Origin of the sequence: Streptomyces sp. SM18 (assembly GCF_002910775.2) — a bacterium.
In the GTDB taxonomy this organism is placed as follows: Bacteria; Actinomycetota; Actinomycetes; order Streptomycetales; family Streptomycetaceae; genus Streptomyces; species Streptomyces halstedii.
The window spans coordinates 2,285,415-2,746,787 of record NZ_CP029342.1; the positions used below are offsets into that span (position 1 = coordinate 2,285,415).

360 protein-coding genes, 7 tRNA genes, 1 other RNA gene, 15 pseudogenes, 3 CRISPR repeat arrays and 1 riboswitch (2 of these 387 running past the window's edge) are annotated in these 461,373 nt (G+C 71.7%); of the genes and pseudogenes, 172 read left to right on the top strand and 211 right to left on the bottom strand.

Going from position 1 to position 461,373, the window contains the following annotated elements; translation table 11 throughout:
* Window positions 1-2,031 carry the 5' portion of a GTPase gene (locus B9S64_RS10175; RefSeq protein ID WP_109492026.1) on the bottom strand. 168 nt of this gene lie to the left of the window's left edge, so 2,031 of the gene's 2,199 nt are visible here — the first part of the coding sequence; it begins with the start codon at window positions 2,029-2,031; the stop codon falls past the left edge of the window.
* Window positions 2,028-3,671, bottom strand: a complete 1,644-nt coding sequence (locus tag B9S64_RS10180) for a dynamin family protein (protein ID WP_103492968.1) — start codon at window positions 3,669-3,671, stop codon at window positions 2,028-2,030. Before B9S64_RS10180 ends, B9S64_RS10175 begins: the two co-directional genes overlap by 4 nt.
* Window positions 3,672-4,013: 342 nt before the next feature.
* Between B9S64_RS10180 and B9S64_RS10185 the strand changes: the two genes are divergently transcribed.
* The 5 genes from B9S64_RS10185 (at window position 4,014) to B9S64_RS10200 (ending at window position 7,159) form a co-directional block, all read left to right on the top strand.
* Window positions 4,014-4,086 (top strand) — tRNA-Arg (locus B9S64_RS10185).
* Between the two features lie 81 nt (window positions 4,087-4,167).
* Window positions 4,168-4,323, top strand: coding sequence for a hypothetical protein (locus tag B9S64_RS34420; protein ID WP_157841237.1), 156 nt, complete (start codon window positions 4,168-4,170; stop codon window positions 4,321-4,323).
* Window positions 4,324-4,416: 93 nt separating this feature from the next.
* Window positions 4,417-5,622, top strand: coding sequence for a helix-turn-helix domain-containing protein (locus B9S64_RS10190; protein WP_103492970.1), 1,206 nt, complete (start codon window positions 4,417-4,419; stop codon window positions 5,620-5,622).
* Between the two features lie 284 nt (window positions 5,623-5,906).
* On the top strand, window positions 5,907-6,041 hold the full coding sequence (locus tag B9S64_RS34965; RefSeq protein ID WP_258037994.1) for a hypothetical protein: 135 nt from the start codon (window positions 5,907-5,909) through the stop codon (window positions 6,039-6,041).
* On the top strand, window positions 6,038-7,159 hold the full coding sequence (locus B9S64_RS10200; protein WP_103492967.1) for a methyltransferase domain-containing protein: 1,122 nt from the start codon (window positions 6,038-6,040) through the stop codon (window positions 7,157-7,159). The genes B9S64_RS34965 and B9S64_RS10200 overlap by 4 nt, the downstream gene beginning before the upstream one ends.
* 159 nt (window positions 7,160-7,318) lie before the next feature.
* On the opposite strand, the gene B9S64_RS10205 is transcribed toward B9S64_RS10200, so the two are convergent.
* From B9S64_RS10205 to B9S64_RS10225, 5 genes are all read right to left on the bottom strand, one after another.
* On the bottom strand, window positions 7,319-8,140 hold the full coding sequence (locus B9S64_RS10205; RefSeq protein ID WP_103492966.1) for a siderophore-interacting protein: 822 nt from the start codon (window positions 8,138-8,140) through the stop codon (window positions 7,319-7,321).
* 117 nt (window positions 8,141-8,257) lie between these two features.
* Entirely contained in the window at window positions 8,258-10,474 is a 2,217-nt protein-coding gene (locus B9S64_RS10210; RefSeq protein WP_103492965.1) for a 2-dehydropantoate 2-reductase, read from the bottom strand.
* A complete protein-coding gene (locus tag B9S64_RS10215) occupies window positions 10,474-11,280 on the bottom strand; it encodes an SDR family NAD(P)-dependent oxidoreductase (RefSeq protein WP_103492964.1) in 807 nt (268 codons plus the stop codon). Before B9S64_RS10215 ends, B9S64_RS10210 begins: the two co-directional genes overlap by 1 nt.
* Window positions 11,280-12,584, bottom strand: coding sequence for an MFS transporter (locus B9S64_RS10220; protein ID WP_103492963.1), 1,305 nt, complete (start codon window positions 12,582-12,584; stop codon window positions 11,280-11,282). The genes B9S64_RS10215 and B9S64_RS10220 overlap by 1 nt, the downstream gene beginning before the upstream one ends.
* Before the next feature lie 421 nt (window positions 12,585-13,005).
* Window positions 13,006-13,926, bottom strand: a complete 921-nt coding sequence (locus tag B9S64_RS10225) for a polysaccharide deacetylase (RefSeq protein ID WP_103492962.1) — start codon at window positions 13,924-13,926, stop codon at window positions 13,006-13,008.
* Between the two features lie 160 nt (window positions 13,927-14,086).
* On the opposite strand from B9S64_RS10225, the gene B9S64_RS10230 reads away from it, so the two are divergent.
* Window positions 14,087-15,142: an Lrp/AsnC family transcriptional regulator gene (locus B9S64_RS10230; protein WP_181012411.1), complete on the top strand. Its 1,056-nt coding sequence runs from the start codon at window positions 14,087-14,089 to the stop codon at window positions 15,140-15,142.
* Window positions 15,143-15,213: 71 nt separating this feature from the next.
* On the opposite strand, the gene B9S64_RS10235 is transcribed toward B9S64_RS10230, so the two are convergent.
* The 6 genes from B9S64_RS10235 to B9S64_RS34425 all read right to left on the bottom strand — a co-directional run bounded on the left by B9S64_RS10235 (window position 15,214) and on the right by B9S64_RS34425 (window position 20,665).
* Window positions 15,214-15,936 carry a type I-E CRISPR-associated protein Cas6/Cse3/CasE gene (locus B9S64_RS10235; RefSeq protein WP_103492960.1) on the bottom strand — a complete coding sequence of 241 codons (723 nt, stop codon included), beginning with the start codon at window positions 15,934-15,936 and terminating at the stop codon, window positions 15,214-15,216.
* Entirely contained in the window at window positions 15,933-16,808 is an 876-nt protein-coding gene (gene cas5e, locus B9S64_RS10240; protein ID WP_103492959.1) for a type I-E CRISPR-associated protein Cas5/CasD, read from the bottom strand. The genes B9S64_RS10235 and cas5e overlap by 4 nt, the downstream gene beginning before the upstream one ends.
* A complete protein-coding gene (locus tag B9S64_RS10245) occupies window positions 16,805-18,139 on the bottom strand; it encodes a type I-E CRISPR-associated protein Cas7/Cse4/CasC (RefSeq protein WP_103492958.1) in 1,335 nt (444 codons plus the stop codon). The genes cas5e and B9S64_RS10245 overlap by 4 nt, the downstream gene beginning before the upstream one ends.
* A complete protein-coding gene (gene casB / locus B9S64_RS10250; RefSeq protein ID WP_103492957.1) occupies window positions 18,136-18,732 on the bottom strand; it encodes a type I-E CRISPR-associated protein Cse2/CasB in 597 nt (198 codons plus the stop codon). The genes B9S64_RS10245 and casB overlap by 4 nt, the downstream gene beginning before the upstream one ends.
* The gene (locus B9S64_RS10255) at window positions 18,729-20,345 is read right to left on the bottom strand and encodes a type I-E CRISPR-associated protein Cse1/CasA (protein ID WP_103492956.1); all 1,617 of its coding nucleotides are present in this window, start codon (window positions 20,343-20,345) and stop codon (window positions 18,729-18,731) included. The genes casB and B9S64_RS10255 overlap by 4 nt, the downstream gene beginning before the upstream one ends.
* A 143-nt stretch (window positions 20,346-20,488) precedes the next feature.
* The gene (locus tag B9S64_RS34425) at window positions 20,489-20,665 is read right to left on the bottom strand and encodes a hypothetical protein (RefSeq protein WP_176712133.1); all 177 of its coding nucleotides are present in this window, start codon (window positions 20,663-20,665) and stop codon (window positions 20,489-20,491) included.
* A gap of 157 nt (window positions 20,666-20,822) precedes the next feature.
* On the opposite strand from B9S64_RS34425, the gene B9S64_RS10260 reads away from it, so the two are divergent.
* Complete coding sequence (locus B9S64_RS10260; protein WP_146060165.1) at window positions 20,823-24,539, top strand: hypothetical protein; 3,717 nt, start codon at window positions 20,823-20,825, stop codon at window positions 24,537-24,539.
* 123 nt (window positions 24,540-24,662) lie between these two features.
* Here B9S64_RS10260 and B9S64_RS10265 read toward each other — a convergent pair whose 3' ends face one another.
* Both B9S64_RS10265 and B9S64_RS10270 read right to left on the bottom strand, forming a co-directional pair.
* Complete coding sequence (locus tag B9S64_RS10265; protein ID WP_103492954.1) at window positions 24,663-25,184, bottom strand: hypothetical protein; 522 nt, start codon at window positions 25,182-25,184, stop codon at window positions 24,663-24,665.
* A gap of 129 nt (window positions 25,185-25,313) precedes the next feature.
* Window positions 25,314-26,648: a wax ester/triacylglycerol synthase domain-containing protein gene (locus B9S64_RS10270; RefSeq protein WP_103492953.1), complete on the bottom strand. Its 1,335-nt coding sequence runs from the start codon at window positions 26,646-26,648 to the stop codon at window positions 25,314-25,316.
* A 938-nt stretch (window positions 26,649-27,586) separates the two neighbouring features.
* Here B9S64_RS10270 and B9S64_RS10275 point away from each other — a divergent pair.
* The 4 genes from B9S64_RS10275 (at window position 27,587) to B9S64_RS10290 (ending at window position 43,992) form a co-directional block, all read left to right on the top strand.
* Window positions 27,587-28,822, top strand: coding sequence for an SDR family oxidoreductase (locus tag B9S64_RS10275; protein ID WP_103492952.1), 1,236 nt, complete (start codon window positions 27,587-27,589; stop codon window positions 28,820-28,822).
* A gap of 73 nt (window positions 28,823-28,895) precedes the next feature.
* Window positions 28,896-30,479 (top strand): PfaD family polyunsaturated fatty acid/polyketide biosynthesis protein, encoded by a 1,584-nt coding sequence (locus tag B9S64_RS10280; protein ID WP_103492951.1) that lies wholly within the window; start codon window positions 28,896-28,898, stop codon window positions 30,477-30,479.
* Window positions 30,476-36,838 (top strand): type I polyketide synthase, encoded by a 6,363-nt coding sequence (locus tag B9S64_RS10285; protein WP_109492027.1) that lies wholly within the window; start codon window positions 30,476-30,478, stop codon window positions 36,836-36,838. The genes B9S64_RS10280 and B9S64_RS10285 overlap by 4 nt, the downstream gene beginning before the upstream one ends.
* 74 nt (window positions 36,839-36,912) lie before the next feature.
* The gene (locus B9S64_RS10290; protein WP_109492028.1) at window positions 36,913-43,992 is read left to right on the top strand and encodes a beta-ketoacyl synthase N-terminal-like domain-containing protein; all 7,080 of its coding nucleotides are present in this window, start codon (window positions 36,913-36,915) and stop codon (window positions 43,990-43,992) included.
* A gap of 112 nt (window positions 43,993-44,104) precedes the next feature.
* On the opposite strand, the gene B9S64_RS10295 is transcribed toward B9S64_RS10290, so the two are convergent.
* Complete coding sequence (locus B9S64_RS10295) at window positions 44,105-44,947, bottom strand: NPP1 family protein (protein ID WP_258037731.1); 843 nt, start codon at window positions 44,945-44,947, stop codon at window positions 44,105-44,107.
* Window positions 44,948-45,185: 238 nt separating this feature from the next.
* Window positions 45,186-45,893 carry a FadR/GntR family transcriptional regulator gene (locus tag B9S64_RS10300; protein ID WP_103489683.1) on the bottom strand — a complete coding sequence of 236 codons (708 nt, stop codon included), beginning with the start codon at window positions 45,891-45,893 and terminating at the stop codon, window positions 45,186-45,188.
* A 340-nt stretch (window positions 45,894-46,233) separates the two neighbouring features.
* Here B9S64_RS10300 and leuA point away from each other — a divergent pair, with 340 nt between their 5' ends.
* The 4 genes from leuA (at window position 46,234) to B9S64_RS10320 (ending at window position 50,948) form a co-directional block, all read left to right on the top strand.
* Complete coding sequence (leuA, locus tag B9S64_RS10305) at window positions 46,234-47,931, top strand: 2-isopropylmalate synthase (RefSeq protein WP_258037732.1); 1,698 nt, start codon at window positions 46,234-46,236, stop codon at window positions 47,929-47,931.
* Window positions 47,928-48,767: an ABC transporter ATP-binding protein gene (locus B9S64_RS10310; protein ID WP_237521213.1), complete on the top strand. Its 840-nt coding sequence runs from the start codon at window positions 47,928-47,930 to the stop codon at window positions 48,765-48,767. Before leuA ends, B9S64_RS10310 begins: the two co-directional genes overlap by 4 nt.
* Window positions 48,768-49,018: 251 nt before the next feature.
* On the top strand, window positions 49,019-50,305 hold the full coding sequence (locus tag B9S64_RS10315) for a phosphoribosyltransferase (RefSeq protein WP_103493784.1): 1,287 nt from the start codon (window positions 49,019-49,021) through the stop codon (window positions 50,303-50,305).
* 67 nt (window positions 50,306-50,372) lie between these two features.
* Entirely contained in the window at window positions 50,373-50,948 is a 576-nt protein-coding gene (locus B9S64_RS10320; protein ID WP_370673423.1) for a GNAT family N-acetyltransferase, read from the top strand.
* Between the two features lie 93 nt (window positions 50,949-51,041).
* On the opposite strand, the gene B9S64_RS10325 is transcribed toward B9S64_RS10320, so the two are convergent.
* Both B9S64_RS10325 and B9S64_RS10330 read right to left on the bottom strand, forming a co-directional pair.
* Window positions 51,042-51,926, bottom strand: coding sequence for an ABC transporter permease (locus tag B9S64_RS10325; protein ID WP_093674940.1), 885 nt, complete (start codon window positions 51,924-51,926; stop codon window positions 51,042-51,044).
* Window positions 51,923-54,601 carry an alpha/beta fold hydrolase gene (locus tag B9S64_RS10330; protein ID WP_103493785.1) on the bottom strand — a complete coding sequence of 893 codons (2,679 nt, stop codon included), beginning with the start codon at window positions 54,599-54,601 and terminating at the stop codon, window positions 51,923-51,925. Before B9S64_RS10330 ends, B9S64_RS10325 begins: the two co-directional genes overlap by 4 nt.
* A 277-nt stretch (window positions 54,602-54,878) precedes the next feature.
* Here B9S64_RS10330 and B9S64_RS10335 point away from each other — a divergent pair, with 277 nt between their 5' ends.
* A complete protein-coding gene (locus B9S64_RS10335; RefSeq protein ID WP_103493786.1) occupies window positions 54,879-55,532 on the top strand; it encodes a hypothetical protein in 654 nt (217 codons plus the stop codon).
* Window positions 55,533-56,065: 533 nt separating this feature from the next.
* On the opposite strand, the gene B9S64_RS10340 is transcribed toward B9S64_RS10335, so the two are convergent.
* A complete protein-coding gene (locus B9S64_RS10340; protein WP_103493787.1) occupies window positions 56,066-56,527 on the bottom strand; it encodes a pyridoxamine 5'-phosphate oxidase family protein in 462 nt (153 codons plus the stop codon).
* 366 nt (window positions 56,528-56,893) lie between these two features.
* A CRISPR array of direct repeats spans window positions 56,894-57,412; the repeat unit is 29 nt; unit sequence GGGACCATCCCCGCGTGCGCGGGGAGCAG.
* 411 nt (window positions 57,413-57,823) lie between these two features.
* On the opposite strand from B9S64_RS10340, the gene B9S64_RS10345 reads away from it, so the two are divergent.
* Window positions 57,824-58,630 (top strand): alpha/beta fold hydrolase, encoded by an 807-nt coding sequence (locus tag B9S64_RS10345; protein WP_103493788.1) that lies wholly within the window; start codon window positions 57,824-57,826, stop codon window positions 58,628-58,630.
* A 35-nt stretch (window positions 58,631-58,665) separates the two neighbouring features.
* On the opposite strand, the gene B9S64_RS10350 is transcribed toward B9S64_RS10345, so the two are convergent.
* Entirely contained in the window at window positions 58,666-59,829 is a 1,164-nt protein-coding gene (locus tag B9S64_RS10350) for an NAD(P)/FAD-dependent oxidoreductase (protein ID WP_103493789.1), read from the bottom strand.
* Window positions 59,830-59,954: 125 nt separating this feature from the next.
* Between B9S64_RS10350 and B9S64_RS10355 the strand changes: the two genes are divergently transcribed.
* The 3 genes and pseudogenes from B9S64_RS10355 to B9S64_RS34970 all read left to right on the top strand — a co-directional run bounded on the left by B9S64_RS10355 (window position 59,955) and on the right by B9S64_RS34970 (window position 63,385).
* A complete protein-coding gene (locus B9S64_RS10355; protein ID WP_181012464.1) occupies window positions 59,955-60,653 on the top strand; it encodes a TetR/AcrR family transcriptional regulator in 699 nt (232 codons plus the stop codon).
* A gap of 1,158 nt (window positions 60,654-61,811) precedes the next feature.
* The gene (locus B9S64_RS10360; RefSeq protein WP_103493791.1) at window positions 61,812-62,429 is read left to right on the top strand and encodes a hypothetical protein; all 618 of its coding nucleotides are present in this window, start codon (window positions 61,812-61,814) and stop codon (window positions 62,427-62,429) included.
* A gap of 159 nt (window positions 62,430-62,588) precedes the next feature.
* Window positions 62,589-63,385 (top strand): annotated as a pseudogene (locus B9S64_RS34970) (HEAT repeat domain-containing protein).
* Here the strand turns inward: B9S64_RS34970 and B9S64_RS10375 are convergent.
* From B9S64_RS10375 to B9S64_RS10400, 4 genes are all read right to left on the bottom strand, one after another.
* Window positions 63,382-63,981 carry a DUF4291 domain-containing protein gene (locus tag B9S64_RS10375; protein WP_103493792.1) on the bottom strand — a complete coding sequence of 200 codons (600 nt, stop codon included), beginning with the start codon at window positions 63,979-63,981 and terminating at the stop codon, window positions 63,382-63,384. The pseudogene B9S64_RS34970 and the gene B9S64_RS10375 sit on opposite strands and share 4 nt — an antisense overlap.
* A 44-nt stretch (window positions 63,982-64,025) precedes the next feature.
* On the bottom strand, window positions 64,026-64,157 hold the full coding sequence (locus tag B9S64_RS10380; RefSeq protein WP_258038077.1) for a DUF397 domain-containing protein: 132 nt from the start codon (window positions 64,155-64,157) through the stop codon (window positions 64,026-64,028).
* Between the two features lie 384 nt (window positions 64,158-64,541).
* The gene (locus B9S64_RS10390; protein ID WP_375153030.1) at window positions 64,542-64,736 is read right to left on the bottom strand and encodes a DUF397 domain-containing protein; all 195 of its coding nucleotides are present in this window, start codon (window positions 64,734-64,736) and stop codon (window positions 64,542-64,544) included.
* Window positions 64,737-64,874: 138 nt separating this feature from the next.
* Window positions 64,875-65,141: direct repeats of the CRISPR family, unit length 23 nt; unit sequence CCATCCCCGCGTGCGCGGGGAGC.
* 100 nt (window positions 65,142-65,241) lie between these two features.
* A complete protein-coding gene (locus B9S64_RS10400; RefSeq protein ID WP_103505102.1) occupies window positions 65,242-65,457 on the bottom strand; it encodes a DUF397 domain-containing protein in 216 nt (71 codons plus the stop codon).
* A gap of 270 nt (window positions 65,458-65,727) precedes the next feature.
* Between B9S64_RS10400 and B9S64_RS10410 the strand changes: the two genes are divergently transcribed.
* The 3 genes from B9S64_RS10410 to B9S64_RS10420 are packed head-to-tail and all read left to right on the top strand — an operon-like array spanning window position 65,728 to window position 67,673.
* Window positions 65,728-66,144 carry a hypothetical protein gene (locus B9S64_RS10410; protein WP_146060123.1) on the top strand — a complete coding sequence of 139 codons (417 nt, stop codon included), beginning with the start codon at window positions 65,728-65,730 and terminating at the stop codon, window positions 66,142-66,144.
* The gene (locus B9S64_RS10415) at window positions 66,120-66,995 is read left to right on the top strand and encodes a tyrosine-type recombinase/integrase (RefSeq protein ID WP_103491617.1); all 876 of its coding nucleotides are present in this window, start codon (window positions 66,120-66,122) and stop codon (window positions 66,993-66,995) included. The genes B9S64_RS10410 and B9S64_RS10415 overlap by 25 nt, the downstream gene beginning before the upstream one ends.
* Before the next feature lie 57 nt (window positions 66,996-67,052).
* Complete coding sequence (locus B9S64_RS10420; protein WP_103491616.1) at window positions 67,053-67,673, top strand: DUF6000 family protein; 621 nt, start codon at window positions 67,053-67,055, stop codon at window positions 67,671-67,673.
* Between the two features lie 109 nt (window positions 67,674-67,782).
* A CRISPR array of direct repeats spans window positions 67,783-68,056; the repeat unit is 30 nt; unit sequence GGGACCATCCCCGCGTGCGCGGGGAGCAGA.
* 98 nt (window positions 68,057-68,154) lie between these two features.
* Here B9S64_RS10420 and B9S64_RS10425 read toward each other — a convergent pair.
* From B9S64_RS10425 to B9S64_RS10445, 3 genes are all read right to left on the bottom strand, one after another.
* Window positions 68,155-68,370, bottom strand: coding sequence for a DUF397 domain-containing protein (locus B9S64_RS10425; RefSeq protein ID WP_103491615.1), 216 nt, complete (start codon window positions 68,368-68,370; stop codon window positions 68,155-68,157).
* A gap of 505 nt (window positions 68,371-68,875) precedes the next feature.
* A complete protein-coding gene (locus B9S64_RS10440; protein WP_103491613.1) occupies window positions 68,876-69,091 on the bottom strand; it encodes a DUF397 domain-containing protein in 216 nt (71 codons plus the stop codon).
* A complete protein-coding gene (locus B9S64_RS10445) occupies window positions 68,997-69,920 on the bottom strand; it encodes a helix-turn-helix transcriptional regulator (RefSeq protein ID WP_181012313.1) in 924 nt (307 codons plus the stop codon). The genes B9S64_RS10440 and B9S64_RS10445 overlap by 95 nt, the downstream gene beginning before the upstream one ends.
* A gap of 140 nt (window positions 69,921-70,060) precedes the next feature.
* Here B9S64_RS10445 and B9S64_RS10450 point away from each other — a divergent pair, with 140 nt between their 5' ends.
* Window positions 70,061-70,291 carry a hypothetical protein gene (locus B9S64_RS10450; protein ID WP_176712132.1) on the top strand — a complete coding sequence of 77 codons (231 nt, stop codon included), beginning with the start codon at window positions 70,061-70,063 and terminating at the stop codon, window positions 70,289-70,291.
* Between the two features lie 8 nt (window positions 70,292-70,299).
* Complete coding sequence (locus B9S64_RS10455) at window positions 70,300-70,470, top strand: hypothetical protein (protein ID WP_258037886.1); 171 nt, start codon at window positions 70,300-70,302, stop codon at window positions 70,468-70,470.
* Between the two features lie 117 nt (window positions 70,471-70,587).
* On the opposite strand, the gene B9S64_RS10460 is transcribed toward B9S64_RS10455, so the two are convergent.
* From B9S64_RS10460 to iolC, 5 genes are all read right to left on the bottom strand, one after another.
* Window positions 70,588-72,087 carry a CoA-acylating methylmalonate-semialdehyde dehydrogenase gene (locus B9S64_RS10460; protein ID WP_103491610.1) on the bottom strand — a complete coding sequence of 500 codons (1,500 nt, stop codon included), beginning with the start codon at window positions 72,085-72,087 and terminating at the stop codon, window positions 70,588-70,590.
* A 104-nt stretch (window positions 72,088-72,191) separates the two neighbouring features.
* Window positions 72,192-74,057 carry a 3D-(3,5/4)-trihydroxycyclohexane-1,2-dione acylhydrolase (decyclizing) gene (gene iolD / locus B9S64_RS10465; protein WP_181012316.1) on the bottom strand — a complete coding sequence of 622 codons (1,866 nt, stop codon included), beginning with the start codon at window positions 74,055-74,057 and terminating at the stop codon, window positions 72,192-72,194.
* A gap of 35 nt (window positions 74,058-74,092) precedes the next feature.
* Complete coding sequence (iolB, locus tag B9S64_RS10470; RefSeq protein ID WP_103491608.1) at window positions 74,093-75,103, bottom strand: 5-deoxy-glucuronate isomerase; 1,011 nt, start codon at window positions 75,101-75,103, stop codon at window positions 74,093-74,095.
* Between the two features lie 178 nt (window positions 75,104-75,281).
* Window positions 75,282-76,172 carry a deoxyribose-phosphate aldolase gene (locus B9S64_RS10475; RefSeq protein ID WP_103491607.1) on the bottom strand — a complete coding sequence of 297 codons (891 nt, stop codon included), beginning with the start codon at window positions 76,170-76,172 and terminating at the stop codon, window positions 75,282-75,284.
* Complete coding sequence (iolC, locus tag B9S64_RS10480; RefSeq protein ID WP_103491606.1) at window positions 76,169-77,320, bottom strand: 5-dehydro-2-deoxygluconokinase; 1,152 nt, start codon at window positions 77,318-77,320, stop codon at window positions 76,169-76,171. Before iolC ends, B9S64_RS10475 begins: the two co-directional genes overlap by 4 nt.
* A 128-nt stretch (window positions 77,321-77,448) precedes the next feature.
* On the opposite strand from iolC, the gene B9S64_RS10485 reads away from it, so the two are divergent.
* A complete protein-coding gene (locus tag B9S64_RS10485; protein WP_103491605.1) occupies window positions 77,449-78,375 on the top strand; it encodes a sugar phosphate isomerase/epimerase in 927 nt (308 codons plus the stop codon).
* Window positions 78,376-78,549: 174 nt separating this feature from the next.
* Here the strand turns inward: B9S64_RS10485 and B9S64_RS10490 are convergent, their stop codons facing one another.
* On the bottom strand, window positions 78,550-79,614 hold the full coding sequence (locus B9S64_RS10490; RefSeq protein WP_103491604.1) for a zinc-dependent alcohol dehydrogenase family protein: 1,065 nt from the start codon (window positions 79,612-79,614) through the stop codon (window positions 78,550-78,552).
* A 41-nt stretch (window positions 79,615-79,655) separates the two neighbouring features.
* Window positions 79,656-82,064 carry an MMPL family transporter gene (locus B9S64_RS10495; protein WP_103491603.1) on the bottom strand — a complete coding sequence of 803 codons (2,409 nt, stop codon included), beginning with the start codon at window positions 82,062-82,064 and terminating at the stop codon, window positions 79,656-79,658.
* 159 nt (window positions 82,065-82,223) lie between these two features.
* Between B9S64_RS10495 and B9S64_RS10500 the strand changes: the two genes are divergently transcribed.
* The 4 genes from B9S64_RS10500 (at window position 82,224) to B9S64_RS10515 (ending at window position 87,665) form a co-directional block, all read left to right on the top strand.
* On the top strand, window positions 82,224-83,114 hold the full coding sequence (locus B9S64_RS10500) for a TetR/AcrR family transcriptional regulator (protein ID WP_258037885.1): 891 nt from the start codon (window positions 82,224-82,226) through the stop codon (window positions 83,112-83,114).
* Between the two features lie 87 nt (window positions 83,115-83,201).
* A complete protein-coding gene (locus B9S64_RS10505; protein ID WP_103491602.1) occupies window positions 83,202-83,507 on the top strand; it encodes a heavy-metal-associated domain-containing protein in 306 nt (101 codons plus the stop codon).
* A gap of 199 nt (window positions 83,508-83,706) precedes the next feature.
* Complete coding sequence (locus tag B9S64_RS10510) at window positions 83,707-86,061, top strand: cation-translocating P-type ATPase (protein WP_103491601.1); 2,355 nt, start codon at window positions 83,707-83,709, stop codon at window positions 86,059-86,061.
* 698 nt (window positions 86,062-86,759) lie between these two features.
* Complete coding sequence (locus B9S64_RS10515; protein ID WP_103491600.1) at window positions 86,760-87,665, top strand: alpha/beta fold hydrolase; 906 nt, start codon at window positions 86,760-86,762, stop codon at window positions 87,663-87,665.
* A gap of 165 nt (window positions 87,666-87,830) precedes the next feature.
* Here B9S64_RS10515 and B9S64_RS10520 read toward each other — a convergent pair whose 3' ends face one another.
* The 10 genes from B9S64_RS10520 to B9S64_RS10565 form a co-directional block, all read right to left on the bottom strand.
* A complete protein-coding gene (locus B9S64_RS10520; RefSeq protein ID WP_103491599.1) occupies window positions 87,831-89,129 on the bottom strand; it encodes a citrate synthase in 1,299 nt (432 codons plus the stop codon).
* Window positions 89,130-89,326: 197 nt separating this feature from the next.
* Window positions 89,327-91,558: an ATP-dependent RecD-like DNA helicase gene (locus B9S64_RS10525; RefSeq protein ID WP_103491598.1), complete on the bottom strand. Its 2,232-nt coding sequence runs from the start codon at window positions 91,556-91,558 to the stop codon at window positions 89,327-89,329.
* A gap of 223 nt (window positions 91,559-91,781) precedes the next feature.
* A complete protein-coding gene (locus B9S64_RS10530; RefSeq protein ID WP_203631799.1) occupies window positions 91,782-92,609 on the bottom strand; it encodes an IclR family transcriptional regulator in 828 nt (275 codons plus the stop codon).
* 116 nt (window positions 92,610-92,725) lie between these two features.
* Complete coding sequence (locus B9S64_RS10535) at window positions 92,726-93,442, bottom strand: 3-oxoacid CoA-transferase subunit B (protein WP_103491597.1); 717 nt, start codon at window positions 93,440-93,442, stop codon at window positions 92,726-92,728.
* The gene (locus B9S64_RS10540; protein WP_103491596.1) at window positions 93,442-94,197 is read right to left on the bottom strand and encodes a CoA transferase subunit A; all 756 of its coding nucleotides are present in this window, start codon (window positions 94,195-94,197) and stop codon (window positions 93,442-93,444) included. Before B9S64_RS10540 ends, B9S64_RS10535 begins: the two co-directional genes overlap by 1 nt.
* Before the next feature lie 76 nt (window positions 94,198-94,273).
* Window positions 94,274-95,068 (bottom strand): HpcH/HpaI aldolase/citrate lyase family protein, encoded by a 795-nt coding sequence (locus B9S64_RS10545; RefSeq protein ID WP_103491595.1) that lies wholly within the window; start codon window positions 95,066-95,068, stop codon window positions 94,274-94,276.
* Window positions 95,065-95,973 carry a hypothetical protein gene (locus B9S64_RS10550; RefSeq protein ID WP_103491594.1) on the bottom strand — a complete coding sequence of 303 codons (909 nt, stop codon included), beginning with the start codon at window positions 95,971-95,973 and terminating at the stop codon, window positions 95,065-95,067. The genes B9S64_RS10545 and B9S64_RS10550 overlap by 4 nt, the downstream gene beginning before the upstream one ends.
* A 162-nt stretch (window positions 95,974-96,135) precedes the next feature.
* On the bottom strand, window positions 96,136-97,173 hold the full coding sequence (locus B9S64_RS10555) for a dihydroorotate dehydrogenase (RefSeq protein WP_103491593.1): 1,038 nt from the start codon (window positions 97,171-97,173) through the stop codon (window positions 96,136-96,138).
* Entirely contained in the window at window positions 97,170-98,459 is a 1,290-nt protein-coding gene (locus B9S64_RS10560) for an MFS transporter (protein WP_103491592.1), read from the bottom strand. Before B9S64_RS10560 ends, B9S64_RS10555 begins: the two co-directional genes overlap by 4 nt.
* A gap of 13 nt (window positions 98,460-98,472) precedes the next feature.
* Window positions 98,473-99,363: a DUF6282 family protein gene (locus tag B9S64_RS10565; RefSeq protein WP_258037883.1), complete on the bottom strand. Its 891-nt coding sequence runs from the start codon at window positions 99,361-99,363 to the stop codon at window positions 98,473-98,475.
* A 278-nt stretch (window positions 99,364-99,641) separates the two neighbouring features.
* Here B9S64_RS10565 and B9S64_RS10570 point away from each other — a divergent pair, with 278 nt between their 5' ends.
* From B9S64_RS10570 to B9S64_RS10620, 11 genes and pseudogenes are all read left to right on the top strand, one after another.
* Window positions 99,642-101,024, top strand: a complete 1,383-nt coding sequence (locus tag B9S64_RS10570; RefSeq protein ID WP_219818785.1) for an MFS transporter — start codon at window positions 99,642-99,644, stop codon at window positions 101,022-101,024.
* 83 nt (window positions 101,025-101,107) lie between these two features.
* A complete protein-coding gene (locus B9S64_RS10575; RefSeq protein WP_103491590.1) occupies window positions 101,108-101,320 on the top strand; it encodes a hypothetical protein in 213 nt (70 codons plus the stop codon).
* A 143-nt stretch (window positions 101,321-101,463) separates the two neighbouring features.
* The gene (locus B9S64_RS10580; protein WP_103491589.1) at window positions 101,464-101,802 is read left to right on the top strand and encodes a hypothetical protein; all 339 of its coding nucleotides are present in this window, start codon (window positions 101,464-101,466) and stop codon (window positions 101,800-101,802) included.
* A gap of 93 nt (window positions 101,803-101,895) precedes the next feature.
* A complete protein-coding gene (locus B9S64_RS10585) occupies window positions 101,896-103,242 on the top strand; it encodes a helix-turn-helix transcriptional regulator (protein WP_146060122.1) in 1,347 nt (448 codons plus the stop codon).
* 310 nt (window positions 103,243-103,552) lie between these two features.
* Window positions 103,553-103,897, top strand: coding sequence for an ATP-binding protein (locus tag B9S64_RS34155; protein ID WP_103491587.1), 345 nt, complete (start codon window positions 103,553-103,555; stop codon window positions 103,895-103,897).
* Window positions 103,898-103,985: 88 nt separating this feature from the next.
* A complete protein-coding gene (locus B9S64_RS10590; RefSeq protein WP_107498631.1) occupies window positions 103,986-104,123 on the top strand; it encodes an albusnodin family lasso peptide in 138 nt (45 codons plus the stop codon).
* Between the two features lie 64 nt (window positions 104,124-104,187).
* Window positions 104,188-106,014, top strand: a pseudogene (locus B9S64_RS34975) (albusnodin/ikarugamycin family macrolactam cyclase).
* 232 nt (window positions 106,015-106,246) lie between these two features.
* Complete coding sequence (locus B9S64_RS10605; RefSeq protein WP_258037882.1) at window positions 106,247-106,735, top strand: lasso peptide biosynthesis B2 protein; 489 nt, start codon at window positions 106,247-106,249, stop codon at window positions 106,733-106,735.
* Window positions 106,736-106,742: 7 nt separating this feature from the next.
* Window positions 106,743-107,294, top strand: coding sequence for a GNAT family N-acetyltransferase (locus B9S64_RS10610; RefSeq protein WP_258037887.1), 552 nt, complete (start codon window positions 106,743-106,745; stop codon window positions 107,292-107,294).
* A gap of 528 nt (window positions 107,295-107,822) precedes the next feature.
* Window positions 107,823-108,959: pseudogene (locus B9S64_RS10615) on the top strand (MarR family transcriptional regulator).
* A 168-nt stretch (window positions 108,960-109,127) separates the two neighbouring features.
* Window positions 109,128-109,898, top strand: coding sequence for a bifunctional 2-polyprenyl-6-hydroxyphenol methylase/3-demethylubiquinol 3-O-methyltransferase UbiG (locus B9S64_RS10620; RefSeq protein ID WP_103491582.1), 771 nt, complete (start codon window positions 109,128-109,130; stop codon window positions 109,896-109,898).
* Window positions 109,899-110,177: 279 nt separating this feature from the next.
* Here the strand turns inward: B9S64_RS10620 and B9S64_RS10625 are convergent, their stop codons facing one another.
* Together B9S64_RS10625 and B9S64_RS10630 are read right to left on the bottom strand one after the other, a co-directional pair.
* The gene (locus tag B9S64_RS10625; RefSeq protein ID WP_258037881.1) at window positions 110,178-110,636 is read right to left on the bottom strand and encodes a DUF6086 family protein; all 459 of its coding nucleotides are present in this window, start codon (window positions 110,634-110,636) and stop codon (window positions 110,178-110,180) included.
* Between the two features lie 142 nt (window positions 110,637-110,778).
* On the bottom strand, window positions 110,779-111,018 hold the full coding sequence (locus B9S64_RS10630; protein WP_103491581.1) for a tetratricopeptide repeat protein: 240 nt from the start codon (window positions 111,016-111,018) through the stop codon (window positions 110,779-110,781).
* 232 nt (window positions 111,019-111,250) lie between these two features.
* Between B9S64_RS10630 and B9S64_RS10635 the strand changes: the two genes are divergently transcribed.
* The 3 genes from B9S64_RS10635 (at window position 111,251) to B9S64_RS10645 (ending at window position 113,485) form a co-directional block, all read left to right on the top strand.
* Window positions 111,251-111,796: a hypothetical protein gene (locus B9S64_RS10635; RefSeq protein ID WP_103491580.1), complete on the top strand. Its 546-nt coding sequence runs from the start codon at window positions 111,251-111,253 to the stop codon at window positions 111,794-111,796.
* A complete protein-coding gene (locus B9S64_RS34980; RefSeq protein WP_103491579.1) occupies window positions 111,796-112,344 on the top strand; it encodes a hypothetical protein in 549 nt (182 codons plus the stop codon). Before B9S64_RS10635 ends, B9S64_RS34980 begins: the two co-directional genes overlap by 1 nt.
* Window positions 112,345-112,678: 334 nt before the next feature.
* Window positions 112,679-113,485: a hypothetical protein gene (locus B9S64_RS10645; RefSeq protein WP_103491578.1), complete on the top strand. Its 807-nt coding sequence runs from the start codon at window positions 112,679-112,681 to the stop codon at window positions 113,483-113,485.
* Window positions 113,486-113,541: 56 nt separating this feature from the next.
* On the opposite strand, the gene B9S64_RS10650 is transcribed toward B9S64_RS10645, so the two are convergent.
* From B9S64_RS10650 to B9S64_RS10660, 3 genes are all read right to left on the bottom strand, one after another.
* Complete coding sequence (locus B9S64_RS10650) at window positions 113,542-114,375, bottom strand: sugar phosphate isomerase/epimerase (protein ID WP_103491577.1); 834 nt, start codon at window positions 114,373-114,375, stop codon at window positions 113,542-113,544.
* On the bottom strand, window positions 114,372-115,520 hold the full coding sequence (locus B9S64_RS10655; RefSeq protein ID WP_103491576.1) for a dihydrodipicolinate synthase family protein: 1,149 nt from the start codon (window positions 115,518-115,520) through the stop codon (window positions 114,372-114,374). Before B9S64_RS10655 ends, B9S64_RS10650 begins: the two co-directional genes overlap by 4 nt.
* 109 nt (window positions 115,521-115,629) lie before the next feature.
* Complete coding sequence (locus B9S64_RS10660; protein ID WP_103491575.1) at window positions 115,630-116,781, bottom strand: Gfo/Idh/MocA family protein; 1,152 nt, start codon at window positions 116,779-116,781, stop codon at window positions 115,630-115,632.
* Between the two features lie 111 nt (window positions 116,782-116,892).
* Here B9S64_RS10660 and B9S64_RS10665 point away from each other — a divergent pair, with 111 nt between their 5' ends.
* Window positions 116,893-117,957 (top strand): LacI family DNA-binding transcriptional regulator, encoded by a 1,065-nt coding sequence (locus B9S64_RS10665; RefSeq protein ID WP_103491574.1) that lies wholly within the window; start codon window positions 116,893-116,895, stop codon window positions 117,955-117,957.
* Window positions 117,958-118,352: 395 nt separating this feature from the next.
* Here the strand turns inward: B9S64_RS10665 and B9S64_RS10670 are convergent, their stop codons facing one another.
* Together B9S64_RS10670 and B9S64_RS10675 are read right to left on the bottom strand one after the other, a co-directional pair.
* The gene (locus B9S64_RS10670) at window positions 118,353-118,883 is read right to left on the bottom strand and encodes an NUDIX domain-containing protein (protein WP_103491573.1); all 531 of its coding nucleotides are present in this window, start codon (window positions 118,881-118,883) and stop codon (window positions 118,353-118,355) included.
* A 5-nt stretch (window positions 118,884-118,888) separates the two neighbouring features.
* Window positions 118,889-119,095: pseudogene (locus B9S64_RS10675) on the bottom strand (tetratricopeptide repeat protein); the annotation flags it as partial.
* Here B9S64_RS10675 and B9S64_RS10680 point away from each other — a divergent pair.
* Window positions 119,094-119,279, top strand: a pseudogene (locus B9S64_RS10680) (hypothetical protein); the annotation flags it as partial. The pseudogenes B9S64_RS10675 and B9S64_RS10680 overlap by 2 nt on opposite strands.
* Before the next feature lie 172 nt (window positions 119,280-119,451).
* A pseudogene (locus B9S64_RS34985) lies at window positions 119,452-119,866 on the top strand (aminoglycoside phosphotransferase family protein); the annotation flags it as partial.
* 199 nt (window positions 119,867-120,065) lie between these two features.
* Here B9S64_RS34985 and B9S64_RS10685 read toward each other — a convergent pair.
* The 5 genes from B9S64_RS10685 to B9S64_RS10705 all read right to left on the bottom strand — a co-directional run bounded on the left by B9S64_RS10685 (window position 120,066) and on the right by B9S64_RS10705 (window position 123,749).
* Window positions 120,066-120,887, bottom strand: a complete 822-nt coding sequence (locus B9S64_RS10685; protein WP_103491572.1) for an aminoglycoside phosphotransferase — start codon at window positions 120,885-120,887, stop codon at window positions 120,066-120,068.
* Window positions 120,888-120,975: 88 nt separating this feature from the next.
* Complete coding sequence (locus tag B9S64_RS34435; protein WP_181012311.1) at window positions 120,976-121,113, bottom strand: hypothetical protein; 138 nt, start codon at window positions 121,111-121,113, stop codon at window positions 120,976-120,978.
* Window positions 121,110-122,231 (bottom strand): radical SAM protein, encoded by a 1,122-nt coding sequence (locus B9S64_RS10690; RefSeq protein ID WP_103491571.1) that lies wholly within the window; start codon window positions 122,229-122,231, stop codon window positions 121,110-121,112. The genes B9S64_RS34435 and B9S64_RS10690 overlap by 4 nt, the downstream gene beginning before the upstream one ends.
* A complete protein-coding gene (locus tag B9S64_RS10695; RefSeq protein WP_103491570.1) occupies window positions 122,219-122,545 on the bottom strand; it encodes a hypothetical protein in 327 nt (108 codons plus the stop codon). Before B9S64_RS10695 ends, B9S64_RS10690 begins: the two co-directional genes overlap by 13 nt.
* Before the next feature lie 424 nt (window positions 122,546-122,969).
* Window positions 122,970-123,749 (bottom strand): GntR family transcriptional regulator, encoded by a 780-nt coding sequence (locus tag B9S64_RS10705; RefSeq protein ID WP_103491568.1) that lies wholly within the window; start codon window positions 123,747-123,749, stop codon window positions 122,970-122,972.
* An 18-nt stretch (window positions 123,750-123,767) separates the two neighbouring features.
* Here B9S64_RS10705 and B9S64_RS10710 point away from each other — a divergent pair, with 18 nt between their 5' ends.
* The 5 genes from B9S64_RS10710 to B9S64_RS10730 all read left to right on the top strand — a co-directional run bounded on the left by B9S64_RS10710 (window position 123,768) and on the right by B9S64_RS10730 (window position 133,302).
* A complete protein-coding gene (locus B9S64_RS10710) occupies window positions 123,768-124,232 on the top strand; it encodes an NUDIX hydrolase (RefSeq protein ID WP_181012314.1) in 465 nt (154 codons plus the stop codon).
* A gap of 243 nt (window positions 124,233-124,475) precedes the next feature.
* Entirely contained in the window at window positions 124,476-127,676 is a 3,201-nt protein-coding gene (locus tag B9S64_RS10715) for a type 2 lanthipeptide synthetase LanM family protein (protein WP_375153043.1), read from the top strand.
* A gap of 85 nt (window positions 127,677-127,761) precedes the next feature.
* Entirely contained in the window at window positions 127,762-127,968 is a 207-nt protein-coding gene (locus B9S64_RS10720; RefSeq protein ID WP_103492725.1) for a hypothetical protein, read from the top strand.
* A 187-nt stretch (window positions 127,969-128,155) separates the two neighbouring features.
* Window positions 128,156-131,071, top strand: coding sequence for an AAA family ATPase (locus tag B9S64_RS10725; protein ID WP_103492726.1), 2,916 nt, complete (start codon window positions 128,156-128,158; stop codon window positions 131,069-131,071).
* Between the two features lie 362 nt (window positions 131,072-131,433).
* Window positions 131,434-133,302 carry a BTAD domain-containing putative transcriptional regulator gene (locus B9S64_RS10730; protein ID WP_103492727.1) on the top strand — a complete coding sequence of 623 codons (1,869 nt, stop codon included), beginning with the start codon at window positions 131,434-131,436 and terminating at the stop codon, window positions 133,300-133,302.
* Here B9S64_RS10730 and lanKC read toward each other — a convergent pair.
* The 3 genes from lanKC to B9S64_RS34440 form a co-directional block, all read right to left on the bottom strand.
* Entirely contained in the window at window positions 133,289-135,955 is a 2,667-nt protein-coding gene (gene lanKC, locus B9S64_RS10735) for a class III lanthionine synthetase LanKC (protein ID WP_103492728.1), read from the bottom strand. The two genes, B9S64_RS10730 and lanKC, sit on opposite strands and share 14 nt — an antisense overlap.
* Before the next feature lie 95 nt (window positions 135,956-136,050).
* Window positions 136,051-137,379 (bottom strand): MFS transporter, encoded by a 1,329-nt coding sequence (locus B9S64_RS10740; protein WP_103492729.1) that lies wholly within the window; start codon window positions 137,377-137,379, stop codon window positions 136,051-136,053.
* A 271-nt stretch (window positions 137,380-137,650) separates the two neighbouring features.
* Entirely contained in the window at window positions 137,651-137,806 is a 156-nt protein-coding gene (locus B9S64_RS34440; RefSeq protein ID WP_181012397.1) for a hypothetical protein, read from the bottom strand.
* A 326-nt stretch (window positions 137,807-138,132) separates the two neighbouring features.
* Here B9S64_RS34440 and B9S64_RS10745 point away from each other — a divergent pair, with 326 nt between their 5' ends.
* The 7 genes from B9S64_RS10745 (at window position 138,133) to B9S64_RS10775 (ending at window position 145,786) form a co-directional block, all read left to right on the top strand.
* Window positions 138,133-139,242: a radical SAM protein gene (locus B9S64_RS10745; RefSeq protein ID WP_109492029.1), complete on the top strand. Its 1,110-nt coding sequence runs from the start codon at window positions 138,133-138,135 to the stop codon at window positions 139,240-139,242.
* Window positions 139,239-139,976: an iron-containing redox enzyme family protein gene (locus B9S64_RS10750; RefSeq protein ID WP_103488669.1), complete on the top strand. Its 738-nt coding sequence runs from the start codon at window positions 139,239-139,241 to the stop codon at window positions 139,974-139,976. The genes B9S64_RS10745 and B9S64_RS10750 overlap by 4 nt, the downstream gene beginning before the upstream one ends.
* Entirely contained in the window at window positions 139,973-140,194 is a 222-nt protein-coding gene (locus tag B9S64_RS10755) for an aroma-sacti cluster domain-containing protein (protein ID WP_103488668.1), read from the top strand. Before B9S64_RS10750 ends, B9S64_RS10755 begins: the two co-directional genes overlap by 4 nt.
* Window positions 140,195-140,280: 86 nt before the next feature.
* The gene (locus B9S64_RS10760) at window positions 140,281-143,448 is read left to right on the top strand and encodes an adenylate/guanylate cyclase domain-containing protein (protein ID WP_109492030.1); all 3,168 of its coding nucleotides are present in this window, start codon (window positions 140,281-140,283) and stop codon (window positions 143,446-143,448) included.
* Window positions 143,449-143,451: 3 nt separating this feature from the next.
* Window positions 143,452-144,336, top strand: coding sequence for a S8 family serine peptidase (locus B9S64_RS10765; RefSeq protein ID WP_103492442.1), 885 nt, complete (start codon window positions 143,452-143,454; stop codon window positions 144,334-144,336).
* Complete coding sequence (locus tag B9S64_RS10770; RefSeq protein WP_037877285.1) at window positions 144,317-144,922, top strand: GAF domain-containing protein; 606 nt, start codon at window positions 144,317-144,319, stop codon at window positions 144,920-144,922. The genes B9S64_RS10765 and B9S64_RS10770 overlap by 20 nt, the downstream gene beginning before the upstream one ends.
* Window positions 144,923-144,997: 75 nt before the next feature.
* Window positions 144,998-145,786, top strand: a complete 789-nt coding sequence (locus tag B9S64_RS10775; protein WP_103492443.1) for a sugar phosphate isomerase/epimerase — start codon at window positions 144,998-145,000, stop codon at window positions 145,784-145,786.
* A gap of 80 nt (window positions 145,787-145,866) precedes the next feature.
* Here B9S64_RS10775 and B9S64_RS10780 read toward each other — a convergent pair whose 3' ends face one another.
* Window positions 145,867-146,766 carry an EamA family transporter gene (locus B9S64_RS10780; protein WP_103492444.1) on the bottom strand — a complete coding sequence of 300 codons (900 nt, stop codon included), beginning with the start codon at window positions 146,764-146,766 and terminating at the stop codon, window positions 145,867-145,869.
* Window positions 146,767-146,929: 163 nt separating this feature from the next.
* Here B9S64_RS10780 and B9S64_RS10785 point away from each other — a divergent pair, with 163 nt between their 5' ends.
* From B9S64_RS10785 to B9S64_RS10795, 3 genes are all read left to right on the top strand, one after another.
* The gene (locus B9S64_RS10785; RefSeq protein ID WP_103492445.1) at window positions 146,930-147,838 is read left to right on the top strand and encodes a LysR family transcriptional regulator; all 909 of its coding nucleotides are present in this window, start codon (window positions 146,930-146,932) and stop codon (window positions 147,836-147,838) included.
* A gap of 193 nt (window positions 147,839-148,031) precedes the next feature.
* Window positions 148,032-149,858 (top strand): glycoside hydrolase family 3 protein, encoded by a 1,827-nt coding sequence (locus B9S64_RS10790; protein ID WP_103492446.1) that lies wholly within the window; start codon window positions 148,032-148,034, stop codon window positions 149,856-149,858.
* Between the two features lie 193 nt (window positions 149,859-150,051).
* Entirely contained in the window at window positions 150,052-150,705 is a 654-nt protein-coding gene (locus tag B9S64_RS10795) for a hypothetical protein (protein WP_103492447.1), read from the top strand.
* Window positions 150,706-150,778: 73 nt separating this feature from the next.
* On the opposite strand, the gene B9S64_RS10800 is transcribed toward B9S64_RS10795, so the two are convergent.
* The 3 genes from B9S64_RS10800 to B9S64_RS10810 all read right to left on the bottom strand — a co-directional run bounded on the left by B9S64_RS10800 (window position 150,779) and on the right by B9S64_RS10810 (window position 156,946).
* Window positions 150,779-152,257: a S28 family serine protease gene (locus B9S64_RS10800; RefSeq protein ID WP_103492448.1), complete on the bottom strand. Its 1,479-nt coding sequence runs from the start codon at window positions 152,255-152,257 to the stop codon at window positions 150,779-150,781.
* 77 nt (window positions 152,258-152,334) lie between these two features.
* Window positions 152,335-152,871 (bottom strand): hypothetical protein, encoded by a 537-nt coding sequence (locus tag B9S64_RS10805; protein WP_374936089.1) that lies wholly within the window; start codon window positions 152,869-152,871, stop codon window positions 152,335-152,337.
* A gap of 271 nt (window positions 152,872-153,142) precedes the next feature.
* On the bottom strand, window positions 153,143-156,946 hold the full coding sequence (locus B9S64_RS10810; protein WP_258037951.1) for an ABC transporter ATP-binding protein: 3,804 nt from the start codon (window positions 156,944-156,946) through the stop codon (window positions 153,143-153,145).
* A gap of 248 nt (window positions 156,947-157,194) precedes the next feature.
* Between B9S64_RS10810 and B9S64_RS10815 the strand changes: the two genes are divergently transcribed.
* Both B9S64_RS10815 and B9S64_RS10820 read left to right on the top strand, forming a co-directional pair.
* Complete coding sequence (locus B9S64_RS10815) at window positions 157,195-157,584, top strand: type II toxin-antitoxin system RelE/ParE family toxin (RefSeq protein WP_103492449.1); 390 nt, start codon at window positions 157,195-157,197, stop codon at window positions 157,582-157,584.
* Complete coding sequence (locus B9S64_RS10820; protein ID WP_103492450.1) at window positions 157,584-157,988, top strand: helix-turn-helix domain-containing protein; 405 nt, start codon at window positions 157,584-157,586, stop codon at window positions 157,986-157,988. The genes B9S64_RS10815 and B9S64_RS10820 overlap by 1 nt, the downstream gene beginning before the upstream one ends.
* Before the next feature lie 90 nt (window positions 157,989-158,078).
* Here B9S64_RS10820 and B9S64_RS10825 read toward each other — a convergent pair whose 3' ends face one another.
* The 3 genes from B9S64_RS10825 to B9S64_RS10835 all read right to left on the bottom strand — a co-directional run bounded on the left by B9S64_RS10825 (window position 158,079) and on the right by B9S64_RS10835 (window position 162,432).
* Window positions 158,079-159,740: a thiamine pyrophosphate-binding protein gene (locus B9S64_RS10825; protein WP_103492451.1), complete on the bottom strand. Its 1,662-nt coding sequence runs from the start codon at window positions 159,738-159,740 to the stop codon at window positions 158,079-158,081.
* Window positions 159,737-160,705, bottom strand: coding sequence for an agmatinase (speB, locus tag B9S64_RS10830; RefSeq protein WP_103492468.1), 969 nt, complete (start codon window positions 160,703-160,705; stop codon window positions 159,737-159,739). The genes B9S64_RS10825 and speB overlap by 4 nt, the downstream gene beginning before the upstream one ends.
* A 401-nt stretch (window positions 160,706-161,106) precedes the next feature.
* Window positions 161,107-162,432: an aminotransferase class I/II-fold pyridoxal phosphate-dependent enzyme gene (locus tag B9S64_RS10835; protein ID WP_103492452.1), complete on the bottom strand. Its 1,326-nt coding sequence runs from the start codon at window positions 162,430-162,432 to the stop codon at window positions 161,107-161,109.
* A 45-nt stretch (window positions 162,433-162,477) separates the two neighbouring features.
* On the opposite strand from B9S64_RS10835, the gene B9S64_RS10840 reads away from it, so the two are divergent.
* Window positions 162,478-163,851: an MFS transporter gene (locus B9S64_RS10840; RefSeq protein WP_308460766.1), complete on the top strand. Its 1,374-nt coding sequence runs from the start codon at window positions 162,478-162,480 to the stop codon at window positions 163,849-163,851.
* 436 nt (window positions 163,852-164,287) lie between these two features.
* Window positions 164,288-164,472, top strand: a pseudogene (locus B9S64_RS34990) (site-specific integrase); the annotation flags it as partial.
* A gap of 12 nt (window positions 164,473-164,484) precedes the next feature.
* Here the strand turns inward: B9S64_RS34990 and B9S64_RS10850 are convergent.
* From B9S64_RS10850 to B9S64_RS10865, 6 genes and pseudogenes are all read right to left on the bottom strand, one after another.
* Window positions 164,485-166,164: an ISAzo13 family transposase gene (locus B9S64_RS10850; protein ID WP_374936090.1), complete on the bottom strand. Its 1,680-nt coding sequence runs from the start codon at window positions 166,162-166,164 to the stop codon at window positions 164,485-164,487.
* Window positions 166,165-166,221: 57 nt separating this feature from the next.
* Window positions 166,222-166,941 (bottom strand): annotated as a pseudogene (locus B9S64_RS35525) (ISL3 family transposase); the annotation flags it as partial.
* 66 nt (window positions 166,942-167,007) lie between these two features.
* Window positions 167,008-167,488 (bottom strand): annotated as a pseudogene (locus B9S64_RS34995) (transposase).
* Window positions 167,489-167,534: 46 nt separating this feature from the next.
* A complete protein-coding gene (locus tag B9S64_RS34750; protein ID WP_308460767.1) occupies window positions 167,535-167,933 on the bottom strand; it encodes a winged helix-turn-helix domain-containing protein in 399 nt (132 codons plus the stop codon).
* Window positions 167,934-168,012: 79 nt separating this feature from the next.
* Entirely contained in the window at window positions 168,013-168,510 is a 498-nt protein-coding gene (locus tag B9S64_RS34160) for a hypothetical protein (protein WP_146060145.1), read from the bottom strand.
* A gap of 6 nt (window positions 168,511-168,516) precedes the next feature.
* Window positions 168,517-175,185 carry a polymorphic toxin-type HINT domain-containing protein gene (locus tag B9S64_RS10865; protein ID WP_103492453.1) on the bottom strand — a complete coding sequence of 2,223 codons (6,669 nt, stop codon included), beginning with the start codon at window positions 175,183-175,185 and terminating at the stop codon, window positions 168,517-168,519.
* Between the two features lie 467 nt (window positions 175,186-175,652).
* Here B9S64_RS10865 and B9S64_RS10870 point away from each other — a divergent pair, with 467 nt between their 5' ends.
* Window positions 175,653-179,891: an FG-GAP-like repeat-containing protein gene (locus tag B9S64_RS10870; RefSeq protein WP_181012371.1), complete on the top strand. Its 4,239-nt coding sequence runs from the start codon at window positions 175,653-175,655 to the stop codon at window positions 179,889-179,891.
* A 148-nt stretch (window positions 179,892-180,039) separates the two neighbouring features.
* On the top strand, window positions 180,040-180,450 hold the full coding sequence (locus B9S64_RS10875) for a RidA family protein (protein WP_093675127.1): 411 nt from the start codon (window positions 180,040-180,042) through the stop codon (window positions 180,448-180,450).
* A 16-nt stretch (window positions 180,451-180,466) separates the two neighbouring features.
* On the opposite strand, the gene B9S64_RS10880 is transcribed toward B9S64_RS10875, so the two are convergent.
* Window positions 180,467-180,778, bottom strand: coding sequence for a hypothetical protein (locus tag B9S64_RS10880; protein WP_103492455.1), 312 nt, complete (start codon window positions 180,776-180,778; stop codon window positions 180,467-180,469).
* 134 nt (window positions 180,779-180,912) lie between these two features.
* On the opposite strand from B9S64_RS10880, the gene B9S64_RS10885 reads away from it, so the two are divergent.
* On the top strand, window positions 180,913-181,710 hold the full coding sequence (locus B9S64_RS10885) for a helix-turn-helix transcriptional regulator (protein WP_103492456.1): 798 nt from the start codon (window positions 180,913-180,915) through the stop codon (window positions 181,708-181,710).
* The gene (locus B9S64_RS10890; protein WP_103492457.1) at window positions 181,703-181,924 is read left to right on the top strand and encodes a DUF397 domain-containing protein; all 222 of its coding nucleotides are present in this window, start codon (window positions 181,703-181,705) and stop codon (window positions 181,922-181,924) included. Before B9S64_RS10885 ends, B9S64_RS10890 begins: the two co-directional genes overlap by 8 nt.
* A gap of 36 nt (window positions 181,925-181,960) precedes the next feature.
* Here the strand turns inward: B9S64_RS10890 and B9S64_RS10895 are convergent, their stop codons facing one another.
* Window positions 181,961-182,302: a DUF5713 family protein gene (locus tag B9S64_RS10895; protein ID WP_093530058.1), complete on the bottom strand. Its 342-nt coding sequence runs from the start codon at window positions 182,300-182,302 to the stop codon at window positions 181,961-181,963.
* Window positions 182,303-182,632: 330 nt separating this feature from the next.
* Between B9S64_RS10895 and B9S64_RS10900 the strand changes: the two genes are divergently transcribed.
* On the top strand, window positions 182,633-183,001 hold the full coding sequence (locus tag B9S64_RS10900) for a peptidase inhibitor family I36 protein (protein WP_030625680.1): 369 nt from the start codon (window positions 182,633-182,635) through the stop codon (window positions 182,999-183,001).
* A gap of 118 nt (window positions 183,002-183,119) precedes the next feature.
* Here the strand turns inward: B9S64_RS10900 and B9S64_RS10905 are convergent, their stop codons facing one another.
* Window positions 183,120-183,581: an Asp23/Gls24 family envelope stress response protein gene (locus B9S64_RS10905; protein WP_037877329.1), complete on the bottom strand. Its 462-nt coding sequence runs from the start codon at window positions 183,579-183,581 to the stop codon at window positions 183,120-183,122.
* A gap of 387 nt (window positions 183,582-183,968) precedes the next feature.
* On the opposite strand from B9S64_RS10905, the gene B9S64_RS10910 reads away from it, so the two are divergent.
* From B9S64_RS10910 to B9S64_RS10920, 3 genes are all read left to right on the top strand, one after another.
* The gene (locus B9S64_RS10910) at window positions 183,969-185,126 is read left to right on the top strand and encodes an acyl-CoA dehydrogenase family protein (protein ID WP_103492458.1); all 1,158 of its coding nucleotides are present in this window, start codon (window positions 183,969-183,971) and stop codon (window positions 185,124-185,126) included.
* Window positions 185,127-185,144: 18 nt separating this feature from the next.
* Window positions 185,145-186,020, top strand: a complete 876-nt coding sequence (locus B9S64_RS10915; protein WP_103492459.1) for an acyl-CoA thioesterase II — start codon at window positions 185,145-185,147, stop codon at window positions 186,018-186,020.
* A 229-nt stretch (window positions 186,021-186,249) separates the two neighbouring features.
* A complete protein-coding gene (locus B9S64_RS10920) occupies window positions 186,250-187,470 on the top strand; it encodes a cytochrome P450 (RefSeq protein WP_103492460.1) in 1,221 nt (406 codons plus the stop codon).
* Between the two features lie 28 nt (window positions 187,471-187,498).
* On the opposite strand, the gene B9S64_RS10925 is transcribed toward B9S64_RS10920, so the two are convergent.
* A complete protein-coding gene (locus B9S64_RS10925) occupies window positions 187,499-188,653 on the bottom strand; it encodes an epoxide hydrolase family protein (RefSeq protein ID WP_103492461.1) in 1,155 nt (384 codons plus the stop codon).
* A 63-nt stretch (window positions 188,654-188,716) separates the two neighbouring features.
* Between B9S64_RS10925 and B9S64_RS10930 the strand changes: the two genes are divergently transcribed.
* The gene (locus B9S64_RS10930; protein ID WP_103492462.1) at window positions 188,717-189,748 is read left to right on the top strand and encodes a YafY family protein; all 1,032 of its coding nucleotides are present in this window, start codon (window positions 188,717-188,719) and stop codon (window positions 189,746-189,748) included.
* On the opposite strand, the gene B9S64_RS10935 is transcribed toward B9S64_RS10930, so the two are convergent.
* Window positions 189,646-190,497: a phosphatase gene (locus B9S64_RS10935; protein ID WP_103492463.1), complete on the bottom strand. Its 852-nt coding sequence runs from the start codon at window positions 190,495-190,497 to the stop codon at window positions 189,646-189,648. The two genes, B9S64_RS10930 and B9S64_RS10935, sit on opposite strands and share 103 nt — an antisense overlap.
* Window positions 190,498-190,624: 127 nt before the next feature.
* Window positions 190,625-191,269: a TetR/AcrR family transcriptional regulator gene (locus B9S64_RS10940; protein ID WP_093531039.1), complete on the bottom strand. Its 645-nt coding sequence runs from the start codon at window positions 191,267-191,269 to the stop codon at window positions 190,625-190,627.
* A 130-nt stretch (window positions 191,270-191,399) separates the two neighbouring features.
* Here B9S64_RS10940 and B9S64_RS10945 point away from each other — a divergent pair, with 130 nt between their 5' ends.
* From B9S64_RS10945 to glmS, 7 genes are all read left to right on the top strand, one after another.
* A complete protein-coding gene (locus B9S64_RS10945; protein ID WP_103492464.1) occupies window positions 191,400-193,016 on the top strand; it encodes a carboxyl transferase domain-containing protein in 1,617 nt (538 codons plus the stop codon).
* A gap of 13 nt (window positions 193,017-193,029) precedes the next feature.
* Window positions 193,030-195,078, top strand: a complete 2,049-nt coding sequence (locus tag B9S64_RS10950) for a biotin carboxylase N-terminal domain-containing protein (RefSeq protein WP_103492465.1) — start codon at window positions 193,030-193,032, stop codon at window positions 195,076-195,078.
* Window positions 195,079-195,119: 41 nt separating this feature from the next.
* Complete coding sequence (locus tag B9S64_RS10955; protein WP_103492471.1) at window positions 195,120-196,049, top strand: hydroxymethylglutaryl-CoA lyase; 930 nt, start codon at window positions 195,120-195,122, stop codon at window positions 196,047-196,049.
* Between the two features lie 6 nt (window positions 196,050-196,055).
* The gene (locus B9S64_RS10960) at window positions 196,056-197,222 is read left to right on the top strand and encodes an acyl-CoA dehydrogenase family protein (protein WP_103492466.1); all 1,167 of its coding nucleotides are present in this window, start codon (window positions 196,056-196,058) and stop codon (window positions 197,220-197,222) included.
* A gap of 310 nt (window positions 197,223-197,532) precedes the next feature.
* Window positions 197,533-198,426, top strand: a complete 894-nt coding sequence (locus B9S64_RS10965; protein WP_103489560.1) for a DUF4429 domain-containing protein — start codon at window positions 197,533-197,535, stop codon at window positions 198,424-198,426.
* An 88-nt stretch (window positions 198,427-198,514) separates the two neighbouring features.
* A complete protein-coding gene (locus B9S64_RS10970) occupies window positions 198,515-198,790 on the top strand; it encodes a hypothetical protein (RefSeq protein ID WP_028442930.1) in 276 nt (91 codons plus the stop codon).
* Between the two features lie 59 nt (window positions 198,791-198,849).
* Entirely contained in the window at window positions 198,850-200,679 is a 1,830-nt protein-coding gene (gene glmS, locus B9S64_RS10975) for a glutamine--fructose-6-phosphate transaminase (isomerizing) (protein ID WP_103489559.1), read from the top strand.
* Between the two features lie 279 nt (window positions 200,680-200,958).
* Here the strand turns inward: glmS and B9S64_RS10980 are convergent, their stop codons facing one another.
* On the bottom strand, window positions 200,959-201,480 hold the full coding sequence (locus B9S64_RS10980; protein WP_103489558.1) for a universal stress protein: 522 nt from the start codon (window positions 201,478-201,480) through the stop codon (window positions 200,959-200,961).
* An 822-nt stretch (window positions 201,481-202,302) separates the two neighbouring features.
* On the opposite strand from B9S64_RS10980, the gene B9S64_RS10985 reads away from it, so the two are divergent.
* The 6 genes from B9S64_RS10985 (at window position 202,303) to B9S64_RS11015 (ending at window position 207,276) form a co-directional block, all read left to right on the top strand.
* The gene (locus B9S64_RS10985) at window positions 202,303-203,499 is read left to right on the top strand and encodes a helix-turn-helix domain-containing protein (protein ID WP_103489557.1); all 1,197 of its coding nucleotides are present in this window, start codon (window positions 202,303-202,305) and stop codon (window positions 203,497-203,499) included.
* A 9-nt stretch (window positions 203,500-203,508) separates the two neighbouring features.
* Window positions 203,509-204,114, top strand: coding sequence for an oligoribonuclease (gene orn / locus B9S64_RS10990; protein WP_028442934.1), 606 nt, complete (start codon window positions 203,509-203,511; stop codon window positions 204,112-204,114).
* Window positions 204,115-204,236: 122 nt separating this feature from the next.
* Window positions 204,237-204,309, top strand: a tRNA-His gene (locus B9S64_RS10995).
* 1,145 nt (window positions 204,310-205,454) lie between these two features.
* Window positions 205,455-205,724 (top strand): hypothetical protein, encoded by a 270-nt coding sequence (locus B9S64_RS11005; RefSeq protein ID WP_030625703.1) that lies wholly within the window; start codon window positions 205,455-205,457, stop codon window positions 205,722-205,724.
* Window positions 205,717-206,334: a DUF6879 family protein gene (locus B9S64_RS11010; RefSeq protein ID WP_103489555.1), complete on the top strand. Its 618-nt coding sequence runs from the start codon at window positions 205,717-205,719 to the stop codon at window positions 206,332-206,334. The genes B9S64_RS11005 and B9S64_RS11010 overlap by 8 nt, the downstream gene beginning before the upstream one ends.
* A 90-nt stretch (window positions 206,335-206,424) precedes the next feature.
* Window positions 206,425-207,276 carry a methionyl-tRNA formyltransferase gene (locus B9S64_RS11015; RefSeq protein WP_103489554.1) on the top strand — a complete coding sequence of 284 codons (852 nt, stop codon included), beginning with the start codon at window positions 206,425-206,427 and terminating at the stop codon, window positions 207,274-207,276.
* 22 nt (window positions 207,277-207,298) lie between these two features.
* Here B9S64_RS11015 and B9S64_RS11020 read toward each other — a convergent pair whose 3' ends face one another.
* The 10 genes from B9S64_RS11020 to B9S64_RS11065 form a co-directional block, all read right to left on the bottom strand.
* Window positions 207,299-209,455 (bottom strand): tetratricopeptide repeat protein, encoded by a 2,157-nt coding sequence (locus B9S64_RS11020; protein ID WP_103489553.1) that lies wholly within the window; start codon window positions 209,453-209,455, stop codon window positions 207,299-207,301.
* The gene (locus B9S64_RS11025; protein WP_103489552.1) at window positions 209,452-209,862 is read right to left on the bottom strand and encodes a hypothetical protein; all 411 of its coding nucleotides are present in this window, start codon (window positions 209,860-209,862) and stop codon (window positions 209,452-209,454) included. Before B9S64_RS11025 ends, B9S64_RS11020 begins: the two co-directional genes overlap by 4 nt.
* A gap of 663 nt (window positions 209,863-210,525) precedes the next feature.
* Complete coding sequence (locus B9S64_RS11030) at window positions 210,526-212,604, bottom strand: TerD family protein (protein ID WP_103489551.1); 2,079 nt, start codon at window positions 212,602-212,604, stop codon at window positions 210,526-210,528.
* A 233-nt stretch (window positions 212,605-212,837) separates the two neighbouring features.
* Window positions 212,838-213,881, bottom strand: a complete 1,044-nt coding sequence (locus B9S64_RS11035; RefSeq protein WP_028442941.1) for a LacI family DNA-binding transcriptional regulator — start codon at window positions 213,879-213,881, stop codon at window positions 212,838-212,840.
* 251 nt (window positions 213,882-214,132) lie between these two features.
* Complete coding sequence (locus tag B9S64_RS11040; protein WP_103489550.1) at window positions 214,133-215,593, bottom strand: GH1 family beta-glucosidase; 1,461 nt, start codon at window positions 215,591-215,593, stop codon at window positions 214,133-214,135.
* A 193-nt stretch (window positions 215,594-215,786) separates the two neighbouring features.
* The gene (locus B9S64_RS11045; RefSeq protein WP_103489549.1) at window positions 215,787-216,710 is read right to left on the bottom strand and encodes a carbohydrate ABC transporter permease; all 924 of its coding nucleotides are present in this window, start codon (window positions 216,708-216,710) and stop codon (window positions 215,787-215,789) included.
* A gap of 15 nt (window positions 216,711-216,725) precedes the next feature.
* Window positions 216,726-217,724, bottom strand: a complete 999-nt coding sequence (locus tag B9S64_RS11050) for a carbohydrate ABC transporter permease (RefSeq protein ID WP_103489548.1) — start codon at window positions 217,722-217,724, stop codon at window positions 216,726-216,728.
* A gap of 165 nt (window positions 217,725-217,889) precedes the next feature.
* Window positions 217,890-219,215 carry an ABC transporter substrate-binding protein gene (locus B9S64_RS11055; protein WP_103489547.1) on the bottom strand — a complete coding sequence of 442 codons (1,326 nt, stop codon included), beginning with the start codon at window positions 219,213-219,215 and terminating at the stop codon, window positions 217,890-217,892.
* 779 nt (window positions 219,216-219,994) lie between these two features.
* Complete coding sequence (locus B9S64_RS11060) at window positions 219,995-221,461, bottom strand: HAMP domain-containing sensor histidine kinase (RefSeq protein ID WP_109492031.1); 1,467 nt, start codon at window positions 221,459-221,461, stop codon at window positions 219,995-219,997.
* Window positions 221,458-222,162, bottom strand: a complete 705-nt coding sequence (locus tag B9S64_RS11065) for a response regulator transcription factor (RefSeq protein WP_181012146.1) — start codon at window positions 222,160-222,162, stop codon at window positions 221,458-221,460. The genes B9S64_RS11060 and B9S64_RS11065 overlap by 4 nt, the downstream gene beginning before the upstream one ends.
* Before the next feature lie 78 nt (window positions 222,163-222,240).
* Between B9S64_RS11065 and B9S64_RS11070 the strand changes: the two genes are divergently transcribed.
* On the top strand, window positions 222,241-222,792 hold the full coding sequence (locus B9S64_RS11070) for a hypothetical protein (RefSeq protein ID WP_103489213.1): 552 nt from the start codon (window positions 222,241-222,243) through the stop codon (window positions 222,790-222,792).
* Between the two features lie 18 nt (window positions 222,793-222,810).
* On the opposite strand, the gene B9S64_RS11075 is transcribed toward B9S64_RS11070, so the two are convergent.
* Together B9S64_RS11075 and B9S64_RS11080 are read right to left on the bottom strand one after the other, a co-directional pair.
* Window positions 222,811-223,701 carry a spermidine synthase gene (locus tag B9S64_RS11075; protein WP_103489214.1) on the bottom strand — a complete coding sequence of 297 codons (891 nt, stop codon included), beginning with the start codon at window positions 223,699-223,701 and terminating at the stop codon, window positions 222,811-222,813.
* A 131-nt stretch (window positions 223,702-223,832) separates the two neighbouring features.
* Window positions 223,833-224,204, bottom strand: a complete 372-nt coding sequence (locus tag B9S64_RS11080; RefSeq protein ID WP_103489215.1) for a hypothetical protein — start codon at window positions 224,202-224,204, stop codon at window positions 223,833-223,835.
* A gap of 241 nt (window positions 224,205-224,445) precedes the next feature.
* Here B9S64_RS11080 and B9S64_RS11085 point away from each other — a divergent pair, with 241 nt between their 5' ends.
* Window positions 224,446-225,810, top strand: coding sequence for a transcriptional regulator (locus tag B9S64_RS11085; RefSeq protein ID WP_103489216.1), 1,365 nt, complete (start codon window positions 224,446-224,448; stop codon window positions 225,808-225,810).
* Between the two features lie 182 nt (window positions 225,811-225,992).
* On the opposite strand, the gene B9S64_RS11090 is transcribed toward B9S64_RS11085, so the two are convergent.
* The gene (locus B9S64_RS11090; protein WP_103489217.1) at window positions 225,993-226,589 is read right to left on the bottom strand and encodes a histidine phosphatase family protein; all 597 of its coding nucleotides are present in this window, start codon (window positions 226,587-226,589) and stop codon (window positions 225,993-225,995) included.
* A 314-nt stretch (window positions 226,590-226,903) separates the two neighbouring features.
* Here B9S64_RS11090 and B9S64_RS11095 point away from each other — a divergent pair, with 314 nt between their 5' ends.
* The 7 genes from B9S64_RS11095 to B9S64_RS11125 all read left to right on the top strand — a co-directional run bounded on the left by B9S64_RS11095 (window position 226,904) and on the right by B9S64_RS11125 (window position 233,622).
* Window positions 226,904-227,860, top strand: coding sequence for a phosphatase PAP2 family protein (locus tag B9S64_RS11095; protein ID WP_103489218.1), 957 nt, complete (start codon window positions 226,904-226,906; stop codon window positions 227,858-227,860).
* Entirely contained in the window at window positions 227,748-228,962 is a 1,215-nt protein-coding gene (locus B9S64_RS11100; RefSeq protein WP_109492032.1) for a hypothetical protein, read from the top strand. Before B9S64_RS11095 ends, B9S64_RS11100 begins: the two co-directional genes overlap by 113 nt.
* Window positions 228,953-230,563: a hypothetical protein gene (locus B9S64_RS11105; RefSeq protein WP_109492033.1), complete on the top strand. Its 1,611-nt coding sequence runs from the start codon at window positions 228,953-228,955 to the stop codon at window positions 230,561-230,563. The genes B9S64_RS11100 and B9S64_RS11105 overlap by 10 nt, the downstream gene beginning before the upstream one ends.
* Window positions 230,560-231,894, top strand: coding sequence for an AAA domain-containing protein (locus B9S64_RS11110; protein ID WP_103491950.1), 1,335 nt, complete (start codon window positions 230,560-230,562; stop codon window positions 231,892-231,894). Before B9S64_RS11105 ends, B9S64_RS11110 begins: the two co-directional genes overlap by 4 nt.
* Window positions 231,895-232,083: 189 nt before the next feature.
* Window positions 232,084-232,425 carry a hypothetical protein gene (locus tag B9S64_RS11115; RefSeq protein ID WP_103491949.1) on the top strand — a complete coding sequence of 114 codons (342 nt, stop codon included), beginning with the start codon at window positions 232,084-232,086 and terminating at the stop codon, window positions 232,423-232,425.
* 293 nt (window positions 232,426-232,718) lie between these two features.
* A complete protein-coding gene (locus B9S64_RS11120) occupies window positions 232,719-233,558 on the top strand; it encodes a bifunctional DNA primase/polymerase (RefSeq protein ID WP_258037909.1) in 840 nt (279 codons plus the stop codon).
* A tRNA-Lys gene (locus tag B9S64_RS11125) sits at window positions 233,549-233,622 on the top strand. Before B9S64_RS11120 ends, B9S64_RS11125 begins: the two co-directional genes overlap by 10 nt.
* 64 nt (window positions 233,623-233,686) lie before the next feature.
* Here B9S64_RS11125 and B9S64_RS11130 read toward each other — a convergent pair.
* Window positions 233,687-234,928, bottom strand: a complete 1,242-nt coding sequence (locus tag B9S64_RS11130) for a M6 family metalloprotease domain-containing protein (RefSeq protein ID WP_103505263.1) — start codon at window positions 234,926-234,928, stop codon at window positions 233,687-233,689.
* Between the two features lie 415 nt (window positions 234,929-235,343).
* Between B9S64_RS11130 and B9S64_RS11135 the strand changes: the two genes are divergently transcribed.
* Complete coding sequence (locus tag B9S64_RS11135; protein WP_103493178.1) at window positions 235,344-237,215, top strand: bifunctional diguanylate cyclase/phosphodiesterase; 1,872 nt, start codon at window positions 235,344-235,346, stop codon at window positions 237,213-237,215.
* Between the two features lie 55 nt (window positions 237,216-237,270).
* Here the strand turns inward: B9S64_RS11135 and B9S64_RS11140 are convergent, their stop codons facing one another.
* Window positions 237,271-238,389: an LLM class flavin-dependent oxidoreductase gene (locus B9S64_RS11140; protein ID WP_103493179.1), complete on the bottom strand. Its 1,119-nt coding sequence runs from the start codon at window positions 238,387-238,389 to the stop codon at window positions 237,271-237,273.
* 175 nt (window positions 238,390-238,564) lie between these two features.
* Window positions 238,565-239,329, bottom strand: a complete 765-nt coding sequence (locus B9S64_RS11145) for a decarboxylase (RefSeq protein WP_103493186.1) — start codon at window positions 239,327-239,329, stop codon at window positions 238,565-238,567.
* Between the two features lie 516 nt (window positions 239,330-239,845).
* Here B9S64_RS11145 and ehuB point away from each other — a divergent pair.
* From ehuB to B9S64_RS11175, 6 genes are all read left to right on the top strand, one after another.
* Window positions 239,846-240,748, top strand: coding sequence for an ectoine/hydroxyectoine ABC transporter substrate-binding protein EhuB (ehuB, locus tag B9S64_RS11150; RefSeq protein ID WP_103493180.1), 903 nt, complete (start codon window positions 239,846-239,848; stop codon window positions 240,746-240,748).
* A gap of 19 nt (window positions 240,749-240,767) precedes the next feature.
* On the top strand, window positions 240,768-241,502 hold the full coding sequence (ehuC, locus tag B9S64_RS11155) for an ectoine/hydroxyectoine ABC transporter permease subunit EhuC (protein WP_103493181.1): 735 nt from the start codon (window positions 240,768-240,770) through the stop codon (window positions 241,500-241,502).
* Window positions 241,499-242,143 carry an ectoine/hydroxyectoine ABC transporter permease subunit EhuD gene (ehuD, locus tag B9S64_RS11160; protein WP_103493182.1) on the top strand — a complete coding sequence of 215 codons (645 nt, stop codon included), beginning with the start codon at window positions 241,499-241,501 and terminating at the stop codon, window positions 242,141-242,143. Before ehuC ends, ehuD begins: the two co-directional genes overlap by 4 nt.
* Complete coding sequence (ehuA, locus tag B9S64_RS11165) at window positions 242,133-242,966, top strand: ectoine/hydroxyectoine ABC transporter ATP-binding protein EhuA (RefSeq protein ID WP_103493183.1); 834 nt, start codon at window positions 242,133-242,135, stop codon at window positions 242,964-242,966. The genes ehuD and ehuA overlap by 11 nt, the downstream gene beginning before the upstream one ends.
* 216 nt (window positions 242,967-243,182) lie before the next feature.
* Window positions 243,183-243,941: an IclR family transcriptional regulator gene (locus B9S64_RS11170; protein WP_103493184.1), complete on the top strand. Its 759-nt coding sequence runs from the start codon at window positions 243,183-243,185 to the stop codon at window positions 243,939-243,941.
* 84 nt (window positions 243,942-244,025) lie between these two features.
* Window positions 244,026-244,099 (top strand) — tRNA-Lys (locus B9S64_RS11175).
* 114 nt (window positions 244,100-244,213) lie between these two features.
* Here B9S64_RS11175 and B9S64_RS11180 read toward each other — a convergent pair.
* From B9S64_RS11180 to B9S64_RS11190, 3 genes are all read right to left on the bottom strand, one after another.
* Window positions 244,214-244,804, bottom strand: coding sequence for a lytic polysaccharide monooxygenase (locus B9S64_RS11180; protein ID WP_103493185.1), 591 nt, complete (start codon window positions 244,802-244,804; stop codon window positions 244,214-244,216).
* A gap of 171 nt (window positions 244,805-244,975) precedes the next feature.
* Window positions 244,976-247,126: an SPFH domain-containing protein gene (locus tag B9S64_RS11185; RefSeq protein WP_258317567.1), complete on the bottom strand. Its 2,151-nt coding sequence runs from the start codon at window positions 247,124-247,126 to the stop codon at window positions 244,976-244,978.
* A 282-nt stretch (window positions 247,127-247,408) separates the two neighbouring features.
* Window positions 247,409-248,716, bottom strand: coding sequence for a peptidoglycan-binding protein (locus B9S64_RS11190; RefSeq protein ID WP_109492034.1), 1,308 nt, complete (start codon window positions 248,714-248,716; stop codon window positions 247,409-247,411).
* Window positions 248,717-248,884: 168 nt separating this feature from the next.
* Between B9S64_RS11190 and B9S64_RS11195 the strand changes: the two genes are divergently transcribed.
* The 3 genes from B9S64_RS11195 (at window position 248,885) to B9S64_RS11205 (ending at window position 253,112) form a co-directional block, all read left to right on the top strand.
* A tRNA-Lys gene (locus tag B9S64_RS11195) sits at window positions 248,885-248,958 on the top strand.
* Between the two features lie 312 nt (window positions 248,959-249,270).
* A complete protein-coding gene (locus B9S64_RS11200) occupies window positions 249,271-251,181 on the top strand; it encodes a glycosyltransferase (RefSeq protein WP_103490681.1) in 1,911 nt (636 codons plus the stop codon).
* On the top strand, window positions 251,178-253,112 hold the full coding sequence (locus B9S64_RS11205; protein WP_103490682.1) for a kelch motif-containing protein: 1,935 nt from the start codon (window positions 251,178-251,180) through the stop codon (window positions 253,110-253,112). Before B9S64_RS11200 ends, B9S64_RS11205 begins: the two co-directional genes overlap by 4 nt.
* Before the next feature lie 227 nt (window positions 253,113-253,339).
* On the opposite strand, the gene B9S64_RS11215 is transcribed toward B9S64_RS11205, so the two are convergent.
* The 3 genes from B9S64_RS11215 to B9S64_RS11225 all read right to left on the bottom strand — a co-directional run bounded on the left by B9S64_RS11215 (window position 253,340) and on the right by B9S64_RS11225 (window position 255,866).
* A complete protein-coding gene (locus B9S64_RS11215) occupies window positions 253,340-254,353 on the bottom strand; it encodes a glycoside hydrolase family 6 protein (RefSeq protein ID WP_103490683.1) in 1,014 nt (337 codons plus the stop codon).
* Window positions 254,354-254,620: 267 nt separating this feature from the next.
* Window positions 254,621-255,295 carry a class F sortase gene (locus B9S64_RS11220; protein ID WP_093674879.1) on the bottom strand — a complete coding sequence of 225 codons (675 nt, stop codon included), beginning with the start codon at window positions 255,293-255,295 and terminating at the stop codon, window positions 254,621-254,623.
* Between the two features lies 1 nt (window position 255,296).
* A complete protein-coding gene (locus B9S64_RS11225; protein ID WP_103505108.1) occupies window positions 255,297-255,866 on the bottom strand; it encodes a hypothetical protein in 570 nt (189 codons plus the stop codon).
* Between the two features lie 170 nt (window positions 255,867-256,036).
* Between B9S64_RS11225 and B9S64_RS11230 the strand changes: the two genes are divergently transcribed.
* A complete protein-coding gene (locus B9S64_RS11230) occupies window positions 256,037-256,816 on the top strand; it encodes an HAD-IIA family hydrolase (protein WP_028442973.1) in 780 nt (259 codons plus the stop codon).
* Window positions 256,817-256,882: 66 nt separating this feature from the next.
* On the opposite strand, the gene B9S64_RS11235 is transcribed toward B9S64_RS11230, so the two are convergent.
* Both B9S64_RS11235 and B9S64_RS11240 read right to left on the bottom strand, forming a co-directional pair.
* Window positions 256,883-257,794, bottom strand: a complete 912-nt coding sequence (locus tag B9S64_RS11235) for a hypothetical protein (protein WP_109492035.1) — start codon at window positions 257,792-257,794, stop codon at window positions 256,883-256,885.
* Window positions 257,795-258,034: 240 nt separating this feature from the next.
* Window positions 258,035-259,186: an ROK family transcriptional regulator gene (locus B9S64_RS11240; RefSeq protein WP_109492036.1), complete on the bottom strand. Its 1,152-nt coding sequence runs from the start codon at window positions 259,184-259,186 to the stop codon at window positions 258,035-258,037.
* Between the two features lie 56 nt (window positions 259,187-259,242).
* Between B9S64_RS11240 and B9S64_RS11245 the strand changes: the two genes are divergently transcribed.
* Both B9S64_RS11245 and B9S64_RS11250 read left to right on the top strand, forming a co-directional pair.
* The gene (locus tag B9S64_RS11245) at window positions 259,243-260,361 is read left to right on the top strand and encodes a Gfo/Idh/MocA family oxidoreductase (RefSeq protein ID WP_103489106.1); all 1,119 of its coding nucleotides are present in this window, start codon (window positions 259,243-259,245) and stop codon (window positions 260,359-260,361) included.
* A complete protein-coding gene (locus B9S64_RS11250; protein WP_103489107.1) occupies window positions 260,358-260,837 on the top strand; it encodes a heme-degrading domain-containing protein in 480 nt (159 codons plus the stop codon). Before B9S64_RS11245 ends, B9S64_RS11250 begins: the two co-directional genes overlap by 4 nt.
* Window positions 260,838-260,938: 101 nt before the next feature.
* Here B9S64_RS11250 and B9S64_RS11255 read toward each other — a convergent pair whose 3' ends face one another.
* The 3 genes from B9S64_RS11255 to B9S64_RS11265 all read right to left on the bottom strand — a co-directional run bounded on the left by B9S64_RS11255 (window position 260,939) and on the right by B9S64_RS11265 (window position 263,179).
* Window positions 260,939-261,799 (bottom strand): fumarylacetoacetate hydrolase family protein, encoded by an 861-nt coding sequence (locus tag B9S64_RS11255; protein ID WP_103489108.1) that lies wholly within the window; start codon window positions 261,797-261,799, stop codon window positions 260,939-260,941.
* Window positions 261,800-261,883: 84 nt separating this feature from the next.
* Window positions 261,884-262,741 carry a YidC/Oxa1 family membrane protein insertase gene (locus tag B9S64_RS11260; protein WP_258037707.1) on the bottom strand — a complete coding sequence of 286 codons (858 nt, stop codon included), beginning with the start codon at window positions 262,739-262,741 and terminating at the stop codon, window positions 261,884-261,886.
* A gap of 99 nt (window positions 262,742-262,840) precedes the next feature.
* Entirely contained in the window at window positions 262,841-263,179 is a 339-nt protein-coding gene (locus B9S64_RS11265) for a DUF6412 domain-containing protein (protein ID WP_028442978.1), read from the bottom strand.
* 393 nt (window positions 263,180-263,572) lie between these two features.
* Between B9S64_RS11265 and B9S64_RS11270 the strand changes: the two genes are divergently transcribed.
* Window positions 263,573-264,586: an SEC-C domain-containing protein gene (locus tag B9S64_RS11270; protein ID WP_103489722.1), complete on the top strand. Its 1,014-nt coding sequence runs from the start codon at window positions 263,573-263,575 to the stop codon at window positions 264,584-264,586.
* A 92-nt stretch (window positions 264,587-264,678) separates the two neighbouring features.
* Here the strand turns inward: B9S64_RS11270 and B9S64_RS11275 are convergent, their stop codons facing one another.
* From B9S64_RS11275 to B9S64_RS11285, 3 genes are read right to left on the bottom strand one after another with little or no spacing between them, the layout of a single operon-like run.
* Window positions 264,679-266,133 (bottom strand): extracellular solute-binding protein, encoded by a 1,455-nt coding sequence (locus B9S64_RS11275; protein WP_103489723.1) that lies wholly within the window; start codon window positions 266,131-266,133, stop codon window positions 264,679-264,681.
* Window positions 266,130-268,880 (bottom strand): caspase family protein, encoded by a 2,751-nt coding sequence (locus B9S64_RS11280; protein ID WP_103489724.1) that lies wholly within the window; start codon window positions 268,878-268,880, stop codon window positions 266,130-266,132. Before B9S64_RS11280 ends, B9S64_RS11275 begins: the two co-directional genes overlap by 4 nt.
* 4 nt (window positions 268,881-268,884) lie before the next feature.
* Window positions 268,885-269,541, bottom strand: a complete 657-nt coding sequence (locus B9S64_RS11285) for a hypothetical protein (protein ID WP_103489725.1) — start codon at window positions 269,539-269,541, stop codon at window positions 268,885-268,887.
* Between the two features lie 196 nt (window positions 269,542-269,737).
* On the opposite strand from B9S64_RS11285, the gene B9S64_RS11290 reads away from it, so the two are divergent.
* A complete protein-coding gene (locus B9S64_RS11290; RefSeq protein ID WP_103489726.1) occupies window positions 269,738-269,950 on the top strand; it encodes a DUF4287 domain-containing protein in 213 nt (70 codons plus the stop codon).
* Window positions 269,951-269,963: 13 nt separating this feature from the next.
* Here the strand turns inward: B9S64_RS11290 and B9S64_RS11295 are convergent, their stop codons facing one another.
* Together B9S64_RS11295 and B9S64_RS11300 are read right to left on the bottom strand one after the other, a co-directional pair.
* Window positions 269,964-272,249: an ATP-binding SpoIIE family protein phosphatase gene (locus B9S64_RS11295; protein WP_103489727.1), complete on the bottom strand. Its 2,286-nt coding sequence runs from the start codon at window positions 272,247-272,249 to the stop codon at window positions 269,964-269,966.
* A 332-nt stretch (window positions 272,250-272,581) separates the two neighbouring features.
* Window positions 272,582-274,237: an MFS transporter gene (locus B9S64_RS11300; RefSeq protein WP_103490804.1), complete on the bottom strand. Its 1,656-nt coding sequence runs from the start codon at window positions 274,235-274,237 to the stop codon at window positions 272,582-272,584.
* Between the two features lie 116 nt (window positions 274,238-274,353).
* On the opposite strand from B9S64_RS11300, the gene B9S64_RS11305 reads away from it, so the two are divergent.
* From B9S64_RS11305 to B9S64_RS11315, 3 genes are all read left to right on the top strand, one after another.
* Window positions 274,354-275,259 carry a TetR/AcrR family transcriptional regulator C-terminal domain-containing protein gene (locus B9S64_RS11305; protein ID WP_103505116.1) on the top strand — a complete coding sequence of 302 codons (906 nt, stop codon included), beginning with the start codon at window positions 274,354-274,356 and terminating at the stop codon, window positions 275,257-275,259.
* 142 nt (window positions 275,260-275,401) lie between these two features.
* Window positions 275,402-278,539: a DUF3427 domain-containing protein gene (locus B9S64_RS11310; protein ID WP_103490806.1), complete on the top strand. Its 3,138-nt coding sequence runs from the start codon at window positions 275,402-275,404 to the stop codon at window positions 278,537-278,539.
* Window positions 278,540-278,631: 92 nt separating this feature from the next.
* Window positions 278,632-279,422 (top strand): IS5 family transposase gene (locus B9S64_RS11315; RefSeq protein WP_374936117.1). Its coding sequence is split into 2 segments (ribosomal slippage): window positions 278,632-278,931 and window positions 278,934-279,422, totalling 789 coding nucleotides; the frame shifts between segments, so codons are not numbered across the junction.
* A 76-nt stretch (window positions 279,423-279,498) separates the two neighbouring features.
* Here the strand turns inward: B9S64_RS11315 and B9S64_RS11320 are convergent.
* The 3 genes from B9S64_RS11320 to B9S64_RS11330 form a co-directional block, all read right to left on the bottom strand.
* Entirely contained in the window at window positions 279,499-280,428 is a 930-nt protein-coding gene (locus tag B9S64_RS11320) for a YDG/SRA domain-containing protein (protein ID WP_103493961.1), read from the bottom strand.
* A gap of 162 nt (window positions 280,429-280,590) precedes the next feature.
* Complete coding sequence (locus B9S64_RS11325; protein ID WP_103493962.1) at window positions 280,591-281,046, bottom strand: hypothetical protein; 456 nt, start codon at window positions 281,044-281,046, stop codon at window positions 280,591-280,593.
* A gap of 108 nt (window positions 281,047-281,154) precedes the next feature.
* Window positions 281,155-282,120, bottom strand: coding sequence for a LysR family transcriptional regulator (locus B9S64_RS11330; protein WP_103493963.1), 966 nt, complete (start codon window positions 282,118-282,120; stop codon window positions 281,155-281,157).
* A gap of 220 nt (window positions 282,121-282,340) precedes the next feature.
* On the opposite strand from B9S64_RS11330, the gene B9S64_RS11335 reads away from it, so the two are divergent.
* Together B9S64_RS11335 and B9S64_RS11340 are read left to right on the top strand one after the other, a co-directional pair.
* The gene (locus B9S64_RS11335; protein ID WP_103493964.1) at window positions 282,341-283,597 is read left to right on the top strand and encodes an MFS transporter; all 1,257 of its coding nucleotides are present in this window, start codon (window positions 282,341-282,343) and stop codon (window positions 283,595-283,597) included.
* A gap of 420 nt (window positions 283,598-284,017) precedes the next feature.
* On the top strand, window positions 284,018-285,049 hold the full coding sequence (locus B9S64_RS11340) for a MarR family transcriptional regulator (protein ID WP_103505204.1): 1,032 nt from the start codon (window positions 284,018-284,020) through the stop codon (window positions 285,047-285,049).
* A gap of 153 nt (window positions 285,050-285,202) precedes the next feature.
* On the opposite strand, the gene B9S64_RS11345 is transcribed toward B9S64_RS11340, so the two are convergent.
* Entirely contained in the window at window positions 285,203-285,895 is a 693-nt protein-coding gene (locus tag B9S64_RS11345) for a glycoside hydrolase family 11 protein (protein ID WP_103493966.1), read from the bottom strand.
* Window positions 285,896-286,430: 535 nt separating this feature from the next.
* Here B9S64_RS11345 and B9S64_RS11350 point away from each other — a divergent pair.
* Window positions 286,431-288,140, top strand: coding sequence for a cellulase family glycosylhydrolase (locus B9S64_RS11350; protein ID WP_374936114.1), 1,710 nt, complete (start codon window positions 286,431-286,433; stop codon window positions 288,138-288,140).
* A 169-nt stretch (window positions 288,141-288,309) separates the two neighbouring features.
* On the opposite strand, the gene B9S64_RS11355 is transcribed toward B9S64_RS11350, so the two are convergent.
* Window positions 288,310-288,906 (bottom strand): dihydrofolate reductase family protein, encoded by a 597-nt coding sequence (locus B9S64_RS11355; protein WP_103493968.1) that lies wholly within the window; start codon window positions 288,904-288,906, stop codon window positions 288,310-288,312.
* 70 nt (window positions 288,907-288,976) lie between these two features.
* Here B9S64_RS11355 and B9S64_RS11360 point away from each other — a divergent pair, with 70 nt between their 5' ends.
* Window positions 288,977-289,552 carry a TetR/AcrR family transcriptional regulator gene (locus B9S64_RS11360; protein ID WP_103493969.1) on the top strand — a complete coding sequence of 192 codons (576 nt, stop codon included), beginning with the start codon at window positions 288,977-288,979 and terminating at the stop codon, window positions 289,550-289,552.
* Window positions 289,553-289,591: 39 nt separating this feature from the next.
* The gene (locus B9S64_RS11365; RefSeq protein WP_103494023.1) at window positions 289,592-290,107 is read left to right on the top strand and encodes a DUF4240 domain-containing protein; all 516 of its coding nucleotides are present in this window, start codon (window positions 289,592-289,594) and stop codon (window positions 290,105-290,107) included.
* A 30-nt stretch (window positions 290,108-290,137) separates the two neighbouring features.
* On the opposite strand, the gene B9S64_RS11370 is transcribed toward B9S64_RS11365, so the two are convergent.
* Window positions 290,138-290,872, bottom strand: coding sequence for an SDR family oxidoreductase (locus B9S64_RS11370; protein ID WP_103493970.1), 735 nt, complete (start codon window positions 290,870-290,872; stop codon window positions 290,138-290,140).
* 213 nt (window positions 290,873-291,085) lie between these two features.
* Here B9S64_RS11370 and B9S64_RS11375 point away from each other — a divergent pair, with 213 nt between their 5' ends.
* Complete coding sequence (locus B9S64_RS11375) at window positions 291,086-291,670, top strand: isochorismatase family protein (protein ID WP_103493971.1); 585 nt, start codon at window positions 291,086-291,088, stop codon at window positions 291,668-291,670.
* A gap of 9 nt (window positions 291,671-291,679) precedes the next feature.
* Here the strand turns inward: B9S64_RS11375 and B9S64_RS11380 are convergent, their stop codons facing one another.
* The gene (locus B9S64_RS11380; RefSeq protein ID WP_103493972.1) at window positions 291,680-292,522 is read right to left on the bottom strand and encodes a helix-turn-helix transcriptional regulator; all 843 of its coding nucleotides are present in this window, start codon (window positions 292,520-292,522) and stop codon (window positions 291,680-291,682) included.
* Window positions 292,523-292,650: 128 nt separating this feature from the next.
* Entirely contained in the window at window positions 292,651-293,415 is a 765-nt protein-coding gene (locus B9S64_RS11385; protein WP_103493973.1) for an SDR family NAD(P)-dependent oxidoreductase, read from the bottom strand.
* 225 nt (window positions 293,416-293,640) lie between these two features.
* Between B9S64_RS11385 and B9S64_RS11390 the strand changes: the two genes are divergently transcribed.
* Window positions 293,641-294,603 (top strand): ATP-dependent DNA ligase, encoded by a 963-nt coding sequence (locus tag B9S64_RS11390; protein WP_103493974.1) that lies wholly within the window; start codon window positions 293,641-293,643, stop codon window positions 294,601-294,603.
* Window positions 294,604-294,650: 47 nt separating this feature from the next.
* Here the strand turns inward: B9S64_RS11390 and B9S64_RS11395 are convergent, their stop codons facing one another.
* Window positions 294,651-295,586, bottom strand: coding sequence for a Ku protein (locus B9S64_RS11395; RefSeq protein ID WP_103493975.1), 936 nt, complete (start codon window positions 295,584-295,586; stop codon window positions 294,651-294,653).
* A gap of 299 nt (window positions 295,587-295,885) precedes the next feature.
* Here B9S64_RS11395 and B9S64_RS11400 point away from each other — a divergent pair, with 299 nt between their 5' ends.
* The gene (locus B9S64_RS11400; RefSeq protein ID WP_103493976.1) at window positions 295,886-296,767 is read left to right on the top strand and encodes an excalibur calcium-binding domain-containing protein; all 882 of its coding nucleotides are present in this window, start codon (window positions 295,886-295,888) and stop codon (window positions 296,765-296,767) included.
* Between the two features lie 216 nt (window positions 296,768-296,983).
* On the top strand, window positions 296,984-297,826 hold the full coding sequence (locus B9S64_RS11405) for a class II fructose-bisphosphate aldolase (RefSeq protein WP_103493977.1): 843 nt from the start codon (window positions 296,984-296,986) through the stop codon (window positions 297,824-297,826).
* Between the two features lie 60 nt (window positions 297,827-297,886).
* Here B9S64_RS11405 and B9S64_RS11410 read toward each other — a convergent pair whose 3' ends face one another.
* Genes B9S64_RS11410 through B9S64_RS11420 form a run of 3 tightly spaced genes read right to left on the bottom strand, consistent with a single transcriptional unit; the run spans window position 297,887 to window position 300,500 of the window.
* Complete coding sequence (locus tag B9S64_RS11410) at window positions 297,887-298,414, bottom strand: hypothetical protein (RefSeq protein WP_103493978.1); 528 nt, start codon at window positions 298,412-298,414, stop codon at window positions 297,887-297,889.
* Between the two features lie 44 nt (window positions 298,415-298,458).
* Complete coding sequence (locus B9S64_RS11415) at window positions 298,459-299,031, bottom strand: TetR family transcriptional regulator (protein WP_103493979.1); 573 nt, start codon at window positions 299,029-299,031, stop codon at window positions 298,459-298,461.
* Window positions 299,028-300,500, bottom strand: a complete 1,473-nt coding sequence (locus B9S64_RS11420) for an MFS transporter (protein WP_103493980.1) — start codon at window positions 300,498-300,500, stop codon at window positions 299,028-299,030. The genes B9S64_RS11415 and B9S64_RS11420 overlap by 4 nt, the downstream gene beginning before the upstream one ends.
* A 233-nt stretch (window positions 300,501-300,733) precedes the next feature.
* On the opposite strand from B9S64_RS11420, the gene B9S64_RS11425 reads away from it, so the two are divergent.
* Window positions 300,734-301,036: a hypothetical protein gene (locus B9S64_RS11425; protein WP_103493981.1), complete on the top strand. Its 303-nt coding sequence runs from the start codon at window positions 300,734-300,736 to the stop codon at window positions 301,034-301,036.
* 199 nt (window positions 301,037-301,235) lie between these two features.
* On the opposite strand, the gene B9S64_RS11430 is transcribed toward B9S64_RS11425, so the two are convergent.
* Entirely contained in the window at window positions 301,236-302,804 is a 1,569-nt protein-coding gene (locus B9S64_RS11430) for a DUF445 domain-containing protein (protein ID WP_103493982.1), read from the bottom strand.
* Window positions 302,805-302,945: 141 nt separating this feature from the next.
* Between B9S64_RS11430 and B9S64_RS11435 the strand changes: the two genes are divergently transcribed.
* The gene (locus B9S64_RS11435) at window positions 302,946-304,196 is read left to right on the top strand and encodes an SGNH/GDSL hydrolase family protein (RefSeq protein ID WP_103493983.1); all 1,251 of its coding nucleotides are present in this window, start codon (window positions 302,946-302,948) and stop codon (window positions 304,194-304,196) included.
* A 4-nt stretch (window positions 304,197-304,200) separates the two neighbouring features.
* Here B9S64_RS11435 and B9S64_RS11440 read toward each other — a convergent pair whose 3' ends face one another.
* The 4 genes from B9S64_RS11440 to B9S64_RS11450 are packed head-to-tail and all read right to left on the bottom strand — an operon-like array spanning window position 304,201 to window position 307,591.
* On the bottom strand, window positions 304,201-304,881 hold the full coding sequence (locus tag B9S64_RS11440) for a DUF1707 domain-containing protein (protein ID WP_181012481.1): 681 nt from the start codon (window positions 304,879-304,881) through the stop codon (window positions 304,201-304,203).
* A gap of 30 nt (window positions 304,882-304,911) precedes the next feature.
* Window positions 304,912-305,886: an ATP-binding cassette domain-containing protein gene (locus B9S64_RS34455; RefSeq protein WP_164350847.1), complete on the bottom strand. Its 975-nt coding sequence runs from the start codon at window positions 305,884-305,886 to the stop codon at window positions 304,912-304,914.
* A gap of 9 nt (window positions 305,887-305,895) precedes the next feature.
* Window positions 305,896-306,762 carry an ABC transporter permease gene (locus tag B9S64_RS34460; RefSeq protein WP_258038099.1) on the bottom strand — a complete coding sequence of 289 codons (867 nt, stop codon included), beginning with the start codon at window positions 306,760-306,762 and terminating at the stop codon, window positions 305,896-305,898.
* A gap of 25 nt (window positions 306,763-306,787) precedes the next feature.
* A complete protein-coding gene (locus tag B9S64_RS11450) occupies window positions 306,788-307,591 on the bottom strand; it encodes an ABC-2 family transporter protein (RefSeq protein ID WP_103493985.1) in 804 nt (267 codons plus the stop codon).
* 153 nt (window positions 307,592-307,744) lie between these two features.
* Between B9S64_RS11450 and B9S64_RS11455 the strand changes: the two genes are divergently transcribed.
* The gene (locus B9S64_RS11455; RefSeq protein WP_103493986.1) at window positions 307,745-310,327 is read left to right on the top strand and encodes a transglycosylase domain-containing protein; all 2,583 of its coding nucleotides are present in this window, start codon (window positions 307,745-307,747) and stop codon (window positions 310,325-310,327) included.
* Window positions 310,328-310,384: 57 nt separating this feature from the next.
* On the opposite strand, the gene B9S64_RS11460 is transcribed toward B9S64_RS11455, so the two are convergent.
* From B9S64_RS11460 to B9S64_RS11470, 3 genes are all read right to left on the bottom strand, one after another.
* Window positions 310,385-310,705: a multidrug efflux SMR transporter gene (locus tag B9S64_RS11460; RefSeq protein ID WP_103493987.1), complete on the bottom strand. Its 321-nt coding sequence runs from the start codon at window positions 310,703-310,705 to the stop codon at window positions 310,385-310,387.
* A 41-nt stretch (window positions 310,706-310,746) separates the two neighbouring features.
* A riboswitch (guanidine-III (ykkC-III) riboswitch) is annotated at window positions 310,747-310,811 on the bottom strand.
* Between the two features lie 108 nt (window positions 310,812-310,919).
* Window positions 310,920-311,246: a co-chaperone GroES gene (locus tag B9S64_RS11465; RefSeq protein ID WP_103493988.1), complete on the bottom strand. Its 327-nt coding sequence runs from the start codon at window positions 311,244-311,246 to the stop codon at window positions 310,920-310,922.
* Between the two features lie 98 nt (window positions 311,247-311,344).
* Window positions 311,345-311,665, bottom strand: a complete 321-nt coding sequence (locus B9S64_RS11470; RefSeq protein ID WP_103493989.1) for a DUF3618 domain-containing protein — start codon at window positions 311,663-311,665, stop codon at window positions 311,345-311,347.
* A gap of 129 nt (window positions 311,666-311,794) precedes the next feature.
* Between B9S64_RS11470 and bcp the strand changes: the two genes are divergently transcribed.
* Entirely contained in the window at window positions 311,795-312,262 is a 468-nt protein-coding gene (gene bcp / locus B9S64_RS11475) for a thioredoxin-dependent thiol peroxidase (RefSeq protein ID WP_103493990.1), read from the top strand.
* A gap of 127 nt (window positions 312,263-312,389) precedes the next feature.
* A complete protein-coding gene (proP, locus tag B9S64_RS11480; RefSeq protein WP_103493991.1) occupies window positions 312,390-313,886 on the top strand; it encodes a glycine betaine/L-proline transporter ProP in 1,497 nt (498 codons plus the stop codon).
* Between the two features lie 73 nt (window positions 313,887-313,959).
* Here proP and B9S64_RS35000 read toward each other — a convergent pair whose 3' ends face one another.
* The 3 genes from B9S64_RS35000 to brxD are packed head-to-tail and all read right to left on the bottom strand — an operon-like array spanning window position 313,960 to window position 317,928.
* Complete coding sequence (locus B9S64_RS35000; RefSeq protein WP_258038095.1) at window positions 313,960-314,373, bottom strand: hypothetical protein; 414 nt, start codon at window positions 314,371-314,373, stop codon at window positions 313,960-313,962.
* Window positions 314,374-314,395: 22 nt separating this feature from the next.
* Window positions 314,396-316,579 (bottom strand): DEAD/DEAH box helicase, encoded by a 2,184-nt coding sequence (locus B9S64_RS11490; RefSeq protein ID WP_103493992.1) that lies wholly within the window; start codon window positions 316,577-316,579, stop codon window positions 314,396-314,398.
* Window positions 316,579-317,928 carry a BREX system ATP-binding protein BrxD gene (gene brxD / locus B9S64_RS11495; RefSeq protein WP_103494025.1) on the bottom strand — a complete coding sequence of 450 codons (1,350 nt, stop codon included), beginning with the start codon at window positions 317,926-317,928 and terminating at the stop codon, window positions 316,579-316,581. The genes B9S64_RS11490 and brxD overlap by 1 nt, the downstream gene beginning before the upstream one ends.
* Before the next feature lie 284 nt (window positions 317,929-318,212).
* On the opposite strand from brxD, the gene B9S64_RS11500 reads away from it, so the two are divergent.
* On the top strand, window positions 318,213-320,030 hold the full coding sequence (locus B9S64_RS11500) for a DUF262 domain-containing protein (RefSeq protein WP_103493993.1): 1,818 nt from the start codon (window positions 318,213-318,215) through the stop codon (window positions 320,028-320,030).
* On the top strand, window positions 320,027-321,070 hold the full coding sequence (locus B9S64_RS11505; RefSeq protein WP_103493994.1) for a CBS domain-containing protein: 1,044 nt from the start codon (window positions 320,027-320,029) through the stop codon (window positions 321,068-321,070). The genes B9S64_RS11500 and B9S64_RS11505 overlap by 4 nt, the downstream gene beginning before the upstream one ends.
* A 118-nt stretch (window positions 321,071-321,188) precedes the next feature.
* Here B9S64_RS11505 and pglZ read toward each other — a convergent pair whose 3' ends face one another.
* From pglZ to B9S64_RS11525, 4 genes are all read right to left on the bottom strand, one after another.
* Window positions 321,189-324,101, bottom strand: a complete 2,913-nt coding sequence (gene pglZ / locus B9S64_RS11510; RefSeq protein ID WP_103493995.1) for a BREX-2 system phosphatase PglZ — start codon at window positions 324,099-324,101, stop codon at window positions 321,189-321,191.
* Window positions 324,098-327,985, bottom strand: a complete 3,888-nt coding sequence (locus B9S64_RS11515; protein ID WP_103493996.1) for a phage resistance protein — start codon at window positions 327,983-327,985, stop codon at window positions 324,098-324,100. The genes pglZ and B9S64_RS11515 overlap by 4 nt, the downstream gene beginning before the upstream one ends.
* Before the next feature lie 211 nt (window positions 327,986-328,196).
* Window positions 328,197-330,332: a tetratricopeptide repeat protein gene (locus B9S64_RS11520; protein WP_103493997.1), complete on the bottom strand. Its 2,136-nt coding sequence runs from the start codon at window positions 330,330-330,332 to the stop codon at window positions 328,197-328,199.
* Window positions 330,329-330,739, bottom strand: a complete 411-nt coding sequence (locus B9S64_RS11525; RefSeq protein WP_103493998.1) for a hypothetical protein — start codon at window positions 330,737-330,739, stop codon at window positions 330,329-330,331. The genes B9S64_RS11520 and B9S64_RS11525 overlap by 4 nt, the downstream gene beginning before the upstream one ends.
* 228 nt (window positions 330,740-330,967) lie before the next feature.
* Here B9S64_RS11525 and B9S64_RS11530 point away from each other — a divergent pair, with 228 nt between their 5' ends.
* The 4 genes and pseudogenes from B9S64_RS11530 to B9S64_RS11545 all read left to right on the top strand — a co-directional run.
* Entirely contained in the window at window positions 330,968-331,237 is a 270-nt protein-coding gene (locus B9S64_RS11530; protein ID WP_103493999.1) for a hypothetical protein, read from the top strand.
* Window positions 331,230-331,865, top strand: coding sequence for a DUF6879 family protein (locus B9S64_RS11535; protein WP_103494000.1), 636 nt, complete (start codon window positions 331,230-331,232; stop codon window positions 331,863-331,865). The genes B9S64_RS11530 and B9S64_RS11535 overlap by 8 nt, the downstream gene beginning before the upstream one ends.
* A 120-nt stretch (window positions 331,866-331,985) precedes the next feature.
* Window positions 331,986-332,595, top strand: a pseudogene (locus B9S64_RS11540) (DUF6879 family protein); the annotation flags it as partial.
* 11 nt (window positions 332,596-332,606) lie between these two features.
* Window positions 332,607-332,882 (top strand): annotated as a pseudogene (locus tag B9S64_RS11545) (helix-turn-helix domain-containing protein); the annotation flags it as partial.
* Window positions 332,883-332,984: 102 nt separating this feature from the next.
* Here B9S64_RS11545 and B9S64_RS11550 read toward each other — a convergent pair.
* The 3 genes from B9S64_RS11550 to B9S64_RS11560 form a co-directional block, all read right to left on the bottom strand.
* The gene (locus B9S64_RS11550) at window positions 332,985-333,872 is read right to left on the bottom strand and encodes a hypothetical protein (protein WP_103494001.1); all 888 of its coding nucleotides are present in this window, start codon (window positions 333,870-333,872) and stop codon (window positions 332,985-332,987) included.
* A 307-nt stretch (window positions 333,873-334,179) separates the two neighbouring features.
* On the bottom strand, window positions 334,180-334,383 hold the full coding sequence (locus tag B9S64_RS11555) for a DUF397 domain-containing protein (protein WP_103494002.1): 204 nt from the start codon (window positions 334,381-334,383) through the stop codon (window positions 334,180-334,182).
* A complete protein-coding gene (locus tag B9S64_RS11560; protein WP_103494003.1) occupies window positions 334,380-335,213 on the bottom strand; it encodes a helix-turn-helix transcriptional regulator in 834 nt (277 codons plus the stop codon). Before B9S64_RS11560 ends, B9S64_RS11555 begins: the two co-directional genes overlap by 4 nt.
* A 191-nt stretch (window positions 335,214-335,404) precedes the next feature.
* On the opposite strand from B9S64_RS11560, the gene B9S64_RS11565 reads away from it, so the two are divergent.
* Window positions 335,405-335,965, top strand: a complete 561-nt coding sequence (locus B9S64_RS11565) for an ATP-binding protein (protein WP_181012483.1) — start codon at window positions 335,405-335,407, stop codon at window positions 335,963-335,965.
* Here the strand turns inward: B9S64_RS11565 and pglX are convergent.
* Window positions 335,892-339,506, bottom strand: coding sequence for a BREX-2 system adenine-specific DNA-methyltransferase PglX (gene pglX / locus B9S64_RS11570; protein ID WP_103494005.1), 3,615 nt, complete (start codon window positions 339,504-339,506; stop codon window positions 335,892-335,894). The genes B9S64_RS11565 and pglX overlap by 74 nt on opposite strands.
* Window positions 339,503-344,209, bottom strand: a complete 4,707-nt coding sequence (gene pglW, locus B9S64_RS11575) for a BREX system serine/threonine kinase PglW (RefSeq protein ID WP_103494006.1) — start codon at window positions 344,207-344,209, stop codon at window positions 339,503-339,505. Before pglW ends, pglX begins: the two co-directional genes overlap by 4 nt.
* A gap of 393 nt (window positions 344,210-344,602) precedes the next feature.
* Here pglW and B9S64_RS35400 point away from each other — a divergent pair.
* Window positions 344,603-345,172: pseudogene (locus B9S64_RS35400) on the top strand (HNH endonuclease); the annotation flags it as partial.
* A tRNA-Leu gene (locus tag B9S64_RS11585) sits at window positions 345,150-345,224 on the top strand. The pseudogene B9S64_RS35400 and the gene B9S64_RS11585, both read left to right, overlap by 23 nt.
* A 52-nt stretch (window positions 345,225-345,276) precedes the next feature.
* Here B9S64_RS11585 and rdgB read toward each other — a convergent pair.
* The 4 genes from rdgB to B9S64_RS35405 all read right to left on the bottom strand — a co-directional run bounded on the left by rdgB (window position 345,277) and on the right by B9S64_RS35405 (window position 347,753).
* Window positions 345,277-345,879, bottom strand: a complete 603-nt coding sequence (gene rdgB, locus B9S64_RS11590; RefSeq protein WP_103494009.1) for an RdgB/HAM1 family non-canonical purine NTP pyrophosphatase — start codon at window positions 345,877-345,879, stop codon at window positions 345,277-345,279.
* A gap of 10 nt (window positions 345,880-345,889) precedes the next feature.
* Complete coding sequence (locus B9S64_RS11595) at window positions 345,890-346,279, bottom strand: hypothetical protein (protein WP_103494010.1); 390 nt, start codon at window positions 346,277-346,279, stop codon at window positions 345,890-345,892.
* A gap of 100 nt (window positions 346,280-346,379) precedes the next feature.
* Window positions 346,380-347,117: a ribonuclease PH gene (gene rph, locus B9S64_RS11600; RefSeq protein WP_103494011.1), complete on the bottom strand. Its 738-nt coding sequence runs from the start codon at window positions 347,115-347,117 to the stop codon at window positions 346,380-346,382.
* Window positions 347,118-347,276: 159 nt separating this feature from the next.
* Window positions 347,277-347,753 carry a PTS glucose/sucrose transporter subunit IIB gene (locus tag B9S64_RS35405; RefSeq protein ID WP_308123271.1) on the bottom strand — a complete coding sequence of 159 codons (477 nt, stop codon included), beginning with the start codon at window positions 347,751-347,753 and terminating at the stop codon, window positions 347,277-347,279.
* On the opposite strand from B9S64_RS35405, the gene B9S64_RS11610 reads away from it, so the two are divergent.
* A complete protein-coding gene (locus B9S64_RS11610) occupies window positions 347,729-348,988 on the top strand; it encodes a PTS transporter subunit EIIC (RefSeq protein ID WP_103494012.1) in 1,260 nt (419 codons plus the stop codon). The genes B9S64_RS35405 and B9S64_RS11610 overlap by 25 nt on opposite strands.
* 250 nt (window positions 348,989-349,238) lie before the next feature.
* Entirely contained in the window at window positions 349,239-350,516 is a 1,278-nt protein-coding gene (locus B9S64_RS11615) for a PTS transporter subunit EIIC (RefSeq protein ID WP_203633550.1), read from the top strand.
* A 69-nt stretch (window positions 350,517-350,585) separates the two neighbouring features.
* Here the strand turns inward: B9S64_RS11615 and B9S64_RS11620 are convergent, their stop codons facing one another.
* Window positions 350,586-351,338 carry an MBL fold metallo-hydrolase gene (locus tag B9S64_RS11620; protein WP_028442771.1) on the bottom strand — a complete coding sequence of 251 codons (753 nt, stop codon included), beginning with the start codon at window positions 351,336-351,338 and terminating at the stop codon, window positions 350,586-350,588.
* 172 nt (window positions 351,339-351,510) lie between these two features.
* Here B9S64_RS11620 and B9S64_RS11625 point away from each other — a divergent pair, with 172 nt between their 5' ends.
* Window positions 351,511-351,999, top strand: a complete 489-nt coding sequence (locus tag B9S64_RS11625; protein WP_103494027.1) for a type II toxin-antitoxin system PemK/MazF family toxin — start codon at window positions 351,511-351,513, stop codon at window positions 351,997-351,999.
* Window positions 352,000-352,131: 132 nt separating this feature from the next.
* On the opposite strand, the gene B9S64_RS11630 is transcribed toward B9S64_RS11625, so the two are convergent.
* The 7 genes from B9S64_RS11630 to clpS all read right to left on the bottom strand — a co-directional run bounded on the left by B9S64_RS11630 (window position 352,132) and on the right by clpS (window position 357,000).
* Window positions 352,132-353,082 carry a PLP-dependent cysteine synthase family protein gene (locus B9S64_RS11630; RefSeq protein ID WP_103494014.1) on the bottom strand — a complete coding sequence of 317 codons (951 nt, stop codon included), beginning with the start codon at window positions 353,080-353,082 and terminating at the stop codon, window positions 352,132-352,134.
* Window positions 353,082-353,360 (bottom strand): MoaD/ThiS family protein, encoded by a 279-nt coding sequence (locus tag B9S64_RS11635; RefSeq protein ID WP_103494015.1) that lies wholly within the window; start codon window positions 353,358-353,360, stop codon window positions 353,082-353,084. Before B9S64_RS11635 ends, B9S64_RS11630 begins: the two co-directional genes overlap by 1 nt.
* Window positions 353,361-353,471: 111 nt before the next feature.
* The gene (locus tag B9S64_RS35530; RefSeq protein ID WP_318265143.1) at window positions 353,472-353,585 is read right to left on the bottom strand and encodes a putative leader peptide; all 114 of its coding nucleotides are present in this window, start codon (window positions 353,583-353,585) and stop codon (window positions 353,472-353,474) included.
* A 165-nt stretch (window positions 353,586-353,750) separates the two neighbouring features.
* A complete protein-coding gene (locus tag B9S64_RS11650) occupies window positions 353,751-354,185 on the bottom strand; it encodes a Mov34/MPN/PAD-1 family protein (protein ID WP_028442775.1) in 435 nt (144 codons plus the stop codon).
* Window positions 354,186-354,297: 112 nt separating this feature from the next.
* Window positions 354,298-355,734 carry an amino acid permease gene (locus tag B9S64_RS11655; protein ID WP_103494017.1) on the bottom strand — a complete coding sequence of 479 codons (1,437 nt, stop codon included), beginning with the start codon at window positions 355,732-355,734 and terminating at the stop codon, window positions 354,298-354,300.
* Between the two features lie 319 nt (window positions 355,735-356,053).
* Window positions 356,054-356,641: a DUF2017 domain-containing protein gene (locus B9S64_RS11660; RefSeq protein ID WP_028442777.1), complete on the bottom strand. Its 588-nt coding sequence runs from the start codon at window positions 356,639-356,641 to the stop codon at window positions 356,054-356,056.
* Between the two features lie 41 nt (window positions 356,642-356,682).
* Window positions 356,683-357,000 (bottom strand): ATP-dependent Clp protease adapter ClpS, encoded by a 318-nt coding sequence (gene clpS / locus B9S64_RS11665; protein WP_028442778.1) that lies wholly within the window; start codon window positions 356,998-357,000, stop codon window positions 356,683-356,685.
* 80 nt (window positions 357,001-357,080) lie between these two features.
* Here clpS and B9S64_RS11670 point away from each other — a divergent pair, with 80 nt between their 5' ends.
* Together B9S64_RS11670 and B9S64_RS11675 are read left to right on the top strand one after the other, a co-directional pair.
* Window positions 357,081-358,409: a nicotinate phosphoribosyltransferase gene (locus B9S64_RS11670; protein WP_103494018.1), complete on the top strand. Its 1,329-nt coding sequence runs from the start codon at window positions 357,081-357,083 to the stop codon at window positions 358,407-358,409.
* Between the two features lie 243 nt (window positions 358,410-358,652).
* Window positions 358,653-359,237: an isochorismatase family protein gene (locus tag B9S64_RS11675; protein WP_028442780.1), complete on the top strand. Its 585-nt coding sequence runs from the start codon at window positions 358,653-358,655 to the stop codon at window positions 359,235-359,237.
* A 91-nt stretch (window positions 359,238-359,328) separates the two neighbouring features.
* On the opposite strand, the gene B9S64_RS11680 is transcribed toward B9S64_RS11675, so the two are convergent.
* Both B9S64_RS11680 and B9S64_RS11685 read right to left on the bottom strand, forming a co-directional pair.
* On the bottom strand, window positions 359,329-359,676 hold the full coding sequence (locus tag B9S64_RS11680; protein WP_103488607.1) for a hypothetical protein: 348 nt from the start codon (window positions 359,674-359,676) through the stop codon (window positions 359,329-359,331).
* A gap of 222 nt (window positions 359,677-359,898) precedes the next feature.
* Window positions 359,899-362,298, bottom strand: coding sequence for an immune inhibitor A domain-containing protein (locus tag B9S64_RS11685; protein ID WP_103488608.1), 2,400 nt, complete (start codon window positions 362,296-362,298; stop codon window positions 359,899-359,901).
* A 381-nt stretch (window positions 362,299-362,679) separates the two neighbouring features.
* Between B9S64_RS11685 and B9S64_RS11690 the strand changes: the two genes are divergently transcribed.
* Window positions 362,680-362,970, top strand: a complete 291-nt coding sequence (locus tag B9S64_RS11690) for a hypothetical protein (RefSeq protein WP_103488609.1) — start codon at window positions 362,680-362,682, stop codon at window positions 362,968-362,970.
* 13 nt (window positions 362,971-362,983) lie between these two features.
* On the opposite strand, the gene B9S64_RS11695 is transcribed toward B9S64_RS11690, so the two are convergent.
* Window positions 362,984-363,646 carry an RDD family protein gene (locus B9S64_RS11695; RefSeq protein ID WP_103488610.1) on the bottom strand — a complete coding sequence of 221 codons (663 nt, stop codon included), beginning with the start codon at window positions 363,644-363,646 and terminating at the stop codon, window positions 362,984-362,986.
* A gap of 133 nt (window positions 363,647-363,779) precedes the next feature.
* A complete protein-coding gene (locus B9S64_RS11700; protein WP_109492222.1) occupies window positions 363,780-365,417 on the bottom strand; it encodes an RDD family protein in 1,638 nt (545 codons plus the stop codon).
* Between the two features lie 255 nt (window positions 365,418-365,672).
* On the opposite strand from B9S64_RS11700, the gene B9S64_RS11705 reads away from it, so the two are divergent.
* Entirely contained in the window at window positions 365,673-366,149 is a 477-nt protein-coding gene (locus B9S64_RS11705) for an SsgA family sporulation/cell division regulator (RefSeq protein ID WP_103488991.1), read from the top strand.
* A gap of 47 nt (window positions 366,150-366,196) precedes the next feature.
* Here B9S64_RS11705 and B9S64_RS11710 read toward each other — a convergent pair whose 3' ends face one another.
* Window positions 366,197-367,564 (bottom strand): FAD-binding oxidoreductase, encoded by a 1,368-nt coding sequence (locus tag B9S64_RS11710; RefSeq protein ID WP_103488992.1) that lies wholly within the window; start codon window positions 367,562-367,564, stop codon window positions 366,197-366,199.
* A gap of 97 nt (window positions 367,565-367,661) precedes the next feature.
* Here B9S64_RS11710 and B9S64_RS11715 point away from each other — a divergent pair, with 97 nt between their 5' ends.
* Window positions 367,662-369,347 (top strand): lipopolysaccharide assembly protein LapB, encoded by a 1,686-nt coding sequence (locus B9S64_RS11715; protein ID WP_103489000.1) that lies wholly within the window; start codon window positions 367,662-367,664, stop codon window positions 369,345-369,347.
* Window positions 369,348-369,481: 134 nt separating this feature from the next.
* On the opposite strand, the gene hppD is transcribed toward B9S64_RS11715, so the two are convergent.
* Complete coding sequence (hppD, locus tag B9S64_RS11720) at window positions 369,482-370,627, bottom strand: 4-hydroxyphenylpyruvate dioxygenase (protein ID WP_103488993.1); 1,146 nt, start codon at window positions 370,625-370,627, stop codon at window positions 369,482-369,484.
* Between the two features lie 122 nt (window positions 370,628-370,749).
* Between hppD and B9S64_RS11725 the strand changes: the two genes are divergently transcribed.
* The 3 genes from B9S64_RS11725 (at window position 370,750) to B9S64_RS11735 (ending at window position 372,201) form a co-directional block, all read left to right on the top strand.
* On the top strand, window positions 370,750-371,223 hold the full coding sequence (locus B9S64_RS11725; RefSeq protein ID WP_103488994.1) for an Lrp/AsnC family transcriptional regulator: 474 nt from the start codon (window positions 370,750-370,752) through the stop codon (window positions 371,221-371,223).
* A 145-nt stretch (window positions 371,224-371,368) separates the two neighbouring features.
* Complete coding sequence (locus B9S64_RS11730) at window positions 371,369-371,986, top strand: helix-turn-helix transcriptional regulator (RefSeq protein WP_037877463.1); 618 nt, start codon at window positions 371,369-371,371, stop codon at window positions 371,984-371,986.
* 32 nt (window positions 371,987-372,018) lie between these two features.
* Entirely contained in the window at window positions 372,019-372,201 is a 183-nt protein-coding gene (locus tag B9S64_RS11735; RefSeq protein ID WP_093529962.1) for a hypothetical protein, read from the top strand.
* Between the two features lie 114 nt (window positions 372,202-372,315).
* Here B9S64_RS11735 and B9S64_RS11740 read toward each other — a convergent pair whose 3' ends face one another.
* Together B9S64_RS11740 and B9S64_RS11745 are read right to left on the bottom strand one after the other, a co-directional pair.
* Window positions 372,316-373,104: a S16 family serine protease gene (locus tag B9S64_RS11740; RefSeq protein WP_103488995.1), complete on the bottom strand. Its 789-nt coding sequence runs from the start codon at window positions 373,102-373,104 to the stop codon at window positions 372,316-372,318.
* A 114-nt stretch (window positions 373,105-373,218) separates the two neighbouring features.
* Window positions 373,219-373,863, bottom strand: a complete 645-nt coding sequence (locus B9S64_RS11745) for an IclR family transcriptional regulator (protein WP_028442794.1) — start codon at window positions 373,861-373,863, stop codon at window positions 373,219-373,221.
* Between the two features lie 895 nt (window positions 373,864-374,758).
* On the opposite strand from B9S64_RS11745, the gene B9S64_RS11750 reads away from it, so the two are divergent.
* The 4 genes from B9S64_RS11750 (at window position 374,759) to B9S64_RS11765 (ending at window position 378,974) form a co-directional block, all read left to right on the top strand.
* Window positions 374,759-375,085, top strand: a complete 327-nt coding sequence (locus tag B9S64_RS11750) for a hypothetical protein (RefSeq protein WP_308460737.1) — start codon at window positions 374,759-374,761, stop codon at window positions 375,083-375,085.
* Window positions 375,085-377,382, top strand: coding sequence for a DUF6571 family protein (locus B9S64_RS11755; protein WP_103488997.1), 2,298 nt, complete (start codon window positions 375,085-375,087; stop codon window positions 377,380-377,382). The genes B9S64_RS11750 and B9S64_RS11755 overlap by 1 nt, the downstream gene beginning before the upstream one ends.
* 37 nt (window positions 377,383-377,419) lie before the next feature.
* Window positions 377,420-378,088, top strand: coding sequence for a hypothetical protein (locus B9S64_RS11760; protein WP_103488998.1), 669 nt, complete (start codon window positions 377,420-377,422; stop codon window positions 378,086-378,088).
* A 196-nt stretch (window positions 378,089-378,284) separates the two neighbouring features.
* The gene (locus B9S64_RS11765; RefSeq protein WP_146060048.1) at window positions 378,285-378,974 is read left to right on the top strand and encodes a hypothetical protein; all 690 of its coding nucleotides are present in this window, start codon (window positions 378,285-378,287) and stop codon (window positions 378,972-378,974) included.
* A gap of 107 nt (window positions 378,975-379,081) precedes the next feature.
* On the opposite strand, the gene B9S64_RS11770 is transcribed toward B9S64_RS11765, so the two are convergent.
* Together B9S64_RS11770 and B9S64_RS11775 are read right to left on the bottom strand one after the other, a co-directional pair.
* On the bottom strand, window positions 379,082-380,866 hold the full coding sequence (locus tag B9S64_RS11770; protein ID WP_037631963.1) for a DEAD/DEAH box helicase: 1,785 nt from the start codon (window positions 380,864-380,866) through the stop codon (window positions 379,082-379,084).
* 343 nt (window positions 380,867-381,209) lie between these two features.
* Window positions 381,210-382,673 (bottom strand): MFS transporter, encoded by a 1,464-nt coding sequence (locus B9S64_RS11775; protein ID WP_109492037.1) that lies wholly within the window; start codon window positions 382,671-382,673, stop codon window positions 381,210-381,212.
* Between the two features lie 261 nt (window positions 382,674-382,934).
* Between B9S64_RS11775 and B9S64_RS11780 the strand changes: the two genes are divergently transcribed.
* On the top strand, window positions 382,935-383,441 hold the full coding sequence (locus B9S64_RS11780; protein ID WP_103492231.1) for a hypothetical protein: 507 nt from the start codon (window positions 382,935-382,937) through the stop codon (window positions 383,439-383,441).
* Here the strand turns inward: B9S64_RS11780 and B9S64_RS11785 are convergent.
* A pseudogene (locus tag B9S64_RS11785) lies at window positions 383,436-384,311 on the bottom strand (IS5 family transposase); the annotation flags it as partial. The gene B9S64_RS11780 and the pseudogene B9S64_RS11785 sit on opposite strands and share 6 nt — an antisense overlap.
* Window positions 384,312-384,483: 172 nt before the next feature.
* On the opposite strand from B9S64_RS11785, the gene B9S64_RS11790 reads away from it, so the two are divergent.
* Window positions 384,484-384,558, top strand: a tRNA-Cys gene (locus tag B9S64_RS11790).
* A gap of 109 nt (window positions 384,559-384,667) precedes the next feature.
* Here the strand turns inward: B9S64_RS11790 and B9S64_RS11795 are convergent.
* From B9S64_RS11795 to B9S64_RS11850, 12 genes are all read right to left on the bottom strand, one after another.
* Complete coding sequence (locus B9S64_RS11795; protein ID WP_103492230.1) at window positions 384,668-385,327, bottom strand: hypothetical protein; 660 nt, start codon at window positions 385,325-385,327, stop codon at window positions 384,668-384,670.
* A 149-nt stretch (window positions 385,328-385,476) separates the two neighbouring features.
* Window positions 385,477-386,205: a hypothetical protein gene (locus tag B9S64_RS11800; RefSeq protein WP_103492229.1), complete on the bottom strand. Its 729-nt coding sequence runs from the start codon at window positions 386,203-386,205 to the stop codon at window positions 385,477-385,479.
* 16 nt (window positions 386,206-386,221) lie between these two features.
* The gene (locus B9S64_RS11805; RefSeq protein WP_103492228.1) at window positions 386,222-387,364 is read right to left on the bottom strand and encodes a hypothetical protein; all 1,143 of its coding nucleotides are present in this window, start codon (window positions 387,362-387,364) and stop codon (window positions 386,222-386,224) included.
* A gap of 115 nt (window positions 387,365-387,479) precedes the next feature.
* Entirely contained in the window at window positions 387,480-389,813 is a 2,334-nt protein-coding gene (locus B9S64_RS11810) for a xanthine dehydrogenase family protein molybdopterin-binding subunit (RefSeq protein WP_103492227.1), read from the bottom strand.
* Between the two features lie 79 nt (window positions 389,814-389,892).
* Window positions 389,893-391,893: a 2Fe-2S iron-sulfur cluster-binding protein gene (locus B9S64_RS11815; RefSeq protein ID WP_109492038.1), complete on the bottom strand. Its 2,001-nt coding sequence runs from the start codon at window positions 391,891-391,893 to the stop codon at window positions 389,893-389,895.
* Window positions 391,890-392,786 carry a xanthine dehydrogenase family protein subunit M gene (locus B9S64_RS11820; protein ID WP_103492225.1) on the bottom strand — a complete coding sequence of 299 codons (897 nt, stop codon included), beginning with the start codon at window positions 392,784-392,786 and terminating at the stop codon, window positions 391,890-391,892. Before B9S64_RS11820 ends, B9S64_RS11815 begins: the two co-directional genes overlap by 4 nt.
* Window positions 392,787-393,055: 269 nt before the next feature.
* Window positions 393,056-394,699, bottom strand: coding sequence for a beta-N-acetylhexosaminidase (locus tag B9S64_RS11825; protein ID WP_103492224.1), 1,644 nt, complete (start codon window positions 394,697-394,699; stop codon window positions 393,056-393,058).
* Between the two features lies 1 nt (window position 394,700).
* Window positions 394,701-395,549, bottom strand: coding sequence for a carbohydrate ABC transporter permease (locus tag B9S64_RS11830; RefSeq protein ID WP_103492223.1), 849 nt, complete (start codon window positions 395,547-395,549; stop codon window positions 394,701-394,703).
* Window positions 395,546-396,523: a carbohydrate ABC transporter permease gene (locus tag B9S64_RS11835; RefSeq protein WP_109492039.1), complete on the bottom strand. Its 978-nt coding sequence runs from the start codon at window positions 396,521-396,523 to the stop codon at window positions 395,546-395,548. Before B9S64_RS11835 ends, B9S64_RS11830 begins: the two co-directional genes overlap by 4 nt.
* Before the next feature lie 2 nt (window positions 396,524-396,525).
* Window positions 396,526-397,830, bottom strand: a complete 1,305-nt coding sequence (locus tag B9S64_RS11840; protein ID WP_103492691.1) for an extracellular solute-binding protein — start codon at window positions 397,828-397,830, stop codon at window positions 396,526-396,528.
* Window positions 397,831-398,039: 209 nt separating this feature from the next.
* The gene (locus tag B9S64_RS11845; RefSeq protein WP_078552249.1) at window positions 398,040-398,336 is read right to left on the bottom strand and encodes a DUF3039 domain-containing protein; all 297 of its coding nucleotides are present in this window, start codon (window positions 398,334-398,336) and stop codon (window positions 398,040-398,042) included.
* Between the two features lie 30 nt (window positions 398,337-398,366).
* Window positions 398,367-398,975: a YqgE/AlgH family protein gene (locus B9S64_RS11850; protein ID WP_181012396.1), complete on the bottom strand. Its 609-nt coding sequence runs from the start codon at window positions 398,973-398,975 to the stop codon at window positions 398,367-398,369.
* Between the two features lie 297 nt (window positions 398,976-399,272).
* Here B9S64_RS11850 and murA point away from each other — a divergent pair, with 297 nt between their 5' ends.
* Complete coding sequence (gene murA, locus B9S64_RS11855) at window positions 399,273-400,613, top strand: UDP-N-acetylglucosamine 1-carboxyvinyltransferase (protein ID WP_103492692.1); 1,341 nt, start codon at window positions 399,273-399,275, stop codon at window positions 400,611-400,613.
* Window positions 400,614-401,084: 471 nt separating this feature from the next.
* Here the strand turns inward: murA and B9S64_RS11860 are convergent, their stop codons facing one another.
* The 10 genes from B9S64_RS11860 to B9S64_RS11905 all read right to left on the bottom strand — a co-directional run bounded on the left by B9S64_RS11860 (window position 401,085) and on the right by B9S64_RS11905 (window position 414,392).
* Window positions 401,085-401,366, bottom strand: a complete 282-nt coding sequence (locus B9S64_RS11860; RefSeq protein ID WP_003968811.1) for an HU family DNA-binding protein — start codon at window positions 401,364-401,366, stop codon at window positions 401,085-401,087.
* A gap of 416 nt (window positions 401,367-401,782) precedes the next feature.
* Complete coding sequence (locus B9S64_RS11865) at window positions 401,783-403,216, bottom strand: NAD-dependent malic enzyme (protein WP_028442814.1); 1,434 nt, start codon at window positions 403,214-403,216, stop codon at window positions 401,783-401,785.
* Window positions 403,217-403,796: 580 nt separating this feature from the next.
* Window positions 403,797-406,175: a UvrD-helicase domain-containing protein gene (locus B9S64_RS11870; protein WP_103492693.1), complete on the bottom strand. Its 2,379-nt coding sequence runs from the start codon at window positions 406,173-406,175 to the stop codon at window positions 403,797-403,799.
* A gap of 92 nt (window positions 406,176-406,267) precedes the next feature.
* On the bottom strand, window positions 406,268-406,894 hold the full coding sequence (locus B9S64_RS11875) for an ABATE domain-containing protein (protein ID WP_103492694.1): 627 nt from the start codon (window positions 406,892-406,894) through the stop codon (window positions 406,268-406,270).
* 192 nt (window positions 406,895-407,086) lie between these two features.
* Entirely contained in the window at window positions 407,087-407,650 is a 564-nt protein-coding gene (locus B9S64_RS11880; protein ID WP_103492695.1) for a GNAT family N-acetyltransferase, read from the bottom strand.
* Window positions 407,651-407,669: 19 nt separating this feature from the next.
* Window positions 407,670-408,839, bottom strand: a complete 1,170-nt coding sequence (locus B9S64_RS11885) for a uroporphyrinogen-III synthase (RefSeq protein WP_103492696.1) — start codon at window positions 408,837-408,839, stop codon at window positions 407,670-407,672.
* Between the two features lie 268 nt (window positions 408,840-409,107).
* Complete coding sequence (locus tag B9S64_RS11890) at window positions 409,108-410,382, bottom strand: acyltransferase (protein ID WP_258037973.1); 1,275 nt, start codon at window positions 410,380-410,382, stop codon at window positions 409,108-409,110.
* Entirely contained in the window at window positions 410,379-412,583 is a 2,205-nt protein-coding gene (locus B9S64_RS11895) for a glycosyltransferase (protein ID WP_103492697.1), read from the bottom strand. Before B9S64_RS11895 ends, B9S64_RS11890 begins: the two co-directional genes overlap by 4 nt.
* A gap of 1 nt (window position 412,584) precedes the next feature.
* On the bottom strand, window positions 412,585-413,253 hold the full coding sequence (locus B9S64_RS11900; protein WP_103492698.1) for a hypothetical protein: 669 nt from the start codon (window positions 413,251-413,253) through the stop codon (window positions 412,585-412,587).
* A gap of 143 nt (window positions 413,254-413,396) precedes the next feature.
* Window positions 413,397-414,392 carry a LysR family transcriptional regulator gene (locus tag B9S64_RS11905; RefSeq protein WP_103492699.1) on the bottom strand — a complete coding sequence of 332 codons (996 nt, stop codon included), beginning with the start codon at window positions 414,390-414,392 and terminating at the stop codon, window positions 413,397-413,399.
* Between the two features lie 299 nt (window positions 414,393-414,691).
* Here B9S64_RS11905 and B9S64_RS11910 point away from each other — a divergent pair, with 299 nt between their 5' ends.
* Entirely contained in the window at window positions 414,692-415,843 is a 1,152-nt protein-coding gene (locus B9S64_RS11910) for an MFS transporter (protein ID WP_103492711.1), read from the top strand.
* A gap of 103 nt (window positions 415,844-415,946) precedes the next feature.
* Here the strand turns inward: B9S64_RS11910 and B9S64_RS11915 are convergent, their stop codons facing one another.
* The 4 genes and pseudogenes from B9S64_RS11915 to B9S64_RS35535 form a co-directional block, all read right to left on the bottom strand.
* Window positions 415,947-416,354 (bottom strand): DUF6193 family natural product biosynthesis protein, encoded by a 408-nt coding sequence (locus B9S64_RS11915; protein WP_219818804.1) that lies wholly within the window; start codon window positions 416,352-416,354, stop codon window positions 415,947-415,949.
* A gap of 126 nt (window positions 416,355-416,480) precedes the next feature.
* Window positions 416,481-416,690 carry a hypothetical protein gene (locus B9S64_RS11920; protein WP_037877498.1) on the bottom strand — a complete coding sequence of 70 codons (210 nt, stop codon included), beginning with the start codon at window positions 416,688-416,690 and terminating at the stop codon, window positions 416,481-416,483.
* 43 nt (window positions 416,691-416,733) lie between these two features.
* Window positions 416,734-416,931 carry a hypothetical protein gene (locus tag B9S64_RS34165; RefSeq protein ID WP_146060151.1) on the bottom strand — a complete coding sequence of 66 codons (198 nt, stop codon included), beginning with the start codon at window positions 416,929-416,931 and terminating at the stop codon, window positions 416,734-416,736.
* Window positions 416,932-417,001: 70 nt separating this feature from the next.
* Window positions 417,002-417,355, bottom strand: a pseudogene (locus tag B9S64_RS35535) (ATP-binding protein); the annotation flags it as partial.
* A 226-nt stretch (window positions 417,356-417,581) separates the two neighbouring features.
* On the opposite strand from B9S64_RS35535, the gene B9S64_RS11930 reads away from it, so the two are divergent.
* Together B9S64_RS11930 and B9S64_RS11935 are read left to right on the top strand one after the other, a co-directional pair.
* Window positions 417,582-418,451, top strand: coding sequence for a helix-turn-helix transcriptional regulator (locus tag B9S64_RS11930; RefSeq protein WP_103492701.1), 870 nt, complete (start codon window positions 417,582-417,584; stop codon window positions 418,449-418,451).
* On the top strand, window positions 418,448-418,654 hold the full coding sequence (locus B9S64_RS11935; protein ID WP_103492702.1) for a DUF397 domain-containing protein: 207 nt from the start codon (window positions 418,448-418,450) through the stop codon (window positions 418,652-418,654). Before B9S64_RS11930 ends, B9S64_RS11935 begins: the two co-directional genes overlap by 4 nt.
* 152 nt (window positions 418,655-418,806) lie before the next feature.
* Here the strand turns inward: B9S64_RS11935 and B9S64_RS11940 are convergent, their stop codons facing one another.
* Complete coding sequence (locus tag B9S64_RS11940; RefSeq protein WP_258037975.1) at window positions 418,807-419,745, bottom strand: XRE family transcriptional regulator; 939 nt, start codon at window positions 419,743-419,745, stop codon at window positions 418,807-418,809.
* Between the two features lie 240 nt (window positions 419,746-419,985).
* A pseudogene (locus tag B9S64_RS35005) lies at window positions 419,986-420,189 on the bottom strand (helix-turn-helix domain-containing protein); the annotation flags it as partial.
* A gap of 208 nt (window positions 420,190-420,397) precedes the next feature.
* Between B9S64_RS35005 and B9S64_RS11945 the strand changes: the two are divergent.
* From B9S64_RS11945 to B9S64_RS11960, 4 genes are all read left to right on the top strand, one after another.
* Complete coding sequence (locus tag B9S64_RS11945) at window positions 420,398-421,399, top strand: Gfo/Idh/MocA family protein (protein ID WP_103492703.1); 1,002 nt, start codon at window positions 420,398-420,400, stop codon at window positions 421,397-421,399.
* Window positions 421,396-422,655 (top strand): DegT/DnrJ/EryC1/StrS aminotransferase family protein, encoded by a 1,260-nt coding sequence (locus tag B9S64_RS11950; protein WP_103492704.1) that lies wholly within the window; start codon window positions 421,396-421,398, stop codon window positions 422,653-422,655. Before B9S64_RS11945 ends, B9S64_RS11950 begins: the two co-directional genes overlap by 4 nt.
* Complete coding sequence (locus tag B9S64_RS11955) at window positions 422,652-423,113, top strand: NUDIX hydrolase (RefSeq protein WP_103492705.1); 462 nt, start codon at window positions 422,652-422,654, stop codon at window positions 423,111-423,113. Before B9S64_RS11950 ends, B9S64_RS11955 begins: the two co-directional genes overlap by 4 nt.
* Before the next feature lie 336 nt (window positions 423,114-423,449).
* Window positions 423,450-423,800, top strand: coding sequence for a beta/gamma crystallin domain-containing protein (locus B9S64_RS11960; protein WP_037749752.1), 351 nt, complete (start codon window positions 423,450-423,452; stop codon window positions 423,798-423,800).
* A 112-nt stretch (window positions 423,801-423,912) separates the two neighbouring features.
* Here B9S64_RS11960 and ssrA read toward each other — a convergent pair.
* The 5 genes from ssrA to ftsE all read right to left on the bottom strand — a co-directional run bounded on the left by ssrA (window position 423,913) and on the right by ftsE (window position 427,817).
* Window positions 423,913-424,300: a transfer-messenger RNA gene (gene ssrA, locus B9S64_RS11965) on the bottom strand.
* Between the two features lie 120 nt (window positions 424,301-424,420).
* On the bottom strand, window positions 424,421-424,909 hold the full coding sequence (gene smpB, locus B9S64_RS11970; protein WP_028442826.1) for an SsrA-binding protein SmpB: 489 nt from the start codon (window positions 424,907-424,909) through the stop codon (window positions 424,421-424,423).
* An 18-nt stretch (window positions 424,910-424,927) separates the two neighbouring features.
* On the bottom strand, window positions 424,928-426,115 hold the full coding sequence (locus tag B9S64_RS11975; RefSeq protein WP_103492706.1) for a S41 family peptidase: 1,188 nt from the start codon (window positions 426,113-426,115) through the stop codon (window positions 424,928-424,930).
* 68 nt (window positions 426,116-426,183) lie between these two features.
* Window positions 426,184-427,104 carry a permease-like cell division protein FtsX gene (ftsX, locus tag B9S64_RS11980; protein WP_028442828.1) on the bottom strand — a complete coding sequence of 307 codons (921 nt, stop codon included), beginning with the start codon at window positions 427,102-427,104 and terminating at the stop codon, window positions 426,184-426,186.
* Window positions 427,105-427,127: 23 nt separating this feature from the next.
* Entirely contained in the window at window positions 427,128-427,817 is a 690-nt protein-coding gene (gene ftsE / locus B9S64_RS11985) for a cell division ATP-binding protein FtsE (RefSeq protein WP_028442829.1), read from the bottom strand.
* A gap of 261 nt (window positions 427,818-428,078) precedes the next feature.
* On the opposite strand from ftsE, the gene B9S64_RS11990 reads away from it, so the two are divergent.
* On the top strand, window positions 428,079-428,267 hold the full coding sequence (locus B9S64_RS11990; protein ID WP_028442830.1) for a hypothetical protein: 189 nt from the start codon (window positions 428,079-428,081) through the stop codon (window positions 428,265-428,267).
* Window positions 428,268-428,417: 150 nt separating this feature from the next.
* On the opposite strand, the gene B9S64_RS11995 is transcribed toward B9S64_RS11990, so the two are convergent.
* From B9S64_RS11995 to B9S64_RS12015, 4 genes are all read right to left on the bottom strand, one after another.
* Window positions 428,418-429,083, bottom strand: a complete 666-nt coding sequence (locus B9S64_RS11995) for a PT domain-containing protein (RefSeq protein WP_103492707.1) — start codon at window positions 429,081-429,083, stop codon at window positions 428,418-428,420.
* A gap of 522 nt (window positions 429,084-429,605) precedes the next feature.
* Window positions 429,606-430,712, bottom strand: a complete 1,107-nt coding sequence (gene prfB, locus B9S64_RS12000) for a peptide chain release factor 2 (protein ID WP_028442832.1) — start codon at window positions 430,710-430,712, stop codon at window positions 429,606-429,608.
* Window positions 430,713-430,781: 69 nt separating this feature from the next.
* Entirely contained in the window at window positions 430,782-432,023 is a 1,242-nt protein-coding gene (locus B9S64_RS12005) for a serine/threonine-protein kinase (protein ID WP_103492708.1), read from the bottom strand.
* 353 nt (window positions 432,024-432,376) lie between these two features.
* On the bottom strand, window positions 432,377-434,011 hold the full coding sequence (locus B9S64_RS12015; RefSeq protein ID WP_103492709.1) for a serine/threonine-protein kinase: 1,635 nt from the start codon (window positions 434,009-434,011) through the stop codon (window positions 432,377-432,379).
* 514 nt (window positions 434,012-434,525) lie between these two features.
* Between B9S64_RS12015 and B9S64_RS12020 the strand changes: the two genes are divergently transcribed.
* The 5 genes from B9S64_RS12020 (at window position 434,526) to B9S64_RS12040 (ending at window position 444,224) form a co-directional block, all read left to right on the top strand.
* Window positions 434,526-437,924: an FHA domain-containing protein gene (locus B9S64_RS12020; protein WP_109492040.1), complete on the top strand. Its 3,399-nt coding sequence runs from the start codon at window positions 434,526-434,528 to the stop codon at window positions 437,922-437,924.
* Between the two features lie 212 nt (window positions 437,925-438,136).
* Entirely contained in the window at window positions 438,137-439,501 is a 1,365-nt protein-coding gene (locus B9S64_RS12025; RefSeq protein WP_103489289.1) for an ABC transporter substrate-binding protein, read from the top strand.
* Window positions 439,502-439,505: 4 nt separating this feature from the next.
* Complete coding sequence (locus B9S64_RS12030; RefSeq protein WP_181012150.1) at window positions 439,506-440,864, top strand: carbohydrate ABC transporter permease; 1,359 nt, start codon at window positions 439,506-439,508, stop codon at window positions 440,862-440,864.
* The gene (locus B9S64_RS12035) at window positions 440,861-441,775 is read left to right on the top strand and encodes a carbohydrate ABC transporter permease (RefSeq protein ID WP_103489287.1); all 915 of its coding nucleotides are present in this window, start codon (window positions 440,861-440,863) and stop codon (window positions 441,773-441,775) included. The genes B9S64_RS12030 and B9S64_RS12035 overlap by 4 nt, the downstream gene beginning before the upstream one ends.
* A 214-nt stretch (window positions 441,776-441,989) precedes the next feature.
* Window positions 441,990-444,224: a bifunctional glycosyltransferase family 2 protein/CDP-glycerol:glycerophosphate glycerophosphotransferase gene (locus tag B9S64_RS12040; protein WP_109492041.1), complete on the top strand. Its 2,235-nt coding sequence runs from the start codon at window positions 441,990-441,992 to the stop codon at window positions 444,222-444,224.
* Between the two features lie 42 nt (window positions 444,225-444,266).
* Here the strand turns inward: B9S64_RS12040 and B9S64_RS12045 are convergent, their stop codons facing one another.
* From B9S64_RS12045 to B9S64_RS12070, 6 genes are all read right to left on the bottom strand, one after another.
* The gene (locus B9S64_RS12045; protein ID WP_103491374.1) at window positions 444,267-445,415 is read right to left on the bottom strand and encodes a glycosyltransferase; all 1,149 of its coding nucleotides are present in this window, start codon (window positions 445,413-445,415) and stop codon (window positions 444,267-444,269) included.
* Window positions 445,412-448,264 (bottom strand): CDP-glycerol glycerophosphotransferase family protein, encoded by a 2,853-nt coding sequence (locus B9S64_RS12050; protein ID WP_103491373.1) that lies wholly within the window; start codon window positions 448,262-448,264, stop codon window positions 445,412-445,414. Before B9S64_RS12050 ends, B9S64_RS12045 begins: the two co-directional genes overlap by 4 nt.
* Window positions 448,261-451,815 (bottom strand): bifunctional glycosyltransferase/CDP-glycerol:glycerophosphate glycerophosphotransferase, encoded by a 3,555-nt coding sequence (locus B9S64_RS12055; protein WP_103491372.1) that lies wholly within the window; start codon window positions 451,813-451,815, stop codon window positions 448,261-448,263. The genes B9S64_RS12050 and B9S64_RS12055 overlap by 4 nt, the downstream gene beginning before the upstream one ends.
* 163 nt (window positions 451,816-451,978) lie before the next feature.
* Window positions 451,979-452,896: a TylF/MycF/NovP-related O-methyltransferase gene (locus B9S64_RS12060; RefSeq protein WP_181012292.1), complete on the bottom strand. Its 918-nt coding sequence runs from the start codon at window positions 452,894-452,896 to the stop codon at window positions 451,979-451,981.
* A gap of 11 nt (window positions 452,897-452,907) precedes the next feature.
* A complete protein-coding gene (locus tag B9S64_RS12065) occupies window positions 452,908-453,642 on the bottom strand; it encodes a class I SAM-dependent methyltransferase (protein ID WP_103491371.1) in 735 nt (244 codons plus the stop codon).
* 89 nt (window positions 453,643-453,731) lie between these two features.
* Window positions 453,732-455,765 (bottom strand): CDP-glycerol:glycerophosphate glycerophosphotransferase, encoded by a 2,034-nt coding sequence (locus B9S64_RS12070; RefSeq protein ID WP_103491370.1) that lies wholly within the window; start codon window positions 455,763-455,765, stop codon window positions 453,732-453,734.
* A gap of 100 nt (window positions 455,766-455,865) precedes the next feature.
* Between B9S64_RS12070 and B9S64_RS12075 the strand changes: the two genes are divergently transcribed.
* Entirely contained in the window at window positions 455,866-459,276 is a 3,411-nt protein-coding gene (locus B9S64_RS12075) for a CDP-glycerol glycerophosphotransferase family protein (protein WP_103491369.1), read from the top strand.
* A gap of 63 nt (window positions 459,277-459,339) precedes the next feature.
* Here B9S64_RS12075 and B9S64_RS12080 read toward each other — a convergent pair whose 3' ends face one another.
* The gene (locus B9S64_RS12080) at window positions 459,340-459,945 is read right to left on the bottom strand and encodes a TetR/AcrR family transcriptional regulator (RefSeq protein ID WP_103491368.1); all 606 of its coding nucleotides are present in this window, start codon (window positions 459,943-459,945) and stop codon (window positions 459,340-459,342) included.
* A gap of 139 nt (window positions 459,946-460,084) precedes the next feature.
* Here B9S64_RS12080 and B9S64_RS12085 point away from each other — a divergent pair, with 139 nt between their 5' ends.
* The gene (locus tag B9S64_RS12085; protein WP_103491367.1) at window positions 460,085-461,026 is read left to right on the top strand and encodes an ABC transporter permease; all 942 of its coding nucleotides are present in this window, start codon (window positions 460,085-460,087) and stop codon (window positions 461,024-461,026) included.
* On the top strand, window positions 461,019-461,373 hold the 5' portion of the coding sequence (locus tag B9S64_RS12090; RefSeq protein ID WP_103491366.1) for an ABC transporter ATP-binding protein. The gene runs 455 nt beyond the window's last position; 355 of the gene's 810 nt are visible here — the first part of the coding sequence; the start codon lies at window positions 461,019-461,021; the stop codon falls past the right edge of the window. Before B9S64_RS12085 ends, B9S64_RS12090 begins: the two co-directional genes overlap by 8 nt.

Here is a 461,373-nt window from a genome sequence, read left to right on the forward strand (position 1 = left end):
ACGGGCGGCGGCCGCGCACGACCACTCCACCAGCGGCCCGCCGACGACTCCGGCCAGCATGAGCAGGGCGGGGATGATCAGGCCGGGTTCGAGTACCCCGACGATCTGGCCGAGCAGCCACAGCCCGCCGAAGATCTGGAGCAGGGTCATGGACGCCTGCACCAGCACGGCGGCCGGCCACCAGCCGGGCCGCGGCGGCTTGGCGGCGCGGCCGCCGAGCGCGCCCACCGCGGGCCTGAGGGCCTTGACCTGCCCGGCCGCCGCCCCGGTACCTCGCTTCCCGGCCGGAGCCACCGCCCGCGCCCCCGCCGCCCCCGCGGTCCCCCCGGACCCGGCAGCCCCCACAGCCCCTGACACGACCGAGGCAATCGAGGCGTCCGACGCATCCGGCCCCTCCGTTGCCTCCGGCCCGCCCGACGTCCCCGCCCCTCCCGGCCCGGATCCGGGGCGCGCCCGTACGGAACCGCCCTCCGCACCGCTCCCCCGCCCCTTCCCCTTCCCGGTCCCGGTCGCGGTCCCGGTCGCGTTCGCAGAGCCCGTCCCGGCCCCGTCCCCGTCCGCCGTGCGCTCCTTGCCCCCGGCGGCCCGCGCGCCCGCCTGGGCCTTCCGCGACAGCTCGTCCAGAGCCTCGGGCAGCCCCTTCGCCCCGTTCACCGCCGTCTCGCGCACCGCCTGCGCCCATGGCGCGGGCAGCCCCTCGACCGCGTCGTCCGCGAGCTTGCGCACCGCCTGTTCCACCCGCTGCCGGGCCGTCAGCTCCTCCTCGGGCGGCGCGAGCACCTGGGCCATCAGGTCCAGGCCCCCGCCGAGCTGCCGGGTGGACTCGTACCAGCGCCACAGCCGCAGCCACGGTGTCCCGCAGGCCCGTCCGGCGTTCCTGCGCCACTCGCGCTCCGCCGCCTGCCCCGCCGCCGTGGCGCCCACGGCGTCTGCCAGCCGGTCGGTGAACGCGTCGCGGGCCCGCTCGCCGAGTCCGGGGCGCCCCTCGGCGACGTACACCGGCCGTAGCCTCGCGGCGGCGGCGTCCACGTCGGCGGAGAGCCTGCGCGCCGCCGCAGTACGGTCCTGGACGAACCGGCCGAGGAGTTCCCGCAGGTCCGCGACCCCTTCTCCGGTGAGCGCCGACAGGGCCATGACGGTGGCTCCGGGGTCGCCGTGCTCCCCCACCGCCACGCCGTCCTCGTCGAGCAGCCGGCGCAGGTCGTCCAGGACGAGGTCCGCGGCCTCCCCGGGAAGCCGGTCGATCTGGTTGAGGACGACGAAGGTGACCTCGGCGTGGCCGGCGAGCGGCCGCAGATAGCGCTCGTGCAGGGCCGCGTCGGCGTACTTCTCCGGGTCCACGACCCAGATCACCGCGTCGACCAGCGCCAGCACCCGGTCCACCTCGTCCCGGTGCCCGGTCGCCGCCGAGTCGTGGTCGGGCAGGTCCACCAGGACCAGCCCCTGCAGCGGTTCGTCGGCCCGCGCGCCGCCCAGTACGGGGCGCCGCCGCAGCCGGCCGGGGATGGCCAGCCGGTCCAGCAGCCCGGCCGCGCCGTCGGTCCAACTGCACGCGATCGGCGCGGACGTGGTCGGCCGGCGCAGCCCCGTCTCGCTGATCTGCGAGCAGGCCAGGGTGTTGAACAGGGTGGACTTCCCGCTGCCGGTGGCCCCGGCGATGGCGACGACCGTGTGCCGTGAGGAGAGCCGCTGCCGGGCCGACGCCTCGTCCAGCACCCGGCCCGCCTCGGTGAGCGTGTCCCCGTCGAGCCGGGCCCGGGACAGTCCGACCAGTTCCCGCAGGGCGTCCAGTCTCGGCCGCAGGGGGCCGGTCTGGAGCCCGTACGCCTCGACCTGAGGCCGTACGTCGTCGTCCGGCGGCCGCACCCCGTCCCCGGCCACGCGTACGACGGCGGCGGCGCGCCGTGCGATGAGCCCGTCGTCCCAGTGCCGTTCCGCGCCCTCCCGCGCCCTCGCCGGCTCGGCGTCGCCGCCCTGGCCGTGGTCGCGGCCCCTGTCCTGCTCCTGGTCCTGGTCGGTGACGGCGGTCATCGCCGGCTCCTCTCCTTCTTCATGACGGACAGTGCGGCGATCAGTTCCGCCTGGGGTTCCGGTGCGACTTCCAGCGCGTCCAGCGGGGCGAGTCTCCGGTCGCGTTCACCGTGCAGGACCTGGTCCAGGCAGTCGGTGAGCAGGGCCCCGCCCTTGTCGCGGAGCCGTAGCGCGCCCTGGGCGCCGATCCGTTCGGCGAGCTGCTCCCCGGCGCCCCGCGCGCGGCGCCCGCCGAGCAGGGCGGCGGCCAGCAGGGCCGCCACCGTCTCGGCGTCCGGCGCGGCGTTGCGTTCCAGCAGCCGCGCCTCCTCCTCGGCCAGTTCTTCCAGGACGCGCCGCCACCGCCGTACGGTCACGGCGATGCGGCCCTGGACGTCCTCGACGGGCCCCCACCCCCCGGCCTCCCGCCCGGCGTGCCCGTAGCGGAAGTTCCCGGCGGCGGGGTCGCGCTGCCAGCGGGTGCGGATCTGTTCGTCGGCGGCGGCGACCGCGCACTGGAGCAGGGCCGCCAGGCTCTCCACCAGGGCGTCCAGCAGTTCACCGGCGGTGCTGTAGAGCGGATAGCCACGCCACCGGGTGCGCGCGGCCCCGGCGAGCACCGCGCCGTTCGCCAGCCGCCGCCGTACCCGCTCCGACTCCGCCCCGTACGCCTCCTCGACGCCCCCGGTCAGCCGTACGGCGGCCGCGTACTGCGCCGCGACCGCTCCGGCCAGTTCGGGCATCCGGGCGTCGAGCGAGTGGATGACGCCGGACGCGGTGCGTCCCACCGCCTGCTGACGGGCCGCCGGGTCCTGCGCCCGGTGGATGAGCCAGGCACGCAGGGGTGCCACGGCGGTGGTGGGCAGCAGGCCCCGGCCGCCGCCGGCGGACTCGGGGAGCTCCGGGATGGTGAAGCGCGGCACGTCCCCGAGGCCCGCCCGGGTGAGCAGTGCCGCGTACTGCCGCGACACCTCGCCGATCACCTGGTGCGGGACCCGGTCCAGGACGGTGACGAGGCAGGCGTCGTACTCCTTGGCGGTACGCAGCATGTGCCAGGGCACGGCGTCGGCGTACCGGGACGCGGTGGTGACCATGATCCAGACGTCGGCGGCGCAGATGAGCTGGGCGGCCAGGACCCGGTTCCGTACGACGAGCGAGTCGATGTCCGGGGCGTCCAGCAGCGCGAGCCCCCGGGGCAGCGTCGCCGCCGTCTCCACCCGGAGCACGGTGCCGTCCTGCTCCTTGTCCGCCCCGGGGTGGTCGAACGCGTCCCGTTCGTGGGTACGCCCCGGGGGCAGCCACACCCGGGTCAGCTGGGGCAGCACCCGCACCCCGGCGAACCAGTGGTGGTCGTCGGGGTGGCAGACCAGCACGGGCGTACGGGTGGTCGGGCGCAGCACGCCCGCCTCACTGACCCCGCATCCCACCAGCGAGTTGACGAGGGTGGACTTCCCCGCTCCGGTGGACCCGCCGATCACGGCGAGCAGCGGGGCCTCGGGGTCCTTGAGCCGGGGGACGAGATAGTCGTCGAGCTGGGCGAGCAGTTCGGCCCGCGTCTGCCGGGCACGTTCGGCCCCGGGAAGCGGGAGGGGAAGACGCACGGCAGCGACACGGTCGCGCAGGGCGGTCAGTGCGTCGATGAGCTGGGGCCGTACATCCATGGTTACCACATGTGAAGAATGCCCAATTTTGGAGGCTTTTTGAAGCGTATAGCCCTCTCTGCGCGGCGGATCCACCCCAGGAGACGGCGAATCCGCTCCGGGGGACAGAGCGGACGAGTGGGGCGCAGGCATAACGAGTGCACAACACCCGGGGCGTGAGGCGTGAAAAGCGATGCACGATTCGCACCCACCTGCGATTATCGGTTCGCTTCACCGAACCTCCACATCGTGCCACGCAGGTGAAGCAACCGGGACAGGGTCCCAAGAGCCCTATCCTTGTCCCGGCAAGGTCACGGATGGCTTGTTCCAGCGCCTTCCGGGACCGTCGAGGCCTATACACCGGCCCCCGTAGCTCAGTGGATAGAGCAGGCGCCTTCTAAGCGCTTGGCCGCAGGTTCGAGTCCTGCCGGGGGCGCACACACAGCCTCACCCGCGGAAACGCCGGTGAGGCTTTCATCCGGCCCGATGCACATCGCTTCTCCGCCAAACGTCTTGAATGTCCACGACAGTGGACAGCGTGTTCCGTGCCGGTCCGGCCGGCCACGAGGCGCGGCTGCGGGCTCCGGAGCGAGCCCGGCGGCCGCTGCCGACGATCGGCACCCGGCCCGGGGTGGCCGGCGCCACCGCCGGGGTGATCGCCCTCATCCGCTGAACGGCCACACCCCTGTCCGGCCACGTGCCGGGCGTGGGGGGCGCCTTCGCGTCCCGGAGTACCGTGGATCCACACCTGCCGGCGGGGGTCCACGTGAACACTTCGATTGGCGACCGCGTTCGTGCGCTGCGCGAGTTCCGCGACGTCACCCAAGACGAACTCGCCCGGCGCAGCGGGGTGTCCGTCGACACCATCCGCAAGCTGGAGCAGGGCGTGCGGGAGTCCGCGCGGATCAACACCTTACGAGGTCTCGCCCGGGCGCTGGACGTCCAGCTCGAACGCCTCGTGGGGCAGCCCACCGTGACCCGGCGACTCGCCGACGACGGCGGCCTCCTCGCCCTGCGTGACGCGATCCAGGACCCCGGCTCTCTCCCCGGAGTCCCGGGCGACGACGGCCTTGAGGACCCGCCCGGCCCGGCCGAGTGGGCACAGCAGGTGCGGGCTTCCACGGCAACGTACTGGACCGGCGGGTACTCCGAGCTCGCCGCTACGCTCCCCGGCCTGCTGCGTGACGGTCGCGCCGCGGCACGCCTGCACGACAGCGAGAGCGTCTGGACCCACCTCGCCCTCGCCTACCAGCTGGCCGCGTCTCTCTCGACCCAGTCCGGCCACCCCGACTGGGCGTACACCGCGGTGGAGAAGCAGTTGGCCGCTGCCGCGCGGGCGTCGGACCCGCTGCTCGAAGGGATGGGGGTCTCGACTCTGTCGTGGGTGCTCCTGCGGCAGGGCCGGTGGGAGCAGGCCCGGGACATCGCCGAGCGGAAGGCTGACGCGCTGGAGCCGCCCCGCCGCCGCGCCACCGCTGACCAGCTCGCCGTCTACGGGAATCTGCTCATCGCGGCCGCGACGCCGGCGGCGCGGGCCGACCACCACGACGACGCGATGCAGCTGCTCAGGCTCGCCGAGTCGGCCGCCGTCCAGTCCGGCCCTGTTCGCGCCTACGGCACCGTGTTCAGCCCGGCCGACGTGCGGACACAGCAGGTGAACGTGGCACTCGCCGGGACCGAGGGCCGGCCTGATGTGGCCCTGACGGCTGCGGCCGCTGTCGACCTGGGCAGCATCAGCCGCCCGGTGCACTCTGCCTCGTACCGAGTGGACGTGGCGCAGGCCCGCTACCAGACCGGCGACAACGCGGGCGCGCTGGAGTTGCTCCTGGAGGTGGAGGCCGATCAGCCGGAGTGGATCCGCTTTCAGACAGGGGCCGCGGCGACGGTGCGGGAGATGCTTGAGGCGGAGCGCCGCCGGAACAGCACGCTGCGGGGCCTGGCGTCACGGCTGGGGGTGGATCCGGCTCTGTGAGGTAGGACGCCACGTCCTACCTCAACGGCACCGGACTGCTTGACTGGTGGGGCACGTCCCTGGGTTGTGACGGCGCGAACACCTAGCGTGATCCCCATGAGCGCGGCGCCGAGGCGGCATATCAGACGTGGATCGGACACACCTACGCCTGCGCCACCTGCCGAGCAGGCGTGGCCCGCATCACCGCCAAGCGCCTGGGTCGCGCCTGGCGAGCCCCGCTCCCATCCCGGCCGTTGCCGAACAGCGCTTCGGCCGGTTCACCACCACCGATGAAGGAGAGGCACATGACGGACACCACCTCGGCCGACGACGGCAAGCACGGCGGAAGCCCGGCACCGATCAAGCCCTGGACACCCCCGGCCCCGCCGTCCCCGGACGGCAGCGGTCCCTCCTCCTCCCACCCCGAGGACGCGGCGTGAGCACCACCGAGCAGCAAGCCCCCACCTACCCCAGGTTGGTGCAGGAACTCGCCGACCGCGGGTTACTCGCAGCCCGCTGGCGCCGGGTGTGGGACGCCGTCCCCCGTAGCCGGTTCATCCCGCGGCACATCTGGCGGCAACTCCCCGACCGGTGCGAACCGGTGGCCGGCGCCGACGACTGGCTGGCCCTGGTCAACTCCGACGAGCCGGTCGTGATCCAGCTCGACGACGGGGCCGAGGGCGGGCCCGGCATCGCTACGTCTTCGAACAGTCAGCCGTCGATGGTGGCCCGGAAGCTCGGGCTCCTGCACGTCGAGGACGGGCACCGGGTGCTGGAGATCGGCACCGCGTCCGGCCATGTGGCCGCGCTGCTCTGCGAGCGGCTCGGCGACGAGCAGGTCTACAGCATCGAGATCGACCCGGTCCTCGGCGAGCAGGCCGCAGCCGCACTCAAGGACGCCGGGTACCGGCCGCACCTGCGCGTCGGCGACGGCGAGCAGCCGTGGCCCGGCATGGGGCAGGTCGACCGGCTGATCTCCACCTGCGCCCTGCGGTACGTCCCCCACGCCCTGGTCCGCCAGGTCCGGCCGGGCGGGATCATCGTCGCTCCGCTCGACCGGGATTTCTGGTCCGGTGCCCTGGTGCAGCTGTACGTCCAGGACGACGGCACCGCGGTGGGGCCGTACTGCGGCGGCGCGTCGTACATGCCGATGAGGTCCCACCGCACGATCGGCCCTCACCAGGTCGACGCGAACACCGGCCGAGCCCGAAGCGCGGGCCTGGTGGACCCGGCGCAGATGCTCACCCTGGGGTTCGCCCTGTACGCCGGAGCACGGCTCCCCGGTGTACGGCTGACACACGAGGACACCCGCGCCGGGGCCCGAGTGTGGGCGAGCCGCGAGGACGGCTCGGCCGCCACGGCAGCAACCGACGAGGACGTGTGGCAGTACGGGCCCGGACTCCTGTGGGAGGAGATCGAGCAGGTATGGACGGAGTACACCGCGCTCGGTCAGCCCGAACTGGGCGAGTTCGGGCTGACCGTGGGCACCCGCGGGCAGCAGACGTGGCTGCGGGATCCGCACCGGGTCATCGAGCCGAGCAGGCGCGCTCGTCTCTGATCACCCGCAGGTGGCAGCCCCGGCCGTAGGCCCTACGGCTGTGCCCGCATCCCCACGAGGGTCCGTTGAGATCGCCCGGCCCACGGTCGGGCGTGGCGCGGCTTCCTTCGCGCTGGGTACCCCGATCCGTCCGGAGGACGGGCCACGCCCCGCCACACGTCACCGGGAAGCCCGGGTGCTTTCGTGCTTCCAGTAGCCGGAGAACGTGATGCGGTTCTTCGCCAGACCCGCGCGGTGCAGATGGCGCCGCCCTTCGGTGGCGAGCGTCGACTCGCCGACCACGTACGCGTAACCGGTCTCGTCGGCCGACCGGTGGCGCCGTAGTTCCGCCAGGGCGCCGGCACCGGGCACCGTGGCGGCCTCACCGCGGACCACCCACGTCACGGTCACTCCGTCCGGTGCGTCGAGGTCCCGTCGGTCGCCGTCCACCGGGACCTCCTGGATGACCCGGCCGACGGTGTCCCGGGGCAGTGAGCGGAGGACGCCGACCGTGGCGGGCAGACCGCTCTCGTCGGCGACGACGAGGATCTCCGAGGCGTCGTCCGGGCAGTTGAAGATGACCCCTTGGTCGAGCAGCGCGACGGGGTCGCCGGGCCGGGCGGAGCACGCCCAGATCGACGCGGCGCCGTCGAGCTCACCCGTCGGGCCGCGGTGCACGACGAAATCGATGTCCATCTCCGCCGCGCCGGGACGGAAGTCCGCCACCGTGTAGTTGGCGCAGTGCGGCCGGACGTCCTCCGGGATCGCCAGGTACGGTTCCCACCACCGCGAGCCGGATATCTCCGGAAGCAGCAACTCCTTCTGGTGGGGCTGTCGCAGGAAGAGGCGGAACCAGTGGTCGTAGCCCCGCCACGGGAAGTTGGCGAGATCAGGGCCGGTCACCGTCACGCGGTGCATCGACGGGGTGAGGCGCTCGGTGCGGAGCACCTCGCCGTGGAACAGACCAGGCTCTTCCGGCGTGAGCCGGGGGGCTTTCGACATGCACTTAGGGTACCCTAAGTGCACGCCTGCCCCGCACCGGCCCTTCGGGGTGGGCGGACGCCCTCCACCGGCTCCCGAGAGAGACGGCGGAGGGCGTCAGGCGGGGGTGGGCCGGGGTCAGCCCGTGGCGAAGGCCGCGAGCAGGCCGGCGGCCAGGGCCGCGCGTTCGACCATGCCGCTGACCGTCACGTGCTCACTGCGTGCGTGCGCCCCCGCGCCCACGGCACCGAGGCCGTCCAGCACCGGAACACCCGCGTCCTGCACGAAGTTCCCGTCGCTCGCGCCGCCGACGGAGATCTCCCGCAGGTCGTGGCCCAGCGGCCGGGCACACGCGTGGGCGAGCCGGTACAGGTGCGCGACCTCCGGGGTGCGGGTGAAGACCGGGCGGTTCCAGTCGCCTTCGAGGGTGACCCGGGTGCGTGGGTCGTACGGCACGGTGGCGGCCAGGGCCTCGGTGATCCGGGCGCGTTCGGCGGTGGTGGCCACCCGGACGTCCAGCTCGGCGGTGGCCCGGCCCGCCGTCACGTTGCTGCGGGTGCCGCCCTGGACCACCCCGACGTTGAGCGTGGTTCCGGCGTCGTGGTCCTGGAGCTTCTCCAGGCGCAGTATCTGGTGGGCGAGTTCGCTGACGGCGCTGGCGCCCGCCGTCGGGTCGAGCCCGGCGTGCGCCTCGCTCCCGTCGACGACGAGCCGGAAGATCCCCACCCCCTTGCGGTTCGTCTTGACGGCGCCCTCGGCGCTCGCCTCGAAGACCAGCGTGGCCCGGGAGGCACCGGCCTCGGCGACGATGGCCTCGCGGGAGTGCAGGCTGCCGGTCTCCTCGTCGCCGTTGAGCAGGAAGGTGACGGCGGGCCGGGGCAGTTCGAGGGCGGCCAGGGCGCGCAGCGACCAGACCGCCTGGACGAGTCCGGCCTTCATGTCGAACACCCCCGGCCCGGTGACCCGGTCGCCGTCCCGGTGGAAGGGCCAGCCCTCCAGGGTGCCCAGCGGCCAGACGGTGTCGTAGTGGCACAGCAGCAGGACCGGCGCCGCGGCGTCCGCCCCGGATCCCGTGGCGGCGTACCGGCGGATCAGCACGTCGCCGGACTCCGGGCGGCTGAGGCGTTCCTCGGACGCCGGGGCGCCGAGGGAGTCGTCCAGCCAGCCGCGCAGCCAGTCCAGGCAGCGGTCGAGCGCGGCGGGGTCGTCGCTGGGGCTCTCCAGCCCGGTGTACGCGGCCAGATCGGCGACCAGGTCGTCGGTGTGGTCGGCCAGCCAGTCGTGTACCGCCCTGCTCTGCTCCTCGGTGAGCGCGGGGGCCTCCGGCAGTCCGCCCGCCGCCACCCGCCGGTCCAGGGCGTCCAGCCGGCTCTCGGCCATCCCCGAGGGGTCCGACTCCAGCTCGCGCAGCCCGGCGACCACGGCCCGGAGCACGGGGGTGGTCTGCCCCGCGGCGTCCGCGGTGTCGAACACGGTGGTGTAGTGCGTGGTCACCTCCACCGGGCGCCGGCGTACGGCCAGGTCCCGCCAGATGCCGCTGCGGTCCTTGGGCTGGGTGCGCAGCCAGGCGGTCAGCGCGTCGCAGGCCGCGTCCCGTGCCGCGGGCGCGGCGTCGGGGTGGAAGGCCTCCGCGTCGAAGGCGTCGAAGGACTCGGCGTGTATCCCGAGCGAGTCGGCCGCCCGGAAGACCTCGCGGGCCAGCGCGTACATCGTGGGGCGGTGCCGGTCGATCAGGTCGGCCATCGGCGCGTCGGCGAGCGCGGTGGCGGAGAGCATCGCGCCGAAGGCGGCCTTGGCCCAGAGGAACCCCTCGATGTTCTCGTGCGCCCGTGCCGGACCCCACGCCTGGAGGTCCGCCACGAGTGCGGTCACCCGGTCGGACACCGGGCCGCCGCCGGGCTCCCCGATGACGAAGGCGCCGGGCCCGCCGTCCCGGACGACGCCGGGCCCGGTCACGTCCGCGAAGATGTTGACGAACGCGGCGACGGTGCGGTGCGGGCCGACGTGCTCCGCGATCAGCCCCTCGTTGAAGCCGTTCTGTACGGAGACGACATAGCCGTCCGGTGCCAGCCGGGGCGCGATCCAGCGCATGGCGGCGTCGGTGGCCTGGGCCTTCACGGCGAGCAGCACCCGTTCGAGCGGGGGCCCCTCGTACTCCTCGGGGGTGTGGGCCGCCATCGGGACGAGGGCGCGCCCGTCGGCGCCGTCCAGCGCCAGGCCGTTCTCCCGGATCGCCGCCACGTGGTCGGCGTCGCTGTCGATGAGGGTGACCGGATGTCCGGCGCGGGCCAGGGCGTGGGCGAGGGTGCCGCCGATGGCGCCCCCTCCCACGACGGTGTACGGGGTGTGGCTCATCAGCGCTGTTCCTTCGTGTCGCGGGTGGTACGGGTGGCGCCGTCGTCCCCGGGCGGCCGGGGCGGCCATATCCGGGGCAGGTCGCGGACGCCGGTGGAGGAGCCGCCGTCGACCCTCAGCACCTCGCCGGTGATCCAGGTGGCCTCGGCGCCCGCGATCCAGCGGACGGCGGCGGCGATGTCGGCGGGGGTGCCGGGACGGCCCAGCGGGTTGCCGGAGGCCGCCGCCGCGTACGCGGGCGCGACCGGGTTGCAGGTGCTGTCGACGGTGACGAAGCCGGGGCTGACGGCGTTGACGCGGATGCCGTGCTCGCCCAGCTCCAGGGCGGCGGCCCGGGTGGCCAGTTCCAGGGCCGCCTTGGAGGCCGCGTACGGTCCGCCACCGGGGCGGGAGCGCAGCGCGGCGCCGGAGGAGATGTTGACGACGGAGGCGGGGAGCCCGGCCGCGACGGCCCGGCGGGCCAGTTCGGCGGTGGCGAGCGCCGGGGCCCTGGTGTTGAGGGCGAAGACCCGGTCCCACTCGGGGGCCCGCAGCTCCAGCGTGTCGAGGGAGGGGTAGAGGCCGGCCGCGTTGACCAGGACGTCCACCGGGCCGGTGGTCTCCCAGCAGTGGGCCACCATCTCCTCCGGGGCGGTGGGCCCGGTCAGGTCCGACACGAGGGAGTGGGCGCCCAGGCGTCCGGCGGTGGCGCGCAGCCCCTCGGGGTCGATGTCCACGAGGCTGAGGCGGGCCCCGTCCTGGTGGAAGGCCTCCGCGACGGCGCGGCCGATACCGCTCGCCGCACCGGTGACGAGGACGTGCCGCATCAGGAGAACTCCTTGTCCTTGGTCTCGGGCATGAGGAAGTAGACGACGAGGGAGATCAGCGCCGCCACGGACACGTACAGCCAGAGCATGTCGCGCAGACCGACATCGTTGAGCCAGGTGATGAGGTAGGGCGCGGTACCGCCGAACAGGGCGACGGCCAGCGCGTACGGCAGGGCGATACCGGTCGCCCGCACCTCGGCGGGGAACTGCTCGGCCATGATCACGGCGCAGTTCGCCGAGTAGCCGAGGATCAGCAGCATGCCGACGAGCTGGATCACGAACAGGTTCCAGAAGCCGCCGTCGAGCAGGTGCAGCAGCGGCCACGCCAGCACGACGAACCCGCCCGCGAAGGCGATCATCGTGGGCCGCCGGCCGAACCGGTCGGACAGCAGCCCCGCGAAGGGCAGCAGCACGATGAACACGACCAGGCAGAGGGTCTGCGACAGGAGCGCCTGGTTCAGCGGTATGCCGGTGGTCAGGTTGGCGTACGTCGGAAGGTAGTTGACCCAGATGTAGTAGGTCAGGGTGCCGGCGATGGTGATGCCCGCGACCCGCAGGGCCGCCCTGGGGTGCTCGACGATCATCGCCTTGAGCGGGTTCTTCTTGGCCCGCTGCTCGTGCTGGGCGCGGGCGAAGGACTCGGTGTCCTCCACCGTGACCCGCAGCCACAGGCCGATCAGCCCGAGCAGGCCGCCGATCCCGAAGGCCACCCGCCAGCCCCAGGAGTGCAGGGCGCTGTCGCTGAGCACCGAGGTGAACAGGGTGCCGAGCAGGGAGGCGATGAGCACGCCGCCCCCCACCGAGACCTGCTGCCAGGAACCGGCGAACGCGCGCCGCCCCCGTCCGGCGTTCTCCACCAGGAAGGCGGACGAGGAGCCGAACTCGCCGCCGGCCGAGAAGCCCTGGGTGAGCCGGGCCACCAGCAGGATGATCGGCGCGGCGATGCCGATCGTCGCGTAGCCGGGGGTCAGGGCGATGACGAAGCCCGCGCCCGCCATCAGCCCGATGGTGAGGGTCAGCCCCTTCTTGCGGCCGTGCCGGTCGGCGTACGCGCCGAGCACGGCGGCGCCGACCGGCCGCATGACGAAGCCGATGGCGAAGACGGCGAGCGTGGACAGGAGTGCGGCCGCGCCGTTCGAACTCGGGAAGAACACGTCCGCGATGATCTTCGCGAAGATCGAGTACAGCGCCCAGTCCACCCATTCGACGGTGTTGCCGATGGTGCCGGCGATGATCGCCTTGCGTTGCTGCGGGGTGAGACCGGTTCCTTGTGGCTCCAGGGACACCGGGGATGAAGTCGTCATGGCGCTACCACTGTTTCGTCGTGGGAAGGAACGAGGGGAAGTGACGTACGGGGTACGGCCGGTGGTGTCGTACCGGCCGTCCGCGCCCGGTCGTCCGGGGAGCGGATCGCGCTCGGGGACGTACGGGCCACGCGGCCGGGAGAACGGCGGGGCGTGGAGCGGGGCGGCATGGGCGCGGCGGGCGCGCGGTGCGCGGGCCGGCCGCCGGGGTACGGAGCGGGACGGGGCGGTCGGCCCCGGAGGTGAGCGGTGGTACGGACGGTGATCGAGCGGTGATCACGCCGTGGGGGTCGTGCGGTGGGTCGAACGGTGATCGAGGCGGTGGGTCGGGCCGTGCCGCGCGTAGGTGGTGCGCGGTACGGGGTGTCGGGGCTCGGTAGGAGTGTCGGATGCGCGGCCTCGGACGGAGAGGGGGCGGGAGTCAGGCCGCGTGCGGTGGCCGGCCGGACAGGCAGTGCTCGGCGATCTGCTGGTGGGTGGCGTACCAGACGCCCTCCCGGCCGGCGATGTACCCGAGCAGTTCGTCGAGGACGGTGAGACGGGAGCGGTGGCCGATGATGTGCGGGTGCAGGGTGAGCTGGAAGAGCCCGCCCTCGGCGTACGCGGCGTCGAACTCGTCCTGCCAGACCCGCAGTACGTCGCGGGGCGCGATGTAGGGGCGCAGCGAGGCGAAACGGTCCATCATGAAGTACGGCGCGTCGTCGCGGATCCACTCCACCGGGATCTCCACCACGCCGGTGGTCTCTCCGTCGGCCAGCAGTTCGTACGGCTCGTCGTCGGCCATCAGGGACGAGTCGTAGAGCAGCCCCATCTCCCGGATGATGTCGAGGGTGTTGTCGGAGAAGTCCCACGACGGGGTGCGGATGCCCACCGGGCGGGTTCCGGTCACCCGCTCCAGCGCGTCGGCGCTGCGCAGTTGCAGCTCGCGTTCGTCGGCGGCGGACAGCAGGGTGTTGCGCTCGTGGATCCAGCCGTGCAGCGCCACCTCGTGCCCCGCCGCCACGTACCCCCTGGCCTCCTCGGGGCGCAGCAGGGCGCAGACGGCCGGCATGTAGAAGCTGGCGGGGACGCGGTGGCGGTCCAGCAGCCGGAGGATCTTCGGTACGGCGACGCGGGCTCCGTACTCGCCCTGGGCGAGCTTTCCGGGGCTCGTCTCGCCGTCCCGCAGCGAGGGTGTCTCGTGGTCCGAGTCGAAGGAGACCGCCACCGCGCACCGGGCGCCGCCCGGCCAGCGGTCGGGCAGATGCCCGGGAAGCAGGGGGCGCCCGGCCCGGACCCGGCCGACGTGACGGCGCCAGGTCGGCTCGTCCCATTCCCACGGCTGCTGCTCTGTCGGAGACATCTGGGCTCAACCCTTCCGAGGAGGTGTGGTGCGGCTGGCCGAGGCTGGACCGGCGAAAACCGGCCAGGGCTGGCATACAGCCTCGAAGTTGTGGAACATCATGCTTACGCTCCCTCTCCGGGGGATGAAATCGAAGGAAATCACCGATAGGGCTCCCTCCATGCAGGATTTCGCCAGAGAGGCCGAGCCGGGGCTCGACGAGACGGATCTCGCGCTGGCCCATGCCATGCAGATCGCGCCACGGGCCACCTGGACCGAGCTGGGTGCGGTCCTGGGGCTCAGCCCCGCCACGGCGGCCCGGCGCTGGGGCCGGCTGAGCGAGACGGGCCAGGCGTGGGTGACCGCGACCGGGTCACCGACGCTGTGGCGGTCCTTCTGCAACGCCTTCCTCGACGTGGACTGTGTGCCCTCGCAGCGCCGTGAGGTCGCCCTCGCGCTCGCCCGCGACGCGCGGACCAAGGCGGTGCTCGAACTGACCAGCGGCTGTGACCTGCATGTCAACGTCATCACCCGGGACCTGTCGGCGCTCGCCCGGTTCGCGCTGGACCACGTCAGCCTGCTGCCCGGTGTGCTGAAGGTCGCCACCCAGGTGGGGACGCGCATCTACCAGGCGGGCGACTCATGGCGGCTGAACGCGCTCTCCCGCGCCCAGCGCGAACAGCTCAGACCGGGCGCGCCCGTGACGGAACCCGACGCGCAGCCGGGCCGCCTCCCCGCCGCCGACAGGGAACTGCTGCTCGCGCTCGCCCCCGACGGCCGGCGTACGGTCACCGAGCTGGCCGAGGACACCGGCGCGAGCCACACCGCGACCCGGCGGCGGCTCTCACGGCTGGTGAGCACCGGCGCGGTCTCCTTCCGCTGCGAGATCTCGCAGAACCTCACCGGGTGGCCGGTCACCACGATGCTGCGCGGCCGTGTCCCCTACACCGAACGCAAGGGGGCCGCCGACCAGCTCGCCCGGATGCCCGAGGTCCGCCAGCTGGTCGCCACCAGCGGCAGCGCCAACATCCTCGCCTCGACCTGGCTGCACTCGGTCGACGACGCCCTGGAGCTGGAGGAGCGGATCAGCTCCGCGCTGCCCGGCTTCGAGATCGTCGACCACGCGATCGTGCTGCGTACGGTCAAACGGCAGGGCTGGATCCTCGACTCCCTGGGACGGCGCGCGGAGTGCGTACCCATCGACCCGTGGTTCCGGGACGACGGGCTCCAGACATGACATGGGGCAGGGCCGGGGCAGGTACCGGCTCACGATCCACGGGTGCCCGGCCCGGCGGCCGTCCGTCCGCCTCAGCGCACCAGTATCAGTCCGCATCCGTAGGCCCGTCCGTGCCCCAGCCCCTTCGTCAGGGCGTCCACGAAGCTCTGCGGATGGGTGATGGTGAGCGTGCCCCTGATCTCCGCGCGGACCAGGCGCAGTCCCTTGTGCGGGGCCGGGCTGGAGATCCGGGGGAGCATACGGACGGCCAGGTCGTCGGCCCGGCTGTCGGCGCCCACGCGCGTCACACCGTCCGGGGCGGTGGCCGGTGCACCGGACGGCTGGAGGCGGCGCGCGAACCAGGACTTCACGTGGTCGGGCCGGGTGTGCGCGACCCTGGTGCCCCGGGTCTTCTCGGGGGAACCCGGCGCGGGCGGACGGCTGTACACGGGGTTGACGACGGTACGGAAATCGACCGTGTCCCCTACACCGAAGGTGCGGTCGAGCGTCAGGGTCTCGGGTTCACCGGCGAGGGCCGCCCTCGGCAGCCGGCTCCAGTCACCGGGCACCAGGGACTGCACGACGAGCGAGAGCCGGGCCTCGCGGAGGTTCAGGGTCCACGTGGACAGGACGCCCATCTGGGCCCGGGCGTCGCGGCTGCCGTCGTCCACCCAGCCCCGGAAGCCGCTCATGACGGTCCGGTGCATGTCCTGCGCGTCGATGAGCGACTTGGCCGTGTAGGGGTGCCTGGCGTCCAGGGTGAGCAGGGTGTGCGTGGCGACGAACCTGGCGTCCGGGGTACGGGGTGCTGTCACAGGATGATGTCCCAATCGCGGGCGTGCGGGTCGACGGTGACGCGGGACCGGGTCTCCCAGCGGGCGGCGTGCCGAGGGCCCATGGCGTGGAAGGCCACCGGCTGGTCCATGACCGGGCCGGTACCGGGCACCGGCTGCCGGCTCTCGATCCAGGCCCAGGGACGGTCGTCCCGCGCGGGCCGGGGCGTCTCGGAGGGCGCGGGCAGCAGCGCCACGGCCCCGAAGGCCTCGGCGAGCGTGCCCGGCCGGATCCCGAGGGCGAGCTGGCCCGAGGGCGGGCAGGACTTCCGCCCGAGCCACAGCAGGCGCTTCGGGTGTTCCAGGGCGTGGGCGATCCGCTCCAGCAGCGCCTTCTCCGTGTGCTGGAGACCCACCAGGAAGGCCGCGTCCGCGAGGTACCAGCGCTCGGTGATCAGGGCCTTGCGGCGTATCTCCGCGGAGACGAGGGCGCCGGAGCGCGGATCGGCGGAGATCCTCTTCGGCGCCCCGTACCAGCCCTCCAGTTCATGGTGGCCGAAGGTGCTCCCGTCCCGCGCGTCCACCGACGCGGCGGCCGCGGCGGCCCGCCGGTGGTCGGTGACGAGGTCCCGGGGCCGTAGCGGATACCGTCCGGCGCCGACGGTGTGGTAGTCGCGCACCGGTGTGCCGGGACGGTCGGCGCGCACGCCGAAGAGCAGCGGGGCCAGTTCGGCGAGCGGGTCGCTGCCGGGGTCGTCCGGCGGCGGCTCACGCGGCAGACCGAGCGCGGCGGCGCACATCCCGATCACACCCGACTTGGTGGGCCTGCTGTGCGTGTCGCGCCGCCAGAACCGGCCGGCCACACCCCAGGACTGGAGCGGTGCGGCGAGCCGGACCAGCAGCACATGGTTCACGGCGTCAGCTCCTCGATCGCCGTCACAGAGGTCACCCCGGCCCCGCCCGCCTCGCCGAACTCCTTGAGCACGGCGTCGACCTGCGGGTCGTACGTCAGGACCCGGGCGGACGTCAGGTCGGGGCGTCGCTCGCCGACGAAGGCGTGGTGGCGCAGCAGTCTGCGGACCGCCGCCGGACCGGCCGGGCCCTCGCCGCCCGCCGCGACGGGTGTCTCGTCGACGGGGAGCTGGAAGGCGGCGGCGTAGTTGTAGGGCCGCTCCCCTTCGAACGCGAGGACGAGGGCGGGGAGCGAGCCGGTGGAGGCCGTGGAGTTCTTCTTGGCCTCGGGGAACGCCTCCACGAACGCGTTGACGAACTCCTTCTCGGCGTCGAGCGCCGTCTCCGCCGCCTCCGCCTCGGTCATCCCGGCGGCACGGAGGTTGTTCACCAACTGCCTGCGGTCGAGGACGGCGTGGCGGTAGAACGTGCCGGAGATCAGCGACTGGTAGCCGGTCATCCCGGCTCCGGCGTCGTCGGCTGAGTCCAGGAAGTCCAGGGCGTTCCGCTTCCGGTGGAGTTTGGCGTCGTCGGCGGCCGCGTAGAAGTCGTCGACCTGTTCCGCCTCGTGGACGGTGAAGGCGTGTCCGCTCTGGACGGCCCCGTCCACGTTCGGTGAGTCCGCGATCTCGGCCAGGAAGCGGCCGTACAGCGCGATGTCGATGGCGTCGCGCGGTGCGAGGGCGAACAGCACGGCGTCGCGGTGCTCCTTGGGCAGAGGCGGAAGCGGCACGGCCGCGGCGGCTTCCTCCGGTTCCGGTCCGGTCTTCCGGGCGCCCTTGCGCGCGGACTTCTTCGTGGCCTCGGCCTGGGCCCGGAGATAGCCGTCCCGCCAGTCGCGCAGCTCTTCGGCGTGTTCGGCGACATGGGCGGCGATCCGTACACCGGTGTCCGCCGGGGCGAAGAGGAGCACCTTGGTCAGATGGGCGACCGTCTTCTTGTTGGGGTCGCCGAACTTCAGGCCGGTGGCCTCGATCACCGCGCGGGCGGTGACGAGAGCTTCGTCCCGGTCCCAGCCGTGGTCGTCCGCCAGCGACGCGGCGGTGATCAGCGCCCATTCGCGGGTGCGCAGGCCGGTGCTCCGGCCGGCCAGGGCGCCGACACCGGCGTTGGCCCGGTCACGCGCGTGCACCCGTTCCGCCCGGCGGCGTGCCTGGCTGCTGATCATGTGCCGTTCGGCACCGCCGTAGACCAGGCTTTTCGGCGAGCCGTTTTCATTCCGGACGGGGAGCACGGCGACCAGCGTCTCCAGCACGTGCAGGGAGAGGAACTGGTGTCGGGGGGCCTCGGTCACGTACTCGCGTCCTTCCGCGTCGGCTGCTTGGTCGTTCCGGTGCGGCTGTCGGCCGCGCTCCGGCCGGGCGCGCCGGCTCGGCTCCGCGTGGGCGGCTGGTGGAAGTCAACGGTCCACTCGTAGGCGATCCGCGCCTTGCGGTCGTGCCACCGGGCCAGGTCCTCGGTGAGCTGGGCCCAGGAGGGCGGCGGCTGTTCGCAGGACCGCAGCCGGGTGACCGTGTGCTGGAGGTGGCGCCAAGGGATACGGCGGCTGGCGACCACCCGTGAGAGCAGCCGCTGCGCACCGGGGTCGTCGGGCCCCCGCCCCCTGCTGTCCCCGATCATGCGGGCCGCCGCGCCGAGGCTGCCCTTGCCCCGTGACGGGACGGGCCTGCCCTGGTGGTAGACGCCGAAGAGGAACGCGACCTTCTCGTAGATCTCGCGGTGCTCCTCCGGGGCGTACCAGCCGGCGCGGATATGGGAGTCGGTCGGCCTGGTGCGGCGCAGTTCGGCGAGCTTTCCGTACTCGCGGTTGTGTACGAGGCTCATGAGCCAGGCCGTGAGCTGTTCACCGCCCGGCCGGTCCGTGGTGGACTCCGCCCATTCGGTCATAGGTACGTCTCCCCTCGGAGTTCTGCGGGAGCCTTCGCGGCGGCCATGTCCTGGCCGAAGCGGTGTTCGGCACGCGCGCGGGCGAGCAGCCCCTTCTCGTCGTGCGGGAGGGCGTCGAGCCGGTGCTTGAGGAAGTCGTCCGCCTTGAGGTGGAGTTCGGCGGCGTAGTCGAGCAGGGCGAGGGGTACGTCGTCACCCCGGACCGTCGCGTCGAGCAGCCACCGGAAGGGGTCCTCCGCGGCCGGCCAGAACTCCTGCCGGGCGTCGAAGCGGGCCATCTGCGCGCCCCGGTCGGTGGGTTTCGGGTTCGGGTAGACGATCTTCCAGGCCGCGTACGCCGCGCGTTCCAGGGCCCGCGCCACGTACTCGGCGATCTCCGAGCCGCGCCGGGACGCCGTGCACAGGGCCTCCCCCTGGCTCGGTGCGTACGGGAAGTGGCCCTCGGTCCAGGTGGACGCCAGGGTCTTGTCGGCGAGGAGCCCGACGGCCCAGAGGACGCAGGGCGGACCTTCGCCGTCCTGCGGGAAGGAGAGATTCCGCAGCCGCCCGAAGACGCCCTTCGTCTCCCTGGTCGCCGCAGTGTAGAGCGCGTGCGCCTCACGCCACAGGGCGCGGGTGGGTGATGGCCAGAGCGGCTTGCGGTGATTGTTCAGCTTCTTGTGGAAGACGGCGTCCTCAAGGTCGCGCTCGGGGTCGAGGTCGAGGAGTTCACCGGCCCCGATCAGCACCCGGTCGACGTGGACGGGCTCGCCCGGCGCCGCCGGCACGGGCCGCAGCAACACGGAACGGCCGAGGTAACTGTGCAGGTCGGCGGGGCCGGAGGTGCGGCGCCCCGATGGCTTCGTCTCAAATTCACGGCGCGGATTCTCTTGGGTGGTCCACGAATGGTTGAAGTGCCCCCGCACTCCCCCTGTGGCGGGGTAGAGGTTCAGCCGCAACGTGTCCCCGACCGTGCGGCCCTGGACCACGACCTTGATACGGCCCTGGAGACGCCCAGCGGCGAGGTTGGTCAGGGTGGGGCCGAGCGTCTTGCCGGAGATCCGGGCTCGGCCCGACAACCCGTAGACGTGCTGGGCGAGCAACGCCCGGAAGGCCTCGGCTGCCGGGAGGGGAACGGGGTGTTCGAGGTGGTGGTGGTCGAAGAACTGGCTGTAGTCACCGACCCGTTCGAGGACGAGCTGTGCGGGGCCCGTACTGTCTTCGTCGAACTGACCTCTCAATTCGGCGTTCTGCGCGAGGGGATGTTCCCGGTGGAACAAATCCCATGCGTCGTCGGGCTCATCGACCAGCCACTTCGCGACCTCATCAAGTGGGTGTTCCTCGACGACCCAGGCCTGCCACTCCTCGTCGGACGAGGGGAAGGTTTCGGAGGCGAAGCAGAGGGCTAGCAGGTACTCGATCACAGCGACCCCCTCACCCGGTGTCGGGCAGAAGAGGGCACTCAACTCGTCTGCCCGACGCAGTACTTCGACCAACGACAGCTCGGCTGTCACGCCTTTGAGGGAGACGACGGGCACACAGGGCTGATACCGGGGGTCCCAGGAGGGACGCCGCTCAACTGGAGCACGGACTTCGGGCAAGACTCGGCAACCACTCTCGTCAGCGGAACGCATACCGGGACATGTGGACGCTAGCAGTAAGTACGTTGGCCCGTACGGGGCTTGGAGGATCACCCCGGGCACTCGGAGGTGTACGCGCGCGCCGGGCGCGCACGCCGAGTGCCCCTGCGGCGAGACCGTCCCGGCCGCACCACCACCTACCCCCGCCGCCGGCGTCGCAGCAGGATGGTCAGGGTGGCCCTGGCGTCCCGGCGGATCTCCGGGGCCGGGGACAGGACCGAGGTGAGGGCGACCGCGGCGAGGACCGCCGTGTACGCCGTGGCGCCGGCGGCGGCCAGGGTCGCGGCGTCCAGGAGGGCGGGGAGCAGGGGCATGGGATTGGTCCTTCCGGTCGGTGCTCGGCGTAGGGCCGCCGAGTGGTCTCACCTTGGCCGGTCAGGCGGGGGACAAACGATGGGGTACCCCCCACGATTTCTCATGTATCCGCAGGTCAGCGAGGCATGATTTCTTTGGGGAGGCACGGTGGGGGACGTGGAGCAGCCCGGCCGGGAAGCGTGCGTGGAGTTCGGCCGCATGCTGAGAGAGCTGTGGGCGAGGGCGGAGGCGGTGTCGGGGGAGACCGGCTTCACGGCACGGGTGGCGGCCGCCGGCACCGACGTCGGTGTGCAGACGATCCGGAACTGGCACCGGGGAAGAACAGCCCCTCTGCGTACCAACACGGAGGATGTGCGGCGGCTGGTGGTCTCCCTTCGGCAGGCTGCCGGGGAGAGCGGCGGGTTCGACGAGGAGTGGGCGCGGGCGCTCGAAGCCGCCCAGCAGGAGGCTGAAGGCCGCCGTGGGGCTTCCGCGCAGCGCCGAGAGACCGCGCTCTTCATGCGGCGACTGCGCGCCGAGAAGTATCTGGAGAAGCCCCTCGACGGCCGCGCCACCGAGCTGCGGACCGTGGACGCGTTCCTGAGTTCGAACGACGCCTCGCCCCTCTACCTCTGGTGCCAAGGGCCACCGATGGCGGGGAAGTCGGCCCTCCTGGGCCGAGTGGCGCAGCACGTGCGGGCGACCAAGAAGTTCGATGTCGTGGGCTACTTCGTCTCCGAGGCGGACGGCTGGGATCTGGACACGGACTTCACGTCGGTGATGGCAGGACAGTTGGCCCACCTCCTGTCCGTCAACGGCGAGAAGGCTCCGGCCACCACCGGGACGGTCCCGCCCGCCGGACTCCAGAAGCTCTACCGTCTCGCCGCGCAGCGCTCCGCGCGCAGAGGCCGCCGGCTGGTCGTCGTGGTGGACGGGCTGCACGAGGACGCCGCGTGGCGGGGCGGGGTTCCGGAGGACCTGCGGCCCCGCGCCAGCATCGCGTCCCTGCTCCCCGACGCGACATGCGGTGTGCCCCTCGGGCCCCGGAGGCGGTACGGAAAGAGAGCGATCCGCGTCATCCTCACGAGCCGCCCCGCTGCGGCGCCGCCGGCCGACGTGCCTGCCGAACACCCGTTACGGGGAGAGGATTCCGTGCTCCGGATGTCCCTGTCGCCGTATCTGGCGCAGGACGGTGAGCATGACCCGGCGGAAGGGCTGGACCGCCTGCGCGGCTCCGAGCCGGGGCGCACCGTGCTGGGCCTGCTCGCCGTCGCGGGGGCCGGCCTGGGCGCATCGGACCTGGCCGAGCTGACGGACGCGGGCCCCGTCGAGATCGAGGGATTGCTCGAACGCGCGTGGGGCCACGGTCTCGTACCGGACGGCACCGGCTCCGGCGGATACCTCTTCGCCGACGAAGAGCTGCGGCACGCCGTGTGGGAGGAGAGCGGTCCGGGCCTGCGCGCTGGGTACTCCCGGCGGCTGCACGCCTGGGCCGAGTCCTGGCACACCGGCGAGCGGTCCGGGCCGCTGCCCCGCTACCTTCTGTCGCACTATCCGCACCAGCTCTGTGAAGGCGAGCGCCTTGAGCGCGTGGTGCTCGATCCGCACCGTCAGTTGAGGATGGTGGCGGCGGGACGGCTCGACGAGGCGCTGGCACAACTGGACCTCCTGCCCCAGGCGGAGGGCGGTGACCTCGGGGTGGCCGCGCGGGCGGCTCTCTCCCGGTCCGTGCTGACCGGCCGGGCCCGACCGGTACCGATGGAGTTCCCCGCGCTCTTCGCGCACGCCGGAGACGCGAACCGGGCCCGGGAGCTGGCCCTTTCGGCGCCCGGGGTTGCGGCCAAGGCGTTACGGCTGGCCAACGTGGCACTGGCACTCACCGGCACCGAGACCGCGGAGGCCGCTCGGGAAGCCGCCGCGTGGGCGGCGCGCGCCACTGCCGCCGTGGGGTCGGTGGCGGAGTCGGACCCGCTCCTGGAGGAACTGGCTCGGGTGGGCCACACGTTCCTTGCGGAGGGGCAGGCCGAGGCGGGGCGGGCGATCCTGCGTGCCGTCGTGCCCTGTGAGGCCGTGGGCTGGACAGGCAGGGTCAAGGCGGCGAGGGCCCTCGGTCCGGAGCGGGCCGACTGGCTCGCCGGGGTCGCGCGGTACGCGTCGTCGCTGGCCGAAGGCGGATTCGCGGAACAGGCCGAGGCGCTGGAGATCTGGGAGCAGTTGGGACGGCACGACACTGCGTTCCGGGACCTCGTGGAGGCGTTCTGCGCCGAGCTGTCCCCCGCGTCGGACCTGATGCACGTGGATCTGGTTGCCCTCGGGGTGACCGCCCTGTCATGGCATCGGTTCGGTATGGGGAGCACGTTGATCGGAGAGGCGGAGCAGGCACTGCGCCGCGCCTTCACCGATCGTGGAGTGCTTTCCCCCGCCGACCGGGCCCATCTGGACCTCGAACTGTCCACCACCCTGGTACGCGTCGTGCAGGCCTTCTACAACGTGGGCAGGCCTGCGGGTGCACAGAAGCTCCTGGACGCGGTTCCGGTCGAGTTGTGCCGAGACGTCCTTGACGAGGACGTCACGGCACAGGCCCGTACGGTGACGTCACGCTCCACCGGCCGGCAGGCGGAGGAAGAGGCCGAGGCGGAAAGAACCAAGGAGAAGAGCGGGGACGACGAGTTCGCCGACATCCAGGCGGCGTTGAAGGCCCATCCCGTGCATGGCCGGCAGCTCCTCACGGAGGCCTTCGCCCGCTGGGAGGGTCACGCGTCGAGCGTGGGCGCCCACGGGTGGGGGCTTCCGCTGGCCGGGGCGCTCGCCTCCATCGGCCACGCGGAGGACGCGGTACGGCTCGCGGTCCGCTCGCCCGATCCCGCCGACCGGGCGGGCAGCCTGGCCGTCGTGTCGATGGGCTGCGCGGCGGGCGGACACCTCACAGAGGCCCTGCGATACGCCCAGGAGGCGGCCGAGTCGGCCACGGACGTCCCCGACCCGGCGGTACGCGGTCTCGTGGCGCAGGCGTTCGCGCACACCGGAGCCACCGAGCCGGCGGAGACCTGGTCGGGCCGGGAGGACCTGAGCGGCATGAGGCGCGAGCAGGTCCTGCGGTCGCGGGCCGCCGTGGCCGTGGGTCTCGCCCCGTACGATCCCGAGGCGGCCGCCCGGATCGTCGGGGAGCAGCTGGTGGGGGTCGACCGGATGGCCCAGATGTGGGGCCGGGACCGGCACCTCACCCGGATCGCGGGCCTCCTGCTCGCCCTGCCCGACCCCCGGCGGCCGGGCCCCGCCCTGAGTGCGGCGCTGCGGGCCCTGTGCGCACGCCCGGAGGAGGACATCCGGGGCCGGGACCCGCACGCCGTGCTGGTCCACGGGCTGCTCGAAGCGGCCCGGTCGGCGCACGGGACCGATCTCGACGTTCCGGAGCTGGGCGGGAAACTGGCCCAGTGGGAGCGGTACATGGCGGCGACCCCTCTGCCCCACGGGGTGTTCCCCTTCGCCGAACTGGCCGTCCTGTACGCCTTCCGGGGCGATGTCCCGGCGGCGCGGGAGACGGCGGAGCGAGCGGGGACGCCGGGCAGGCGGGCGGCGGCCCTGGCCGCGGTGGCGACGTATCTCGCCGGTGTCCCGGTGACCGTCCCGGCGGCGGACGGCTGGGCGGCGCAGGACACCTCGGTACTCGGCTTCCTCTCGCTGGCGTACGCCCTCGGCGCGGACGCGACCCGCGACGAGCGGGAGGCCCGCCGTCTCGTACGGGAGGTGCTGGCGGGCGAGCACTGGCGGTACGCCCTCCCGCTGCTGCCCCGGCTCGCCCCGGAGGCGCTGTCCCCGCTCGCGGAATCGGCCCTCGTACACACCCTCGGCACGATCGACACGGCTGGGGAGGGTGCGAGGGACGGACGGTGACGGGGGACAGGCCCTCGGACGGAAGGACAAGAGGGCGCGGGAGGACAGGCGTGCGGCGCGGGGCCTCGGTTCGTGCCGCACGCCCGACCCGTGCCGTCGTGCCGTGTCGCGGCTCGGGGGCCTCTACCAGCCGGCCTTCGCGGTGTCGTAGGCCTTGCGGCAGTCGGCGTTGGTGGCCTGCGTGGCGAGCTTCTGCATGGAGTTCTTCCAGACCTTCTTGGCCACCTTCTCCAGCTCCCGGGTCTGGGCGGGGACGTTGGGGGCGTACTTCTTGATGGTCGCCAGGGCGGACGTGGCGAACTTGTTGCACGCGGGCCCGGCGGCGTTCTGGTAGCGGGTGTCCAGGTCGGTGGCGACCGCCTGGCCGTTCTTGGTGGCCCAGGTGTTCCAGGCCGCGCACGCCTCCTGGGTGAACGCCGCCTGGTCGGCGTCGCTCAGCCCCAGGACCTCGCCGAGCAGGGCGTTCTTGGCCTTCTCGGGCACCTCGAAGTTCTGGACGGGGAACTTGTCCAGGCTCTCCAGCAGCGCTTCCTGACACGCGGGCGGCAGCGGGGCGGCCTGGGCCGTCGAGGGCAGGGCCAGGGCGGAGGCGGAGACGAGAGCCGCGGTGACGACCGTGCTCCGGACCGTACGCGAAAGGATCATGAGGATGGTGCTCCTTCTGTGAAGAATGTGGGGTTCGGGCGCATGCCGGCGCCTGGCTACTGAACGATCACCGGCTCCCGCAGGACACGGCCGGATGGCGCGGCGATCCTGGGCGTGCCACGGTCTCGCTCACATGTGCGCTGCCTGCTCCAGGTCTCCCACGGCCCGCTCCCACAACTCGGGCAGCGACTCCCCCAGGGGAAGGGCCCGGTCGGCCACGAAGGACACCTCCGCCCAGCCGCCGAAGAACGACAGGCCCACCGCGAACAGATGGCCGGGCACGACCAGGGGAAGCAGGGCGGTGCCGGTGACCTGGGTGTCCCCCAGGCTGCCCTGGTCGGCCAAGGGCATGGACGTGGCCATGACGTCGGTGACACGGGGGGAGAGCATCCCTCGCATGTACCACTCGGTCGGACGGGCCGGCATGAAGCGGACCAGGTCCTGGATCCCCTGCCGCCACACCCGGCCCCTCAGCTTCCGGGTACTCGCCACGACGTGCTCCAGGCGCCACAGGGGCAGGTTGCCTTCCGCCGGGCCCTGCGGGCGCCCCGGGGCAGCCGCCCGCACCGGCGACGACTCCGACGGCGGCTCCAACGGCAGTTCCAGCGGCAGAGCGAAGCAGCGGTTGCCCCAGGTCTGTTCCTCGTCGGGACGGCGCGCGTCGAAAGGCACCAGCGCGGTCACCCGTGGAAGGGCCACGCCTGACCGTTCCGACCAGTCCGCCAACGCCCCCGCGAGCGCCGCCAGATGGACGTCGTGGCCCGACCCGCCGTGCGCCGCGCCGATCCGGCGGAGCGTGTCCGCCCGCACCCGGCCCCGCCACAACTGCCGCTCTCCCGTGGGCACGAAGGGGAGGGCCGGACGGCGGCGCCGGACGACGAGTGCCCCGGCCATGAACCTCACGGTCAGTCCGAGGGCCGCGCCCACCCGGCGGGGCAGATCGGCCGGACGGCCCTTCTCCGGCACCGGACGACCCGAGGGCTCGCCCTCGCCCAGCAGGGAACGGAAGGTGAGCGCGGCCGCCGCACCGTCCTGGCAGGCGTGGTGGAAGCGGTAGCACACGGCGTATGTGTCCGGCGGCCCGTGAACCAGCCAGACACCCCAGTAGGTCCCGGGTGCGAACGGCGCGTTGAGGGCGCTGTCCAGGGCGGCTTCCCACCCTCCGGGCCCGTCCGCGACCGCCTCGTGGACGTGCTGGTCGAGGGCGAAGCCCGCGTCCGGCCTCCACCGGGGGCGCCGGGAGCCGCCCTCGACCCGACTGGTCAGCAGGGGCAGCCGGGACAGGTGGAACCCCACGTACGCGCGGAAGTCCGCCAGGCTCGGCGGCGGACCGCTCAGATAGGCGACGCCCCCGGCTTCCCAGCGGACGTCGGGGCGGCGGCGCTCCATGCTGAGGAAGGCGCGGTCGACCGAGTGGGTGCGCTGACCGGGGACGGCCTGCGCTGACGCGACGGACACGGGCATCGAGGGCTCCAGTTCGTGCCGGGGAGTACGGGGATCGGGGAGGGAAGAGGGAAAGGAGACGGGAGGCAAACGGGAAGGACGGGCGGCTGGGTGGACCTGGCCCGGGTTCGAGAGGGCCCGGGGGCGAGGGGGACGGAGGCGGTCCGCGGGGGCCCTCCCGGCTCCACGGTCCCGCTGGAAGCCCGCACGATCGATCGATCAATCGATGGCGGTGGGTCTCAGGATCCGGCCCGCGTCGGACCGGACGGTTTATACCGGGCCGTGGTGATCAGCCGTACGCTCCCGGAGAGCGGCCCGGCGTGGCCGTGACCTCGTTCCGGGCGCCCCGCCGCCCGCCAACTCCCGGTCACGACACCACAGGTCCGACCCTCCGCCTTCCCCTCCGCCGCCGGGCACCGACTGCGGGATCACCCGAAATGGCTACGGCCCGCCGGGCCCCTCGTACGCGCACGGCAGCCCGCGTCGTGTCCGTACCCTCCAGGCCCCCGGCCTGCGAGGGGCCCCGGACCGCTGTCACGGGTACCGGCGGACGTAATCCGTTCAGGTGAGGCGGGGGAATCCTGGGCCCCGACACCGCCCGCCGTCTGACACTCTGTGCCTTGCGTCGGCGGTCACCGGGCCCGGGGGAGGGCCTGAGGAACCCCCGGCGCGGCTGGAGGACCCGGAGTCCCGGCCCGTGCCCGCCAGTGGGGACCGGCCGGACGAACCAGGCCGTACGCGGCGGGACCCGCCGGGTGTCACGCCGTGCCGCGCGACGGCGGACGCGGTCCTCTCCCCCGGCCACCCACCGCGACAGGCCGATCCCGGCCCTCGTGCGCGGCCACCCTTCCCGTCCGCCCGAAGCCCGTGCCCCTCCGCCGACACCTCACCTTCGTCTCTCCCGTAGCCCGTTCCCGTCCCTGTCCCTGTTCCTGTCCCTTCCGAATGCCCTGGGAGCCATGGTTGTGCCTGTCGCCCTCACCGGCGCCACCGGATTCCTCGGACTCCGCCTGTTACGTCAACTGCTCGCCGTGCACCGGTCGGTGACGGTCCTGGCCCATGCCGGTTCGGGTGACGCGCTGCACCGCATCACCCGGTTCTTCGAACTGAGCGGCGCCCCGGGCCCGGTCGTCTCCGAACTCCCGCACCGCGTACGGGTGGTGGAGACCGACCTGGAGCGGCCCCGGCTGGGACTGTCCGCCCCCGCCTTCCAGGAGCTGGCCGACGGACTCGACGCGCTCTGGCACAGCGCGGGCAGCATCAATCTGGAGGGCGATCTCCCCCAGCTGCGCCGGACCAATGTGGACGGCACCCGGCGCGTACTGGAGCTGGCCGCCGCCGGGCGCCGCAAGCCGGTCGTCCACCACGTGAGCACGGCCTTCGTGGCCGGGGCCCGGCGTGACGGTGTGGCCTACGAGGACGAGTTGGACGACGCGTCCGGTTTCGAGAACGCCTACGAACGCTCCAAGTACGAGGCGGAGAAGCTCGTCCACGCGTGGTCGCGGGAGCACGGCCGCCCGGTGGTGGTGCTGCGTCCGAGCATCCTGGTCACGGACCTGCCCCCGCATCCGGACCTCCCCTCGCACCCGCTCCAGGTCATCGAACGGATCCTGAGCGACGTCCGGCGCACGGCCGGTCCGGAGCACAAAAGTCAGGAGCACGAGAGTCAGAAGCACGGGAACCCGGCGGTCCGCCGCCCCCACGGCCCCGGTCACCCAGGCCTCCGCGCGACCGTCCCCCGCCCCCGCGTCCGGCTGGTGGGTCAGCCGGACGGACGGCTGAACCTCACGCAGGTCGAACACGCGGCCGAGGTCATGGTGCGGCTGGCGGGCCGTACCCCCTCGGGCGGTGTGGACACCTACCACGTCGTCCACGACCGTGACGTGCCCGTACGGACGGTGGTGGCCCTGCTGGAAGGGCTGTCGGGGATCTCGATCGACCTCGTCGCCACCAAGCCCGACACCCCGTCGGCGCTGGAGGCGCCGCTCGACTTCTACCCCGGCATGACGGCCTACCTCGGCCACCGCCGGCGCTTCGACGACACCCGGGTCAGGACCCTGCTGGGGCCTTCGGCGGTCTCCGCCCCGGTGGACCTCGGCTATCTGTGGTCCGGCCTGGGCCCCGAGGAGCCCGTACCCGCCCCGGCGCCACCACCCGCGTCCCCGGCCACCGTTCCGTCCGACCGGTACGCCTGATCCCGGCCCCTGCCCCGGCCCCGGTCGCCGCCCCCCTCCGTAGACGTCCTCTCCCCCCGCTGGAGCACCCTCCGTGTCCGTCCTCGCCGCTCCCGACTCCGCCACCGCGTGCCCGCCGGTCTTCTCGCCCGAGGGGATCGCCGCCCTCGCCCGGCGGATCCGGGAACCCGTCCACGTCGTCAGCGGGCCGAGCGGCCGGGAGCTGGGGCTCGCGACCGGGCCGGTGCCCCGTGCCCGGGTGCTCGGTACGCTGCCGCCGCTGTACCCCGAGTGGCTCGGCGGGCGCGCCTTCTGCGAGGCGCATGGCATCCGATTCCCTTACGTCGTGGGCGAGATGGCGAACGGCATCGCCACCACCCGGATGGTGTCCGCGACCGCCCGTGCCGAGATGCTCGGGTTCTTCGGAGCCGGCGGTCTGGCGTACCCCGAGGTCGAGCGGGCCGTGCACACGCTCGCCGACGAGCTGCGCTCCACCCCGAACTGGGGCGTGAACCTCATCCACTCCCCGGCCGAACCGGCGCTGGAACTCCGGGTCGCGGAGCTGCTACTGCGCTGCGGTGTGCCCCGGATCTCCGCCTCGGCGTTCATGGAGCTGACCCCGGCCGTCGTGCTGTGCTCGGTGCGGGGCCTGCGCCGGGGCGCCGACGGCGGGATCGTCCGTGGTGCACGGCTGTTCGCCAAGGTCTCCCGTCCCGAGGTGGCCGAACGGTTCCTCTCGCCCGCCCCGGCCGCCCTGCTGGATGCCCTGGTCGCCCAGGGGCGGCTGACGCCCGGGGAGGCGGGCCTCGCGGCCCTGGTGCCGGTCGCCGAGGACATCACCGTGGAGGCGGACAGCGGAGGGCACACCGACAACCGGCCGTTGTCGGTCCTGCTGCCGAGGATCGCCCTGCTGCGCGACACGCTCTGCCGGCGGTTCGGCTACCGGCGGCCGGTCCGGCTCGGCGCGGCGGGCGGTCTGGGCACGCCGGACGCGGTGGCCTCCGCCTTCGCCCTCGGCGCGTCGTACGTGGTGGTCGGCTCGGTGAACCAGACGGCCGTCGAGGCGGGCCTGTCCGACGAGGCCAAGGCGATGCTCTGCGACGCGGACGTCGCCGATGTGGCCATGGCTCCCGCGGCGGACATGTTCGAGCTGGGCGTCACGCTGCAAGTCCTGTCCCGGGGAACCCTGTTCGCCCGGCGGGCGGCCCGGCTCCACACGGCGTACCGGGAGCACGGCTCGCTGGAGGAGATCCCGCCCGCGTCCCGCGCCTCGATCGAACGGGAGGTGCTGCGGGCCCCGTTCGACGAGGTCTGGCAGCGCGTCCGCGCGTTCTGGGAACGCCGAGACCCCTCGGAGATCACACGTGCGGAGGCCGACCCCAAGCACCGTATGGCCCTGGTCTTCCGCTGGTACCTCGGCAGCTCCAGCCGGTGGGCGATCACCGGGGAGACGGCCCGGCGCGCCGACTACCAGATCTGGTGCGGTCCGGCCATGGGCGCGTTCAACCGGTGGGTGGCGGGGTCGTTCCTGGCGGACCCGGCGAACCGGTCCGTCACGCAGATCGCCCTCAATCTGCTCGAAGGCGCCGCCGTGCTCACCCGTGCCCATCAACTGCGTACCTACGGAGTGCCGTTGACGTCCGAAGCGTTCGCCTTCGCCCCGTGCGAGCTGGCATGAGCGGCCCCGGCGCCCCGCAGACGCCCCCGACCGTCGTCCGGCCCCGAGGAGAGACCGTGTCCGTCACCCCCCAGCAGGTGCCCGTCGCCGTGGTCGGTGTCGGTGCCCTGGCGCCCGGCGCGACGGACCCCGCCGCGTTCTGGCGGGCCGTGACCGGCGGCCGGGACCTGATCACCGAGGTGCCGCCGTCCCGCTGGCGGGTGGAGGACCACTACGACCCGGACCCGGCGGCCCCCGACAAGACGTACGCCCGCCGGGGCGCGTTCCTGCCGGAGGTCGACTTCGACCCGATGGCCTACGGGGTGCCGCCCGCCAACCTGTCCACGACGGATACCTCCCAGCTCCTCGCCCTGATGGTCGCCGACCAGGTGCTGGCCGACACCGGCGGGCTGTCGGGCGTGGACCGGGGCCGGGTCGGGGTGGTCCTGGGGGCGGCCGCCCTGGAGCTGCTTCCGCACATGTACGGGCGGGCCCAACGACCGGTCTGGCTCAAGGCGTTGCGCGAGAGCGGGATGGGCGAGGACGAGGCGCGGGCCGTGTGCGACCGCATCTCGGCGCACTACGTCCCGTGGCGGGAGTCGTCCTTCCCCGGGCTGCTCGGCAACGTGGTCGCGGGCCGCATCGCCAACCGGTTCGACCTGCACGGCGTCAACCACACCACCGACGCCGCCTGCGCCAGCTCCCTGGCCGCGCTGTCCACGGCGGTCGGTGAACTGGCCCTCGGCCGGGCCGACCTGGTGATCAGCGGCGGTGTGGACACCGGCAACGGCGTGGGGATGTTCCTGTGCTTCTCCAAGACCCCGGCCCTGTCCCCCAGCGGTGACTGCCGGCCGTTCTCCGAGGCGGCGGACGGCACGATGCTGGGCGAAGCGGTCATCATGTACGCGCTGAAGCGGCTGTCCGACGCGGAACGGGACGGCGACCGGGTGCACGCGGTGATCCGGGGCATCGGCACCTCGTCGGACGGGCGCGGCCCGGCGATCTACGCGCCTCTGCCCGAGGGGCAGGCCCGTGCCCTGCGGCGCGCGTACGAGCAGGCGGGCTACGGTCCGGACACCGTCGAGCTGGTCGAGGCGCACGGGACGGGCACCAAGGCCGGGGACGCGGCCGAACTCGCCGCCCTGCGGCAGGTGTTCGGCACCCCCGCGGGCACGGACGGGCCGTGGTGCGCGATCGGGTCGGTCAAGTCGCAGATCGGTCACACCAAGTGCGCGGCCGGGGCGGCGGGGCTGCTGAAGGCGGTCATGGCGCTGCACCACAAGGTGCTGCCGCCCACCATCAAGGTGGACCGCCCCAGCACGGCGGTCACCGCCCCGGACAGTCCGTTCTACGTCAACACCGAGGCCCGCCCCTGGGTGCGGCCCGACGACCATCCGCGCCGCGCCTCCGTGTCGAGTTTCGGTTTCGGGGGCAGCAACTTCCACGTCACGCTGGAGGAGTACGTGCCGCCCGCCGGAGCTCCCGGCCGTACGGCACCGCGCCATCGCACCGCCCCGAGCGAACTCGTCCTGTTCAGCGGGGCGTCACCGGAGGCCCTGGAGGCCCCGGACACCACCGGCGGACGTCCGCTGGCCGCGCTCGCGCGGGAGAGCCACCGCGCGTTCTCGCCCGCCGACCCGGTGCGGCTGGCGGTCGTCGCCACGGACACCGACGACCTGCGGGAGAAGTACGCGCAGGCCCTCGCGCTGATCCGGCGGCGGCCCGGCACCGCGTTCTCGACGCCCACCGGGGTCCGGTACGCCTCCGGGACCCCGGCGCCCGGCCGTATCGGCTTCCTGTTCCCGGGCCAGGGCGCCCAGTACGTCGGCATGGGTGCCGATCTGGCGATGCTGTCCCCGGGCGCCCAGGCCGTGTGGGACCGGCTGGGCGCTACCGGCTTCGACGGACACCCCCTGCACCGGGTGGTGTTCCCGCCGCCCGCCTTCACCGAGGAGGAGCACGCGGACCGGCGGGCACGGCTGGCCGCCACGGAATGGGCGCAGCCGGCCCTCGCGGTGCACGCCCTCGCGCTGCTGGAGGTGGTACGGGGGCTGGGGCTGCGGCCGGACTGTGTGGCGGGCCACAGCTTCGGTGAACTGGTGGCGCTGCACTGCGCGGGTGTCCTGGACGCCGGGGCGCTGGTCGGTCTGGCCCGCAGGCGCGGTGAGCTGATGCGGGACGCGGCCGCCACCCCGGGCGCGATGCTGGCCGTGGCGGCGGACCGTGAGCGGGTGACGGCGGTCCTCGCGGACGGGCGGTTCGGTGACCTGTGGCCGGCCAATTTCAACTCCCCGCTCCAGGTGGTGCTGTCCGGGACGGCCGAGGCGGTCGGACGCGCCGAGCGGGCGTTCGCGGCCGAGGGCGTCGGCACGCGCCGGCTGGACACCTCGGCCGCCTTCCACAGCCCGCTGGTCGCCCCGGCCGGTGACCCGCTCGCCGCCTACCTGGACACCGTCCCGCTGACGGGGCCCCGGATCGACGTCTACGGGAACGCGGACGCGGCCCCGTATCCGTCCGCGCCCGACGAAGTGCGCCGCCGGATCACGTCCCACCTCGCCTCGCCGGTGCTCTTCCAGGACCAGGTGGAGGCGATGTACGCGGCGGGGGTGCGGACCTTCGTCGAGGTCGGCGCGGGTGCGTCGCTGACCGGCCTGGTCGGGCAGATCCTCGGCGACCGTGAGCACGCGGCCGTCCCCCTGGACCGGCCGGGCCGGTCCGCCACCGTCCCCCTGCACACCGCGCTCGGCGAGCTGGCGGTGCGCGGTGTCCCCCTCGATCTCGACCACCTCTGGGCGCCGTACGCCGTGCCCGGGACCCCAGCGAAGGAGCGCGAGCCCCGGATGACCGTGAAGATCAGCGGAGCCAACTACGGTCAGCTCTACCCGCCGCCCGCCGGAGCCGCCGCCCCACCGCCGCCCGAGCCCGCCCCCGCGCCCCCCACCGGGCATGCACCGGCGCTCAGCTACCCGGCGGTCTCCACGCCCTCGTACGCCCCCGCGCCCACCCACGCCCCGGAGCCGCCGGCGTACGAACCGACGCACGGCCACACGCCTGAGGCCGCGTACGCCCACGCATCCGAGCCCGCGTACGCCCACGAACCGGACCGCGCGTACGCCCACGCATCCGAACCCGCGTACGCCCCTGACTCCGCGCCCGCGTGCGACCAGGTGACCGAGCCCGGGGCCGTCGCCGGTTCCGGCTGGTACGGCGCGGTCGAGAGCGTGCAGCGGCAGACGGCCGAGGCCCACGCGGCCTGCCAACGCATGCTGACCGAGAGCCACATGGCCTTTCTGCGGATGACCGAGAACACCCTGGCCGCGATGCTCGGCGCACACGGCGGCGGCCACGGTGATGTCCACGTCGGTCTTCATGGCGGTCTTCACGTCGGCGCGGAGCACGTCGGCGCGGAGCACGTCGGCGCTGTCCCCGGCAGCCGTGGCCAGGGAGACGGGGCGTACGGCGCGGTCGGGCCACACGAGGCGGGCGGCGCGCTCGACGCCCCGGCTCCCCCGGTGCCGCTGCCGCTCCCCCGCCCGTCGTCCCCCCGCCGGGCACCGGCACCCCCGCCCGCGCTCGGCACCGCCGTACGGGCCACGGCCTCCGGGTCCGCTGCCGCCGAACGACGTTCCGGGCCGACGCCGTACACCCCGGACGGCGGATCCCCGGCGGACGCCCTGGGGCAGGCACCGGCCCCGGAACCGGCCCCGGAACCGGCCCCCGAACCGGCCCCGGCCGCCGGTTCCGCGCCGCTGTCGGCCGCCGAGCTGGAGGAGTTACTTCTCTCGGTGGTGGCCCAACTCACCGGCTACCCCACGGAGATGCTCCACATGGACATGGAACTGGAGGCGGATCTGGGGGTCGATTCCATCAAGCGGGTGGAGATCCTCTCCGCCGTACGCCGACAGGTGGGCGACCTGGCGACGGAGGACGTCGGGCGGTTGGGCAAGCTCCGCACCCTGCGCGAGATCGTCGAGGCGCTCACCGAGGCCGCCGGTGCGGCGCCGTCCGAGTCCCCCGCCCGGGAGATCTCCACCGCCCCGGACATCCCCACCGCCCCGGAGATCCCCACCACCCCGGACATCCCCACCAGGCGCACCGTGTCCGGGCGGCAGGAGGCGACGGCGCTCACCAGGCTGGTACCCCGCACCGTGGAGGCGCCCGCGTCCGGGCTGATGACAGCGGGGCTCCTCGACGGGCCGGTCGTGGTCACCGGAGAAGGCCCGGACGGTGCCGGGATCACCGGCCTCGTCGCGCACAAGCTGGCGGCCCACGGCATCGACGCCACCGCCCTGGCCGAGGTGCCCCAGGACGCGCGTGCCGTCGTCCACCTCGGCGGCCTGACGGCGAGCGGCGCGCCGGACGAGGCGCGGGAGGTGCACCGGTCGGTGTTCCGGGCGGCGCGTGCCGTGGCGGCAGGGGCGGCCGGGCAGGGCGGGCTGTTCGTGACGGTGCAGGACACCGGGGGCGACTTCGGGCTCGGCGGCCACGCGCCCGGCCGGGCCTGGCTGGGCGGTGTCGCCGGTCTGACCAGGACCGCGGCGAAGGAGTGGCCCGGCGCGTCCGTCAAGGCCGTCGACTGCGAGCGGGGCGGCCGGGGCGACGAGGCGGTCGCCGAGGCGATCGTGCGTGAACTGCTGTACGGCGGACCGGAGTCGGAGGTGGGGCTGCGCGCGGACGGCAGCCGTACGGCGCCCCGGGTGGTGCCGGCGCCGTGGGTGCCCGGCGACCGGGCGCGCCTCGGCTCCGCATCGGTGGTCGTGGCCACCGGAGGGGCCCGCGGGGTGACCGCCGCCGCGCTGCTGGAGCTGGCGAGGGCCCACCGCCCCCGGATCGTCCTGCTCGGCAGGACCGCACCGGCCCCCGAGCCCGCCGGGCTCGCGGCGGCCACCGACGAACCGGCGCTCACCCGGCTGCTCGCGGAGCGCTCCACCGGGGACGCGGCCGCCTCGCCTGCCCGGATCGCGGCGCGGGCCCGGGAGATCCTGGCCGCGCGCGAGGTACGGGCGACGCTGGCCGCGCTGGAGGCGGCGGGCTCCGCCGCCCGCTACGTCCAGGTGGACGCCCGCGACGGCGAGGCGCTCGCCGCCGCGCTGCGCGACGTACGGGAGGAGTGGGGGCCGGTCACCGGGCTCGTGCACGGCGCGGGGGTGCTCGCCGACAAGCGGATCGCCGACAAGGGCGACGAGGGGTTCGAGCAGGTGGTGTCCACCAAGGTGGACGGTCTGCGGGCGCTGCTGGCCGCGACGGCGGGCGACCCGCTGGAGGTGATCTGCCTCTTCTCCTCGGTGGCCGCCGTGTTCGGCAACGAGGGGCAGGCCGACTACGCCCTGGCCAACGAGGTACTCAATCAGGTGGCCTCCGCCGAACAGGCCCGCCGGCCCGGCTGCCTGGTGCGTTCCGTGGCCTGGGGCCCGTGGCACGGAGGGATGGTCACGCCCGCCCTCGCCGGGCACTTCGGCCGGTCCGGGGTGCCGCTCATCCCCCTGGAGCGAGGGGTGGCCGCCTTCACCGCCGAGTTGGACGGGGCGCCCGGTGAGGCGCGCGTCGTGCTGGTGGCCGGTGACGGTCCGGCGGCCCTGTCCCCGGCCGGCGGTCCGCGCCCGGCCGAGATCCTGGTCCGGGCGGACACCCTGCCGCAGTTGGCCGACCACGCGCCCGCCGGAGTCCCCGTGCTGCCCGTGGCGATGGTCCTGAACTGGTTCGCGGGGGCGGGCGCCGCCTGGCGTCCGGGCGCGGGTCCGCTCGTCCTGCGCGATCTGCGGGTGTACCGGAGGTTCGCCCTGCCGGAACTCGCCGGCGCGGGCCACCGGCTCACCGTGCACGGCTCCCGGAGCACGACCGGATCGCCGTCCGGACTGGAGGCGGAGCTGCGCGGCGAGGACGGCGTGGTCCACTTCCGGGCCGAGGTGGACACCGATGCCACGGCTCCGGACCCGGCCGCGTGGGGCAGCCCGGACGGCCTGAAGCCGCTCGGACGCGACGCGTGGTACGACGGGCACCTCCTCTTCCACGGCCCCCGGTTCCACGCCGTGCGGACCGTGCGCGGTGTGTCGGAGCACGGCGCCGAGGCCACGGTCGCCGGCCTGCGGTTCCTGGGCTGGGCGGACGGCCACGGGCCGCTGGACCCGGCCGCCGTGGACGGCGCGCTCCAACTCGCCCTGGTCTGGGCACGGGACGTCCTCGGCGAGGCGACACTGCCGATGGCGGTCGCCGAGTGCAGGGTGCACCGGCGCGGTCCGGTGGACGGCACCGTGCGGTGTGTGGTGCGCGGGCGGAAGGCGCACGGCACGGGGGCGCGTTGCGACGCGGCGCTGATCGCCCCCGACGGGTCCGTACGTCTGGAACTGCTCGGCGTGGAACTCGTCCGCCGCCCCTCCTGAGACCCCGGCGACCGCCCTTCCCGACGTCCCGGCAACAGGCAACACCCCTTCCCCCGCCGTGAAGTGAGATCCGTATGGAATGCGAACCGATCGCCGTCGTCGGCCGGGGCTGTGTGCTGCCCGGCGCGCTCGACCCGGACACGTTCTGGGACGGCGTCGCCGAGGGCCGCAGCAGCCTGGTGGCCGCCCCGGAGGGCCGGTGGCGGTTGCCGCGCCGCTGGGCCATGGGCTCGGTCGACGACCACCTCGACCGCACCTGGACCGATGTCGGCGGGTACGTACAGGGGTTCGAGTCCGTCTTCGACCCGGGCGGTTTCCGGATCCCCCCGGAGCGGATCCTGTCGCTGGACCCGCTCTTCCACTGGGTCCTGTACGGGGTCGGACAGGCCTTGGCGGAGGCGGGCCGCGAGGGGCCGCTGCCCCGCGCGGGGCTGGTGCTGGGCAACCTGTCGTATCCCACGCCGACCGGGGCGGCCTTCGCCGAGCACGTCTGGCTGTCCGCCCAGCGGCCCCCGGTGCGTGACGCCCTGCTGACCGGGGAGCGCCGGGAGCGCCCCGACGCCCGCAACCGCTTCTCGTCCGGGCTGCCCGCCCGGCTCGCGGCGCGGGCGCTCGGGCTCGGCGCGGGGGCGTGGTCCCTGGACGCCGCCTGCGCCTCCTCGCTGTACGCCGTCAAGCTGGCCTGCGACCGGCTGCACGACGGCACGGCGGACCTCATGGTGGCCGGGGCGGTCAGCCGGGCCGACCCGCTCTATCTGCACGTGGGGTTCTGCGGGCTGTCCGCGACGAGCCGGACGGGCCGCAGCCGGCCCTTCCACCGGGAGGCGGACGGGCTGGTGCACGGCGAAGGCGCCGGGTTCGTCGCCCTGACGCGGCTGTCCGAGGCCCGTGCCTCCGGGCTGCCCGTACTCGGGGTGATCCGGGGGGTCGGGCTCTCCAACGACGGGCGTGGAGCCGGGTTGATCAGTCCGGCGGAGGAGGGCCAGGTACGGGCCATGCGGCTGGCGTACGCCAGGGCGGGCGTCGCGCCCGAGACCGTGTCGCTCGTGGAGTGCCACGCCACGGGGACGCCGGTCGGGGACGCCGTGGAGGCGCGTGCCACGGCCCGGGTGTTCGCGGCCGGTGAGGACGTGCCCATCGGTTCGGTGAAGTCGAACATCGGGCATCTGCTGGCGTCGGCGGGCGCGGCCGGGCTGCTGAAGGTGCTCGGCGCGCTGCGTACGGGGATCCGCCCGGCGACGCTCGGCGCGGGGCGGCCGCTCGACGCGCTGGCGGGCACGCCGTTGCGGGTGCTGACCGCGCCGGAGCGGTGGGAGGGGCGGCGCAGGGCGGCGGTGAGCGCCTTCGGGTTCGGCGGGACCAACGCCCATCTGATCGTGGACCTCGACGAGGACGGGTGCTCCGGTGCGCGCGGGCGGTTCGGGCCCGCGGCCCCCGTGTCCCGTCCTGCCGCCTCCGTGTCCCGCCCGGCGGCCTTCGTGCCCCGCCCGGCCGTGGAGCCGTCCGGCGCTCCGGCCTCCGTACGGGAGGGTGCGCGCGGGCGTACGCCGGTGGCGGTCGTCGCCCTCGGTGCCCGGGTCGGCGACGGGACCTCGGCGGAGGACTTCCGGCGGGCGGTACTGGCCGGCGAGCGGCGCGGCGCGGTCTCGGAGATCGCCGTGGGGCTCACGGACCTGTGCTTCCCCCCGCTCACCCTGGAACGGACCGTGCGGCATCAGCTCCTGGTGATGGAGGCCGCCCGCGAGGCCGTACGGTCCCTGTCGCTGCCCCGCGAGCGGACCATGGTGGTCATCGGGACGGGGGTGGACCCCGAGGTGGCCCGCGCGGGTGCCCGTTGGCGGGTGCCGTACTGGCTGGAGCGGGCCGGAGGGGTCCCCGGCACGTCCACGGCCTCCGCCCAGGACGCCTTCGGGCCGCCCATGAACGCGGAGGGCGTGGTGGGCACCCTGCCGAATCTGGTGGCGAACCGCATCAGTACCCAACTCGACCTGGCGGGGCCGGGGTTCGCGGTGTCGGCGGAGGAGGCGTCCGGGCTGGTGGCGCTGGAGGTGGCGGCCCGCGCGATCCGGGCGGGCGAGGTCGACGCGGCGCTCGTCGGCGCCACCGACCTCTCCTGCGAGGAGGTCCACCGGGCGGCCCTGCGGGAGCTGGGGTGCGAGGGCGAACCGGGGGACGCCGCCGTCGTCCTGGTCCTCAAGCCGCTGGACGCGGCCCGTGAGGACGGGGACCCCGTCATCGCCCTGCTCGACGAGGAGTCCGGGGACGGCATGTCCGAGGCCGGGGAATCCGGGGCCGAGCTGCCCCGAGCCGGGGCGTCCGGCCCGTCCGGCCCGCCCGACCTGGTCGTCGGGGACGGCCCGGACGCGGTGTTCGATCCCGCGTCGGCCTTCGGACGGGCGCACGCCGCGTCCGGGCTGGTCTCCGTCGCGGTCGCCGCCCTGGCGCTCCGGCACCGCGCGGTTCCCCGTCCGGACGGGCCCGCGGACACCGCCGCCCTGCCGCTCACCGCACGGGCCGGGGTGACCCCGCTGGACGGGCCCGCCGCGAGCGTACGGCTGCGCGCCGGGGACCCCCTGCCGTGGCTGCGGGGTCCGGCCCCCCGGCTGCACGTCTACTCCGGGACCGACCGCCACGGGGTGCTGGCCGCGCTGGAGTCCGGTGCGGAGTCCGGTGCGGGACCCGCCCGGCTGGCGCTGGTGGTCGACGGTGACGCGGCGCTGCCGGCCCGCAGGGAGGCGGCCCGGCGGTGGCTGGCGGAGGGCGGGATCCGGCCGGCCGACGTGGTGTACCGGGACCGCCCGGTCGAGGGGCGGACCGCGTTCGTGTACACCAACGGCTCGGCCGCCTACCCGGGGATGGGCCATGAGCTGATGCTCGCGCTGCCGTCGCTCGGTGAGGCGGTCCGGGACCGGTACGGGCCGATCGGCACCCGGCTGCGGGTGCGCCGGGAGCGCGGGGTGCTCGACCAGATCTGGGGCGCCGCCGAACTCTCCGTCTTCCACACCGTGCTCACCCGGGACGTGCTGGGGCTGCGGCCGGACGCGGCCCTCGGCTACTCCTCGGGCGAGTCGGCCGCCCTGGTCGCGCTGGGCGCCTGGCCGGACGCGGCGGGGCTGTACGACGCGACCCGGGACAGCGGCCTGTTCACGACGGAACTCACCGGTGAACTCCGCGCGGTACGGCGCCACTGGGAGCGCCTGGGGGTACGCGGTTCCCGCTGGGCCGGTTATCTGGTCAACGCACCGCTGGACACGGTCCGGGCGGAGCTGGACGGTGAGGTCGCGGTCCATCTGATGGCGGTGAACGCACCGGGGGTGTGCGTCATCGGCGGCGAGTCCCAGGCGTGCGCGGCGGTCGTGGCCCGGATCGGCACCGACCACGCGATCGAGCTGGACTACGAACTGGCGGCGCATGCACCAGAGTTGACGGAGGTCGAGGAGGTGTGGCGGGCGGTCCACCGCCGCCCCACCGTCGAGGTGCCCGGCGTGCGCTTCTACAGCGGGGCGACCGGGCGGTCCTACCGGCCGACGTCCGAGCGGGCCGCCGAGGCGCTCACCGCCCAGGGGGTGGGCACGATCGACTTCGCGGCCACGGTCGAGCAGGCGTGGGCCGACGGGGTCCGGATCTTCGTGGAGCACGGGCCGCGACGGCTGTGCACCGGCTGGATCAAGCGGGTGCTGGGTGACCGCGACCATGTGTCCGTCGCCCTGGACGCCCCGGGCGACACCAGGCTGCGGCAGTTGTCCCTCGCGGTGGCCGAACTCGTGGTCGCCGGGGTGCCGGTGGAGGCCGGGGAGCTGTTCGCCCGGCTCGCGGCCGCCGCCCACCTGGTCCCGGACCCCGGCCCCGCCGTCACCGTCGCCGTACCAGCGCCTCCGCGTCTGGCGCCTGTGGAGCCGGCCGTGGTGACCCTGCCCCGGGCCCCCGAACTGGCGCCCGTACCGGACGGGCGGCCCGAACGGGCTGTGCGCCGGGGGGCGTTGCCCGTACCGGAACAGAGCCCGCCCCGGAAGCCCGCGCCGGACCGGGAGCCGGTGCCCGTACCGGCACAAGCCGCGCCCCCCACGCTCGTACCCGTGGCGGACCGGGAGGCCGAGGCCGCCCGGCCCCCGCGACCGCACGCGCCCACGCCCGCGTCCCGGCGCCCCCGGGCGGACGGCGGCCCGCCCACACCGGAGGAACGGGAACCGGGACCGCAGCCGGAGTCGGGGCCGGCACCGCTGCCCGTGCCGGTGCCGGCCGCTGGGCCGATGCCGACACCCGTGAGCGCATGGGATCCGGTTCCGGTTCCTGAGCCGACGCCGACACCAACGCCCGTGCCGGGTCCGGGGTCGGCCTCCGGACCCATGCCGACGTCCCACGCCCCCGGCATCGCCGCCGTGGTCGCCCGGCAGAGCGAGCGGGTGGCCGCGCTGCACCAGGAGGTGATGGCGGGGCACGCCGAGGCGCATCGGCGCTTCCTGCGGGTCTCGGCGCTGGCGCTCGGCGCGCTGGTGTCCGCCGGGCCGACGGGCCCCGCGCCCACCCCCGTACGACCGCCCGCGGGTCCGGCAGCGGGTCCTCCGGCCGTCCCCGTACGACCGCCCGCGCGTCCGGCGGCCGGGCCGCCGCAGATCCCCGTACGGCCCGAGTGGCTGCCCGCGCCCCGGCCGAAGTCGCCGGGATCCGGGCCGGGGCGTCCCCCGAGGCCGGGGCCCACGTTCGACCGGGCGCAGTTGGAGCACCTGGCCTCCCGGGAGGTCTCCGCGCTGTTCGGGCCCCGGTTCGCCGAGCAGGACGGGTACGCGGTGCAGACCCGGATGCCCGGACCCCCGATGCTGTTCGCGGACCGGGTCACCGGCATCGACGCGGTACCGGCGGCGCTCGCCGAGCCGGGGGCGGCGCGCACGGACGGGACGATCTGGACGGAGACCGACGTCCTGCCCGACAGCTGGTACCTGGACCCCACGGGGCGCATGCCGCCCGCGCTGGTCATCGAGGCGGGCCAGGCGGACCTCCTCCTGCTGAGCTGGCTGGGCGTCGATCTGCTCAACCGGGGCGAGCGCGCCTACCGGCTGCTCGGCTGCGAGGTGACCCACCACGGCAGTCCGCCCGAGGCGGGCGACACCCTGTGCTACGAGATCCACGTCGACGGCCACGCGGAGTACGACGGCGTCCGGCTGGCCTTCTTCCACTACGACTGCTTCGTGGACGGCGAGCTCCGGCTCAGCGTCCGCGAGGGGCAGGCCGGGTTCTTCACCCCGGCCGAACTCGCCGGAAGCGGCGGGGTGCGGTGGGACCCCGCCGCGCACCCGCCCGGCACCGGCCTGCCGTGCGACCCGCCCGCCGTGCGCTGCGCGTCGTCCCGCTTCGACGCGGAGCGGGTGGGGGCGCTGGCGCTGGGGCGGCCCTGGGAGTGCTTCGGTCCCGGCTGGGAGGCGACGGCGGCGCACGTCCGCCCGCCGGGCCTCGACGGCGGCCGGATGCGGCTGCTGGACGAGGTGACCGTGTTCGACCCGACCGGCGGGCCGTGGGGCCGCGGCTACCTGCGGGCCGAGACCGCCCTGGCGCCGGACGACTGGTTCTTCGCGGGGCACTTCAAGAACGACCCCTGTATGCCGGGCACCTTGATGCTCCAGGGCGCGCAGCAGGCGATGGCGTTCTACCTGATGGCCATGGGTTTCTCCCTGGACCGGGACGGGTGGCGCTTCGAGCCGGTGCCGGACCGCCCGTGCCGGACGATCTGCCGGGGCCAGGCCACCCCGGACCATCACCGGGTCGTCTACGAGGTGTTCGTGCGCGGGGTCTCCTCGGGTCCGGTGCCGACGCTGTACGCCGATGTGCTGGGCTCGGTGGACGGGGCCGGTGCGTTCCTCGGCCGGGACGTGGCCCTGCGGCTGGTGCCCGACTGGCCGCTGTCGCACTGGCGGCACGCGGGCCCGCCGGCCGTGCAGGCCACCGGCGCCCCGGTGCCGCTCCCCCGGCTCGGCGGACTGGCCGGGCACCGGGAGCCGCGGCCGGTGGCGAGGGGGGCCGACGGACTCCCCTTCGGCTACGCGTCGTTGCTGGCGTGCGCCTGGGGCCGGCCGAGCGAGGCGTTCGGGGCGGGTTACGAGCGGTTCGACGGCCCCCGCAGGGTAGCCAGGCTGCCCGGCCCGCCGTACCACTTCATGAGCCGGATCGTCTCGGTGGACGGTCCGCAGGGCGGTGTGCGGGAGGGGAGCGTGGTCGTCGCGGAGTACGACGTGCCCGAGCGGGCCTGGTACTTCGAGCAGAGCGGCGGGCGTACGATGCCGTTCGCCGTCCTCATGGAGGTCGCGCTGCAACCCTGCGGCTGGCTGGCGGCGTACGTGGGCAGCGCGGCGAGCGCCGGCACGGATCTGCTGTTCCGCAACCTCGACGGGTGCGGGACGGTCACCGGCGAGGTCACCCCGGCGACGGGGACGGTCCGCACCCGTGCCGAGCTGATCCGGGTCTCCCGCAGCGGGGACATGGTCATCGAGTCGTTCCGGGTGAGCTGCACGGCCGCCGGTGTCCCGTTGTTCGAACTCACCACCGTCTTCGGCTACTTCCCGCCCTCGGCCTTCGAGGAGCAGCCCGGTCTGCCGGTGTCGGCCAAGGACCGGGCCCGGCTGGAGGAGCCGTGCGGCCGTGCCGTCGATCTGACCGCCCGGCCCGCCCGGTACTTCGGCGGGGCGCTGCGGCTGCCGGGGCCGATGCTGCTGATGCTCGACCGGGTCACCGGCTCCTGGCCGGACGGGGACGGGGCCGGGACGGGACGGCTGCGGTCGGAGAAGGACGTGGTCCCGGGCGAGTGGTTCTTCCGGGCGCACTTCTTCCAGGACCCGGTGCAGCCGGGGTCGTTGGGCATCGAGGCGATGTGCCAGCTGCTCCAGTACCACCTGATCGAGAGCGGCGCGGCGGACGCCGTACCGCGTCCCCGGTTCGAGCCGGTGCTCCCGGGCCGTGAGACGACCTGGACGTACCGGGGCCAGATCACCCCGGCCAACCGGCTGATCCGGGTGGACCTGGACGTCGTGGAGTCGGGCACGGACGCGCGGGGCCCGTACGCGACGGCGGACGCGACGCTGTGGGGCGACGACACGTGCATCTACCGGGTGCGCGGGCTGGGTATGCGGGTGGTCTCCGACCTCGCGCCGCCTCTCTCACCGTGACGTACGGGTCCCGGACGGGAGCGGTCCCCCGTCCGGCACCCGGGCGTCGGGCAGCGGGCCGTGGCGCTCGGGCCGCGCAGGCCGGTCGGGCCGCGCAGGCCGGTCGGGCCGCTCAGGCCCAGGGGTCGAACGGGATGCCGGACGGTTTGGAGTTGGCGAGCAGGTTGCGGAAGCGGTTGTCCTTGTCGGTGACCTTGATGGTCGCGGCGCCGAAGTCGGCGTTCATCAGGGTGTCGCGCAACTCCGTGGTCGGGAAGCCGTTCCAGTCCACGATCGGAGGGTAGCGCCAGGTGTGGTAGTGGTTCTCCGGCGGTTCGTCGTTGTTGTTGGCGAGCCGGAAGAAGTGCGTGCTCGCGCCGTCCTTGTGGTAGACGGTCTTGGGGTGCGTGCCGTCGAAGCGGACCTGCGAGCGCGGGTAGGTCTTCACACCGCTGTGCTGGGTGGTCGAGACGTACTCCACCTGGTCCGAGCCCTGATTCACCCAGGAGATGACGTGCTCGAAGTCGTGGCGGTGGCCGCCGAGGCCGCTGCCGTGCACGGCCTGGTCCTTCTCGAAGTAGCTCGCGTAGACGATCGCGCACCAGCCGTGGTCGCACAGCGAGCGGGCGTAGGTCTGGGAGTTGTCCAGGTCCCACTGGTCGCGGCAGCTGCCGTTGATCGCGCCGGTGGTCTTCAGTCCGGTGGCCAGGGCGCCGTCCGGGCCGATGGCGGGGGTGGCGTAGCAGCCGTCGCCGTCGTAGTCGTAGGCGGGTGAGAACGTCTGCTCGTAACCGCCCGCGTTCTGCGGCAGGTTGTGCGGCGGATCGGCGTGGGCCGCGGAGGCCGGCACGAGGACGAGCAGCGCGGCGGCGGCGAGTACCGCCCCGGCGCGGGAGAGCGGCCCCTTACGGGAGCGGCGGCGGGCGGCGGGGTGGGGCAGGGGTGCGGTGGGGGGCCGTATCGAGCCGTTCGGCATGTGTGTCTCTCCTCGTGGGGGGTGTGGGCCGAGCGGGCCCATTGTTCCCGGAGGAGGTGAACTCCCGGTAGATGGAGGGGTGTTCGGACTTCGCGTGAGACCGGACGTTCGACCTTCACGTGACGGCCGGACGCCCGGCCTTCACGTGACGGCGGGAGGTCCGGCGTTCATGTGACGGCGGGAGGTCCGGCGTTCACGTGATACGGCGGCCTGTTCGCTCCTCGGGCGGGGTGCCCCCTCACACCGACCGCAGCCGCTCCAGGGTCGCGGCCAGTTCGTCGCGCAGGGTGCGGCCGGCCCGTTCCGGTTCGCCCGCGACGACCGCGTCCACCAGGGCGGCGTGGTCCGCGTCGCCGTGGTCGGGGTCGGCGGTGCGCAGGCCGAGCAGGTCCAGCATGTCGATGAGCCCGCTGCGCAGGGCGGGCACGAACTGGGTGAACAGCGAGGTCAGCACGGGGTTGTGGGCGGCCGCGACCACGGCGGAGTGCAGCGCGATGTCGGCGTCCACGAAGGCGGCGTTGTCCGCGCGGCCCGCCGCCCGGCGCCCGGCCAGCGCCTCCCGGAGGGCCTGGACGTCCTCGTCCGTACGCCGCCGGGCGGCCAGGTGCGCCGCCTCGACCTCGATGAGCATGCGGACCTCGTAGACGTCGGTGACCGCCGCGCGCCGCAGTTGGGTCGCCCAGTCCTCCTTGGGTTCCGTCGCGAGGACGAAGACCCCGGCCCCCTGGCGCGGCTGGACCAGTCCGGCTCCGGCGAGCGCCCTCAGCGCCTCGCGGACGGTGGACCGGCCGACGCCCAGGGACGCGGCCAGTGTGGTCTCGCCGGGCAGTTTCGTACCCACCGGCCAGGCGCCGCACGCGATCCGCTCGCGCAGCCGCTCGGCGGCCTGCTCGACCAGGGGCGACGGCCGTAGCGCACCCAGTTCGCCGAGCGGTCCCCGCGCCATGCCGTCCACCTTCCGCCACACCTCAGCTTGTCTGAGGAGTTCGTTTGCCCTACTGTACCCGGCATGCCGCAGCGCGAGCTCCTTCTCCTCGACTGCCGCTGCGGGGCCTGATCACGACCGGCCCCCCGCAGCGGAGGTCGGGCCGTGCCGGTCGTCGTAGGCCGAGTGAGAGAAGTTCGCCGTGACCCCTCCCGTACAGCCGGACACCGCCGTCCGGACGGCCGCCCCCGTCCGGGCCGCCGCCGCACCCCTCCGGACCACCGCGTTCCCGACCCTGCGGACGCCCGCCGGGAAGGTGCCCGCCGGGGCCCCCGCGTGGAATCCGCAGCGCCCGAGCGCGATGCCGCACCACCGCTACCGGCCCGCCCACGACCGGGTGGCGCTGCCGCTGACCGACCGGAGCTGGCCCGCGCGCCGGCTGACACGGGCCCCGCTGTGGGTGCCGGTGGACCTGCGGGACGGCAACCAGGCGCTGGCCGAACCCATGGACGCCGCCCGCAAGCGCCGGATGTTCGACCTCCTGGTCGCCATGGGGTTCAAGGAGATCGAGGTCGGCTACCCCTCCGCCAGCGAGACCGACTTCGGCTTCGTGCGCCACCTGGCGGAGAGCGGCGCGGTGCCCGACGACGTGACGGTGTCCGTCTTCACCGCCGCCCGCGAGGACCTGATCGACCGCACGATCGCGTCCGTCGAAGGGCTCCCCCGCACCCTGGTCCACCTGTACACGGCCACCGCCCCCGTCTGGCGGGACGTGGTGCTGGGACGGTCGAGGGCCGAACTGCACGCGATGATCCTCGACGCGGCCACGTATCTGATGCGGCGGGCCGAGGAACGGCCGGGTGCCGACATCCGGTTCGAGTTCTCCCCGGAGGTCTTCAACCTCACCGAGCCGGACTACGTGCTGGAGGTGTGCGACAGCCTCACCGAGCGGTGGGAGGCGAGCTGGGACCGCCCGGTGGTCCACAACCTCCCGGCGACGGTGGAGATCGCCACGCCCAACGTCTACGCGGACCAGATCGAGTACATGCACCGCCATCTGGCCCGCCGTGACTCCGTGATCCTCTCGGTCCACCCGCACAACGACCGGGGCACCGGGGTGGCCTGCGCCGAACTCGCCGTCCTGGCCGGGGCGCAGCGGGTCGAGGGCTGCCTGTTCGGCAACGGCGAGCGCACCGGCAACGTCGATCTCGTCACCCTGGCCCTGAACCTGTACGCGCAGGGCGTGGACCCGATGGTGGACTTCTCCGACATCGACGCCGTACGGGAGGTGGTGGAGCACTGCAACCGCCTGCCGGTCCACCCGCGCCACCCGTACGGCGGCGAGCTGGTGCACACGGCCTTCTCCGGCACCCACCAGGACGCCATCGCCAAGGGCATGGCCGATCACGCGAGGCGCGCCGCCGAGCGGGGCGTCCCCGAGAGCGAGGCGGCGTGGGCGGTGCCCTATCTGCCGATCGACCCGGCGGACATCGGGCGTACGTACGAGGAGGTCATCCGCATCAACTCCCAGTCGGGCAAGGGTGGTATCGCCCATCTGCTGCGCACGCACCACGGGCTGGACCTGCCCCGGGGCATGCGGCCGGACTTCTCGCGCGCGGTGCAGCGGGTGACCGACGACACCGGTCGGGAGCTGTCGGCGAAGGAGCTGTGGGAGCTGTTCCGCACCATCTACATCGCCCCCGCCGAGGAGGGGACCGTCGAGCCGGTGTCCTGGAGTACCGCCGAAACGGCCCCAGGCGCCCATGAGTTCGCCTGCGTCCTGCGGATCGACGGGCGGGAGCGCACCTGCCGGGGCACCGGGAACGGGCCGCTGGCCGCCCTCACCGACGCCCTGCGTACGGCCGGGGTGAGCGTGGACATCCTCGGCTACTCCGAGCACGCGACGGCCGCCGGGCCGGACTCCCCCGCCGTCGCCTACGCCGAGTGCCGGGTGGACGGCACCACGTGCTGGGGCGCCGGGTGGGACACGTCGGTGCTGACCGCGTCGGTCAGCTCCGTCATGGCCGCCGTCAACCGCGCCCTCGGGAGCCGGTCATGAGCGCGGAACCCACCATGGCCACCACGGGCACCGTTCCGGTCCTCTGCGCGCGGGAGGTGGACGTCGTCCGGGACGGCCGGCCGATCCTGAGCGAGGTGTCGCTGACGGTGCGGACCGGTGAGCACTGGGCGCTGCTCGGCGCGAACGGCGCGGGCAAGAGCACCCTGCTCGGCCTGCTCGGCGCCCTCACCCACCCCACCCGGGGCACCGTGGACGTCCTGGGGCACCGGCTGGGGCGGGTGGACATGCGCAGCCTGCGGGCGTACGTGGGGCATGTGGATCCCCGGCACGGCCTGCGCTCGCCGCTGAAGGTCCGTGACGTCGTGCTGACGGGGCTGACCAACAGCATCGAGAAGGTCCCCCGGCGGCGCCCGACACCCGACCAACTGGCCACGGCCGACCATCTCGTCGGCCTGCTCGGCCTCGGCCACCGCAGGGACGCCCTCTGGCCGACCCTGTCCCAGGGGGAACGCGGCCGGGTGCTGATCGCGCGGGCCCTCATGCCCAAGCCCCGGCTGCTCCTGCTCGACGAGCCCGCGACCGGCCTGGACGTGGCGGGGCGCGAGCAGCTCATCGAGCGGATCGACACGCTCCAGCAGACCCACCCGGAGCTGGCGTCGGTCCTGGTCACCCACCATCTGGAGGAGCTGCCGCCGGGGACGACGCACGCGATGCTGCTGCGGGACGGGCGGTGCCTGGCCGCCGGGCCGGTCGAGGAGATCCTGACCGGTGACCTGGTCAGCCGCTGCTTCGACCATCCGGTCCGGCTCTTCCGCGACGAGGGGCGGTGGAGCGTACGGACGGGGCGGACGGCCGCGGCGCTCCGGACGGGCTGACTGGCCGGACGGGCTGACCGGCCGGGCCGTCCGGGCCGTCCGGGCCGTCCGGGCCCGCGCGTCAGGTTCCGCGTCGCGCGCCCGGCGCGTCAGGTGCCGTGTCGCGCGCCGCCGGGGCCCTCCGCACCACTTCCCCTGCGCGGGGCGCCGCCCCCGGTTGCCGGGCGCGCCCGTATGGGTTTGCTTCGAAGGTGGGGACGGGGACGGACCGCCCCCGCCGAAGACGGCGCGGACTCCGGAGGCGAGCGACAGTGCTGTTCATGGATCGTACGGACGCCGGACGCCGGCTGGCCGGGGCGCTGGGGCACCTCGGGCAGCGGGAGCCGGTGGTCCTGGGCCTGCCCCGCGGCGGGGTTCCGGTGGCGTTCGAGGTGGCGCGGGCACTGGGCGCCCCGCTCGACGTGACGGTGGTGCGCAAACTGGGCGTCCCCTACCAGCCTGAGCTGGGCTTCGGTGCGGTCGGCGAGGGCGGGGCGCGGGTCGTCAGCGACGCGATCGTCCGGCACGCCGGGATCAGCGAGGCGGACGTCCTGGCGGTCGAGCGCGCCGAGACCGCCGAGCTGGAGCGGCGGGCGCACGCCTACCGGGCGGGCCGGGAGCGGCTGCCGCTGCGGGGGCGCACGGTGATCGTGGTGGACGACGGTGTCGCGACCGGCGCGACCGCCCGCGCGGCGTGCCGGGTGGTACGGGAGCAGGGCGCCACCCATGTCGTGCTGGCCGTCCCGGTGGCCTCGCCGGACGTGGTGGCCCGGCTGCGCGACGACGTGGACGAAGTGGTGTGCCTGTCCACCCCGGCCCTCTTCTCCTCCGTGGGCGAGTGGTACCAGGACTTCTCCCAGACCTCCGACGACGAGGTCGTGGCCCTGCTGGCGCGGGCGGGCCGGGGCGGCACGGTGTCCGAGGAGGTCGAGGTGGAGTCGGGCGGGACCCGGCTGGCCGGGGACCTGGTGCTCCCGCGCGGGACGGGCGCGGTCGTGGTGTTCGCACACGGCTCGGGCAGCAGCCGGCACAGCCCCCGCAACCGTGCGGTGGCGTCGGTCCTGAACGGCGCGGGCCTGGGCACCCTCCTCTTCGACCTGCTCACCCCCGCCGAGGAGACGGACCGGGCCAACGTCTTCGACATCGGGCTGCTCGCGGGCCGGCTGGCGGACGCCACCGGGTGGCTGCGGAACCGGGTGTCCGTGCCGGTGGGCTCCTTCGGGGCCAGCACCGGAGCGGCCGCCGCGCTGCGGGCCGCGGCGGCGACGGACTCGGGTGTCGGCGCGGTGGTCTCCCGGGGCGGGCGCCCGGACCTGGCCGGCGCGGACCTGTCCGGGGTACGGGCGCCGACCCTGCTGATCGTGGGCGGCGACGACGGCACGGTGATCGACCTCAACCGGCAGGCGCAGGCGTCACTGCACTGCGAGAACCGGCTGGAGGTCGTCCCCGGCGCCACCCACCTCTTCGAGGAACCCGGGGCCCTCGACCAGGTCGCGGCGCTGGCCCGCGACTGGTTCACGGCACACCTGCTGCCGGAAGAGCCGGACACGGCCCCCTGAGCCCGCCCCGGCCGTCCCGCCCTCGCCCCTATCCTTTCCGCACCGAGCGGCACAGGGGGAAGGGGCGATCGTGCGGGTGCGGGTCTTGGACGGCGAGGGTGTCGGTGCGTACGCGGACGGGATACGGCGGGTGTACGCGGACGCCTTCTCGGGCCCGCCGTGGCACGAGGACGACCCGGCGGCGGCCCGCCGGTACGTCGAGCGGCTCGCCACCGACGCGGCGCGCCCCGGGTTCACGGCGGCGCTGGCCCTCGACGCGGACGGCGCCGTGAGCGGTTTCGCCACCGCCTGGACCACCCCCGACCCCTTCCCCAGCGGACGCGCGTACGACGCGGTGGCGGCGGCCCTGGGCCCGCGGCGGGTGACGGACCGGCTGTGCGGGGCCCTGGAGGTCGACGAACTGGCCGTGGCCCCGGCCGCTCGCGGTACGGGAACGGGCGCGGCACTGCTCACGGCGGTCACCGCGGCTGCTCCCGGCGGACGCTGCTGGCTGCTCACCTCGCTGCGCGCCGGGTCCGCGCTGCGCCTCTACCGGCGGGCCGGATGGCACCGGCTCCCGGAAGCCGTACCCGGCCGGGCCGCCCTGACCGTACTGCTCGGCCCCGCCCACCCGGGCGCCGGTGCCGCCGCCGGTGCCGGGTAGCGGCCTGACGCGCGGGCGGGCACGGACCGGGGGCGAGCCGTGTGCGGCGGGCGAGACGTCCACGACGGGCGGGCCGTGTACGTACGACCGGCCTCAGGACACGATGTCCTTGCGGCCGAACCCCCGGAAGGCCAGGGCGAACAGGACCAGGGCGTACGCCACCGAGACCGCCGCCCCCTTCGCCATCCCGCCCCACTCCAGGTCCGGCTGGAGGGCGTCCGCCCAGGCGAACTGCCAGTGTGCGGGCAGGAATTCGCGCCAGGAGCCCAGCGCGGTGACGGCGTCCAGGACGTTGCCGACGATGGTCAGCCCGACCGCGCCGCCGACCGCGCCGAGCGGTGCGTCCGTCTTGGTGGACAACCAGAACGCCAGCCCGGCCGTGACGAGTTGGGAGACGAAGACGAACGCGACGGCGAGGGCGATCCGGGGCACGGTGTCGCCCGTGGCGAGCGCGCCACCGGTGGGCAGCCGCAGCGGGCCCCAGCCGTAGGCGACGGCTCCCGCCCCGAGTGCGACCAGCGGCAGCAGCACCATCGCGGCCAGGCTGAAGCCGAGCGCCACGACGAGCTTGCTCCACAGCAGCCGGGACCGGGGCACGGGCGCGGCCAGCAGATAGCGCAGCGAGGACCAGCTCGCCTCGGAGGCGACGGTGTCCCCGCAGAACAGCGCCACCGGCACCACCAGCAGGAACCCGGCGGAGACGAACAGACAGGTGGCGGCGAAGTTGCCCGCGGACTGGGTGGCGACGTCCATGAGGTTGATCCGCGAACCGCCGCGACCGCCCCCTTCGCCGCCGGGTGTCCCGCCGATCGCGAAGGCGGTGATCAGCACGAAGGGCAGGGCGGCCAGCACCCCGCCCATGAGCAGGGTGCGGCGCCTGCGCAGTTGCCGCATCGCCTCGACGCGCAGCGGCAGGGTGCGTCGGGCCCGGTAGCCGGGGGCTTCGGCCAGGCTCTGGAGCTCGCTGGCGGGGCTCATGCGGAACCTCCGGAGATGAGGGTGAGGAAGGCGTCCTCCAGGCGGCGGTGGGGTCCGACCCCGGTGACCGGTACGTCGAGCCGGACGAGCTCACTGACCAGGGCGGGGACGGTCGCCCCGTCCAGCCGGACGAGCAGGCCGCGCCCGTCGTCGGCGCGGACGGCGGAGCCGATGCCGGGCAGCGCGGCGACCTTCTCCGCGAGCGGCTCGGGCACCTCCTCGGCGGTGGTCACCAGGACCGTGTCGCCCGCCCCGGTGATCTCGGCGACCGGCCCGGCCTGGACGAGCCGGCCCCGGTCCATGACGACGAGGTGGGTGCAGGACTGCTCGACCTCGGAGAGGAGGTGGCTGGAGACGATCACGGTGCGGCCCGCGGCCGCGTACCGGATCATCACGTCCCGCATCTCACGGATCTGGGGCGGGTCGAGGCCGTTGGTCGGCTCGTCCAGGATGAGCAGGTCCGGCAGGCCGAGCATGGCCTGGGCGATGGCGAGGCGCTGCCGCATGCCCTGGGAGTAGGTGCGTACGGCACGGGCCAGGGCGTCGCCGAGCCCGGCGATCTCCAGCGCCTCGTCCATGTGGGCGTCCTCGGCGGGGCGTCCGGTGGCCTGCCAGTACAGCTCCAGGTTGGCGCGGCCGGACAGGTGCGGGAGGAAACCGGCGCCCTCCACGAAGGAGCCGACCCGGGACAGCACGGGCGCCCCGGGCCGGATGGCGTGTCCGAAGACCCGGATCTCACCGGCGTCGGGGGTGATGAGCCCCATCAGCATCCGCAGGGTGGTGGTCTTGCCGGCGCCGTTCGGTCCGAGGAGGCCGAGGACCTGGCCCTTCTCCACCTGGAAGCCGAGATCGCGGACGGCGTAGCGGTCGGTGGCGCCCGCGTACTTCTTCGACAGGCCGGTGATCCGCAGCGGTACCCGGGCGAGGTCCGGGTCGGGTGCGGGGGCGGCGGAACGCCTGCGGGTGGTGAGCAGCAGGGCGGCGGCGACAAGGAGCCCGGCGGCCGGAAGCCCCCAGGTCCACCAGGGCAGTCCGGTCGCGGCGGTCGTCACGGCGGGCGCGGTGGGGACGGTGAGGGGTCCGTCGAGGGACACGGTGTACGTGGCCGGCTCGGCGGGTGACGCGTAGCCCAGGTCGGTCGCGGACAGGACGAGGCGGAGCCGGTGCCCGGCCGCGATCTCGTGGTCGACGGCGGGCAGGGTCAGCTCGACGGGCTCGCCCTGCTCGCCCGCTGCGATCCGGTAGGGGGCGACGAGCTGGGACGGCAGCACCTGCTGCTTGCCATCCGGGGAGACGTCGTACACCTTGCCGAAGAGGACGGCGTCGCCGTGGTCGGCCTTGACGTTCACGCGGACGGTGGGTGAGCCGGTGACGCGTAGCGGTGCGTCCAGCGGGGCGGAGTCGTAGCGCGCGTACTGGCCGGGGAAGTCGAGGGAGAGCCCGACGCCGAGGGACGACAGCTGGGAGAGCCCGCCGCCGATGCCGGGCAGGGCGGAGACGGAGGGCGGGTTGGCCCCGGCGGGGTTGCGGACGGTCTGGGTGCGCCGCCCGTCGAGGGCGAACCGCTCGCCGCCGCTGTGCAGCCCCGGGTAGACGGCACCGTCCGCACCGCGCATGAGGGCGGCCCCGTCGGTGGAGTCGACGCCGCCGGTGCGGGTGACCCGGAAGGCGGGCCCGGTGTCAGCGCCCTTGTCGTCCTTGAGGTAGCGGTCGAACCACTGGCCGATGCGGTGCTGGACGCGGTCGGCCTCCGTGTCCCCGCCGTCGTGCCCGCCGGAGATCCAGTCGACGGAGACGGGGGCGCCGTTGCCCCGGATCGCGCGGGCCATGGCGTCGGCCTGCCCGAGCGGGAAGAGGGAGTCGCTCTGGCCCTGGACGATGAGCGCGGGGACGTCGATACGGTCGGCCACGGCCACGGGGGAACGTTCCGTCAGGAGCGCCCGCGCGGCCTCGTCCGGTTTACCGTCGACCGCGACCCGCTCGTACATCGCGCAGAGGCTCTTCTCGAACTTCTGGCAGCCGCCGCCGGTCGTGACGAAGATCCCGGCCCAGAGCTTCTTGAACACCCCGTCGGGGAACAGGGCCTCGGCCAGGTCCCAGTAGGTGATCACCGGGGCGACGGCGTCCACCCGGGGGTCGTGTCCGGCGGCCAGCAGCGACACGGCCCCGCCGTAGGAGGACCCGGTCACGCCGACGCGCGGGTCGCCCTTCGCGTCGAGCAGCACCTCGGGCCGGGTGGCGAGCCAGTCGATGAGCCCGGAGACGTCCTTGACCTCGCCGTCGGCCGCGTTGAGGCCGATCTCCCCGGTGGTCCTCCCGAATCCGCGCGCGGACCAGGTCAGCACGGCGTACCCGTCGGCGGCCAGCTTCTCGGCCTGGGCGCGTACGTCGTCCTTGCTGCCGCCGAAGCCGTGCCCGATGAGCACGGCGGGCCGGGGCCGGCCGGGGTCGCCGCTGGTGAAGTACGAGGTGTCGACGGACACCCCGTTCATCGGCATCATCCGGTCCTCGCGGTGCACGGACGGTGTGCTGTCGTCGGCCACGGCGGCCCAGGTGCCGGCACCCGCGAGCAGGACGAGCACGGCGACGAGCGCGGCCCACCTGCCCGGGGTGCCGGGCAGCCGGACCCGGGCGCGGGGCAGCCGGGCACGCCACCGGGAAGTCGGAGTCTCCATGGTCCGACCCTAAACGGCACGCCCCGGGCCCCCGGGCGCCCCCGGGGTGAGGTTGCGGACCTCCCTGAGGGGTACGCCTCGTCCACCCCGTACTCCGCACGCGGTACGCCACCGGCCGGAAGGGCCCCCGCCGACGCGTATCCATCGCACCACCACCAGGGATCAACTCCACGCGGTCGGGGCCCTGTTCGCTGAGCGCCGCACGAGGAGGGCGGTCGGGGTGTGATCAGGCGTAATCCCCTCGCAGGGGCCGCGCACGGCCTGGCAGGGTACGCGCATGGACGACATCGACGGCACGGGCGGCCTGGGCAGCACGAACAGCGCGGACGGCACGGGCGGCACAGACGGCATCGTGGATCCGGCCCCGGCCCCGGGCCCCACCGAGGTGCTGCTGATCGGCGGCCGGGCGGGCGTGGGCAAGACGACGGTGGGCTGGGAGATCTCCGACCGGCTCCGCGAGGCGGCCGTGGCGCACGCGATCCTGGAAGGCGACTACCTGGGTCAGGTCCACCCGGCCCCGCCCGGCGACCCGCACCGCTCGGCGGTCACGGAGGCCAACCTGACGGCGGTGTGGGGCACCTACGCGGCTCTCGGCCACCGCCGCCTCGTCTACACGAACACGGTGAGCGTCCTGCCGGACTCGGCCCCGATGTTCGAGCGGGCCCTCGGCCCCGGCGTACGGATCATCCGCGTCCTGCTCACCGCCACCGACACCACGACCCTGACCCGCCTCACGGCCCGCGAGATCGGCTCGGCCCTGGACCGCGAACTGGCGGGCAGCGCCCGCAAGTCCCGCCTCCTGGACGCGCACTCCCCGCCGGACACGGTCCGGGTGGCGACGGACGACCGGACGGTGGGCGACATCGCGGCGGAGGTGCTGGCGGTCACGGGGTGGATGACGCCGGGCACGGGCGGCAACGGGGGCCGGTGAGGCCGGAGCGGGCCAGCCTGACCGGGCTCGTCCCCGCTGACGCGCGGGGCAGGTGGTGTCGGCGGTCTCCTCGTTCTCGCCGGGAGGGCCATCCCCGCGTCGCGGGGAGCGGGAGGGGCCGGTCGTCGTCCGGGCCCGTCGCATAGGGGCATTCCCGCGTGGGGGCATTCCAGCGGGGGGGCATTCCCGCGTGGGGCATTCCCGCGTGGGCGGGCAGCAGCGCGTGAGATACACCCTCACGACCACCCCGAAGGGTTCATCCCCGCATACGCGGGCGGCAGGCACTCGGCGTACGAGGTCGCCGTCGAGCAGGGGGGTCCATCCCCACGCATGCGGGGAGCGGGCCTTGGTGCGGTGAAGGAGCAGCACGTCCGCAGGACCATTCCCGCATCGGCGGGAAGCGGCCGGAGGACAGCCGCCACCCAAGAAGCGTACGGGAGTTGGCGCGAGCGGCCCGTCGGCACCCGACCGGGCCGATCGGCGACAGAGCACCCAGGGCCGGCTCCGGAGAGGGCATGGCCGGGGCGGAGGCGTCAATCCAGCCACACCCCGTCGCGCATGACGAGTCTCCCGCGCAGTTCCGGCTCACCGCGCCAGGCACGCACGGTGCTCGGGACCACGCGTACATACGTAAAGGGACCCTCTTCCACGCACGGATCCCACCCGAACTTCGCGGCGAACGCCTCCGCCGCGTGTGAGGGCACCTCCTGGTCCGGGAAGCACTCCGCCTCCCCCTGAAGGAGAACCACGTCGAAGCTGTCCGGAAGCGACAGACGGACGCGGGGCTCCACGCGGACGTTCCGGGCAGTCACGGAAGTGGCGCCGGTACACATCCACACCGCCTCCCCGTCCCACAAGAACCACAACGGCACCTGGTGCGGCCCGTGATCAGGGTGAGCCGTCGCCACCCATACGTCCCGCTCGGTGGCGAGCCGTTCCAGCACGTCGCGCGTACGCTCCGCCGTCGGGCGACGACCGGTTCCTGAGGTCTCCATACGGACCGACCTTAACCAGCGGGCGCGGAGGGCACCTGAGGCACGGGACCTACTCCCAGCGACGGATGCCCCCTTGGAACGGACGGTCCACCGCGAGACCATGGCGGGCCGCGAGACCCCGGGGGATCGCGGTATCGGGCGGCCCGCCACACAGACCTCGTCACTGACGCCCCGGCCGACGCGGTGCCGGGTGGTCTGGTCCGGTGACACCGGTGTCCGGTGCCCAGGAGCCGTTCTCGATCACCTCCTGGCCGGTTCCGGCTCGGCCGCGAGGACGGCGCTCCGGTCGCTGTGCGCTGCGACATCGTTCATCCCCGCTCACGCGGGGGAACAGGACACGCTCAACTACGCCGACTTTCAACGGTCGGGGCCACCCCCGCGTGAGCGGGGAGCAGCAGGAAGCCCCGCGCCCGGAGCGCTTCGGCTTCGGGACCACCCCCGCATGAGCGGGGAGCAGGAATCGCAAACGCACCTGATGCGAACGAACCGGGGACCATCCCCGCGTGCGCGGGGAGCAGCGTCGGTAGGTGGATTCTGAGACCACCCGCACGGGACCATCCCCGCGTGCGCGGGGAGCAGGGTACCCATCGCCGGGGGCTGCGTGGCGTTCGCGGGACCATCCCCGCGTGCGCGGGGAGCAGCGCGGCATGGCGCGCACCCGGTGGGAGGACGAGGGACCATCCCCGCGTGCGCGGGGAGCAGCAGATCGCTTACGCCCGGGCGTGGGCTGGTGTGGGACCATCCCCGCGTGCGCGGGGAGCAGTGGCCTGGCGTCAAGGTCCCCCGTCCAGAACCGGGACCATCCCCGCGTGCGCGGGGAGCAGTGGACAGGGCCGATCGTGGGGTGGTCGACCCGAGGACCATCCCCGCGTGCGCGGGGAGCAGACTCCGTGACCAGCGGGTCTACCTGCGCGGCCGGTCATTCTGAAGCGCTTTCGCCGACTCCGGCATTACGCACAAAAGCCTCAACGTAACGACCCCCTACCCTCGGAGAGCCAGCCTAGCCAAGCTCCCGCCGCCAGAGACCAGTTATCAGTCAGGCATCAGCCGTCTCGGCACCGCAATCTGCTGCGTTTCCCAGCGCACCCATGTCGGGCTGTTGCGGCCGGAGACGTACCCCGTGACGGATCTTCGCCCGGGACGCGGTGTGCAGGCGCACGCCGGACAGGTACGAGATCTCGCGAAAGCACACCATCGGACGAGCGCTCATGCGCGGAGCGAAGCGGACAACGAGGTTGCGCGTGACGCTCAATCGCCTGCGGGCGTGTTGTCGGCAGCTCCGACACCCTTGTACGTATGACTGAGCTTCACGCATCATCCGCTGACGGCCGGACCGTCACAGCCCTGGACGACGGCTCCGGGCCCAACCTGCTGGTGGTCCACCCGGGCGGTGGGGACGCGACGGCCTGGGACAGCGTCGCCCGTCGCCTGACCGACGACTTCCGCGTCGTCAGGGTCCACCGCCGTATCTACGCACCCGGAGCGGACATCGTGCTCCCCCACTCAATGGCGATGGAGGCCGCCGACGTTCTCGCCGTGGCGGAGGTCGTCGGGTCCCCGATGCTCCTCGTGGGGCATTCCTCGGGAGCCGTCGCCGCGCTGGAAGCCGCTGTACTCGCTCCGTCGTCGTTCGCCGGGCTCTTCCTCTACGAGCCCCCCTTGCCCACCCGAGGGCCGATCGCCGGAGAGGCCGGCGCTCGCGCCCGTGCCGCACTCGACGCGGGCGACCCGGTCGAAGCGATGCGGATCCATATGCGCGACATCGTCCGCATGCCCGTGAGCACCGTCGACGCCATGTTCGCCGACCAACGGGTACGGGCGGCCTTCGCCGCCCACGCGGACGCGCAGATCGCCGATGACGAGGCGATCGACGCCCTCGGCGTCGGCACCGACCGCTTCGCGGACCTCTCCGTACCGACAACCTTGGTTCAGGGTGACCTCAGCCCCGCGCATCTGCGCGAGCGCGTGGCCGACCTGGCGGCGGCCCTCCCGAACGCGCGGACGCTCACCCTCACCGGGCAGGGGCACATCGCCCACCTCACCGCCCCGGACGCACTGGCCGACGCGGTGAGGGAGGCGGCCGGGCGAGTGCTCCACGGGTGAGGCGCCCAGCGCCCGGACAGGGCGACTCAGGACCGTTACGACGCCTCTTCCGGCTCCGGGGAGACCCCGTTGAAGAGATCGATGAGTCCGAACGGTGCCCGCTCCCCCAGGCAGAGGTCCAGGATCTCGTGCGCGTCGGCGTAGAAGGCCTCGCTGCGCGGGAACATCGCCTCCTCGTAGACGGTGAGCGCCGTTTCGGGGTCGTCGGGGTGCGCGGCGATCGCCCGGCCGAGTTCGGCGCCGTCGAACATCGCCAGGTTCGCGCCGTCACCGGACGGCGGCATCAGGTGGGCGGCGTCGCCGAGGAGCGTCACTCCGGGCACGCGGTCCCACCGGTGTCCGTCCGGAAGCGTGTGGATCATGCGCGCGACCAGAGGGGTCTCACCGTCCGTGATCAGCGCGGTGAGTTCCGGCGCCCACCCGTCGAACTCGGCCGCGATCCGGGCGGTCGCGGCGGTGTCGGTGAAGTCGATCCCGGCGACCCATTCGGCACTGCGGTTCAGCTGGACGTACGTGTGGAGCACGTTCCCCGCCTCGCGATGGGAGACGATCCCCTTTCCCGGGGTCAGCGCGTACATCGCACCGGCGCCGACCGCCTCGGCCGTCGCGGTGTGCCGCTCGTCCACGTCGTACAGGTAGGTCTCGACGAAGGTCGTGCCGATGTACCGGGGCTTCGCGTCGGAGAGCAGGGGCCGGACCCTCGACCAGGCGCCGTCCGCGCCGACGAGGAGGCCGCTGGTCACGGTCGAACCGTCGGCGAAGGTCAGCTCGTGCCGGCCGTCGCCGAGGGGCCGGACGCCGGTGACCTTGTGCCCCCATCGGACCGTGCCGTCCGGCAGGGAGTCGAGCAGGATCCGCCGCAGGCCCCCGCGGAGCACCTCGGGGCGTTCCGCGGTCCCGTCGTCGGATTCCTCGTGCAGCGGTTCGCCGTGCGGGCCGAGTACGCGCAGGGCCTCGGCGCCCTCGTGGATGATCGCGCGGAACTCGTCGGTGAGACCGGCGTCCGCGAGCGCGCGTTGCCCGTCGTCCTGGTGGATGTCGAGTTGGCCGCCCTGGGTGCGGGACCGGGCCGAGGGGTCCGCCTCGTAGACGGTCGCGGGGATGCCGTGGACGTGCAGGACCCGGGCGAGGGTCAGGCCTCCGAGGCCCGCGCCGACGATGACGATCGGATGGTGAGGGGTGGTGCGGGTGGTGTCCATGGCTTCCTCGTTCCTGTGCGGAGTTCCTGTACGGACGGAGCACCGGACAGTTGCCCGGACGCTATATGGACCGACGTTCCATAAGCACTATGGAACGCCGTTCCAGGGTGTGTCAAAATGAGGGCATGCCACGGACACGCGGAAGAGCACCCGCCGGAGGACGCGCCGACGCCCTTTCGCGGGAGGTGGTCGTGGGCGCGGCGGTCGAGCTTCTGGACGAGCACGGCGAGCGGGGACTTACGTTCCGGCTGCTCGCCGAGCGACTGAGCACCGGCCCCGGCGCCTTGTACTGGCACGTGGCCAACAAGGACGAGCTCGTCGCCCTGGCCGCCGATCACGTACTCGGCCACGCCCTGGCAGAGGTACCGCCCCCCACCGGCGACGCCGTCGCCGGGCTGCGCACGCTGGCCGTCACCGTCTTCGACGCCCTCGACCGGCACGCGTGGGCGGCGTCCCGTGTCACGGCACCCGCCACCCTGGCGAACGCACTGCGCCTGTTCGACCGTATCGGCAGCCTGGTCGCGCGAACGGGCCTGCCCGCCGAGCGGCATTTCGAGGTCTCCACCGCGATCTCGTACTACATCACCGGCGTCAGCGCCCAGATCATCGCCCCGGGCCTCACCGTCTCCCCGGCCACCAGCCGCGAGGACTTCCTGGCCCGGACGGCCGACCGCTGGGAAGCGCTCGACCCGGCCGACTACCCGTTCCTGACGCGCACCACGGCGAACCTGCGCGACCACGACGACCGCGACCAGTTCACCACCGGCCTCGACCTGCTCCTGACCGGCCTGAACGCGACCACGGAGCCTGGCCGTCCGGCGTGACCGCGCGTGAATGCCGGACATGCCCGCTGACACCGCCCGCCGCGCACACCTCCCGGGAAGCTCCCGCACGCATGCGCTGTGCCCATGGGCGGGGGTTCGGGCTCGGGCCGCGCATTCCGGCCGGCCGGGAACCCGAGGTCGGAGTCGCCCGTCAGCGACCCACCCACCAGGCGACCGCAGCACTCCCGGCCGTGGTCACCAAGGTGATCAGCCACGCGGGAACGCGCTGGACGGTCACGTGGACCCCACCCCGACGAAGTTCGAACTGAGCGCCCTGCTCAGATGTTGCAACTCTTCGGCTCATAAGCACAGTTGTAGGCAAACTTCTCGAATTGCCGCAATACGGATACGAGTTGCGGCGGGCGGGCGCGCCGACACCGCGGCCGACACCCCCGCACCAATGACTACACCTGCCGCAACTGGACACGGCACCCATCCCCGCGTCATGCGGGGAGCAACGCGAGCTCCTGCTCGACGGAGCCGCCGCCACGGGACCATCCCCGCATGACGCGGGGAGCAGCACACCGGCCTGTTCTTCCTGGTCATCCCGCTGGGACCACCCCCGCACGCGCGAGGAACAGGCCACATACCGCCGAGGCGTCCCCTACATAGCGGGACCACCCCCGCATACGCGGGGAGCAGGCCACCGGCTACGGCAGCGTCTTCACATTCTGGGGTCCATCCCCGCGTGCGCGGGGGAGCAGCCGTTACCCAGGGCCTTGCCCATCGTCGTCAGGGGACCATCCCCGCGTGCGCGGGGAGCAGCGTACGGCATGCCATGAAGTGCTAGGGGTGAAGGGACCATCCCCGCATGCGCGGGGAGCAGTGGGACGAGCTGTCGGACGGGCAGCTCAACCAGGGAACATCCCCGCATGCGCGGGGAGCAGACTCCGCGACCAGCAGGTTTACCGGCGCAGTCGGTCATTCTGAAGCACTTTCACCGACTCCGGCATTACACGCAAAAGACTCAACGCGACGAACCTTCCTTACCTCGGGGGCCAGCCTAAGGGCTGCCCCGTTGACCACCGGCCATGCAGGAACCCCCATAGCCAGAATTAGAGCCTTTCGTTCGGATCAGCACTCGCAGCGATTCAGGCGGCGAGTCGTGATCGCCGCCCTATATCCGGCCAGCCAGGTGACGCGGTCTAGGCTGATCGAATGGACGTGGGGGCGGTACTCATTGCGATCACTGGTGTAGCGGGAACGCTTGGGGGCGCGTTGCTTACCCAGCGGGGCGCCGACCGCACCAAGAAGCGCGAGTTGGAGATGGCCCATGCCATCCAGGAAGCTCGCGAGAACCGTGAGGTACGTCGGAGCTGTTACACACAACTGCACCGGGATGCCAGGCAGTTCGCCACGGCACTCAGCCGGCACTTGTACGTCATGCGGGATCACACCCTCGGGCAGGAGGACGTATCGGCGTTGGAAGGTACCAAGGATGCCTACCGTGACCGATGGTCCGAGGCTCTGATGATCGCCCCCGATGCGGTGATTGTTCCGGCTGACGAACTGAACGAAGCGCTGACCGGGGTCTACGGACAGATCAAGCGCCTGGAACGGGAAAGCCCCCGACCGGGCGAGACCTTGCGTTCAGCCGCCGAAGCGCAGCATGCGCTCTGGTCTCTCATAAGCGTCATGAGAGAGGCGATGCGCCGTGACCTGGGCGTCACTGTAGACGCTGGTGAGGGAGCCACCCGTCGAACACCGTTGGTCTCTTCCAGCAATCCCACAGCCTTGATTAGGGATTTCACCGAGTCGTCCGACGGCCTCAACTAGGGGCTCTCGGAACAGCGAGCCTCGCAGTCGAAGGCCGGTGGCCTGCCGCCCCGAATTCCTCGACGCAGCCGGTGGGTGGCCACGCTGATCTGAAGGGACCGGGGTCATCACCGCCCGGATACCGCGCATGCGCAGGTGGTCGCGGATCGCACGGGATGAATCGGCCTTGTCCGCCGGGACCACGTCCGGCCTGGCGCGAGGGCGTCCGCGCCGCCGAGGGACGGGGCCTACTGCTTCCCGGTCCTGCCGTCGTACACCCTTACCCACCAATGGCTGCGCGAGCTGGCCCGTTTCGGCAGCCGGGGCGGACTTGTGGCAGTCCACGTGCGGCTTGAAGATGCCCAGGACGTGTTGGTCGGACGTTATGCCGACCGGGCGCGGGACGCCCAGGCCACCGTCTCCGCGTCAGAGGCAGTGCGGCGGATCGCGGCATTGGAGGACCCTCGCGGATGGGAGGTGTTCGTCCCCCGGGCGATCCGGCCGCGTGAGGTGCACCGGATTCGCATCGCGCCGCAGGTCGCGGGCTGGCGGTATCTGCCGGACGCGCACGGCGTGCGTCCCTGCACCTGTTTCGGATGCCGTGTGCGCGGCGGGTACGGAGCGCGGCGCCTGCGCGAGCGGTTGCCGCATCCGCTGGATGGTCCGCCCCCGCCCGTCAAGTGCTGCTCGCCCGCGTCGCAGCCGGTGACCCCGGGGACCCAGCCGCGCTGCGAGAGGCACTGCACTGGTTCGGTATGCGTCGGCGCGGCCCCCTCGCCCGGTTGAGCCGTCTCGCCACCCACCCCGACCCCGGGGTACGGCGGGAGGGCCTGGTGTGGGCGGTGGCCCCTTGGTCCACCCCAGGGGTCACCGAACTGCTCGACGGCCTCGCCGACGACCCGCACTCACATGTCCGAAAGGCAGTGGAAGCAGTCCGTGACGCAGTGGCCACTGCTCCACTGGAACAGATCGTCTAGGCCCGGGTCGGTCGGGGCGCGGGCAGGTCCACCGGCGTCTCCGCCGGCAGGAGGTCCGCAGCCCGGTCCCGCTGCCCCGCCCTGAGCAAGCCGTGCACCTCGCGGGCCAGTGGTGTCACATCGCGGATCGACACCGTCCACTCGTCCGCGTACCTCCTCGCCGCCTCGCCGGACAGCCCGAGTTGGAGCGACCTGTACGGCAGCGGGTTCACGTCCATGTCCCGTTCCGGGTCCCACTGCACCCGGGTTGGAGCGGCCCGCAGGCTCCGCTTCCAGGTTGCCTCGTCCGCGTGGACGTCACGCACGTAATGGGACAGCTCCGCGCGCTCCAGCGCCCAGGCGAGTCCCGCCCGCTCAACCTCGACGGCAAGCACGACCTCCTGCCCCTCCTTCGTACCCCACCCGCAGCGGTACATCATCCACAGGAAGCTGGGTTTGACCCACGTCATCCGGTCACGCTTCCAGGCTGCCGGGAATCGACCGTCCCGTACGGCGGGCAGCCCGATGGCGGGCGAGTACGCCTGATACACGGTGACCGTCGAGGCGGTGTGCTGGGCGCGGATCTCGTAACGGGGCGTTGTCACTTGGACGTGCATGCGTCCCAGAATGCTGGACGCTCTCACGCCCGGCACCTCTTTTCTTACGCGGGAAGGTTCGCCTTCAACTCGTTGACGAAGGCGGACCAGGCCGACGCCCTGAACACGAGCACCGGTCCCTGCGGGCGTTTGCTGTCTCGGACCTCACTTATCCCTCTCGGTGCTGGCACGGCCACCCCCGCGTGCGCGGGGAGCAGGTCCTGCGCGCGGGGCGCAGATCGGCGGGGGCGGGTCCATCCCCGCGTGCGCGGGGAGCAGCTGAACGGCCTCGACCCGGAGCAGGGTGTGGAGGGTCCATCCCCGCGTGCGCGGGGAGCAGTGGCCGGTCATGTCGGCGACGTGGTACGTGATGGGTCCATCCCCGCGTGCGCGGGGAACGGCAGGGTGCCAGCGCCCATGAGGACGCCCCCGAGGGTCCATCCCCGCGTGCGCGGGGAGCGGACTGCGTGACCAGGGGGTTTAGCAGCGCGATCGGCCATTCTGAAGCACTTTCACCGACTCCGACATTGCACGCAAAATACCCAACCTGGCGAGCCTTCCTTACACGGAACGGTCCGCCCTCACCTCGTTGACGAAAGCAGACCAGGCCGGCACCCCGAACACGAGCACCGGTCCGTGGGGCGCTTGCTGTCTCGGACCGGGAGCACGCTGGGCAATCCGTCAGCGACCTCGACGCAGTCGCCGCCCTGCGTGTTGCTGTAGCTGGACCTGCGCCAGGCGACGGCGCCGAGCCCGGGACGGAAGCCGAGAGTCACAGCACTTCTCCTCGATGACGGAGCGGATCAGGTCGGCAGACGCCTGGGGCGAGAGCGCAAAACCTTGCAAGTGGTCAAGCGCCAAGGCGAACTCGGCCACGGTTCCAGGATGCTCCAACTTCCTCGGTGTGGGCACGGCAACCCCCGCGTGCGCGGGGAGCAGCCGCGGAAGGTCTCGCTGTAGCTGTAGGTGCCAGGACCATCCCCGCGTGCGCAGGGAGCAGTGCTGCCCCGCCGAGGTCGAGGACCCGGAGGTGGGACCATCCCCGCGTGCGCGGGGAGCAGATGTCACCGTCCGCGATGGCGGCCTTCGCCTCGGGTCCATCCCCGCGTGCGCGGGGAGCGGGTAAAGGTGTTCCGGGTGTACAGGCCCATGCAGGGTCCATCCCCGCGTGCGCGGGGAGCGGACTGCGTGACCAGGGGGTTTAGCAGCGCGATCGGTCATTCTGAAGCACTTTCACCGACTCCGGCATTGCACGCAAAAAACCCAACCTGGCTAGCTACCTTACGCGGAACGGTCCGCCTTCACCTCGTTGACGAAGGCAGACCAGGCCGACACCCCGAACATGAGCGCCGGCCCCTGCGGGCGCTTGCTGTCTCGGACCGGGAGCACACCGGAGAATCCGTCAGCGACCTCGACGCAGTCGCCGCCCTGCCCGTTGCTGTAGCTGGACCTGCGCCAGGCGACGGCGCCGAGCCCGGGACGGAAGTCGGGAGTCACAGTACTTCTCCTCGATGATGGAGCGGATCAAGTCGACAGACGCCTGAGGCGAGAGCGCAAGAGCTTGCAGGTGGTCAAGCGCCAATGCGAACTCGGCCACGGTTCCAGGATGCTCCAACTTCCTCGGTGTGGGCACGGCAACCCCCGCGTACGCGGGGAACAGTTATCGCGCTCCAGCCGGTGCCAGATCAGCCGGGGACCATCCCACCTACGCGGGACGAAGTCATCTGGACGGTTCGCCTGATTCAGCGACTGTGCACACCGTGTGGTGTGCGTAGGGTTCCGGCCGCGCGAGTGGTGAAGGTGCCCAACGCCACGGACGGCCAGCCGCAGGTGCGGTTGGTGGACGCGGCTGGTGGGCCAGTGCTCGACCAGCTGGGACGCGAAGACATGGTCGCGTTCATGGAGTCGGTCCACCGGCTGCGCAAGATAAAGCATCTCGACGAACCGCTCAGCGGTGCCTACCGGGCCGGCATTATTTCGACCGTTGCCGTGTTCTTCTGCCATGCCGCCGTCGCCGAATGGGACGACGTCCCGGCCCGCCCCCTGGTCACGCACGCCGACATGCCCCGCGTCGTCGAGCGCGTCCCCCGGTTCATCCCCGAAGACCAGCTCGGGCCGGTCATGGACCAGGTCCGGCAGCTGGACTGCCCCTTGCAGCGATGCGCGCTGCTGGTCGCCCGGTGAAGCGGCGCCCGCCGCACCGAGATCCGCAAACTTGCCTCGACGCCTACCCGGACGGCACCCCGCGGCTGCGGCTCGCGGCCGGCAAGGCCCTCAAGGAGCGCACTGTTCCGCTGCACGAGGAGGCCGCCGAGGTGATCCGCGCACTTGTCGCCCTGCGGCAGGCCCAACACGACCGAGGGATCCACGATCCCGATCTCGGACGCCCGGTGCGCTACCTGTTCCTGCGCAACGGCCGCCTCGCGGGCCCCGACTACCTCTTCGCCAACCCGCTCCGCGCCATCTGCCAGGAGCTGGGCATCCTCAACGGCGTGGGCAAACCCGCGATCCACCCCCACCGTCTCCGGCACACCCTGGGCACCCAGCTTGCCGAGAGGGGGGCTCGCACGCAGACCATCATGAAGGTCCTCGGCCACAAGAGCCCCGGCATGTCGATGACGTACACGCACATCTCCGACCCCACGGTCCTGGCCGACTACCAGGCCGTGCTCACGCCCGGCGCGGTCATCGCTGGTCTGCTCGCCGACACCCTGCGTTCCGGACAACTCGACCAGGACGCGCTGGACTGGCTCAAGACCAACTTCTACAAGACCGAACTCGAACTCGGCCGCTGCCTGCGCCTGCCCCAGGAAGGTCCCTGCGAGTGCGACCTCTACCTGAGCTGCGCAAAGTTCATCACCACACCTCAGTACGCGCCTCGGCTGCGCGAACGCCTCTGCGTCGAACGGCAACTGATCGCCAACGCCCAGGACCGAGGCTGGGATCGCGAGATCGAACACCACCAGCGGGTCGCCGACCGCATCACCAGCCTCCTCGACGACCTCGGCGAATCCCACGACGAGCCGACCGGCTGAGTCGCCGGACCGGCCAGATCGCTGGTCGAACAGCCTCGTCCGCGACAGGATGCCGCCATGCACCACGCTGACGAAGAATCCGAGCTGCTCAAGCTGATCCGCCGCTACGTCACACCCGACCGGCGGTACCTCAAACTCGGTGGCAGCCTTCTCGGCATGAGCGGGTGCGAACGCGCCGAGTTCACGCGGAAGCTGGGCAAGGCCGCCAGTGAGATCAGCCCCCGTGAACTGGACGTCCTGCTCGACGGAGGATGGCGCGAGCGGAAGACGGCAGCCTGGCTCATCGCCGTTAACGGCAGGACCGAGTTCCGCGAACGCCTCGGCGAACTCCTGCTCGCCAGCGAAGGACCGTACGCGGGGCAGGCCTACTGCGTTGCCCTCGCTACCTTCGGGACCTCTGCCGACGCCGACCTCTTGGTCGCTTACCTGGACCGCTACCTGCGCCGCCCCGACCTCTACTACGACCAGACAGCAGCCCTCGGCGCGCTCCTGTTGCTCGACGCCCGGCTCGGTGCCGGCCAGGCGGCCCAGTTCCTCATCCCGGACGGTCTCTGGCAGCGGTGGATCGATGGACCGCCCATCAAGGACCGCGACGCCCCCGACAGCTACCGCGAGTTCATCGGCCAGCTCTGTTCTGTCGCTGATGAGAGCGCCAGACACTGCACGGCAAGGAGATGACGCCCCCACTCGGCAGGGTGACACCCGATCGAAGGAAGCCACCGCCACAGAACCCAAAACTGTCCGGATAAGAGCAGTAGATCCGTTCGCGCCACTGAGGGGCGTGGTCGGGACCACCCCCGCGTGCGCGGGGAGCAGATCGTCGCGCGGGCGAGCGATGTCCGCAGCCAGGGACCATCCCCGCGTGCGCGGGGAGCAGAGGACGAGGGCGGCGCCCCCGAGCAGAACCGGGGGACCATCCCCGCGTGCGCGGGGAGCAGATCCCCCTCGGGAAGAACACGACCAGCGGCCTGGGACCATCCCCGCGTGCGCGGGGAGCGGGACCCCGAACTCGTCCAGACGCTGCTTCTGCTGGGACCATCCCCGCGTGCGCGGGGAGCAGACTGCGTGACCAGCAGGTTTAGCAACGCGATCGGTCATTCTGAAGCACTTTCACCGACTCCGACATCGCACGCAAAATACCCAACCCGGCGAGCCTTCCCTACGCGGAACGGTCCACCTTCACCTCGTTGACGAAGGCAGACCAGGCCGGCACCCCGAAAACGAGCGCCGGCCCCTGCGGGCGCTTGCTGTCGCGGATCAGGAGCACACCGGAGAATCCGTCAGCAACCTCGACGCAATCGCCACCCTGTGTGTTGCTGTAGCTGGACCGGCGCCAGGCGACGGCGCCGCACCCGGGACGGGAGTCGGGAGTCACAGTACTTCTCCTCGATGACGGAGCGGATCAAGCCTGCAAACGCCTGATGCGAGCGCGCAAGGGCTTATAAGCGGTCAAGCCCCATTGCAAACTCGGCCACGGTTCCAGAATGCTCCAACTTCCTCGGTGCGAGCACGGCAACCCCCGCGTACGCGGGGAATAGTCATCGCGCTCCAGCCGGTGCCCGATCAGCCGGGGACCATCCCCACCTACGCGGGGAGCAGGGCACCCCCGTCCGGAGTGATGGGACGCAGGCGGGACCATCCCCGCGTGTGCGGGGAGCAGCACTTCGCGCAGATGACGCTGAAGACCGGCGCGGGACCATCCCCGCGTGCGCGGGGAGCAGCTGATGGTCGACCTCCCCGACGGTGTTCCCATGGGACCATCCCCGCGTGCGCGGGGAGCAGACTGCGCGACCAGCGGGTTTAGCAACGCGATCGGTCGTTCTGAAGCACTTTCACCGACTCCGGCATTGCACGCAAAACATCCAACCTGGCGAGCTCCCTTACGCGGAACGGTCCGCCTTCACCTCGTTGACGAAAGCGGACCAGGCCAGCACCCCGAACACGAGCGCCGGCCCCTGCGGGCGCTTGCTGTCGCGGACTGGGAGCACACCGGAGAATCCGTCAGCGACCTCGACGCAGTCGCCGCCCGCCTGATTGCTGCGACTGGACCTGCGCCAGGCGGCGGCGCTGAGAGCGGCTCGGGAGAGGTCGGTCACGATAGCTTTCCTTTGCTGCGGAACGGATCAGGTCGGCCGACTCCTCCGGCGGGAGCGCGAGAGCCTGCAAGTAGTCGAATGCTAAGGCGTATTCAGCCACTGTCGGAGCATGCTCAACCAGTTCACCAGAGTACGAACTCTCCAGGTAGGCGACATCCGGACGGTCGAGGAACGACAACACCGTGGCCGAGCCGTTCAGAAACGTGTGCTCGCCCTGATCAAAAGGCAGCACTTGCAGGACCACATGCTGGAACTCTCCCGTAGCACGTAGGAGCCGTTCCATCTGCTCCCGCATGGTCGCCCGACTGCCGACACGTCGTCGCAGTACGGCTTCATCCAAGATGGTCCAGAGAACGGGGGCGCCGCTCTCGCCGAGAATGCCCTGCCGAGCAAGCCTCGCCGCCAGCAACTCTTCGACTTTGCTGTCCTCCCGAGGGCGAGCCACACCCAGCAACGCCCGCCCGTAAGCCTCGGTCTGGAGTAGGCCCGGGACCGTGTGGGCCATGTACTTACGGATCTTGCTCGCCTGCGGCTCCAGATTCACGTACCGCCGGGCCCAGTCCGGGATCGGTGTGCGGACCACGTGCTGCCACAGGTCCAGCAGGTCCCCGTCCGCCTTGAGCAACCGGTCGAGTGCCTGGGCCACGTCCGGAACCGGAGTCTCGTTGCCGAGCTCGAACTGCGCGATGCGGCTGTGCGCGATCGGGATCCTGTCCCCCAACTCCCGCTGTGTCCAGCCCGCCTTCGTCCGGAACTTGCGGAGCATCGACCCGTAGAGCGCCGTGAGCGACTGCGTCGGGTCGAGCTTCTTCGGTGCGGGCACTGCCATCCCCGTTTTCACTCGGCACCTCGTAAACAACTACACCTGGTGATCGTAGCGATACGGACCGATGCTCAGGGGTGGAACAACCCATGACCGATTCATGGCCACTGAAGGCCAGTCAGGTCGACTCATCGAGGAGTACGTACGTGAGCGTGGAACAACACAGGACCGCGGCAGAGCGGATCAGTGAGGCCGAGACGGCGCGGGACGACTTGCGGCGGGCGCTCACCGCCGTGGGGGTGACGTTGCCGTCGCTGCGTCTGGACCCGGCGTCGCTCGCCGCCCAGGTGCCGGTGCCCCTGGTGGAGTTGGGGCGGTGCAATCTGGAGACCACGCGTCGGCTGACGGCCGCCCTGCACCGGCGACGGCCCGAATGAGCCGCGCCGTGGAGGCTGGACCACAGCCCGAAGAGGAAAACGGGGACGCGGACACGGACACGGCCCCGGACCCGGACACCGCCCCCGTCTCACCGGCCGCGGCCGACGAGCAGCGCCGGGCGGCGCTGCTCGCCAGGGTCCGCGAGGCCAACAAGTGGAGTGCTGACAGGCCCACCTGACCCCCGCTCCCTGCCGGTGACGTATCACCTGGCAGTGGCTCCCGGCAGGGAGCGGGCCGTACGAGAACAGGAGAGACCATGCGACGGGCCGCTGTCCAGACCCGACGTGACGCTCTCTCAGTGGTTGCGCGGGAAGCCCAGGTCCACGCCCGCCGGGGCGTCGGCCGGGTCGGGCCAGCGGGTGGTGACAACCTTGCCCCGGGTGTAGAAGTGCACGCCGTCGTTGCCGTAGATGTGGTGGTCGCCGAAGAGGGAGTCCTTCCAGCCGCCGAAGGAGTGGTAGCCCACGGGCACCGGGATCGGGACGTTGACGCCGACCATCCCGGCCTCGACCTCCAGTTGGAAGCGCCGGGCCGCGCCGCCGTCGCGGGTGAAGATGGCGGTGCCGTTGCCGAACGGGGAGGCGTTCATGAGGGCGACGCCCTCCTCGTACGTCTCGACCCGCAGCACGCACAGCACCGGGCCGAAGATCTCGTCGCGGTAGGCGTCGGAGTCCGTCGAGACGTTGTCCAGGAGGGACAGGCCGATCCAGTGGCCGTCCTCGAAGCCCTCGACGGTGAACGCCGTGCCGTCCAGCACCACGTCCGCGCCCTGGGCGGCGGCGCCCTTGACGTACGAGGCGACCTTGTCGCGGTGGGCGGCCGTGATCAGCGGGCCCATCTCGGAGGCGGGGTCCGTGCCGGGGCCGATCGTGACCTGCTGGGCGCGCTCCTTGATCCGGGCCACCAGGTCGTCCGCGACCGAACCCACCGCGACCACCGCCGAGATGGCCATGCAGCGTTCGCCGGCGGAGCCGTACGCGGCCGAGACGGCGGCGTCGGCGGCGGCGTCCAGGTCGGCGTCCGGGAGGACCAGCATGTGGTTCTTCGCGCCGCCGAGCGCCTGGACGCGCTTGCCGTTCGCGGAGGCGGTGGCGTGGATGTGGCGGGCGATCGGGGTGGAGCCCACGAAGGAGACGGCCGCGACGTCGGGGTGGGCCAGGAGCGCCTCCACGGCGACCCTGTCTCCGTGGACGACGTTCAGGACGCCGTCGGGCAGGCCCGCCTCCGCCGCCAGCTCGGCCAGCAGGCTGGCGGCCGAGGGGTCCTTCTCGCTGGGCTTCAGCACGAACGTGTTGCCGCACGCGACGGCCAGGGGGAACATCCACATCGGCACCATCGCCGGGAAGTTGAACGGGGTGATCCCCGCGACCACGCCGAGCGGCTGCCGGATCGAGGAGACGTCCACCCGGCTGGAGACCTCGGTGGACAGTTCGCCCTTGAGCTGGGTGGTGATCCCGCAGGCCAGCTCGACGATCTCCAGGCCGCGCGCGACCTCGCCGAGCGCGTCGGAGCGCACCTTGCCGTGCTCGGCGGTGATGAGTGCGGCGATCTCGTCGCGGTGGGCGTCCAGCAGCGCGCGATACCGGAAGAGGACGGCCGTGCGGGCGGAGAGCGAGGAGGTGCCCCAGGTGGCGTACGCGTCCTTCGCGGCGGCGACCGCGGTGGCCACCTCGTCCGGTGAGGCGAGGGCGACCTGGGTGGTGACGGCGCCGGTCGCGGGGTCGGTGACCGGGCCGTAGGTGCCCGACGTGCCCTCGACGGTCTTGCCACCGATCCAGTGGTTGAGGGTCTTCATGGCTGGGCTCCTTCGAAGAGGGTGGCGGGTTAGAGGGTTCGCCGGACACACGGGCGGCGGTCGGAGCGCGCCGCGTCGTTCACAGGTGGCGGCGTCGCCGTGTTTCACAGGTGGCGGCGCCGGGCCGCGATCTGCCGGTCGTACGTCTTCCTGGCCTCGGCGGCGGGCGGGCGGCTCGCGGTCTCGGCCACGGGGACATCCCACCACGCCTGGGCCGGAGGGGGTCCTGACGCGGTGTCCGCCGTCCCGGTCTCGACGTGGACGCAGATGGGACGGTCCGCGCCGCGCGCCTCGGTCAGGGCCTCGCGCAGGTCCCGTACGGTACGGGCGCGCAGCACCCGCATGCCGAGCGAGGCGGCGTTGGCGGCGAGATCGACGGGGAGCGGGAGGCCGGTGTAGGCGCCGTCCTGGTCGCGGTAGCGGTAGGCGGTGCCGAAGCGTTCGGCGCCGACCGACTCGGAGAGACCGCCGATGGAGGCGTACCCGTGGTTCTGGAGGATCACCAGCTTGACCGGCAGCGCTTCCTGTACGGCGGTGACGATCTCGGTGGGGTTCATCAGATAGGTGCCGTCACCGACCAGTGCCCAGACCGGGCGGCCGGGCGCGGCGAGCTGGACGCCCAGGGCGGCGGGGATCTCGTAACCCATGCAGGAGTAGCCGTACTCGACGTGGTACTGGCGCGGGGAGCGGGCCCGCCACAGTTGGTGCAGGTCGCCGGGGAGCGAACCGGCCGCGTTGATCAGGATGTCGTCCTCGGTGACCAGGGCGTCCAGCAGGCCGAGTACCTGGGCCTGGGTGGGGCGGGCGTCCGGGTCGGGGGCGGCGAACGCGGCGTCCACGCGCCGTTCCCAGCGGTCCTTGGCGTCGGTGTACTCGGTCTCGTAGGCGGGGTCCACGCGGTAGGCGGGCGCGTCGAGGGCGGCGCCGAGCGCTTCCAGGCAGGTGCGGGCGTCCCCGACGAGGGGGTGGGCGGCGAGCTTGTGGGCGTCGAAGCCGGTGATGTTGAGGTTGAGGAAGCGGACGGCCGGGGCGGCGAAGAGGGTGCCGGAGGCGGTGGTGAAGTCCGTGTAACGGGTTCCGACGCCGATCACCAGGTCCGCCTCACGGGCCAGGTCGTCGGCGGTGGCGGTGCCGGTGTGACCGATGCCTCCGACGTCGGCCGGGTGGTCGTGGCGCAGCGAGCCCTTGCCTGCCTGGGTGGAGGCGACGGGGATGCGGGTGGCGGCGGCGAACGCGGCGAGGGTCTCCTCGGCGGCGCTGTGGTGGACGCCGCCGCCCGCGACGATCAGGGGGCGCCGCGCGACGCGCACGGCCCGGACCGCCCGCGCCAGTTCGTCCGGGTCGGGGGCGGGCCTGCGGACGTGCCAGACGCGCTCGGTGAAGAACTCCGCCGGCCAGTCGTACGCCTCCGCCTGCACGTCCTGCGGCAGGGCGAGCGTGACCGCGCCGGTGGCCGCCGGGTCGGTGAGCGTACGCATCGCCTGGAGCGCGGCCGGGATCAGCGCCTCGGGGCGGGTGATCCGGTCGAAGTAGCGGGAGACGGGGCGCAGGCAGTCGTTCACCGAGACGTCGCCGGTGTGCTCCACTTCGAGCTGCTGGAGCACGGGGTCGGCGGGCCGGGTCGCGAAGGTGTCGCCGGGCAGCAGCAGCACCGGGAGGTGGTTGACGGTGGCGAGGGCGGCGCCGGTCACGAGGTTGGTGGCGCCGGGGCCGATGGAGGTGGTCACAGCGTGTGCGGAGAGGCGGTTGGACTGGCGGGCGTATCCGACGGCCGCGTGGACCATGGCCTGTTCGCTGCGGCCCTGGTAGTACGGCATCGCCGGTCCGGCCTCGACGAGCGCCTGGCCGACCCCGGCGACGTTGCCGTGGCCGAAGATGCCCCAGGTGGCGCCGATCAGCCGGTGGCGGCGACCGTCGCGCTCGGTGTACTGGCGGGCCAGGAAGGCGATCAGCGCCTGGGCGGTCGTCATCCGGCGGGCGGGCGCCCGCGTACGTGCGGTGGCGGTCACCGGGTGGCCTCCGGATCCTGGGGTGCGGGCGGCGGGCCGGGCGTCGGGCCGTACAGCGGGAGCCGGGGGTCCACGGGCAGGTCCGGCCAGGTGTCCCGGATCCAGCGGTGGTCCGGGTGGTCGCGGATCAGCCACTCGCGCTGCTCGCCGGGGCCCGCCATCACGTTCAGGTAATAGAGGGTGTGGCCGGGCGGGGCGATGGACGGGCCGTGCCAGCCGTCCGGGATCAGGACCGCGTCGCCGGTGGCGACTTCGGCGAGCACGTCCGTACCGTCCGCCCGGGACGGCGACACGCGGTGGTAGCCGAGGCCGCCGCCTTCGACCTCGAAGTAATAGATCTCCTCCAGCTCGGACTCGACGCCGGGGTGGTGCTCGTCGTGCTTGTGCGGGGGGTACGAGGACCAGTTGCCGCCGGGGGTCAGCACCTCGACGGCGATGAGCCGGTCGCATACGAAGGTGTCGGCCGCCGCGAAGTTGTTGACCTGCCGGGAGCAGTTCCCGGCGCCTCGCAGCTCCACCGGAACCTCCGGCGCGGGGCCGTAGCGAGCGGGGAGTCGTCGCTCGCACTTCGCTCCTGCCAGGGCGAAGCGGCCGCCTGCGCCGGAGGCGATCTGGGCGCGGGTATCACGTGGCAGATAGGCGAAATCGGTGACTGAGCCGAACACGTCGTCCCTGCCCAGCAGTTCGAAGTCCGCATCTGCCGTCTGCACCGTACAGGCACCGGACAACGGCAGGACGATCCATTCGCTGTCACCGGTGACGAGGGTGTGAACACCGCCCGGCGCCAGCTCCAGGACGCGCAGGCTCGACCGGTCCCATCCGGCGGTCTCCGGGGTGATGTCGAGAGCGTACGAGCCGCTCGCGGCCCGGCCGGCCGGCAGGTGGTGATGGCGGCGGGCGGGGCTGCGGTGAGGGTCCCGGTGCCCGCTCCGGTCCGGGGTGCGGCCGGGGCCGAGGTCCGGGCCGAGGTCCGGGCTGCGGTGCTCGTGCTGGTCGCGCGTCGTCATGGTGCCATCCCTACCCGTCTCCCCTCTCGTGTCTCCCGTTCCGCCGACTCCGTTCCCCGTCCCCCCGTCTTTCTCGCGTCTCCCGTTCTTCCGTTCTCCCGTTCCGCCGACTCCGTTCTTCCGTCTTCCGGCTCGCGGCCGTGCGCCCGGCGGTCCTGCGGTGCGTCGGCCCGGCGCGTCACAGCAGCCCGACCGCCGTGTCGACCGCGCCGGCCACGTCCCCGTCCGACGGATAGAGCAGCGAACGCCCGACGACCAGCCCGCGAACGGTCGGCAGGCGCAGGGCCGCACGCCACTTCTCGTACGCCCTGTCCAGGTCGTCCCCCACCTCGCCGCCCAGCAGGACGGCGGGCAGGGTCGAGGCCCGCATCACCCGGGCCATGTCGTCGGGGTCGTCGGTGACGGGGACCTTGAGCCAGGTGTACGCGGAGGTGCCGCCGAGGCCCGAGGCGACGGCGATCGAGGTGGTGACGGCGGCGGGTGTCAGATCGGTGCGGAGCCTGCCCTCGGTGCGGTGGCAGAGGAACGGTTCGACGAACACCGGCAGCCGGAGGGCCGCCATCTCGTCCACGGTACGGGCGGCGGTGTGCAGGGTCTCCAGGGAGCCGGGGTCGCCTCGGTCGATCCGCAGCAGGAGCTTGCCCGCGTCGAAGTGCCGGTGCGCGAGGTCGGCGGGGCGGTGGCCGGTGAAGCGGTCGTCCATCTCGAAGGCGGCCCCGGCGAGGCCGCCCCGGTTCATGGAACCGATGACGATCTTGTCTTCCAGGGCGCCGAGCAGCAGCAGGTCCTCCAGGACGTCGGCACCGGCCAGCACGCCGTCGACGCCCGGCCGGGAGAGGGCCAGCCGGAGACGGCCCAGCAGGTCGAAGCGGTCGGCCATGGCGTACGCGTCGTCACCGACCGCGAGCGCGCCGCGTGCCGGATGATCGGCGGCAATGATCATCAACCGTCCGGAGGGGCCGATCAGGGGGCGTCGGCGGCGGGCGTCGGCAGCCTCGGCGACCGCCTCGGGGCGGTGGGCGCGGAGGCGGACCAGGTCGGCGAGGGTGTCGGCGGCGGGGGCACTCACGCGACGGCCTCCGACGAACCGGAGGTGGGAGCAGCCGTCCCCGGCGAACCAGGAGCGGAAGCCGCCGTTCCGGGCGAACCGAAAGCCGGGGCCGCTGCCCGCTCCGCCGGGACGGTGCCTTCGGTGAGGGCCTGTTCGACCTCGTGGGGGAAGGGCATCGCCGACGAACAGGCGAGGCGGGAGGCGACGATGGCGCCGGCGGCGTTCGCGTAGCGCATGATCCGCGCGGTCTCCCAGCCGGCCAGCAGACCGTGGCAGAGGGCGCCGCCGAACGCGTCCCCCGCGCCCAGCCCGTTGACCACATCCACCGGCAGGGGCGGGATCTCGGCCGTGGTGCCGTCCCGGTGCACGGCGAGGACACCGGCGGGGCCCCGTTTGACCACGGCGAGTTCCACCCCGGCGGCCAGCAGGGCGCGGGCGGCTGCGTACGGTTCGCGTTCGCCGGTGGCGACCTCGCACTCGTCCACGTTGCCGACCGCGACCGTGGCGTGGGCGAGCGCCTCGCGGTAGTGGGCGGCGGCCGGGGAGGCGGTCGCCGTGGCGCCGCTCCGGCTCGCGTCGGGCCAGAACATCGGGCGCCAGTCGAGGTCGAAGACGGTGGCCCGTGGGGACGCCGCCTCCGTGGACACCGCCTCCGTGGACTCCGGGCCTGCGGACACCGGGCCCGCCGCGCTGCGGGCGCGGAGGGCGGTGAGGGTCGCGGTGCGGCTGGGTTCCGCGCACAGCCCGGTGCCGGTCATCCAGAAGACCCGGGCCGCGCCGACCGCTTCCAGGTCGAGTTCATGGCCGTGGATCTCCAGGTCGGGTGCCGTGGGCTGCCGGTAGAAGTAGAGGGGGAAGTCGTCCGGGGGGAAGATCTCGCAGAAGGTGACCGGTGTCGGGTACTCCGCGACGGGCGTCACCCAGCGGTCGTCCACCCCGAACTCCTTCAGGGCGCTGTGCAGGTAGTCGGCGAAGGGGTCGCGGCCGGTCCGGGTGATCACGGCCGCGCGGCGGCCCAGCCGCGCGGCGGCCACGGCGACGTTGGAGGGCGAACCGCCGAGGAACTTCCCGAAGGTCTCGACGCGGGCCAGCGGCACACCGATCTGCAAGGGGTAGATGTCCACCCCGATCCGGCCCATGGTGATCACGTCGTACGGCTCAGGCATATCCATCCCTTCGACCGGCCCCCAGGTCTAGCCCTACCCAGGAAGACTGTCAACACTTTGTCCGGACATTCGGAGGATCGCTTGACACGCCCTTGACACCCCCTCAAGGGGGCGGAAGGGTGGGCGATATGACCTCCTTCGCACCCTCTCCGACCGGCATCCGTATCGGCTCGGCACCCGACTCGTGGGGGGTGTGGTTCCCCGACGACCCTCGGCAGGTGCCCTGGGAACGCTTCCTGGACGAGGTCTCCGAGGCGGGTTACGCGTGGATCGAACTCGGCCCGTACGGCTATCTGCCGACCGACCCCACCCGGCTCCGGGACGAGACCGCCCGGCGTGGCCTCTCCGTCTCCGCGGGGACCGTTTTCACGGGACTGCACCACGGCCCCGCCGTCTGGGACCGGACCTGGGCGCATGTCGCCGACAACGCGGCACTCACCCAGGCCATGGGGGCCGAACACCTGGTGGTCATCCCGGCCTTCTGGCGGGACGACAAGACGGGTGAGGTGCTGGAGGACCGTACGCTCACGGCCGCCCAGTGGCACGATCTCACCACCCAGACGGAACGGCTGGCCCACGAGGTGCGGGAGCGCTACGGGCTGCGGGTCGTGGTGCACCCGCACGCCGATACGCACATCGCCGACGAGGAGGACGTCAACCGGTTCCTCGACGCCACCGACCCGGATCTGGTCTCGCTCTGCCTCGACACCGGCCACTACGCGTACTGCGGCGGGGACAGCGTGAAGCTCATCGAGACCTACGGCGAACGCATCGGCTATCTGCACCTCAAGCAGGTCGATCCCGAGATCCTGGCCGATGTCGTGGCGAACGGGGTGCCGTTCGGCCCGGCGGTGGCGCGCGGGGTGATGTGCGAGCCTCCCGGCGGAGTGCCCGCGCTGGAACCGGTCCTGGACGCCGCGCGTGCCCTGGGACGGGACCTGTTCGCCGTCGTCGAGCAGGACATGTACCCCTGTCCGCCCGACAAGCCGCTGCCCATCGCCCGACGCACCCGGGCGTTCCTCCGCTCCTGCGGCCCCGCCCGCCCCACCGCCTGATCCGGTGATCCGGCGATCACGGACCACCGGATCACCGGACCGCCGGATCACCGCATCAGCGCATCACCCGGTCCACCGGAGCCGGGGGCGGGGCCCCGGGGCCGTGCGAGCCGGTCAGCCCCCTCCGTGAGCCGGGCCCGTGGGCCCGTGGGGCCCTGGGGCCGTGCGAGCCGGTCAGTCCTCCTCCGCGAGCCGTTGTGCCGGGTCGATGACCGTGACGCCCGCGCCGGGCGCCGTGCCCATGGCCGCCAGTGCCGCCGGGGCGGCGTCGAGGGTGATGGTGGAGGTCACCAGCAGATCGGGCCGCAGGGTCCCGGCCCGGACCATGTCCATCATCGGCGGATAGTCGTGGGCGGCCATGCCGTGGCTGCCGAGGATCTCCAGCTCCAGGCCGATCACCCGGGCCATCGGCACGACCGTCTCGCCCGCCGCCGCCGGCAGCAGGCCGACCTGGACGTGGCGACCCCGGCGCCGCAAGCCGTCCACCGAGGCCGCGCAGGTCGCCGGGGAACCCAGCGCGTCGAGCGACAGATGGGCACCGCCGCCGGTCAGGTCGCGTATCGCCGTGACCGGTCCGGAGGGGTGGGCCGAGGCGTCCACGCACTCCGCGGCGCCGAACGCCTTCGCCAGCTCCAGGGCGCCCGGCGAGACGTCCACCGCCACCACCCGCGCCCCGGCGGCGGCCGCGATCATCACGGCGGAGAGCCCGACCCCTCCGCAGCCGTGCACGGCCACCCATTCACCCGGCGCGACCCTGCCCTGGCCCACCACAGCCCGGAAGGCCGTGGCGAAGCGGCAGCCGAGCCCCGCGGCGGTGGCGAACGACAGCTCCTCCGGCACAGCGACCAGGTTGACGTCGGCCTGCTCGATCGCCACGAACTCGGCGAAGGAGCCCCAGTGGGTGAAGCCGGGCTGGGTCTGCCGCTCGCACACCTGATGTGCTCCCTCGGCGCAGGCGGCGCACCGGCCGCAGGCGCAGACGAAGGGAACGGTGACCCGGTCGCCCGGCCGCCAGTTGCGGACGTCCGGGCCGACCGCCTCGACCACGCCGGCCAGTTCATGGCCGGGCACGTGCGGGAGGACGATGTCCGGGTCGTGCCCCTTCCAGCCGTGCCAGTCGCTCCGGCACAGCCCGGTCGCCCCGACCCGGATCACCGCTCCCGCCGTGGACGGGGTGGGGTCCGGAACCTCCCGGACGCGGGCCTCCCGGCCGAACTCCTCGAACACCACGGCCCGCATCGACTCCGCCTCCCCTGGATCGGCTCTCGGATCCGGTGAATCTACGCGCCCGCCGCGATCTTGTCCCGGCCGTGGCCGCCGCCCTCCTCCGGTATCTCCTCGGACGCGCCGCCGGGTACGTCTCCGGGTGCACCGCCGGACATGTCTCCGGGTGCGCCGCCGGGTATCTCCTCGGCGGGCCGGGACTGCGGGGAGACGGCCGGTGCCGGCTCCCCCTCGCTCAGTCCGAACCGCCGGTGGAACGCGCGCAGGGGTGCGGGCGCCCACCAGGTGGCCCGGCCCATCACCTTCATCACCGCGGGAACCAGCAGGCTCCGCACCACCATGGCGTCCATCAGGACGGCCAGGGCGATGCCGAGTCCCAGCATCTTCGTGTTAGTCACCCGCGAGGTGCCGATGGCGACCATCACCACGGCGAGGATCACGGCGGCCGCGGTGATCAGTCCGCCGGTGTGCCGCAGTCCGAAGGTCACCGCGTGTTCGTGCTCGCCGGTGCGGTCGTACTCCTCCTTGATACGGGAGAGCAGGAACACCCCGTAGTCCATGGAGAGCCCGAACGCCACGCAGAACATCAGCACGGGCAGGGTGGTCTCTATGTCGCCGGTGCTGGTGAACGCGAGCAGGCCGGAGAGGTGGCCGTCCTGGAACACCCAGACCACCGCGCCGAACATCGCGGTCAGGCTGAGGGCGTTGAGCACGACCGCCTGGAGGGGGATCAGCACACTGCCGGTCAGCAGGAAGACCAGCAGCAGCGTCACGACGGCGATGATGCCCACCGCCCAGGGGAGCCGGTCCGCGATGGCGTCCTGGGAGTCGACCAGCGCGGCGGCGGTGCCGGTCACCGAGGTGTCGAAGGGGGCGGGAACGGCCCGCAGGTCCCTCACCAGGTGCTGGGCGTCCTGTCCGACGGACTCCCCGTCGGGCAGCACCTCGAAGTAGGCGGTGTTCTCCGCGGTGAGCGGGCCGTCGACCCGTCGCACCCCGTCGAGGTCGGCCACCCGGGTGCGGAAGTCCTCGTACTGCGCGGGGGTCGCCGGCCCTTCGGCGAGCACTTCGAGGCCACCGCCCGGGTTTCCGGGGAATCCGTGCTGGATGTGCTCCTGGACGACACGGGATTCCGCCGTCGCGGGCAGTTGGCGATGGTCCGCCGTGCCGAACTTCACCCCGAGGAAGGGCAGCCCCAGCAGCACGAGCCCCACCGTGGTGAGCACGGCGAAGACCGGCGCCCTGCGCATCACGAGTTCCGCGAAACGGCCCCACCGCGCGCCCGGCCCGGTGTCCCTGCCCGGAGCGGTGTCTTTGCCCGAGGCGGTGCCCGGCCCGGTGTCCTCGCCCGAGGCGGTACCCGGAGCAGTGGACGCGTCCACCGCCGCCGTGGCCCGCCTCCGCCGGCGCAGCAGACGGCGCAGGTCCAGGGAGTTGACGCGCGGGCCGAGCAGCATCAGGGCTGCCGGGAGCAGGATGAGGGCCGCGGCGGCGGCCAGGAGCACCACGGCGATCCCGGCGTAGGCGAAGGAGCGCAGGAAGTACTGCGGGAAGACCAGCATCGCCGCCAGCGACACCGCCACCGTGAGCGCGGAGAAGAGCACCGTGCGCCCCGCTGTGCGCAGCGTGGTGCCGATCGCCGCCCGGGTGTCCGCCCCCGCGTTCAGCTCCTCACGGAACCGGCGCACGATGAACAGGGCGTAGTCGATGGCCAGTCCGAGGCCCAGTGCCGTGGTGAGGTTCTGGGCGAAGACGGAGACGTCGGTGAACTCGGTGATACCCCGCAGCACCGCGTTGGTCCCGAGGATCGCGACGATCCCGACGCCGAGCGGGAGGAGTGCCGCGACGGCGCTGCCGAAGACCATGACCAGCAGCACCAGCGTCACGGGCAGGGCGATGAGCTCCGCGCGGAACAGGTCCTCCTCGATGATGGTCTGCATGTCGTGCTGTACCGCGACGGGCCCGCCGACCGAGACCACCACCGGACCGTGCTCGCCGCGGTAGGCGGGGGCTATCCGGTCGAGGATCTCGCCCGCGGCCTTCTCCTCGCCCTCGATCCGGGCGGCGACGAGCGCTTCGTGTCCGTCCTCGGAGCGGAGGGCGGGGGACTTGCCCTGCCAGTAGGAACCGACGCCCGTGACCCCCTCTTCGGCGGCCAGGCGCTCGGTGAGCCGGGCGGCTTCGGCGGCCACCGCGGGGTCGTCGACGGAGGCGCCGCCGCTGTGGACGAGGAGCAGGAGGTTGGGCTGCGAGGCGGGGAACTCACGCTCCAGCGCCTTGGTCGCGTAGGTCGACTCGGCGTCGGGGGCCGTCCAGCCCCCGCTGCCCATCCGGTCGGCCACGCCGCTTCCCGCGAACACGGCGAGCGCCGTGATGACCAGGGCGGCCAGCAGTGCGAGCCGTGGTCGCGCGGTGACGAAGCGGGTCCAGCCCCCGACGCGCTCGCCGCTGTTGACTTCGGACATGGTGCGGTGTCCCCTTCACCCCAGACCCGGGCAGCGCAGGGCAGCATGGGTCGGTCATTGCCAATTAGACTGGCAAACACGAGTCGGCGCTCGCGTTTCTCAAGAATGCGAGCGGCTACTCGCGTTTGTCAACCGCGTCCTGAAAGCTGGGGATTGACCGTGTCGGAGGCCAGGGCCAACAAAGCCGCCGAGCCCGCACAGCACACCGAGGCCGAAACCGGAACCACACCGGAAGCCGAAGCCAGGAGCGGAACCGGGCCCGGGCCCGGAACCACGCCAGAGGCAGAAGCCGGAACCGGGCCGGGAAGAGCCACACAAGGACCCGGAACCCGACCCGGCCCCGAAACCGGAACGAGACCGGACGCCGCAACCGATCCGGAAGCCGTAACCGATCCGGAGGCCGCCCCCGCCCGCCCCCGCCGCCGGCAGGCGCGCGGCGAGGCCCGTATCGCCCAGCTGCTGGAGGCCGCCGCCACGGTCTTCACCACCAGCGGTTACAACGGGGCCAGCACCAACGCCATCGCCCGCGAGGCGGGCGTGTCCCCCGGCACCCTCTACCAGTTCTTCCCGAACAAGGAGGCCATCGCGGTCGAGCTCGGCAATCGGCTCACGCACCGCTGGCGGGAGACGTACGGCGCCGCGTTCGTCCACAGCCACCTGGAGCTGCCGCTCGACCGGATGCTGGACGCGATCCTCGACCCGCTGATCGCCTTCAACTGCGAGAACCCGGCCTTCGCCGTCCTGACCCACGGCTCGGAGATCCCGGGCGTGATCAGCCAGGAGCACGACGCCCTCCACGAGACGATGCTCACCCGCACCGAGGAGCTGATCAGCGGGTACCTCCCCGATCTCCCCGCCGACCGGGTGACCCGCATCGCGGACACCGCCTTCGTCGTCTTCAAGTCGGGCCTCGACCTGGTCATGGCCCACGACGGGCCCGAACGGCAGGCGTACATCGCCGAGTTGAAGGCGGTGATGTACGGCTATCTGCACCCCCTGGCCCGCACCCGGCCGGCCGGGGCCACGGCACACGACACTGATACCCCCTAGGGGTATAGTATCGAAGAAGTGGGGCGCACCGGCCTTCCCGGTGCCCCTCGCTCCATGCCCCCATGTGCCCGTGAAGAGGAGAACGTCATGACCACCGAGACCGAGACCCCCCGGACCACCGGCTCCTGCTGCTCGTCCACCGGTTCCTGCCAGGACGGGGCGGCGGACGCCCAGGCGGGCGGCGTCACCACCGTCTACACGGTGACGGGCATGACCTGCGGCCACTGCGAAGGCGCCGTCTCCGAGGAGATCTCCGGGCTGGAGGGCGTCACCTCCGTCCAGGCCGAGGCGTCGAGCGGCCGGGTGACCGTCATCTCCGCGGGCCCGCTGTCCGAGGACGCCGTACGCGCGGCCGTCGACGAGGCGGGTTACGAGCTCGTGGGTCAGGCCTGAGAGCCGGACACCCGCCCGACGCCGGGTGGTGCGGGTCCGTGACACCGGACCCGCACCCCGCCCGGCCCCCGGTGGCGCGTCCCGTGACCCGGGATCCGCGCCCCACCCCTTCCCCGTCGGGACGGCCGTCATCAGGAGGTCCGCGCGAGCGGACACCGGTGAGGGAACGGCCCGGCATGCGTCACCCAGGAGTCCGGCCATGGCCAGTACCACAACAGCCGATGCCCCGGCAGCGGAAGCGTCCGAGGCCGAGCTGACGATCGGCGGAATGACCTGCGCCTCGTGCGCGGCCCGCGTCGAGAAGAAGCTCAACCGGATGGACGGCGTCACCGCCGCCACCGTCAACTACGCGACCGAGAAGGCCCGCGTCCGGTTCGCCGCCGGAACCACGCTCGACGATCTCGTCGCCACCGTCGAGAGGACCGGGTACAGCGCGCGGCCCGTGCCCAAGGCGGCCCCCGCGCCGTCTCCCCAGACCCCGGCCGCCGCCCCCCAGGGACACGGCGGATCCGGCGACGGGCCCGCCCCCGACGACGAGGACGAGCGCGCCGACGTCCAGGACGCCGCCGACCGCGGCGCCGCCGACGCCCTCGCCTCGCTGCGGCAGCGCCTGCTGGTCACCGTCACGCTCGCCGTACCGGTGGTCCTGATGGCGATGGTCCCCGCCCTCCAGTTCGACAACTGGCAGTGGCTCTCCCTCACGCTCGCCGCCCCCGTGGTCGTCTGGGGCGGACTGCCCTTCCACCGCGCCACCTGGACGAACCTCAAGCACGGCGCGGCGACGATGGACACCCTGGTGTCGGTCGGGACCCTCGCCGCGTTCGGCTGGTCGGTGTGGGCGCTCTTCCTCGGCAACGCGGGCATGGCCGGGATGCGGCACGGGTTCGAGTTCACCGTCTCCCGCTCGGACCCGTCCTCCACCATCTACCTGGAGGTCGCGGCCGGGGTCATCGCCTTCATCCTGCTGGGCCGGTACCTGGAGGCCCGGTCCAAGCGCCAGGCGGGCTCCGCGCTGCGCGCGCTGATGCACCTCGGCGCGAAGGACGTGACGGTCCTGCGCGACGGCCGGGAGGTACGCGTCCCGGTGGGCCGGCTCGTCGTCGGTGACCACTTCGTCGTGCGGCCCGGCGAGAAGATCGCCACGGACGGCACCGTCACCGAGGGGTCCTCGGCCGTGGACGCCTCGATGCTCACCGGCGAGTCCGTGCCGGTGGACACCGCCCCGGGCGACTTCGTCGCCGGTGCCACGCTCAACATGTCGGGCCGGCTGGTGGTCGAGGCCACCCGGGTCGGCGGGGACACCCAGCTGGCGCGGATGGCGAAGCTGGTCGAGGACGCGCAGAACGGCAAGGCCTCCGCCCAGCGCCTCGCGGACCGCATCTCCGCGGTCTTCGTGCCCGTGGTGCTGCTGATCGCCCTGGCCACCCTGGTCACCTGGCTGCTCGTCACCGGCGACGTCACCGCGTCGTTCACCGCGGCCGTGGCCGTACTGATCATCGCCTGCCCGTGCGCCCTCGGCCTCGCCACGCCCACCGCCCTCATGGTCGGCACCGGGCGCGGCGCCCAGCTCGGCATCCTCATCAAGGGCCCCGAGGTCCTGGAGACCACCCGCCGCGCGGACACGATCGTGCTGGACAAGACGGGTACGGTCACCACCGGCCGGATGACCCTCGGCGCCGTCCACACCGCGCCCGGCGCGGACGAGGCCGAGGTGCTGCGGCTCGCGGGCGCCCTGGAGTACGCCTCCGAGCACCCGATCGCCCAGGCGGTCGCCGCCGGGGCCGCCGACCGTGTCGCCGGACCGCTGCCCGCGACCGAGTCGTTCACCAACGTCCCCGGGCTCGGTGTCCGCGGCACGGTCGAGGGCCACGAGGTGCTGGCGGGCCGCCCCAGGCTGCTCGCCGACGCCGGCATCGCCCTGCCGGCCGCCCTGTCCGGCGCGCTGACGGACGCGGCGGGGCAGGGACGCACCGCGATCGCGGTCGCCTGGGACGGCGAGGCCCGCGGAGTGCTGGAGGTCGCCGACGCGGTGAAGGAGAGCAGCGCGGAGGCCGTCGCGGAGCTGCGCGCCCTGGGTCTGCGGCCGATCCTGCTCACCGGCGACAACCAGGCCGTGGCGGACGCCGTGGCCCGTACCGTGGGGATCGACGAGGTCTACGCGGAGGTCATGCCCGAGGACAAGGTGGACGTCGTCCGGCGTCTCCAGGCCGAGGGCCGGTCCGTGGCGATGGTCGGTGACGGGGTCAACGACGCGGCGGCGCTCGCCGTGGCCGACCTGGGCCTGTCGATGGGAACCGGCACGGACGCGGCGATCGAAGCGGGCGACCTCACGCTGGTTCGTGGAGATCTCAAGGTGGCCGCTGACGCCATCCGGCTGTCAAGGCGTACGCTGTCGACCATCAGGAGCAACCTGTTCTGGGCCTTCGGCTACAACGTGGCCGCACTGCCTCTGGCTGCGTTCGGGCTGCTCAGCCCCATGATCGCGGGTGCGACGATGGCGTTTTCGTCGGTCTTCGTCGTGACGAACAGCCTGCGGTTGCGCTCCTTCACATAATTTCTACAAAGAGACTTAGATCACACCGATTCGAGGGTAACCATCTGATGGGTTGGTGAGTCTAAGAGTGCGATGCCAAGGATGTCTTGGGGGACGTCCGACTGGAGTGTCTTGGGGGACGCTCCTGGCAAGCGTGGCCGGGGCACGTGCACCGGGGAGCTTTGAGCGGCCCTCCCGTGCGTACGTACCCCGGCAGATCGCACCAGCAGGACCGAACTGAATACGCGCCACCGTAAGGAACAGCGGGAGCCCGAGCGCTCCCCGCAGACGCCCGGCCGGATCCCGTGGGGGGAATCCGCACCGGGACATGGGAAGCGCCCCGTCCGTCGACCCGTGGGGGGATCGGCAGACGGGGCGCTTCTCGCGTTCCCGGCCGCCCGCCCGGCCCATCAGCCCGGCGAAGCCCGTCGGCCCGCGAGGCGCCGACCCGTACGACCCATCAGCCTGTGCGGCCCACCAGCTCGTACGCCCACCAGCCTGCGAGGCGCCACCGGCCTGCGAGGCGCCGCCAGCCCGCGAGGCGCGTCAGCCCCTGGCCGTGTCCCCCGTGCGGGGGACGCACAGGTGTCCACCGTGAGGTGACGATCCCGGATCGCCGGATCCGTAGCGTTCAGGGCAACGGCGGAACGGGGCGAGAGCCCCCGAACCACCGCCCACGGCTTGGCCGTTACCCACTTTTCCCCTTCCCGGAGGACATCATGGCGCGCACGATCAGGACCACCGTTATGACCGCACTGTGCTGCGCGGCGGTCGGCGCGGGGCTCGTCGGCTGCGAGGACATCACCGAGACGGAGCCGCGTCCGGCGTCCACCGCCGGCGCGTCGCCGAGCGGTTCCGGCCTGTTCTCCGGGACGAAGAAGATCGACGTCAAGGGCCGCTCGGTGAACGTCTCCTGCTCCGGCGACGCGGTGGACGGCAGGCCGGTCGTCGTCCTGATGGCCGGGCTGGGTGACGGACTGGACAAGATGGCGGCCCTCCAGAAGTCCTTGAGCGAGAAGGACCGGGTCTGCTCCTTCGACCGTCTCGGCGAGGGGGCGAGCGACAAGCCGGCCGGTCCGCAGACCGTCGCCGACAGCGGGAAGGTCCTCACCGCCGTGCTCGACCGGGTCGCGGGCGACGGACCGGTCGTCCTGGCCGGCCACTCGCTGGGCGGACTGCTCGCCGCGCGGTACGCCCCCGACCACCAGGACCGGGTCAAGGGCCTCGTCCTGATGGACGCCACGTCACCGACCACCACCGCCGACATCGCGAAGGTGATCCCGGACTCGGCCGAGGACCCGGGTGCCGAACTGCGGGAGCAGACCCGCGCGGTGAACGAGGGGGAGAACCCGGAGATGCTGGTCGTCCCCGACGGGAAGGTCCGCTCCGCCGGGGACATCCCGGTGGAGGTCATCCAGCACGGCACCCCCTACCTCGCCGAGGTCCCCACCTACGGGTCCGGCCTGGAAGAGGTGTGGTCCGAGGGCCAGCGGCAGTGGCTCGCGGTCTCCCCCGGGCGGGCCGTCCTGACCACCGCGGCCAAGAGCGGCCACTACATCTACGCCGACCGGCCCGACCTCGCGGTCAAGGCCGTCCAGCGCGTCACCACCCAGGCCGCGGGCTGAGGCAGGCCCGCCCGAGGCCCGGCGGGCCACCGCTCGCCCCCTGAACGCCGAATCGCCCCGGCACCGCGCTCGATGAGCGAGCGCGGCAGGCGGGGCGAAGGCATGGGCCACGGGGACCCGGTACGGCGGTGGCTCCAGGAAACGGAACCGGGAGGTGGCCGGGGCTCAGCGGCTCTCGACCGGGACGAAGTCGCGCAGGACCTCGCCGGTGTAGATCTGGCGCGGGCGGCCGATGCGGGATCCCGGCTCCTTGATCATCTCGTGCCACTGGGCGATCCAGCCGGGAAGGCGGCCGATCGCGAAGAGCACGGTGAACATCTCGCTCGGGAAGCCCATGGCCCGGTAGATCAGGCCCGTGTAGAAGTCCACGTTGGGGTAGAGGTTGCGCGAGACGAAGTAGTCGTCGGAGAGCGCGTGCTCCTCCAGCTTCAGCGCGATGTCGAGCAGCTCGTCGGACTTGCCGAGCGAGGACAGCACGTCGTGCGCCGCCGCCTTGATGATCTTGGCGCGCGGGTCGAAGGACTTGTACACCCGGTGGCCGAAGCCCATCAGGCGGACGCCGTCCTCCTTGTTCTTGACCTTCTGGATGAAGGAGTCGACGTCGCCGCCGTTGGCCTGGATGCCTTCCAGCATCTCCAGCACCGACTGGTTGGCGCCGCCGTGCAGGGGGCCCCACAGCGCGGAGATACCGGCGGAGATGGAGGCGAACATGTTGGCCTGCGAGGAGCCGACCAGGCGCACGGTGGAGGTCGAACAGTTCTGCTCGTGGTCCGCGTGCAGGATGAGCAGCTTCTCCAGCGCGGAGACGACGACCGGGTCCGGCACGTACTCCTGGGCGGGCACCGAGAAGGTCATGCGCAGGAAGTTCTCGACGTAGCCGAGGTCGTTGCGCGGGTAGACGAACGGGTGACCGATCGACTTCTTGTACGCGTACGCGGCGATCGTCGGGAGCTTGGCCAGCAGCCGGATCGTCGAGAGGTGGCGCTGCGTCTCGTCGAACGGGTTGTGGCTGTCCTGGTAGAAGGTGGACAGCGCGCTGACGACCGAGGACAGCATCGCCATCGGGTGGGCGTCGCGCGGGAAGCCGTCGAAGAAGCGCTTGACGTCCTCGTGCAGCAGCGTGTGCTGGGTGATCTCGTTCTTGAAGTCCGACAGCTCGTCGGCCTTGGGAAGCTCACCGTTGATCAGCGTGTAGGCGACCTCAAGGAAGGTCGAGCTCTCCGCGAGCTGCTCGATCGGGTAACCGCGGTAGCGCAGGATGCCCTGTTCGCCGTCGAGGTAGGTGATGGCGGATTTATAGGCGGCGGTGTTGCCGTATCCGCTGTCCAGCGTGACCAGGCCGGTATGGGCCCGGAGCTTCCCGATGTCGAAGCCCTTGTCGCCGACGGTGCTGTCGATCACCGGGTAGGTGTACTCGTCATCGCCGTACCGCAGTACTACAGCGTTGTTGGTGTGCTCGCTCACGTCATCCCTCACCGACGTAGTGCCTCTTCTTCGAGGTGCCCTGACTGTCTCCACCCTCCCCCATTTGGCTCAGGAGAGTGCACTCGGGGTCGTCCATTGGACCTACCGACGGCACTGAGTGCCGCCAACTTTCTCATCCTGCCCCCTCTCTTCCGGTTCCGGAAGAGCTCAGTGATGTTTCCCACCGTTTTGATCGATCATTTTTCCGCGAAGTCTCCTGTGCCGCCTCCCCGCAGCCGGAAAGCCAGCCCCGTACAGCGTCTGCCGGCGGAAACCGTGCGGACCGCCTGGCCGATCGCCCTGCGCGAGCCGACCAGGACGACGAGCTTCTTCGCCCTGGTCACGGCCGTGTACAGCAGGTTCCGCTGGAGCATCATCCACGCGCTGGTGGTGACGGGGACGACGACCGCCGGGTACTCGCTGCCCTGGGAGCGATGGATCGTCATGGCGTAGGCGTGGGACAGCTCGTCGAGCTCGTCGAAGTCGTACCCGATCTCCTCGTCCTCGTCGGTGAGGACGGTGAGCGTCTGTTCGTCCGTGTCCAGGGCGGTGACGACGCCGACCGTGCCGTTGAAGACGCCGTTCGCCCCCTTCTCGTAGTTGTTCCGGATCTGGGTGACCTTGTCACCGACCCGGAAGACCCGGCCGCCGAACCGCTTCTCCGGCAGGTCGGGGCGGCCCGGGGTGATGGCCTGCTGGAGGAGGCCGTTCAGATGGCCCGCACCGGCCGGACCCCGGTGCATCGGGGCGAGCACCTGCACGTCACGGCGGGGGTTCAGCCCGAACTTGGCGGGGATACGGCGGGCCGCGACGTCCACGGCGAGCACCCCCGCGTCCTCCGTCTCGTCCTCCACGAACAGGAAGAAGTCGCTCAGCCCCTGGGTGTGCGGCGGGAGACCGGCGTTGATGCGGTGGGCGTTGGTGACCACACCGGACTGCTGGGCCTGCCGGAAGATCGTGGTCAGCCGGACCGAGGGCACCGGCCCGTCCTCCGCGAGCAGATCGCGCAGGACCTCCCCCGCGCCGACCGAGGGCAGCTGGTCCACGTCCCCGACCAGGAGGAGGTGGGCACCGGGTGCCACCGCCTTCACGAGTTTGTTGGCGAGGAGCAGATCGAGCATCGACGCCTCGTCCACGACCACCAGGTCGGCGTCCAGCGGCCGTTCACGGTCGTACGCGGCGTCCCCGCCCGGCTTCAGCTCCAGCAGCCGGTGCACGGTGGACGCCTCGGCACCGGTCAGCTCGGAGAGCCGCTTCGCCGCCCGGCCGGTGGGAGCGGCCAGCACCACCTTGGCGTTCTTGGCGCGGGCCAGCTCCACCACGGACCGTACGGTGAACGACTTGCCGCACCCCGGACCACCGGTGAGGACGGCGACCTTCCGGCTGAGCGCGAGCCGTACGGCGGCCTGCTGCTCGGGCGCCAGCGTGGCCCCCGTACGCCGTGCGAGCCAGGACAGCGCCGTGTCCCAGTCGACGCCCTGGAAGGCCGGCATCCGGTCCTCCGGCGTGTGCAGCAGGCGCCGCACCTGGGCGGCGAGGGAGATCTCGGCGCGGTGGAAGGGCACCAGGTAGACGGCGGTGACGAGCGCGCCGTCCTCCGGGCCCGGCACCTTCTCCCGTACGACGCCCTCCGGGTCCTCGGCCAGCTCGGCCAGGCACTCGATGACGAGCCCCGTGTCCACCTGGAGCAGCTTCACCCCGTCCGCGATCAGCCGCTCCTCGGGGAGGAAGCAGTGGCCCTGGTCGGTGGACTGCGACAGCGCGTACTGGAGGCCCGCCTTGACGCGTTCCGGGCTGTCGTGCGGGATGCCGACGGCCTGGGCGATGCGGTCGGCGGTGAGGAAGCCGATGCCCCAGACGTCGGCGGCCAGCCGGTAGGGCTGGTTCTTCACGACGGAGATCGAGGCGTCCCCGTACTTCTTGTAGATACGGACGGCGATGGACGTCGAGACGCCGACGCTCTGGAGGAAGACCATGACCTCCTTGATCGCCTTCTGCTCCTCCCAGGCCGCGGCGATCATCTTCGTGCGCTTGGGCCCGAGCCTGGGCACCTCCACCAGCCGCTCGGGGTGCCGCTCGATGACGTCCAGGGTGTCCACGCCGAAGTGGGTGGTGATGCGGTCGGCCATGACGGGGCCGATGCCCTTGATCAGGCCGGAGCCGAGGTAGCGGCGGATGCCCTGGATCGTGGCCGGGAGGATCGTCGTGTAGTTGTCGACCTGGAACTGTTTGCCGAACTGCGGGTGCGAGGCCCAACGCCCCTCCATCCGCAGGGACTCACCGGGCTGCGCGCCCAGCAGCGACCCGACGACGGTGAGCAGGTCCCCGCTGCCCCGGCCGGTGTCGACGCGGGCGACGGTGTATCCGTTCTCCTCGTTGGCGTAGGTGATCCGCTCCAGGACGCCTTCGAGCACGGCGGTGTTGGACATGGGACCGACGGTATCGGGCGGGGGTGACAGTGCCCGGCCGGGCCCGGGGCGGGCGGGACGCGCCGCACCACGGTGGCGCCGTGACGGCCGGGTGCCTTCCGGGCGGCGTGGCGGCCCGAGTCCGCGACCGGATCCGCGCCGCGCCCGCCCGGCGACGACCGCCCGCCTCGCGTCGACGCCGCCGGGTGGCGCCCAACCTTCCTGGCACCCGGCGGACTTCGGGCTAAGGGGTCGCGGTGGGGTTCGGCCGGTCGGGCAGGTAGGTGCCACCCAGCTCGGAGGTGATGAGGCGTGTCGTCTCCATGACCTGACGCAGTTCCGGCGCGTCGTCGGCCATGGAGAGCGCGTTGTCGGTGCCGATCACCGCCACGGTGGCGCAGATGCCGTACTCGTCGAAGACGGGTGCGGCGACGGCCACGACGCCGGGCGTGCTGGAGAGGGAGCAGTGTCCGACGTCGCGCACGTGCGCCACTTGGCCGCGTAGCTGTTCGCGGCGTTCCGGCGGAAGTGTGGCCAGCAGTCGCTCCATGGACAACTGGTCGTTGTGGTAGGCGAGGAAGAGGATGCTCTGGGCGGCGTCGAGGGACAGCTGGCTGCCGACCCGGACGGACACGACCACGACGGTGGCCGTGTCCTCCTCGACGCGGGACACGACCGGCCCCGTCAAGCCCCACAGGCAGAGCACCACACTCATCTGCGTCGCCCGGGACAGTGCCTGCATATGGCGGGGCGCGACGTTGACCACCCGGCGACGGCCCACGGCGAACGCGCCGAGTTGCAACAGGAGTCCGCCGGGGATGAAGCGCCCGGGTTCCTTCGCGCGTTCGAGGAGGCCGGCCGCCGCGAGAGAGGTGCAGTAGCGGTAGGCGGTGGTCCGGTTGAGCTGGAGCCGGTCCGCGACCTCGCTCGCGGAGAGTTCCGGGGTGGCGGGGGTGAACAGCGCCAGGATCTGGCTGACCCTGCTCACCGCCTGGATGTCGGCCTGGTCGCCCTTCGGCGATTCGGAGGGGCGCGACGGCTTCACGACGGAGGCCTCCTCTCGTTCGATCAACGGTCATGTGTTCACGAAGTGAACAGACGACAGTATAGGCAAACCGTGATCCTCGGTACGCGAGGCCTGCTCTTCGTCGGACCGGAGAACGAGAGACCACATAGTGCGCGCTGTGCTCACATAGCGGAACGCGTCTTCTCCTCAGATGACAGATGACGCTCACGCTCGACGGTGGCCGCCCGTGGGGGCCCGAGCATATCCGTGGCGCGACGGACCGGGGCACCGGTCGCCGCCCGCACGTGCTCCTCGCTGGTTCCGGGTGCGGTCTCCACCAGGATCAGCCCCCGCTCCGTGACGTCGAGCACGGCCAGATCGGTGATGATCCGCTGTACACAGGTACGTCCGGTCAGTGGCAGGGTGCACGCTTCCACGATCTTCGGGGTGCCGTCCTTGGCCGTGTGTTCGGTGAGCGCGATGACGCGGCGGGCTCCGTGGACCAGGTCCATCGCGCCTCCCATGCCCTTGACCATCTTGCCGGGGATCATCCAGTTCGCCAGGTCGCCCCGCGCCGAGACCTGCATGGCACCGAGCACCGCGGTGTCGATGTGACCGCCGCGGATCATGCCGAAGGAGAGCGCGGAGTCGAAGAAGGAGGCACCGGGCAGGACCGTCACCGTCTCCTTGCCGGCGTTTATCAGGTCCGCGTCCACCTCGTGCTCTTCGGGGTAGGGACCGGTGCCGAGGATGCCGTTCTCCGACTGGAGCACCACCTCCACCCCGGGTGGGAGGTGGTCGGGGATGAGGGTGGGCAGGCCGATGCCGAGGTTCACGTACTCCCCGTCGCGCAGTTCCGCGGCCGCGCGCGCGGCCATCTCTTCCCGGGTCCAGGCCATCAGCCCCGCACCGTCCTTCTCTCGATGTGTTTGTCCGCCGCCTGCTCCGTGGTGAGTGCGACCACCCGCTGCACGAAGACGCCGGGAACGTGGATGTCCTCGGGCCGCAGCAGGCCTGGCTCGACCAGTTCTTCGACCTCGGCGACGGTGATCCGGCCGGCCATGGCGGCCAGGGCGTTGAAGTTGCCCGCGGCCCGCCGGAAGACGAGGTTCCCGTGCCGGTCGCCACGGGCCGCGCGCACCAGTGCGAAGTCCGTGGTGATCCCGCTTTCCAGGACATGGGGCCGCCCGTCGAACTCCCGCACCTCCTTGGCGGGCGAGGCCACGGTGACCGTGCCGTCCGCCGCGTGGCGCCAGGGCAGTCCGCCCTCGGCGACCTGGGTGCCGACCCCGGCGGGGGTGAAGAACGCCGGGATGCCGGTGCCGCCGGCCCGCAGCCGCTCTGCGAGGGTGCCCTGAGGGGTGAGCTCCACCTCCAACTCGCCGTCCAGGTACTGCCGTGCGAACTCCTTGTTCTCGCCCACGTACGAGGCGGTGACCCGCGCGACGCGGCGCCCGGCGAGCAGGAGGCCGAGTCCGCGCCCGTCGACTCCGCAGTTGTTCGACACGATCCTCAGCCCGGAGGAGCCACGCAGGTCCAGGGCTCGGATCAGCGTTTCGGGTACTCCGCTGAGCCCGAAGCCCCCGACGGCGACACTCGCGCCGTCGCCGATGTCGGCCGTCGCCTCCTGGGCCGAGGCCACTGTCTTGTTCATACGAGCCCTTCGGTCGGTCCGGGGAGCCGTCGGCACACCCGGGTGGACCACCGCCCCAACGGTGGCCGAGCGGTGGTCAGTTGCGGGCGGGGTCCGACTCGGTGGCGCGGAAGGCGCGTACGAGCGAGGAGGCCGCGTCCGCGAGCAGCGAGAGGTCGTTGTGGAGGACGACGAAGTCGCAGCCGGCGCGCACCGCCTGAACGGCCCGGTCGGGGGCGGCCCCGAAGGCCAGCCCGCACTTCTTGCCCGCCGCGTGGGCGGCCGAGACCGCGCGTCCGACCAGTTCGAGCACCTCCGGGGAGGTGGGAGTGGCACCCATGGACAGGGACAGGTCGGCGGCGCCGACGAGGACGGCGTCGACGCCGTCGAGCGACAGGATGTCCCGCGCCGCCCCGACGGCCTGGACGCTCTCCAGTTGCGGGATGCACAACACCCGGTCGTTGCCCTGGGCCAGGTACTCCTCCGTGGGGCGCAGCCCCCACAGTCCGGCCTTGCTGGTTCCGCCGGCCCCGCGCGTGCCGTGCGGGGGGAAGCGGCAGGCCCGGCCCACGGCCTCGGCCTCCTCGACGGTGTCCACGTGCGGTACCAGGACGCCTTCGGCGCCGGCGTCGAGGATCTTCTGGATGGTCGAGGGGTTCTTGTCCGGGACCCGGACGATCGGCACCAGGCCCAGCGCGGTCGCGGAACCGATGATCCGGTAGGCGCTCTGGAGGTCGAGCGGGGCGTGTTCCATGTCGACGACCACGAAGTCGTAGCCGGCGAACGCCATGATCTCGACGGGTTCCGCGGCGCCCATCTTCAGCCAGGTCCCCAGTGGAACGGTGGTCCGGTCGGGGTGGAAGAGGCCCCCGGTACGTCGCGGCGCGCTCATGGCATCGGGTAGTCGTCGGCGTTCAGCACCCAGCCGGACTTCTGGGAGAAGTCGGTGCGTGGGGGGCTGAAGATGTCGACGAGCAGATGACGGCCGCCGGCGTGGGCCTCGGACGTGTGGACGGTCGGCGGGGGGATCACCGCCAGGGAGGGGCTGCCGAGGTGGACGTGGTCGTCCTCGCGCCAGGTGGTGCGGTCCGGCAGCCACGGGGTGCGGATGTGGTGCACGAACTCGCCCTCCGTCGCGAGCGACAGCTGCTCGAAGTCGGCGTGGTCGTGCGGGGAGAGCTTCCGTGGGTCGCGCGGGCCGTCGAGGGCCGGGAGGAAGTTCACCATGAAGGCGCGGGTGCGGAAGATCCGGCCGAAGCGGCCGGGCTGCTCGGCGACGGCCGAGAGGGGATACACCCTCACACGTTCCTCCCCGGCGGGCTCGGGCCAGCGGGTCAGCGCGGCGACACGTGGGTGCGGCCGGGTGTAGGAGTCGGCGTTGACCGCGCGCTCCGCCCATTCGCCCTCGCCCGATTCGAACAGGCGGACGATGGGGCCGTCCGTGAGCACGCGCAGGCGGGAAGCCCCGGGCGGGACGACGGTGAGACCGGGCGCGTCCACCGTGGTGGCCGTGCCGTCGGCCCTGACGACCTCGTAGGAGGCGGCGTCGTCCGTGGTGAGCACGGCGACCTCGCCGCCGGGGGCGCCGTTGTCGAGTTCCTCGCCTCCGCGGGCGAAGGTGTGGACCAGCACGACGTTCTGGCCACGCACCACGAAGGTGCGCTCTTCCGGTGTGCCGCCGGTCTCGGGCGCGGACGCGCGGAAGTCGAAGAACTCCGGCGGGGCGATCGGTGCGCCGGAGTCACGCGTGTCCGCCGCCCCGGCGAGACTCGCCCGCGGGTCTGAGTCGTTGTACATCTGGGGTCCTTTCGGTTTTCGAGGTCGAGCAGGGCAGGCCGGGGCATCTCAGGTCGTCCGGCGCGGGTCCTCCTTCTCGCCTTCGGTCAGGTCGAGGCCGAACGGTGCTTCGGCGCCCCGGAGCGGGCGTGCACGGCTCCGGGCAGGCGGCCGGGCGTAGCGTCAACGCGCAGTTCGGCCGTTCTCCCACGGACGGGGCGGCTCGTCGCCGAGCGGAATGTCCGCATACGACCGGGCCCGGCGCACGGCCGCGCCCACCGCGTCGGTGGCGCGCCCGTAGCCGCCCTCGGTCAGTACGGTGTCCAGGTCCCGGACACAGTCGGACAGCACGCCCGGCCCGCGCATCAGCACCGCGCTGGCCAGTTCCACCGCCCGCGCGCCGCTCAGCAGGAAGCGCGCCACGTCGGTGCCGTTCCGCGCGCCGTTGGTCCCGATCAGGGGCAGTTCGCGGTCGGCGGCGTAGGTCTTCGACACCCAGTACAAGCTCACCGGGAGCATTCCGGGACCGCCCACGGCGCCCCACGAGCCGAGCACCGGCTCGCTCGTCACCGGATCCGGCCAGAAGCCGTTGAACCGGCCGATCATCGAGACGGCGTCCGCCCCCGCGTCTCGCGCCGCGGCCGCCAGTTCCAGGGGGCTTTCGGCCTGGGCGGGCAGCTTCACGACGAGGGGGACGTCGAGCCCGGCACGGACGGTGCGGGTGTAGTGCTTCACCATCTCCGCGCCCGTGATCTGCCGGACGGCGGTCGCCTCGCGTCCGTGCGGCGCGCCGATGTTGAGCTCGACGGCCGAGACGACCGGGGCCATGTCACGGGCGATGCGCGCGGCCGGTTCCGGCTCGGCCACGGTGATGCTGCCGATGACGTGCGAGCCGAGGCCGCGGGCGTACCGGCTCGTACGTTCCAGCATGGTGAGCCAGCCGTCAAGGGGGGCGAGGCCCGACCGGCACAGCAGGGTCTCGTCCCCGCTGGACCGCTGCCAGTCGACCGTCTCGCCCGCGCGCCCGAGCAGCGCGTAGTCGGCGATGAGCAACTGCCGTCGCCCCGCCGGGGACTCGTTGACCGACTTGGCGACGACGGCCCCGGCACCGGCGTCGAGGCAGGCGCGGATCCCCTCCTCCGTCATGGTCGCCTCCGACGAGGCGGCCATGACCGGGTTCTTGAGCCGGAGCGGTCCGATCGCGGTGGACAGGTCGGTCATGCGATCAGCTCCTTCTCGGGTGCCGGCTCGGCCAGGTGATCGACGCGCCGGCCGATCATGAACACACAGGCGGCGCTGAGCAGACCGGTCGCGGCGAGGTAGAGGGCGACCGGGAGGTAGTGCTCGCCCTCGCCGACGAGGGCGACCGCCACGAGGGGAGCGATGCCGCCGCCCAGGATGCCCGCGAGCTGGTAGCACAGGGAGATCCCGGTGAACCGCACCTCGGCGGGGAACAACGCCGACGCGAACGCGGGCAGTGGGCCGTACACCAGTGACCGCCCGATGTTGAACAGGGCCATGCCCGCCCAGAGCAGCAGGACACTCCCGGTGTCCGCCAGGGCGAACAGGGGGACGGAGAGCGCCGCCGTGACCAGGGCGCCGACCAGGATCACCGGCTGTCTGCCCCGGCGGTCGGCCAGGATCGCCGCCAAGGGCAGGGCCACGATCTGTACGACGGACACCAGCATGGCGCCGACCAGCAGGTTGTTGGCGCTGAAGCCGAGATGCTTGGTTCCGTAACTCGTGAGGAACGTGGTGGACAGATAGAAACCGGTCAGGGTGACGATCATGGCGCCGGTGCCCAGCAGGACCGCTGTCCAGTGATCCCGCAGCACGGTGCCGATCGGCAGTCGCGCCTTCTCCTGCGGTCGTGCGACCGGTACCTCCTCCACCTTGGAGCGGATGATCTGCCCGACCGCGATCAGGACGACGGACAGCAGGAACGGGACCCGCCAGCCCCACGTGTGCAGCGCCTCCGAGGGCAGCAACTCGACCAGGGCGAACACCGCGGCGGCCAGCAGCCCGCCCAGGGGGGACCCGACCTGCGCGAACGACCCGTAGAAGGTCTTGCGCTTGGCGGGTGCCTGTTCGACACCCAGCAGTACGGCTCCGCCCCATTCACCGCCGACCGCGATCCCCTGCACGAAGCGAAGAACCGTCAGCAGGATCGGTGCGGCGACGCCGATGGTCTCGTAGGTGGGCAGCACACCGATCGCGAAGGTCGAGAAGCCCATCAGCAGCAGGGTGACGATCAGCACGTGCTTGCGTCCGACACGGTCGCCGATGTGGCCGAAGAGGATGCCTCCGAGGGGCCTCGCCAGGAACCCGACGGCGAACGTGGCGAAGGCGGACAGGGTCTGCGCCGTCGGGCTCAGCGACGGGAAGAACAGGTCTCCGAGAGCGAGTGCGGCCGCCGTGCCGTAGATGAAGAAGTCGTACCACTCGACTGTCGTGCCCACCAGGGAGGCCATGGCCACCCGGCGTAGTTTGCGGCGTTCGGTGTTCACGCGGCCCTCCCCCTCAGTCGAGATCGAGCAGGTAGGACGGGTTGTCACAGGTCATCCGGCGCAGGTCCTTCTCGGGCAGGCCGAGGTCGAGCAGTGCTTCGGCGACCCGGAGGTAGGCGTCCACGGGCTTGGGATTGGCGGCCTGGCCGAAGTCGGATGCGAGCACGGTGTGTTCGACACCGATGGTCTCGATCCAGCGGTAGAGCTGGGCCGGATCCCACTTCTGGGTGCCTTCGGGGTCGTACATGCCGACCTCGTGCTCGATGAACGCGCCGAGTCCCGTGAACTCCCGGCACAGTTCCGGCTCCACCCCTATGACGAAGTCGGGGTGGCTCACCACGAGCCGCTTCATGCCCTTGGCCTGGGCGGCCTGGAACAGGGTGCGGATGTACTCGGGATACATGTGGCCGGCGTTGACGACGGCCCCCTGCTCCTTGATCTCGTCGAGGATCTCGTGGACCTCGGGGCGCAACTCCCCCTGCCCGTCGACGATGTCGATGCGCTCCAGGGTGAGCGGCACGGTCGTGGTGGGGAAGGCGCCGTCCTCGGGATGACACTCGATGTGCCGGCCGGACGAGATGGTCGGGAACCACACCACCTTGCCGCCCATCCGCAGGCTCATCCGTACGGCGTGGATGTTGAGCCCGCCGATGGTGCTGTTCAGCGCGATACCCCCGAACACCTGTGCCTTGACACCCTCCAGACGGCCCCTCATGGCCAGGACGTCCATCTGGGTGTTGTGGTGATGGGACTTCGCCACCATCGCGCGCATGTTGACGCGCGCACCGTCCTCAGCCGCCTCGACATGGTCGAAACGCCGCGGGAACGGGCTGGGGCCGGAGTGGACATGCATGTCGACCAGCCCGTCGAGGACCTTGGCAACAGCAGGACGTGATGTCGTCACGACTACCTCCTTGTTCGTAGTACGGATATTAAGTTCACCATGTTCACTCATGTCAAGAGCGGTCCACCAGGCGACGCACGCCGGCACGACCTCGCCGACCACCGGCCCCACCTGCAGGCGGCCCGTGATTAGTGGTCAAGGGGAGATCACGACCGACGTCGGGGTCGCCGGACTCTTGTGTACCCGCGGGTACCGACTTATGGTCGGCACGTTCATTTGGTGAACATCGCGTTCGGCGGGAAGCCGGGCGCCGCGCACTCCGCACCCCAGGAGCCACGATGGTCAAACCCGTTGGCGGGGAGTCGATGACCTCCACCGCACCGACCGCGCCCGAACCGCCCTCGCCACCCGGTCCTGATCTCGGCAAGGCGAAGGCCGCCATCCGCGGCGGCACCCTGGCCTACTTCGTGGACCAGTTCGACATCTACCTGCCGATCGTGGTGCTCGCTCCCGCCATGGCGTACTTCGAGCCGACCACGACGAGCGCCTCGACGGCCGCGCTGATCTCTTCCCTGGTGTTCGTCTCGACGCTGCTCGCCCGGCCGCTCGGCGCGGTGATCTTCGGGCACTTCGCCGACACCGTGGGGCGCAAACGGACCACGCTGGTGGCCGTCGCCGGCTTCGGTGCCACCACGTTGCTGACCGCGTGCCTGCCCGGACACGAGACCATCGGCGGCTGGTCGGTCGGGCTGCTCATAGCGCTCCGCTTCGTCGACGGCATCTTCCTGGGCGGCGAGTACACGACCGCCGTACCCCTGGCCATGGAGTGGAGCCCGAAAGAGAAGCGCGGACTGTACGCGTCGATCATCACCTCGACCTCGCCCGGCGCGTACGTGGCGATCGCCGCACTGACGCTGCTGCTGCTCCAGGTGATCCCCTCCCACGGGCCGCACAGCGCCTATCAGCAGTGGGGCTGGCGCATTCCGTTCGTGATCGGGGCACTGCTGGCGGCAGGCCTCTACCTCTATTACCGCAAGCAGGTGCACGAGCCCCCGGCCACGGGCGCCTCCGCGCCGACCGGCTCCAAGGCCCCGTTCCTCCAGCTGCTGCTGCGCCACCCGAAGGCACTCGTCCAGGTCTTCGTCCTCATGACCGGCGCCTGGCTCGCCACGAACATGGAGGCCGCGGCCACCCCCGCCCAACTGGCCTCCCACGTCCACCTGGACAGCACGCAGGTCACCCTGACCATGCTCGTCGTGAACGCCGCCGCGGCGGTCTCCTATCCCTTCTACGGTGTGCTCTCGCAGCGGATCGGCCGCAGACCCTTCTACATCGGGTACGGCATAGCGGTCGCGGTGGGCGGCGGCGGCGCCTACACCCTGATGACGGCCTCGGAACACAGCTTCGGCCCCGTGCTGGGATACGGGGTCGCGCTCGGCCTCTTCACCATCGGCGCCTACGGGCCGATCGCCGCCTACCTGACCGAACGCTTCCCGTCGGAGATCAGGTCCACCGGTTACGGCGTCGGCTACAGCCTGGCCCTCATCGCGCCCGCCTTCTACGTCTTCTACCAACGCCAGTTGGCACACGTGGTGCCCGCTCACCTCAGTCCGGCCGTACTCCTCGTCATCGCCGGTGCGCTGATCACGTTGGGCGGGGCGCTCGGCCCGGAGACGAAGGACGTAGACATGGGCGCCGACCGGGCCGCCGCTCACGGCTGACCCCGCCCCGAAATGCCCCGCACGGCGGGGAGCGGGGGCCCGGACCGGCTTCCGCTCCCGGGCCGACCACGTCAGGAGGTCACATGCTGATACGGAAGATCCAGGACTTCGTCGAGAGGCAGCTCTCCCTCTTCACCGCCGAGTGGATCCCGGCCCCCACGGAACACGCCTTCACCCTGGCCGCCGAACGCCGGACGGGGACGGGCACGGGCCCGGACACGGGCGCGGGCGCCGGCCCGGGGTGCGGGTGCGCCCCGGCCCCTGGCAGCCGAGGGCGCTCCGTCCCCGACGGCTGAGGGCAGTCCACCCCCGGGGAGCTGAGTGCGCGCCCAGCCCCCCTGGCGTAAACCCGACCCGCGTCCTTATGCTGCGAGCTGTCCACCGCCGTCGCCCATCCCCCGTCCGGCCCGGCATCGCACTGTGCCGTAGGGAACTCACCATGCCCGTCCGCCGGAACGCCACCGTCCTCGCCGCGATATCCGTCGCCGTCCTTCTGCTCGCCGCCTGCGGCAGTAGCGAGGTGCACGGCACGATCACGGAGAAGGAGCACAAGGCGGCCCGCACCACATGGTCCACCGAGCCGGTCACCAAGCGGCAGTGCACCACGACCAAGAAGAACGGCAGGTCCAAGAAGTCGTGCACCACGGTGAAGACCGGCACCAAGCGTGTCTCGCACCGCAAGCCGGAGTGCTGGCAGATCGAGCTGGACGACGACAGGCACGAGCTGTGCATCGCCAAGAGCCGCTGGGACAAGGTGCGCGTCGGCGACCGGTGGTGAGGCGGCGACCGGGCCGACGCCCCGTCGAGACGTCCTCGACGTAAGGACGATTCACCTGCGCCGTGACGTCCACCCTCGGTACGGTGACGTTCCGTGGTGGATTCGACACGTATGTCGGGGGTCAGGGTGGGCGGCAACGGGATCACGTTCGGCAGACGCATCGCGTACCGACGTACCGAGTTGGGGTGGACACAGCTACGTCTGGCCGCAGAGGTGGATCGCAGCGAAGACTGGGTGTCACAGGTGGAACGCGACGTACAGCAGGTGAAGGACCTCACCCTTCTCCGCCGTCTCGCGTCCGCGCTGGGGCTCGAACTCGACACGCTGACGGAGCTGCCGCAACCGGCCGCCGACCGCCCGAGATCACGCCGACGCGCCTCCCCCTCCGATACGCTGACGAGCACGCGCGCTGCCGAGGAGGACGATGTGCGACGCCGCCCGTTCATGGCTCTGGCGGCTGCCGCCCTGTTCTCACCCGTCGTCGGCCAGCGGTCCGCACACGCCGAGGGCACACCGCTGGCCGGTCTGGAAGACTTTCTGCTGTACGGGGCTGCCCGGCTGCCGCCACCCAGGTACGACCCGACCGGGGAGTCGGTCGCGACTTCGCTGCTGACATCCCGGCGCGAGTTCAAGACGGCTCGGTACGACACCCTGGCCAAGGCTTTACCGGGACGGATCATCGCCGCTGAATCGGTCGGCACGGCGGAGCAGCGCGCGCGGAACATCGCCGAGCTGTACAACCTGGCCACGCGACTCTGCATCAAGATCGGCGACAACAATCTGGTCGCCATCACCGCCGACCGGGCACTCACTTCCGCCCGGGTCGGCGGCGACCCTCTGGTCGTCGCCGAGGCGCATCGCATGGTGTCCAGTTCCTGGCGCCGCCAGGGCAGCCTGACGCGAGCGACGGACATCGTGGTGGTCGCGGCCGGGGACCTGCTCACCGACACCTCAGCGCCCGAGGTGCAGCGGCTGGCGGCTTGCGGCGGCCTGTACGCCACTGCCGCTTACACCGCCGCGAAGACAGGTGACCGCACCTTTGCGCATGCGCTGATCCGCGAAGCCGCCGAAAACGCCACCGCTGCGAGTCGGACATCCGGTACGGCCCATGGCGTCCAAAGCGTCACCCTGCACGAGCTCTCTGTGCACTATGAACTCGGTGACGCCGGTCGCGCGATCGAACTGGCCCGCACCATCGACCCCACCGCCCTACCGACCGCCGAGCGTCAGGCCCGCTTCTTCACCGACGTGGCCCGCGCGTTCGACCAGTGGGGCAAGCCCGAACAGTGCTTCAGGGCCCTGCTGGCCGCCGAACAGGCGGCCCCGCAGGAAATGCACCGCAGCGCCGTCCGTGACCTCGCCACCGGTCTGCTGCGACACGACCGCAAGCTGCCCGGTGTCCGCGACTTCGCCGTTCGCACCGGCGTTGTCCTCAACTGATCCGTAGTCGGGCTACGGGCCGTAGCCCGACTACGGACGCGGTACCCGTGAACGCGGTCTCCTGATGACGTACCGGCGCCCAGCCGGTGCCGGTGCCCAGCACCGTCGGAATGAGCTACCTCACCATCAGGACCCTGCGATGCGGAACATCACTGCCGTGCCCTCCGGCACCCGCTCGGATCGCACGGCGCCGCCCGGCGCCGTGCCCGCCTCCACCGACCCAGCGCGCACAGGCGCGGGGCCCTCCCTGGTCCATCTGCCGTGCCGACCCCAGTCGGCTTCGGCAGCTCGCCGATTCATCCGGGAGAAGTTGATCGACTGGGGCCTGTCCGGCTTGGCGGACGATGCACTGCTGATCACATCGGAACTGGTCGCCAACGCAGCCAAGACCGAGTGCCGACGGCCGTTGTCCCTCGGTGTCGAGCGGACCGGTGAGGGGTCGGTGCGGATCTCCGTCACCGACGGTTCCCGAGCCCTACCAGTTCGGTCCCTGGTCGATGACGAGGCGTTGGGCGGCCGGGGCTTGGCTTTGGTCCATCACCTGACCGGCCGGCGATGGGGCGTCACGCCCACGTCTGACGGCAAAACCGTCCACGCCGAGCTTCGGCTGGAAAACACAACACCGTCACCGGACTTCCCGCCCTACGACTGCTGAGGCGGGAGATGGCACCTCACGGTGCTGTGCACGGTCGACAACGAGCTCAGCCGTGCGAAATCCAGGAATCAAAGGAAAGGAAGAGCCAATGAATGACCTGGTCGTCACCGAGGACACCGGCAACGAGGACGGTGTCGTGCTGGTTCAGATCGGCGACGCCGCCGCCCTGACAGAAGGTCAGGGCGGCGGCAACAGCGAAGACAAGCGCCGCGCCTACAACAGCTGACCGCCCGGTGCTGCCGCCCGGGCCTCGGCCGGGGCGGCAGCACCCTCCTCGCAAGGAGACAGCCGTGATCTTCGGAGGGTTCAGCATCCCCTCACACACCCACCGCCTACTCCCCGTCGGCGCCTCGCCGGTCACACCCGGCTCTTCGACCTGGCGACTCGGCAACAGTCCGGCTCGCGTGTTGGCCACGGGAAGCGCACGCCGACGCGTTGTGGTGCTCGGCCACTGCGGGGCTGACGACTCCGATCTGTTGCCCCTGATCAGTGCCCCACCGCCTACTGATGTGGCCTGTCGTCGGCCTGGCGTCTGGACGATGGTGGAGGAGGGTACGGACACGGTGGTGGTCCACACCGATCCGGTCGCCGCACAGCCTGTCTACGCCACCCGGTGGGGTGGTGGCTGGGCCTGGTCGACATCGGCCCGACTGCTGGCATCGCTGACTGGCGCTCCGGTAGACGTACAGCGTCTGGCCTGTGCGGTGTTCCTGCCCTCGGTCCCCACTCTCGCGGCGGGCCGGTCATTCTTCGACGGCGTACGACATCTGTCGCCCGGTGCCCGGATCGAGCTGCCCGCCGACGGCGGCGAACCGCGCGTCGGCACAACCTGGCGGCCGGATCCGCTACCGGATCACGTGCCTGAGGTCCAACTCCGTCACGCCTTGGCCGCTTCGGTCGGCTTGCGCGTCAACACGGACCCGTCGCTGTCGTGTGACCTGTCGGGCGGTCTGGACTCCACCAGCATCTCGATGCTTGCGACGGCTTCCTTGCCGACCGGGCGCCGGCTGAACGCGGTCACGGTCCATCCCGACGGGGACCTCGGCGGAGCTGATCTGCGCCATGCCCGTCTGGCCGCAGCCCGCCACCCGCGCCGCCTCACCCATCATCTGCTGCCACTCACCAGTCGACATCTGCCGTACACCGCGATCACTGAAGCGACGACAACAGACGAACCGGCACCCTCGACTCTGACGCGCACCCGCCTGGTCCACCAACTTGACTGAATGAAGCAAGCGTTGGGTAGCCGGACGCACCTGACCGGCGACGGCGGCGACAGCATCCTTTTCCAGCCTCCGATCCACCTCGCCGATCTGATCCGTCACCGCCTCCTTCGCCGGGTGGCAGGCGAGGCACTCGGCTGGGCACGACTCCGCCACACCTCGGTCGGCCCCTTGCTGGCTTCGTCCGCGCGCACGGCGTGCGCCAGCCGTTTCCAAGCGCTGGAGGTCCTCGCCAACGAGGTCGGGGATCCGACCCGCAACGATCACGGCAAGGTCACCTGGTTCCCGTTGCTTCCCTGTCCCGCCTGGGCCGCCCCACCGGCGGTCCGCCTGCTGGTCGACGCCGCTCACCAAGCAGCCGCCGAAGCTGACCCGTTGCCGGGCCTCGACCACTCGGTACGTGTGCTGGTGGACGAGATCCGCGAGGTCGCGCGCACCGCCGCGGCCGACGCCCAACTCGCCGCATCGTGCGGCATCCAGACGCACAACCCGTTCCTTGACCCCATGGTGGTGAACACGGTCCTGACCACGCCGATCGGCCGACGCCCGCCGCTGTATGCCTACAAGCCGGTACTGGCCCGCGCCATGGCAGGAGTGCTGCCGCCCGAGACCGCCGACCGCACCACCAAGGGCAGCTTCGATGCCGACCATTACGCCGGCCTCCGGGCCAACCTGCCGGAGTTGTCGACCTTGGCGAACGGCCACCTTGCCGCCCTCGGCCTGATCCGTCCCGGGCCGTTCCGCCACCATCTGGCCCAGGCCGCCGCCGGCCTGCCGATGCCGCTCGCCACCCTTGAACAGGCCCTGACCGCTGAGGCGTGGCTGACCGCCCATCACGGCGGCCCGTCCCCTGGCTGGACTCGCGCCCCGGAAGCGAGCGCGCCCCGTGGATGAGCTCTCCGCCTTCGCCACCGTTCTTCCACACTTCCGTGCCGTGGACTTCGGCCACGTCGTGGTCCTCATCGACTACCGCACAGGCGACGTGAAGGGCCTCTTACCCACCACCGCCGAGCGTTTCCGCGAGGCCGCCCGCACGGGTCGCCCTGGCCGGCTCCCTGGTCCACTGGCCACCCACCTGCTGACCTCCGGGTTCCTCGCCCCCACCTCGGGACCTCGCCCCTGGCCAGTGACCAGGGCCACGACGGCGACGGCCAGTTGGGGAAGCGTCGAGCACCCCGCCGGCACGGCACGCCCCCGTTCCGTTCCGCCTCTTGACCTGCTTCGCGCCACAGGAGCGCTGTCCGCCGTGGCAGCCGTCAAGGCCGTCGGCCACCGTCGTACGACCATGCTCCGCGTCATCCGCACCGTCCACCGAGCCACGTCAACTCGTCGCCGCCCGGCCACCCCTGAGCAGGCGGCCGCCGCAGTACTCGCCGTCCGGGCCGCCGGGTGGAACTCCCCTGGGCGCAGCGCCTGCTTGGAGGAGTCCGCCGCCGCCGTACTACTGATGGCCTCCCGTTGTCTCGGTGTCACCTGGTGCCACGGAATCGCCGCGGACCCCGTCCGGCTGCATGCCTGGGTGCAGACTGAGGACGGCACGCCAATCGCCGAACCCCTCTCCACCAGCGCCTTCACACCCGTTCTCACTCTCGGAGCCCACCATCACCAGTCCTGAACCAATCATCTGGGTCCGCGACGACGTCTGCGGACTCGGCCCCTACCAGGCCGACCTCGTGGAGACGTACTGGCGGTGGGAGCAGGACCCCGCCTCGCTCATCGGCTACGGCCGCCAGCAACCGGAGTCCCTGGAGGCCCGCACCGAGGGCATCGCCCACCAGCTCCGCGGCGACAACATTCGGTTCACCGTCTACCACCTCACCGACGGAACGCCAGAACCGGTAGGGGTCACCACCCTGTTGCCCGATCCCTCGGTGCGCACGGCCGAGTACGTCGTGATGCTCGCTCCTGAGGCCCGCGGCATGGGACTGGGAACCGCCGCCACCCGACTGACCCTGGACTACGCCTTCCACATCACCAACCTGCGGATGGTCTGGCTGAAGGTGCTGGCCCCCAACAAGCCCGCCGTCCGCGCATACGAACGGGCCGGTTTCCGCACCGCAGGCACCCTCCGCCAAGCCGGGTACTGGCTCGGGCAGGTCTGCGACGAGTTGCTCATGGACACCCTCAGCTCCGACGTTTCCCCGCCCTCGGTCATCAGCCCACTGATGCCGTGAGTCGCCGTCGGCCTGACGATCAGGCGTCGGCCCCTGCCGCATATGAGGTGGGCGTCACCGAGTTCCGAAGCCGCACTCGATCGCATCCTGAATGCCGCCTGCTCCACTCCGCCCACCCCATGGAGTCGTCCGTGCCCCGCCCCTACGTCCTCCTGTCCGCCGCTGTGTCGATCGACGCCACGCGACGCGTCCCGGGGCCCGAAGCTCGGGCTTCGAGGGCCGGGACAGGGCGGCTCACTCTTTCGTGGGTACGGAGAGGGCGCGGGGCCCGGCGCTTGAGCTTCGGGATTCGGGGGCCGGGACGCGGGGTTCGGGATTCGAGCGGTGTCGTTGTCCGGTAGGGAAAGAAGGGGGTAGCGAAAACCTCCCCGCCTCCCCACCCCTCCATAGCCAGCAAATATGACTATTCGTGATCAGTTTGCAGCGGACTGTCACGACTGTCTACGGTGCCCTCAACGAAACGACCCCGACGCGGCGCTAACAACACCGGACGGGGTCTCACCCCAAGATCGAACGGACCCCGATCTCGTGGCTACCGAGAAGCTTAGCCCTGCCCTGCCCGCCCCCGCAGCCTCACGCCCGTACGCCAGAGCCCACCACGGCTACGGCAAGCGCACCGCGCTCGGCCAACGCCCGCCCCGTGCTGCCGACTTCGCGCTTCTGCCGGAACGGGAGCGATACGTCGCCGGGTACGTGGACCGGCTGCCCGACGGGTGCGCCATGGACGTCAAGTCGCTGGCCAAGGCACTTCCGCTGTACGGACAGATGGCCGTCGGCAGCGCGTTGCGGGCCCTGGGAGTGGCCGGTCATCTGCGGCGTGTGCGGTGCCAAGTGGTCGAGGCCGGTCAGAGCCGCTGGGTGACCCGGACGTACTGGTCGCGTACGGCACACGACAGCGCGTAGTGGGACACGTTCACCCGCGACGGCGCCGGAAACCACCCGGAAGCCCCGGCTGAACCGGCCGCTCCGGCAGTCGTGCCCGCCCCGGCAGTCGTGCCCGTCCCGGTGGTCGAGGCGGCATCGGAGGTCGCTCCACCGCCGACCTGGGCCGACGAGGCGGTCCCGGCATCCCCGGCTGGTCATCCGGCCGCCTCGGCTCAGCGCCCGGCCGTCTCGGCTGAGCATCCGTCCACTTCGGCCCAGCGTCCGCCCGCCTCGCCGCCTGTCGTCCCCGCGCAGCGGACCGCCGCCGAGGAGACCCCGGCCGGTCCCTCGCCCGCGTACCTCGCCCTCGCCCGACTCGGACGCCGCGAACCACGCCTGGCCCTGTCCGCCGCCGACTGCGCGGTACTCGAAGAAGCGGCCTCCGCATGGCTGGAGCGGGGTGTGGACACGGAATACCTCACCCTCGCTCTCACGGCCGGGCTCCCCTCACACGTCGACTCGCCCGTCGGCTTCGTACGGCGTCGGCTCATGGACAAGATCCCGCCCCGGCTACCGACGGCACCGTCACCGGTCGCATCCGACGCCCCCGTGCGCCGGGTCTTGATGGAGTGCACCGAATGCGGGGTGCCCGGACCGCCCGAAGCCCTGCCGGGCGGCCTCTGCCGGTCCTGCCGTACGCCTTCCCCGGAGGCCGGGGCGCCCACTCCCGTCGAGGTCCCCGAGCAGCGCGACGTCCACGCACTCGTCGACAGTCTCCGCAACCTGATGCAAACCCCCTGACCTCCTGGCCCCCGATCCCCGACGAGCGCATGTTCCCCCTACCAGGGCCCTCTTCAGGCGCGGGGACGCGGCCGATGTCCGTGAGGGCCCGCAGACGGTGGATCCACCGGTCCGGCTGTCCCCGAATTCGATGTTCGCCCGGTCCGGCTCCGCCCTACCGTCGTCCCCATGGCTGACGCATGCTTCGCGCACCCCCGCCTGGCCCCGCTCTACGATCCTCTCGACCCCGACCGAGGTGACCTCGACCCCTATCTCCGGATGGCCGACGACTTCGGGGCGCGTCGGGTGCTGGACATCGGATGCGGGACCGGGGTGTTCGCCCTCCTGTTGGCCGGGCGCGGTATCGAGGTGGTGGGGGTCGATCCCGCCCGTGCGTCCCTCGACGTGGCGCGGTCCAAGCCGGGCGGGGAACGGGTGCGGTGGATCTGTGGGGATGCGGAGGCCCTCCCGCCGCTTCAGGTCGATCTCGTCACCATGACGGCGAACGTCGCCCAGGCCATTGCCGATCCGCAGGACTGGTCCGCTACCTTGCGGGTGGCGTACGACTCGCTACGACCCGGCGGGCGGCTCGTGTTCGAAACCCGGGACCCGGCGGCGCGGGCCTGGGAGCAGTGGACTCCCGCGGACTCGCGCACGGTGACGGAAATCCCGGGCGCAGGCGCGGTGGAGAGCTGGGTCGAGGTCACCTCGGTCGACGGGCCACTGGTCTCCTTCCGGTGGACCTATGCGTTCGCGGCGGACGGGCAGATGCTGACCTCGGATTCGACGCTGCGGTTCCGGGAGCGAGCGAAGGTCGAACGGGATCTGGGCGCACAGGGGTTCGAGGTGGAGGAGGTGCGGGATGCGCCGGACAGGCCGGGCAAGGAGTTCGTCTTCGTGGCGCGGCGCCGTCAGAAGCGGGGTTCTGACTCGCCTTCCGTGGAGCATGCACCTGAGTGACGGTGGTCGAGCGGGCAAGCCCTGGGGAAGTTGCCCGGAGTTGAGCCGTTCCGGGTGCGGTGAGGCTGACAGTTCGGACCGTGGAAGAAGTGGTCCACCGGGCTGGCAGAGGTGCTGTTCCCGTCAATCGCCGATGTGCGGTGCCGTCGGTCGACGTGAGCGACGAGGCGGTACGTATGGAGGCGCGAAGCACGGTGGCTGGGGCCGTCTGCCCCGACTGCGGAAGCTGGTCATGACGGTCGTCGTCGGCTTCAATCTCCGCCGCAAGCGCGTCTTGCTCTACTCAAACGCCATGAACCGGCCCAACTCACGTGACTTGTCCCGAAGGGCGGTCGCCCACACGTCCTCAGAGGCAACCGGGACCGCCGGGACCTGAACATCATTGAGGCCCCCGTCCTCGGCGGAACCTGTCGGCAGCCAGTTCACCTCGATGCCTGCCCTCTCCGCCAAAACCAGCACCGTGGCGACGAAGCCCTCGGACAGGGCAGTCATGACCACGTGACTCGTCCTCCGGTGCCATGCGATCAGGGCATCGACGAACTCACTGAACACGAGAGGGTCGATCTGGCACTCGTCGGCCTGCATGGGACCGATGCCGGAGGGCAGTCCCAGTTCGGCCTGGTAGACACTCACCTGGCTGATGAACAGCCGGGAGGCTCCGTTGGACGGGTTCCACAGGGTCTGGTCGCCCATGTCGTAGTACTGGCTCAATGCAGCCTCTTTCTGCTGGGCAGGCATACCAGCCAGCGTCTCGAGCACATGACATTACGGCCAGTCAGCCCTCTACGAAAAGTGAGCCACGGCCAGCAGCGGTGAAAACCAACGTGGTTACGGAACCGGCCCGTTGACCGCCCCCCTGTGGGCCGGCCGCACGGATCAGTCACGTCGTGCCGAGCGGCGGCGGCCGGTGGGGCTCCAGGATGTGGTGGGCGTACGTGTCGTCCGGCGCGATGCTCAGGACCGCCCGGCGGGCCTCCTCGGAGCGGCCTGTCTCGCAGAGCAGTCGGACGAGGACGTACAGGGCGCCGCGGTCGCCGTCCCGGGCACGGTCGAGCAGATCGATAGCCGTGTCCCAGTCGTGGGTCTCCTCCGCCGCTCGGGCCCGCTCGAACCACTCCACGGGGCGAGTATCGCGGTCCGGACACCCCTTCAGGAAGGAACCGGGCAGGGGCCGGGGAACCACACCGGGGCGCCCGGCCGCGCACCTTGTGGGCCGGCTGGGACCGATCGCGGGTCGGGACGCGGCCGGATGCGGCTCGGGGCGCGACGGTCCGCGAGTCACGGTGGCGGGCGCTGCCGACCGCCAGCCGGACCATGACGGATTGTCAGTGCCGCCGCATAGGGTCCACGACATGACTGACTGGACCCATCACTCGTTCCCCGACCATGAGGTCAACCTCGTCTTCGCTCGCGGGCTGGCCCCCGACGCGCTCGTCGGGCGGCTGCGGGACCTGCTCCGCGAGCCCCTGGCCCATGGCGTGGCGAACGGTTGGACCTGGGCGGTCCACGACATGCTGAGCTTCGAGGCCGACGACTACGAGCTGGTCGACTACGTCGGCATCTCCCAAGGCGGCGGGGAGATCGTCGTCTTCGTGACCGAGCCGTGCAGCGCGAAGGCGCACGGGCCGGACTTCTCGTACTACCGGGACGGCCGTATGGTCCTCCACTTCAGCTTCGAGGACGTGGAGCAGCGGGTGGGCGAGAACCCGGACCACCTCTCCGCCGAGCTTCTGGCCGCGAACCTCATAGGCCCTGGAGCGGATTGCGGATGGGGGGAGGGCGATGGCCATGACTGTTCCGAGCATCGGGACGACGACGAGGAACGGCTCGTGAAGACGATCGCGGACTTCTTCGTCCTGCCGTCGCCTCCGCTGGCCGCGAAGGTGGCGGCGCGGTGATGCGGCTCGCCCCGGACACGTACGTCACCTTCTGCAAGGGCATGAGCCTGCCCACGCTGTCCGCCGTCTACGCCGAAGCGGGGCTTCCCCCGACCAGCGCCGGGCAGTCGTCCGGATGGACGTGGGTGACCCATGACGCGCACCCCGCCTCGGACGGGATATCGGTCTGCGAGCTGGCCGGCCGGGTCACCGGATTCCGTTACACGGACCGTGTGGAAGGACCCGAGCCGGCGGAGACCGTGTTCCTGGCGTCCACGCCCGACTGCGCGTGCGAGCACGGGCAGCACTACTCGGTTCCGCACTGTGAAGCCCACCCGTTCCAGTTCGTCCACAGCCGTGGCGGCTTCGCGCTGAACTACTTCAACATGGGCGGCCGCCGCGAGTCGCGACGGAGCGGGGACCTGCTGGTACGCGAGCTGCTCGACGCCGGGATCGTCGGCCGGGAGACGGGGTACGACGCCGATCCCGGTTTCAACGCCGACGGCGCGCACACGCTCCGGATCATCGCGGACCACTTCGGGCTGCCCTCGCCACCGCTGCTCGCGTGAGGCGATCGGGGCCGCCCGGCCGGGTGCGCGGGGCGGTGGGGCCTGTCCCCGCAGGGTAGGGCCTGTCCTAGCAAGGTAGGGCCTGTCCCCGGAAGTGGGGCCTGTCCCCGGAAGGCCGAATGGGGTCCGGCCATGCGGCCGGACCCCCCTCGTTCTCCCCCTCCGCCGGGCCTTCCTGTTCCCCCCGGACTCCCCCCGGAAGCCCCGACGCCGAATACGACGACGGAAGGTACGGAAAGGTTGCATGCCTTTACATTTCCTTTACCATAGGGGTCGTTCCCTCATGGTGAACCGGCCCGCCACGCGACCCGAACGCTCGGCTACCATCCCGCCCATGGGTAGACCGAAGCACGTCATGGCAGCGCTCACGACCACCGCGATCGGGGCCGTCCTCCTCATGGGATGCTCGTCCGACGACGCGGACGCGGACGCCAAGGAGCCGGTGGCGTCGTCGCCCGCCGCGTCCGACTCCCCGGCGCCGGAAGAGAGTTCGGCCACCGGCTACACCACCCCCGCCGCCTGCGAGGGCGTGCCGCTGGAATCGGGGGCGACGATTTCCGGCAAGGACCTGGCCGCCTGTGTGGTCGCCGCGATGGAGGCCTACGGCACCGGCACCGAGTACGTGCTCTCCGGGGACCGGTCGGGTACCACGCGGTTCCGGTTCGGGGACGACCCGGCGATGGCGGGGGACATCGACGGGGAGGACGGGCAGGACGGCGCGACCTCGTTCGTGTTCCTCGGTGACGAGGAGTGGATCAAGACCAACGGGACATGGGTCAAGGGTGATCCGGACGGTGACGCCGGGGCGGTCGTCGTCGCCTCGGTCGGCAAGGCCTACCGGGCGCTCTCGGACCCGCAGGTGACGGCAGACATCATCGCCACCTCCCCGGAGTGGAAGGTCGATACCGAGAAGGCCCTGATCTCCCTGGAGAACGGCGAGGACACCAACGCCTGGCGCATCACCAACACCAAGCCGTTCACCTGGAACGGCGCGACGATGACCGAGTACATCGTGTGGCTGGAGGACGACGCCACCCCGGTGGGCGCCCAGGGCACCTCCGACACCGGCGGTGCGCCCAGCACCACGCTCCAGCACTTCTACGACCTCGGCAAGCCGGTCACCATCGAAGCGCCCGAGTAGGGCGGCCGCCTTCCCCGGGACCCGGACCGCACAACCGGGCCCCGGGGAAAGCGTGTTCAGCAGGCGTGTGCCAGATAGCGGGCGGCGACCTCGGCGATCACCTCGGCGCCGTCACGCGCCCACAGCTCCTCGTTGAAGATCTCCACCTCGATCGGCCCGTCGAATCCGGTCGCCTCGACGTGCCGCCGGAGGAAGCGGAAGTCCACGCTGCCGTCGCCCAGTTGGCCCCGGCCCACCAGCACGCCCGCGGGGAGCGGGGTGATCCAGTCGGCCAGCTGGAAGGAGTGGATCCGGCCGCCCGCGCCCGCACGGGCGATCTGCGCGGGCGCCTGGTCGTCCCACCAGACGTGGTACGCGTCCACGACGACCCCGACCTGCTCGGCCGGGAACCGCTCCGCCAGGTCCAGCGCCTGGGACAGCGTGGAGACGACGCAGCGGTCCGAGGCGAACATCGGGTGCAGCGGCTCGATCGCGAGGCGGACACCGCGTTCCGCCGCGTACGGGGCCAGCTCGGCCAGGGCGTCGGCGACGCGTTCGCGGGCGCCGTACAGATCCTTGTCCCCTTCGGGGAGACCGCCGGAGACCAGGACCAGGGTGTCGGTCCCCACGCCTGCGGCCTCGTCCACCGCCGCACGGTTGTCGTCCAGGGCGCGGGCCCGCCCGGCCGGGTCGGAAGCGGTGAGGAAGCCGCCCCGGCACAGGCTGGTGACGGTGAGCCCCGCGTCCTTCATCAGCTGTCCGGCGCGCTCGATCCCGTACTCCTGCACGGGGGCCCGCCACAGGCCGACCTGTCCGACGCCCGCCTTGGCGCAGCCGTCGGCCAGTTCGGGGAGGGAGAGTTGGCGGACGGTCTCCTGGTTGACGGACAGCCGGGAGAGTTCGGAGCTCATCGGGTACCTCCGTGGACGGCGAGCAGCGCGCGCATACGGGACTCGGCCAGCTCCGGATCGGGGAACAGGCCCAGCCGGTCGGCCAGTTCGTACGCCTTCGCCAGGTGCGGCAGCGAACGGGCGGACTGGAGGCCGCCGACCATCGTGAAGTGGTCCTGGTGGCCCGCCAGCCAGGCGAGGAGGACCACGCCGGTCTTGTAGTAGCGGGTCGGTGCCTGGAAGAGGTGGCGGGACAGCTCGACCGTGGGGTCGAGCAGGGCGCGGAAGCCCTCGGTGTCGCCGGTGTCCAGGACGCGTACGGCGTGGGCGGCCAGCGGTCCCAGCGGGTCGAAGATGCCGAGCAGGGCGTGGCTGAAGCCGCGTTCGTCGCCCGCGATCAGCTCGGGGTAGTGGAAGTCGTCGCCCGTGTAGCAGCGCACGCCGCCGGGGAGGCGGCGCCGGACGTCGATCTCGCGCCCGGCGTCCAGGAGCGACATCTTGATGCCGTCCACCTTGTCCGGGTGTTCGGCGATGACCTTCAGGAAGGTGTCGGTGGCGGCGTCGAGGTCGGCGGAGCCCCAGTAGCCGTCCAGCGCCGGGTCGAACATCGGGCCGAGCCAGTGCAGGACGACGGGTTCGGTGGCCTGGCGCAGGAGGTGGGCGTAGGTCTCCAGGTAGTCCTCGGGGCCGGTCGCCGTGGCGGCCAGGGCCCGGGAGGCCATGAGGATGGTCTGGGCGCCGCTCTCCTCGACGACCGCGAGCTGCTCCTCGTAGGCCGCGCGCACCTCGGCGAGCGTGGCGGGGCCGGTGAGCTGGTCGGTGCCGACACCGCAGGCGATCCGGCCGCCGACCGCCTTCGCCTCGGCGGCCGACCGGCGGATCAGTTCGGCGGCACCGGCCCAGTCCAGGCCCATGCCGCGCTGTGCGGTGTCCATCGCCTCGGCGACGCCCAGCCCGTGCGACCAGAGGTGGCGGCGGAAGGCGAGGGTGGCGTCCCAGTCGACGGCGGCGGGGCCGTCGGGACCGGCGTCGGCGTACGGGTCGGCGACGACATGGGCGGCGGAGAAGACCGTACGGGAGGCGAGCGCCGCACCGTCCGGGGCGGGGCCGAGGTCGAGCGGGGTGGTACGCGGCTCGTACGGACCCTGCGGGAGGTGGATGGTCACGGGGTCAACTCCTGTGCCGCGGGGGCGGGTCGGGCGCCGACAGGGCCGCTCGCGGGGCCGCGCGGAGGGCTGCCCGTGGGGCCGTTCGGTACGCCGTTCAGGGGGCCGTTCACAGGGACAGCTCCGGGACGTCGAAACGGCGGCCCTCGGCCGCCGACCTCAGACCCAGCTCGGCGAGCTGGACGCCCCGGGCGCCGGCCATCAGGTCCCAGGTGTAGGGCTCGTCGAGGGCGATGTGGCGCAGGAACAGCTCCCACTGGGCCTTGAAGCCGTTGTCGAAGACGGTGTTGTCCGGGACCTCCTGCCACTGGTCGCGGAACGGCTCGGTGACCGGCAGGTCCGGGTTCCAGACCGGCTTGGGGGTGGCGGAGCGGTGCTGCACACGGCAGTTGCGCAGACCGGCGACGGCGGAGCCGTGGGTGCCGTCCACCTGGAACTCCACCAGCTCGTCGCGGTTGACGCGGACCGCCCAGGAGGAGTTGATCTGGGCGACGGCGCCGCCGGCCAGCTGGAAGGTGCCGTAGGCGGCGTCGTCGGCGGTGGCCGCGTAGGGCTTGCCCTGCTCGTCCCAGCGCTGCGGGATGTGCGTCCGGACGGTTGCGGAGACGCTGGTGACCTGGCCGAACAGCTCGTGCAGGACGTACTCCCAGTGCGGGAACATGTCCACGACGATGCCGCCGCCGTCCTCCGCGCGGTAGTTCCAGGACGGCCGCTGGGCCTCCTGCCAGTCGCCCTCGAAGACCCAGTAGCCGAACTCGCCGCGTACGGACAGGATCTCGCCGAAGAAGCCGCCGTCGATGAGGCGCTTCAGCTTGAGCAGACCCGGCAGGAAGATCTTGTCCTGCACGACACCGTGCTTGATCCCGGCGTCGCGGGCCAGCCGGGCCAGTTCGAGGGCGCCCTCGACGTCGGTGGCGGTGGGCTTCTCGGTGTAGATGTGCTTGCCGGCCGCGACGGCCTTCCTGATCGCCTCGACGCGGGCCGAGGTGACCTGGGCGTCGAAGTAGATGTCGATGGTCTCGTCGGCGAGGACCGCGTCCAGGTCGGTGGACCACTCGGTCAGGCCGTGCCGCTCGGCGAGCGCCTCCAGGGCGTGGGCGCGGCGGCCGACGAGCACCGGCTCGGGCCACAGCACGTCGCCGTCGCCGAGGTCGAGACCGCCCTGCTCCCGGATCGCGAGGATCGAGCGCACCAGGTGCTGCCGGTATCCCATGCGTCCCGTGACGCCGTTCATGGCGATGCGCACTGTCCTGCGTGTCACGAAAGGTCCCTCCATACAGCCGTAGCAAGCGCTTTCTATGAGGGATGACGCTAGCCTGCCGACAGCGGCCCGGACAAGAGGGGCCGCTCCACAACTCCTCGGAGGAGAGCGATGACAGTCACGCTGGCGGACGTGGCGGCCCGCGCCCGGGTCTCCCCGGCCACTGTGTCCCGCGTGCTGAACGGCAACTACCCGGTGGCCACGTCCACCCGGGAGCGAGTGCTGCGCGCGGTGGACGAGCTGGACTACGTGCTCAACGGGCCCGCCAGTTCGCTCGCCGCGGCCACGTCCGACCTGGTCGGGATCCTGGTCAACGACATCGCCGACCCCTTCTTCGGGATCATGGCGGGCGCCGCGCAGAGCGAGATCGGCGGGCCGGGCGACGGATCGGGCCGGGCGGGCGGCGAGAAGCTGGCCGTGGTGTGCAACACCGGTGGCTCGCCCGAACGCGAGCTGACCTATCTCACCCTGCTCCAGCGCCAGCGCGCGGCGGCCGTAGTCGTCACCGGTGGGGCGCTGGAGGACCCGGCCCACCAGGCAGCGATGGCGGCGAAGTTGGCGAAGCTCGCGGACGCGGGCACCCGGATCGTCTTCTGCGGGCGCCCCCCGCTGCCGGACACGGACGCCGTCGCGGCCTCGCTGGCCTTCGACAACCGGGGCGGTGCCCGACGGCTCACCGAACACCTGCTGGAACTCGGCCACCGGCGGATCGGTTACGTCGCCGGCCCGCTGGAACGCACCACGACACGGCACCGGCTGGAGGGCCATCGCGAGGCGATGCGCGCGGCGGGCCTCTCCGGCGACGAGGAGAGCCTGACCGTGCACGGCCCGTACGACCGGCGCTCCGGCTACGACGCCACGCGTGAACTCCTGGCCCGCGAAGGGGCGGTGACGGCCGTGCTCGCCGCGAACGACACGGTGGCGCTGGGCGCCTGCGCGGCGGTCCGGGACCACGGGCTCCGCATACCGGAGGACGTCTCGGTCGCCGGCTTCGACGACCTGCCGTTCTCGGTGGACGCGGTACCGGCGCTGACGACCGTACGGCTGCCACTGGCCGAGGCGGGGGCGCGCGCGGGCCGACTGGCGATGGGCAAGGAGAAGCCGCCGGCCGGGGGCATCACGACGATCGAGGCGGAGCTGATGGTACGGGGCTCCACGGCGGCCCCGCGGGGCTGAGGGGCCGGACGTGGACCGGAGCGGGATCGCCGGTGGTGCCTCGCCCCGGACGCTTCGGACGGCGGCGGAGGCGGTGACTTCCTCGGCGGGTGCGGTACGCCCGGCGGGCCGGTCTTCGGCCGAGACCGGGGCGTGGGGCCTTCTGGTTTTCACCAAGTGACGGCCCGGGTCGGCGACCTGCGGCAATCTTCCTCGTAGGGCGCTGACCCGCCTTTTGCTGTTGGCTGGCGATGGGGTGCGACGGTCCCGATCGGGTGTCCTGCGGACGGGCAGACGATTCATCGAAAAGGGTTGTCCCACTTGTCGTCATGGACGATGTGGACACACGCGCTCGTCGAGTCAGTCGGGAATCAGCCGTGTTCGCTGCCACTCCTCGCCCGACAGGTAGTACTCGTCTACTTCCAGCCGTCAAGTGACACCTGAGGACCGCCGTTGAGGTAGCGATGGAGAGCGTCGGCCGTGGTGTCCACGAAGCCGACGGGGATGGAATCGGTGTCGACCCAGCAGACCTGGGCATGTTTGCGTGGCTCTCGGTTCTCGGGTTCGCCGGTCCACTCGTGGGCGGCGAACACGACAGTGAGGAAGCCGTTGGGGGCTTCGACGCCCCAGGCACCGTGGATGATGTGGGCGACTTGCAGGGACTCGGGCCTCACCGTGAGGCCCGTCTCCTCGTAGAGCTCGCGGACCGCAGTCTCGGTGATGGGCTCGCCGGGCTCGCTCTTGCCTACGGGGAGGTCCCACAGCCCCTGGGCGAACTTGGCGTTCTCGCTGCGCTGGAGAAGCACGACGCGATTCGTGACCTCGTCATGGACGATGACGGCCGCGACCAGCAGGGTCATCGAGTCAAGCGCCGGCTTGAGGGCTTGGGAGCGGTCGCCGGTCTGCTGAGCCACGGGGTTCCCCTCGTCGGGCGGGTTGTTGGGCATGTGAGAGCGAGGGCCTCGCGTGCGCGGCGGGCGAGATCTACGGCACCGGGTACCTTGCGCCGATGGTAGATCGCGAGCGTGGAACGGATCGAGGTGATCGCCTTGCGGGTGCGGTCTGAGGTCATGCCCTCCATGAGGGCAAGGGCCTGGGTCCAGGCCGCGACCGCTTCGTCGGCTCGGGACTGGGCAGCGAGGCTGTCGCCGAGGTCGGCGATCAAGGCCCATGCCGCGCTCGGCGGCCGGCTCGTGCACGGCTGCCATTCCGTGCCGGACCAGTCCGGCGGTGTGGTCGCGCCCTCCGGTGCCTCGATGGCCAACTTCCGGGGTGACCTGGCCGAGTTCAAGGCGGGCTGGATCGAGCAGGTCTACGCCCACCGCGTGACCGCAGCCGAATAGGCCTCCCCCGCACGGCTCCGGGGCGGGCGGCGCGCGAGCCGGCCCGCCCCGGATCCCACCAGTCCCTGGAGACCCCCCATGGGACCAGAGCCCGTCCGCCACCCTGCTCAAGGACCTGTGCACCCTCACCGGCAAGCCCCTTCCCGAACGCGCAGCGATTCGCGTCTGGGGCATGTCCGGCGTCGAACGCGTCACGTTCCCCGACGGCACCACAGCCGTTTTCAAGCGGGACGCAGACGACCTCGACGGCGTCGCCGCCGCCGTGATGCTCCATGTCGCCCGCCCTGCGGGCGGTCTGCCCCTTCTCGACAGCGAGGGCCTCGCGGCCCCGCCCGGACGAGCCCTGAATCACCTTCAACGGCTGCGGAAAGCCGATCCGCTGGACAGACTGCGACGACATCGAGACCGCACTGGGGAAGATCTCCGCCGCAGCCGAGAGCCGCGTCCAGGGGGCGACGCTCGACCCGTTCGGCTGGGTCCACTCCGAGTTCCGCCCCACGAGCATCCACATCGGGGAGAACGGCTGGCACCTCCTCGACTTCGCCCGCGCCCTCACCGGCCCTGCGGGGCTGAGCGTCCGGACGTGGATGGCGTTTGCGGCGTCTGACGCACAGGTTCGAATCCTGCGGCGCACAGCAGTCCGAAATCTCCGAGAGAGCCAGGGCCTCCGGTCCATGCCGTGACGGCGGGCCGGGCGGGTCGCCTACACGCGGGTGCAGAGGAGGTCGTGGAAGCGGAGTCCGAACGCACATGGCGTGTTCGCGACTGTTGAGGGCTGACGTCAGTTCAGGCGCCCCCGCGGTACACGTGCCAGGTGGTGGCGGCAGACGCCAGGCGCCGGGTCCACGGGTCCGGATCGCCGGTGGTGATCTCGCCCCAGACACTTCGGTTGGCGGCAGCGAAGGCGGTGATTCCCTCGGCGGGTGCGGTGAGCCAAGCGGGGATCTCGGCGGCCCGGTCTTCGGCCGAGGCGGGGGCATGGCCGGAGGCGATGAGCCAGATGACCCAGTAACCGGCATCGAGCCAGGCGGCTCCCCGGGTGGCCCAGGCCCAGTCGACGAGACGTGCGCGATCGCCCTGCGAGGCACAGTTGTTGACGAGCACGTTGGTGTTGTTGAGGTCGGTGTGCAAGAGGTGATCTCCTGCGAAGAAGCGGAGGTCGCCGGGAGCGGCCGCGTAGCGCTCCAGGCGTTGCTCGGCGTGGCGCAGCTCGATGCCGGGGCACGCGGTTTCGCCGAGGCGGCAGAGAAGTGCCGCGACTTCAGGGAGGTCGGGTGAGCCGGGGGAGAAATCGGCGTGATGGCCGTCCTGGGACTCGAAACCGAGGAGGTCCCACCCGGCGGTCTCGACGTGCCAGCACAGGGCGGGAGCGACCCCGCCGAGGAAGGGGGCGATCGAGGCCTCCCGGCGCTGGGTCCAGACACGAGGGTGATCGGTGCGCAGGCCTTTGATGTGCCAGGCCCCTGTGGCGGAGGTGACGCGGGCCGCGATCTCGCTGTTGAAGCCCTCGGTGGCCTCCACAACGCTGAGCAGAGGGCCGGTGTACTGCTCGACAGCGGCGCGGACGGTGGTGGGCAGCCGGTCCAGGCCGATGCGGGTGGTCGCCATGGATCTCACTCTTCTACGGAGGCAGTGGTGCGGAGGCTTCGGGCGGAAGAACGACCCGAAGCCTCCGCGGTTATGTACAGCCGTACGACTATGTGTACGGGTTGTCGTCGTTACAGCCGGGGACCGCGCCCTCGGTCAACGCCTCCAGGTCGTCCAGGAGGACGACTCCTTCAGGCTCCTCCCGGACCGGTGGCCGGGAGCTGATCTCCACCATGACAGCGGTCATCGCAGCATCTCCTCGTTTCCGTGTTGGCAGTAGGTGTTCAGTGGTGCCTTCGCCTCCTGGTAGGCCTTGGCGAGCGGTCGGCAGACCCGGCAGGTGCGAGAGAGCTGACAGCCGCCACAGCCACCGGTGCGAAGCATCTGGGCATCGGCGATGCCGGGCAGACGGAACAGTCCGTCCAGGCCCTCGGTCATGAGGTCGACAGGGTTCTCACGGCCGACCTTGCACATGGTCGCCAGGCCGTGCGGGTCGACGTGGAAGAAGGTGTGGCCGGCGGGGCAGCCCTTGAAGACGCTGGACTTGTCCAGGAAGCCAGGGGCCTGCACGGCCAGGGGCTCGGGTGTTCCCGAGTACGTGGGGGAGATCGCCCCGTACTCCGTGCGTTTGGCCCCGTACCGGTCGGCGAAGGCACGCATGGCCTCCGCCTCGTGTGCGTTGTGCTTGGTAATGATCAGCGCCATTTCGAGCGCGATTCCGGCCTTCCGAGCTGCGACGAGACCCCTCTCGACGAGCTTGAACGCTCCCTTCCTGCGGGTAAGGGAGTCGAAGCTGTCCGGGGTTGCCCCGTAGAGAGAGACGGTCACCTTGTGCGGCGGCAGCTTCCGCAGCATCTCGATGATGTCGGGCCGGTGGAGCCGGGAGCCATTGGTGAGGATCTCGATCAGCATTCCGGATCGGTGGGCGAACGCGTACGCGTCCATGAAGTCACGGTCGATCAGTGGCTCACCGCCGGTGAACTGTAACCACAGAACCCCGGCGTCCCGCAGCAGCTCCAGGAGGCGGACTTTGCCGTCCCACGGAAGGCCCTCGAACTTCCGCTCGGCGAGGTAGCAGTGCTCGCAGTTGAAGTTGCAACCCTTGTTGATCTCGTACGTGGCCCGGCCGTATCCGAATCGGGTCTCCGGACGCACCAGGAGGACGGTGCGCGCTGGTCGGCCAGTCAGTTCAAGGCCCCACGCGGCTCGGGCTGTGTCGAGGAGCCAGACCGGCAGTGGGCCGCTGCTCTCGGCGAGCGAGGCGAGCTGTTCGTACAGCGCGCGGGGGATCTGTATCCCGGCACGAGCGCCGGGTCGGGCAACGAGGAACGTGCCGTTGTACGGGCTTGCGATCAGCTGGTGCACGGGTCCTCCTCCCTGCTGTCTTGCCAGGTGTGCTGCTCAGCGTGATCGGCGAACAGGCAGCAGCCCTCCCCATCGGGTCCCGGGCCGACCAGCGGGCAGTCCGGCAGTACGGTCAGCTCCACGTCCGCCCTCCCACGCCAGCGGAGCCAGAGCGCGGTGCCGTATTCCGAGTCGCCGAGAAGGCCGTAGTGCTCGTCGTCCCCGTGTACGGACAGCTGACACTGCACGGCGCTGTCGACGCACCCCGAGGCCGACTTCTCCCGGGCCTCCCTCGTTGAATCCAGCGGCAGCTGCCGCCAGCGCGCACACCTCATCGCGAAACCCCCCGGTGGGAGCTGGTGGAGTCCCGTGCGCCGCACCGATGGCACGCGCATGGCGGGAAGCCGCCGAGGCTGTCCGGGACCGCCGGGTTCTCTCCCACGCGCACCTCCCCCAAAGGGCCCCACGTCCGACCGGAGTCACGCGACACCCGCAGTGTCATCCGCACGACAGGCTGCGTAACGTCCGAGCATGCGTTCGGCGTGATCGGGTGCTCCTGCGAGAGGTCGTGCGACCTGGCTGCCATGCCACGAGAGCCGGTCGAAGCACCAGTCTTGGACGACACTATGAGCCACCTCCTATACACATGATCAAGTCCGTCACTCATGTACATGAGTGATAGAGAGTGCAGCACTCCTGTACATGAGTCAACCCACCACGACAAGAATTCCACGGTGAGGCTTGCCGCTTGACGGCGCCTCAGTTCCCTGCGGAGAACCGGTAGTCCAATACGAACTGGTCAGCGGCCATGATCGTGTCGCATACCTCCACGATGCGCCCGGACTTGGTCGCCGCGCTTCGTACGAGATGGATCACCGGGGAGCCGGGGCTCAGCGCAAGTGCGGAGGCCTCGGCCTTCGTTGCGAGTCGCGCCCGAACGGTCTCGGTGAACTCCGCGAGGGTGTGCCCGCGGTCTTCGAGCCGGGCGTAGATACCGCCGCCGCCTGGATTCTCGGCGAACATCTCCGGGATGTCCTTCACAACCTCCCAGGGGAGGTACGAGGTGGCCTCTTCCGTGGGCACACCGTCCCGGAAATAGCGGCGCTTACGCGCGAGCACCTGGGAGCCGACGGGCACCTCCATCCGCTCGGCGATCTCCTCCGGTGCCTCCGCCGGGCCGATGAAGAGGACCTGCACGGACGGACGACCACCGGACTGCTCTGCTTCCGCGAGGTACGCGGCCTTGCCTGCCTTCCTGTGGGACCGGCGGAAGCGGTCGGAGGACTTGCGCTGCACAGGTGGCCGGGACCGGACGAAAGATCCCCGCCCGTGGTGAGTCTCGATCAGCTGGGTCGCGCGTAGCTCCGCGACTGCCTTGCGCACGGTTCCCGAGGCGACGCCGTAGCGTTCCATGAGAACCGTTTCGCTCGGCACGGCGTCTCCGGCTCTCAACACACCCGACCGAATCTGTGCGGCAAGGTCGTCCGCGATCTGGAGATACTTCGCCTTGGCCGAAGAGGCCACATCACTGCTCGCCATAGTCCTTCTCAGTCTCCTATTCTCCTGTACATGAGTAACAGCCGCCAGGAGACCCCGTCAACGCCGCTCCACTCCGTCTCCGTAGCGGGAGTAGTCGTCCGGGGCGACGGCCGGGTGCTCACGATCAAACGAGCCGACAACGGGACCTGGGAGCCGCCCGGCGGGGTGCTCGAACTGGCCGAGGCCCCCGAGGACGGCGTCCGTCGTGAGATCTACGAGGAGACCGGCATCGCGGTCCGCGTGGGCCGCCTGACCGGGGTCTACAAGAACACGTCCCGGGGCATCGTCGCCCTGGTCTTCCGCTGCCACGCCGAGGGCGGCCACGAGCGGCTGTCGGAGGAGTCCGCGGCGGTCGAATGGCTGACCCCGGACGAGGTGACCCGTCGTATGACCGAGGTCTACGCGGTCCGCGTCACCGATGCCCTGCTGAACGGCGCACCCCGCGTCCGAGTGCACGACGGCCGGACACTGGCCGGACGCTGAGGTCCTCAAGTCCGATACGACGCGGATCCGGATCCCGCGACCGGTATTCGGCAGGCCACCCGTACGGCCCCCACGCACCGCCCCCCGAAAGATGGGGGCCACTCCCCCATGTGCCGGGCCTGTCCGCCCCGCAGGATGGGGCGTGGGAAGGCCGCTCGGTCTTCCACGGCCGGGGAGGTGGACGCGGTGGCGGAGAAGAACACGGTCCGGGGTACGGAACCGCTCAAGGCCCCCGCGCCGCGTATGGCGGCGGCCCGCACGGCCCCCGGGCACCCGCGCGACGTCGCGCCGGAACCGCGCGAACCGTACGGTCCCGTCCGAGCACCGCGCGACCCCGCACCGGCCCCGCGCGGTCCCAGCCCCCTCCCGGAACCGCACAACGCCGCACCAGCACCCGCACCCGCCCCGCGCGGCGGCCCTTCCCCGGAACCACGCGACCCCGCCGCCCCCGGGCCCGGCACCCACGACCGGGTGCCCGGGGACGCCCCGCTCCTCGGTGCCCGGGGGCACGGTGAGCCGTGGTGGCTGGCCGGTGTCGTGGGGCAGGCGGCCGGCGGGGAGCCCGACTGGGCCGTGTTCGTCCGGGAGGCCGTGGCGGGCGCGCCGGTCGAGGTGGAGGTTCCGGACCGGCCGTATCCGGACCTGACCGGTTTCGAGCTGGTCGTGGCGCCGTTCGTGGCGCGGGCCGCCGACCGGGTGGCCGAGGCGTGCGGGGCGGGCGGCTGCCCCGCCGCCGTGCTGGAGGGGTTCCGGCAGGACACCGCCCGGCGGCTGGCGCGGCTCGCGGCCCGGACCCTCGTACTGGAACTCCACCAGGCGCGCACCGGAGGCCGGTTGGGCGGGAAGGGGTCGCGGGAGCGGTTCCGGGACTTCCTGCGGATGACGGCGTGCCGGGCCGGTCTCGCGTCGCTGGTCACCGCGTATCCCGTGCTCGCCAGGGTCCTCGCACGCAACGCGCTGAACGCGGCCGACGCGTTCGCGGAGATGCTCGGCAGGCTCGCGGCCGACCGGGACCTGCTGGCCTCCTCCGGGGTGCTCGGCGACCGGGGCACGGGGACGGCCGGCGGCTGCGGGCCGGACGCCCTGACGGGGGTCGCCGCCGGTGCCGGTGACAGTCACCGCGGGGGCCGGGCGGTGATGCTGCTGCGGTTCGCGGACGGTGCCCGGCTGGTCTACAAGCCGCGCCCGCTCGCCGCCCACCGGCACTTCAACACGTTGGTCGCGTGGTTCAACTCCCGTGTGGACGGTACCGATCTGCGCTCGCCCCGGGTGCTCGACCGGGGCGCGTACGGCTGGGCCGAGTTCGTCGAGGAGGCGCCCTGCCGCTCGGCCGCCGAGACCGCGCACTTCTACCGGCGGCTGGGCGCGCTGCTGGCCCTCCTGCACGTCCTGGACGGAACCGATCTGCACCACGAGAACCTGATCGCCCGGGGGCCGCACCCCGTGCTGGTCGACGTGGAGACGCTGTTCCACCCGCCGCTGGTGCCGGCCGGCTTCGCCGATCCGGCCGCCCGCGCCCTGCACGCCTCGGTCCACCGGGTGGGCCTGCTCCCGCAGTTGCTGGTCGGGGACACCAGCGCGCTCGACATGTCGGCCATCGGCGGGGGCCGGGCGGCGCCCTCCCCCGTCGAGACGGCGGACTGGGCGGCGGCCGGTACCGACACGATGCGCCTGGTCCGCAGGGCGGGCCGGTTCACCGGGTCCGCCAACCGGCCCCGGCTCGACGGGGTACGGACCGACCCGTCCGCGTACACCGACGCCCTGTGCGACGGCTTCCGCGCGGCCTACACCGCCCTCAGCGAGTCTCGCCGCGAACTCCTCGGCCCGGACGGCCTGTTGCGTATGTTCGCGCGGGACGAGGTCCGCTTCGTGCCCCGGCCGACGTCGGCGTACGCCACGCTGCTGCACGAGTCCACCCACCCCGACCTGATGCGCGACGCCACCGAACGGCAGCGGGTGTTCGCCCTGTTGCGCACCGGGGCCCTCGGCGCGACGGCGCTGCCCGGTCTGGAGGACGAGGAGATCGCGGAGCTGTGGCGGGGTGACGTGCCGGTGTTCACCACCCGGCCGGGCGCCACGGACCTGTGGAGCGGTACGGGGCGCCGGGTGCCCGGATCCGGTGGCCCCTGCGGGCTGGAGCGGGTCGAGGCGAAGGTGCGCGCCCTGGACACGGTGGACCGGCAGGACCAGGAGCGGATCATCCGGACCGCCATGGTCGCCACGTCCGCCGAGCCCCCGCACCGCGCCTCCGGGGGCGGCCGGCCGAGGGTGGCCGCCACCGCGCCGGAACCGGAACGGCTGCTGTCCGCCGCCCGGTCGGTCGGCGACCAACTGGTCTCGCAGGCGTACCACGACGGGAACCGGACCAACTGGATCGGCCTGGAGCTGCTCGGCGAACGTTACTGGCGGCTGACCCCGCTGGCGGCCGACCTCGCGTGCGGCTACACCGGGCCGGCCCTCTTCCTCGCCCAACTGGCCTCGCTCACCGGGGACTCGCGGTACGCCGACGCCGCCCGCGCGGCCCTGGCGCCGGTGCCGGGGCTGCTGGACGCCCTGCACCGGCGGGTGGACGACCTCGGGGTGCTCGGCTCCGGCGCGTTCGCCGGTCTCGGTGGCATCGCGTACGCCCTCACCGAGGTGGGGACGCTGCTGGACGATCCCCGGGTACGGGAGTGGGCGGGTCCCGCCACCCGGCTGAGCCACGCGGCGGGTTCCGCCGAGGACGGGTCCGGGGTGCGCGGCGGGGCGGCGGGCGGACTGGTCTCGCTGCTCGCGGTGCACCGGACCACCGGCCGGGCGGAGGCCTGGCGTGGTGCCGAACTCTGCGCCGAGCGGATCGCGGCGGCACCCCTGCCCACGGCGGAGGGCTTCGCGGACGGGGCGGCGGGCATCGGCTGGGCGCTGTTGCGGTTCGCCGGTGCGGGCGGCGGTGCGCGCTACCGCGAGGCGGGGCTGGCGGCCCTGCGCCGTGCGGTGCTCGGCGACCACGAGGGCCAGGCCTGGTGCCGGGGCACGGCGGGCGTCGCGCTCGCCGTCGCCGACAGCCCCGACGCCCTGGCCGACCCCGAGCTGGCCGCCTGGCTGGCGGTCCGGGCCGGTGAGCTGGCCGAGGCCGCGCCGCTCGCCGACGACAGCCTCTGCCACGGCGAGTTGGGCGTACTGGAGCTGCTGGGCCACACCGCCCTGCCCCACGCCCGCCCTCACTGGCTGCGCCGGACCGGCATCCTGCTGGCCGCCGCCGACCGGGCGCAGCCGCACTGCGGGACGCCCGGACACGTACCGCACCCGGGGCTGCTCACCGGCCTGTCGGGTATCGGGCACGGGCTGTTGCGGGCGGGCTTCCCCGACCGGATCGGCTCCGTGCTGCTCCTGCGCCACTCCGCCGGGATCCCCCCGGGACGGCCCGGCCCCCTCCGTACCTCCGTCGTCGACCACGGCCGATGACCCGTCACCGTGGCCCGTCGGCGACGACCTGTCACATGACCCCTTCCTGATGACCCCACCCTGATCACCGACAAGTGAGGCAGACATGACGCAGATCAGCGACTCGGCCCTGTACACCGCCGCCACCACCGCGTACGACGGTGCCTCCGAGCACCCCGCGGGCCGGATCTCGCTCGGTTCCGGCGGGGCGTTGGGGCTGCGCAGCAGACTTCTCAGCGGGTCGGACGGGGACGGCGGCTACGACCCGGAGCTGCCGCTGACCACCTTCACCGCCCCGATCACCGCGCTCTGACCCCTTCACCGTCCCGATCACCGCGCTCTGACCTCTTCACCGTCCCGGTCCGTCCGACTTCTTTCGCCTTTCTGTTACGGTCCGGCCCCTTTGGCCGTTCCCCTTCGACCCTTTCACGGGACAACGCACCGGATTCCGGCGAATGCGCCTACTGCCGCGCTCTGTACGGCTCCAGTAGCCTGCGGCCATGCGAGCCACTTCGCCGGTCATCGTGGGCCGGGACGACGAGATCGTCCTGCTGGGCAGCGCCCTGGACGCCGCGCGACGGCGTTCGGGGCGCGCGCTGTTCCTGCTCGGCGAGGCGGGGATCGGCAAGTCCCGGCTGGGAGGTGAATGCGCCTACCGGGCCTACGGTCTGGGCATGCCGGTGCTGCGCGGACGGGCCGGATCGACGGGCCTGGTCGTGCCGTTCCGCCCCCTGGTGGAGGCCCTCTCGTCCCACTTCCGGGCGGCGGGCACCCCCACCGATCCCGAACTGACGCCGTACCACCCGGCGTTGGCCCGGCTGGTCCCGGAGTGGCGGGGCAGCGCGTCGCCGGGATACACCGAGACCGTCGTCGAACTGGCCGAGGCACTGCTGCGGTTGCTCTCCGTGCTGGGCCGGGACACCGGCTGTGTGATGCTGCTGGAGGATCTGCACGACTGCGACACGGAGACCCTCGCGGTCGTGGAGTACGTCGTGGACAACCTGGCGGACCTGCCGATCCTCCTGCTGGGCACCCTGCGCCCGGAGCCGGGGACGGCCCTGGACCTCGTACGCGCGGCCGAGCAGCGTAACAGCGCGGCGGTACGGGAGTTGGGGGCGCTGGACGACGCGCAGGTGCGCCTCCTCACCGGTGCCTGTCTGGAGGCCGCGCCCGAGCGGGTACCGGCGGTGGTCCAGCGACGGCTGGCCGAACGCGCGGCGGGCAACCCCTATCTGGTGGAGGTGCTGCTCGCCGACCTGCTGGACACCGGCAGGTTACGGCGGACGGAGAACGGCTGGGAGGCGGCGGAACAGCCGGACTCCACGCTCCCCTCACGCATCCTGAGGAGCTGGTCGCGGCGGCTCGACCGGCTGGACGAACCGGTACGGGACCTGCTGCTGACGGCGGCCACCCTCGGCAGCCAGTTCTCCGTCGGGGTCCTCCAGACCGTCACCGGCCTGGAGGACCGGGCCCTGTTCACCCATCTGCGGTCCGCGGTCGAGACCGGGGTGATCGCCCCCGACGGCGCGGCCCCCGACCGCTACACCTTCCGGCACACGCTCACCGCGGAGGCGCTGGTCTCCTCGCTCGCCCCCGCCGAGCGGGCGGCGCTCGCCCGCCGGGCGGCGACCGCCGTCGAACACTCGGGTGAGCCCCTGGACGAGGACCGGCGGCAGCTCGTCGCGTCCCTGGAGCTGGCGGCGGGCAACCGCTCGGGCGCCGCGCTCCAGTTCGCCGAGGCGGGGCGGCGGATGCTCGCGGCCGGCTCGCACGGCTCGGCCGTGGTGCTGCTGGAGCGGGCCCGTTCGCTGGCGGCGGAGGCCGACCGGGCCGGGGTCACCGAGGCCCTGGCGGTGGCCAGGGCCGAGAGCGGGGACCTGGACGGCGCCCTCGCCCTGGTGGAAGCGCTCCCCCCGGTCCCCGCGCATTCGGAGGCGGCCGTCCGGCGCGGAGAGGCCCACATCAAGATCGCCTGGGTGGCGGTCATGGCGGAGCGGGCCGACGACACGGACCGGCAGATCGGTGCGGCGCGCGCACTGCTCGGTCCGTCGCCCTCCCCGGCGCGGTGTGCCTCGCTCGCGGTCGTCGACGGGCACCTCTCGCTGCTGCCCGGCCAGGAGCGGCTGGATCCGGAGGCGGTCGAGCGGGCCGCCCGCGAGGCCGCCGGCACCGCCGAGGCCGAGGGACTGCCCGTGGTCGCCTGCCAGGCCTGGCAGTTGCTGGCGCTGCTCACGCGGGAAGAGGGCTTCGACGCCGCCGACGCGTGTCTGGAGCGGATGCTGTCGCTCTCCACCGAGCACGCGTTACCGCTGTGGCGGGTGGAGGCGCTGGTGCGCCTGGGTGCGAACGGTTTCATGCGGACCGGTGACGCGGCCCGGCTGCACTCCGCGCGGGCGGCCGCCGCGGAGCTGGGGTCGCTGCTGCTGACGCAGACGGTGGACGGGCTGCTCGCGATGAACGCGGTGATGTGCGCCCGGTGGGAGGAGGCGGAGGAGACCGTCGAGCGGTCGGTGGAGGTCAGCGCCCGGATCGGGAATCTCGCCGCCCACCGCTACCTGCTGCTGGCCGGCGCCACGATGGCCGCGCACCGGGGCCGCCGCCGGGAGCGGGACCGCTGTCTCGCCGCGTTCCGCCGGGCCGGTGGCGAGGACTCCCCGCTGGTGCCCCTGCGGCTGGGGTTCTGCCGGGCGCTCGGCGCGCTGCTGGAGGAGGACCGTGCCTCGGCCGTGGCGGATCTCGACGCCGTCATGGCCTGGGAGCGTGACCACCCCAGCTACTACTACCTCAGCGGCCGCAACGGGCTGCGTCCGCTGCTGCGGGTGCTCGCCGGTGAGGCGGACCGCGCGGAGTACGAGGAGGTGGCGGCGTCGCCGGGTGCGGCGCTGGCCTGGAACCGGCAGTTCCTCGACCTGGCGGACGCGGTGCTGCTGGGCAGGGAGGGCGAACAGGCCGCCGCCGTACGGCGGATGGCGGCCTTCGACACCCGGTCCGCGGCCTTCCCGGTCGCCCGCCACCTCGGGCTCCGGCTGGTCGCGGACGCGGCCTTCGCCGACGGGTGGGGGGAGCCGGTGTCATGGCTGCGCACCGCCGAGGAGTACTTCTACGACGCCGGGGTGCAGCCGGTGGCGGCCGCCTGCCGGGCGGCCCTGCGGCAGGCCGGGGTGAGCGTGACCCAGCACCGGGACGGCCGGGACCGGATCCCCTCACCGCTGCGAACGCACGGGGTGACCCCGCGCGAGTACGAGGTGTTCGTCCTGCTGGCCGAGCGGCCGGGCAACCAGCAGATAGCCCGCCGGCTGTCCATCTCGCCCCGCACGGTGGAGAAGCACCTGGCGAGCCTGATCAGCAAGACGGGCCGGGCGAACCGGGCGGCCCTGTGCGAGTTCGCGGCGGAGTGCCTGGTCGATCACGCCTGAGGGCGGCCGCGCATGAGGGCGGCCGCGCATGAGAGCGACCACGCATGAGAGCGACCACGCGTGACGGCGACCACGCATGAGGACCGGAATGCCTGATGGCGGCCGCCGGGACCGGGCACGCGTCAGGGTCTGAGGACGACCGCCCCGACGGACCACGCGCCCCGCCCATGGGGGTGCGCGGCGGCAACATGGGGGCACGGGGCGACGGAGGTCGGGTGCCCGCCCCGGAACATGCGGGGCGCTCACCGATGTGCCCCGCTCCCGGGCCCGGAAGGATCGGCGGGTGTACGGCGGCCCGTCCCCGTCCGGTCGGCCGGTGTACGGCAGCCCGCCGCCCGTCCCCCCGCCCTGGAGGCCCGCCGATGACCCGCCCTCCTGCCCGACCCGCCCCCACCGGCTCGGTGTACTTCTCCCTGCTCGGACCCCTCACCGCCGTGCTGGACGGCAGACCCCTGCCGCTCGGCCCGCGCAAGCAACGGCTGGTGCTGGCCACCCTGCTGGCCCGCCCCAACACCCCCGTACCGGTGGATGTGCTGACCGACGTGGTGTGGCCGGAGTCGCCTCCGAGGACCGCGCGCAAGAACCTCCAGGTCTACGTCAGCGCCGCCCGGACCCTCTTCGGTGCCGTGGACGGCGGTGACCGGGACCGGGTGGTGCACGGCTGCGGCGGGTACCGGTTGCGGATCGAGGAGGGCGAGCTGGACACCCTCCGCTTCCGGGCACTGGCACGCGCCGGGCGGGCCGCCGGTGAGCGGGGGGACCTGCGCACCGCGGCCCGGCTGCTGCGGGAGGCGCTGGACCTCTGGGGTGAGCGCCCGCCCCTGCACGACCTGCGGGACTCGGCCGTGGTGGCGGACGAGGCGGAGCGGCTGGAGGCCCGGTGCCTGACGGTCTACGAGGACTGGGCGGAGGCCGAGATCGAGACGGGCCGGGCCGCCGCCGCGGTGGACGGTCTGCGGGACCTGGTGGAGCGTCACCCGCTCCGCGAGCGGCTGCGGGCGGCCTGGATGAACTCCCTGCACCAGTCCGGCCGGCAGGCGGAGGCGCTGGAGGTGTACGACGACTACCGGCAGTTGCTCGCCCGGGAGTTGGGGCTTGAGCCCAGCCCGGCACTGGCCGCGCTCTACGGCCGCCTCCTCGGCCGGGGCGCCACACCGCGGCCGGCCGGGCCCCGCCCCGCCGCACGGGACGTGTCGCTGCCGGCGGACCTCCGCGTCTTCACCGGACGCGACGACGAACTGGCCCGGCTGCTCCCGGTGGCGGGCGCCCCGGACGGCGGTGTGGTGGTCGTGACCGGCCCGGCCGGGGTGGGCAAGTCGGCGCTGGCGGTGCGGGCGGCGCACCTGCTCGCGGAGGACTTCCCCGACGGACGGGTGCACATCCGGGCCCGGCGCCAGGACGGCACGGCACGCGTCCGGACCGACATGCTGGAGGAGTTGCTGCGGCTGTGCGGCATGGGGACCTCAGGCCGGCCGGACGCGGCGGAGGCGGAGAGCGTCTGGCAGGACTGGCTGTCCCGGCACCGGGCCCTGGTCGTCCTGGACGATGTGGCGGACGAGGCGTCGGTACGCGGGCTGCTGCCCCGGTCGGGTCGCTCCTCGGTGCTGCTGACGGCGCGCGGGCTCCTGGCCGGGCTGGCGCCGGTGCACCGGATCGCCCTGTCCGCGCCGGAGGAGGACGAGGCGCTGGACCTGCTCGGGAGGCTGATCGGCGCGGACCGGCTGCGGACCGACCGGGCCGCGGCGCTGCGCATCGTACGGGCCTGCGGGGCGCTGCCGGTCGCGGTGGCGGTGAGCGGGATGCGGCTGGCGGTGCTGCGGCACCTGCCGTTGGCGGAGTACGCGGCCCGGGTCGAGGACCCGTCGGCGGTCCTGGACGAACTGGTCGCCGGTGACGTGTCCGTACGGTCGCGGATCGCGGCGGGCTGGCAGGACCTCGGTCCGGGCGACCGGGGGGCGCTGGCGCTCCTCGCCGACCTGGCCCCGGACGGCGGTTTCACCCTGGAGCGGGCGATGGAGGCCCTGGGGTGCGGGGAGCGGGGGGCGATCCGTACGGTCGAATCGCTCATCGGCACCGGTGCGGTGACCTCACCGGCCGGGGAGGTCACCGCCCACGCGGCGCTGTACGAGGTGCCGCGCCTGCTCTGTCTGTACGCCCGCGAGCGGTCCGGGGGCGGTGCGGGCGGGCGCGGCGGGGTGCCGGTGCCCGCCCTGCCGTTCAGCCGAGGGTGAGCAGCTCCAGCAGCCCGGCGGGGGCCGGGCCCGCGCCCTTGCTGTCCCCGGCCCCGTCCTCGCCCCGTGACAGGAAGTGCAGGCCGAGCAGGACGCCGGCCGCCCCCGTGGCGAGGTCGGCGGAGAAGCGGCGCAGGGTCGCGCCCGGCACCAGCAGCCGGTCCTCGTCGGCGACGAGATGCCAGGTGAGATTGCGTACGGAGGCCAGGACCTCGTCGTTCTCCCGGGCGCGCGTCGCCGTACCGAGAACGCCCCCGGCGCCCGTCGCCGTACCGGAGGGGCCCCCGGCGCCCGTCGCCGTACCGAGCTGGCCCGCCGCCGCGACGAGACCCGTCCGCCCGGTGAACAGCCCCGGTTCGCGGACGAATTCCGTGACGCAGCCCGTACGCACCCCCGAGAGCAGGGCGCTCGGCGCGGGCTCCCCGGACCGGTCGGCGTACGCCTGGGCCACCAGGGCGACGCCCGCGCTGCCCTGGTCCAGGTAGAGCAGATGGCGTCGGCCGTCCTTGACCTGGACGGAGCCGCCGGGCATGGCGACGAGGTGCCCGGTCTCCCGGTCCAGGGCCTCGCGTGCGGCCTTCCGCAGCCACTCCTCGCCGGTCAGCGCGTGCAGTTCCAGGTGGAGCAGGACGGCCCCGCTCAGCCCGCGCAGAAGTCCCGCCGACTCCGGGAGGCACATCCCCGGTACCGCTTCCCCCCGTACCAGCTGGTCCAGGTCCCACGCGGTGCGCAGGGCGGTGTCGATCAGTGCCTGGTCGGGGGACGGGCCGGTGGCGCGGGCCATGCGCAGGGCCGCGAGCGCGATCCCCGCGCGCCCGGTGAGCAGGTCCGCCGAACCGGCCGCCGGCGCGGACGACATGGCCCGGTCCCACAGCGCCCGCCCCTGCTCGCCGCGGCCGAGGAGGGTGAGGACGAGGGCCGTGCCCGGCAGTCCGTCGTAGAGTCCGCCCGCCGCGGCGGGGTCCCGGTTCAGCGCGGCGGAGGCGAGCCAGTCGGTCCACTCCTCGGGGACGGGGGCGCCCACCCGGTGCAGCGCGTACAGGACGCCCGCCGCGCCGTGCGCGATACCGGTGCCCCCGGTGGCGAAGAGACCCGGGTCGCCGGGGAAGAGCCGGTCCGCCCGCTCCGGGGTCGCCCCGGAGCGGATACCGGCCACCAGGCGGGTGCGGATCTCCGCCCAGTCCGGGACGGGCCCGTCGAACAGGGCGGCCACCTCCGCCTCGCGTTCCCGTGAGGCCGTCGCGTCCTGGAGGAGCCGGGGCCTGGCCGGTCCGGCGTCGGCCGGGAGGCCGTAGCGGCGCCGGGCCCAGCTCTCCAGGGTGAGGGCCTTCGCCCTCTCGTGCCCGGCCATCTCCGTGATCGGCATCAGCATGGTGAGCCAGGTCGCCCAGAGCGCGTAGGCGTCCGCCTCCGCCCCGGGGGTGCCGGGGGGCGCCTGGAGTCCGAGGGCCCCGGCCAGCGGGGTGCGCTCGTCGTCCAGCCCGGTGGCGTACTCGAAGTCGATGAGGGCGACGCGGCCGTCGGGCCGCAGGATGATGTTGGAGGGGTGCAGGTCACCGAAGCGGAGACCGCGCGCGTGGATCGCCTCCAGGGCCCGGGTCAGTCCGGCCAGCACCGAGTCCACCCACTGGAGGTACGGGGCGAGTCCGGCCGCCGTGTCCGCCCCCCGCACGAGGGCGAACCGGGCGACGATCTCCTCCAGCAGGGTGCTGCCCTCGATGTGCTCCTCGATGAGGAAATGGTGCTCCCAGACGGTCCGTACCCCGTACACCTCGGGTACGCAGTCCAGGCCGGCCAGTGCCGTCAGCGCCCGGTGCTCGCGGTGCAGCCGGGTCACGGCGTCGTCGCCCGCGCCGTCGAGGCCGCAGTGCGGGCGTGCCTCCCGGAGCACCACCTGACGGCCGGTCTCCCGGTGCCTGGCCCGGTAGATCCCGCCCGCGTTGGAGAACTGGAGCGCCTCGGTGACCGTGTAGGGGAAGCCGTCGTCGCGGGCGGCGGCCCGCGCGGCGAGGTGCGGCCGCAGGGCCGCGGGGACATCGAGCCACTCGGGCATCCGGAAGACCACACCGCGTTCGTCCGGCACCAGCGTCCCGGAGGGGTCGCGCAGGGCGAGGACCCGGCGGCCTTCGGCGTCGAGGCACCAGAGGGGCACGTAGGCGCCGTACCGCGTGTACACCGGGGCGTCACCGATGCGCAGGTCGCTGAGGACGTAAGGCCCGCTGCGCCCCGCCAGCTCCCGGGACAGCTCCTCGGCCAGGGTCAGGAACACGGCCTCGTCGGGCGGGTAGACGGCGATGAACTTGCCCGCGCCGCTGCGGTTCATGTACTTGTCCGCCATGAGCAGCAACGCCCGTTCGCTGCGCAGGAACTTGAACGGCACCCCGTGGCGGAGGCAGAGCCTGGCGGTGTCCCGCAGGGTGGCCTCGGCCTCCTCGGGCACGGTGGACACATGGATCTTCCAGCCCTGTTCGGCCGGCCGTCCCTCCTCGGGCACCAGGGAGGTCCACAGGCCCACGGCTTCGCGCCGCCAGCCGGCCGGGGGCGGTTCGCTGTCGAGCCGGTACCGGGTCTCCTGGTCCGGCAGCCGGTCCGGGACGTCGAAGTACCTGCGGTCGGCGAGGCAGTAGAGCTGGGTCTCCTGGGGGCCTGGCACGCTCGGCTCTCCTTTCGCGAAGCCCACCGGGGGCACGGGGCCCGCCGAGGGCGCGGGCGATGGATGCGGCGCGGGTGTTCCGACCCGCGCGCGGGTCAGTCCCCGGGCACGGCACGGTGCGCGCCGGCCGGGGCATGGCCGGGGTCGGGTGCCGGTGCGGTACGCGGGTCGGGCGCCGGTCCGGGACCGGGGTCCGGGGCCGCCGGTTCCGCGGTCCGGTGCGGGGCGGCCTTCTGCCGTGTCGAGGGCGCGAGGGTGACCACGAGGGCGGACACGGCCAGTACGCAACCGGTCAGGGTGAAGGCCCAGCGGGCGCCGAAGGCGGTGAGCAGCGCGCCACCGGCCAGCGGTCCGAAGGGCTGGACGATGGAGGACAGGAAGCTCGCCGCGCTCTGCACCCGCCCCACCCGCTCCTCGGGGGTCACGATCAGCAGGGTCGAGAGGAACCCGATGCTGGCGATCGTCGCCAGGCACATGCAGAGCGCGCAGAGGGCCCCGGCCACCAGCGGATCGGTGAACCACGCCATCCCCCCGGCGGCCGTCACACAGGTCCAGCAGGTGGCGAGGATCAGGAGCCGGGAGTGCCGGTCGGGGTTGATCCGGGGCGCGATCAGCGCCCCGGCCAGCGCTCCGGCCGAGACGCAGGTGATGACGAAGCCGCCGCCGACGCCGGAACGGCCTCCCTCGGAGAACACGGACAGGGCGGTGAAGGTGAGCGCCCCGAACGCGAAGTTCATGCCGAGGCCGAAGACGAGGAGCACCGTCCGCAGATAGGGGATGCCCCAGAGGAAGGACAGACCCGCCGTCAGCTCGCGTCTGCTGAACACCGGGCCCGCCGCGGTCCTGGCCCGGGAGCGGGTGCGTACGAGGGCCACGCAGAGGGTGGACAGCAGCAGGCCGAGCGCCTCGGACGCGAAGGGCAGGGCCGGGTGGACACCGAACAGCGCGCCGCCGACGAGCGGTCCGACCAGCCGGACCGTCTGGGTGCGCGCCTGGAGCCGCGCGGTGGCGGTGCCCATCTGCTCGGGCGGGACGACCGCCCGCATCAGGCCGAAGACGGCCGGGGCGTAGATGCTGCTGAGCACCGCGCCGGAGGCGGCGACCAGCAGGACGAGCGCCATGGGTGCCCGCCCGAACCAGACGGCCGTGGCGAGGGCGGTGACGACGGTCAGGGAGCCGATGTCGCACAGCCGCATCAGCCGCCGGCGTTCGACGCGGTCGGCCATGACACCGCCGGGCAGCATCGTGATCAGCACGGCTCCCACGGCCACCGTCCCGACGGAGCCGGCCTGTACCGCGGAGCCGGTCTCCCTGAGCACCAGCAGGGGAAGGGCGAGGGCGCTCATCTGCGCCCCCAGGACGGCGAAGAGGCCGCTCATCCAGAGCAGCCGGAAATCCCGGTTGTCGCGCAGCGGCGTGGTCATCGGGGGCTCCCGGTGGTCGTCGGGGTGGTGACGAGAGGTGCGGGCGGCCGCGCGGGGCGGGGTCGCACGGACGCGGTGTGCCGCGCCCGGGTCCGGAACCCGCCGTACGGCGCCCACCGCCCGTGACGCGCGGGCCGGGGCCCGGCACGGGCCGCAAGCGGCGGCGGGGCGGTCTCCGTCATGACGGAGCCGCCCCACTCACCGGCCGGCCGGGCACCACGGCGGAGGCGTCTGCCTCGGTCCGCCGTGGCGCACGACCCGGTTCATCCGGTCACTTGGCGTTCTCGACCACGCTGACCAGGCTGACGCAGTTGCCCGGGGCGATGACCTCGTGCACGGAGGTCTCCTGGAGGTCCAGCACGGAGTGCGCCTCGACCTCGGGGGTCTCGTTGTTGTCGTCGGCCGCGGGCTTGGTGTTCTCGGACATGGTGGTCTCCGTCCACTCGTCACTGCGCTGGTCCCGGTACCGCCGGCGTGAACCGGGATCCGGTGCGGCGGGCCGGTGTGCCCGCCGTTGCCGAGAAAGCTAGGACGGCCGGCCTGGCAGACGCCCCGGCGGCGGTATGGACCCGGTATCGGGCCAGCTCGACGGGGCTGTACGGCGGTCCGCGGCCCGCGTGACGGCTCGGCCCCGCCCCCTGTGGCCTGCGCCCATACCGTCCCTGAAGCGGCCACGCACCGCCACCGAACCGGGGCGCCGCAGGCTGGCTACGCGCCCGACGCGCCCCGGCCCTCTGAAGGAGGCGGCCCCGCATGGAACTCGGCGAACTCGTCGGACGGCGGCCCTTCCCGGCCGCCGGTCTGCTGCTCGGACTGACCCGGCGCTGCCCGTTGAGCTGCGCCCACTGCTCGACCGGATCGGACATGACCGTGCGGGAGCGGCCCGAGGCCGGTCAACTCGCGCGTTTCGTGGACTCGTTCACACCGGACGACCGGCCCGACGTGGTGATGCTGACCGGGGGTGAGCCGCTGCTGCTGCCCGCGCTCGTCGAGGAGCTGAGCGCGTCGGCCCGCCGCGCCGGATCGCGTACGGCGCTGCTGAGCGGCATGTTCTTCGCCCGCTCGCCGCGGATCCCGGCGCCGGTCCTGCGCGCGATCACCGCCGTCGACCACTTCTCGGCCAGCCTGGACGTCCACCACGAGCGGGAGGTCGGCCGGGCCGACGTCTTCCGCGCCCTGCACCGGATACGGGAGGCGGGGGTGGCGGTGAGCTTCCATCTCACCGGGACCGGGCCGTCGGACCCGTACCTCGCGGACCTCACCCGGGCCGTGGAGGCGGAGTTCGGCGGCCAGGTGCCGTCGCTGGTCAACGAGGTGCGGCCGTTCGGGCGGGCCGCGTCCTGGGCCCGCCCCGCCCGTACCGGACCCGCGCCGGACGCGGTGTCCCCGTGTTCCATGGCCGCCTGGCCCGTGGTCGCCTTCGACGGCACGGTGCTGGCCTGCTGCAACCAGGACACCGTGGACCTGCGGCCCGTCCCCGACCACCTGTACCTCGGGCACATCGCCACCGACGACTGGGCGGCGGTACGCCGGCGCGCCCTGGAGTCGCCGGTGCTGCGCATGATCCGCACGGTCGGCCCCGTCCATCTGGCCGCCCGCTCCGGAGCCCCGCCCCGGGACGGCTCGTACTGCGACGGCTGCCGGGCCCTGGGCGGCGACGCACGGGTCGCGGCCGGGGCGCGGGCGGTCGCGTCGGGCGCGACGGGGGCGCTGCTGGACCTGGCGGCCGCGCGCCGGGGAGCCGCCGGAGGCCCGCAGGGCGTGGTGCGACGCCATGGCTGCGCCGCGTACGCCCCCTTGGTCGTCGCGGGCCCGGCACCGGCCGACGCCGTGCGAGCCCCGGTCTCCGGCGGGTCCCGGTGAGCGCGCCCCGGCCGAGCACCTCGGCGCGGCTGCGGGTCACCCTGCGGCTGCTGGACCGCGAGCTGCTGGACGCGATGGAGCACCTGTGGCGCCCGGAGGACCTGGTGCCCCGCTACCGCCGCTATCTGTGCGCCATGCACGCGGTGGTGCGCGCCTCGGTCCCCCTGATGGAGCGGGCCCGGGAGCACGCCGAGCGGCTGGCGTCCCACGGCGACGACCCGGTGGCCGGCCCGCTGGCCGCCTATCTGACCGAACACATCCAGGAGGAACAGGACCACGACAGCTGGCTGCTGGAGGATCTGCTGGCCGCCGGTGCCACGCCCGAGGACGCGCTGCGCCCGATGCCCGCGCCGGTCGTCGCCGCGCTCGCCGGTTCCCAGTACTACTGGATCGAGCACCACCACCCCGTGGCCCTGCTCGGTTACATCGCGGTGCTGGAGGGGTACGCGCCCGCCGCGACCCTGACCGCCCGTATCGCCAGGACGACCGGACTGCCGGACGCCGCCCTGCGGACCGTACGGGAGCACGCGGCGCTGGACACGGGCCACCTGGACGACCTGCACGCGCTGCTGGACCGGCTGCCGCTGACCCGTGGTCAGGAGGCGGAGGTGACGGTCAGCGCCATGCACTCCCTCGACGCGCTCACCCGGCTGTTCGTCCGGCTCGGGCGCTCCGTGGCGGTGCCGCCGCCCCGGGGAGCCGGACACCCCTCACCGATGGGAGTCACCTCATGACCCGACCACCCGAGAACGACGGCGGACCGCCCGTGCTGCCGGACGCGTTGTACGAGGCCGGGCTGCCGGTGGACCTGCTGAGCGACGAGCAGCGTCTCGTGCTCAGTCAGCTGACGCCGGAGGAACTGGGCGTACTGCTCGACATCAAGAGCCGGCTGGACGCGGTGGAACCCGAGGTCCAGGCGCACGGCGAGATCGCCGGCGGCGCGTTGTTCTAGGGCGTGTTTCGAAAGTCCCGCCCCGGCGCCCCGGTCCACCGGGGCGCCGACGGCGCGGCCCGGCCCCCTGGAGAGAAGGAACCGTCATGACCTGCCCCTCGTGCCATGAGGACCTCCCGCCCAAGGCCCGGTTCTGCTCGTCCTGCGGGACGCCGTGCGCCGCCCCCGCCGCGCCGGGCGACGACGAACGCAAACCGGTGACGGTCCTCTTCTGCGATCTCGTCGGCTCCACGGCGCTGTCGGGCGTCCTGGACCCGGAGACCCTGCGCACGGTGACCCTGCGGTACTTCGAGGCGATGAGCGAGCGGATCGTGGCGGAGGGCGGCACCCCGGAGAAGTTCATCGGGGACGCCGTGATGGCGGTGTTCGGTGTGCCGGTGGTCCGGGAGGACGACGCCCGGCGGGCGCTGGCCGCGGCCCTCGGGATGCGGGAGGCGCTGGCCCGGCTCAACGAGGAACTGCACGCCACGCTCGGGATCCGGCTCACCACCCGGGTCGGCGTCAACACCGGTCAGGTGGTGGCGGGTGGCGACGCCACGGCCCGTCAGGCCCTGGTGTCGGGCGAGACCGTCAACATCGCCGCCCGTCTGGAGCAGAACGCCGGGGCCGGCGAGATCCTGATCGGTCCGGACACCCTGCGCGCCGCCGGTCCCACGGTGACCGCCGAGCCCACCGGGCCGCTCCGGCTGAAGGGCAAGCAGGACAGCGTGGAGGCCTACCGGCTGCTCGCCCTCGGCACCGACGACCCGGCCCAACTCCGCCGTTTCGACGTCCCGTTCGTGGGGCGCGACACCGAGCGGGACGCCCTGGACGCGGCGCTCGCGGCGACCGTGCGCGACGGCCGGGCCGGCCTGCTGCGGGTCACCGGCGAGGCGGGCGTCGGCAAGACCCGGCTGGTACGGGAGTGGCTCGCCCGGGGCGCCGCCTCGGGCACCCTCGCCTACGGGGCGGGCCGGTGCCGCAGCCACGGGGAGCAGGGCACGCTCACGCCGCTCGCGGACGCCCTGCGGTCCCTGCCGACGCTCACGGGCGAACCGGCGGAGGCCGCCGGGGCTGCCGCCGACGAGGACGCGAGGGCCCTGCTCTCGGCCGGGCTGCTCCGGGACGGCACCCCGAACGCGCCCTTCGACGACATGTGCGCCGCGCTGTCCACCGTGCTGGAACGGGCCGCACGTCTCCGGCCGGTGGTGCTGGTGCTCGACGACGCGCACGCGGCGGCGCCCCTGCTGACCCGCACGCTGGAACGGCTGACGGCCGGATCGGGGCCCCCGGGCGTGCTGCTGGTCCAGGTGGGCCGCCCGGACGGGACGGCCGACGCCACGGGCGCCCTCCCGGTCACCGGGCTGCCCCGGGACGAGGCCGCCCGGCTGGCCGCCCTGCTGGCCCGGCTCGACGGCCGGGACGGCCCGGTGGACGAAATCCTCCTCGCCCGCGCCGAGGGCAATCCGCTCTACCTGGAACAACTGCTGGTGGACGGGCGGGCGGACGGCGCGGGCGGCACCGGCGGGGACGCCGGTCTGCCGCCCACGCTCCAGGCCCTGCTGGGCGCGAGGATCGGCGCGCTGGCCAGGGCCGAGCGGACCGTGGTGGACCTCGCCGCCGTCATCGGCCGGGAGTTCACCGCGGCGGAGCTGGTCCTGCTGGAGGTGTCCGCGCGCCTCGCGGAGCGGCGCCCGTCCGCCGTGGTGGCCGCCCCGCCCCAGGAACGCGCCCGGCAACTGGCGCGGGCCGAGGAGGTGTTGGCGGCGCTCAGCAGGCGGCGGCTGGTGGAACCGGCGCCCCGGCCGGGCCCGGAGACCTCGGCGTACCGGTTCAGCAGCGGCCTGGTGCACGAGGTGACGTACGGTTCGCTGTCCAAGCGGGCCAAGGCCGACCGCCACGCGTGGGCGGCGGAGCTGCCCAGCGTGCTGCGCGCCGGGGACGGGGCGGTCGGCGGCCACCTGGAGCGCGCCTACCGCTACCGCGCCGAGCTGGGGCTGCTCGACGACGCGACCCGGCGGTTGCGTGGCCGCGCCGCCGCCGCGCTGGGCCGGGCCGGGGCACAGGCCGCCGCCCGGTCCGACCTGCCCTGGGCGCACAGCCTGCTGGAGCGGGCGGCCGGGCTCGACCCCGACGACGCGGGCGCGGTCCGCAGGCTCGGTGAGGTGCGGGTGGCCCTCGGGGACACCGAGGCCGGCGCGGAGTTGCTGCGCAGGGTGCGGGACCTGGACTCCGCCCCGCTGGAGTCCGCGCACGCCCGGCTGGCCCTGGTGGTGCTGGACCCCGGCGGCCCGGGGCCCGGACTGACCGCGACGGCGCGGGCGGTGCTGCCGGTCTTCGAGGAGGCCGGGGACTCGGTGGGCCGGGCCCGCGCGCATCTGCGGCTGGCCCAGCGGCTCCAGCAGGCGGGCCGGCACGAGGAGGCGGAGCGCGACCAGGCGCGGGCCCTGGAACAGGCGGAGCTGGCCGGGGCCGAGCCGGAGCGCGCCGGGGCGCTCGGCGCCATCGGCATCTCCCTGTGGCGGGGCCCGGTACCGGCGCCCGAGGCCGTACGGCGCTGCCGCGCCCTGCTGGCGGCGCACGGGGTGGGCCGCCCGACCGTCCGGCTCACCCTGAACTGCCCGCTGGCGGTGCTCTACGCCCTCCAGGACCGGCCCGCCGACGCGTACGGCTGTCTGACGGAGGCGGAGGAGCTGGCCCGGAAGCTGGGGTTCGCGGAGGCGGAGGTGTTCCTGCCGGTGTTCCGGGCCGCGGTGGAGTCGCTGGTCGGCCACGGCTCCGCCGCCCTGGAGCTGCTGGTCCGGGCCGACGAGGCGGCCCGGCACACCGGCGCGGCCGGGATGCGGACGGCCGTCGCGCTGGACGCCGCCCGGATCGAGCTGGACTCGGGACGCACCCGCCGGGCCGCCGCCCGGCTGGCGGCCGTCGGGGAGGAGGCGGATCTGAGCCACGCCGACGCGGTCGATCTCCGGGGGATGCGGGGCCGGCTGTCGGCCGCCGAGGGGCGCCCGTTCGAGGCGGTGGTCCACGCGGACCGGGCGGTGGCGGCCTCGCTGCTCACCGACTCCCCGCTGGTCCAGGCGACGGCCGAGCTGGACCGGGCCCGCACCCTGTCCACGCTGGGGCGGTGGGCGGACGCACGGGCCTCGGCGCACACCGCGCGGGAGCACTACGCGAGCAAAGGACATCTGCCGGGGGTGCGGGCGGCCGCCGGCTGTGTGCCGGACGGTCCCGCCCCGGACGGGACCGCGCTCATCACGAGGGAGAGGAGCTGACCGATGGGAGCCACCGGAACAGGCACGAGGCCGGGGCAGGAGCTGACCTGGAGCCTGCGCGGGCGCGGCCCCGAGGACGTACCGGTCCCCGCCGACCCGGGCCCGCCGGGCGGCCGGCCCGCGGGGAAGGCGACCGGGCGGGGGGTGCGGGTGTGCGTGGTGGACTCGGGCGTGGAGCGCGACCATCCGCTGGTCGGCCCGGTGGACGCCTCCTGGGTGGTGGTCAAGGACGGGGAGAGCGGCGCGATCACCGTCGAGCCGACCACGACCGGCGACACCTGCGGGCACGGCACGGCGTGCGCGGGCATCATCCGGCGTACCGCCCCCGACTGCGAGATCCACAGCGTCCGGGTCCTCGGCGAGCGCTTCTCCGGTACGGGGGACGTCCTGATGGCCGGGCTGCGCTGGGCGGTGGAGCAGCGCTTCGACGTGGTGAACCTGAGCCTGTCCACCACCAGGACCCGGTTCGCCCCGGAGCTGCACGGTCTGGCCGACCGCGCCTACTTCGCCCGTACGGTGATCGTGGCGTCGGCCCACAACACCCCGGTGGAGAGCTTCCCGTGGCGGTTCGCCTCGGTGATCTCCGTCGGCAGCCACCAGGAGGACGACCCGGCGCTCCACCTGTACAACCCGCGGCCCCCGGTGGAGTTCTTCGGGCCGGGGCAGAACGTGACGGTGCCGTGGCTGGGCGGCCGGACGATCCGTACGACCGGCAACAGCTTCGCCACGCCGTACGTCGCGGGGCTCTGCGCCCAGATCCTGTCCGCGCACCCCCGCATGACGGCCTTTCAGCTCAAGAACGCGCTCTATCTGTCCGCGGCCAACGTGCACGCCGGTCCGCGTCCTTCCACAGCGGCAGGAGATATCCGTGACGACTCCGAGAACTGACACCACGCTCACCTCCGCCCCCTTCCCCGCGCCGGGCGAGGCGGCCCGGCGCGAACTGCTCCAGTCGGTCGTCGATGTGGCGCGCGCGATCTTCGGGGCTGCGGCCAGCTCGGTCTTCCTGCTCGACGAGGAGGCGGACGAACTGGTCTTCCAGGCGGTCTCCGGCGAGGGCGAGGAGTTCCTGGTGGGCCGCCGGTTCCCCGCCGGGCGGGGCATCGCGGGCTGGGTGGCGACCTCCGGCGAGCCGATGGTGGTGGACGACCTGAGCAGCGACGCGTCCTTCGACCGGTCCCTGGCCGAGTCCACGGCGTACGTACCCGACGCGATCATGGCGGCCCCGCTGATCAGCGACTCCCGGGTGCTGGGGGTGCTGGAGGTGCTGGATCCGTCCCCGCAGGCCCGCTCGGGCGTCCGGGAGCTGGACCTGCTGGCGATGTTCGCCCGGCAGGCGGCCGCCGCGCTGCGGGTGCTCGCCCCCGAGCCGGTCGCGGCGGCCTCCGCGGCCCGGACGCTGGACGGCACCCGGCGCGAGGACGCGCTGCAACTGCTCGGCAGCCTGGAACGGCTTCTGCGGGGCACGGGCTGAGGGGAGGACACGTACGCCGGGCCCCTCGGGAGTGACGTCCCGGGCACCGGCCCGCGCAGGACGGAAGGACACATCGTGAAGCTGGCTTTCTCGACCCTCGGAGTGCCGGGGACGTCCGTGCCCGAGGTGGTACGGCTCGCCGCCGGGAACGGCTACCAGGGGGTGGAGCTGCGCGCCCACCCGGAGGAGCCGGTGCACCCCGGCCTCACCCCGGGTGAACGGGCGGCCGTGGCCGAGGAGTTCCGGCGGGGCGGGGTGGCGGTCCTGGCGGTCGCCGGGTACGCGAGGGTCGCCGCCGAGGGCGACGACGAACCGGTGGCGGCCGAGCTGGCCGGGCTGGTGGAGCTGGCCCGCGACCTGGGCGCGCCGTACGTCCGGGTGTTCCCGGGCGGCGGAGGCCTGGACCCGGCCGAGGCCGACGCGACCGCCGCCCGGCGTCTGGGCGCGGCCGCTCCGCACGCCGCGGACCTGGGCGTACGCATCCTGCTGGAGACCCATGACTCGCACCGCGCCGGGGCCGACGTGGCGCGGGTGGCGGGCACGGTCGGGCACGGGTCGGTCGGCGCGGTCTGGGACGTGATGCACACCTGGCTGGCCGGCGAGGAGGCACCGGCCTCGCACGCGGTGCTCGCCCCGCACCTGGGCTATGTGCAGGTCAAGGACATCGCCTCCGCCGAGGACACCACCCCGCTGCCGCTCGGGGCCGGGGTGCTGCCGCTGCGGACCTGTCTGGACGCGCTGGACCCGGGCGCCTGGGTCTGCTGGGAGTACGAGAAGCGCTGGTACCCGGACGCGGGGGAACTCCCCGCGCTGCTGGCCGAGGGGCGGGAGTACCTGCTGCGGCTGGGCGCGCCGAAACAGTAGGGCGGTCCCGGCAGCGGCGGATCTCCGGAGCGGCGGGCCGTCCGGGCGGGCGGTCCCGGGGGCTGACGGCCGGAGCGGGGTCAGACCCGCGCCTGACGGGTCACCGGCGGTGGGGTGACGGCGGGGCGTGGCCGGGACAGGGAGGTCAGGGCCACCCCGCCGACCAGCAGCGCGGCCGCCAGGCACCGCAGCGGGCTCACCGACTCGCCCAGGAGGAGCGCGGCCGAGGACATCCCGAAGACCGGGACGAGCAGGGTGAAGGGGGCCACCGAGGAGGCCGGGTGGTGGCGGAGCAGGAAGCCCCAGGCCCCGAAGCCGAAGACGGTGGAGATCCAGGCGACGTACACGAGGGTCCCGGCGCCGCTCAGATCCAACGCGGCCAGCGCCTCGACGTCCCGGTCCCAGCCCTCGAAGAGGAGGGACAGGCCGATCAGGGGCAGGACGGGGACGGTCGAGACCCACACCATGAAGTTGAGGGAGTCCGGCGGGGCGGCCTTGCGGGTGAGGACGTTGGACACACCCCAGCAGGCCGCCGCCGCGATCACCAGGACGAAGGCGAGCACGGGCCCGCCCGCCCCCTCGTCCACGGCGGCCACCCCGATGCCGGCGAGAGCCACCGCCATGCCCACCACCCGTACCCCGCCGGGCCGTTCACCGAGCGTCAGGGCCGCGAACAGGGCGGTGAAGACGGCCTGGACCTGGAGGACGAGGGAGGACAGCCCGGCAGTCATCCCCCGGTCCATGCCGATGAAGAGCAGCCCGAACTTGGCGACCCCGAGGGCGATCCCGACGCCCACGATCCACTTCCACGCGACCGTGGGCCGCCCGACGAGGAACATGGCGGGCAGGGCGGCGACGAGGAAGCGCAGGGCGGAGAAGAGCAGCGGCGGGAAGTGGGCGAGGCCGACCTCGATGACGACGAAGTTGAGGCCCCAGACGGCGGCGACGAGCGCGGCCAGGCCGATGTGGAGGGGACGCATGTACCGAGGATCGGGGGCGGGACCGTGTAGCACCAGCGCGGATTCCTACATGGTTGGATTAAGCACGGCTCATGTGTCCTGCCCCGCCCGTCCCGCCCGCGCCGCCCGCCTCGCCCGCGCGGCCGTCCCCGCCCCCGCCCCCGTCTTCAGCGAAAGGCCCCCGATGCTCGATCTCGCCCGGTTGCGCGCCCTGCACGCCGTCTCGGTCCACGGTTCGGTGGCGGGCGCGGCCACCGCGCTCGGCTACACCGCGTCGGCCGTCTCCCAGCAGATCACCAAGCTGGAGCGGGAGACCCGGACGACCCTGCTGGAGCGGCGCGGGCGCGGGGTGGCGCTCACCGAGGAGGCGGTGCATCTGGCCGCCACCGCCCAGCGGTTGCTGGCGATCGTGGAACAGGCGGAGACCACCCTGGAGGAGCGCCGGGGGCGGCCCACCGGGCGGCTGTCGGTCGGTGCGTTCGCCTCGGCGGCGCGCGGGCTGCTGCCGGGCGTGCTGGCCGCCCTCGCGCGGGAGCATCCGGCGCTGGACGCCCGGCTGACGGAGGTCGATCCGCACCTCTCGGTGGACCTGGTGGCCAAGGGCGTGATCGACCTCGCCGTGGCGCACGACTGGGACATCGCGCCGCTGCCCGCGCCCCAGGGGGTGGCCCAGGCGGTGATCGGCGAGGACCGCTGCGACCTGCTGGTACCGGAAGGACACCGGCTGGTCGGCCGGACCTCGGTGCGGCGGGAGGAGCTGGCGAAGGAGCGCTGGGTGTGCCAGCCGCCGGGCACGGTCTGCCACGACTGGCTGATACGGACCCTGCGGACGGCGGGCTACGAGCCGGACATCCGGCACCAGGCGGAGGAGAACCACACCCAACTCGCCCTGGTCGCCGCCGGACTCGGCGTGGCGATGATCCCCCGGCTGGGCCGGGGCCCGCTGCCGCCGGGCGTGGTGGCAGTGCGGCTGGACCCCGTACCGGTGCGCCGGCTGTACGCCCTGTGGCGCGCCCAGGCGGCCCGCCGCCCCGCGATCACGGCGACGGTGGCAGCCCTCCAGGCCGGCGGCGCGGAGGCGGGACTGGCCTGAGGGCACGGACCCGTGGAGCGGACACCGGGGGCGTGTCCGCGTGCCCGGAGCTGACCGCCGCCCCCATGTCCGGGCATGTCCGGCCGTCCCTCCGCGTGTCCCTCCCGTTCTCGGGCCGCCCCCTTGACTGGTAGTTACTTTCCCTATATCCGTACCTTCTTGGAAGTTTCTTTCAGCACCGGAAGGGGCTCACGTGCACCACCGCACCTCCAGACGCACCCTCCTCGCCGCCACCGCGGCCACCGCCGCCGCGGCGGCCACCGGCGTGGTCGCCGTCCCCGGCACCGCGCAGGCGTCCGGCACCTCCACGGACAGCCGCCTCAAGCGGCTCATCGCCCGGATGAGTCTTGAGGAGAAGGTCGGCCAGCTCTTCGTGATGCGGGTGTACGGGCACTCCGCCACCGCGCCGGACCAGGCGGACATCGACGCCAACCTCGACGAGATCGGCGTGCGCACCGCCGCCGAGCTGATCTCCCGGTACCACGTCGGCGGCATCATCTACTTCACCTGGGCGCACAACACCCGTGACCCGCACCAGATCGCCGACCTCTCCAACGGCATCCAGCGCGCCGCGCTCGCCCAGCCCACCCCGCTGCCGCTGCTCATCTCCACGGACCAGGAACACGGCATCGTCTGCCGGGTGGGCGAACCCGCCACGCTGATGCCGGGCGCGATGGCCCTCGGCGCGGGCGGTTCACGCTCCGACGCGCGCACGGCGGCCCGGATCGCGGGCGCCGAGCTGGCCGCCCTGGGGATCAACCAGAACTACGCCCCCGACGCGGACGTCAACGTCAACCCGGCCAACCCGGTCATCGGCGTACGCTCCTTCGGCTCCGACCCGCAGTCCGTCGCGGGCCTGGTCGCCGCGCAGGTGAAGGGGTACCAGAGCGCCCAGGTCGCCTCGACGGCCAAGCACTTCCCCGGGCACGGCGACACCAGCACCGACAGCCACACGGGCCTGCCCTCCATCCAGCACACCCGTGAGCAGTGGGCCGAGCTGGACGCCCCGCCGTTCCGGGCGGCCGTCGCCGCCGGTATCGACTCGATCATGACCGCGCACATCGTGGTCCCGGCGCTGGACCCCTCGGAGGACCCCGCCACCCTCTCCCGCCCCATCCTCACCGGCATCCTCCGCGAGGAGCTGGGGTACGACGGGGTGGTGGTCACCGACTCCCTCGGCATGGAGGGCGTCCGCACCAAGTACGGCGACGAGCGCGTCCCCGTCCTCGCCCTCCAGGCCGGTGTGGACCAGCTGCTCAACCCGCCGGACCTCTCCGTCGCCTGGAACGCCGTCCTGGCGGCCGTCAAGAGCGGCGAGATCAGCGAGGCCCGCATCGAGGAATCGATTCTGCGGATCCTGCGGCTGAAGTCGAAACTGGGCCTCTTCCGCGATCCCTACGTCACCCGCCGGGGCGTCGACCGCACCGTCGGCGTCAAGGAGCACCTGGCCGCCGCCGACCGCATCGCCGAGCGCACCACCACGCTGCTCGCCCACACCGGCGCGCTGCTGCCGCTCTCACGCCGTACCCACCGGAACGTGCTGGTGGTCGGCGCCGATCCCGCCTCGCCCTCCGGCACGACGGGCCCGCCCACCACCACCCTGGCCGGTGCCTTCGAGGAACTGGGGTTCCGGGCCACCGCCCTGCCCACGGGCACGGCCCCCTCCCCGGCCACGATCGAGGCGGCGGCGGCCGCCGCCGCGGGCAAGGACGCCGTGGTGGTGGGGACGTACGGCGTCACCGCCACGAGTTCCCAGCGCACCCTGGTGGCCGCGCTGGCGGCGACGGGTGTCCCGGTGATCTGCCTGGCCATCCGCAACCCGTACGACATCGCCCATCTGACCGGCACCGGATACGCGGCGAGCCTGGCCACCTACTCCTGGACCGACGTCGAACTGCGGGCCGCCGTGCGGGTGATCGCGGGCCGGGCGCGGCCGAAGGGCCGGCTGCCGGTCCCGGTGCGGCGCGCGGACGCCCCGGAGCAGACCCTCTACCCGGTCGGCTACGGCCTGTCGTACTGACCCGGGGACCGTGACCCCGCCCCCGCCGGAAGCCGGTTCCGGCGGGGCGCGGTGCCGCGCGCGTACCGCCACCGTCCCCCTCGGCCCCGCGCGTTCACCCCATGGAGGGCAAAGTCCCGCCACGCCTGGCGCGCGCCCGCCCCGCCGGGCCAGGCTGGCGGACGTCATCACGGGACGTATCGGGGGGACATCCATGTACGAGCGCCGACGCGCCCCGGGACCGGTGCGCGTCCTGCTGTCCGCCCTGGGAGTACTGGCCTTGACGGGCTGTCACCCGTCGTCCGGGGCGCCCGCCGGCCTCTCCGGGCAGCAGCCCTCGCCCGGGGGCTACGGCGACGTCTTCCTGGGGCCCGCCGATTGCAGCTCGCGCGGGGAGCCGGTCCGGGAGGTCTCGTGCCGCAGCGAGAAGGCGGCGGCCCGGGTGCTGGCCCGGTACTCCGGCGTGCCGTCCAACGGCCCGGCCTGCCCGCCCGCCACCGACTTCGTCCTGCACATCGCGGAGAACGGCGGCCCGGCCGGGGCCGCCGGCCCGCCCGAGGACGACCGCGACGGCCCCGCCGAGGAGACCGGCACGCTCCGGGGCTACGCCTGCATGCGCAACCTGGAACCCCCGCACCCGGGCGATCCGGGGCAGGGCGGCGGTCCCCTCACCGTCGTCGGGGACTGCGTCTACGCCTCCCGCGAGGGAGAGGTCAAGGAGACCGCCTGCGACGGATCGGGCACGCACGCACCGGAGTTCGAGGTGGAGTCGGCCGTCGCCTCCCGCGACCGGTGTCCCGGCACGACCGATCTGTACGTCCAACTGGGCGGGGACAGCCCGGTGGGCTGTGCGCACCGGGTGCGGTGAGACCCGGCACCCGGTGCGCACAAAAACCCTGGAGCGGTACCCCGAGGGGCGGCACCCCTGAGGGCGGTACCCCTTACGGGCGCAGGGTGCCCCGGTTCCGCTCGATCTCCGCGTCCCGCTTGTCCAGACGCGCGTCGAACTTCGCCAGCGGCTTCGCCTGGGCCGGGTCCGCCTCGACGGCGGCCGGGGCGACGCCCGCCCAGCGCAGGATGGCCGCGGTGGCCTTCGCCTTCTCGGCGTCGACCAGACCGGAGACCTTCGAGCCGTGGTTGCCGCCGGGCACGGTGTAGACGTAGCTGTCCCGGGCGCCCCGGCCGAGGTGGAAGGGCTCGGCACCCCACGGGTCGTTCTCGCCGTAGACGTACATCATCTGGCGCGCGTTGTTCCTCACCCAGCGGTCCACGTCCCGCATCACGGAGGGCTGGAACTTCATCGGGATGGAGCGCGGCACGAAGGTGCGCGGCGGCTGGTAGCCGTAACGGCTCAGGTTGCCGAGCCAGGGCTGCTTGATGTCCGGCGAACCGAGCTGTGTGCCCGCCTGGTAGTAGTACGGCGTGTACTGCTCCAGGTCCTGGTCGCTGTAGGCGGAGAAGCCCGAGATGCCGTCGACGGAGTCCCAGATCTGCTGGTCCGTGGCCCTGCGGGCGTCGGCCGGGATGGCCTCGCAGTCGGCGAGCATGCTGTACTGCCAGAACGCCCAGATGTAGTCCATGACGACGGCTTCGTACGCCTTGTCGAGGGTGCCGACGGTGGTGAAGGTGAGGCCGTTGCTGTTCGCGTAGGCCTCGAACTTCTTCTCCAGCGGCTTCCTGCGGATCAGCGCCTCGCGCTGCACCCCGTTCAGCCGGTCGCGGCACTCCTTGGTGCCGACCTTGGCGAAGAACCGGTCGTAGGCCGAATCCTCGTTGTTCACCACGTCGTTGGGCGCGACATAGGCGACGACGCCGTCCATGTCCTTCGGGTAGAAGCGCTCGAAGTAGGTGGCGGTCATGCCGCCCTTGGAACCGCCGGTGGCCAGCCACTTCTTGGAGTAGATCTTCTTCAGCGCCGTGTAGACACGGTGCTGGTCACTGGCGGCCTGCCAGATGTCGAGCTTCGACCAGTCGGCGGGCTGCGGACGGGACGGGGTGAAGAAACGGTACTCCAGGGAGACCTGGTTGCCGTCGACGATCTGCGTCGGCTCACTGCGGCTCGGGTTGGTCGAGACGTTGTAGCCGCTGGTGTAGAAGACCGTGGGACGGCTGGTGTCCTTGTGCAGCAGGGTGATGCGCTGCTGGAACGTTCCCTTGGACGGCTTCTTGTGGTCGATCGGCTGGGTGTACTCAAGGACGAAGTAGCGGTAGCCGGTGTACGGCTTCTCCTCGATCAGACTCATGCCCGGGATGGCCAGGATGCGGTCCTTGATGTCCTTGGCGCTGGTCTCACCACTGCTCACGCCGCTCCGCGTCGCGACCGGTTCCGCGGCGGTGGCCGCACCGGCCGAGGCTCCCGTCGCACTCACCGTGCCGATGAGCACCGCGAGCGAGAGAACCCCTCTGAGCGTCTTGCGCATGCACCCTCCCCTTGTTTCACGACAGACGCCGTGAACCTAGCGGGGACGACGCCTGCCACGCCAGACCCCGGCGCGTGTCAGCAGCCGATCCACCCGGTGGACCCCGCCGACCCGCCGACCGAACCGGAGGCCCGGACACAGCGGTTGAGGGCGTGCACCCGCACCGGTCCGGCCCGTGTGGTGAACTTCCCCTGATCGACGACCGCCCGGCCCCCGCGCGGTTGCAGCGACACCTTCATCTCGCGGCGCGCGCCCGGCTTCTTGGCCACGGTCACCGCGCAGGCGTAGGCCCTGCTCTTGTAGACCTGGAGCGAACCGGTGGAGAAGGTCACCGTCTTGACCAGCCGTCCGGGGCAGAGCGCCGCGGCGGTCGCCTGCCCGGCACCGAGGACCAGACCGGCCGCCGCGAGCACCGGCAGGGCGAGCAGGGCCGCCGCCAGCCGTCTGCCGCCGGCTCGGCGCCGCCCGCCCGGCCGCCCGTTCGAGTCCTGAGGGGCCTGGGGGTTCCGGGGGTTCTGAGGGTCCTGAGGGTCCTTCAGCGGCCCCGCCGCCCCACGCACCTCGTCCGTCCGGTCCACCCGGTCCACCTCGTCCACGTCGCCCGCCCCGTCCATACCGCCCGCCCCTCCACGTCGCCCGCTTCCGTCCATGCCGTCGAACACATGGAGCCGTGGCCGACACGTGTGCGTATCCCTGTACGACGCGTCGGGCGGACCGGAAGGTTGCGGACAGGGGCGGACGGGACGACCGGGACCGGCGAAACGGACGGGGCTGAGGGGACGGACGGGACGGCCGGGGTGCCGGAAACAGGGCGGCGGACGTCCGGGAGCGGGGCGGGAGACGCCCGGGAGAGACGCCGGGCGGAACGCCGGGAGGAACGCCGGGTCAGACGTTCGCCGGGGCGCCCTCCCCCAGGTCCTCCCCTATGAAGGTGCGCCAGAGCCGGGCGTACCGGCCGCCCAGGGCGAGCAGTTCCTCGTGCGTACCGTCCTCGGCGACCCGGCCCCGGTCCATCACCACGACCCGGTCGGCGCGGGCCGCCGTGGTCAGCCGGTGGGCGACCACGAGAGTGGTACGCCGGCCGGCCAGCCGGTCGGTGGCCTGGTTGACCTGGGCCTCGGCGGCGAGGTCGAGGGAGGCCGTCGCCTCGTCGAGGAGCAGGACGTCCGGATCGACCAGTTCGGCGCGGGCCAGCGCGATCATCTGGCGCTGGCCCGCCGAGAGGTTACGGCCGCGCTCGGCGACCTCGTGCAGATAGCCGCCGTCCAGCGTGGCGATCATGTCGTGCGCGCCGACCGCCCTGGCCGCCGCCTCCACCTGGGCGTCGGTGGCCGCGGGGCGCCCGTAGGCGATGGCGTCGCGGACGGTCCCGGCGAAGAGGTAGGACTCCTGCGGCACGACACCGAGCCGGTGCCGGTACGCGGTCCGGTCGAGCGCCCGCAGATCGACGCCGTCCGCGGTGACCCGCCCGTCCGTCGGGTCGTAGAACCGGGCGACGAGCTTGACCAGCGTGGACTTGCCCGCGCCCGTCTCCCCCACGAACGCGACGGTCTGCCCCGCCGGGATACGCAGGTCGATGCCGCTCAGCGCCTCCTCCTCCCCCTCGCCGTCGGCCGCCTTGTACCCGAACGACACGTTCTCGAACGCGATGTCCCCGCGCAGCGAGGGCACCTCACGGGGCGCCTCGTGGTCGGCGGTGGAGGTCGGCTCGCGCAGCAGTTCCTGGATCCGGCCGAGCGAGACCGCGGCCTGCTGGTAGCCGTCGAAGACCTGGGAGAGCTGCTGCACCGGGGCGAAGAACAGGTCGATGTAGAGGAGGTAGGCGACCAGCGCGCCGGTCGTCAGCGTGCCGTTGTCCACCCGGCCCGCGCCGACGATCAGCACGGCGGCGGCCGCGACCGAGGCCAGCAGCTGGACGAACGGGAAGTAGACGGAGATCAACCACTGGCCGCGCACCCGGGCCTGGCGGTAGTGGTCGCTGCGGTCCGCGAACCGCTCGGCGCCGTCGCGCTCACGCCGGAACGCCTGCACGATCCGCAGCCCGGAGACGGACTCCTGGAGGTCGGCGTTGACGACACCGATGCGCTCGCGGGCCAGCTCGTAGGCCTGGACGCTCTTACGGCGGAAGAAGACGGTGCCGATGATCAGGATGGGCAGGGTCGCGAAGACGACCAGGGCGAGCTGGACGTCCAGGACCAGCAGCACGACCATGATCCCGAGGAAGGTGACGACCGAGACGAAGGCCGTGACCAGCCCGGTCTGCAGGAACGTGGACAGCGCGTCCACGTCCGTGGTCATCCGGGTCATGATCCGGCCGGTCAGCTCGCGCTCGTAGTAGTCGAGGCCGAGCCGCTGGAGCTGCGCGAAGATCTTGAGGCGCAGGGAGTACAGGACGCGTTCGCCCGTACGGCCCGTCATGCGCGTCTCACCGATCTGCGCCGCCCACTGGACGAGGACGGCCAGCAGTCCGATCCCCGCCGCCGCCCAGACCGCGCCGAGCGCCATCCGGGTCACGCCGTCGTCGATGCCGTGCCGGATCAGTACGGGCAGGAGCAGGCCCATGCCCGCGTCGACCGCGACCAGCCCCAGGCTGATCAGCAGCGGCAGCCCGAAGCCGCGCAGCAGCCTGCGCAGCCCGTAGGACTCCTCGGGGCGCACCGCGGCCGCCTCGTCGACGGCGGGGAGGTCGGTGGCGGGTGGCAGGGCGTCCACCTGCGCCAGCAGTTCGGGGGTGGCGGGCATGCCGGCCGCCGCGGTGTCGCGCGGTTCCTCCTTGCGGATCCACAGCTCGGGGGTGATACCGCGTTCGGCGTCGAACTCCGCGGCCAGCTCCTCCTGGAGCGCGCGGTCGTCCTCGACGGTTCCGGACACCTCGGGCCGGTGGCCCGGTGAGGTGCCGCCCAGCTCGTCCGGGTCGGTCAGCAGCCGCCGGTAGAGCGCGGAGCGCGCCTCCAGCTCGGCGTGCGTACCGATGTCGGCGAGCCGCCCCCGGTCGAGGACGGCGATCCGGTCCGCGAGGCCGAGGGTGGAGCGGCGGTGGGCGATCAGCAGCGTGGTGCGTTGGGCCATGACCTCGGCCAGGGCCTCGTGGATCTCGTGTTCCACCCGGGCGTCGACGGCCGAGGTGGCGTCGTCGAGGAGGAGGAGCCGGGGGTCGGTGAGGAGGGCGCGGGCCAGGGCGACCCGCTGGCGCTGGCCGCCGGAGAGCGTCAGCCCGTGTTCGCCGACCTTGGTGTCGTAGCCCTCGGGCAGCTGGGAGATGAAGCCGTGTGCCTGGGCGGCGCGCGCGGCCTGTTCGATCTGTTCCCGGGTGGCTCCGGGATGGCCGTAGGCGATGTTCTCGCCCACCGAGTCGGAGAAGAGGAAGCTGTCCTCGGGGACGAGCCCGACGGCGGCCCGGAGGGAGTCCTGGGTCAGCTCGCGCACGTCGTGGCCGCCGACCAGGACGGCGCCGTGCGTCACGTCGTAGAAGCGGGGCAGCAGGAGCGAGACGGTCGACTTGCCGCTGCCGGACGCGCCGACGAGGGCGACGGTCTCACCGGGCTCGATGGTCAGGGAGAAGCCGTCGAGCACGGGGCGCTCCTCGGCGTACCCGAAGCGCACGTCGTCGAACTCGACGCTCGCCGGGGCGTCGGCCGGAAGCTCCTTGGTGCCGTCCGCCATGGACGGCTCGGTGTCGATGAGCTCCAGGACGCGTTCCACGCCCGCCCGCGCCTGCTGGCCGACGGTGAGGACCATGGCGAGCATCCGGACGGGGCCGACGAGCTGGGCGAGGTAGGTGGAGAACGCGACGAACGTACCGAGGGTGATCTCGCCCCGGGTGGCCAGCCAGCCGCCGAGGGCGAGCATCGCCACCTGGCCGAGCGAGGGGACGGCCTGGAGGGCGGGGGTGTAGCGGGAGTTCAGCCGGATGGTGCGGAGCCGGCCCGCGAAGAGCTTGCGGCTGACCTCGCGGAGCTTGCCGGTCTCCTGCTCCTCCTGCCCGAACCCCTTGACGACCCGGACACCGGTCACCGCGCCGTCGACGACTCCGGCGACGGAGGCCGCCTGGCTCTGGGCGTACCAGGTGGCGGGGAAGAGGCGGGTGCGGGAGCGGCGGGCGATGAACCACAGGGCGGGGGCGACGGCGAGGGCGACGAGGGTCAGGGGCAGCGACAGCCACGCCATGATCACCAGGGAGATGAGGAAGAGCAGGACGTTCCCGATGGTCATCGGGAGCATGAACAGGAGCCCCTGGATGAGCTGGAGGTCACTGGTGGCCCGCCCGACGACCTGCCCGGTGGACAGCTCGTCCTGCCGCTTCCCGTCGAGCCGGGTGAGGGTGGTGTACATCTCGGTCCGCAGGTCGTGCTGGACGTCGAGGGCGAGCCGGCCGCCGTAGTAGCGGCGGATGTAGGTGGCGGCGTAGACGAGGAGGGCGGCGCCGATCAGGAGGCCGGTCCAGACGGCGAGGGACCGGGTGTGGTCGGTGACCACGTCGTCGATGATCACCTTGGTGATCAACGGGACGAGGGCCATCACCCCCATGCCGGCGAGCGAGGAGCCGAGGGAGAGGACGACGTTGCGCCGGTAGCGCCACGCGTACCCGGTCAGCCGCCGGGCCCACCCCTGCCGCAGGGCCTGAGACCCCGCGCCTCGCTCCCCGCGCTCGTCCGTCGCTTTCTTCCGCTCTTCCGTCGCTTCCTTCATGCCCTTGACGTCATCGGCGCCCGCCACCCGTGCCTCCCGTTCAGCCGGCCGGCCCCCTGGCCCGCCGCATGTCCCCAACGCGGCGGGCGGGGGATTTCATCCCGCCGCAACAATCCTGGGCCGATGGTCGGAGGCAGGGGGCGGGTGGTCGTAGGACTCAGGTCAATGAATCAGACAAGGCCACTCGCATGGGTGGTCGACCGGCCCAGCGCATCGTCATACACTGAAGCATCTATACCTTCCTGTATATGGAGAGCTCTTACGTCATCGAGATCGAGCCCGAGGTGCGGTTGTGGCTGATGAATCTGCGCTACCACGACTACCTCGTCGTCGAGTACGTCACGGGCGTGCTCCATGAACGGCCGACCACTCTCGGCGAGCCGTACTCGCGCCACCTCGGCGACGGTGTCAGGGAGTTGCGTTTCGTACTGGGCGACAATCGGGAGGCCACACGGCTCTCCTACTGGCTCGCGCCGGACCGGCGGATCGTTCTGCTCACCGTCTTCCGTAAGACGAGGCAGCGGGAGACCGCGGAAGTGGCTCGGGCGAAGAAGGCCAAAGCGGTCTGTGAGGCTTCTCACGGACCCGCGCTCGATGTGTACGCCCGCGAAGTGGAAGCAGCGAAGGAGGAGCGGTAATGGTCAGCCACGCGCACTGGAAGCTCGCCCGTGACAAGAAGGTCGCTCAGGGGATCGCGGACGATGCGGCGACGGAGAAGCTGCGTGAGGAGATCGCCCTCCGTTTCGACCTGGGCCAGGCGGTCCACGACCGGCGGACCGCGTGCGGCCTGTCGCAGACGGAGCTGGCTCGCCGGGCCAGGATGACTCAGCCCCAGGTGTCCAAGATGGAACTCGGCGGCACCATGCCCACGATGGCTCTGCTGGTCCGGTTGGCCAAGGCCATGGACTCCTCCTTCCGCCTGGAGCCGGACGGGGACGGCGTCCGGGTGGCGTTCACGGCGCGGCCCGCGTCGGAGGAGCGGGCGGCGGAGCCCGAGAAGGAGTCCGGCGGCACGGGCGTGGCGAGGGCGGCCCACGGCTGAGCCGCTTCCCGGAAGGTCCGGTCCACTTGCCGCCGGACGGCCAAGGGAGCCGCAAGCGCCGCCCGCGCCGGAGTGCACACGCGTGGCCGACTACCCCGCCCGGAGGACGATCACCGAGGGGCCGGGGGCGCGTAGTGCCGTCTTCAGGTCGGTGGCGAGCGACGCGGGTGTGGACCGGAGCGCCGGTACGCCGAGGGACTCCGCGAGGGCGACGAGATCGGGGCGCACGGCGTCCGGGCCGCCGTCCTGGACCCCGGAGGCACCCGGGCCGTCACCGTCCACGAGCAGCCAGGTGACCGGCAGGCCGTACCGCCGCGCGGTGGTCAGCTCCGCGGCCGTGTGCGGGGCGTCGTCCTCGCCGGTGACCGCGAGCACCGGTGTGGTCGGGTCGGCGAAGGCCGCGCCGGTCGCGGACGGGAGGGCGTAGCCGGGGCCGCCCGCGCCCTGGGCCGAGTGCGTGGTGTTGGGGCGGCGGGCGTCGAAGGCGGACCAGGCCAGGGTGGTGAGGGGCGTGAGGTCCCAGAAGCTGGGGGCGGTGTCGGGCAGCGCCGCGCGGACGGCGGCGAGCACCCGCGCGTCCGGGCCGGACCCCTGATCGGCGGCGGCCGGGCCCTGCTCCTGGTCGGCGGCCGGGGCGGGCGCGGTCTCCAGGGCCGTACGGACGCGGTCGGCCGCTGCCGGGTCCTCGCGGGGGTCCACGGTGTCCAGCAGCGCGTCGAGGGCTTCGCGGGCGTCGGAGTGGATGCCGAGCGCGGGGTGGTTGGCCTCCAGCTTCCCGGCGTCGGCCTCGATCTGGACGATACGGCCGCGCGGGGCGAAGGTGTGGCCGCCGGAGGAGAGCGCGCCGAGGCCGGAGCCCACGACCAGCAGGACGTCCGCGGCCTCCAGCAGTTCGGTGACGCGCGGATCGCCGGGCCAGGACCGCAGCGAGAGCGGGTGCTCCCAGGGGAAGGCGCCCTTGCCGCCGTAGGTGGTGGCGACCGGGGCGGCGATCCGCTCCGCGAGCGCGCGCAGCTTGCCGGTCGCGTCCGCCCGTACGACCCCGCCGCCCGCGATGATCGCGGGGCGTGCGGCGCGTGCCAGCAGGTCGGCGGCGACGAGGGTGAGTTCGGGGCGCGGGTACAGCTCCCGGGGTGTGGCGTCGAGCGCGCTGACCGGGGGCAGGACGGTCTCCGCGCGCAGGACGTCCTCGGGGATCTCCACCCAGACCGGCCCGTGCGGGGCGGTCAGCGCGGACTCCCAGGCGGCGGCGATCGCGGAAGGGATCTGGGAGGCGGTGCGCACGGGGTGCACGGACTTCACGACCTCGCGGAACGACGCCTGCTGGTCGCGGAGTTCGCGCGGATGGCCGTGGCGCCGGCCGCCGAGCCCGGCGGCCGGGACCTGGGCGCAGACAGCCAGTACGGGGGCGGACGCGGCCGCCGCCTCCTGGAGCGCGGGCAGCGCGGCCAGGGCGCCGGGACCGGCGGTGAGCAGCAGCACGGCGACCTCACCGGTGATCCGGCCGTAGGCGTCGGCGGCGAAGGCGGCGCTGTTCTCGGCGCCGAGTTCCACGTACGCGAGCGCGGAGCGCCGCAGCGCGGCGGACAGGCCGGGCGCGGGACGGCCGGACACCCCGAAGACGGTGGCGGCGCCGAGGCCCTGGAGGGTCTCGGTCACCAGGTCGCCGCCGACGCGGCCGGGCGGCGGGTTCAGCGCCGCCTCGGCCTGCGCGGCGTTGAGGCCGGGCCGGTCGTCGTGGTCGTGGCTCACCGGGTGCGGCCTTCCGCGATCTGCCGGGCCATGATCGTCGTCAGCTCGTACGCCGTGTGGGAGGCGGCGACGGAGGTGATCTCGGCGTGGTCGTACGCCGGGGCCACCTCGACCAGGTCGGCGGAGACCAGGTGGCAGGAGGCGAGGCCGCGCAGGATCTCCAGGAGTTCGCGCGAGGTGAGCCCGCCCGCCTCGGGGGTGCCGGTGCCGGGGGCGTGCGCCGGGTCGAGTACGTCGATGTCGATGGAGATGTAGAGCGGCCGGTCCCCTATGCGCTGCCGCAGCTGGTCGGTGATCTCGTCCACACCGCGCCGCATGACGTCGGCGGAGGTCACGATGCCGAAGCCCATCTTGGCGTCGTCGGTGAGGTCCTTCTTGCCGTACAGCGGGCCGCGGGTGCCGACGTGGGAGAGCGCCTCGGTGTCGAGGATGCCCTCCTCGACGGCCCGCCGGAACGGGGTGCCGTGGGTGTACTCGGCGCCGAAGTAGGTGTCCCAGGTGTCCAGGTGGGCGTCGAAGTGGAGCAGGGCGACGGGGCCGTGCTTCTTGGCGACGGACCGCAGGAGCGGAAGCGCGATGGTGTGGTCGCCGCCGAGCGTCATCAGCCGGGCGCCCGTCGCGAGGAGGTCGTCGGCGGAGGCCTCGACGGTCTCGACGGCCTCGTTGATGTCGAACGGGTTCACCGCGATGTCCCCGGCGTCCGCGACCTGGGCGAGGGCGAAGGGGGAGGCGTCCTGCGCGGGGTTGTAGGGGCGCAGGAGACGGGAGGCCTCCCGGACGGCGTTGCCGCCGAAGCGGGCGCCGGGACGGTAGGAGACCCCGCTGTCGAAGGGCACGCCGACGACGGCGACATCGGCGGAGCCGACCTCGTCGAGGCGGGGCAGCCGGGCGAACGTCGCGGGTCCGGCGTACCGCGGGACGCGGGAGGAGTCGACGGGGCCGCGCGGCGAGTCGGTGCTGCTCATGAGGTCGGTGCCTTTCGTTCGGGCGGTACGCGCCTTGTGGGCGGTCGGCGGGCAGTCGGCGGTGGTGCGGTGCGGCACGGTCCTTGTGCGTGGTGCGGCACGGGTCTCGTGCGGTGACCGACGGCGAGCGGCGGGTGGGCCGACGCTGCTGAAGTGTACGTTTCCGCCCCTTCCGGGTGCGGGCGGGCCGGTGGGGCGGGGCGTACGCCGGGGCGGGTCCCTACGGCCACGGGGCGAGCCGGGTCCGTACGCCGGGGCGGGCCGTGGCAGGGACAGGCCGCGAGGCCGCTCCGTGTGGGCCACCGGTCCGGCCCGGCCCGGATCCGTACGGGTCCGGCCCGGCCCGGAACCGTACGCCGGGGGCCCCGCCTGACCCCGCCGCCCTACGGCCGCGCCGCCCCTCAGCCCCCGTAGACCGGCTCCGACCCCGGCTCCCCCAGCGTGGCCGCGAAGTCGCGCGCGAGCTCCTCCGCCTCGGCGGGGGTGAGGGCCGCGGTGGTGACGCGTACCCCCGGCGGGGAGGCGGAACGGAAGCGGGTGCCGGCCGCCGTCCACCAGCCCCGGGTGCGCAGCCCGTTGACCACGGCGGACTCGTCGCGGACCGGGACCCACACATTGAGGCCGCTCGCCCCGTGGGAGGGGATGCCGTGCCGGTCCAGCGCGGTGCGCAGGGCGTCGCGCCGGACGGTGTACGTGTCCGCGGCCCCGGCCACCAGGGCGCGCACCTCCGGATCGGTGAGCAGGTCCGCGACGGTCCTCTGGAGGATGTGGCTGACCCATCCGGAGGTCAGCAGCATCCGTCCGTCGTGACGCGCCAGGGTCGCGGGGTCGCAGGCGAGGGCGGCCCAGCGCAGATCGATCCCCAGGTGCTTGGAGACGGTACGCACCTGCGCCCAGCGGGGCAGGCCGCCGGCGGCCAGGGTGGCGGCGTCCGCCCCGGCGATGTCCGCGTTGTGGTCGTCCTCCACCACCAGGACGTCCGGATGGTCGCCCAGCACCGCCAGCAGCGCGTCCCTGCGGGCGGGCGTGAAACGGGCGCCGAGCGGACTCTGGCCGCGCGGGCTGCACACCAGGGCGCGGGCCCCCGCCCGCAGCGCCCTCCGCAACGGCTCGGGCCGCATGCCCTCGTCGTCCACGGCCACCGGCAGCATGCGCAGCCCCAGGGCCGGGACCAGGTCGAGCAGATGGTGGAAACCCGGGTCCTCGACGGCCACGGCGTCGCCGGGGCGCAGCTCGGTGGAGAGCAGCCGGCCGACGCAGTCCAGGGCCCCGTGGGCGAACGTCACCGAACCCGTGGGCACCCCGTCGCGGGCGAACCAGTCGCGGGCGGCCTCTTCGAGCGCGGGGAGCCGGGGCGCGGCGCGGTGCGAACCGGGGACGGGCTCCACCCAGCCCGGCGGGCGCAGCACCGGGAGGCAGGCGGGGTCGGGGTGTCCGCCCGCCAGGTCCCGCAGCCCCGTGGGCACCCGGGGCGGCCGCCGGGAGGTGACGGAGGGCGCGGCCGCCACTACGGTGCCGCCGCGCCCCAGGGTCGTCACCACCCCGCGCCCGCGCAGCTCCTTGTAGGCCGCCGCGACCGTACCGGCGCTCACGCCGAGGTGTTCCGCGAGCCGGCGCACGGGGGGCAGCGAAGCGCCCGGCCGGAGTGTGCCGTCGGCGACACGGCTTTCGACGGAAGCGGAAATCTCTCTGGCCGTCCCACCGGAGAGCGCATATTGTTCTGCCACAGACGCAAGTTTGTACCGATACAAAAACTGTGTCAAGGGGGACCGATGAAGCCGGTGAAGAAGCAGGCCGACGTGGGGAAAGCCGGGGCGGGCGGGGCCGACCGAGTCCCGTTCACCCGGCGGCTCGTCGTACCGGGCGGCCGCGACGGCAGACGGATGCTGGTCATCGCCGTCATCGACAAGATCGGTACGGGCCTGTGGGCCGGGGCGTCGACGCTCTACTTCATCTACGTCGCGCATCTGTCGGTCGGTCAGATCGGCACCCTGCTGGGCGTGTCCGGGGTCCTCGGCATCGCGGGACCGCCCCTCGCCGGACGGCTGGCCGACCGCTTCCCGGTGACCCGCGTCCTCGTCGTCGCCCAACTGGTGCGCGGCGCGGCCCTGGCGGCGCTGCTGACCACGCACGAGTTCCTGCCGCTGGTGCTGTTCTCGGCGCTGGGGGCACTACCGGACCGGGCGTCGAGCGTGCTGACCAAGCTGTTCGCCGCACGGGTCGCGGGCCCCCAGCGCGTGCGGTACCAGGCCATCCAGCGCACGGCGGTCAACATCGGCTGGGCCGTGGGCGGCGCGGGGGCCGCCGCCGTCCTGACCGTGGGCACCGCGACCGCCTACGAGACCCTGCTGCTCGCCAACGTCGGGTCGTACGCGGTGATCGCGGTCCTGACGCTGCGGTGCGCCGAACCGGCCGCGCCGGGACGCGTGGTGGCGGAGCAGGGCGCCCCCGCCGCGCGGACCGGGAAGGGGCCGACACCCTGGCGCGACCGCCGCTACCTCGCCTTCACCACGACGGAGGTCTGGCTCTTCCTGGACGACAGCGTGCTCCAGGTCGGGTTCCCGCTCTGGATCGTGCACGCCACCGACGCCCCGGTCGGGCTGGTGCCCCTGATCCTCGTACTCAACAGCGTGCTGGTGATCGTGCTCCAGGTGCCGCTGTCCCGCTACGGCGAGACCCGCGCCGCCGCCCGCCGCCTGCTCCTTCCCATCGGCGTCGCGTTCCTGGCGGGCGGAGCGGCGCTCGCGGCCTCGGCCGGCGGAGGAACGTGGTTCGCCACTGGGGCAGTTCTGGTCGCGGCCGTCGCGTTCACCCTGGCGGAGATCCTGCACTCCCTGTCCTCCTGGGAACTCTCCGTCGCCCTCGCCCCCGGCGACGCCCAGGGCGCCTACCTCGGGGTGCACGGCCTGGCCCAGTCGGCGCAGCGCAGTCTCGGCCCGATCGTGGTCGGCGCCGCGGTGAGCGTGGGCGCCCTCGCCTGGCCGGTCCTGGGCGCGACCCTGGTGGCGACCTGCCTGATCCAGCACCGCCTGGTCCGGCCGGCCGAGGCGACAGAGGCGACCAAGGCAGCGCCTGCGGCGCCGGACGACGACTGCGGCCCCGTTTCGAAAGCGGAACACACGGCCGGGACAGCCGACTGCGCGTAGGCAAGTCCGGTTAGGGACCGCACGAGACCACCCGCCAGCCAGTCCGGGTCAGCCCAGGGGCATCGCGACGTTCGTCCGTGACGGGCGCCTCATCTGACTGTCCGTCGCACAGAAGACGGTGGAAGCTGCGGTGGTCGCCGCGGGCGACGACATCCGCAACTGGCCCGACGCCCTTGCAGGACCGTGCCTTCGCCGGTGTCGCGGGGATGGCGATGCGGGGACCCTCCCGACACACCCGCATCCGAGCCCCTGCGTCTCCGATGCCGAACGCCACCCGCATCGCGGACGCCACCTCCTACCTGACCGCCCATCCCGCGCTGCGCCGGACGCCTTTCTCGACGCCACCGGCCACACAAACCGGCGACGACAGACCGGACGGTCCGGCCGTCTCCTGGGCTGAGCCGAACCTTGGGCACTCCTGGCCCCAAGGCCTTGAGAGGAGGTTCCGCGCAACGTCGCCCGCAACGTCCGCACCGGCACCCCACGGCCCCGGCGCTCCGAACCCCTCACCTCCGACGAAGCCCGCCAACTCCTCACCGCCGCGCAAGGTCATCCGCTGAACGCACTGTTCGAACTCGCTCTCCATACAGGGTCCGCAAGGGCGAACTCCTCGGCCTAAGGGCTTGCCGGAAATCAACACGCCGGTTTGATCTTGGTTTCGTCGGTCTCGAGAAACCTGGCGATGTCTTCCCGTGTGTGGAAGCGGGCTGTTGAGGCGGCAAGACGGACCCCGTGGTCTTCCAGTAGCGGGCGGACGTCTTTCGCTGCGCGGCTGATGGTCATGGCGGTGGTGTTGAAGAGCTGGCCCAGGAGGTGCATAGGCGCGAGTTTTCGCAGGTGGAGCACGGTAGCCAGGACTCGGTCAGCTGAGGTGAGCTTGGCTTTGGCGCCCGCGCCGGGGGCGACCAGGCGCTCGTGGCCTCGGCGCGTATGGAGAACTTGCTCACGCTGAAGCTCCATCCCTGGAGCCAACACGGCGATGAGTTGGCTGAGTTGCCGACGGGTCATTCCGGTCAGCAGCGGGTCCTGGAGTGAATGCCGCGTGAGGTGAGTCGGGCCGTCCGCCGGGGCCTCGTCCGGTGTGCTGCCGGTGGTCACTGTGCCCACTGGCTGGGGGTGGAGGGTGTAGTTCCAGTCGCCGTGGAAGCGGTGGCGGGTGATGGGCAGGGCGGCGATCTCGTCGTCGCTGATGCGGATACCGGTGGGGTACTCACCGCTGTCGAGTTCGGCCTGGATGGTGAGGCCGGTGCGGCTGGTGGTCGCGGCGATGGTCTGGAGCATGACTTCGTGGCTGGTCAGGGGTCTGCCTCGCCAGTTCATGGTGATGTGGGAGAACAGTCTGTGCTCGATCTTGTTCCACTTCGAGGTGCCGGGCGGCAGGTGACACACCGTGATCTCAAGGCCGGTCTCGGCGGCGAGATCGGCGAGCTGGGTCTTCCAGCCCCGGGTGCGGTAGCCGTTGGAGCCGCCACCGTCAGCGGTGATCAGCAGCCGGCGGGCGCCAGGGTAGTCGTGCCGGCCGACCGCCTGCCACCAGCGGCGGATCGAGGCGACGGCGAACGCCGCCGTGTCGTGAACGGTGCCGATGCTGACCCAGCCGGTGTTCGCCGTCATGTCGTAGATTCCGTATGGAATCGCCTTCTCGGCCTGGCCGGGGAAGTCGTGCGCCTTGACCCTCACGGGCTGTCCTGCGGGCTGCCATTCGTGCCCGGCGTTCCTGTAGTCGCCGATCAGCTCCTTCTTCTTGCTGTCCACGCTGATCACCGGGTCACCGGCGTCCCTGTGATCTCGTGCCTGCTCGTTGAGGTAGTGGAACTGGGCATCCCTGTCGGGGTGCTGGGCACCTTCGATGGTCTTGGCGTTGGCCTGCAGGCTGAATCCTTCCTCCCGCAGCAGGCCGGCGACGGTGTCGGCGGAGACCCGGTGCCCCTGGCGGGTGAGCTCCGCCGCCAGCTTCCGGGTCGACTTCGTCGTCCAGCGCAGCGGCGACATCGGATCGCCCCGCTCGTCGGGCTCGACCAGCGCCAGCAGTGCCGGCCGCAGCCCAGAGTCCAGCTCGGCCGCCTTCTTCCGCCCTCCGCCGGGATGGCGCACCCGCCCCAACGGGGCCTGACCAGAGTCCAGTTCAGCTGCCCCACGCGAGACCGTGGCCTCCCGGACCCCGGCTGCAGCGGCGACGATCCTGATGCCGCCATGCCCCAGCGACAGTGCTTCCGCCCCTATGGCCAGCCGACGCTGACGCTCGTCCAGATGCGGCAACAGCACCTGGAACTTCGCCGCCAGAACGGCCTCGATCCCCTCCGGTCTCCCCATACCAGACCAACGAGCCCCACAGCTGGAAGCCACGACTTGTTTCCCGGCAAGCCCATAGGGGAGGGCTTGGCGAATGGCTTCGGCGTAGGTGGCGGAGCCGTCGCGGCAGACGTACTGGGCCCCGGGGTGCTCGCGCGGCCACGTGGTAAGGGTTTGGGCGGTGCGGTCGGGCAGGACATCGATCCCCTCGCCGGTCTCGGCGTCGATGATCACAGTGGCGTAGCGGTGTCGGCCTTTGAGTGCGAAGTCGTCGATACCGAGCACGCGCGGGACGCGCAGCGGTGTCGCAACCTGGCACATGAGCATGCGCAGGGCGGTCGAGCGGGAGATCCCGCAGGCCAGGGCGCGGGAGAGGCGGGCGCCCGCCCGGCCCGCCGACTCCCTTATCACTGAGCCCAGCTGGGTGGTCAGGCGGTTGGTGCGGCGCTGGTAGCGCTCCACGACGCCAGGAACCTGCTCGCGGAACGTCTGCCGCGGGCAGCCGAGAACCGGACAGACCAGGCGCCGGACCCGCACCGACACCCCGACCCGCCGTCCGTCCACGGCACGTCCGCGACCACCCGTCCATGGAAGCCGTGTACCCGCCTCGTCGGCCGCCCGCACACCGGACACGGCACCGGATCGTCCCGGGTTCGCGCAGACACCCGGATAGCCTCGCCCCCGTCCGTCCGAAAGCCCCGAAAACACCGTACCTACAAGCTCGTTGGCATCATGCACGCAATGCCAACGAAAGCAGTCACACTTCGTCACCACCGAATACGAGCCAGAGCCGAACATTTTACAGTCCCGGGCTCCAGCTTTGCTTGTGCTACTGAGGTTGAACTCGTGATGTCGTCCAGTTGCTCAGGCCGGTCTGATGGTCAGGCCGGCCTCTGTGAGGCAGCCGTCGATGAGGTCGGTTGCGGTACTGGATGTGCCGTAGGCCGCCGGACGGTCTGCACGAGGTGTTCGGGAGTGCTGAAGGCGACGTTGGAGAGCCAGCCGCGCCGAAGGAGGGACCAGATCCCTTCCACGGGGTTGAGATCGGGCGCGTAGGGCGGCAGGTAGTAGATGGTCAACCAGTCCCGTGCTTCTGCGAACTCCCGCAGACCGGCGGCTTTGTGGACATTGAGATTGCCCCGGACGAGCACGATCGGGCCGCCGAGCTGTTGTTCGGCCGTCGCGTCGGCCGTCGTCCCGGCGGGCTGGTAGATGAGGCTCGATCGGTGGCCAGGTCTGTAGCACGTCAACGCTGCGATGGATATCCGACGGCGGGACGGCCGCGAACGTGCACCACCGGGGTCCGGCCACGCTGTGACCACGTCTTCGCCTGCGGCGGCGTCATGGAGAAGCCCGTCGTCCCGCTCCATCACGCGCCGGGCCGGGACCTGTCAGGACCAGCCGTTACGAACCAGCAGCTTGCGCACTCCCTGGATGGTGTAGGTCAGGTGGAAACGCCGACCGATCACGGTCTTGACCCGGGACAGCGTCCAGCGCTGGTCCTCCCAGCCATGTGCGGCCGGCCCCTTCGCCAGCTCCGCCTCCAGCTGCGCGAACTGCTTCTCGCTCAGCCTCGGCAGCGACGCCGGCCCCTGCGACCGCAAAGACCGCGGACCACCCTCGGCCCACGCATGACGCCATCGCTGCACCGAGCGGACGCTGACCCGCAGGTCCCTTGCGATCGACATACTGCCCTCGCCCCGGGCGAACCGATCCCCCGCCTGGAGCCGTAACTCCTCGCGCCTGTCCTGCCGCTCGGCGGTCAACCCGACACCCTGTGGATACCGCATCCTCCCGTGATACCCCGCCCAGACGCCAACCGTCAGCCCTACGACCCCACGAGTTCATCCTCAGTAGAGGATCCTCTTCTCAACCATCCGCCTCACACCCCACAAAGACAGGGTTAAGCCAAACCGAAACCAGATCACCGTTGTCGATGCCCAAGACAGTTCCGCTAGCGATTTGGACGAACTTAGCGCCGGTGGCATCGTTCAGGCGAATGGCGACCCAACCCGAGGAAGAGTCATACGAAACCCGCCACCTGTCTCCAGGGACCTCAAAAGAAACTCCAGGCTCGAGGGAGTGATCCGACGAGATGAATGCCCGTCCGGGATTGATCCGTGGGGTAGTCAAATCAGTCACCACACCCCGAACATTCGGGAAATATCCCCAGGCGAACAGGATTTCACGGGACTCAATATCGACCTCAAGCTGGAGCGTGCCGATCAGCGCACTTGCGACCCCATTCGAGCCGAGCTTCTCGCCCAACAACTCGCCGCTGCGCGCCCGGAAGGAGAATCCGTACTCGGACTCGTCATAGGCGAGAACGCCCTCAAGAGGAGATCCATCTCTGATGGAGAATTTCATTTCACGCTAGCCTTTTGTACGCTTGAAGAGGAAGTGGACGATTCTGTTGGAATTTGCGTCAATGTTGAGCTCATAGATCCCATTGCTTCCGTTCATCGCTCCGGGCGTTCTCCACTCAACAACCCCTGGAGCACCACGGGAATCCACCCTGGGCGTGGATCCCTCCATTATCTCCCGAAGGAGCAGCCCGTTATTGCCATTCATGTAAGGGCGTGCGGCCTTACCGAAGTTGGAGGCATCGACATCCCGAGTACCGGCAATATCCCACGTGTGATTTTCGACAGTCTTAGTCATCGAAAGTTTCTCAACATCGATCTTCGACGCTAGATCCGAGACATCACAGTTGTTGTGAACGAGTACCGGCGTAGTCCCCGCCAGCACATAGTACGTGTGAAAGTCATCGACCGTCAGGTTGTAGGTGCGGGCCCGCTCGCCATAGCTCCGGTTACCTGTGACGATCACACTCGCGTCGGCATCCGTGAGCAGAGTCATTCCGGCCTTCAGGTCCGCAGCCGCGATCCAGCGCTCTTCCGATGGAGACCAGAAGGGGTGCTCGTAAGTCGCCGTAATCTTCGTGATGCCATCTTCGGTGGCAAGCGAGAGTTCGCTGAAACGCTTGTCGCCTTCCGTGACGATAAGCCCGGTGACCTTACGGGAGCCCGTCTTTCCGGTCTCGGGATCCGTAGCCAGAACCTCGTCACCCGGCTCTATGGCCTCGATCTTCTTAAAAGTACCATCAGCCATCAGGATTTCGGTGCCGGCCAGGAAGCACTTGCCACGTCCTGCCAACACCTTTTCCATAATTATCTGGAAGCCGACGTTGCTGCAGATCGGACAGACTTCCTGAATGGGCATGCTGTCTACATGCTTCCACTCTCCATAAAACTGCTTGAACTCTGCACACCCGTCACGAAAAGCGCTGAAAGAACACTCGTCACGCAGAAAAAGCTCCGTGTTGAGTTCGATACTCATCTCAGGCTTGTAGAACCGCCACCTCGTCACCATTCCGAGGAGGTTCGACAGGTTCCCCTTCTTCCCGACGTACAACTTGATGTTTTTGACAGAAGGAAGCCCTTTCGGCGCCCCAGCGCCGAGATCAGCAATAGAAACCTTCGAGCTGTCTACACCGTCATCCGGATGCAGATCGAGCGGAAAGGCAGAGTCGGGCCTTCCCCCGCTCTTTCCGCCGTCGTCCGGCATGCACCGTCCATTACCCGGGTCCATACACAGACCATCGGGGTCGGAATAGGTGACCGGATTATTGTTGGAATAGGCGTACCCGTGCATCTGCTGGGCGTCGGCCAGATCCATGATCGGGTCCACACTGATGAATCGCCCTGTTGCAGGGTCGTATTCACGTGCCCCCAAGTGGGTAAGGCCGGTGTCGGCGTCCTCCGTACCACCGACAAAGCCCTTGTCCCCGACCCAACTGGTGGGTTGGGCGCCGCGCGGAGCGCCGAAGATCGTACTTTGCCGCCTGGTGACCAACTGCGCGCTGTCAGCAGTGACCTGGGTAGTGCTTGTCCCATGGTGATCACTGATCAGGAACGTGAGTTTGCCACCTGTACGCACAGCCGCCGTCTCAGCGTCCGCGCTGTAGTAGCGGGTGCCGATGACTTTGCCACTCTTGTCCAGGTGCAGTTCGTTGCCCTGTGGCAGATAGAGCGTCGTGCCGCCGGAATCGCGGCGGATGATGCGCTGTCCCTCGGTGCCGTAGAGGTAGCTGGTGGTGTCGGTGACCTCGGTAGCGGACTCCAGGTGGTTCTCGGCGTCCCACTTCAGGCTCTGCGTAGCCTCATTGCCGATCTTCCGGGATTCGGTGTTGCCCGCCTTGTCGTAGGTATACGTCTCGGTGCGGGCGCCTGCTCCCGTCTGCGTGATGCCGGGCAGGTTGTGCGTCCCGGGTTCCGGGGCGTCGTAGGTGCGGACGGTATCGGACGCCGGGCCTGCCGCCGCGGTGTGCTGGGTCTCCACCTTCCTGTTCCCGACCGCATCGTAGGAGTAGGACGTCCAGTACGGTTCCGGCCCGCCTACGGTGGTGACGCTGGGGGCCGCAGCGCAGTCGTCGGTCGCGGTCCAGGCCTCCGTGATGCGGCGCAAGGTGTCCAGTGCGTAGCACTGGGTGTCGTCGACGGCGGTGTCGTCCTGACCGGTCGTCGTGTCGATGCGCTTGACGTTGCCGGCCGGGTCGTAGGTGTAGCGGACATCGTCGATGCGCTGCGGCGCGACCTCACGGTCCGTGAACGCACGGGTCAGCGCGCCTGTGTGCTCGTCATACTCGTTGCTCTTCCACAGGTGCTCGGCGAACGCCCCGTACTCCTGTCGGGCCGGCCGCCCGTAGTGGTCGTAACTCACCGACGCGAGCAGCGTGTCGTCGCCCGCAGACACCGACATCGGCAGGCTGGATCCATAGGCGTAGGCGTTGACGACGTCTTCTTCCGGCAAGCCTCCGACGGCGGGCTGCGCTGTCTCCATGAGCTGCCCGGTGTGCGGGTTGTACACGTCCGTCCACGCATAGGTTCCGGCAAGCGCACCTTCGGACGCCGGGACGGTGAAGGTCGTACCCACCGGCGCATAGTCGGCGTTGTAGTTGAGGATGGTGCTGGTGTAGGCGTCGGAGCCGTTGTGGCGAGTGGCCTTGTACAGCTGGCCGATGCCCTTGGACGCCTTGTCGTACTCCCATGAGGATCGCTTGGTGGTGCCCTGCCACAACGCGGTGGGGCGTCCGAGGTCGTCGTAGTCCGTGCGCAGCGTGATCTGCCGGGCGTCGGTGGCCTCGGTGGGGCGCCCGCCCTTGTCGTAGGTGGTCGTCGTCACGCCCTTGTCGGGATCATCCGCGTAGTTCTTCCGCCCCGCCGCGTCGTACCCGAAACTCCATTTCGCCTGCGAAGGGTCGGTGACCTGCTTGAGGCGGCCCGCCTTGTCGTACGTGTACTTCGTCGACTGCGACGTGGTGCGGTCCGTGTCGGTGTACTGCTTCAGTTCGACGGTCCGCCCGAGCGCGTCGGTCAGCTTCGTGGTGGTCGTCCCACCCGTCGGAGGAATGACTGTGGTGGTGTCTCCGGTGTAGGCAACGGTCGTGCGCTTGGTCTCCTCACCGAACTTCTTGGCGATCATCGCGGTGACACGGCCCGCACCGTCGAAGACGGTCTCGGTGGCGGAGGGATACTTGAGCTCCTGGCCGGTCACCGGCACCGGTTCCGCCTCCCCGTCCGTGTAGTAGACGCCGGAGCTGTGCCACACCTGACCGCGGCTGTCGTAGGAGGTCTCGGTGACCAGGCGCCCGGCGTCGTCCGGGGACGGGTCCTGAGTCTCCAGCTCCCGCATGAGCCCGTCGTAGAAGGTGTACGAGGGCTGGTAGACGCCGTTGTGGTTGAGAGCGGTGGTGGTGACGACCACCGGACCGTCGTTCCGGATCTGGTACGCGAAGGTCCGGCTGGGGCTGTCCGGGTACGCCGTCGCGGAGCGGGTGGGCTGCCAGACCTTGGTCACGCGTCCGAGGGCGTCGTAGACGGCGGAGGTGACACGGGCGTTGGCGTCTGTGAGCTTGAGAGGCTGTCCACGACGAGGATCCAGCTCCGTGGTGACGGTGTGACCCAGCGGGTTGACCACTTGTTTCTTGGTCGGCACCTCACCCTGAGCGGGGGTATATGTAGTTGTCGTCTTCTTGCCGTAGACATCGGTGAGGGACAGCGAACGGCCATAGATGTCGAAGTCGGCAGCGGGCGTCGTTCCCACGATCTCGTATCCGGTACCCGCGCCGTTGACCGTCTCGACCTTGGTCACGTTGCCCTTGACGGGAGCGGACGTCAGGGACGTGGCGCCGTCGTAGTAGCTCCGCTGATCACTGATCACCCCGTCGCTGCCCGGGTCGGCCGCCCCGCACAGGGTTGCGACCGTCCTCTTCTGCGCGACCAAGTCCAGAAGGTACTTACTGGTGTTGGAAGCGAAGGTGGTGGTGGTGCACTTCTCGTCACCAGTCTTGGCCGCATCACCGGTCTCCGACTCCGAGACGACCCGCCCGTACGCGTCGTAGGTGCGCGTGACCGAGGTCCTGTACTCGCCCACGGAGGTCTTGGTCCGCGTCTCGTCCTTCGATGTGCCGGTGAGATAGGCCTCCAGATCCGGCAGACCGGTGCGGGCCCTGCCGGCCGTCACCGCAGAACGCCAGGGAGTGTAGGAAACCGCGGAGACGAACGCGTCAGTGTTGTCGCCGTTGTACGTGACTGTTTCACGGGCTCTGCCTGCGAACTGCTCACGGTCGGTGACCTCGGTACCCGCGGAGTCCTTGACCGCAGCCCCGTCGATACCACGGAAGAAGCGTGTCTCCGTCAGCGTCGGGCCCTCCTCGGTCCCGCCCTTACGCGTCTGCACCCGACCGTAGCCCCGGGCCACGGAGTAGGTGCGGTCCTCCTTCTTCGTGAACTCGTCGGTGCTCTTCGTCCACGCGGCGCCGTCGAGGTAGGTGTACTCGGTCGTCGTGTCAGGGGTTTCGACTACGTTGTCGCCCTCCACGACCTTGGTCACCACATAGGAGTTGAACCAGTCCTGCTTGGCCGTGTCTCCCTCAAACGCCCATTTGACGGGGTAGCAGCGGGTCTTGTTGCTCGCATCCGGCTCGGGAAGAGTGCTCGCGGTGCATCCTGGCTTGGAGTACTCGGCGTTGATGGTGCCGCCGCTCTCGTTGGTGACCTGATACACGCGAAGCCGGATGAAGGGCGCGAGGCCGTCGCCGACTTTGTCCACCCGGTTCGCCATCTGTACACCGGCGAAGGTGATCGGGGGAAGGTCGGCGGTACCGCCTGACTTCCCCGTGTGCTGGATGGACTCCAGCCACATCGGAGTGGAGATGCCGTCCCCGGAGGCGGGAAACCCCTGCCTCAGGGACCAGGTGTCAACGGCCGCATAAGCTCCGCCCGTCAGCACGCTCGTGCTGACACTACTGAGCCTCTTACGAGACCAGAAGCTCGGGGAGTACTGGTCCTTACAGTCGGTCGCCCCGTCCTTGCAGTACAGATCAAAGGGCACATCCGGCCAGTTCTTGGCATGGGCCTCGTCGAACGTGCCGCAGGACGCCAGGCACCGTTCGGCAACCTGGAAGTCGACACGTGCCATGGCTTTGGCGGTGTAGACGCTCTCGTCACGCAGTCCGTACTCGATGTGGTCGAGGTAGGCAGCCCGCTGGTACGGAGTGACTGTCGCCTTGCCGGTCGTGGTGGAGACGTTCAGACCGTAGTTGTTGCTCTCAGTCTTCCAGTAGTAGGCCATGGCGTTGCCATGCGGATCGACCACGTAGTCGAGTTGCCACCGCCACGCCTGCTGGCACCAGGCGGAGGCAAACGTGGAGTTGTAGCAGGGCTCGCCCTGCTGATTGCCGAAGACTGGCACGGTGAGCGTGGAGTTGGTGACGGGATCATCTGCCTCCGCCCCGTGGTCGCTCCAGCCCTTCAATCGGTTGAGCCCGAAAAAGTACTGAGTACCGTCCGTTGTCGTGATCTTCCAGTGTTCACCGACTCCGTCGACACCGGCCGTGCCCCGGTCGCCGTTGACCGCACCGGTCAGCTTCTCGACCTTCTCCCCGTTGTCCTGCTCGGGGTGCCAACCCTTCACAGCGTCATGGACGAGTTCGGTGGTCTTCCCGCCGAGGGACAGGACAGCGTTGTCGTTGTACCAGCACAGGTCCCCGACCCTGGTGGGGTCGCCCTCGCTCTTGTCGTCCTGGCACGACTTGTACCGTCGCTCGATGTATCCGGGCTCCATCGACCAGCCGTCACCGATCCAGCCGGCCTGGTTGTTCGACGCCGCAGTCCGGCCGTCGACGGTTTGTGAGGAGTAGCTCAGGTCCAACTTGGGCATCAGGTCGCCCGGAACCACAGGGACAGCCAGGTTCGTGGACCAATTGAAGGAACCGGTGGAACTTCCCGCGTTCCAGGCGCCGGCCGGCTGAAGGGGAGTCGCGTTGAAGCTGCCCGAGGCCCCTTCCGCACCTGCCACGGCTGCGAGCACCGTCGGGACACCGAGAGCTGGAGCCGGAGCCGACGCCGTGAGTGTCTTTTCCTCCGTGTCGTTCACTGTCTTCAGCGGCTGCGTCGCGCGGCACTCGGCCTTCTGAGGAGTGCTCAGGGCACAAGCCGGCATCTGGACCAACGAGAGTCGCGCCGCCCAGTCGCCACCGTAGGCGTCTTTGAACGACGTGTAGTCGACGGTGACATCGACAGGTCGGTCGTCATCCGCAGATTCTGTCCGTCCCACGGACAGCAGCAGTCCGTCCACTCCCGCCTTGTCGGCAGCTGCCCGGCTCTCGATCGTCACCCGCAGTTTGGTGGGAGCCGCAGCACGCAAGCGATTCTGCTTCCCTGTGGGTGCGAGGGAGACAGGGGGTGCTCCGGCAGACTCGGTCCTCGCTCCGGTTGCGCCCAGTTCCACTTCCGTGCTGGTTGCGGTCGGCCAGACGACATCCGGTGAATGCCAGGCGTGAGCCACAGCGTCGTTCTTGAGCTTGTCGGATCCGAACTTCACCGGTTTCACCGGGACGGCTTCGGGTTGCTCTATTTCCGTACGGGGGTGGCTTGAGACTGTCTCGGGCTCGGCAGCAACAGCTGCACCGGGAAGTAGTCCCAACAAAAGGGCAGCAGACAAGGGTGCAGCCACCAACGACCTGTCGAACCAGCCCACAACTCCCCCTTGCCGACCCAGGAATGACCTTCCGGAACGTAGCAGACCCTTCACGGAAAAGTCACTGTTTCCTTGCCCTCACGCCACACCATAACGTGACATAGCAGAGCTAAAGGGGTTATCTGGCAGGGGTAATTTCCTTTACCGATGCCCGATAAGTTGCAAATCTCCGATGATGTATTGCGATAGGTGACTGGCCTTGTTTTCAGCAGATACGGCTCTTGGGTTCTCATTCCCCGGCGCTGCCAACTGGAGGCCGACCGCTATAAGGTCGGCGCGAATATGCACAGACTTTCTTTGGGGGGATCGGAATGAGTCAATCGCCAAGACGAACAGGCCGGAGACCCAGTCGCATCTTTCGAGCCATCTCTCTGACTCTGGCCACTGCCGTCGGACCAGTCACGGTCCTGGCGCCGACCGAGACAGCAGCAGCCGCGCCGCTGCGGGTTGCCTCCGCAGAGACACCGATGGACGACGGGTCACTGAGCGAGGAAGACAAGGCTTTGCAAGAAGCCCAGTCCACTGATCGGCCGGCCGAACTGATGTCAGCGCGCACCGAGACGTCAGACACCTGGGCGCTGCCCGACGGATCCTTTTCGGTCAAGCGCTACGGGTCTGCCATACGGATGTTGCGCAACGGTGCGTGGGTGGCGACCGACCCGTCGCTCGTGTTCGCCGAGGATGGAACCGTCGTACCGAAGGCGTCCATGGTCAGCGTCGCCTTCTCGGGGGGTGGCACCGGCCCGCTGCTGTCCGGCGTGAAGGACGGCCGGACCCTGACTCTGTCGTGGCCCACGCCGCTACCGAAACCGGTTGTCTCCGAGAACGTAGCCACGTACAGCGAGGTGCTCCCCGGCGTCGACCTCCAGCTCAAAGCTGAGGTGGAAGGTTTCTCCCAGCTCTTTGTGGTCAAGAACGCCGCCGCTGCGGCGGACCCGGGGCTGAGCAAGCTGACCTACCAGATGAAGACGGTGGGCCTGAGCGTGTCCGTAGACGCGGAGACCGGCAGCCTGGCCGCCGTTGATCCCGCTGGGCAGACCATCTTCACCAGTCCTACGCCCCTGATGTGGGACTCGACCACGGTCTCATCCACATCCGCCTCGAAGGCAGCCCTCGGCGTCACTGCCGAGGACGCTGAGCCTGCCGACCTCTTCGAGCCGCCGCCCGGCGCCGTGGACGCTCAGATGAAGACCACCGTCGGGGACGACACGATCGAGATCACACCGGATCAGGAGCTGCTGCAAGGCCCTGACACCACCTACCCCGTGTTCATCGACCCGTCGTGGGCCTGGGGTAAGAAGGAGAATTGGACTCGCGTCTACCAGGCCTATCCGAACTCCTCGTTCTGGAACGCCAATGAGGTGGCACGCGTCGGCTACGAGAGCGAGACGGGCGGACTCGACCGGATCTCCCGCTCGTTCTTCCAAGTGGACACGGACAACATCAAGGGCGCCTTGGTGAAGTCATCCACATTCCGGATCAAGAACGTCTGGTCCTGGTCTTGCCAGGCCCGGCCTGTCGAACTATGGCAGACGTCATCCATCTCGAAGAAGACGACGTGGTCCAAACAGCCCAAGAAGGTGGGGACCGCCCCGCTGAAGACAGTGAACGAATCCAAGGGCTGGAGCAAGGACTGCGGGGCCGGCAATCTGGAGTTCGACGTCACCTCCAAGGTCCGTGAGGCCGCAAGCGGAAAGTGGTCGAGCCTGACCCTGGGTCTGTACGCCAAGGACGAGAAGGACACATTCGGCTGGAAGAAATTCGACCCCAAGACCGCGGTCCTGGAGACCAGTTACAACAACCCGCCGAAGACGCCCTATGACCTGGGCACCAATCCGAAGTCCTCGTGCTCCGCGGGCGGTCTCATCGGTAACACCAGGATCAGCGTGCACGCTACCGTGGACGACCCGGACGCGGGCAATCTGACAGCCCAGTTCCAGATCTTCCCCGCAGGCAGCAGTACAGCAGTCGTCGACCAGTCGCTCACCGCCCCCAAAAAGCGCGTGGTAACGCTGCCGGTCGTCGACGCGAAGTTGCCCACCGGTGACTACACCTGGAAGGTACGTGCCAAGGACGCGGACGGCGCCACCTCGGCCTGGAGTGCCACCTGCAAGTTCTCCGTGGACCGCACCCGTCCCAGCCTGCCGCCGACGATCACTTCGAAGGACGACGTCTTTCCCCCCGGTGACAGTGGTTGGCCAGCGGTAACAGGCAAAGCACGCCAGACTGGATGGTTCACCCTCGGCCCCAACGGTGTCACGGACATCGATCATTACGTCTGGTGGACGGATTCCGAACCGCAGCTCAACGAAAGCGCCCCCGGCGTGCCGGTTCCGGTCCTGCCGCCGGGGTACGGACCCCACTTCCTCTACGCATACAGCGTCGACAAGGCCGGCAACAGGTCAGACACCGCAAGCTATGTCTTCTACGCCACCCGCTCGGCGGAACGCGACGCACCGGGAGATCTCAACGGCGACGGCAACAAGGACATCTGGAGTATTGATTCCAACGGAACGCTGCTGACTTATTCCGGACAGCAGAACGGGACGTTCTCCTCGGCGACCAACGGCGGGCAGACATTCGAGGACGCACAGATCACCTACCTCACCGACTGGGGGCAGGACGGCTACACCGATCTGGTCTCCTTGGAGTACGACGGTGTCTCCAAACGCAAGAACTTGTGGACCTACACCAACAACGGGCTCGGCATCGCCACCACCGACTACGAAGAGGGGAAGCAGGCGCTGACCGTCAAGTGCCCCGTTGTCGACGAGGACTACGGCTGCACAGGTGAGCCAGGCTGGACCGGCAACGACCACTGGGGCGATGCTGACCAAATCGTCACTCCCGGCGATATCAACGCCGACGGCAAGCCCGACCTCCTGGTCAAGCAAGGCAAGTTTCTGTGGGCCTACTACGGCAGCTACACCAAGCGGCTCAGTGCTCCCGTCCTCGTGGGAGCCAGTGACTGGGACAAGTACACGATTGTCTCACCCGGCGATCTCAACGGCGACGGCATCGCCGACCTCTGGTTGCGCGAGGACGCCTCCGGAGACGTGTACCGCGCTTTCGGCAGCGAAGGAACCACCGGTCTACTCGACCCGACCACGTGGGGTGACACGACTGCCCGGGTCAAGATCGCCAGTGGCTATCCGGCGAGCACCTATCCGGTCCTGGGAAGTGTCGGTGACGTCACCGGAGACGGTGTGGCGGACCTATGGGGACGTAAGCCCGACAACACCATGACCGGGTGGCCGGGCAAGAACACCGGCTCGGCCTTCGCCTTCGGCGACGCGTTCGCCATTGACGGATCCGTCGGCGGTGTCCGCATCCCCGCCGGAACCACTCTCACTGCCGGACAGTCCTACACCTCTCGCTCCGCGATTCTCACCATGCAGGCCGACGGCAACCTCACCATCACTTCCAAGGCCGGCGGCCGGCTCTGGTCGACCGACACCGCCGGGAACATCGGTGCCAAGGCGGTCATGCAGTCCAACGGCAGCCTCGCGGTACTCGCAGGGGACGGTAGTACCGTGCTCTGGAGCTCCCGGACGACAGCGGCGGAGGGGTATGCGGTCCTCCAGGACCGCGGCAGCCTCGTCGTCCACAATGTCCGAGGGCAATCGCTGTGGAGCAGCGGGACGGCACAGCGCCACGACTACAACGGTGACGGCCGCAGCGACATGGCCGACTGGTACGACCATGCCGACGCGTCGGACACCATCCACCCCTTCCTGACGAACTCGGACGGAACTTTCCAGAACCCGCTCACAGGTTGGAACGTGCCTGCGGACTCTTGGGCCGTCAGGCTGATGAAGCACACCACCGGCGACTACAACGGTGACGGCATCGGCGATGTGGCCGCCGTGTACGGGTATGAGGACGGTCGCGTGGCCCTGTGGACATGGCTTGGCACCTCCAGTGGCAAGTTCGCCTCCCCGTTCGACTCTTGGAAGGTGCCTGCCGGCAACTGGAGTTTCAAGAGGATGAAGGTCAGCAGCGGGGACTTCAACGGCGACGGCCGAGACGACATCGCCGTCTGGTACGACTACGCGGACGGCCACGATGCCTTGTGGACGTTCACCGCCGATGTCAGGGGCGGGTTCAATGCTCCCTTCGAGTCGATGAACCGTCCCGTCGGCGCTTGGACGGCTTCTCGCGACAAACACGTGACCGGGGACTTCAACGGCGACGGTCGGGACGACCTGGCCGTCTTCCACGGCTACTCGGACGGAAGCAACAAGATCTGGACGTTCCTCGCGAGTCCCAACGGAGGGTTCGACGCTCCGGTTGGTTCGTGGACCAGTACCAGCTGGGGCAGTTGGGACCGCACAACCGTCCATGCGGGCGACTTCGACGGCGACGGCCGGGATGACATCGCCGCCTGGTACGACTACGCAGACGGGCATGACAGCATCTACATCTTCCCCAGCAGCGCGACCGGCACGTTCACCTCGGTCTCGGAGGCGTGGACGACGCCCGCCGGAAACATGTGGCGTGATCACATGAAGATCACCATTGGCGACTACAACGGTGACGGACTGGACGACTTCGGGGCCCTGTACGGCTACGACGACAAGAGCATCAAGGCCTGGACCTGGACCGCTCGCCCCGGCCGCACCTTCGCCAACCCGGTGAGCAGCTGGGGGGTGACGACCGGCTACAGCTTCGCCCGCTCCTACGTCTTGGAGCGGTACGGCAGCTGACGCGTAGGGTGCGGTCGGTTCACAACGCCGGGCCGGCCGCACCCGTCGCTGCCAGAAATCGGCGTGACCGGAAAATTCGAGCAGCAGTCGACGAGCCCTGTGAGGATGGAGCCCCCTTTCCTGCTACTTCACAAGGAGCCGGACCGCCATGCCCCGCGCCGTCACCCTCATCCGTTCCACCGCCCTGTCCGATGTGGCTGAGTACGCCTACGCTGCCACCGCGCCCGCCGACGCGCGGCTGATCTTCCTCGCCGGGTCGTGCCCGCTGAACGAGGACGGCTCGACCGCGGCGGTCGGTGACTACGCGGGTCAGGCAGCGAAGGCCCTGGAGAACATGCGGACCGCCCTCGCCGCCGCGGGTGCGGGCCTGGAGGACGTCATCAGCACCCGGGTACTCGTCGCCTCCACCCGGCAGGAGGATCTGGTGGCCGCCTGGCAGGTCGTCCGGGACACGTTCGGAGACCACGACGTGCCCAGCACACTGCTGGGCGTCACCGTCCTCGGGTACCACGACCAGCTTGTGGAGATCGAAGGCGTCGCAGCCGTTCTCGACTCCTGATCTCCCGGGCGCCCGCTCAGCTCTGCGCACCGAGCCCGAGCGCGACCAGGCGTTCCCCCCGGCTCTCCGCGATGCGGTGTACGTCCCGAAGCGACTCGGCCATGCGTGCTGCCACATAGCGGAGCTGGGCGGGGGTGACGTGCGGGTCGTCCAGCATGTCCGCGACGTGGCCGAGGAGTTCGCCTGCCATTCCCAGTTGGACGCTCTCCATGGTGTTCGCCAGCCGGGAGACATAGCCGGTGCCGTCACCGAGCAGATAGCAGGGGTTGCCGTCCGGGCTCGCCCACGGGAGCAGGCGTCGGGCCTCGGCTGGTGTCTCGTGTCGCACGTCGTCAACTCCGGTGGTGAGGGTGTCAGCCGTATCTCTCGCTGTGTAGCGATCTGCACACAGAGTGAGAGGAACCTGACTACGCTCGCCAGAGGGTCGCTGGTGACACGTGATCCGTCACATGGGAGTTGACAATGAGTAATACCTATGGCGATTGGTTGCGGGCGCAGCGCGAGACGGCGGGACTGACACAACAGCAGTTGGCGGACATGGCGATCATGACCCGATCCCATATCTCCCACATCGAGGCGGGACGGCGTGTGCCGTCCCGGGAGGACGCGCGCAGGCTGGACCGGGCCCTCGGCACCGGGGACGTGTTGAGCAGCTTTCTGCCGAGGCAGGACGACGTTGCGGTCGCCGACTACTTCGAGACGGCTCGACAACTGGAACAACAGGCTGTGATGATCCGCGAGTTCGCCCTGTCGTTCGTCCCAGGCATCCTCCAAACGGAGAAGTACGCCCGCGCCGTGCTGAGCACAGCGTTTCCTCCGGTGAGCGAGGAGGAGTGTGACAGGCTCGTGGTCACACGGCTGGAGCGGGCGAAGATCCTTGAGAATCCCGTGCAGCCTGTGGTCTGGGTCCTACTCGACGAAGCGGTACTACGCCGCACAGTCGGTGGGTTCGACGTCATGGCAGAACAGGTCACACATCTCGTGCGACTCGTGGAATCAGGTCGAGTACGCGTGTACGTACTGCCGTTCGGTCTTGGCGTGCACACTCTGATGCAGGGCATGCTCACCTTGATGCGTTTCGAAGACCAGCCACCTGTGGCGTACTCGGAAGGCATTCAGGTCGGAAAGGTGCACGACTCCCCCGCGATGGTCGATCGACTGCTCGGCGCATACGATCTCGCGCTGGGCGACGCCATACCGCTCAGGGAGTCACTGACTCTGCTGAGGACGACCGCAAAGGAATACGGACATCGTGACTGAACCCATCCTGCCGGACGTGTCCGCAACCGTCGGCTGGCGCAAATCGTCGTACAGCGGGAACGAAGGCGGAAGCTGTCTCGAAGTCCTGGACGGCCACCCCACCGCCGTCCCCGTCCGTGACTCCAAGGTGCCCTCCGGGCCGGCCCTCCTCGTCCCCACCGCCAGTTGGACATCCTTCGTCTCCGCCCTCAAGGCGGACCTGCTCAGTCCCTGAGCGACGCGGCAGCACGGCGATAGGCGGGGTCTCGTCTCACCACTCTCTGGGGGCGATGAGCTGTTCCACGTCCGCCTCCGCGAAACCGTATGCCGTGGCGACGAGCCAGAAGTCCTCGGCTATCTCCTCCCGGGCGGCCGTCTCGATCTCGCTCCCCGCTGCCTCGAACTCGGCCTCCAGCGCGTTGAACTCCTCCGTCGCCGCGTGCGTCAGCACGTACAGCGCCGCGAGGTCGGCCGGCTGCCGTGCCTCGATGGTCTCGCAGAGGCGGACCAGGACGGCCTTGCCACGGTCCACCACGTGGTCGGGGAAGTACGCGTCGTCGTAGAGCCCTTGGAGGAAGGCGTGCCGCCTCATCCGTTCGTTCGTGATGGCCATGGTGCTCCCCCGTCGTCCCGCTCGGTGATCCGTCGTCCCGATCCTGCACCACTCCACTGACAACGCCCTGCCTCCGCCGGGGCTCCGGGGCACGAGGGGCGCGTACCACCGTCCCCGCAAGCCTCGGGCGCCCCCTGTTCGGGCGCTTTCCGTGCAGGTCAGGGCCGGTCACGCTGGTGTCGTTCACGGGGACACCCCGTAAGCGGAGACGCCCGTACACGGAGACGCCCCGTTCACGGAGACGCCGCGTTCACGGAGCCAGCCGTTAACGGGAGCCACCCGTCCACGGGGACACCCCCCGAATCGCCCCACAGAGGAAGGGCCCCACCCTTGAACCGCTTCACCGCACTCGCCGCCGCCACCCTCGCCGCCGCCTTCGGGCTCGTCGGCCCCGCCGAGGCCGCTCCGGCGGCCCCGGCTCCCGCGTACAGCTGCTCTTCCGGGTACTTCTGTATCTACAGCGACTGGAACGGCGGCGGCACGCGTTGTCAGTGGTCCCAGAGCCAGTTGGCGAACACCGCCGACAACTGTTCGTTCATCCAGCGGGGTCAGAACGTCCGCTCCGTGTGGAACTCGACCGGTCACCGCGTGCAGTACTACACCGGGACCAACTACACCTCACGCGTCGGCTCGACGCCCTCCGGTAACGGCGGCAACCTCCAGGGCAACTACCAGATCCGCTCGTTCAAGCCCCAGTAGGGAGCCCGGCGGCACTGTGCGAGCCCCTCCCGCCGTCTGCCGGGAGGGGCCGCACCCGTGCCCGATGTCCGCCTCCGCACGGGACACGCCGACGCGAAGGCACCGGCTGTGCCAGATCTCACCGCACGCGCGAGGCGCTCTGACGCGAGCGGTCCTCGTCCTCGTCGTTGTCGTCGTCGCCCGGGATGTGGACGTCGAAGACATTGATGTTGATCTCCACGACCTTCAGTCCGGTCATGGACTGCACCGCGTCCGTCACGTTGCTCCGGATCCGGTCGGCCAGTTCATGGATCGGCACGCCGTACTCGACCTCGACGTCGACATCGACCGCCGTCTCCTTCTCGCCCACTTCCACCTTGACGACGCGGCCCGCGCCGGAGGACCCGGGCATACGGCCGGTGACGGCGCCCACGGCCTTCGAGGCCCCTCGGCCCACCGAATACACGCCGTCGGTCTCGCGGACGGCGATTCCCGCGATGGTGGCCACCACACCGTCGGCGATGGTGGTCGTGCCGCGTACGGCCTTCTCCGATGTGCTGCCTGTCGTGGAGTTCCCGCCCAGGGATTCGGCATCAGCCATGATTCGCCTCACAGAGAGTTGTCACGACGAGGCGGCTCGCACCCTCGTCAGCTCCTCGTTCCACTGTGCGGCCGTCCGCCGCGGTCCGCCATTGGAGTCAGCGCGCGCCCCACGGTGACGCCGTCCGGCCCTGTGGTCCGTAAGAAGAATGGCTGTGGAGCGGGGCGGGCCGGGAGCGGGGTGCGCGGCATCACCCTGGACAGTCGGCATGACCGCCGGGTAACTTTCGACCAGGGCTGAGCAAGCGCTTAGGTGTACGGCCGAAACCGACCGGACCGAAACCGCCCAGGACGAACCGCCCAGGCTGAACCGCCCAGGCCGAAACCCGCCCCGCCCCAGCCGAGACCCGCCGAAGCCCGACCCGACGCCGACACCAGGAGGCACCCCGTGCGCCGTACGGTTTACAACGAGGACCACGAGGCGTTCCGGGAGACCCTGCGGGCCTTCATCGAGGCCGAGGTCGTCCCCGTCTACGACGAGTGGTGCGCGGCCGGCCAGGTGCCCCGCGAGTTCTACCACAAGCTCGCGGAGCTGGGGCTCTTCGGCATCGAGGTGCCGGAGGAGTACGGCGGCGCGGGTGAGGAGTCCTTCAAGTACCAGGCGGTCATCTACGAGGAGACCTCCCGCGCGGGCGTGTCCTTCGGCGGCTCCGGCGTGCACGTCCTGCTCTGCCTGCCGTACCTCAAGGCGTACGCCACCGAGGACCAGAAGAAGCGCTGGCTCCCGGACTTCGTCAACGGCACCACCATGTACGCGATAGCCATGACCGAGCCGGGCACCGGTTCGGACCTGGCCGGGATGAGGACGACCGCCAAGCTCTCCGAGGACGGCACGCACTACGTCCTCAACGGCGCCAAGACGTTCATCACCGGCGGTGTGCACGCCGACCGCGTCATCGTCTGCGCCCGCACGGACGCCCCCCGGCCGGACGACCGCCGGCACGGCATCTCGCTGCTGGTCGTGGACACCAAGGCCGAGGGCTACTCGGTCGGCCGCAAGCTCGACAAGCTGGGCCTCAAGGTCTCCGACACCGCCGAACTCGCCTTCGTGGACGTCAAGGTGCCCGTCGAGAACCTGCTGGGCGAGGAGAACAAGGGCTTCTCCTACCTCGGCCAGAACCTCCCGCAGGAGCGTCTCGGCATCGCGGTCGGCTCGTACGGGCAGGCCGCCGCCGCCGTGCGGTTCGCCCAGCAGTACACCCAGGACCGCACGGTCTTCGGCCAGAGCGTCGCCTCGTTCCAGAACACCAAGTTCGAACTCGCCGCCTGCAAGGCCGAGGTCGACGCGGCCGAGGCCGTCTGCGACCGCGCGATCGAGGCCCTGGACGCCGGGGAGCTGACGCCCGCCGAGGCCGCCTCCGCGAAGCTGTTCTGCACCGAGGTCGCGCACCGCGTGATCGACCGCTGCCTCCAGCTCCACGGCGGTTACGGCTACATGAACGAGTACCCGATAGCCCGCCTGTACGCGGACAACCGGGTCAACCGCATCTACGGCGGTACCAGCGAGGTCATGAAGTCGATCATCGCCAAGTCCATGGGCCTCTAGAAGGACTGCGCCTCTTCCATGAGCGAAGCACTCGACTCCCTGCTCGATCTCCTCGACCTGGAGCGGATCGAGCAGGACATCTTCCGCGGCCGCAGCCGCAGCGCCGTCGTGCCCCGGGTCTTCGGCGGCCAGGTCGCGGCGCAGGCGCTCGTTGCCGCGGGCCGCACGGTGCCCGCGGACCGGCCCGCGCACTCGCTGCACGCGTACTTCCTGCGGCTCGGGGACCCGGGCGCGCCGATCGTGTACAGCGTGGACCGGATCCGCGACGGGCGGTCCTTCACCACCCGCCGGGTCGTCGCCGTCCAGCACGGGAAGCCGATCTTCCACCTCTCGGCGTCCTTCCAGGTGCACGAGGAGGGCATGGACCACCAGGCGGAGATGCCGTCCGCCCCGGACCCCGACACGCTGCCGACGGCGGCCGAGATGCTCCCCCGGTACGCGGACCGCTTCACCGACCCGCTCATGGTGGACCGGCTGCTGGAGGCGCGGGAGGCGGTGGATCTGCGGTACGTGGACGCCCCGCCGTTCGCGACCGCCGGTGAGCCGCGCGAACCGCGCTCCCAGGTGTGGTTCCGGACGGTCGGCAAGCTGGCCGACGACCCGCTGCTGCACGTCTGCCTGGCGACGTACGTGTCCGACATGACGTTGCTCGACTCGGTGCTGCTCGCCCACGGGCGCGGCGGCTGGGCGCTCGGTGACGTGGTGGGCGCCAGCCTGGACCACGCCATGTGGTTCCACCGCCCCTTCCGGGCCGACGAATGGCTGCTGTACGACCAGCAGTCGCCCTCGGCGTCGGGGGGACGCGGGCTGGGGCAGGCCAGGATCTACACGGCGGACGGGCAGTTGGCCATCACGGTTATCCAGGAGGGCGTGGTCCGGGTCCCGAGGAGCTGAACGGCCGAGGCCGGGCCGGACACCCGTCCCACGCCCGGGACCGGGTCACCGTGGCCGCCGCCCCCCGCCTCACGCTCCCCCACGCCTCATCACGCCTCTTCGCGCCCGGAGCGACCCCGCCGTCTCCCCTGCGCCCGCGCACCCCTTCTCGTCTGCCACTGCCGCGTTCGCGCCCTCGGGCACGGGTACGTACCTCGGCGTCCACCCCACCGCCCCGAGGAGCCCCGTCATGTCCCGGCAGTCCTCCCCGATCGTGCTCGACCCCGCGGCAGGCGACGCCGACGCCGAACACCGGCTGTTACGCGCCCAGGGGCCCGCCGCCCGTATCGACATCCTCGGCGTGCCGGCCTGGTCCGTGACGGATCCGTTCCTGCTCAAGGAGTTGCTCACCAGCCCCGACGTGTCCAAGGACGGGCGACGGCACTGGCCGGGCTTCGGCGCGGCCCTGGAGAGCTGGCCGCTGGCGCTCTGGGTCGCCGCCACCAACATGTTCACCGCCTACGGGGGCGACCACCGCCGGCTGCGCCGCATCATCGCGCCCGCGTTCAGCGCCCGGCGGATCACCGCGTTACGGCCGGTGGTCGAGGAGATCGCGAGCCGTCTCGCCGACGACCTGGAGGCCACCCCGGCGGGGGCGGTCACCGATCTGCGGGAGCGGTACGCCGTGCCCCTGCCCATCGCCGTCATCGGCCGTCTGATGGGGGTGCCGGCGGAGCGGCGGGCCGAGTTCCGCGCGCTCGTCGACGGGGTGTTCGACACCCTGCTCTCCCCGGAAGAGGCCGCTTCCAACACCCAGGCGCTGTACGCGATGCTGGACGAACTCATCGCCGCCAAGCGGGCCGATCCCGGTGACGACCTGGCCTCGGCGCTGATCACGATGCGCGACGAGGACGGCGGATCGGCCCTGGCCGAGGCGGAGTTGCGCGACACGCTGCTCCTGATGATCAACGCCGGGTACGAGACCACCGTCAACCTGATCGACCAGGCCGTCACCACCCTGCTGATCCGGCCGGAACAGCTGCTCCATGTCAGGGCGGGGCGGGCCGGGTGGGCCGACGTGGTGGAGGAGACACTGCGTCATGAACCGCCCGTCAAGCATCTGCCGCTGCGCTTCGCCGTCCGCGACATCCCGCTGCCGGACGGGCGGACGATACTTGAGGGTGAGGCGATCCTCGCGTCGTACGCCGCCGCCAACCGCCACCCGGACTGGCACGGTTCCCCCGACGACTTCGACGTCACCCGCCTCACCAAGGACCATCTCGCCTTCGGCCACGGCATCCACTTCTGCCTCGGCGCGGCACTGGCCAGGCTGGAGGGCGAGATCGCGCTCAGGGTCCTGCTCGACCGCTTCCCGGACGCCGAACTGGCGGGAGATGAAGAGGGGTTGCGGCCGCTGCCCTCGCTGATCAGCAACGGCCATCGTGCGCTCCCGGTCCGCCTGCGACCGTAGCGGCCCGAAGGCGGCGCCTCCCTCGGCCTCAGCCGAGACCGGCGAAGAACGCGCGTACGTCCTCGACCAGCAGTCCCGGCTGCTCCAGGGAGAGGAAGTTGCCGCCGCGCTCGAACTCGGTCCAGCGCACCACATGGTGGTCCCGCTCCGCGAACCGGCGGACGGCGACGTCGGACGGCAGCGCGACCGCCACCGCGGTGGGCACGGTGCCGCGCTCCTTGGGCGCCCAGGCGCCCGGGTCGTGGGCCATCTCGTAGTAGAGGTGGGCCGACGAGCCCGCCGTCCCGGTGAACCAGTACACGCTGACGTTCGTCAGCAGGGTGTCGCGGTCCACCGCGTCCTCGGGCAGTTCCTTCTCCGGGTCCGTCCATTCCTTGAACTTCTCGACGATCCAGGCGAGTTGACCCACTGGCGAGTCATGCAGTCCGAACGCGAGCGTGTCGGGGCGGGTCGACTGGATGACGTTGAACCCCATCTTGTCGTCGCGGAACGCCTGGAGCCGCTCCAGCCGGGCCTGCTCGCCCTCGGTGAGACCGGCGAAGTCGGCGGGGTCCTCCGACGGGAAGGTGACCAGCCCGTTCACATGGACACCGCACACCCGGTCGGGGGCGATCCGGCCCGTCTCGGCCGCGGTCCAGGCGCCGCCTCCGTTGCCCTGGACGCCGTAACGCCCGTACCCGAGGCGGGACATGAGGACGGTGAACGCCGCCGCGATCCGGCCGGTGTTCCAGCCCGTCGAGGAGAGCGGACCGGAGAACCCGACCCCGGGCGTGGAGGTGACGACGACGTGGAAGTCACGTGAGAGCGGCTCGATCACCTCGATGAACTGGACGAACGAGCCCGGCCAGTCGTGGATCAGCAGCAGCGGGGTGGCGTCCGCCTTCGGCGACCGGACGTGTACGAAGTGGATGTCCTGGCCGTCGATCTCGGTGACGTACTGCGGGAACGCGTTCAGCCGGGCCTCGGCCGCGCGCCAGTCGAACCCGTCCGCCCAGTACGCGGCCAGGCCCCGCAGATAGTCGGCGGGCACCCCGCGCGACCAGTCCTCGGCCCCGGGGACACCCGCGCTCCAGCGGGTGCGGGCCAGACGGTGGCGCAGGTCGTCCAGATCGGCCTGCGGGATCGCGACCCGGAAGGGCCGGACGGACGTGTCTGCGGCTGCGGTGGTGCTGCGCTTCTCCATGAGGAAGACTCTAGGATCGATATAGGCACGTTACGTTCCTAAAGAAGCGTCAGGCTTTCTCCCATGCTGGAAACCTCCGCACGACTCCTGCGCCTGCTGACCCTGCTCCAGTCACCCCGCGCGTGGCCGGGAACCGAGCTGGCCGAACGGCTCGGCGTCAGCGGCCGCACCGTCCGCAACGACATCGAGCGGCTGCGCACGCTCGGCTACCCGGTCGACGCCACCCGTGGATCGACCGGGGGCTACCGGCTGGCGGCCGGCAGCGCGATGCCACCGCTGCTCCTGGAGGACGACGAGGCCGTGGCCGTGACGCTGGCCGTGCGCACGGTCGCCGAGAGCTCCATGGCCGGGACGGAGGAGACCTCGCTGCGCGCCCTGGCCAAGCTGGAGCAGGTGCTTCCGGCCCGGCTGCGCCGCCGGGTGCGGGCGCTCCAGGAGTACACGGCACCGGTGCCCGCCGACCGTCCGGGCCCGAGGGTGGACACGGAGCTGCTGATGACACTGACCGCGGCCTGCCGCGACCACGAACGGCTGCGGCTGGACTACCGGGGGGCGTCCACCCGGCGGCTGGTGGAGCCCCAGCGCGTCGTCAACTGGGGCCGCCGCTGGTATCTGGTGGCCTGGGACGTGGACCGGGAGGACTGGCGGACGTTCCGCGCGGACCGGATCACCCCGCGCACTCCAGCGGGTCCGCGCTTCGCCCCGCGCGGTGACCCGGAGGGTGACGCGGCCGCGTACGTCGCCGGGAAGGTCTCGGCCGCGGCCTGGCGCCACCACGCCCGGGTGACGGTGCACGCCCCCGCCCCCACGGTGCTGGAGCGGGTCAACCCGGCGGTGGGCGTGGTGGAGGCCGTGGACGGGCGGACGTGCGTGCTGGTCACCGGCGCCGACTCGCTGGAAAGCCTCGCCGTCCACCTGTCCGTGCTCGGGTGCGACTTCACCGTGACCGAGCCGCCCGAGCTGGTGGCGTACCTGCGGGAGCTGGCGGGGCGCTACGCCCGGTCCACGGCCACGTCCGCACCCGGTGTGGACGCGGCGGCACCGGCGGCCGGGTCCCCGGACGACGGGAGCAGCCCGGCCGCGTCCAGCAGGTAGTCCGTCATCGGGTCGTAGAAGCGCGGATCGGTGACGTGGTCGTCGAGCGGCACGGTGACCTGGAGGGTGCCCTCCGCCTCCCCGAGGAACAGCGCGGGGTCGTTGCAGTCCGCGTAACCGAGGGAGTCGATCCCGCGCTGCCCGGCGCAGCCGGCCCAGCCGTGGTCCGCGACGACCAGGTCCGGCAGCGGGCGGCCCTCGCGTTCCAGGCCGTCCAGGATCGCGGCCATCGGCGCCGGGGAGTGGGTGTGCCACAGGGAGGCCCCCCGCTCCAGCACGGCGACGTCCGCGAACTGGAAGACCATGCACTCGTCGGCCACCAGCCCGCCGGGGATCCGTACGATCTCGCAGCCGGCGGCCCGCAGCGCCTCGGCCGTCCTGCGGTGCACGTCGAGCAGCCCGCCGGGGTGCCCGGTCGCGAACAGCACCCGCTCCCGGCCCTCGGCCGCCTGCCGGAGCCGGGCCGCCATCCGGTCCAGGGCGTCCACGGTCAGCTCGGGGTCGATGGTGTCCTGGCCCTGCCGGTGCTCGGGGTCGTCGTTCACCCCGCATCTCTCCGCCATCACCGCCAGGACGTCCTGCTCGTCGCGCCACCGGTCACCGAGTTCGAGCCCCAGCCAGAAGTGGCGGTCGCCGTTGGCGAGCCTGCGGTAGTGGTCGAGGTTGTTGTCCCGGGGCGTGGCGACGTCGCCCGCGATACGGGTGCGGACGAGGTGCTCGACGAGGGTGGCGCGGCTGGGTATCGGCATGCGCCCATTGTGCCGCCGCGAACGCGCTGTGTGCCTGGTGTCCCGGATGTCGGGAAACGGCACGGGAGGAGTGATGACGCGCCACCGGGCCGATGCCGGACCGGACCGTAGGGGGCCGGGCCCCCGTTCAGTCGTCCTGGGCGGCCGCCTCGAAGGCGCCCCGGGCGAGGCGGTGCAGCAGGGAGGCGGTGGCCGCGCGGCCGGGCAGCGCTTCGGGCCGGGCCATGTGCGGGGTGGAGTTCAGCAGGCCGAACACCGCGTGGACGGTGACGCGCGCCTCGTTCTCGCCGAGGGTCGGGTACAGGGCGCGCACCGCCTCGACCCAGACCTCGACGTACTGCCGCTGGAGGCGCCGCACCCGTTTGCGGTCGGTGTCGCGCAGCCGGTCCAGCTCGCGGTCGTGGAGGGTGATCAGGGGGCGGTCGTCGAGGGCGAAGTCGATGTGGCCCTCGATGAGCGCGTCCAGGAGGGCTTCCGGGGAGCTGTCGGGCGAGGCCCGCTCCTCGCTCACGCGCAGCCTGCCGCCGTCGAGGAGGCGCTCGCTGATGCCGACGAGCAGTTCGGCGAGCATGGCGTCCTTGCCGGGGAAGTGGCGGTAGAGCCCCGGACCGCTGATACCGACCGCGGCCCCTATCTCGTCGACGCCGACCCCGTGGAAGCCGCGCTCGGCGAAGAGGCGCGCGGCCTCCTTCAGGATCTGCTCGCGGCGGGTGGGTGCCGCGACGCGGGAGATGGCGCGGGCGGCGGCGCGGTCGGCGGCATGGGTGCTCATGGAGATTCATTCTAGACAGTGGCGTTAGCGCTCGTTAACCTGAAGCCATGCGTTAACGCTCATTAACAACGGCTCATCAGCCACAGCACGCTCATCCACTACTGCGGTACGGGCAAGGGGGCTCACCACGATGCAGCAGGCACCGGTCCTGGCGAGCGCGGCGGATCCCGCCTCGGAGGCCTGGCGGGCCAACGAGGCGGCGCACCACGCGCTCGCCGAGGAGCTGCGCACGCGGCTCGCCACGGCACGGCTCGGCGGGGGTGAGAAGGCCCGCGCCCGGCATGTGGCGCGCGGCAAGCTGCTGCCCCGGGAGCGGGTGGACACGCTGCTCGACCCGGGCTCCCCCTTCCTGGAGCTGGCCCCGCTGGCCGCCGAGGGGCTCTACGGGGGCGCGGCGCCGGCCGCCGGGGTGATCGCCGGGATCGGGCGGGTCAGCGGCCGTGAGTGCGTGATCGTCGCCAATGACGCCACGGTCAAGGGCGGCACGTACTACCCGATGACGGTGAAGAAGCACCTGCGGGCCCAGGAGGTGGCCCTGGAGAACCGGCTGCCCTGCCTGTACCTGGTGGATTCCGGCGGTGCCTTCCTCCCGATGCAGGACGAGGTCTTCCCCGACCGGGAGCACTTCGGCCGGATCTTCTACAACCAGGCCCGGATGTCCGGGGCGGGCATCCCGCAGATCGCGGCGGTGCTGGGGTCCTGCACGGCCGGCGGGGCCTATGTGCCCGCCATGAGCGACGAGGCCGTCATCGTCCGCGGCCAGGGGACGATCTTCCTCGGCGGGCCGCCCCTGGTGAAGGCCGCCACCGGCGAGGTCGTCACGGCCGAGGAGCTGGGCGGCGGCGAGGTGCACTCACGTACGTCGGGGGTCACCGACCATCTCGCCGAGGACGACGCGCACGCGCTGCGGATCGTCCGGAACATCGTCGCCACGCTGCCCGCCCGTGCCCCGCTCCCCTGGTCCGTGGAGCCCGCCGAGGAGCCCGAGGCCGACCCCGCCGGGCTGTACGGCGCGGTGCCCGTGGACTCGCGTACGCCCTACGACGCGCGGGAGGTCATCGCCCGGGTGGTGGACGGCTCGCGCTTCCAGGAGTTCAAGGCGGAGTACGGGCAGACGCTGGTCACCGGCTTCGCGCGCGTCCACGGCCACCCGGTCGGCATCGTCGCCAACAACGGCATCCTGTTCTCCGAGTCCGCCCAGAAGGGCGCCCACTTCGTGGAGCTGTGCGACCAGCGCGGCATCCCGCTCGTCTTCCTCCAGAACATCTCCGGCTTCATGGTCGGCCGGGACTACGAGGCCGGGGGCATCGCCAAGCACGGCGCCAAGATGGTGACGGCCGTGGCCTGCACCAGGGTGCCGAAGCTGACCGTCGTCGTCGGCGGGTCCTACGGCGCGGGCAACTACTCCATGTGCGGCCGGGCCTATTCGCCGCGTTTCCTGTGGATGTGGCCGAACGCCAAGATCTCCGTCATGGGCGGGGAGCAGGCCGCCTCGGTCCTGGCCACGGTCAAGCGGGACCAGATCGAAGGGCGCGGCGAGGAGTGGCCCGCCGAGGACGAGGAGGCCTTCAAGGCCCCGGTCCGCGCCCAGTACGAGGAGCAGGGCAACGCCTACTACGCCACCGCCCGGCTCTGGGACGACGGTGTGATCGACCCGATGGAGACCCGGCAGGTGCTGGGACTCGCCCTGACCGCCTGTGCCAACGCCCCGCTGGGTGACCCCCAGTTCGGCGTCTTCCGGATGTGAGGTGAGGACCCCCGTGTTCAGCACTGTTCTGGTCGCCAACCGTGGCGAGATCGCGGTCCGGGTCATCCGGACCCTGCGGGAGCTCGGCGTGCGGTCCGTCGCCGTCTTCAGCGACGCGGACGCGGACGCCCGGCACGTCAGGGAGGCCGATACCGCGGTCCGGATCGGGCCCGCGCCCGCCGCCGGCAGCTACCTCTCCGTGGAGCGCGTCCTCGACGCGGCCCGCCGCACCGGGGCCCAGGCCGTCCACCCCGGATACGGATTCCTCGCGGAGAACGCCCACTTCGCCCGTGCCTGCGAGGAGGCCGGACTGGTCTTCATCGGCCCGCCCGCCCCGGCCATCGCGCTGATGGGCGACAAGATCCGCGCGAAGGAGACGGTCGCCGCGGCCGGGGTGCCGGTGGTCCCCGGATCGTCCGGCAGCGGCCTCACCGACGGACAACTGGCCGAGGCCGCCCGCGAGATCGGCACCCCGGTGCTGCTGAAGCCCTCGGCGGGCGGGGGCGGCAAGGGCATGCGGCTGGTGCGTGACGAGACGCTGCTCGCCGACGAGATCGCGGCGGCGCGGCGTGAGGCCCGCGCCTCCTTCGGTGACGACACCCTGCTGGTGGAGCGGTGGATCGACCGGCCGCGCCACATCGAGATCCAGGTGCTGGCCGACGCGCACGGCCGGGTGGTGCACCTCGGTGAGCGGGAGTGCTCGCTCCAGCGCCGCCACCAGAAGATCATCGAGGAGGCGCCCTCGGTCCTGCTGGACGAGGAGACCCGGGCGGCGATGGGCGAGGCGGCCGTCCAGGCCGCCCGCTCCTGCGGATACGTCGGCGCGGGCACGGTGGAGTTCATCGTGCCGGGTGCCGACCCCTCCGCGTACTACTTCATGGAGATGAACACCCGCCTCCAGGTGGAGCACCCGGTCACCGAGCTGGTCACCGGCCTCGACCTGGTCGAGTGGCAGCTGCGGGTGGCCTCCGGGGAGCCTCTGCCCTACGCTCAGGAGGACATCACGCTCACCGGGCACGCCGTGGAGGCCCGGGTCTGCGCCGAGGACCCGGCACGCGGCTTCCTGCCCTCGGGCGGCACGGTGCTCACCCTGTGTGAGCCGCAGGGCGGCGGGGTGCGGACGGACTCGGGGCTGAGCGAGGGCGTGCCGGTCGGCAGCGCCTACGACCCGATGCTGTCGAAGGTCATCGCCTACGGGCCGGACCGCGCCGCCGCGCTGCGCGGGCTGCGGGCGGCACTGGCGGACACGGTGGTGCTGGGCGTCCCGACGAACGCCGGTTTCCTGCGGCGGCTGCTGGCCCATCCGGCCGTGGCCGCGGGTGACCTGGACACGGGCCTGGTGGAGCGCGAGGCGGAGTCGCTGGTGCCGGAGGGCGTACCCGAGGAGGTGTACGCGGCGGCGGCGCTGCTGCGTCAGCCGTTCCCGGCGGACGCGTCCGGCTGGACCGACCCGTTCTCGGTGCCGAGCGGCTGGCGCCTCGGCGGTACGCCCGCGCGGACCTTCCACCATCTGCGGGTGCCGGGCCACGACCCGGTGCGGGTCGGGGTGCGCCGGGGCGGGGACGGCACGGCCGAGCTGGACTTCGGGCACGCCGGGGACCGGGAGGAGCCGGCGGACGCCTGCGGCCCCCTCCCCGCGCGGCCCGCTCCGGAGGGCTCACGTCTCGTGGAGGTGTCGGACCGGCGGGTGACCGTGGAGCTCGACGGCCTCACCCACACGTTCAGCCGGGCCGACTCCCCGGACGGGGTCTGGCTCGGCCGGGACGGGGACACCTGGCACGTGCTGGACCACGACCCGGTCGAGGCCTCGCTGAGTGGCGCCGCCCGCTCCGGGGCCGACACGCTCGCCGCCCCCATGCCCGGCACGGTCACGGTGGTGAAGGTCGCCGTCGGGGAGGAGGTGGTGGCCGGACAGAGCCTGCTGGTGGTGGAGGCGATGAAGATGGAACACGTCATCTCCGCCCCGCACGCCGGCACCGTCACCGAGCTGGACGTCACCGCAGGAGCCACCGTCGCCATGGACCAGGTCCTGGCCGTGGTCACCCCCGGGGAGGAAGCATGACCGACACCGCGGGAAACCCCGTGAGCGCCACCGCGCTGCCGATGACCGTGCCCCTGCCGGGGCTGCCCGACCGGATCCGCATCCACGAGGTCGGGGCCCGGGACGGTCTGCAGAACGAGAAGGCGGTCGTCCCGACCGAGGTGAAGGCCCGGTTCATTCGCAGGCTCGCCGAGGCGGGGCTGACCACCATCGAGGCGACCAGCTTCGTGCGTCCCGAGTGGGTCCCCCAGCTCGCCGACGCCGAGCGGCTGTTCCCGCTGCTCGGAGAGATCGCGGACGTCGGGGACGTCGAGCTGCCCGTCCTCGTACCGAACGAACGCGGCCTGGACCGGGCGCTGGCGCTCGGTGTCCGCCGGATCGCCGTGTTCGGCTCCGCGACCGAGACGTTCGCCGCCCGCAACCTCAACCGCACGGTGGACGGGTCGCTGGCCATGTTCGAGCCGGTCGTGGCCCGCGCCAAGGCGGACGGGGTGGGGGTGCGCGGCTACCTCTCGATGTGCTTCGGCGACCCGTGGGAAGGCGCCGTGCCGGTCGCGCGGGTCGTCCGGGTGGCGAAGGCGCTGATGGACCTCGGCTGCGACGAGCTGTCCCTCGGCGACACCATCGGGGTGGCCACCCCCGGCCATGTGGTGGCCCTGCTCGCCGCCCTGGACGAGGCGGGTGTGCCCACCGCCTCGATCGGGGTGCACTTCCACGACACGTACGGCCAGGCGCTCTCCAACACCCTGGCCGCGCTCCAGCGGGGGGTGACGACGGTGGACGCCTCCGCGGGCGGCCTCGGCGGCTGCCCGTACGCGAAGAGCGCCACCGGGAACCTCGCCACCGAGGACCTCGTGTGGATGCTCGACGGCCTCGGTGTCGCCACCGGGGTCGATCTCGGCGCACTCACCGCCACAAGCGTGTGGATGGCCGAACAACTGGGCCGGCCGAGCCCGTCCCGTACCGTCCGCGCCCTCTCTCACAAGGAGTGACCCAGCATGTCCCTGGACCACCGGCTGACCGCCGAACACGAGGAACTGCGCCGCACCGTCGAGGAGTTCGCGCACGAGGTGGTCGCCCCGAAGATCGGCGACTTCTACGAGCGCCATGAGTTCCCGTACGAGATCGTGGCCGAGATGGGGCGCATGGGCCTGTTCGGGCTGCCGTTCCCGGAGGAGTACGGCGGGATGGGCGGCGACTACCTCGCCCTGGGCATCGCCCTGGAGGAGCTGGCCCGGGTCGACTCCTCGGTGGCGATCACGCTGGAGGCCGGTGTCTCGCTGGGCGCCATGCCGGTCTACCGCTTCGGCACCGAGGAGCAGAAGCGGCGGTGGCTGCCGAGGCTCTGCTCGGGCGAGGCGCTCGGCGCGTTCGGGCTGACCGAGCCGGACGGCGGTTCCGACGCCGGTGGCACGCGCACCACGGCCGTGCTGGACGAGGCCGCCGGCGAGTGGGTGATCAACGGCTCCAAGTGCTTCATCACCAACTCGGGCACGGACATCACGGAGCTGGTGACGGTCACCGCCGTCACCGGCCGCAAGGAGAACGGCGCCCCGCGCATCTCGGCGATCATCGTCCCGTCCGGCACCCCCGGCTTCACGGTGGCCGCCCCGTACTCCAAGGTGGGGTGGAACGCCTCGGACACCCGCGAGCTGTCCTTCTCCGACGTCCGGGTCCCGGCGGCGAACCTGCTGGGCGAGGAGGGCCGGGGGTACGCGCAGTTCCTCCGCATCCTGGACGAGGGCCGGGTCGCGATCTCCGCGCTGTCCACGGGCCTGGCCCAGGGCTGTGTGGACGAGTCGGTGAAGTACGCCGGGGAGCGGCACGCCTTCGGGAAGCCGATCGGGGCCAACCAGGCCATACAGTTCAAGATCGCCGACATGGAGGCGCGGGCGCACATGGCCCGGGTCGGCTGGCGGGACGCGGCCTCCCGGCTGGTGGCGGGCGAGCCGTTCAAGAAGGAGGCGGCGATCGCCAAGCTGTACTCCTCGACGGTGGCCGTGGACAACGCCCGTGAGGCGACGCAGATCCACGGCGGTTACGGCTTCATGAACGAGTACCCGGTGGCCCGGATGTGGCGCGACTCCAAGATCCTGGAGATCGGCGAGGGCACCAGCGAGGTCCAGCGGATGCTGATCGCCCGTGAGTTGGGGATGCCCGCCTGACACCGGGTGAGGAGCGAGGGCCGGCCCGCGTCGCGGCGCCGGCCCTCGGCGTCTCCGGGGCCGGGCGCGGGGCGCCGGGCGGGACGCGGGGCGACGGGCTCCGTCACCTCGTCCAGGAGCGGGGGATCGGCCGGAAGCGGATCACCCTCACCGGCTCCCGGCGGCGCGGCATCGGCGAGAACAGCTGAGGGAGAAGGCGAGCAGAGTGGCCGAGTAAGGCCTATGACAACGGCGGACACCAAGCAGTACCGTCTTCAACCAAACCGTTCAGTCGGTTACGCGCAGCCGCACGGCTGGCAGAATCCGCCGCATGGCGGACATCATCACGCGTGACGGAACATGGAGCTTCGACGGGGAAACGGTACGCGTCGTCCCGGGCGGAAAGGCGCATCCGGTCCGGCAGGGCCTCGGGGAACTGGCCGTCCCCCTGGAGGCGGTGGCGGGGGTCTCCTTCGAGCCGGACCGCAAGGGGGGCCGGCTGCGGCTGCGGCTGCGCTCCGGCGCCTGCCCGGTGCTGCGGGCCGCCGACGGGCGGCTCCAGGACGCCTCCGACCCGTACCAGCTCTCGGTGGACAAGGACCGCGCCGGCGTCGCCGAATACCTCGTGGACGAGATACGCAACGCCCTGCTGATCGAGCAGGTGCCCGACGGCCCGGTGGACCACTTCCTGCTGCCGGGGCCCGCGGTCCCCGTGTCCGGCGGCGGCGGGGACGGCACGGCCTCCTTCGACGGGAAGACGGTCCGCCTCACCTGGAACTGGAAGGCGGAGGAGTCCAAGACGGCCGGCGGAACGGTGTCCCTGCCGCTGGCGGAGGTGACGGGGGTGCGCTGGGTGCCCGCCATCGGGCTGGAGAACGGCTCCCTCCGCTTCGACCGGGCCGGCGCCGCCTCTCCGGCACCGGCCAAGTTCGACCCGTACTCCCTGGAGCTGTGGGGGCTGTCGAAGCGGGAGTGCACGGCGGCCCTGGTCGCAGCCGCCGTCCTCGTACGGATGCCGGCGCCGGACGGACCGGCTGCCCCGGCGCTCACCCCCGCGACCGCGCCGCCCGCCCTCGCCCCCTCCCCCGGAACGCCCGCCCCGGCCGCCGACAACCACGACGCGCTGCTGCGCAGGCTGCGCGAGCTGGGCCAGCTGTACGAGGCGGGCATCCTCACCGACGACGAGTTCAGTACGGCCAAACAGGCGATCCTGAAGCGGATGTAACCCCGGCCAGGCTCTCTTTCCCAGTGATTCCTGCCCGATATCGGGCAGATTTCTTGCGAAAGTCGCCCGTCCCGAGCAATATCAACGGGTGCTCGAACGCCGCCCGTCACATGACGACCTGATCGACCACCTCGTCCGGTCCACCGCGCTCCAGCGCGGCGAAGCCGCCCGGGTGGTCCTCGACGTGCTGGCGTACTTCAACGAGACGACCGAGGCCTTCGTCCGCCGCCGCCACCGCGAACTGCAGTCCGGCGGCCTGGTGAACACGGAGATCTTCGAGCGGATCGCGGCCGAACTGCCGCACCGCGCGGTGGCCCCGCAGGAGCTCTCGCTCCGGCAGCTGCGCCGCATCGTCTACGGCTGAACGGACCGGGGCAGGCCGGGGCACCGGACTCTTGTACGTCGATGGAGGGCAGAGACTCTATGTGCGGAATCGTCGGATACATCGGGAAGCGTGACGTGGCCCCGCTGCTGCTGGAAGGGCTGCAACGGCTGGAGTACCGGGGGTACGACTCCGCGGGCATCGCCATCACGGGCAAGGCCGCGGCGGGCAGGCCGGGCACCCTGAAGACGGTCAAGGCCAAGGGCCGGGTCCGCGACCTGGAGGCCCGGGTGCCCAAGCGGTTCGCCGGCACCACCGGCATCGCCCACACCCGCTGGGCCACCCACGGCGCCCCGAGCGACGAGAACGCCCACCCGCACCTGGACGTGGACGGCAAGGTCGCCGTCGTCCACAACGGCATCATCGACAACGCCGCCGAGCTGCGCGCGAAGCTGGTCGCCGACGGCGTCGCGTTCCTCTCCGAGACCGACACCGAGGTCCTCGTCCACCTGATCTCCCGGGCGCAGGCCGCCACCCTGGAGGAGAAGGTCCGCGAGGCGCTGAAGGCGGTCGAGGGCACCTACGGCATCGCCGTCCTGCACGCCGACTTCAACGACCGCATCGTGGTCGCCCGCAATGGCTCCCCGGTCGTGCTGGGCATCGGTGAGAAGGAGATGTTCGTCGCCTCCGACGTGGCGGCGCTGGTGGCGCACACCCGCCAGATCGTCACCCTGGACGACGGCGAGATGGCCACCCTCAAGGCCGACGACTTCCGTACGTACACCACCGAGGGCTCGACCACGACGGCCACGCCCACCACGGTGGAGTGGGAGGCCGAGTCGTACGACATGGGCGGCCACGACACGTACATGCACAAGGAGATCTCCGAGCAGGCCGACGCGGTGGACCGCGTGCTGCGCGGCCGCATCGACGACCGGTTCTCCACCGTGCACCTCGGCGGCCTCAACCTGGACGCCCGCGAGGCACGCGGGGTGCGCCGCATCAAGATCCTCGGCTGCGGCACCTCGTACCACGCGGGCATGATCGGCGCCGGCCTCATCGAGGAGCTGGCCCGCATCCCCGCCGACGCCGAACCCGCCTCCGAGTTCCGCTACCGCAACCCGGTGGTGGACCCCGACACCCTGTACGTCGCCGTCTCGCAGTCCGGCGAGACCTACGACGTGCTGGCCGCCGTCCAGGAGCTCAAGCGCAAGGGCGCCCGCGTCCTGGGTGTCGTGAACGTGGTCGGCTCCGCCATCGCCCGCGAGGCCGACGGCGGCATGTACGTCCACGCGGGCCCGGAGGTCTGCGTGGTCTCCACCAAGTGCTTCACCAACACCGTCGTCGCCTTCGCGCTGCTCGCCCTGCACCTGGGCCGCATCCGCGACCTGTCGGTGGCCGACGGCAAGCGGATCATCGACGGCCTGCGCAGGCTCCCCGAGCAGATCGGGGAGATCCTCGCGGCGGAGGACGAGATCAAGAAGCTGGCCGAGGAGTACGCGGGCGCGCAGTCGATGATGTTCATCGGCCGGGTGCGGGGCTACCCCGTCGCCCTGGAGGCCTCCCTGAAGCTCAAGGAGATCTCGTACATCCACGCCGAGGCGTACCCGGCCTCGGAGCTGAAGCACGGACCGCTCGCGCTGATCGAGCCGGCCCTGCCCACGGTCGCGATCGTCCCGGACGACGACCTGCTGGAGAAGAACCGCGCGGCGCTGGAGGAGATCAAGGCGCGGAGCGGACGCATCCTGGCCGTCGCCCACCGTGAGCAGGCGAAGGCCGACCACACCATCGTCGTGCCGAAGAACGAGAACGAGCTGGACCCGATCCTGATGGGCATCCCGCTGCAACTGCTCGCGTACCACACGGCGCTGGCCATGGGCCGGGACATCGACAAGCCGCGCAACCTGGCGAAGTCGGTCACCGTCGAGTAGCCGGACCGGGACCGGCCGGGTCCCACCGGTCCGGCACGAGGGGGCGGCCCCCGCACCACGTCACACCGTGGGCGCGGGGGCCGCCCCCTCGCGTGCGTCCGTACGGGAAGTTCCGCGCGAGGCACCGGGGCTGACGGGCCCTCAACGATCCCGGCGGGCGCGAAGGACCGGCCGGGTCCGCGGCCGGAGACCGGCCGGTCCCGGAATCCCGGTCCCGGAATCAGGGACGGATCAGGGACAGATCAGGGTCAGGAAATCAGGGACAGTTCAGGGTCCGGGTCAAGGGATGACGATGACCGGGCGCTGGGCCCGGCGCGCGAGACGGCCCGCCACCGACCCGAAGAGGCGTCCCACGATGCCGTGCGTGGAACCGACGACGATCGCGTCCGCCGAGTACTCCCGGCCGACCTCCTCCAGTTCGTGGCAGATGTCACCGCCGCGCTCCACGAGCACCCAGGGCACCTCGGCGAGGTAGTCCGCGCAGGCCAGCTCCAGGCCGAGGACCTCGGTGCGGTGATCGGGCAGATCCACGAAGACGGGGGGCTCGCAGCCCGCCCACACGGTGGTGGGCAGCCGGTTGGCCACATGGACGATGATCAGGCCCGAGCCCAGCCGGCACGCCATTCCGATGGCATACGCGAGGGCTCGTTCGCTGGAGGTGGAGCCGTCGAAACCGACCACGACCCCATGCCGGAAGGCGGGATCGCAGGAAGGGCGCGACTCTGCGACCGGCTGCGGGTCCGACCGGGGGTCGGCCACCTGCTTGCGGTCTGCGGGTTCAGGGATTTCGTGACCGGCCATCGGTGTCTCGGCGAAGAGAATCCTCGTGAGGAGGGAGCGGTGTGAAGGTGTCGGCGAGCGGCGAAGCTGTGTCCGGGAATCATCTTTCCAAGCCCTTACCCCTAAGGGTACGGCGCCACTCCTCCTCTGCCCATCCCTCACAAAACGCATGCGGCATTGCAGGGAGCATGCCGGAGACAGCCCCGTAAGGCAATGCCGGATGCGTCGTACATCCAGCTCCCGGGACCGGGGCGCGAGCCGCTTCCGGGTCCCGCCGGCCGAGCCGCACGGATCCCGTCGCGGCGGCCGAATGCCTCTCGCACCCCAGAGGCCCGGCTGTCACAGCACGCCATCGGACGACTGCGCTTCGTCCACCCCGTGGAGACATTACGGTCCTTGGGGAGCACGGGGGCGCACTGAAGCGCTCACCGCTGCGGGGGGTGCGCCGGTCACATGACTGGTTTCCACGTGCACAACCGCTGGTTTTGAGCCAACTTCTCGACTACCTCGGTTTCTTGCCGTCATGGCCGACCAACCTACGTGCCAGCAGGCAGGAATAGACCGCGCGGTACGCTTTGAACCGATGGGGACGGGCCATGATCACCAAGCCCGCTTCCCACCGGGGGGCCGTGAGTGAAACGCTCGTGATCGAATGCTTCGCGCCAAGTTGCCTTGTCGACATAGTGGCCGTGGGGGAACGTGTCATGTCGGCACCGCGGAACGCAGTAGATTCGATCTTGGGTATCGAGGACTGGGGACGCGTGCGAGACCGAGGGGAAACGTGCAGGTGCGACAGGCCCGTAAGGACCAGGGAGACGCGAACACCGAGGGGGGCTTAGCGTCATGAGCCAGGACTCCGCCACCGTTACGGAGGCCGCACGAAAACTGACCGGACGGCGACGCCGGGAAGTCGTAGCCGTACTGCTGTTCAGTGGTGGCCCTATCTTCGAGAGCTCCATCCCGCTCTCCGTTTTCGGAATCGACCGGCAGGACGCGGGAGTTCCCCGCTACCGCCTGCTGGTCTGCGGCGGGGAGGAAGGGCCGCTGCGCACCACGGGCGGTCTCGAACTGACCGCCCCGCACGGACTGGAGGCGATCAGCAGGGCCGGCACCGTCGTGGTGCCCGCCTGGCGGTCCATCACCTCGCCGCCGCCCGCCGAGGCCCTGGACGCGCTGCGCCGCGCCCACGAGGAGGGCGCCCGCATCGTCGGACTGTGCACGGGGGCCTTCGTGCTCGCGGCCGCCGGCCTGCTGGACGGGCGCCCGGCCACCACGCACTGGATGTACGCGCCGACGCTGGCCAAGCGCTATCCGTCGGTGCACGTCGATCCGCGTGAACTCTTCGTCGACGACGGCGATGTGCTCACCTCGGCCGGGACGGCGGCCGGAATCGATCTGTGCCTCCACATAGTCCGTACCGACCATGGCACGGAAGCGGCCGGGGCCCTGGCCCGCAGACTGGTCGTCCCGCCACGGCGCAGCGGCGGCCAGGAGCGCTACCTCGACCGGTCTTTACCTGAGGAGATCGGCTCCGACCCGCTCGCCGAAGTGGTGGCGTGGGCGCTGGAGCACCTCCACGAGCAGTTCGACGTGGAGACGCTGGCCGCGCGGGCCTACATGAGCAGGCGGACCTTCGACCGCCGGTTCCGTTCGCTCACGGGCAGCGCGCCGCTCCAGTGGCTGATCACCCAGCGGGTGCTCCAGGCGCAGCGGCTGCTGGAGACCTCCGACTACTCGGTGGACGAGGTGGCGGGGCGCTGCGGCTTCCGCTCCCCGGTCGCGCTGCGCGGGCACTTCCGCCGCCAGCTCGGCTCCTCACCGGCCGCCTACCGGGCCGCCTACCGGGCCCGCCGTCCGCAGGGCGGCGCGATGGAGGGCATCGCCCCGGTGCTGGAGGCGTCCGTCCCCGCCCAGGGCACGGCGTCGACCCGGCGGGGCGCCGCCGCGGGGCCCGAGGGGCTCCCGGAGGGCCTGAGAGCGGCTCCAGAGCCCTATGTTCCCGGTCGCCCGGCCCTGCCGGGCCAGCGGAGCGCCCCGTAGGGTGGACGCATGAACGACCGCATGGTGTGGATCGACTGCGAGATGACCGGGCTCTCGCTGGCGGACGACGCACTCATCGAGGTGGCCGCACTGGTCACCGACTCGGAACTGAACGTGCTCGGCGAAGGGGTGGACATCGTGATCCGCCCGCCGGACGCGGCCCTGGAGACCATGCCCGAGGTGGTGCGGCAGATGCACACCGCCTCGGGCCTCCTCGACGAGCTGGCGGGGGGCACGACCCTGGCGGACGCCGAGGAGCGGGTCCTGGCCTACGTCCGCGAGCACGTCAAGGAGCCCGGCAAGGCCCCCCTGTGCGGAAACTCGGTCGGGACCGACCGCGGCTTCCTCGCGCGGGACATGGCGTCGCTGGAGGGCTTCCTGCACTACCGGATCGTCGATGTGTCCTCGGTCAAGGAGCTGGCGCGCCGCTGGTACCCGAGGGCGTACTTCAACAGTCCGGAGAAGAACGGCAACCACCGTGCCCTGGCGGACATCCGCGACTCCATCACGGAGCTGCGGTACTACCGGGAGGCGGTCTTCGTCCCGCAGCCCGGCCCGGACTCGGCCCGCGCCAAGGAGATCGCGGCGCGCCACAGCGGTCCCGCCGGACAGTAGTCCGTCCCCTGGTCACGGCCGTATTCCCGGCCTGTGACCGGGTCCGGGGAAACAGGTGCGCGAGCACCCTCCCGGACCCTGTACACTTTTTCTCGGCCGGTCGGAAACGACCGGACGACATGGTGGGTATAGCTCAGATGGTAGAGCACCTGGTTGTGGTCCAGGATGTCGCGGGTTCAAGTCCCGTTACTCACCCTTTCAGGGAAGCCCCTGACCTGCGGAAACGCCGGTCAGGGGCTTTTTCGTCCGTCGAGGCGGACCAGCCACGGCCAGGCGCGGCCGGATTTCCGGCCCACCGTGCGCCTCATGGCAACGGTCAGGAAGCGGTCCGCAAGAACGGAACGGCGAGCTACCAGCTCCACTGGCTCCAGGAGGGCGTGGCGGCACATGGGAAGCCGAAAGGTTCGAGGACGTGGAGCAGGCCGACACGTTCAAGAAGCTCGTCGACGCCCACAAGCAGCGGTGGCCCTTTGGGCAAATTCCGGGCCGGGCTTCATCGAGCCCGAGCAGGACCCTGACGACGTGCCCCTGACCGAGTGGGCTCGGCGCCACGTCGACCGCCTCACCGGTATCGACTCGCGGACCCGGGACGAATACCGGCGCGAGCCGGTCCTTGGTCAGGCCGCCCCTGACGCCCCAGGTGATGAACTCGGCGGCCTGCTTGAATCCGCCCTTGTAGGGCTGGCCGGCGGGCTTGATCCAGGGGATCGTGCCGCTCCAGGTCCAACCCACAACCCCATAGCTCATCTGCGGGGCTTCTTTCAGGGCACGGCGGGACCCGGCCACTCCGGACGACGCTCACCAGCGGCTGTTCGGGGCGGGGTTGTGCCGGAAGTTAGCCGCGTGTTCCGGCCGTACCCAACGAGCTGATATCACGAGCGCGGCCGACTGCCCCGCGTGACCTGAGACCCGTGTCCGGGATCTGGCAACTCCCGCGACAGGGCCCGCCCTGAGTGAGGGATTCACCTGGGCGCGGTGTCGGCGGCTTTGCAGGAGAAGCCGGCACCGCGCCTTCTACGAACCACGAGGAGCCGCTGCGATGCAGCATGCCCTGATACCCCCGCGCCCCGAATCGACACCGCTGTTCGGCCGGCACTTCCGACGGTCTCCTGCTCGACCGGCGGTACACAGTCTGTGGATCCCTCGGCTGTTGCTACTCAGGTGAGGCGATCCTGGACGGCGGCGCCAAGGGGACGGTTTCCCTACCGGGGCCGGATGATCCCGTCATCCAGTCGATGCAGGGGGACGAGCCGTTGCCTTCGGCTGGCTGGAAGTCTCTGCCCGACGTTGCGTGAGGTGTGATCTAGGTTACCTTCAGGGGGACTGGATGGAGAACCGTGATGATTCGGGGCTGGGAAGCCGATCCCTCTTCGCCGTTGCTGCGCCGCCTGGGTAAATCCCCCACCGAGCTCGGGACCACGGGCGGCGAGCAGGGATGCCCGGACATCTGGGAGCTGGAGAACGGGGACATCGCCGTCGTTGGCCGAGACCTCACCGGTTCCTACCTCCCCAACCTTCCCCCGGGACTCGTCGTCGCCCCGGACGAACGGATCGTCGTCATCCCCCGCAGGACAGCCGCTGCGGCGAAGGTGGACCTTCCCGATGCTTAGCCCACAGGCCGACGGCCCGGGTCAGCGCCTCGAACTTGACGACTACACAGAGGACTTCGGTCGCCATTTCTGGAATTCCGGCCCCGAGGGGTTCTGGAAGCTCGAACGTCAGCAGAGCTTCCAAGAGCCCGGGGTGGAGAGCTGGGAGGCCTTCCGCAAGGGGCACTGGGACGAGTCCCTGGCACTGATCGAGGGACAGCGGGGTCACTACGAGAAGTACCTCCGGCGAATCGCCGGAAGCGGATTCGCCCTCCACCGTGTCCGCTGCGTGGAGGAGCCCATCTCTCCGTACCTCCAGTGGGAACTCCACCTGCTGCACCTGAAGGCCCAGTGCGGGGAGGACACGAGAGTCCTCAGCGGGGACGGCATCCTCCGGTACGAAACGCAGCACCCGCTTCCGGAAATCGTCGTCCTCGGCTCCTCGGTGATGTACGAGGTGCTTTATGACGACGACGGCGAACTCGCCGGCGGTATCCGTTTCAGCGATCCGCGCACCATCTCCCGATACCGGCGGGCGATCCAGGAGATGCACCGGTCCGGCGAGCCGTTGGACAATTTCTTCAGCCGCCAGGTCACCCAACTGCCTCCGCCGACCGTGACCGAGGAGTAGAGCCGGGCAATCCCGCCCCGAGCTCGGTGGAGAGCCCGGGATGGACATAAGAGTTTCGGCCGGAAGCCTGCCGCAACATAAGGGCCATAAATGCGCATTATTCTAATTTCATACTCCGCACAGGGCTTCGCCCTCCTGCACCGCGTGTGCCGGCAGGCCGGACATACCCCCGTCGCTTACCTGCATGCTCGATCGCTGCGGCCGGGGGAGCCGACGCGACGCGGTGCGGGCGATGTCGTGGGCGAGATCGTCGACGCCCTGCCGAACGGGATGGATCTGCTGGTTCCGGGCCGTAAAAGCATGTTGCCGCACATCATCACGGGATACCAGGCCGATCTCATCGTCTGCTACGGCTTCCCCTGGAAGCTGCCGCCGGCGGTACTCCGGTCGACGAACTTGGGTGCCATCAATGTGCATACGTCGATGCTGCCGAAATACCGAGGCCCCATTCCGGTCAATTGGGCAATCAGGAACGGCGACAAGGAAATCGGCGTCAGCATCCACTGGATGGAGAGCGAATTCGACTCCGGCGGGATCCTGGCGCAGGAGGCGGGTATCGCGTTGGGTGACGATGTCGCCCCCCAGTTGTTGTGGGAAGAGGTCGACCGATACATCGAGCGGCTTCTGCCCCGTGCGCTCTCGCTGGCCGTAGCCGGTTCGCCTGGTACGCCGCAGGATGAGAGGTCGGCCACCTACGCGGGGTGGATGGAACCCGAGTTCTCTCAGATCGACTGGAACACCGCCAGGGAAGAGATCCACAATCAGGTACGCGCCGTCAGGTTCGGCAGCTCCGGAAGATCCGGCCCAGTTGCCATGGTGGCTGACCGTCGTCTGAGAGTTCTGCGCACATCGTTGCAGTCGGCGGACGGAATCAAGGTGATGTGTGGAGATGGACCCGTGTGGATCACGGAGTCCGCACCGGTGGCGGACTCCGAATCCTGAACGGACACCGGACCACCGCGAGTCAGTTCGAGTCTGGTGACGTTGCCTCCGCCAGGGAATGCCGGTACCGCCCGAGCTTGTCCCGGATTCCCCTCGTCCACGGGTGCTCCGGACCGAGCACCAGCTCGCGCCATTTCCTGACGATTTCCGCCTGCTCGATGGCTTCCTGGTACTCGCCGACCGCGTGCAGGACGTTGCTGAGCAGGCTTCGTGCCGCCAGCGTGATGGGGTAGCGAGCTCCGAACCGGCGTTCGTGCGCCTCCAGCGCACGGCGGGCCGACAGCAATGCTTCGGCGTACTTTCCGGTGTTGAGCAGTGCACCTGCGCAGTTGAGGTCGGCCGACAGTGTGATCGGGTGGTCTGGGCCCAACTCACGGCGGCAGTCGGCGACCAAACCCGTTCCTGCCAGTGCCTCGCGGTCCAGGTCCGGTCCTGGGGGCAGTTCGAGCAGACACGTCCTCGCCTCCAGCGTCAGCGGGTGCCATGGGCCAAGCAGCGCGGCTCGCCCGGCGACCGCCCGATGCATCAACTGCACGGCTTCCGGCACTCGATCGAGCCAGACCAACGGACGGGACAGATGGAGGCAGGTGGTCAGGGTGTCCAGCGCCTCGGGACCACAAACCCGTTCGAAGTCGTCGAGCAGCCCGCGGTGGAGATCCGCTGCCTCTTCAAGGAGCCCCAGACGATCGGTCGCCTTCCCGATCCGCTGCCGCAGGCGCAGCACCAGGACGTGATCGTTTCCCAGTCGTCGTCGTACGAGAAGCGTCGCCTGTTCGGCCATGGCCAGCGCAGACGCGTAATCGCCGGAACGATGCTGGGCTGTCACCAGACGCAGGGCGCAAGCGGCAGCGGACTCAATGGTGGCGATCGTGATCTCGGGCCAGGTGACGATGCGGCGAAGCAGAGCCAGGACATGTGGGGCGAGGGGGGTGAGCAGGCTGTCACGCAAGCCGCGTTCCGGGGACGCGGGCAGGGAGTGCAGAAGAAGTCCAGCCGCCGTGGAGGCGAGTTGGTCGCGTTCACCGGCCGGGGTGACGCGCGCGACGCTGTCGAGCAGCACTCCGTGCGTACGCAGGCAGCGAATGTCGCCGGGAACGAGTTCGGTGAGCGAATGGTCAAGCAGCCCCCGAAGCGCCATTTCCACCCGGCCCGCGGGCAGGGGCAGGTCGAGCCGGGTGTTGGCCAGCAGCGACAGGGGCAGCGGGTCGTTCGACCAGCAGGCCAGAAGGCGCAGCAAGACAACAGCCTCGGGCAGGTTCTGCCCGACCAGGGAATTCAGCGAGAGCTGCCACGTTCCGCTGACCAGGTGACGCGAGTCGTTGCCCGCGTCGATGGCTCCCTGGTCGATCAGTTCGATGGGATCCGGACGCTCCTGCAGACGGCGCCCGTACTCCTCCATCGTCCAGGGGTCGATCACCTGGTGGGCCAGAAACCCGCCGGCCAGAGTCAGGGCGAGCGGCAGGCGGCCGAGGCTGTCGGCAATGGCGGCCGCGTCCTCGGCAGAACCCGTTCCTGGGGCGAGATCGCGCAGGACCTGAGCCGCCTCCGCACGCGGCAGGACATCCACGTACAGCAGCTCGGCAGCGGGCCACCAGTGGCCGGCGGCCTGCCGTGTGGTCACGAGGACGGTTCCGCGCGGGCTGGTACGCAGCCATCCGCCGTCCCGCAGCACCGCTGGGTCATCGGCGTTGTCCAGCACCAGCAGCCATGGCACGTCGGACCGGTCGAGGTGGTCCCAGACCAGGTCCGCGGCCGCGCGTAAGCCGTTGCGTGCGGCCATCAGCTCACCGTCGCCGGCGCCACGGTCGGCGGCCACAGCAAGCATCCCGGCCCGCAGGGATGCCTGATCGGAGGCGTTGACCCACAGGCCCAGGCGTCCGCGTTCCCCGGTGGCGTGTTCGAAGAGTGCGCACGCCACGGCCGTCTTTCCGCATCCTCCCAGGCCGTGCAGGACGAACACGGTGCTTCCGGCGCCCTCGGTTACCGCCTCTTTCAGGCGTCCGACGAGTTCGTCGCGGTCCCTCAGGATCGCCGGTGCTCGGCCGATGGGCGGGTGCCTCACCGAGTCCGGGCCGGCCCAGGCGGCGCCGTGATGGTGGTGCTCGATGATGTGCTGGTCTCCGGAAGCCTGGTAGACACGCCCCTGGTCAGCGGCCCGGCCGTCGTTGCGGCCGGTCACCGCTGGTCGACGTTCAGGTCGCGGCCGGCCTGGTAGACGCGTGAGCTGCCGGAGGCGGTCGCACGTTGGGTGACGGTCGGGGTGGCGGGTGTGCCGGGGTCGAGTTCGGTAAGCAGGGAGCGCAGTTCCGCCACCAGCTCGGGGTGCGCGACGAGGAGGCGGCGAATGCGGCCTTGCCACTCCGCAGCGATCTCCCGCTCGGCCTCCTCGTCACCACTGCTCTGCGCGCCCAGGAGGTCCCGGCGCGACGCGTCGAGCTGGGCGCCGACTTGCTCCTCGTGGTCCGGCCGGACACGTCGCCACAGACTGACCACGCCGTTCCGCACGCCGTTCCACGTGTCGGTCGCCAGCAGCGCCGCGATCGTCGTCCCGGCAGTACCCGCCAGAAGGGTGATCTCCGCGTCCATCCTTTGCCCTCCCTCGATCCGGCTCGGGTTACAACTCTATGGAGCCGACACGGTGTCAGTACATCGGACTTTCAGCGGCATTTCGCGCCATCCTCGGCTCACGCCGCGGACCTACTGCTCCCAGTCGTCGGCGTACCCCGTGTCCGCTCGGGCCGGTACAACCGAAAGCGCTCAGCTTTCCTTGCCCGGGATGAGGGTGCTCGGGGCAATCGGGAGGTGCGCTCGGGCGGGGGATGCGAAGCACTTCGGCCAGGTGATCGCGACGCAGCCTGTCCTGGGACATTCGCACCTGACGGCTTCGACCTCTGCCTGTCGCCGAGTTCGAGTCGTTGGCTTCTGCCACGCAGAGTCGAACTCCGCGACGGCTCCAACACGGCCCTCTACGTGAACCGCGCCAGAATTTTCTGGAGGTACGTCCCGCACGACTCCCCCAGGCCGGTCTGCCGGCCCTCAAGCGTTCCCGCATGAACCGTCCTCGACCGGGCACGCGCCCCACAGGTCCTGCCGCGCACTCCCCCGACGCGGCAGGACCTCCCCGCGCCTCCGGAACGGCCGTGTTCCCGCCCCTGGGCGGGCCGGACCGGGCGTTCGGCGCCGGGGCCCCGCCCGGTCCCGCCGGGGCCGGAGAGCCCTGCCAGGCGGCCCCGGGGAAGCTGCCCGGATTCAGCGGGCCTCCGCCGGCTCGGCCGCCGGCCGGCGTGTTCCCCGGGTCTCCAGGTGAGCGATCACGTGGGTGTGGAAGCGGTCCACCGCCTCGTCGACGCTGCGGATGAACCCGGTCTCGGCGTTGCCCCGCCCGTTGCCCATGCCCTTGAACAGGGAGAGGCGGAAGCCGGAGATCTCCGCGCCGTCCTTGGGCAGGATGTCCGCCGGTTCGGGGCGCAGCCGTTCCAGCGTCCCCCGTGGGCCGGTGCCGCCTTCGACGAGCGTCTCGATGTGCAGGTCCGCCGGTGCCGCCGCGAGTTGGCGGATCAGGCGCTTGGCACGGCTGAGCGGATAGCCGCCTTCGGCCGTCGGCACCTCGATCGAGGTGCGGAGCTTCCGGGTCCGCAGGTCCGCGGTGATGGCGAGGATGCCGGGTGTCCCCTCGATACGGAGTTCCGAGTGGAGCCGGCCCTGGGAGCAGAGCTGATCGGCGAGGGTGGCCCGGCGGGCCCGGGGGTCGGTCCCCCGCTTCGCGCGCTGGACCGGGAGCACCTTGTGGCCGAGCTCACCACCGAGCCCCAGGCAGACCTGGCGGACGAGCCGTTCCCAGCTCTCGATCACCTCGGTGGCCCGGGGATCGCCCTGGGAGAGGGTCTCGTCGTCGATCGCCTTGCGGACGGGCACCCAGGCGGCTCCCATGTTCTGGAATCCGTGACAGCCCGAGTGCTCGTGCTGGAGGTAGTGGAGCAGTTCCCGCAGCAGCCACGCGTGACTGGCGTTGCCCACCCCCTCGTGGCGGATCAGCATCTGCGCCTGGTGCGCGACCTCGGCCCAGGACAGGTGCCAGAGAGCCACCTTGTGCTTGCGCCGGCCGTCGATCCGGACATCGACGAGCGGGGTGCCGTCGAGCGCCACGTCGTTGGAGAGGGTGATGACGGCCTCGTAGCCGCGGCGCGCGGCGATGTCCATGTACGCCTGTACCTGGTCCGGCTTGAGGGCGTTGCCGTTGGTCTTCGTCTCGACCAGCGCGGTCCACAGCTTGCCCGCCCGTTCGACGCGGATGACGCCGTCCGGGCGCCTGGGTGAGTCCCCGTGCGGCAGCGAGACCTCGGTGAACGTCTCCATACGCCCGGCGGGTGCCCCGAATCCCGCGGTCAGGCGCCGCCCGAACTCCGGTACCTGGGTCATCACCGACAACAGGACGGACGTGGCCCGGGTCTCACGTTCGCGGTCGTTCTTGAGCGCGGAGAGCGGGAACAGCCTGGCGGTACGCCAGGAGTCGTTCTCCGCCAGTGTCTTCTTCTCCGTCCTGGGAAGCGTGACCTTCTTCCTCGCCGTGCGCGTCCTGGCGCGTGGCTTCGGCTCCTCGGACGGTGTCCGCACGATGCCGGCCGGGGCGGTCGGCGCGGGTTCCGGTGCGCGTGGCGCGGGGACCGCCGCCGGGGAGCCGGCCTGCCCGTCGGGCTCGTCCACCAAGCCGCCCCGCGGGCCGTCGGGCACCTTCCCCGGCCCCGCTCCGGCCCCCACGTCGGCCTCCGCCTCGGCCTCCGCGTCGTCGTCGATGTCGACGCCGAAGTCCGTCGCCAGACCGGCCAGACCGGATGCGTATCCCTGCCCGACGGCACGGAACTTCCAGGCGCCGTCCCGCCGGTAGAGCTCGCCGAAGACACAGGCGCTCACGGCGCCCGCGTCCTCCACGGAGAACTGGACCAGGCTGTCACCCGAGCCGTCGGCGAGCGTCAGACGGAGATCGTCGAGATCACCGAACCGCGCCCCGCCGTACCGGCTGGCCGCCACGACGATCTGCTCGACCTCCGCCGGTACCGCGTCCAGGTCGAAGCTGATCCGGTCCTCGTCACCGTCGGACGTGGGCGTCTTCCCGAGCAGTTGTACGCTGCCGTTGCCGACGACCGGATTGTTGTAGAAGCAGAAGTCGGCGTCGCCGCGCACCTTGCCGTTGCCGTCGAGGAGGAGCACGGAGACATCCGCGTCGCCCTCCCCGGTCGGGCTGCTCCAGCCCAGGCTCATCACGACCGAACCGACGTTCTCGCTGAGGGCAGCCAGACCGATGTTGGCACCCTTGATCATCTTCTGCATGCGGCCCCCCATGCACTGCCGGCCGGAACCGTTCGCGCGGCAGATCGTTGCGTGACGGTGTGTGATGCGTCACACACATCCGTATGCGGGGAACCATAACGTCCACACAGCCGAGACATGGAGGAGTTGTGAAAGTTTTGCCCTTCCTGTAGATGCCCGGTCGGGCCTTGCGATGAGCACCGGTACCCACCCCTCGACCGGTACCCGTCCCGCGACCGGGCCCCTCCCCCGCCTCAGGACGACTCGCGGATCACCAGTTCCGTGGGGAGCACGATCCTCGGGCGCTCCTCGGTACGGCCCTCGTGGTGCTGGGCGATCTCCTGGAGGAGCACGGCGGCCATCACGCGGCCCATCTCCTCGATCGGCTGGCGCACACTCGTCAGCGGCGGGTCCATGTGGCGGGCCACCGCGGAGTCGTCGAAGCCGATCAACGCCACGTCGTCCGGGATCCGCCGGCCGGACTCGCGCAGCACCTGGCGGGCACCGGCCGCCATCACGTCCGAGGCCGCGAAGACCGCGTCCACGTCCGGGCGGCGGGCCAGGAGTTCGCGCATGGCGCGGGCGCCGCTCTCCTCGCTGAAGTCGGCCGGGGCGATGAGCCGTTCGTCGGGGTCCAGCCCCGCCGAGGCGATGGCCTTGCGGTAGCCGTCGAGGCGGCGCTGGGCGCCGTAGACGTCCAGGCGTCCGGTGATGGTGGCGATGGACCGCCGGCCCCGCGCTATGAAGTGGTCGACCGCGGCCCGCGCGCCCTCGAAGTTGTCGGAGTCGACCGAGGGCAGGGTCTCGGCCGCGTGTCTGCGGCCGCTGATCACCGACGGCATGCCGAGCTGTTCCAGCAGGTCGGGCAGCGGGTCGTCGGCGTGCACGGAGACCAGCAGCACCCCGTCGACCCGGTGCGCGGTCAGGTACTGGGCCAGGCGCCGGCGCTCGCGGTCGTTGCCCGCGAGGGTCAGCAGCAGTTGCATCTCGGTGTCGGCCAGCGCCGCCCCGACCCCGCGCACGATGTCGGAGAAGTACGGCTCGGCGAAGAACCGGGTCTCCGACTCGGGTACGACGAGGGCGATGGCGTCCGTGCGGTTCCCGGCGAGGGCGCGGGCCGCGCGGTTGGGTACGTACCCCAGTTCGGCGACGGCCGCCTCGACGGCCTCGCGCGTCTGGGCACTGACCCTCGGGGAGCCGTTGATGACGCGCGAGGCGGTGCCCCGCCCCACCCCGGCCCGTGCCGCTACCTCTTCGAGCGTGGGCCGCCCGCCACTCCGTACTCGCGCTGCCGCCATGGCTGCCTCCCGTTCGCGGTCAATTTCTCACAGCCGGATTACCAAACCAAGTCCCGCTGTCCGATCCCTTGACACTTGTGCGGGCCCATCGGCCGTTCCGCAGCGCCACACTTCTTGGGAGCGCTCCCAAGACTACGGGGTGGCGAGGACGCGCAGGTATGAGGGCAGGGAACCAGGCGTGAGGGCACGAAAAAGCGGGACCCGGCCCCCCGGCCGGGTCCCGCTTCGGTCGCGCTTTCGCGCCTCGTCGATCAGGCCGTACCGCCCTCCGGCGGCAGGGCGTGACGGCGGATCACGTCGGAGTACCAGTGGGCGCTCGCCTTGGGGATGCGGCGCTGGGAGGCGTAGTCGACGTACACCGCACCGAAGCGCCGCGAATAGCCGTACGCCCACTCGAAGTTGTCCATCAGCGACCACAGGAAGTAGCCGCGCACGTCCGCGCCGTCGGCGACCGCACGGCGTACGGCGTCGAGGTGCCCGTGCAGGTACGCGATGCGCTCGGGGTCCTCGACCTTGCCCTCGGGCGAGACGTAGTCGTCGAAGGCGGCGCCGTTCTCGGTGACCATCAGCGGCAGGCCGGGGTGGTCCCGGTGCACGTCCATGAGGAGGTCGTAGAGGCCGTTGGGGTCGATCGACCAGTCCATCGCGGTGCGCTCCTTCCCCTCGGCGAGGTGGAAGGCGACGTGCTCGGAGCCGGGCCACGGGGAGTGGTCGCTGGCGCCGTGGGCGTCGCTGCGCGCGTACTCGGCCCCCTCGACCGGGGACGAGACCAGCGTCGGCGTGTAGTAGTTGATGCCGAGCGAGTCGACCGGGCGGGAGATGGCCGCCAGGTCGCCGTCCTTGACCAGCTTCGACCAGTCGACCAGGTGCGAGGTGTCGGCGATCAGGTCCTCGGGGTACTCCCCGCGCAGCATCGGGCCGGTGAAGACCCGGTTGCCGACCGCGTCGATCCGGCGGGCGGCGTCCGCGTCGGCCGCGCTGTCGGTGAGCGGGCGGACCTGGTGGAGGTTGAGGGTGACCGAGGTCTGCGCGGCAGCGGGGAGTTGGGCACGCAGAACCTCGATCGCCCGGCCATGGGCGAGGTTGAGGTGATGGGCCGCCTGCAGCGCCGCCGCGGGCTCGGTGCGGCCGGGCGCGTGCACGCCGGAGCCGTAGCCGAGATAGGCCGAGCACCACGGCTCGTTGAGGGTGGTCCACATGCCGACGCGGTCGCCGAGCGCGCCGGAGACGATCGCGGCGTAGTCGGCGAACCGGTCGGCCGTCGCGCGCTCCGGCCAGCCGCCGGCGTCCTCCAACTCCTGGGGCAGATCCCAGTGGTAGAGGGTGGCGACGGGCATGATGCCCGCGTCGAGCAGTTCGTCGACGAGCTTGCGGTAGAAGTCCAGCCCGCGTTCGACGGCGGGGCCGCGGCCGGTGGGCTGGACCCGCGACCACGAGACGGAGAAGCGGTAGGCCTTCAGGCCCAGCTCCTTCATCAGGGCGACGTCGTCGCGGTAGCGGTGGTAGTGGTCGGCGGCGATGTCGCCGGTGTCGCCGTTGCGGACCTTGCCGGGGGTGCGGCTGAAGGTGTCCCAGATGGACGGCGTTCGGCCGTCCTCGGCGGCGGCGCCCTCCACCTGGTAGGAGGCGGTGGCCGCGCCCCAGATGAAGCCCGTGGGGAAGTTCGTTGCCTCGGGCGCCTGGGGGGTGGTGTCAGGTCGTACTGCAGTCATGCGGGAGCGCTCCCATGGGTTGACGAACGTGGACGGGAAGAGCGGGGACCCCGGCCCCGAAGGGCCTGTGGTCAGGTACGGACCGTACGGACGGCCGGGGTCGGACCAGGAGACCGGTACGGGTTCTCGGACCGGGAACGGGAAGCGGACCGGATACGGGAACGCGCGCCGGGAACGGGGACGGCGGGGCGGGTCAGCCCTTGACCGCTCCGGACATGATGCCCCCGACGATCCGCTTGCCGAAGATGACGAAGACGACGAGCAGCGGCAGGGTGCTGATCAGAGCGCCCGCCATCACGATGCTCTGGTCGGGGACGTAGGAGGCGCTCAGCTGGCCGAGCGCGACCTGGAGGGTCGGGTTCTCCGCACCCAGGGCGAGGTACGGCCAGAAGAAGTCGTTCCACGTCTGGACGAAGGTGAGCATGCCGAGGACCATCATGGCCGGTCGGGCGACGGGAAGCACGATGCTCCACACGATGCGCAGGTTGTTCGCACCGTCCACCCTGCCCGCCTCGATGAGCTCGTACGGCAGTGCCTCCACCAGGTACTGGCGCATGAAGAACACACCGAAGGCGCTCACCAGGGTCGGGAAGATCACCGACTCCAGCTGACCGTTCCATCCGATGTCCGACATCATCATGTACAGCGGTACGACGCTGAGCTGGGGCGGGACCGTCAGGGTGGCGATGACCATCGTCATCAGCGCGCCGCGCCCCCTGAAGCGCATCTTGGCGAAGGCGTAGCCGGCCAGGGTGCAGAAGAAGAGCGTCGCCGCGGTGATGCTGGCGGACACCAGGAAGGTGTTCCAGATCGCCTTGCCGAGCTGGGCCTGCTCCCAGGCCGTCTGGAGGTTGCTGAACAGGTTGCCGCCGGGGATGAACGGCGGGGGCGAGTCCAGCACCTCGTCCTGGGTACGGGAGGCCGCGACGAGCGTCCAGTACAGCGGGAAGAGGGAGCCGATGCCGACGACGGCGAGGGCGAAGTAGGCGAAGGGCCCGCCGTGGTGCTGGCGGCCCGCGCCCTGCTTGAACCTGTTGCGCCTCGGCGGGGTGCCGGGGGCGGCGGCCTTGGACACACCGCGGCGGTCCGGGACGGTGAGGGGACTGGTCGTGGTCATGGGTATCGCTCCCGGTCAGGCCGCGGTCTTGCGCACGGAGCGCCCGACGAGCCAGTTGATCGCGGCAATGAGCAGCAGCAGGGCAAGCATCGCCCAGGCGACCGCGGCGGCCGGACCGAGGTGCCCGAGCTTCCAGCCGTAGTTGTACAGGTAGACGCTGAGCGTCTCGTACTGGTGCTCGCTGCCGCCCTGGGCGCCGATGGTGCCGCCTTCCAGGAGCAGCGGTTCACCGAAGAGCTGCATCGAGCCGATGGTCGAGATGACGATCGTGAAGAGGATCGTGGGCCGCAGGGCCGGGATCGTCACGTTGCGGAACTGCTGCCAGCGCGAGGCGCCGTCGAGCGAGGCGGCCTCGTAGAGGTCGGACGGGACGGCCTGCATCGCGGCCAGGTAGATCAGGGTGTTGTAGCCGGTCCAGCGCCAGATCACGATGACCGCGATGGCGATCTTGGACGACCAGTGGCCCTGGGCCCAGTTGGTGTCGCCGAGGCCGACGAAGTCGAGGACCCAGTTCAGCAGCCCGCCGTCGGCGCGGAAGACGAGCGCGAAGACGAGGGCGGCGGAGGCCACGGAGGTGGCGTACGGGGTGAGGATCACCGTCCGCCAGAAGGTGCTGGCCCGCAGCTTGTAGTTCAGCAGGTGCGCCAGGCCCAGCGCCATCAGCAGCTGCGGGACCGTGGAGATCACACCGATGACGAAGGTGTTGGCGACGGCCGTCCAGAACTCGTCGTCCTGGAGGATCTTGCTGAAGTTCTCCCAGCCGACCCAGTCCATCTGGTCGAGGCTGACCATCTCCACCCGGTGCAGGGCGATCCAGCCGGTGTAGATGAGGGGGTAGAGCCCGAAGGCCCCGAAGATGAGGAAGAAGGGCGCGATGTACGCGTACGGCGAGGCCTTGTCGTCGAAGCGCCAGAGCCGGCTCCGCCACGCCTGGCGGCCGGGGGTCATGGCCTTCGGGGCGCGGCGGCCCGGCCGCGAGCCGTGAGTGCCCCGGGTGGGGGTCGAGGTTGCCACAGGTGGGAGTCCTTCCCTGGGTGTGCCGACACCGCAGGGGCAGGCCGGACCTCTGGTCAGGTCCGGTGGGGTGTCGGAATCCGTGCGCGGGCCGGCCTGGAGGCCGGCGCCGGAGCGGGCGGGCCGGGACGGGGTCACCGTCCCGGCCGCCCGCTACGGAGAGGGTCAGCCGATCACCTTGTCGACCGCCTCGACGGCGTCGTCCCACGCCTTGTCGGGCTTGGTGCCGCGCTGCTCCATGTTGTTGATCTGGGTGGAGATGCTGTCCTTGATGACGCCGTCCTTCGGGCCGAGCACGGCCGCCGGGATGGACTGGGCCTCTTCGGCGTAGATCGCGCCGATGGGGGCGTTGTTGAAGTACTCCAGCGTGGCGTTCTTCACGTCGGGCAGGTCGTAGGCGCCCTTGTTCGACGGGAAGACACCGACGGCCTTGAACACGGCGGCCTGCTGCTCGGGAGCGGTCACCCACTTGACGAACTCGCCGGCCTCCTTGACGTGCTTGCCGTTGGCCGGCACGGCGAGGAAGGAACCGCCCCAGTTGGCCGCGGTGTCACCCGGGGTGCGGGCGATGTCCCACTTGCCCTTGAAGTCGTCACCGGCGTAGGTGGAGATCTGGGCGGCCATCCACGCGGGGCAGGCGATGGTGGCGACGGAACCCTTGCGCAGCGCGGCCTTCCACGGGTCCTGGAACTGGGCCAGTCCGGCGCTCAGCTTCTTGTCGGCGGCCTCGGCCGCGAGGTTCCAGCCCGCCTTGACGCCGGCGCTCTCCTTGTAGATCGCCTTGCCGTCCTTGGAGTAGTACTGCTCCTCGTTGGAGCTGACCACGCCGTTGTACATGGCGCTGGCGGAGTCCATGTAGAAGGTGCCCTTGGGGGCCTTCTTCTTGTACTCCTCGCCGAGCTTGAGGTAGTCCTCCCAGCCGCCGGCGACCTTCTTGGCGACCTCTTCGCGGTCGGTCGGCAGCCCCGCCTGCTCGAACAGGTCACGGCGGTAGCAGAGGGACATCGGGCCGATGTCGGTGCCCGCGCCGATCACCTTGCCCTCGTCGGTGCTGGCCTGCAGCGCCTTCCAGTTGACCCACTGGTTGGCGTCGATGACCTTGGAGAGGTCCGCGAAGGCGTCCGCCTTGGTGTCGACCAGCTCCTTGACGCGGCCGACCTCGATGCCCTGGATGTCGGCGAGCCCCTTGCCCGCGTTGAGCTGCTGGAGGAACTTCGGGTAGTAGACCTGCTCGTCGGCCGTGGTGGTGGCCTTGACCTGGATGTTCGGGTGGAGCTTCTCGTACTTCTCGTAGAGGCCCGCCTCCTTGTACCCGAACTGGCCGAAGTCGGCCAGGGTCAGGGTGATCTTGCCGTTCGAGTCGGATGCCTCGTCGGAGTCCGAGCCGGAGTCGCTGCAGCCGGTCAGCAGCAGCGCGGCGGCGGTGAGACCCGTGGTGGCCACGACGGCCGTTCTGCGGCGTCGACCTGCGACGGTGCGGGTGATGCGCATTCCACTACTCCTTGTTCCAGGGTGGGACTGGCGTTCGATCTGCTCGGCATACGCGCTGATGGGTGCGGGTGCCAGGGGTACGGAGGGACATGGGCGGTGTCGTCCCCGTACGAGCGAAAATCCTCGTTCGATATGGGAGCGCTCCCATGCGCTGATGCCGGAAGATTGCTGCCTCAGGGGGGTGGGTGTCAAGAGTTGAAGACGCTTCCGTTGCCCGAGTGTGTCCTCCAAGTCACGCGAACGTGTCCGACCGAAGGCTTGCGTTACGGGGAACGAGCTGCGTGGACACCTCGACCTCCCCGAATGTCCGCAGGTCAGCGGGGTGTTGGGGCCTCGGAACCGTCCGGCGCCCCGGAACGGGGTTCGGACGGGAGGCATTTCCGCGCCGCTTTCCCGGGGGTGCCCCGGCTTCCGCCCGGCCCCGAGGGGCACGCCGGAAGATGAACGGGGTGAGGCGTCGCGGGGTCGTCCGGAGGGGGGTGCGGCGGGTTCCGTGTTCTTTCCCCGAACTCCGGTGCGGCCTCGCGGGGTTCGCCGGAGGCCCGCACAAGGAGGCGCGCGCCCCGGCCGGTGGTGGGGTGGGGGGCCGGCCGGGGCGCGCGCGGTTCGGGGGACTCCGGGAGGCGCGGGGCACGGGGGCCGGTCTGCGGCCCTCCGGCCCCGCGGTGTCCCGTGGGGGGAATCCGTCTGCACGCTAGCCGCACGGGAACCGACGAACCGGACCTTCGGGACCTGGGGCGGTGTTCTTAGGGCTGGCTTAAGGAGCACATCGGCGCGGGTTAAAGCTGGGACCCCGCGCCGGGGGTGCCGAGCGGGTCCGCGCTCCGGCCCTTCGCCTGCCGCCGCTGCCGCCGTACGCCCCGCCCGCCCGACCGGTGCCCCCGGCGGCCGCGCTCCGAGGGGCCGCCGTCCAGGGCGATCCAGACGCGCACCTCGGTGCCGCCGAGCACCGAGCGCCCGACGCGCAGGTCGCCGCCGGTCGATTCGGCGACCCTGCGGACGATGTCCAGCCCCAGTCCGGTCGAGCCCACGGCCCCCGGCCCGTCACCGCGTCCGCTCGCCCCCCGCGCGAGGGCCGCCTCCGGGTCGGGGATGCCGGGGCCCGCGTCCGAGACCAGGACGATCACCGCGTCCCCGCTGTGGTGCACATCGACGGCGAACGCGGTGCCCTCCGGGGTGTGCCGGAAGACGTTGCCGAGCAAGGCGTCGAGCGCGGCGGCCAGTTCGGCGCGTGCGACGGGGATTCGTACCGTACGGTCGACACCCGCCAGCCGGACCGTACGGCCCTCGTCCTCGGCCAGGGCCGACCAGAACCCCATGCGTTCGCGGATCACCTCACAGGCGTCACAGCCGCTGACCACGCCACCGTACGGGCCCTGGGTCTGCGGGCGCTGCTCCCGGGCCGTGCGGATGATCGTGTCCACCTCCCGCTCCAACTGCTCCACGGCCGCCCGGGTCTGCTCGGCGGCAGGTCCCTCGCCCAGGGACGCCGCGTTGAGCCGGAGCACGGTCAGCGGGGTGCGCAGCCGGTGCGAGAGGTCGGCGGCCAGTTCCCGTTCACCGGCCAGGAGTTGGACCACCTGGTCCGCCATCGAGTTGAACGCGGCGGCGGCGGACCGCAGTTCGGTGGGGCCCTCCTCGGGGACCCGGGTCCCCAGCCGCCCCTCCCCCAGGTCGTGGGCGGCGCCCGCGAGCCGCCGGGCGGGCTCGACCATGCGTACGCCGAGACGGTCGGCGACGGCGACCGAGCCGACGATCAGGGCGGCGCCGACACCCGCCAGCATCAGCCAGGCGGTGGTGACACCGTGGGACACCTCGTCCTGGGGCACGAACACCTCGACCACGGCGATGCCGCCGGAGCCCAGCGCGGTGGGCTGGAGCAGCGCGAAGCCGCCCGGCACCTCGGTGACCGAGGCGCGCCCGGACTCCCGGACCGTCTCCAGGTCCTCGCGGGTGGCGCGCCCGGTGCCGATCTCCGGTGGCCGGGCGGCCGGTTCGCCGGGGGCGGGCACATGGACAGCGAGCCGGCCCCGGCCGCCGGGTTCGGTGGACAGGACGGCCCGGGTCAGCTCCTCCCGGTCGCCGGTGATGGTGAGGGTCGGGCCGATGGTGGCGGCCTGCCGTTCGGCGTCGGAGAAGGCCCGGTCGCGGGCCATCTCCCTGACGACCAGCCCGAGCGGGACGGCGAAGGCGATCACGACCATGGCCGTGACCGCCAGGCTCACTTTGACCAGGGCCCATCTCATACGCGGTGCTCGGGGACCGGCGGGGGTTCGAGCTTCACGCCGACGCCCCGCAGGGTGTGCAGATAGCGCGGGCGTGCCGCCGTCTCACCGAGCTTGCGCCGCAGCCAGGAGAGGTGGACGTCGATGGTCTGGTCGTCGCCGTAGGACTGCTGCCAGACCTCGGCCAGCAGCTCCCTGCGCGGGACGACGACTCCGGGGCGCCCGGCGAGGAAGGCCAGCAGGTCGAACTCACGGCGCGTCAGATCCAGTGCCGTGCCGTCGAGTTCGGCCTGGCGGCGCAGCGGATCGACGCTCAGCCCGCCGACCTGGATGACCCGGGGCGGTGCCTGGCCGGCGGGGCCCCGGGTGCGGCGCAGTACGGCGGCCATCCGGGCGGAGAGGTGCTCCACGGAGAACGGCTTGGTCAGGTAGTCGTCCGCGCCGTCGTTGAGCAGTCGGACGATCTCGGCCTCGTCGTCCCGGGCGGTGGCGATGATCACCGGCACGTCGGTGACGGAGCGCAGCATCTTCAGTGCCTCGGCGCCGTCCAGGTCGGGCAGTCCGAGGTCGAGGACGACCACGTCGAAGCGGTGGTGCGCCACCTCGCGCAGGGCTTCGAGCGCGGTGCCGACGCTGCGCACGGTGTGCGAGGCCTCCCTCAGGTGCCGGATGAGGGCGGAACGTACGAACTGGTCGTCCTCGACCACGAGCACACTGGGCATGGGCCGCACCGTAACCCATGCGGGGGCGTCGGGTGCCCGTAGGGACAACACCGGTGCGGGTGCGGCAGGATGTGCCGGATGCGCCGAGGACTTGTACACGCGCTCGCGTGGTCGCTCGCCACCGGGGCGTCGGTCACCCTGTCGTGGTGGGGGGTGCACTCGGTGCTGTCGGGTACGGCGTACGACCGGCCGCGTGCGGTGCCGGTCTCGGTGGGCGCGGGCGGCGACCGGGCCACCGAGGAACCCGTCTCCTCCTCGACGCACCGGGCGTCGCCGTCGCCCACCCCGAGCGCGAGCGCCACCCGTCCGGCGTCCCCGCCCGGCCCCCGGTCCTCCTCGCCGCGTCCGCCGTCCGGCCGCCCGTCGGGCGGTGAATCCACCTCGGCGGCGCCCTCGGTGGCTTCGGGGGACGTGCGGAGCTATCCGACGCGGGGCGGGCGGGTCGTGCTGGAGCTGGCACCGGACGCGGCGACGCTGGTCTCGGCCACGCCGGAGCCGGGCTGGTCGATGGCGGTGTGGACCGAGAACCAGTGGATCCGGGTGGACTTCAGCGACGGGGCGGGCGCGACGGTCTCCGTCTTCTGCACCTGGAACGGCCATCCGCCGGCGGTCGAGGTGGTGGACCGCTGACCGCGCCCGGCCCGCCGTTCAGCCGAAGGTGCCGGGCGGCGGGGGCGGGGAGGGCCGGGCGGTCGCGTCCGTGACGACGGCGGCGCCGCCGGTGAAGTCGGCGAGGGCACGGCCGTGTTCGACCCGGCCGGGGTGCGGGTCGCCCGCCACGCGCCGGGTCAGTTCGGCGACGGCGACGGGCAGGTCCGAGGCGACCAGGACCGCGTTGCCGAAGCGGCGGCCCCGCCACACCACGGGGTCGGCGGCGAGGGCGAGTTCGGGGAAGAGCGCCGCGGCGGTGGCGATCTGGCCGCGCAGGTGGGCGAGCGGCGGACCGTCGGTGAGGTTGGCCGCGTACTGTCCGCCGGGCCTGAGCACCCGGCGTACCTCGGTGAGGAATTCGACGGTGGTCAGGTGGGCGGGGGTGCGGGCGCCGCTGAAGACGTCGGCGATCACCAGGTCGGCCCAGCCGTCCGGGATCCTGCCGAGTCCGGCGCGGGCGTCCATGGCCCGCACCCGAGTCCGGGCCTGCGGGTCCAGCGGGAGTTCGCGGCGCACCAGGTCGACGAGGGGCGCGTCGACCTCGATGATCTGCTGGGTGGAGCGCGGGCGGGACGCCGCGAGGTACCGGGCCAGGGTGAAGGCGCCGCCGCCGAGGTGCACGGCGTGCAGCGGCCGGCCCGCGGGCGCGGCGAGGTCGATGACATGGCCGAGCCGGCGCTGGTACGCGAAGGAGAGGTATGCGGGGTCGTCGAGGTCCACATGGGACTGGGGCGCGCCGTCCAGCAGCAGGGTCCAGCCGCGCGGGCGTTCGCGGTCGGGCACGAGTTCGGCGAGCCCGCCGTCCACCGGGGCGGCCACCGGCTCCCGGGTGCGCTCGGACCGCTTCCGGGCGGCCGCGCCCTTGGCCGGTGTGCCTCGGCGTGCCACGTGCGTTCGTCCTCGCTGACCGGTCCGGGCCGGTTTCCTCGACGGACCGCCCCGGGGGAGGGGAGCGGCGGCGGGAGGTCCGCCTACCCGGCCATTATGGCCTCGGTGGCAGGAGTCGCGCCGCCACGCCCTCAATGGCAGTTGTCGGCCGCCTCGATGAGCCGGGCCGCCTGGCCGAGCGCGGCGCGGAGGGCGGCCGGGTCCGTGACGGGGGCGTCCGCGCCGGGCGGCAGGAGCCAGCCGCCGCCGGTGACGGGCGGTTCGGCGGGGATGCGCAGGCCCCGGCCGTCCGTGCGGGTGCAGGCGCTTCCGGGTACGTCCCAGGCGTCGGCGGTGCCCGGGGGCACCAGGAAACCGAGGGTGGCACAGGTCCCGTCGTGCAGGACCGGGCCGACGCCCGGGTGGCCGGCGCCCCGCCGCAGGATGTCCACCGCCTCCAGGCCTTGGCGCGCCGGGACGGTCACCAGGTCGCACGGTGTGGTCTCCGGGCCGATGTGCGGCATGGGAACCTCTCCTCTTCGTCTCGATACGGAGCCGCGCCCCGTCTCCACATGGACCAACGCGCCGACCGCGTCAAGGGCTACGGCGGCACGCCGCCGCAAAGGGTGGCAGTTCATGGCGGATCACGGGAGAGATGTCCGCTTTATTGGGAATCGCTGCGTGTGCGTGCCGTCACGGCGGGTACGTTCTTGCTCCGCCGGGACACCGGAAGCAGAGGCCCGGCGCACCAGAGAGGGCCCCGCCATGGTGTCGACACGGGCAGTTCCCAACCTCGCCTTCCGTCGGCTGCGCGGACAGCGCTCCGCGGCGGAGTTCGCGGCGGCGGTCCGCAGAGCCGCGCGCGAGATCGGTGAACAGGTCGCGTGCGACGCCCGGTACGTCGGACGCGTGGAGGCGGGCGAGATCCGCTGCCCGAACTACGCGTACGAACGGGTGTTCCTGCACATGTTCCCCGGGGCGTCCCTGGTGGACCTGGGTTTCTCGGCCCGCGAGAGCGTGCGCGGGCGGGGGGCGCGAGCGGTGATGCCGTCCGCCCCTTCCCTGCTGTCCCTGCCCTCCACGCTCGACAGCGATACCGACGAGGAGTGCGACGTGCTACGTCGCGTGTTCATGACGAGCGGCACCGCCACGGTGGCGGCCGCTTCCCTGGGCCTGGACGGCCCGCCCGCCGCCGCCGCCGCGGCTCCGGTCTCCGTGCCCGCCCAGCGGCGGGTCGGCGAGGCCGAGGTGAGTGCCGTCGAGAGGGCGGTGCGGGAGATCCGGGTGCTGGACGACCGGCACGGCGCGGACGGCCTCTACCGGAGGGCGGCACAGCCGCTCCGGGCCGCGTTCGACCTGCTCGACGCGGCCTCGGCGGCCCGTCGCAGCACCTCGGACCGGCTCTACTCGGGCGCCGGTGAGCTGGCGATCTCGGTCGGCTGGCTGGCGCACGACTCGGGCCGCCTCGACGACGCGCGCTCGCACTACGCGGAGGCGCTCGCGACGGCACGGCTGGCCGGGGACGCGGCGCTGGAGGCGCACGCGTTCTGCAACGCGTCGTTCCTGGCCCGCGACATGGGCCGGGCGCGCGAGGCGGTACGGGCGGCGGAGGCGGGCCAGCGGGTGGCCCGCCCGCTGGGTTCACCGCGGCTGATGGCCCTGCTGGCGCTGCGGGAGGCGGGCGGCCGGGCGTGGCTCGGGGACCGCTCGGGGTGCGAGCAGTCCATCGGGCGGGCGCGTACGGCGTTCGACCAGGGGGCCGCCGGGACGGACCTGGAGTGGATGAGCTTTTTCCGGGAGGCGGAGCTGGAGTTCCTGGTGGCCCAGTGCTGGTCGGCGCTGGGTGACTGGCCCCGGGCCGCCCGCCACGCCCGGCGCGCGGTCCGGCTCCAGGACCCGCACTTCAGCCGCAACCTCGCGCTGTACCGGGCGCAGCTGGCCTGGGACCTGACGCGGTCCGGGACGGCCGACGAGGCAGCCGCCGCGGTGCACGAGGTGCTGGACCTGCTGGAACGGGTCCAGTCGTCCCGCGTCCGGGGCATGCTGGCGACCACCGTGCGGGCGCTGGGCCCGCAGGGCGGCCCCGAGGTGACCGCCCTCCTGAACCGCTACGAGGCGCTGCCGAGCTGACCGGCCGGGGCCGCCCTGGCCGTCGCGGGCCTTCGGCGGCCGGGACCGGACGCTCCCCGGACTGGGGCCTCGCGTCGCCAGGTCCCGGTCCGGCCCTCCGGCCGCCGGGGCCCCGGGTCGCCGGGGCACGTCGGCGCCGGCCCCCGGTCGCCGGAACACGCCGTCCCAGGCCCCCGGAACCGCTACCCGTCCAGGTGCCCCGTGTCGTTCCAGCGCTCCAGGGCCGGTTCGCCGTACGCCCAGCCGAGGACCGACAGCGAGGTCGGCTCCAGCCGGACACGGGCGCCGAAGGTCAGGTCCTCGCCGAGCCAGCGCGCCGCCAGGGCCCGCAGGATGTGCCCGTGGGCGAAGACCAGGACGTCCCGGTCGGCCGAGCGCGCCCACTCCACGACGGTGTCCGCACGGGCCGCCACCTCGGCCGTGGTCTCGCCGCCCGGTACCCCGTCGCGCCAGATCAGCCAGTCGGGCCGGTCCGCCCTGATCTGGGCGGGGGTCAGCCCCTCGTAGTCCCCGTAGTCCCACTCCATCAGCGCGTCCCAGGGCATGGCCCGGTCGCCGAACCCGGCGAGGGCGCAGGTCTCGGCCGCCCGGACCAGCGGGCTGGTCCGTACCTCCACACCGGGGAGCCCGCTCCAGGGCTCCCGGTGCAGCCGCCGGCCGAGCAGCCGGGCTCCCGTACGGCCGCTGTCGAGGAGGGGGATGTCGGTCCTGCCGGTGTGATTGCCCTGGACCGACCACTGTGTCTGGCCGTGCCGGGCGAGCAGGATTCGCGGTGCCATGACGGCTCTCCCTGAAAAGTACGGAGATCTGAAGATCTGAGGACCCTAGGATCTGGTGGGTCCTGGACAGCGGTGTCCGGGACGGCGAGGGGGCGCCGACGGCGTCCACCGGCCGGGGGGACGGTGCGGCGCGGGCCCGCTCCATCATCTCTCACGGCCGCTCCGGGCAACCCCGGGGGCGCCGCCGACGTCCCTCACCGGGGCATCGGCCACGCGGGTCCGCGGGGGAAGGCCCCCGGCGGGTCGCACGGCCCACGACCACCGTACGGTTGAACGCCCGCCGTCGACCGCATGAACCAGGGGAGAGCCACCGGATGCCGCACGCCACCGCCGCGACCTCGCGGGCCGGCCACCGGCCCCGCTGGTGGACGGAGCTCCCACTGATCGCGGTGGTGTACGGGCTGTACTCGCTGGGCCGTCTCCTGGTCCACGAGGACATACCCGCGGCCGTCGAACACGGCCTGGCCATCCTGCGCCTGGAACAGGCGCTGCACCTCAACGCGGAGCACCCGCTCAACCGGCTGCTGACCGAGCACGCGACGCTGGGCATACCCGCCGACTTCGCGTACGCCTCCCTGCACTACGTGGTCACCCCGGCCGTCCTGGTCTGGGTCTTCCGGTGCCGCTCCGCCGTCTACCGCGCGGCCCGGACCTGGCTGATGACGTCCACCCTGCTCGGGCTGGTCGGCTTCACCCTCATGCCGACCTGCCCGCCCCGGCTGCTCGACGCCCGGCACGGGTTCGTGGACACGATGGCCCAGTACAGCCAGTACGGCTGGTGGGGCACGGGCGCGAGCGCCCCGCGCGGGCTCAGCGGAATGACCAACCAGTACGCGGCGATGCCCAGCCTGCACGTCGGCTGGGCGCTGTGGTGCGGCGTCCTGCTGTGGCGGCACGGCCGCCACCCGCTGGTCCGGGCCGTGGGCGTGGCGTACCCGCTGCTCACCGTGCTCGTGGTGATGGGCACCGCGAACCACTACTTCCTCGACGCCGTCGCCGGGGCCGCCGTGATGGGGCTCGGAGCCCTGCTGGCCAGGCCGGTCATGCGGATCGCCGACCGGATCAAGGACCGGGTGGGGGCGCTCCTCCCCCGGCTCCCGGCTTCCGTTCCCCCCGCGGGTTCCACGATTGTCAGTGGCGGATGGAAGACTTCCGCGGGTGAGCGAATCCCCGGCCAGCGGACCGCCTCCGCAGATTCCGGCGCAGCCGACGGCCCCCCGGCCGCCGGCCCCGCGACCGCCGGCGACGACGCTCCGGCAGCGGCTCGCTGAGCTGCGCGGTCCGTCCGTCGCACCGCACCCGCTGGACGCGCGCGCCCTGGCCGCGCTCGCCGCGAACCCGGGGTGCAGACGGCGCGCCCTGCTCGACGGCGCGGGGGTCGACAAGGCCGCGGTGGCCACCGCGCTCGGCTCCCCGGCCCCGTTCGGGCAGTCGCAGTTCGCGCTGGTCCGGGGCAACGCCTTCGAGGCGAAGGTCAAGGCCGACGGCGGCACGGAGCTGCTGCGGCTGCTCTTCGAGCGGCTCGGCGCCGGGGCGGACGCGCCCGGTGAGGCCGTGCTGCCCGATCTGACGGCGGCCGGTCCCGAGGGCCGCACGGCCCGCACGGCACTGGCGCTGCGCGAGGCCACGGCGTCGGACGGCTGGACCCTGCTGGACCATCCGATGCTGGCCCTGGAGGTGGCGGGCTCGCCCGTGTATCTGGAGCCGGACGCGGTGGTGGTGCACCCCGACGGCACCTGGACGGTCGTCGAGATCAAGTCGTTCCCCATGATCGACGCGTCGGCGGACGCCGCGAAGGTCGGCGCGGCGGCCCGTCAGTCCGCGGTCTACGTCCTGGCGCTGGAGCGGATCGCGTCGGTGACCGAGGGGGCCCAGGTGGGACACCGCGTCCTGCTGGTCTGCCCGAAGGACTTCTCGAACCTGCCGACCGCCTCGGTCGTGGACGTACGCAAGCAGCGCGCGGTGACCCGCCGTCAGCTGACCCGGCTGACCCGGATCGAGGACATCGCGGCGGCCCTTCCCGACGGCGCGACCTTCGACCCGGGGTGTACGCGTCAGGAGCTGGACACCGCCGTCGAGGCGGTCCCCGCCGCCTACGCCCCGGAGTGCCTGTCCGCCTGCGAGCTGGCCTTCCACTGCCGGGCGAGGTCCCGGGCCGAGGGGGCGGTGGAGACGCTCGGCCGCGGTGTGCGCGGTGAGCTGGGCGGTCTGACGACGGTGGCCGGGGTGCTCGCGGCCGCGTCCGGCAAGGAGGGCGATCCGGCGGACCCGACGGTGGCGGCCCTGCGCAGGGCCGCCGCCCTGCGGGCCGAGGCCCTGGAGACGGCGGAGGCCCTGGAGACAGCGGACGACGGGGGTGCGCGGTGTCGCTGATCACGACCCTGGCCCGGCTGGAGGCGGTGGACAGCGGCCGGGCGCAGCCGCTGTCCACCGTGTGCCACCGCCATCTGACCGGCCGACCGCTCGTCCTGGTGCCGCTGACCACCGCCGGTGAGGCGGGCGCGCCGCTCGGGGCGCTCGTCGGCACGGACCGCGACGCGCCCCGGCTGCTGGCGGTCGCCCAGCCGCGCGACCGCGACCTGCGCTTCGCGTTCCTGGCCGAGCTGGCCGAGGCGGTGCTGCCGCACATCGAGTCCGCGGCCGACGCCGTCGAGCCGGCCGAGCGCAGCGAGGTGGACCCGGAGACGGGCAGGAGGACCAAGGTCGAGGTGGAGCTGTGCGCGGACGCGGCCCAGCTCGTCGTGCCGAGCCGGGCCGGCATCGACTTCGTACGGCTGCTCGGGCGGTCGATGCGGTTCCGGCGGACCGCCGAGGACGACCCGGACACCCCGTATCCGGCGCCCGCCCGCGTCCCGCTGCTGGGCCGCTGGCTGACGCACTACGGGGAGCGGGCCCGGGTGCCGGGCTCCTCGCTGCTGCTGGCCACGACGGACCTGCTGAACCGGCACTGGGCGACGGGCCAGAGCAGCCTGGAGGACCAGCACCTCGGCGCGCTGCTCGCCTGGATCGATCCGCCGCCCGGCGAGTCCGGGGCCGAGGCGGCGTTCCGCGCCGAGCTGGCGCGGGACGGCGCGGGCCAGCTCCTCTGTCCCCCGGCCGGTCCGGCCACCGACCCGGCGTTCGACAACCGGCTGCTGGCGCCCGCGATCGAGGCGTACGACCGGGCGCGGGTGGCGCTGGCCGCCGCCGAGGACGGCCTCACGGCGGACGCCCGGCTCGGTGAGCTGAGCCGGGCCGAGCGGGAGATCCGGTCGCTGCTGGCCGCGGTGATGCGGCCGACCTGGGACGCGGTGTGGCGCGGGCTCGACCTGACGCGGGGGCTGCCGGAGGGGGCCCGGTCCCAGGACCGCTGGACCCGGGACCGGTGGTCGTTCACGGCGCACCGGGACCGGGTGCGGGCGGGCGAGCCGCCGCAGCCCCGCCGCGACGACGCGGTGACGGCGGCCCGGAAGCTGGCCGCGCGCGAGACGGCGCAGGCGCAGCTGGAGGCCCAGGAGGCGCTGGACGACCCGCTGGTGCTGGCGGGGCGGCGGCTGGCGGGCGAGGCGTTCCTCGGGGAGGTGGCGGAGGTGGAGATGACGTACACCGAGTCGAAGCGGCCCTCGCCCCGCCCCCTGGTCACGGTGCGCACGGACGAGCGCCCGCACCTCGGGGAGCGGACGAAGGTCTACCGCTCGCTGGACGGGAAGCCGCAGACCGCCGAGTTCGTGGGGTACGCCGCCGAGGGCCCCGCCGGTGCGGAGAGCGCGCTCGTCCTGCGGATCACGGACCGGATGGGGCGCGGCAGGGAACCGGCCCCCGGTTCGGTGCCGGAGCCGGGTGAGCGGATCGCCTGGACGCTGTTCGAGCACGACCAGCGGGGCGGTCCGGCGCTGCCGGACGCGGAGAACACCCCGTGGACGCACGGCGGCCCGCCGGGGGCGGCCGAGGATGCCGAGAAGCCCGATCCCGTGACCGCGGAGGACCTGCTGTGACCACCGTGACCGACCCGTCCGCCGCCGCGGCGCGGGCGACCGACGCCATCCTCGGTGACACCCTGCGCGGCGCGGCGCGGGGCGTGGTGGTGGACTCCCCGCCGGGCGCCGGCAAGTCCACGCTGGTGGTGCGCGCCGCGCTGGAGCTGGCCGCCGCGGGCCGGCCGCTGATGGTGGTGGCGCAGACCAACGCGCAGGTGGACGACCTGGTGGTGCGGCTGGCCGAGAAGGCCCCGGAGCTGCCGGTCGGCCGGCTGCACAGCAGCGACTCGGACCCCTACGACAAGGTCCTGGACGGCCTCGACAACGTCCGCACGTCGGCGAAGGCCGCGGACCTGGCCGGTCTGGACATCGTGCTGTCCACGGCGGCCAAGTGGGCCCATGTGAAGAACGTGGAGCCGTGGGGGCACGCGATCGTCGACGAGGCGTACCAGATGCGGTCGGACGCGCTGCTCGCCGTGGCCGGGCTGTTCGAGCGGGCGCTGTTCGTCGGGGACCCGGGTCAGCTGGACCCGTTCTCCATCGTGGGCGCGGACCAGTGGGCCGGGCTCGCGTACGACCCGTCGGCGAGCGCGGTCACCACGCTGCTGGCGCACAATCCGGAGCTGCCGCAGCACCGGCTTCCGGTGTCGTGGCGGCTCCCGGCGTCGGCGGCGCCGCTGGTGTCGGACGCGTTCTACCCGTACACCCCCTTCCGCAGCGGCACGGACCACGGGGACCGGCGGCTGTCGTTCGGCGTGCCCTCGGACGGTTCGGGCCCGGACCGGGTGCTGGACGAGGCGGCGGAGTCCGGCTGGGGCCTGCTGGAGCTCCCGGCCCGCCACACCCCGCGCACCGACCCGGAGGCGGTCCGGGCGGTGGCCCTGGTGGTCCGCAGACTCCTGGAGCGGGGCGGCGCGGCGACCAGCGAGCGCGGCCCGGACCCCGTCCCGGTGACGCCGGACCGGGTGGCGGTCGGCACGGCCCACCGCGACCAGGCCGCGGCGGTGCGGGCGGCCCTGGCGGAGCTGGGGGTGGCGGACGTGACGGTGGACACGGCGAACCGGCTCCAGGGACGCGAGTTCGACGTGACGGTGTTCCTGCACCCGCTGTCGGGGCGCCCGGACGCGACGGCCTTCCACCTGGAGACGGGCCGCCTGTGCGTGCTGGCCTCCCGGCACCGCCACGCGTGCGTGGTGGTGTGCCGCGCGGGGGTGGCGGACCTGCTGGACGAGCACCCGTCCACGGAACCGGTCCAGTTGGGCGTGACGGTGAAGTTCCCGGACGGCTGGGAGGCCAACCACGCCGTCCTGGCCCACCTGTCCGAACACCGGGTCACGTGGCGGCCTTGACGCTCGACGGGGCCTTGGGCCTGGCGGCGGCCGGTCATGCACAGAGCACACGATCCACCACCTGTCCTCCCCCGTGACTCCGGTTCCGGCGTGATCCGCGCATCATGGGCCCGGTTCCGGGGAAGCGCTCTTGCGCCAGGCGCGACAATGGAAGGTGGCCGTCCGGCCGCGCGAGGAAGGAATCAGCCCATGGCACAACCCGAACGGAACGAGCGGCAGAGGCTGCGTCCCGCACCGCTGCTCTTCGAGCCGTCGGAGGCGGTGGCCGATCCGGAGCACTTCTTCGGCCTGGAGTCGTTGGAGGACCCCAAGGAGCTGTTGGCGCGCTCGACCGAGCTGAGCCTCGCCTTCCGGGCCGCGACCGACCGGGCCGTGGAGTTCCAGGCCGTCGCCGCCGCCCAGCTGGCCGACCCGCGCCGGTTCGACCGGATCACCCCGGCGGAGATAGCCGATCGGGCGGGGTGGACCGAGGACTACGCCAAGAAGATGATCGAGTTCGGCCGCTCCCTGCTGGACGACGTCCGCCCTTGACCCCGCCGACGCCGGCCCCCGGCCCCAGCCCCGGCCCGGCCCTCGGTCACCGGCCCCACCCTCGGCCCCGCCGCACCGTCCGCGTTCGTCCCGACCGTCCTCGGCCCGCCGCACCGTCCGCGCACGTCCCCACCGGACGCGCACGGGCCGCACGCGGCACCGTCCGCCCCGTCCGTCACTCCGGGTACACCCGTGGCATATGCCGCCGCGCAAGATACCCGCTTCCGGCGCGCCTCGCCCCGCTTTCGACAACTCTCGGAAACAGGGCCGTCACTACCGGTAGACCTGTCGTCATGACCGCCTGGCTGAGAGACGAAACGACCCTGCACCCCGGTGACACCCCCGCCCCGCACCACGTCGCCGGCATCCTCGCCGCGCTGCGGGACGGCACCGACGACCCGAGCGGGGACCGTACCGGCGACCGGCTCAGGGACCGGGCGGGCGAACGGCTCACGGACCAGGCGGACGACCGGGCCGGAGAGCGGACAGGCGGCCGGGCCGGAGGCCGGACGGGAGGGCGGGCCGACGAGTGGGCCCGGGAGCGGGCGGGCGACCGGGCCGCCCAGGTCACCGCGTCGGGCGCGGCCTGGCTCGCGGGGGCCTCCCCGTATCCGCGGAGCACCCTCGCGCGGTGGGAGGCGCACCCCACCGCCCCCGGCGTCCTGCCGTGCGGTTCGTCCTTCGACGTGGTGAACGTGCCCGCGCTCTTCGGGCGCCGGATGCTGGAGCGGCTCTGGGCGGAGGGGCCCGGCTCCGGCCCGGTGGCCACGCACCGCGGCCGGCTGCTGCTGTTCGCCGCCCCCGGGACCGCCCAGCGGCTGCCCTCACTGCTGACCTGGGAGGAATGGGGCACCGGCACCTCCCGTGTGCACCCGGCGTCCCTGCCCGCCCTGCTCTGCCACGGCACGGGCGACGCGGTGACGGTGCCACCGCTCGTCGCCGGTCCGGGCACCGGCGGGCCGCGCTGGCTGGTCGCGCCCGACACCCGTGCCCCCTGGCTGCCGGGGCCCGATGTGCTGCTCTGGGCCTGTGTGCGGGTGAGCCGCTCGGCGGCCCCCTCCACCACCGGGTATTCGATTTTTCCTCCCGCCGATCCGGGTGCTAATGTCTACGACGTCAGCAGGCGCCGCTAGCTCAGTTGGTTAGAGCAGCTGACTCTTAATCAGCGGGTCCGGGGTTCGAGTCCCTGGCGGCGCACAGACGGAAGAAGCCCCCTCGCGGACGCGAGGGGGCTTCTTCGTGTGCGGGCGGATGCCCCGGTTCAGGCTCCCGTGGTGATCCGTACCGTCCAGGCGCCGGAGGGCGTCCGGCCCGCGACCTCCACGCGGGTGTGTTCACCGGGCACGGTGTACCGCTCGCCCTCCCGGAGCGGGGCGTCCGCGAGCGGCGGGTAGACCGAGCGGTCCCAGCAGGCGTCGGAGTCGGGGTGGGTGTCGAGGACCTCGACGGGCCCGCCGCCGGACGGGGTGGCGTTGTGGATGCGGTAGATCAGGACGCCCTCGGCGCAGGTCGTCCGGTCGTTGCCGGTGGCGCTGCGGGCCTCGACGGCGAGCGCGCTGTCCGTGCCGGTCCTGATGACCGCCAGCCGGGTCCCCTTGGATCCGCCGCGTACGGGTTCCTCGGCCATCGGCACCAGGGTGAGGTCGGCGCTGCCCTGGACGCAGACGATCTCGTCGCCGCCCAGCCAGCCGAGCTTCCACTTGTGCCAGCCGAACAGGTCGGGCGCCAGTCCGAACTGGCTGCCCATGACGTCCCAGTCGCCGACGTAGGTGTCCCAGTCGCCCTTGCCGTCCTCCGGCCGGTGGTAGAGGTCGGCCAGGTCGAAGACGTGGCCCGTCTCGTGGGCCAGGACGTTCCGGTCGGGCGGGTGCTCCTCGAAGACGGTGACGACGCGCCGGATGTCCGTGCCGTCGACGCGCACCGGCCGGTCGAAGTTGACGACCTTCGTGGCGTCGGAGTCGACACCGGGCGCGTCCGGGTCGGCGACGAGGTAGACGATGTCGTACCGGGAGAAGTCGACCTGGTCGTCGGCGGCCTTGATCGCGTCGTGCAGATAGGCGCCGCGCCGCTCGGACCCCCAGTCGCGCTGTATCCCGTACCAGGTGGACGGGTGGGGCATCTCGACCCAGCGGCTCTGCGGGTGGGCGCGCAGGGTGAACGCGCCGTAGGAGGCGCGCTGGAAGAAGCGGGTGGTGGAGGGGAAGTGGTCGGCGGTCAGCACCTTGGGCGACACCACGGGCTCCGAGTCCGGGAACGAGAGGAAGACCATCACCGCGTCCAGGTCGTGGTCGGGGCGCGGGTAGGCGGTGTTCCAGGTGTCCAGACCGAGCGAGTGGTGGGCGCGGGTGCGGGGCAGCGCGCAGGGGCCCGCGTCGCGTGGGGCCGCCGCCGCGGGCCCGGCGACCAGCCCGGTGGCCGCGAGCGCCAGCAGGGAGGTAAGGGCGGCCGCGGCCCTGCGCGGACCGGACCGCCCCGCTCTCCCGTGTCTGTGCTGACGCGGCACGTGAACCTCCGGTGGCGACTGCGGGATCCGTTCCACCACCCTGTGCCGGGCCGATGCCGCACGCCTCGTTGTGCTGCCCCACACGGGTCAGCCGGAGGGGTGACCTCCGCAGCCATAGCGCTCACGGAACGTCACAATCAGTCAGGCGAACAACGCAATTCACCAGGTGTTCACAGGACCGATCAATAGCGGGCAAACCGAGAGACGGCGTCCACGCGCCCGACGTAGGGCCATGCGTGTGCGACCGGTCGTGCCGCCACCACGAAACGGCGGCCGCGCTGGTACGCCTGAGGCGCCACCCTCTATGCTTCACCTCGCTTTCCTGTGTGGTTTCCGCCTCCGGCACGGCGTCCCCCCACGCTGCCCCCAGGCCGGCCACATCTGTTCACGACAATCTGCACAGCGGGAGCGAGCGGTGAGCGGAACCTCCGAAGGGCCGGCGCCCGAGTCGGGCGAGCCGCCCCGCGCCGGGCCACCGATGGTCACCGAGCGTGACGAAGAGGGTTCCGGCGAGCTGCGTGACTACCGCGCCGCGTTCCGTGCGGCGGCCCTCCCGATGGCGGTCGTGGACCACCGCGGTCAGGTCGTCCGGGTGAACGACGCGCTGGCCTCGCTGCTCGGCACCGGCCCCGACGCGCTGCGGGGCGGGCGCGCCGCCGACCTGGTGGATCTCGCGGCGGACGGACGGAGCCAGGTGGCGTACGGCGAGGTCCTGGCCGGTACGCGGTCCCGGCTCCGCTGCACCCGTCGACTGAAGCACCCCGACGGCCGCTCCCTGTGGGCCGAGGTCACCGTCGTCCCGATGGCGGACCCGGCCGAGGGGCCGGGCAACGCCCTGCTGTCCGTGGAGGACGTCAGCGACCGACACGAACTTCACCTGCGGCTGCGTCATCTGCGGATGCACGACCCGGTGACCCGGCTGCCCAACCGCACGCTCTTCTTCGAACGCCTCACGACCGCGCTGGAGGCCCCGTCCTTCCAGGAGACCCCGCCGTTCCAGGAGGCCCCGCCGTTCCAGAAGGACCCGCCTCCCGGAAACGGCCGGATCGGCCTCTGCTACCTGGACCTGGACGGCTTCAAGGCGGTCAACGACACCCTGGGACACCACGTCGGCGACCGGCTGCTGGCCGCCGTCGCCACCCGGCTCACCGACTGCGCGGACGCCGACGGCCACCACCGCGCCGGGGGCCACCTGGTGGCGCGGCTGGGCGGTGACGAGTTCGCGATCCTGGTCGAGGACTCGGCCGGTGCGCACCAGCTCACCGAGCTGGCCGATGCGGTGCTCGGCGCGCTCGAACGGCCCTTCGACGTGGGCGGTCAGCGGCTCTCCGTCTCCGCGTCGATCGGGGTGGTGGAGCGGGCGGCGGCGGACGCCACCCCCACCGGCCTGATGCAGGCCGCGGACACCACGCTGTACTGGGCGAAGGCGGACGGCAGAGGCCGCTGGACGCTCTTCGACCCGGAGCGCAACGCCCACCGGATGACCCGGCAGGCGCTCTCCGCGACCCTGCGGGCCGCCGTCGAGCGCGGTGAGTTCACCCTGGAGTACCAGCCGCTGGTCGGCATGGCCGACGAGGTCGTACGGGGCGTGGAGGCGCTGGTCCGCTGGAACCATCCGCGGTTCGGGATGCTGGCGCCGCACCGGTTCGTCCCGATCGCCGAGGAGGACGGCACCATCGTCCAGCTCGGCCGGTGGGTGCTGCGTACGGCCTGCCGGCAGGCGCGGCGCTGGCAACTGGAGCACCCGGCGGAACCGGCGCTGTTCGTCAGCGTCAACGTCGCGGTCCGCCAGCTCTGGGACTCCGACCTGGTCGCCGATGTGGCGGAGGTGCTGGCCGAGACCGGTCTGGCGCCCGGCCTGCTCCAGCTGGAGCTGACCGAGTCGGCCGTGACGGGCTCGGCCGGGCGTCCCCTGCGGGTGCTTCAGGCGCTCAGCGACATGGGGGTCCGTATCGCGATCGACGACTTCGGCACCGGCTACTCCAACCTGGCCTATCTGAGCAGGCTGCCCGTGTCGGTGCTCAAGCTGGACGGCTCCTTCGTGCGCGGATTCCGGCAGGACGACGGCAACCGCTCCAGCCCGGCCGACGAGACGATCGTCGAGGCGATGGTGCAACTGGCGCACCGCCTGGGCCTGACGGTCACCGCGGAGTGCGTGGAGACCTCGGGCCAGGCGGAGCGGCTGCGGCGGATCGGCTGTGACACCGGGCAGGGGTGGCTGTACTCGCGGGCGGTGACCCCGGAACGGATCGCGGAGCTGATCGGCTCCCGGCCCCCGGGGAGCTGAGCCCACGGGTCACGGATCACCGCCGGCCACCCGGGACCCGGGCCCCGCCCGGCGGTCAGCCCAGGTCGGGCAGGCCGTAGGCGTCCGCGATCAGCTCGTACGAGCGCAGTCGCGCGTCACCGCCGTGGGCGTTGGCCGTGATCATCAGCTCGTCGGCGCCGGTGCGCTGGGTCAGGGCGTCCAGTCCGCCGCGCACCTCGTCCGGGGTGCCGTGGACGACGTCGGCCAGCCAGCTGTCGACGAACTCGCGCTCCATGGGGCTGAAGTCGTACGCCTCGGCCTCCTCCGGCGTGGGGACCAGCCCCGGACGCCCGGTGCGCAGCCGGACCATCGAAAGGGCCCCGGTGAGCACCTGGCGGCGCGCCTCGCGTTCCGTCTCGGCGGCCAGGGCCGAGACGCCGATCAGCGCGTACGGGGCGTCGAGCACGGCGGACGGGGTGAAGGACTCCCGGTAGAGGTCGAGGGCCGGGACGGTGTTGCGGGCCGAGAAGTGGTGGGCGAAGGCGAAGGGCAGCCCGAGAACACCGGCCAGCCGGGCGCTGAAACCGGAGGAACCGAGCAGCCAGACGGGCGGCCGGGCGGGCGACTGGACGCCACCGGGCGAGGTCGCCTGGACCGGCCCGGGGACGGCGTGGATACGGGCGTAGGGGTGCCCGTCGGGGAAGTCGTCGTCCAGGAAGCGGGTCAGCTCGGCCAGCTGCTGCGGGAAGTCGTCGGCCCCCTCGTTGAGCCGGTCCGTGCGCCGCAGGGCGGCGGCGGTGGCGCCGTCGGTGCCGGGGGCGCGGCCGAGTCCGAGGTCCACACGGCCCGGGGCCATGGCCTCCAGGGTGCCGAACTGCTCGGCGATCACCAGGGGCGCGTGGTTGGGCAGCATCACTCCGCCGGAGCCGAGCCGGATGCGCTCGGTGTGGGCGGCCAGGTGCGCCAGGATGACGGCGGGCGACGAGGAGGCCACACCGGGCATCGAGTGGTGCTCGGCCACCCAGAAGCGGTGGAAGCCCCGGCGCTCGGTGAGCCGCGCGATGTCCACGCTGGTGCGCAGGGCCTGGCTCGCGGTGCGGCCGGCGCCCACGGTCACCAGGTCCAGTACCGACAGGGGGACGGACGCCGTCCCACCCGCGGTGCCGCGGATCCGGCCGCCTCGGTTCGCTTCGTCGCCTCGGTTCTCGTCCACGTGTCGGGCCTCTCCGGTGGTGCGTCTGGGGTACCGAAGGACCCCAACAGGAGGATGACTCCGCTTATTCCCGGCGCCTGCTCCACGCACCCGTTCACGGCCCCTGGGCCCGGCGCCCGCGCCCGGCGCTCATCTCCGGCCGGCGGTGCGCGTCACGCCTGATGCCCCGTGCGCGTCATTCCCGTACCTCGATGCCCCGGTGCTCGTCGATCCCGGGCGGGGGCTCGCGGGTCGCGAAGAGCGTACCCAGGGTGGGCGCCCACACCCGGCGGTCGGCGAGCCGCAGCCCTTCCCAGACGGCGACCTGGTTCGCCGTGAGGACCGGCTTGCCCAGGCGTTCCTCCAGCTCGGGGATGTACGCCGCGGTGCGCAGCGCGTTGTCCGGGATCAGGACCACCTGCGCGTCGGGGTGGTCGGCGGCCACCACCAGCTCCTTCACCCGCTCGGCGTCGCACGCGGCCGCCTCGTCCGCGGTGGCGACCCCGGCGCTCTCGGTGGTGATCACCTCCAGGTCCGCCGCCTCCAGGAACTCGGCGAAGAGGGGGGCGACGTCCTCGGTGTAGGTGGCGGCGACGGCCACCCGGGTCGCGCCGAGTTCGCGTACGGCGTGGGCGAAGGCGAAGGAGGTACTGGACGCGGGCAGGCCCGCCGTCCGCGCCAGGGCGGCGACCTGGTCGTGGGCGCCGTCCCACCCCCGGACGAAGCTGCCGCCGGTGGTGGCCCAGATCAGCGCCTCGGCCCCGGCCATACGCAGTTCCTCGACCCCGGCGGCCAGGCGTTCGGGTTCACCGGCCGCGCGCAGGGCCTCGACGCCCCGGGAGTCCCCGTCGGTGACGGTGTGGAACAGCGGCAGTCTGATGTCGCTGTCGATCATGACCTCGATCCGCGGGAAGTCGTCCTCCGCGGCATGGCCCGGGTAGAGAAGTCCTACGGTCGTCATGTCCATCCTTCCTGTGTGTCCGGATGTCCCGCCGGCCCTTCATGGGCGCCCTGTCTCCGCTGCCCCTGCCTGCCTCAAGTATTCCTCCGACGGTCGCCCCCCGCCGCTCCGGAAGCCGCCCGCCGCAGGGCGGATCGCGGCCGGTCCGCGGCCGGAGACCGGGTCCCTCAGCGGCCGCCGCCCCGGAGACCGCCCGTACACGGACACGGGAACCGGTCTGTTTACGCCCCCGGAGACCGGGCACCCGGGAAAGCGTCCCCCTCCCCCACCGGGGACATACGTCACGGTTCCCCATCGACCCCGCAGAACCAGCCATAACGGGCAGTCACGGGCCGATGGTGCCGGGGGAATACGCCCCGCGCACCTCCCGTCGCGCTCCGCCCGTGACGAGACACGGGAAGGTCACCCTCCGGCCACTGTTCGATTACATGGACCGGGCTCGCTGCATAGACGCAGGGGATCGGGCAGGCGCTCACCCTGTCCGGACCGTCCGAGCCCTCCAGGAGATTGCGAACCATGGCTGACTTCCCGAATCTGTCCCGCCGGGGTTTCCTCAACCGATCGGCAGCCGTGGGCGGACTGCTCGTCGTTCCCGGTCTGCTCTCCGCGTGCAGCAAGACCGACGCCGGCTCCACGGACGGCGAGGGCGCCCTCGACAAGCTGCGCAAGCAGGGCTTCGTCCGCGTCGCGTACGCGAACGAGGCCCCCTACGGCTACATGGAGGGCAAGGACCTCAAGGGCGAGGCGCCCACCCTGCACCGGGAGATCTTCAAGGCGCTGGGCGTCGACGAGCTGAAGCCCACGCTCTCCGAATGGGACGGGCTGATCCCCGGTCTCCAGGCCGGCAAGTACGACGTGGTCAGCGCGGGCATGGCCATCACGCCCGAGCGCTGCGCCAACGCCCTCTTCTCCGACCCGGAGTTCATCTCCCCCACCGCGATGATGGTGAAGAAGGGCAACCCGAAGAAGATCACCGACCTGGCGTCGGCGAAGGCGGCCGGCGCCGTCATCGGCGTGATGTCGGGCGCCGTCGAGGACTCGTACGCCAAGGGCGCGGGCATATCCGGGAGCAAGATCAAGACGCTCCAGAAGCCGCAGGACGGCGCGGACGCGGTCAAGGGCGGCCGGGTGGACGCCTTCCTGCTCACCGGTATCTCGCTGCGCTGGCTCGCCAAGACCAACCCGGAGACCGAGGTCACCGAGGCGTTCGTACCGGAGCTGGACGGACAGCAGCAGTTCTCCCCGGGCGGCGCGGTGTTCCGCAAGGGCAACGAGGACCTGCGCGACTCCTTCAACCGCGAGCTCAAGAAGATCACCGCGGACAAGTCCCGCTATGTGGGCCTCCTGGAGGCCTACGGCTTCGGCGCCACGGAGATCCCGCCGGCCACGCTGAAGACCGCCGACCTGTGCAAGGGCTGACGGGGGCGAACCAGACCCTATGAGTGACTTCTTCTCCACCCTCCTCGATGAGTTCCCGCAGGTCAGAGCGGGCTTGTGGGTGACGGTCGAGGCAACGGTCCTGGGCTCCCTGCTCGCCCTGCTGCTGTCCTTCCTCCTCGGCCTGATGGCGGGCAGCAGGCTGCTGCCTGTCCGGGGCGTCTCCCGGGTCGTCGTGGAGTTCTTCCGCGGCACCTCGCTCTACATCCAGCTCTTCTGGCTCTACTACGCGATGCCGCAGCTGACGGGGTACGAACTGACGCCACTGGTCTGCGGCGTCGTCGCCTTCGGCCTCAACTACGGCGCGTACGGCTCGGAGATCGTGCGCGGGGCGATCAACTCCGTACCCCGCGCCCAGTACGAGGCGGCCGTGGCGCTCAACATGACGCCCTTCCACCGGATGCGGAAGGTGATCATGCCGCAGGCCTGGGTGCAGATGATCCCGTCCTTCACCAACCTGCTGATCCAACTCCTCAAGGCCACGCCGCTGTTGTGGCTGATCTCCGCCGCCGACCTGATGACCGCGGTCGAGCACGTGCGCAGCCTCACCGGTGAGACGCTCGTCTCGTACCTGCTGCTGCTGGTCGCCTACTTCGTCCTCGCCTACGCGCTGACCCTGCTGATGAACCTGCTGGAGCGGACCGCCAAGCGGCGGCTCGGCCTGCATCCCGGGGCCGGCAGCCTGCTCAAGACCCGTACGGCGGAGTCCGCCGCCACAGCCGGAGGTACCCGGTGAGCCAGACGTTCGACTGGGACGCCGTCAGGGACTCGCTTCCCGTGCTGCTCCAAGGATTCCGGGTCACCCTGCTGGCCACCGTGCTCGGTACGCTCGTCGCGGCGGTGCTGGGACTGGCCATCGCGGTGGCCGGGCGGGCGCCGTCACGGTGGGTGAGCGTGCCCGTCAAGACGGTGATGGAGTTCGTCCGCGCCACCCCGCTGCTCGTCCAACTGGTCGGCGCGGCGGCCGTCTTCACCTCCGTGGAACCGCTGACCATCGGCATCGTCGTTCTCGGCATCCACTACGCCACGTACACCTCCGAGGTCTACCGGGCCGGTATCGACGGGGTGCCCAAGGGCCAGTGGGAGGCCTGCCGGGCGCTGTCGCTGCCGCCCCGGCGGACCTGGCAGGCGGTGATCCTGCCCCAGGCGGTCCGCAACGTGCTGCCCGCCCTCGGGAACTACGCCATCTCGATGTTCAAGGAGACCCCGTTCCTCGCCGTGATCACGGTCCAGGAAATGGTCTTCGAGGCCCGCAAGTACGGGACCGACCACTTCGCGTACACCGAGGTGTTCACGCTCGCCGGGCTGGTCTTCCTGGTCGCGAGCTACCCGACGTCGCTGTTGATGAGAAAGCTGGAGAAGCGCCTTGGCCACTGACTCTGCCTCCCTGAAGGAGCCCGCCGACTCGGCTCCGGCCCCCGGGACCACCGGCGTGGAGCCGCTGGTCCGCTTCGACAAGGTCGTCAAGCGGTACGGCGACCATGTGGTCCTGGACGAACTGGACTTCACCGTCAAGCGCGGCGAGCACGTCACGCTGATCGGCCCGAGCGGTTCCGGCAAGACCACCATCCTGCGGCTGCTGATGACGCTGGAGAAGGTCAGCGGCGGGGTGATCTGGGTGGACGGTTCGCCGCTGTCGCACACCCGCAAGCCGGACGGCTCGCTCAAGCCGGCGGGCGAGAAGCAGCTGCGGGAGTCCCGGAAGAAGATCGGCATGGTCTTCCAGCAGTTCAACCTCTTCCCCAACATGAAGGTGCTCCAGAACATCACCGAGGCCCCGGTCAACGTCCTGGGCATGGAGCGGGAGGAGGCGGAGACCCGCGCCCGCGAGCTGCTCGACATGGTCGGGCTCGCCGGCAAGGTCGACGCCCACCCCTCCCAGCTCTCCGGCGGCCAGCAGCAGCGGGTGGCGATCGCCCGCGCGCTGGCGATGCGCCCGGAGATCCTCCTGCTGGACGAGGTGACCTCGGCGCTCGACCCGGAGCTGGTGGCGGGCGTGCTGGAACTCCTCTGCGACATCGCCAGGAACACCGACATCACCATGCTCTGTGTGACGCACGAGATGAACTTCGCCCGGGACGTCTCGGAGAAGGTCCTGATGTTCGACGCGGGCCGGGTGGTGGAGTCCGGGACCCCGGAGAAGATCTTCACCGACCCGGAGCACGAACGGACGCGGGAGTTCCTCAACGCGGTGCTCTGACCTCGACGCGGTGCTCCGGCCTCGACGCGGTGCTCCGACCTCCGCGCCGACGCCTCGGCCATGACCTTGGCATATGCGATCCGGTGCGATCCGGAGGGTGCCCCGGACGACACCTCCGGGGCACCCCGGGACAACTCGTCAACGCCCCCTCCGTAGTGCGCCGGTGACCGCTATCGTGGTGGTCTGGCGCAGGTCACAACCTGGTGGGGGAGAACCGTGGCGTTGAAGCCCGAGCCGAAGGCGCCGTTCCACTCGGTGCAGTACGCGCTGCGTGTGCTGGAGTCCGTGTCCACCCACGGCGCCGGCGTGACCGACGCACAGCTCTCCCGTGAGACGGGGCTGCCGCTCGGGCACCTCGCCTCCCTGCTGCTGACCCTGCGCCGCGAGGGGTACGTCGAGCAGATCGCGGACGGCGCCTACGTCGTCGGGGCGTCGCTCGCCGAGCTCGGCTCAGGAGCGACCCGGCGCCGGGCGGTGGAGGCACGGCTCCAGGAGACGCTGACGCGGCTACGGGACTCGGTCGGCGCCGCGGTCTACGTCAGCCGGTACGTCGACGGCGAGATCCGGATCACCCAGGTGGCCGACGGCCCGCGCACGCCTGCGGTCAACGAGTGGGTGGACTTCCGCTCGGCGGGGCACGCCAGCGCGATCGGCAAGTGCCTGCTGACCCAGCTCGACCAGAACGGCCGGCGCGACCACCTCGCCCGGCACCGTACGGCCCGGCTCACCTCGCGGACGATCACGAACGAGAAGGTGCTCTTCTCGAAGCTGGACAGCCAGCCCGCGACGGTCCCGGTGCTCGACATCCAGGAGTACGCGGTGGGCACCGTCTGCGCGGCGGTGCCACTGACGGCCGGGGCGTCGGCCGGGTGCCTGGCGCTGTCCCTCCCGATCGAGGACGCGCACCGGCTGCGGTCGGCGGCGGACACGCTGAACCGCGGGGCGGCCCCGCTCCTGCTGTCGATGGCCCTCTGAACCGGCCGCCGCACCCTCGCCGGGGCCTCGCGGGCGCCTGTCGTCAGCACCCTCGGGGACCAGGTATTATTTTCGAGTCAGCAGGCGCCGTTAGCTCAGTTGGTTAGAGCAGCTGACTCTTAATCAGCGGGTCCGGGGTTCGAGTCCCTGACGGCGCACAGACGACGCGGTGGGCGGTTTCCGGATGACGGGAACCGCCCACCGCGCTTTCGTGCGCCGAGCCGCGCTGAGGGGCCCGCGACGACGGGCCCCTCAGCTCAGGACGTCAGGGATCAGAACTTCACGTCGGAGCACGCGTAGAACGCGTTGGCGGTGTCAGCGACGTTCCAGACGGCCAGGATGATGTGCTTCCCGGACTTCTGGGTGGGGATCGTGCCCTGGTGGGTCAGGGTCGCCGGGGGCTGCTGGTTCCCGTACGGCACCGTCATGAACGGCTGCGACTCCAGAGCGGCCCTGGTGAGCGGCTTGGTGGAGTCCCAGCCGTCCTTGGTGATGTAGTAGCGGAAGTCGCTCGTGGCGTGCCGGGCGGTGAACTGCCAGCGGAAGTTGTAGCCCTGGCCGCCGGTGACCTGGGTGGCGGGCCAGTTGCCCCCGCGCGGGTCGTCGAGCTGGGCGAAGGTGCCGTTCCCGCCGGAGCAGATCTTCCCGTCCGCCGGTCCTGCCGCCGGGAAGCCCTTGGGGCCCTCGACGCTCTGCGGCTCCCACTGGATGTTGCCGCAGCCGGTGACGGTGCCGTTGGCACACAGCTTCTGGCGGCTGATGGGGGAGTCGGTGTAGCCGTGGCTGCTCGCGCTGCTGGTGGCGAACATGGAGACGCCGGCGATCGCCAGGCCGATAACGGCCGCGCTTGCCCTTTTCCGCATGGTGTGTCGCTCCTAGAGAACGTGGGGGATGTTCTGGGGGCTCTGCTGCGCGCAGGGGTGGTGCGATGGATCTCCGGTCTAGACCAACTCCAGATTATTGACGGCGCATGAACATGTCCAGACCAATGTGGGTACGGCTTTCCGCGCGCGGCCGCGGCGTCGGGCGACTCCTCACGCACGCTCGTGCTCGGGACGCCCGGTGTAGAAAGCCACCGTCAAGTCCCTGACCAGCGCCTTGTGTTCGTAGGTGTCGAGCTCGACGATGCCCCGGCTGGTCAGACGGTGGACGGTGTCGTCCACCGCGTCGACCACGGAGGTCAGCACACGGTCCCGGTGCCTGGCGTCGATCGCGGCGATCCGGCGCCGCCGCATCGCCGCCGCGACCTCGGGGGCGTACTCGATGCCGGTCGGCTGGGCCGAGTACACCTCGATGCCCACCGGGAGGCAGTCGGCCTTCAGCATCCGGGTCAGCGCGTCGCCCACCGCCTCGGCGTCCCGCAGGGTGCGGGTCTCCTCGTGGAAGGCGTCGGCGGGCAGTTGCGACAGCACCCGCGCCAGCGCCGCCTCGACCTGGTCGCGCAGGTACCGCTCGTGGTCCGCGACGCCGAGGAGGGCCCGCGCGGTGTCCTCGACCCGCCAGACGACCAGCACCACCACACGCAGCGCGGTACCGCTCGCGTCCACGGCGGGCAGCGGCTCGCTCCGCCAGTGCCGCAGCCGTACGTCCACGCGCCGGCGCAGCAGGAGCGGCGAGACCCAGAGCAGTCCGGTGCGCCGGACACTGCCCCGGTAGTCGCCGAAGAGGGTCAGCACACAGGCGTGTCCGACCCGCCCCCGGCCGATACCGCCGAGCGCGAACACCACCACGGTCAGCAGTACCGCGAGCACCGCCCAACTCCCGGCGCCGAGGCTCGCGTACGGACGTGGGTCCAGGCCCAGCCGTCCGGTCAGCGCGGCCGGCAGCACCCCGTGCCAGGCCAGCAGCGCGAGCCCGCCGGCGACCCCGGCCACCCCGGTGAGCAGGGCGACCCAGCCGGGCAGCACGGGTCCGGGCCGTTCGGCGAGCCGGGGATCGACGGCGGGCGCGGGGCGGGCGGGGGTACGGGGCCGCGTCCGGGACCGTGGCTGCGGGGCGCGGGGGGTACGCGGCACGGGAGGCCGCCGTACCGCGCGAACCCCGTCCCCGGCCCCGCCACCGAAGCCGAGCGGGCCGGGGAGGCCGCCGGGGCCACCGCCGGAACCACTGCCGGGGCCCTCGTCGCGGAAGAGCAGATGGACGGGGATCGGCGTGGTGGTCTCATTGCTGATGACGGGGCGCCGCCGCCCTGTCTCCCACCACGCGTCGGCGTCGTCCGGCCGGCCGGACACGGCCACCGGCACCCCGGCCCCACGGACCGCGGCGCGGAGGGCGGCGCCGGCCCCCGCCGGGAGGGCGGCACCGAAGTCCGAGCCGCACGCGCGGTCCGTGGCCCGGTCCGTGTTCCGGTCCCGGTCCCGGCTCGCATCCCGGTCCGCGTCCCGGCCCACATCCCGGTCCGTGCTTCTGCCGATGGCCCGGTCCGTGTCCTGGGCCGCTTTCTGGTGCGCGTGCGGGCCCGCTTCCTGTTCCTGGGGGGCTTGCCGGTGCACCTTCCGGGCCGCTGGACCGGCCGTCGCGTCATGGTCGGACGACCGATCCACCACCGGGGACACGGCGCCGGCCACCGCCTCCTGGTCCGCCACCGCTGCGGACGCCTCACCGGATGCGTCGTCGGACGCGTCGTCGGGGACGTCGCTGTCCGCCGCCGGGCCCGCGGCCAGATCCGCCGCCTGCGCGTCCGCTTCGAGGGCCGGTCCGGCAAGCGCGTCCTCCATGTCGGGAACGAGCGGCCGCACCACCGGTACGGGCACCGAGTCGCCTGCCCTCGCCGCGCGTCCCACGCCCGCCACCGCGTCGAGCGCGGGCCCGAGGTCGGCGGGCACCTCCACCCATGCCGCCTCCGGGCCGATCAGGTCCGCCTCCGGCTCTCCCCGGAACCCGGCCGTCGCACACGCACCGGGGGCGGCCGGATCCCCCGCCCCGGCGCTCACCACCGCCGGCTCATCCGCCTCGTCCTCGCTTGGGATCGCACCGCCGAGCGGGACGTCACCGCCGGAAGCGTCCGGTGTGCCCGGCGCGTCCTGAGCCACCACGCCGACCAGGCCACACCTGTCCGCCGCACCGGCGGCACCGACCGACACGTCCGAACCATCCGACCCGGCCGGGTCCTCTCCCCCGGCCACCTCCCAGGCCATCGCCGCCGGACCCTCCCCCGGCGGCACCTCGGCGCTCCCGGTGGACACCGTGTCCCGCCAGTCCGGCCGTTCCCGCTCCTCCCACCCGGACCACCCGGATCGCGCTGACCGTACGGACCGTACGGACGAGCCGGACCACCCGGACGCGACGTCCCCCGCGCCCCCCAGACCGTCCCCGTCCCCGTCCCCGCCCGTGCCCCTGTCCCGCATTCCGTCGTACCGCATGCCGCCTCCGCCCTGTTCCGTCTGTCCGTTCCGTCACCGCCGCCACGCGAAGAGCCCTCACAGGCACAGCCCGTCACACAGGAAGCCCGTCGCGCCCCACGCCCGTCACGCGAAGAGCCGCCGCCACGTCTCCGGCCCCGGGTAGCCGTCGGCCGCGCTTCCGCGCCAGCCCTGGGCGCGCTGGAAGGCCTCGACGTTGCGGCGGTCGGCCTCCCGCCACCGTGGGTCGGGGCCCGAGACGTAGTGCGTGCCGTATCCCTTCCTGACCAGCTGGGTCCCGAGCCGCTGGACGTGGCTGTTGGACTGGCCCGCCTTGAAGAAGCCCCGGCCCGGAAAAGCCGGAGCCGGAGCCGGGCTCTGGCCGCCACCGCCGCCCGTACCGGCGGGGATCGCCCGGCCGGTGCCCTTGACCAGCAGCTCCCAGGTGTCCGGGCCGGGGATCCCGTCCGCCTCCGCGCCCTTCCAGCCCTGGGCCAGCTGGAACGCCCGCGTCGCCTGCCGGTCCGCGTCCGTCCAGCGGGGCCCCGCGCCGACCTGGTAGAACCGCTTGCCGCCCTGGGCGATGAGCAGCTTCCCGAGCTGGGTCACGAAGGCGTTGTCGGCGCCGGGCCCGAACATCCCCACCCCCGGGAACGTGGTGGCCGAGCCGCTGCCGCCGGTCTGGCCGGTGAGCCCCTTGTAGCGGTACGCCACGTACTGGGACGAGTTGCTCCAGTACGCCATGGGCGTCGTCGCCTTACGGGTGGACGGCCGCGTCTGCTCGTACGCGACGTAGTGGCTCCGGGTGCTGTCGGTCCAGCCGCCGAAGACCGTGACGTGCGATCCCGCCCCGGGGTCGGCCGGGTTGTGGAAGAGCAGGATGTCCCCCGGCTGGAGGTCCGACCGGGCGATCTTGGTCCCGAACGCGGCGAGGCTGCCCGTCCACTCGTTGGTCCCGAGGTCCCAGGCCATCGAGACGAACCCGGAGCAGTCCTGGCGGTACCCGTCCGACCAGTACGCCGTCATGCTGTACGGCACCTTGGAGGACACCCACGCCGCGGCGCGGCTCATGATCTCGTCCCGGGTCGTCGTCCGCTGCGCGGCCGGGGACGCGGAGGACTCGGCGGGCGCCCCCGAGGCGCCGACGCCGGCCAGCGGTCCCACGGCGCCCTGCGGGGTGGCCGGCTCGGGGTCGACGGTGTCCGCGCGGACTCCTCGGCCCGCCGCCGCGGCCGTGGCGGCGGCCTGGGCGGCCCCGCAGGACAGGACCACGCCCGCCGCCGTGACCAGCACCAGCGCCCGCCGCGCCCCGTGCGCGGCCGGGTGCCCGCCGTACCGCGCGGACAGCACCGCGGCCGTACGCCGCTGCCGGGAACACCCCGCGCAACCGCAGTCGGCAGCGGGCTCGTACTCCTCGAAGACCGGCGCAGTCATGCGACTCCTCTTCCACTCGGCAGTCGTCAAGATCTTCCGCATCTCAACTTTTACGGCAAAACTCATGTTGACTGACAAAAGGTTAAAAACGACCATCCGACAGGCCGTGCGGACCGGAATGGGTCAGGAGCACCCCCGCGCATCGGGTAAAGTTCTCCAGGTCAGCAGGCGCCGTTAGCTCAGTTGGTTAGAGCAGCTGACTCTTAATCAGCGGGTCCGGGGTTCGAGTCCCTGACGGCGCACGCAGAAGCAAGGCCCTCTCACCGAGCGTGAGGGGGCCTTCTTCGTGTGCGCGAACGTGTGCGCGCACGCGCTTCGGGCGAGAACACACCTCGGGCGCGCACGAGGTTCGCGGACACCGTCCGGGCGCCTCCGGTCACTCCCGTACGCCCCCTCCGGGCAACTCCCCTAAATCGCTTATATGACCACCAAACAGGCTGTTTCACTCTTGCGATCACGCCACAGATCGGACAATCTGACCCGGCGGGGTGGGGGCCCCGCTCATATGAGACACGCAGACGTCACGCAGGCATCCTGCGTGCGGGGGGATGACCATGACGTCGACGCCGTCAGGCGACCGGCAGCACCACGACCCTGCCCCGACGAGGCAGTTGGCGCCGCCGGCACGGTTACCGCCGCGGCCGCCGGGTGCCGGGGGGCCGCACCGCCCGTCCGCGCCGGCCCCGCGCTACGACTACGAGCACCACAGCCGGCTCGCCGGTCCGCTCACCGAGCCCGATCCGGACCGGCCCTACCGGGTCCGCTACCGCTCGCTGCTGGCCCAGGAGCCCCACCGGATACGCGCGGCCCTGCTCCTCGGCGCGGCGCCGCTCGTCTCGCTCGGCCTCTTCGTCTGGCTGATGCGGCCCGAGCACTGGACCCGGCGCGACCCGAACCTCCACGACGCCACTCTGGTCGTCCTCGACGCCGTGATGCTCGTCTCCATCGGGCTCATCGAGCTGTTCCGGACGATGAACGTGCTGTCGAACGCGCACGCCACCCTGGTGGCCCGCGACCCCGTGCCCGTCGTCCCCGAGAGCGGCACCCGGGTCGCCTTTCTCACCTCCTTCGTGCCGGGCAAGGAACCCCTGGAGATGGTGACGAGGACCCTGGAGGCGGCGGTGCGCGTCCGCCACCGGGGCCCGGTGCACGTCTGGCTGCTGGACGAGGGCGACGACCCGGCGGTGCGGGAGGTCTGCGACCGGCTCGGGGTGCGCCACTTCTCGCGTAAGGGCGTCGCCCGCTGGAACCAGGCGAAGGGCCCGCACCGGGCGAGGACGAAGCACGGCAACTACAACGCCTGGCTCGACGCGCACGGCGACGCCTACGACTTCTTCGCCTCGGTCGACACCGACCACGTCCCGCTCCCCAACTACCTGGAGCGGATGCTCGGCTACTTCCGCGACCCGGACACCGCCTTCGTCATCGGACCGCAGGTCTACGGCAACTACGACACGTTCGTCACGAAGGCCGCCGAGTCCCAGCAGTTCCTCTTCCACGCCCTGATCCAGCGCGCGGGCAACCGCTACGGCGCCCCCATGTTCGTCGGCACCAGCAACGCGGTCCGGATCAGCGCCCTGAAGCAGATCGGCGGCCTGTACGACTCGATCACCGAGGACATGGCCACCGGCTTCGAGATCCACCGCCACCGCAACCCGCTCACCGGCCGGAAGTGGCGCTCGGTCTACACCCCGGACGTGCTGGCCGTCGGCGAGGGCCCGACCGCCTGGACCGACTTCTTCACCCAGCAACTGCGCTGGTCGCGGGGGACGTACGAGACGATCCTCACCCAGTACTGGAAGGGCTGGTACTCCCTGCCCCCGGGCAAGCTCTTCAACTACACCATGATGATCATCTTCTACCCGATGTCCGCCCTGAACTGGATCCTGGCCGCCCTGAGCTGCGCCCTCTTCCTCGGCATGGGCGCCTCCGGCGTACAGATCGACCCGGTGGTCTGGATGATGCTGTACGGCAACGCCTCGGCGCTCCAGATCGGGCTCTACGTCTTCAACCGCCGCCACAACGTCTCCCCGCACGAGCCCGAGGGGTCCGGCGGGCTGGCGGGCATGGTGATGTCGGCGCTCTCCGCCCCCGTCTACGCCCGCTCCCTGATGGACGCGGTGCTGCGCCGCAAGAGCTCGTTCGTGGTGACGCCGAAGGGCGACTCGTCCAGCCCCGACAGACTCTTCGGCACCTTCCGGATCCATCTCTTCTTCCTGGCCGTCTTCGGCGGGTCGATCATCGCCTCCTTCCTGCGGGGGCACAGCCATCCGGCGATGCTCACCTGGGCCTCGCTCGCGCTGCTGATCACCGCGGCGCCGATCGTCGGCTGGTGGCTCACCGTCCGGGCCGGACGCACCCGGCGCCGCGAGCCGCCACCGGGTGCCACACCCGAGGACCGGCCGGCACCGGCCGCCGGCAGTGAACAGACCACGCGGATCGCCCTGGGGGGACCTCACCGATGAAGTACCGTCCGAGCCGCCGTACCCGCCGCCTGGCGATCGGTACGGCGGTGGTGCTGGCGCTCGCCGCGACGAACGGGCCGTGGCTCTACCGGTTCGGCACCGAGCGCTACCACACGTACGCCGTCAACCGGCCGGAGTACAAGGCCGCCAACGGCCACTGGGACTTCCTGGACGTCCCCTCCGAGCACCGGATCAACACCATCCACGCGGCCCTGCTGCACACCGGCAAGGTGCTGCTCGTCGCGGGCTCCGGCAACAACCAGAAGAACTTCGACGCGAAGACCTTCCGTTCGGTGCTGTGGGACCCGGAGACCGGCGCCTTCAAGGACATCCCCACCCCGAAGGACATGTTCTGCGCCGGGCACACCCAACTGCCTGACGGCAAGCTCCTCATAGCCGGCGGCACCAAGCGGTACGAGAAGCTGGAGGGGGACGTCACCAAGGCGGGCGGCCTGATGATCGTCCACAACGAGGACCCGGACAAGCCGGTCACCCTCCCGGCGGGAACCCGTTTCACCGGCAAGGGGAACGGCCGGACCTACGTCTCCAAGGACCCGGTGCTGGTGCCGAGGGCCACCAAGGTCTTCGACGAGAAGACCGGCGCCTTCCTGCACAACGACCCCGGTCTGGGGCGGATCTACGTCGAGGCGCGGAAGTCCGGCACCCGCTACGAGACCGGCACCGAGGACAACTACCGGATCGCCGGTCTGACCGGCTCCGACACCCACAACGTCTACGGCATCGCGCAGAAACTCGCCCTCGACAAGAAGGACTTCCAGGGCATCAGAGAGGCCTTCGAATTCGACCCGGTGGCGGAGAAGTACCTCCCCGTGGACCCGATGAACGAGGCCCGCTGGTATCCGACGCTCACCACGCTCAAGGACGGCCGGGTGCTCTCCCTCTCCGGTCTGGACGAGATCGGCCAGATCGTGCCGGGCAAGGACGAGATCTACGACCCGAAGACCAGGACCTGGGCCTACACCGGTGTCGTCCGGAAGTTCCCCACCTATCCGGCGGTCTTCCTGCTGAACGACGGCACGCTCTTCTACTCCGGCTCCAACGCCGGTTACGGGCCCGCCGACGAGGGCCGGGACCCGGGCGTCTGGGACCTGGACACAAACACGTTCACCACGATCCCCGGACTCGGTGACCCGGACCTGATGGAGACCTCGGCGACCGTACGGCTGCCGCCCGCCCAGGACGAGAGGTTCATGGTGATCGGCGGCGGCGGGGTCGGTGAGTCCGCGAAGTCCAGCGAGAAGTCCCGGCTGGTCGATCTGCGGGAGCCGCACCCGGAGTTCCGGGACGGCGCGTCCCTCTCGGAGGGCACCCGCTATCCGAGCGCCTCGCTGCTCCCGGACGACTCGGTGCTGGTCACCGGGGGATCGGGGGACTACCGGGGGCGCGGAGGCTCGGACATCCTCCAGGCCCGGCTCTACGACCCGGCGTCGGACACGTACGCGCGGGTGGCCGACCCGGCGGTGGGCCGCAACTACCACTCGGGCTCGGTGCTGCTGCCGGACGGCCGGGTCATGATCTTCGGCTCGGACTCGCTGTACGCGGACGCGGCGAACACCCGGCCGGGCACGTTCGAGCAGCGCGTCGAGATCTACTCACCGCCCTATCTGTACCGGGACACCCGCCCGGAGCTGACGGCCGGCCCGGAGCGGATCCGGCGCGGCGGCACGGGGCTGTTCACCACGCGGGACGCCGCGTCCATCACCTCGGCGAAGCTGATCCGGCCCAGCGCGGTCACGCATGTGACGGACACGGACCAGCGATCGGTCGCGCTGGACCTGGAGAAGGCGCCGGACAGCGTCACGGTGACGGTCCCGGACAACCGGGCGCTGGTGCCCTCCGGCTGGTACATGCTCTTCGTCACGGACGCCGAGGGCACCCCGTCCGAGGGCACCTGGGTGGAGATCCCCTGACGGCGTCCCGGGGTCCGGGGACGTCCCCGGGCCACGGGACGTCCCGGGGCGTGTTTCGAAAGTAGCGCCGTCCGCCCGGAGGGCGGGGCCCGCGGCGTCCGGTGCGTGCGATCGCAAGGCGGAGGATCGCCCTCGTACTGGACGTACTTGGGCGACTCCGACAACGCGGCGAGCGTGCGTGCCGGGCGTCGCGGGCCAGGCGGGACTTTCGAAACACGCCCTGGGGATCAGCCGCTCGCGCGGGCCAGCTCCAGCGCGTACCGGGGCCACCACGCGCCCGCCTTGGGTCCGCCCCGGCAGTCGCCGTCCGACTCCCCCGGGCGCTTGACCCAGAGGTACGCGTCCACGAGGGGGTCCCCGGTGTCCGTCGTCGGGGGCTCGCCGAGGGCGCGGCCGGGCGGGTTGCACCAGTCCAGGGCGGGGTCACCGCCGTCGTAGGGGCCGTTGCCGTTGCGGCTGGTGTCGATCACGAAGGGTTTGCCGCCCACCTCGGCCGACAGCCGCCTGCCGAAGTCCGTACTGGCCGCGGTGGTCTGGAAGTTGGAGACGTTGACCGCGAAGCCGTCCGCCTCCTCGACACCGGCCCGCCGCAACGGCTCGCGCAGGGCGTCGGGCGACTGCCATCCGGCGTTGCCCGCGTCCACGTAGACCCGGGCCCCCGGCTGCCGCTTCAGCCGCTCGACGGCACCCTTCAGCAGGTCGTACCGCTCCTCGTGGAACTCCTCGGGCGTGCACCCGTCCACCAGGTGCAGCAGCGCGTCCGGTTCCAGCACCACCGTGGCCCGCCGGTCACCGATGCCCCGGGCGACGCCCTCCAGCCATTCCCGGTACGCGGCGCCGTCCGCGGCCCCGCCCTTCGAGAACTGGCCGCAGTCCCGGTGCGGGATGTTGTACAGCACCAGCACGGCCTGCCGTCCGGCCTTCTCGGCCGCGCCGGTGACGCCCGCGACCGATGCCTCCGGGTCCTCCGGGACGATCCACTCGCCGACCGGCCGGCCGGCGATCCGCCGGATCAGGTCGGCGTTCTCCCGCTCGCCGTCCCGGACGTACGCGGCGACCTGACGGGCGGCGCTGGTCCGGGGGTCCACCCAGTACGCACCGCTCCCGGCGGGCCGGGCGCCCTCGGCGCGGGTCCCCTCCCCCGGGCCCCCGCCGTCGGTCGAGGTACAGCCCGCCAGCGCCAGGACCGCCAGGGCCCCGAACGCGGCACACGCTTTTCTGCCGGCCCAACTGCCGTACATCCACGCCCCCTTGTACCGATGTACCGCCGGTCGTTCCCATCGTGGCACAGCGCCCGGCCCGCCGGACGCTTCCGCCCGGATCCGGACAACGTGTTAAAAACCCTCTAGGCCGGGGCGGTGGGGGCCCCTACAGTGGCGTGGAGCCGGACCACCCGACCTCCCGTGCCGTGCCGGGCTACTCCCGCAGTCCAGGCACCTCGGTGGAGGACCGGCCCGGCCGGTGACCTGGAGCGGGTGCGGGCTGCCGGCCGGGCCAGGTGTACGGCGTCAGACGCGGCTCTTCGAGGCGCCGCTCTCCCCCGTCAGATAGGCGGAGACGACCACGTTCGCGGTGTACGCGTGGGCCTCGCGGTCGTACGTGCCGCCGCAGGTGATCAGTCGCAGCTCGGCCCGGCCGTCCTCGCGGGGCCCGTACGCCTTCCGGGCGTCGAAGCGTTCCCGGGTGAAGACCTGGACGTCGTCCACGGTGAACTCGGCGACCGTGCCGTCGTCCCGGCCGACCCGGATCGTCGTGCCCGGCCGGGCGGCGCTGAGGCCGTAGAAGACGGCGGGCTCCGTCTCGGTGTCCACATGGCCGACGAGGAGGGCGGTGCCCTTCGTCCCGGGTTCGGTGCCGTCGCCGTACCAGCCGACGGTCCCGGGCGTCTCGTAGGGCGGTGGCTCGATCGCGCCGTCCGCGTCCAGCTCCCGGGGGACCACCGGCGCCGCGATCTCCAGGGAGGGGATCTCCACCCGTTGCGGCAGGGCCCCGTCGAGCGGCCGGTGCGCCGGGGGCAGGGGCGCCCCCAGGGGGCGTCCGACCGCGGCGACGTCTCCGGTCGTCGGCGCCGAGTTGCCGCCGTCGGCCCCTCGGCCCCACAGCCACAGGCCGAGCAGCAGCACGGCCCAGGTGACGCCGGTCAGCAGGCGGCCGGACCCGGCCGGGCGGTCGGCGTCCGCCATCTCAGCGGTGCTCCGCACGGCGGCGGCGCGCACCGCGCAGCGCGACGGCGGTGACCGCGGCGGCGCCCAGCGCCAGTCCGGTCACCGCGTGCGGGAGTCCGGGGCCGCCCTGCTCGGCGGTGGACCGGCCGGCGGCGAGATCCGCCGTGCCGCCTCCGCCGGCGCGGACGGGGGCGGCGGGCGAGGCGTGGTGGCGGGGGACGACGGTGAGGGTGCCGGTGGCGCGGCCGTGGCCGTCCGCGCAGGTCACCAGGACGTCGTAGTCGCCGGGGGTGGCGTCGCGGCGGATCCGGGCCTCGGCGTGGAGCCCTTTGCCGTTGTCCGGGGTGAGGCGCACCCCGGAGACGAAGGCCTCGGAGTCCCCCTCGGCCGATCGTCCCTTGCCGCAGGCGTCGGTCCGGAGTTGCACCTCCCCGCCCGGGGTGACGGCGACCGGGGTGATCATGACCGATCCGGAACCTCGGTGTTCCTTGGGGTCCTTGGGCTCGGAGCCGGCCGCCGTGGCGGACGCGGGAAAGGCCATCGCCGTGACCGCCGCTGCGGCACAGAACGTGAGGGGCAGTGAACGCATCGTAAACCTCCTGATCGAAGGTTCACGCGTGGGTGGGCGTTTCGCATCCGCTGTAGCCCGGTCGGGTCAGGGCCGGGCGCCGGTCCGGGCTACGAGACGTTCTCACCCCGTGGTGCGATCAGTGAATAACATGGTCATCCCGTGAGTCCCCGCAGCCAGGAGCCGCACCCATGACAGAGCAGAGGCCCATCGAATCGTGGCTCACCGACATGGACGGCGTGCTGATGCACGAAGGTGTGCCGGTGCCCGGCGCCGACACCTTCATCGGCAAACTCCGCGATTCGGGCAAGCCCTTCCTCGTCCTGACCAACAACTCGATCTACACGGCCCGTGACCTGCACGTCCGGCTGAGCCGGATCGGTCTGGAGGTACCGGTCGAAAACATCTGGACCTCGGCGCTGGCCACGGCCAAGTTCCTGGACAACCAGCACCCCGGCGGGACCGCCTATGTGATCGGTGAGGCGGGACTGACCACCGCCATGCACGAGGCCGGATACGTGCTGACGGACTCCGACCCCGATTTCGTGATCCTGGGCGAGACCCGCACGTACTCGTTCGAGGCGCTGACCAAGGCGATCCGGCTGATCAACAACGGCGCCCGCTTCATCGCCACCAACCCCGACAACACCGGGCCCTCGCCCGAGGGGGCGCTGCCCGCCACGGGGTCGGTCGCCGCGCTGATCACGAAGGCGACGGGCAAGGAGCCGTACTTCGTCGGCAAGCCCAACCCGCTGATGATGCGCAGCGCGCTGAACACCCTCGGCGCGCACTCGGAGACCTCGGCCATGATCGGTGACCGGATGGACACCGACGTGCTGGCGGGGCTGGAGGCCGGGATGGAGACCTTCCTGGTGCTCACCGGACTGACCCGCAAGGAGGACGTCCACCACTACCCCTACCGGCCGACCAGGATCGTCGACTCGATCGCGGACCTCGTCGAGCTGATCTGACGGGGGCCGGGGCGCCGCCCACCACAGCGGGACCGCCCCGAGGGGCCGGCGCCGGGCGGGAGCGGGTCAGAGCCGTGACCGGGCCGCCCTCCGCGCCAGGGCGAACACGGCGGCGCCGCCGAGGACCAGTGCCCCGGCCGCAGAGGCGAGCCAGGTGAGCGGCGCCGGGCCGGTCGCCGCGAGCGCGGGCAGCGGCTCCCCCGCCGCGCCGCGGTGGGGAGCCCCGTCCGCGCCCTCGTCGTGTCCCGCGTCCGCACCGCCGTCGTACCCTCCGTCCACGACGGTGAAGGCGTAGCCCTCGGACTCGCCGACCCAGTCGCCGTCCGACGTGCCGGGCCCCTGCTGTCCGGCCTTCGCGGTGCGGCGCTGGACGACGGCGGCCGTCGCCGTGACGTTGCCCGGCCGGGTGTCCGAGGTGAACGCCATCCGGACCTCCACGGTGACGGTCTTCTTCGCGGGGACGGTGAAGCCGGGGAAGTCGTCGCCGCGCTCGCCGCTGCCGAAGACCCCGATCTGCTCGTCCCGGTCGGTGGACTCCCAGGTGACCCGGTGCTCCTCGTCGGGGTGCGTCCGCTCGATGAACTCCAGCTGGATCTGTTCGGGTGTCAGCGCGCGGTCCTCGTCGGTGAGGACCAGGACGGGGTGGAGGGCGCGGCAGGGCTCGGAGGTGGTGTTGGTCAGGTCCAGGTACCAGGTTCCGTAGCCGCCGCCGGAGGCGTAGGTGTCCGGCCCGCCGTGGATCCGGGTGTCGATCGGGAAGTCCGCGGCGTCCGGGTCCCCGCAGGCCGCGCGGGCGTCCGCCGCCGGCGGGGCGGCCGCGGTGACCGGGCCGGAGACGGCCGGGACCGGTGTGGTGACCGGGATGGCGACGGCGGCGGGGGTGCCGAGGAGTCCGGCCGGGACGACGAGGCCCGCGGCGAGGCCGAGGCGGGTGAGGGCACGGCCGTCGCGCAGCCGGGCCGGGGGCTTGGGGGGCATGGGGAACACCCTTCGCTGCTCGCTCGCCGGCAGTCGGGGCAGGGGGGCCACCGGCGGTGGCGGCGACGCTGCCACGCGTCCCCGGGCACCGCCAACCGCCGGGCGCGGAAGTCCGCCCGTTCGGGCGGGAGGAACCGCCCGAACGGCGCCTCCCGGCGCGGCGGTCCGCCGGGTGCCGGCTCCCCGGGTGCCGGTCCGCCGGGTGCCGGTTCCCTGGTGGGGTCCCGGCGGCGTCCGGGGTCAGTACGGCGGTGCCGGCAGGCCGCCCGGCCCGGCGGGGGTCTCGCCGGCGCGGCCGAAGAGGGGGGCCAGGACCAGATGGGCGGCCCCCTCGACGACGGGGCGGTCGCCGCCGGGGGCGACGGTGACCGGGACGGCGGGGCCGGTGCCCTCGCGGCGGGCGCGTTCCGCCACGACGGCGCGGACCCCGTCCACGTACACGTCCTGGTCGGCCGCGACCGTACGGCCGCCGAGGACGAGCCGGCCGATGTCGAGCAGCCCGACGAGGTTGGCGGCGGCCGTCCCCAGGACCCGGGCCGCCTCGGCGAGATCGCCCCGGGCGACGGCCGCCAGGCAGAGCGCCTCGACACAGCCCCGCCCGCCGCAGCCGCACGGCGGCCCGTCCAGCTGGAGGGTCTGGTGGCCGAACTCCCCCGCCCCGGTGCGCGCCCCCCGGTGCACTCCGCCGCCCAGGACGAGCCCGGCCCCGAGGCCCGTACCGAGGTGGAGGTAGGCGAAGTCGGACCCGTCCGGAGCACGCAGGGCGAGGCCGAGGGCGGCCGCGTTGGTGTCCTTGTCCACGACCACCGGCAGCCCGGTCCGCTCGGCGAGCGCCTCGCGCAGCGGGTAGCCGTCCCACTGCGGGAAGCCCGTGACGCGGTGGAGTACGCCGTCGGTGTGGTCCAGCGGGCCGGGCAGTGCGGCGCCCACGCCGAACACGCGGTGGTCCTCGGTCCCGGGCGCGTCTGCCCGTACCGTCTGCACCGCACGGGCCGCGGCCCCGACGACCTCGGCGGCCGGGGCGCCGAGGTCCAGCGGTGTGGTGCGGGTGGCGACCGGGGTTCCGGCGAGGTCGACCAGGACAGCGGTCGTCCCGTCGCGGTCCAGGTGGAGCCCGACCGCGTATCCGGCGTCCGGGACGAGGCGCAGGACGGTACGGGGCTTGCCCCCGGTGGAGGCGAGCCGGCCGGCCTCTGCGGCGAGTCCTTCGGCGCGCAGCCGGGTGGTGATCTTGCTGACCGCCTGCGGGGTCAGCCCCGTACGCTCCGCGAGCTCCAGCCGGCTGATCCCCCGCTCACCGGCGGCACGCAGGAGGTCGAGCACGAGTGAGGCGTTGTGGTGGCGCAAGGACGGCAGGTTCGCCCCGCCGCTCCTGCCGCTGCTCCTGTTCACCGCCCCATTGTCTCTATCGCTTGCACTTTGGCAACAGCGTTGCTTAAGTGGCTGGCATGACTGCCCCCACCCCTCTCCGCGTGGGGCTCGTCGGCTACGGCCTGGCGGGCTCCGTCTTCCACGCCCCGCTGGTCTCGGCCACGGCGGGCCTGGTCCTGGACACGGTCGTCACCTCGAACCCGGAGCGGCGGGCGGCCGCCGACGCGGAGTTCCCCGGGCTGCGGTTCGCCGCGACCCCGCAGGAGCTGCTCGACCGCGCGGACGAGCTGGACCTGGTCGTGATCGCGTCGCCCAACAAGACGCACGTGCCGATCGCGCGGGCCGCCCTGGAGGCCGGGCTGCCGGTGGTCGTGGACAAGCCGATCGCCGGGACGGCGGCCGAGGCCCGTGAGCTGGCGGCCCTGGCCCGGCAGCGGGGGCTCCTGCTCTCGGTCTTCCAGAACCGCCGCTGGGACAACGACTTCCTCACCCTGGCCCGGCTGGTCGAGGAGGGCGAGCTGGGTGACGTGCTGCGCTTCGAGTCGCGGTTCGAGCGGTGGCGGCCGCAGCTGAAGGGCGGCTGGCGCGAGTCGGGCGACCCGCAGGAGTTCGGCGGACTGCTCTACGACCTGGGCAGCCATGTGGTGGACCAGGCGCTGACCCTGTTCGGCCCGGTGGTACGGGTGTACGCGGAGTCCGACGTACGCCGTCCGGGTGCGGCGGCCGACGACGACACCTTCCTCGCCCTGACCCACGCGAACGGCGTCCGCTCCCATCTGTACGCCAGCGCGACCACGGCCCAGCTCGGCCCGCGCTTCCGGGTGCTCGGCTCGACGGCGGGCTATGTGAAGTACGGCCTGGACCCCCAGGAGGCGGCCCTGCGCGAGGGCGACCGCCCGGCGGCCGGGCGGCCCTGGGGCGTGGAGCCGGAGGCGCTGTGGGGCCGTCTCGGGTCCGGCGAGTCGCCGCTGACCGGCGGGGGCGACCCGGTCCCCACCCTGCCGGGCGCCTACCCGGCGTACTACGCGGCCGTCGCCGCCGCCCTGCGCGGCACCGGCGAGAACCCGGTGACGGCGGTACAGGCCGCCGCCGCGCTGGACGTCCTGGAAGCCGCGCGCCGCTCGGCCCGCGAGGGCGTCACGGTCACCCTCCCCCACCCCGAAGCCCCGCACCAGGAAGAGGAGCCGCAGGCATGAGCACCGGCGCGCCGACCATCTCCGAACTGATCGCCCAGGAACGGCGGCTGACCCTGCCGCGCTTCGGCTACGACGACGCGTACGCGCTGGGCGGCCTGCTGGTCACGCTGGCCCGTGAGCGGCACGCACCGGTCGCGATCGACATCCGGCGCGGCCCCCAGCAGCTCTTCCACGCGGCGCTGCCCGGCTCCAGCGCGGACAACGACGCGTGGATCGACCGCAAGCGCAGGGTGGTGGAGCGGTACGGCGAGAGTTCGTACCTGGTCGGCACCCGCTTCCGGGCGAAGGGCACCACCTTCGAGGAGTCCTCCCGGCTGGACCTGGACACCTACGCGGCGCACGGCGGCTCGTTCCCGATCGCGGTGGAGGGCGCGGGCGTCGTCGGCGCGGTCACGGTGTCGGGGCTCCCCCAGGCCGAGGACCACGCGCTGGTGGTGGAGGCCCTGGAACAGTTCCTCACGCGCCGCTCGTCCTGACCGGTGCGCGGGGCGGGGCACCGCGGGACGGGACGGCGGCACCGCAGAACGGGCGGCGGCACCGCCCCGCGGCCCTGCGTCCTGGCCTCCCGCGGCCCGGCCTACGCGTCCTTGAGCGCCTGCCGCTGCCGGCCCAGCCCCTCGACCTCGACCTCGACGACGTCACCGGCCCGCAGGTACGGCTTGGGCTCCGGCCGCCCCATCGCCACGCCCGCCGGGGTGCCGGTGTTGACGACGTCGCCGGGGTAGAGCGTCATGAAGTGGCTGAGATAGCGCACGACCTCGCCCACCGGGAAGATCTGGTCCGCGGTCGTGCCGTCCTGCTTCAGCTCGCCGTTGACCCAGAGCCGCAGGCCGAGCGCCTGCGGGTCCGGCACCTCGTCGGCGGTGACCAGCCACGGCCCGAGCGGGTTGAACGTCTCGCAGTTCTTCCCCTTGTCCCAGGTGCCGCCCCGCTCCAGCTGGAACTCCCGCTCCGAGACGTCGTGCGCCGTCGCGTACCCGGCGACGTACCCGAGGGCTTCCTCGGCGGAGTCCAGATAGCGGGCGGTACGGCCGATGACGACCGCCAGTTCGACCTCCCAGTCGGTCTTGCGGCTGCCGCGCGGCACCAGCACGGTGTCCTCAGGGCCGACGACGGTGTCGGGGGCCTTGAAGAACAGGATCGGCTCGTCGGGGATCGCCGCCCCGGTCTCCGCCGCGTGGTCGTGGTAGTTCAGCCCGATGCACACGATCTTGCCGATCCGGGCGACCGGCGGGCCGATGCGCAGCCCTTCGGCGTCCAGCGGCGGCAGTACGTCGGGTGTCTGTGCCGCCTGCCGCACCCGGGCCAGCGCCGACGCGTCGGCGAGCAGCTCGCCGTCGATGTCGGTCACGAAGCCCGAGAGGTCACGCAAGGTCCCGTTACGGTCCAGCAGTGCGGGACGTTCCACACCCGCCGTACCGACTCGAAGCAACTTCAACGGTCCGTCTCCCCTTGGTCGTGATCGGGCCCGTCGATGGGTTGCGGCCAGCGAAAGGCTCGTCCGATCGTCCAAGACATCGGATCACTCCGCAAGCCCCTGTTCACGCACTGGACCCGCGCCTCGCACGGCCCCGCGCCGGCGCCGGATCCCCGCCTCGGGGGAGACCGGTGCCACGGCGGGCTCCTTCGCCGGCGCGTCCCGGTACGCGTCCCGGTAGAGGACGGCACGCTCGACCGCGGTCCAGGTGGTGCTGGTGACGAGGTACAGCGCGGCGGCCAGCGGCACGACGGCCACGGAGAACAGCGTCAGGAACGACATCAGCGGCATCACCTTCGTCATCGCGCCCATGCCCGGGACCGGCGTCCCGTCCGGACCGGTCGCCGGGGTGACCGGGTTCGCCGCCATCTGCCGCTTGGTGCGCCCGTAATTGAAGGTGGCGACGGCCGCGACGACCGCGAAGAGCCCCAGGTAGACCAGCCCCGCCCGGCCGAGGAGTCCGCCGTCGGCGAGCGCGTCGTGCCAGCGCCCGCCGAGCGGGGCGCCGAGGAGCGCGTGGGAGAGCAGCGAGTTGGGTTCGCCGCCGATGCTGCCGCTGGAGAAGAGGTGGTAGAGCAGGAAGAAGGCGGGCATCTGGAGCAGGCTGGGCAGGCAGCCGGAGAACGGTGAGACCTTCTCCGCGGCGTGCAGTTCCATGAGCGCCTTCTGCATCCGCTCCGGGTTCTTCGCGTGCTTCTTCCGCAGCGCGGCGATCTGCGGCTGGAGCTTGGTGCGCGCCTTCTGGCCGCGCGCCGCCGCCCTGGACAGCGGATGGACGGCGAGCCGTACGAGAGCGGTGAACAGGATGATCGCGGCGGCGGTGGAGGCGGTCTGGAAGAGGGGCTGGAGCAGGTCGGCGAGGGAGCCGACCAGGCTCGCGAAGGCGGACATGAACGCGGACATGGGTGAGCCCTCCGGGGGTCTCGTCGTGCCGGGAGAAGAGATGTCGGCAGGACGGACCGCGCCGGGAACAGGCGGGGGTGGTGAAGTGGGTGCTGGTCCCTACGCGGCCGTCAGGAGGGCGGCGCCGGGTGCTCGGGGCCGGGTACGCCCCTTGGCGTCGGGGTCCCGTTGCGGCAGGAACGCGGTGCGTTTCTCCCGGTCGCGCAGCGCGGTGCGCACCCGGGTGCGGGGCACGGGGACGGCGCAGCGGGCGCTGATGACCGAGCAGACGAGGAGGGCGGAACCGGCGGCCGCGGTGGCGGCGAGCGCCATCGCCGACAGGCTGCCGCTCTCGGCGAGCAGGACCTCGGTGAGGAACAGGACGAGGAAGGCGGCGGGCCGGAGCACCGGCGCGAGCAGCCGGGTGGCCGCGCGGCGCAGCCGGTCGGTGTCGCTCATCGCCCCCCGCTCCCTCTCGTACGGCGCGTGCGCGCCCGCGATGCCCTTCAGCCGTCGTGCGACTGTCCTCCAGCCGTTATACACGAACGGCCGCGGCGACCGGGCGCCCCCGGCCACGTCCGGCCACGGGCGGGAGCCACGGGCGGCCACGGGCGGAAGCCACGGGAGCCGCCCGCACTCGGCCGGCACGGGCCTCCGCGCGGGCCCGTGGTGCGCACCCGCCCCCGCCCGGCCCCTCGTGCGCACCGGCCCCTCCGCGCGGGCCCGCCGAAGGTGGTCCGGTGCCCCGCGCCACCGGCGCGGGAGCGGTCCGGCCGGGCGCCCGCGCCGCTCTTCCGTCACTCCGCCCGGGGCCCTCTCACCGCGCGCCCGCACCGCAGTACCGTGTGGTCCATGCGCCCCGACACGCCTGCCGAGCACACCACCGAAGCCGAGCGCCTGCTGCGCACCGCGGCGCAGTACCCCGAGGACCACGAACCGCTGTTCCTCCAGGCCGCCGCCCATCTGGAGCTGGCCGGCGACCGTGCCCGCGCCACCGCGCTCTACGACGAACTACTCACCTCACCGGAATCCACCCTCGACGCCCCGCATCTGATCAAAGCGCTCAAAGCGGCCAATCTCTGGGAGTACGGCCACGAGGCGGAGGCCCGCGCGATCCTCGACGGTCTCCAGGCCGCGGGCCCGCTCGACGCCGCGGCCTGGGAGATCGCCGCCCAGACGCTGGAGGCACACGACGAGCTGGAGTCGGCCCATGACTTCTTCTCGGCGGCGCTGACGCTCCTGCTCGCGCCGGGCGAGGAAGTCCCGTACGCCACACAGGCGTTGCTCACCGGCAGGCACCGGGTGCGGAGGCTGACGGGGTTCGGGCACGACGCCTGGGACGAGTTGGCGGACGCCCTGCACACGGCGGCCGTCCCGCTCGACGAGCTGCACGACCCGAAGCGCCTGTGGTCCCTCGGCTCCTCCGATCCGGGCGAGCTGAGGGCGGAGATCACCCGGCTCCGCGCCGAACTGGGCGCCTACCGGGCGGCGTTGTCCCGTCCCTTCCCCGTCGCGGTGCTGCACTGGTCCGAGGACGAGCTGACCGAACTCCTGTCGGCCTACCCGGAGTTGGGTCAGGAGTACGCCGACCACGCGGACCATCTGAGCCGCCTGGAGGCCTCGTTGCGGGACCTGCACGCCACCGGTACACCGAATCTCGGCATCGTCACGGGCACGGTCCCCTCGTACGAGGCGTTCGCGGCCTCCGAGGCGGTGTCCCCGTCCGACCCGGGCCTGCTCCCCCAGTACGCCACCACGCTCGCCGCCCGGGGCCGCGCCGTGCCGTGGCCCCCGGCGCGCAGCGCGGACTGCTGGTGCGGCACCGGTCGCCCGTACCGCCACTGCCACGGAGCGACGACGGCGTAACGGCTCCGGGCCCCGGTCACGGACGACCGGCACGCCCACCGCCCACGGGCCGCCGCCGGACGGGCGGGCGGGCGCCGGTCACCCCGGTCCGGTCACCGCCCCGCGAAGGCGTCCCTCAGCGCGGTGTCCAGCTCGGCGGCGGCCTGGGCGGTGTCCGGGGTCTCGTCCGACAGCAGGGCGTGCACACGGGACTGGAGTACGTGCGTGAAGGCGCCGTAGTACGGCGTGCGCGGGCGCTGCTCCGCCGCGTTCAGGGCGTCGTGCAGCGTCGTGCGGTACGCCGCGCGCGCCGCCTCCGACTGCTCCTTGGGCGCACCCTCCCGCGCGGTGGCGCCGGGCGACGGCCGCAGCGCGGCGGCGACCCGGGGCCAGCAGGCCTTGGCCCCCGGGCGGTAGGTGGAGTCCCGGGTCGCGGCGAACCCGGCGTCGAGCAGGCAGCGTTCGCTCTCCGCCGAGGTCAGGAACCTGACCAGGGCGCGGGCGTCCTCGGCGCGGGCCGAGTCGGCGGTGACGGCGAGATTCTGGCCGCCGAGCACCGCCGCCCCCGGCAGCCGGTTCACCCCGTACCGGTCCGGGTCGAGCATGCCGCCCAACGCCCCGTAGGCGTACGGCCAGTGGCGCAGGAAGACGGCGCGTCCCGCGGCGAAGTCGGCGAGCGAGGAGGTCTCGTCGGAGGAGAGCGCGGCGGGCTGGACCTGGCCGAGGCGGTTACGGGTGAGCAGCGCGTCCAGGCCCTTCTTCAGGGACACCGGGTCGGCCTTGTAACGGCCGTCGGCGTCGGCGAGCTTGACGTGGACGTCGGCGAACGCCTCCACGACGTTCACGGTGAGGCCTTCGTACTCCTTGAGCTGGGTGGTCCAGCCCGCCTGGTCGCGGGTGCTCCGGGGGCTCACCCCGAGGGTCTTCACGGAGGCGTAGAGGTCCTGCCACGTCCAGTCGGCGGAGGGCTGGCGTCCGGCGGGGATACCGGCGCCGGTCAGTACGTCGGTGCGGTGGTAGAGGAGGCCGACGTCGGTGTTGAAGGGGCGTGCGTAGGAGCGGCCCTTCCAGACGGTGGTCGCGTGCACCCGTTTCATGAAGTCGAGGTCGTCGTCCGCCTCCCGCTCGCTCGCCGCGGGCGGCATCGGGCTGACGAGTCCGGCCTCGGCGAACTCGGGGATCCAGGTGATGTCGAGGTTGACCACGTCGTACCGGGCGCTGCCCGACTGGAGGGCGCCGAGGAGCTGGCTGCGCTGCTGGTCGGCGTCGCCGGGGAGTTCGACGAGTTCGGCCTGCTTGTCCCTGGATCCGGCGTGCCGGCGGTTCCACTCCTCCACGAGCTGCCGGCGTACCCCGCCGGAGCCGGTGACGTCGAGGCCGCTGGCGACGACGAGGGGCCCGTCGGCGGCCCGGTCCTTCCCCTCGTCCGGGCGCGGGGTGTCCCCGCCACCGCCGGTGCAGGCGGTGGCGGCGAGGAGGAGCAGGCAGCCGAGCGCGAGCCCGGCGCGGCGGACGGCACGCCGGGTGGCCGGCCCGGTGGCACCGGGGCAAGGGTGTGGGCGGGTCACTGCGCGTCCCCCGTACCGGCCTTGGCGACCTCGGCCGCCAGCTCGGTGGTGATGTCGTCGGACAGGTCCAGACAGCGGCCCCCGGTCGCCTCGCCGAGCCGGTCGTCGAGGCCGCCGGGCGCACAGCCGCCGTTCCGCAGGGAGACCGTCACGATCCGGACGAGCGGGGCCGCCGCCGCGTCCGCGACCAGTGCGTCCCGTGCCTTCTTCCCGATACCGGCGGAGTCCTCGTCGTCGGTGACCAGGACGAGGAGGCGCGGCCGGTCGTCCGAGGGGCCTTCGCGCAGGGTGGCGAGCCCGTCGCGTATCCCGTCCGCCACACGGGCGTCGAGGTCGGCAAGGGGGGCGCCCGTCACCGCACGCCTCGCGCCGTCCGGCGCGGCGTACGCCCCGAACGGCACGGCGTCCGTGGCCCGCTCGCCCTTCTTCACGGCGAGCAGCCGCACCCCGTACGTGTCCTTCGGCCCGAGGGAGCTCATCGACCGCGCCACCACGTCCTTGGCGCGGCCCTGGCCCTCCCAGACCCGGCCGTCCGTCATCGAGGTCGAGTTGTCCAGGAGGTAGAGCACCCGGCCGGGGCCGAGCGCCTCCCGGTAGCGGCGCAGGGTGTCGGTCAGCGAGGCGGCCGTGACGGTCTCGCCGCTCCGGGCCGGGATCTGCTCGCGGACGGCGCGCTCGTTGGCGCCGGCCCGGAGCGGGGAGTCCTTCCGGGGCGGGGCGGGACGCCCGTCCGGGCCGGCGCCCCGGAAGCCGTCGTCGGTGAACTGCCGCTGGGCGTCGGGGTCCTCGGACAGCCAGCGGTGGAAGTCGCGTACGGCACCGGCGCGGTCGTCGGCGTCCCGCTCGGCGCCCCGCCAGGTGACCTGGACGAAGGGCAGGTCAAGCACGGGCACGTCGGACGGGTACTGGGCGACGCGGCGTTCCAGGGTGACCGTCGCGCAGGAGGGGCGGCCCGGATCACCGGCCGGGAGGTTGAAGCGCGCCATGGTCTGCTCCGGTACGAGGACGGCGGCCCTGTCCTCCAGTCCGTTGCGGGTGCCGTCGGCCAGTGCGCACATCAGTTCGCCCGCGGTGGAGGGCATCGGGCGCAGGGCCTGTGCCATGGTCTGTTCCAGCCCCGCCATGGCGGCGGCGTCGGTCGCGTACAGGGCCTCGGTCGACAGCAGGGCGCCGTCCGTGCCCTCGGGGTCGGGCCGCAGGATCGCGACGGGTTCCTCCCGGGCGGCCTTGAGCGCGGAGACGATCGCGCCGAGGGGGTGACCGGTCTGCACGGCGGGCGCCACCGGCATGGACTCCGGGACGGCCAGGACCATCGGGGTGTAGGCGACCGCGCCGAGCGGTTCGAGCCGCACGGCGCTCTCACCGGCGGGCTCCGGGGCCCCGGTGGCACCGGAGGCTCCCCCGGACATGGTCCCGGGCGCGGACACCGAGGCGGGCGCGGTCCCGCCGCCCGGCCCGTCGTCCAGCGCCCTGCGCCAGGCGCTCAGGGCAGCGGGGATCCAGATGTCCGGCTGGGCGCCGACGTCCCGCTGGGGTCGCGGGCAGTCGCCCGAGTCGGGGCACTCGGCGGGCGGCCGCTGCCAGAGCGAGGAGGACCGGAAGGCGGCGACGGCGTCGGTGGCCTGGGCCGCGTACACGGTGAGGTTGACGTCCCTGCAGTGCCTCTGGCCGCGCGCCATGTAGACGTCGGCGGCCTTCTGGACGGTGGGCAGCAGGTCGGGATCGGTGAGGACGCGCAGCTCCAGAGGGGGCGCACAGGGGCCTGCCGCACCGGACGGACCGCCGGTCAGGAACCAGGCCCCCGCACCGGCCAGCAGGACGGCCCCCGCCACGACGAACACGGTCGTACGGGAGACACGCCGGGACAGCACCGGCACCCGGGAGCGCAGGCGGTCCGCGACCGGCCGCCACCAGGGCGCCTCGGGCGGGGGCGGCACCGGGGGCACTGACGGCGGGGCGGGCTCGGGCGGAGGAAGAGCGGGTCCCTTCGCGCGGGCCAGCACCACGTCGTCGCCGTGCCGCAGTTCGTCCGGGACCCAGGGGTGTCCGTCGACGGCCCTCAGGTGCTCCATCGCCTCGCGCACCCCGGTGACCAGGCGGGTGAACGTGGCCGGCCCCGCCCCTTCCGTACGCCGGGTCAGCAGGCGGTGCAGGGCCGAGGTGAACTCCGTACCGGCCACCGGGTCGCCCGGGGGAATCTCCACCCCGGCCTCGGCGGCGGTCAGCAGCGCGAAGTTCTGGTCCACCGCCGGGCTGAAGGAGGCGAGCGCGTTGCCCGCGAAACAGCAGTCCAGGATGACGACGACCCAGTCCGCGCGGGCCTTGCGCAGTACGGGCATGACGCTGTCCGACCAGGAGAGCGTGTCCACGAACGGGTGCCGGCGGTCCCGGGTCACCCGCGACTCGGTGAACATCAGGTTCAGGTCGCCGCCGTCCGGGCGCACGATGGCGTGGCCCGCGAAGTAGACGATCAGCAGGCCGGTGGCCTCGTCGCGGGCGGCGCGCAGCGCGGCGTGCGCCACGAGGGGATCGACGGCGGCCGGACCGCCCGTCCGGGGCACGACGACGAGATCGTCCGGGTCGAGCACGCCGGTGCCCTCGGCGGTCAGCGCCTCGGCCATCAGACGGAGGTTGGCGGCGACGGCCGGGAGGTCGTTGCGGCTGCCGGTGTAGGACTCGACCCCGATGAGCACGGCGCGGTGCCGCTTGCCCTGGTTCTCCTCGCCGCGCGCGTCGTACGGCGGCACGTGGCTAGCCCTCCCCGGGCTCGTCGCCGTCCGTTCGGTCCGGCGGCTCCTCGGGGCGGGTCGGGCCGTCGGGGCGGTTCCGTCTCCCCCGCCGGGTCGGTGGGTCCTCCGAGCGGTTCCGTCTCTCCGGCCGCCGGTTCCGCGGGCCCTCCGGGCGGGTCGGGCCCCGCTCCCCGGAGCCGGAGGGGTCGGCCGGGTCGGCGGAGCCGTCGGGGTCGGAGGGGTCGGCGGCCGTGCCGGGGCCGGCCGTCCGGCCGGGACCGCGTCGGGGTCCGGACTCCGGCTCCCCGGTCCGCTCCTCCAGGGTGTAGCGCGGGTTCTCGTCGTCACCGGCGAACCTGCGCCGGTTGCGCAGCCACGTCTCCACGGAGCTCTTGGCGATCTCCGCGACCGACCGCGCCACCTCGGCGGAGACGAGGAGGATGATGTCCTGGACCAGCTCGCCGCTCATCGCGTCGGTCTGGGTGAGGGAGTCGCTCCGCCCGATGCTCAACCGGCCCTGCCGACGCGCGTCCTGAAGCGTGGGGGCGTGGCTCAGCCAGGTGTGGAGTGCGTCCAGGTCGTCCCTGCGGGTGTGCGTACCACCGAGGCTGATCCGTAACTCGACGGTCCCGTCCCCGTGGTCCGGCTCCCGTCCCTCCGTCCGCGTCCGGTCCGCCATGCAGTCCGCTCCCCTCGACACCGTCGCTGCCGCCCCGCGATGCGAAAAATCTCCGAACGAGCCATTATTTCACGCGTGTTGACACGGGGCAGGTAATTGTTCCGGACCGCGGGCACCGATGAGTTCCGGGCCGCCGGGAAGTCCACACTTCGACAGGAAGCGCGCACGCGCCCCACAGGAACGGACGGTAGACGGCATGAGCGACCAGGTGAAGGGTCCCGCGAGCTATTTCCCCGCGATCGAGAAGAAGTACGGCCGGCCGGTCGAGGAGTGGAAGGACCTCATCCGCTCCTCACCGCTGACCAAGCACATGGAGCTGGTCTCCTGGCTGAAGACGGAGCACGGTCTGGGCCACGGTCACGCGAACGCGCTGGTCGCCCACGTCCGCGCCGAGGACGCCTCCGCGTAGGCACCGCCCCCGCTCACGCCTCGTCCGGGGGGAGCGTCTGCTCCGACCAGACGGTCTTGCCCCCGGGGGCGAACCGGGTGCCCCAGACCGTGGCGAGCTGGGAGACGATGAACAGCCCCCGGCCGCCCTCGTCGACGGCCCCGGCGTACTTCATGTGCGGGGCGATGGTGCTGCCGTCGCGGATCTCGCAGGTCAGCCCCCGGTCGAGGATGAGACGCAGCTTCAACGGCGGACGGCCGTAGCGCACCGCGTTGGTGACCATCTCGCTGACGATCAGCTCGGTCGCCTCACCGGTGTCGTCGTCCAGGTTCCAGTCGGCCAGCCGCTTGGAGGTGAGGCGACGCGCGGTCGCCGGGGCCGAGGTGTCGTACGGCAGCTCCCAGGCCGCGTACCGCTCGGCCGGCATGGTGCGGGTCCGGGCCAGGAGCAGGACGGAGCCGTGGAGTTCGGCGCTGTCGGGCAGGGCGTACGCGGCCTCGTCGCACAACTCCCGCAGCGGCCGGTCCGGGTGGGCGAGCACCTGGCGCAACGCGCCCGAGGGCGGAGCCAGGTGTTCGCTCAGCGCGCCGCCGGCGAGCGCCAGGACGCTGCCCTGCCGGAGGGGGAAGGTGGCCGCGGCCACGGGCTCCCGGGTCGTGGAACCCAGCGGCGGCCCGATGGGCAGGTCCGCGACGCCGGTGGTGCCGTCCGGGTCCACGACGAGCGGGGCGGGGTGGCCGGCGGAGGCCATGGCGCAGGTCTCGGTGAACGGGTCGTACACGGCGTACGCGCAGGTCGCGGCCAGCGCCTGGCGGTGCAGCGGGTCGCTAGCGGGCAGTTGGGCCCGCTCCCGTGCCAGCCGGGCCACCGTGTCGTACAGGCGCGCGAGCAGTTCGTCGGGTTCCAGGTCGAGCGCGGCGAGCGCGTGGACGACGGTGCGCAACTGCCCCATGGTGGTGGCCGCTTGGAGGCCCCGCTCCGACACCTCTCCGATGACGAGCGCGGTCCGGGCGCCCGACAGGGAGATGGTGTCGAACCAGCTGCCGCTGGCCCTGCCCGGCAGCAGCAGGTGGTGCGTCTCGACGGCGGGCTGGTCCTCCGGGAGTTGCGGCAGGAGCCTGCGCTGGAGCGTGCTGGCGACGGTGAACTCGTGTACGTACCGGCGTGCGTTGTCGATCCCGAGGGCGGCGCGGGAGGCCATCGCCGCGGCGACCGGGATGTCCTCCTCGGTGAACGCCTCGGCGTCGCCGCACCGGTAGAGGCTGAGCAGCCCGAGGGCCGTTCCACGCAGTGACATCGGGGCCAGCAGGAGCGAGTGCGCGCCGAACTCCCGGAGGATACGGGTGCGTTCGGGGTCGGCCTCGCTCCAGGCGACGTCGTCCAGCGGGACGACGCGAGCCCGCAGGTCGGACAGGGCCCGCTGGTAGGGGGTGCCGTGCACCACCGGGCGTACGTCCCCCACCGGGTGGGCCGGGTCGAGCCGCCCGCCGAACGCCGCCCGGCGCAGCGGTACGTCGCGGTCCAGCGGCCCGGGGCGTACGGTCTCTCCGCGCAGGACCGCGTCGACGACCTCGACGACCCCGGCGTCGGCGTACTCCGGGACCAGCGCGTCCACGAGGTCGCGGCAGGTGGCCTCGACATCGAGGCTCCGGCCCATGCTCTCGCGTACCGCGGCGAGCGCGGCGTCCCGGCGCCGGCGTCTGACCCGTTCGCTGACGTCCACGACGGACACGGCGACACCGAGAACCGTGCCGTGGGCGCTCTGCCGCGCCGACTGCCCCTCCTGGAGCCGGAACGCGGTGACGGACAGGGTGCGCCGTCCGCCCGGTACGCCCAGGGGGTGGGCGTGGAAGAGCCGCTCGATGCCGGGGACGCCGGTGTCCATGACCTCACGCACGAAGGCGTGCACCCGCTCCGGCTCCTCGAAGCCGCAGGCCTCCCCGAACGGGCGCCCGCGCATCCGTTCGTCCACGGTCCGGCCGGGGGACGGGTCGCTGACGCGCAGTACCCGGAGTTCCGGGTCGAGGAGGTGGACCTGCACGTGTGCCTGCGTGAACATCACGTCCAGCAGTGCCTGCCCGATGGCGTCGTGGTCCTCCCCCGCGGCCCGGATCGCCCACTCCTGTCCGGCCAGCGGCTCCACCCGCAACGCGCCCGCGTCGCCGCCGCCGGCACGGGGCGCCCGGTCGCGGGCCAGCACCTCGGTCACGGACCGGCCCGTCGCGTCGGCGGTCGACAGCCCGAAGCGCTGCTCGGCGGCCCGGCTCCAGCCGGTGACCACACCGCCGCCGTCCACGACCATCAGGGGCGCATCCGCCATCGAGCCCAGCTCCTTCGCCCCTCACGGGGCCCGGGGCGAGCCTCCGCACACGACGACATGTACGGGTCCAGCATCGGTCCCTCTCCGGGCAGCCGCGACCGGAGGCGGACCCGGCGCGCCCGCTCACGGCGGGGCGGGGCGGGGCGCGGGGCGGGGCCGGAGGCCCGGCCGGGCCTCGTGCGCCGACGGTCCGGGCCCGCTCACCCACGCGAGCGCCCGCCCCGGGCCCGCGGCACCCCTCACTCCCGTACCGCGCACGGCACACGGCACCCGGCACCCGGCGCGTCCGCCGGACACGGCCCCTACCGCCCTACGCCCGGTGCCCTGTCGCCCTACGCCCCCTCGCCTACGCGGCCGCCGCCCTGGGTGGCGGACACCGAGAGCCCGTCCCGCGCCTCCATCCCCTCCACGGGCGCGGGCGGCCCTTCCCGTACCGCCGCGGGCGTGGGGCGTCCCGTCCGGCCCACCCCCCGCAGGAGCGAGACCGAGAAGAGGCCCGCCCCCGCCATGACCACGGCCGCGCCGACCGCGGCGATGCCCATCCCATGGGTGAAGGCCGTGCGTGCGGCGGTGAGTACGGCGTCGGCGGCCGGGCCCGGCAGACCGGACGCCACCGCGGCCGCACCGCCCAGGGTCTCCCGTACCGCGTCGGCGCCCGGCACTCCGGTGGGCAGGACGGGCAGGGAATCCGCCATGTCCCGGCTGTAGACCGCGGCCCCGACGGACCCCAGGATCGCCATGCCCAGGGCCCCGCCGAGTTCCTGGCCGGACTCCAGGACGGCCGCCGCCGATCCCGCGCGCTCGGGCGGGGCGGCGCCGAGCGCCAGTTCGTTGGCGAGGGTCATGGCCGCGACCAGCCCGCCCGCGTAGACGGAACCCCCGACGAGCGTGAACCAGAGGGGCGAGTCGGTGCGCACCTGGGTGATCAGGAGGAACCCGCAGGCCGACAGGGCGAAACCGCCGCCCATGACGTACGCCCGGTCGATCCGCCGGGCGAGTGCCGCGCCGGCCGGGGCGGTGACGGCGACACCGGCCGCCGGTACCAGGCTCCACAGCGCGGCCGTCAGCGGACTCTGCCCCAGCACCGACTGGAGGTACTGGGTGAAGAAGACGGCCATGCCCACGGTGGCGAACATGGCGAGCAGATTGGCCAGCACCGGTCCGCCGAAGGCCCGCCGGCCCAGCAGGCCGAGGTCGATCATCGGGTGGTCCAGTCGCCGCTGGCGGCGTACGAACACCAGCCCGAGCAGCAGTCCCGCGACGGCACCGAGAGCGGGCACCGGTGCGTAGCCGTGCCGGGCCCACTCCTTGATGCCGTAGATGACCGGCAGCAGCGCCCCCAACGAGAGGACCGCGCTCAACAGGTCGAAGCGGCGGCGCGCCCCGGCGGCGGACCACCCGGTGGAGGACTCGGGCACGAGGAACGGCACCAGCAGGAGCAGCAGCGCCATGGCGGGGAGGTTGATCAGGAAGACCGAACCCCACCAGAAGTGTTCGAGCAGCAGCCCGCTGACGACGGGCCCCAGCGAGATCCCGGTGGTCATGACGGCGGTCCAGAGGGTCACCGCACGGCCGCGCTGCTTCGCGTCGTGGAAGAGGTTGCGGATCAGGGCGAGGGTCGAGGGCATCAGCGCGGCACCACCGAGGCCGAGCAACGCGCGTACGACGATGAGCAGTTCGGCGGAGTGCGCGTACGCGGCGGCCGCCGAGGCCACGCCGAAGACCGCGGCGCCCACGAGGACCAGCCGGCGCCGCCCGATCCGGTCGCCGAGCGCCCCCATGGTGATGAGCAGTCCGGCCAGGACGAAGCCGTACATGTCGAGGATCCACAACTGCTGGGTGGCGCTGGGCTCCAGGTCCTCGCTGATGTAGGGGATCGCGAAGTACAGGACCGAGACGTCCATCGAGACGAGCAGCAGGGGCAGCATCAGGACGCCGAGGGCGATCCATTCCTTGCGGCCCGCACGGGGGCCGGGTGTGTTCTCCATGCCTGGTACGGAACCGGGCCGCCCACGTACACCGCAAACAGATGCCTAGTGCACCGCGGCAACACCCCGTACCCACCAGGGTGAACGGCCCGTAGGTGCACTAGTACGGTGGCTCCATGGCAACGGAACCGCCCTACCTCAGGATCGCCGCCGGGCTGCGCCGCCGCATCGCCTCGGGCGAACTCGCGCCGGGCGACCGGGTGCCGTCCACCCGCCGTATCACCCAGGAGTGGGGCGTGGCGATGGCGACGGCGACGAAGGCGCTCGGCGTCCTCACCCAGGAGGGACTGGTGCGGGCGGTCCCCGGCGTCGGCACGGTGGTGGCGGAGCACGGACACGACCGCGGGGCGGCCTCCGGCCGGCCGCTCACCCGCGCCCGCGTCCTCGCCGCCGCCATCGCGCTCGCGGACGCGGAGGGGCTGGGCGCGCTCTCCATGCGCCGGGTGGCCACCGACCTCGGCACCTCCACGATGGCGCTGTACCGGCACGTCCCGAACAAGGCGGAGCTGATCCGGCTGATGGCGGAGGCGGTGTTCGGCTCCCCACCCTCCGGCCCACGCCCCCACGGCTGGCGCGCCGGACTGGAACGCGAGGCGCGCTGGCTGTGGAGCCGGTACGAACAACACCCGTGGCTGGCCCGCGCGATGGCGGCCCTGACCCGGCCGATGGCATCCCCGAACGCCATGCGCTACACCGAACGCACCCTGAGCGCACTCACCGGCGTCGGCCTCTCCCCGGACCAGATGCTCCACGTCCACCTCACGGTGCTCGGCTTCGCCCAGGGCATCGCGATGGCGGTCGAACTGGAGTCGCTGGCCCGGCAGGACACCGGCATGACGGCCGACGAGTGGATGACGTCCAACGAACCCCGGATGGAAGCGGTCCAGACGACCGCGGCCTTCCCGGTGCTCTCCACCCTCTTCGACGAGGGCAGCTTCGAACTGGAGCTGGACACCCTCTTCGAGTTCGGCCTGCGGCGGGTCCTGGACGGGGTGGAGGCGATGGTGGGGGGCGCGGGCTGAACGTGGAGGGGGTTGGCGGGACGGGCAACTGGGCGCCAGAGACATCTGAAGCGGGCCCTCGGTACCGGCCGGAAGACCGCGATGTCAGCAGCCCTTGATACAACTGCGCGTGTAGTAGGTGACGAGATGAGGGGACTCGGCCATGCCCAGTAACGTTCCAGAAGCAGCGCCAGTTGTCGGGCTGTACGAAACACTCATCACCCACCGCCTCGAAAAGCGACTCAAACAGCTGGACAACGCTGGACGGCGGTCCATCGATGCCGTTGTGGGGGAGGAGTCTGCACCTCATGTGCTCGCACGCCACATCGGTGACATCGTGCGTCGAATTCTCGCAGGACTGCCTCTTGAGGAGCAGGTGATCGCCGCCAACCACATCTTGCAATCCCTCAACACCATCGAGGGCGCGACGGAGTGGATCGACTTCATCACAGCCGGCCCACGGCAGCTCCACTCGATCGCCGAGCAAGAGGCCCCCGGTGTCTACGCCATACGCCCAGCCACGCCGCTCTCCGAGACAGCGCTGATCACGAACTCTCCAGAGGATCCGAGTCTCGGCTTCGAGCTCCGCGCTGAACTAGCCACCGCCGACCGCGTGGACCTCCTTTGTGCGTTCGTAAAGTGGCACGGCCTGCGCATCCTTGAGAAGTCGCTAGCCTCGGCGCACGATCGGGGCGTCCCCATCCGTGTGCTGACGACGACATACATCGGCGCTACAGAACGTCGTGCATTGGACCGCCTCGTCCGGGATTTCGGCGCCGAGGTGAAGGTCAATTACGAGCTCCGCTCCACACGCCTGCACGCCAAGGCGTGGCTCTTCCGTAGGGACAGCGGCTTCGACACCGCCTACGTGGGGAGCTCGAATCTGTCAAAGGCTGCGCTCCTCGACGGGCTCGAATGGAACGTACGACTTTCCTCCGTTGCCACCCCGCCCGTACTTCACAAGTTCGAAGCCACGTTCGACGCGTACTGGAGTGATCGAGCTTTCGAACCGTATAACCCAGACGCCGACGCCGAGCGTCTCGACGAGGCACTGTCGTACGCAGGTGGTTCCGGCCAAAGTGATCGCGGAGCCATCACACTGTCCGGCCTAGAGGTTCGGCCTTACCCACACCAGCGCGACATGCTCGAACGTCTCGACGTTGAACGCACGGTGCACGACCGCCACCGCAACCTCCTCGTAGCGGCCACGGGCACAGGGAAAACCGTGATGGCTGCACTGGACTACAGGCGCCTGCGCCAGACACTCGGCCGCGATCCACGATTGCTCTTCGTGGCACATCGCCAGGAGATCCTCGAACAGTCACTCCGTGTCTACCAAAACGTCCTCATTGACGCTAACTTCGGTGAGCTCTTCTTCACTGGCGAGATCCCTGATCACTGGAATCACGTCTTCGCCAGCGTCCAATCGCTGAACGCAGGAACACTGGAACGCTTCTCCCCCGATCACTTCGACGTCATCGTGATCGATGAGTTCCACCACGGCACGTCACCGACGTACCGAAAGCTCTTGGATCACTTTGCTCCGCTCGAATTGCTTGGCCTCACAGCGACTCCAGAACGCATGGATGGCAAGAACATCCAGGACGAATTCTTCGACGGACGCATCGCCGCCGAAATGCGCCTTTGGGAAGCGTTGGAGAATGAACTCCTTAGCCCCTTCCACTATTTCGGCATCACAGACAACACCGACATGACTGCCATCGCCTGGAAGCGAGGAGCCTACGACTCAACGGCACTCAGTAACCTCTTCACCGGAAATGATGCACGTGCGAGGCTCGTCGTGCAGGCGGTGATGGATAAAGTGACGGATCCAAGCTCCATGCGAGCACTGGGATTCTGTGTATCTGTAGCTCACGCTCACTTCATGGCCGATTTCTTCCGACGTGCTGGAGTCAACGCCCTGGCCCTATCCGGGGAGACTCCACGCCACGAACGTAAAGCCGCACTGGATGGGCTTCGCTCGGGCACCCTTCAGGTGATCTTCTCGGTCGACCTGTTCAACGAAGGACTCGATGTCCCCGACGTCGACACCCTGCTCCTGCTACGCCCCACTTCCAGCGCCACCGTCTTCCTTCAGCAACTCGGCCGCGGACTCCGTCGCACCGAAGAAAAGGCCGTTCTCACTGTCCTGGACTTCATTGGCCAGCACCGCAGAGAATTCCGCTTCGAAGAGCAGTTCCGTGCACTGACAAACCTGACACGTAACCGTCTACTGTCGAGCGTCGAAAAGGGTTTTCCCCAGCTGCCTTCCGGCTGCCAGATCGTCCTGGAGACAAAGGCAAAGGATCTAATCCTTAATAACATCCGAAACCAGATCAGCGTAAACGTCACACAACTCGCCCGCGAGGTTGCCGGCTACGCCGAACCGCGTCTCACAGATTACCTCAGAGAGAGCGGTCGGGCCCTGAAAGAATTGTATCGAGGCAACGGAAACTCTTGGACAGGACTTCTCCGCCGAGCGAAACTTCTAGACACGCCTGTGCCGGACGGTGAGGCAGCACTACTGAAGCGCGTCTCAGCGTTCCTTCACGTAGACGACCCGCTCCGCGTTGCCGCGTATACCAAGTTGCTGGCTGACGACGCCCCCGACTATGACGAACTATCAGAACGGGATCGGGCCTTCGCCCGCATGTTCTTCTTCTCCCTCTGGCCACTGGGCGGAGGGTTTACCAGCTACCAGGCCGGCTTCCACGCGCTCCGTCCCCACAGCGCCTTCCGTGACGAGCTACGCCAGGTGCTCATGCAGGTGCTCCACGAGGCAGACCATGTCCCCCTACCTCTGCTCGGCACCCACGCAAGCCTGCCACTGGCGGTCCACGCCTCATACAGCCGGGAGGAAATCCTGCCCGCATTGGGCCAGTCAACCGTGGACGGCTTCATGCCCGGGCACTTCCGAGAGGGAGTGAAGTGGTGCGAGAACATTCAGACCGACGCCCTTCTCATCACACTAGAGAAGGACGAAAAGGATTTCTCCCCAGAGACCAGATACAAGGACTACGCCCGCAATGACTTCCTGTTCCACTGGGAGTCGCAGAACCAGACGTCAGAATCATCCCCGACCGGCATCCGGTACCAGACGCACAAAACCACAGGAACGCAGGTGCTGCTCTTCGTACGTCGATACAAGAAGACGGATATCGGCGGCCCACAACCCTGGATGCTGTTGGGCCCGGCCGAGTACGTCGAGCACAAGGGAAGCAAGCCGATGGGCATCATCTGGAAGCTTCAGCATCAAATCCCAGCAGATGTGTTGAACTATTCAGCCATCGCGGCTAGCTAAGAGCTCGTAACACGATCTTGTTGAGATGCGCTGGCCAGGCGTGACCGATGTGATGCTTCGGCCGTTCGTGAGGTGTGGGAACTCGACCGTGGATCGTGGACGATGAGTTGTGGGCGCTGATCGAGCCGTTGCTGCCGCCGTGGCCGGAGCGGTCGCCGGGGCCGCGGCCGGTGTCGGACCGGCTCTGTCTGCAGGGCATCCTGTTCGTCCTCTACAACGACATATCCTGGCAACTGCTGCCGCTGGAGCTGGGGTTCGGCTCGGGACAGACCTGCTGGCGCCGCCTGGACCGATGGCAGAAGGCAGGCGTCTTCGACCAACTGCACCGGGTCCTGCTCGCGGAGCTGAACGCGGCCGGCGAACTCGACTGGTCACGGGCGTGCGTGGACGGCTCCCACATTCGCGCGAAAAAGGGGGCGCCGACACCGGTCCGTCGCCGGTCGACCGGCGGAAGACGGGCAGCAAGCACCACCTGATCTGCGACGGCCGCGGCACCCCGCTCAAGGTCATCACCACTGCGGCGAACGTCAACGACGTCACCCAGACCCTCGCCCTGGTCGACGGCATCCCACCCGTCGCGGGCCGCCCCGGCCGGCCCCGCCGCCGACCCGACGCCCTGCTCGGAGACAAGGGCTACGACTCCAACCCGAACCGAGACGCACTGCGGCAACGGCGGATCCTGCCCGTCATCTCCCGCAAGGGATCACCGAACATCAAGGGCATCGGCAAGCTCCGCTACGTCGTCGAGCAGACCTTCGCCCTCCTCCACCACTTCAAACGCCTCGCAGTTCGCTGGGAACGCCGCACCGAACTCCACGACGCCTTCACCTCCCTCGCCTGCAGCCTCATCTGCTTCAGACGCCTCAAGAAGGCCCGATCATGATCGTGTTACGAGCTCTAAGGCCTGCCCGCCATACCTGGCGGGCGCACGACAACAGCGCAGCTCGCACCACGCATGGTCATATACCCTCTGCCCGGTCAGCCCATCGCGAACGATGTTGCGCCAAGCATCCTCGATCTATTACGTGCTGCCCATGCTTAACATACAAGGCGCCAATTATTCGACGATTGATCCCATCCACAATCTTGAGGTCATCAGTTATCAAACGCATCCCATGATCGAAGAGGACGTGGCAATTCGGACACAAGCACAAAATGTTGCTCCGGACATCGCGGCCTCCGTGCGGCCTTCCAAGTGCATGTATATGCGCCCCCTCGCTGTAGCGCGCACCGTCCACGCCCACATCGACTGGCACCCGACACATCTGACACACGTTCTCGTACAGGGCTTTTATGGCACGGGTTTCCCGAGTATTGCGGACATGCCGCTGAGTGCTGACGTACCTCGCATCAGCAAGCTCGGTGGGGTCAATTTCGCTTGAGGGATCAGGATCGAATCCGTCGTGCATCAACTCGTCCCTGGCCTGTTCCTTTATCAACCGGAATTGCCACATGAGGTGCCCGCGCTCGGTGCGCACGCTCCAGTAATCTTCTACAAGATAGAGACCGCGATATTGGTATCCACCAGTCGCCTTACCTCGTTTGATCTCAAGGCCGCACACAAACCGGATGGGCAGCCCCTCCCTACAATTGAGCACCATCCCAGCGTTGACTCCGTCCAGGGCCTGACTGGAAGTAATGTGTCCGGTGCTATCAGGACTCCCACCCTGAGCTGTGTAGATCACGGTGTCGCCTAGGTCCTCGTCACCGGCGTAGCCACCACTTGCGACGATGGAGTCGACACCCTCGTGCGCCGTACCTGAGATCCCGCGTCCGCGGAACCTGTGGACGCTGGCCGCATGCAGATCATCATGGCTCTTGAACCACTGCCCCTCCGTGACGTTGGGCGGCGGGCCAAAGTAGATCGACTTCGAACGCTTGACAGGCATACGCACATACTGTCGATAGTCCGCGCTTCACGGTACCCCCAACGATCACGGCCCTCATGGGCATGTGTGGCCGCCATCAAGTTTGTCAAGGATGCCGGCAGCAAGAAACGCGAAGTTCGTGCAGTTCCCCGAGCCGCTTGACCGTCGTCGCGGCAACCACGGCTACCGCCGCGCCCGGCGCTCCGAGTCGACCGCGGCGGCGGCCGCGCAGACCACTGCGGACAGTCCGAAGGCCGCCGCGGCCGGGCCGATGTAGCCGGGGACGATGTCGGGGACATAGCTCCCGCCGTCGCTGGTCTCGCAGACGAACCGCAGCGGCAGGTAGTCCACCCGGGAATCCACGACCGTGGCCCACAGGTCCTGGTCGGCCGTGCGGCAGGAGGGTCTCGGTGACGCGCTCGCCCCGTTGCCGTCCGCGCCGATCACCGCACCGGCGAGGTGCAGCAGCCCCCAGGTGTAGAGGGCGACCGTGGTCGCGCCCAGGATCGCGGCCCCGCTGCGGAGCCGCAGCGCACGGCCCGCCTGCCGGACGCCGGCCCGGCCGAGGCTGCCGAAGCCGTAACCGGCCAGGCCGAACAGCATGATGATGCAGAGCGGGATGAGAAACAGGAGCGTCATCGGCCGAGTCCACCAGCCGAGGGGCGTCGCCCTTGTGACGGAGCCCACACTTCCGGCAACAGTCGCGTCACAGGTCCCGGACGGACCGGCCCTCCGGTGCCGACCCCGCTACGCCCACGCCGGTACCCACGTCTTGACGCCGGGGTGTACGCCCCGCGCGGAGGAGCGCCCGGCCGGGCCTGTCCCGGGTGAGACCTCCGGCGCAAGGTGGTCGCGGAGTGCGGCCAGGGCCGGGTGCCGGTTGTCGCGGTGCCACACCAGGGAGTGCGGGTAGACCGGCGTCGGCTCGCGTACGGCGATGCGCCGCAAGCCGTGGTCGGCGGGCCACACGAGGTGGGTCCGCTCGCCGACGAAGGTCGCCAGCGACCGGGAGCCGGCGAGGGTGTCCAGCAGGGGCTCCGTGCCGAAGTCGGGGCCGGTGACCTCGATGGTGACGGCGAACGCGGCGGCCAGGGCGTCGTAGTAGGCGGCCCACTCGGTGCCGGGTACGAGGCCGGGCATCCAGATGCGTTGTCCGGCCAGCTCGGCCGGGGTGACCGTGCGGGCCTCGGCGAGCGCGTGGTCCGGCCCGGTCAGGAGTTGCAGGGGCTCGTCGAAGACCCGTACGGCCCGGATGTCGTCGGGGAGTTGCCGGCCGGGCATGGTGACGGCGCGGAAGGACGCGTCGATCGTGCCGGTACGTACGGCCTCGACGGCCGCGTCGGCGTCGAAGAGGGTGACGACGTCCAACTCCGTCCCGGGGTGCGCGAGGCGGAAGTCGCGCAGCAGGGTGGCCGGGGCCAGCCTGCGGCCGATGACGTCCACACGGAGGGCACGGCGGCCGGGTCGCACGGAGCCCACGGCCCGTTTCTCGGCCCGTAGGAGGTCGCGGGCGTGCGGGAGGAACGCCTGCCCGTCCACGGTGAGTTTCGCCCCGCGCGCGGTACGGGTGAACAGCCGTACGCCGAGGCGCCGTTCCAGTGCGGCAATGCGCTTTGAGACGGCCTGCGGGGTCACGGACAGGTCGGCGGCGGCGTCCTGGAACCGTCCCGCGTCCGCGGCGGTCACGAAGGTGCGGACGGCATCGAGATCCATGCCGGTCAAGGTGCCACACAACAGATGGTTGAGCTGTGCCCACGCGTCAGTTGTTTGCTCCGGGCACCCCTCACTCGCTTTGATTCCGGAGTTCGGCGGGGATGGCGTGCCCCGACTGGGCGGCCTGGCCTCCGTGGTCGCCATGGGGTGGGTCGGCGGACCAGTCGTGGGTGGACGGATCGGTCGCGGGTTGTCGGGTCGGTGAGGGGCGCGTACGGGTATGGCGGGCAGACGGGCGTTGGGCAGACCGTTCGGGTGGTTGTGGGCGGCGTTCGCGGTCAGCTCGTACGGCACCGGGCTCGGGTTCGGCGCGTTCCCCCTGATTGCGGTGCTCGTGTTGCACAGCGGACCGGCCCAGGTCGCGGCGCTGGCCGCCGCGGGGCGGGCCGTCGGAGCCGTCGTGGCGGTACCGCTCGGCCCCTGGATGGAGTTCCGCCGCAAGCGGCCGGTCATGGTGGCGATGGACCTGACCCGGTTCGCGGCGTTGATGAGCGTCCCCGCCGCGTTCGCGCTCGGCCGGCTCGGCTTCGCCCAGCTCCTCGCCGTCTCCGTCGTCGTCGCCACGGCCGACATCGCCTTCAAGGCGGCCGGGGGCGCCTATCTGAAGGCGCTCGTACCACCGGAGGACCTGCTCGTCGCCAACAGCCGCTTCGAGTCCACGACATGGTCCGCCACCATGATCGGCCCGCCGCTCGGCGGGGCCGCGATCGGGCTGTTCGGCCCGCTGACGACCCTGGTCGCCAACGCGGTCAGTTACCTGCTCTCCGCACTCGGCATCCGCGCCATCGGCGGTACGGAGCCACGCCCCGCGCGGAGCACCGCACCCCGGCTGCGGGCACCCGAACTGCTCGAAGGGTGGCGCCACATCCTCGCCCACCCCACCCTGCGACCGCTGTTCCTCAACTCGATCGTGGTCAACGGTCTGATCATGGCGTCCGAGCCGCCGCTCGCCGTACTCCTGCTGGACGACTTCGGGTTCGCGCCCTGGCAGTACGGTCTCGTGTTCGCGGTCCCGTGCGTCGGCGGTCTCGTGGGCTCGCGCCTCGCGCACCGGCTCGTGGCACGGTTCGGCCGACGCGAGGTGCTGTACGCCGCCGGGGCGCTGCGCGCGTGCTGGCCGCTCGGGCTCGCGTTCGTCCGGCCCGGCCTCCCCGGGATCGTCCTGGTCATCGCCGTCCAGCTCGGGCTGGTGACCTGCTGCGCCCTGTTCAATCCGGTGCTGGCCACCTACCGGCTCGACCACACCGCCCCCGACCGGGTCGCCCGCACTCTGGTCGCCTGGTCGATCAGCAGCAGCGCCGCCATCGCGGCCCTGACCGCCCTGTGGGGGGTGCTCGCCGCCGTCACCGGCCCCCGCACCGCGATCGCGGCCGCCGGAGTCGTCCTCCTGGCGACCCCGCTGCTGCTCCCGCGCCGTGAGAACGCCCGTCAGGACGCGCCCGTTACCAGGGCCCAGGGAGCCGCCGACCGCCTCTGAGACCGGGCCACCGTCCTCGGTCGGCTGCCGTGCGACGCGCGGGTGCCCGGCCCTCGGATCCCGGATCCCGGATCCCGAGACGCGAGGGTCGAGCGCCGGGACCACCGGGTCACCCCTTCGTGTGTGCGTCTGCGGGCCCCGCTCCGGCGCTTGAGCTTCGGGATCCGGGGGTCGGGACCCGGGGGCCGGGCTTCGAGCGGTGTTGTTCATCCGGCGGGGACATACAGGAAATACAGGGGGTTGGGGAAAACCTCCCCACCCTCCCTACCCCGTCACGGCCAGCAAGTATGACTAATCGTGACCAGCTTGCGGCGCAGAGTCGCCGCTGCTTACGGTGCCACCGACGAAACGACCCCGACACGGTGTAGGCACACCGGCCGGGGTCTGACCTGAAGATCGACACCGTAGAAAGACGATCTCGTGGCTACTCAGCACATTAGCTCCGCCCCGTGCGCGCCCGCACCCTCCCGCCCGTACCGCCAGGCCACCACCGGCTACGGCAAACGCTCCGTACCCGACCAACCCCCGCCCCAGGCAGCCGACTTCGCCCGGCTTCCCGAGCGTGAGCGCTATGTCGCCAGGTACGTCGACCACCTCCCCGACGGCGCCGCCATGGACATCAAGTCCCTCGCCAAGGACCTCCCCCTCTACGGCCAGATGGCCATCGGCACCGCCCTGCGCACCCTCGCCGTCGCCGGACACCTCCGCCACGTCCGCTGCCGCGTCGAAACCCTCGGCCAGAACCGCTGGGTCACCCGCACCTACTGGTCCCGCACCGCCCGCGACCACACCTGGTGGACCACACACCTCGCGACCGTGGACTCCCCCTCGGCCGCCGCCACAGCGCCGCTCGCGGCCCTCCCGCCGGCCGCCGGGGGCTCCCCCACGACGGACACACCGGAACCGTCACCGAGCGCCGTCGCCCCGGCGGCCCCCGCCGTACCGTCGCAGCGCACCCCGGAGGCGGCTCCGGCGGATCGCTCCTCCCCCTCCCCCGCCTACACCGCTCTGGCCCGGCTGGGACGGGTCGAACCCCGTCTGGCGCTCTCCGCCGCCGACTGCACGGCCTTGGAGGGCCTGGCGGAGCGGTGGTTCACCCGGGGCGTGGACGCCGACCATCTGATCCGGACCCTCGCCTCCGGGCTTCCCCCGGAAGTGGGCTCCCCCATCGGCCTCGTACGGCGACGGCTCCTCGACAAGCTTCCGCCCGCCCTGCCCCGCACCCCCGCCCCGCACGCCGGTCCGGGCACCCCGCCGCGCAGGGTGCTGGTCGAGTGTGCCGAGTGCGGCCGTCCCGGCCCGCCGGAGGCGCTCCCGGACGGTCTGTGCCGCCCTTGCCGGGCACCGGCCGCCACCACCGACCCGGCGGCGGCATCCGAGGCGTCGCCGGGCAAACGCGATCTGACCGCATACCTGGACACCCTGCGCGACGAACACGCCCTGCCCGCCTGACGCCCCGCCCCTCCCCCGCGTCCGTCCGACAGCCGGTGACCCCTGCGGCGGGCGACGGGAGGGCGCCGCGCCGCAGGGGTCGGCTCGAGGGCCCTGACGCCAACCATCGCGCCGCAGCGTCACATTGACGTCTGGTCAGGGATGGCAGTCAGCTCAGCCGCTCACCGTGATGTTCGAACTCCCGCTGCTCTGGTAGCCCTCGGTCGCGAGCATCATGTAGTAGCTGAAACTGCCCAGCGGCATACCGGCCCGGCCCCACGCGTCGAAGTGGTTCCCGGTGGTGATGGTGCCGCCGGTCCGCTTGGACTGCCGCACGCTCCAGTACTGGTCGAAGGTCTTCGTGCCCTCGACGGACGGGGCGTTGTACCGCGTCGTCCGGTAGATGTCGTACGTGCCGCCGTCGCTGGACACGGTGCCCTTGTACGTCCCGGTGGGCCGGTAGGTGCCCCAGTTGTCGACGACGTAGTACTCCACCAGCGGGTTCGCGGTCCAGCCGTAGAGGGTCAGATAGCCGTTGCCGGACGGGTTGAAGCTGCCCGAGTACTGGACCGTCCTGCGGCTGCCGTTGCTCCAGCCCTTGCCGCAGACGAAGTTGCCGCAGTTGGTCCAGGACGTCCGGTAGCTGCCGCCGGAGGACAGGGTCATGGAGACGGAGCCGCCGCCGTCCGTCCAGAACGAGTAGTAGAAGCCGTTGTCGGTGCCCGTCCGGTTGGTGGTGATCGTGGTGTCCGCGTGGGCCGTACCGGGGAGCAGCAGCCCGGACGCGGTGCCCAGGGCCAGCGCTCCGGCGCCGCCGATGAAGCCTCTGCGGCTGGTCCCTCGGGTGGGGGGTTGGACCTCGTGCACGCTTCCTCCTCGTGAAGGCCGGCGGAGGCCAGGCAGCGTGGTACGACCCGGCGGACCTCTTGCACCCGGTCGCGGGGGCTGCACCGTGGCCGACGTCGGTGGGGCGATCGGTTGCCGCCGATGGTGGTCCGGGCCCGCACGACTGTCAACGGTTTCGTCATCGCTTGCGAAAGATTCGCCGGGAGTGGAGAGCAGTGGACCCTTTTAGCTTGCTGGTCACGGCAGTTGATGGCCCATTAGCTTGGCGGGCACGCATGGAACCCTCGATTCGGGGACGCCGGTTCGATTCCGTTCGGGGCGAAAATTGCGCCCCTGGGTCCGATCGCCCGGCCTCGACCCGTAGAGCCCGCACCGCCCTCGCGCGCATCGGCCCGGCACGCACCCGCATCCGTCCGGCATCCGCCCACATCCACCCCACATCCGCCCGACGTCTTGACGTGCTCCTGACGGGATGGCTTTATGGGAGCGCTCCCATACGCTCCATACGCCTGCCCCTGCTCGTCCTTCCTCGCGTCCGCCCACCCCTGGAGTCGCAGTGAGAACAGCACCACGTACGGCACACCGCACGCCCCACCCGGCACGGTCGCAGCCCCTCGCCCTGTTGCTTCGCGGGCTGGCGGCCCTCCTCGGACTCGTCCTCGCCGGCACCCTCGGCCCGGCCGCCGCGCAGGCCGCCGACCGGGGGCACGAGGCACGGGCCCAGACGCGGGCCGCCGGTCTCCACATCAGCGACGGCCGTCTGGTCGAGGGCAACGGCAACGACTTCGTCATGCGCGGCATCAACCACGCCCACACCTGGTATCCGGGCGAGACGCAGTCGCTCGCCGACATCAAGGCGACCGGGGCCAACACCGTCCGCGTCGTCCTGTCCGACGGCTACCGCTGGAGCAGGAACAGCCCGGCGGACGTCGCCTCGGTCATCAGCCAGTGCAAGGCCAACCGGCTCATCTGTGTCCTGGAGGTGCACGACACCACCGGATACGGCGAGGACTCGGCCGCCGGGACGCTCGACCACGCGGCCGACTACTGGATCAGCCTCAAGGACGTGCTCGACGGCGAGGAGGACTACGTCGTCATCAACATCGGCAACGAGCCCTGGGGAAACAGCAATCCCTCGGGCTGGACCGCGCCCACCACCGCTGCGATCCAGAAGCTCCGCAGCGCGGGCTTCGCCCACACGATCATGGTGGACGCGCCGAACTGGGGCCAGGACTGGGAGGGCGTCATGCGCGCCAACGCCCGGTCCGTCTACGACGCCGACACCACCGGCAACCTGATCTTCTCGATCCACATATACAGCGTCTACAACACCGCCGACAAGGTCACCGACTACCTCCACGCCTTCGTCGACGCCGGACTACCCCTGCTCATCGGCGAGTTCGGCGGTCCCGCCGACCAGTACGGGGACCCGGACGAGGACACCATGATGGCCACCGCCGAGGAACTGGGGCTGGGCTACCTGGCCTGGTCCTGGAGCGGCAACACGGACCCGATCCTCGACCTGGTCCTCGACTTCGACCCCGCCAGGCCCAGTTCATGGGGTGAGCGCGTCTTCAACGGTCCCAACGGCATCGGCGAGACGTCCCGCGAGGCCACCGTCTTCGGCGGCGGCGGCCAGGGCGACACCGAGGCCCCGACCGCGCCCGGCACCCCCACCGCCTCTGCGGTGACGGCGAGTTCGGCCACCCTCAGCTGGGCGGCAGCGACGGACAACGTGGGCGTCACCGCGTACGACGTGGTCCGCGTCGGCGGCGACTCCGAGACGAAGGTCGCCTCCTCCACGACCACTTCGGTCTCCGTGACCGGCCTGAGCGCCGGTACCGCGTACAGCTTCGCCGTCTACGCCCGCGACGCGGCCGGTAACCGCTCGGCACGCTCGGGCACGGTGGCCGTGACCACCAAGGACGGCGGCGGTACTCCCGGCGGCACCTGCTCCGTGGGCTACCAGGTGATCGGCGAGTGGCCGGGCGGCTTCCAGGGAGAGATCACCATCGGCAACACCGGGACCGCCGCCGTCAACGGCTGGACACTGGGCTTCGCCTTCGCCGACGGCCAGGCGATCACCAACATGTGGGGCGGCACCCCGGCGCAGACCGGGGGCACGGTGAACGTCACCCCGGCGTCGTACACCTCGACGATCGCCGCCGGCGGCTCGGTCACCGTCGGGTTCACCGGCAGCCTGAGCGGCGGGAACTCCGCGCCGACGAACTTCACCCTCAACGGCGCCGCCTGCACCACGGCCTGATGGGCCGTCTGTGATCCGCGCCGGCCGACAGAGGCGACCCCCCGCCCCGCTCCCGCCTCCGCCGGCCGGCGTGCCGTAACCGGCAGACCGAAGTCAGGGCCGGAGCCGACACCGACGCCGACGCCGATACCGATACCCGGGCCGGGGCCAGGGCCGGTCACCAGGACCGTCACCGGGTCCGGGGCCGGGTGAACCGGGTGAACATGACACCGTTGGCGAAGGCCGTCCGCTCGGCGACCTGGAAGACGGTGGGGTCGAACTCCCCGTCGAACACCGGGATTCCGGCGCCCGCCACCACCGGATAGCTCTTCACCAGCAGTTCGTCGATCTCGGAGAGCAGCGCACCGGCGAGACGGCCGCCTCCGCAGAGCCAGATGTCCCGCCCCTCCTGCCGCTTGAGGTCGCGCACGAAGCCCACCGGGTCCTCGGCGACCACGGTCACCGCCGGGTCGATGCCGGACGTCAGGGTGCTGGAGACCACGTACTGGCGCAGATGCGCGTACGGGCTCGTGATGCCCTCGTCCAGCGCGGGGCGGTAGGCGCCCAGCCCCATCACCACGGCGTCGAAACGCGCGTGGGGCGTGTCCGTGAGGCCGAGCGCCTCCCGGGCGACGGTGGGGACCGTCTCCGGACAGCGGGCGTTCATCGAGGAGGAGTAGGCGGCGGCCTGCTCCTCGTCGCCCTGCGGGTAGAAGTCGTATTCGCCCTGCGGGCCCGCGATGCGGCCGTCGAGGGTCACGGCGACGTAGTACACCAGTGTGCGCATACAGGAATCCCTACTCGTAGTACTCTGCTTGGAGTGGTTTGACTGTAGTACTACAACTGGAGTGGTTGCAATGGTTCGCAGGAACGACGAGCGCAGAGCCGCTCTGGTGGACGCCGCGATCGAGGTGCTGGCGCGGGAAGGCGCACGGGGCCTCACCTTCCGGGCGGTGGACGCCGAGGCATCCGTCCCCACGGGCACGGCCTCCAACTACTTCGCCAACCGCGACGACCTGTTCACCCAGGTCGGCAGCCGGGTCTACGAGCGCCTCCAGCCGGACGAGGCGACGATCGCCCGCCAGCGCGCCGCCACCCCGGACCGGGAGGGCTACACCCGGCTGATGCGCGAACTGGTCGGCCGGGTCAGCGGCTTCCGTACCGGGTACCTCGCCCTGCTCGAACTGCGCCTGGAGGCGACCCGCCGCCCCGAGCTGCGCCGGGTGCTGACCGAGCGCGTGCGCGCGGACGTCGAGGGCAACGTCGCCTACCACGAGGCCTCGGGCCTGCCGGGGGACGCCACGGCGGTCCGCCTGCTGATCCTCACCCTGAACTGGCTGATCGTGGAACAGCTCACCCTGCCGGAGGTCTTCACGGAGGCGGAGCGTGACCAGCTCGTGGAAGCCGCGGTCGAACGCATCGTGACGCGGTGAGCCGCGTCGATGTCAGTGCCCGCCGTCATGCTGACGGGCATGACCGAAGACGAGTTCTGGGCCCTTCTGGAGACGTGCCGCCCCTCCGCGCCGGACCCCGAGGCCGACCACCTGGCCCCCGCCCTGACCGACCACCTCGCGGAGGGCCCCGTACCGGCCGTGACGGGTTTCGCCGAGCAGCTGTCCCAGGCGCTGTACCGCCTGGACCGCCGGGAGTTCGGCGAGGAGCTGTCGGCGGACGAGTTCCTCTACACACGGGCGGCGGTGGTCGCGGCGGGCCGGGCGGAGTACGAACGGGCCCTCGCGGATCCCGCCCGGTTCCGGCGGTACGCCGCCGAGTACGTGTGGGCCGAAGCGCTGCTGTACGTACCGGACCAGGCGTACGAGCGCCTCACGGGTGAGACGTGGGACCGGGCCACGGCGCACAGCTACGAGTCGTACTCCCACACCGAGGGGTGGGCCGACGTCCCCGAGGAACAGGCCGCCCCGACCGACGGGCGGGCGGACGCACCGGAGTCCGGGAGTGACCGCCGCCCGCCCGCACCCCGCCGATGACGAGGCACGAGCCGCGTCTCACCGCCCAGGTCAGCCGGCCAGCCAGTCCCGGTAGTGGGTCGGGGCGATCAGGACGTCCGGCCCGGCGATGATCGCGTCGTCCGGGACCGCAGCGAACATCCCGGCCGTGTCGTCGGTGACGACGCCGCGCTCGTCGCCGCGCGCGGCGAGGGTGATCCTGCCGAGTTCGTCGAGGGGAAACACATCGGGGCCCGCGACGTCGACGGTGGCCCGGAGCGGACGCCCCACGGCCACGTCGGCGACGGCGTGGGCGATGTCCGCCGCCGCGATCGGCTGCATCGGGGTCGGGGGCAGACGGACGGTCTCCGCGTCGGAGGACCAGGACATGATGGCGTCCACGAACTCGAAGAACTGCGTGGCCCGCACGATCGTATACGGGACCGGACCGGCCTTGAGGACCTCCTCCTGAAGCACCTTGGCCCGGTAGTAGTCGAGGTCCGGAACCTGGTCCACGCCCACGATGGACAGGATCACCACATGGCCGACGCCCTGGTCGCGGGCGGCCGTGAGCAGGTGCTCCGTCGTCGTCCGGAAGAAGGCGGACGCGTCCTCGTCGAAGGTCGGGGAGTTGGTGACGTCGACGACCGCGTCCGCGCCTTCGAGGCCGGAGGCCAGCCCCTCCCCGGTCAGGAGGTCCACACCGCCGGACCTGGAGAGCGACACGGCCTCGTGTCCGGCCTCCGTGATCTCCCGCACGACCCGTGAGCCGATGAGCCCGGTCCCGCCGAGCACCGCGATCTTCATGTCGTCCCTTTCCTCACGCACAGGGGAAGGTCATATGTCTGCTTTGCTCAGCTTTGCATCACGCGGCCCTCATCGGCACCGGCAACGGGCCGCGACCGGGGACTCCCCGGTCGCCCGCTCACGGCGGGCGCCCGGACGGCGCCGACCCCCTCCACGTACGACGCCCGTCTATATACGGGTGACGGGCGAGGCGCGGGCGGCCAGGATGGTGCCGTGGAGAACCGAGCGGATCCCGTGGAAGCGCTGGTCGTGGTGGATGTCCAGACGGCATTCGTCACCGGGGAGGGCGCGCTGCCCGAGGCGGACCGACTGGTGGACCGGACCGCCGATCTGATCGTCCGGGCGCGGCGGGGCGGGGCGCTCGTCGTGCACGTACAGAACGACGGGCCGCCCGGAGCGGACGACGCGCCCGGTACACCCGGCTGGGGCCTTCACCACCCCGTCCGTACCGGCCCCACCGAGACCGTGGTCCGCAAGGAGCACGACGACGGGTTCCAGGAGACGCGGCTCGGCGCCCTGCTCACCGGGGCCGGGGTGCGGTCGGTCGCCGTCTGCGGGCTGATGTCCGAGATGTGCGTACAGGCGACGGCCCGTACCGCCCTGGCCCACGGCTACCGGGTGGTCCTGCCGTACGACGCCCATGCCACCCACGACGTACCGGCCGCGCCCGGCATCAGCGAGGCCGTTCCCGCCGCCGTGGTCGCGCGGGTCGCCGCCTGGGCGCTCGGCTCGGACGCCGAGGTGACCGTCCCGGCCGCCGGTGTCACGTTCACGGCGCCCGTGCCGCCGGGCCGCTGACGCCCGGTCTCAGCGGCGCGGGTCACGGTCGCCGACCGCGGCGAGGAGGCCCAGCTTCTCGTGGCTCTCGGTGCCGGGGGTGGCGGTGAAGACGAGGAGCCCCTGCGCCTGGTCGGCGTCGTAGAGTGCCTGGCACCGCAGGTCCAGGACCCCCAGCTCGGGGTGGCGGATCCGCTTGCGGTCGCCCTCGCGCCGTACGCCGATCTCATGGGCGCTCCACAGGGCGGCGAACTCCTCGCTCCGGTCCAGCAGGGCGTCCACGATGCGGCCCGCGCGGGAGTCGGCGCCCTGGCGTGAGTAGGCGGTGCGCAGCTCGGAGGTGAGGAGCCGGCTGTGCATCGGGTGATCGTCCTCGGGGTAGATCCGGCGCGCGTACGGGTCGGTGAACCAGCGGTACACCAGGCTGCGGTCCATCCCGGTGAAACCCGTCTCGTCACCGACCAGCGCGACGGCGAGGGGCGTCTGCACCAGCGTCTCGGCCAGGGAGTTGACGACCTGGGCGGGGGTGTCCTGGAGCCGGTCGAGTACGCGCATCATGCCGGGCGGGACATGGTCGGTGTCCGGCCGGCGGCTGGGGGTGTTGTGGCCCGCCATACGGAAGAGGTGGTCGCGTTCGTCCAGCGTGAGGTGGAGGCCTCGGGCGAGGGCGGCGAGCATCGGCTCGGAGGGCATCGGGCCGCGCCGCTGCTCGATGCGGGCGTAGTAGTCGGCGGACATACCGCAGAGGACGGCGACCTCTTCGCGGCGCAGGCCCCGGGTACGGCGGCGGGCGCCCCGGGGAAGGCCGACGTCCTCGGGTTGCAGCGCCTCGCGCCGGGTGCGCAGGAAGTCGGCGAGTTGTGCACGGTCCATGGGAGTGATTGTCCTCCCGCCGCCGCGCGTACCCGGAGGCGCCGCCGGGACCGGCGGGTTGCCGGGGTCCGCGCACGGAAGCCGTCCGGCCTCCGGCCCCGCCACCGGGTCCCGCCGGGCGCCGGGGTTCACAGCCGGGATCCGCCGGAGGCCTCGATGCGCTGCCCGCTGATCCAGCCGGTGCCGGGGGCGAGGAGGGCCGCGATCACGCCGCCGATGTCCTCGGGTTCCCCGACCCGCCCCAGGGCCGTCTGACCCGCGAGATGCGCGCGGACCTGCTCGTCGTCGCGCAGCCTGCCGCCGCCGAAGTCCGTGGCGACGGGGCCCGGGGCGACCGCGTTGACGCTGATGCCCCGCCCACCGAGCTCCTGGGCCAGATAGCGGCTGTACGTCTCCACCGCGCTCTTGAACGACGCGTAGACCGCGTATCCCTCGCCGAAGAACCGGGTGAGACCGGTGGACAGGTTGATGACACGGCCCCCGTCCGCGAGCAGCGGCAGCAGTTCCTGGGTGAGGAAGACGACGCCCTTGAAGTGCACGTTCCCCAGGAGGTCGAACGCCTCGACGGTCGTCCGCCCGACCGGGGTGGACACGGAGGATCCGGCGTTGTTCACGAGGAAATCGAAGGTCTCGCGGTCCCAGGTGACACGGAGCGCCTCGCGGACGGACGCCGCGAAGTCGGGGAAGGCGCCGAACTCGGTGGTGTCGAGCCGCAGGGCCACGGCGGTCCGGCCGAGCGCGGCGACGGCCTCGACGACGGCCGCCGCCTCGTCCTCGTTCGACCGGTAGGTGAGGATCACGTCGGTGCCCTGCCCGGCGAGCGCGAGGACGGTGGCCCGGCCGAGCCCCCGGTTCCCGCCGGTGACGAGGGCGATCGTGGTGTTCCGGCTCATCGAAGACTCCTGGAGGATCGGCGGGGCCGTGGTGGCGCGCCCCGGGCGGAGTTTCCGCCGACACCGACGATCCGCCTGCCGCGCGCCCGGATGAAGGCACAGCCCATCCGGGGACAACCTGTCCCTGGATGAGCGCCACGGCGCGGACCCGGCGACGGCCGGACCGAGTCCTCGGGCGGGGTGCGCCTGACGGCGTCCGTCGCCCTCTGCTGAGAGGGTGCTGCCATGCCCACCCTGCCCCGGTTCGCCCCGATGCTGGCCACGCCCGGCCGCCTTCCCTCCCCCGCTGTCGACGACCGGTGGGCGTACGAGGTGAAGCAGGACGGGCAGCGGGCCGTGATCTATCTGCCGGGCGACGGCACGGTCGAGCTGCGGGCCCGTTCCGGGACGGACATCACGGCCGCCTACCCGGACCTGGCCGGGCTGGGGGACGCGCTCGGCGGGGTACCGGCGGTGCTGGACGGCGAGATCGTCGCCCTGGACAGCCAGGGGCGCAGCAATTTCGAGCGTCTCCAGTCGCGGATGGGGCTCTCCGGATCGCCCGCGAAGGCGGCCCGTGCGGCGCAGCGGGTTCCCGCCCATCTGGTCCTCTTCGACGCCCTGTTCCTGCGGGGCACACCCCTGGTGGGGCAGACCTACCGGGAACGCCGTGCCGCGCTGGAGGGGCTCGGGCTGGCCGGACCACGGTGGTCGACGCCCGCGGTGGTCGTCGGCCACGGCACACGGGCCCTGGACATGACGCGGGAGGCGGGGCTGGAGGGGGTCGTCGCCAAACGGCTGGACTCCGTGTACGAACCAGGCATCCGCTCGCGGGCCTGGATCAAGATCCGCCACGCCCGCACGGCCGATGTCCTGGTCGGCGGCTGGGTGCCCGGCCGGGGCAGGCTGGGCGGGCTGCCCGGGGCACTGCTGGTCGGGGAGCGGCACGAGGGCGGGCTGCGGTACGCGGGCAGCGTCGGCACCGGGTGGAGCGACGCCGAACGGGGCAGGCTCGCCGAGCTGCTGCGGGTGGCCGCGACGGACGTCTGCCCCTTCGACACGGTGCCACGGGTCGCCGGTGCTCGGTGGGTGCTGCCGAGGCTGGTGGGCGAGGTCCGCTACTCGACCCGGACCCGGGCGGGCCGCCTCCGCCAACCGTCCTGGCACCGACTACGCCCGGACCTGGCACCGGACGACCTGGAGACATGAGGACGGCGACGGGCCCGTACCGCTCCGGGCCCGGAACCGCCCACCCCTCAGGACGCCGTGCGCTTCCTCGGGGCCGCCTTCTTGGCCGGCTTCTTCCCGGAGTCCGCCTTCGTGGTCTTCTTCGCGGTCTTCTTCGCTGCCCGCTTGCGGGTGCCGGGCTTCATCTCGTGCACCGTCGCGCCCTCGCCCCCGGCCTCCTCGCCCCGGGACTCCCGCGCGGCGTCCACCGAGGCGTTGAGCGCCGCCATCAGGTCCATGACCTTTCCGGATTCCTCCTCCTCGCCCTCGCGCGGTTCCGGCAGCTCCTTGCCCTCGGACTTGGCGGCGATCAGGTCCTCCAGGGCTTCCCGGTAGCGGTCCTTGAAGCCCGAGATGCCGTCGAGCGCCATGCTGTCGGTGAGCTGGACGGCCCGGTCGATCTCGTCCTCCTCCAGCTCGACGTCCCGGGGGGCCAGGGACTCCGGGCTGCGGATCTCGTCCGGCCACCGCATGGAGTGCAGCACGATCGCGTCGTCCCGCACCCGCAGCAGCCCGAGCCGCTCCCGGTTGTGCCAGGCGAACTTCGCGACGGCGACCTTCTCGCTGCGCTCCAGCGCCTTGCGCAGCAGGGCGTACGGCTTGGCCGCGACCTGTCCGTCGACCGCCAGGTAGTAGCTGTCACCGATCCGTACCGGATCGACGCTGTCCGCGTCCACGAAGGCGACGATCTCGATGGCCTTGGCCGTCGGCAGCGGCATCCGGTCGAGTTCCTCGTCGGTGACGGGCACGGTCCTGCCCTTGGCCACCTCGTACCCCCTGCCGATCTCGTCCTGGGACAGGACCTCGCCGTCGAGCTCGCACACCTTGCGGGTGCGGATACGGCCCATGTCCTCCAGGTGGTACTGGTGGAAGGAGATCGAGTGGTTCTCGGTGGCGGAGACGACCTTGATCGGGATCGTGACCAGTCCGAAGCTGATCGCTCCGGTCCACAGGGGCCGTGGCATCCGTACCTCCGTTCCCCCCAGGGGCGGGCCGGGAGGCGGTCCGGTGCGCCCGGAAGGGAGAACCGGCCCGAGAGGGCCACGGCGCGACCGGGCCACCGCCCGTACCCCCGATGGTCAGGCCACGGCCGCGCCTCCGCATGTGGATCACGGGGCCGACCCTTCAGAGGGAAGCCACCATTCCTCCACGCTTTCATCACGATTCCGCTTCCTTTCCCCCGAGGCCGTCACCCCGTCCGACCGCCCCTGCGAACATCACGCTTTCCACCGCACAGAACATGGCTGAACGCCTTGGGGGACCCATGACTTCAAGAACGACGCGCGGCCCGCTCCGGATGCCGGCGGCAGCCGCCGTCCTGGCACTGGCCCTGACAGGATGCGAGGGAGACGGGACCCAGGACGCCAAGGCCGTGGCGGACTCCTCGCCCACGGCGTCCGCCTCGCCCACCCCGGAACGCCGACTGGCGCTCACCGACGACACCACCACCGCCCGCGCCGGCGAGCGGATCACCGTCGATGCCCTCGTCAACGACTCGGTGACCGGGGAGGACGGCGCCGAGGGGCCGCTCCTCGACACCCTCGGGCCGGCCCACCTCACCCTCACCGTGGACGTCCCGCCGGGGCAGGGCGTCGCCGCGGTGGACGGCACCTCGCTGACGTACACCCCGAAGGCCGGATACAGCGGTGAGGACGAGTTCACCTACCGGGTCGCGGTGAAGGGCGGTAAGGGGATCACCGACGTCGCCGTCGTCCGCGTCACCGTCAGCGAACCCACGCCGTCCCCCACACCCACCCCGCCCCCGGCGCCCAAGGCCAAGCCCAAGCCGACGCCGACGCCCGCGCGGAAGACGGAGGCGCCCTCGGTGTACTACGAGAACTGCGACGCCGCGCGGGCCGCCGGTGCCGCGCCCGTCCACCGCGGGGAGCCCGGCTACGCGGCCCATCTGGACCGGGACAACGACGGGGTGGGCTGCGAACCGTACGGCTCGTCGGGGTCGGGCGGCGGGTCCTCCGGCGGCTCGTCGTCCAACGGCTCGTCATCCGGCGGGGGCGGCGGCGGAGGCAGCACCTACTACGCCAACTGCACCGCCGTACGCGCCGCCGGGGCCGCCCCCATCCACCGCGGGGAGCCCGGTTACGCCTCCCACCTCGACCGGGACGGCGACGGCGTGGCCTGCGAGTAACACGCCTCGCCCGGACCACACGCCTCACCCGCACGCCCCGCGCGAACCGCACAACCCGCACGAACATCACGACGACCGCCCCCGGCCCTCACCCGCCGGGGGCGGCCGCGCTTCCCCGCCGCCTCCCCACATCTTTTTCAATCTGCTTCAAGCGCGCTATAAATGAGCAACTTCGAGCATCATCCGCCAGGATTCACGCACCTGCGAAGGAAGCCCATGCCGCTCATATCCACCGGTGCTCTCGCCCGGGACGCCCGTACCGCCGCGACGGGCCTCGGGGCCTTCAACGTGGTCCAGATCGAACACGCCCAGGCCATCGTCGGCGGGGCGGAGGCGGCCGGGCTGCCGGTGGTGCTCCAGATCAGCGAGAACACCGCCCGCTACCACGGATCGCTGGAGCCGATCGGGCTCGCCGGCCTCGCCCTGGCGCGCGCGGCGGACGTCCCGGTGGCCGTCCATCTGGACCACGCCGAATCGGCCGACCTGGTGCGGCAGGCGGTCGAACTGGGCTTCACCTCGGTCATGTTCGACGCGTCCACGCTGCCGTACGAGGAGAACGTCGCCGCGACCCGCGCCGTCACGGAGTACTGCCACGAGCGTGAGGTGTGCGTGGAGGCGGAGCTCGGGGAGATCGGCGGCAAGGACGGGGCGCACGCCCCCGGCGTACGGACCGATCCCGACGAGGCGCGGGCGTTCGTGCGCGCCACCGGGGTCGATGCCCTGGCCGTGGCCGTCGGCAGCTCCCACGCCATGCTCACCCGGGACGCCGCCCTGGACTTCGCGCTGATCTCCCGGTTGCGCCACGCCGTGGACGTCCCGCTGGTCCTGCACGGCTCGTCCGGCGTCGGGGACACCGGACTGGCCGGGGCCGTCGCGGCCGGCATGACCAAGGTGAACATCTCCACCCACCTGAACAAGCTGTTCACCGCGGCCGTCCGCGCCCGCCTGGACGCCGACCCCCAGGTGGCCGACCCCCGGAAGTACCTCGGCCCGGCACGCGACGCGGTCGCCACCGAGGTCACCCGCCTGCTGGGCATCCTGGCCCACCCCGGGCGCTGATCCAGGCCGGCGCCGGTGGCCCCGAGCGGATCGGGGCCGGCGCTCCCGGACGGGCCGGAGTCAGCGGTAGTCCTCCGGGTGGTCCTGCATCCAGGTGTTGACCCGGTCCCGGGTGCCGACCAGCGCGTCCCGGTGCTTCTCCAGGTTCGGCGTGGAGACGTCCTCACCGAGGGTGGTGCGCAGGCCGGTGATCCAGGCCACGGGCTCCTTGAAGTGGTCCGGGCCCTGCGGATCGGCCTTCATCGCCTTGTCCAGGCGGTCCAGTTCGTCGTTGACCCGGCCCAGGAAGTCGGCGCAGTCCCCGGCGCCGGGGGTACAAGTGTCGTCCAGCGTCGCCTGGAGTCCGGCGAAGGCGTCCCGGACCAGGGTCGGCGCGGGCTCGCCCGAGCCCCCACCGGTGTCCCCATCGGGCGCGCCCGCCCCGGAGTTGGCCGCTTCGGTGGAATCCGCCGCTTCCGCCGAGACGCTCGGCCGGCCGGCGGCGCTCGCGCCCGGCTCGGGAGTGGAGCTGAGCAGGGAGCAGCCGGACAGGCAGACGCCCAGGACCACGACCGGTATCACGGAACGCAGAGCGGTACGGACAGACATGAGGCCCCCCTCGTAGGTGCCCCAGACCCTACCCGCCGCCCCGCTCAGCCCGTGACCAGCTTCTGTAGCGCCGGGGCGTACAGGTCCGCGAGGTGTTCGGGCGTGGCGAGGGCGCCCGCTCCCGTGCGGTGCAGGCTCAACGTGGCGCCCAGGCCCAGGAGCTGACCAGCGATCAGCTCCGCGCGCAGGTCCGCGTCGGGGCCGGGCAGCAGGGCGGCCAGGCGGCCGGTGACCTGTGCCTGGAAGCGGTCGCGCAGCAGGGAGCGCTCGTCGTGGTTGCCCAGCGAGAAGACGACGCGCAGGAGCGGGTCGGTCTGCCGTTCCCGGCGGCGGTGCACCAGGGTGAGGACCATGTGGCGGCCGAGCCGGTCCGGCGGGGCGTCGAAGAGCTCGTCGGCGGCCGGACCGAAGTCGGCGACCGTGTTGAACAGTTCCTCCTTGCGGCCGAAGTGCTTGACGACCAGGGAGGCGCTGACCCCCGCGTCGGCCGCGACGCCCCGGATGGTGACCTCCGCGTACGGGCGCTGGGTGAACGCCCGCCGGGCGGCGCGCAGGATCGCGTCCCTGCCCGTGGTGGCTTCCGCCGGTGGCGCTGCCGCGGGGGCTCGGGCGGTCATGTGCTCTCCTGGATCGGCACCGCGCTCGTACGGCCGGTGCTCCTGCGTCGTTTCTCGACCGTACCCTCATCGACGGCCCCCTTCGGCATGCACAGGGTCACCACCAGGGCGAGTACCGCGGCGACGGCGGCGATCAGGAAGACGAGCTGGTAGGCGCCCAGGGTCGGGGCCGTACGCCCGGCCGCGACGAACGTCATGTTGGCCAGTACGGCGGCCACCGCGGCACTACAGAACGCCTGGCCGACCGAGCGCATCAGGGTGTTCAGGCCGTTGGCGGCGCCCGTCTCACCGACCGGGACACCGCGCATCACGAGCGCCGGGAGCGCCGAGTAGGCGATGGCCGTCCCGGCCGCGACGACCGTGGCACCCGCGACGATCAGCCAGAGGCTGTGACTGGTGAAGTACCGCACGCCGTATCCGGCGGCGATGACGGCGGAGGCGAGCGCGAGGCTGGTCCTCGGGCCGTGCTTGGCGGAGATCCGGGCCGAGACGGGTGACAGGAGCACCATCGTCACCCCGCCCGGCAGCAGGCACAGCCCGCTGACGACGAGGGAGGCGCCGAGCCCGTAACCGGTGGACGTGGGCTCCTGCACCATCTGTGCGGTGACCAGGGAGTTGGCGTAGAAGGCGAAGCCGATCAGCAGGGCGGCGACGTTGGTGAGGAGTACGGCGGGGCGGGCCGAGACCCGCAGGTCCACCATCGGGGTGCGCGCCCGCAGTTCGTACGCGCCCCAGACCAGCGCGATGACGACCGAGGCCACCAGCAGACCCAGGGTGCGCGCCGACGTCCAGCCCCAGCCGCCGCCCTGGGTCACGGCGAGGAGCAGGCAGACCAGTGCGGCGGTCAGACCGAGCGCGCCCGGTACGTCGAAGCGGCCGCGGGTCCGCAGCGAGGACTCGGGGACGCAGCGGAGCACCAGGACGATGTCGAGGAGTCCGATGGCGCCGGAGACCCAGAACATGGTGTGCCACTCGAAGTTCTGGATGACCACGGCGGCGATGGGCAGGCCGACCGCGGCGCCGATGCCCATAGAGGAACTCATCAGCGCGACCGCCGACAGCACCCGCTCGGGCGGCAGTTCGTCGCGCAGGATGCTGATGCCCAGCGGCACCACGGCGATGGCGGCCCCTTGCAGGGCGCGTCCGGCGATCAGGACGCCGATGTCCGAGCTGACCGCGCAGAGCACCGAACCGACGACGAGGAGGCCCAGCGAGACGAGCAGGACGCGCCGCTTGCCGTACATGTCGCCGACCCGGCCGAGGACGGGGGTGAACACCGCCCCGGTGAGGAGGGTCACGGTGACCAGCCAGCTCGCGGCGGAGGGGGTGGCGCCGGTGAGCTCCGGTATGTGCGGGAGCAACGGCACGACGAGGGTCTGCATGATCGCGACCACGACACCGCAGAAGGCCAGCACGCCGAGGGCGAATCGGGGGTGGCCGGGGGCGGCGGCCGGGGCGGGTGCGGTCATCGGGTCTCCGTACGCAGAGGGGGTGTACAAGCGTTCACCCCCACAGGGTAAACGCTTGTACACCCCCTGGGCGGCGAGGGCCCCGGAAGCCGGGCGTTAGCCTCGGATCCGTCGATCGGGAACGTATCCGTCGGCGGGGAACGTATCCGTCGAACGGAACGGCCCATCGGCCGGGAACGCGTCAGGAACGCATCAGGAACGCATCGGTAACGAAGAGAGCGAAGGTGGCGGGGATGGCGAAGATTCCGGCAGCGGCGGTGGCGGCGGGCGGGCTCGTCGGCGGTTACGGGGTCGCCCGGTGGACGAAGAAGCGCCCGCTGGGCGGGGTCGCGCTGGCAGCCGCCGGGTCGGTGGCCGCCTACGAGTGGAACCGGCGGGCGGGCGCCCGCGCGGCCGCCGGTCTGACCGTCGCCTATGTGGCGGCGTTCGCCGGATCGCACCCGCTGGCCAAGAAGATCGGCGCCTGGCCCGCGGTGTTCACCGTGGCGGGCGGCGTCGCGGCGGCGTCCTGGGCCGTCACCCGCCGCGGCGCCTGAGCCACCGCACGGGGTGCGCCCGCCGGCGTACGGGCCCGGCACCTCACGGTGGGATACCTCACCGGCGTACGGGCCTACACCTCACGGTGGGGTAGCCCACCGGCGACGGGCCCACCAGAACGGCGGGTGGGCCCCACCGCCTCACCGGCCCACCCACGGGGTGCGCCACCGGCGACGGGCCCGCTCCCGTCCGGTGGGCTCAGCCCCCCAGGGCGTGCGACACCGTGTAGATGACCAGGCCGGCGAGCGCGCCCACGACCGTGCCGTTGATCCGGATGAACTGGAGGTCGCGGCCGATGTTCGCCTCGATCTTCTTCGAGGTCTGGTCGGCGTCCCAGCCGGCGACCGTGTCACTGATCAGCGAGGTGATCTCGGCGCGGTAGGTCGTGACGACGTAGACCGCCGCGTCCTCCAGCCAGCCCTCCAGCTTGGCCTGCAACCGCTCGTCCGTCGCCAGCCGGGCACCCAGCGACATCAGCGAGGACCGCGCCCGCATCCGCAGCTCGCTCCGCTCGTCCTCGGCCGCCGCGATGATCATCGACCTGACACTGGACCAGGCCGAGGCGATGACGTCCTGGACCTCACGCCGGCCCAGGATCTCCGACTTCAGCCGCTCCACCCGGGCGCGGGTGTCCGGGTCCGTCTGGAGGTCGGCCGCGAAGTCCGTCAGGAAGGTGTCGATCGAGCCGCGTGCCGGGTGGTCCGGCATGTCCCGCATCTCGGTGACGAACCGCAGCAGCTCCTTGTAGACCCGCTCCCCGATCCGCTTGTCGACGAACCGGGGCGTCCAGCCGGGCGCCCCGCCCTGCACCGCGTTCATCACGGAGTCGCCGTGCAGGACCAGCCAGTCGTGGGCGCGTACGCAGACCAGGTCCACGACCCTGCGGTGGCCGCCGTCCGTGACGACCTTCTCCAGCATCTTGCCGAGGCCCGGACCGACCTCCACGGCGTCCGCCCGCCGGGTGATCGCCTCGCCGACCACGGCCTGGACGTCGGAGTCCCGCAGCACGGTGAGGGCACCGCGCAGCGCGGTGGCCAGCTCGGCGGTGACCCGGTCGGCGTGGGCCGGCTCGGCCAGCCAGGCCCCGAGCCGCGCACCGACGCCGAGGGCGTGAATCCGGTCACGAACGACGTCGCCGGACAGAAAGTTCTCGCCGACGAAGGAACCGAGTGACGCCCCGAGCTGGTCCTTCTTGGTGGGAATGATGGCGGTGTGCGGGATGGGCAGGCCGAGCGGTCGCCGGAAGAGCGCCGTGACGGCGAACCAGTCCGCCAGCGCACCGACCATCCCCGCCTCGGCGGCCGCCGCGACATAGCCCGGCCAGCCGCCCACACCGGAGTTCTTCGCCCAGGTGGCGAGGGTGTACACGAGCGCGACAAGGAGGAGCAGACCCGTGGCCGTGGCCTTCATACGGCGGACACCGCGCTGTTTCTCCTCGTCGGCGGCGGTGTACGCGAACCCGCCGAGTCCCGTCGTCACACGCCCCCGTCCGAAGGTGCCCCCGGCCCCGGTGACGGGCACGGGCCCCTTCCCCGACGCGCCACCACCGCCCACCGGTCCGTCCGGCGACCCGCCCACCGGCCCGCCCACCGATTCGTCCGACGCCCCGCCCGACGACCCGGACAGCCCGCCCGACGACCCGGACGGCCCGACCTCGCGCGGTCCGGGCGGCGGCGCGTCCGGCGTTCCCGGGCGGCCCGGTCCGCCGCCGTCCGGGCCGTGGTCCTCGGACCCCGCACCCGTGCCCTGCCCCGCGTCCTGTTCCATCCGCTCCACCCGTCCGCGTACACGTCACCCCGTGCCGTACGCAATTGTCCCTGCCTGACCTACTCCCGGGCGACAGGTCCAGTTCCCGCGCCCTGCCGCATCATGAGATCAGCGAGAACCCCACAAGGAGAATCACCGCCCATGCCCAGCCGCCAGGGACACACCCTGCTCACCGCCCTCGTGGCGGGCACCGCCGCGCTCGCCGCCGCCGTCGCCGTCGGTACGTCGCTGGTGACCTCGACACGGCAGGCACCGCCGGCCGGGACACAGGCACAACCCGCGGCCCGGCACCCCGCCGCACCCGCCCACTCCTCCGGCACCTGGGTGGTGACCTGGACCGGAGCCCCGGCCCAACCCGAGCCGAACACCGCCCAGGGCTACACCGGCCGCATCATCCACAACACCGTGCACACCAGCATCGGCGGCGACGCGGCCCGCATCACCCTGTCCAACCTCTTCGGCACCACCCCGCTCGTCGTGGAGCAGGCCACCGTCGCCACCCGTCCGGTCACCTTCGGGGGGCTGCGCACCGTCACCGTCGCCGCCGGCCGGCAGGTCGTCAGCGACGCGGTGACCGTCCCCGTCGCCCCGGACGCCGACCTGGTCGTCGGCCTGCACGCCGCACGCGGCGGCGAACCCGTCACCCTCCACCCCAGCTCCCACCAGACGTCCTACCAGTCCGACGGCGCCCTCACCTGGCCCACCACCGCCTGGCGCTACCTCACCGCCGTCGACGTCCGCCACGACGGCGCCCCCGGCGCGATCGTGGTCATCGGCGACTCCCTCACCGCGGGCACCCGCTCCACCACCGACACCGACAGCCGCTGGCCCGACGTGCTCTCCGACCGGCTGCGCCACCGCTACGGCGTCGCCAACCAGGGCATCGCCGGCAACCGCCTCCTGCGGGACAGCCTGAAGCCCGGCGGCGCGGGCGGCCCGTCCGGCGCCCACCGCTTCGACCGCGACGTGCTCTCCGTCGCCGGAGCCAGGACCGTGATCGTCGCGCTCGGCATCAACGACGTACAGCAGGCCCCCCAGGAGACCGACGCCCGGCGCGTCGTGGCCGGGCTGCGCTCCCTCACCGACCGCGCGCACGCCCAGGGCCTACGAGTGATCGGCACCACGCTGACGCCGTTCCAGGGCTACGCCACCTGGACCCCCGAGCGCAACGCGGTACGCCTGGCGGTCAACGAGCGGATCCGGGCGGGCGAAGTCTTCGACGGCTTCGCGGACTTCGACCGTGCCGTACGCGACCCCTACGCGCCCAACCGGATCCTGCCCGCCTACGACTCCGGCGACCGGCTCCACCTCAACGACACCGGCTACCGGGTCCTGGGCCGGCTCATCGGCCCCGAGGCGGTCACCGGGCTCCCCAGGACGGCCGCCTTCTGATCCGTCAGTCCTCGTAGCCCTTCTCCAGCCGCAGCCGCGCGCGCTCCGCCTCCTTCAGACGCTGCCGCTGCGCCTTGGTCCACTTGCGCTCCACGCCGACCCCGCCCATCAGGGCGAAGCCGGTCACCCGCACCCGCGGGGCGTCCGGGGCGGGGTCGCCGAGGTCGGCGTCCTTCGTCTGCTCGTCGAACCCGCCCATGATGCCCACGCCGTTGACGTGGACGTGCACGTCCGGCGCGACCTTCACCAGCATGCCGCCCATGACCGTCCAGCAGCGGATGTGGACCTCCCGGTCCTCGAAGTCCGCCTCGCGCAGGTCGATCTCGCCCCCGCCCCACATCGCGAACCCGGTGAAGACCCGCCCCACCGTCCACTTCCCCTTGCGGCTGAACCCGCTCCAGAACGCGAAGCCGCCCGAGGAGGTCGCGGGCTTGCCGATCCGCCGCGACCAGTCCACCGGCGCCCCCGGCTGCCCGGCCGGCACGGGCGCCCGGCCCGTCACCGGCGCCACGGACCCGCCCGGCACCGGGAGATCGCTGACCAGCGGCTCCAACTCGCCGTGGGTGCGGGCCTTGTACGTCGCGTCGAGCCGCTGCTCGAACTCGTCCATCTGCAACCGGCCCTCGGCCACGGCCTCCCGCAGCGTCTCGGCGATCCGCTCGCGTTCGGCGTCGGAGGCACGCATGTCCGGGCGTTCACTTGTCATGCCAGCAGCCTATAGAGCGGGGTCCGACGCGTACATCTTCGCGATGACGGCCTCGATGTCCGGCTCCCGCACCGACAGATCCACCAGCGGATAGTCCGCCGCCAGCCGCGCCACCAGCGGGGCCGCCGACACCGACGCCGGGAACGCCAGCCACTGCCGGGGGCCCTCCACCCTGACCACCCGTACCGACGGGTCCGACGCCAGGGTGACCGGGGGCAGTTCACGCTCCAGGTCCACCACCAGGGTGCGTTCGCTCTCCCCCACCTCGTGCAGCCCGGCCAGGGCGCCGTCGTACACCAGACGGCCGTGGTCGATCACCATCACCCGCCGGCACAGCTGCTCGATGTCGGTGAGGTCGTGGGTCGTCAGCAGCACCGTCGTGGACCGCTCCGCGTTCAGGTCGCGCAGGAAGCCCCGCACCTTCGCCTTGGAGACCACGTCGAGCCCGATCGTCGGCTCGTCCAGGTACAGCACCTCCGGATCGTGCAGCAGCGCCGCCGCGATGTCGCCCCGCATCCGCTGCCCCAGCGACAACTGCCGTACCGGAACCTCCAACAGAGCGCCCAGATCCAGGAGTTCCACACACCGGTCCAGGTTCTCCCGGAACCGGCGGTCCGGGATCCGGTACATCCGGTGCATCAGCCGGTAGGAGTCCCGCAACGGCAGGTCCCACCACAGGGTCGTCCGCTGCCCGAACACCACCCCGATCCGGTGCGCCAGCTTCGTACGCTCCCGTGAGGGATCGATCCCCGCGACCCGCAGCCGCCCGCCGCTCGGGGTGAGGATCCCCGTCAGCATCTTGATCGTCGTCGACTTGCCCGCGCCGTTGGGCCCGATGTAGCCGACCATCTCACCGCGCGGCACCCGGAAGCTGATGCCGTCCACCGCCCGCACCTCCCGCCGCTCCCGGCGCAGGAAGCCGGTCCTGCGACGCACGTCGAAGACCTTCTCGACGCCGTCCAGCTCGATGAAGTCGCTGTCCATGCCCACTCCTCAGCTTCCCGTACTGCGGTACGCCCGCAGCCCCGTCCGCCAGGCCAGTCCGGCGAGCAGCCAGCACAGCCCGGCCACCACCGGCGGCAGGAACGCCACCCAGCCGGGCAGCCCCAACGGATAGTCCCGGCCCAGCACGTACAGCGCGGGCAGCCAGCTCACGAAGGCCAGCGGCACCACGAACGTCACCCCGCGGACCAGCTCCTTCGCGAAGATCGTCGGCGGGTACTGCAACACCGTCGTGCCCCCGTAGGTGAACGCGTTCTGCACCTCCGAGGCGTCCTGCGCGAAGAACTGGAACGCCGCCCCCGCCACGAACACCGCCCCGAAGATCGCCGCACCGCTCAGCACCATCAGCGGCAGCATCACCACCCTCAGCGGTGTCCACACGATGTCCAGCGTCATCAGCGCGTAGCCGAGGACCAGCAGGCCTTGCGTGATCCGCCCCAGCCGACGCAGCGCGAACCGGTCCGCGGCCACCTGCGCCAGCACCGGGACCGGCCGGACCAGCAGGGTGTCCAGCGTGCCGTCCCGCACCCGCCTGCCCAGCCGGTCCACCGATCCGAACAGCAGGTCCGACAGCCCGAAGGCGGTCGCCGACGTGCCGTACAGCAGCGCGATCTCCGGCAGCGTGTAACCGCCCAGCGCGTCCACGTGCGCGAACATCAGCATGATCGTCACGAAGTCGAACGCCGTCACCACGAAGTTGCCGAGCGTCGTCATCACGAACGACGCCCGGTACGCCATCGTCGAGCGCAACCACATCGCCACGATCAGCCCGTACGCCCGGACCCCCTCCAGCAGCCGCGACCGGTCGTCGAACCCGGGCCGCGACCACGCCGCGGGCTCCGGCTCCCCGGCCCGCAGGCCGACGCCGGACTCCACCTCGGCCTCAGCCACCCTGGACCACCACCCTCCGGGTCGCCGCGGACTGGAGCAGCCGCCCCGCCCCGAGCAGCGCCACCGCCCAGCCGGCCTGGAAGGCGTACGCCCCCGCCAGGCCCCACCCGGTGCGCTTGCCCAGGAGCACGTCGGCGGGGACCTGCAACAGCGACGACCACGGCAGCGCCCGCGCCACCTCGCCCAGCAGCCCCGGGAACAGGGTCAGCGGCAGCAGCATCCCCGAGAAGAACATCCCCGCGAGCATCGCCATCTGCATCGCACCCGCCCCGTCCATCAGCCAGAACGCCGACAGCGCGACCAGGAACCGCAACGCGAAGCTCACCACCACCCCCAGCACCACCGAGACCAGGAAGGCCAGCCAGGTCCACGGCGAGGCCGGCAGCGCCAGCTCGAAGGCGAGCGCCCCCAGCGCCATCGGCACGACCCCGCGCCCCAGCAGATGGAACGCCGCCCGGCCCAGGTCCCCCGACAGCCACCACAGCTGGAGATCGGCGGGCCGGTACAGGTCGACGGCGATGTCACCCGTACGGATCCGCTCCGACAACTCGTCCTCGAACCCTCCGCCGAGCATCGCGCAGGTCATCAACAACGCCTGGCCGAGCCAGACGTACGTCAGCGCCTCGGGCTTGTCGTAGCCGCCGAGCTGAGGGCGTACGTCCCACAGGGCGGTGTAGGCGTAGGCCACGATGAAGCCGAAGACCGTGTTGGTGAAGATCCCCGCCGCCGTCGCCGCCCGGTAGGTGGCGTGCCGCCGGAAGCCGCCGGCCGCCACCACCGCGTAGAGCCGTACCACGCCCCCTCCTCCTCCCGCACGACGGACCAAAGCGCACGACGGTAGTCCACCGGATGAAGGAGCCGCGACCGCATTTCCGGTAGGGATCCCGGGGTTATCAGTACAAAAAGTGCACTATGGGATAACTGTCCGCAGTCGAGGAGTCCCCACGTCATGAGCCATGAGCCACCGCAGCACAGCGGAGACCCTGGTCGGCAGGGTCCCGAGGGCCGGTCCCCCCGGGACCCCTCCGAGAAGCCGGCCCCGGACGCCGAGAACGCCCAGGACGCGGCGCCGGACACCCCCGGGGCCTCGGATACGCCGGACGGCCCCCAGGACACACCGGCCGACGCGGACAGCGCGTCCGGCGACGCGGAGGGCGCGTCCGGTGCGGAGGGTGCGGACGGCGCGGACGGCGCGGACGGCGCATCCAGTGCGAACGACGACGCGGACGGCGCGTCCGAGGGCAAGGGGCGCACGAAACGCCGCAAGCGCCCCAAACGCACCGGCTGGCGCCGGGCCGTACCCACCTGGCGCATGACCCTCGGCGGCGTCCTCCTCCTCGCCGTACTCCTCGTCGGCGGCTTCCTCGTCGGCTACCAGCTCGTCGACATCCCCGCCGCCAACGCGGCCGCGACCGCCCAGTCCAACGTCTACCTCTACGCGGACGGCAAGAACGTCGTCGCCCGCGACGGAGAGACCAACCGCGAGAACGTCCGGCTGAGCCGCGTCCCCCTCACCATCCGGCGCACCGTACTGGCCGCCGAGGACCGGGACTTCTACTCCGAGAACGCCATCGACGTCTCCGCCACCCTCCGCGCCGGATGGAACACCGTCACCGGCAAGGGACGCCAGGGCGGTTCCACCATCACCCAGCAGTACGTCAAGAACTACTACCTCGGCCAGGAGCAGACCGTCGTCCGCAAGGCCAAGGAGTTCTTCATCTCCATCAAGCTCGACCGCGAGCAGAGCAAGGACGAGATCCTGGAGGGCTACCTCAACACCAGCTACTTCGGCCGCAACGCCTACGGCATCCAGGCCGCCTCCCACGCCTACTACGCCAAGGACGTCGAAGACCTCGACGCGGGTGAGGGCGCCTACCTCGCCTCCCTGCTCAACGCCCCCAGCGACTACGACGTCGTCGCCCACCCCGAGAACAAGGACGCCGTCCTCGCCCGCTGGAACTACGTACTCGACGGCATGGTCAAGGAGGGCTGGCTCAGCCGCTCCGACCGCGCGTCCCTGGACTTCCCCGTCCCCGTCAAGGCCCAGCCCGGCACCGCCCTCTCCGGCCAGCGCGGTTACGTCGTCCAGGCCGTCGAGGACTACCTCACCACCAACAAGATCATCGACGCGGACACCCTCGCCACCGGCGGATACCGCATCGTCACCACCCTCCAGAAGAGCAAGCAGGACGCCCTCGTCCAGGCCGTCGAGGACAACGTCCTGTCCAAGACCAGCGACGAGCGCGACGCCGACCGCAACGTCCGCGCGGGCGGCGCCTCCGTGAACCCCTCCGACGGGCACGTCGTCGCCCTGTACGGCGGCATCGACTACACCCGGCAGTTCGTCAACAACGCCACCCGCCGCGACTTCCAGGTCGGTTCCACCTTCAAGCCCTTCGTCCTCGCCGCCGCCCTCGCCAACGGCTCCAAGACCCACGGCGGCCGGGCCATCACCCCCAACACCCGTTACGACGGCACCAACAAGCGCACCGTCCAGGCCGCCACCGGATCCACCGGCTACTCCCCCGCCAACGAGGACGACGTCGACTACGGCTCCATCACCGTCCGCGAGGCCACCGACAAGTCCGTCAACGCGGTCTACGCCCAGATGGCCCAGGACGTCGGACCCCAGCAGGTCAAGGACACCGCGGTCGCCCTCGGCATCCCCGAGACCACCCCCGACCTCAGCGCCACCCCCTCCATCGCCCTCGGCCCGGCCACCGCCAGCGTCCTCGACATGGCCTCCGCCTACGCCACCCTCGCCGACCACGGCAGGCAGCGGGCCCACACCCTCGTCGTGAAGATCAGCAAGAACGGCACCGACCTCCCCCTGCCCACCCGGAACACCCACCGGGCCATCAGCCGCGAGGCCGCCGACACGACCACCTCCGTCCTGCTGAGCGTCGTCAAGGGCGGCACCGCCACCGCCGCCCAGTCGGCGGGCCGGCCCGCAGCCGGCAAGACCGGCACCGCCGAGGACGACCGGGCGGCCTGGTTCGCCGGCTACACCCCGGACCTCGCCACCGTCATCGCCGTCATGGGCCAGGACCCCGAGACCGGTATCCAGAAACCGCTGTACGGAGCCCTCGGGCTCGCCCGGATGAACGGCGGCGGCGCACCCGCCGAGACCTGGGGCGCCTACACCCGGGCAGCGCTGAAGGGCAGCGCCGTACAGGACTTCGACCTGGAGGCCGACGACGGTCCCGAGGAGCCGGAAGGGGACACCGAGGAAGCCGTGGGCGGCGACAGCGCGTCCCCCTCACCACGCTCCACCGGAGACCACCCCCGTACGAAGCCGTCCACGGCCCCCGCGCCCACCGACGCGCCGCGCACCCCCCGGGGCGAGACCCCCGCCGGCGGGGCGACGGCCTCCCCCGCGTCGGACGCGCCCCGCCAGGAGGACCAGCGGCACGCGTTCCCGGAACAGCCGGGGGAACACGCCTTCCTGGAACAGCCGGGGGAAGGGGCCCCGGAGGAACAGCGGGACGAGGGCCTCCCGAAGGCGGCCCCCGTCCTCGACTCCCGTCCCTGAGCCGGGCCGCGGATCCCTCACCGGGCGGCGTCACCCGGCATCCGGCACCCGGCGGCCTCAGTGCCCCGAGGTCGCCTTCAGCCCGACGACCGCCACCAGCAGCAGACAGACGAAGAAGATCCGGGCGGCGGTCACCGGCTCGTTCAGCACCACCATGCCGAGCACCGCGGCACCCGCCGCACCGATCCCGACCCACACCCCGTAAGCCGTACCGATCGGCAGCGACTTCGCCGCCTGCGACAGCAGCAGCATGCTCGCCACGATCCCGGCCCCGGTGAACACGCTCGGCCACAGCCGGGTGAACCCCTCGGTGTACTTCATCCCGATCGACCAGCCCACTTCCAGCAGACCGGCGACCACCAGCAGAACCCATGCCATGACGGCACCTCCACACGACGAACACGCGGACAGAACACACAGGTGCGTCGTCTTTGCGGAACCCGGTACGGCGCGTCTCGTCGGGGTCCCCCCACCGTAGCAACACCCACGCACCGGCAAAAGGCCTGGTGACAGCGGTCACCAGGCCTTCTCGGACCCTTCTCGGGCCCTTCCCGGCCCCCTCTCGGACAAGGGGGTCCGCGACCGGCCGGTCCTACAGGTACAGCCCCGTCGAGTCCACCGAGCCCTGGAAGCGGTCCGCCGCCACCGCGTGCAGATCCCGCTCCCGCATCAGCACGTACGCCACGCCCCGGACCTCGACCTCCGGGTCGTACAGCGCCCGGTCCCCCGGCTCCACGGTCCGTACGTTCTGGCCGACCGCGACCACCTCGGCCCAGGCCAGCCGCCGGCCCACCGCCGCCGTAGCGGGGATCAGAATGCCCCCGCCGGAACGCCGCTCGCCCTCGGGCGAGTCGGTACGGACCAGCACACGGTCGTGCAGCATCCGGATGGGCAGCTTGTCGTCGGTGTTCTCGCTCACGCCCCGAACCTACCTGGCCCCCCACCCCGCGCACGCCCCTGGGGCACCACGAAAAGTGCCGCCGCGACGGGGCGGCGGACACCCACCGGGGTTGGTGCTCAGCGCTTCTTCCGGCGCGAGGACACCGTCAGCAGCGCCACCGCGCCGGCCACCACCAGCGCCGCCGGGATCACGCGCTCCAGCCGGGGCGAGCCGTCCTCCGCCACGAACTGCGCCTTCACGTCCGACACCGTCCGGTTCACCGCGACGAACGCGCGCCCGGCCGTCCGGTCCACCGTGGCCGCCACCTTGGCCTTCGCGTCATCCATGATCGTCTTCGGGTGCACCCGTACGCCGATCTCGTCCAGCACCACCGCGAGCTGATCACGCCTGCTGATGATGTCCGCCTCGATCTGCGCAGGGGTCCTCGTGTCCGACACTGCGCCGCCTCCGTGGTCGTCGTCCGGTAAGCCTTCATCGACAGTCTGTCAGCTCGACCGCCCGTACACCCGGCGGCACCCCCTATTACGCTCGGTCCCGCACCACCCGTATGCCACCTGAGGAGAAACATGAGCGAGCGACTCCAGACCGGCGACACCGCCCCCGCCTTCACCCTTCCGGACGCCGACGGCAACGACGTCTCGCTCGCGGACCACAAGGGCCGCAAGGTCATCGTCTACTTCTACCCCGCCGCACTTACCCCCGGCTGCACCAAGCAGGCCTGCGACTTCACCGACAACCTGGAGCTCCTGACGGGCGCCGGCTACGACGTCATCGGCGTGTCGCCGGACAAGCCGGAGAAGCTCGCGAAGTTCCGCGAGAAGGAAGACCTCAAGGTCACCCTGGTCGGCGACCCCTCCAAGGAGGTCCTGGCGGCCTACGGCGCCTACGGCGAGAAGAAGCTCTACGGCAAAGTGGTGACAGGCGTCATCCGGTCCACGATCGTCGTGGACGAAGAGGGCAAGGTGGAGCGGGCTCTCTACAACGTCAAGGCGACCGGGCACGTGGCGAAGATCATCAAGGATCTCGGCATCTGACCGGACACCCTCCCTTCACGGCCGAAAACTTGTGACCGACATCGCAAAAGGCCATGGATTCGGTTTGCGACCGCCATGACCGCGCAGAAGCCTTTCCTGGAACACCCTCCGAGGAAAGGACCCGGCCATGGCGGCCCCCGACCCCCACCAGGCGGCCGACCCGGAAGCGGTCAAACGTCACCCGGCCCTCTTCCGCGCCATCAGGAAGCGCCAGAACCCGCGGCTCCGCCGGACCGACATCACGGTCACCGACGACCAGGCGGTCAAGCGGGCGGTGAAGGCGGCGTCACTCGGTAACGCCATGGAGTGGTTCGACTTCGGTATCTACTCCTACCTGGCCGTCACCATCGGACACGTCTTCTTCCCGTCGGGGAACGACACCACCCAGCTCCTCTCCTCGTTCGCCACCTTCGCGGTGGCCTTCCTCGTCCGGCCGCTGGGGGGCATGTTCTTCGGGCCCATGGGCGACAAGATCGGCCGTAAGAAAGTCCTCGCCCTCACCATGATCCTCATGGCGATCGGCACCTTCGCGATCGGCCTCATCCCCTCCCACGACACGATCGGGATCTGGGCGGCCGTCCTGCTGATCGTCTTCCGGATGCTCCAGGGCTTCTCCACGGGCGGCGAGTACGGCGGTGCCTCCACGTTCATCGCCGAGTACGCCCCCGACAAGCGCCGGGGATTCTTCGGCAGCTTCCTCGAATTCGGCACCCTCGCCGGCTACGTGGGCGCGGCCGGCCTCGTCACCGCCCTCTACGCCGTCCTGGACACCGGCCAGATGGAGTCCTGGGGCTGGCGCGTCCCGTTCCTGGTCGCCGGACCGCTCGGCATGGTCGGCCTCTACCTGCGGCTGCGCCTCGACGAGACCCCCGCCTTCCAGAAGCTGGAGGGCGGCACGGCACACGCCACGGAGGCCGCCGACCACGTCGAGACCACCGCCAAGGGCGACCTGGCCAAGATCTTCCGCCAGTACTGGCCGACGCTGATCCTCTGCATCGCCCTGGTCGGCGCGTACAACATCACCGACTACATGCTGCTGTCGTACATGCCGACCTACCTCTCCGACGAACTGGGCTACAGCGAGACCCACGGTCTGCTCATCCTGCTCGTGGTCATGGTCTTCCTGATGGTGGTCATCAGCCGCTTCGGCAAGCTCTCCGACCGCTTCGGCCGCAAGCCGCTGCTGATGACGGGCATGCTCGGCTTCCTGATCCTGTCCCTCCCGGCGTTCCTGCTGATCCGGCAGGGCAGCATCATCGCGATCACGGTCGGCATGCTGATGCTCGGCCTCTCCCTGGTCTGCATGCTGGGCACGATGTCCGCCGCCCTCCCGGCCCTCTTCCCGACCAACGTCCGCTACGGCTCCCTGTCGGTCGGCTACAACCTCTCCGCCTCGCTCTTCGGCGGTACGACCCCGCTGGTGATCACGGCCCTGATCAGCTGGACCGGCTCGAACCTGATGCCGGCGTACTACGCGATGGCGGCGGCCCTGATCGGCGTGATCGCCGTGGCCTGCATGAAGGAGACCGCCAACAAGCCCCTGGCCGGCTCCCCGCCCTCGGTGGAGACGACCGAGGAAGCCGTGGAACTGGTCCAGGCCCAGAGCCCGGACCCGAAGTTCTGACCGCTCCCTCCTCGCCGAGGAGCCTGCATCGGGGAGTACCCGGACGGCAGGCTTCCTCGGCGCCTTACGGCCTTCATCCGCTCATGAGGTCCTGGTTGACATGTTCAACGTGTGCGTACAGCGGTCCCTCGGTGACGACACGCTCGCCCTGGCCTCGTCTCCAAGGGTCCACCTGGATCACCGTCACCAGTACGTTGCCCAGCCCGATCACCACCCACCAGTCCCGGCCGTCCACATGCACCCGCCAGGTCGACTTGACCCACTTGCCGGTATCGGTGCGTACGTCGGCCGAGACCAAGTCCCAATGATCCGGGCCGAACGCCGTCAGCTCCTCGACGGGCGCGTTGCGCTGCTGCAGACGCTCGGTCACGTGAACACCCTGGGCCTTCAGCCGCGCCGGCTCGCGCAGGACGTGGCGCACGCGGGTGAACAGGGGCGCCGGCCCGGACTCGGCGTGGAAGCGGGCTGTCTCGAAGCGGGGTGCCATGGTGCTTCCTCGGGCAGGTCGGTCAGTTGATGTGTTGGAAACGCACCGGCGTGCCCAGCACAGCCCGGGCGCCCTCGAAGTCGGCCAGACGGGCCGCCAGCGTGGAGACGGCGAGGCCTTCCGGCAGGGCGGCGGAGAACTTCAGGCCGCGTACTGCGCGGGGGTCGACGTCGGGCAGCACGAGGTCTTCACCGACGTGCTCTCGGACCGTGCGCCACTCGGCGGAAGTCACGTTCTCACGCAGGCGTAGCCAGCAGTCGGCGGGGCGTTGCAAGGGGTCGGAGACTGAGGGGATTGACGCCGCCAGGGTGGCGTTGGCACGGTAGCCGGCCCACGTCCACCAGCGCACGTCGTTGCCGACGCGCGTGATCACGGTGCCGTCCGGGTGCACTGTGTCGGGCGCGTCGGTCTCGCGCTGTTCGGCCAGACAGGCTTCGGCACGCCGGGTGAGAGCGACGGGTGGGTCCGCTCCCAGCAGTACTTCGCGCATGGCGCGTGTCAGCGCGTAGGAAAGCCCGGCAATGCCGCCGCCCATCCATTTGGCGACGCCCCCGCCATCAGCGGGTTCGACGAAGACGCGTTTGCGCACCCAGTCGATGTACGTGACCTGCCAGCTTCGTCCGCTGAGAAGCAGCCGTCGCGGGCCTGGCCGTTCTTCGGTGAGCACGTTGGGGTCGGTGCGGCCGATTTCGGTGCGCCCGGACAGGACGGTGAACTGCGGCGGTGCGGTGAACGATGCGGTGAGTTCGATAAAATGGCGCCTGCCGAAGCGGCGTTCCGCCTCGGGGCCTACGAACAGCAGACCACCATCGCTGTCGAGGAAGCCCTCGTCGATGAGGTGGCGCAGGATCGGAGCGGCGGACCGGTCGAAGGGGGCAAGGCCGTTCCACTGTTGGTCCCACAACTGGTCGCCCAGTTTGTGCTGTTGCAAGGTGGCGGCGAGCAATTGCTGGGCCACGAGGTGACGTGGCTCGGGTGGTGGGCTGACGGGCTCGACCCAGCCGCGCGACCACAACAGCAGTAGTCCGGCTGCCTGGAGCAACGCGTCCTCGCGGGTGGCGAGGAACAGGCAGTTGCGTACCGTGCCCGCCCGCCGGCCGGTGCGGCCGATGCGCTGCAGGAAGGAGGCGACGGAGGTGGGTGAGTCGATTTGGATGACGCGGTCGAGGTCGCCGACGTCGATGCCGAGTTCGAGGGTGGAGGTGGAGACGATGACACAGTCGCGGGCTTCGGCGAAAGCCTGCTCGGAGCGCGTGCGTTCGTCGACGGATAGGGAGGCGTGGGACAGGAAGACGGTCACCTCGCGGGCGCGCAGCGCGGCGCCCAGTTCCTCCACTTGGCGGCGCGAGTCGCAGAAGACGAGCCGCTTCTCTCCTCTGTGCAGGGCGGCGATGAGTTTCGCGGCGTTGTCGAGGGAGCCCACGTAGTCGAGTTCCACCTCGCCCGCGGGCCTGCGGGACGGGTCCGCGGTGACCGGTTCCCCTTGTCCGCTTGAACCGGCGGCGGGCAGCTGGACTCCCGGCGCGACGACCCGTCCGGTGCGATTCCCCGCACCGGCGCCTTGCAGCCAGTGCAGCAACTGCTCCGGGTTGCCGACGGTTGCCGAGAGACCGATGCGCTGAATGGGTCGACCGGTGACTCTTACGAGCCGTTCCAGTACGGCCAGCAGATGCCGGCCCCGGTCATCGCCCGCGAAGGCGTGCACCTCGTCGACGACGACGGCCCGCGCGCTTCCCAGGAGGCGCGCGTGGTCGGTCTTGACACCGATCAGCATCGCTTCGAGTGACTCGGGGGTCGTGAGCAGGATGTCGGGCGCTTCGGTGCGGATGCGCTGCCGCTGGGACTCCTTGGTGTCGCCGTGCCAGAGCGCCGCGCGTCGTCCGAGCCACTGTGCGTACGCGTCCACACGGCCGACGAGGTTGTTGAGGAGCGCCTTGAGTGGGCACAGATACAGCACCGAGGTACCGGTCCACTTCTGCTCCGACATGGCCGACAGGAGGGGGAAGCATGCCGCCTCGGTCTTGCCGCCCGCCGTCGGCGCCAGCAGGACGGCGTCCTCACCGTCCATGAGCGGTGTGATGGCCATCCGCTGGAGGGGGCGCAGGTCGGGCCATCCGAGTGTGTTGACGATGTGGTGCAGGACGACGGGGTCCAGCCGGTCCAGTACGTCGCGCTCTCCTCGGGCCGGGCTGCTGTCCTCAGTCATCACAGCTCCAGCTCGATGTCATCTGCGGAAGCGGCACCTCCCGCGACCGAGGCGGCCAGGTTCCGCTCCACGTCGGTGAGCTCGCTGCTCGCGACCGTCAGCCGGTAGTGCTGCCGGGGGTCGAAGTCGTCGAACTGGTCGACCCTGTCGAGGACGTCACCGACGAGTTTCTTCAGGAACAGCCGGGGCGCCACCCCCACTTTTCCGCCCAGTGCCCCGCCGACGGCTCGCGCCAGATCGGCTACGTAGGCGTCGTCGACAACTGTCTTCACGCGCTCGGGGGCATGGGCGGCGTCCGCGTACAGCTCGCGGATGGTGGTACCGAGGCCGACCAGGGACTCCTGGCTGAACCCGGGCAGCCGGATCTGGACGGCACGGGGGTTGTCGAAACGGGGATCGGTGGTGAAGTCGGTGGCGAGCCGCTGGGCGAGCGGGGCCAAGCGCTGGACGCCCTGTTGGCCGTCGTAGAAGGCGGGTGTGCCGGTGATCACAAGATAGAGGCCGGGGAAGCGACCGGAGTGGACCTCGTCGATGAGTTGCCGCAGCGCGTTGAGCGCCTTGTCCCGGGCGTCGGACCGTACGCGCTGCAGGGTCTCGACTTCGTCGAGGACGACGAAGAGCCCGGTGTGCCCGGAGTCGCGCAGCACGGTGAGCAGGCCCTGCAGGAATCCGAGGGCACCGAAGTGGTCGAGGTCCCCGCGTACGCCGGCGGACCGCCGTGCGGCAGCCGCCACGTGCGGCTGACCGCCGAGCCAGGCCAGTACGGCTGCGGCGGTGGCCTCGTCCCCCTCGGCGAGCGCCGCGCGGTAGCCGCGCAGCGCCGTGGCGAAGGACGGCGCGTGCCGGGACACCTCGGCAAGTCGGGCGACCAGCAGCTTCTCGACCTCCTGCGGCAGTTCCGCCTCGGTCGCTCCGGCAGCGAGCGCGTCCTCCTCCAGCGCGTAGAACCATGCGTCGACGACCGGCCGCAGTGCGCTGGGCGGGAAGCTGGAGGTGGTGAGCCGCTCAGTGAGGCGCCGGTAGACGGTCTCCAGCTTGTGGAGCGGCGTCTCGCTCTCCGAGGTCTGGATCTCGGCCACGGCGAAGTTCCGCCGCTTGGCCCGCTCCCCCAGCCAGCGGGTGAAGAACGTCTTGCCGGATCCGTACTCTCCGCGCACCGCCTTGAACACCGATCCACCGGACGCGACGGCGTCCAGTTCGGCGTCGAGGGCGGCCTCGAACCGGTCGAGCCCGGTGGCGAGCAGATCGAGCCCACTCTCGGGCACGGCGCCGCGGCGCAGGGCATCGATGACGGTACGGCGGCGGGCGGCGCTGACCTGCGCGGGGCGGCTGGGTCCGGTGGTACTCACGACCATCAGTGTTCCACCTCCCTGAGCGTTACTGGCCTAGGCCGGGAGCCTGCCTCGGATGTTCCTCCGGCAGCCGGTGGCAGCCCTGGTCCTCACTTGAGCTCGCTGGGCCGAACCTCCTGCATGCGACGACTCCGTTCGGGCCAGGACTCGCTGACTCCGGGTACGGCCCGCCCACAGCGGGTCGGCTCCTGCCCAGGCTGTCCCAATCGCTTGACGGTCACCACAGAGCGCTGCTGAAATCACTCTCTGTACAGGCACAACAGGGTGGGAAGTGGAGTCACATGGCAGCGCTCGACAATGTGAAGCTGAAGGACGTACTGGCGGACGTCGCCTCGGGTTCCTTACAGCTGCCCGATTTCCAGCGGAATTGGAAATGGGACGACGACCGGATCCGCGCGATCATCGCGACGGTCACGCTGGATTACCCGCTCGGCGTCGTCATGACACTGCAGACCGGCGGCGCGACTCGGTTCCGTTCCCGGACCCTCACCGGCGCACGGCCTGGCGATGACCCCGCGGCCGATCTTCTGCTGCTCGACGGACAGCAGCGTCTCACCTCCCTCTTCCAGGCGATGTGGCTGGATGCCCCGGTGGAGACCGCCGACTCACGGGGCAAGCCCATCCAACGGTGGTACTACGTCGACATCGCGAAATCCGTCGGGCCGTCCGTGGACCGCGACGAGGCTGTCGTGTCCGTCCCCGCGGACAAGGTGCTGCGGACGGACTTCAACCGCACGGTGGTACTTGACCTGAGCACCACCGAGGCCGAGTGCACAGCCGGCCTGTTTCCCCTGCACTTCGTCTTCGACGCCCAACGTGTGAACGAGTGGAAGAAGGCGTACATCAAGGCGGACGAGGACCGGAACTGGGACCTGTGGGGCCAGTTCGACGAGGCGGTACTCCAGCAGGTCCGTGCCTTTCAGGTTCCGATGATCCGGCTGGCTGCCTCCACCTCCATGGACGCCGTCTGCGCGGTCTTCGAACGCGTCAACACCGGCGGAGTGCCTCTCAACGTCTTCGAACTGCTCACCGCCACATACGCCGGGGACCGCGACCACGTGGATCAGACCGGGGATTACTACCAGCTCCCGGTGGTCTGGGGCGATATCAAGCAGGCGCTGGCGAGCAAGTACCCGGTCTTCGGCCACTTGGGCAACGGAGTCGAACACGGGTTGAGCAGCATCGACTTTCTGCAGGCCATCGCTCTGGCGCGCACCTGGGAACGCAAGCAGGAGGGCGTCAGTGCCACGGTGTCCTGCAAGCGCCGCGACCTGCTCGATCTCCCCCTGGCCGACTTCGTCCGCCTGGCGCCCAAGCTCGCGGAAGCCTTCGCCTGGGTGGGCGACTTCCTGGAGCGACAGTGCATCGTCCGCCCGGCCGATCTGCCGTACAAGACGCAGCTCGTCCCGCTCGCGGCCGTCCGCGCCATCCTCGACACGGGGATGGACGGTCTGGGGGCGGAGGAGAAGACCGAACAGTGGTACTGGTGCGGGGTGCTCGGTGAGATGTACGGCGGCTCCACGGAGACGCGCTTCACCAAGGACGTCGAACAGCTCGTCCCCTGGATCGCGCAGGACGACAAGGCCCCCGAGACGGTCACGGAGGCGTTCTTCTTCGCCGACCGCCTGGACACTCTCACCACGCGCAACAGCGCCGCCTACAAGGGGATCTACGCCCTGCTGATCAAGCAGGGGGCGGTGGACTGGCACCACACCGGTGTCCCACTCAGTCCCGGCCGGCTGGACGAGTACGGCGTGGACGTGCGCCAGATCTTCCCCAAGGCGTGGTTCCGGCGCGGCAACAGTGACGGCCTGCCCACGAGTTCGATCGTGAACAAGACACCCCTTTCCTACCGTGCCTCCATGGACATGACCGGGGCACCGTCGTCTTACCTGTCCACGATGATCGCCGCGTCCGACATGCGTCCCGAATGGTTCGACGATGTTCTGACCACGCACCTGATCGATCCGGAGGCTTTGCGCGAGAGCGACTACGAGCGCTTCTACCGCGACCGCTCCAAGCAGTTGCAGGATCTCGTGCACTCCGCCATGGGTAAGAGGACGATGCTCCGTGACCTGCCGGAGGACGACGCCCGATGACGACCAGGCCGCACGAGCGGGACGTCTCGTCACTCAAGGGCAGGACCGTGTCCGTGCAGGACATCCTCGACCTGTTCCAGGTCAGGGTCCGCGACCACAGGTCGGTGCACCGGATCTCGCAGGCCCTCACTGACGCCGGGCTCACCACGCTGCCGGACTTCGCCGTCTGCGGCTTGCGCAGCAGTGTCGACGTCGTGGCGCTGGCTGCTGTTCCCACACAGCGTGCGGGCGACGAACCGGAGAGTGAGGCGGACGAGGCGCTGCCCTCGCATGCCCTGCCGCAGCGGCTGCTGCTCGTCGACATGCCGTCGGCCCGGCGCGGCCTGGTGTCCGTGGGCCCTGGCACACCCCTGTCGCAGACGACTTTCCTGATGCGCACGAAGGGCCTCTCCCAGGTGCCGGTGACCACTGGCATGGCGCAGGTGCACGGGGTTGTCACCTGGGGGTCCGTGGCCAAGATGTACGAGGCGGGGAGGGATGCCACGCTCGACAGCGCGATGGAGAAGGACTCGCTGCCCGTCGCCGACGCCCGCCAGGAATTCTTCACCGCCCTCCCGGTCATTCGTGAGCACGGCTATCTGCTCGTCCGCGGCGATGACGGTTGCCTCTCGGGGATCGTCACCGCCGCGGACGTCACGGAACGCTTCGAAGGGGCGGCACGCCCTTTCTTCATCGTCGGCGAGATCGAGTCCTTGCTGCGTCGCTGCCTGGGCGCGGCACTGGACACGGAAACCATCAGGGCGGTCCAGACGAACAAGAAGCCGGAGCACCGGACCGGCCAGGTGTCTGACCTGATGTTCGGCGACTACCTGAAGCTCCTGGACGGCGACCAGACGAAGCAGTCCCTCGCCGAGCGGGCGAACCGCAACTGGGAGGCACTGAAGTGGCCCAACATGCCCCGGGAACAGTTCATCGGCCTACTGAAGAGGGTGAAGGACATCCGTAACCGGATCGCGCACTTCGACGAGAAGCCGCTTCCTCCTGGGATGCTCGACGAACTGACGACCTTCGCGACGGTGCTGCGGGCGTACGCGTCGTAAGCCGCTGGGCGGCACAGACCGTGGTCGATGACGTTGCGCGTACCTCGTCATGGCGGGCCGCAGCCCGGAGTGAGCAGAGCGGCTGCCCGTCATCCTGGAAGCGGCCCGGGGCTCGTCGTCAGCCCGCTCCGAGGGCGAACTGCTCGCGCATCAGCGCCTCGTGGAGCCGCAGGGTGCGGCCGTCCGGCAGGGTCTCCAGAACCTGAACGCCGTCGTAATTGAGCAGCTGCCGCAGGACGGCGGCGAAGCCGTCGCCCCGGGCCGCGGGCATGCCCACGCGCTGGGCGAGCGCGGTGACGGGCAGAGTGCCGCCCACATCCAGCAGGGCGGCGAGCGCCTTGTGGACCTGCTCCTGCTGCGGCTTGCGCGCCAGGCCGCCGAGCTGCGCCTCGTACGTCTCCGAGTGAAGCAGCGCCGTCACCAGTGCCTCAGTGCGGGAGACGACGGTCGGGGTGAGTAGGGCGTCGTCTCCCCCTGGGGCCAGCGCGACATCGAAGAGCGCATCGGGCAGTGTCCCGGGGTCGGGCTGCTTCTTACGGGACTTCGCGGGTGCCTTCTTCGGAGTCGGGTCGGCTGCCTGGGACGTCTGTTCCTCCGGCGCCCGCGTCCCGACCCCTCCGATCGGCCACCAGTTCGGCCGCTGGTCGCCCAGTTCCCGCCACCCCTTGGGCGGTTCAGCCCCGAACGGCAGGAACGCGAGCACCGGGATGGTGAACTCGGCGAGGGACGCCCCGCCGTGGTAGCCGGCCTTGAGGGCGGTGTAGCGGGAGTCTGCGTCCCACAGCGCGACAATGGACGCGCCGGGCTCGGGCCACACCACGCGCGGTCCGGTGAGGGCGATCTCGCGGTCGGCGAGCGGTCCGGTGCCGGGCAGACGGTGGCGGGCGGACGCGGGGTCGGCAGCCGTGGCGACTCTCGTGCCGTGCCGGTCGACGACGTGGCCGTGGTCGCTGGTGACGATGACGGCCATGCCCTGGGTGGCCGCCGCCCGCAGCAGGTCCCGCAGGCCGGGCACGTCGCCGACCCGCCAGGCTCCGTCGCCGAGTTTCTGTTCCTTGCCGAGCCGGTCGTCGATGGCGTTGAGGACGACGGCGACATGGGTCCTGCCGTCGCCGAGGGCTTCCGTAAGCGCCGGGCCGAAGGCGTCGCCCGCGGTCTCGGTGCGCAGGTCGTCCTTGTGGAACACGGCGGCCGGGGCCCCGCCCCACAGCCTCAGCGCGGGGAAGAGCCGCTTTTCGTCGGCCTGGGTGCCCTTCGTCAGCGCGCCGGCGAAGAGCGAGGTGCGGGACACCGCCGTCACGGTGGGCAGGGCGGCGGCCATGGCCCGCCGCCGCGGGGTGTCGTCGGTCGGAAGCGGGTCGAACTCCGCCCAGGAGCCGCGGAGTTCCTCACCGAGCTCGTTCGCTATGGCCACGCTCATGCCGTCGAGCACGAGCAGCAGCACCCGCCGTTCCTCGCCGCGCCGGACGACGGGTCCGACCACACGGTCGAGGAACGTCTCGACGGTGAGCATGGAGCCTGGCGGGGTGCCGGCCTCGGTCCAGGAGGCCAGCGAGCGCGCGAAGGAGGCGTCGATCTGCCGGCGCCAGTCCCTGACGCGCGCGCCGAGGGTGTCGTACGCGGCCTTGAGGACGGGGTCCGGGTCGCCGCCGGCCTCGATGTGCTCCAGTGCGAGGTCCGCCCAGCCGGTCTCGTCGACCTGCCGCTGTATGCCGTCGGCGACGGTGGGTGAGTCGGTGGCCGGGTCGGTGGCCATCCAGCGGGCGAGGCGCTGCCCCATGCGGGCGCGTTCGACGCGGGCGGCTTCCTCCGGTTCGGCGGCGAGCCGGTGGTCCGCCAGCTTCCGTACGGCGTCCCCCACCGCGGCCGGGTCGCCCGTCGCGAGGGCCCGGCCGACGGCGGTGAACCGAGCGTCGAGTCCGCCGCGCAGGACAGGGCTCGCCGCGACGGCCTGTTCCGCGCCGAACTGGCGGGCCAGTGCGGCCGCTCGTTCGAGCACGGTGCCGGTGGTGCGGCGCGCCTCGCGGGCCTGGTCGGCGTCGGCGCCGCCGGTGCGGTGTCCGGACGCCAGCAGGGTGGTCACGTACTCCTCGGCGGACCGGCCGAAGACGGTCACCAGGGCGTCGAGCTGGTCGCCGACGGCCGGGGGCCGGTCGCCGAAGTAGCGTTCGGCGCGGCCCCTGGACTGGTAGGTCTCGGGGGCCGGCTCGGCGTGCTGCCACAGTGCAGCGCAGACGAGGCCGAAGGCGGCGGTGTCGGTGCCGCGTTCGGCGTCGACGAGGGCGAGCAGGGCGTGTCCGGCGAGACCTGCCTGGTCCTGTTCGCCGAGGAAGGCGGTCAGTCCGGCGCGTTCGGGGCCGCGCAGGCCGAGGAGACGTTCGGGGGCGCCGGGGCGGGTCGTCCAGTGCAGCAGGGTCTGGGCGTCGAGCCGGTCGTCGCCGGGGCGTTGGCGCGTGCCGCCCTCGGTGTCGTGGCGGCCGAGGCGCAGACGGCGCTGGGCGAGGGCGGTGAGGGCGTGCTGGCGGGACAGCCAGCCACCGGGCACGGACGGCCAGCCGCCGGGCGGGGTGGCGTCGAGCAGGGCTTCGGCGGCCCAGTTGACGTCCTTGAGACGCGGGTCGATCTGCCGGGCGCCGAACGCCTCGCGGACGACGTCCCAGCTGTCGACCGTGTCGATGCGCTGTTTGTGGACGCGGGCGAGGATCGCCGGGTCGAGTTCGTTCTGTTCGCGGTCGGTGAGGACGACCAGGACGGCGGGGCCGGGGCTGCGACCGGTCAGGTGGTCGAGGACCAGTTCGTGGACGGCGAGAGGCGACGGGGCCGCGGCGACGCCGGCCGCCTTGTCCTCGTCCCAGGCCGGTTCGGCGGGGCCGTCCCACTGGGGCGTGGACCGCAGCAGTACGACGCGGCGCCGTGCCCCGCCTTCCCCCGTCAGGGAGTCGGCGAGGGAAGACTGCGAGGACAGGTACTGGGTGACGGTCGCGGTGTTCAGCCGGACCGCGCCCGGGGCGGCGGCGACGGTGTCCGTCATTCGACGACCTGCCAGGTGATCTCGATGGTCGCGTCGGGGTGGCGGGCGGCCAGTTCGGACAGTTCGGCCTGGAGGTCGGCGGCGGCCCGCGCCGCGGTCGTACGGCGGCCTCCGGACCTCCGCGTCGTGCCGCCGCCGCTCGCCGCGGAGGGCATGTCCTGCGGCTTGATGTAGGAGATGCGCGGGTCACTGGTCGGAGTGTCCAGGGACAGGTCGCCGGCCGAGGGGGGCTGCGGTGCTGCGGGCGGGGGCGGCGGGGTGGCGGCCTGGCTGCGCTTGACCAGGGCGACGACCTCGCGCTGGGTGCGGGCGAGCGCCTCGCGCAGGTCGGCGGTGCGCTGGTCGTCGCGGGCGACGTTGCGCAGCGAGTCGAGCAGCGCCTCGCCCTCGGGCCCGAGCCCGGCGGCGAGTTCCAGCGTGCTCCAGGGCGCGGCGGCGACGGCCTCGGCGACGGCGCGGGCTTTCTTGATGGAGGTGCCGTACCGGTCGGCGCTGGTCTCACCCAGGTCGAACGAGGCCAGGGCCTCCACGGTCTTCTTTGCTCCGGCCGCCCCCTTGCCGGCCTCCGCCGTGAGCGCGTCCAGCAGTTCCAGGGAACTGCGGGCGAGCGGGAGGCGGCCGGTGTCGGCGGTCTGGTCGAGGCCGAGGAAGCCGGCGTGGGCCTCCAACTGGTGCACCAGGTCGGCCGCGTGGTCGCGGTCGGTGCGGGCGGCGTCGATGATCTGGCGGGCGAACTGGTTGACCATGCGACCGCGCCGCAGCGCGGGCGGCTTCACCCCGAAGACCGTCTCGAAGCGCTGCCGTGCCGTGTCCCAGGCGGACTCGGCGGGCAGCGGCTGACTGCGCAGCGCGTCGTGGTCCTTGATCGCGGGCAGTTCGGGCGCGGGGTCGAGGACGGTGCCGCCTCGCACCCACACCCGGTCGTCCATCTCCGCGAAGGAGGCGACGACCAGCCGGGCCAGGAAGTCGGGCAGGCCCCGCGGGTCGGGCCGGTCGGTCCAGTCGGTGAGCGTGATCAGGGACAGGTCCCCGGTGACGCCCTGGCCGCTGGCGAGCTGTCGGAAGTGGTCGGCCCAGTAGCGGGACAGCTCGAAGTAGGCCTCCTTCTGCTGTCCGAGGCGCAGGGGTCCGGCGATCCGCTGCATGAGCCTGCGGTCGGCGGCCGGGACCTCGACCCGTCCGTCGCGCGCCTCGGCGGCGGCCCGGACGTGGGTGAACACCTTCTTCGTGTCGACGGCCTTGACGGCGGTGCCGGTGGCGTCGGGGTCGAGGTCGGGGTGGGCCGGGTACTGGTGGGCGAGGAGCTTGCCCGCGATGTGCCGGACGCCGTCGTGCAGGCTCTGTCCGAAGGACAGGGTGAGGCCGTCGACGTCGGGCAGCGCGACGAGGTGGTCGTCGAAGTCGGGGACGACATCGGCGGCCTGCTTCCGGGCGAGTCCGTACGCCTGCTTGAAGGCGCCCTTGACCTGCTTGAGCAACGCCTCGCGCTGAGTTTCGAGGAGGCCCTTGGCGCGGCTGCGGTTGTCGGCGTTGAGGTGGCCGGCGTACTGGGTGTCGAAGCGGTGCTCGTCGGCGAGGGCCTTGTCGATGACGACGAGGCGCCGGAAGTCGGCGAAGCGCACTGTGGACAGATGGGCGGGCAGCCAGGCGACGGTACGGGACCGCTCGCCCTGCTGGCGCTCGCGCAGTCGCCGGATGCGGTTGACGTCCTCGACCGGGCCCCACTCGCCCTCGTCGAAGGGGAGGTCCATGGCGATGCGCCAGCGGCCGTCCTCCTGCGGCATCAGGTCGTGGTCGGGCAGCTCGTCCTCGTCGGCGACGTTCCCGAAGACGATCTCGGCGGTACGGACCGTGCCGCGCCAGGTGAAGCCGATCTGGTCGCTCAACTGGCCGTGCTCGACACCGAGTTCCTCGGACAGCAGACGGCGGGCGAGGGCCACGCGGTTGCCGGGGTTGTCGTTGACCTGGGCGTTGGCGATGACGGAGTCGACGTCGACGCCGGAGAGTTCGAGGCGGACGCCGGGGTTGGCGTCGGTGCCGGTCTCCTTGATCTCGGGGAACCTCGCCGCCCACTCGGCGACCTTGTTCTTGATGATGCCGACCTCGGCGCCCGGGATCGGCGCCAGGACCGACCCGTGGTTGAGCGCGCCGAGCCGCCGGATCGTCAGCTCGGCGAGGGCGGGCACGCTGGGCGCGAGCGCGGACAGCAGCAGGGTGCACACGAGCCGGTTGTCGCCGGCGAACATCCGGCAGCGGCCTGCACGCTGCGGGTCGCTGAAGGTGTCGGGCCGGTTGCGGTACTGCTCGACGTCGTCCTCGGTGATGTCGTACGAGCTGAGGAGATACGGGCGGAGCTTGGTCTTGTACAGCTTGTCGGCAGCCTCGAAGACGACCTTCAGGCTGTCGGTGAACGGCTTGTCGCCGCCCTCCGCGATCACCGGGTAGAGGTCGCCGACGGGAATGAGCTGCCCGAGGCGGATCTCGTTGCGGTGATCGGCCAGGAGCTGGCCCATCAGCTTCAGACCGGTGCGGGAGCGCTGAAGAGCGGACGAGATGTGGACGAGGGTGTCCATGAACGCCGGCGAGAACGGGTACGTCAGCCGGAACGACTCCGCGTCCGCGCCGGTTGTGCCCTTCTCCGAGCCGAGCAGGGTGTCCCAGACCTGGGTGCCGACCCGCCTCGTCTGCTCGAACGCCGCGTCGACCAGCTTGGCCGCCTCGGCGTCCTTGGGCTTGAGAAGGCGGGCGTGGGCGATCTGCGGGAGGTTGCGGTCCTCCAGGGTGATCTTGTCGAACCGGCCGGAGGCCAGGTTCAGTGTGTCCTGGATGGACGACTCGGCCGCGCCGGACACCTCCTCGCCGACCAGCTCACGCAGGTCGCGCTGGCGGGCGATGAACGACACGATCGGGATGGCACGGCGGGCGTCGCCGCCCTCCACGAAGTTCGTGATCTTGCTGGCTTCACGCGCCACGAACTTCTCGTTGTGGATGAGGGTGGCGAGCCACAGGATCAGCTCGTCCATGAACAGGATCAGGCCGTCGTAGCCGAGCGACTTGGCGTGCTCGGCGATGACGGACAGGCCGGCATCCAGGGAGATGAAGCCGTGCTCGTCCTCGGCTGCGTTCTTGGTGAAACCGGGCAGGAGGTTGGTGCTGGCATCGTTGACCAGCTTGGCGCGCAGCTCGGACGGGGTGGAGGGGTTGAGGAGGTTGAGCGATACGCCCGACTCGTGGTTCTCCTCGGCGGCGAGCGCGGTGTCGAGGAGCTGCGGGGTCCAGGCGAAACCCTCACCCCATTCGTCCTCTTCGCCGTCGTCCGTCTCGCTGCTGCCCAGACCGCGGATGACCGCCTCGTCGCCGTAGGTGGCGCGCTGAGCACGGATGTCGGCGAAGAGGGAGTCGGTCCGGTACACCTGCGGGGTCGGGGCCTCCGGGTGCAGCTTCTTGACGTGATGCACGTACCCGCCGAGGACGCGCTGTTCCAGGGCCTTCGCGCCGAGCATGTGGTACGGCACGAGCAGGAACTTCTTGCCGTCGGTGCTCAGCCACTCATGCTTGGTCAGCACCGGGTCGAACTCGGTACGGGCACGGGCTGCGGGGTCACCGCTGAGCAGCGCGTACAGCACGGCCATGAAGTGCGACTTACCGGAACCGAACGAGCCGTGGAGATACGCCGCCTTGGAGCGGTGCCCATCGAGCGAGGCCTTGATGAGGGCCAACGCCTCGTCGAAGTTCTCCTGCAGCCGCTCGGTGACGACGTAGTCCTTGAGCGCGTGCTGGGCGCCCTCCGGTGTCGTCGCCTCGGCGAGGGACAGCACGAAGTCCGAGGTGGAGATGGACTCCTTGATGTCGATGACATCGCGGAGGAGGGGCTGCTGAGCCATTGCGGGGTCTCGCTCTCCCTGACGGTGGTCGGTGCTGCTGCTCGTACCCGCACACGCGGAGTCCGCCGCCGGGGCCCGATGCCGGTCCGACTCGTCCTGAACGTCACCCGTACGGCCTGCGCACAGCACCCTACATCCGTCCTCCTGCGGACCACCTGCCGTATCCCCTCGCACACCGTCCGTGCGGGCCGCTTCGGCCCCGCCGTGAGCACTACGGCCGCCGTCGCCCCGACCGGCAGGCGTCCAGCAGATGCCGGCTCGCGACCGTGAAGGGGTGCTCGGGGCCCATGCCGCACTCCCGCCGCTCGACGACGTCGGTCATCAGCGCGATCGCCTCGTCCACGTGCCCGAGTGCGGCCCGGGTCCGGGAGAGGAGTTGCCGGGCGGCGAGCACGACGGGGTAGTCGGGCCCGAAGCGTCGTACGTATGTCTCGGCGACCTGCCGGATCTCACGGTCGGACTCGTCGAAGCGGCCCAGGAGATACAGCGCCCACGCGTGGTTGTGCCGGGCGCCCAGCGTGACGGTGTGGTCGGGGCCGAGGACCCGCTCGCACTCCGACGGCAGTGTGAGCAGGGCGCCGCCTTCCTCGGTGACCACCTCGGTGGCGGGCAGCATCTCCAGCAGACTGGCGCGGGCCCGCAAGGTCAGCGGATGCGCGGGGCCCAGTGCCGAGCACCGCCCGGCGACGGTCTCGCGGAGCAGTGCGACCGATTCCTCGCGTCTCCCGAGGTTCGCCAGCACCAGCTGGAGCCCGTACCCGCTGTCGGTGGTGTCGGGGTCGTCGGCGCCGAACAGTCGCTGCTGGACGTCCCGGACCGCGCGGAGCGCCGTTTCGGCCTCGGCGTACCTGCCCAGCCGGAACAGTGCCCGTCCCTCCCGGGAGAGGGCTGCGAGGACCGTGCGGTGGTCCGCACCGAGGTGCCGCTGCCCAAGGTCCGCCGCGGTGCGGGCGGTCTCCCGGGCGGAGGGGTAGTCGCCGGTCCGGTGCAGGGCGACGGCCAGCCGGGTCGTGACGGCCAGCGCGTCGGCGGCGGACGGCCCGCCGACGTGCCGCAGCAGCGCCAGCGCGTGGGGGACCAGCAGACGCAGCCGCGGATCGTGCGGCCCCGCGTCGGGGACGACGGGCACGGCCGCGTCGAGCATGCGGACAGCGGTCGTGTCGAGGACGGACACGAGGTCTGCGGCGGTGGCCGTCGAGACGCTGTCGAGGAGGATGCCGTGACTCTGCACGCAGCGCGTGCCCGCAACGTCGACCAGCTCGGACAGCGACTGGTCGAGGAGGGCTCGAAGAGCCGTCTCGGTGCGGGCACGCGGTAGTACGGCCTCGATGCGGACGTGGTTCAGCAGGGTCAGCGGCAGCGGCTCGGCGGCGAACCGGGCCAGCAGTCGGAGCAGGGCCGCCGCTTCGGGCAGCCCGCGCGCCTCGAACGCGTCGAGGGTGAGCTGCCAGGTCAGGCCGACCAGGTGGCGGGGATCCGCCGGGGACAGCGCGTCGGCCCCGCGGTCGAGCAGCCGGACTCCTTCGTCCCCGTCGAGCTGGTCCCCGTAGGCGTCCATGGTCCACGGGTCGATGACCTGGTGGGAGAGGAAGCCCCCCGCCAGCGTGAGGGCGAGGGGCAGCCGCCCGAGCCGGTCGGCGACCCGTGCCGCCTGTTCCGGCGTCCCGCTGTGCGGGGCGAGATCGCGCAGGACGAGCGCGGCGTCCTCGCGGGGCAGGACCCCGATGTGCTGCAGTTCGGCGCCGGGCCACCAACGGGCCGCGGCACGCCGTGTGGTCACCAGGACGGTGCCGCGCGGGCTTGTGCGCAGCCAGTTGCCGTCCCGCAGGACCTCCGGTTCGTCGGTGTTGTCGAGGACCAGCAACCAGGGCTCGGCGGAACGGTCGAGGTAGTTCCAGACGAGATCGGCGGCAGGTCTGAGTCCGTTGCGCGCCGCGAGCAGTTCGCCGTCACCCGCCCCTCGGTCGGCGGCGACGGCGAGCATGCCGGCGCGCAGACTCGCACGGTCGGCGGCGTTGACCCACAGGCCCACCCGGCCCTGGTCCCCGGTGACCTCGTCGAACAGGGCGCAGGCGACCGCCGTCTTGCCGGAGCCGCCCATGCCGTACAGCACGTAGACCTGGCCGCCGTGCTCGGCCCGGACGCTCTCCCGCAGTCGCTCCATCACCTCGTTGCGGTCGCGCAGCGCGACGGGACACCGGCCGACCGCCGGGCGCCGCACCGAGTCCGGCCCACCGTGCTCCGGCCCGCCACCGCCGTAGTGGTGGTGCTCGCTGATGTGCTGGTCGCCCCGCGACTGGTAGACGCGCCCCTGGTCCTCGGCGTGGCCGTCCGTGCCACCCGTCATCGCTCGGTGATGTGCTGGTCACGTCCCGCTTGGTAGACCCTGCCCTGACCGGACGCGGTGGCGTGCTGGGTGATGCGCCGCGTGGCCGAGCCTTCCGGGTCGAGTCGGTCCAGCAGTGCCCGCAGTTCCTGGACGGCGTCGGGCCGGGCGACCAGCAGCCGCCGGACCGCCCCCTGCCACTGGAGGCGCAGTTCGTCGAGGGTCTGCTGGTCGTCGGCCGCCGTGGCGGCCAGGACGTCCTCGCGTCCGGCCTCCAAATCGGCGGCTACCGTGTCGGCGCGCTCGGGCTGCGTCCGGCGCCAGAGCCGTGTGATCCCGTCCCGCATGTGCTGCCAGGCGTCTGTCGCCATCAACGCGACCAGGGTGGTCCCCGCACCCTGTGCGAGCAAGGCCACTTCTGCGTCCACAGCCGCCCCTCCGTTCACTCGATTTCCAGACACCAGAACTGAACGTGTCACTCGTCAGACGGTGATGCGATCACCTTTGCGGTCCACTTTCATTCCCTCCCTGAGCATCATGGGACAGGGAAGGATCAGTCCTCGCCAATACCCTTACGGAGCAGGGTTAACACCTGGTCAGGTCTTCGCTCTGCACGCTACAGTCACGCATCCCGACCGATCGAGGGGACGACGAAGATGTCCAGGCCATGGGAAGCGGATCCGGCCACGCGTTTCAAGCGACGACTGGGAAGATCTCCCCAGGAACTCGGCAACACCACCGGAACTCCCGACTGCCCGGACATCTGGGAACTCGCCAACGGCGACATCGCCGTCATCGGCCGGGACCTCACCGAGTCCCTCGGCAGGAACCTTCCCGACGGGGTCTCGATCGGATCGGACGAACGCCTCGTGGTCATCCCCAGGAACATGCTCATCGCGGCGAAGCCGGACATCCCCAGTGTTTGACTCCTTCCCGGACGGCGTCTCCGACCGCCTGGACCGCCCCACGTACCACGCCGACCTGGGCCGGACCTACACCGGTGGCGGGATCGACTTCCTCAACAAGCTGGAACGCGGCCAGCACTTCCAGGAGCGCGGCTTCGCCAGCTGGGAGGCCTTCGCAGCCGGCGACTGGGAGAGGGCGTTGACCCTCGCCGACGAGAGGCGCGAGGAGTACGCGCAGGAAGTTCGGCGGGCGTCGGAACGGGGCGTCGCGCACCGCCGTCTCCGGGTGGTGGAATTCCCTGTCACGCCGTATGTGCAATGGGAGTTGAGCGTCCTGCGCGTGCGTGTGGGCGTGGGCGACGCGATCAGAGTTGTCGACGCTCGCGACATTTCCAGCATCGAGCGGAATCACCTGGTTCCAGAGGTGGTGATTCTCGGCGATGTGGTCATGTACGAGGTCGTGTACGACGAGAACGGAAACGCGGCGGGCGCCAACCGCTACACGGACAGCTCGCTGATCCGGGAAACCAACGCCGGGTTCGATGCGCTGTACGAACGTGGCGAGGGGTTCCACGACTTCTTCGACCGGGAGATCGTTCCCCTGCCCCCGCCGCGGGGGGCCGGTACCTCAACGGGATTTCGCGGGTAGCGGTGATCAGCGACACCGAGTGACGGGCGAGCCCTCATGCCGACAGGGCACCGCCCCCGATGGTGATGACGCGAACGCCGCCCTCCCGACCGCCGCATCCGCGGCCGAGAGGTCACTCATGGCGTCGGCGAGGCAGCGGTGGGCCGTGCCGCGTGAGCTGCTCGTGAACTGGGGGTCGAAGAAGTTGGAACGGGTGCCGGAACTCGTGGACCGGGTCACCTTCCGCCGCCTGTTCGAGACCTTCGAGCACACCGCCTGGCGGCTGGAGACGCGGCGCGGCTACGCGTCGGACCGGCAGGACCCCGACTTCCAGGCCTTCCTGACCACCGGCTCGTCGCCCTGCGACCCCGACGAACCCTGGTTCGCCAGCATCAGGGCCCAGACGGACGCCGGCAGAACGGTCGGCCGGGTACGCATCGCCGACGACCCGCCCACCACGGAACAACTGTTCCTGCTCGACTACACCCGGCACAACGCCGCCTTCGGTGAGGACATCCGATACCTGTGGCGCGAGGACGCCGCGCGGTCCGGCCTTCCCGCCGAGGACTTCTGGATCTTCGACTCACGGCTGGTCGCCCTGCTGCACTTCGATGATGCGGACAACCTGCTCCACATCGAGCTCATCACCGAACCGGCCGAGGTCGTGCGGTACGCCATGGTGCGCGACGCGGCGATGCGCCACGCGGTCCCTCGCGATCAGTTCGCCGCACAGGCCGCCCCGACCGCATAGCGGCGTGACCGGTGAGCACCGGTTATCAGCAGGCACGGGCGGCGTTGGGTACGCGGCTGCGCGAACTCCGCTTCACGTGCCCCGGTGGTCGGCTCACCGGTCAGCAGCTCGCGCAGCGGCTCGGGCGGCCGGGCTCCAAGGTCAGCAAGCTCGAGAACGGCAGGCAGACGGCCACCCCCGAGGGCCTGCGGGCGTGGGCCGACGCGACCGAGCATCCGGGGGCGTACCCCGAACTCGCCGCCGGACTGGCCGGATTCAACTCGCGCAACAGGTCATGGCGACGAGCGCCGGCCACGCATCACGGGCAAGCGCAGGGGAGCGCGGGTCGGCGCCTCCGTCGAAGATCGGAAGGCCGGGCTCCCTTGGGCAGCCAGAGGGCACGCGCGGTGTCAGGACCTGGCGTCCTCCGGCTTGACGGCAGCGGTGTCGGTGTCAGTGTCCGCGCCATGCTGTTCAGCGTGTACGGAGGCGAAAGACTCGTCGTCTTCCACTACTTCGCCGTCCACGACTTCCCCGTCCATCACTTGGTGCGACGGGTCTGCCAGCGGCAGGCCGGCGAGGTGCTTCTTGAGCCTCTTGGCCATCGGAAGGTACGTCGCAAAGGTGAGACCGCCGGACACCACGGCCCCCACGACAGGGATGGCCTTGGAGACGCCCTTCGCAAAGGACTGCTTGGTCATCTGAACACCGAGGTAAGCCGCGGACTTCTTCACGAGCGGGTAGATGACGCCCTTGGTGAGCGCCTTCTGTGGCAGCTTCTTCGCAACCTGCTTCGACATCATCCCGGCGACCTTCCCCACAGCGACGTTCGCCGACTGGGTGCCGAACATCACGCCGAAGAACAGCGTGAGCACCCCTACGGTCGCGTCATCAACGTCGTCGCCCTCGCCGGAGAACAGATCGGGCCAGCTGTAGAGGTAGGCGAGCTTCTGCGAGATACGCAGCATGTGGCCGACGTACTGGGCCAGGTCAGCGGGCACCGTGGCGGGAAGGGCGAGGATGCCGGGTATCCCGGCCGCGGCCGAGAGCGCGCTGACTTTGGCGGTTTCGTAGCGGATGGAGTCCTTGGCGACCTTGTCGAGGAGCTCAACAGTGATGCCCGCCGCAGCAGGAGTCTCTTCTATCGCTCTCCGGATCTCGTCCTCGGAGCAGTGCCGAGCCAGCGCACTTCGGAGGTACGACTCCCTGTGGATACGCACGCCGGGCAGCTTCGCCGCTGCCAGCAGCACCGCGAAGAAACGCGACTCGGGGTGCTCGATCTCTTTACCCTGCTTCATGGCAGGAATTTACCGTAGCTCCGAGCCGCAAGGGCCATGATGTAGAGGCTTCGTTGAGACCTTGCAGTAAAAGTGACCGTGGCACGAAGGCCGACGCCGGCACCACGCCGACGGCCACTCGGTATGGCGACCACCGCCGCGAAACGAGCGCCTGCTTGCGTACGTGACAGCCGTGGCGACCTACGCCCACGCAGCGTGGTGAGCAAGGCGCTGAGGCTCGTGAAGGTGCACCGTGGAGACGGGATGCGCAGGGCCCACGCGGCAAGCACACGCCCACCGGAAGGCCCTGCGATCGGCGCTACCTCTGTCAGCGTGCCGCGAACTCCACGAAGGCGGCCCACGCCGTGGGTTCTACGGCGAGTGCGGCGCGGGCGGTGTCCTTCGAGTCGCGGACGTGGACTGTGGCGGGGCCGGTGGCGACCTCGACACACTCTCCGCCATCACCCGCGCTGTAACTGCTCTTGAACCAGGCAAGTTTGTTCAGGCCAAGCTCGGTATTTTCCCCGCTCATCTCTCTCCCAACAGCTTCTCGATCAACGCTCGCGATTCTGCCGGAGTGTGTGCTTGTGCGCGCAGGGACCCATACGTACGTTCAAGCTCTCTACCCTTCTGACGCTCCGTGTGGACCCGACTGTCACCTTGCACCTCCGCATAGGCGATCCTGCGCCCATCCTTCATCTCCATCAAGGTGAACGGACCAGCCAATCCTGCGTGCTCTTGACGGGAGAGCGGCATCACCTGGACTTCCACGTTCCGCTTCTCGTCGATGATCAGAAGTTGTTCCAACTGCCCCCGCCACACCGTCTCACCGCCGAGCGGACGCAGGAGCACAGCCTCCTCGATCACAAAACTCAGGTGTGGGACGGGCCTCTGCTCGATGATCTCCTGACGTGCCAGCCGAGCGACCAACCGCTGCTCGATGACCTCTTCGTCCAGCTGCGGACGCCACATGACGAACACCGCCCGCGCATATTCCTCGGTCTGCAAGAGCCCTGGCACAGCCTGAGTGGCGTAGACGTGCAGCACAACCGCCTCGGCCTCCAGCTTGGCCGCGCCCTGGAAGAACGCCGGATACTGGGCCCGAGCCACCTCCTCCTTGCTCGCGCACAACACGCCACGTGCGTCCAGCGCTTCATCAACTTGGTCGATGAACTTCGGCGGTGGGACTCGCCTCCCCTGCTCGAACGACGCGATCGTCGAGGCTGAGTACCCGGTCAGCGACCCAAGTCTCGCGCGATCCAGGCCCGCCCGCTCCCGGAACAGCTTCAACTGCCGCCCGAACACGCACAGCATGCCCGTGCCGACCTCGTACTCCTCCGGCTGCTGAACCTCGTCGCCCACGCCGCAGCTCCTCTCGTACAACCGCCCAGTCAGCCAACTCGGTGCCTGGGAACCGGTCACGCCCAACACCACGTACAAGCGCACCGACCGCGTGTACAGCCCGCACCCGTCAGCGCGTCGCTCCTGGTCAACGCTACGCAGAGTCCGACACCGTTGACCCTATGAAGTCAGCAACTCCCCCGAACGGGCACATGCCGCAGCATCCCGCACCCGAACGCGAGTTCACCATGCGCTTCACCTCAACCCCGCGCGGTGCCCGCCTCGCCCGACGACTCGTCTCGCACCGCCTGGACGACTGGGGCCACCCGTACACGACCCCGGCCAACGAGACGCTCACCCTCATCACGGCGGAACTCAGCGCCAACGCCGTACGCCACGGCCACGTGCCCGGCCGGGACTTCCACGTCCAACTCACCATGGCCGAGGACACGTTCCGCATCGAGGTGACCGACACCCGCGCCGAAAAGCGCCCCCCGGCCAGTCCCTCGACGGCCGACTCGCTTTCCGAGTCCGGCCGGGGCCTGCTTCTGGTCGCCGCCCTGGCGGACGACTGGGGAGTCAGCCCTCGACGGGTCGCCCCGGGCAAGACGATCTGGGCGAAGCTGCACGTACGGACAGACCGCCCCCCGCTCACACAGCGGGTGGCCCCTGAACCGACGGATCTCGATCTACTCCTGGCTACTGCTTCGCTGCTACGCGACGACCTCGGGTCGCGGCCGGGGGACGCCAGGCACGGAGGTCGTCGTCTGTGAGTCCGTGCTCGCTCTGCTTCTGCTGGCGGTAACCGACGAAGAAGTCCGCCGGGGATCCGCTGTAGAGCATGTCGAACTCGTTGTGCCACTGGGACAGCCACGGCTGGAGTTCCAGCAGGCCGGCGAGGAACGGCGTGATCTCCTCGGTGGTCAGCGCGGTGTTGGTGAAGTACGTCGCCAACGCCTGCGCCTGCTCCTTGTGGTCCCATCCGGCCCAGCCGTACAGCTCGGGGGTGGCAGCGTTGGTCTGCCCGTAGGAGATGAACCGCTCCTTGGCCACGTCCAGCTTGCCGCGCGCCTTCCAGTAGGAGGCGCGGAGGAAGTCGGCCGAGGTGTACTTCGGCGGCACGGGGATGGAGTCCCGGATCTTCCGCTTGGCGAGCTCGTCGGGCGCGGCGTCCTCTTTACGCTGGAGGTCCCAGACCTCCTCCCAGTCCGCCCGCTTCTTCATGCCAGAGGGTTTGTAACGCAGGGCGGAGAGGAACGGCACGTGCTCGTCGGTGATCAGCTCATCGACGACCTTCGCAAGTTCCTTGCGGGGCGCATAGAGCTTGGCGACGGAGACGAAGTTCTCGTCGCGGGAGAGGGCGTCGGTAAGGCGAGCCAGAGTGAGGATGGCGGGCTGGCCACTCTCGTCGAACCAGTGGTCCCGGTTCTCCGTACGGTCCAGCAGCCAGGAGCGCAGGGCCTTCTCCTGGAGCGCGTCCCAGCCCTCGGTGGCCCAGCGACGCTTGTACTCAGGGCGCTCGACCATGCCGATAGCACGGTTCGACTCGATGGCGTCGATCCGTTTCTGGACGATCTCGCGGTAGGGGGCAGGCCAGTGGGCGGGGATTTCCGTGATGGGAGTTGAGTTGTGTCGCCTGAACCACTCGTCACTGGCCTCACCGGCGGCGACGCGGCGTGCGAGGACGATCTCGAAGGCCCTCTCGCCAGGGTTGAGTTCGGGGATGCTGGAGTAATCAGGGTCCTCAGAGACTCGGAGGTCTTGGGAGTGAAGGTTGTAGAGGGAGTAGACCTGCCAGTCCAGTTCCTCTTGGAGGGCAATCATCCGGGCGCGAGTGGATTCCCATCGAGAGGCGGCCTCCCGGAGAGCCGCAGCAGTCGGAGTGGACTCGGCAGCCACGGCCGCAGGGCTGGCAGCGGTGAGCCGTTGGGCTAGAGCATCGAGCGCGGCGCCAAGTTCGCTGGGGCACGCAGCGGGTAGCGGGAACTCTTGTAGCTTGGTTCCGGTGAACTCGTAGAACTGCTCCCACAGCTCCGTCTTGATACCAGACTGATGCCCCTCGGTTCCCTTGCTATGGCTCACCATCTTGAGCCAGAAGCCAGCCGCGGAGCTGTTGAGCAGCCCGAGCAACCGCAGGTGCTCCTCCTCACTCGCCCCCTCCCGCAACTTAATCACCGGCGCATGACGGTTGAAGACTTTCCCACCTCGATCAAGAACGAAGTGCGCATGGGTGGCCACCGCCGGAAACGTGATAGACAGCGACGAGCGATGCCGCTCAGCGAAGAACATTCCGAGGTCGAACCAACGCAACCCACGGTCTTCCGGGACCCGGCCGAAATAGAGCCTCTTACGCAGGCGGGTGCGGTACATCCAGAGATGATCCATCGCTCCAGCGCCGAGATCGCGGCGACTTCCATCCCATGAGCTGGGCATCAGAACCAGCTCACGGGAAGAGACGGAGTAGTCGCGCACCTCATCACCGGTCACGAAGGCGACAGAGTCTTCTATCAGGTGCTTGCGTGACATGAACGGAGTAGACGCTAGATATGCGTCATCTTCCAATGTCAACACTGTCATACCGATGGCGGAAACAAAATCCGACAAGGCCTTGGAAGTGGAAACGGCGATTCTGTCCACCATCTCCAATCCCCCATCGGTAAGGATCCACGGCTGCGAACTAAAGTACTCATCACGTGACAGATCACCCACAGACACCCACTGGCTCGCCGAACCAGGCTTGTCGATCTGCTCGACGATCGCCTGCCAGACCACACCCATCGCAGGGTTGTCCGGTGCGGACGGCTCGCCCTGTGCGCTGCGAACGGTCCGGATGACCGGCGAGCGCCCGTCCCCGCCCCGGTTCCTGCCCACGAGAATCACGGTCGGCGTCCCGTGCCCCGGGATATAGGCGCCTGACGTGTCGATTACCTCGGTCAGCTCCACCGCGTGCCCGAAGTAGCCCTCGATGAGCTTCGTCCCGAACTCCCGCTTCATGAATGAGTTTGCGGTGATCTGGCCGACCAAGCCGTATCCGCGCCCCTCGGCGTCTCCACGCTTGGTCAATTCGAAGAACCGCTGGGCGAACGGAACCGACAACGCGTACTTGCCCGCGCACGCCGGATACAGATCCCGGTACAACTCGTTGAGTTTCTTGTCCTTCACCGTGATGTAGGGCGGGTTTCCTACCACCACGTGATACCTCCCCAGCCGCAAGATGTCGGGGTACTCGTGCACGTCCTCCGTCACGTACTTGAACTCGGCCAGCTCGTCCGCGGAGTCCTCGTCCGCTTCTCCGAACAGGTTGCCCTGCTGGGAGCCCTGCGCCTTAATGAGCGAGTCCCCGACCGCTAGGTTGATCGGCCACTCGTATTTGGCAGCCTCTTCCAGCGTCCGCACGCCACCTGCCGCCATAGCCGCAACCAGCAGCCGGAACCGTGCGATAGCCACCGCGAACGGGTTGATGTCCACCCCGTGCACCGAGTCCAGCGCCGCCCGCACCCGCTCGTGCACGTCCTTCCCCGGCTGCTCCTCCTGCCAAAGCCGCACCAGCCGCCGGAACGCCCCCAGCACGAAGTGCCCCGACCCGCACGTCGGGTCGATCATCTTCAGTTCCTCGTACCCGAACTCCCGTACCGCCGGGTTCATCGTCCGGTCGAGGATGAACTCCTCCACGAACTCCGGGGTCTGGAGCAGCGCGTACGTCTTCCGCGCAGCCTCGCTCAGGTCTTGGTACAGGTCGCCCAGGAACCGCGTGTCCCAGCCCTCCGTACCGTCCTCGTTCAGCGGGTCCGTGAAGTCGTGGACGAGGACGCCCGCCTCGTCCCTCCCCCGCCAGAACTCGACCAGCTCCCGCGCACCGTCGTGCGAGATCGGGACCTGGTACAGCGGGTTGTGCCGCTTGTCGAAGAGGAGGCGGCCGGCCTGGCCCTGGCCCAGTTCGTCGAACGCCTTCTCCAGCCAGCCGCGGTACGTCGGGTTGTCGTCCGTCTCCACGTATGCGTCGTACCGGGACTCCGCCAGCTCACGCCGGTCACCGTCCGGTCCCGTCAGGTACGGCTCCGGGATCAGCTGGTTGTCCTCGCAGAACCGCACGAACACGGATCCCAGCACCCACGCCACCGCGACCTGCGTGATGCGCTCGTCGAGCCACGAGTTCCACGTCGCCGCCGTGCGACCGAGCTTGCGCGCCTGGTCGTACTCGGCACGCAACCGCGCACCGACCTCGTCCAGCACCTTCACCTGCTTGCCGAGGTCGACCTCGACCGCCTTGACCTGCTGCTTCAGGTCGTTCAACAGAGCCTTGCGGTCAATCATTTGACGTCTCCCTCGACACCACTTGCCACAATCTCGCCGGACCCGCGATGGGCGTTGCCCACCCACGTGTCCGGAAGCTGAATCCACTCCCCCAGGCCGGCCTGGTACGGCACAGCCACCTGCCCGAGCCGGGGCTCGCGCGAGGGGTCGCTCTGCGGGACCAGGAGCCACAGGCCCCGCCCGCCCCGCCGGGCCGCCGATGCCAGCCGGTCCAGGACGCCCATCGCGTCGTACCGGGCGAACACCCCGGCATCCGTCAGCAGGACGGGCCCCGACGCGCCACCGCCACCGCGACCGTTGCCCAGCAACTCCACGATCCGGGGCTCGACCGCACCCCACGCCGTGCGCGCGTACTCGGCGAACCGGACCGCGCCCTTCGAGCCCGGCTCGGCGGCGTCCGCCTTGAGCAGGGTCTCCCAGGTGGGCTTGGTGCCCGGTGTGACCTGTCCGTGCAGTGCCTGGAGGAACAGTTCGGTCACCGAGACCGCCTCGGCCCCGATGCGTTCGCCGCCGAGCCCGGCCACGGCCTGGCGCACCGACCGCTGCCCGACCGTCAGCACCCGGTACCCGTCCCGGCGGGCCGATGCGAGCAGCCGTTCCTCCGCGCGCACCGCGCCCGCGAGCTGCGGATCGTCCGCGTACCGGGTCACCTCGCCCGTACGCGTCGACTGCCGCCAGGCGCCCGTCGTGAGGTAGCTGGAGGCGTCGTCCACCCGCGTCGGCAGGTAGCGCAGCGTGCCCTCGCCCTCGCGCGTGCTGAGCGACAGCTCGAAGCCCGCGTCGCGCAGGGCCTTCGTCAGCGGGCCGCCGGTCGGCAGCTCGTGGGTCGTGCCGCCGCGCCCGTCCGGGACGACCAGCTCGGGAAAGCGGACGCGGACCCGCTCGTGCACGTCCTCGCCCCGCAGGCCGGGCTGTCGGCCCTCGGGCTGGCCCGGAATCCAGCGGACCAGACCGGCCTGGGTGAGACGCAGGGCCCGGACCAACGACAGGTCGCGCGGGTAGATCTCCAGGCGCGGGGTGGCGGCGGCGTTCACGGACGCGGCGGCGGCCAGTTCCACCATGCGCCGCTCGTCCCAGTCGATCGCGCCGGGCGGCACGGTCAGCGCGCCCAGCTCCGCCAGCACGGTCGCCGCCGTCGGCAGGGTGTCCAGCTTGGCGAGCCGGTCCGCCGTCTTGCCCAGACGCGTCGCGTACTCCAGCAGGCCGGGGGCGGTCGGGGTGTCCGGGCCGTCGTTCTCGCGCACGTCGAGGGCGAGCAGGCCGGCGCCCAGCGACTCGTCCGTCGCCTTGCGGTTGGCCTGGTGCTGGAAGTCGGCCTCCTGCGGCACCAGTTGCTCGGCCTCCACGACGGCCCGTACCGCCGCCAGAGCCATGGCGCGCCGCTGCTCACGCCCGGCGAGGTGCGTGCCGCGCCGGACGGCCAGCGCGTCCGCTATCTCCACGGCGGAGGCGACGCGGCCCATGCTCACCAGCAGGGCGATGATCTCCTCGCGCAGTGCCCGGACGGCGGGCTCCGCCTTCCAGCGCCTGCGCTCGTCCTTGAGCATCTGCGGGATGCGGCCGTGGCTGAGGCCGAGCGCGTCGGCGACGTCCTTCTGCTTGGGCCAGACGCCGATGTCGGGCAGGACGCCTTGCTCGTCGGGCAGGCGCAGCAGCAGCCGCACCATCTCCGCCTTGTTCCGGTTGGAGCCGTTGTTGTTGACGGCCGGCACCAAGACGGTGGCGAGGGTGTCGAGGCTGACCGAGCGCAGCGTACGTGCGGACAGCGCGGCCGCAGACTGGCCCGTCGCGAGCTGGCCGACGAGCGCCGACTCGGCGGCGGTGAGCTGCTCCAGCTCCTCCTTCGCCTCCGCCCGCCCCTGCGGCGTGAGCGGCGAGACCGGTGCCTGGCGCAGCCGCTCGCCCCACTCGCGCTGGCGTCCCTGGACCTCGTTGCGGGTCTTGGCGCCGAGGCCGGGAGCGTTGACGAGCTTGCGGCGGCTGTAGTCGAGGAGTTCGCCGACCGTCGTGATGTTCAGGCCGTAGAGGAAGGACTGGGCGGCGGGCGTGAGGCCGGAGACTGTCAGCGGGGTGTCCAGGGTCGCCTCGGCGGCGAGCCGGTCGCGCTGCTGGTCGGCGGTCTCCGGTTCGGCGTCCGCGATCCCCGCACCGGCGGCGCCCTCGAGGGGAATTCCCTCGACGGCCGGCACGGCGTCGGGGGCGGCCTGGCGGGTGCGGTGGCTGGAGGGGACGGTCTGCGAGGCGTCGAGGAAGACCTTGCGCCAGGCGTCCCGCATCGGCTTCAGCTCGGGGTAGCGCTTGGCCGCGTCGCGGTGCAGGGCCTTCTGGAAGAAGGCGACGAGGCCGTCCCGCACGGCCGGGTCGAACGCCTCGGCCGCGATGGTCGGGTACGGCCACTCCTTCGCGTCGGTCATACGCGGCAGGACGCTGCCGTCGCCCCACTTGGGCAGCTCGCCGGAGGCCATCTGGTGCAGGGTGACGGCGACGGCGTACCGCTCGGCGTGCGAGTCGTACGAGCCGCGCGTGATGACCTCGACGAAGGGGTCGAGGTAGCCGTCGGTGCCCGCGTCGGTGCTCTTCGCCGGGTAGCCGGCGAGCGAGAAGTCGATGAGGACGAGCTCGCGAGTTCGGTTGGGGCGGATACGGACGGCGATGTTGTCGGGCTTGATGTCGCGGTGCCAGACGCCCTCGCCCTCGAGAAAGTCGACGGCGCCGAAGAGGTAGTCGCCGTACGCCTCGAGCTGGTCGACCGGGAGGCGGCCGTGTTCGCGGAGCTGGCGGGCGACGGTCTCCTCGCGGCGGCGCGGGCGGGCCGCGACCGCGCCGCCCTCGACGCCCTGGCCGTCGTCGTCGCGCTCGTCGCGCTCGTCGCCGACATACTCCATCGCCAGGAGGGTGCGGCCGCCGATGTGCAGCGGTTCGGACTCGACGAGGCGGATGATGCCGGAGTGAGGGCGCAGCCGGCCCATGGCCTCGGCCTCGCGGACGAGGATCTCGCCGCGGCTGTCGGACAGGGCGACCTTCAGCACGGCCAGGGAGCGCGTCTTACGGGTCTCGGCCTCCAGGTCGCGGACGAGGAAGGCGCGACTGGTGGAGCCGGTGCCGAGGCGACGGCGGACCTCCCACCGGCCGGCGAGCACGTCACCGGCGACGACCTCCAGCGGGTCCTTGTCGGCACTCGCTCCGGCGTCCTCCCCCTCGGGGGCCGTGGCCGGGGCGGTCAGGGAGTCCTCGACGACCTCCAGCAGCTCCAGAAACTCGTCGATGCTGGAAAGGCGTTGGCCGGGCCGGTAGGCGGTGGCCGCCTGCACCAGCTCGTCCACGTCCTCGGAGAGCCCGTCCACCAGTGAGCTGGGGCGCAGGCCCTCGCCCGCCTCCAAACGGGCCAGCAGCTCGGCCTGGCCGGCCGCCGGTGCCTTGCCGGTGACCAGCAGATAGGTGAGGACGCCCAGCCCGTACACGTCGAGGTAGACGGGGTCGGGGCTGAGAGCGGTGAGCTCCGGGGCGAGGTAGGCGTCGGCGTCCTCGGCCAGGTGCAGGACGGACAGGGCAGTCGGCGCGAACCGGGTCATGCCCTGGCCGGCGGAGGAGTCGCCGCTGCGCTGGCTGGCGATCTGCCAGTCGGAGATCTGCAGCTGCGGGGTGAGCCAGGCGGCCTCCTCCCCCAGCGCCCGGCCCTTGCCGCCGCGCGGCCGGGGGACGACGAGAACGGAGCGGGCGGCGAGCGCCCGGTGGTGGATACGGCTGGCGTGCGCGGAGCGGAGGGTCTCGGCGAGCTGGCGCACCAGCGCCATCCGGCCGAGGATGTCGAGCTTCTCGCCGTACTGGACCAGGTACTCGTCCAGTTTCAGCGTGCTCGGGTGGTAGTCGAAGATCAGGGCGGGGCCGGCGGCGTGACCCGAGGGGAAGTACTGCTTGAGCTGCACGGCGCCCGGGTGCTTGAAGCGGCCGAGCACGGCGGCCTCTCGCCGGGCGGCGTTCTCGACGGACTGCCGCAGCGATGCGTCGGAGCCGCGTTCGCTGAGGTAGATGCGGACGCGGACGGCCTCGGGGAGGTCGCTGTGGCGAGCCAGATAGTCCGCCCAGGTGGCCCCGGAGTCGAAGGACTTCCGGTCCAGCTCGTAGGGGCCGACCTTGTACTGGGCGTCGCTGCGCCGCACGCCGACCTTCTCGAGGGCGGCCTTGATCTCACGCGAGCCGATCGCGGTGATGCGGCGGCGCTCGTCGCGCGGCGGCTGCCCCAGCATCTCGACCAGCTCGTCGACAGTGTGGACGCCGTTCTGGTCGTGGGCGGGCAGCCGTATACGCAGGCCGTCGTCCGTGAAGCAGACGGCCTCGGCGACCCAGACCCGCTTCCCGCCGGTCTGTGCGAGCAGGCCGGCCAACTCCTTGGCCTTCCGGTTGACCAGATGCAGCGGGTTGCCGTGGGGTCGGCGGTGGCCACTGGGGGTGGTCTGGACCCAAGTGCCGTTCTCCGAGGTGACCGAGCCGTGCCAGTCCTTCAGCTCGACCATGCACACGCCGCCGGGGGCGACGACCAGCAGGTCGACCTCGCGGACGTGGCCGGTGTTGGCGGTGAAGGTGAAGTTCGACCAGGCCCGCCAGGGGTCGGAGTCCGGCAGCTTCTGCCGGATCGCCTCCAGGCCGCGGCGCTCATGATCGAACTCGGACTCGGTGACCGTGGTCCACCGGCCATCCCGCATGTACTGCCCCGCCCTTCGAACCACGCGCGCGTTCCGCCGGAGACCTCACCGGTCCCGGCCGGATCAAACCCCGCCGCCAGATCCTAGCCGCTGGGTACGACATGAGGAGAGCCGGTGAAGGAAGGAAAGATCGGACATCCGACACACACGGCCTTGGCGTCAGCCCGACTGGTGCGGTCGAACGCACCCCAAGGGGACCGTCAGCAGCCCCTGGCCGGCCCCCCGCCCTCGGTGGAGACGGAGGAGGAAGCAGCAGAACAGGTCCACGCCCAGAGCCCGGACCCCAAGTTCTGACCCACTCGCACGGCGACGGAGGGGGCCGTACCGCTTCACCCGAAGCGGCACGGGCCCCTTCGCATCTCCTCGCGTTCCGGACGTGACAATCCGATAAACCGTTCGTCGCTCGACCGCCTTGGGATCGACACGTCACACTTCACCAGCGGCCGCAGGTACAGCTCACCTCTGACCTCCCGACACGAACTGGCCTCCGCCGTCGCGAAGTCCAGGAGCATGGCCGGAGTACTGGAACTTCTCGGCCATACGAACAACGGCGCGGCTCGCGCCCGCCTGAAACGGAGTCTCGCCGAATACGGCCTCTCAACTGCCCACTTCACTGGACAGGGACACACCAGGGGCTCCAGTTCTCCTCACCGCAAGGCCGCATCCGAGATCCTTCAGCGCAGGGAGCCTGGCGCCGCACGAACCCGAACCACATTCCTGCGCCGTGCACTCGACGAGATCGGACGCCCGCGCGTATGTTCCGCGTGTGGCATCGGGGACACCTGGCAGGGCAAGCGTCTCGTGCTGGAGATCGATCACGTCAACGGTGACCATCTGGACAACCGCCGCCAGAACCTGCGCTACTTGTGTCCGTCATGCCACAGTCAGACCGCAACCTGTTCAGGGCGGCGAAGGCCCACCCAGTACAGTAGTGAAACGCGGGCCCGTACCCCAGCAGGCTAGAGGGCGCCGGCTTAGAACCGGTGTGTCGTGGGTTCAAATCCCACCGGGCCCACAGGTCAAACGAGGCCTTCACCTTCATATCGAAGGTGAAGGCCTCGTCCCTGTCAGCCCACCAACTCCCGCACCACCGGTACCAGCGCCCGGAACGCCTTGCCGCGGTGGCTGATGGCGTTCTTCTCCGCCGGGGTCAGTTCCGCGCAGGTCCGGGACTCGCCGTCGGGCTGGAGGATCGGGTCGTAGCCGAAGCCCTGGGTGCCGGCCGGGGTGTGGCGCAGGATCCCCGTCAGCCTGCCCTCGACTACGCGTTCCGTACCGTCGGGCAGGGCCAGGGCGGCGGCGCAGGTGAAGTAGGCGCCGCGATGGGGGGTGTCGATGTCGGAGAGCTGGGCGAGCAGCAGCTTCAGGTTGGCGTCGTCGTCGCCGTGGGTGCCGGACCAGCGGGCCGAGAAGATGCCGGGAGCCCCGCCCAGGACATCGACACAGAGCCCGGAGTCGTCGGCGACGGCCGGGTGGCCGGTGGCCTGGGCCAGGGCGTGGGCCTTGAGCAGGGCGTTCTCGGCGAAGGTGACGCCGGTCTCCTTGACGTCGGGGATCTCGGGGTACGCGTCCGCGCCGACGAGGTCGTGGTCGAGACCGGCGTCGGCGAGGATCGCGTGGAGTTCGGTGATTTTCCCGGCGTTGCGGGTGGCAAGGATCAGGCGGGTCATACGTCGATTATCAGGGGCCGCAGACCTTGCCGATTTCGGTGGCCGCGACCGTGACCGGGGAGAGGTCGGGGGTGGCGTCGCCCGCGGCTATGGATTCCCGGACATCGGCGACCCCCGCCTGGAGGTCGTCGACGGCCTGGGAGAGGTCCGCGTCGTCGGTGGTGTCGCCGAGGTTCTTCAGTTCCTTGTCGATCTCGTCCAGGGACTCGGTGGCCTGGGTCGGGTCGTCGGAGGCGTTGGACACGGCCTGTTGGAGGTTGTCGACGCCGGTGGCTATCGCGTCGGCGGTGCGGACACAGTCGAGGGCCTTGTCGACGGCCGAGCAGCCGGCCGCCGCGGTGAGCGTCAGCAGGGTGGCGGTGACGGCGAGTGCGGTGCGGTGGTGGCGGCGCGCGGTCATGGTGCGGTCCCTCCCCGGACGGATACGCGGACGGGCGCACGGTTCGGCCCGTGCGCCCGTATCCGTCACGACGCTGTGCGCTGCGTACTTGGTTGCTTCTTTATTCGCCGAGGGTGCGGGCGAGCGCCTCCTCCTGGAGCTTGGCCAGGTCGACGCAGCCGGCGGTGGCGAGGTCGAGGAGGGCGTCCAGTTCGGCGCGGTCGAAGGGGGTGGCCTCGGCGGTGCCCTGGACCTCGACGAAGCGGCCGTCTCCGGTGCAGACGACGTTCATGTCGGTCTCGGCGCGCACGTCCTCCTCGTAGCAGAGGTCGAGGAGGGGGGTGCCGTCGACGATGCCGACACTGACCGCGGCGACGGTGCCGGTGAGGGGCTTGCGGCCGTGCTTGACGATCTTCTTGCCCTGCGCCCAGGCGACGGCGTCGGCGAGGGCGACGTAGGCGCCGGTGATGGCGGCGGTGCGGGTGCCGCCGTCGGCCTGGAGGACGTCGCAGTCGAGGACGACGGTGTTCTCGCCGAGGGCCTTGTAGTCGATGACGGCGCGCAGTGAGCGGCCGATCAGACGGCTGATCTCGTGGGTGCGGCCGCCGATCTTGCCGCGTACGGACTCGCGGTCGCCCCGGGTGTTGGTGGAGCGGGGCAGCATGGAGTACTCGGCGGTGACCCAGCCTTCGCCGCTGCCCTTGCGCCAGCGGGGGACGCCTTCGGTGACGGAGGCGGTGCAGAAGACCTTGGTGTCGCCGAAGGAGATGAGTACGGAGCCTTCGGCGTGCTTGCTCCATCCGCGTTCGATGGTGACGGGGCGGAGCTGTTCGGGGGTGCGGCCGTCGATACGAGACATGGCGTCGAGCCTATCGGCTGACGGGGGCGGCTCTTTCCGGGTGCGCCGTGGACCTCCCGGCGGGAGCCGGGGGTACGCCGCAGGCCCCGTTCCCCGGCCGGGGGAGCGGCGGGAGCGGGGCCTGCGGGGTCCGCACGCGGACCGGGTGGGTTCAGCCGGTCACATCATGTCTTCGATGTCGGCGGCGATGGGGTCGGCGTCGGTGCCGATGACGACCTGGATCGCGGTGCCCATCTTGACGACGCCGTGGGCGCCGGCGGCCTTGAGCGCGGCTTCGTCGACCTTGCTGGGGTCGTGGACCTCGGTCCGGAGGCGAGTGATGCAGCCCTCGATCTCGTCGATGTTGTCGATACCGCCGAGCCCGGCGACGATCTTCTCAGCCTTGCTGGCCATGTCCTTCTCCCTGGTCTTTCGTGCGTGGGCGGCCCACCATGGGTCGGTTTCGTCACGGTAACGCACGGTTGGCCCAACTTCACGAGCGGGTAACCGCACGGCCCCCAATGATGACGAGCACGGCGCCCGGCCGTGCGGGCGGGCTCCGCACCGTATCGCAACTGGTCTACACCAGTCTCCAACGATCGCCGAACCTGATGTGTTCCGGGAGGATGCCGATGAGTGCGGACGCGGCGGCGGCACCAGGGCGGAAGTGGTGGAACGGCCCGGTCCAGGGGCTCCAGAAGGTGGGCCGTAGCCTGCAGTTGCCGGTGGCCGTGCTGCCGGCCGCCGGTCTGCTGGTCAGCCTCGGCAACCTCTTCGACTCGTATCTCCACGGCGCCTTCTGGAACAAGACCTCCAAGGTCCTGCTCAACGGCGGCAACGCGATCCTGGACGGCACCGTCGGACTCCCCCTGCTGTTCTGCATCGGTGTCGCGATCGGCTTCGCCAGGAAGTCCGACGGCTCGACGGCCCTCGCCGCGGTCGTCGGCTTCCTCGTGTACCGGGGTGTCCTGGGGGCGTTCCCGGTGGCCGGGTCGGTGACCGAGGCGCTGCCGGACGGCGAGCCGCAGAATCCCGGCGTCCTGGGCGGCATCCTCATCGGCCTGCTGACCGCCGTCGTGTGGCAGCGCTACCACCGTACGAAGCTGGTCGACTGGCTGGGCTTCTTCAACGGCCGACGGCTGGTACCGATCCTGATGGCGTTCCTCTGCGTGGTCCTGGGCGTGCTGTTCGGGCTGCTGTGGCAGCCGGTGGGCGACGCGCTGACGTGGTTCTCCAAGCAGCTGATCGATCTGGGCGCCTGGGGCGCCGCCATCTTCGGCTTCGCGAACCGCTTGCTGATCCCGATCGGTATGCACCAGTTCCTGAACACCTTCTTCTGGTTCCAGGCGGGCGAGTTCACCGGGGGCGACGGCCAGACCGTCCAGGGCGACATCTCCCGCTTCTTCGCGCAGGACCCGTCGGCGGGGCAGTTCACCTCCGGCTTCTTCCCGATCATGATGTTCGGCCTGCCGGCCGCGGCCCTGGCCATCGCGCACACCGCGCGGCCGGAGCGCCGCAAGGAGGTCGCGGGGCTGATGCTGTCGGTGGCGCTGACGTCGTTCGTGACGGGGGTGACCGAGCCGCTGGAGTTCTCGTTCATGTTCGTCGCGCCACTGCTGTACGGGGTGCACGCGGTGCTCACCGGCGTCTCGATGGGCGTCACCTGGGCGCTCGGGGTGCACGCGGGATTCAGTTTCTCGGCGGGCTTGATCGACTACGTCGTCAACTGGCACCTGGACACCAAACCCTGGCTGATCATTCCGATCGGACTCTGCTTCGCGGTCGTCTACTACGTGGTGTTCCGGTTCGCGATCACCAGGTTCAACCTCCCCACGCCGGGCCGGGAGCCCGAGGATGTGGAGAAGAAGATCGAGGAGGACCTCACGAAGTAGCCCCGGACAGGCGCCCCATCACGGCCCCCGGACCCCACGGTCCGGGGGCTTCGCCGTGCCCGCGACCGTCACCGAGGGTGGCGGGGGAACTACCCGCCATCAGGAAGGGAAATTGCAGGTTCCTTATCTAACCCTCACCGTGCTAAAACTGGTCTACACCACTCAGTGGTCCAGACCACGCGGCTGTTGCCCGCCGCGGTCCTCGAATCGCCGCCTCCCTTCAACGATCACCTGGGCGGCACCTTGCCCCATGGAGGAAGTTGTGAGTACGGATACCGCCGCGGCGGCTCCCGAGAAGAAGAAGGGCGCGGGCGTGATGGCCGTCATGCAGCGCATCGGCCGCAGCCTCATGCTGCCGGTCGCGGTGCTGCCGGCCGGTGCGCTCCTGGTCCGCCTCGGCAACGACGACATGCTCGGCCGGGACTCGTTCCCGGCCGCCATCGTCAAGATCGCCGGTTTCATGGCCGCGGGCGGCAACGCGATCCTCGACAACATGGCGCTGCTGTTCGCCGTGGGCATCGCGATCGGCTTCGCCAAGAAGTCGGACGGCTCGACGGCCCTCGCCGCCGTCACCGGATACCTGGTCTTCAAGAACGTCCTGGCCACCTTCACCGACAGCAACCTGCCCAAGGTCGCGAGCGTCGTGGACGACAAGATCGTCATGAACGACGCGCCGGTCAACGCCGGTGTGCTCGGCGGTGTGGTCATGGGCATCGTCGTCGCCCTGCTCTACCAGCGCTTCTACCGGACGAAGCTGCCCGCCTGGGCCGGCTTCTTCGGCGGCCGCCGCCTGGTACCGATCCTCTCCGCGATCGCGGGCCTGTTCATCGGGATCGTCTTCGGCTACATCTGGCCCGTCCTGGGCACCGGGCTGCACAACTTCGGTGAGTGGCTGGTCGGTTCCGGGGCGGTCGGCGCGGGCATCTTCGGTGTCGCCAACCGTGCGCTGATCCCGGTCGGCATGCACCACCTGCTCAACTCCTTCCCGTGGTTCCAGGCCGGTTCGTACGAGGGTAAGAGCGGCGACATCGGCCGCTTCCTGGCCGGTGACCCGACCGCCGGACAGTTCATGACCGGCTTCTTCCCGATCATGATGTTCGCCCTCCCGGCGGCCTGCCTGGCGATCGTCCACTGTGCCCGCCCGGAGCGCCGCAAGGTCGTCGGCGGCATGATGTTCTCGCTCGCCGCCACCGCGTTCGTGACGGGTGTCACCGAGCCGATCGAGTTCACGTTCATGTTCATCGCGCCGGTCCTGTACGCGATACACGCGGTGCTGACCGGTGTCTCCATGGCCCTGACATGGGGCCTGGGCATGAAGGACGGCTTCGGCTTCTCGGCCGGCGCGGTCGACTTCTTCCTCAACCTGGGCATCGCGACGAAGCCCTGGCTGCTGGTGCTGGTCGGCCTCTGCTTCGCGGTCGTCTACTACGCGGTGTTCCGGTTCGCGATCACCAAGTTCAACCTTCCGACGCCGGGCCGCGAGTCCGACGAGGAACTGGCCGAGCTCCAGAAGGCCGAGGCCAAGTAGGCCCCGCCCGTCCGTACGACGGAGCCCCCGGTCCCGCGAGGACCGGGGGCTCCGTCGTTCGTCGTGTCCCTAGACCTCGTACACCGCGCCGGGAGCGGCCAGCTCGACCGGGCCGTCGTAGACCTCGCGGGCGTCGGCGCGGTTGCGTTCCGCGTCGGTCCACGGCGGGATGTGGGTCAGGACCAGGCGCCCCGCGCCGGCGCGTGCGGCGTACTCGCCCGCTTCGCGGCCGTTGAGGTGGAGGTCCGGGATGTCCTCCTTGCCGTCCACGAACGACGCCTCGCAGAGGAACAGGTCGGCGCCCTCAGCGAGTTCGTCCAGTGCCTCACAGGTGCCCGTGTCGCCGGAGTACACCAGCGTCCGGCCCTCGTGCTCGATGCGGATGCCGAAGGTCTCCACGGGGTGGCAGACCTGTTCCGTACGGACCGAGAAGGGGCCGATGTCGAACGAGCCGGGCTTCAGCGTGCGGAAGTCGAAGACCTCGCCCATCGCGTGCTCGGACGGGGTGTCGGCGTGGGCCGTCGTCAGCCGCCGCTCGGTGCCCTCGGGCCCGTACACCGGGATGGGGGCGGGCCGGCCTCCGTCGAAGCGGTAGTAGCGGACGACGAAGTACGCGCACATGTCGATGCAGTGATCGGCGTGGAGGTGGCTGAGGAAGATGGCGTCGAGGTCGTAGAGACCCACATGGCGCTGCAACTCTCCGAGGGCGCCGTTGCCCATGTCGAGGAGCAGCCGGAAGCCGTCGGCCTCTACGAGGTAGCTCGAACATGCCGAACCCGCGGACGGGAACGAGCCGGAGCAGCCGACGACGGTGAGCTTCATGGAGCGTGAACCTCCGAGACGTGGGAACGGGGAGGGTTCGTGCGGTCCGTCGAGCCTAAGGTGCCGGACCACCCCCCGCGCCTCCACGGCCTGCCGTTGTGGGGGAACTCACCTGTGGTGTCACCGGTTCGATGGAAGCCCGCCCGCGGGGGCCTGCCGGTACGGTCGGGTGATGAACACGTGGTGGTGGGTGGCGCTGGCCGCCGTGGTCCTGCTGGCTCTGGTGGCGTCGGTGGCGGACGGGTGGGGGCGTAGCGGGCGTGGGCCCCGGGGGCGTCGGCCGGGCGGTCCGGTCCGGCCGCGGGGGCGGGCACCGGAGCGGACACGGCCGCCGACACGGGCCCGGCCGGGCGGGGCGCCGCGGCCCGGGGAGATCTGGTGGGCGGACGTGCCGTACGAGGACGGGCCGGGGTCGAAGGACCGGCCGTGTCTGGTGCTGTCGGTGCGGGGCGGTACGGCGGTGGTCGCCAAGATCACCAGTCGGCACCACGCGGAACGCCCCGGGGTGATCGCGCTCGCGGCGGGGGCGGTGGGGGACGCCCAGGGGCGGCAGAGCTTCCTGGAGACCGACGAGTTGCGTGATGTGGCGGTGTCGGCGTTCCGCCGGAAGGCGGGGGATGTGGAGCCGGGGGTGTGGAACCGGGTGCGGGGGCTGGCCTGAGGGGCTGGCCCCGACCGCCGGACGGGCTGGAGAAGCCGGTCCCCGTCGCGGGCGGCCGGACATGCGGGAGCCGGGCGCGTCAGGGGTGACGCGCCCGGCTCGGGGCGGGGGTGTCCGGTGGGGGCGTGCGGGTCACGCCCAGAGCTGGCCGTGCAGGGTCTCGATGGCGGCCTCCGTCGTCGGGGCGGTGTAGACGCCCGTGGACAGGTACTTCCAGCCGCCGTCCGCGACGACGAACACGATGTCCGCGGACTCGCCCGCCTTGACCGCCTTCCGTCCGACGCCGATCGCCGCGTGGAGCGCGGCGCCGGTGGAGACGCCCGCGAAGATGCCCTCCTGCTGGAGGAGTTCGCGGGTACGGGTGACCGCGTCGGCCGAGCCGACCGAGAAGCGTGTGGTGAGCACCGACGCGTCGTACAGCTCCGGTACGAAGCCCTCGTCGAGGTTGCGCAGGCCGTAGACGAGATCGTCGTACCGGGGTTCGGCCGCCACGATCGCGACGTCCGGCTTGTGCTCGCGCAGGTAGCGGCCGACGCCCATGAGGGTGCCGGTCGTGCCGAGGCCCGCCACGAAGTGGGTGAGGGACGGGAGGTCGGTGAGGATCTCCGGGCCGGTGGTGGCGTAGTGGGCGCCCGCGTTGTCCGGGTTGCCGTACTGGTAGAGCATCACCCAGTCCGGGTGTTCGGCCGCGAGCTCCTTGGCGACGCGGACGGCCGTGTTGGAGCCGCCGGCCGCCGGGGAGGGGATGATCTCCGCTCCCCACATGGCGAGGAGGTCACGCCGTTCCCGGGAGGTGTTCTCCGGCATGACGCACACGATGCGGTAGCCCTTGAGCTTGGCCGCCATGGCGAGCGAGATGCCGGTGTTGCCGCTCGTCGGCTCCAGGATCGTGCAGCCCGGGGTGAGGCGGCCGTCCTTCTCCGCCTGCTCGACCATGTGGAGCGCGGGGCGGTCCTTGATCGAGCCGGTGGGGTTGCGGTCCTCCAACTTGGCCCAGATGCGGACGTCGTCGGACGGGGAGAGCCGGGGGAGGCGGACCAGGGGCGTGTTGCCCACGGCCGCGAGCGGGGAGTCGTACCGCATCAGCGCATGCCGCCGGCGACGGCCGGGAGGATGGTGACGCTGTCGCCGTCGGAGAGCTTCGTGGAGATGCCGTCGAGGAAGCGGACGTCCTCGTCGTTGAGGTAGACGTTCACGAAGCGGCGGAGCTTGTCGCCCTCGACGATGCGCTCACGGATGCCGTTGTGGCGGCTCTCCAGGTCGGCGAAGAGGTCGGCGAGGGTGTCCCCGGTGCCTTCGACCGCCTTGGCGCCGTCGGTGTAGGTGCGGAGGATGGTCGGGATGCGGACCTCGATGGCCATGGCGTGGGCTCCTGTCGAAAGCGTGGAGTGCGCGTGGGGCGCGCGTTCATGCCCCCGCGCGGGGGGTGGTGCGTACGGGTGGGGCTCGGACCGCGGCTCAGGCCGTGCGGTTCACGGGCATGCCGCGGCGGGACACATCGCGCTGGACAGCCTGCACAGGTCGACGTGCAGCCGCGCGACGAGCAGTGTGCCCGGCGTCTTTTCGCTCACGTCATGGGAAACCATGCGCTCATCGTATCGATTCCCCACCAGGAACCCGGAGTGTGATCCCACATGGCGGATGGTCGGCGTCCGCCAGGCGGACGAGCGCCCGGAGGACGGGCCGGACGGCGGCGGTCGGGAGGGGGTGGAGGCCCGGGGGCGGAACGCTCGGCGCCCGCCCCCGGGATGTCAGGCCGCCGGCGGGTACGCCTCGACGACCTCGACTTCTTCCTCCGTGATCTCGCCGTCCACGATGCGGTACGAGCGGAACTGGAAGTCGCCCGCGTCGTCGGCGTCCGCCGTGCAGACCAGGACGTAGTGCGCGCCCGGTTCGTTGGCGTAGGTGACGTCCGTGCGGGACGGGTAGGCCTCGGTCGCGGTGTGGGAGTGGTAGATGATCACCGGCTCCTCGTCGCGGTCGTCCATCTCGCGGTAGAGCTTCAGCAGGTCCGTGGAGTCGAACTCGTAGAACGTGGGCGAGCGGGCGGCGTTGAGCATCGGGATGAAGCGTTCGGCGCGGCCGGTTCCGGCCGGGCCCGCGACCACGCCGCACGCCTCGTCGGGGTGGTCGGCTCGGGAGTGCGCCACGATCTGGTCGTAGAGCGCCTGGGTGATGGTCAGCATGGCGCCAGGATAAGCAGACCGGCCCTCCCGTACCGAGGGGCGGTACGGGAGGGCCCGGATGCCGGACACGGCCGTTGGGGCGACCGGTGTCCGCGGGAAGGCCGGGCGCCGTTCAGCGGCGCTTGGCGAAGAACGCGCTTCCGGGGTTGCGGGCCCTGAGCACCAGGTAGGAGACGCCGAGGAGGAGCGCCCACAGCGGCGCGCAGTACAGCGAGATCCTGGCGTCCTTGTCGATGGCCATCATCACGATCACCACGGCGATGAAGCCGAGCGCGTACCACGAAGTGGCGGGTGCGCCGGGGGCCTTGAACGAGGACTGCGGGAGCAGGCCGCGGTCGGCCGCCGCCCGGTAGCGGATCTGGCTGACGAGGATCATGATCCACGCCCACATGCCGGAGATGGTGGCGAAGGAGACGACGTAGGTGAACGCCTCGCCCGGCCACTGGTAGTTGATCCAGACGCCGACGAGCATCAGCGCGGCGGAGAAGGTGGTGCCCACCAGCGGCAGCCCGTTGCCCGTCAGTTTGGTGAAGGCCTTGGGTCCCTGTCCGTTGAGCGCGAGGTCACGCAGCATCCGGCCGGTGGAGTACATGCCGGAGTTGCAGGAGGAGAGGGCCGCGGTGAGGACGACGAAGTTCACGATCGCGGCGCCGACTCCGAGGCCCATCTGCTCGAACGCGGCCACGAAGGGCGAGACGCCCGGCTCGAAGGTGCTCCAGGGGACCACCGAGAGGATCATGATCAGGGCGCCGACGTAGAAGACGGCGATGCGCCACGGCACGGTGTTGATCGCCTTGGGCAGGACGGTCTTGGGGTCCTTGGACTCGCCCGCGGTGACACCGACCAGTTCGACGGCGAGGAAGGCGAACATCACGATCTGGAGGGTCATCATGGTGCCCGCGACACCGTTGGGGAAGAAGCCGCCGTCGTTCCAGAGGTTGGCGACGGTCGCGGTGTCACCGGCGTCGGAGAACCCGACGGTGAGCACACCGGCACAGATGAGGATCATGCCGACGATCGCGGTGACCTTGACCATCGAGAACCAGAATTCGAGCTCGCCGAAGAGTTTTACGGAGATCAGGTTCGCGCCGTACAGGATGAGGGTGAAGACCAGCGCGGACAGCCATTGCGGAATGTTCCACCAATACGTCATGTAGGTGGCGGCGGCGGTGACTTCGGTGATTCCGGTGACCACCCAGAAGAGCCAGTAGGTCCAGCCGGTCACGAATCCGGCGAAGGGGCCCACGAATTCACGCGCGTATTCGGAGAAGGAGCCGGAGACCGGCCGGTACATGAGGAGTTCGCCCAGGGCGCGCATGATGAAGAAGATGACCAGGCCCGCGAGGGCGTAGGCCAGGATCAGGCTGGGTCCGGCCCGGCCGATGGCCTTGCCGGCGCCGAGGAAGAGCCCGGTGCCGATGGCGCCCCCGATGGCGATCATCTGGATCTGCCGGGCGCCCAGACCTCTCTGGTAGCCCTCGGTGGACGTACCGGTTTTCGCGGCCTCGGGTTCGTCCGCCTGTCCGTTGTCGACCTGCGCCGATGTCATGGTGGTGCGCCTTTCTCCATTCCCGGTCCGCACCCTGGCGGGTGACGGATCAGGTCCCGGTCCCCCCCCGGATATGGATGGAGTGCCGCCGGCGTTCGGCCGGCTGGGCACCTCCGGGGACAGGGGTGGCGTCCCCGGGCGGTCGTGAAGATTTATCACGGGTGCCCGGGTGTTCCAGGAGACATTCTGTGGCGCACACCACAGGAAGAAGCGGACAAGGGTTTCCAGCCGCTGCAAAGTAGGCCGTTCGGGTGACGCGATCGTTATTCCGATTTGAGCGTCCGCTGAGCGAACGGCCCACGGTGCCGCAGTGTGCGGACTACTCGGGCATCAGGGTCTCCACGAGCGTCTCCTGGAGCGCGCCGAGCCAGAGGTAGGCCATCACCATGGGCTTGCGGGGATCGCTGTCGGGCAGCCGGTAGAGGGAGCCGCCCTGCCCCTCGTCCTCGTCGGACACCTCCAGCCGGGTGCCGATGGTGAGCCGCAGGTCGTTGAGCGAGCCGAGCCAGTGACGGCTGCCCTCGGCGTCGAGCGTGAGCACCACGCTCTCCTCCCCGGCCGGCTGGAGCGTGTCCAGGCTCCGCACGACGGCGAGGGCGTCCTCCCGCTTGCGGTCGCGCAGGTCGATCTCCGTGAAGCGGCGGAACTCGGAGGAGGCGGCGCGCAGTTCCTCGTCCTCGTTGCTGTAGGCGTCCGGGAAGAGCCGGGCCACGGCCGGGTCGGCCGGTGGTTCGCTGGGGCCTTCGGCGAAGAGGGCGGCCAACGGGTCCTCACCCTCGGCGGGTTCGTCGCCGGGTCCGATCAGTTCCAGCAGCTGGACGGCGAGGGAGCGCAGGATGGCGATCTCGACCTCGTCGAGCGCGACGGCCGCGCCGCCGCCGGGGGTGGCCTCGAAGTGGCCGGCCATGGGTTCTCCGATGATGGGGCGGACTGAGGGGCGGCGGAGCGTCAGTTGCGGTCCTGGGTCAGCGTGGCCCAGAGGCCGTAGCCGTGCATGGCCTGGACGTCGCGCTCCATCTCCTCGCGGCTTCCGCTGGAGACGACCGCGCGGCCCTTCTGGTGGACGTCCAGCATCAGCTTGTGCGCCTTGTCCTTGGAGTAGCCGAAGTACGCCTGGAAGACATACGTCACATAGCTCATGAGGTTGACCGGGTCGTTGTGCACCAGCGTCACCCAGGGGACGTCCGGTTCAGGGACGATGTAGCTCTCCTCGGCCGATTCGGGACGTTCGATCTCTACGGGGGAAGCAACGCTCACGCCCCCCATGCTGCCACCAGGGTGGGGCTCACGCATAAACGAAGACCCCATCTCGTCACTCTGACGAATAAGGGGGTAGCATCCCCGGCATGAACTCAGCGGACCTTGGGCGACGGGTCGGTGTGCCGTCGACCGCGCTCTTCACCGACCAGTACGAGCTCACGATGGTGCAGGCGGCGCTGAAGGCCGGTACCGCCGACCGGCGCTCCGTCTTCGAGGCCTTCACCCGGAGGCTGCCCGAGGGGCGGCGCTACGGCGTCGTGGCGGGCACCGGGCGGGTGCTGGACGCGGTCGAGAACTTCCACTTCGACGACGAGATGCTGGCCTTCCTCCGGGACCAGCGCGTGGTGGACACGGCCACCGTGGACTGGCTGGCCGACTACCGCTTCCGCGGCGACATCTGGGGCTACCCGGAGGGCGAGGTGTACTTCCCCGGCTCGCCGCTCCTGCGGGTCGAGGGCACCTTCGCCGAGTGCGTGCTGCTGGAGACGGTGATCCTGTCGATCCTCAACCACGACTCGGCGATCGCTGCGGCGGCGTCCCGGATGTCCTCGGCGGCGAGCGGGCGCAACCTGATCGAGATGGGCGCGCGGCGCACCCACGAGCTGTCCGCGGTGGCGGCGTCACGCGCCGCGTACATCGGCGGCTTCCACACCACCTCGGACCTCGCGGCGGGCTTCCGGTACAACATCCCGACGGTCGGGACGAGCGCGCACGCCTTCACCCTGCTGCACGACAGCGAGCGGGACGCGTTCCGGGCGCAGGTGGACTCGCTGGGCCGGGACACCACGCTGCTGGTGGACACCTACGACGTCGCCGAGGCGGTCCGTACGGCGGTGGAGATCGCCGGGCCGGAGCTGGGAGCGGTGCGCATCGACTCGGGCGACCTGCTGCTGGTCGCGCACCGGGTGAGGCAGCAGCTGGACGAGCTGGGCGCCACGGAGACGAAGATCGTGGTGACCTCCGACCTGGACGAGTACGCGATCGCCTCACTGGCCGCCGCGCCCGTGGACGCCTACGGGGTGGGCACGCAGCTGGTCACCGGCAGCGGGCACCCGACGTGCTCGATGGTCTACAAGCTGGTGGCCCGCGCGGAGTCCGCCGACCCCGGTGCCCCGCTGCTCCCGGTGGCGAAGAAGTCACTGGGCGCGAAGACGTCGAGGGGCGGCCGCAAGTGGGCGGCCCGCCGGACGGACGCCTACGGGGTGGCCGAGGCGGAGGTGATCGGCACCGGCGAGGTACCGGCGGACCTGGTGGACCGGCAGCTCCAGACCGAGCTGGTCCGGGGCGGCGAGGTGGTCGCCCGGGAGCCGCTGGAGGCGGCGCGCGACCGGCACGTCACGGCGCGGGCCGGGCTGCCGATGTCGGCGATGCAGCTGTCACGGGGCGAGCCGGTCCTGCCCACCGAGTACGTGTGAGGGCCCGGGCGCCACGCGGGGGCGCGCCGTGCGGGGGCCGGGGGCCGCACGAGGGGGAGCGGGCCGGCCCGGCGTGCGCCGTACGCGCCGGGCGGGGCGCGCCCGGGGCCACCCGCCGGGCGTTACCCCTCCCGGAGGCCCCGCCGAGTCTCTAGGCTCGAAGACGTCCCCACCGTTCCCTCCCCTGTCCGCCGCCCCTCCCCCACCCGTCGCCACCCGAACCCCCACCGAAGGACAACCGTCATGCATCGCGCCTTGATCGTCGTCGACGTTCAGAACGACTTCTGCGAGGGCGGCAGCCTCGCGGTGGCGGGCGGCGCCGATGTCGCCGCCGCCATCACCGACCTGATCGGCGAGGCCCGCCCCGGCTACCGCCACGTGGTGGCCACCCGGGACCACCACATCGACCCGGGAGACCACTTCTCGGCCACCCCCGACTTCGAGCACTCCTGGCCGGCGCACTGCGTCGCGGGCACCGAGGGGGTCGGCTTCCACCCGAACTTCGCCCCGGCCGTCGCCTCCGGCGCCATCGACACCGTCTTCGACAAGGGCGCGTACGAGGCCGCCTACAGCGGTTTCGAGGGCACCGACGAGAACGGCACCGGGCTGGCCCGGTGGCTGCGGGAGCGGTCCGTCACCGCCGTGGACGTCGTCGGCATCGCCACGGACCACTGTGTGCGGGCCACCGCCCTGGACGCGGTCCGTGAGGGCTTCGAGACGCACGTCCTGCTGGACCTGACGGCGGGCGTCTCCGAGGCCACCACCGAGCGGGCCCTGGAGGACATGCGGGCGGCCGGTGTGGAGCTGTCCGGCAAGCCCGTCGCCTGAGACCCGGACGGCGAGCGCGCCGCCCGCGTCCCGGACGGCGGTGCGGAGCCACCCTGGCGCGCGCGGCGCCCGCCACACGCCCTGGGGGCGCTCAGGCGGCCGGGCAGGCCGGTCCGGCGTATCCGGCGGACCCCAGCAGCGCCCGGATCGGGTGCCAGAGCTCCTGGGCGGCCCCCGGTGCCGCCCGCCACAGCAGCCCGTCCGGGTGGTGCAGCACCGCCGTGATCTCGTCCGGGGTGGGCGGCTGGGCGTTGCCCCGGAGGTAGACGGCGCGCAGCCCCAGGTTGCGGAGCCTGGTCAGGGCCCGCGCCCGGTTCGCGGCGTGCACGAGCACCCGTACCGGGGCCCCGGTGCCCCCGGCTCCGTCCGGCGGGCGGTTCAGGGCCAGGGCCACCACCACCGTGCCGTTCGGCAATCTGCAGAATCCTCCGCCTGCCATGTTTCCGCACTCCCCGCTCATGGCCTGTCGGCCGGCCTCCGGTCGGGCGGCCGCGCCTGGGAATCGCATGTACCAGGCCGCTGCCACCACCTGATCGAAGGCCGCCCGACAGGCTGTAAGACGTCGCGTCAATAAGGATCGGTCACGACGCACCTAAACACGATCGGCCGCCGCCCGCTAGTGGGCGACGGCCGATCAAGCTCTGACCTGCGGTGTTGCTGATTACCGGCCCGAGGGGCCGACCTTCACGGTCATCGTGGAGCCGCTGAGGGGCTCGTTGACGATCGTGATCCGGGTGTTGGTGTCAGGGACCTTCACACTTCCGGTGGGGTTCTCCTTGTACCAGTAGGTGCCCAGCCGGTCGTCGAAGACCGGCACGCCCAGCGACGGCTTGATCTTCAGCGCCACGTCGGCGTTGTGCAGCGTGAAGCCCTTGTTCGGGTACCAGCTGAACGGCGCGTCGAACGGCTGGATCTTGTTGCGCAGGACCGTGCCGTCCTTCCACTTCAGCGGCTTCGCGTGCGAGTCCACCGGCAGGATCAGGCCGTGGCCCTCGTGCTGCGAGGTGTTGTTGTCCTTCTGGGAGGTGTCCCAGAGCCACACCATCAGGCCGTTCTGGTACGAGTAGTGCTCGACCCAGTCGGGGCGGGTGGTGGAGAAGCCGAAGTTGTACGGGCCGACCTCGAGGGTCTTGTCGTACGAGACGTACTGGCGGTTCTCGGCGATGTAGTACTGCGGGTAGTCGTTGGTGAACGACTCACCGATCCGCGAGAAGCCCTTGGCGGTCCAGCCGTTGTCGTCGCCCTCGGCGCCGTCCGAGAAGACCACGGCGCCGTCGGCGGTGATCGTGAGGGCGTCGGCGGTGAAGCCCTTGCCGCCCGCGCCGCCGTCCGTCTGGTAGCGGAAGCGGAGGTCGATCTTCTTGCCCGCGTAGGCGTCCAGCGGGAACGACAGCTTCTGGTAGGCGCCGGAGACGTCCGTCAGGGCCGGCTTGTCGCTGGCGTCCCGCGGAATGGCCTTGCCGTCCGCCGTGCCGTCGAGCGCGGTCCAGCTGGAGCCGCCGTTCTCGGACACCTCGGTGTAGAGGTAGTCGTAGTCGGCCTCGATGTCGTACCAGCCGGAGAGGTCCAGCGAGGCGGACGTCTTGCCGGTGAGGTCGACCGAGCGGGTCAGGGTGTTCGACAGGTCGTCACCCATCTCGCTCCACCACTGCTTGGTGCCCTCGGCCGGCTTGACGACCGTGGTGGTGACGGGCTTCTTGGGCAGCTCGACGACGAGCGCCTGCTTGTCCTTGGTGTTGTACTCCGAGACACCCAGCTTGTGGGTCGACTTCGTCGCGGCCTTGGCCTTGTCGTAGTCGAGCCAGCCGAGCTGGAGCTTGTCCCAGGCGGTCATGTCGCCGGGGAGGTTGCCGATCTGGCCGTCGCCGGTGCCGAGCCAGGATCCGGCCGACATCAGGGACCAGAAACCGACCGAGTTCTCGCCGCCGCCGGAGGTGTCGTAGAGGTCCGGGAGGCCGAGGTCGTGGGCGTACTCGTGGGCGAAGACGCCCAGGCCGCCGTTCTCGGGCTGGGCGGTGTAGTCACCGACCCAGTAGCCCGTGTCACCGATCTCGGCGCCACCGGCCTTGTTGTCCGTGGGGCCCGTCGCACCGGCGTTGGTGCCGTACGCATACCAGCGGTGCGCCCAGATGGCGTCGGTGCCCTGGACGCCGCCGCCCGCGGACTCGTCCTCGCCCGCGTGGACGATCTGGAAGTGGTCGATGTAGCCGTCGGGCTCGTTGAAGTCGCCGTCGCCGTCGTAGTCGTACCGGTCCCACTGGTCGTACTGGGAGAGGTCGGCCTTGATCTGGTCGAGCGTGCGGCCCTTGGCCTTCTGGTCGGCGACCCAGGCGTTGACGCCGTCGCGGATCAGGTCCCACACGTTGGCGCAGTTGGTCGAGCCACAGTAGTTCGAGCCGTAACGGGCCTCGTTGTACGGGACCTTGACCCAGTCGGAGACCTCACCGTCGACCGAGTAGCGCCCGGAGGACGTCTTCTCGTAGTAGGTCTTCAGCGACTCCTTGCCCTTGCCCTGGCCGAAGTACAGGTCCTGGAAGTGGCCCTGGTCGTAATCGGCCTGCCAGGCGGTGCTGTTGTCCTTCTTCGGGTCCGGCTTGGCTATCTGGTTGTGCAGGGGGCCGGGCGTGCCGCCGTACTTCTTGACGGGCGGCTTCGGGCCGTCGCCGTCGGGGTCGTACATCGTGGTGTCGTCGACCTGGTCGCCGAACTCCACAAGGATGGTGAAGATCTTGTCGGTCTTCTCGCGGCCGAGCTCGACGTACTTGCTCTTGCCGAGCTGGACGACCTTCGAACCGCCGCGGGTCGTCACCTTCTTGTCCCCGGACAGCACCTGCTCCAGCGCGGACTGACGCTGCGCGTCCCGCTGCTTGCTGAAGGGGCCTTCGAGGTCGTGCTCATGCGCCTTGACCGGCGCGGGGTCGCGGCGGTCCACGGTGGTGGCGCCGGATCCCGGCGTCTTGTCGTCCGCCTGCGCGGTGGCGAATGTGGACGCCGTCGCGGCGGTGGCGATCAGGGCCACGGCTACCGCGGTCGCGCGTAGCGACCGTCTCTGAGTGCTCACGTGATGCAGTCCTCCCCGGCGTTCGCGATCGCGGCCGAAGGGGGGTGAAGAGCGGGCCGCGCGCGTCAACGCGTCACAAGTGACGACATTCGATCGGAGTTATGAGAGAAAAGACAGATCTTGACTTGGACAGGCCAAGTGCATTATGCGGGAGGCGCTTTCCGCTATCCGGACGCGCGCCTCTGTCGCACCGGGCCAACCGGCTTGAACGACACGGTGGTTGACGCGCGAGTGACTCCGTGCGCCCCCTGTGCACCGGCACCGGGGGCAGGGCCACGCTTACCGCGTACCGGGGCCGGGCATCCACCGTCGTAGGGGCGATCGTCCGTACGAACGCGCCGAGCGACTGCCCCATCCGACACCCGGAGGACGGATTCCGCCATGCCGCGTCTCAGTGCCGCCCAGGTCTTCTACGGTTCGGCCACGGTCGTCCTCTCCGCGCTCGCCATGCTGCTGCTGTCCCGCACGGACTCCGGTGCGGGTGTGGCGGTCATCGGCGCCGCCGCGCTGGTGCTCGGCCTCCTGGTGGCCGTGACCGCGCCCCGGCCGGGACGGGCCAGGGCCCTGCGGACGGCGGGCGCCTCGGGCACCGCCCGTGCCCCGCACCGGGTCGAGGCCGTCAGGACGGCCGCCCGCGCGCACCGCGCCGGCGACCACTCGCTGCACCGCTGAACCGCCCCCGGCCTCACCGGACGGCCACGACCACCGTCTTGCCCGCCTTGTCCTGGAGCCCCTGGCGGTACGGCTTGTCGGTGAACATCAGCACGATGTTGACGAGCCACCACAGGCACGGGCAGCACAGCAGCGCCGGGACCCAGAGCACGACGGCCCGCAGCAGCGAGGACGTGGTGTCGGGCACCGAACCGTCGTTGAGCATCGCCACCCGCATCTTCAGCAGTCGCTTGCCGGGCGTGCGCCCGTCCTTGTGCGTGAAGTACGTGTCGTAGGCGACGTAGACCACCACGCCGATCAGCGACCAGATCAGCTGGTGGCCGTTGTAGGAGTTGCTGATCGCGTTGCCGAAGTCGTTGTTGTTCGCGTTGTTGCCGACGTCGACCGCGCCTCCGAAGGGCAGCGAGATCAGGTAGAGCGGGATCGAGATGATGAGGAAGTCGATCAGCCGCGCCAGGATCCGCTTGCCCGGCTCGGCGAGCGGCGGCATCCCGGCCAGCGGGTCGGTGCCCCCGTACGGACCACCGCCGCCGTACGGACCCGGGTCGTACGGCGGCGGTGGCGCGCCGCCGCCGTAGGGCGAGCCGTCCTGACCGGGCGGCGTCCCGTGCGGCGGCCGCTTGGAGAAGGGATCGTCCTCGGGCGGCTCACCGGGCGGCGGCGGTTCGTTGCTCATGGGGGCAGTGCACCCCGGCCCGGAAAGGCCCGCAACGGCTCAGGTCCCTTCGGGGGACGGAGCGTCAGCACACGGGCGTACGCGGGGGTTCGACGGCGTGCGGCCGGGGCCGGGACGCTCCCGGCCGGCGCGCTCAGCCCGCGACGAAGGTACGGGCCGCCTTGTCGTGCCAGCACTGGCGCCACGGGCGGTCGATCAGACACCAGAGCACGTTGACCACACCGACGACGAGCAGGCCCAGCACCCCGTACACCAGCCAGCGGCGCAGCGCGGCCTTGACGGTGGGCGGACCGTGCGACTCGATGTCCCGGACCTCGACCCCGCAGAGCCTCTTGCCCAGGGTGCGGCCCCACTTGGCGGTGGGCAGGGCCTCCAGCAGGAAGCCGAGCACCAGGAAGGCGGCGACCACCGCGCCGAGCAGTCCGGCCGTGGTGGAGTCCAGCAGCCACACGGTGACCGTCTCGCCGGTCTGCTTCGCGGCGTCGATCTTCCGGTCGACATGATCCAGTGCCCGGGTCGCCAGCGGGAACCCGACCGCCCCGACGAGCGCGCCGAGCACCACCGTGTCCAGGAGCCGGGCGGCCAGCCGCTTGCCGAGCCCGGCCGGGCGGGCCGCCGCCTGGGCGCGGGCGAGCTGCTGGAAGGGGTCGTCGACGGGCGGCTTCCACGGGGTGACCGGCTGCTGCCCCTCGGGCGGGGCCGCCTGCCGGTGCCGCGCCGGGACGGCCTGCGGCTGCTGTGGGGCGGGCGTCTGCTCGGGCCGGGCGAGCTGGTGAACCTGCTGCGGCCAGGAGTCGGGCGGACCGGCCGGTGCGGGGAGCTGGGGCGGGGTCGGCCGGGACGGTGCCCGCGCGCTGTTCCGCGCCGGGGCCGGCACGGGGCCCGGCGCCGGGTTCCGCACGGGGCCCTGCGGGTCGCTCCGTACGGGGTCCGGGGCGCGCGGTGTCCGCTCGGGTGCCTGCGGGGCGGGGGTGGGCGGCAGCGCGCGCATCGTCATGGTGCCCTCGGCGGGCGGCGCGCCGTCCTCGCCAGGCTGCGGTGTACGGGTGCCGCCGCGCCCCACGGCGCGGATGGTGACGGTGCCCTCGGTCGGCGGGCGCGGGCCCGCGTCGTCCGGCCGGCCGGCCCCGGGGGCGGTGCCGGGCGTGCCGCTGCCGCCGTCCCGCATCCCCGGCAGCGCGACCCGCGCCGGTCCGGGCGCGGCGGGCCGGCGCGGGTCGGCGGGCGCGGGCACGGAGGGGTCGGGGGCGGGCGGTGCCACGTCGCGGTGGACGGGGCCGGAGGGCGCGGGGTCGTAGGGCACGAGGGCCGCCGCAGCGGGGTCCCGGGGACCGGGCTCCGGTGCCGCCGGGGCGGCGGGCGCGGGTGCCGGGGAGGCCGAGCGGGGGTCGGGGCCGCCGCCCCAGGAGACCCGGCGGTCCTGGTCGCCGAAGCCCGTCTGCCGGGAGGTGTCGGCCTGCCAGGCGGTCGCCGGTTCGGGCCGGTTGTCGCCCGTGGCGTCCGGGACGCCGCCGGTCCGCCCGGCCTCGTCGGGCGCCTCGGCCTCGTCGAAGTACATCGGCCCGGTCTCGTCCACCGGGGCGGCGCGCGGCGCGGGCGGCCCCGGGGCGGCGGGCGCGGCGGACGGCTCGGCCTGCGGCGGTGCGGGGCGGCTCGTACCGGGGACCCAGGAGGCGCCGTTCCAGTACCGGACGTAACCGGGGATGGACGGGTCGGGGTAGTACCCCTCGCGGGGGCTTTCGTCACCGGGTGCCGGGGTTGGGGCGCTCATCACCGTGGTCCCGTATCTCTTCGAGTCCTCGGGCCGACCGGTGACATGCTCGTGGCGGTCGGCCCCCATACATAAGGGTCCACATCTATCAGACCCGCGCGCGCCCCCGGGCCTGTCCTGCTGTTTGGACCACTTTCAGGGCTCGGGGAAGATTTTCTGGGAAGTCGCGTCATGGAGAGCGCGGAGGGCTCTCTCTCCTTGTGCGGACCGGTCAGGGGACCGGCCCCTACGAGCACCGGAAGGTCGTGCACCCTCATGCAGAACGTCGTGGAACGTGAACTGGAAGTCAAGTTGGTCCTCTCGCCCGAGCGCTCCCTCCCCGTACCGGCGCGGCTCTCCTACATCACCGCCGACCCGTACGCCGTGCACATCACGTTCCACATCGGCTCCGAGGCTCCCGTGCACTGGACGTTCGCCCGGGAGTTGCTGGTGGAGGGGGTGTTCAGGCCGTGCGGGCACGGGGACGTGCGGATCTGGCCCACCAAGACCCGCAACCGCCAGGTGATCTGCGTGGCACTCACCTCCCCCGACGGCAACGCCCTGCTGGAGCTGCCCTCGACCGCCGTCGCCGCGTGGACCGAGCGCACGCTGCGGGTGGTCCCTCCCGGATCGGAGAGCGCGCTGCTGGGACTGGACGGCGCGCTCGCCGAGCTGCTGGCCCCGATGCCCGCCGACGACCTGTGGCTGAGCGATCCGTGGTCCGCGGACGATCCCCCGGAGGCCGAGTCCTGAACGCCCCGGGCCGGAAAGGCTTCCCGGGGCGGAGAAAGCGCCCCGGGTCAGAAGAGCTTTCCGGGGTTGAGCAGCCCCAGGGGATCGAAGGCCGCCTTGACGGCCCGCTGCAACTCCACACCGACCTCGCCCAGTTCGCGGGCGAGCCACTCCTTCTTCAGTACGCCGACGCCGTGTTCGCCGGTGATGGTGCCGCCCAGTGCGAGGCCGAGCGCCATGATCTCGTCGAAGGAGGCGCGGGCCCTGCCGGACTCGTCGGGGTCGGTGTGGTCGAAGCAGACGACGGGGTGCGTGTTGCCGTCCCCGGCGTGGGCGCAGACCCCGATGGTGAGGCCGTACTTCTCGGCCACGGCCGCGGTGCCCTCCAGCATCGCGCCGAGCCGGGAGCGTGGTACGCACACGTCGTCGATCATCGTGGCCGGCTTGACGGTCTCCAGCGCGGGGAGCGACAGGCGGCGTGCCTGGAGGAGGAGTTCGGACTCGGCGGTGTCCTCGGCGGGCACCACCTCGGTGGCCCCGGCCGCGGTGCACAGCTCCCCCACGGCCGCGAGGTCGGCAGCCGGGTCCGGCGTGTCGAAGGCGCAGAGCAGCAGCGCCTCGGTGGACTCCGGAAGCCCCATGCCGGCCATGGCGTTGACGGCCCGGACCGTCGTACGGTCCATCAGTTCGAGGAGTGAAGGGGTGTGTCCGCGCTCCATGATCCGGCAGACGGCGTCGCAGGCGGTGGCGGCGGACGGGAACTCGGCGGCCAGGACCAGCTGGCGGGGCGGTTGCGGCCGGAGCGCGAGGACGGCCTTGACCACGATGCCGAGGGTGCCCTCGGCGCCGACGAAGAGCCGGGTGAGGTCGTATCCGGCCACGCCCTTGGCCGTGCGGCGGCCGGTGTCGAGCAGCCGTCCGTCGGCCAGCACGACCTGGAGCCCGAGGACGTACTCGGCGGTGACCCCGTACTTCACGCAGCACAGGCCGCCGGACGCGGTCCCGATGTTGCCGCCGATGGTGCACGTCTCCCAGCTGGAGGGGTCCGGCGGGTAGTACAGCCCGTGTTCGCCGACCGCCCGGGACAGCGTGGCGTTGACGACGCCGGGTTCGACCACGGCGATCCGGTCGACCGGGCTGATCTCCAGGATCCGGTCCATCTTCACCAGGGAGAGCACGACACAGCCGTCGGTGGCGTTGGCCGCGCCCGACAGGCCCGTCCGGGCACCCTGGGGCACCACCGGGACCCGTAGCGCGGTGGCGGTCCGCATGACGTGCTGGACCTCCTCGACCGTGCGCGGGAGCACGACGACGGCGGGGGCGCCCGCGTCGCAGAAGCTCGCCATGTCGTGGGCGTACGAGGCGGTGACGTCCGGGTCCGTGAGCACGGCCGCGGCCGGCAGTCCCGCGCGGAGTCGTTCGACGAGAGCGTCCATGATCCCAGCGTGGCATCCGGGGCCAATGGTGTGAACCCTTCCACGCCGCCCTTCCCGGAGCGCGATGTGATCGTCGTACTGACGCAGAGTGACGACCATGGATGCCAAGCCGCAGCAGAACCCGGAACCCCCCGCTTCCCCCCTGCCGCCGGAAGGTGCGACGGCCGTGTCACCGCCTCCCCCGCCGATGCGGACCACCCTGCGCAGGGCCGCCTTCGGTGCCGTGGCCGCCGCGGTGCTCGTCGCCGGCGCTCTGGTCGCCGTACCCGACGAGGAGGAGCCGGCCGCGACGCCCGCTCCGGGGCCGGTGGGCCGCGCCGAGGCCGCGGCGGCGGCCGGCTCCCCGGCGTCGCTGTCCGACCTCACCGCGCTCATCGGCGACCGGCAGAAGTGGGTGGAGACCCATCCCTCGGACGCGCCGGCCTGGGCGGTGCTCGGCGCGGCATACGTCCAGTGGGGCAGCCGGGCGGCCGACGCGTCCTCCTTCCCGCGCGCCGAGAAGGCCCTCCAGCGCTCGCTGGCCGCGCAGCCCGGCGAACGCGGGAACACCCAGGCCTGGACCGGGCTCGGCGCACTCGCCAACGCCCGGCACGACTACGTGGCCGCGAAGAAGTGGGGCGAGACGGTCCGCGCGCGGCAGCCGAAGAGCTGGACGGTGTACCCGGTCCTGATCGACGCGTACACCGGCCTGGGCGACCAGGAGGCCGCGGCGAAGGCCACGGAGACGTTCGGGACGCTGCGGGGCGGCGTGGCCGCGCTGGGCCGGACCTCGGACATGTACCGCGCCCAGGGCTGGCGCGAGGACGCCCTGGCCACCGCCCAGGAGGCCGCCGACCGCGCCAGGACCCCCGCCGAGAAGGCCGACGCGCTGCACCGGCTGGGTGACCTGGCGTGGGAACGCGGCGAACCGGCGGAGGCCCTCGCCCAGTACGAGGGCGCCCTGCGCACCGACCGCGGCCACCTCGTCTCCCGGGCCGGCCGGGCCCGCGCCCTGGCCGCCCTGGACCGCACGGACGAGGCGCTGGCCGACTACCTCACGGTGACGGCGAAGCTGCCGGACCCGCGGTACGTCCTCGAACTGGGCGAACTCTACGAGGCGTCGGGCCTGGACGGCGACGCCCGTACCCAGTACGCCAAGCTCCGCGAACTGCTCGGCACGGCGAAGGCCGCCGGGGTGAACGAGTCCCTGACCGAGGCCCGCTTCGAGGCCGACCACGGCGACCCGGAGGCCGCGGTGGAGCTGATGGAGAAGGAGTGGGCGGAGCTGCGCCGCAGCGCGGAGGTGGCGGACGCGCTCGGCTGGGCGCTGCACCGGGCGGGCCGGACCGAGGAGGGCGTGCAGTACGCGGAGCGCGCGCTGGAGAGCGGCGTACGGAACGCCTCGTACGCCTACCACCTGGGCGTGATCGAGAGCGCCCTCGGTCAGGACGGGCCGGCCCGCTCGCGCCTGGAGGAGGCGCTCCGGACCAACCCGGACTTCTCCCCGCTGGCCGCTCCCCTGGCCGAGGAGGCCCTGGAGTCGCTGGGCGAGCCGGACCCGGGCGGCCCGGCGGAGGTCCGTCCGCCGTCGAGCCAGGCCGCCGCACCGGCGGACCCGGAGCCGTCCGGGACCGCGGGCGGTGCCGGAGGGGGGCGGGGAGTCGCGTCCGAGGAGGGCGGGGGTTCCCCGGACGGGACGGCACCGGGCGGGCCGGGCGCCGCCGCACCGAGTGCGGCACCCGGCCGGACGCCGGGCGGGGAGCCGGGGACCGGGGTGAAGGCGGCCGCGGCGGCCGCCTCCTGAGCTGACGGAAGCGGCCGGGTGCCGGATCTGGGCGGTGCCGGGGCCGGACGCCGGATTCTGGTCCGGATCGGTGGTGACAGCGGAACGGGCCCTCCCGGCGGGAGGGCCCGTTCCGTCGTGCGTACCGGCCCGGCCTACAGGTTGCCGCGCTTCTCCTGCTCGCGCTCGATCGCCTCGAACAGGGCCTTGAAGTTGCCCTTGCCGAAGCCCATCGACCCGTGCCGCTCGATCATCTCGAAGAAGACGGTCGGACGGTCCTGGACCGGCTTGGTGAAGATCTGGAGCAGGTAGCCGTCCTCGTCGCGGTCGACCAGGATCTTCAGCTCACGCAGCGTCTCCACGGGCACCCGGGTCTCGCCCGCCCACTCGCCGAGCGTGTCGTAGTACGAGTCGGGGGTGTCCAGGAACTGCACACCGGCCGCCCGCATCGCGCGCACGGAGCCGACGATGTCGTTCGTGGCGAGCGCGATGTGCTGGACGCCCGCGCCGCCGTAGAACTCCAGGTACTCGTCGATCTGCGACTTCTTCTTCGCGATCGCCGGCTCGTTGATCGGGAACTTCACCTTCAGCGTGCCGTCGGCGACGACCTTCGACATCAGGGCGGAGTACTCGGTGGCGATGTCGTCGCCCACGAACTCCTTCATGTTGGTGAAGCCCATGACCGTGTTGTAGAAGGTCACCCACTCGTTCATCCGGCCGAGTTCGACGTTGCCGACGCAGTGGTCGACGGCCTGGAAGGTGCGCTTGGAGGGCGGCTCCACGATGGGGTCGGCCGCGGTGTAGCCCGGGAGGTACGGGCCGTCGTAGCCGCCGCGCTCGACCAGGGTGTGGCGGGTCTTGCCGTACGTGGCGATGGCGGCCAGGACGACGGTGCCGTGCTCGTCCTTGACCTCGTGCGGCTCGGTGATGCCGGTGGCGCCGTGCTCGACGGCGTACGCGTACGCGGCGCGGGCGTCCGGCACCTCGATGGCGAGGTCCACCACGCCGTCGCCGTGGGCGGTCACGTGGTCGGCGAGGAAGGTGCCCCACTCGGTGGAGGCCTTGATGACGGAGGTGAGGACGAAGCGGGCCGAGCCGTTGGTCAGGACGTAACTCGCGGTCTCACGGCTGCCGTTCTCCGGTCCGGAGTAGGCGACGAGCTTCATGCCGAAGGCGGTCGAGTAGTAGTGCGCCGCCTGCTTGGCGTTGCCCACCGCGAAGACCACCGCGTCCATTCCCTTGACCGGGAAGGGGTCGGCCTGCCGAGCGGTGTCGGGTGTGGTGTGCACAGTCTCAGTCATGTCGGAAGGTTCCCGCCGCTTCGCAAGGTGCGCAACAGTTCGCGCATTCACTGGGCAATCCGACCAGTGGTTGGCCACCATGGGCGCACTATCTGTACAGGGTGACCATCGGGAGACGGACCATGGCGATCGATCATCTGGACGGCCGGCTCATCGTGCTGCTGGCACGTGAACCACGCATCGGTGTACTGGAGGCGTCCCGGCGGCTCGGGGTGGCGCGCGGGACCGTGCAGGCACGGATGGACCGGCTTCAGTCGAACGGCGTCATCCGCGGTTTCGGCCCGGACGTCGATCCGGCGGCGCTGGGCTACCCGGTCACCGCCTTCGCCACCCTGGAGATCGAGCAGGGGCAGGGGGCGGACGTACGGGCCCACCTGAGCGGCGTGCCGGAGGTGCTGGAGCTGCACACCACGACCGGACAGGGCGACATGCTCTGCCGGCTGGTGGCGCGCTCCAACGCCGATCTGCAACGCGTCATCGACCGGGTCGTCGGCTACGGGGGCATCGTCCGGGCCTCGACGGCGATCGTGATGGAGAACCCGGTACCCCTGCGCGTCATCCCGCTCGTCGAGCAGGCGGCACGGGACGCCGGCTGAGGGGCGGGGCGTACGCCACCGGAGCGGGCGTGGTGCGCCCCGGAGCGGGCGGAGTGTGCGCCCCGGAGCGCAAAGAACCCGCTGCAAAGAGTTCGATGCAAAGAAGTACTTGCAAAGAGGTCTTTGCACGCTCTACAGTCAGGGCATGCCAACCAGCGAACCCGAGGACGGTCCGGCCCCCGCGCCGGACAAGCTGAACATCCACCAGGTCGACGCCCGCACCCTGCGCGGCCTCGCCCACCCTCTGCGCATCCGGCTGATGAACGCCCTCCGGGAGTACGGCCCGGCCACCGCGTCCGGGCTCGCCGACCGGCTCGGCGAGTCCAGCGGCGCCACCAGCTACCACCTGCGGCAGCTCGCGGCGTACGGCTTCGTGGAGGACGACCCGACACGCGGCAAGGGACGCGAGCGCTGGTGGAGGTCGGCGCACGAGGGCACGGCCTTCGGGCCCCCCACCGAGTTCATGAACCACGCCGACCCGGAAGTGCGCGGCGCCATAGGGGTGGTCCTCCACGAGGTCGCCACCCTGCACGCCCAGGAGCTGGGCACCTGGCTCGGGACCATGCACGAATGGCCCGAGGAGTGGCACCGCGGCATGGACGTCAGCGACTTCAAGGTGCGTCTGACCCCGGAGCTCTCGCTGGAGCTCGCCGAGAAGATCCACGAGCTGGTGGACAGCTACCGCAACCGCGTCCCGGAGGGCACCGAGGGATCGGCCGTCGTCCGCACCCAGCTGCACATGTTTCCGCGCCCGACCGACTGACCACGCACACACGACCCACTGGGGGAACCGCCATGCACTCCGACATCCACGCCATGCTGCACACCTACCGCTCCACCGACCTGCGGGACGAGGCGGCCGAGGCCAGGGTTCCCGGGCCCGGTCTGCGGCACCGGATGGGCTGGACGATGGTCGAGCTGGGCCTGCGCCTCACCCAGAGCCGGCCCGTACCGGTCCGCACCGCGCACGCGGCCTGAGGTGGCGGGTCAGCGGTCGGGTACGGGCGGGCCGGGCCCACGCCACGCGCTCGGTCTGACGTGGCCGGTCAGCGGCTCGGGTGACCTTCTCGCCGCCCAGGCCGACGTGGCCGGTCAGCAGCTCGGGACCTTGCCGCCCCGGTCCAGCGCCCGCAGCGAGGACACCGCGTTCTTCAGCGTGGTGACGGGGATCAGACGCAGCCCCTCGGGCTTCTCGGCCTTGGCCTGACCGCATTCCGCCTTCGGCACCAGGAAGACGGTCGCACCGTCACGGCGGGCGGCCCGCGTCTTCAGGGACACCCCGCCGACCGCGCCGACCGTCCCGTCGGCCTCGATCGTGCCCGTACCCGCGACCGTACGCCCGCCGGTCAGATCGCCGCCCGCGCCGTCGCCCGCCAGTTTGTCGATGATGCCGAGCGCGAAGAACAGACCGGCGCTGGGGCCTCCGACGTCGGCGAGGTGGAGGGTGACGTCCACCGAACCGGGCTTCTTGTCCAGGTAGTTCAGCGCCGCCTCGACCGCGACGTTCTGCGATTCGCGCATGTCCTGGAGGTTGTGCTGCTCGATCTCCTTCTCCGAACCGCCACTCGGATAGACGGAGTCACGCGGCATGACGGCCCGGTCGGTCCGGAACCAGCCGTCGACGACGTCCCCGATACCGACGTCCGCCTTCGGCCCGGTCGCGATGATCGTCGTCATCAGCAGCTTGCCGTCGGTGGCGCGGGTCGGGGTGCCCTCGATCGTGATGACCGGCGTGCCCTTGTCGTCTCCGAGGACGTTCGCGGTCGTACCCGGCTGGGCCAGGGTGAAGGGGAGCGGGGCCAGCACCGCCGTACCGAAGAGCGCGAGGACGGGCAGGGCGCAGAGCGCGAGGGTGCGGGGGCGCGAGAGACGAGGAAGCACCCGCCCAATCTAACCGCCCGCCCGGCGCGGGGGTCCCACGTCCGGGGTGCGCCCCGGCGCGGGGAGCCGGGCGGGCGGCCCGGCCGGCTTCCCGCCCCGGTGTGGCGCCTTCGCTCAGCGCAACGCGTCCGCCACCTCCCGGGCGGCGTCGAGGACGCGCGGGCCGACCCGTTCCGGTACGGCGTCGGCGAGCATCACCACCCCCACGCTGCCCTCCACGCCCGAGACCCCGACCAGGGGGGCCGCCGCCCCGCAGGCACCGGCCTCCAGTTCGCCCTGGGTGAGGGTGTAGCCCGGGTCGTCGGCGAGTGCCTTCTGCCGGGCGGTGAGGATCGCCCGGCCCGCCGCGCCCCGGTCCAGCGCGTGCCGGAAGCCGGCGCGGTAGGCCACGTGGTAGTCGGTCCAGGTCGGCTCCACGACGGCGACCGCGAGCGCGTCGGCCCCGTCGACCAGGGTGAGGTGGGCCGTCGCCCCTATGTCCTCGGCCAGGGACCGCAGCGCGGGCAGTGCCGCCTCCCTGACGAGCGGATGCACCTGACGGCCCAGGCGGAGGACGCCCAGGCCCACTCGGGCCCGCCCGCCCAGGTCACGCCGTACGAGGGAGTGCTGTTCCAGGGTGGCGAGCAGTCGGTAGACCACGGTGCGGTTGACGCCGAGCTTGTTGGACAGTTCGGTGACGGTCAGGCCGTGATCGGTGTCGGCGAGCAGTTTGAGGACACGCAGTCCCCGGTCGAGCGTCTGGGAGGTCTCTGCGGTCACGACGCCCTCTCCCTCTGTGGTGAGTGGGGCGGATTCCTCTACGAGGTGACGGCGCCGGTCCCATCGGCGACGCACCGAGAGGCCCCCCGAGTGGCTATGGCACCGGCTGCGCACCGCGGCCACGCTGCCACGGCGCGTTCATGTTTCGGGGACATTAGCGAGCGGGTCCGCTCAGCGGAAGCCCTCGTCCAGAATCCGGTCGCCCTCCCGAGCGCGACGGTATAACCGCCGGTCAGCGCAGAACCGTCCGGAACTCGAACATCTACGCGCGTCCATGTCGGGTGACGTCTCGCGACGCTCCGTACATCACAGGTAAACCACTGTTAACTCACGGTGAAGAAATCGCGGAAAATTTTTCGGCCGCCCGGCTCTCACGAACCACCCCTCGCGCCCCGTGGGCCACACGGGCGCAGCGAGCGCCCAGGGTGAAGCCGGGCGGGTGGCCCTGCGATACGCCGTGCGGCGAGGCCTCGGCGGGAGGGCGGCCGCTTCGCCGCGAACGAGGGCCTGAGAAGGGCGCGGACGGGCCGAGGGGGCGAAACAGGAGAAATCGTGCCGCGCCGCTGCCCGGGCAGGCTCGGCCCCCGTGACGCACCTACGGGCCCGCCGGGATATCCGGAAAACAGGCATAAGTCTTCGCCGGACCGATCAACCCAATATGTGGCCAAGTACCGCGCCAACTACGCAGCGCCATTGATAGATTGATGCGCCGCATTCTATCCACATGGCGGACAAGCGCAAAGCATCGGGACTACGGGGAAGGTATCTGGCGATGGCGTGGGACGAATGGGAACAGTTGAAATCCGAGGCGGTGCATCGAAATTCGGCCAGGATGCAACTGAATCAACTGCCACCGGAAGCCGGTGGGGGGCCGCCTCCCCAGGGCGATCTGAAGGTGAACCAGAAGGACCTGGCGGAGATCGGCAATGCCGCGTTCCGGCTGTACGGAGACCTCGAAAAGGCCGGTGACCACGCCAGGGCCGCCACCCAGAAGGCCGCCGGCGGACTCAAGTCGGAGACGTTCGCCCTAGGAAGCGCGCTCGACAACGTCGCCACACGATGGATCGACCAGGTCCGCTCACTACTGGACGCCTGCGCCCACATCTCCAACCACCTCGACTTCACCAAGGGTGCGCACGCCGGGGACGAGGTCTACATCGGCACGGTCCTCAGCAACATCGACACGCTCGACAAGGGCTTCGACGAGAGGAAAGGCTCCTGATGGACCTCGACTCCCTGCGTTTCGCCAACTTCTCGGACCTGGATTCGGCCATCACCGACTGGGAACAGATGGTCACCAAGCTCAAGACTCTCCAGAACGACGCGAAGAAGGACCTCAAAGCCAAGTCGGACAAAGCGAACTGGGCGGGGGACAATGCCACCATAACCCGCACTTTCGTGGACAAGACAGCCGGAGAATTCGCCGATGCCCACACTCAGGCCGAAAGCATCACAAACATTCTCACCGACACCCGTGGGGAGCTCGTCGGCTATCGCACCCAGCTCAACGACGCCATCGGACGCGGCGAACTGAAGAACCTCACCGTCCGGGACACGGGCGAGGGCTCCTTCACCGTCACCATGAACATCCACCCCGACCGGGCGGCGAAGGGCACCACGGTGCCCGAGCACACACAGGCGGACGTCGACGCGTTCCGTGACGAGATCCAGGCCATCCTGAAAAACGCCACGGAGAGCGACACCTCAGCGGCCAAGGTTCTCAACCTCCTCGTCGAGCAGGCCGCATACGGGTTCTCCGGCGCCAAGGTCGCAGACCGGGACTCCGGCGCCAAGGCGGTGGAGGAGGCCGAGAAGATGGCAAAGATCGCCAAGAAGGACCCGCACGACGTCACACCGACCGAGCTCAACACCCTTAACACCACCCTGGCCGCCTACAAGGACAATCCCCTCTTCGCCGAGCAGTTCGCGACCCAGGTGGGGCCGAAGAAGCTCCTCCAGTTCTACGCCGGGATCGCCGACCCGTACCAGGGATACGGAACCGACCCGAAACAGTTCGAGCAGGCGAAACTACTGCAGAAGAACCTCGGCATCACGCTCGGCACCGCCACACTCTCCGACAGCGACAAGATGCAGAGCTGGGAGTCGAAGATGGTGAAGCTGGGCCCGGACAGGCTCGGCATCGACGACGCGAACGACCCGACGGGCTTCGGTGTCATGAGCAATCTCATGCGTTTCGGCGACTACGACGACCAGTTCCTCAACGACTACGGCGACAAGCTCATCGCGTACGACAAGGAACGCAACATCAAGGGCATGAGTCCCTGGATCAACAACTGGAACCAAGCGGACCTCAACTTCTACGGCAAGGACGACCGGGGCCGCGACCCGATGAACGGCTTCATGGAGGCTTTGGGCCACAACCCCGATGCCGCCACGCAGTTCTTCGCGCAGCCCGAGGGGGCGGGGGCCACGGTCGACAAGGAAAGCGAGGTGAACGAGCACCTCAAGTACCTGACCAAGGACCGCATCTGGCTGCCGGACGCGACCCTGGAGGGCAACAGCAAGACCATCGCCGGCCATGACTCCCTGGGCCATGCCCTGGAAGCGGCCACCACCGGCTACGCGTACGACTCCGACCCCATGTCCGGCAAGGACCCCATGGTCCCGGGCAACGCGGATCACCGTACGGCCGAGACGGCGGGCGTCATGGAGCAGGTAGCGTTCCTGTACGGGAGCGAAGACGGCCCCAAGATGCTGCACGAGCAGTCGCAGTTGGCAGACAGCCTGGGCAAGATGGGCGCCGCCTATATCGACGACATCGACTACAGCCTGTCGGGGGTCGGCGACCACGCGAAGGACGATGGGGCCTTCCCCGCGAAGTACGCGGGGAGGGCGAACTTCGGCGAGCAGGGAGCCATCGACTTCCTGAGCGTTCTGGGTCAGGACGAGAAGTCGCATGCCGGTGTCACCACTGCCCAACATCTGTACACACTGAGCGCGCTGGACGCCCACCCAGCGACGAGCGAAGTCGAGATCGACCGCGCGAAAGCCGCCATGATGACAGGCGCCGAGGCCAGGGGCATTCTCGACCACTCACGCGTGCAGCAGGCTGAGACGACTTACACCGCCGAATCCGAAGAGGCCAACAAGTCACTGGCCAGGTCCGGTGACTGGATCGAACTGGGCACCGGCGTGGTCGTGGGAGGAGGAATCGCCGCGATTCCACTGCCTGGGTCGACGCCGGCAGCCCTGGTCGTTGCGCCTTTGGCAGCAGAAACCGCCGGAGATGTCCTCAATACATTTGTTGGTCACCAGGTTGAGAAAGGACTTGACGGAGCGGAGAAGGACCCAACCGAACAGGCGCAGTTGACCAGCCGAAGGTTCTACCAGAAGGGCGCCAACGAACTCGGCGGCGCCTACAACGCTTACCTCGAAAGCAACCCGCAATGGGACCGGAGCAGCGAATCGAAGAACTGGGCGAGGGAGATCGAGTTCAGCTACCTCGGGACAGGGGCGGGCCAGGACGACTACCGCGGGCGTGCCCCGTACAAGGACTGACGATGAGTGGGCAGCCGTGCGTACGGAGGGGGAAGGCGTGAAGACGAGAGCGCTGTACTGGGGTGCGTGTGCAGCCCTGGTGGTGGCGATCACGGGGTGCAGCGGCGACAGCGACGAAAGGCGGGAAAAGACGCTGTCCGCGTCTCAGGTCTGCGACGGAACGCTGACCACGCCGGCTGCGGACGCGCTGGAGCGCATCGGCGGCACAGCGTCCTTCACCGAACTCGATGGCACCGATGGCGAGGGCGACCCGAACTCGTTCTCGGTGGAGCTGGCGGCGAAGCGCCTCCACAGCGAACTGGGCCGGCGCAACGAGTGCGTCCTGTACAAGGCGGGCGACCAAAGTGGGATCTACCTGCTAAAGGTGCGCTTCGAGCCTACGGAAAGCCGCCCAAACCCGGAGAGCTCTGCAAAAAATGGGAAAGGCGGCGACGATTCGGTGGCCTATCCGATCGGCCTGTACGCGTACACACCTGCGGACAGTGGCGCGTACCTCTACTTCTCCTGCCCCACGAAGGGTCCCGAAGGGGATACGCCGTACGTAATGGCCAGCATGTTCTCCTCGGAGAACCAAACGAATCCAGACAGCACCGGTAAGGACCGGATGGCCGTCCTCAACGATGTCTCCCGCGCCCTCGCCAAGGAACTGGGCTGCGCTGCCCAGGCCGAACTGCCGGCCGAGGTACCGGACCCCGCGTCCGACTGACGAGAAGATCCCACCCGGTGCGCGGCACAAACGCCTTGCGCGCCGGGTGCCGGTCTGGTGACACCGCAACTGCGTGGCCCGCTGCTGGACCTTCGTAATCCGGCCTTGGATGTGCCGGGCCGTCGCCTCCGCGCTCGGCGAACTACCACAGACTCGGCGCAGCTTCGTGCGCATTTTCCCGTAAGGACTGACTGATATGCGGAAGACACAGGTCGGCTCCCGGGCTCCGGCTTCCGGGCGGCCGACGGTCCGGGCGGCCCTATGCGTGGTGCTCGCCCTCTGTGGTGCGAGCGCGTGCAGCGACGACCAGGGGGCGGGGAAACGGCCGGATGCCCTTTCGGCGCCCCAGGTGTGCGACGGCGCGATGTCCTCGGTGGGTGCGGAGGCGCTGGACCGCATCGGAGGCACCGGACGCTTCACGGAGATCCAGATCGCCGACGACCCGGACTACCGCTGGTCGCTGAAGCAAGCTGTGAAGGACCTTCAGGCCGACTACACCGACGTGCACAAGTGCCTCCTGTACAAGGCCTCCGACAAGAGCGGTCTGCCACTCGTCACGTTCCGTTTCAGCTCCGACTCACAGCATCCCGACCCGACCGAGGACGAGGACACTGACCGGCTGCTCTTCCCGATCGGGCTGTACGCCGCGGCGGACGGGGATTTCGGCGCCAGTCTCTACTTCGCGTGCCCTGTCGAGGGCCCCAGGGGAGGAACGCCCTACGTGAAGGCGGAGATGTACAGCGCCAGGAACCAGGTGGACCCCGCGAGCACGGCCGAAGACCGGATGACCGTCCTCAACGACGTGTCCCGTGCCCTGGCCCAGGAAGCGGGCTGCGCCTCCGAGGCGAAACTGCCGGCGAGGCTGCCCGCCCCCACGTCCGGCTGACCGACGCGCCCCGGCACCGGGTGAATCGCGGCCGTCCGCTCACCGTGGGGTGCTCCGCGATCGTCGCGGAGCACCCCTCACCGGGACGCCACGGCCGGTCGGAGGCCTCACCGCATCCGCGTGGCCCACTCCTGGACCTTCGTGATCCGGTCCTGGATCTGCCCGGCCGTCGCCTCCGCGCTCGGCGGGCCGCCGCACACCCGGCGCAGCTCCGTGTGGATCACCCCGTGCGGCTTGCCGCTCTGGTGGGTGTAAGCCGAGACCATCGTGTTGAGCCGCTTGCGCAGCTCCAGCAACTGCTTGTGCGTGACCACGGGCCTGGCCTCCGCGGGCTTCTCCAGGAGGTCCGCCTCCGATGCCGGCTTCTGCCTGCTGTGCGCGATCTGCCGGGTCTGCCGCTTCTGGAGCAGCAACTGCACCTGGTCGGGTTCGAGCAGGCCCGGGATGCCCAGGTAGTCCTGCTCCTCCTCGCTGCCCGGGTGCGCCTGCATGCCGAACTCGGCGCCGTCGTACAGCACCCGGTCGAAGACCGCGTCGGACTCCAGCGCCTCGAAGGGCAGTTGGTCCTCGGTCTCCTCGTCCTCCAGCTTCTCCGCGTCCGCGAGGAGTTGGTCCTCCTCCGCGAAGGGGTTCTCCTCGTCGCTGCCCTTCTTCGGCTTGTCGAGCACATGATCGCGCTCGACCTCCATCTCGTTCGCGAAGTCGAGCAGCATCGGGATGGTCGGCAGGAACACGGACGCCGTCTCGCCGCGCCGCCGCGACCGTACGAAACGCCCCACGGCCTGGGCGAAGAAGAGCGGCGTGGAGATGGTGGTGGCGTACACGCCGACGGCGAGACGCGGCACGTCCACGCCTTCCGACACCATCCGGACCGCGACCATCCAGCGTGATCCGTCCTGGCTGAACTTGTCGATGTTCTTGGACGCGGCCTTCTCGTCGGAGAGCACCACGGTGGGACGGTCGCCGGTGATCTTCTTGAGGATCTTGGCGTACTCGCGCGCCGACTCCTGGTCCGTCGCGATGACCAGGCCGCCCGCGTCCGGGATGCCCTTGCGCACCTCGGTCAGCCGCTTGTCGGCGGCGGCCAGGACGTTGGGGATCCAGTCGCCGGTGGGCGAGAGCGCGGTGCGCCAGGCCTGCCCGATCGCGTCCTTGGTCATCGGTTCGCCGAGCCGGGCGGCGATCTCGTCACCGGCCTTGGTGCGCCAGCGCATGTTGCCGCTGTAGCTGAGGAAGATCACGGGGCGGACGACACCGTCGGCGAGCGCGTTGCCGTAGCCGTACGTGTAGTCGGCCGAGGAGCGCCGGATGCCGTCGTTGCCCTCCTCGTACGCCACGAAGGGGATCGGGTTGGTGTCGGAGCGGAACGGTGTGCCGGTGAGCGCCAGCCGCCGGGTCGCCGGGTCGAACGCCTCCTGGCAGGCCTCGCCCCAGGACTTCGAGTCGCCGGCGTGGTGAATCTCGTCGAGGATCACCAGCGTCTTGCGCTGTTCGCAGCGGTTGCGGTGCAGCATCGGGCGGACGCCGACGCCCGCGTACGTGATCGCGACCCCGTGGTACTCCTTGCTGACGGGTCCGGCGCTGTAGTCGGGGTCGAGCTTGATGCCTATCCGGGCGGCGGCCTCCGCCCACTGCTTCTTCAGGTGCTCGGTGGGCGCCACGACGGTGATCTGCTGCACCACGTGGTGGTGCAGCAGCCATGAGGCGAGGGTCAGCGCGAAGGTGGTCTTGCCGGCGCCGGGCGTCGCGACGGCGAGGAAGTCGCGTGGCTGCTCCTGGACGTACTTCTCCATGGCGCCCTGCTGCCAGGCGCGCAGCTTGCCGGCCGTCCCCCAGGGGGCGCGGCCGGGAAAGGCGGGTGAGAGGTGGTGGGAGGAGGCTGTAGTAGTCACGGTCTCCGGTTCAGGGCACTCGGGTACGTGGGGCGGCTGTCGGTACGGGCCGGGAGGGTCCGTACGCGATACGACAACCGGGCCACCCTACCGGCGCACCCGACCGGACCCGGCCCGGACCGGCCGGGGTCCGCCACGGCTGAGACGGGCCTCACAGGGAGCGGTCCGGGCGGTGAGCCGCCGACGCGGGCGGGGCCGGCCCCTGGGCGCGGCGGCCCGGCCCACGGGTGGGGCGAGGCCGGCCGACGGGTGGGGCGGGGCCGGTTCACGGGTGGGGCGGCCGGTCCACGGGTGTGGGCGAGGCCGGCCCGCGGGGTACGGGGCCGGGCGCCGGGGACGGCGACTACGGCGTCACCCGTACCCGGCCGGCCACCCACACCCCCACCGCCGCCACCACGGCCATCGGCAGGAACACCGCCGTGAACGCCCCGGGGTGCGAACCGGTCGCGCCGTCGGCCGCCGCCCCGTGCACCGCCGCGCCCACCGCACCGCCGCCGAGCGCGGCGAACGCGGCCCCGCCGCCGGTGAGCAGCAGCACGTTGGCCAGACCGTCCGAGATCTGGAGGGCGGCGGAGTTGCCCCCGGCCTCGCCCGGGGCCGACAGCTTCAGCAGCAGCACACTCGTCGAGGCGATCACCATGCCCATGCCGAAGCAGCCGACCCCCCAGACCGCCGCCAGCGTCCACACCGGCACCGCCTCGATCAGCACGGCCGGTGCCGCCGCGATGGAGAGGGTCACCAGCACCATGCCGACGACCATCAGGGACTCGCGGTGCGGCTCAAGCCGGGGGCGGGCCAGGACGTACGAGCCGAGGGCCCAGGTCAGTCCGCCAGCGGCGAGGGACAGCCCGGCCAGGGTCGGGGTCAGTCCGCGCTGGGTCACCAGCATCAGCGGGACGAACGACTCGGCGGCGATGAACGACCCGGCGGACATCCCGCGCAGCAGGATCACCGCGGGCAGCCCCCGTGTGGCCCGTACCGTCCCCCGGGGCAGCAGCCCGAGCACGGCGGGCACGAGCAGCGCGGCACCGGCCACGGCGGGCAGCAGCGAGAGCCACCGCAGGTCCTGCCCGGCGTACTGGAGCAGACCCGCGCCCAGCGAGATCCCCAGAGCGAGCCGGAGCCGCCGCCGGTCGAACGACTGAGCCCCCGCGGCGGCGTCGGCCGGGCCGGACGCCATCCGCCGGATCGCGGGCAGCGCGAGGCCGAGCGGGAGCAGGATGAGCACCGGGATGCCGACGAAGACCCAGCGCCACCCGAGGTGTTCGGTCACCGTCCCGGCGGCGAGCGGCCCGACGACGGACGGGACGATCCAGGCGGCGGAGAAGGCGGCCATGATCGCCGGACGGATCCGCTCCGGGTACGCCCGGCTTATGACGACGTACAGCGCGACGATGACGAGGCCGCCACCCACCCCCTGGACGGCCCGCCCCAGGATGAACATCCACATGCCGCCCGCCGTCCCGGAGAGCAGCAGCCCGGCGCCGAACGCCCCGATCCCCGAGGCGAGCGGCGCGAGCGGGCCGTTCCGGTCGGCCCACTGCCCGGAGAGCACCATGGCGAACAGGCTGGTGGTGAAGTACGCGGAGAAGGCGAACGCGTAGAGCGGGATGCCGTGCAGCTCGCGGGCCGCCACCGGCATCGCCGTACCGACGGCGGTCGCCTCGAAGGCGATGAGCAGCACGACGGAGACGATGCCGACGCTGAGTGCCCGGTAGGTCCGGCCGAGCACGCCCTCGGTCGGTGGGGCGGTGGTGTCGACGACGGGGACGGTGACATCGGCGTCACGGGGTTCGAGGGCGCTCATGGACCTAAGAGTAAGGGCCGAAATGCCGGGTTGACCCTGTCGATGGGGGGAGAGCGGACCCGTCCTTGGTCCTAGGTCGTGTATCGAAAACGCTGCTCGCGGTGCTCATCGGTGGCTGCGGGCAGCGCTGGATGCGCGAGCCGGGTCCTACGTGCCACCCCTCCAGCCCCAAAGGTGAACACGTTCAACGAGTCTGGCAGGGTGTCTCTCCACGGCCCACTCCTGTGGATGGCCGATGCGGGCTGAGGGTGGGAGGTCCTGATGGCTGCCGGAAGCAGGCTTCGGGTGTGGTGGGCGCCTCTCAGTGGCTTTTTGGTGGTTTTGGCTACTCTGACGGCGTGCAACCCCTATCAGTACTACGAGGGAACAGGCATCCACGACACCACGGCGGCCGAAGTCGCTGGGGGATGGGAAAACGTCGAGGGGACCCGCGTGTTGCTCCGGAAAGACGGGACTGCCCTTTTCGAGAAGCTCGACGGGCAGGACTTCGACTTCGAGGACGGCTGGCGCCTCTCCGGTAAGGGAACCTGGCAACTGACGGACGACGACGGCGGGCAGGTCGTGCGACTCGAACTGACAGCCCGGACCCGAGTGGAGAGGCGTTCCCCCTTGCCGGCCATCGACACCCCCGCTCCTGAAACCCCGTCGACGTACGCATGGTCCTTCTACGTGGATCGCGATCAGAACGACGAGTTGAAGCTGTTCTTCTTCTACGGCGATCCCGACATCGGGAATACCTACGTCATGACGCGCGAGGCAGGGTTGTAGCCATTCGTTGATCGCTGCGACCAGCACAGTCGCCTCATAGCGGACCGCCAGCTTGTCGTAGCGCGTGGCGACAGCGCGGTTCCTCTTGAGGCGGTTGATCCCGCACTCGACCGCATGGCGCTCGCGGTAGTCGACCGGGTCGAAATGCGGCGGACGGCCGCCGCGGGATCCCAGCTTCTGGCGGTTGCGTGCCTGGTCGGCCTTGCCGGGGATGGTGCGGCGGATTTCGCGGCGGCGCAAGTAAGCGCGGTTCCTGCGGGAGGCGTACGCCTTGTCGGCGCGGACCCGGTTGGAGCGGACGCGTGGCCGGCCGGGCCCGGTGTGGGGCACGCGGACCTTCTCCAGTACGGGTTCGAACTGCGGCGAGTCCCCGCGTTGCCCGGCGGTCACCACGATCGACATGGGCTTCTGGCCCTGCTCGACGGCCAGGTGCAGCTTGGTGGTGAACCCGCCGCGCGAGCATCCCAGCCCATGATCACCAGGCTCGGTGAACACGCCGCCCGGCGGCTCCTTCTGCAGGTCGCCCTGCTTCCGGGCCCGGGCCGCATGATGATGAGCGCGGCACACCGTGGAGTCGACGCTCAGGTCCCACGTGATCGCACCTTCCGCATCGGCCAGGGACTGGAGCCGGGTGAGGATCCGATGCCAGGTGCCGTTCCGCTGCCACCGGCGGAACAGGTCGTAGATTCGGCCCCACGGCCCGTACGCGACGGGCACGTCCCGCCACGGAACGCCGGTCCGGACCCGAAACCGTATCCCGTCGATCAGCTGCCGCCGAGGCCAGACCGGCGGTCGCCCCGCCCTGGCCCCCTTCGGCAACAGCGGCTCCAGCACCGCCCACTGCTCGTCCGTGAGATCTCCCCGACCCATGAACCTTGATCATCCACAGCACAAGATCCACTTTCGAAACACGCCCCAGGTCGTACGGGCGGGGCGTGAACGGCGTGTGGCAGTCGCGTTGCGGGGTGTCCCGCGCCCTTGAGGGGCGTCGCTCCGGGCCCGTACGGTCGGGAGCGCGAGGAAGGAACGCGAGAACACCCCCGACCGTGTGCCCGAGAGGCTCAGGGGCTCGACTGCAACTCGAGTTACACCGGTTCGAATCCGGTCACGGTCTCCAGCGGCCCCGGCCTGTCGGGCGGGCCGGAGACGAGAGCGGAACGCCCGCCCCCCACTGTACGGGGGCGGGTTTCTCGCGGCCGTCGCCCGTCGCGGTGCCGAGGGGCGGACTACTGCCTCGTACCGCACCCCGGGCAGAAGGCGGCACCCCCGGGCACGGTCTCGTGGCAGGAAGCGCACTGAGGGGTCTGGGCGAGGTGGTGACCGCACCCCGCGCAGAAGGCGCCACCGTGGGTCTCCGCGCTGCACTGCGGGCAGACCAACTGCCGGGGTGTGCCCACGGCGTAGCTGTTCCCGGCGTTCTGCCCGGCGGAGTAGGCGCGGTCCGACACGGAAGCGTTCAGCCCCTGTCGTCGGGCCGCCTCGGCCTCGGCGGCGGTGTCGGGGGCGCACTGCATGCAGAGGCCGAGGTCAGCGTTCCAGCACCGTCCGCAGACGTACGAGGTGCAGCGGGGACACCGGTTGAAGTGCCCCTGCGCGTTGGTGATCGCGCGCTGGAAGGCGTTGTCCCGCGCGCCGCCCCAGGTGGCACCGGCCAGCCCGTCCGCCGCGTTGCCTATGGTGTTCGCGTTCCCGCCCAGCAGGCCCCAGGCGGCGCTGGCGCCCTTGCCTATCCAGCCGGCCGCCTGGCCCGATCTGAAGGGCTCGAACTGCGAGCGCCAGGTGTCCGAGCAACGTGAACAGTGGAACTCAAACTGAAAACCCGCACCTGTTCCGTGCTGCTGCGACAGGTCGCGGTAGTTGTTGCTGAAGTAGATTTCGTCGGCCACGGCTGAACCCCACTTGTCCAATCAGTCTGTATCACCCTCATGATGGCGATGTCCGGTCACTTGGGCGAGAACAGTCAGGTCACCGTTTTGTCATCGATCCGCAGGAGGCCAGGCCCCCGCCATGGGCCAACGGCTGATCACCGGGTCCGTCAACCGCCGATCCTGGCGCGGAACGCGTCCATGGTCAGGGTCTTGTCGGCGCTCGGGAGCGTGACGGTCGTCTCCTTGCCGAAGTCCACGTACGTCGTGCTGCTCGTCCTGCCGTCGCGCGTCGACTCCAGCTTCAGCAGGTACGCGGGGTCCTTGGCGCTGACGTAGTACGTGTCCGTGGCCGATGCCGACGCGGACACCTTGACGGCGCGGGCCGGGGTGCCGTTGACCTCGGCGTCGTCGGACGGGGAGAAGCGTCCGGTCGGGGACAGGGCGAAGTACGCGTCGCAGCCCTCCCCCGACTTCGTGGTGACGTACACGTCGTCCAGGTCTGCGGGGACGGTGATCTCCTGGCCCTGCTGCTTCAGGCTCTCGGCGAAGAGGTTGGAGCTGATGTAGGTCACGCCGTCCTGGCAGTACATGCTGCCGCCGATGGTGCCGCTGATCCGGATGTGGAGGCCCTGCCGCGGGTTCCACGTCATGTTCTGGAGGGCTCCGTCGTACGCGGTCGAGGTGCCGATCGCACTGAAGGTCGTGGTGCGCATCGTCTCGTTCACGGCCTCGACGCGCGCGGCGGCCGAACCGCCGGCCGCGTCATCGGCGGGAGCGGGAGAGGACGACGCGGACGGCTCGGCCGTGGACGCGCCCTCGTCGGAGGAGTCGCCGCACGCGACCGCGCCGGCCAGGAGCAGGGCGGCCAGGGCTGCGGCGCGCAGGGGGTGGGGCATGTGAACGGTCCTTCGGCTAGGGGATGGTGACGCGCGGGCAGGCGTGGGCCGCGGCCGTCGCGTCGAGGAAGTTCTGGAACGTGGCCTTCGTGACATCCACGCTCGCGAGCCCGCGGATACCGGCGGCGCGCAGGGCTCCGTGGTAGTCGGTGTTCTCCTTCGTGGCGAAGTGCACGTCTCCGTCGGCACAGTGCAGTACCGCCTCGTCGACCCCGGCACGCCCCTTGTCGTCCGGGAGCGTCGCGGATCCGCCCCAGGCCTTCGTGGACGCCTCCACGAGATTCCGGTCCGATGTCGCGGAGAAGGACACGACCGCCTTGGCCGAGCCCGCCAGGTGCAGGTCACACGCCCATGTGCCGGGACTCGCGTCGTTCACCTGCTCCTGCCCCGGTTCGGCCCGGGAGGTGACCAGCGCATCCTTCGGCAGCACGAAGCCCGGCACCCCGCAGACGTTCTGGGCGTCCGTCGTCCGCGGGGCGGACGGGGCGGCCAGCCCGGGGGCCGCCGACAGCGACTCCGCGCCGCAGCCGGCCCGTTCGGCCACCTGCCGCGCCGAGCGGGTCAACAACCGGGCCAGACCGGCCGCGTCCACCGTCCCCTTCTCCACCTCGGCTTCCACCACCGTCATCACACCGTCGTCCTGCGGGCCGTGGACCTTGTCCCGGCAGGACGTCGGCAGGACGACGTATCCGCCGAAGTCCTCCGACACGGCACCGGTCAACCCACCCGTGAAGTAGGACCGGGAAGCGGGGTTCTTCCAGACGTGGGTGGTGAAGGGAAACGCCCCCTCCTCGGTGTGCGTCCTGACCGTCACCCGCTGGTCGCCGCCCCCGACGAAACGGCTGGTGCGCTCGACCGTGCAGGAGAAGGCGGGCCGCCGCGGATCGCCGTCCGCGCGCACCTCCGACACCCGGCCGGTGGAGCCCAGCGCGGCTTCCAGCTCCCCGCTCTCCATCCGGCCACCGCAGAACGAGTCCGCGCCGAGGAGATTCGTGTTCCACCAGAGGTACGACGAGGCGACCGCGGCGAGCGCGACCACCACCACCGAGGCGATCGCCGCCCCACGTATCGGCCTCTTCTTCCGCGCCTGGGCTTCCATGATCGTGCTTACCGGTTCCTTGCGTCGGGCCGTACCGAGGTCGGTGGTCGGTGTCCCCATGCGCTCACCAACTACGGGGACCGCAAAGACCCGTACGCTACCTGGCGCCGACCCCCCAATCGACGTCGGGGCCGGACGACCCGCACCGACCCGGCCCTCAACCGCCCCCGCCCACCTACGACTTGTGGGCCGCCACCGCCGACTGGGGGCGGATCGGGAGGCGGTTGACCGGGCGGCCCGTCGCCGCGCGGACCGCCGCGGCCACCGCTGCCGGGGACGTCACCACCGGGACCGCCGAGGCCGCCTTGGCGCCGAAGGGGGCCACCACGTCGCGTTCCTCGACCAGTTTGACGATGTGGATGTCCGGAGCGTCCAGCGATGTCGGAAGCGCGTACCCGGTGAGGTCCGGGTGGCGGATCAGACCGCGCGCCGTGCGGAGGTTCTCCGTGAGGGCGGCGCCGATGCCCTGCGTGACGCCCGCCTCGATGCGGACGGCGAGCTGGGACGGGTTGAGGACGCGGCCGACGTCCTGGGCCACGGCCATCTCGACCACCCGGACCGAGCCGAGTTCGATGTCCACGTCGACCACCGCGCGGACCGCGCAGAACGCCAGGCCGACGAAGGCGTCCCCCTGGCCCGCACCGTCGAGGGGTTCGGTCGGATGGGGGCGGCACTGGGCCGTGGCCCACAGCTCCTTGCCGTCCATCGCCTCGGTGACCGTCGTGGACAGCACCCCGTCGTACGAGGTGATCTTGCCGTCCGCGATCTGGAGCAACTCCGTGGACATGCCGAACTGGTGGGCCAGCGGCTGGAGCAGTTGCGTACGGACCATCTTGGCCGCGCGTTCCACCGCGCCGCCCGAGACCCAGGTGTGGCGGCCGTGCGTGGCCGGTCCGGCGGGGGGCTGGTCGGTGTCCACCGCGGCCACGTGGACCTCGTCGATGCCCAGGGTCTCCTGGACGATCTGGCGGGCCAGCGTGCTGAAGCCCTGGCCGGTCTCGACGGCCGCGCAGATCACCGTGGCGGCGCCGTCGTGCACCCGGACCGTGGCCGTGGAGACCTCGTCGGCGCCCTCCGCGCCGAGCATGTGCACCATGCCGAGGGCGTATCCGACGCCCCGGCGTACGGCTCCGGGCTCCCCGGCGCCCTCCGGGCCGCCCGGCAGCAGCCAGTCGTCCTCCGGAGCGTCCTTCGGCAGCGCGGGCAGCGGGAATTCCCGTACCGCTTCGAGGAGTTCGGCCACCGGGGCGGGGCAGGTCACCGTCTGGCCGGTGGGCAGGATGTCGCCGGTGGCCAGGACGTTGCGGAGGCGCAGTTCGGCGGGGTCGACGCCCAGCTTGGCGGCGAGCTTGTCCATCTGGCCCTCGTAGGCCGCGCAGACCTGCATGGCGCCCTCGCCGCGTACATGGCCGGAGGGCGGGTTGTTCGTCCGGACCACCCAGCCCTCGATGAACGCGTGCGGCACCACGTACGGCCCGCAGGCGAACGCCACCGCGGCGGCCAGGGATTCGGAGGAGGAGTCGGCGTACGCGCCGGCGTCGAGGAGGATCTGGGCCTCGACCTTGACGAGCCGGCCCTCGGCGTCCGCGTGGTGGCGGTAGCGCAGCAGGGTGGGGTGGCGGTGGGCGTGGCCGAGGAAGGACTCCTCGCGTGTCGCGGCCAGTTTGACCGGGCAGCCGGTGCGCAGGGCGAGCAGTCCGAGCGGGATCTGGAAGCCCGGGTCCTCACGGTCGCCGGTCGCGCCCGGGACGCCGGTCACGACGACCTTGACCCGGTCGGGCTCCAGGCCGAAGCAGGCGGCCGCCAGGTCACGGTCGGTGTGCGGGTCGGTGGAGGCCGTGTAGAGCTCGACGCCGCCGTCCGGGCGCGGCACGGCGAGGCCGGCCTCGGCGCCGATCGGGGCCGGGTCCTGGCGGCCGATGCGGTACAGGCCCTCGACGATGATCTCGCCCACCGCGTCCGGGTCGCCGTAGCGCAGCGGGATGTGCCGGATCAGGTTGCCGTCGGGGTGCAGGGGTTCGGCGACGAAGGCCTTCTCCGGGTCGGTGACCGGTTCGAGCACCTCGTACTCGACGGTGATGGCCGCGGCGGCCAGCCGGGCCGTGTCGGGGTGGTCGGCGGCGACGGCGGCGATGGCCTCGCCGTGGTGCCGTACGAGGTCGGCGGCGAAGACCGGGCGGTCCACGACCCGCCGGCCGTACGCGCTGTCCCCGGGGATGTCCTCGTGCGTGACGACGGCCCGCACCCCGGGCATCGCGGCGGCGGCCGTCGTGTCGATCGACAGGATGCGCGCGTGCGGGTGCGGGGAGCGCAGCAGGGCCGCCCACAGCAGTCCCTCGGCCCACAGGTCGGCGGCGTACGGGAACGTGCCCTCGGTCTTGGCGCGGGCGTCGGCCGGCGGCAGCGAGGCGCCCAGGCCGTGGGCGGGCGGCTCCTGGTCGGGGCCGGTGCCCTCGGCCCGCGGCGCGGTGTGGGTGGTGCCGGTCGCGGTGGCTGCGTCGCTGGTCACGCCGCCTCCTTGTCGTTCGCCCCGCTGCGGTTGCGGCTGGTGGTGGTGTGGGTGACCGGGTGTGCGGGGGACGCGGTTCTCACCGGGCGTCTCCCTCGTGCGGGTGGGCCTGGACGCTGCCCGCGCCGGGCGCCGCCTGGTGCGGGATACGGGGCTCGTCGGCCTCCGGGACGGCGGTGTCGCGGCTCGCGACGACCTCGCGTACGGCGTCGAGCACGCCCCGGTAGCCGGAGCAGCGGCAGAGGTTGCCGCAGAGCGCCTGCCGGGTCTCCAGCTCGCTGGGGGCGTGGTTGCCCTCCAGCAGGTCGTGGACGGTCATGGCCATCCCGGGGATGCAGAAGCCGCACTGGACGGCTCCGCGCGCGGCCAGGGCGCGCTGGATGTCCGAGGGTTCGCCGTTCACGGCCAGGCCCTCGACCGTACGGACCTCGCTGCCCGCGGCGGTGGCGGCGGGGACGAGGCAGGAGGCCACCAGGCGGCCGTCCACCTGGACGTTGCAGGCGCCGCACTCGCCCTGGGAGCAGCCGTCCTTGGCGCCCGCGAGACCGAGGCGTTCGCGGAGCACGTAGAGCAGCGACTCCCCGATCCAGGCGTCGCTGACGGGGCGGTCCACGCCGTTCACGTGCAGGACGTACGAGGCGGAGGCGTGCGCGCTGGGTACGTCGGCGGGGGCGGCGGGCTCGGCCGGTTCCGCTGAGACGGCCGGGTCTGCCGGGTCCGTCGCTTCGGCCGGGTCCGCGGCTTCGGCCGGGGCCGACGACTCGGCCGGTTCCGTCGACTCGGACAGGTCGGTCGGTTCCGTCGGCCCGGTCGGCTCGGTGGTGGGCCCGGGAAGCGGGTCCGCGCCTGTGCCCCCCGGGGCCGTCCCCGGCTCGGCCGCCGGGTCCGTCCGGTCCACCGGCTCCGGGTGGGGCGGTTCGGCGGGGTGTGACGAGGGCTCGGGGAATCCGGTGGGCTCCTGGGATGCCCCTGGGGCCTCGGCGTGCTCCGGACGGAACGCCCCCGGGGGCTCCTCGTCCCGGGTGTGTGTACCGGAGTGACCAGGCGCACCGTCCTGACCAACAGGCACACCGTCCTGATGTCCGGGCACACCGTCCTGATGTCCGGGCACACCGTCCTGATGTCCGGGCACACCGTCCTGGCGCACGGACCCACCGTCCCGCCCGGCGTACCCGTCCGCCGCGCCAGGCTCGGCGTACCCGGTCGGCGCGCCGCGCTCGGCGTGTCCGGCCGAGGTGTCCGCTCCAGGCCCGGCGGCCTCCCGGGCGCCCGGGGTGTCCTGGGTGCTCTGGGTGTGCTCGGCCCACGGTGCCGGGGCGCCGCCCGGCAGCGTCGCCGGGGCGGTGTCGGAGTACCACGGGGAGGCGGGCGCCGAAGCCGTGAACTCGCCCGAGTCCTCCGGGAGGTCACCGTCGACCACCGGGATCGTCCACTGCCCGGAGTGCCCGCCGGGCACGGCGGCCTCCGTGTGCCCCGGGAGCCCGCCGGGACCGGCCGCGGTGCTGTGGTCCGACGCCACGGGGTGCTCGGTGTGGTGCCCGGGGTGCTCCGTGCGGGGCCCGGCGGGCTCGGCGCGGTGCTCGGCCTGGCCGCCGGGGTGCTCGGCGGGCCCGGTGTGGTGCTCGGTCGGCGGGACGGCCTCGGTGAAGTTCCACTGGGCCGTCGTGGACGAGGTCTGTCCGTATCCGGGCGAGGTGTCCTGGTACGCCTGCGGGTAGTGCTGCTGCCCGTACGGTTCCCGCTGGTTGGGGTCCGGCCAGTGCACCGCCTCCGGGGCGGCGGTGCCCGCGTCGGCGGCCTCCGCGGCCCGCTCCTGCTGGCTCCGGGTCTGCGTGACCCAGCTGCCGGTGGCCGCCGGGTCCAGTCCGGCCGCCGGGGTCAGCGGCAGGATCATCGGCGGTACGTAGCCGTGGCCGGGTGCGGCCAGCGGGTCGCTCCCGAGGCTCGCCAGGTCGTCCGGGTCCAGGTGGACGAAGGCGGTGGCCTCGGCGTCGTACTCGCCGCCCTGCGGGGTCGGCTGCCAGCCGGCGTAGGGGTCCGACGGCCCGTGCCGCTGCTCGGGGTTCTCCTCATTGCTCACGACAGTGCCCTCCCCAGCGCGCGTCGGGCGAGCGCGGCGACCGTGCGCCGCAGATGGAGGACGGCGGGGGACAGCGGTGGTGCCTCTCCCCCGTCGTCCGGTGGTGCCTGGTCCGGGACGCAGGCGGCGGCGACGTACTCGCCGAAGGCGGCCAGCGCGTCGGGGGCCAGGCCCCGTTCGCCGTCCCAGTCGATCAGGGAGGCGATCCAGCGTTCGGCCTCCAGCGGCCGCAGCGGCATCGGGGCGATCGCGCCGACCGCGCAGCGCACCCCGCGCCTGGCCGGGTCCAGGACGACGGCGACCGAGGCGGTGGCGCGGCCCGGACCGGTGCGTCCGGTCGCCTTGAGGAAGACCTGCGGGGCGTGCAGCAGCGGTACGCGGACGAAGCCGATCAGCTCCGCGGGCTCCAGCAGCTCACGTCCGGCCAGCAGATGGGAGACGGGGATCTCGCGGCGGGCGCCGTCCGGGCCCACGATGACGAGTTCGGCCTCCAGGGCCGCCAGCACCGGCAGGGTGTCGCCGGTCGGGGCCGCGGAGGCGATGTTGCCGCCGAGGGTGCCGGCGTTGCGGATCTGGGGCGGGCCGGCGGCGCGCGCGGAGGCGGCCAGGGCGGGGATCAGGGCGGCGAAGTCGGGCCGCCCCATGCGGGCGTGGGTGAGACCCGCGCCCAGCAGGGCGTGGCCGTCCTGGTAGTGCCAGCCGCGCAGCTCGCTGATCCGGCCCAGGCCGACCAGCCCCGCGGGGCGCAGCAGGCCCTTGTTGACGGCCGCCATGAGGTCCGTGCCCCCGGCGACCGGTACGGCGGCGGGCATGGCGCCGAGAGCCGCCACGGCCTCGTCGAGCGTGGCCGGCAGCGTCACCGGCTGTGTCGCCTGCGGTGCGTGCGTGGTCAACCCAGCTGCCCCTTCCCGGTGTCCCGGCAGTCCCGCCTGTCCGCCGTACGGTACGTGCTCACGGCCGGGACGTGGCAACTCTGGCACATCTTCGGGACGGACCGACGCGAGGGTCCGCGAAGGACACGTCCGCCCCCGACCTGAAGGTAAATCACCTTTCGGAGGTGCGCCGGGCACCGTACGAATTGCCGCTCTTCAGCGAGTTCGTACGACTTATTCGGTTCACGTACCGCGGGAAGGCGACGGGCGCCCCGGGAAGGGGCCGGGTCTCACACGTGCGGAGGCGGTCCCTCGATCGGGCGACCCAGGATGCCGGGCCGCCGTTGCCACGGGAGCGGGCCGCCGGGCGGCCGGTAGTCGACACCCAGGGCGTCGAGCCGCGCGTAGTGCTCGCTCATCCGGCGTTCGAAACCGGCGAAGTCCCGCTCGTCCGGGGCCGGGAGCGGCGACCAGGCGACCTCGGCGAGGGCGGCGAGGCGCGGGAAGACCTGGTAGTCGACGCGGGCCCGGTTCTGCATGACCTCGGTCCAGACGTTGGCCTGGGTGCCGATGACGTGGGCGGCCGCCTCCTCGGAGAGCTGCGGGGGGACGGGCTCGAAGCGGTAGACGTCCTCCAGGGTGCGTACGTATCCGATGGGCATCGGCTCGTCGGGCCCGCCGTCCTGGCGGTGGTCCAGATAGACCTGCTGCTCGGGGCACATCACGACGTCGTGCCCGGCCTCGGCCGCGGCGACCCCGCCCGCGTAACCGCGCCACGAGGAGATCGCGGCGCCTTCGGCGAGCCCGCCTTCGAGGATTTCGTCCCAGCCGATGAGACGGCGTCCCCGGGCGGTCAGCCAGGTGTCGAAGTGCCGGATGAACCAGGACTGGAGCTCGTCCTCGTCACTCAGGCCGAGTTCGGCGATCCGGGCCTGTGCGGCCGGTGACACCTTCCACTGGTCCTTGAGGCATTCGTCTCCACCGATATGGATGAACGGCGAGGTGTCGGCGGGGAAGAGTTCGAGCAGCTCCTCGAAGACCCCTTCGAAGAAACGCAGGGTGGTGTCAGTGGGGGCGAGTACGTTCGGGTTGATGCCCCAGGTGTCCCACACGGAAAGGGTGGTGGTGTCGATGACGTCGGTGTTGCCGAGTTCGGGATACGCGCTGATGGCCGCCTGCGAGTGCCCCGGGATGTCGATTTCGGGGACGACCCGGATATGCCGCGCGGCGGCGTAGGCGACGATTTCGCGGATGTCGTCCTGGGTGTAGAAGCCGCCGTGCGGGGTCTCGTCCCAGAGTTCGGAGGCGCGGTGGCCGTATTTGCTGCGGGCACGCCAGGAGGCGGTCTCGGTGAGCCGGGGGTGGCGCTTGATCTCGACGCGCCAGCCCTGGTCGTCGGTGAGGTGGAAGTGGAAGACGTTGAGTTTGTGGGCGGCGAGCAGATCGAGGTAGCGCAGGACGTCGTCCTTGCTCATGAAGTGCCGTGCCACGTCGAGCATCATGCCGCGCCAGCCGAAGCGCGGGGCGTCCTCGATCTCCAGGAAGGGGACGGGCCGGACCGGACCGGAGGCGACGGGCGCCCGCCGGAACGCCTCGGGTCCCAGGAGCTGGCGGAGGGTCTGCGCCCCCCAGAACACCCCGGCGGGGTCCCCTCCGGTGATCCGCACACCCGTCTCGGGGGCCACCGTGAGCTGGTAGGCCTCGGGGGCGAGGGCCGGGTCCACGCGCAGTTCGACGGTGTTGCCGGTGGCCTCGTCCCCGGGGCGCGCGGGCGCGAGGGGCAGTCCGAGGGAGGCGCCGAGGGAGGACCGGAGCCAGCGCTCGGCCGTCCCGGTGCCCGGCCCCGCGAGGAGGGTGGTGGAGTGGTCCGGGAGGAATCCGGTCCCCTGGTCGTTTCCGTCGACGCGCACGGGCGCCGGAACAAGGTTGTCCACGTCAGTCCTTTACCGCTCCGCCCAGTCCGGAGACCAGACGGCGCTGTACGAGTACGAAGAAGACCAGGACGGGAATGGTCATCACCGTCGAGGCCGCCATGATCCCTCCCCAGTCGTTCTCGTCGGGTTTGAAGAAGACCAGCAGCGCCATGGGAAGCGTCGACTGGGAGGTGTCGCTGATGATGAACGACTTGGCGAACAGGAAGTCGTTCCAGGTCGAGATGAAGGAGAAGACGCTGGTCGCCACGAGCCCCGGGAAGACGAGCGGGAAGAGGATCTGCCACAGGAAGCGGGTGCGGCTCGCCCCGTCGATGTAGGCGGCCTCCTCCAGCGCTTCCGGGACGGCCTTGACGAAGCCGCGCAGCATCCAGATCGCGAACGGCAGCGAGAAGGCCAGATGGGGCAGGATCAGCGATCCCAGGGTGTTCAGCTGGCCGAAGTCCCGCATGAGGAAGAACAGCGGGATGGTGAGGGCCTCGACCGGCACCATCTGGGCCACCAGGAACATGATCAGCAGGGTGGTGCGGAATCTGAAGCGGAACCGGGTCACGGCCGTCGCGGCGAGAAACGCGATCAGCGCGGAGGCGATGACGACGGTTCCGGCGACGGTCAGGCTGTTGAGGAAATAGCGCCCGAAGTCCTGTTGTTCGAAGACCCGCCGGAACGAGTCGAGCGACGGTGCCAGGGTCCAGGGCCGGGCCTCGGTGGACTGGATCTCACCGGCCGGTTTGAACGCGGAGAGCACCATCCAGTACAGCGGGAAGGCGACCGCGGCGGCGATGACGAGTGCGGCCGCCTCCGCCGCCAGCCTGCCGGGCCGGCGGACGCGCAGCGGTGTGCGTGTGCTCACAGTTCCTCCCCCTGGCGTCGCACCAGGCGCAGATAGACCAGCGTCACGGCCAGCAGGATCACCAGCATCACGACGCCGATGGCCGAGCCGAGGCTGTACTGCGAGGACGCGAACGCCTTCTGGTACGCGTACACGTTGAGCACCAGGTTCTGGCCGGCGATGCCTCCGCCGTTGGTCATGACGTAGATCTGGGTGAAGACCTTGAAGTCCCAGATGATCGACTGGATGGTGACGACGATCAGGATCGGCCGCAGCATCGGTGCCATGACCGACCGCCAGATCCGCCACTGCGAGGCACCGTCCAGCGAGGCCGCCTCCAGCACCTCGGTGGGGATGGCGCGGATGCCCGCGTAGACGGTCACCATCACGAACGGGAACGAGCACCAGAGCACTTCGAGCAGGACCAGGGCGAAGGCGCTGTACCGCCCGTACGTCCAGGAGAAGTCGCCGAGGCCGAGCACCTTGTTGACGGGGCCGAAGTCCGGGTCGAAGAGGAAGACCCAGACGGTCGAGCCGGTGATCGCCGGGGTCGCCCAGGCGCCCAGCGCCGCCATCATCAGGACGAGCCGGGGCAGGGCCCGGACGCGGGTCAGCAGGACGGCCAGGGCGCAGCCGACGAACAGGGTGGCCAGCACACAGGTGGCCGCGAAGACCACCGTGGCCAGCAGCACCTGCCAGAACTGACTGTCCCCGAGGAGGTCCGCGTAGTTGTCGAAACCCACGAAGGTGGTCGGTTCGCCGCCGCTGACCTGTGCCTGGGTGTACTCCAGGAAGGAGATCAGGCCCAGTTGGTAGATCGGGTAGACGAGGAGGCCGCCGAGCGTGACCAGGGCGGGCAGCAGATAGAGCCAGGGGGTCCAGCCCGAGCGCCGGAGGGGCGACCCCCGGCGCCGGGGCGGGCGGGCCGGCGTGCCGCCCGCCCCGCCCGCCCCGGTCGTCTCGGGGGCCTTGTACGCCGTTGTGTTCGCGGTCATCGTCAGCCCGCGTCGGCGAACGCCGCGTCCATCTTCTTCGCCGCGTCGTCGGAGGCCGCGGCGACGTCCTTACGGCCGCTGGCGATCTCCTGGAACATCGTCGGAAGGATCAGCGAGGCGTCGATCTGGCCCCAGGCCGGGGACGCCGGGACGAACTTGGCGCCCGCGCCGAGGGTGTTGACGAACGGCTCGACGAAGGGCTCCTTCTTCGCGACCGTGTCCCGCACGTCGGTGTAGGTCGGCAGGAAGCCCATCGCGTCGAACATCTCGGCCTGGGTCTTCTTGCCGGTGAGCTGCTTCATCAGATCGACGGCCAGGGTGCGGTGCGCGCTGCTCTTGAGCACACCGATGTTGTTGCCGCCCGCGAACGCCGGGGCGATCGAGCCCTTCTCCACGCCGGGCAGCGGGACGACCGCGTACTTGCCCTTGACGGAGCCCTCCTCGACGGCGGCGTGGCTGAAGTCGCCGCCGATCGCCATGGCCGCCTTGCCCGAGGCGAAGGCGGTGACGGTGGCGTTGCCGCCCATGGCCGCGCACTTGGCGGCGGGGCAGTTGTCGTCGCCGAAGAGCGAGGTGTAGGCCGCGATGCCCTTGCGGGCCTTCTCGCTGTTGATGGCCGCCTCGTAGGTCACCCCGGTCTCGTCGGCGAGTTCGCCGCCGTGCGCCCAGATGAAGGGCATCGCGCCGTAGGTGTAGGCGCCGCCGACCGCGAGGCCGTAGAGGTCCGGCTTCTCCTTGTGGACCTTCTTCGCGGTGGCGATCAGCTCGTCCTGCGACTTGGGCGGTTCGATGCCCAGGTCCTCGAAGACGTCGGTGCGGTAGTACAGGGCCCGCACGCCGACGAAGAGCGGGGCGCCGTAGACCTTGCCGCCGACCGTCACGGACTGCTTGGCCGCCGGGTCGGTGTCCTTGGCCTCGTCCCAGGCGGCGAACGCGTCGCTGATGTCGGCGAGTCCGCCGTCCTTCACGTATCCGGCGGTGTCGGTGTTGCCGTACTCGATGAGGTCGGGGGCGCTCTTCGGGTCGTTGAAGGCTGCCTTGATCCGCTCGGCGCGGGTGTCGACCGGTATGTACTCGATCTTGACCTTCGCCCCGTCGTGGGACTTCTCGAAGGCGGCGACAGCCGCGTCGACGACCTTCTCCTTGGGCTTGTTGCCGACCTCCTGGAAGAGCCAGACGCGGAGCGTGCCGCTCTTGTCGTCCGACGTGGCGTCGGTGTCGGAGGTCCCCGGCGCGCACGCGGTGGCGGTGAGACCCGCCAACACGAGGGCGGCGGCAGGCGCGGCAATTCGGGCAGAAAGCTTCATCCGGAACCCTTACCGATCGGTCGTTGCAGCATGTGCAACGTGCGTTTCGTTCTGCACAACTGGCAGGAGAGTAAGGGTGTGCCCCGAAGTGGACAAGTGGTCTCAACCACACTGTGACCGGCGGGCACGCACACGGCCCCCGGGACGCGCTGGTCCGCGCGTCCCGGGGGCCGTGTTTTCCGGAAGCTTCCGTAACACCGGGGCGGAGACTACTTCTTGCCGTCGCCCTTGCCGCCGCCCTTGCCCTTGTCGCCGCCGGCGCCCATGGACTCGTAGATCTCCTTGCACATGGGACAGACCGGATACTTCTTGGGGTCGCGCCCCGGCACCCAGACCTTGCCGCACAGTGCCACCACGGGAGTGCCCTCCAGGGCACTCGCCATGATCTTGTCCTTCTGGACGTAATGGGCGTAGCGCTCGTGGTCGCCGTCGCCGTTCGACACCTGCGGCGTCGGCTCTACGAGGGTCCCCGTACCTGCCCCGCGCTCGGGCTCAAGAGTGCTCATGGACCCCAAGCGTACTGAAAGCCCCGCGCATCAGTTCAGCGAAGGGTCGTCCGGATACGTGGCGATCATCGCCAGCTCGCTCCGCTGGCGCCGCAGGACCGCGCGCCACAGCTTCTCCGGGTGCGGCGAGGACACGTCACCGGGCTCCGACTCGACCACGTACCAGGCGCCCTCCGACAGCTCCCGCTCCAACTGGCCGGGCCCCCAGCCCGCGTACCCCGCGAAGATCCGCAGCGCCCCGAGGGCCGGGGCCAGGAGCTCCGGGGGCATCTCCAGGTCCACCAGGCCGATCGCCCCGTGCACCCGGCGCCAGCCGAGGGGCGCTCCCCCGCGCGGGGCTCCGGGCCGGAGCCGGGACCCCGGTGCGGCGCCCTCGTCCCCGGGCATCACGGCCACACCCAGCGCCGAGTCGAGGGAGACCGGGCCGCCCTGGAAGACCACGTCCGGTGCGGCGGTCCGGCCGGCCCAGGCCGCGAGGATGTCGCCGACGCCGACCGGGGTCGGCCGGTTGAGGACCACACCGAGGGAGCCCTCCTCGTCGTGGTCGAGGAGCAGCACCACCGCGCGGTCGAAGTTCGGATCCGACAGGGCGGGCGCGGCCACGAGCAGCCGCCCTGTGAGCGAGGACACCTCGGTCATGGCAGAGATGATCCCGCATCTTCCCCTCCCGTGGGGCCCGAGTCCGCCCGCCCGGCCGGTGCCGGAGATCACACGCAGCTCAGGGCACCCACGCACCGCACGGGGCAGGGGAAGCGCGCACCCCGGGGCACGCGGTACCACCGGGCGGACGGTGACCCTCCGCAAGCCCCTCCGAGCAGAGCGTGCCGGGGCGGATCCACGGCGCCCGTACGCCACCCGGAGGCTTAGGGAACAAGGGGAGGGGCCCATTACCCTTTTCGATGGCCCCCTGCCCGACCACTCCGGAACGCGAGATACATGACCGGCACAGACGATGTCCTGCTTGTCCACGGCGGCACCCCGCTGGAGGGCGAGATCCGCGTCCGAGGCGCCAAGAACCTGGTGCCGAAGGCCATGGTCGCCGCGCTGCTCGGCAGCGGGCCCAGCCGCCTCCGCAACGTGCCCGACATCCGTGACGTACGGGTGGTACGCGGGCTGCTCCAGCTGCACGGGGTGACCGTCCGCCCCGGTGACGAGCCGGGCGAACTCATCCTCGACCCCTCCCACGTCGAGAGCGCGAACGTCGCCGACATCGATGCCCACGCGGGCTCGTCGCGCATCCCGATCCTCTTCTGCGGCCCCCTGCTGCACCGCCTGGGCCACGCTTTCATCCCGGGCCTCGGCGGCTGTGACATCGGCGGCCGGCCGATCGACTTCCACTTCGAGGTGCTGCGGCAGTTCGGCGCGACCATCGAGAAGCGGGCGGACGGCCAGTACCTGGAGGCCCCGCAGCGGCTGCGCGGCACCAAGATCCGGCTGCCGTACCCGTCGGTGGGCTCCACCGAGCAGGTCCTCCTGACGGCCGTGCTGGCCGAGGGCGTCACCGAGCTGTCCAACGCGGCCGTGGAGCCCGAGATCGAGGACCTCATCTGCGTGCTGCAGAAGATGGGCGCGATCATCTCCATGGACACCGACCGGACGATCCGGATCACCGGTGTCGACCGGCTCGACGGCTACACCCACCGGGCGATCCCGGACCGCCTGGAGGCGGCCTCCTGGGCGTCCGCCGCGCTGGCGACCGAGGGCAACATCTACGTACGCGGCGCCCAGCAGCGTTCGATGATGACCTTTCTGAACACCTACCGCAGGGTCGGCGGCGCCTTCCGGATCGACGACGAGGGCATCCGCTTCTGGCACCCCGGCGGCGCGCTGAACGCCATCGCGCTGGAGACGGACGTGCACCCGGGCTTCCAGACCGACTGGCAGCAGCCTCTCGTGGTGGCCCTGACGCAGGCCACGGGGCTCTCGATCGTCCACGAGACGGTGTACGAGTCGCGGCTCGGCTTCACCTCGGCGCTCAACCAGATGGGCGCGCACATCCAGCTCTACCGTGAATGCCTCGGGGGCTCCGACTGCCGCTTCGGGCAGCGGAACTTCCTGCACTCCGCGGTCGTGTCCGGGCCCACGAGGCTCCAGGGCGCGGATCTGGTCATCCCGGACCTGCGCGGCGGGTTCTCGTACCTGATCGCCGCCCTGGCGGCCCAGGGGACGTCCCGGGTGCACGGCATCGACCTGATCAACCGGGGCTACGAGAACTTCATGGACAAGCTCGAAAAGCTCGGCGCGAAGGTGGAGCTGCCGGGCGGCTCGCTCGTCTGACACCGCCGCGCGCCCCGGCGTACGCACAGTGCTGCCGCACACAGCATTGCGCGCCCCGCGCACACCCGTCCGCCGCCCCGGTCCCGCCTCAGGGACCGGGGCGGCGGCCGTGTCACGGGCACCGGCACGACGGGCGCGCGGGAAACAGCGGGCACGGGCACGGGCACCCGGGAACGGCCTGCAGGCGCGGGGGCAGGGGGGCGCGGACGGCGAACGGGTGACGCCACAGGGGCCACCGGCGGTCCCGGTCCCGGTCCGGCGGGAGCACGGGACCGAGGCCCGGCGCCGTCGGGGAGCCATGCGGCCGCCTGGAGCGGCCTGGGAGGCCCTGGGCCCGCGACCTGGGCTTCCCCCGCCCGGATCCACCCGAGAAGCCCGGAGAGGCCCGGGAGTGCCGTCCCGGGCACCTGGGTGTGCCGAAGGGCGGCCGCCCCGGTCGAGGACGGCCGCCCTTCTTGATGCCTTGGGGGCTTACTTGCCCTTGGCGGCTTCCTTGAGCTTCGAGCCCGCGGAGACCTTCACGCTGTAGCCGGCCGGGATGTTGATCGGGTCGCCGGTCTGCGGGTTCCGAGCGGTGCGAGCGGCACGGTGGGTGCGCTCGAAGGTCAGGAAGCCGGGGATGGTGACCTTCTCGTCGCCCTTGGCGACGATCTCGCCGACGGTCTCGGCGAGCGCGGCCAGAACGGCGTCGGCGTCCTTGCGGGTCACCTCGGCACGGTCGGCCAGGGCGGCCACCAGCTCACTGCGGTTCATGTTGTTACTCCCGTGTTCTTCTTGCCTGTGAGGCGTGAGATCGAAGCCGATGCTGCCAGGGCCCTCTGACAGTCCCCGGACCCGGGTCTGATGTCAGACCCTCGCGCCCGAATACGCATCCTGCCCCCACCTGCGGCGCTAACGCCAATCCGGCGCCGATCCGGAACCCTTCGACGTCGCACGAAAAGCGCCACTGAATGCCCGCCGTGACGTTCCGTCGACCCGGTGAAGCGGTCCGCAGCGGATGCCGGGCCTGTGGGGCTCGCTGCCCGCCCACCCTAAAGGGGCGTTTGGGACGCCGCGACACGCGACGCGCCGGACACGAGCCCCGGACGTCCGGTCGTCCGCCGCCCTCAGGGGCCGTGGGGGCGGGCCCGGACGCCCGCTCCGGGCCGTGCCCGGAGCGGGCGGAGGACCTACGCCGGGCCGGCCGTGGCCTCGGCCACCCCGGCGGCCTTCGCCGCCTCGCGCACGGCTCCCGCGACCGCGCCCGCGACCTTGTCGTTGAAGACCGAGGGGATGATGTAGTTCGCGTTCACCTCGTCCTCACCGACGACGTCCGCGAGCGCACGGGCGGCGGCCAGCATCATCTCCGTGTTGACGGTGCGGGACTGCGCGTCCAGCAGGCCCCGGAAGACGCCCGGGAAGACCAGGACGTTGTTGATCTGGTTCGGGAAGTCGGAACGCCCGGTGGCCACGACCGCCGCCGTCTCACGGGCGACCGCCGGGTCCACCTCGGGGTCCGGGTTCGCGAGCGCGAACACGATCGCGCCCTCCGCCATCGCGGAGACGTCGGCCCCGTCCAGGACGTTGGGGGCGGAGACGCCGATGAAGACGTCGGCGCCGACGACGGCCTGCTTGAGGGTGCCGGTGACGCCCTCCGGGTTGGTGTTGTCCGCGATCCAGCGCAGCGGCGAGTCGTCGGCGGCGGCGACCAGGTCCTCACGGCCGGCGTGCACCACACCGTGGATGTCCGCGACGACCGCGTGCTTGACGCCCGCGGCGAGGAGCAGCTTCAGGATGGCCGTACCGGCGGCTCCGGCGCCCGACATGACGACGCGCACGTCACCGATGGACTTGCCGACCACGCGCAGGGCGTTGGTCAGGGAGGCCAGGACGACGATCGCGGTGCCGTGCTGGTCGTCGTGGAAGACGGGGATGTCCAGGGCCTCGCGCAGCCGTGCCTCGATCTCGAAGCAGCGGGGGGCCGAGATGTCCTCCAGGTTGATGCCCGCGAAGCCGGGGGCGATCGCCTTGACGATGTCGACGATGGCGTCGGTGTCCTGGGTGTCCAGGCAGAGCGGCCAGGCGTCGATGCCCGCGAACCGCTTGAAGAGGGCGGCCTTGCCCTCCATCACGGGGAGCGCGGCCTTGGGGCCGATGTTGCCGAGGCCGAGGACGGCGGAGCCGTCCGTGACGACGGCGACGGAGTTGCGCTTGATGGTGAGGCTGCGGGCGTCCTCGGGGTTCTCGGCGATGGCCATGCAGACCCGGGCCACACCCGGGGTGTAGATCATCGAGAGGTCGTCGCGGTTGCGGATGGGGTGCTTGGACGCCATCTCGATCTTGCCGCCGAGGTGCATCAGGAACGTACGGTCGGAGACCTTGCCGAGGACGACGCCCTCGATGCCCCGCAGACCCTCGACGATCTCCTCCGCGTGGGCGGTCGAGGTGGCCGCGATGGTGACGTCGATCCGCAGCTTCTCGTGGCCGGAGGCGGTCACGTCGAGGCCGGTGACCGAACCGCCGGAGGACTCCACGGCCGTGGTGAGCTGGGAGACCGCTGTGCCGCTCGCGGGCACCTCCAGCCTGACCGTCATCGAGTACGAGACGCTGGGCGCCGTTGCCATGGCGAGTCCTTCACTTTCTTCGCTTCATTGCCGCACGCGGATGGGGGAACGCCCCTGTTGACGCGCGTCTCCGATCGTCGCACCTACCGGCCGGTAGCCGGTAATGACTGCCGCCTTTCGGAAACTTTTTTCCACCATACGAGAAGTTGGGGGACGGAAGGAACCCCCACAGGCGCATGGATCGGGCAGATGTCCTCGTCAACGAAAACAGACCCGCGCCACCATCAGGTGACGCGGGTCTGTCTTTCACGTTGGACGACACCGGCCCGCCATGCTCGCCTCGCGGCAAGTGGTCGCTCGAAGCGACGAAGGTTGGGCCCGGGGGCTTGGATCGAACCGGTGCCGACACCCAGGCTAACAAAGACCCCGGGGAAGTGATTCCCGCGCGCCGGACGGATCCCGCACGAATCCCTGGCGGATCCCGGAGAGCCGTCGTGCCGCGCGCCCGCACCGGCCCCTCGGCCGACGTGGGTCCACGGGCTCTTCCGGCCAGGGGGCTCCGATCAGCCCCTCAGCAGGTCCGGTACGCCCGCGGGCCCCGTACGCCGTGCGGGCCCCGTACGCCGGCCAGGGACGCCCGTCAGTCCCTCAGCAGGTCCGGTACGCCGTCCTCGTCCGGCAGGTCCCGCTCCCCCGACACCACGGTGAGCTGCCGCGTCGCCCGGGTGAGCGCCACGTACAGCACCCGCAGGCCCGCCGGGGACTCGTCCGCGATCTCCGCCGGGGAGACGACCACCGTGGCGTCGTACTCCAGGCCCTTCGCCTCCAGGCTGCCCAGCGCCACCACCCGCTCGCCGAGCTCCTCCAGCCAGCCCCGCGCCTCGGCACGGCGGTCCATGGCCACCACGACGCCCACGGTGCCGTCCACCTCCGCGAGCAGCCTGCGCGCCTCCTCGCGTACGGTCCCGGCGAGGTCCCCGTCCCGTACGGGCTCGAAGCGCGGACGGACACCCGTCGAACGCACCGCCTCGGGGGACTCCATCCCGGGCATGGCCAGCGCCAGCACCTTCGCCGCGAGCTCCGCGATCTCCGCCGGGTTGCGGTAGTTCACGGTCAGCGTGAACCGGCGCCGGGGCCTGCTGCCGAGCGCCTCGTCGCGGGCGGCGGCCGCCTCGTCCGGGTCGGACCAGGAGGACTGCGCCGGATCGCCCACGATCGTCCAGGTGGCGTGCCGGCCGCGGCGGCCGACCATGCGCCACTGCATGGGCGTGAGGTCCTGCGCCTCGTCGACGATGACGTGGGCGTACTCGGTGCGCTCCGCCGCCAGCCGCTCGGCCCGCTCCCACTGGGTCTCCTCGCGCCGCGGCATCAGCTCCTCCAGCCCCGTGAGGTGGTCGAGCGGGTCCAGCTCGCGCTTCCTCTTCGGCCGGGGCGGTGCGCCCAGCAGGGTGTGCAGCTCGTCCAGGAGGGCCACGTCGTGCACGGACAGGGGGCCCGTGCCGTCCGCGTCCAGCCGCTTGAGCGACCGGGCGAGCCGGCGCACCTCGCCCTGGTTGAGGATGCGGCGCGCCCACCGGGACAGCCTGCGCTCGTCGGCCATCGCCGCCAGCACGCGGCGCGGGGTGAGCTCCGGCCACCAGGCGTCGAGGAAGGTGAGGAAGGGGACCTCGGTCGAGACGTCCTCGTCGAAGGAGGACCGCAGTTCCGCGACCAGTTCGGGGTCGGTGTAGCGGCCCCGGCCGGACGACTTGTTCCACAGGGCGTCCAGGAGGAGCTTGCGGGCGCGCGGGCGCAGCAGGTTGACCGGGGCGCTGCCGCCCAGGACGTTGTGCCGGATGCGCTTGAGCTCGTCCGCCTCCAGCTCGACGCGGCCGCCGAAGGCGACCACCCGCAGCCTGTCGGGGGTGCCGCGGCCCCGCTCGGGTCCCTCCGCCTCCCCGAAGGCCATCTGCCCGCCCTGGGACGTGTTCCGGGGCGCGGGCTCCTCCAGGGCGCCCCGGGACGCCTTGCGCAGGACGTGCAGCATCCGCGAGGAACCCTTGATCCGGGCGACGGCGGGCTCGTCGTACGTGGTCGCCCCTTCGACGCCCGCCGCCTCGTCGGACAGCGCGCCGACCGCGCGGATCGCGACCTGCCCCTCCTCCCCGAGCGAGGGCAGCACCCCCTCGGTGTACGCGACGAGCAGCGGCGTCGGCGAGACGACGAGGATGCCGCCCGCGTACCGCCGCCGGTCCTGGTAGAGCAGGTACGCGGCCCGGTGCAGGGCCACCGCGGTCTTGCCGGTCCCGGGGCCTCCGGAGACCTCCGTGACGGACGCGGCGGGGGCCCGGATCACCAGGTCCTGTTCGGCCTGGATGGAGGCCACGATGTCGCGCATGGTGTGGCTGCGGGCCTGGCCCAGCGCGGCCATCAGGGCGCCGTCACCGATGACGGGCAGTTCCTCGCCCCCCAGGTACGCGGTCAGCTCCGGACGCATCAGGTCGTCCTCGACGCCGAGGACCCGGCGGCCCTTGGAGCGGATGACCCGGCGGCGTACGACCCGTCCCGGGGCCTTCGGCGTCGAGCGGTAGAACGGCGCGGCGGCCGGCGCGCGCCAGTCGATGACCAGGGGGGCGTAGTCGGAGTCGAGTACGCCGATCCGGCCGATGTGCAGGGTCTCCGCGATGTCGGCGGTGCCGTCCTCGCGTACGGCGTCGTCGTCGGGCTCGACCGAGGTGTACGCGCCGTCCGGGCCGCGTTCGCCGTCCTTGCCGAGCAGCAGGTCGATGCGCCCGAAGAGGAAGTCCTCGAACTCGCTGTTCAGCCGGTTGAGGTGGACCCCGGCGCGGAAGACCTGGGCGTCCCGTTCCGCGAGCGCGCCGGGCGTGCCCACCTGGGCCCGTCGTCCGGCGTCCCGCATGAGGAATTCCGCCTCGTCGATCTTCTCCTCAAGACGGTGGTAGACCCGGTCCAGATGTTCTTGCTCGACACCGGTCTCCCGGTCCCGCAACGACTCGACAGCGGCATCCTGCGCGGCCACCGGGGCCCCCTTCTGACGTGCACTGGGCAGCCGTCAACCGTACGCGAAAGGAGGGCCGCCGCGCACCTGCCACCCGGGGTGCCGGGTTGCGGTTACGCGTCGATCTCCCGGGGCGGGTCCGGTGTCTCCTCGCCTTCCCTGGCCCGGCGGCGGTGCCGGGCCACCCGCTCACGGTTCCCGCAGACCTCGCTGGAGCACCAGCGGCGCCGCCGCCCGCGCGAGCTGTCCAGGTACAGCCGTCCGCACGCCTCGCCCTCGCAGCGGCGGAGCGCGCCCCGGGCCACCGGGTCGGTCAGCAGTTCCACCGCGTCCCGGGCCACCGCGGCCAGCAGCCTCTCGCAGTCCGGGCCGTCGCTCAGCACGCGTACGAGTACGCCGCCCTCCCGTACCGCCCGCAGTCCCGGGGGCGGGCCCGCGGCCAGGGCGTTCAGCCCGGCCAGGGCGCCGTCGGCCGTGCGGCCCGCCAGTTCGGCGGTCATCAGCCGGTCGACGGCCGCGCGCAGCCCCCGGAAGCGGGCCGGCCAGGTCTCGTCCACGACCGTGAGCGGGGTGCCCCGGGGGACCAGCCCCGAGGACACCAGCCAGTCGGCGAGGCGGGCGGGGCGGTCCAGTCGCTCGTGGCCGCCGTGCGACCCCGGCCCGGTCGCCACCAGGTCCAGACAGATCCGCCCGGAGTCGAACGGCCGGCCCCGCGCGCCCGCCCCCGCACCCGTTGCCATGAGCCTGTCACCGCCTTGGGATCGCCTGCGGGCCGTCGCGCACAGGTGCTCGGCCGGGAACTCGGTAGGTACTCGATCGGTGTGGGACCCATGGGCCACGGGAATCCCACCCCCAGAGTGCCCGTACCCGCCCCACCCCGGAACCCCTCCTGCGGGGTCACCGGGAAGTCCGGGCCGCGTCCGGTGACGGGGTCAGTGTCGCGGGGGGCCGTCGTGCAGGATCCGCTGGAACAGACGGTGGTCCCGCCACGCCCCGTCGATGTGGAGGTAGCGCGGCGCCGTGCCGATGACCTCGAACCCGGACTTCGCCAGCACCCGCTGCGAGGCCGCGTTGTCGACCACCGTGCCGGCCTCGACGCGGTGCAGTCCGAGCCGGTCCCGGGCGTCCGCGCAGACCCGGCCGACCGCGGCCGTGGCCAGGCCCTCGCCCGCCCGGTCCACGTCGATCCAGTAGCCGAGCCGGGCGTTGCGGAACGGGCCGTGCTCGATCGAGGCGAGCGTCATCGCCCCGACGACCCGGTCCTCCTCGTCGGCCAGCACCCAGGGCATCGCGCGGCCCGCGTCCTGTTCCGCCAGCAGCCCGGTCAGCCGCATTACCTGGCCCTCGACGGTGTAGAAGGCGTCGGGCCGTACGGGTTCCCAGCGCTTCATGTAGGCGCGGCTGCGGGTCAGTGCCTCGGCGCAGGAGAGGGCGTCGTCGAGCGCCGCGGGCCTCAGCCGGACGCCGGCGGTCAGGGGGTGGATCAGATCGGTCATCCCCCGACCGTAACGCCCGTCAGGAGTCAGATGACGGGGCGTCGGCCGGGGTGCCGGTCCCGGTGCCGGCCGTGGGGTCCAGCGCGAGCCGGTAGCCGCGCTTGACGACGGTACGGACCAGTCCGGACAGCCCGAGTGCCGTACGCAGCCGGGCCATCGCCGTCTCCACGGCGTGCTCGTCGGTGCCGCTGCCCGGCAGGGCCCGCAGCAGTTCGGCGCGGGAGACGACCCAGCCCGGACGGCGGGCGAGGGCGTGCAGCAGGGCCATGCCGGCCGGCGGCACCGGGCGCGGCACCCCGTCGATCAGGACGGCGTGCCCACGGATCTCTACCAGGTGCCCGGCGACCGGCAGCGCCGGTGCGCGGGCGGGCAGCCGGGCGCAGAGCAGGTGGACGAGCGGGCCGAGCCGGAAGCGCTCCGGCTGGACGGTGTCGATGCCCCGGTCCTGGAGCGGCTGCGCGGTGACCGGACCGACGCAGGCGACGAGGACGTCGTGGCCGAGCGCGGACAGTACCTCCGGAAGCATGCCGCGCGCCTCGGCCCGGTTCAGGTACGAGGTGACGGCGGGGGCGCTGGTGAAGGTCAGGGCGTCCAGGCCCCGGGCGGCCGTGACGTCCAGCATCCGGTCGAGCGGGGCGATGTCCTCCGGGGGCATCCACCGGTAGACCGGGACCCCGACGACCTCGGCGCCCGCCTCCCGGAGCGCCTCGACGAAGCCGGGCAGGGGCTCGCCGTGCAACTGGAGGGCGATCCGGCGCCCCTCGACGCCCTCACCCAGCAGCCGTTCCAGGACCTCCGCCATGGACTCCGACGCCGGCGACCAGGACTCGGTGAGTCCGGCGCCCCGGATCGCGCCCTTGACCTTGGGGCCCCGGGCGAGCAGTTCGGCGCCGCGCAGCACTTCCAGCAGCCGGTCGCCGGTGCCCCAGCCGTCCGCCGCCTCGATCCAGCCGCGGAACCCCACGGCGGTGGTGGCGATCACCACGTCGGGCACCTTGCCGAGGAGTTCCCCGGTGGCGGCGCGGAGTTCGCTGTCGTCCGCGAGCGGCACGATCCGCAGCGCGGGCGCGTGCAGGACCGCGGCGCCCCGGCGCATGAGGAGGGTCCCCAGCTCCTCGGCGCGACGGGCCGCGGTCACCCCGACCGTGAAGCCCGCGAGGGGCCCGTGCTGTGCGTCGTCGTCGTGCATGTGCGTGATGACCCGGCTCTCGTCCCGCTGGGCCGTGTACGGGTCCCCGCCGCGGCCGCCCGTCGGGGCGTACGGCGGGCCGTGCGCGCACGCCCCAGCTTCGATGGTGCGGAGGAACGAGACTGCCGCCCCCGCGTGACAGCCTCGGTTCGCCCGTGTTTCCCGCCCGTTACGTCGGTCGACGCCGGATCGCCATCTTCACACCTCCGGGTGGCGCCCCGGGGGCCGGGCTCCGGGACGCCCGCACCCCCCGGGGGCACCGCACCGCTCAGGCCGTGGCGCGGCGCTTGTCGGACCCGTTGGGCCAGAGCCGTGGCCGCCGCTTGGCCGCCACGTCCTCGACCCAGCCGAACGACAGGATCGCCAGCCCGATCAGCGGCCAGATCACGATGAGGATCAGCGCGTCGTACGACTGCTCGATGTACGTGTCGAACGTGTCGCCGAGCCACGGGATGTTCCACAGCTGGTCGACGAGGTGGGCTCCGGCCATCAGCAGGATGTTGTGCCAGAGGTAGATCGTCACGGCCCGGTTGTTGGCCAGGGTCACCAGGCCGTCCCATCCGGCGAGCCTGCCGGGCAGCTTCCGCCAGGAGGGCGCGTACACCAGCAGGATCGCGCAGAACCCCAGGGACCAGGTGGCCTGGGCCAGCGGAATCTCGTCCAGGTTCCAGCCCTCCTCGGTGAGGTGGCCGGACGCCCACCACAGGCCGAAGCCCATGACGATCGAGGCGGAGGAGACCGCCAGATAGCGCGGCACCTCCTTCAGCAGCCCGTCGTTGTGGGCGAATCCGAGCACCCAGCAGGCGCCGAACACGGCGAAGTCGATGAGGCCCTCACCGAGCATGCCGGGCACGGTCACCAGATCCGTACCGATCACCGCCGTCAGGACGACCGGGGCGAGCATCGTCACCCAGGGCAGCCTGCGGAACGCCTTGAGCAGCAGCGGAGAGGCGATCACGAACCAGAGGTACGCCCGGATGTACCAGAGCGGCCCCACCGCCTGGTCGGCCCAGGTCAGCTCCAGCAGCCCGCCCGGCGAACCGCTCTCCTCCGGGTACGGCGGGGAGCCGATCGGGAAGAGGTAGCAGCCGAGCTTGAGGAACCACCACAGTCCCTCGTCCCGGACGGGCTTCCAGCTCAGCGCGAACATGACCGGTACGACGACGAGCGAGAACGCCCACATGGGCGGCAGCAGCCGGCGCAGCCGGGAGCGGATGACGCTGCCGGCGGGGCGGGACAGCGAACGGGCCATCAGCGAACCGGCCAGGGCGAACATCACGCCCATGGACGGGAAGAGGACGGTCAGCCAGGCCCACCCGAAGAGGTGGAAGAAGACGACCCGGACGAGCGCGACGGCCCGGAGCAGGTCGAGGTAGCGGTCACGGCCGGGCCGCGCCGGAGGGGCGGCGGGCCGGGCCGCGTCCGTCGAGTCCGCCGTGGCTCCCGCCGCCTCCGGCTTCGTGAGGACGGTCGGTGCCCCGGGGAGTGGCGCGGTGACGTCCGGGCCGAAGCCGTCCGGGCGGGCCTGGTTCGGGTAGGTCATGCGACCGGCCTCCGGTCCTTCTGCGGTGTGTCCTTGCGGCGGGCCGGTGCCCCGCCGGGTGCCTCCACCACGCCCGTGCGGCGCAGCTTCTGCCAGCGCAGCCGGCCACCGGTGAGCGCGGTGATCCACGACTGGAGCAGCACCATGTACATGAGCTGCCGGTAGAGGACCTGCTGGAGCGGCAGGGAGATGAGATGGGTCATGCGTTCGCCGTCCAGCCGGAAGGCGTACGCGGCGCACACCGCCTGGATCAGCAGGACGCCGAACCACGCCGTGACGGTCTTGCCGGTCGGGCCGAAGACCAGCCCGTACAGCAGGAAGACGTCGATCAGGGGGGCCAGCAGCGGGGCGACCACCATGAACAGGGAGACGAACGGCAGTCCGACCCGGCCGAAGCGGCCCGAGGGTCCCCGCTCGACGACCGCGCGGCGGTGCTTCCAGATGGCCTGCATGGTGCCGTACGACCAGCGGTAGCGCTGTGACCAGAGCTGTTGCACGGACTCGGGGGCCTCGGTCCAGGCGCGGGCGTTCTCGGCATAGACGACGCGCCAGCCGTCGCGGTGCAGCGCCATCGTGACGTCGGTGTCCTCGGCGAGGGTGTCCTCGCTCATGCCGCCGATCCGGTCCAGCGCGTCCCGGCGGAAGGCGCCGACCGCACCGGGGATGGTGGGCATGCAGCCGAGGACGTCGTACATCCTGCGGTCGAGGTTGAAGCCCATCACGTACTCGATGTGCTGCCAGGCGCCGATCATCGAGTCCCGGTTGCCGACCTTGGCGTTGCCCGCGACCGCGCCGACGCGGGGGTCCCCGAAGGGCTGCACGAGTTCGCGGACGGTGGACGGTTCGAAGACGGTGTCACCGTCCATCATCACGACGATGTCGTAACGGGCGTGCGCGATGCCGTTGTTGAGGGCGGCGGGCTTGCCGCCGTTGCGCTGGCGGACGACCCGGACGTTCGGGATGCCCATCGCCTCGACGACGTCGGCCGTACCGTCCGTGGAGCCGTCGTCGATGACGACGACCTCGATCGGGTAGTCACTGGCCACCAGCGACCGCACGGTCGACTCGATGCACCTGCGCTCGTTGTACGCCGGTACGAGGACCGACACCGGGCGGGTGAAGGGGTCGCCCCAGCGGAAGTCCTTGCGGCGGACCCGACGGGCGTGCAGGAAGGAGAGCAGCAGCATCAGCCCGAAGCGGGTGATCACCAGGGCGCCGATGACGGCCAGGCCGACCACCAGGAAGCCGGTGACGTGCTCGGAGATGCCCACGGCGAAGATGAAGGCCTTGCCCTTCCACAGCTCGACCCCGGTGACCTGGGTGTGCGCGCTGGGCGCGCCGAGGGCGGCGGTGAGGCTGGTGAACTCGTACCCCTTGTCCTGCATCTTCGGCAGGAACCTGTCCAGGGCGCGCACGGTCTGGGACCGGTCACCGCCGGAGTCGTGCATCAGGATGACGGCGCCCTTGCCGTGCCGGGGTGTGGCGCGGTCGATGATCGCCCGGACGCCGGGGCGCTTCCAGTCCTCGCTGTCGGTGTTGTTCACGACGGTGAGGTAGCCGCGGCTGCCTATGTACTGGGTGACCGGCCAGGACTTGTTGTCCATGGCGTCGGCGAACGAGGAGTACGGGGGCCGGAACAGGGAGGAGCGGATTCCGGCCGCGCCCGCCAGCACCAGCTGGTTCTGGGACAGCTCCCAGTCGATGCGGCTGGTGGACTGGTAGGAGAGGTCGGGGTGGTTGAAGGTGTGCAGCCCGACCTCGTGGCCCTCGTCGACCATGCGCTTGACCAGGCCCGGATAGCGCGAGGCCATGGTGCCGGTGACGAAGAAGACGCCGTGCGCGTCGTGTTCCTTCAGCTTGTCGAGGACCTTCGGGGTCCAGACGGGGTCCGGGCCGTCGTCGAAGGTCAGGACTATCTTGTGGTCGGGTATGCGGAGCGTCGTGGCGGGTTCGCCGGGCGTCCGCGCGTCGATGACGGGGCCGCCGTCGAGTACCTCGTCGGGTACCTGGCTGGTGGAGGCCGGCGGCTGGACGCGGTGGTCCGCGAGGATCTCGCTGTGTACGTAGCCACGCAGCATCAGCATGGCGAGCAGGGCCACGAGCAGGAGCGAGGGGAGCAGGAAGCGCATCGGCATTCTGCGCGGGCCGCTCCGCTTCTTCTTCCTCGGGTTGTGCCTGCCCCGCGGGGCGGGGGACGTCATGTTACTGAGCACCTTCACGTGGTTGCGTCGTTGCTTCCGAGGGGGCCGAGGACGGGGTCGGCGGGGGCCCGCCGGAATCCGCTGGTTCCGTCACCGGTGTGGTGGGGACGTCCGCGTCCGACGCGGAGGCCGAGGGGTCGGCGCCCGGTTCGGCGGCGGTCTCACCGCCGGAGGGCAGCGCCGGGCTCTTCGACGCGGAGGCGCCCGTACCGGCCGCGGTTCCCGGTGCGGAGGCGGGGACGCCACCGCCCGGATCCGCGACCGTGCCGGTGTCCGCGGTCGAGGCGGAGGGGCCGAGGGTGGCGCCGGGGGACTCGGTCGCCGGTCCGGTACTGGCGGACTGCGCGGGGTGTACCTCGACCTCCTCGCCCTGCTTCTCCTCCTGCCCGGTTATCGGCAGCCAGGGGGCGCTGGAGTTCCCGCCGAGCACGGCCGCCACCAGCGTGACCGCGTAGACGGCGCAGATCGTGGCGAGGAGCCAGCCCAGGCGGCGGTACGTCTTGCTGCGACGACCGCTCTCGTCGACGAAGACCGGACCGTCCGAGGGGTCCGGAGGGCTGGGCTCCACCGGCAGGTCGGCGAGCTGACGCCCGAGCCCGTCGAGGCGGATGGTGACGTCGTTCGGCTCATGGGTATGCCCGGTGCGAGTTCCTTCGCGCCAATTGTCCACAGCTGTTTGCACTTCCCCCACTCAATGAAACAGGCGCGTGGGAATTGTCTGGATTCTTGCCATGAGTCGGACGCCCCCGCGTCGATTCACGGCCCCCTGCCGCTACGCACCGGAGACCTGAATGTAGCGCACGGCGGTGGCCGTCAGGCCCCGGCCGCTGGTGTTGTTCTGCAACGGTGACGCATGAGTGATGCATCGGTGTCGGGCAGCCATGATCCAGTTGGCTGCACCATCCACCCTTCCCTGGCAGCGAGTTCGTCCGCCGCCGCGCGAAGTGCCACCAAACCGGGATGATGCGCTCCGCTTCGCCACACCATCAGCAGCGGGGAGAGCGGAACCGGCCGTACCAAGGGCCGCACCACCGTTCCGGGCAGTGGCGGAAAGTCCACGACCGCCAGCACAGGGTGACCGGTCTTCGACATCACACGCTGAAATTCGGCCACCCCGACAGCGAGCGGTGCGGGCGGGGCGAGGGCGATGCCCCAGTCGCCGAAAAGGCGCTCCGCGAGATCGGTCCACTCCAGGGTGCGCGTATTGCCCGCCCCCGCGTAGACGGTTTCCCCGGACAGATCGGCCGGGGTGACGACCTCACGCCCGGCGAGGGGGTGATCGTCGCGGAGCATCACGGCCATCGGCTCGTACCGCACCGGGTGTACGGAGAGCCGGGAGAGGACGGCGGGATCCAGCCCGGCGGCCCGGCCGAAGGAGACGTCGAGCCGCCCGGCGAGCACCTCGCCGGCCGCCCAGGTCAGCCCGCTCTCGAAGCGCGCCATCAGTTCGCACTCGGGTGCGAGCTCCCGCGCCCTGGCCAGCACCCTCGCGGCGGTCATCCCGTCGGTGTTGAGATCGACGAGCAGGGGCCGGGTCACCGGCTCGGCGAAGGCGGTGGTGAGCGCGGCGTGGGCGTCGAGGACCCGGCGGGCGTACGGCAGGAGGCGTTCGCCGTCCGGGGTGAGTGCCACCTGACGGGTGGTACGGACGAAGAGCGGGCAGCCCAGCTCACGCTCCAGCCGCCGGATGTCCCGGCTCAACGCCTGCTGGGCGACGTAGAGGCGTGCGGCGGCCCGGGTGAAGTGCAGATCCTCCGCGACGGCCACGAAGGAGCGCAGGAGCCGGGGATCGGTGTCGGGAACGGTCACCCCCCGAATTTACAACGCGGGTGCGTGAATCGGTGGTGATCAGGTGTTGGACGGCACGGGGACCCCGCCACCAGGCTGCTTCCGTGTCCCAGGAAACGTCCCAGCCCACGTCCCGGAATCCGTCCGGGCGCACATCCCGCGAACCGGCCCCGGAATCGGCGCTCGCACCGGCCCACGCGACAACGTCCGACGCACCGACCCCTGAACCGTCCCACGCGCCGTCCCAGGCACCGGCCCACGCGTCGGCCCCGGAAAGCGTCACCGCCCGCCCCGCGTCCGCCCGCAACCCCTACCTCCGGCTGCTCGCCACCCCGGGCGCCCGCGCCTTCACGGCGGGCAACCTGCTCGCCCGGCTGCCCATGGGCATGTTCAGCGTCAGCGCCGTCATCATGATCGCCGGAGCCCACGACTCGTACGCCCTGGCCGGTGCGGTCACCGCGACGGGCCTCGCCGCGACCGCCGTGGTCGCGCCGTGGACGGCCCGGCTGGTCGACCGGTACGGCCAGGCCCGGATCGCGGTCCCGGCCACCGCGCTCGCCGTGCTCGGCTCCCTGACCCTGGTGCTGTGCGTACGCTTCGACGCCCCGGTCTGGACCCTCTTCGCCGCGTACGCCGCGACCGCGACCACCCCGAACACCGGCGGCATGTCCCGTGCCCGCTGGGCCCATCTGCACCGGGGCGACCCGGCGGCCCTGCACACCGCGAACTCCTTCGAGCAGGCGGCGGACGAACTCTGCTTCATGCTCGGCCCGGTGCTGGCCGCGACCCTGTGCGGGGCGCTCTTCCCGGAGGCCGGGACGCTGACCGGGGCGGTCCTGCTGATGACCGGCGTCCTGATCTTCGCCGCGCAACGGGCGACCGAACCACCGGTGGCCCCCCGCACGACGGCCACCGCCTCCCCGCTCCGCAGCCCCCAGATGCCCGCGCTGCTGACCGTCTTCCTCGCCACGGGGGCGGTGTTCGGCTCGATGGAGGTCGTCTCCATCGCCCACGCCGGGGGCGCGATCCTCGCGCTCCAGGCCGCGGGGTCCTGTGTGGCGGGCCTGGTCTACGGTTCGCTGCGCCCCACCGGGGACGTACACCGCAGGCTGCTGCTCTGTCTGGCCTGTATGACCGCGCTCATGTCCCTTCCCCTGCTGGCCGCCACCACGACCGGCTCGATCCCCGTCCTGGCCGGCTGCCTCCTCCTGGCGGGCGCGGCCACGGCCCCGACCATGGTCACCGGCATGACCCTGATCCAGCGCGTCACCCCACAGGCGCAGCTCAACGAGGGCATGACGCTCGCGGTCACCGCCCTGCTCGGCGGCATAGCGGCGGGCTCGGCGGCGGGCGGCTGGCTGGTGGAGCACACCGGTACGGTCACGGGTTACACGGCACCTCTGGGCGCGGCGGCCCTGGCCCTGGTCATCGCGGTGGCCGGGTACGCGACGCGGCGGAAGGGAAGCCGCTGACCAGGCGTGGCCGGTCCGGTGGGTACGGAACGACGGGCCGCCCCGCGCGGCCACGGGCACCGTCGCCTCCGACCCGACCATGGACGCACGCGTCTTTACGTTTCTACCCTCCGTCTCGCTCCTCCTCGTAAGCGGCCAGTTCCTCCGCGCTGCCGAGAAAGGCCGGGCCACAGTGCGGTGGCAGGTGCTCGACGACCAACGCCACCGCGGCCTGCGCACTGTCCGTCTCGGCGATCCTCGGACTGCTCCGGCTCGGTCCTTCGACGTAGTACCGGCCGTCTTTCAGTGTGCCGATGTAGGGGATGTCCCAGGTGTGGCGCATCTCCGTACACCTGCTGAAGTGCAGCTCCCACATACCGGTCCAGGGGTGGAGCTGACGAAGCAGCGGCTCGGCGTGGGCCACCCGCACCAGCTCGGCGAACGGCGCCGAAAGCAGTGATCCTTCCGGCCGACGAGGTTCGCCGACCGTGGTAAGGATCTTGCGCCAGGCCGCTTCGACGGTGTTGGTCACGCCGTGATTGTGCAGGTGGTCCTACGGCTTCGACGGCCGAGGCAGCCCTGATCGCTCCCGGCCCGGCTCCGGGAGCCCTCGGACCAGGACCCCGGGACCGGGAACGTCGGCACTCGTTGCGTGCGGTCAGGCCCGTTGCCGGATCCAGGCGGCCAGTTCGCGGACCAGGGCGGCCGACGCCCCGCCCAGATGCACGAGCGGCTGGTCGGTGACGGTGGGGAAGTCACCGCGCAGTGAGGGCAGGGTGATGCCCGCCAGCTTCAGCGCGTCGGCCAACTCCCGTGCCGCCAGGTCGCCTTCCCTGAGCGCGTCGCCGTTCGCCGTCGGTCGTTCCACAGCCGCGTGCCGCCTCTTTTCGCCGGATGTGGGTGCCAGGACGTCAGTCTCGACGTGGTGGGGGTGCCGCGAGGGCGAGTCCGAGTTCACCGGCCGCCTCCACCACGAGCGACATGAGCTGCGCCGTGGTGACCGCCTCGCGCCGTTCGCCGTCCGGCCCGAACAGCAGGACGTACCCACCCGGTTCCGTCCTGGCCAGCGGTACACGCAGTCCCGGCGTCGCCCCCGTCTCCTCGCCCACCGGACTCCTCCACCGCGTGGGGGCCGCCGGCCGCGCCCCGGTTTCCCTTCAGCACGAAGTACGTCGCCTTGCCGCGCGGCACCGGGCGCACACCCCAGTCGTCGGCGAGGCTCGCCACCAGGAACAGCCCCCGGCCGCCCGGCTCCGTGGCGGAGCCCTGACGCAGTACCGGGACACCGACGCCGTGGTCGATGACGCTGACCGTGAGTACGGCGCCGGAGCGCGCGCAGATCACCCGGCAGGAGCTGCCGCCCGTGGCGTGCAGCACGGCGTTGGTGACGAGTTCGCTGGCGAGCAGTTCGGCCGTATCCGAAAGCTCGTCCGTGAACCCCCAGCCACATACCACCCTTCGCACACGTTTCCTAGCTTCCGGGACCCACTTCTCCACGGCCGGAAAGACAAAGGTCCGCTCTTCGTTGAGCACCAGAGTTCACCTCTCGGCGGGTGGCGAAGGCTGGCGAATACCGGCTCTCACCACGGGTGTTGCCACGCATCGCCACAATGGAGTGACGGTGCGTGATCGACCCTGTCACGGTAGCGCCGCATACTCCCTTTTTGCAACTATGCTTTTCGCATACATGCACGATTGCTTGCTGGCGCTTGTGCCCGGCCAGCGGGCACACTGAGCCCCGACAGATTCGAGGAGCGTGATGGGCCAGACGATCAGGAGCCGCCGTCTGGGGTCCGACCTGCGGCAACTGCGCCGGAAGGCCGACCTGACAGCCGAGGCGGTCGGCTCCGAACTCGGTTTCTCCCAGTCCAAGATGAGCCGCATAGAAAGCGGAGACGTCCGCGTCTCCCGCACGGACCTCAAGGCTCTGCTGGCGCTCTACGAGGTCACCGACGAGAAGCAGATCGCGGCGTTCCTGGACGCGGCGAAGGACGCCAAGTCCCGTGGCTGGTGGATCGCCTACGAGGACGCGCTGCCGCGTGAGTACCGCGACTTCATCGCGCTGGAGGGCACAGCGGCCGGTATCCGCACCTTCGAGGGCATGATCGTGCCGGGTCTGATGCAGACGCCGGACTACACCCGTCACATCACCATGGCCAACCCAGCCGTCCTGCCACCCGGGCATGTGGACTCACTGATCAAGGTACGGATGGAGCGGCAGGCCATTCTCGACGGCGAGCAGCCGCCGAAGATGTGGGCGATCGTGACCGAGGGTGCGCTGCGGCAGGCCGTGGGCGGATACACGGTGATGCTCGACCAGTTGCACCACCTCACCCGGCTGACCGAGCGAAGCAACATCACGCTGCAAGTCCTGCCGTTCGAGGCGGGCGCCCACGCGGGTGTCCACAGCTCGTTCGTCCTCTTCGACTTCCCGGCGGACCCCAGCATCGCCTGCGTGGCCAACCTGACCGGGACCTTGTTCATGGACCAGCCCGGACAACTCGACGCGTTCTCTGACGCCTTCGACAACCTCCGAGCCGGCGCCTTGAGCCCCGCCGAATCACTGACGCGCATCACCGACATCATGACCCTGATGCGCCGCGAACAAGACCAGAGGAAGCAATCATGACCACCCCCACTCTCGTCGGCCCCTTCGTCAAGTCCACCGCCAGCGGCCCGCAGGACAACTGCGTGGAGGTGGCCCCCCTCTCCGACGGCGGCCGCGCGGTCCGCGACAGCAAAGACCAGCACGGCCCCCACCTGTTCTTCTCCCCCACCCAGTGGTCCGCCTTCACCGACAGCGTCAAGACGGACAGCCACGGCACCGCCTGACCAGCGCCGGCCCGCGACGGGCCGGGTCCCACGGATGACGTCCTTGGGACCCGGCCCGTCTGCCCGTACCTGGCAACACCCGGGTCCAACGAGAGCTCGCCCCCGCAGTCCGTAGCGCATGCGCGGGACCGGCTACTGAAACCGATGTGCGGCTATCGGAGGACACCTGCGCGCGCAGCAAGGGCGCGGAGTTCGGGTGTGGTGCGGCCGGACAGCAGGAGTCCGGAGATGAGGGATCTCACCACGGGTCGGGAGTGCGTCTCCTGTGGTGCTTGGTGCTCGGCTGCCAGGAGCGAGCGCACGCATTCGTCCCGGCGTCCGCGCTGGGCCAGGGCGGACGCCACGTCGGTGTAGTAGCGCGCCCGGCGTTCCACGCTGGGCAGGCTCTGCGGCGGCAGTGCACGGGCAGCGGCCAGGGCCGCGGAGGGGTCGCCAGTGGCGAATTCGGCGGAGATGCGGTGGAGCTGCACGGTGGCTGGTCCGAAGCCGCCGCCGTGATCACGCAGTGCGGTGGTGCCGCCAAGGGCGGCCGCGATGGCGGCGGCCTCGTCCGTCAGCCCCCGCATCCCCTCCCGGTCGCCGCCCCTCGCGGCACTGTACGCGGCTGACTGGATCAACAAGCCGCGCTCGGCAGCGCCGCTGCGGGACGTGCGAAGGGCCGGATCCTCGGCGGCGTTGAGCGCGATCGACAGGGCTTGGTCCTCCCAGCCGGCGCGGCGGGCGAGTACAGCGAGGTTCCGGGCGGCTTCCGCCACCACGAGGGGATGTCCGGCGGCTTCAGCCATCTGGCGGGCGCGGTCGGCTGCCATCCAGCCGAGCTGCTGCTCATCGAGCTTGACGAGTATGCGGGTCGCCAGGAGGTAGCTCTGCCCGAGCAGGTCGAGGTGATCTCCCTTGTCGGTGGGTCCCAGCGCGTGTCCGGCACGGATCAGGCGGGGCAGGCGGACAGCGAGGTCGGTGTAGTGACAGGTGTGGAAGTCAGCGTGCACGCGAGCGAGCTCGACAGGCAACCGCTCGGGGGCCGGCAGTTCGTGGTCCTGGCCGATACCGAGCATCGCATCCCGTAGACCGCCGACGAGGAGCTGCCCCACCGGGACGTCCTGAGCCGCTGCTGCCCCCGATGCCGGGAGCGAGGCGCCGATGGCTGCCACGGCCGAGAGAGCGAGAAACTTACGTCGCCGCACTGGGTCCTCGCCCTCCTCCCGCTGGGTTCGTCCCACCCTAGGCCCGGGAAGACGCGGGTACGCCGGACCGGGGACGACACGGTATCCGTGTCGGGTCTGGGTAGGGGGCGAAGTCGCGGCAAGGCCGAACTCCTTGGGCAGAATGTCGAGCACATCGGCGAAGCGCCGGAGGACGTCGATGTCGGACAGCGGCGAAAGGCCCCGCTCGTACCGGGAGATCTGGGACGCGGAGTAGCCGGTCCGGTCACCGAGCTCAGCGAGCGTCCAGCCACGGGCTCGGCGTCTGCGACGGATCAACTCACCGTGATTTTCCGGCCGTTCGGATCGATCACGAACCGCGCTGACTGGCATTCACGCCCCCGTCGACAGCTGAGCTGGCCCCCCGCTCACCGTAGACCGGGCCACCGGGCGGCAACAGTCGTTTTGCACCCGATGCAAACGGCCTTGCATGCCACGGCAGCGCCCCTGCCACAAGCCTGACCGGTTGATGTGCTCTGGAGCATGCCAAGGCCCGCAGCAGGCGGGCCGACATGCTTTTCAGCGAGGGGTGTGAACGCGAATGAACGTACCCAGGAGAGCAGCCGTCATCGGGCTCGGCCACCAGGCCCTGGACGACCACCTACCGGGGCTGGCCGGCTCCCGGTCCGCCCAACTCGTCGCGGTCTGCGACACCGACCCCAGCAAGGTCGCCGCCCAGGCCCAGCAGCACCGCGTGCCCGGTTTCACCGACATCCGCTCCCTGCTGGATGACGTACACCCGGACTTCGCCGTCGTCGCGGTTCCTCACCACGCCGGCCGTGAGGTCATCGAGGCCTGCGCGGCGGCCGGGGTGCACGTGATGAAGGAAAAGCCCTTCGCCACAGGCCCGGCCGAGGCCGCCGCGTTGGTTGGCCTGTGCGACAAGGCCGGCATCGAGCTGATGGTCACCGTCCAGCGCCGCTTCCACCCGGTCTACGCCGCGGCGGTGCAGTTGCTTGAGCAGATCGGGCAGCCGTACCTGGTCGAGGGCCGCTACACCTTCCACTGCCCCGACCCGGCCGCCGGCTGGCGCGGCCGGGCCCGCCTGGCCGGTGGCGGAGCCCTGATGGACATGGGCTATCACCTCATCGACCTGCTCGTCTGGTACCTCGGCCTGCCCGACCGTGTCCTGGCCGACACCTCCACAGCCGCCCGTCCCGAGGCGAACTACGACGCCGAGGACACCGCGCTGGTCCATCTCGCCTACGACTCCGGCCTGTACGGCTCCCTTCTCATCTCCCGGTCCGCCGGACCGAAGACCGAACATCTGACAGTGACCGGCCCCGGCGGCGCGGTCATGATCGAGCGAGGACGGGTACGGCGCCTGGCCCCGGACGGGCAGCTGATCGAGTCCTTTACCCGTGAACCGGCCTGGCCCTCCGCCGCGACCACGCAGATCGACTGCTTCTGCCGTGTACTCGACGGCGAGCGGACCAACCCCTCCGGTCCCAGCGCGCACGTGGCGCACGCCGCGTTCCTGGCCGCCGCCTACGCCTCCCAAGCCGCCCGCATGCCTGCCGACCCGAAGGAGTACCTGCTGTGAGCCCCACCTCGGTCCTCGCCCTCTTCGGCGGTCCACCCGTCATCGAGGCACCTGGCCCCCACTTCGCCTGGCCGCCGATCGAGGACCGCGACGTCGCGGCGGTCACCTGCCAACTGCTGTCTGCGGTATCTGTTCCCGACTGCTCCGGCGTCGTCGCCGAACTGGAGGACTCCCTGAGGTCTTTCCTCGGCGTCCGCCACGTCGTCACCACGTGCACGGGGACAGCCGCCTTGCACTCGATGTACGCGGCTGCCGGTATCGGACCAGGTGACGAGGTGATCGTGCCGGCGCTCACCTTTCACGCCACAGCCACCCCGCTCTTCCACCTCGGCGCCCGTCCTGTGCTCGCCGATGTCGACGCGCGCGGGCAGCTCGACCTCGACGACGCCGCCCGCCGCGTCACGGCGCGGACAAAGGCCGTCGTCGCCGTCCACCTGTGGGGGCTGCCCGAGAACATGGACGCGCTCACCTCCTTCAGCACCCGGCACGGCCTGACGCTGCTGGAGGACGGCTCCCACGCCCACGGAGCCACCTGGCGCGGGCAGCCGGTCGGCTCGTTCGGCCGCGCCGCGGCCTTCAGTATGAATGGACCCAAGCCGCTCTCCGCCGGGGAGGGCGGATTCGTCGCCACCGACGACACCGAGCTGTACTACCGGGTCCTGCTGCACGGCCAGTACAACAAGCGGTGCCGCCGTGAGATCCCCGCCAACCACGCCCTTGCCCCGTACGCAGTCACCGGCATGGGACTCAAGCTGCGCATTCACCCCCTGGCAGCGGCACTCGCACAGGCCCAACTCCCCCGGCTCAAGGGCTATCTGGCCGGACGAGAAGTGGTCGCCGACCGTATGCGGCGGGCTCTGCGTGACGTGCCCGGCATCGAGGTGCCGCACCTGCCGCCCCATGCCCGTCCGGCCTGGTACGCGCTGCCCCTGCGCTACCGTCCGGACCAGCTCGCCGGCCTGTCCGTCGAACGGTTCCTCGAAGCTGTTCACGCCGAGGGCGCCCACGAGACCGACCTTCCCGGCGCGACCCGAGCTCTCGGCGATCACCCGCTGTTCCATACACCCGGGGCGCTTCTCCCCGGCTACTCTGACCACCAAGGTCCTCCCGACGACAGTTTCACCACCGCGCAGCGCGTACACGGCAGCACGGTGAAACTCCCGGTGTGGCACCGAGACCAAGACCTCCACCTCGCCGACGTGTACACGGCAGCCATCATCAAGGTCGCCGAACACCACAAGGACCTCGTGAAGTGAACGCACCCGTCGATGCCGCCCTGCTGGGCGACCTCATCCATGCCGCAGACGCCGACAGCATCACCAAGCATGTCGTCGGCGCCGTCATCTCCACCGCAGCAGGCCAGGTGTTGCTGCTGCACCGGGCCACCGACGACTACCTCGGCGGCCTGTGGGAGCTGCCGTCCGGCGGCGTCGACGCGGGCGAGACCCTGACCGGGGCCCTGCACCGGGAAGTCGCCGAGGAGACCGGTCTCACGGTCGCTGCGATCGGGACCTACCTCGGGCACTTCGACTACCTCTCCAAGAGCGGCAAGACGACTCGCCAGTTCAACTTCACCGCGCGCGTCACCCGTGAGAGCGACACCGTCAGGCTCACCGAACATGACGCACACCTGTGGGCCGACCGTACGGAACAGGAGCGGGTCTCCAGTGCGGTTCGTGACGTGCTCGCGATCTGGCGAGAGAAAAGCGCATGATGAATACAGCGGCGGACGATGTCGTCCGGGACACTTCAGCGCCCCCGTCGACCTGCTGACTGGCGGGCTGTCCGAAGCGGGCGGCGGTCCCTGGCCGCCTGAACACGCGTACCGCTCGGGTCCCGGGGCCCGGAATCCGCGGCCCGGCCCTCGAAGACCGGGGCCCCGAGAGCCGGGCTTCGACCCATAAGGCCGGATACCCACGTTCAGGTGGTTTGTTCTCGATTTCTCCTGAACAGGCGTATTGCTTCCTAGGATGCCTGGTGCGTGTTCAGCGCCGATCAGCCCACAACGGCATGGTGGGCCATCGATTTCGCATCCGAATCGAAGGAAAATATGTTCTCAAGGACGAGGAACGTTCCGCGCACCCTGGCCCTCGCGCTGGCGGCCGCCGCGGCGTTCACCCTCGGTGGACCGCTCACCACCGCCTCCGCCATCGACCACGTCACCTGTGACCCCGACGCCGGCTTCCTGAAGATCTGGTCGCACATGAACGGGCGCCAGAGCGTGGACTGCTACGCGAACCGGGGGAAGACCGACTTCGGCGGCTGGTGGGTCGACCAGATCTCCACCGGGAACAACGACGTGAAGTACTACGACGCCAACGGCGACGTCGTGAAGATCGCCCGCTGGAACAACGTCAAGTACAACAACACGCCGAAGGTCAAGGCCATCGAGATCCTCTAGGTCCTCCTCCGGCCGGGGACGTGACGAGCCCCCGGCCGGTCGTCAGGTCCCGCACGACGCAGAAAAGCCTCCGCCCCGCGAGTGAACTCGCGGGGCGGAGGCTTACATGGGGTGGTGGAGATGGCGGGAATCGAACCCGCGTCCAACGGTGCGGAACCAGGGCTTCTCCGAGTGCAGTTCGCTTCGCTTTTCTCGGCCCCGGAGGTCACGCGAACAAGCCTCCGACAGGCCCAGTCACTGTTTGATTTCCTTCAGAGACCCGTGACCGGACTCAGAAGTTTAGATCCCTTGATGATGCCAGGATCCGGGTCGGGATCACCCCCGGGCTGACACTCCGCAGAGTCTTCGCTTAGCTGCTAATTAGGCAGCGAGGGCGAAGGCGGAGGAATCGCGCTTGGTGTTGGCGATTATTGGTTGCGACATATGGTTAACGAGATCATTGCCGCTTCCTCGACTCGCTTCCCCTGCTTCGACATCCGCTGTCGAAACCGATCATCCCCATGTTGATTTTTCAATCCGCGCACCCTCTGTGGGGTGCACGGCCCATCGTACGTGACCAACGCACGCGGATGCCACCGTATTCCCGTGGCTCCGGGCACGCGCCACGCCCGCCAGGGGCCTCAGCCCTGGCGCTGCCGCCGGCGGGCCGCCGAGATCGCGCGGTTGGTCTCCCGCGTGTCCTGCTTCTCCCGCAGGGTCTGCCGCTTGTCGAACTCCTTCTTGCCCTTCGCGAGCGCGATCTCGACCTTGACCCGGCCGTCCTTGAAGTACAGGGCCAGGGGCACGATCGTGTGTCCCGTCTCCTGTGACTTGGACGCCAGCTTGTCGATCTCGGCCCGGTGCATGAGCAGCTTGCGCTTGCGCTTGGCGGCGTGGTTGGTCCAGGTCCCCTGGACGTACTCGGGGACGTGGATGTTGTGCAGCCACGCCTCGCCGTTGTCGATCTGGACGAAGCCGTCCACCAGCGACGCCCGGCCCATCCGCAGCGACTTGACCTCCGTACCCATGAGGACGAGGCCGCACTCGTACGTGTCGAGGATGTGGTAGTCGTGCCGCGCCTTCTTGTTCTGCGCGATCATCTTGCGCCCGGTGTCTTTTTCCTTGGCCATAGTGCGGTCATTTTCGCACTACGACCCACCCCCGAGGCCACTCAATACCGTCTCGGCCCGTTTCTGGGCCTCCGGGCCCGCCCCCACGTCCGGTGTGATGCCGCTTCCCTCGACGCTGCGGCCCGCGGGCGTGCGGTACTGCCCCACGGTCAGCTCGGCCACGGAACCGCCCGGGAGCTTGCTGGGCATCTGGACGGACCCCTTGCCGAACGTACGGCTGCCCACGGTCACGGCCCGCCCACGGTCCTGTAAGGCGCCCGTCAGCAGCTCGGCGGCGCTCATCGTGCCGCCGTCCACCAGGACCACCACGGGACGCTCGGTGTCGCCGCCCGGCTCGGCGTACAGGGCGCGCTCCTCCCCGTGCACGTCGTAGGTGGCGACCAGGCCGCCGTCCAGGAAGGCGGAGGACGCGGTGACGGCCTCGGCGACCAGGCCGCCCGAGTTCTCCCGGAGGTCCAGCAGGATCCCGGCGTCCACGGGGGCCGCGTCCACGGCCTCGCGGACCTTGCCGCCCGTGCCCTTGGTGAAGGCGGCCACCTTGATCAGTACGGCGGCGGCCGGATCGTGCCCCAGCCTGCGCACGGTGACCGGCTCGGTGCTGAGCCGGGCCCGCCGCAGGGTCGCGGACCACGTGTGGGCGCCGCGCCGGAGCCCGAGGGCGACCTCGGTCCCCACGGCCGCCTCCTCGCGGTCCCCGCGCAGCAGGGCGACCACCTCGGCGACGGGGCGCTTCTCGACGGTCCGGCCGTCGACCGACCGGAGCAGGTCGCCGGGGCGTACCCCGGCCCGGTCGGCGGGCCCGCCGGGCTGGACCCGGGTGACCGCCACGTCTCCGTGGGCGGTGCGGCGCGCGGAGAGGCCGACGCCGGTGTACGTGCCGTCGAGGGCCCGCTCGAACTCCTCGTACTCCCGCTCGTCGTACACCGCGCCCCAGCGGTCCCCGCTGCGGCTGACGACCTCCTCGGCGGCGTCGGTGCCGGACTTCCCGTCCGCCTCCGCGTCGGCCGCGGCGTGCGCGACCTCCTCGCGGTCCACCGGTGCGACGGTGGAGGAGACGGCCCGCGCCTCTATCTCGGTGCCCTCGCCGTCCTCGCGGGGCAGGGACCCGGTGGCCGCCGCGGTCGCCAGCACACTCGCGAACACCAAGGTCAGGGCCGCCCCGCGGCCGAGGCCACGGGGTCCGAAACGGTGCGTATGGCCCGGCATGAGCCTGAGTGTAGGACAACGCCCCGCCGGCACACGGCGCCTTGGCCGCATGCCGCACGGGGCAATGGTCACACCTTGAGGTACTTGCGCAACGCGAACAGAGCGGCCACGGCGGGCATCAGCAGCCCGATCGCGAGGACCAGCGGGAGCTTGGTCAGCACCGCGTCCCAGCCGATGAAGTCGATCAGGTTCAGCTTCTCCTGGAGCGCGAGACCGCCGTCGATCAGGAAGTACCGGGCGGCCAGCAGCAGACCGCAGGCCAGGACGCCGCCGATCAGTCCGGCGAAGGCGGCCTCCATGATGAACGGCATCTGGATGTAGAAGCCGGAGGCCCCCACCAGCCGCATGATGCCCGTCTCCCGTCTCCGGCTGAACGCCGAGACGCGGACGGTGTTCACGATGAGCATCAGCGCGATGACCAGCATCAGCCCCATCAGGAAGATCGCGGCCACGTTCATGCCGTTCATCAGCTCGAAGAGGTTGTCCAGGATGCTGCGCTGGTCCTGCACGGACTGCACCCCGTCACGGCCCGCGAAGGCCGTCGCGACCACCTTGTACTTCTGCGGGTCCTTCAGCTTGACCCGGTACGACTCCTGCATCTGGTCCGGCGTGATGTTGCCGGCCATCGGCGAGTCGCCGAACTGCTCCTGGTAGTGCTTGTACGCCTCGTCGACCGTCTCGAAGAGGACCGGCTTCTCGACGGCGTCCATCTTTTCGAGATCGGCCTTGATCTCGGCCTTCTGCTCCGCCGTGACGGCGCCCTTGGCGCACTTGGGCACGTCCTTGGCGTCGTTCTTGTTGCAGAGGAAGATCGATACGTTGACCTTGTCGTACCAGTAGGTCTTCATCGAGCTGACCTGCTCGCGCATCAGCAGCGCGCCGCCGAACAGGGCGAGCGAGAGGGCGACGGAGACCACGACCGCGAAGGTCATCGTGAGGTTGCGACGAAGACCGACGCCGATCTCCGACAGGACGAACTGGGCGCGCATGGCGTCCTTTCAGTACTCGATGCTCAGTGCTGGTAGCCGTAGACGCCGCGCGCCTGGTCACGTACGAGACGGCCCTGTTCGAGCTCGATGACGCGCTTGCGCATCTGGTCGACGATGTTCTGGTCGTGGGTGGCCATGATCACGGTGGTGCCGGTCCGGTTGATCCGGTCCAGCAGCTTCATGATGCCCACGGAGGTCTGCGGGTCGAGGTTGCCGGTCGGCTCGTCCGCGATCAGCAGCATGGGGCGGTTGACGAACGCCCGCGCGATGGCCACCCGTTGCTGCTCACCACCGGAGAGCTCGCCGGGCATCCGGTCCTCCTTGCCGCCGAGCCCGACGAGGTCGAGCACCTGCGGCACGGCCTTGCGGATCTCACCGCGCGGCTTGCCGATGACCTCCTGGGCGAAGGCCACGTTCTGGGCGACCGTCTTGTTGGGCAGCAGCCGGAAGTCCTGGAAGACGGTGCCCAGTTGGCGGCGCATCTGCGGCACCTTCCAGTTGGACAGCCGTGCCAGGTCCTTGCCCAGGACGTGGACCATGCCCTGACTGGCGCGCTCCTCACGGAGGATGAGCCGCATGAAGGTGGACTTGCCGGAGCCCGAGGACCCCACCAGGAAGACGAACTCGCCCTTCTCGATGTCGAGTGAGACATCCCGGAGAGCGGGGCGGCTCTGCCTCGGGTAGGTCTTGGAGACGTTGTCGAATCGGATCACGGATGCACCACGGTCGGCCGGGAATAGGTGTGCGTGACCATACGCGAATGGGGGTAGGGCGTGCAGTCGGCGTCCGCCAATGAGTGATTTGTTCGGAAACGCGGTGGGGTACGAACCGGGGCGTGCCGGACCCGGGTCCACCGGGCCGCGCCGAATCCCTTTCGAGCTGGCAGAGTGGGAGGGGGAACGGTTGCGTTTCCTTGAACGTTGTACGGAGAGAACGCGTACAGGCGGCTCCGCCACGCGGGAGGAGGAATGCGCGTGACCTATGACCGACTGGTGTGCGCGAACTGCGCGGCGCCCGTGGCCGAGGGCCGCTGCCGTGTCTGCCGGGCGAGCCGGGAGCGGATGGACCAGGGTCCGTTCGCCGGGCTGAACCCGGCGATGCTGGTGGCGCTGATGGTCGTCCTGGTGGCGGCGCTGGCGCTGCTGGCGCACCAGGCAGCCTGAGCGGTCCCGCGGCGCCCTCACGGCGCCCCGAGGCGGGCGCGTACGGCCCGCTGACACCGCAGGACACCCGGAAGGGCCCGGGAGAGGTGTGAAGCCTCTCCCGGGCCCTTCCACGTACGTCCGTGTACGTCTGCGTACGGCCTACGGCGTTCAGGCGGCCGTGCGGTTCCCGCCGGCCAGACGCGGCAGGATACGGAAGCCGATACCACCGGCGATCATCGTCGCGGCCCCGACCAGCAGGAACGTGGTCTCGGCCGCACCGGTCTCGGCCAGCTCGTCCTTGCCCTTGCCCTGCTCGACCGGCTGGTTGCCGACACTGTCGGTGTCGGTGTTGTCCGCGCAGGCCACCCCGTTGGCGTCGACGGTGCAGTCGCCACCGCCGCCGTTCCCGACGGCGCCGTTGCCGCCGGTGGAGCCGCCGCTGGTGCCGGGCTTCTCCGTCGGCTTACCGGTGGGACCCTCGGTGGGCTCGCCGGTGGGCTCCTGGGTCGGCTCACCGGTCGGCTCTTCGGTGGGCTCGCCGGTGGGCTCCTGCGTGGGCTCACCGGTCGGCTCTTCGGTGGGCTCCTGGGTGGGCTCGCCCGTGGGCTCACCCGGGTTCGGCGGCTCCTCGGTGGGACCCTCGGTCGGCTCCCCCGGGTTCGGCGGCTCCTCGGTCGACTCGCCCGGGTTGGTCGGGTCGTCGTAGCCGGCGTCCACACCGATCTCGACGAGGCCGGCGGCCTGCGCCACACCCGTGACGGTCAGGGAGGCACCTGCGGCGATAACCGCGCCCGCGGCTATCCGCGCGACGCGGACTCGCGTCTTCTTCGTCATCTGTTGCTACCCCCAGTAGCTGAATTCGTCGTTGGAGCAGCTCTATGCGGTCCACGGCCCTGCGGGGTCACTCGCTCCGCGGGGCCACGTCCATGCGTGTCCATCCCGCTCCGCCCCCGTTCACACCTGTCCCAGACATAAGCGCGCTGCCCTAAGGGCTGCCCCGTGATCCCTGGCGGGCGCACGACGACAGCTACGGCACCTCGCCGCGTTGTCGGAACGCCCGAATACATCCAGTATGCGGACGTCCCTCCGCCTTGCGATGTACCGCATCTGACGCCGTGCGCTGATCCACCACGGATTACGGGACAGCCCTAGCACCCTGTCCAGAGTTAAGGAGAACGTCAAGGCCGTTCCGGGGCATACGGGCCGGTATGGCGGCTCTTGACGGGTATTCACCGTCACGACTGTGACCCGTTCGCCACACCACGTCCCCAACTCGGCCACTCCGCAGGGCCGCTGGGAAAAGCGCCGGGCCCGGACAGAGGTCTCTGTCCGGGCCCGGCCGCCGTACGGGGACGGCTACTTCTCGTTCTGCTTGCGCCAGCGGATGCCCGCCTCGATGAAGCCGTCGATCTCGCCGTTGAACACCGCTTCGGGGTTGCCGATCTCGAAGTCGGTCCGCAGGTCCTTGACCATCTGGTACGGGTGCAGGACGTACGAACGCATCTGGTTGCCCCAGGAGTTGCCGCCGTCACCCTTGAGGGCGTTCATCTTCTCCTGCTCCTCCTGGCGGCGGCGCTCAAGGAGCTTCGCCTGGAGGACGTTCATCGCGGACGCCTTGTTCTGGATCTGCGAGCGCTCGTTCTGGCAGGAGACGACGATGCCGGTGGGCAGGTGGGTCAGCCGCACCGCGGAGTCCGTGGTGTTGACGCCCTGGCCGCCGGGGCCCGAGGAGCGGTACACGTCCACCCGGAGGTCCGACTCGTCGATCTCGATGTGGTCGGTCTGCTCGACCACGGGCAGCACCTCGACACCCGCGAAGGACGTCTGGCGGCGGCCCTGGTTGTCGAAGGGCGAGATCCGCACCAGGCGGTGGGTGCCCTGCTCCACGGAGAGCGTCCCGTAGGCGTACGGCACCTGCACGGCGAAGGTGGTCGACTTGATGCCGGCCTCCTCCGCGTACGACGTCTCGTAGACCTCGGTCTTGTAGCCGTGCTGCTCGGCCCAGCGGAGGTACATGCGCTGGAGCTTCTCCGCGAAGTCCGCCGCGTCGACGCCCCCGGCCTCGGCCCGGATGTTGACGAGCGCCTCCCGGGCGTCGTACTCACCGGACAGGAGGGTGCGGACCTCCATCTCGTCGAGCGCCTTGCGGACGGACTCCAGCTCCGACTCGGCCTCGGCCCGCGCGTCGGCGTCGTCCTCGTCGTCGGCGAGCTCGAAGAGGATCCCGAGGTCGTCGATCCGCCCGCGCAGGGTCTCCGCCTTGCGGACCTCGGCCTGGAGGTGCGAAAGCCGGCTGGTGATCTTCTGCGCCGCCTCCGGATCGTCCCAGAGGGACGGCGCCGCCGCCTGCTCTTCGAGCGCGGCGATGTCGGCCCTCAGCGCATCGAGGTCCAGGACGGCCTCGATCGACCCCATGGTCGAGGAGAGGGACTTCAGCTCTTCGGAAATATCGACGACTGCCACGGGTCCAGCGTAACGGCTGCACGGGCGAACCTGTCCCGCCGCCCGCCGCCGGGTCCCCGCAGGGCGCCCTCAGGGGGCCGCCGGCGCGGAGTTCCGGGTGTCCTCGGGGGCCGTACCGGAATCGTCGCCACCGGCGGCGAGCCAGCCGCCGACCCCGATCGCCGCACACAGGGCGATCACCGCGGCACCGAGGGTGATACGGCGCTTGCGGACGGCGGCGGACCGGTTGCGGGCCGAGCCGGGCCGGGGGCGGCCGGGGGCACGCGGGGCGCGCGCGGTGCCCAGGGGGCCTCCCGCCAGTTCGTCGGGGGCCGGGACCCGCATGCTCGTGTGTGTGTCCCGGTTGGAGTCCGGGGAGGAGCCGGGGACCAGCGGCACCGCGCCACGGCGGCGGGGTTCCTCGGGGGCGGGGGTGTACTGCTGCTCGTCGTACGCCTGCGGTCCGGCCCCGACCGCCTCCGGCTCGTCCACGTCGAGCGGGGGTATCCCCGCCAGCAGGGGGATCAGCTCGCGCAGCCGGGCCGCCAGCTCCGAGGCGCGCAGCCGGGAGGCCGGCGCCTTGGCCAGGCACTGCACGAGGAGCTGCCAGAGCTCCTCCGGAATGCCGGGCAGCGGGACGACGGTCTCGGTGACGTGCCGCCGCAGGACGGCTCCGGGGTGGCCGCCGCCGAACGGGGTGAATCCGGCGAGCAGTTCGTAGAACACCGTCGCCAGGGCGTAGATGTCCACGGCGGCGCGCGGCGGCAGGCCCTCCACGATCTCGGGGGCCAGGTAGTCCGGCGTACCGATGATCTTGGTGGCCTTGGTGCGGCGCGGGGTGTCGATCAGCTTGGCGACCCCGAAGTCGGTGAGCAGGGCGGGGTGCGCGCCGCCGGGGCCGAGCGGACCCTCCATGTCGAGCAGGATGTTCTCCGGCTTGACGTCGCGGTGGACGACCCCGGCGCGGTGGGCGGCGGCCAGGCCGTCGGCGACGTCCGCGACGATCGCCGCGGCGGCCTCGGGCGCGAGGCGCCGCTCGCGGTCGAGGCGGGTGCGCAGATCGGTGCCCCGGACCAGGTCCATGACGAGCGCCAGATCGTTGCCGTCCACGACGAGGTCGCGGACCGCGACGATGTGCGGGTGGTCGAGTCCGAGCAGGGCGGTGCGCTCCTGCACGAAGCGGCCCACGAGCTCCTGGTCGGACGCGAGGTCCTCACGGAGGAGCTTGATCGCGACGGGACCCTCCGGTCCCTCGCCGAGCCACACCGTTCCGGCGCTGCCGCGCCCCAGGATCTGGTGGGCGGTGTACCGGCTGCCGATATTCCGTGCCAAGACTGCTCCCTCAGCGGCTGGCGTTGACCCCCCGGCGACAAAGTTACGCGGAGATCGGGGTGTTGCGTGCGACGGGCAGCGCCGACGTCGGCTTCCGCGGGCGGATTCGGCCCGCGGAAGTCGACAAAGACACCGGACGGCCGCCAGGGCGTGTCCCGGACGTGGCGCCGTCCGCCCCAGGGCGTGTTTCGAACGTAGCGCCGTCCGCCCGGAGGGCGGGGCCCGCGGCGTCAGGTGCGTGCGATCGCAAGGCGGAGGATCGCCCTCGTACTGGACGTACTCGGGCGACTCCGACAACGCGGCGAGCGTGCGTGCCGGGCGTCGCGGGCCAGGCGGGACTTTCGAAACACGCCCTAGCCGCCGAGGGCCTTGAGCCAGTCGGTGACCGTGGAGACGCCGTCCCCGAGCGCCTCCCAGTAGCCCTTGCCCTCGGCGATCCAGCCCTGGAGCGGGGTCAGCTCCCAGATCAGCCAGCCGGCGACGACGAGCAGCACCACCGTGAACAGGCATCCCTTGAGGCAGCCGAGCCCCGGGATGCGCATCGGGTTGGCGCTGCGCTGCCGTGGCTGCCGCGGGGCCGGCGGCTCGGGCGCCGGCCGGGGCGCGGGCTGCTGCGGCGGCGCGTACTGCTGCCGCTGGGGCTGTGCCTGGTACTGCTGGGGCTGGTACTGCTGCTGCGCCTGGTACTGCTGCTGCGGGTACTGCTGACCGCGCTGCTGCTGCGGGTGGTACTGCTGCTGCGGAGGCTGCTGCTGGGCCTGCGGGGGCGGCTGGCGGCGCTGCGGACGGCGGCGCAGCGGGTCCTCGGCAGGGTCGAGGTACTGGACCTGGGTCTGCTCGTTGCGGTCGCGGGCGGCCCTCAGCTGGGACTGCCAGGGGTGCGGCTCGTCGGGCCGCGGCGGCCCGTCGGATCCCGGCGGCACGGGGGGCATGACGGCGGTCGGGTCGGCGTGCCCGGCCGCGCCCGCGGTCTGCGGCAGGACATTGGTCGGGGCCGCCGGGTCGTACGAGCCGGCGTTGCTCGGAAGCACCTGGGTCGGGTCGGCCGCGCCCGGGGTGTCCGGGACGGCGGCGGGCGCCGGGTCGGGGGCGAGCAGGGCGCCCACCCCTTCGGCGGCCGCGATCTGCGCGGAGTTCGCGTGCACCCCGACACCGGCGCCGACGGTACGCAGCGCGCGGGCGAGGTTCACGGCGCTGGGCCGCTGGTCGGGGTCCTTGCGCAGGCAGCGCTCTATGACCGTCCACAGCGGTTCGGGGACGGTGTCCGGCCTGCTGGGCTCCTCGCTGAGGTGCCGTTGCAGCACCTCCAGGGCGGTGCCCCCGGCGAACGGCGGCCGCCCGGTGACCAGTTCGTACAGCAGGATGCCCGCGCCGTAGATGTCCACGGCGGAGGTCTGCGGGCGGCCCTCGGCGGACTCGGGTGCCACGTAGGCGGGCGTGCCGACGAACTCGTGGGTCCGGGTCAGGCCCGGGGAGTCGGCCAGTCGCGCGATGCCGAAGTCGGTGAGCATGGGGTGCATCTCGCCGTCGCGCTCGTCCAGCAGCACGTTGGCGGGCTTCAGGTCGCGGTGGACCACGCCGTCCGCGTGGCTGGCGGCGAGCGCGTCCGCGATCTGGGCGGTGAGCAGAGAGGCGGCGACCGGGGTGAGCGGGCCGTTCTCCCTGAGGTAGCGGTGCAGGTCGGGGCCGTCGATCAGATCCATGACCAGGGCGAGCAGGTCACCCTCGACGACGAGGTCCCGGGTCCGCACGATGTTGGGGTGGGTGAGCCGCAGCAGCACGGAGCGCTCGCGCAGGAAGCGCATCACGATGTCCGCGTCGTTGGCCAGCTCCTCCTTGAGGACCTTGATCGCCACGGTCTCGCCCGGCTGTCCGGCGACGGCCGCCTCGGCCCCGGCGGCTTCCCGCTGCCGGGCTCGCCAGACGGTGCCCGTGGCGCCGCGCCCGAGCGGCTCCTCAAGCAGGTACTTGCTGCCTACCGGCCGCACGTCATGCGCTCCCTGCTGATCGTGGTCTCGGCGGCCCCCCGGCCCGCCCGGATGTTCCGGCCCACTCTAATGCCGCCGTGGGGGGCCGAGGCCGGTCGTCCTCCGCCCGTGTTGCCCGGCGGGTCCGGCGGGCCCCTCCCCACCGTGTCGTCCGGTGTGTTCCGGCATGTTCCGGTGGTCTTCCGGCGCCTTCCGGTTGTCCTCCGGCCGGTCTTCCCGTGTCCGGGGAAGACGCGGAGACCGGGGAAATGGTTGCCGGACGCGTGTGCGGCGCCTCCGAAGCGGGACCAAGCGGGCACTTTCGCACCCACACTCGGCCATTCATGATCACTAAGCGGTCACCCCCGGGCGTGTTGTCAGTGGCAGGTGGGAGGATGCCTCCAGCACGGAGCTGTGAGGCCTGGCCTTGCGCTCCGTGACGACCTGTACCGGACGACGCGTCCGTGCCGGGTGGGGGGAATCACAGGGCATCTCCCCTGCCGGGCGCCCCGCGCAGAAGGGACCGCTGACGGCGATGCAGATCCGGCTGACCGTCCTCGCGCCGCGCAGCGGCCAGACCCCGCCACGCGCCTGCGACGTGCTCGTCACCGCCCCCGCGGGGACCTCGCTCGCCGCCGTCGCGTCGAACCTCGCCGCCGCCGTGACCGGGCCGGAGGGCTCCCAGGGCGGCGGCGCCGTCGTGCTGTACGCGGGACGCGAGCGCCTGGACGCCCAGCGCTGCGCCCTCGGCGAACCGCCCCTGGTGGACGGCGCGGTGCTCTGCCTCCAGGCACCCGGCGAGGACGAGGGCGCGGACGACGCCGTCCCCGCGCGGCTCCACGTCGTCGCCGGGCCGGACGCCGGCGGGGTCCACCTGCTGCACGGCGGCCCGGTCCGTGTCGGCCGCTCCGCCGAGGCGGACGTCCCGCTCGACGACCCGGACGTGTCCCGGCTGCACTGCGCGGTGACGGTCTCCGAGGACGGCCGGGTCTCGGTCGCCGACCTCGGTTCCACCAACGGCACCTCGCTGGACGGCGCACCGGTCCACGACCGCCCGGTCCGGCTCGCCCCGGGGGCCCTGCTGCGGCTCGGCGAATCGACGCTCCGGCTCACCACCGGCCGCCGCGCACCGGCCCTCACGACCACCCCGGACGGCGAGGGGCACCTTCGGGTGGCCCGGGAGCCGGGCAGCACCGCCCCCGCGGGGGACCCCGACGACGACCGCGCCCACTCCTTCGGCACCCCCCACCCCGGCGGCCACGATCCGTACGGGGCGTACGGCGAGCGCCCGGCGGGCCACGACGAGACCCGGCGCGCGACCGGCGCGGCCGCCGAGCACCCCACCCATGGACGCGGCGCCCCGCTCACCCCCGAGGAGGCCCCCCGGCGCGGCGGCATAGGCGCCTGGGCGCGGCGGCTGACCGGCGGCCGGGCCGAAGGCCCCCACGGACCGGCCGGGCAGCACCCCGGCGCGGGCCCGGAGGACGGTGCCGAGGGCGCCCCCGCGTACCCCGGGCCCGACCGCGCCCCGGCCGCCCCCGAGGGGACCTGGCCCGACCCGGCGGCCGTCCTGCTCACCGCGCTGGGACCCGGCCCCCGGCTGTGGGAGCGCGACCCCGGACACCCGGAGACGCTGGTCGTCCGCCTGGGCACCGCCGACCGGGCCGATCTGCCCGCCGTGCCGGTCACCGTGGGACTGCGGGAGGCCGGGTCGCTCGGGCTCGCCGGGCCGCGCACCCGGCTGTCCGGCCTGGCCCGCTCCACCGTGGCGCAACTCGCCGCCCTGCACTCTCCCTTCGACCTGGAGATCGTGCTGATCAGCACGGACCGCGCGCGCGGCGTGGAGGAGCGGCGGCGCGAGTGGTCCTGGCTCGGCTGGCTGCCGCACCTGCGCCCGCTGCACGGCCAGGACTGCCGGCTGCTGCTGGCCTTCGACCGGGAACAGGCCGACGCCCGCGCCGCGGAGCTGGTCCGCCGCATGGGCGACGGACCGCTGGGCCCCGGCTGGGCCGGCGCCGACCAACCGGCGGTGGCCGGGGCCGCCCGTGCGCACACCGGACCGTTCACGGTGGTCGTCCTGGACGGCGACCCCGGTTCCTCGGCGCTGCGCGAGACCATGGCCGGGCTGGCCTGGGCCGGTGCGGCCTCGGGCATCCACCTGGTCTGCCTGGCCGAGACCCCGGCCGCCTCCCCCACCTCCCCGGTGGACGCCACGTACGACACCGCGTGCCGGGCCTCGATCCCGTTCCGCGAGTGCGGCGCGGTCGCGATGCTGAGCGGCGACGTGGCGACCGCGTTGCGGCTGCTGCGCACGACGGGCGGCCAGGTCGCGGGGCACGGCACCGTCGCGACGGTGGACGCGGTGTCGGCGGCCTGGGCCGAGCGGTTCGGGCGGGCGCTGGCCCCCCTGCGCGACGCGGGCGCGCTCACGGGCCGGCCGGTGGCGGCGGCGCTGCCCCCGTCGGCCCGGCTCCTCGACGAGCTGGGTCTGGCCCGTGCCACCCCGGCCTCCCTGATGGCCCGCTGGGCGTCCACGGCGGAGGACCAGCCGGGCGCGACGGTCCGCGCGGCAGCCGTGTCCGGAGACCTGGAGACGTCCGGCTCCGGCCGCACGCTGAACGCCGGCGCCCGCGTGGGGGCGCAGCGCGGGTCCCCCGAGTCCGGCCGCCCCGCCGGACGCGCTCCGGGAGCGGGACCGGATCACGGCGGCACCGGCCGCACCGGCTCCGTCCGTACCGACAGCGGGTCCGCCGCCCACTCCGGCGACTCCTACTCCGGCGATCCCCACTCCGGCGATCCCCGCCCCGGTGGCGGGCCCACCCGTTCGGGGCCGGGGCGGTCCTCCTATCCGGCCGCCGCCGCCGTACCCCCGCAGCGCCGGGCCGCCGCGCCGCCGGGTGCCTCCCACGCCGGCCGGCCCGTGATCGTGCTCGGGGCCGGGCCCCGGGGCCCGCTCTCCGTCGATCTGACCGAGGAGGGACCCCATCTGCTGATCGAGGGGCCCCCGGGCAGCGGCCGTACGGAGCTGCTGCGGGCGATCGCCGCCTCCCTGGCGTCCGCGGACCGCCCCGACCGCCTCGGCATCCTGCTGATCGACGGAGGGGGACGCGACGGTCTGCGCCCCTGCACGGAACTGCCGCACGTCTTCACGCACCTGGTCGCCTCCGACCCCGTACGGATGCGGGAGTGCGCCCAGGCACTCGGCGGTGAGCTGAAGCGCCGCGCGGAGCTGCTGGGCGGCCTGGACTTCGCCACCTGGCACGCGCGGTACGAGGAGGCGCGGGCGCTCCCGGGCGGCAGGCGCCCCTTCGGTCCCGGTGACCGGCGTGGCGACCTCGACTCCCCGGCCAGCAGCACCCTGCGGCTGCGGCCCGCCGCCCCGCCCGCCGGTCCCGGCCCCTCCCCGCTGCCCCGGATCGTCGTCCTGGCCGACGACTTCGACGCCCTGGTCGCCCCGGCGCTCGGCAGTCCCGGCCGCCCGTCCGCCGGGTCCGTCGTGCGGGTGCTGGAGGCCGTGGCCAGGGACGGGGAGCGGCTGGGTGTCCATCTGGTCGCCACGTCCGCCCGCCCGGACCGGACCGAGGACACCGAACTGGCCCGCGGGGCCCGGCTGCGCATCGTGCTGGACCCGCCCGTCGTCCCCCCGTCGCCCGACGAGGTGGCTCCGGGACGGGGCAGGCTGGGACATCCGGACGGCCGGGTGACCCCCTTCCAGGGCGGCCGGGTCACCGGCCGTATCCCGCGTACGGCGACCCTGCGCCCCACCGTCGTCCCGCTGGAATGGGAGCGGATGGGGGATCCGCCCGCCCGGCGTCCGGTCCGCGAACTGGGCAACGGCCCCACCGATCTCGCGCTGCTGGCCAGCGCCCTGGAGCGGGCCGCCCGCTCGGTCAACGCCGAGCGGCTGCCCCCGCTGGTCCCGTCGCCGTCCTGAGAGTTCGGGCGTCCGTCGCCACTGACGCCACGTCACGAGCCGATTACGATCACCGGCTTGGGCCTGAGCGCAGTATTGCGGCCTCCGTTCTCTCCGCGTAGACCTGTGCGCACGAACGACGTGAACCGCGCGATGGGAGACGTGAACCGGCACCACGGGTCCCACCGTCGGTGTCGGTTCGCACACACGCGCGCCGGAGAAACGGGGCAGGAATGCGCACAACCCCTCGCATGCGCAGGGCAGCAGTGGTGTTCACCGCGGTCGGGGCACTGGCCCTCACCGGTTGCGGTGGTGGCGACGACGGCAAGGACTCCGCGGACAAGGACTCCGGCAAGGGCAAGGAGAGCGCGTCGACCGTCGACCTGCCGAAGCTCGACGGTGAGCAGATATCCGTCGCGGCGGTGTGGACCGGGCCCGAGCAGGCCAACTTCACCAAGGTGCTGGGCGAGTTCGAGAAGCGCACCGGCGCCAAGGTCACCTTCGTCCCCGCCCAGGACCCCATCGTGAACTTCCTGGGGACGAAGATCGCGGGCGGCCAGCCCCCGGACGTCGCGATGATCCCCCAGGTCGGTGCCATCCAGCAGGCCGTGGCCAAGAAGTGGGCCAAGCCCGTCGGCGACGAGGCGCGGGCCCAGCTGGGCCAGAACTACGCGCAGGTCTGGCAGGACCTCGGCGCGGTGGACGGCACCCAGTACGGCGTCTACTTCAAGGCCGCCAACAAGTCGCTGATCTGGTACAACGCCCAGGCGTTCGAGAACGCGGGCGCGAACGAGCCGAAGACCTGGAAGGACTTCCTGAACACGGCCGAGACGGTCTCCGCCTCCGGGGTCACCCCGGTCTCGGTCGGCGGCGCGGACGGCTGGACGCTCACCGACTGGTTCGAGAACATCTACCTCTCCCAGGCGGGCCCGGAGAAGTACGACCAGCTGGCCAAGCACGAGATCAAGTGGACGGACCCGTCCGTCAAGGACGCGCTGACCACCCTCGCCGAGCTGTTCGGCAAGCCGAACCTGATCGCGGGCGGCGCCGACGGGGCGTTGCAGACCGAGTTCCCGACCTCCGTCACCCAGACGTTCACCGGAGGCGACCAGCCCAAGGCCGCCATGGTGTTCGAGGGCGACTTCGTCTCGGTCAACATCGCGCAGACCGAGGCGAAGATCGGTACGGACGCCAAGGTGTTCCCGTTCCCGGCGGTCGGCGCCGACTCCCCCGTGGTGACGGGCGGCGACGCCGCCGTGGCGCTGAAGGACACCAAGGGCGCGCAGGCGCTGCTGACCTGGCTCGCCTCGACCGACGCGGCGAAGATCTGGGCCGAGGCGGGCGGTTTCATCTCGCCCAACAAGTCGCTGGACGCGGCCGCCTACCCGAACGAGGTACAGCGCACGATGGCCCAGGCGCTGATCGACGCCGGTGACGACGTCCGGTTCGACATGTCCGACCAGGCCCCGCAGTCGTTCGGCGGGACGCCCGGCAAGGGCGAGTGGAAGACCCTCCAGGACTTCCTGAAGAACCCGAAGGACATCGCGGGGACCCAGGCGAAACTGGAGTCCGACGCGGCCAAGGCGTACAAGAGCTGACGGGATGACGACAGCGACAGCGGGGGGCGCCCCGGCGGCGCCCCCCGCCGACAAACGTCCCGGCGGGCGCCGCGGCGTCACCAGCACCCGCAGGACGGTGGCGGCGCTCTTCCTGCTGCCGGCCCTGGTGCTGCTCGGCGCCCTCGTCGTCTATCCGATCGGGTACTCCGTCTACCGGTCCTTCTTCGACCAGGCGGGTACCGGGTTCGCCGGCTTCGACAACTACACGGCGCTGTTCTCCGACGAGACCATCCGCACGGCGGTGAAGAACAACGCGATCTGGGTCGTGTTCGCCCCGACGGTCGCCACCGCGCTGGGCCTGATCTTCGCGGTGCTGACCGAGCGGATCCGGTGGGGCACGGCGTTCAAGCTGGTCGTCTTCATGCCGATGGCGATCTCGATGCTGGCCGCCGGCATCATCTTCCGGCTGGTGTACGACCAGGCTCCGGAGCGCGGGGTCGCCAACGCGGTGGTGGTCGGCGTGCACGACACGTTCGCCGAGTCGTCGGGCTTCCCGAAGGCGCATCCGCTGCCCGTCCATCCGCTGAAGGCGGGCGGCGACGGCTCGTTCGTCACGAAGGAGCCGGTGCGGGCGGGCGAACCGGTCCTGCTGCCCCTGGTCGGGGTGGCCCCCGCCAAGATGCCCGCCGACGCGCGCCCGGCCGAGGCGGCGTCCCCGTCTCCGGACGGGAAGATCACCGGCACCGCCTGGCTGGACTTCACCCGGGGCGGCGGCGGCAAGCCCAACGTCGTGGACCCGGAGGAGCTCGGCCTGAAGGGCATCCGGGTCGAGGCCGTCCGGGACGGCCGGGTCGTCGCCACGGCCACGGCGGGCGCGGACGGGGTGTTCACGCTGCCCGCCTCCGCCGACGGGGCCCTGGTCCGGCTCCCGGAGGCGAACTTCCACGAGCCGTACCACGGCGTGGACTGGCTCGGCCCGACCCTGGTGACGCCCGCGATCATCGGCAGTTACGTCTGGATGTGGGCGGGCTTCGCCATGGTGCTGATCGCGGCGGGCCTGGCCGGGCTGCCGCGTGAACTCCTGGAAGCGGCACGGGTGGACGGTGCCAACGAGTGGCAGGTGTTCCGCCGGATCACCGTGCCCATGCTGGCCCCGGTCCTGGCGGTGGTGCTGGTCACCCTGATGATCAACGTACTGAAGGTCTTCGACCTGGTCTTCATCATCGCGCCGGGCTCCTCCCAGGACGACGCGAACGTCCTGGCGCTCCAGCTCTACCGGTCCTCGTTCGGCACGGACGCCGATCTCGGGATCGGCAGCGCGATCGCCGTCCTCCTCCTGCTGCTGGTGGTCCCGATGATGCTCGTCAACATCCGCCGGATACGGAAGGAGGGGCGCCGATGACCACGACCGAACCGGTCAGGACCGCGGCCGCCGTCGATGACACGGCGCCGGCGAAGCCACGGACGCCACTGGCCGCCCGGATCGCCGCGCGGGCGGGCGGCGGGGTGATGCGGGTCGTCCTCGTCCTGGTCGCCCTGTTCTGGCTGATGCCGACCATCGGGCTGCTGCTGTCCTCGCTGCGCAGTTCGCAGGACATCGCGGCGACGGGCTGGTGGAAGGTCTTCACCGCGCCCTCGGAGCTCACCTTCGACAACTACCAGCGCCTGCTGGACAATTCGGCGATCACCGATTCCCTGGTCAGCACCCTCCTGATCACCGTCCCGGCCACCTTCCTGGTGGTGGTGCTCGGCTCGTTCGCCGGGTACGCCTTCGCCTGGATGGAGTTCCCCGGCCGGGACTGGTGGTTCCTGGTGGTCGTGGGGCTGCTCGTCGTGCCCGTACAGGTGGCGTTGATCCCGGTCTCCGAACTCTTCGGCGCCATCGGGATCTTCGAGACCACCGTCGGGGTGATCCTGTTCCACACGGCGTTCGGCCTGCCGTTCGCCATCTTCCTGCTGAGGAACTTCTTCGCGGAGATCCCGCGCGAACTGCTGGAGGCCGCGCGGCTCGACGGCGCGGGCGAGATCCGGCTGTTCACCCGGGTCGTGATGCCGCTGGGCGGTCCCGCGATCGCCTCGCTGGGCATCTTCCAGTTCCTCTGGGTGTGGAACGACATGCTGGTCGCGCTGATCTTCGCGGACTCGGGGTCGCCGCCGATCACCGTCGCCCTCCAGCAGCAGGTCCGGCAGTTCGGCAACAACATCGACGTGCTGGCCCCCGGCGCCTTCGTGTCGATGGTGATCCCGCTGGCGGTCTTCTTCGCCTTCCAGCGGCAGTTCGTCTCCGGGGTGATGGCCGGGGCCGTCAAGTGAGCGGAGCTCCGGTCAGCCGGGCCGCCGGGTGACCGGAGCCGGGTGACACCCGCCAACAGCACACCCGTTCGTCAATATCAGGGCGGCCCGTTCACTCTCGTCCGGGCCGCCCTACCTCGCTCTTCCCCCGGATGCCACATTCGGCGTAACCAAGTCACTCCATCGGCCGTTTGCGGGCCACCTGCCCGCCCGCGAGCGAATCCCTGGATGTGTTGTGCCCCGGTTCAGTGTCATCGTGCCCGCGTACCGGGTCCAGGCGTATCTGCACGCGTGTCTCGACTCCGTGCTGAACCAGTCGTTCAAGGACTACGAGATCATCGTGGTCGACGACTGCTCACCGGACGCCTGCGGCTCGATCGCCGACGAGTACGCGGCGCGCGACCCCCGGGTCGGCGTCGTCCACCTCCCCCGCAACGAGGGCCTGGGGCCCGCCCGCAACGCCGGTCTGTCCCGGGCCGTCGGGGACTACCTGCTCTTCCTCGACGGTGACGACACCTTCACCCCCGAGGCGCTCCAGACCATCGCCGACCGCCTGGAGACCACCGGCGGCCCCGACGTCCTCGTCTACGACTACGCCCGCGCCTACTGGTCCGGCGAGAGCGTCCGCAACACCTTCGCCCGGTGCCTGACCGAGAGCGGACCGGCCTCCTTCCGGCTGGCGGACCGGCCCGAACTGCTCAAGGTCCTCATGGTCGTCTGGAACAAGGCCTACCGGCGGGAGTTCGTCGAGGCGGAAGGGTTCACCTTCCCGCCCGGCTACTACGAGGACACCCCCTGGACCTACCCCGTCCTGATGTCCGCCGGGTCGATCGCCGTCCTGGACGCCGTCTGCGTCGCCTACCGCCAGCGGCGCCGGGGCAACATCCTCTCCACCACCACCCGCCGGCACTTCGACGTCTTCGACCAGTACGACCGCGTGTTCGCCTTCATCGACGCCCGGCCCGAACTCGCCGTCTGGCGACCGGTGATGTTCCGCCGGATGCTCGACCACTTCTCGACCCTGTTCACCTCGCGCGGCCGCCTCCCCCGGGGCACCCGGGCGCAGTTCTTCCGCCGCGCCCGCGCCCACTGCGCCCGCCACCGCTCGCCGGGCGCGGCCGTACCGCGCCGCGCCCGGCTGCGGCACGCGCTGTTCCGGCTGGGCGCCCACCGCACGTACCGCGCCCTGTGGGCCGGGCAGCGGGCCTGCCGGGGGGTGCGGCAGGCCGCAACGGCGGCCCGCAGGGCCGTGCGCGCGGCCGCCCTCCAACTCCACTACCGCCTCCAGCTGTGCCTGCCGCTGCGGCCCGCCGAGGCGGTGTTCGCCGCCTACTGGAACCGCGGGTACACCTGTAGCCCCGCCGCCCTGGAGGCCACCGCGCGTGCCCTCGTCCCGGGGCTGCGCACCGCGTGGATCTGCCGCCCCGAGGACGCGCACACCGTCCCGGGCGCCACCCGGGTGCTGCACCCGGGGACGGCGGCGTACTGGACGGCGCTGGCGCGTTCCCGGTACCTCGTCAACAACGTCAACTTCGACCGGCGGCTGGTCAAGAGGCGCGGTCAGGTCATGGTGCAGACCCACCACGGCACCCCCCTGAAGACCATGGGGACCGACCTCGTGCACCGCCCCGCCGCGGCCGGGACCATGGACTTCGGCCAGCTCCTGCGCAACATCGACAAGTGGGACTTCTCGCTCTCCGCCAACCAGCACTCCACCCTGGTGTGGGAGCGCACCTACCCCTCCCGGTACACCACGCTGGAGTACGGCAGCCCGCGCAACGACGTCTTCCACCGCACCCGCCCCGAGGAGATCGCCCGGCTGCGCGCGCGGCTGGCCGTCCCCGAGGGCAGTACGGCCCTGCTGTACGCCCCCACCCACCGCGACTACCGGCGCGGCCCGCACCACCCGCTGGACCTGGAGCAGTTCGTGCGGGTGCTCGGGCCCCGCTTCGTGGTCCTGGTCCGCTCCCACTACCTCGACACAGCGCCCCGGGCCACGGCGGGGCGCGCCCCGCACCCGCAGATCATCGACGTCGGCGACCACCCGTCCGTCGAGGAACTCTGCCTCGCCTCGGACGCGCTGGTCACGGACTACTCCTCGCTGATGTTCGACTACGTCAACCTGGACCGCCCCGTCGTCCTGTTCCTGGAGGACCGGCAGGCGTACGAGGCGGCCCGCGGCACCTACTTCGACCTGGAGGCGTTCCCGCCCGGCGCGGTCTCCCGCAGCCAGGAGGAGCTGCACGAGATCTTCGCGACGGACCACTGGCGCGGCCCCCGCTCGGCCCAGCGCCGGGCCGCGTTCCGGGCCCGGTTCTGTCCGTACGACGACGGGCACGCGGCGGAGCGGGTGGTGCGCCGGGTCTTCCTCGGCGACACGTCGGGGCTGCCGCTGCCGGTCTCCTCGGGCGGCCGGCGGCCCTCCGGGGTGCCCCGGCAGGTGACCGTACGGGAGTACACCAACGGGTGAGACGGTCCGGGGCGCCCGGGCGCCCCGGAGCCCTCCGAAGGCTCAGCGCTCCAGGAGCGCGAACAACTCCTCCCAGCGGCGCACGGTCTCCGCCTCCGAGAACCGCTGGACCCCGGTCCGCGCCCGCTCCCCCATCGCGTCCCGCATCCGGGGGTTGCCGGTCAGCCGCAGCAGCCGGTCGGCCAGCGCGCCGATGTCCCCGGCGGGCGCGAGCAGCCCGTCCTGGCCGTCCCGCACGATCTCCCGCACCCCCGGCGCGCAGTCGAACGCCGCACAGGGCACCCCGCTCGCCATCGCCTCCATCAGCGCCAGCGGGAACCCCTCGCCCCGGGAGGACTGGACGAAGACGGAGGAGCGGGCGAGCGCCCCGGGCACGTCGTCCGTGCGGCCCCGCCACCGCACCGAACCGTCCAGCCCCAGGCCGGTGCACCGGGCCCGCAGGGCCGCCTCGTCCTCGCCCGCCCCGTACACGTCCAGGGTCCAGTCGGGACGCCGGGGAGCGACCAGCGCCCAGGCGTCCAGGAGCATGTCGATGCCCTTCTGGTCGGTGAGCCGGCCGATGCTCGCCACCGACTTCGCGGTGCGCGGCGAGGGCACCGGGGGCAGCCCGGCCAGGGCGTTGGGCATGAAGCCGACGTTGTCCATCCCGTCGCCGGCCCAGTCGTCGGCGTCCTCCTCGGTGAGGACGAGCCAGCGGTCGAGGTCCGCGTAGTGGCTCTTGACCCAGCGGTAGCGGTGGCTCGCCCGCGAGTAGTCGTAGGACTCGTGGCTCATCCCGATGACCTTCAGACCGCCGGTGTCCGCCTCGCCGACCCACTCCATCGCCCAGACCTGGGTGACGATCACCACCCCGCCCGGCCGCGCCTCCCGGAAGATCCCGGAGAGCCGCTCCACCGCCCTCCGCTTGGCCTTCACCCTGGCCGCCTCCCGCCGCCGGGACGGGATCCGGAAGCGGTCCCGGACGCCCTGAGGCTCCCAGGGCGTCGGCGGGTGCGCCGGGTAGAGGGCGGTGACCGGGTAGTCGGGCGGGTCGGGCAGGGCCATCGTCAGCTCGGCGGCGTGCACCCCGATGACGTGCACCCGGTGGCCCCGCTCCTGGAAGAGGTGAGCGGTGCGGTGCGCCCACCCCGTCACCCCGCCCAGTTCGTCGGTGCTGTTGGCGACGACGAAGACGTCACGGCCGGTACTCATCGGCGGTCCTCCCCCGGATCGGTGGTGCGGGTGGTGCGGGACAGATGACGGGCGAAGACGGCGTCCACCACGGCGCGCGCCGCGTCCCCCCGGTCGTAACCGCCGAACTCCCGGGCGAAGGCGGTACGTTCCGCCTGGAACCCGGCGTCCGCGGCCTTGAGGCGGTCGAAGACCTCGAACAGCTCGTCCTCGGTCTCCGCCACCGGTCCGGGCGCCTTCTCCCGCAGGTCGAAGTAGCTGCCCCGTTCGGCGGCGTAGGCGTCCAGGTCGGGCGCGAACAGCACGACCGGCCGGTCCAGGAGCGCGTAGTCGAACATGATCGACGAGTAGTCGGTGATCAACGCGTCCGCGAGGACGAGGAGTTCGGCGGTGTCATGGTGGTCCGACACGTCCACGACCGTCCCGGGCGGGCACACGGGCAGGTTCGCGGCCTCCAGGTAGTGCGCCCGCACCAGCAGGGTGTACCGGTCGCCGAAACGTTCCGCGAAACGCGCGACGTCCAGCGGGAGCCGCCGCCGCCCGCGCCGGCCGGGCCCGCCCCGGAACGTCGGCGCGTACAGCACGACCTGGCGGTGGTCGTCCAGGCCCAGCCGCTCCGCGAGCGGTCCGCGCGGCAGCCGCCCCTCGGCCCCGTCCCGGGCACGCGCCGCGAACAGGACGTCGTTGCGCGGGTATCCGGTGCGCAGCAGCGTCCGTTCGGGCAGCCGGTAGGCGTGCGCGAGGGTGTGTACGTCGTGCTCGGAGCGGACCAGGAAGTGGTCGAAGCGGTGGACGGCCTGCTGGAGCAGCTCGCGCCGGGGGGCGTTCGCCATGCGCACCCGGGTCTCGTCGAAGCCCATGCGCTTGTACGCCGACCCGTGCCAGGTCTGGAGGTAGGTGGTGCCGGACGGCTTGCGCAGACGCTGCGGGAAGCCCTGGTTGTCGATCCAGTACTCCGCGCGGGCCAGCTCCCACAGGTACCGCCAGGACCAGCGGCGCACCAGCGGCTCACCGGCCGGGAACCCGTCCCGGGAGCGGTCGTACGACCAGACGCAGCGCAGCGGCAGCCCCCGTCGGCGTACCTCCTGGTGGACGGCCCGGGGGCTGTCGCCGTAGCAGGTGCCCATGTGGCTCTCGAACACCGCGGACCCCCGGCGCACGGGCAGCCGCAGGAGCCAGGAGTGGTACACGGAGGTCTTGAAGGCCCGGGAGCGCAGCCGGTCACGGCGCCTGCCCAGGGCGCGCAGCAGCAGTCTGGCCTTGCGCGCGGGACGGAAGTGGGTGGCGTAGTGGACCGCCCGCCGGACGGTGCGGGCGGGGCGGCCGTGGGCTTCGAGACGGAACGCCAGATGGTCCTTGAGGGTGACGTAGGGCTGCCAGGTGTCACCCGCCAGGAGGCCGAGCCGGGGACGGGCCGGGGAGCGGTCCGCCGGGCCCACGAGTCCGTGCGGGGCGAAGAGGTCGCTGACCGCGTGGACGGGGCCGTCATCGACGATCATCCGGGCGTCCCAGATGGTGTCCCGGACGCCGAGGGGGCGCAGGAGGCGGGTGAGGTCGGCGCGGGCGCGCCAGCTGATCCCGGTGGCGTCGCGCCGCAGTTCCGCGACGGGCAGGCTCACGGCGCGCTCCCCGTCGCGGACCCGGAACTCCAGCCGGGCCGTGGCCGCGGGCCCCGGCCCGGTGTGGCCGGGCAGCACGAGACGGCCTTCGAGCAGGACGCGGCCGCCCTCGGCCTCGTAGCGGGTCAGTCGGTTCATCAGCCGCAGCTCGCCGAACGCGCTGTGCTGGTGGCCGAGTCCGGTGACGTCCAGCGCGGGGTCCGCCTCGCCGTCCCGCCACCGGACCCGGCCGCCGTCCGTCACGACCAGCGGCGAGGCCACGCTGCCACGCCTGCGCAGCGCGTACGCGGCACCGAGCACCCCGTCCGCGTCGCCTCGCTCCAGCAGCCGTACGCCGACCCGTTCGACCGGCGGGAGCGTGAGCAGCGCCGGATCCGGGACGCACCCGGGCAGGACCCGGGCCGCCGTGGCCGCCAGCCGGTCGCGCTCGGCGGCGGGAAGCGTGGGGAAGGCGTGCACCAGGGCGACGAGGCGGTCGAGCGGGAAGGCGCGTTCCCGCTCCTCGCGCAGGGCGCCCGCCCCCCGGGCCTCCAGCAGGTCGCGGATCCGGCGGTGCGCCTCGATGCGGCCCGCGAGGTCGCGGCCGGGTTCGGCGGCGGCCCGCCCGGAGACGATCCGGCGGCGCACGAGGGCGATCCGGCCGACCGACAGCGCCACCCGTGCGCCGAAGACGCTCTCGCTGGGGCCGAGGTCCTCGTCGTAGCGCGCCCCGAACCGCTCCAGGGCCGCCCGCCGCAGGCAGAACCCCGTCACCAGGGCGTCCCGTACGACCAGTTCGGGGGCGTCGGTGAGCTTGGTGACCACCCGGGAACGCGGGAACAGGGCCTGCTGCCAGGGGGGTTCCTGTTCCTTGGTGCCGTCCTCGGTGAGTCTGCTCCAGCATCCGGCGACCAGCTCCGCCCCGGTGCGTTCACCGGCCTCCCAGAGGGTGCGGCAGGCGTGCCGCCGGAGGCGTTCGCCGTCGCAGAGGACGAGGACGTAGGTGCCCCGGGCCGCGGACAGCCCGGCGTTGCGCGCCACGGCGGGGACGTCCCCGGGCGCGTCGGTGTCCAGGACGCGGACCCGGTCCGGGAAGCGCCCGGCGTACGCGCCGGCCGCCGCCCGGACCGGGGCGTCGGTGCCGGAGGGCAGCACGACCAGGGCCTCGACGGCGCGGAGGGACTGGTCGATGACCGACTCCACGGACGTCCGCAGCGCCGCCGCACCGCCCGGTCCCGGTGTGATCACACAGCTGACGTCGGGGGCGCTCATGCCTGGACCCCCTTCAGCATCGCGTCCACGACCCGGGCCGCGGCCGTCCCGTCGTCGAGGTCGCAGAACGACTCGCGGAATCCGGCGTACGCGTCCCGGTGGGCGGCGGTCGCGGCCTCCGGGTCACGCAGCGCCTCGATCACCCCGGCGGTGGTGGGCAGGAGCGGCCCGGGGGCCCGGTTCTCGAAGTCGAAGCAGAAACCGCGCAGGGTGTCGCGGTAGTGCTCCAGGTCGTGGGTGTGGAAGAGCATGGGGCGGCCGGTCTGGGCGAAGTCGAACATCAGGGACGAGTAGTCGGTGACCAGGACGTCGCTGACGAGCATCAGCTCGGTGACGTCGGGGTGGCGTGAGACGTCGCGGACGGTGGCGTCCTTCGGGACGCTCCCGCCGACGAGGTAGTGGCGGCGCACCAGCAGCACATGGTCCTCACCGAGCGCCCGCCGGACCTCGTCCAGGTCGAGGGCGAGGTCGAGGGCGTAGCGTCCGCCCCGCCGGGGCCGGTCCTCGCGCCAGGTCGGGGCGTACAGGACCACCCGGTGGCCCTCGGGCACGCCGAGGGTCTGCCGGAGGGCGGCGGCGACCTTCGCGCGGTCCGGGGCGTACAGCAGGTCGTTGCGCGGGTAGCCGCACTCCAGGACCTCGCCGGTGTATCCGAAGGCGCGGCGCAGGACCGGGGTGGAGAAGGAGTTCGGCGAGACGAGGACGCTCCACTGGGCCGAACGCCGGGGCATGGACGCCATGTAGGCGGCGTCCGCGTGCGGGGTGCCCTCCAGGTCGCGTCCGACGCGCTTGAGCGGGGTGCCGTGCCAGGTCTGGACGACGTACTGCCCCTCGGCCCGTTCGAACCACTCCGGGAGATGGGTGTTGGTGACGATCCACCGGCTGCGGGCCAGCGCCTCGTACCACTCGGCGCTGTACAGGGTCACCGGGCACACCCCGGGGGGCACGGCGGCCTGCTGGTCGCGCACCACCCACAGGTGTGCGACACCGGTGTCGCGGCGGGCCAGCTCCTCGTGGACGGCGCGGGGCGAGTCCGAGTACTGCCGCCCGTCGAAGCTGGCGTACAGCACGGCCTCACGGAGGGCACCACCCCGGGCCGCCGCGTACGCCTCGCGCAGCCGCCGCTGCCCGTACGCGCCGCGCTCGCGCACCGCCAGCACGCTGCCGGACTCCAGGCAGAGCCGGTCGTGGAAGCGGCGCTGGAGGGTGAAGCGGCGTCCGCCCGCCTCCTGGTGCGACGGCAGCGCGGCGTGCAGTTGGGGGGCCAGCCGCAGGGGAAGGTAGCGGTCCGGGTCCGTCTCGCCCCGCTCCCGCAGGAAGGGGTACCAGCGCCCCTCGGCGAGCGGCAGCACCCCGGCGAGGGAGGCGACGGCCCCGGGGGCCACGGCCGCGCGGAAGGCGTCCGCCTCCCGTTCCGCGGCGACGGTGTTCTCCTCCTGGTGGCCGCTGTGGCGCAGGACCAGCTCGACGGGTCCGGCGGACGCCGAGGGGCAGGTGCCCTCCAGGAGGAGGCCGGCGTCGTCCGTCCACCGCACCCGGGTGAGGACCGGCTGGGCGCACCGGTCGGTCAGCACGAGGTCGCCGGAGGGGTTGGCGGCGGCGTACACCTCGCGGCCGCCGGACACCGGATACCGCGCGGCGTCGGTCTCCGGCCGGACGGCGACCGCCGTCCTGCGGACGCCGGTGACCAGGTGGACGCCCCAGTCGCCGTCCGCACCGGCGAACGACGTGAGGGGCACCTCGGCGACGACGGTGCGGCCGTCCTCGACGGCACCGGTCTCCGCCGTGCCTCTCTCCGCCGTGCCGGTCTCCGCCGGGTCGCCGTCCGTGGGGGCCGGCCGGTCGGGGGCCGTCCGGTCGGGGGCCGTCCGCGCCACGGGCATCAGGGGGTACTCCCGGTGCTCCTTGGTGTGCCACTCCTGGATCCGCAGGGCGGTCGGTGTCCCGCCGCCCAGGACCCGTACCGCGATCCGGATGCCGTCGCCCGCCTCGGTCGGCCGGTGCCCGGCCAGTACGGCGTCGATCCGCTCGGCGCGCAGTTCCAGCTTGTTGCCGGAGAGTACGGGCACCACCCGGGTGCGCCCGTCCACGTACCGGACGGCGGGCGCGGCCGGGTTTCCCAGCAGGCGCATCGGTCCGCGCCTCGGCCGCCCGCCGCCGAGCACCAGCGCCTCCAGCTTCCAGACGGCCGGGGTGGACCCGGACGCCCTCCGCCCGGCGAGCCGGCGCGGGTCCACCACCGTGCTGAAGCCGGACCGCTCGTAGCCGTGCAGCGAGCGTCCCGACCCGGCCGCCGCCTCGTCCGTCGCCGCCGTGCGCATCCGGAGCGGGACCAGCCGGCGGCCCGCCCGGAGCCACCCGGCCACCGGCGGGCCCCCCGGGGCGTTGCGGACGTACGCGTATCCCGACAGGTGCAGCAGCCCGTCCCGCCACACGGCCTCGGTCAGATGCGCGTGCACCGGGAGGTCCGCGGCCGACAGCGCGGTCACCCGGTGCGGCAGCGGTTCCCGGACCCCCGGGAACTGGGCCCGCGGCCGCAGCAGACCCCGCACGTGGAAGGTGTCGCGGTCGGTGGCCTCATGGGCGAGCAGGGCCAGCAGTTCGGCCGCCCGGCCCTCCCGGATGAGCTGCCACTTGACCCGCAGGTGCAGCGGCAGCCCGTCGAACACGGCGGGGCCGACGGTGTCCGCGAAGGCGTTGGCATGGGTGAGGAAGGCCTCCCGGAAGGCGGCGTCACCCTCCCCGAACGCCTCCATGAACAGCCACAGGTCCCCGCAGAGCACATGCTCCTGGTAGCGCCGCCGGGCCTCCGTCATGCCGCGCTCCGCGAGGAACGCGCTGACGGCGCTCACCGCCGTGACCCGGTCCCGGATGCCCCGGGCGACCGCCCGCCGGGTGGTGATCGATCCGTCGCGGTCCCGCCAGTGGTAGACCGGCGCCTCCACGACGTCCACGCCCTCGGCCAGGAAGTGCGCGGGCAGCACCACGGCGATGTCCTCGTACAGCACCCCGGTGGGGAAGGCGAAGCCGTGGCGGTCCCAGAACGACCTGCGGAACACCTTGTTGCAGGCGATGCGGTCACCGAGCAGGAGCCAGTCCCGGGTGACATGGGTGGACCGGCGGGGCCTCTCCATCGGCTTCCGGAACATCGGGGACTGCTCCAGCGTCCCGCCGGCCCGTAGCCGCAGCACGTTGCCGGTGGCGAAGTCTGAACCGGAGGAGTCCAGTTCGCCGATCATGCGCGCGTAGGCACCGGAGGGTACGACGTCGTCGCTGTCCACGAACGCCAGGAACTCCCCGTCCGGGTGGGCCTGTCCGGCCCCGGCGTTGCGGGCCGCGCCGAGCCCGGCGTTCTCCTGCCGGATCAGCCGGAAGCGCGGGTCCTTCCGGGAGAACTCCAGTGCCACGCCCGCGCTGTTGTCCGTGGAGCCGTCGTCGACCATGACGACCTCCAGGTCGGACATCGTCTGTCCGGCCAGTGACTCCAGGCAGGCTCCGAGGTACTCCTCGACGTTGTAGAGCGGGACGACGACGGTGAGACGGGGTGCCATGTGCTGCGCACGATCCTTCCGGGCGGACAACATCGTTCAACGGGTTGCTGATTGACGAACGAGCCCCGTGCCGGGAAGGCAACGGGGCTCGCGACGGCCGTCGGCCGGGAAGCCGGCCAAAGAGCGGGCCGGGAGTCGGCGGGAAGGCCGGCCGGGAAGGGTCTCAGGGCTTGACGGCGATCCGGCCCTCGTCCATCCGGAGCAGCAGCAACCGCTCGCCGGTCCGCTCCAGGAACTCGTCCACGGCCTGGCGTGAGCCCTGCCAGTAGCCGTAGTCGTCGATCAGCAGGACACCGCCGCTGACCAGGCGCCCGTACAGATGTTCCAGCTCGTGCCGGGTCGAGGCGTACCAGTCGGTGTCCAGCCGGAGGATCGCGATCTGCTCCGGGGCCTGCCCGGGGACGGTGTCCTCGACCTTCCCGCGCACGTAGTGGACGCGCTCCTCGGGGTACGCGACGCCCGCGAAGCCCTCCTTGACGTCCTCCAGCGAGGCGACCGCCCAGATCGGCCGGTCCTTGCCCTGGGCGTCCAGGAGTTCCTGGGCGGACCTGCCGTCACGCCGCAGGTCCTCCGCGGTGGGCGGGGTCATGCCCTCGTAGGTGTCGAAGAGGTACAGGTCCCGGTCCTTCTCGCCGAGCGAGAGCAGGGTCCTGGCGCAGGCCTGCATCGACCCGCCGCGCCACACCCCGCACTCGACGACGGCACCGGGGATGTCGTGCCGGACGATGTGCCGGGTGGCCAGGACGAAGGCGTTGAGGCGCTCCGGGGAGGTCATCGTGTACGGCTTGACCGCGCGGAGGATGTCCTTCGCCTCGTCGTCGTAGTCCGCGGGGAACTGCGGCGGCGGCTTCGCCGCGACGGGCTTCACGACCGCGCGTCCCGCCGCCGCGGGCTTCACCACGGGCGCCTTCACGGCCGCGCGAACCGCCGCCGGGGGCTTCGTCGCGTCCGGCTGCGGGGCGGTGCGGGGAGCGGGCACGGGCACGCGCCTGAGCTGATAGCCGGTGAGTTGCTGAAGGACGCCGTTGACGGCGTTGCGCCAAGCCATGGGCCGGGACAGTACGCGCGGTTTGCGGCTCATGTCATCTTTCGTCAACCTGTGGTTGATGGGGCCGCGGCGCTGTCAGGGCGCCCGCACCGGGCCCGTCCGTCGAGCGGCCTCGGCAGCGGCACCCGGTCCACTCCCCCGGCCCGGTTGGCCCACCACACGGCCGTCTCGCGTACCGCGAAGTCGGCCAGCCGGTTCTTCAGCCGGGTCACCGGGCGGCGGTCAGGGAGCGGCCGGCGGAACACGCCCACCGAGTCACCCCAGTAGGCGGCCCCGGCGTCGATGGAGCCGTAGTCGTGCCAGATGCCCCGGGACGGCGGGAAGTCCGTGTAGGCCTCGCGGAGTTCCAGACGCGCGTGGGCGGCGAGCGCGCGGAAGCCGTCGGGGTAGTAGCGCCAGCAGTCCTGCGCGTCGTGGACGTGTCCGCGCGAGGGGGCGGTGACGAAGGCGTGGCCGCCGGGCCGCAGCACCCGGGCGATCTCCAGCATCGACGCCCAGAAGAACGGGATGTGCTCGAACGCCTGCCCGGACAGGACGACATCGGCGCTGCCGGACTTCACGGGGATCCGGTAGGGACGGGTCATCACCACGTCCACGTTGGGCCCGTCGGCCACGTCCACGCCGACGTACTCGACGTCGTGACCGGCCAGCAGCCCCCGGTGGGTGCGGGTCTGCTTCCCGGAGATCCGCGACCCCAGGTCCACCACACGGTGCCTGCCGGACGGGGGCAGGTACTCCTGGACGCAGAGCGCCATCTGCTCGTAGGCGGACCGGTGCATGCCTTCTCCCGACGTCGGTGTGTGCGCGAGCTGTTGAGCACAACGACGGCGGGGCGCCCGGGAGTCGCCCCGTACGGGTGACGCGGCGCTCACCCCTGGGGCGCCGCGCCTCCCGGGCCGGCGCGGAAGAGCCGCCGCACCACCCGTTCCGCCGCCTGCCCGTCGTCGTACGGGCAGAAGCGGGCGCGGAACGCCGTGCGGAGCGCCGCCGCCTCCGGGGAGCGCCACGCCCCGGTGAGCAGCAGCTCCCGCAGCTCGTCCTCCGTGGTGGCGACCGCCCCCGGGGTGTCCCCGGGACGCCCGGAGAGCAGATCGACGTAGGTACCGCGCGCCGCCCGGTAGGCGGCCCAGTCCGGGGCGTAGGTGATGATCGGACGGTCCAGGCAGGCGTAGTCGAACACCAGGGACGAGTAGTCGCTGATCAACGCGTCGGACGCCAGGCAGAGTTCCTCGACCGAGGGGTGACCGGTCACGTCGAGGACCCCGTCCCCGGCCGGGTGCCCGGTGGAGCGTCCGTAGAAGTAGTGGGCGCGCACCAGCAGGACGTACTCCTCGCCCAGCGCGCGTGCCAGGCGCTCCGGGTCGAGGTGGGGCACGAAGCCCTTCCGGTAGTCGCGGTGGGTCGGCGCGTACAGCAGGACCGTGCGCCCCGGGGCGATGCCGAGCCCGGCGCGGATCTTCGCGGCCCGCTCCGGGGGCGCCGTGAAGTAGACGTCGTTGCGCGGGTAGCCGTACGCCACCTGCTCGTACGAGGCGGGGTAGACCCGGTCCCAGATCTCGGTGGTGTGCGGGTTGGCGGACAGGCTGAGGTCCCACTGGTCGGCGTGGGCGAGGACCCGTTCGTAGCTGACGCCGGCGGTGAGGGCCGGGTAGGGCAGCTGGTCCAGGCCCATGGTCTTCAGCGGGGTCCCGTGGTGGGTCTGGAGGTAGACCTGCCCGGGACGCTTGGTGAAACCGCCCGGGAAGCTGGAGTTGTTGACGAGGTACGTGGCGGTGGCCATGGCCCGCCAGTAGGCCCGGGACCCCTCGATCACGTACGGCACGCCCGGGGGCATCCGGTCCAGGTGCCGGGAGGAGACGGCCCAGACGCCCCGGATGTGCGGGACGAGTTCGCGGGCCTTGGCGTAGACGGCCGCCGGGTTGCAGGCGACGCCCCTGTTCCAGTACGCCCCGTAGACCGCCAGGTGCGGGTCGAGGGACCGGTGCAGATCGGTGCGGTACGCGGCCCGCATCACCCGGGTGCGCAGCGCCTTGCGACCGGCGCCCACCGTGGTGCGCGCCCGCGTGCGCTGGGCGCGCACGGTCTCCCGGGTGCGGTGGGAGACATACCGTCCGGGCAGACCGGCCGCCCGGAAGAACGCCCGCCGGTCCTCCGGGGCGATCCGGCCGGGGTCCTCCAGGACCGCCTCCAGGTGCGCGGTACGCAGGGCGCGGACGCGCGGGTCGTCCCCGGTGGCCTCCGCCAGCCGCGCGTAGGCGTCGATGACCGCGAAGTGGGCGCGCCCGGGAGTCGTGGCGAAGGTACCGGCGCGCCGAGGCCGGTGGCGTACGCAGACGTGGTCCAGGACCGCCAGGGTGGAGGCGTCGGTGGCGAGGAGCGCCGCCCGGTGCACGGGCACCACGTCGTCGTAGGGGCCCTCGGTGAAGCGCAGCCGGTGCGCGGTCCAGAAGGCGCGGCGGAAGAGCTGGGCGCGGGCGGCGGGGAGGGTGTCGTCGCCGGGCCGGACGACACCCCGCCAGTCGGCCTCGTCATGACCGACGCGCAGCACGTCGGGGTGGTCCTCCGCCAGCCTCGCGGCGATCGCCTCCAGGGCGCCGGGGAGCAGGTGGTCGTCGCCGTCCAGGAAGAGCAGGTACGCGCCCCGGGCCTCGGCGGCCCCGGCGTTGCGCGCCGCGCCCTCCGGGTGCGCGTGGCCGCCCGCGTTCCGCAGCACACGCACCCGGGGGTCGCGTTCCGCGAACTCCCGTGCGACGGCCGGGCCGTCGCCCGGTGGGCCGGTCTCGACGGCGAGCACCTCCCGGTCGGCCGCCGTCCCGGCCGCCGTCGGGCCGGTCAACGACTCCAGGGCCGCTCGCAGATGACCCTGGGCGTGACGGACGGGCATGACGACGCTGAGGAGCATGGCAGCCGAGCGTAGTGCGGTCCGTGCGCCGGGCCCGCGCGCCTTCACCCGTTCGGGTCAGCTCCGGTGACCCCGGGCGTTCTGCCGGGTTGAGTTGTGCATGAAGCCACTCCTCAGTGTCGTCGTCCCCGTGCACAACGTCGAGGAGTACCTGGAGGAGTGCCTCACCTCGCTGGCCCGCCAGTCGGTGGACGCCGTCGAGGTGGTGACGGTCGACGACGGCTCGACCGACGGGAGCCGCCGGATCGCGGAGGAGTTCGCCGCGCGGGACAGGCGCTTCCGCTGCGTCCACCAGGCCAACGCGGGTCTGAGCGCGGCCCGCAACACCGGGGTCGCGCACACCACGCCCGGGGTGCCGTACCTGGCGTTCGCCGACAGCGACGACCTCGTCGTCCCCGACGCGTATGCGCGGATGCTGGCCTCCCTGGAGTCGACCGGCTCCGATCTGGTGACGGGCAACGTGTGGCGGCTGACCGCCCAGGGGCCCCGGCAGGCCTGGCAGTACCGCTGGCTGACCGCCGACCACCCCCGCACCCATGTCACCCGTGATCCACGGCTGCTGGCCGACCGGGTCGCCTGGAACAAGGTGTTCCGGCGCTCCTTCTGGGACGAGCACGCCTTCACCTTCCCGGTCGGCAGGCTCTACGAGGACGCCCCGGTGATGATCCCGGCGCACCACCTCGCCCGCTCGGTGGACGTCCTGCACCGGCATGTGTACCTCTGGCGGGTCCGCGAGGGCTCGATCACCCGGCGGCGCACGGACGTGCGGGGCGTACGGGACCGGATCGCCGCCTGCGAGCGGGTCAGCGCGTTCCTCGCGGGACGCGGGGCCGGGCAGCGCGCGCGGTACGACGCGTCCTGCCTGCGGGACGACTTCGTGTACTTCCTGGAGGGCCTGCCGATGGGCGGGCCCTCCTACCGGGAGGCGTTCATGGCGGACGCGGGCGCCTTCCTCGACCGGGCGGGGGACGCGGCCCTGGAGGGGCTGCCGGCCGAGGCGCGGATCAGATGGCGGCTGGTGCGCGAACGCAGGCTGGACGAGCTGCTGGCCGTCCTGGACTTCGAACGGGCCAACGGGACGGGGACGTTCACCGTCCGGGGGCCTTGGGGGCGGCGCCGCGCGGTGCACCCGGGGGCCGCGGGCGGGACGGCCGGGGCCCGGCTCGGCCGGGGTGACCTGCCCGCCGTGGCCCGGCTCGTGGAGGCGTCCTGGGGCACGGACGGACGGCTCACCCTGCGCGGGTACGCGTACATCCGCAACCTCCCCGCCGACGCGCCCCGGCACGCGCTGAAGGCGGCCCTGGTGCGCGAGGCGGGCGGTGGGCTGCCACGGCCCGTGCCGGTGCGGACCGTACCCATGCCCGAGGCGACCGCCGACTCCGGCCAGGAGACGCACGGTTACGACCACGCGGGCTTCGAGACGGTCCTCGACCCGGCACGGCTCGGGCCGGGCAGCTGGTTCGTGGGGGTGGTGGTGGCGGGCCACGGCGCCGTGCGCCGGGCGGCCCTGCGCGCGGTGGAGGCCCCGTCCGCGCAGCCCGTGGTCCACGATCTGCCCGACGGGCTGCGGGCGGTGCTCGGCTACCGGGGCGGGCGGCTCGCACTGACCGTGACCCGGCCGCCCGCCCTGGCGCTGGCCCACGACGGCGGGGAGGCCGTCGTGGAACTGACCGGCCGGTTCCACACCGAGGCCCCGCCCACGGCGCTGGTGCTGACCCGGGACGGAGCACCGGAGCGGGTCTGCCCGGTGCGCCGCGAGGACGGCGGACGGTTCACCGCGCGGATCCCCCTCACCGGGCTCGCCGGTCCCGGGGACGGCGGCACGCCCCGGGGGGACCTTCCGGACGAGGCCGGCCGCTGGCGGGCGGCCCTGGAGACGGCGGCCGGTTCCCGCGTCCCGCTCGCCGCCGCCCCGGACCTGCCGCCGCCCGTCTTCGCGGACGCCTCGGGCGACCTGGTGGTGGAGGTGCAGGCCGGGCCGTTCGCGGACGGCGCCGAGCACGGCCCGGGGGACGCGCTGCGGATCACGGGGGCGGGGACGGGAGCCGGGACGGGACCGGGCTCCGGGACGGGGGCGCGCTCCGGCGCGCTCGTGCTGCGGCACAGCACCCTCGGGGAGAGCGTGACCGTCCCCGTGGAGCCGCTGCCGGACGGCCGGTTCACCGCCGGCCTCGCGCTCCCGCCCCGGGAGGGCGACTGGGAGGTGTACGCGGACGGGAGTCCCGTACGCGTCCTGGGCGCGCTCGCCTCCCGGCTGCCGCTGGACGCCCCGGGACACGCCTTCCGGCTCGTCCGGCTGCACGGCGACCGGCTCGTCGTGCGCGCCGCCTCCCCGCTCACCGAAGCCGAGCGGGGCGCGTACCGCCAGGGCCGTCTGCGCACGGCGCACTACCCGGGGCAGCGCGCGCTGCCGCTCCGGGACACCGTCCTGTACACCGGGGGCGACTCCCCGCGCGCCGTGCACGCCGAGCTCGTGCGCCGGAGCACCGACGTCACCCACCTCTGGGTCACCGACGGTTCGGCGGCCGACGCGGACCGGGTGCCCCCGGCCGCCGTCCCCGTGGTGGCGTACAGCACCGCCTGGTACGAGGCGCTGGCCCGGTCCCGCCGTGTGGTCGCCGCGGAGCCGCTCCCCGCCTGGTTCGCCCGGCGCCCCGGCCAGACGGTGGCGCAGACCTGGCACGGCACCCCCCTCGGCCGGTTCGGTCTGGACCTCGCCGACACCCTGTACGCCGACCACCAGTGGCTGGCGTCGCTGCCGCACCGCTCCGCGCAGTGGTCGTTCCTGGTCTCCCCGAGCACCTTCGCCACCCCCCTGCTGCGGCGCGCCCTGGCGTACGGGGGCGAGGTGTTGGAGGCCGGTTCGCCCGCCGACGACCTGCTGTGCGCGCCGGGCCGGGAGAAGACCGCCGAGCGGGTGCGGCGGCGGCTCGGCGTCCCGGAGGGGCACCGCGTGGTGCTGTACGCGCCGACGTACCGCGACCATCTCGCCCTGACGCCGGGCGAGGTGCCCGGCCGGTCCCGTGCCTACCGGTGGGATCCCGCGCTGGACCTCTCCGCCCTGGCCGGCTCGCTGGACGACCGCACCACCCTGCTGGTCCGCCGGCACCCCCGGGTGACGGGGGACGTGCCGGCGGCTCCCGCGCTGCGGGACGTCTCGGGGCACCCGGACACGGCCGAGCTGCTGCTGATCGCGGACGTGCTGGTCACCGACTACGCGGGCCTGGTCTTCGACTTCGCGCTCACGGGCCGGCCGATGCTCTTCCACACCTACGACCTGGAGCACTACCGGGACACCGTGCGCGGCTTCTGCCTGGACTTCGAGGCCCGCGCGCCGGGCCCCCTGCTCGTCACCACGGACGAGGTGGCCCAGGCGCTGCGGACCACCACGGCGTCGGCCCGGCTGCACGCGGACGCCTACGACAGCTTCCGGAGGGACTACTGCGACCTGGACGACGGCTCCGCGGCGCGCCGTGTCGCGGACCGGCTGATGGCCGACGACGGCAGCTGAGCCCGCCCCTCCGGTTCACGAAAACCGGTGAGCGGTCCGGGAGCGGCCCCGGCGACGCCGCGCTCAGCCCTTGAGCGCCCGTACCGCCGAAGCCGCCAGGTCGTCCAGGTACCCCTTCGGCAGGGGGCCTCGGACCACGGCCAGCCGCCAGTACAGCGGCCCGACGATCAGGTCCAGGGCCCGGTCGGGATCGCTGCCCTCGGGCAGTTCACCGCGTTCGACCGCCGCCCGCACGACGACGGCGGCGACCCCCTGCTGCTGGTCCAGCAGAGCCGCCTTGATGGCGTCGGAGATCTCCGGGTTACGGGCCGCCTCGACCAGCAGGTCCGGGATGACCTGCGAGGCCACCGGGTGACGCAGGGCGTACGCGGCGAGCTCCAGGACGGCCCGTACGTCCCCGTACAGCGAACCCGTCGCCGGAGCGGGCATGCCCTGGGACGCGACGGCCGCGACCAGGTCGAGCACGAGGTGCAGCTTGGACTTCCACCGGCGGTAGACGGCGGTCTTGCCGACCCCCGCCCGCCGGGCGATGCCCTCGATCGACATCCGGGCGAAGCCCACGGAGGCCAGCTCCTCGAAGACGGCGCCGCGGATCGCGTCGGTCACGTCCTCGCGCAGCACCGCGGCACCTGCCGGGGTGCGGCGCCCGGTTCGCCGTTCGCTGGTCATGTCCCCGATGGTAAACGGTAACGACGGAACGGTTGCGTTGCGACGTACCGACGCCCTACCCTCAGCGTTGCGACGATACGGTCCCGTCCCATCCTCGGCCGCGCGCCGTGTTCCCCCCGCCCCCCGTCTGAAAGCGAACGTGGTGAGCCAGACAGCAGCCCCGCCGGCCCCGGTGGACCCCGCACCCTCCCCCCAGCCGCCCGTGTACGAGCCCGGCGAGCTGGCCGCGCTCGCCGCCCGCCACGGCCTGACCGTGAGCGGCGCGCGGCCGTCCCTCGGGGAGTACGTCCGGCAGTTGTGGGGGCGCAGGCACTTCATCACCGCGTTCGCGACCGCCAAGCTGACCGCGCAGTACAGCCAGGCGAAGCTGGGCCAGATCTGGCAGATCATGACGCCCCTGCTCAACGCGACGGTGTACTACTTCATCTTCGGCGTCCTGATGAACACCAAGCGCGGGATCCCGGACTTCGTGCCGTTCCTCGTCACCGGTGTCTTCATCTGGACGTTCACCGCCAGCTCGATCACGGCCGGCACCCGGGCCATCAGCGGCAACACCGGACTCGTGCGGGCCCTGCACTTCCCGCGCGCCTCGCTGCCCATCGCCCTGGCCCTCCAGCAGCTTCAGCAGCTCCTGTTCTCGCTGGGCGCGCTCTTCCTCATCCTCCTGGCGTTCGGCCAGTACCCGAGGCCGTCCTGGCTGCTGGCGATCCCCGCGCTCGCCCTCCAGGCCCTGTTCAACACCGGCGTCTCCATGGTCATGGCCCGCCTCGCCGCGAAGACCCCCGACATCGCCCAGCTGATGCCGTTCGTCCTGCGGACGTGGATGTACTCGTCAGGCGTGATGTGGAGCCTGGACAAACTCCTCACCGAGGACCGCGTCCCGTCGTACGTCCTGCTGGCGCTGGAGTGCAACCCGGCCGCCGTCTACATCGACCTGATGCGCTACGCCCTGATCGACAGCTTCACCGGGGCCCAGCTGCCCCCGCACGTATGGGCGGTCGCGACGGGCTGGGCGCTCCTCTGCGGGATCGGCGGTTTCGTGTACTTCTGGAAGGCCGAGGAGCGGTACGGACGTGGCTGACATCACCGGCACCACCCCGGACACCCGGGTCCCCACCGTCGTCGTCGACGACGTCCACATCACCTACACCGTCAACGGCGCCCGCACCGGACGGGGCAGCGCCACCTCCGCCCTCAACCGGATCGTCTCGCGCGGCCAGCCGCGCGGCGCCCGCAAGGTGCACGCCGTCAAGGGCGTCAGCTTCGCCGCGTACAAGGGCGAGGCCATCGGCCTGATCGGCTCCAACGGATCCGGCAAGTCGACGCTCCTCAAGGCGGTCGCGGGACTCCTGCCGCCGTCCCGGGGCCAGGTGCACACCCAGGGCCAGCCCTCGCTGCTCGGCGTCAACGCGGCCCTGATGAGCGATC

What these genes read in the sequence shown, in the direction of transcription:
- B9S64_RS10180 (WP_103492968.1), bottom strand. Translation starts at nt 3,671, where the DNA reads ATGGATGTACGGCCCCAGCTCATCGACGCACTGACCGCCCTGCGCGAC.
- B9S64_RS34420 (WP_157841237.1), top strand. Translation starts at nt 4,168, where the DNA reads ATGTCCACGACAGTGGACAGCGTGTTCCGTGCCGGTCCGGCCGGCCAC.
- B9S64_RS34965 (WP_258037994.1), top strand. Translation starts at nt 5,907, where the DNA reads ATGACGGACACCACCTCGGCCGACGACGGCAAGCACGGCGGAAGCCCG.
- B9S64_RS10205 (WP_103492966.1), bottom strand. Translation starts at nt 8,140, where the DNA reads ATGTCGAAAGCCCCCCGGCTCACGCCGGAAGAGCCTGGTCTGTTCCAC.
- B9S64_RS10210 (WP_103492965.1), bottom strand. Translation starts at nt 10,474, where the DNA reads ATGAGCCACACCCCGTACACCGTCGTGGGAGGGGGCGCCATCGGCGGC.
- B9S64_RS10215 (WP_103492964.1), bottom strand. Translation starts at nt 11,280, where the DNA reads ATGCGGCACGTCCTCGTCACCGGTGCGGCGAGCGGTATCGGCCGCGCC.
- B9S64_RS10220 (WP_103492963.1), bottom strand. Translation starts at nt 12,584, where the DNA reads ATGACGACTTCATCCCCGGTGTCCCTGGAGCCACAAGGAACCGGTCTC.
- B9S64_RS10225 (WP_103492962.1), bottom strand. Translation starts at nt 13,926, where the DNA reads ATGTCTCCGACAGAGCAGCAGCCGTGGGAATGGGACGAGCCGACCTGG.
- B9S64_RS10230 (WP_181012411.1), top strand. Translation starts at nt 14,087, where the DNA reads ATGCAGGATTTCGCCAGAGAGGCCGAGCCGGGGCTCGACGAGACGGAT.
- casB (WP_103492957.1), bottom strand. Translation starts at nt 18,732, where the DNA reads ATGACCGAATGGGCGGAGTCCACCACGGACCGGCCGGGCGGTGAACAG.
- B9S64_RS10255 (WP_103492956.1), bottom strand. Translation starts at nt 20,345, where the DNA reads ATGCGTTCCGCTGACGAGAGTGGTTGCCGAGTCTTGCCCGAAGTCCGT.
- B9S64_RS34425 (WP_176712133.1), bottom strand. Translation starts at nt 20,665, where the DNA reads ATGCCCCTGCTCCCCGCCCTCCTGGACGCCGCGACCCTGGCCGCCGCC.
- B9S64_RS10265 (WP_103492954.1), bottom strand. Translation starts at nt 25,184, where the DNA reads ATGATCCTTTCGCGTACGGTCCGGAGCACGGTCGTCACCGCGGCTCTC.
- B9S64_RS10270 (WP_103492953.1), bottom strand. Translation starts at nt 26,648, where the DNA reads ATGCCCGTGTCCGTCGCGTCAGCGCAGGCCGTCCCCGGTCAGCGCACC.
- B9S64_RS10275 (WP_103492952.1), top strand. Translation starts at nt 27,587, where the DNA reads ATGGTTGTGCCTGTCGCCCTCACCGGCGCCACCGGATTCCTCGGACTC.
- B9S64_RS10285 (WP_109492027.1), top strand. Translation starts at nt 30,476, where the DNA reads ATGAGCGGCCCCGGCGCCCCGCAGACGCCCCCGACCGTCGTCCGGCCC.
- B9S64_RS10290 (WP_109492028.1), top strand. Translation starts at nt 36,913, where the DNA reads ATGGAATGCGAACCGATCGCCGTCGTCGGCCGGGGCTGTGTGCTGCCC.
- B9S64_RS10295 (WP_258037731.1), bottom strand. Translation starts at nt 44,947, where the DNA reads ATGCCGAACGGCTCGATACGGCCCCCCACCGCACCCCTGCCCCACCCC.
- B9S64_RS10300 (WP_103489683.1), bottom strand. Translation starts at nt 45,893, where the DNA reads ATGGCGCGGGGACCGCTCGGCGAACTGGGTGCGCTACGGCCGTCGCCC.
- leuA (WP_258037732.1), top strand. Translation starts at nt 46,234, where the DNA reads ATGCCGCACCACCGCTACCGGCCCGCCCACGACCGGGTGGCGCTGCCG.
- B9S64_RS10310 (WP_237521213.1), top strand. Translation starts at nt 47,928, where the DNA reads ATGAGCGCGGAACCCACCATGGCCACCACGGGCACCGTTCCGGTCCTC.
- B9S64_RS10325 (WP_093674940.1), bottom strand. Translation starts at nt 51,926, where the DNA reads ATGAGCCCCGCCAGCGAGCTCCAGAGCCTGGCCGAAGCCCCCGGCTAC.
- B9S64_RS10330 (WP_103493785.1), bottom strand. Translation starts at nt 54,601, where the DNA reads ATGGAGACTCCGACTTCCCGGTGGCGTGCCCGGCTGCCCCGCGCCCGG.
- B9S64_RS10335 (WP_103493786.1), top strand. Translation starts at nt 54,879, where the DNA reads ATGGACGACATCGACGGCACGGGCGGCCTGGGCAGCACGAACAGCGCG.
- B9S64_RS10340 (WP_103493787.1), bottom strand. Translation starts at nt 56,527, where the DNA reads ATGGAGACCTCAGGAACCGGTCGTCGCCCGACGGCGGAGCGTACGCGC.
- B9S64_RS10345 (WP_103493788.1), top strand. Translation starts at nt 57,824, where the DNA reads ATGACTGAGCTTCACGCATCATCCGCTGACGGCCGGACCGTCACAGCC.
- B9S64_RS10350 (WP_103493789.1), bottom strand. Translation starts at nt 59,829, where the DNA reads ATGGACACCACCCGCACCACCCCTCACCATCCGATCGTCATCGTCGGC.
- B9S64_RS10355 (WP_181012464.1), top strand. Translation starts at nt 59,955, where the DNA reads ATGCCACGGACACGCGGAAGAGCACCCGCCGGAGGACGCGCCGACGCC.
- B9S64_RS10360 (WP_103493791.1), top strand. Translation starts at nt 61,812, where the DNA reads ATGGACGTGGGGGCGGTACTCATTGCGATCACTGGTGTAGCGGGAACG.
- B9S64_RS10375 (WP_103493792.1), bottom strand. Translation starts at nt 63,981, where the DNA reads ATGCACGTCCAAGTGACAACGCCCCGTTACGAGATCCGCGCCCAGCAC.
- B9S64_RS10415 (WP_103491617.1), top strand. Translation starts at nt 66,120, where the DNA reads ATGCGCGCTGCTGGTCGCCCGGTGAAGCGGCGCCCGCCGCACCGAGAT.
- B9S64_RS10420 (WP_103491616.1), top strand. Translation starts at nt 67,053, where the DNA reads ATGCACCACGCTGACGAAGAATCCGAGCTGCTCAAGCTGATCCGCCGC.
- B9S64_RS10445 (WP_181012313.1), bottom strand. Translation starts at nt 69,920, where the DNA reads ATGGCAGTGCCCGCACCGAAGAAGCTCGACCCGACGCAGTCGCTCACG.
- B9S64_RS10460 (WP_103491610.1), bottom strand. Translation starts at nt 72,087, where the DNA reads ATGAAGACCCTCAACCACTGGATCGGTGGCAAGACCGTCGAGGGCACG.
- iolD (WP_181012316.1), bottom strand. Translation starts at nt 74,057, where the DNA reads ATGACGACCGCCCAGGCGCTGATCGCCTTCCTGGCCCGCCAGTACACC.
- iolB (WP_103491608.1), bottom strand. Translation starts at nt 75,103, where the DNA reads ATGACGACGCGCGACCAGCACGAGCACCGCAGCCCGGACCTCGGCCCG.
- iolC (WP_103491606.1), bottom strand. Translation starts at nt 77,320, where the DNA reads ATGCCTGAGCCGTACGACGTGATCACCATGGGCCGGATCGGGGTGGAC.
- B9S64_RS10485 (WP_103491605.1), top strand. Translation starts at nt 77,449, where the DNA reads ATGACCTCCTTCGCACCCTCTCCGACCGGCATCCGTATCGGCTCGGCA.
- B9S64_RS10490 (WP_103491604.1), bottom strand. Translation starts at nt 79,614, where the DNA reads ATGCGGGCCGTGGTGTTCGAGGAGTTCGGCCGGGAGGCCCGCGTCCGG.
- B9S64_RS10495 (WP_103491603.1), bottom strand. Translation starts at nt 82,064, where the DNA reads ATGTCCGAAGTCAACAGCGGCGAGCGCGTCGGGGGCTGGACCCGCTTC.
- B9S64_RS10505 (WP_103491602.1), top strand. Translation starts at nt 83,202, where the DNA reads ATGACCACCGAGACCGAGACCCCCCGGACCACCGGCTCCTGCTGCTCG.
- B9S64_RS10510 (WP_103491601.1), top strand. Translation starts at nt 83,707, where the DNA reads ATGGCCAGTACCACAACAGCCGATGCCCCGGCAGCGGAAGCGTCCGAG.
- B9S64_RS10515 (WP_103491600.1), top strand. Translation starts at nt 86,760, where the DNA reads ATGGCGCGCACGATCAGGACCACCGTTATGACCGCACTGTGCTGCGCG.
- B9S64_RS10525 (WP_103491598.1), bottom strand. Translation starts at nt 91,558, where the DNA reads ATGTCCAACACCGCCGTGCTCGAAGGCGTCCTGGAGCGGATCACCTAC.
- B9S64_RS10535 (WP_103491597.1), bottom strand. Translation starts at nt 93,442, where the DNA reads ATGGCCTGGACCCGGGAAGAGATGGCCGCGCGCGCGGCCGCGGAACTG.
- B9S64_RS10540 (WP_103491596.1), bottom strand. Translation starts at nt 94,197, where the DNA reads ATGAACAAGACAGTGGCCTCGGCCCAGGAGGCGACGGCCGACATCGGC.
- B9S64_RS10545 (WP_103491595.1), bottom strand. Translation starts at nt 95,068, where the DNA reads ATGAGCGCGCCGCGACGTACCGGGGGCCTCTTCCACCCCGACCGGACC.
- B9S64_RS10550 (WP_103491594.1), bottom strand. Translation starts at nt 95,973, where the DNA reads ATGTACAACGACTCAGACCCGCGGGCGAGTCTCGCCGGGGCGGCGGAC.
- B9S64_RS10555 (WP_103491593.1), bottom strand. Translation starts at nt 97,173, where the DNA reads ATGACCGACCTGTCCACCGCGATCGGACCGCTCCGGCTCAAGAACCCG.
- B9S64_RS10570 (WP_219818785.1), top strand. Translation starts at nt 99,642, where the DNA reads ATGGTCAAACCCGTTGGCGGGGAGTCGATGACCTCCACCGCACCGACC.
- B9S64_RS10575 (WP_103491590.1), top strand. Translation starts at nt 101,108, where the DNA reads ATGCTGATACGGAAGATCCAGGACTTCGTCGAGAGGCAGCTCTCCCTC.
- B9S64_RS10580 (WP_103491589.1), top strand. Translation starts at nt 101,464, where the DNA reads ATGCCCGTCCGCCGGAACGCCACCGTCCTCGCCGCGATATCCGTCGCC.
- B9S64_RS10590 (WP_107498631.1), top strand. Translation starts at nt 103,986, where the DNA reads ATGAATGACCTGGTCGTCACCGAGGACACCGGCAACGAGGACGGTGTC.
- B9S64_RS10620 (WP_103491582.1), top strand. Translation starts at nt 109,128, where the DNA reads ATGGCTGACGCATGCTTCGCGCACCCCCGCCTGGCCCCGCTCTACGAT.
- B9S64_RS10625 (WP_258037881.1), bottom strand. Translation starts at nt 110,636, where the DNA reads ATGCCTGCCCAGCAGAAAGAGGCTGCATTGAGCCAGTACTACGACATG.
- B9S64_RS10635 (WP_103491580.1), top strand. Translation starts at nt 111,251, where the DNA reads ATGACTGACTGGACCCATCACTCGTTCCCCGACCATGAGGTCAACCTC.
- B9S64_RS34980 (WP_103491579.1), top strand. Translation starts at nt 111,796, where the DNA reads ATGCGGCTCGCCCCGGACACGTACGTCACCTTCTGCAAGGGCATGAGC.
- B9S64_RS10645 (WP_103491578.1), top strand. Translation starts at nt 112,679, where the DNA reads ATGGGTAGACCGAAGCACGTCATGGCAGCGCTCACGACCACCGCGATC.
- B9S64_RS10650 (WP_103491577.1), bottom strand. Translation starts at nt 114,375, where the DNA reads ATGAGCTCCGAACTCTCCCGGCTGTCCGTCAACCAGGAGACCGTCCGC.
- B9S64_RS10665 (WP_103491574.1), top strand. Translation starts at nt 116,893, where the DNA reads ATGACAGTCACGCTGGCGGACGTGGCGGCCCGCGCCCGGGTCTCCCCG.
- B9S64_RS10670 (WP_103491573.1), bottom strand. Translation starts at nt 118,883, where the DNA reads ATGCCCAACAACCCGCCCGACGAGGGGAACCCCGTGGCTCAGCAGACC.
- B9S64_RS10685 (WP_103491572.1), bottom strand. Translation starts at nt 120,887, where the DNA reads ATGGCGACCACCCGCATCGGCCTGGACCGGCTGCCCACCACCGTCCGC.
- B9S64_RS34435 (WP_181012311.1), bottom strand. Translation starts at nt 121,113, where the DNA reads ATGACCGCTGTCATGGTGGAGATCAGCTCCCGGCCACCGGTCCGGGAG.
- B9S64_RS10695 (WP_103491570.1), bottom strand. Translation starts at nt 122,545, where the DNA reads ATGAGGTGTGCGCGCTGGCGGCAGCTGCCGCTGGATTCAACGAGGGAG.
- B9S64_RS10705 (WP_103491568.1), bottom strand. Translation starts at nt 123,749, where the DNA reads ATGGCGAGCAGTGATGTGGCCTCTTCGGCCAAGGCGAAGTATCTCCAG.
- B9S64_RS10715 (WP_375153043.1), top strand. Translation starts at nt 124,476, where the DNA reads ATGGCGGCGGCCCGCACGGCCCCCGGGCACCCGCGCGACGTCGCGCCG.
- B9S64_RS10720 (WP_103492725.1), top strand. Translation starts at nt 127,762, where the DNA reads ATGACGCAGATCAGCGACTCGGCCCTGTACACCGCCGCCACCACCGCG.
- B9S64_RS10725 (WP_103492726.1), top strand. Translation starts at nt 128,156, where the DNA reads ATGCGAGCCACTTCGCCGGTCATCGTGGGCCGGGACGACGAGATCGTC.
- B9S64_RS10730 (WP_103492727.1), top strand. Translation starts at nt 131,434, where the DNA reads ATGACCCGCCCTCCTGCCCGACCCGCCCCCACCGGCTCGGTGTACTTC.
- B9S64_RS10740 (WP_103492729.1), bottom strand. Translation starts at nt 137,379, where the DNA reads ATGACCACGCCGCTGCGCGACAACCGGGATTTCCGGCTGCTCTGGATG.
- B9S64_RS34440 (WP_181012397.1), bottom strand. Translation starts at nt 137,806, where the DNA reads ATGTCCGAGAACACCAAGCCCGCGGCCGACGACAACAACGAGACCCCC.
- B9S64_RS10745 (WP_109492029.1), top strand. Translation starts at nt 138,133, where the DNA reads ATGGAACTCGGCGAACTCGTCGGACGGCGGCCCTTCCCGGCCGCCGGT.
- B9S64_RS10755 (WP_103488668.1), top strand. Translation starts at nt 139,973, where the DNA reads ATGACCCGACCACCCGAGAACGACGGCGGACCGCCCGTGCTGCCGGAC.
- B9S64_RS10760 (WP_109492030.1), top strand. Translation starts at nt 140,281, where the DNA reads ATGACCTGCCCCTCGTGCCATGAGGACCTCCCGCCCAAGGCCCGGTTC.
- B9S64_RS10765 (WP_103492442.1), top strand. Translation starts at nt 143,452, where the DNA reads ATGGGAGCCACCGGAACAGGCACGAGGCCGGGGCAGGAGCTGACCTGG.
- B9S64_RS10780 (WP_103492444.1), bottom strand. Translation starts at nt 146,766, where the DNA reads ATGCGTCCCCTCCACATCGGCCTGGCCGCGCTCGTCGCCGCCGTCTGG.
- B9S64_RS10785 (WP_103492445.1), top strand. Translation starts at nt 146,930, where the DNA reads ATGCTCGATCTCGCCCGGTTGCGCGCCCTGCACGCCGTCTCGGTCCAC.
- B9S64_RS10795 (WP_103492447.1), top strand. Translation starts at nt 150,052, where the DNA reads ATGTACGAGCGCCGACGCGCCCCGGGACCGGTGCGCGTCCTGCTGTCC.
- B9S64_RS10800 (WP_103492448.1), bottom strand. Translation starts at nt 152,257, where the DNA reads ATGCGCAAGACGCTCAGAGGGGTTCTCTCGCTCGCGGTGCTCATCGGC.
- B9S64_RS10805 (WP_374936089.1), bottom strand. Translation starts at nt 152,871, where the DNA reads ATGGACGGGGCGGGCGACGTGGACGAGGTGGACCGGGTGGACCGGACG.
- B9S64_RS10810 (WP_258037951.1), bottom strand. Translation starts at nt 156,946, where the DNA reads ATGAAGGAAGCGACGGAAGAGCGGAAGAAAGCGACGGACGAGCGCGGG.
- B9S64_RS10815 (WP_103492449.1), top strand. Translation starts at nt 157,195, where the DNA reads ATGGAGAGCTCTTACGTCATCGAGATCGAGCCCGAGGTGCGGTTGTGG.
- B9S64_RS10820 (WP_103492450.1), top strand. Translation starts at nt 157,584, where the DNA reads ATGGTCAGCCACGCGCACTGGAAGCTCGCCCGTGACAAGAAGGTCGCT.
- speB (WP_103492468.1), bottom strand. Translation starts at nt 160,705, where the DNA reads ATGAGCAGCACCGACTCGCCGCGCGGCCCCGTCGACTCCTCCCGCGTC.
- B9S64_RS10840 (WP_308460766.1), top strand. Translation starts at nt 162,478, where the DNA reads ATGAAGCCGGTGAAGAAGCAGGCCGACGTGGGGAAAGCCGGGGCGGGC.
- B9S64_RS10850 (WP_374936090.1), bottom strand. Translation starts at nt 166,164, where the DNA reads ATGGGGAGACCGGAGGGGATCGAGGCCGTTCTGGCGGCGAAGTTCCAG.
- B9S64_RS34750 (WP_308460767.1), bottom strand. Translation starts at nt 167,933, where the DNA reads ATGCGGTATCCACAGGGTGTCGGGTTGACCGCCGAGCGGCAGGACAGG.
- B9S64_RS34160 (WP_146060145.1), bottom strand. Translation starts at nt 168,510, where the DNA reads ATGAAATTCTCCATCAGAGATGGATCTCCTCTTGAGGGCGTTCTCGCC.
- B9S64_RS10870 (WP_181012371.1), top strand. Translation starts at nt 175,653, where the DNA reads ATGGACGACGGGTCACTGAGCGAGGAAGACAAGGCTTTGCAAGAAGCC.
- B9S64_RS10875 (WP_093675127.1), top strand. Translation starts at nt 180,040, where the DNA reads ATGCCCCGCGCCGTCACCCTCATCCGTTCCACCGCCCTGTCCGATGTG.
- B9S64_RS10885 (WP_103492456.1), top strand. Translation starts at nt 180,913, where the DNA reads ATGAGTAATACCTATGGCGATTGGTTGCGGGCGCAGCGCGAGACGGCG.
- B9S64_RS10895 (WP_093530058.1), bottom strand. Translation starts at nt 182,302, where the DNA reads ATGGCCATCACGAACGAACGGATGAGGCGGCACGCCTTCCTCCAAGGG.
- B9S64_RS10905 (WP_037877329.1), bottom strand. Translation starts at nt 183,581, where the DNA reads ATGGCTGATGCCGAATCCCTGGGCGGGAACTCCACGACAGGCAGCACA.
- B9S64_RS10915 (WP_103492459.1), top strand. Translation starts at nt 185,145, where the DNA reads ATGAGCGAAGCACTCGACTCCCTGCTCGATCTCCTCGACCTGGAGCGG.
- B9S64_RS10920 (WP_103492460.1), top strand. Translation starts at nt 186,250, where the DNA reads ATGTCCCGGCAGTCCTCCCCGATCGTGCTCGACCCCGCGGCAGGCGAC.
- B9S64_RS10925 (WP_103492461.1), bottom strand. Translation starts at nt 188,653, where the DNA reads ATGGAGAAGCGCAGCACCACCGCAGCCGCAGACACGTCCGTCCGGCCC.
- B9S64_RS10930 (WP_103492462.1), top strand. Translation starts at nt 188,717, where the DNA reads ATGCTGGAAACCTCCGCACGACTCCTGCGCCTGCTGACCCTGCTCCAG.
- B9S64_RS10935 (WP_103492463.1), bottom strand. Translation starts at nt 190,497, where the DNA reads ATGCCGATACCCAGCCGCGCCACCCTCGTCGAGCACCTCGTCCGCACC.
- B9S64_RS10940 (WP_093531039.1), bottom strand. Translation starts at nt 191,269, where the DNA reads ATGAGCACCCATGCCGCCGACCGCGCCGCCGCCCGCGCCATCTCCCGC.
- B9S64_RS10945 (WP_103492464.1), top strand. Translation starts at nt 191,400, where the DNA reads ATGCAGCAGGCACCGGTCCTGGCGAGCGCGGCGGATCCCGCCTCGGAG.
- B9S64_RS10955 (WP_103492471.1), top strand. Translation starts at nt 195,120, where the DNA reads ATGACCGTGCCCCTGCCGGGGCTGCCCGACCGGATCCGCATCCACGAG.
- B9S64_RS10960 (WP_103492466.1), top strand. Translation starts at nt 196,056, where the DNA reads ATGTCCCTGGACCACCGGCTGACCGCCGAACACGAGGAACTGCGCCGC.
- B9S64_RS10965 (WP_103489560.1), top strand. Translation starts at nt 197,533, where the DNA reads ATGGCGGACATCATCACGCGTGACGGAACATGGAGCTTCGACGGGGAA.
- glmS (WP_103489559.1), top strand. Translation starts at nt 198,850, where the DNA reads ATGTGCGGAATCGTCGGATACATCGGGAAGCGTGACGTGGCCCCGCTG.
- B9S64_RS10980 (WP_103489558.1), bottom strand. Translation starts at nt 201,480, where the DNA reads ATGGCCGGTCACGAAATCCCTGAACCCGCAGACCGCAAGCAGGTGGCC.
- B9S64_RS10985 (WP_103489557.1), top strand. Translation starts at nt 202,303, where the DNA reads ATGAGCCAGGACTCCGCCACCGTTACGGAGGCCGCACGAAAACTGACC.
- orn (WP_028442934.1), top strand. Translation starts at nt 203,509, where the DNA reads ATGAACGACCGCATGGTGTGGATCGACTGCGAGATGACCGGGCTCTCG.
- B9S64_RS11005 (WP_030625703.1), top strand. Translation starts at nt 205,455, where the DNA reads ATGATTCGGGGCTGGGAAGCCGATCCCTCTTCGCCGTTGCTGCGCCGC.
- B9S64_RS11010 (WP_103489555.1), top strand. Translation starts at nt 205,717, where the DNA reads ATGCTTAGCCCACAGGCCGACGGCCCGGGTCAGCGCCTCGAACTTGAC.
- B9S64_RS11015 (WP_103489554.1), top strand. Translation starts at nt 206,425, where the DNA reads ATGCGCATTATTCTAATTTCATACTCCGCACAGGGCTTCGCCCTCCTG.
- B9S64_RS11025 (WP_103489552.1), bottom strand. Translation starts at nt 209,862, where the DNA reads ATGGACGCGGAGATCACCCTTCTGGCGGGTACTGCCGGGACGACGATC.
- B9S64_RS11030 (WP_103489551.1), bottom strand. Translation starts at nt 212,604, where the DNA reads ATGCAGAAGATGATCAAGGGTGCCAACATCGGTCTGGCTGCCCTCAGC.
- B9S64_RS11035 (WP_028442941.1), bottom strand. Translation starts at nt 213,881, where the DNA reads ATGGCGGCAGCGCGAGTACGGAGTGGCGGGCGGCCCACGCTCGAAGAG.
- B9S64_RS11040 (WP_103489550.1), bottom strand. Translation starts at nt 215,593, where the DNA reads ATGACTGCAGTACGACCTGACACCACCCCCCAGGCGCCCGAGGCAACG.
- B9S64_RS11045 (WP_103489549.1), bottom strand. Translation starts at nt 216,710, where the DNA reads ATGACCACGACCAGTCCCCTCACCGTCCCGGACCGCCGCGGTGTGTCC.
- B9S64_RS11055 (WP_103489547.1), bottom strand. Translation starts at nt 219,215, where the DNA reads ATGCGCATCACCCGCACCGTCGCAGGTCGACGCCGCAGAACGGCCGTC.
- B9S64_RS11060 (WP_109492031.1), bottom strand. Translation starts at nt 221,461, where the DNA reads ATGAGATGGGCCCTGGTCAAAGTGAGCCTGGCGGTCACGGCCATGGTC.
- B9S64_RS11065 (WP_181012146.1), bottom strand. Translation starts at nt 222,162, where the DNA reads ATGCCCAGTGTGCTCGTGGTCGAGGACGACCAGTTCGTACGTTCCGCC.
- B9S64_RS11070 (WP_103489213.1), top strand. Translation starts at nt 222,241, where the DNA reads ATGCGCCGAGGACTTGTACACGCGCTCGCGTGGTCGCTCGCCACCGGG.
- B9S64_RS11080 (WP_103489215.1), bottom strand. Translation starts at nt 224,204, where the DNA reads ATGCCGCACATCGGCCCGGAGACCACACCGTGCGACCTGGTGACCGTC.
- B9S64_RS11085 (WP_103489216.1), top strand. Translation starts at nt 224,446, where the DNA reads ATGGTGTCGACACGGGCAGTTCCCAACCTCGCCTTCCGTCGGCTGCGC.
- B9S64_RS11090 (WP_103489217.1), bottom strand. Translation starts at nt 226,589, where the DNA reads ATGGCACCGCGAATCCTGCTCGCCCGGCACGGCCAGACACAGTGGTCG.
- B9S64_RS11095 (WP_103489218.1), top strand. Translation starts at nt 226,904, where the DNA reads ATGCCGCACGCCACCGCCGCGACCTCGCGGGCCGGCCACCGGCCCCGC.
- B9S64_RS11115 (WP_103491949.1), top strand. Translation starts at nt 232,084, where the DNA reads ATGGCACAACCCGAACGGAACGAGCGGCAGAGGCTGCGTCCCGCACCG.
- B9S64_RS11120 (WP_258037909.1), top strand. Translation starts at nt 232,719, where the DNA reads ATGACCGCCTGGCTGAGAGACGAAACGACCCTGCACCCCGGTGACACC.
- B9S64_RS11145 (WP_103493186.1), bottom strand. Translation starts at nt 239,329, where the DNA reads ATGACGACCGTAGGACTTCTCTACCCGGGCCATGCCGCGGAGGACGAC.
- ehuB (WP_103493180.1), top strand. Translation starts at nt 239,846, where the DNA reads ATGGCTGACTTCCCGAATCTGTCCCGCCGGGGTTTCCTCAACCGATCG.
- ehuC (WP_103493181.1), top strand. Translation starts at nt 240,768, where the DNA reads ATGAGTGACTTCTTCTCCACCCTCCTCGATGAGTTCCCGCAGGTCAGA.
- B9S64_RS11180 (WP_103493185.1), bottom strand. Translation starts at nt 244,804, where the DNA reads ATGCGGAAAAGGGCAAGCGCGGCCGTTATCGGCCTGGCGATCGCCGGC.
- B9S64_RS11190 (WP_109492034.1), bottom strand. Translation starts at nt 248,716, where the DNA reads ATGACTGCGCCGGTCTTCGAGGAGTACGAGCCCGCTGCCGACTGCGGT.
- B9S64_RS11200 (WP_103490681.1), top strand. Translation starts at nt 249,271, where the DNA reads ATGACGTCGACGCCGTCAGGCGACCGGCAGCACCACGACCCTGCCCCG.
- B9S64_RS11205 (WP_103490682.1), top strand. Translation starts at nt 251,178, where the DNA reads ATGAAGTACCGTCCGAGCCGCCGTACCCGCCGCCTGGCGATCGGTACG.
- B9S64_RS11215 (WP_103490683.1), bottom strand. Translation starts at nt 254,353, where the DNA reads ATGTACGGCAGTTGGGCCGGCAGAAAAGCGTGTGCCGCGTTCGGGGCC.
- B9S64_RS11220 (WP_093674879.1), bottom strand. Translation starts at nt 255,295, where the DNA reads ATGGCGGACGCCGACCGCCCGGCCGGGTCCGGCCGCCTGCTGACCGGC.
- B9S64_RS11225 (WP_103505108.1), bottom strand. Translation starts at nt 255,866, where the DNA reads ATGCGTTCACTGCCCCTCACGTTCTGTGCCGCAGCGGCGGTCACGGCG.
- B9S64_RS11230 (WP_028442973.1), top strand. Translation starts at nt 256,037, where the DNA reads ATGACAGAGCAGAGGCCCATCGAATCGTGGCTCACCGACATGGACGGC.
- B9S64_RS11235 (WP_109492035.1), bottom strand. Translation starts at nt 257,794, where the DNA reads ATGCCCCCCAAGCCCCCGGCCCGGCTGCGCGACGGCCGTGCCCTCACC.
- B9S64_RS11245 (WP_103489106.1), top strand. Translation starts at nt 259,243, where the DNA reads ATGACTGCCCCCACCCCTCTCCGCGTGGGGCTCGTCGGCTACGGCCTG.
- B9S64_RS11250 (WP_103489107.1), top strand. Translation starts at nt 260,358, where the DNA reads ATGAGCACCGGCGCGCCGACCATCTCCGAACTGATCGCCCAGGAACGG.
- B9S64_RS11260 (WP_258037707.1), bottom strand. Translation starts at nt 262,741, where the DNA reads ATGTCCGCGTTCATGTCCGCCTTCGCGAGCCTGGTCGGCTCCCTCGCC.
- B9S64_RS11265 (WP_028442978.1), bottom strand. Translation starts at nt 263,179, where the DNA reads ATGAGCGACACCGACCGGCTGCGCCGCGCGGCCACCCGGCTGCTCGCG.
- B9S64_RS11270 (WP_103489722.1), top strand. Translation starts at nt 263,573, where the DNA reads ATGCGCCCCGACACGCCTGCCGAGCACACCACCGAAGCCGAGCGCCTG.
- B9S64_RS11285 (WP_103489725.1), bottom strand. Translation starts at nt 269,541, where the DNA reads ATGGCGGACCGGACGCGGACGGAGGGACGGGAGCCGGACCACGGGGAC.
- B9S64_RS11290 (WP_103489726.1), top strand. Translation starts at nt 269,738, where the DNA reads ATGAGCGACCAGGTGAAGGGTCCCGCGAGCTATTTCCCCGCGATCGAG.
- B9S64_RS11295 (WP_103489727.1), bottom strand. Translation starts at nt 272,249, where the DNA reads ATGGCGGATGCGCCCCTGATGGTCGTGGACGGCGGCGGTGTGGTCACC.
- B9S64_RS11300 (WP_103490804.1), bottom strand. Translation starts at nt 274,237, where the DNA reads ATGGAGAACACACCCGGCCCCCGTGCGGGCCGCAAGGAATGGATCGCC.
- B9S64_RS11305 (WP_103505116.1), top strand. Translation starts at nt 274,354, where the DNA reads ATGGCAACGGAACCGCCCTACCTCAGGATCGCCGCCGGGCTGCGCCGC.
- B9S64_RS11310 (WP_103490806.1), top strand. Translation starts at nt 275,402, where the DNA reads ATGCCCAGTAACGTTCCAGAAGCAGCGCCAGTTGTCGGGCTGTACGAA.
- B9S64_RS11320 (WP_103493961.1), bottom strand. Translation starts at nt 280,428, where the DNA reads ATGCCTGTCAAGCGTTCGAAGTCGATCTACTTTGGCCCGCCGCCCAAC.
- B9S64_RS11325 (WP_103493962.1), bottom strand. Translation starts at nt 281,046, where the DNA reads ATGACGCTCCTGTTTCTCATCCCGCTCTGCATCATCATGCTGTTCGGC.
- B9S64_RS11330 (WP_103493963.1), bottom strand. Translation starts at nt 282,120, where the DNA reads ATGGATCTCGATGCCGTCCGCACCTTCGTGACCGCCGCGGACGCGGGA.
- B9S64_RS11335 (WP_103493964.1), top strand. Translation starts at nt 282,341, where the DNA reads ATGGCGGGCAGACGGGCGTTGGGCAGACCGTTCGGGTGGTTGTGGGCG.
- B9S64_RS11355 (WP_103493968.1), bottom strand. Translation starts at nt 288,906, where the DNA reads ATGCGCACACTGGTGTACTACGTCGCCGTGACCCTCGACGGCCGCATC.
- B9S64_RS11360 (WP_103493969.1), top strand. Translation starts at nt 288,977, where the DNA reads ATGGTTCGCAGGAACGACGAGCGCAGAGCCGCTCTGGTGGACGCCGCG.
- B9S64_RS11365 (WP_103494023.1), top strand. Translation starts at nt 289,592, where the DNA reads ATGACCGAAGACGAGTTCTGGGCCCTTCTGGAGACGTGCCGCCCCTCC.
- B9S64_RS11370 (WP_103493970.1), bottom strand. Translation starts at nt 290,872, where the DNA reads ATGAAGATCGCGGTGCTCGGCGGGACCGGGCTCATCGGCTCACGGGTC.
- B9S64_RS11380 (WP_103493972.1), bottom strand. Translation starts at nt 292,522, where the DNA reads ATGGACCGTGCACAACTCGCCGACTTCCTGCGCACCCGGCGCGAGGCG.
- B9S64_RS11385 (WP_103493973.1), bottom strand. Translation starts at nt 293,415, where the DNA reads ATGAGCCGGAACACCACGATCGCCCTCGTCACCGGCGGGAACCGGGGG.
- B9S64_RS11390 (WP_103493974.1), top strand. Translation starts at nt 293,641, where the DNA reads ATGCCCACCCTGCCCCGGTTCGCCCCGATGCTGGCCACGCCCGGCCGC.
- B9S64_RS11395 (WP_103493975.1), bottom strand. Translation starts at nt 295,586, where the DNA reads ATGCCACGGCCCCTGTGGACCGGAGCGATCAGCTTCGGACTGGTCACG.
- B9S64_RS11400 (WP_103493976.1), top strand. Translation starts at nt 295,886, where the DNA reads ATGACTTCAAGAACGACGCGCGGCCCGCTCCGGATGCCGGCGGCAGCC.
- B9S64_RS11405 (WP_103493977.1), top strand. Translation starts at nt 296,984, where the DNA reads ATGCCGCTCATATCCACCGGTGCTCTCGCCCGGGACGCCCGTACCGCC.
- B9S64_RS11410 (WP_103493978.1), bottom strand. Translation starts at nt 298,414, where the DNA reads ATGTCTGTCCGTACCGCTCTGCGTTCCGTGATACCGGTCGTGGTCCTG.
- B9S64_RS11415 (WP_103493979.1), bottom strand. Translation starts at nt 299,031, where the DNA reads ATGACCGCCCGAGCCCCCGCGGCAGCGCCACCGGCGGAAGCCACCACG.
- B9S64_RS11420 (WP_103493980.1), bottom strand. Translation starts at nt 300,500, where the DNA reads ATGACCGCACCCGCCCCGGCCGCCGCCCCCGGCCACCCCCGATTCGCC.
- B9S64_RS11425 (WP_103493981.1), top strand. Translation starts at nt 300,734, where the DNA reads ATGGCGAAGATTCCGGCAGCGGCGGTGGCGGCGGGCGGGCTCGTCGGC.
- B9S64_RS11430 (WP_103493982.1), bottom strand. Translation starts at nt 302,804, where the DNA reads ATGGAACAGGACGCGGGGCAGGGCACGGGTGCGGGGTCCGAGGACCAC.
- B9S64_RS11435 (WP_103493983.1), top strand. Translation starts at nt 302,946, where the DNA reads ATGCCCAGCCGCCAGGGACACACCCTGCTCACCGCCCTCGTGGCGGGC.
- B9S64_RS11440 (WP_181012481.1), bottom strand. Translation starts at nt 304,881, where the DNA reads ATGCGTGCCTCCGACGCCGAACGCGAGCGGATCGCCGAGACGCTGCGG.
- B9S64_RS34455 (WP_164350847.1), bottom strand. Translation starts at nt 305,886, where the DNA reads ATGGACAGCGACTTCATCGAGCTGGACGGCGTCGAGAAGGTCTTCGAC.
- B9S64_RS11455 (WP_103493986.1), top strand. Translation starts at nt 307,745, where the DNA reads ATGAGCCATGAGCCACCGCAGCACAGCGGAGACCCTGGTCGGCAGGGT.
- B9S64_RS11460 (WP_103493987.1), bottom strand. Translation starts at nt 310,705, where the DNA reads ATGGCATGGGTTCTGCTGGTGGTCGCCGGTCTGCTGGAAGTGGGCTGG.
- bcp (WP_103493990.1), top strand. Translation starts at nt 311,795, where the DNA reads ATGAGCGAGCGACTCCAGACCGGCGACACCGCCCCCGCCTTCACCCTT.
- proP (WP_103493991.1), top strand. Translation starts at nt 312,390, where the DNA reads ATGGCGGCCCCCGACCCCCACCAGGCGGCCGACCCGGAAGCGGTCAAA.
- B9S64_RS35000 (WP_258038095.1), bottom strand. Translation starts at nt 314,373, where the DNA reads ATGGCACCCCGCTTCGAGACAGCCCGCTTCCACGCCGAGTCCGGGCCG.
- B9S64_RS11490 (WP_103493992.1), bottom strand. Translation starts at nt 316,579, where the DNA reads ATGACTGAGGACAGCAGCCCGGCCCGAGGAGAGCGCGACGTACTGGAC.
- B9S64_RS11500 (WP_103493993.1), top strand. Translation starts at nt 318,213, where the DNA reads ATGGCAGCGCTCGACAATGTGAAGCTGAAGGACGTACTGGCGGACGTC.
- B9S64_RS11505 (WP_103493994.1), top strand. Translation starts at nt 320,027, where the DNA reads ATGACGACCAGGCCGCACGAGCGGGACGTCTCGTCACTCAAGGGCAGG.
- pglZ (WP_103493995.1), bottom strand. Translation starts at nt 324,101, where the DNA reads ATGACGGACACCGTCGCCGCCGCCCCGGGCGCGGTCCGGCTGAACACC.
- B9S64_RS11515 (WP_103493996.1), bottom strand. Translation starts at nt 327,985, where the DNA reads ATGGCTCAGCAGCCCCTCCTCCGCGATGTCATCGACATCAAGGAGTCC.
- B9S64_RS11520 (WP_103493997.1), bottom strand. Translation starts at nt 330,332, where the DNA reads ATGACGGGTGGCACGGACGGCCACGCCGAGGACCAGGGGCGCGTCTAC.
- B9S64_RS11530 (WP_103493999.1), top strand. Translation starts at nt 330,968, where the DNA reads ATGTCCAGGCCATGGGAAGCGGATCCGGCCACGCGTTTCAAGCGACGA.
- B9S64_RS11550 (WP_103494001.1), bottom strand. Translation starts at nt 333,872, where the DNA reads ATGAAGCAGGGTAAAGAGATCGAGCACCCCGAGTCGCGTTTCTTCGCG.
- B9S64_RS11555 (WP_103494002.1), bottom strand. Translation starts at nt 334,383, where the DNA reads ATGAGCGGGGAAAATACCGAGCTTGGCCTGAACAAACTTGCCTGGTTC.
- B9S64_RS11565 (WP_181012483.1), top strand. Translation starts at nt 335,405, where the DNA reads ATGCCGCAGCATCCCGCACCCGAACGCGAGTTCACCATGCGCTTCACC.
- pglX (WP_103494005.1), bottom strand. Translation starts at nt 339,506, where the DNA reads ATGATTGACCGCAAGGCTCTGTTGAACGACCTGAAGCAGCAGGTCAAG.
- pglW (WP_103494006.1), bottom strand. Translation starts at nt 344,209, where the DNA reads ATGCGGGATGGCCGGTGGACCACGGTCACCGAGTCCGAGTTCGATCAT.
- rdgB (WP_103494009.1), bottom strand. Translation starts at nt 345,879, where the DNA reads ATGACCCGCCTGATCCTTGCCACCCGCAACGCCGGGAAAATCACCGAA.
- B9S64_RS11595 (WP_103494010.1), bottom strand. Translation starts at nt 346,279, where the DNA reads ATGACCGCGCGCCGCCACCACCGCACCGCACTCGCCGTCACCGCCACC.
- rph (WP_103494011.1), bottom strand. Translation starts at nt 347,117, where the DNA reads ATGTCTCGTATCGACGGCCGCACCCCCGAACAGCTCCGCCCCGTCACC.
- B9S64_RS11610 (WP_103494012.1), top strand. Translation starts at nt 347,729, where the DNA reads ATGAGTGCGGACGCGGCGGCGGCACCAGGGCGGAAGTGGTGGAACGGC.
- B9S64_RS11615 (WP_203633550.1), top strand. Translation starts at nt 349,239, where the DNA reads ATGGAGGAAGTTGTGAGTACGGATACCGCCGCGGCGGCTCCCGAGAAG.
- B9S64_RS11620 (WP_028442771.1), bottom strand. Translation starts at nt 351,338, where the DNA reads ATGAAGCTCACCGTCGTCGGCTGCTCCGGCTCGTTCCCGTCCGCGGGT.
- B9S64_RS11625 (WP_103494027.1), top strand. Translation starts at nt 351,511, where the DNA reads ATGAACACGTGGTGGTGGGTGGCGCTGGCCGCCGTGGTCCTGCTGGCT.
- B9S64_RS11630 (WP_103494014.1), bottom strand. Translation starts at nt 353,082, where the DNA reads ATGCGGTACGACTCCCCGCTCGCGGCCGTGGGCAACACGCCCCTGGTC.
- B9S64_RS11635 (WP_103494015.1), bottom strand. Translation starts at nt 353,360, where the DNA reads ATGGCCATCGAGGTCCGCATCCCGACCATCCTCCGCACCTACACCGAC.
- B9S64_RS35530 (WP_318265143.1), bottom strand. Translation starts at nt 353,585, where the DNA reads ATGGTTTCCCATGACGTGAGCGAAAAGACGCCGGGCACACTGCTCGTC.
- B9S64_RS11650 (WP_028442775.1), bottom strand. Translation starts at nt 354,185, where the DNA reads ATGCTGACCATCACCCAGGCGCTCTACGACCAGATCGTGGCGCACTCC.
- B9S64_RS11655 (WP_103494017.1), bottom strand. Translation starts at nt 355,734, where the DNA reads ATGACATCGGCGCAGGTCGACAACGGACAGGCGGACGAACCCGAGGCC.
- B9S64_RS11660 (WP_028442777.1), bottom strand. Translation starts at nt 356,641, where the DNA reads ATGGCCGGCCACTTCGAGGCCACCCCCGGCGGCGGCGCGGCCGTCGCG.
- clpS (WP_028442778.1), bottom strand. Translation starts at nt 357,000, where the DNA reads ATGGGGGGCGTGAGCGTTGCTTCCCCCGTAGAGATCGAACGTCCCGAA.
- B9S64_RS11670 (WP_103494018.1), top strand. Translation starts at nt 357,081, where the DNA reads ATGAACTCAGCGGACCTTGGGCGACGGGTCGGTGTGCCGTCGACCGCG.
- B9S64_RS11675 (WP_028442780.1), top strand. Translation starts at nt 358,653, where the DNA reads ATGCATCGCGCCTTGATCGTCGTCGACGTTCAGAACGACTTCTGCGAG.
- B9S64_RS11680 (WP_103488607.1), bottom strand. Translation starts at nt 359,676, where the DNA reads ATGGCAGGCGGAGGATTCTGCAGATTGCCGAACGGCACGGTGGTGGTG.
- B9S64_RS11690 (WP_103488609.1), top strand. Translation starts at nt 362,680, where the DNA reads ATGCCGCGTCTCAGTGCCGCCCAGGTCTTCTACGGTTCGGCCACGGTC.
- B9S64_RS11695 (WP_103488610.1), bottom strand. Translation starts at nt 363,646, where the DNA reads ATGAGCAACGAACCGCCGCCGCCCGGTGAGCCGCCCGAGGACGATCCC.
- B9S64_RS11700 (WP_109492222.1), bottom strand. Translation starts at nt 365,417, where the DNA reads ATGAGCGCCCCAACCCCGGCACCCGGTGACGAAAGCCCCCGCGAGGGG.
- B9S64_RS11705 (WP_103488991.1), top strand. Translation starts at nt 365,673, where the DNA reads ATGCAGAACGTCGTGGAACGTGAACTGGAAGTCAAGTTGGTCCTCTCG.
- B9S64_RS11710 (WP_103488992.1), bottom strand. Translation starts at nt 367,564, where the DNA reads ATGGACGCTCTCGTCGAACGACTCCGCGCGGGACTGCCGGCCGCGGCC.
- B9S64_RS11715 (WP_103489000.1), top strand. Translation starts at nt 367,662, where the DNA reads ATGGATGCCAAGCCGCAGCAGAACCCGGAACCCCCCGCTTCCCCCCTG.
- hppD (WP_103488993.1), bottom strand. Translation starts at nt 370,627, where the DNA reads ATGACTGAGACTGTGCACACCACACCCGACACCGCTCGGCAGGCCGAC.
- B9S64_RS11725 (WP_103488994.1), top strand. Translation starts at nt 370,750, where the DNA reads ATGGCGATCGATCATCTGGACGGCCGGCTCATCGTGCTGCTGGCACGT.
- B9S64_RS11730 (WP_037877463.1), top strand. Translation starts at nt 371,369, where the DNA reads ATGCCAACCAGCGAACCCGAGGACGGTCCGGCCCCCGCGCCGGACAAG.
- B9S64_RS11735 (WP_093529962.1), top strand. Translation starts at nt 372,019, where the DNA reads ATGCACTCCGACATCCACGCCATGCTGCACACCTACCGCTCCACCGAC.
- B9S64_RS11755 (WP_103488997.1), top strand. Translation starts at nt 375,085, where the DNA reads ATGGACCTCGACTCCCTGCGTTTCGCCAACTTCTCGGACCTGGATTCG.
- B9S64_RS11765 (WP_146060048.1), top strand. Translation starts at nt 378,285, where the DNA reads ATGCGGAAGACACAGGTCGGCTCCCGGGCTCCGGCTTCCGGGCGGCCG.
- B9S64_RS11775 (WP_109492037.1), bottom strand. Translation starts at nt 382,673, where the DNA reads ATGAGCGCCCTCGAACCCCGTGACGCCGATGTCACCGTCCCCGTCGTC.
- B9S64_RS11780 (WP_103492231.1), top strand. Translation starts at nt 382,935, where the DNA reads ATGGCTGCCGGAAGCAGGCTTCGGGTGTGGTGGGCGCCTCTCAGTGGC.
- B9S64_RS11800 (WP_103492229.1), bottom strand. Translation starts at nt 386,205, where the DNA reads ATGCCCCACCCCCTGCGCGCCGCAGCCCTGGCCGCCCTGCTCCTGGCC.
- B9S64_RS11805 (WP_103492228.1), bottom strand. Translation starts at nt 387,364, where the DNA reads ATGGGGACACCGACCACCGACCTCGGTACGGCCCGACGCAAGGAACCG.
- B9S64_RS11835 (WP_109492039.1), bottom strand. Translation starts at nt 396,523, where the DNA reads ATGACCGCGAACACAACGGCGTACAAGGCCCCCGAGACGACCGGGGCG.
- B9S64_RS11840 (WP_103492691.1), bottom strand. Translation starts at nt 397,830, where the DNA reads ATGAAGCTTTCTGCCCGAATTGCCGCGCCTGCCGCCGCCCTCGTGTTG.
- B9S64_RS11845 (WP_078552249.1), bottom strand. Translation starts at nt 398,336, where the DNA reads ATGAGCACTCTTGAGCCCGAGCGCGGGGCAGGTACGGGGACCCTCGTA.
- B9S64_RS11850 (WP_181012396.1), bottom strand. Translation starts at nt 398,975, where the DNA reads ATGACCGAGGTGTCCTCGCTCACAGGGCGGCTGCTCGTGGCCGCGCCC.
- murA (WP_103492692.1), top strand. Translation starts at nt 399,273, where the DNA reads ATGACCGGCACAGACGATGTCCTGCTTGTCCACGGCGGCACCCCGCTG.
- B9S64_RS11860 (WP_003968811.1), bottom strand. Translation starts at nt 401,366, where the DNA reads ATGAACCGCAGTGAGCTGGTGGCCGCCCTGGCCGACCGTGCCGAGGTG.
- B9S64_RS11865 (WP_028442814.1), bottom strand. Translation starts at nt 403,216, where the DNA reads ATGGCAACGGCGCCCAGCGTCTCGTACTCGATGACGGTCAGGCTGGAG.
- B9S64_RS11875 (WP_103492694.1), bottom strand. Translation starts at nt 406,894, where the DNA reads ATGGCAACGGGTGCGGGGGCGGGCGCGCGGGGCCGGCCGTTCGACTCC.
- B9S64_RS11880 (WP_103492695.1), bottom strand. Translation starts at nt 407,650, where the DNA reads ATGACCGATCTGATCCACCCCCTGACCGCCGGCGTCCGGCTGAGGCCC.
- B9S64_RS11885 (WP_103492696.1), bottom strand. Translation starts at nt 408,839, where the DNA reads ATGCACGACGACGACGCACAGCACGGGCCCCTCGCGGGCTTCACGGTC.
- B9S64_RS11890 (WP_258037973.1), bottom strand. Translation starts at nt 410,382, where the DNA reads ATGACCTACCCGAACCAGGCCCGCCCGGACGGCTTCGGCCCGGACGTC.
- B9S64_RS11895 (WP_103492697.1), bottom strand. Translation starts at nt 412,583, where the DNA reads ATGACGTCCCCCGCCCCGCGGGGCAGGCACAACCCGAGGAAGAAGAAG.
- B9S64_RS11930 (WP_103492701.1), top strand. Translation starts at nt 417,582, where the DNA reads ATGGGCCAGACGATCAGGAGCCGCCGTCTGGGGTCCGACCTGCGGCAA.
- B9S64_RS11935 (WP_103492702.1), top strand. Translation starts at nt 418,448, where the DNA reads ATGACCACCCCCACTCTCGTCGGCCCCTTCGTCAAGTCCACCGCCAGC.
- B9S64_RS11945 (WP_103492703.1), top strand. Translation starts at nt 420,398, where the DNA reads ATGAACGTACCCAGGAGAGCAGCCGTCATCGGGCTCGGCCACCAGGCC.
- B9S64_RS11960 (WP_037749752.1), top strand. Translation starts at nt 423,450, where the DNA reads ATGTTCTCAAGGACGAGGAACGTTCCGCGCACCCTGGCCCTCGCGCTG.
- smpB (WP_028442826.1), bottom strand. Translation starts at nt 424,909, where the DNA reads ATGGCCAAGGAAAAAGACACCGGGCGCAAGATGATCGCGCAGAACAAG.
- B9S64_RS11975 (WP_103492706.1), bottom strand. Translation starts at nt 426,115, where the DNA reads ATGCCGGGCCATACGCACCGTTTCGGACCCCGTGGCCTCGGCCGCGGG.
- ftsX (WP_028442828.1), bottom strand. Translation starts at nt 427,104, where the DNA reads ATGCGCGCCCAGTTCGTCCTGTCGGAGATCGGCGTCGGTCTTCGTCGC.
- B9S64_RS11995 (WP_103492707.1), bottom strand. Translation starts at nt 429,083, where the DNA reads ATGACGAAGAAGACGCGAGTCCGCGTCGCGCGGATAGCCGCGGGCGCG.
- B9S64_RS12020 (WP_109492040.1), top strand. Translation starts at nt 434,526, where the DNA reads ATGCAGATCCGGCTGACCGTCCTCGCGCCGCGCAGCGGCCAGACCCCG.
- B9S64_RS12025 (WP_103489289.1), top strand. Translation starts at nt 438,137, where the DNA reads ATGCGCACAACCCCTCGCATGCGCAGGGCAGCAGTGGTGTTCACCGCG.
- B9S64_RS12030 (WP_181012150.1), top strand. Translation starts at nt 439,506, where the DNA reads ATGACGACAGCGACAGCGGGGGGCGCCCCGGCGGCGCCCCCCGCCGAC.
- B9S64_RS12035 (WP_103489287.1), top strand. Translation starts at nt 440,861, where the DNA reads ATGACCACGACCGAACCGGTCAGGACCGCGGCCGCCGTCGATGACACG.
- B9S64_RS12045 (WP_103491374.1), bottom strand. Translation starts at nt 445,415, where the DNA reads ATGAGTACCGGCCGTGACGTCTTCGTCGTCGCCAACAGCACCGACGAA.
- B9S64_RS12050 (WP_103491373.1), bottom strand. Translation starts at nt 448,264, where the DNA reads ATGAGCGCCCCCGACGTCAGCTGTGTGATCACACCGGGACCGGGCGGT.
- B9S64_RS12055 (WP_103491372.1), bottom strand. Translation starts at nt 451,815, where the DNA reads ATGGCACCCCGTCTCACCGTCGTCGTCCCGCTCTACAACGTCGAGGAG.
- B9S64_RS12060 (WP_181012292.1), bottom strand. Translation starts at nt 452,896, where the DNA reads ATGAGCCGCAAACCGCGCGTACTGTCCCGGCCCATGGCTTGGCGCAAC.
- B9S64_RS12065 (WP_103491371.1), bottom strand. Translation starts at nt 453,642, where the DNA reads ATGCACCGGTCCGCCTACGAGCAGATGGCGCTCTGCGTCCAGGAGTAC.
- B9S64_RS12070 (WP_103491370.1), bottom strand. Translation starts at nt 455,765, where the DNA reads ATGCTCCTCAGCGTCGTCATGCCCGTCCGTCACGCCCAGGGTCATCTG.
- B9S64_RS12075 (WP_103491369.1), top strand. Translation starts at nt 455,866, where the DNA reads ATGAAGCCACTCCTCAGTGTCGTCGTCCCCGTGCACAACGTCGAGGAG.
- B9S64_RS12080 (WP_103491368.1), bottom strand. Translation starts at nt 459,945, where the DNA reads ATGACCAGCGAACGGCGAACCGGGCGCCGCACCCCGGCAGGTGCCGCG.